416 protein-coding genes, 2 tRNA genes, 3 pseudogenes and 2 riboswitches (2 of these 423 running past the window's edge) are annotated in these 451593 nt (G+C 71.3%); of the genes and pseudogenes, 236 read left to right on the top strand and 185 right to left on the bottom strand.

Going from position 1 to position 451593, the window contains the following annotated elements; all coding sequences use genetic code 11:
• On the bottom strand, window positions 1-564 hold the 5' portion of the coding sequence (locus ACIP63_RS10060) for an NlpC/P60 family protein (RefSeq protein ID WP_401513182.1). Its footprint begins 507 nt before the window's first position; only the first 564 of its 1071 coding nucleotides appear in the window; the start codon lies at window positions 562-564; its stop codon lies beyond the left edge, outside the window.
• 354 nt (window positions 565-918) lie between these two features.
• On the opposite strand from ACIP63_RS10060, the gene ACIP63_RS10065 reads away from it, so the two are divergent.
• Entirely contained in the window at window positions 919-1272 is a 354-nt protein-coding gene (locus ACIP63_RS10065) for a hypothetical protein (protein WP_401513184.1), read from the top strand.
• Window positions 1273-1333: 61 nt separating this feature from the next.
• Here the strand turns inward: ACIP63_RS10065 and ACIP63_RS10070 are convergent, their stop codons facing one another.
• Window positions 1334-2497, bottom strand: a complete 1164-nt coding sequence (locus ACIP63_RS10070) for an NlpC/P60 family protein (protein ID WP_401513187.1) — start codon at window positions 2495-2497, stop codon at window positions 1334-1336.
• Window positions 2496-2658: riboswitch (cyclic di-AMP (ydaO/yuaA leader) on the bottom strand. (Overlaps the previous gene by 2 nt.)
• Before the next feature lie 256 nt (window positions 2659-2914).
• Between ACIP63_RS10070 and pcrA the strand changes: the two genes are divergently transcribed.
• Window positions 2915-5353 (top strand): DNA helicase PcrA, encoded by a 2439-nt coding sequence (gene pcrA, locus ACIP63_RS10075; protein ID WP_401513190.1) that lies wholly within the window; start codon window positions 2915-2917, stop codon window positions 5351-5353.
• 47 nt (window positions 5354-5400) lie between these two features.
• Here pcrA and ACIP63_RS10080 read toward each other — a convergent pair whose 3' ends face one another.
• Window positions 5401-7056 (bottom strand): M23 family metallopeptidase, encoded by a 1656-nt coding sequence (locus ACIP63_RS10080; RefSeq protein ID WP_401513192.1) that lies wholly within the window; start codon window positions 7054-7056, stop codon window positions 5401-5403.
• A gap of 238 nt (window positions 7057-7294) precedes the next feature.
• Complete coding sequence (locus tag ACIP63_RS10085; RefSeq protein WP_401513195.1) at window positions 7295-8233, bottom strand: esterase/lipase family protein; 939 nt, start codon at window positions 8231-8233, stop codon at window positions 7295-7297.
• A gap of 352 nt (window positions 8234-8585) precedes the next feature.
• Between ACIP63_RS10085 and ACIP63_RS10090 the strand changes: the two genes are divergently transcribed.
• A complete protein-coding gene (locus tag ACIP63_RS10090; RefSeq protein ID WP_356714259.1) occupies window positions 8586-8999 on the top strand; it encodes a cobalamin B12-binding domain-containing protein in 414 nt (137 codons plus the stop codon).
• A 165-nt stretch (window positions 9000-9164) separates the two neighbouring features.
• Here ACIP63_RS10090 and ACIP63_RS10095 read toward each other — a convergent pair whose 3' ends face one another.
• On the bottom strand, window positions 9165-10793 hold the full coding sequence (locus ACIP63_RS10095) for a DUF5691 domain-containing protein (RefSeq protein WP_401513198.1): 1629 nt from the start codon (window positions 10791-10793) through the stop codon (window positions 9165-9167).
• Between the two features lie 93 nt (window positions 10794-10886).
• Complete coding sequence (locus ACIP63_RS10100; protein WP_401513201.1) at window positions 10887-12257, bottom strand: SWIM zinc finger family protein; 1371 nt, start codon at window positions 12255-12257, stop codon at window positions 10887-10889.
• Between the two features lie 231 nt (window positions 12258-12488).
• On the opposite strand from ACIP63_RS10100, the gene ACIP63_RS10105 reads away from it, so the two are divergent.
• The 5 genes from ACIP63_RS10105 (at window position 12489) to sucD (ending at window position 19506) form a co-directional block, all read left to right on the top strand.
• Window positions 12489-13601 (top strand): AAA family ATPase, encoded by a 1113-nt coding sequence (locus tag ACIP63_RS10105; protein WP_401513203.1) that lies wholly within the window; start codon window positions 12489-12491, stop codon window positions 13599-13601.
• Window positions 13598-15907 carry a DUF5682 family protein gene (locus tag ACIP63_RS10110; protein ID WP_401513206.1) on the top strand — a complete coding sequence of 770 codons (2310 nt, stop codon included), beginning with the start codon at window positions 13598-13600 and terminating at the stop codon, window positions 15905-15907. Before ACIP63_RS10105 ends, ACIP63_RS10110 begins: the two co-directional genes overlap by 4 nt.
• Window positions 15904-17127, top strand: a complete 1224-nt coding sequence (locus ACIP63_RS10115) for a VWA domain-containing protein (RefSeq protein ID WP_401513209.1) — start codon at window positions 15904-15906, stop codon at window positions 17125-17127. Before ACIP63_RS10110 ends, ACIP63_RS10115 begins: the two co-directional genes overlap by 4 nt.
• Before the next feature lie 291 nt (window positions 17128-17418).
• Window positions 17419-18600 carry an ADP-forming succinate--CoA ligase subunit beta gene (sucC, locus tag ACIP63_RS10120; protein ID WP_401513211.1) on the top strand — a complete coding sequence of 394 codons (1182 nt, stop codon included), beginning with the start codon at window positions 17419-17421 and terminating at the stop codon, window positions 18598-18600.
• A gap of 21 nt (window positions 18601-18621) precedes the next feature.
• Window positions 18622-19506: a succinate--CoA ligase subunit alpha gene (gene sucD / locus ACIP63_RS10125; RefSeq protein ID WP_099173770.1), complete on the top strand. Its 885-nt coding sequence runs from the start codon at window positions 18622-18624 to the stop codon at window positions 19504-19506.
• 144 nt (window positions 19507-19650) lie between these two features.
• On the opposite strand, the gene ACIP63_RS10130 is transcribed toward sucD, so the two are convergent.
• Window positions 19651-20928, bottom strand: coding sequence for a helix-turn-helix domain-containing protein (locus ACIP63_RS10130; protein WP_401513214.1), 1278 nt, complete (start codon window positions 20926-20928; stop codon window positions 19651-19653).
• A 131-nt stretch (window positions 20929-21059) separates the two neighbouring features.
• On the opposite strand from ACIP63_RS10130, the gene ACIP63_RS10135 reads away from it, so the two are divergent.
• A complete protein-coding gene (locus ACIP63_RS10135) occupies window positions 21060-22829 on the top strand; it encodes a DUF6350 family protein (protein WP_401515046.1) in 1770 nt (589 codons plus the stop codon).
• Window positions 22830-22853: 24 nt separating this feature from the next.
• On the opposite strand, the gene ACIP63_RS10140 is transcribed toward ACIP63_RS10135, so the two are convergent.
• Window positions 22854-23837, bottom strand: coding sequence for a hypothetical protein (locus ACIP63_RS10140; RefSeq protein ID WP_401513217.1), 984 nt, complete (start codon window positions 23835-23837; stop codon window positions 22854-22856).
• 239 nt (window positions 23838-24076) lie between these two features.
• Here ACIP63_RS10140 and purN point away from each other — a divergent pair, with 239 nt between their 5' ends.
• The 3 genes from purN to ACIP63_RS10155 all read left to right on the top strand — a co-directional run bounded on the left by purN (window position 24077) and on the right by ACIP63_RS10155 (window position 27935).
• The gene (gene purN, locus ACIP63_RS10145) at window positions 24077-24733 is read left to right on the top strand and encodes a phosphoribosylglycinamide formyltransferase (protein ID WP_401513219.1); all 657 of its coding nucleotides are present in this window, start codon (window positions 24077-24079) and stop codon (window positions 24731-24733) included.
• Window positions 24720-26291: a bifunctional phosphoribosylaminoimidazolecarboxamide formyltransferase/IMP cyclohydrolase gene (purH, locus tag ACIP63_RS10150; protein WP_401513222.1), complete on the top strand. Its 1572-nt coding sequence runs from the start codon at window positions 24720-24722 to the stop codon at window positions 26289-26291. The genes purN and purH overlap by 14 nt, the downstream gene beginning before the upstream one ends.
• Before the next feature lie 105 nt (window positions 26292-26396).
• Window positions 26397-27935, top strand: a complete 1539-nt coding sequence (locus ACIP63_RS10155; RefSeq protein ID WP_401513224.1) for a DUF2079 domain-containing protein — start codon at window positions 26397-26399, stop codon at window positions 27933-27935.
• 62 nt (window positions 27936-27997) lie between these two features.
• On the opposite strand, the gene ACIP63_RS10160 is transcribed toward ACIP63_RS10155, so the two are convergent.
• The gene (locus ACIP63_RS10160; RefSeq protein ID WP_401513226.1) at window positions 27998-28591 is read right to left on the bottom strand and encodes a hypothetical protein; all 594 of its coding nucleotides are present in this window, start codon (window positions 28589-28591) and stop codon (window positions 27998-28000) included.
• Window positions 28592-28824: 233 nt separating this feature from the next.
• On the opposite strand from ACIP63_RS10160, the gene ACIP63_RS10165 reads away from it, so the two are divergent.
• The 4 genes from ACIP63_RS10165 to ACIP63_RS10180 all read left to right on the top strand — a co-directional run bounded on the left by ACIP63_RS10165 (window position 28825) and on the right by ACIP63_RS10180 (window position 32943).
• Window positions 28825-29703: a bifunctional methylenetetrahydrofolate dehydrogenase/methenyltetrahydrofolate cyclohydrolase gene (locus ACIP63_RS10165; RefSeq protein WP_401513229.1), complete on the top strand. Its 879-nt coding sequence runs from the start codon at window positions 28825-28827 to the stop codon at window positions 29701-29703.
• Between the two features lie 19 nt (window positions 29704-29722).
• Complete coding sequence (locus ACIP63_RS10170) at window positions 29723-30355, top strand: DUF3017 domain-containing protein (protein WP_401513232.1); 633 nt, start codon at window positions 29723-29725, stop codon at window positions 30353-30355.
• Window positions 30356-30716: 361 nt separating this feature from the next.
• A complete protein-coding gene (locus ACIP63_RS10175; RefSeq protein WP_401513235.1) occupies window positions 30717-31778 on the top strand; it encodes an XRE family transcriptional regulator in 1062 nt (353 codons plus the stop codon).
• 175 nt (window positions 31779-31953) lie between these two features.
• Window positions 31954-32943: a malate dehydrogenase gene (locus ACIP63_RS10180; protein WP_393762299.1), complete on the top strand. Its 990-nt coding sequence runs from the start codon at window positions 31954-31956 to the stop codon at window positions 32941-32943.
• Between the two features lie 85 nt (window positions 32944-33028).
• Here the strand turns inward: ACIP63_RS10180 and ACIP63_RS10185 are convergent, their stop codons facing one another.
• Entirely contained in the window at window positions 33029-33766 is a 738-nt protein-coding gene (locus ACIP63_RS10185; protein ID WP_401513236.1) for an isocitrate lyase/phosphoenolpyruvate mutase family protein, read from the bottom strand.
• 49 nt (window positions 33767-33815) lie between these two features.
• Window positions 33816-34328 (bottom strand): carboxymuconolactone decarboxylase family protein, encoded by a 513-nt coding sequence (locus ACIP63_RS10190; RefSeq protein ID WP_401513239.1) that lies wholly within the window; start codon window positions 34326-34328, stop codon window positions 33816-33818.
• A gap of 46 nt (window positions 34329-34374) precedes the next feature.
• Between ACIP63_RS10190 and ACIP63_RS10195 the strand changes: the two genes are divergently transcribed.
• From ACIP63_RS10195 to ACIP63_RS10205, 3 genes are all read left to right on the top strand, one after another.
• Window positions 34375-35775 (top strand): PLP-dependent aminotransferase family protein, encoded by a 1401-nt coding sequence (locus tag ACIP63_RS10195; protein ID WP_401513241.1) that lies wholly within the window; start codon window positions 34375-34377, stop codon window positions 35773-35775.
• Window positions 35776-35895: 120 nt separating this feature from the next.
• On the top strand, window positions 35896-36171 hold the full coding sequence (locus ACIP63_RS10200) for a hypothetical protein (protein ID WP_401513244.1): 276 nt from the start codon (window positions 35896-35898) through the stop codon (window positions 36169-36171).
• A gap of 8 nt (window positions 36172-36179) precedes the next feature.
• Window positions 36180-37367 (top strand): glutathionylspermidine synthase family protein, encoded by a 1188-nt coding sequence (locus ACIP63_RS10205; RefSeq protein ID WP_401513246.1) that lies wholly within the window; start codon window positions 36180-36182, stop codon window positions 37365-37367.
• Window positions 37368-37394: 27 nt separating this feature from the next.
• On the opposite strand, the gene rocD is transcribed toward ACIP63_RS10205, so the two are convergent.
• Complete coding sequence (gene rocD / locus ACIP63_RS10210; protein WP_401513249.1) at window positions 37395-38600, bottom strand: ornithine--oxo-acid transaminase; 1206 nt, start codon at window positions 38598-38600, stop codon at window positions 37395-37397.
• A 297-nt stretch (window positions 38601-38897) separates the two neighbouring features.
• Between rocD and trpS the strand changes: the two genes are divergently transcribed.
• Both trpS and ACIP63_RS10220 read left to right on the top strand, forming a co-directional pair.
• Window positions 38898-39911: a tryptophan--tRNA ligase gene (trpS, locus tag ACIP63_RS10215; protein WP_401513250.1), complete on the top strand. Its 1014-nt coding sequence runs from the start codon at window positions 38898-38900 to the stop codon at window positions 39909-39911.
• Between the two features lie 90 nt (window positions 39912-40001).
• Window positions 40002-40592: a 2'-5' RNA ligase family protein gene (locus ACIP63_RS10220; protein ID WP_401513252.1), complete on the top strand. Its 591-nt coding sequence runs from the start codon at window positions 40002-40004 to the stop codon at window positions 40590-40592.
• A 21-nt stretch (window positions 40593-40613) separates the two neighbouring features.
• Here ACIP63_RS10220 and ACIP63_RS10225 read toward each other — a convergent pair whose 3' ends face one another.
• Window positions 40614-41372 (bottom strand): decaprenylphospho-beta-D-erythro-pentofuranosid-2-ulose 2-reductase, encoded by a 759-nt coding sequence (locus ACIP63_RS10225; protein ID WP_401513255.1) that lies wholly within the window; start codon window positions 41370-41372, stop codon window positions 40614-40616.
• Window positions 41373-41532: 160 nt separating this feature from the next.
• Here ACIP63_RS10225 and ACIP63_RS10230 point away from each other — a divergent pair, with 160 nt between their 5' ends.
• Window positions 41533-42465: a YihY/virulence factor BrkB family protein gene (locus ACIP63_RS10230; RefSeq protein WP_401513257.1), complete on the top strand. Its 933-nt coding sequence runs from the start codon at window positions 41533-41535 to the stop codon at window positions 42463-42465.
• Here the strand turns inward: ACIP63_RS10230 and ACIP63_RS10235 are convergent.
• Complete coding sequence (locus tag ACIP63_RS10235; RefSeq protein ID WP_401513260.1) at window positions 42413-43660, bottom strand: D-alanyl-D-alanine carboxypeptidase family protein; 1248 nt, start codon at window positions 43658-43660, stop codon at window positions 42413-42415. The genes ACIP63_RS10230 and ACIP63_RS10235 overlap by 53 nt on opposite strands.
• A 121-nt stretch (window positions 43661-43781) precedes the next feature.
• Between ACIP63_RS10235 and ACIP63_RS10240 the strand changes: the two genes are divergently transcribed.
• The 3 genes from ACIP63_RS10240 to ACIP63_RS10250 all read left to right on the top strand — a co-directional run bounded on the left by ACIP63_RS10240 (window position 43782) and on the right by ACIP63_RS10250 (window position 47077).
• On the top strand, window positions 43782-44027 hold the full coding sequence (locus ACIP63_RS10240) for an SCO4848 family membrane protein (protein ID WP_104788442.1): 246 nt from the start codon (window positions 43782-43784) through the stop codon (window positions 44025-44027).
• A 54-nt stretch (window positions 44028-44081) separates the two neighbouring features.
• Window positions 44082-45389 carry a metallophosphoesterase gene (locus ACIP63_RS10245; protein ID WP_401513263.1) on the top strand — a complete coding sequence of 436 codons (1308 nt, stop codon included), beginning with the start codon at window positions 44082-44084 and terminating at the stop codon, window positions 45387-45389.
• Window positions 45390-45523: 134 nt separating this feature from the next.
• Window positions 45524-47077 (top strand): ABC transporter substrate-binding protein, encoded by a 1554-nt coding sequence (locus ACIP63_RS10250; protein ID WP_401513266.1) that lies wholly within the window; start codon window positions 45524-45526, stop codon window positions 47075-47077.
• On the opposite strand, the gene ACIP63_RS10255 is transcribed toward ACIP63_RS10250, so the two are convergent.
• The 7 genes from ACIP63_RS10255 to ACIP63_RS10285 form a co-directional block, all read right to left on the bottom strand.
• On the bottom strand, window positions 47064-47771 hold the full coding sequence (locus tag ACIP63_RS10255; RefSeq protein ID WP_401513268.1) for a TetR family transcriptional regulator: 708 nt from the start codon (window positions 47769-47771) through the stop codon (window positions 47064-47066). The two genes, ACIP63_RS10250 and ACIP63_RS10255, sit on opposite strands and share 14 nt — an antisense overlap.
• Window positions 47772-47805: 34 nt before the next feature.
• A complete protein-coding gene (locus ACIP63_RS10260) occupies window positions 47806-48396 on the bottom strand; it encodes a hypothetical protein (RefSeq protein ID WP_356712792.1) in 591 nt (196 codons plus the stop codon).
• 175 nt (window positions 48397-48571) lie between these two features.
• A complete protein-coding gene (locus ACIP63_RS10265) occupies window positions 48572-49348 on the bottom strand; it encodes a succinate dehydrogenase iron-sulfur subunit (RefSeq protein ID WP_401513273.1) in 777 nt (258 codons plus the stop codon).
• A complete protein-coding gene (gene sdhA / locus ACIP63_RS10270; RefSeq protein ID WP_401513276.1) occupies window positions 49348-51102 on the bottom strand; it encodes a succinate dehydrogenase flavoprotein subunit in 1755 nt (584 codons plus the stop codon). Before sdhA ends, ACIP63_RS10265 begins: the two co-directional genes overlap by 1 nt.
• A 30-nt stretch (window positions 51103-51132) precedes the next feature.
• Window positions 51133-51612, bottom strand: coding sequence for a succinate dehydrogenase hydrophobic membrane anchor subunit (locus ACIP63_RS10275; protein ID WP_014154476.1), 480 nt, complete (start codon window positions 51610-51612; stop codon window positions 51133-51135).
• Window positions 51613-51617: 5 nt separating this feature from the next.
• Window positions 51618-51998 carry a succinate dehydrogenase, cytochrome b556 subunit gene (gene sdhC, locus ACIP63_RS10280; RefSeq protein ID WP_104788456.1) on the bottom strand — a complete coding sequence of 127 codons (381 nt, stop codon included), beginning with the start codon at window positions 51996-51998 and terminating at the stop codon, window positions 51618-51620.
• Between the two features lie 166 nt (window positions 51999-52164).
• The gene (locus ACIP63_RS10285) at window positions 52165-52725 is read right to left on the bottom strand and encodes a 2-oxo-4-hydroxy-4-carboxy-5-ureidoimidazoline decarboxylase (RefSeq protein WP_401515049.1); all 561 of its coding nucleotides are present in this window, start codon (window positions 52723-52725) and stop codon (window positions 52165-52167) included.
• Window positions 52726-53097: 372 nt separating this feature from the next.
• Here ACIP63_RS10285 and ACIP63_RS10290 point away from each other — a divergent pair, with 372 nt between their 5' ends.
• The 4 genes from ACIP63_RS10290 to ACIP63_RS10305 all read left to right on the top strand — a co-directional run bounded on the left by ACIP63_RS10290 (window position 53098) and on the right by ACIP63_RS10305 (window position 56919).
• Window positions 53098-54687, top strand: coding sequence for a glycoside hydrolase family 20 protein (locus tag ACIP63_RS10290; protein WP_401513279.1), 1590 nt, complete (start codon window positions 53098-53100; stop codon window positions 54685-54687).
• A gap of 209 nt (window positions 54688-54896) precedes the next feature.
• Window positions 54897-55622, top strand: coding sequence for a DUF4328 domain-containing protein (locus tag ACIP63_RS10295; protein ID WP_401513282.1), 726 nt, complete (start codon window positions 54897-54899; stop codon window positions 55620-55622).
• 71 nt (window positions 55623-55693) lie between these two features.
• Window positions 55694-56200 (top strand): hypothetical protein, encoded by a 507-nt coding sequence (locus tag ACIP63_RS10300; protein ID WP_401513285.1) that lies wholly within the window; start codon window positions 55694-55696, stop codon window positions 56198-56200.
• 125 nt (window positions 56201-56325) lie between these two features.
• On the top strand, window positions 56326-56919 hold the full coding sequence (locus ACIP63_RS10305) for a hypothetical protein (protein WP_401513288.1): 594 nt from the start codon (window positions 56326-56328) through the stop codon (window positions 56917-56919).
• Window positions 56920-57277: 358 nt separating this feature from the next.
• On the opposite strand, the gene ACIP63_RS10310 is transcribed toward ACIP63_RS10305, so the two are convergent.
• The gene (locus ACIP63_RS10310) at window positions 57278-58753 is read right to left on the bottom strand and encodes a carboxypeptidase regulatory-like domain-containing protein (RefSeq protein WP_401513291.1); all 1476 of its coding nucleotides are present in this window, start codon (window positions 58751-58753) and stop codon (window positions 57278-57280) included.
• A gap of 656 nt (window positions 58754-59409) precedes the next feature.
• On the opposite strand from ACIP63_RS10310, the gene ACIP63_RS10315 reads away from it, so the two are divergent.
• Window positions 59410-60093: an RNA polymerase sigma factor gene (locus tag ACIP63_RS10315; protein ID WP_401513293.1), complete on the top strand. Its 684-nt coding sequence runs from the start codon at window positions 59410-59412 to the stop codon at window positions 60091-60093.
• Window positions 60093-61160: a hypothetical protein gene (locus ACIP63_RS10320; protein ID WP_401513295.1), complete on the top strand. Its 1068-nt coding sequence runs from the start codon at window positions 60093-60095 to the stop codon at window positions 61158-61160. Before ACIP63_RS10315 ends, ACIP63_RS10320 begins: the two co-directional genes overlap by 1 nt.
• Window positions 61161-61337: 177 nt before the next feature.
• Here the strand turns inward: ACIP63_RS10320 and ACIP63_RS10325 are convergent, their stop codons facing one another.
• On the bottom strand, window positions 61338-62237 hold the full coding sequence (locus ACIP63_RS10325; protein ID WP_401513297.1) for a L,D-transpeptidase family protein: 900 nt from the start codon (window positions 62235-62237) through the stop codon (window positions 61338-61340).
• A gap of 254 nt (window positions 62238-62491) precedes the next feature.
• Between ACIP63_RS10325 and ACIP63_RS10330 the strand changes: the two genes are divergently transcribed.
• The 3 genes from ACIP63_RS10330 (at window position 62492) to leuE (ending at window position 65491) form a co-directional block, all read left to right on the top strand.
• Window positions 62492-64072: a methylmalonyl-CoA mutase gene (locus ACIP63_RS10330; protein WP_401513299.1), complete on the top strand. Its 1581-nt coding sequence runs from the start codon at window positions 62492-62494 to the stop codon at window positions 64070-64072.
• Between the two features lie 83 nt (window positions 64073-64155).
• Window positions 64156-64773, top strand: a complete 618-nt coding sequence (locus tag ACIP63_RS10335; RefSeq protein ID WP_401513302.1) for a Uma2 family endonuclease — start codon at window positions 64156-64158, stop codon at window positions 64771-64773.
• A 58-nt stretch (window positions 64774-64831) separates the two neighbouring features.
• The gene (leuE, locus tag ACIP63_RS10340; protein ID WP_401513304.1) at window positions 64832-65491 is read left to right on the top strand and encodes a leucine efflux protein LeuE; all 660 of its coding nucleotides are present in this window, start codon (window positions 64832-64834) and stop codon (window positions 65489-65491) included.
• A gap of 12 nt (window positions 65492-65503) precedes the next feature.
• Here leuE and ACIP63_RS10345 read toward each other — a convergent pair whose 3' ends face one another.
• Window positions 65504-65962 (bottom strand): MarR family winged helix-turn-helix transcriptional regulator, encoded by a 459-nt coding sequence (locus ACIP63_RS10345; RefSeq protein ID WP_401513307.1) that lies wholly within the window; start codon window positions 65960-65962, stop codon window positions 65504-65506.
• 199 nt (window positions 65963-66161) lie between these two features.
• On the opposite strand from ACIP63_RS10345, the gene ACIP63_RS10350 reads away from it, so the two are divergent.
• Genes ACIP63_RS10350 through ACIP63_RS10370 form a run of 5 tightly spaced genes read left to right on the top strand, consistent with a single transcriptional unit; the run spans window position 66162 to window position 73360 of the window.
• A complete protein-coding gene (locus ACIP63_RS10350; RefSeq protein ID WP_401513308.1) occupies window positions 66162-67127 on the top strand; it encodes a glycosyltransferase family 2 protein in 966 nt (321 codons plus the stop codon).
• A gap of 3 nt (window positions 67128-67130) precedes the next feature.
• Complete coding sequence (locus tag ACIP63_RS10355; RefSeq protein WP_401513310.1) at window positions 67131-68477, top strand: polysialyltransferase family glycosyltransferase; 1347 nt, start codon at window positions 67131-67133, stop codon at window positions 68475-68477.
• A 58-nt stretch (window positions 68478-68535) separates the two neighbouring features.
• Window positions 68536-69825, top strand: coding sequence for a hypothetical protein (locus tag ACIP63_RS10360; protein WP_401513313.1), 1290 nt, complete (start codon window positions 68536-68538; stop codon window positions 69823-69825).
• The gene (locus tag ACIP63_RS10365; RefSeq protein ID WP_401513315.1) at window positions 69822-72209 is read left to right on the top strand and encodes a polysaccharide pyruvyl transferase family protein; all 2388 of its coding nucleotides are present in this window, start codon (window positions 69822-69824) and stop codon (window positions 72207-72209) included. The genes ACIP63_RS10360 and ACIP63_RS10365 overlap by 4 nt, the downstream gene beginning before the upstream one ends.
• A 56-nt stretch (window positions 72210-72265) precedes the next feature.
• Entirely contained in the window at window positions 72266-73360 is a 1095-nt protein-coding gene (locus ACIP63_RS10370) for an acyltransferase (protein ID WP_401513317.1), read from the top strand.
• Window positions 73361-73396: 36 nt separating this feature from the next.
• Here the strand turns inward: ACIP63_RS10370 and ACIP63_RS10375 are convergent, their stop codons facing one another.
• The gene (locus tag ACIP63_RS10375) at window positions 73397-74731 is read right to left on the bottom strand and encodes a polysialyltransferase family glycosyltransferase (protein ID WP_401513320.1); all 1335 of its coding nucleotides are present in this window, start codon (window positions 74729-74731) and stop codon (window positions 73397-73399) included.
• On the bottom strand, window positions 74728-75711 hold the full coding sequence (locus ACIP63_RS10380) for a glycosyltransferase family 2 protein (protein WP_401513323.1): 984 nt from the start codon (window positions 75709-75711) through the stop codon (window positions 74728-74730). Before ACIP63_RS10380 ends, ACIP63_RS10375 begins: the two co-directional genes overlap by 4 nt.
• A 208-nt stretch (window positions 75712-75919) precedes the next feature.
• On the opposite strand from ACIP63_RS10380, the gene ACIP63_RS10385 reads away from it, so the two are divergent.
• From ACIP63_RS10385 to ACIP63_RS10405, 5 genes are all read left to right on the top strand, one after another.
• A complete protein-coding gene (locus ACIP63_RS10385; RefSeq protein WP_401513325.1) occupies window positions 75920-77305 on the top strand; it encodes a DUF6716 putative glycosyltransferase in 1386 nt (461 codons plus the stop codon).
• A gap of 20 nt (window positions 77306-77325) precedes the next feature.
• The gene (locus ACIP63_RS10390) at window positions 77326-78567 is read left to right on the top strand and encodes a cytidylyltransferase domain-containing protein (protein ID WP_401513328.1); all 1242 of its coding nucleotides are present in this window, start codon (window positions 77326-77328) and stop codon (window positions 78565-78567) included.
• Window positions 78568-78579: 12 nt separating this feature from the next.
• Complete coding sequence (locus ACIP63_RS10395; RefSeq protein ID WP_401513329.1) at window positions 78580-79515, top strand: N-acetylneuraminate synthase family protein; 936 nt, start codon at window positions 78580-78582, stop codon at window positions 79513-79515.
• Between the two features lie 11 nt (window positions 79516-79526).
• Window positions 79527-80567, top strand: a complete 1041-nt coding sequence (locus ACIP63_RS10400; RefSeq protein ID WP_401513332.1) for a hypothetical protein — start codon at window positions 79527-79529, stop codon at window positions 80565-80567.
• Between the two features lie 168 nt (window positions 80568-80735).
• Window positions 80736-81605: a hypothetical protein gene (locus ACIP63_RS10405; protein ID WP_401513335.1), complete on the top strand. Its 870-nt coding sequence runs from the start codon at window positions 80736-80738 to the stop codon at window positions 81603-81605.
• Between the two features lie 200 nt (window positions 81606-81805).
• Here the strand turns inward: ACIP63_RS10405 and ACIP63_RS10410 are convergent, their stop codons facing one another.
• The 3 genes from ACIP63_RS10410 to ACIP63_RS10420 form a co-directional block, all read right to left on the bottom strand.
• A complete protein-coding gene (locus tag ACIP63_RS10410; protein ID WP_401513338.1) occupies window positions 81806-83512 on the bottom strand; it encodes a serine/threonine-protein kinase in 1707 nt (568 codons plus the stop codon).
• Between the two features lie 128 nt (window positions 83513-83640).
• Window positions 83641-84459, bottom strand: a complete 819-nt coding sequence (locus ACIP63_RS10415) for an SGNH/GDSL hydrolase family protein (protein ID WP_401513340.1) — start codon at window positions 84457-84459, stop codon at window positions 83641-83643.
• Complete coding sequence (locus ACIP63_RS10420) at window positions 84446-85015, bottom strand: PadR family transcriptional regulator (protein WP_401513341.1); 570 nt, start codon at window positions 85013-85015, stop codon at window positions 84446-84448. The genes ACIP63_RS10415 and ACIP63_RS10420 overlap by 14 nt, the downstream gene beginning before the upstream one ends.
• Window positions 85016-85275: 260 nt before the next feature.
• On the opposite strand from ACIP63_RS10420, the gene ACIP63_RS10425 reads away from it, so the two are divergent.
• From ACIP63_RS10425 to ACIP63_RS10485, 13 genes and pseudogenes are all read left to right on the top strand, one after another.
• Window positions 85276-86385 carry a hypothetical protein gene (locus tag ACIP63_RS10425; RefSeq protein WP_401513343.1) on the top strand — a complete coding sequence of 370 codons (1110 nt, stop codon included), beginning with the start codon at window positions 85276-85278 and terminating at the stop codon, window positions 86383-86385.
• A gap of 414 nt (window positions 86386-86799) precedes the next feature.
• Window positions 86800-87039 (top strand): annotated as a pseudogene (locus ACIP63_RS10430) (hypothetical protein); the annotation flags it as partial.
• Window positions 87024-87581 carry a GNAT family N-acetyltransferase gene (locus ACIP63_RS10435; RefSeq protein ID WP_401513345.1) on the top strand — a complete coding sequence of 186 codons (558 nt, stop codon included), beginning with the start codon at window positions 87024-87026 and terminating at the stop codon, window positions 87579-87581. The pseudogene ACIP63_RS10430 and the gene ACIP63_RS10435, both read left to right, overlap by 16 nt.
• 365 nt (window positions 87582-87946) lie before the next feature.
• Window positions 87947-88894, top strand: coding sequence for a MarR family transcriptional regulator (locus ACIP63_RS10440; RefSeq protein WP_401513347.1), 948 nt, complete (start codon window positions 87947-87949; stop codon window positions 88892-88894).
• A 163-nt stretch (window positions 88895-89057) separates the two neighbouring features.
• Entirely contained in the window at window positions 89058-90269 is a 1212-nt protein-coding gene (locus ACIP63_RS10445; protein WP_401513350.1) for an amidohydrolase, read from the top strand.
• A 207-nt stretch (window positions 90270-90476) separates the two neighbouring features.
• Window positions 90477-91526, top strand: coding sequence for a BMP family protein (locus tag ACIP63_RS10450; protein ID WP_393767233.1), 1050 nt, complete (start codon window positions 90477-90479; stop codon window positions 91524-91526).
• 242 nt (window positions 91527-91768) lie between these two features.
• Window positions 91769-93352, top strand: a complete 1584-nt coding sequence (locus ACIP63_RS10455; RefSeq protein WP_401515052.1) for an ABC transporter ATP-binding protein — start codon at window positions 91769-91771, stop codon at window positions 93350-93352.
• Window positions 93352-94470 carry an ABC transporter permease gene (locus tag ACIP63_RS10460; protein WP_401513353.1) on the top strand — a complete coding sequence of 373 codons (1119 nt, stop codon included), beginning with the start codon at window positions 93352-93354 and terminating at the stop codon, window positions 94468-94470. Before ACIP63_RS10455 ends, ACIP63_RS10460 begins: the two co-directional genes overlap by 1 nt.
• A complete protein-coding gene (locus tag ACIP63_RS10465) occupies window positions 94467-95732 on the top strand; it encodes an ABC transporter permease (protein WP_401513355.1) in 1266 nt (421 codons plus the stop codon). Before ACIP63_RS10460 ends, ACIP63_RS10465 begins: the two co-directional genes overlap by 4 nt.
• A complete protein-coding gene (locus tag ACIP63_RS10470; RefSeq protein WP_401513357.1) occupies window positions 95729-96127 on the top strand; it encodes a cytidine deaminase in 399 nt (132 codons plus the stop codon). The genes ACIP63_RS10465 and ACIP63_RS10470 overlap by 4 nt, the downstream gene beginning before the upstream one ends.
• 139 nt (window positions 96128-96266) lie before the next feature.
• The gene (locus ACIP63_RS10475; protein WP_401513358.1) at window positions 96267-97544 is read left to right on the top strand and encodes a thymidine phosphorylase; all 1278 of its coding nucleotides are present in this window, start codon (window positions 96267-96269) and stop codon (window positions 97542-97544) included.
• A gap of 58 nt (window positions 97545-97602) precedes the next feature.
• A pseudogene (locus tag ACIP63_RS10480) lies at window positions 97603-97776 on the top strand (Uma2 family endonuclease); the annotation flags it as partial.
• Window positions 97777-97797: 21 nt separating this feature from the next.
• A complete protein-coding gene (locus tag ACIP63_RS10485) occupies window positions 97798-98142 on the top strand; it encodes an STAS domain-containing protein (protein ID WP_401513360.1) in 345 nt (114 codons plus the stop codon).
• Between the two features lie 7 nt (window positions 98143-98149).
• On the opposite strand, the gene ACIP63_RS10490 is transcribed toward ACIP63_RS10485, so the two are convergent.
• The 4 genes from ACIP63_RS10490 to ACIP63_RS10505 form a co-directional block, all read right to left on the bottom strand.
• On the bottom strand, window positions 98150-98461 hold the full coding sequence (locus ACIP63_RS10490) for a hypothetical protein (protein ID WP_401513362.1): 312 nt from the start codon (window positions 98459-98461) through the stop codon (window positions 98150-98152).
• Window positions 98458-99471, bottom strand: a complete 1014-nt coding sequence (locus ACIP63_RS10495; RefSeq protein ID WP_401513364.1) for a sigma-70 family RNA polymerase sigma factor — start codon at window positions 99469-99471, stop codon at window positions 98458-98460. Before ACIP63_RS10495 ends, ACIP63_RS10490 begins: the two co-directional genes overlap by 4 nt.
• A 70-nt stretch (window positions 99472-99541) precedes the next feature.
• Window positions 99542-100258 carry a L,D-transpeptidase family protein gene (locus ACIP63_RS10500; RefSeq protein WP_401513366.1) on the bottom strand — a complete coding sequence of 239 codons (717 nt, stop codon included), beginning with the start codon at window positions 100256-100258 and terminating at the stop codon, window positions 99542-99544.
• An 89-nt stretch (window positions 100259-100347) separates the two neighbouring features.
• Entirely contained in the window at window positions 100348-101655 is a 1308-nt protein-coding gene (locus ACIP63_RS10505) for an MFS transporter (protein WP_401513367.1), read from the bottom strand.
• A gap of 62 nt (window positions 101656-101717) precedes the next feature.
• On the opposite strand from ACIP63_RS10505, the gene ACIP63_RS10510 reads away from it, so the two are divergent.
• Window positions 101718-102671, top strand: a complete 954-nt coding sequence (locus ACIP63_RS10510) for a LysR family transcriptional regulator (protein WP_401513369.1) — start codon at window positions 101718-101720, stop codon at window positions 102669-102671.
• A gap of 16 nt (window positions 102672-102687) precedes the next feature.
• Here ACIP63_RS10510 and ACIP63_RS10515 read toward each other — a convergent pair whose 3' ends face one another.
• The gene (locus tag ACIP63_RS10515) at window positions 102688-103446 is read right to left on the bottom strand and encodes an alpha/beta hydrolase (RefSeq protein WP_401513371.1); all 759 of its coding nucleotides are present in this window, start codon (window positions 103444-103446) and stop codon (window positions 102688-102690) included.
• A 103-nt stretch (window positions 103447-103549) separates the two neighbouring features.
• Between ACIP63_RS10515 and ACIP63_RS10520 the strand changes: the two genes are divergently transcribed.
• Both ACIP63_RS10520 and ACIP63_RS10525 read left to right on the top strand, forming a co-directional pair.
• Window positions 103550-104704 carry an adenosine deaminase gene (locus tag ACIP63_RS10520; RefSeq protein ID WP_401513373.1) on the top strand — a complete coding sequence of 385 codons (1155 nt, stop codon included), beginning with the start codon at window positions 103550-103552 and terminating at the stop codon, window positions 104702-104704.
• A gap of 133 nt (window positions 104705-104837) precedes the next feature.
• Window positions 104838-105134: a hypothetical protein gene (locus ACIP63_RS10525; protein ID WP_393767205.1), complete on the top strand. Its 297-nt coding sequence runs from the start codon at window positions 104838-104840 to the stop codon at window positions 105132-105134.
• Between the two features lie 74 nt (window positions 105135-105208).
• On the opposite strand, the gene ACIP63_RS10530 is transcribed toward ACIP63_RS10525, so the two are convergent.
• The 5 genes from ACIP63_RS10530 to afsQ1 all read right to left on the bottom strand — a co-directional run bounded on the left by ACIP63_RS10530 (window position 105209) and on the right by afsQ1 (window position 109094).
• Entirely contained in the window at window positions 105209-105412 is a 204-nt protein-coding gene (locus ACIP63_RS10530) for a PspC domain-containing protein (protein ID WP_104788518.1), read from the bottom strand.
• Between the two features lie 92 nt (window positions 105413-105504).
• The gene (locus ACIP63_RS10535; protein WP_401515054.1) at window positions 105505-106080 is read right to left on the bottom strand and encodes a VanZ family protein; all 576 of its coding nucleotides are present in this window, start codon (window positions 106078-106080) and stop codon (window positions 105505-105507) included.
• Between the two features lie 175 nt (window positions 106081-106255).
• The gene (locus ACIP63_RS10540; RefSeq protein WP_401513377.1) at window positions 106256-106900 is read right to left on the bottom strand and encodes a hypothetical protein; all 645 of its coding nucleotides are present in this window, start codon (window positions 106898-106900) and stop codon (window positions 106256-106258) included.
• Window positions 106897-108420 carry an ATP-binding protein gene (locus tag ACIP63_RS10545; protein ID WP_401513379.1) on the bottom strand — a complete coding sequence of 508 codons (1524 nt, stop codon included), beginning with the start codon at window positions 108418-108420 and terminating at the stop codon, window positions 106897-106899. Before ACIP63_RS10545 ends, ACIP63_RS10540 begins: the two co-directional genes overlap by 4 nt.
• On the bottom strand, window positions 108417-109094 hold the full coding sequence (gene afsQ1 / locus ACIP63_RS10550) for a two-component system response regulator AfsQ1 (RefSeq protein WP_176724363.1): 678 nt from the start codon (window positions 109092-109094) through the stop codon (window positions 108417-108419). Before afsQ1 ends, ACIP63_RS10545 begins: the two co-directional genes overlap by 4 nt.
• Before the next feature lie 181 nt (window positions 109095-109275).
• Between afsQ1 and ACIP63_RS10555 the strand changes: the two genes are divergently transcribed.
• Window positions 109276-110022: a SigE family RNA polymerase sigma factor gene (locus ACIP63_RS10555; protein WP_401513382.1), complete on the top strand. Its 747-nt coding sequence runs from the start codon at window positions 109276-109278 to the stop codon at window positions 110020-110022.
• 126 nt (window positions 110023-110148) lie between these two features.
• Here the strand turns inward: ACIP63_RS10555 and ACIP63_RS10560 are convergent, their stop codons facing one another.
• The gene (locus ACIP63_RS10560) at window positions 110149-110844 is read right to left on the bottom strand and encodes a uridine kinase (RefSeq protein ID WP_401513384.1); all 696 of its coding nucleotides are present in this window, start codon (window positions 110842-110844) and stop codon (window positions 110149-110151) included.
• A 63-nt stretch (window positions 110845-110907) separates the two neighbouring features.
• Between ACIP63_RS10560 and ACIP63_RS10565 the strand changes: the two genes are divergently transcribed.
• On the top strand, window positions 110908-111333 hold the full coding sequence (locus tag ACIP63_RS10565; protein ID WP_401513386.1) for a hypothetical protein: 426 nt from the start codon (window positions 110908-110910) through the stop codon (window positions 111331-111333).
• Window positions 111334-111392: 59 nt separating this feature from the next.
• On the opposite strand, the gene ACIP63_RS10570 is transcribed toward ACIP63_RS10565, so the two are convergent.
• From ACIP63_RS10570 to deoC, 3 genes are read right to left on the bottom strand one after another with little or no spacing between them, the layout of a single operon-like run.
• Entirely contained in the window at window positions 111393-112289 is an 897-nt protein-coding gene (locus ACIP63_RS10570; RefSeq protein ID WP_401513389.1) for an aldehyde dehydrogenase family protein, read from the bottom strand.
• Window positions 112282-113718, bottom strand: coding sequence for an aldehyde dehydrogenase family protein (locus ACIP63_RS10575; protein ID WP_401513390.1), 1437 nt, complete (start codon window positions 113716-113718; stop codon window positions 112282-112284). Before ACIP63_RS10575 ends, ACIP63_RS10570 begins: the two co-directional genes overlap by 8 nt.
• Before the next feature lie 6 nt (window positions 113719-113724).
• Complete coding sequence (gene deoC, locus ACIP63_RS10580; protein WP_401515056.1) at window positions 113725-114672, bottom strand: deoxyribose-phosphate aldolase; 948 nt, start codon at window positions 114670-114672, stop codon at window positions 113725-113727.
• Between the two features lie 124 nt (window positions 114673-114796).
• Here deoC and ACIP63_RS10585 point away from each other — a divergent pair, with 124 nt between their 5' ends.
• Window positions 114797-115435, top strand: a complete 639-nt coding sequence (locus ACIP63_RS10585; protein ID WP_401513392.1) for a PH domain-containing protein — start codon at window positions 114797-114799, stop codon at window positions 115433-115435.
• 173 nt (window positions 115436-115608) lie between these two features.
• Here ACIP63_RS10585 and ACIP63_RS10590 read toward each other — a convergent pair whose 3' ends face one another.
• The 4 genes from ACIP63_RS10590 to ACIP63_RS10605 form a co-directional block, all read right to left on the bottom strand.
• A complete protein-coding gene (locus tag ACIP63_RS10590) occupies window positions 115609-115746 on the bottom strand; it encodes a hypothetical protein (protein ID WP_401513395.1) in 138 nt (45 codons plus the stop codon).
• Between the two features lie 60 nt (window positions 115747-115806).
• Window positions 115807-117447 carry a phospho-sugar mutase gene (locus ACIP63_RS10595; RefSeq protein WP_401513397.1) on the bottom strand — a complete coding sequence of 547 codons (1641 nt, stop codon included), beginning with the start codon at window positions 117445-117447 and terminating at the stop codon, window positions 115807-115809.
• A 319-nt stretch (window positions 117448-117766) separates the two neighbouring features.
• On the bottom strand, window positions 117767-118591 hold the full coding sequence (locus ACIP63_RS10600; protein ID WP_104788537.1) for a purine-nucleoside phosphorylase: 825 nt from the start codon (window positions 118589-118591) through the stop codon (window positions 117767-117769).
• Window positions 118592-118696: 105 nt separating this feature from the next.
• Window positions 118697-119134: a gamma-glutamylcyclotransferase gene (locus ACIP63_RS10605; protein WP_033297850.1), complete on the bottom strand. Its 438-nt coding sequence runs from the start codon at window positions 119132-119134 to the stop codon at window positions 118697-118699.
• A 250-nt stretch (window positions 119135-119384) separates the two neighbouring features.
• Here ACIP63_RS10605 and ACIP63_RS10610 point away from each other — a divergent pair, with 250 nt between their 5' ends.
• Both ACIP63_RS10610 and ACIP63_RS10615 read left to right on the top strand, forming a co-directional pair.
• Window positions 119385-120824, top strand: coding sequence for an NAD(P)H-quinone dehydrogenase (locus ACIP63_RS10610; RefSeq protein ID WP_401513399.1), 1440 nt, complete (start codon window positions 119385-119387; stop codon window positions 120822-120824).
• A gap of 139 nt (window positions 120825-120963) precedes the next feature.
• Window positions 120964-121932, top strand: a complete 969-nt coding sequence (locus ACIP63_RS10615; protein WP_401513401.1) for a DeoR/GlpR family DNA-binding transcription regulator — start codon at window positions 120964-120966, stop codon at window positions 121930-121932.
• Between the two features lie 23 nt (window positions 121933-121955).
• On the opposite strand, the gene ACIP63_RS10620 is transcribed toward ACIP63_RS10615, so the two are convergent.
• Complete coding sequence (locus ACIP63_RS10620) at window positions 121956-122579, bottom strand: TetR/AcrR family transcriptional regulator (protein ID WP_401513403.1); 624 nt, start codon at window positions 122577-122579, stop codon at window positions 121956-121958.
• A gap of 98 nt (window positions 122580-122677) precedes the next feature.
• The gene (locus ACIP63_RS10625) at window positions 122678-124432 is read right to left on the bottom strand and encodes an acetyl/propionyl/methylcrotonyl-CoA carboxylase subunit alpha (protein WP_401513405.1); all 1755 of its coding nucleotides are present in this window, start codon (window positions 124430-124432) and stop codon (window positions 122678-122680) included.
• A gap of 382 nt (window positions 124433-124814) precedes the next feature.
• Between ACIP63_RS10625 and ACIP63_RS10630 the strand changes: the two genes are divergently transcribed.
• Window positions 124815-125252 (top strand): hypothetical protein, encoded by a 438-nt coding sequence (locus tag ACIP63_RS10630; protein WP_401515059.1) that lies wholly within the window; start codon window positions 124815-124817, stop codon window positions 125250-125252.
• Between the two features lie 4 nt (window positions 125253-125256).
• Here the strand turns inward: ACIP63_RS10630 and ACIP63_RS10635 are convergent, their stop codons facing one another.
• From ACIP63_RS10635 to ACIP63_RS10650, 4 genes are all read right to left on the bottom strand, one after another.
• Window positions 125257-125868, bottom strand: coding sequence for a nucleoside triphosphate pyrophosphatase (locus ACIP63_RS10635; RefSeq protein WP_401513407.1), 612 nt, complete (start codon window positions 125866-125868; stop codon window positions 125257-125259).
• 28 nt (window positions 125869-125896) lie between these two features.
• The gene (gene mmpB, locus ACIP63_RS10640; protein WP_099174806.1) at window positions 125897-126025 is read right to left on the bottom strand and encodes a morphogenic membrane protein MmpB; all 129 of its coding nucleotides are present in this window, start codon (window positions 126023-126025) and stop codon (window positions 125897-125899) included.
• A 70-nt stretch (window positions 126026-126095) separates the two neighbouring features.
• Window positions 126096-126302, bottom strand: coding sequence for an acyl-CoA carboxylase epsilon subunit (locus tag ACIP63_RS10645; protein WP_356712939.1), 207 nt, complete (start codon window positions 126300-126302; stop codon window positions 126096-126098).
• A gap of 15 nt (window positions 126303-126317) precedes the next feature.
• A complete protein-coding gene (locus ACIP63_RS10650) occupies window positions 126318-127898 on the bottom strand; it encodes an acyl-CoA carboxylase subunit beta (protein ID WP_401513412.1) in 1581 nt (526 codons plus the stop codon).
• 168 nt (window positions 127899-128066) lie between these two features.
• On the opposite strand from ACIP63_RS10650, the gene ACIP63_RS10655 reads away from it, so the two are divergent.
• From ACIP63_RS10655 to hutH, 5 genes are all read left to right on the top strand, one after another.
• Window positions 128067-128936 carry a biotin--[acetyl-CoA-carboxylase] ligase gene (locus ACIP63_RS10655; protein ID WP_401513415.1) on the top strand — a complete coding sequence of 290 codons (870 nt, stop codon included), beginning with the start codon at window positions 128067-128069 and terminating at the stop codon, window positions 128934-128936.
• 151 nt (window positions 128937-129087) lie between these two features.
• Window positions 129088-130278, top strand: a complete 1191-nt coding sequence (locus ACIP63_RS10660; protein ID WP_401513418.1) for an adenylate/guanylate cyclase domain-containing protein — start codon at window positions 129088-129090, stop codon at window positions 130276-130278.
• Between the two features lie 57 nt (window positions 130279-130335).
• Window positions 130336-131148, top strand: coding sequence for an enoyl-CoA hydratase/isomerase family protein (locus tag ACIP63_RS10665; RefSeq protein WP_401513419.1), 813 nt, complete (start codon window positions 130336-130338; stop codon window positions 131146-131148).
• Between the two features lie 91 nt (window positions 131149-131239).
• Complete coding sequence (locus ACIP63_RS10670) at window positions 131240-132406, top strand: diguanylate cyclase domain-containing protein (protein WP_401513422.1); 1167 nt, start codon at window positions 131240-131242, stop codon at window positions 132404-132406.
• A gap of 58 nt (window positions 132407-132464) precedes the next feature.
• Entirely contained in the window at window positions 132465-134015 is a 1551-nt protein-coding gene (gene hutH, locus ACIP63_RS10675; RefSeq protein WP_401513425.1) for a histidine ammonia-lyase, read from the top strand.
• Between the two features lie 55 nt (window positions 134016-134070).
• Here the strand turns inward: hutH and ACIP63_RS10680 are convergent, their stop codons facing one another.
• Window positions 134071-134391, bottom strand: coding sequence for a hypothetical protein (locus tag ACIP63_RS10680; RefSeq protein ID WP_401513427.1), 321 nt, complete (start codon window positions 134389-134391; stop codon window positions 134071-134073).
• A gap of 108 nt (window positions 134392-134499) precedes the next feature.
• On the opposite strand from ACIP63_RS10680, the gene ACIP63_RS10685 reads away from it, so the two are divergent.
• The 6 genes from ACIP63_RS10685 to ACIP63_RS10710 all read left to right on the top strand — a co-directional run bounded on the left by ACIP63_RS10685 (window position 134500) and on the right by ACIP63_RS10710 (window position 140882).
• Window positions 134500-134901: a hypothetical protein gene (locus ACIP63_RS10685; RefSeq protein ID WP_401513430.1), complete on the top strand. Its 402-nt coding sequence runs from the start codon at window positions 134500-134502 to the stop codon at window positions 134899-134901.
• Between the two features lie 181 nt (window positions 134902-135082).
• Window positions 135083-136351 carry an Ig-like domain-containing protein gene (locus tag ACIP63_RS10690; protein WP_401513433.1) on the top strand — a complete coding sequence of 423 codons (1269 nt, stop codon included), beginning with the start codon at window positions 135083-135085 and terminating at the stop codon, window positions 136349-136351.
• A gap of 181 nt (window positions 136352-136532) precedes the next feature.
• Complete coding sequence (locus tag ACIP63_RS10695; protein WP_401513435.1) at window positions 136533-138008, top strand: ABC transporter permease; 1476 nt, start codon at window positions 136533-136535, stop codon at window positions 138006-138008.
• A 44-nt stretch (window positions 138009-138052) separates the two neighbouring features.
• Window positions 138053-138736, top strand: a complete 684-nt coding sequence (locus ACIP63_RS10700; protein ID WP_401513438.1) for an ABC transporter ATP-binding protein — start codon at window positions 138053-138055, stop codon at window positions 138734-138736.
• 294 nt (window positions 138737-139030) lie between these two features.
• Window positions 139031-140410 carry an NADP-specific glutamate dehydrogenase gene (gene gdhA, locus ACIP63_RS10705; protein ID WP_401513440.1) on the top strand — a complete coding sequence of 460 codons (1380 nt, stop codon included), beginning with the start codon at window positions 139031-139033 and terminating at the stop codon, window positions 140408-140410.
• A gap of 124 nt (window positions 140411-140534) precedes the next feature.
• Window positions 140535-140882, top strand: coding sequence for a helix-turn-helix domain-containing protein (locus tag ACIP63_RS10710; RefSeq protein ID WP_401513443.1), 348 nt, complete (start codon window positions 140535-140537; stop codon window positions 140880-140882).
• Window positions 140883-140982: 100 nt separating this feature from the next.
• Here the strand turns inward: ACIP63_RS10710 and msrA are convergent, their stop codons facing one another.
• The 3 genes from msrA to ACIP63_RS10725 form a co-directional block, all read right to left on the bottom strand.
• Window positions 140983-141687 (bottom strand): peptide-methionine (S)-S-oxide reductase MsrA, encoded by a 705-nt coding sequence (msrA, locus tag ACIP63_RS10715; RefSeq protein WP_401513445.1) that lies wholly within the window; start codon window positions 141685-141687, stop codon window positions 140983-140985.
• Window positions 141688-141756: 69 nt separating this feature from the next.
• Complete coding sequence (locus ACIP63_RS10720; protein WP_401513446.1) at window positions 141757-141915, bottom strand: hypothetical protein; 159 nt, start codon at window positions 141913-141915, stop codon at window positions 141757-141759.
• Window positions 141916-141955: 40 nt separating this feature from the next.
• A complete protein-coding gene (locus ACIP63_RS10725; RefSeq protein ID WP_401513448.1) occupies window positions 141956-143059 on the bottom strand; it encodes a hypothetical protein in 1104 nt (367 codons plus the stop codon).
• Between the two features lie 79 nt (window positions 143060-143138).
• Here ACIP63_RS10725 and ACIP63_RS10730 point away from each other — a divergent pair, with 79 nt between their 5' ends.
• Complete coding sequence (locus ACIP63_RS10730; protein ID WP_401513450.1) at window positions 143139-144284, top strand: cystathionine gamma-synthase; 1146 nt, start codon at window positions 143139-143141, stop codon at window positions 144282-144284.
• Window positions 144285-144335: 51 nt separating this feature from the next.
• Here ACIP63_RS10730 and ACIP63_RS10735 read toward each other — a convergent pair whose 3' ends face one another.
• The 4 genes from ACIP63_RS10735 to ACIP63_RS10750 all read right to left on the bottom strand — a co-directional run bounded on the left by ACIP63_RS10735 (window position 144336) and on the right by ACIP63_RS10750 (window position 146971).
• Entirely contained in the window at window positions 144336-145109 is a 774-nt protein-coding gene (locus tag ACIP63_RS10735; RefSeq protein ID WP_401513452.1) for a triphosphoribosyl-dephospho-CoA synthase, read from the bottom strand.
• Between the two features lie 19 nt (window positions 145110-145128).
• Window positions 145129-146031: an intradiol ring-cleavage dioxygenase gene (locus ACIP63_RS10740; RefSeq protein WP_401513455.1), complete on the bottom strand. Its 903-nt coding sequence runs from the start codon at window positions 146029-146031 to the stop codon at window positions 145129-145131.
• Between the two features lie 137 nt (window positions 146032-146168).
• Window positions 146169-146360: a DUF1059 domain-containing protein gene (locus ACIP63_RS10745; RefSeq protein ID WP_401513457.1), complete on the bottom strand. Its 192-nt coding sequence runs from the start codon at window positions 146358-146360 to the stop codon at window positions 146169-146171.
• An 80-nt stretch (window positions 146361-146440) separates the two neighbouring features.
• Window positions 146441-146971, bottom strand: a complete 531-nt coding sequence (locus ACIP63_RS10750; protein WP_401513460.1) for a MarR family winged helix-turn-helix transcriptional regulator — start codon at window positions 146969-146971, stop codon at window positions 146441-146443.
• 158 nt (window positions 146972-147129) lie between these two features.
• On the opposite strand from ACIP63_RS10750, the gene ilvA reads away from it, so the two are divergent.
• From ilvA to ACIP63_RS10765, 3 genes are all read left to right on the top strand, one after another.
• The gene (ilvA, locus tag ACIP63_RS10755; protein ID WP_401513462.1) at window positions 147130-148359 is read left to right on the top strand and encodes a threonine ammonia-lyase; all 1230 of its coding nucleotides are present in this window, start codon (window positions 147130-147132) and stop codon (window positions 148357-148359) included.
• Window positions 148360-148507: 148 nt separating this feature from the next.
• A complete protein-coding gene (locus ACIP63_RS10760; RefSeq protein ID WP_401513465.1) occupies window positions 148508-149512 on the top strand; it encodes an ATP-binding cassette domain-containing protein in 1005 nt (334 codons plus the stop codon).
• Window positions 149509-150360, top strand: a complete 852-nt coding sequence (locus ACIP63_RS10765) for an ABC transporter permease (protein ID WP_401513467.1) — start codon at window positions 149509-149511, stop codon at window positions 150358-150360. Before ACIP63_RS10760 ends, ACIP63_RS10765 begins: the two co-directional genes overlap by 4 nt.
• Window positions 150361-150370: 10 nt before the next feature.
• Here ACIP63_RS10765 and ACIP63_RS10770 read toward each other — a convergent pair whose 3' ends face one another.
• A complete protein-coding gene (locus ACIP63_RS10770; RefSeq protein WP_401513469.1) occupies window positions 150371-152302 on the bottom strand; it encodes a BTAD domain-containing putative transcriptional regulator in 1932 nt (643 codons plus the stop codon).
• Between the two features lie 110 nt (window positions 152303-152412).
• On the opposite strand from ACIP63_RS10770, the gene ACIP63_RS10775 reads away from it, so the two are divergent.
• A complete protein-coding gene (locus tag ACIP63_RS10775) occupies window positions 152413-153291 on the top strand; it encodes an alpha/beta fold hydrolase (RefSeq protein ID WP_401513471.1) in 879 nt (292 codons plus the stop codon).
• A 68-nt stretch (window positions 153292-153359) separates the two neighbouring features.
• Here the strand turns inward: ACIP63_RS10775 and greA are convergent, their stop codons facing one another.
• Together greA and ACIP63_RS10785 are read right to left on the bottom strand one after the other, a co-directional pair.
• A complete protein-coding gene (gene greA / locus ACIP63_RS10780; RefSeq protein ID WP_033297886.1) occupies window positions 153360-153857 on the bottom strand; it encodes a transcription elongation factor GreA in 498 nt (165 codons plus the stop codon).
• A gap of 191 nt (window positions 153858-154048) precedes the next feature.
• Entirely contained in the window at window positions 154049-154450 is a 402-nt protein-coding gene (locus ACIP63_RS10785) for a DUF4307 domain-containing protein (RefSeq protein WP_401513474.1), read from the bottom strand.
• 97 nt (window positions 154451-154547) lie between these two features.
• Between ACIP63_RS10785 and mca the strand changes: the two genes are divergently transcribed.
• Together mca and ACIP63_RS10795 are read left to right on the top strand one after the other, a co-directional pair.
• Window positions 154548-155429, top strand: coding sequence for a mycothiol conjugate amidase Mca (mca, locus tag ACIP63_RS10790; RefSeq protein WP_401513477.1), 882 nt, complete (start codon window positions 154548-154550; stop codon window positions 155427-155429).
• Window position 155430: 1 nt separating this feature from the next.
• Window positions 155431-155703, top strand: a complete 273-nt coding sequence (locus ACIP63_RS10795; RefSeq protein WP_401513480.1) for a hypothetical protein — start codon at window positions 155431-155433, stop codon at window positions 155701-155703.
• A gap of 67 nt (window positions 155704-155770) precedes the next feature.
• On the opposite strand, the gene ACIP63_RS10800 is transcribed toward ACIP63_RS10795, so the two are convergent.
• Window positions 155771-158989, bottom strand: a complete 3219-nt coding sequence (locus ACIP63_RS10800; RefSeq protein WP_401513483.1) for a tetratricopeptide repeat protein — start codon at window positions 158987-158989, stop codon at window positions 155771-155773.
• 181 nt (window positions 158990-159170) lie between these two features.
• A complete protein-coding gene (locus tag ACIP63_RS10805) occupies window positions 159171-159737 on the bottom strand; it encodes a Uma2 family endonuclease (RefSeq protein ID WP_401513485.1) in 567 nt (188 codons plus the stop codon).
• 176 nt (window positions 159738-159913) lie between these two features.
• On the opposite strand from ACIP63_RS10805, the gene ACIP63_RS10810 reads away from it, so the two are divergent.
• Entirely contained in the window at window positions 159914-161935 is a 2022-nt protein-coding gene (locus ACIP63_RS10810) for a thioredoxin domain-containing protein (protein ID WP_401513488.1), read from the top strand.
• Between the two features lie 71 nt (window positions 161936-162006).
• Here ACIP63_RS10810 and ACIP63_RS10815 read toward each other — a convergent pair whose 3' ends face one another.
• A complete protein-coding gene (locus tag ACIP63_RS10815; RefSeq protein WP_401513491.1) occupies window positions 162007-162690 on the bottom strand; it encodes a hemolysin III family protein in 684 nt (227 codons plus the stop codon).
• A gap of 207 nt (window positions 162691-162897) precedes the next feature.
• On the opposite strand from ACIP63_RS10815, the gene ACIP63_RS10820 reads away from it, so the two are divergent.
• Complete coding sequence (locus tag ACIP63_RS10820; RefSeq protein ID WP_401513494.1) at window positions 162898-164724, top strand: phosphoenolpyruvate carboxykinase (GTP); 1827 nt, start codon at window positions 162898-162900, stop codon at window positions 164722-164724.
• A 184-nt stretch (window positions 164725-164908) separates the two neighbouring features.
• Here ACIP63_RS10820 and ACIP63_RS10825 read toward each other — a convergent pair whose 3' ends face one another.
• The 5 genes from ACIP63_RS10825 to ACIP63_RS10845 form a co-directional block, all read right to left on the bottom strand.
• Window positions 164909-165307, bottom strand: coding sequence for a hypothetical protein (locus ACIP63_RS10825; RefSeq protein WP_401513497.1), 399 nt, complete (start codon window positions 165305-165307; stop codon window positions 164909-164911).
• A gap of 83 nt (window positions 165308-165390) precedes the next feature.
• Window positions 165391-166602 carry a pyridoxal phosphate-dependent aminotransferase gene (locus ACIP63_RS10830; RefSeq protein ID WP_104788609.1) on the bottom strand — a complete coding sequence of 404 codons (1212 nt, stop codon included), beginning with the start codon at window positions 166600-166602 and terminating at the stop codon, window positions 165391-165393.
• Window positions 166603-166802: 200 nt separating this feature from the next.
• The gene (locus ACIP63_RS10835) at window positions 166803-167615 is read right to left on the bottom strand and encodes an arylamine N-acetyltransferase (protein WP_401513501.1); all 813 of its coding nucleotides are present in this window, start codon (window positions 167613-167615) and stop codon (window positions 166803-166805) included.
• Window positions 167616-167834: 219 nt separating this feature from the next.
• Window positions 167835-168278: a peptidase inhibitor family I36 protein gene (locus ACIP63_RS10840; protein WP_401513504.1), complete on the bottom strand. Its 444-nt coding sequence runs from the start codon at window positions 168276-168278 to the stop codon at window positions 167835-167837.
• 67 nt (window positions 168279-168345) lie between these two features.
• Window positions 168346-169359, bottom strand: coding sequence for a hypothetical protein (locus tag ACIP63_RS10845; protein ID WP_401513506.1), 1014 nt, complete (start codon window positions 169357-169359; stop codon window positions 168346-168348).
• A gap of 252 nt (window positions 169360-169611) precedes the next feature.
• Here ACIP63_RS10845 and ACIP63_RS10850 point away from each other — a divergent pair, with 252 nt between their 5' ends.
• On the top strand, window positions 169612-170580 hold the full coding sequence (locus ACIP63_RS10850; RefSeq protein WP_401513509.1) for a helix-turn-helix domain-containing protein: 969 nt from the start codon (window positions 169612-169614) through the stop codon (window positions 170578-170580).
• Window positions 170581-170610: 30 nt separating this feature from the next.
• Here ACIP63_RS10850 and ACIP63_RS10855 read toward each other — a convergent pair whose 3' ends face one another.
• On the bottom strand, window positions 170611-172236 hold the full coding sequence (locus ACIP63_RS10855; protein WP_401513512.1) for an amidohydrolase family protein: 1626 nt from the start codon (window positions 172234-172236) through the stop codon (window positions 170611-170613).
• A gap of 40 nt (window positions 172237-172276) precedes the next feature.
• A complete protein-coding gene (locus ACIP63_RS10860; RefSeq protein WP_401513514.1) occupies window positions 172277-173578 on the bottom strand; it encodes an alanine racemase in 1302 nt (433 codons plus the stop codon).
• A gap of 140 nt (window positions 173579-173718) precedes the next feature.
• On the opposite strand from ACIP63_RS10860, the gene ACIP63_RS10865 reads away from it, so the two are divergent.
• The 5 genes from ACIP63_RS10865 to ACIP63_RS10885 all read left to right on the top strand — a co-directional run bounded on the left by ACIP63_RS10865 (window position 173719) and on the right by ACIP63_RS10885 (window position 178965).
• Window positions 173719-174771: a sugar kinase gene (locus ACIP63_RS10865; protein WP_401513517.1), complete on the top strand. Its 1053-nt coding sequence runs from the start codon at window positions 173719-173721 to the stop codon at window positions 174769-174771.
• Window positions 174768-175526 (top strand): IclR family transcriptional regulator, encoded by a 759-nt coding sequence (locus ACIP63_RS10870; protein ID WP_401513520.1) that lies wholly within the window; start codon window positions 174768-174770, stop codon window positions 175524-175526. Before ACIP63_RS10865 ends, ACIP63_RS10870 begins: the two co-directional genes overlap by 4 nt.
• A 6-nt stretch (window positions 175527-175532) precedes the next feature.
• On the top strand, window positions 175533-175943 hold the full coding sequence (locus ACIP63_RS10875; RefSeq protein WP_104788630.1) for a RidA family protein: 411 nt from the start codon (window positions 175533-175535) through the stop codon (window positions 175941-175943).
• Between the two features lie 155 nt (window positions 175944-176098).
• Window positions 176099-177574, top strand: a complete 1476-nt coding sequence (locus ACIP63_RS10880; protein ID WP_401513524.1) for a GntP family permease — start codon at window positions 176099-176101, stop codon at window positions 177572-177574.
• 86 nt (window positions 177575-177660) lie between these two features.
• Entirely contained in the window at window positions 177661-178965 is a 1305-nt protein-coding gene (locus ACIP63_RS10885; RefSeq protein WP_401513527.1) for an Nramp family divalent metal transporter, read from the top strand.
• A 64-nt stretch (window positions 178966-179029) separates the two neighbouring features.
• On the opposite strand, the gene ACIP63_RS10890 is transcribed toward ACIP63_RS10885, so the two are convergent.
• The gene (locus ACIP63_RS10890; protein ID WP_401513530.1) at window positions 179030-180763 is read right to left on the bottom strand and encodes a chitinase; all 1734 of its coding nucleotides are present in this window, start codon (window positions 180761-180763) and stop codon (window positions 179030-179032) included.
• A 560-nt stretch (window positions 180764-181323) separates the two neighbouring features.
• Here ACIP63_RS10890 and ACIP63_RS10895 point away from each other — a divergent pair.
• The 15 genes and pseudogenes from ACIP63_RS10895 (at window position 181324) to ACIP63_RS10965 (ending at window position 194507) form a co-directional block, all read left to right on the top strand.
• Window positions 181324-182190 (top strand): hypothetical protein, encoded by an 867-nt coding sequence (locus tag ACIP63_RS10895; RefSeq protein ID WP_401513532.1) that lies wholly within the window; start codon window positions 181324-181326, stop codon window positions 182188-182190.
• Between the two features lie 84 nt (window positions 182191-182274).
• Window positions 182275-182979, top strand: coding sequence for a Flp pilus assembly protein CpaB (cpaB, locus tag ACIP63_RS10900; RefSeq protein WP_401513534.1), 705 nt, complete (start codon window positions 182275-182277; stop codon window positions 182977-182979).
• A 7-nt stretch (window positions 182980-182986) separates the two neighbouring features.
• A complete protein-coding gene (locus ACIP63_RS10905) occupies window positions 182987-184261 on the top strand; it encodes an AAA family ATPase (RefSeq protein ID WP_401513537.1) in 1275 nt (424 codons plus the stop codon).
• Entirely contained in the window at window positions 184258-184674 is a 417-nt protein-coding gene (locus ACIP63_RS10910) for a TadE family protein (protein ID WP_401513539.1), read from the top strand. The genes ACIP63_RS10905 and ACIP63_RS10910 overlap by 4 nt, the downstream gene beginning before the upstream one ends.
• 6 nt (window positions 184675-184680) lie before the next feature.
• Window positions 184681-185088 carry a TadE/TadG family type IV pilus assembly protein gene (locus ACIP63_RS10915; protein WP_401513542.1) on the top strand — a complete coding sequence of 136 codons (408 nt, stop codon included), beginning with the start codon at window positions 184681-184683 and terminating at the stop codon, window positions 185086-185088.
• 34 nt (window positions 185089-185122) lie between these two features.
• Window positions 185123-186460, top strand: a complete 1338-nt coding sequence (locus ACIP63_RS10920; protein WP_401513544.1) for a CpaF family protein — start codon at window positions 185123-185125, stop codon at window positions 186458-186460.
• 10 nt (window positions 186461-186470) lie between these two features.
• Entirely contained in the window at window positions 186471-187406 is a 936-nt protein-coding gene (locus ACIP63_RS10925) for a type II secretion system F family protein (protein WP_401513547.1), read from the top strand.
• A 13-nt stretch (window positions 187407-187419) separates the two neighbouring features.
• Window positions 187420-188307: a DUF5936 domain-containing protein gene (locus ACIP63_RS10930; RefSeq protein WP_401513550.1), complete on the top strand. Its 888-nt coding sequence runs from the start codon at window positions 187420-187422 to the stop codon at window positions 188305-188307.
• Between the two features lie 11 nt (window positions 188308-188318).
• Entirely contained in the window at window positions 188319-189653 is a 1335-nt protein-coding gene (locus tag ACIP63_RS10935; protein ID WP_401513553.1) for a sensor histidine kinase, read from the top strand.
• Window positions 189654-189715: 62 nt separating this feature from the next.
• Complete coding sequence (locus tag ACIP63_RS10940; protein ID WP_401513556.1) at window positions 189716-190822, top strand: response regulator; 1107 nt, start codon at window positions 189716-189718, stop codon at window positions 190820-190822.
• Between the two features lie 224 nt (window positions 190823-191046).
• Entirely contained in the window at window positions 191047-191277 is a 231-nt protein-coding gene (locus tag ACIP63_RS10945) for a hypothetical protein (RefSeq protein WP_362938144.1), read from the top strand.
• Window positions 191278-191312: 35 nt separating this feature from the next.
• A pseudogene (locus ACIP63_RS10950) lies at window positions 191313-191924 on the top strand (pilus assembly protein TadG-related protein); the annotation flags it as partial.
• Window positions 191925-191950: 26 nt separating this feature from the next.
• Window positions 191951-192538, top strand: a complete 588-nt coding sequence (locus ACIP63_RS10955) for a hypothetical protein (protein WP_401513559.1) — start codon at window positions 191951-191953, stop codon at window positions 192536-192538.
• Window positions 192539-192546: 8 nt separating this feature from the next.
• Window positions 192547-193197, top strand: coding sequence for an OmpA family protein (locus ACIP63_RS10960; protein ID WP_401515062.1), 651 nt, complete (start codon window positions 192547-192549; stop codon window positions 193195-193197).
• 17 nt (window positions 193198-193214) lie between these two features.
• Window positions 193215-194507, top strand: a complete 1293-nt coding sequence (locus tag ACIP63_RS10965) for a hypothetical protein (protein WP_401513562.1) — start codon at window positions 193215-193217, stop codon at window positions 194505-194507.
• On the opposite strand, the gene ACIP63_RS10970 is transcribed toward ACIP63_RS10965, so the two are convergent.
• Complete coding sequence (locus ACIP63_RS10970) at window positions 194495-194686, bottom strand: hypothetical protein (protein WP_401513565.1); 192 nt, start codon at window positions 194684-194686, stop codon at window positions 194495-194497. The genes ACIP63_RS10965 and ACIP63_RS10970 overlap by 13 nt on opposite strands.
• Window positions 194687-194697: 11 nt before the next feature.
• Complete coding sequence (locus tag ACIP63_RS10975) at window positions 194698-195549, bottom strand: DUF5753 domain-containing protein (protein ID WP_401513568.1); 852 nt, start codon at window positions 195547-195549, stop codon at window positions 194698-194700.
• 278 nt (window positions 195550-195827) lie between these two features.
• Between ACIP63_RS10975 and ACIP63_RS10980 the strand changes: the two genes are divergently transcribed.
• Window positions 195828-196292, top strand: coding sequence for an ATP-binding protein (locus ACIP63_RS10980; RefSeq protein WP_401513571.1), 465 nt, complete (start codon window positions 195828-195830; stop codon window positions 196290-196292).
• 112 nt (window positions 196293-196404) lie between these two features.
• Here ACIP63_RS10980 and ACIP63_RS10985 read toward each other — a convergent pair whose 3' ends face one another.
• The 3 genes from ACIP63_RS10985 to ACIP63_RS10995 all read right to left on the bottom strand — a co-directional run bounded on the left by ACIP63_RS10985 (window position 196405) and on the right by ACIP63_RS10995 (window position 198089).
• Window positions 196405-196809 carry a squamosa promoter-binding protein 15 gene (locus ACIP63_RS10985; protein WP_401513574.1) on the bottom strand — a complete coding sequence of 135 codons (405 nt, stop codon included), beginning with the start codon at window positions 196807-196809 and terminating at the stop codon, window positions 196405-196407.
• A 43-nt stretch (window positions 196810-196852) separates the two neighbouring features.
• Entirely contained in the window at window positions 196853-197089 is a 237-nt protein-coding gene (locus ACIP63_RS10990) for a S1 RNA-binding domain-containing protein (RefSeq protein ID WP_401513576.1), read from the bottom strand.
• A 700-nt stretch (window positions 197090-197789) separates the two neighbouring features.
• Window positions 197790-198089: a putative quinol monooxygenase gene (locus ACIP63_RS10995; protein WP_401513579.1), complete on the bottom strand. Its 300-nt coding sequence runs from the start codon at window positions 198087-198089 to the stop codon at window positions 197790-197792.
• A 167-nt stretch (window positions 198090-198256) separates the two neighbouring features.
• Here ACIP63_RS10995 and ACIP63_RS11000 point away from each other — a divergent pair, with 167 nt between their 5' ends.
• Complete coding sequence (locus tag ACIP63_RS11000) at window positions 198257-199132, top strand: helix-turn-helix domain-containing protein (protein ID WP_401513582.1); 876 nt, start codon at window positions 198257-198259, stop codon at window positions 199130-199132.
• Between the two features lie 48 nt (window positions 199133-199180).
• On the opposite strand, the gene ACIP63_RS11005 is transcribed toward ACIP63_RS11000, so the two are convergent.
• On the bottom strand, window positions 199181-200101 hold the full coding sequence (locus tag ACIP63_RS11005; protein ID WP_401513584.1) for an endonuclease domain-containing protein: 921 nt from the start codon (window positions 200099-200101) through the stop codon (window positions 199181-199183).
• A gap of 164 nt (window positions 200102-200265) precedes the next feature.
• On the opposite strand from ACIP63_RS11005, the gene ACIP63_RS11010 reads away from it, so the two are divergent.
• Window positions 200266-200967, top strand: a complete 702-nt coding sequence (locus ACIP63_RS11010; protein WP_401513587.1) for a 2-phosphosulfolactate phosphatase — start codon at window positions 200266-200268, stop codon at window positions 200965-200967.
• Window positions 200968-201030: 63 nt separating this feature from the next.
• Window positions 201031-201465: a VOC family protein gene (locus tag ACIP63_RS11015; protein ID WP_401513590.1), complete on the top strand. Its 435-nt coding sequence runs from the start codon at window positions 201031-201033 to the stop codon at window positions 201463-201465.
• Between the two features lie 113 nt (window positions 201466-201578).
• Here ACIP63_RS11015 and ACIP63_RS11020 read toward each other — a convergent pair whose 3' ends face one another.
• The 3 genes from ACIP63_RS11020 to ACIP63_RS11030 all read right to left on the bottom strand — a co-directional run bounded on the left by ACIP63_RS11020 (window position 201579) and on the right by ACIP63_RS11030 (window position 204982).
• Window positions 201579-202160 (bottom strand): hypothetical protein, encoded by a 582-nt coding sequence (locus ACIP63_RS11020; protein ID WP_401513593.1) that lies wholly within the window; start codon window positions 202158-202160, stop codon window positions 201579-201581.
• A gap of 17 nt (window positions 202161-202177) precedes the next feature.
• Window positions 202178-204073, bottom strand: coding sequence for a hypothetical protein (locus ACIP63_RS11025; RefSeq protein WP_401513596.1), 1896 nt, complete (start codon window positions 204071-204073; stop codon window positions 202178-202180).
• A gap of 441 nt (window positions 204074-204514) precedes the next feature.
• Complete coding sequence (locus ACIP63_RS11030; RefSeq protein WP_401513598.1) at window positions 204515-204982, bottom strand: Lrp/AsnC family transcriptional regulator; 468 nt, start codon at window positions 204980-204982, stop codon at window positions 204515-204517.
• Window positions 204983-205106: 124 nt separating this feature from the next.
• Between ACIP63_RS11030 and ACIP63_RS11035 the strand changes: the two genes are divergently transcribed.
• From ACIP63_RS11035 to ACIP63_RS11065, 7 genes are all read left to right on the top strand, one after another.
• Entirely contained in the window at window positions 205107-205688 is a 582-nt protein-coding gene (locus ACIP63_RS11035; protein ID WP_401513601.1) for an RBBP9/YdeN family alpha/beta hydrolase, read from the top strand.
• Window positions 205689-205886: 198 nt separating this feature from the next.
• A complete protein-coding gene (locus ACIP63_RS11040) occupies window positions 205887-207368 on the top strand; it encodes a polymorphic toxin-type HINT domain-containing protein (RefSeq protein ID WP_401513603.1) in 1482 nt (493 codons plus the stop codon).
• Window positions 207365-207778, top strand: a complete 414-nt coding sequence (locus ACIP63_RS11045; RefSeq protein ID WP_401513606.1) for a hypothetical protein — start codon at window positions 207365-207367, stop codon at window positions 207776-207778. The genes ACIP63_RS11040 and ACIP63_RS11045 overlap by 4 nt, the downstream gene beginning before the upstream one ends.
• Window positions 207779-208280: 502 nt before the next feature.
• Entirely contained in the window at window positions 208281-208760 is a 480-nt protein-coding gene (locus tag ACIP63_RS11050) for a hypothetical protein (RefSeq protein ID WP_401513609.1), read from the top strand.
• 179 nt (window positions 208761-208939) lie between these two features.
• The gene (locus ACIP63_RS11055; protein WP_401513612.1) at window positions 208940-209383 is read left to right on the top strand and encodes a hypothetical protein; all 444 of its coding nucleotides are present in this window, start codon (window positions 208940-208942) and stop codon (window positions 209381-209383) included.
• A 31-nt stretch (window positions 209384-209414) separates the two neighbouring features.
• A complete protein-coding gene (locus ACIP63_RS11060; protein WP_401513615.1) occupies window positions 209415-210602 on the top strand; it encodes a hypothetical protein in 1188 nt (395 codons plus the stop codon).
• 83 nt (window positions 210603-210685) lie between these two features.
• The gene (locus tag ACIP63_RS11065; protein WP_401513617.1) at window positions 210686-211444 is read left to right on the top strand and encodes a hypothetical protein; all 759 of its coding nucleotides are present in this window, start codon (window positions 210686-210688) and stop codon (window positions 211442-211444) included.
• Here ACIP63_RS11065 and ACIP63_RS11070 read toward each other — a convergent pair.
• Window positions 211416-211805 carry a DUF192 domain-containing protein gene (locus ACIP63_RS11070; protein WP_401513620.1) on the bottom strand — a complete coding sequence of 130 codons (390 nt, stop codon included), beginning with the start codon at window positions 211803-211805 and terminating at the stop codon, window positions 211416-211418. The two genes, ACIP63_RS11065 and ACIP63_RS11070, sit on opposite strands and share 29 nt — an antisense overlap.
• A 105-nt stretch (window positions 211806-211910) precedes the next feature.
• Between ACIP63_RS11070 and ACIP63_RS11075 the strand changes: the two genes are divergently transcribed.
• From ACIP63_RS11075 to ACIP63_RS11085, 3 genes are all read left to right on the top strand, one after another.
• Window positions 211911-212702 carry a prepilin peptidase gene (locus tag ACIP63_RS11075; protein ID WP_401513623.1) on the top strand — a complete coding sequence of 264 codons (792 nt, stop codon included), beginning with the start codon at window positions 211911-211913 and terminating at the stop codon, window positions 212700-212702.
• 86 nt (window positions 212703-212788) lie between these two features.
• A complete protein-coding gene (locus ACIP63_RS11080; RefSeq protein WP_401513626.1) occupies window positions 212789-213607 on the top strand; it encodes a class I SAM-dependent methyltransferase in 819 nt (272 codons plus the stop codon).
• A 103-nt stretch (window positions 213608-213710) separates the two neighbouring features.
• A complete protein-coding gene (locus ACIP63_RS11085; protein WP_401513629.1) occupies window positions 213711-214166 on the top strand; it encodes a hypothetical protein in 456 nt (151 codons plus the stop codon).
• A 12-nt stretch (window positions 214167-214178) separates the two neighbouring features.
• Here ACIP63_RS11085 and ACIP63_RS11090 read toward each other — a convergent pair whose 3' ends face one another.
• Together ACIP63_RS11090 and mgrA are read right to left on the bottom strand one after the other, a co-directional pair.
• Window positions 214179-215357, bottom strand: a complete 1179-nt coding sequence (locus tag ACIP63_RS11090; protein WP_401513632.1) for a winged helix DNA-binding domain-containing protein — start codon at window positions 215355-215357, stop codon at window positions 214179-214181.
• A 321-nt stretch (window positions 215358-215678) separates the two neighbouring features.
• On the bottom strand, window positions 215679-216716 hold the full coding sequence (mgrA, locus tag ACIP63_RS11095; protein WP_401513635.1) for an L-glyceraldehyde 3-phosphate reductase: 1038 nt from the start codon (window positions 216714-216716) through the stop codon (window positions 215679-215681).
• Between the two features lie 230 nt (window positions 216717-216946).
• On the opposite strand from mgrA, the gene ACIP63_RS11100 reads away from it, so the two are divergent.
• The 4 genes from ACIP63_RS11100 (at window position 216947) to ACIP63_RS11115 (ending at window position 221983) form a co-directional block, all read left to right on the top strand.
• Window positions 216947-217708 carry an isoprenyl transferase gene (locus tag ACIP63_RS11100; protein ID WP_356713105.1) on the top strand — a complete coding sequence of 254 codons (762 nt, stop codon included), beginning with the start codon at window positions 216947-216949 and terminating at the stop codon, window positions 217706-217708.
• A gap of 333 nt (window positions 217709-218041) precedes the next feature.
• Window positions 218042-219364 carry a PhoH family protein gene (locus ACIP63_RS11105; RefSeq protein WP_104788691.1) on the top strand — a complete coding sequence of 441 codons (1323 nt, stop codon included), beginning with the start codon at window positions 218042-218044 and terminating at the stop codon, window positions 219362-219364.
• A 389-nt stretch (window positions 219365-219753) separates the two neighbouring features.
• A complete protein-coding gene (locus ACIP63_RS11110; protein WP_401513639.1) occupies window positions 219754-220455 on the top strand; it encodes a lytic transglycosylase domain-containing protein in 702 nt (233 codons plus the stop codon).
• A gap of 133 nt (window positions 220456-220588) precedes the next feature.
• Window positions 220589-221983, top strand: a complete 1395-nt coding sequence (locus ACIP63_RS11115) for an AI-2E family transporter (RefSeq protein ID WP_401513642.1) — start codon at window positions 220589-220591, stop codon at window positions 221981-221983.
• Window positions 221984-222060: 77 nt separating this feature from the next.
• On the opposite strand, the gene ACIP63_RS11120 is transcribed toward ACIP63_RS11115, so the two are convergent.
• The gene (locus ACIP63_RS11120) at window positions 222061-222594 is read right to left on the bottom strand and encodes an alkyl hydroperoxide reductase (RefSeq protein ID WP_393767293.1); all 534 of its coding nucleotides are present in this window, start codon (window positions 222592-222594) and stop codon (window positions 222061-222063) included.
• A gap of 12 nt (window positions 222595-222606) precedes the next feature.
• Window positions 222607-223161, bottom strand: a complete 555-nt coding sequence (locus ACIP63_RS11125) for a peroxiredoxin (RefSeq protein ID WP_325745922.1) — start codon at window positions 223159-223161, stop codon at window positions 222607-222609.
• Between the two features lie 132 nt (window positions 223162-223293).
• On the opposite strand from ACIP63_RS11125, the gene ACIP63_RS11130 reads away from it, so the two are divergent.
• Entirely contained in the window at window positions 223294-224253 is a 960-nt protein-coding gene (locus tag ACIP63_RS11130) for a LysR substrate-binding domain-containing protein (RefSeq protein ID WP_401513647.1), read from the top strand.
• 30 nt (window positions 224254-224283) lie between these two features.
• Here ACIP63_RS11130 and ACIP63_RS11135 read toward each other — a convergent pair whose 3' ends face one another.
• The 5 genes from ACIP63_RS11135 to ACIP63_RS11155 form a co-directional block, all read right to left on the bottom strand.
• Window positions 224284-226620 (bottom strand): ABC transporter permease, encoded by a 2337-nt coding sequence (locus ACIP63_RS11135; RefSeq protein WP_401513649.1) that lies wholly within the window; start codon window positions 226618-226620, stop codon window positions 224284-224286.
• The gene (locus ACIP63_RS11140; RefSeq protein WP_401513652.1) at window positions 226617-227303 is read right to left on the bottom strand and encodes an ABC transporter ATP-binding protein; all 687 of its coding nucleotides are present in this window, start codon (window positions 227301-227303) and stop codon (window positions 226617-226619) included. Before ACIP63_RS11140 ends, ACIP63_RS11135 begins: the two co-directional genes overlap by 4 nt.
• Entirely contained in the window at window positions 227300-227824 is a 525-nt protein-coding gene (locus ACIP63_RS11145; RefSeq protein ID WP_401513655.1) for a PadR family transcriptional regulator, read from the bottom strand. Before ACIP63_RS11145 ends, ACIP63_RS11140 begins: the two co-directional genes overlap by 4 nt.
• Before the next feature lie 221 nt (window positions 227825-228045).
• Window positions 228046-228315 (bottom strand): hypothetical protein, encoded by a 270-nt coding sequence (locus ACIP63_RS11150; RefSeq protein WP_401513657.1) that lies wholly within the window; start codon window positions 228313-228315, stop codon window positions 228046-228048.
• The gene (locus ACIP63_RS11155; protein WP_401513660.1) at window positions 228312-229283 is read right to left on the bottom strand and encodes an SPFH domain-containing protein; all 972 of its coding nucleotides are present in this window, start codon (window positions 229281-229283) and stop codon (window positions 228312-228314) included. The genes ACIP63_RS11150 and ACIP63_RS11155 overlap by 4 nt, the downstream gene beginning before the upstream one ends.
• Window positions 229284-229505: 222 nt before the next feature.
• Here ACIP63_RS11155 and ACIP63_RS11160 point away from each other — a divergent pair, with 222 nt between their 5' ends.
• Window positions 229506-231713 carry a transglycosylase domain-containing protein gene (locus ACIP63_RS11160; RefSeq protein ID WP_401513663.1) on the top strand — a complete coding sequence of 736 codons (2208 nt, stop codon included), beginning with the start codon at window positions 229506-229508 and terminating at the stop codon, window positions 231711-231713.
• Between the two features lie 86 nt (window positions 231714-231799).
• Here ACIP63_RS11160 and ACIP63_RS11165 read toward each other — a convergent pair whose 3' ends face one another.
• From ACIP63_RS11165 to ACIP63_RS11180, 4 genes are all read right to left on the bottom strand, one after another.
• A complete protein-coding gene (locus tag ACIP63_RS11165) occupies window positions 231800-233737 on the bottom strand; it encodes a SpoIIE family protein phosphatase (protein WP_401513666.1) in 1938 nt (645 codons plus the stop codon).
• A 380-nt stretch (window positions 233738-234117) separates the two neighbouring features.
• Window positions 234118-234837 (bottom strand): DUF402 domain-containing protein, encoded by a 720-nt coding sequence (locus tag ACIP63_RS11170; protein WP_401513669.1) that lies wholly within the window; start codon window positions 234835-234837, stop codon window positions 234118-234120.
• Window positions 234838-234883: 46 nt separating this feature from the next.
• Complete coding sequence (locus tag ACIP63_RS11175) at window positions 234884-236287, bottom strand: class II fumarate hydratase (RefSeq protein WP_401513672.1); 1404 nt, start codon at window positions 236285-236287, stop codon at window positions 234884-234886.
• A 179-nt stretch (window positions 236288-236466) separates the two neighbouring features.
• Window positions 236467-238131 carry a fumarate hydratase gene (locus ACIP63_RS11180; RefSeq protein WP_401513675.1) on the bottom strand — a complete coding sequence of 555 codons (1665 nt, stop codon included), beginning with the start codon at window positions 238129-238131 and terminating at the stop codon, window positions 236467-236469.
• 205 nt (window positions 238132-238336) lie between these two features.
• Here ACIP63_RS11180 and ACIP63_RS11185 point away from each other — a divergent pair, with 205 nt between their 5' ends.
• Both ACIP63_RS11185 and ACIP63_RS11190 read left to right on the top strand, forming a co-directional pair.
• The gene (locus tag ACIP63_RS11185) at window positions 238337-239005 is read left to right on the top strand and encodes a DUF1707 domain-containing protein (protein WP_401513677.1); all 669 of its coding nucleotides are present in this window, start codon (window positions 238337-238339) and stop codon (window positions 239003-239005) included.
• Window positions 239006-239167: 162 nt separating this feature from the next.
• Window positions 239168-239533 (top strand): WhiB family transcriptional regulator, encoded by a 366-nt coding sequence (locus tag ACIP63_RS11190; protein WP_401513680.1) that lies wholly within the window; start codon window positions 239168-239170, stop codon window positions 239531-239533.
• 61 nt (window positions 239534-239594) lie between these two features.
• On the opposite strand, the gene glpX is transcribed toward ACIP63_RS11190, so the two are convergent.
• Complete coding sequence (gene glpX, locus ACIP63_RS11195) at window positions 239595-240626, bottom strand: class II fructose-bisphosphatase (RefSeq protein ID WP_104788715.1); 1032 nt, start codon at window positions 240624-240626, stop codon at window positions 239595-239597.
• Between the two features lie 144 nt (window positions 240627-240770).
• Between glpX and ACIP63_RS11200 the strand changes: the two genes are divergently transcribed.
• Window positions 240771-241316 carry a DUF4245 domain-containing protein gene (locus ACIP63_RS11200; RefSeq protein ID WP_401513683.1) on the top strand — a complete coding sequence of 182 codons (546 nt, stop codon included), beginning with the start codon at window positions 240771-240773 and terminating at the stop codon, window positions 241314-241316.
• Window positions 241317-241405: 89 nt separating this feature from the next.
• Here ACIP63_RS11200 and ACIP63_RS11205 read toward each other — a convergent pair whose 3' ends face one another.
• From ACIP63_RS11205 to ACIP63_RS11220, 4 genes are all read right to left on the bottom strand, one after another.
• Window positions 241406-241996 carry a malonic semialdehyde reductase gene (locus tag ACIP63_RS11205; protein ID WP_401513685.1) on the bottom strand — a complete coding sequence of 197 codons (591 nt, stop codon included), beginning with the start codon at window positions 241994-241996 and terminating at the stop codon, window positions 241406-241408.
• A gap of 131 nt (window positions 241997-242127) precedes the next feature.
• Entirely contained in the window at window positions 242128-242382 is a 255-nt protein-coding gene (locus tag ACIP63_RS11210; protein WP_401513688.1) for an exodeoxyribonuclease VII small subunit, read from the bottom strand.
• Between the two features lie 40 nt (window positions 242383-242422).
• A complete protein-coding gene (xseA, locus tag ACIP63_RS11215) occupies window positions 242423-243634 on the bottom strand; it encodes an exodeoxyribonuclease VII large subunit (protein WP_356716072.1) in 1212 nt (403 codons plus the stop codon).
• Window positions 243635-243838: 204 nt separating this feature from the next.
• Complete coding sequence (locus tag ACIP63_RS11220; RefSeq protein WP_401513692.1) at window positions 243839-245182, bottom strand: APC family permease; 1344 nt, start codon at window positions 245180-245182, stop codon at window positions 243839-243841.
• A gap of 77 nt (window positions 245183-245259) precedes the next feature.
• Between ACIP63_RS11220 and ACIP63_RS11225 the strand changes: the two genes are divergently transcribed.
• Window positions 245260-246249, top strand: coding sequence for a 4-hydroxy-3-methylbut-2-enyl diphosphate reductase (locus ACIP63_RS11225; RefSeq protein WP_393764463.1), 990 nt, complete (start codon window positions 245260-245262; stop codon window positions 246247-246249).
• A gap of 98 nt (window positions 246250-246347) precedes the next feature.
• On the top strand, window positions 246348-247085 hold the full coding sequence (ppgK, locus tag ACIP63_RS11230; RefSeq protein WP_401513695.1) for a polyphosphate--glucose phosphotransferase: 738 nt from the start codon (window positions 246348-246350) through the stop codon (window positions 247083-247085).
• A 3-nt stretch (window positions 247086-247088) separates the two neighbouring features.
• Here the strand turns inward: ppgK and ACIP63_RS11235 are convergent, their stop codons facing one another.
• On the bottom strand, window positions 247089-247589 hold the full coding sequence (locus tag ACIP63_RS11235) for a DUF6542 domain-containing protein (protein ID WP_401515065.1): 501 nt from the start codon (window positions 247587-247589) through the stop codon (window positions 247089-247091).
• Window positions 247590-247929: 340 nt separating this feature from the next.
• On the opposite strand from ACIP63_RS11235, the gene ychF reads away from it, so the two are divergent.
• Window positions 247930-249018, top strand: a complete 1089-nt coding sequence (gene ychF / locus ACIP63_RS11240; protein WP_401513698.1) for a redox-regulated ATPase YchF — start codon at window positions 247930-247932, stop codon at window positions 249016-249018.
• A 120-nt stretch (window positions 249019-249138) separates the two neighbouring features.
• Here ychF and ACIP63_RS11245 read toward each other — a convergent pair whose 3' ends face one another.
• From ACIP63_RS11245 to ACIP63_RS11255, 3 genes are all read right to left on the bottom strand, one after another.
• The gene (locus ACIP63_RS11245; RefSeq protein ID WP_358761274.1) at window positions 249139-249531 is read right to left on the bottom strand and encodes a DNA-binding protein; all 393 of its coding nucleotides are present in this window, start codon (window positions 249529-249531) and stop codon (window positions 249139-249141) included.
• The gene (locus tag ACIP63_RS11250) at window positions 249531-249782 is read right to left on the bottom strand and encodes a hypothetical protein (protein WP_401513702.1); all 252 of its coding nucleotides are present in this window, start codon (window positions 249780-249782) and stop codon (window positions 249531-249533) included. Before ACIP63_RS11250 ends, ACIP63_RS11245 begins: the two co-directional genes overlap by 1 nt.
• Window positions 249783-249888: 106 nt before the next feature.
• Window positions 249889-250356 (bottom strand): hypothetical protein, encoded by a 468-nt coding sequence (locus ACIP63_RS11255; RefSeq protein WP_401513705.1) that lies wholly within the window; start codon window positions 250354-250356, stop codon window positions 249889-249891.
• Here ACIP63_RS11255 and ACIP63_RS11260 point away from each other — a divergent pair.
• Window positions 250313-251302 (top strand): DUF5937 family protein, encoded by a 990-nt coding sequence (locus ACIP63_RS11260; RefSeq protein WP_401513708.1) that lies wholly within the window; start codon window positions 250313-250315, stop codon window positions 251300-251302. The two genes, ACIP63_RS11255 and ACIP63_RS11260, sit on opposite strands and share 44 nt — an antisense overlap.
• 37 nt (window positions 251303-251339) lie before the next feature.
• On the opposite strand, the gene ACIP63_RS11265 is transcribed toward ACIP63_RS11260, so the two are convergent.
• The 4 genes from ACIP63_RS11265 to ACIP63_RS11280 all read right to left on the bottom strand — a co-directional run bounded on the left by ACIP63_RS11265 (window position 251340) and on the right by ACIP63_RS11280 (window position 255218).
• Window positions 251340-251792 (bottom strand): VOC family protein, encoded by a 453-nt coding sequence (locus ACIP63_RS11265; RefSeq protein ID WP_401513709.1) that lies wholly within the window; start codon window positions 251790-251792, stop codon window positions 251340-251342.
• Between the two features lie 577 nt (window positions 251793-252369).
• Entirely contained in the window at window positions 252370-253644 is a 1275-nt protein-coding gene (locus ACIP63_RS11270; RefSeq protein ID WP_401515068.1) for an MFS transporter, read from the bottom strand.
• Window positions 253645-253661: 17 nt separating this feature from the next.
• Window positions 253662-254201 (bottom strand): ArsR/SmtB family transcription factor, encoded by a 540-nt coding sequence (locus ACIP63_RS11275; RefSeq protein ID WP_401513712.1) that lies wholly within the window; start codon window positions 254199-254201, stop codon window positions 253662-253664.
• A gap of 120 nt (window positions 254202-254321) precedes the next feature.
• Window positions 254322-255218 carry a LysR family transcriptional regulator gene (locus ACIP63_RS11280; protein ID WP_401513714.1) on the bottom strand — a complete coding sequence of 299 codons (897 nt, stop codon included), beginning with the start codon at window positions 255216-255218 and terminating at the stop codon, window positions 254322-254324.
• Between the two features lie 79 nt (window positions 255219-255297).
• On the opposite strand from ACIP63_RS11280, the gene ACIP63_RS11285 reads away from it, so the two are divergent.
• Window positions 255298-255645: a DoxX family protein gene (locus ACIP63_RS11285; RefSeq protein WP_401513717.1), complete on the top strand. Its 348-nt coding sequence runs from the start codon at window positions 255298-255300 to the stop codon at window positions 255643-255645.
• Between the two features lie 23 nt (window positions 255646-255668).
• On the opposite strand, the gene ACIP63_RS11290 is transcribed toward ACIP63_RS11285, so the two are convergent.
• Window positions 255669-256304 (bottom strand): DUF6000 family protein, encoded by a 636-nt coding sequence (locus ACIP63_RS11290; RefSeq protein WP_401513720.1) that lies wholly within the window; start codon window positions 256302-256304, stop codon window positions 255669-255671.
• A 491-nt stretch (window positions 256305-256795) separates the two neighbouring features.
• A complete protein-coding gene (locus ACIP63_RS11295) occupies window positions 256796-258646 on the bottom strand; it encodes a flavin-containing monooxygenase (protein ID WP_401513723.1) in 1851 nt (616 codons plus the stop codon).
• A gap of 203 nt (window positions 258647-258849) precedes the next feature.
• Between ACIP63_RS11295 and ACIP63_RS11300 the strand changes: the two genes are divergently transcribed.
• On the top strand, window positions 258850-259869 hold the full coding sequence (locus ACIP63_RS11300; RefSeq protein WP_401513726.1) for an SMP-30/gluconolactonase/LRE family protein: 1020 nt from the start codon (window positions 258850-258852) through the stop codon (window positions 259867-259869).
• 101 nt (window positions 259870-259970) lie between these two features.
• Here the strand turns inward: ACIP63_RS11300 and ACIP63_RS11305 are convergent, their stop codons facing one another.
• The 8 genes from ACIP63_RS11305 to ACIP63_RS11340 all read right to left on the bottom strand — a co-directional run bounded on the left by ACIP63_RS11305 (window position 259971) and on the right by ACIP63_RS11340 (window position 270173).
• The gene (locus ACIP63_RS11305; protein WP_401513728.1) at window positions 259971-260561 is read right to left on the bottom strand and encodes a TetR/AcrR family transcriptional regulator; all 591 of its coding nucleotides are present in this window, start codon (window positions 260559-260561) and stop codon (window positions 259971-259973) included.
• Window positions 260562-260592: 31 nt separating this feature from the next.
• Entirely contained in the window at window positions 260593-261414 is an 822-nt protein-coding gene (locus tag ACIP63_RS11310) for an alpha/beta fold hydrolase (RefSeq protein WP_401513731.1), read from the bottom strand.
• A 60-nt stretch (window positions 261415-261474) separates the two neighbouring features.
• Window positions 261475-262464, bottom strand: coding sequence for a BtrH N-terminal domain-containing protein (locus tag ACIP63_RS11315; protein ID WP_401513734.1), 990 nt, complete (start codon window positions 262462-262464; stop codon window positions 261475-261477).
• A gap of 111 nt (window positions 262465-262575) precedes the next feature.
• Window positions 262576-264459: an SMI1/KNR4 family protein gene (locus tag ACIP63_RS11320; RefSeq protein ID WP_401513736.1), complete on the bottom strand. Its 1884-nt coding sequence runs from the start codon at window positions 264457-264459 to the stop codon at window positions 262576-262578.
• A 12-nt stretch (window positions 264460-264471) separates the two neighbouring features.
• Window positions 264472-265512 carry an RNA polymerase sigma factor gene (locus ACIP63_RS11325; protein WP_401513739.1) on the bottom strand — a complete coding sequence of 347 codons (1041 nt, stop codon included), beginning with the start codon at window positions 265510-265512 and terminating at the stop codon, window positions 264472-264474.
• A gap of 108 nt (window positions 265513-265620) precedes the next feature.
• Entirely contained in the window at window positions 265621-265824 is a 204-nt protein-coding gene (locus tag ACIP63_RS11330) for a hypothetical protein (protein WP_401513741.1), read from the bottom strand.
• Between the two features lie 403 nt (window positions 265825-266227).
• On the bottom strand, window positions 266228-267241 hold the full coding sequence (locus ACIP63_RS11335) for a MarR family transcriptional regulator (RefSeq protein WP_401513744.1): 1014 nt from the start codon (window positions 267239-267241) through the stop codon (window positions 266228-266230).
• A gap of 346 nt (window positions 267242-267587) precedes the next feature.
• Window positions 267588-270173, bottom strand: coding sequence for a glycosyl hydrolase family 65 protein (locus ACIP63_RS11340; protein WP_401513746.1), 2586 nt, complete (start codon window positions 270171-270173; stop codon window positions 267588-267590).
• A gap of 90 nt (window positions 270174-270263) precedes the next feature.
• Between ACIP63_RS11340 and ACIP63_RS11345 the strand changes: the two genes are divergently transcribed.
• Window positions 270264-270746 carry a cupin domain-containing protein gene (locus ACIP63_RS11345; RefSeq protein ID WP_401513749.1) on the top strand — a complete coding sequence of 161 codons (483 nt, stop codon included), beginning with the start codon at window positions 270264-270266 and terminating at the stop codon, window positions 270744-270746.
• Window positions 270747-270807: 61 nt separating this feature from the next.
• Here ACIP63_RS11345 and ACIP63_RS11350 read toward each other — a convergent pair whose 3' ends face one another.
• On the bottom strand, window positions 270808-272163 hold the full coding sequence (locus ACIP63_RS11350; protein WP_401513751.1) for a glycoside hydrolase family 18 protein: 1356 nt from the start codon (window positions 272161-272163) through the stop codon (window positions 270808-270810).
• 234 nt (window positions 272164-272397) lie between these two features.
• Here ACIP63_RS11350 and ACIP63_RS11355 point away from each other — a divergent pair, with 234 nt between their 5' ends.
• The 6 genes from ACIP63_RS11355 to ACIP63_RS11380 all read left to right on the top strand — a co-directional run bounded on the left by ACIP63_RS11355 (window position 272398) and on the right by ACIP63_RS11380 (window position 279315).
• Window positions 272398-273150, top strand: coding sequence for a GntR family transcriptional regulator (locus tag ACIP63_RS11355; RefSeq protein WP_401513754.1), 753 nt, complete (start codon window positions 272398-272400; stop codon window positions 273148-273150).
• A 203-nt stretch (window positions 273151-273353) separates the two neighbouring features.
• Window positions 273354-275075, top strand: coding sequence for a purine-cytosine permease family protein (locus ACIP63_RS11360; RefSeq protein ID WP_401513757.1), 1722 nt, complete (start codon window positions 273354-273356; stop codon window positions 275073-275075).
• Window positions 275076-275271: 196 nt separating this feature from the next.
• Entirely contained in the window at window positions 275272-275472 is a 201-nt protein-coding gene (locus ACIP63_RS11365; protein ID WP_401513759.1) for an SPOR domain-containing protein, read from the top strand.
• A 52-nt stretch (window positions 275473-275524) separates the two neighbouring features.
• Entirely contained in the window at window positions 275525-275929 is a 405-nt protein-coding gene (locus tag ACIP63_RS11370) for a (deoxy)nucleoside triphosphate pyrophosphohydrolase (protein WP_401513762.1), read from the top strand.
• Between the two features lie 181 nt (window positions 275930-276110).
• Window positions 276111-276548, top strand: coding sequence for an ATP-binding protein (locus ACIP63_RS11375; protein ID WP_401513764.1), 438 nt, complete (start codon window positions 276111-276113; stop codon window positions 276546-276548).
• 193 nt (window positions 276549-276741) lie between these two features.
• The gene (locus ACIP63_RS11380; protein WP_401515071.1) at window positions 276742-279315 is read left to right on the top strand and encodes a SpoIIE family protein phosphatase; all 2574 of its coding nucleotides are present in this window, start codon (window positions 276742-276744) and stop codon (window positions 279313-279315) included.
• A 24-nt stretch (window positions 279316-279339) separates the two neighbouring features.
• Here the strand turns inward: ACIP63_RS11380 and ACIP63_RS11385 are convergent, their stop codons facing one another.
• The 7 genes from ACIP63_RS11385 to ACIP63_RS11415 all read right to left on the bottom strand — a co-directional run bounded on the left by ACIP63_RS11385 (window position 279340) and on the right by ACIP63_RS11415 (window position 288367).
• A complete protein-coding gene (locus tag ACIP63_RS11385; RefSeq protein ID WP_401513767.1) occupies window positions 279340-280053 on the bottom strand; it encodes a PspA/IM30 family protein in 714 nt (237 codons plus the stop codon).
• Window positions 280054-280147: 94 nt separating this feature from the next.
• Window positions 280148-282244 carry a TPM domain-containing protein gene (locus ACIP63_RS11390; protein WP_401515073.1) on the bottom strand — a complete coding sequence of 699 codons (2097 nt, stop codon included), beginning with the start codon at window positions 282242-282244 and terminating at the stop codon, window positions 280148-280150.
• A gap of 81 nt (window positions 282245-282325) precedes the next feature.
• Window positions 282326-283792: a glucoamylase family protein gene (locus ACIP63_RS11395; protein ID WP_401515076.1), complete on the bottom strand. Its 1467-nt coding sequence runs from the start codon at window positions 283790-283792 to the stop codon at window positions 282326-282328.
• A gap of 185 nt (window positions 283793-283977) precedes the next feature.
• Window positions 283978-285180, bottom strand: a complete 1203-nt coding sequence (locus ACIP63_RS11400; RefSeq protein WP_401513769.1) for a glycoside hydrolase family 1 protein — start codon at window positions 285178-285180, stop codon at window positions 283978-283980.
• A gap of 81 nt (window positions 285181-285261) precedes the next feature.
• Window positions 285262-286110 carry a carbohydrate ABC transporter permease gene (locus ACIP63_RS11405; protein ID WP_401515079.1) on the bottom strand — a complete coding sequence of 283 codons (849 nt, stop codon included), beginning with the start codon at window positions 286108-286110 and terminating at the stop codon, window positions 285262-285264.
• A gap of 26 nt (window positions 286111-286136) precedes the next feature.
• Entirely contained in the window at window positions 286137-287117 is a 981-nt protein-coding gene (locus ACIP63_RS11410; RefSeq protein WP_401513771.1) for a carbohydrate ABC transporter permease, read from the bottom strand.
• Between the two features lie 2 nt (window positions 287118-287119).
• A complete protein-coding gene (locus tag ACIP63_RS11415) occupies window positions 287120-288367 on the bottom strand; it encodes a sugar ABC transporter substrate-binding protein (RefSeq protein ID WP_401513774.1) in 1248 nt (415 codons plus the stop codon).
• 270 nt (window positions 288368-288637) lie between these two features.
• Between ACIP63_RS11415 and ACIP63_RS11420 the strand changes: the two genes are divergently transcribed.
• Complete coding sequence (locus ACIP63_RS11420) at window positions 288638-289618, top strand: acetylxylan esterase (protein WP_401513776.1); 981 nt, start codon at window positions 288638-288640, stop codon at window positions 289616-289618.
• A 36-nt stretch (window positions 289619-289654) separates the two neighbouring features.
• Here ACIP63_RS11420 and ACIP63_RS11425 read toward each other — a convergent pair whose 3' ends face one another.
• Entirely contained in the window at window positions 289655-290710 is a 1056-nt protein-coding gene (locus tag ACIP63_RS11425; protein ID WP_401513779.1) for a LacI family DNA-binding transcriptional regulator, read from the bottom strand.
• Window positions 290711-290919: 209 nt separating this feature from the next.
• Here ACIP63_RS11425 and ACIP63_RS11430 point away from each other — a divergent pair, with 209 nt between their 5' ends.
• From ACIP63_RS11430 to ACIP63_RS11505, 16 genes are all read left to right on the top strand, one after another.
• A complete protein-coding gene (locus ACIP63_RS11430; RefSeq protein WP_401513782.1) occupies window positions 290920-291396 on the top strand; it encodes a MarR family winged helix-turn-helix transcriptional regulator in 477 nt (158 codons plus the stop codon).
• Window positions 291393-292823: an MFS transporter gene (locus ACIP63_RS11435; RefSeq protein WP_401513785.1), complete on the top strand. Its 1431-nt coding sequence runs from the start codon at window positions 291393-291395 to the stop codon at window positions 292821-292823. The genes ACIP63_RS11430 and ACIP63_RS11435 overlap by 4 nt, the downstream gene beginning before the upstream one ends.
• A gap of 45 nt (window positions 292824-292868) precedes the next feature.
• A complete protein-coding gene (locus tag ACIP63_RS11440; RefSeq protein WP_401513787.1) occupies window positions 292869-293420 on the top strand; it encodes an isochorismatase family protein in 552 nt (183 codons plus the stop codon).
• A gap of 193 nt (window positions 293421-293613) precedes the next feature.
• Entirely contained in the window at window positions 293614-295872 is a 2259-nt protein-coding gene (locus ACIP63_RS11445) for an ABC transporter substrate-binding protein (RefSeq protein ID WP_401513790.1), read from the top strand.
• A gap of 335 nt (window positions 295873-296207) precedes the next feature.
• A complete protein-coding gene (gene typA / locus ACIP63_RS11450; RefSeq protein ID WP_401513792.1) occupies window positions 296208-298082 on the top strand; it encodes a translational GTPase TypA in 1875 nt (624 codons plus the stop codon).
• Between the two features lie 442 nt (window positions 298083-298524).
• On the top strand, window positions 298525-300150 hold the full coding sequence (locus ACIP63_RS11455) for an ABC transporter substrate-binding protein (RefSeq protein WP_401513795.1): 1626 nt from the start codon (window positions 298525-298527) through the stop codon (window positions 300148-300150).
• A 122-nt stretch (window positions 300151-300272) separates the two neighbouring features.
• Window positions 300273-301202: an ABC transporter permease gene (locus ACIP63_RS11460; RefSeq protein WP_401513798.1), complete on the top strand. Its 930-nt coding sequence runs from the start codon at window positions 300273-300275 to the stop codon at window positions 301200-301202.
• Window positions 301195-302136 (top strand): ABC transporter permease, encoded by a 942-nt coding sequence (locus ACIP63_RS11465; protein WP_401513801.1) that lies wholly within the window; start codon window positions 301195-301197, stop codon window positions 302134-302136. The genes ACIP63_RS11460 and ACIP63_RS11465 overlap by 8 nt, the downstream gene beginning before the upstream one ends.
• Window positions 302137-302147: 11 nt before the next feature.
• Window positions 302148-303206, top strand: coding sequence for an ABC transporter ATP-binding protein (locus ACIP63_RS11470; protein ID WP_401513804.1), 1059 nt, complete (start codon window positions 302148-302150; stop codon window positions 303204-303206).
• On the top strand, window positions 303199-304341 hold the full coding sequence (locus tag ACIP63_RS11475) for an ABC transporter ATP-binding protein (protein ID WP_401513807.1): 1143 nt from the start codon (window positions 303199-303201) through the stop codon (window positions 304339-304341). Before ACIP63_RS11470 ends, ACIP63_RS11475 begins: the two co-directional genes overlap by 8 nt.
• Before the next feature lie 163 nt (window positions 304342-304504).
• Window positions 304505-306133 (top strand): ABC transporter substrate-binding protein, encoded by a 1629-nt coding sequence (locus ACIP63_RS11480; RefSeq protein ID WP_401513809.1) that lies wholly within the window; start codon window positions 304505-304507, stop codon window positions 306131-306133.
• Window positions 306134-306228: 95 nt separating this feature from the next.
• On the top strand, window positions 306229-307152 hold the full coding sequence (locus ACIP63_RS11485) for an ABC transporter permease (RefSeq protein ID WP_401513812.1): 924 nt from the start codon (window positions 306229-306231) through the stop codon (window positions 307150-307152).
• The gene (locus ACIP63_RS11490; RefSeq protein WP_104788807.1) at window positions 307145-308137 is read left to right on the top strand and encodes an ABC transporter permease; all 993 of its coding nucleotides are present in this window, start codon (window positions 307145-307147) and stop codon (window positions 308135-308137) included. Before ACIP63_RS11485 ends, ACIP63_RS11490 begins: the two co-directional genes overlap by 8 nt.
• A gap of 13 nt (window positions 308138-308150) precedes the next feature.
• Window positions 308151-309128 carry an ABC transporter ATP-binding protein gene (locus tag ACIP63_RS11495; protein WP_401513815.1) on the top strand — a complete coding sequence of 326 codons (978 nt, stop codon included), beginning with the start codon at window positions 308151-308153 and terminating at the stop codon, window positions 309126-309128.
• Window positions 309118-310254 carry an ABC transporter ATP-binding protein gene (locus tag ACIP63_RS11500; protein ID WP_401513818.1) on the top strand — a complete coding sequence of 379 codons (1137 nt, stop codon included), beginning with the start codon at window positions 309118-309120 and terminating at the stop codon, window positions 310252-310254. Before ACIP63_RS11495 ends, ACIP63_RS11500 begins: the two co-directional genes overlap by 11 nt.
• A gap of 206 nt (window positions 310255-310460) precedes the next feature.
• The gene (locus ACIP63_RS11505; RefSeq protein WP_401513820.1) at window positions 310461-311555 is read left to right on the top strand and encodes a hypothetical protein; all 1095 of its coding nucleotides are present in this window, start codon (window positions 310461-310463) and stop codon (window positions 311553-311555) included.
• Window positions 311556-311589: 34 nt separating this feature from the next.
• Here ACIP63_RS11505 and ACIP63_RS11510 read toward each other — a convergent pair whose 3' ends face one another.
• Entirely contained in the window at window positions 311590-313716 is a 2127-nt protein-coding gene (locus ACIP63_RS11510) for an alpha/beta fold hydrolase (RefSeq protein WP_401513823.1), read from the bottom strand.
• A 166-nt stretch (window positions 313717-313882) separates the two neighbouring features.
• Here ACIP63_RS11510 and ACIP63_RS11515 point away from each other — a divergent pair, with 166 nt between their 5' ends.
• The 4 genes from ACIP63_RS11515 to ACIP63_RS11530 all read left to right on the top strand — a co-directional run bounded on the left by ACIP63_RS11515 (window position 313883) and on the right by ACIP63_RS11530 (window position 317864).
• On the top strand, window positions 313883-314077 hold the full coding sequence (locus tag ACIP63_RS11515; RefSeq protein ID WP_014154257.1) for a hypothetical protein: 195 nt from the start codon (window positions 313883-313885) through the stop codon (window positions 314075-314077).
• A 93-nt stretch (window positions 314078-314170) separates the two neighbouring features.
• Entirely contained in the window at window positions 314171-315088 is a 918-nt protein-coding gene (gene mshB / locus ACIP63_RS11520) for an N-acetyl-1-D-myo-inositol-2-amino-2-deoxy-alpha-D-glucopyranoside deacetylase (RefSeq protein ID WP_401513826.1), read from the top strand.
• A complete protein-coding gene (locus ACIP63_RS11525; protein WP_401513827.1) occupies window positions 315085-315546 on the top strand; it encodes a DUF6113 family protein in 462 nt (153 codons plus the stop codon). The genes mshB and ACIP63_RS11525 overlap by 4 nt, the downstream gene beginning before the upstream one ends.
• A 176-nt stretch (window positions 315547-315722) precedes the next feature.
• Window positions 315723-317864 (top strand): hypothetical protein, encoded by a 2142-nt coding sequence (locus tag ACIP63_RS11530; protein ID WP_401513829.1) that lies wholly within the window; start codon window positions 315723-315725, stop codon window positions 317862-317864.
• A 109-nt stretch (window positions 317865-317973) separates the two neighbouring features.
• On the opposite strand, the gene ACIP63_RS11535 is transcribed toward ACIP63_RS11530, so the two are convergent.
• The 3 genes from ACIP63_RS11535 to ACIP63_RS11545 form a co-directional block, all read right to left on the bottom strand.
• The gene (locus ACIP63_RS11535; protein ID WP_401513832.1) at window positions 317974-319767 is read right to left on the bottom strand and encodes a coagulation factor 5/8 type domain-containing protein; all 1794 of its coding nucleotides are present in this window, start codon (window positions 319765-319767) and stop codon (window positions 317974-317976) included.
• Between the two features lie 241 nt (window positions 319768-320008).
• Window positions 320009-320860 (bottom strand): transglutaminase-like domain-containing protein, encoded by an 852-nt coding sequence (locus tag ACIP63_RS11540; protein WP_401513834.1) that lies wholly within the window; start codon window positions 320858-320860, stop codon window positions 320009-320011.
• Window positions 320861-320890: 30 nt separating this feature from the next.
• A complete protein-coding gene (locus tag ACIP63_RS11545) occupies window positions 320891-321892 on the bottom strand; it encodes a GNAT family N-acetyltransferase (protein WP_401513836.1) in 1002 nt (333 codons plus the stop codon).
• 117 nt (window positions 321893-322009) lie between these two features.
• Between ACIP63_RS11545 and fdxA the strand changes: the two genes are divergently transcribed.
• Both fdxA and dapC read left to right on the top strand, forming a co-directional pair.
• Window positions 322010-322330 (top strand): ferredoxin, encoded by a 321-nt coding sequence (gene fdxA / locus ACIP63_RS11550; RefSeq protein ID WP_014154250.1) that lies wholly within the window; start codon window positions 322010-322012, stop codon window positions 322328-322330.
• A gap of 99 nt (window positions 322331-322429) precedes the next feature.
• Window positions 322430-323536 (top strand): succinyldiaminopimelate transaminase, encoded by a 1107-nt coding sequence (gene dapC, locus ACIP63_RS11555; RefSeq protein ID WP_401513839.1) that lies wholly within the window; start codon window positions 322430-322432, stop codon window positions 323534-323536.
• A 111-nt stretch (window positions 323537-323647) separates the two neighbouring features.
• Here dapC and ACIP63_RS11560 read toward each other — a convergent pair whose 3' ends face one another.
• Together ACIP63_RS11560 and ACIP63_RS11565 are read right to left on the bottom strand one after the other, a co-directional pair.
• Window positions 323648-323995 (bottom strand): ATP-binding protein, encoded by a 348-nt coding sequence (locus tag ACIP63_RS11560; RefSeq protein WP_401513842.1) that lies wholly within the window; start codon window positions 323993-323995, stop codon window positions 323648-323650.
• A 308-nt stretch (window positions 323996-324303) separates the two neighbouring features.
• On the bottom strand, window positions 324304-325200 hold the full coding sequence (locus ACIP63_RS11565; RefSeq protein WP_401513845.1) for a hypothetical protein: 897 nt from the start codon (window positions 325198-325200) through the stop codon (window positions 324304-324306).
• A 61-nt stretch (window positions 325201-325261) separates the two neighbouring features.
• Here ACIP63_RS11565 and dapE point away from each other — a divergent pair, with 61 nt between their 5' ends.
• Window positions 325262-326341: a succinyl-diaminopimelate desuccinylase gene (gene dapE, locus ACIP63_RS11570; RefSeq protein WP_393764328.1), complete on the top strand. Its 1080-nt coding sequence runs from the start codon at window positions 325262-325264 to the stop codon at window positions 326339-326341.
• A gap of 85 nt (window positions 326342-326426) precedes the next feature.
• A complete protein-coding gene (locus tag ACIP63_RS11575; RefSeq protein WP_401513847.1) occupies window positions 326427-327212 on the top strand; it encodes a TIGR00730 family Rossman fold protein in 786 nt (261 codons plus the stop codon).
• A 105-nt stretch (window positions 327213-327317) separates the two neighbouring features.
• Here ACIP63_RS11575 and folP read toward each other — a convergent pair whose 3' ends face one another.
• A complete protein-coding gene (gene folP / locus ACIP63_RS11580; RefSeq protein ID WP_401513849.1) occupies window positions 327318-328190 on the bottom strand; it encodes a dihydropteroate synthase in 873 nt (290 codons plus the stop codon).
• Window positions 328191-328531: 341 nt separating this feature from the next.
• Between folP and ACIP63_RS11585 the strand changes: the two genes are divergently transcribed.
• Both ACIP63_RS11585 and ACIP63_RS11590 read left to right on the top strand, forming a co-directional pair.
• Complete coding sequence (locus ACIP63_RS11585) at window positions 328532-328924, top strand: DivIVA domain-containing protein (RefSeq protein WP_401515082.1); 393 nt, start codon at window positions 328532-328534, stop codon at window positions 328922-328924.
• Window positions 328921-329505: a DNA-3-methyladenine glycosylase I gene (locus ACIP63_RS11590; RefSeq protein WP_401513852.1), complete on the top strand. Its 585-nt coding sequence runs from the start codon at window positions 328921-328923 to the stop codon at window positions 329503-329505. The genes ACIP63_RS11585 and ACIP63_RS11590 overlap by 4 nt, the downstream gene beginning before the upstream one ends.
• Before the next feature lie 45 nt (window positions 329506-329550).
• Here the strand turns inward: ACIP63_RS11590 and ACIP63_RS11595 are convergent, their stop codons facing one another.
• On the bottom strand, window positions 329551-330351 hold the full coding sequence (locus tag ACIP63_RS11595) for an enoyl-CoA hydratase/isomerase family protein (RefSeq protein ID WP_401513854.1): 801 nt from the start codon (window positions 330349-330351) through the stop codon (window positions 329551-329553).
• A gap of 314 nt (window positions 330352-330665) precedes the next feature.
• Between ACIP63_RS11595 and ACIP63_RS11600 the strand changes: the two genes are divergently transcribed.
• Window positions 330666-330833, top strand: a complete 168-nt coding sequence (locus ACIP63_RS11600) for a DUF3117 domain-containing protein (protein ID WP_003966491.1) — start codon at window positions 330666-330668, stop codon at window positions 330831-330833.
• A 100-nt stretch (window positions 330834-330933) separates the two neighbouring features.
• On the opposite strand, the gene ACIP63_RS11605 is transcribed toward ACIP63_RS11600, so the two are convergent.
• On the bottom strand, window positions 330934-331599 hold the full coding sequence (locus ACIP63_RS11605; protein ID WP_099174635.1) for an O-methyltransferase: 666 nt from the start codon (window positions 331597-331599) through the stop codon (window positions 330934-330936).
• A gap of 178 nt (window positions 331600-331777) precedes the next feature.
• On the opposite strand from ACIP63_RS11605, the gene sigE reads away from it, so the two are divergent.
• The 5 genes from sigE (at window position 331778) to ACIP63_RS11630 (ending at window position 336791) form a co-directional block, all read left to right on the top strand.
• Window positions 331778-332539, top strand: coding sequence for an RNA polymerase sigma factor SigE (sigE, locus tag ACIP63_RS11610; protein ID WP_250288661.1), 762 nt, complete (start codon window positions 331778-331780; stop codon window positions 332537-332539).
• The gene (locus ACIP63_RS11615; protein ID WP_401513856.1) at window positions 332536-333480 is read left to right on the top strand and encodes an anti-sigma factor family protein; all 945 of its coding nucleotides are present in this window, start codon (window positions 332536-332538) and stop codon (window positions 333478-333480) included. Before sigE ends, ACIP63_RS11615 begins: the two co-directional genes overlap by 4 nt.
• Before the next feature lie 89 nt (window positions 333481-333569).
• Entirely contained in the window at window positions 333570-335426 is a 1857-nt protein-coding gene (locus tag ACIP63_RS11620; protein WP_401513858.1) for a S1C family serine protease, read from the top strand.
• A gap of 118 nt (window positions 335427-335544) precedes the next feature.
• Window positions 335545-336003, top strand: a complete 459-nt coding sequence (locus tag ACIP63_RS11625; protein ID WP_401513860.1) for a sec-independent translocase — start codon at window positions 335545-335547, stop codon at window positions 336001-336003.
• A gap of 125 nt (window positions 336004-336128) precedes the next feature.
• Window positions 336129-336791: a hypothetical protein gene (locus ACIP63_RS11630; RefSeq protein ID WP_401513863.1), complete on the top strand. Its 663-nt coding sequence runs from the start codon at window positions 336129-336131 to the stop codon at window positions 336789-336791.
• Between the two features lie 59 nt (window positions 336792-336850).
• Here the strand turns inward: ACIP63_RS11630 and ACIP63_RS11635 are convergent, their stop codons facing one another.
• From ACIP63_RS11635 to ACIP63_RS11645, 3 genes are read right to left on the bottom strand one after another with little or no spacing between them, the layout of a single operon-like run.
• Window positions 336851-337984, bottom strand: a complete 1134-nt coding sequence (locus tag ACIP63_RS11635; protein ID WP_401513864.1) for an Mrp/NBP35 family ATP-binding protein — start codon at window positions 337982-337984, stop codon at window positions 336851-336853.
• Between the two features lie 43 nt (window positions 337985-338027).
• Window positions 338028-338588 (bottom strand): DUF1003 domain-containing protein, encoded by a 561-nt coding sequence (locus tag ACIP63_RS11640; RefSeq protein WP_401513867.1) that lies wholly within the window; start codon window positions 338586-338588, stop codon window positions 338028-338030.
• Window positions 338578-339852, bottom strand: coding sequence for a magnesium transporter MgtE N-terminal domain-containing protein (locus ACIP63_RS11645; RefSeq protein ID WP_401513870.1), 1275 nt, complete (start codon window positions 339850-339852; stop codon window positions 338578-338580). The genes ACIP63_RS11640 and ACIP63_RS11645 overlap by 11 nt, the downstream gene beginning before the upstream one ends.
• Window positions 339853-340025: 173 nt before the next feature.
• Between ACIP63_RS11645 and ACIP63_RS11650 the strand changes: the two genes are divergently transcribed.
• Window positions 340026-340778 carry a hypothetical protein gene (locus ACIP63_RS11650; protein ID WP_401513872.1) on the top strand — a complete coding sequence of 251 codons (753 nt, stop codon included), beginning with the start codon at window positions 340026-340028 and terminating at the stop codon, window positions 340776-340778.
• A 9-nt stretch (window positions 340779-340787) separates the two neighbouring features.
• Here ACIP63_RS11650 and ACIP63_RS11655 read toward each other — a convergent pair whose 3' ends face one another.
• On the bottom strand, window positions 340788-341306 hold the full coding sequence (locus ACIP63_RS11655; RefSeq protein WP_401513875.1) for a hypothetical protein: 519 nt from the start codon (window positions 341304-341306) through the stop codon (window positions 340788-340790).
• A 12-nt stretch (window positions 341307-341318) separates the two neighbouring features.
• A complete protein-coding gene (locus ACIP63_RS11660; RefSeq protein ID WP_401513876.1) occupies window positions 341319-342434 on the bottom strand; it encodes a magnesium and cobalt transport protein CorA in 1116 nt (371 codons plus the stop codon).
• 410 nt (window positions 342435-342844) lie between these two features.
• Between ACIP63_RS11660 and ACIP63_RS11665 the strand changes: the two genes are divergently transcribed.
• Window positions 342845-343429: a suppressor of fused domain protein gene (locus ACIP63_RS11665; protein ID WP_401513879.1), complete on the top strand. Its 585-nt coding sequence runs from the start codon at window positions 342845-342847 to the stop codon at window positions 343427-343429.
• 74 nt (window positions 343430-343503) lie between these two features.
• Here the strand turns inward: ACIP63_RS11665 and ACIP63_RS11670 are convergent, their stop codons facing one another.
• Complete coding sequence (locus tag ACIP63_RS11670) at window positions 343504-344736, bottom strand: MFS transporter (protein ID WP_401513881.1); 1233 nt, start codon at window positions 344734-344736, stop codon at window positions 343504-343506.
• Window positions 344737-344893: 157 nt separating this feature from the next.
• On the opposite strand from ACIP63_RS11670, the gene ACIP63_RS11675 reads away from it, so the two are divergent.
• From ACIP63_RS11675 to ACIP63_RS11685, 3 genes are all read left to right on the top strand, one after another.
• The gene (locus ACIP63_RS11675) at window positions 344894-345538 is read left to right on the top strand and encodes a DUF6758 family protein (protein ID WP_401513884.1); all 645 of its coding nucleotides are present in this window, start codon (window positions 344894-344896) and stop codon (window positions 345536-345538) included.
• A gap of 88 nt (window positions 345539-345626) precedes the next feature.
• Complete coding sequence (locus tag ACIP63_RS11680; protein ID WP_401513885.1) at window positions 345627-346493, top strand: PHP domain-containing protein; 867 nt, start codon at window positions 345627-345629, stop codon at window positions 346491-346493.
• A gap of 112 nt (window positions 346494-346605) precedes the next feature.
• The gene (locus ACIP63_RS11685) at window positions 346606-347211 is read left to right on the top strand and encodes a MarC family protein (protein ID WP_401513888.1); all 606 of its coding nucleotides are present in this window, start codon (window positions 346606-346608) and stop codon (window positions 347209-347211) included.
• Window positions 347212-347336: 125 nt separating this feature from the next.
• Here the strand turns inward: ACIP63_RS11685 and ACIP63_RS11690 are convergent, their stop codons facing one another.
• Window positions 347337-347489 (bottom strand): hypothetical protein, encoded by a 153-nt coding sequence (locus tag ACIP63_RS11690; RefSeq protein ID WP_307125088.1) that lies wholly within the window; start codon window positions 347487-347489, stop codon window positions 347337-347339.
• A gap of 210 nt (window positions 347490-347699) precedes the next feature.
• Here ACIP63_RS11690 and ACIP63_RS11695 point away from each other — a divergent pair, with 210 nt between their 5' ends.
• A complete protein-coding gene (locus ACIP63_RS11695; protein ID WP_401513891.1) occupies window positions 347700-348611 on the top strand; it encodes an NYN domain-containing protein in 912 nt (303 codons plus the stop codon).
• A 38-nt stretch (window positions 348612-348649) separates the two neighbouring features.
• Here the strand turns inward: ACIP63_RS11695 and ACIP63_RS11700 are convergent, their stop codons facing one another.
• Both ACIP63_RS11700 and ACIP63_RS11705 read right to left on the bottom strand, forming a co-directional pair.
• Window positions 348650-349504: an alpha/beta fold hydrolase gene (locus ACIP63_RS11700; protein WP_401513894.1), complete on the bottom strand. Its 855-nt coding sequence runs from the start codon at window positions 349502-349504 to the stop codon at window positions 348650-348652.
• A gap of 106 nt (window positions 349505-349610) precedes the next feature.
• Window positions 349611-351590: a DEAD/DEAH box helicase gene (locus tag ACIP63_RS11705; RefSeq protein WP_401513896.1), complete on the bottom strand. Its 1980-nt coding sequence runs from the start codon at window positions 351588-351590 to the stop codon at window positions 349611-349613.
• Between the two features lie 441 nt (window positions 351591-352031).
• Here ACIP63_RS11705 and ACIP63_RS11710 point away from each other — a divergent pair, with 441 nt between their 5' ends.
• Window positions 352032-352787: a ferritin-like fold-containing protein gene (locus ACIP63_RS11710; protein ID WP_401515085.1), complete on the top strand. Its 756-nt coding sequence runs from the start codon at window positions 352032-352034 to the stop codon at window positions 352785-352787.
• A gap of 15 nt (window positions 352788-352802) precedes the next feature.
• On the opposite strand, the gene ACIP63_RS11715 is transcribed toward ACIP63_RS11710, so the two are convergent.
• The 4 genes from ACIP63_RS11715 to ACIP63_RS11730 form a co-directional block, all read right to left on the bottom strand.
• On the bottom strand, window positions 352803-353075 hold the full coding sequence (locus ACIP63_RS11715; RefSeq protein ID WP_401513899.1) for a hypothetical protein: 273 nt from the start codon (window positions 353073-353075) through the stop codon (window positions 352803-352805).
• Between the two features lie 196 nt (window positions 353076-353271).
• Entirely contained in the window at window positions 353272-353499 is a 228-nt protein-coding gene (locus ACIP63_RS11720; protein ID WP_167526138.1) for a DUF3107 domain-containing protein, read from the bottom strand.
• A gap of 135 nt (window positions 353500-353634) precedes the next feature.
• On the bottom strand, window positions 353635-354276 hold the full coding sequence (locus tag ACIP63_RS11725; RefSeq protein ID WP_099174612.1) for a TetR/AcrR family transcriptional regulator: 642 nt from the start codon (window positions 354274-354276) through the stop codon (window positions 353635-353637).
• A 168-nt stretch (window positions 354277-354444) separates the two neighbouring features.
• On the bottom strand, window positions 354445-354660 hold the full coding sequence (locus ACIP63_RS11730; RefSeq protein ID WP_401513902.1) for a hypothetical protein: 216 nt from the start codon (window positions 354658-354660) through the stop codon (window positions 354445-354447).
• Window positions 354661-354771: 111 nt separating this feature from the next.
• Here ACIP63_RS11730 and ACIP63_RS11735 point away from each other — a divergent pair, with 111 nt between their 5' ends.
• The 12 genes from ACIP63_RS11735 (at window position 354772) to moeZ (ending at window position 369225) form a co-directional block, all read left to right on the top strand.
• Complete coding sequence (locus ACIP63_RS11735) at window positions 354772-355737, top strand: alpha/beta fold hydrolase (RefSeq protein ID WP_401513905.1); 966 nt, start codon at window positions 354772-354774, stop codon at window positions 355735-355737.
• A gap of 8 nt (window positions 355738-355745) precedes the next feature.
• Window positions 355746-357065: a DUF3152 domain-containing protein gene (locus ACIP63_RS11740; RefSeq protein WP_401513908.1), complete on the top strand. Its 1320-nt coding sequence runs from the start codon at window positions 355746-355748 to the stop codon at window positions 357063-357065.
• Between the two features lie 89 nt (window positions 357066-357154).
• On the top strand, window positions 357155-357250 hold the full coding sequence (locus ACIP63_RS11745; RefSeq protein ID WP_324605360.1) for an Ms4533A family Cys-rich leader peptide: 96 nt from the start codon (window positions 357155-357157) through the stop codon (window positions 357248-357250).
• Between the two features lie 201 nt (window positions 357251-357451).
• The gene (locus ACIP63_RS11750; RefSeq protein ID WP_401513911.1) at window positions 357452-359182 is read left to right on the top strand and encodes an ABC transporter substrate-binding protein; all 1731 of its coding nucleotides are present in this window, start codon (window positions 357452-357454) and stop codon (window positions 359180-359182) included.
• 2 nt (window positions 359183-359184) lie between these two features.
• Window positions 359185-360192: an ABC transporter permease gene (locus tag ACIP63_RS11755; RefSeq protein ID WP_401513912.1), complete on the top strand. Its 1008-nt coding sequence runs from the start codon at window positions 359185-359187 to the stop codon at window positions 360190-360192.
• Window positions 360189-361178, top strand: a complete 990-nt coding sequence (locus ACIP63_RS11760; protein ID WP_401513915.1) for an ABC transporter permease — start codon at window positions 360189-360191, stop codon at window positions 361176-361178. Before ACIP63_RS11755 ends, ACIP63_RS11760 begins: the two co-directional genes overlap by 4 nt.
• Entirely contained in the window at window positions 361175-362815 is a 1641-nt protein-coding gene (locus tag ACIP63_RS11765; protein ID WP_401513918.1) for a dipeptide ABC transporter ATP-binding protein, read from the top strand. Before ACIP63_RS11760 ends, ACIP63_RS11765 begins: the two co-directional genes overlap by 4 nt.
• A gap of 189 nt (window positions 362816-363004) precedes the next feature.
• Entirely contained in the window at window positions 363005-364810 is a 1806-nt protein-coding gene (locus ACIP63_RS11770) for a DUF3492 domain-containing protein (RefSeq protein ID WP_401515088.1), read from the top strand.
• Window positions 364811-364844: 34 nt separating this feature from the next.
• Window positions 364845-366044: a hypothetical protein gene (locus ACIP63_RS11775; RefSeq protein WP_401513921.1), complete on the top strand. Its 1200-nt coding sequence runs from the start codon at window positions 364845-364847 to the stop codon at window positions 366042-366044.
• A gap of 137 nt (window positions 366045-366181) precedes the next feature.
• Window positions 366182-367147: an NAD(P)-dependent oxidoreductase gene (locus ACIP63_RS11780; RefSeq protein WP_099174603.1), complete on the top strand. Its 966-nt coding sequence runs from the start codon at window positions 366182-366184 to the stop codon at window positions 367145-367147.
• The gene (locus tag ACIP63_RS11785; RefSeq protein WP_401513923.1) at window positions 367135-367962 is read left to right on the top strand and encodes a spherulation-specific family 4 protein; all 828 of its coding nucleotides are present in this window, start codon (window positions 367135-367137) and stop codon (window positions 367960-367962) included. Before ACIP63_RS11780 ends, ACIP63_RS11785 begins: the two co-directional genes overlap by 13 nt.
• 84 nt (window positions 367963-368046) lie before the next feature.
• Window positions 368047-369225 carry an adenylyltransferase/sulfurtransferase MoeZ gene (moeZ, locus tag ACIP63_RS11790; protein ID WP_401513925.1) on the top strand — a complete coding sequence of 393 codons (1179 nt, stop codon included), beginning with the start codon at window positions 368047-368049 and terminating at the stop codon, window positions 369223-369225.
• Between the two features lie 66 nt (window positions 369226-369291).
• Here the strand turns inward: moeZ and ACIP63_RS11795 are convergent, their stop codons facing one another.
• The 3 genes from ACIP63_RS11795 to ACIP63_RS11805 form a co-directional block, all read right to left on the bottom strand.
• Window positions 369292-370854 carry an alpha/beta hydrolase gene (locus ACIP63_RS11795; protein ID WP_401513927.1) on the bottom strand — a complete coding sequence of 521 codons (1563 nt, stop codon included), beginning with the start codon at window positions 370852-370854 and terminating at the stop codon, window positions 369292-369294.
• Window positions 370855-370976: 122 nt separating this feature from the next.
• Complete coding sequence (locus ACIP63_RS11800) at window positions 370977-372575, bottom strand: alpha/beta hydrolase (RefSeq protein WP_401513930.1); 1599 nt, start codon at window positions 372573-372575, stop codon at window positions 370977-370979.
• A 77-nt stretch (window positions 372576-372652) separates the two neighbouring features.
• Entirely contained in the window at window positions 372653-375448 is a 2796-nt protein-coding gene (locus ACIP63_RS11805) for a lysylphosphatidylglycerol synthase domain-containing protein (protein WP_401513933.1), read from the bottom strand.
• A 216-nt stretch (window positions 375449-375664) separates the two neighbouring features.
• Here ACIP63_RS11805 and ACIP63_RS11810 point away from each other — a divergent pair, with 216 nt between their 5' ends.
• From ACIP63_RS11810 to nudC, 5 genes are all read left to right on the top strand, one after another.
• Window positions 375665-376078, top strand: a complete 414-nt coding sequence (locus ACIP63_RS11810; protein WP_401513935.1) for an MGMT family protein — start codon at window positions 375665-375667, stop codon at window positions 376076-376078.
• Window positions 376079-376421: 343 nt separating this feature from the next.
• A complete protein-coding gene (locus ACIP63_RS11815) occupies window positions 376422-379778 on the top strand; it encodes an ATP-dependent helicase (protein WP_401513938.1) in 3357 nt (1118 codons plus the stop codon).
• 60 nt (window positions 379779-379838) lie between these two features.
• On the top strand, window positions 379839-383345 hold the full coding sequence (locus ACIP63_RS11820; protein ID WP_401513941.1) for a UvrD-helicase domain-containing protein: 3507 nt from the start codon (window positions 379839-379841) through the stop codon (window positions 383343-383345).
• 10 nt (window positions 383346-383355) lie between these two features.
• Window positions 383356-384750, top strand: a complete 1395-nt coding sequence (locus ACIP63_RS11825) for a dipeptidase (protein WP_401513943.1) — start codon at window positions 383356-383358, stop codon at window positions 384748-384750.
• Between the two features lie 44 nt (window positions 384751-384794).
• A complete protein-coding gene (nudC, locus tag ACIP63_RS11830; protein ID WP_401513945.1) occupies window positions 384795-385742 on the top strand; it encodes an NAD(+) diphosphatase in 948 nt (315 codons plus the stop codon).
• Between the two features lie 118 nt (window positions 385743-385860).
• Here nudC and ACIP63_RS11835 read toward each other — a convergent pair whose 3' ends face one another.
• Window positions 385861-386118 (bottom strand): mycoredoxin, encoded by a 258-nt coding sequence (locus ACIP63_RS11835; protein WP_362933496.1) that lies wholly within the window; start codon window positions 386116-386118, stop codon window positions 385861-385863.
• 182 nt (window positions 386119-386300) lie between these two features.
• Here ACIP63_RS11835 and ACIP63_RS11840 point away from each other — a divergent pair, with 182 nt between their 5' ends.
• The 5 genes from ACIP63_RS11840 to ACIP63_RS11860 all read left to right on the top strand — a co-directional run bounded on the left by ACIP63_RS11840 (window position 386301) and on the right by ACIP63_RS11860 (window position 390273).
• Window positions 386301-388523 carry an ATP-dependent DNA helicase UvrD2 gene (locus tag ACIP63_RS11840; RefSeq protein ID WP_401513948.1) on the top strand — a complete coding sequence of 741 codons (2223 nt, stop codon included), beginning with the start codon at window positions 386301-386303 and terminating at the stop codon, window positions 388521-388523.
• A 167-nt stretch (window positions 388524-388690) separates the two neighbouring features.
• Window positions 388691-389020: a hypothetical protein gene (locus tag ACIP63_RS11845; RefSeq protein ID WP_401513951.1), complete on the top strand. Its 330-nt coding sequence runs from the start codon at window positions 388691-388693 to the stop codon at window positions 389018-389020.
• A gap of 170 nt (window positions 389021-389190) precedes the next feature.
• The gene (locus ACIP63_RS11850; RefSeq protein ID WP_033298139.1) at window positions 389191-389559 is read left to right on the top strand and encodes a WhiB family transcriptional regulator; all 369 of its coding nucleotides are present in this window, start codon (window positions 389191-389193) and stop codon (window positions 389557-389559) included.
• Between the two features lie 17 nt (window positions 389560-389576).
• Window positions 389577-389915, top strand: a complete 339-nt coding sequence (locus ACIP63_RS11855) for a hypothetical protein (protein WP_393763371.1) — start codon at window positions 389577-389579, stop codon at window positions 389913-389915.
• A gap of 154 nt (window positions 389916-390069) precedes the next feature.
• Window positions 390070-390273 (top strand): hypothetical protein, encoded by a 204-nt coding sequence (locus ACIP63_RS11860; RefSeq protein ID WP_401513953.1) that lies wholly within the window; start codon window positions 390070-390072, stop codon window positions 390271-390273.
• A gap of 15 nt (window positions 390274-390288) precedes the next feature.
• Here the strand turns inward: ACIP63_RS11860 and ACIP63_RS11865 are convergent, their stop codons facing one another.
• Both ACIP63_RS11865 and ACIP63_RS11870 read right to left on the bottom strand, forming a co-directional pair.
• Window positions 390289-391701 (bottom strand): ABC1 kinase family protein, encoded by a 1413-nt coding sequence (locus ACIP63_RS11865; RefSeq protein ID WP_401513956.1) that lies wholly within the window; start codon window positions 391699-391701, stop codon window positions 390289-390291.
• 63 nt (window positions 391702-391764) lie between these two features.
• The gene (locus tag ACIP63_RS11870; protein WP_401513958.1) at window positions 391765-392910 is read right to left on the bottom strand and encodes a TOMM precursor leader peptide-binding protein; all 1146 of its coding nucleotides are present in this window, start codon (window positions 392908-392910) and stop codon (window positions 391765-391767) included.
• Between the two features lie 180 nt (window positions 392911-393090).
• On the opposite strand from ACIP63_RS11870, the gene ACIP63_RS11875 reads away from it, so the two are divergent.
• The 4 genes from ACIP63_RS11875 (at window position 393091) to ACIP63_RS11890 (ending at window position 396896) form a co-directional block, all read left to right on the top strand.
• Window positions 393091-393714 (top strand): M48 family metallopeptidase, encoded by a 624-nt coding sequence (locus ACIP63_RS11875; protein WP_401513961.1) that lies wholly within the window; start codon window positions 393091-393093, stop codon window positions 393712-393714.
• 106 nt (window positions 393715-393820) lie between these two features.
• Window positions 393821-395431, top strand: a complete 1611-nt coding sequence (locus ACIP63_RS11880; protein ID WP_401513963.1) for a TerD family protein — start codon at window positions 393821-393823, stop codon at window positions 395429-395431.
• Between the two features lie 11 nt (window positions 395432-395442).
• Window positions 395443-396123: an AIM24 family protein gene (locus tag ACIP63_RS11885; protein ID WP_362933523.1), complete on the top strand. Its 681-nt coding sequence runs from the start codon at window positions 395443-395445 to the stop codon at window positions 396121-396123.
• Between the two features lie 17 nt (window positions 396124-396140).
• Window positions 396141-396896 carry an AIM24 family protein gene (locus tag ACIP63_RS11890; protein WP_401513966.1) on the top strand — a complete coding sequence of 252 codons (756 nt, stop codon included), beginning with the start codon at window positions 396141-396143 and terminating at the stop codon, window positions 396894-396896.
• 61 nt (window positions 396897-396957) lie between these two features.
• On the opposite strand, the gene ACIP63_RS11895 is transcribed toward ACIP63_RS11890, so the two are convergent.
• Window positions 396958-397503: an NUDIX hydrolase gene (locus tag ACIP63_RS11895; protein WP_401513969.1), complete on the bottom strand. Its 546-nt coding sequence runs from the start codon at window positions 397501-397503 to the stop codon at window positions 396958-396960.
• On the bottom strand, window positions 397500-398966 hold the full coding sequence (locus ACIP63_RS11900; RefSeq protein WP_401513972.1) for a zinc-dependent metalloprotease: 1467 nt from the start codon (window positions 398964-398966) through the stop codon (window positions 397500-397502). The genes ACIP63_RS11895 and ACIP63_RS11900 overlap by 4 nt, the downstream gene beginning before the upstream one ends.
• A 191-nt stretch (window positions 398967-399157) precedes the next feature.
• On the opposite strand from ACIP63_RS11900, the gene ACIP63_RS11905 reads away from it, so the two are divergent.
• From ACIP63_RS11905 to ACIP63_RS11920, 4 genes are all read left to right on the top strand, one after another.
• Window positions 399158-400300 (top strand): SDR family oxidoreductase, encoded by a 1143-nt coding sequence (locus ACIP63_RS11905; RefSeq protein ID WP_401513974.1) that lies wholly within the window; start codon window positions 399158-399160, stop codon window positions 400298-400300.
• A gap of 136 nt (window positions 400301-400436) precedes the next feature.
• Window positions 400437-400898, top strand: a complete 462-nt coding sequence (locus ACIP63_RS11910) for a molybdenum cofactor biosynthesis protein MoaE (RefSeq protein WP_398963650.1) — start codon at window positions 400437-400439, stop codon at window positions 400896-400898.
• 126 nt (window positions 400899-401024) lie between these two features.
• Complete coding sequence (locus ACIP63_RS11915; RefSeq protein ID WP_382193126.1) at window positions 401025-401195, top strand: hypothetical protein; 171 nt, start codon at window positions 401025-401027, stop codon at window positions 401193-401195.
• Window positions 401196-401370: 175 nt separating this feature from the next.
• Complete coding sequence (locus ACIP63_RS11920) at window positions 401371-402477, top strand: PDZ domain-containing protein (RefSeq protein ID WP_401513977.1); 1107 nt, start codon at window positions 401371-401373, stop codon at window positions 402475-402477.
• 69 nt (window positions 402478-402546) lie between these two features.
• Here the strand turns inward: ACIP63_RS11920 and ACIP63_RS11925 are convergent, their stop codons facing one another.
• Complete coding sequence (locus ACIP63_RS11925) at window positions 402547-403116, bottom strand: PPA1309 family protein (protein ID WP_401513979.1); 570 nt, start codon at window positions 403114-403116, stop codon at window positions 402547-402549.
• Between the two features lie 127 nt (window positions 403117-403243).
• Between ACIP63_RS11925 and ACIP63_RS11930 the strand changes: the two genes are divergently transcribed.
• The 4 genes from ACIP63_RS11930 to ACIP63_RS11945 all read left to right on the top strand — a co-directional run bounded on the left by ACIP63_RS11930 (window position 403244) and on the right by ACIP63_RS11945 (window position 408723).
• Window positions 403244-406171, top strand: a complete 2928-nt coding sequence (locus ACIP63_RS11930) for a UPF0182 family protein (RefSeq protein ID WP_401515090.1) — start codon at window positions 403244-403246, stop codon at window positions 406169-406171.
• A 42-nt stretch (window positions 406172-406213) separates the two neighbouring features.
• A tRNA-Met gene (locus tag ACIP63_RS11935) sits at window positions 406214-406287 on the top strand.
• Window positions 406288-406498: 211 nt separating this feature from the next.
• Entirely contained in the window at window positions 406499-408556 is a 2058-nt protein-coding gene (locus ACIP63_RS11940) for a sel1 repeat family protein (RefSeq protein ID WP_401513982.1), read from the top strand.
• 93 nt (window positions 408557-408649) lie between these two features.
• Window positions 408650-408723, top strand: a tRNA-Met gene (locus tag ACIP63_RS11945).
• 98 nt (window positions 408724-408821) lie between these two features.
• On the opposite strand, the gene ACIP63_RS11950 is transcribed toward ACIP63_RS11945, so the two are convergent.
• Complete coding sequence (locus ACIP63_RS11950) at window positions 408822-409241, bottom strand: Fur family transcriptional regulator (RefSeq protein ID WP_401513983.1); 420 nt, start codon at window positions 409239-409241, stop codon at window positions 408822-408824.
• A 178-nt stretch (window positions 409242-409419) separates the two neighbouring features.
• Here ACIP63_RS11950 and ACIP63_RS11955 point away from each other — a divergent pair, with 178 nt between their 5' ends.
• Entirely contained in the window at window positions 409420-410871 is a 1452-nt protein-coding gene (locus ACIP63_RS11955; RefSeq protein WP_401513986.1) for a catalase, read from the top strand.
• 91 nt (window positions 410872-410962) lie between these two features.
• On the opposite strand, the gene ACIP63_RS11960 is transcribed toward ACIP63_RS11955, so the two are convergent.
• The gene (locus tag ACIP63_RS11960) at window positions 410963-411364 is read right to left on the bottom strand and encodes a cyclic nucleotide-binding/CBS domain-containing protein (RefSeq protein WP_401513989.1); all 402 of its coding nucleotides are present in this window, start codon (window positions 411362-411364) and stop codon (window positions 410963-410965) included.
• Between the two features lie 180 nt (window positions 411365-411544).
• Complete coding sequence (gene hisN / locus ACIP63_RS11965) at window positions 411545-412345, bottom strand: histidinol-phosphatase (RefSeq protein WP_393763406.1); 801 nt, start codon at window positions 412343-412345, stop codon at window positions 411545-411547.
• 140 nt (window positions 412346-412485) lie between these two features.
• Here hisN and ACIP63_RS11970 point away from each other — a divergent pair, with 140 nt between their 5' ends.
• Window positions 412486-413058, top strand: a complete 573-nt coding sequence (locus ACIP63_RS11970; RefSeq protein WP_401513991.1) for a TetR/AcrR family transcriptional regulator — start codon at window positions 412486-412488, stop codon at window positions 413056-413058.
• On the opposite strand, the gene ACIP63_RS11975 is transcribed toward ACIP63_RS11970, so the two are convergent.
• The 4 genes from ACIP63_RS11975 to ACIP63_RS11990 all read right to left on the bottom strand — a co-directional run bounded on the left by ACIP63_RS11975 (window position 413015) and on the right by ACIP63_RS11990 (window position 416672).
• On the bottom strand, window positions 413015-413338 hold the full coding sequence (locus ACIP63_RS11975; RefSeq protein WP_104788939.1) for a multidrug efflux SMR transporter: 324 nt from the start codon (window positions 413336-413338) through the stop codon (window positions 413015-413017). The two genes, ACIP63_RS11970 and ACIP63_RS11975, sit on opposite strands and share 44 nt — an antisense overlap.
• Before the next feature lie 105 nt (window positions 413339-413443).
• Complete coding sequence (rsgA, locus tag ACIP63_RS11980; RefSeq protein WP_401513994.1) at window positions 413444-414460, bottom strand: ribosome small subunit-dependent GTPase A; 1017 nt, start codon at window positions 414458-414460, stop codon at window positions 413444-413446.
• A gap of 4 nt (window positions 414461-414464) precedes the next feature.
• Window positions 414465-415844, bottom strand: a complete 1380-nt coding sequence (aroA, locus tag ACIP63_RS11985) for a 3-phosphoshikimate 1-carboxyvinyltransferase (RefSeq protein WP_401513997.1) — start codon at window positions 415842-415844, stop codon at window positions 414465-414467.
• Between the two features lie 114 nt (window positions 415845-415958).
• Complete coding sequence (locus ACIP63_RS11990; RefSeq protein ID WP_099174566.1) at window positions 415959-416672, bottom strand: M50 family metallopeptidase; 714 nt, start codon at window positions 416670-416672, stop codon at window positions 415959-415961.
• A 75-nt stretch (window positions 416673-416747) separates the two neighbouring features.
• On the opposite strand from ACIP63_RS11990, the gene ACIP63_RS11995 reads away from it, so the two are divergent.
• The 9 genes from ACIP63_RS11995 (at window position 416748) to ACIP63_RS12035 (ending at window position 425035) form a co-directional block, all read left to right on the top strand.
• Window positions 416748-417563, top strand: coding sequence for an SOS response-associated peptidase (locus tag ACIP63_RS11995; RefSeq protein ID WP_401514000.1), 816 nt, complete (start codon window positions 416748-416750; stop codon window positions 417561-417563).
• Window positions 417564-417580: 17 nt separating this feature from the next.
• Complete coding sequence (locus tag ACIP63_RS12000) at window positions 417581-418234, top strand: alpha/beta family hydrolase (RefSeq protein WP_401514002.1); 654 nt, start codon at window positions 417581-417583, stop codon at window positions 418232-418234.
• A gap of 305 nt (window positions 418235-418539) precedes the next feature.
• A complete protein-coding gene (locus ACIP63_RS12005) occupies window positions 418540-419196 on the top strand; it encodes a sigma-70 family RNA polymerase sigma factor (protein WP_033298180.1) in 657 nt (218 codons plus the stop codon).
• Entirely contained in the window at window positions 419193-419507 is a 315-nt protein-coding gene (rsrA, locus tag ACIP63_RS12010) for a mycothiol system anti-sigma-R factor (protein ID WP_401514005.1), read from the top strand. Before ACIP63_RS12005 ends, rsrA begins: the two co-directional genes overlap by 4 nt.
• Window positions 419508-419646: 139 nt before the next feature.
• Complete coding sequence (locus ACIP63_RS12015) at window positions 419647-421035, top strand: HD-GYP domain-containing protein (protein ID WP_401514007.1); 1389 nt, start codon at window positions 419647-419649, stop codon at window positions 421033-421035.
• On the top strand, window positions 421032-422279 hold the full coding sequence (locus tag ACIP63_RS12020; RefSeq protein ID WP_401514009.1) for an HD-GYP domain-containing protein: 1248 nt from the start codon (window positions 421032-421034) through the stop codon (window positions 422277-422279). Before ACIP63_RS12015 ends, ACIP63_RS12020 begins: the two co-directional genes overlap by 4 nt.
• 90 nt (window positions 422280-422369) lie before the next feature.
• Window positions 422370-423362 (top strand): tetratricopeptide repeat protein, encoded by a 993-nt coding sequence (locus ACIP63_RS12025; RefSeq protein WP_393763428.1) that lies wholly within the window; start codon window positions 422370-422372, stop codon window positions 423360-423362.
• A gap of 81 nt (window positions 423363-423443) precedes the next feature.
• Complete coding sequence (gene def, locus ACIP63_RS12030; protein WP_356716796.1) at window positions 423444-424082, top strand: peptide deformylase; 639 nt, start codon at window positions 423444-423446, stop codon at window positions 424080-424082.
• A 215-nt stretch (window positions 424083-424297) separates the two neighbouring features.
• Window positions 424298-425035, top strand: a complete 738-nt coding sequence (locus ACIP63_RS12035; protein ID WP_401514011.1) for a D-Ala-D-Ala carboxypeptidase family metallohydrolase — start codon at window positions 424298-424300, stop codon at window positions 425033-425035.
• A gap of 50 nt (window positions 425036-425085) precedes the next feature.
• Here the strand turns inward: ACIP63_RS12035 and ACIP63_RS12040 are convergent, their stop codons facing one another.
• Complete coding sequence (locus tag ACIP63_RS12040) at window positions 425086-426060, bottom strand: helix-turn-helix domain-containing protein (RefSeq protein ID WP_401514014.1); 975 nt, start codon at window positions 426058-426060, stop codon at window positions 425086-425088.
• Window positions 426061-426141: 81 nt separating this feature from the next.
• Between ACIP63_RS12040 and ACIP63_RS12045 the strand changes: the two genes are divergently transcribed.
• Window positions 426142-426354 carry a hypothetical protein gene (locus ACIP63_RS12045; protein ID WP_401514017.1) on the top strand — a complete coding sequence of 71 codons (213 nt, stop codon included), beginning with the start codon at window positions 426142-426144 and terminating at the stop codon, window positions 426352-426354.
• 56 nt (window positions 426355-426410) lie between these two features.
• On the opposite strand, the gene ACIP63_RS12050 is transcribed toward ACIP63_RS12045, so the two are convergent.
• The 6 genes from ACIP63_RS12050 to ACIP63_RS12075 are packed head-to-tail and all read right to left on the bottom strand — an operon-like array spanning window position 426411 to window position 432376.
• Window positions 426411-427442: an L-idonate 5-dehydrogenase gene (locus ACIP63_RS12050; protein ID WP_401514020.1), complete on the bottom strand. Its 1032-nt coding sequence runs from the start codon at window positions 427440-427442 to the stop codon at window positions 426411-426413.
• Window positions 427443-427463: 21 nt separating this feature from the next.
• Window positions 427464-428615, bottom strand: coding sequence for a galactonate dehydratase (dgoD, locus tag ACIP63_RS12055; protein ID WP_401514022.1), 1152 nt, complete (start codon window positions 428613-428615; stop codon window positions 427464-427466).
• Window positions 428612-429292, bottom strand: a complete 681-nt coding sequence (locus tag ACIP63_RS12060; protein WP_401514025.1) for a bifunctional 4-hydroxy-2-oxoglutarate aldolase/2-dehydro-3-deoxy-phosphogluconate aldolase — start codon at window positions 429290-429292, stop codon at window positions 428612-428614. Before ACIP63_RS12060 ends, dgoD begins: the two co-directional genes overlap by 4 nt.
• Entirely contained in the window at window positions 429289-430032 is a 744-nt protein-coding gene (locus ACIP63_RS12065) for an IclR family transcriptional regulator (RefSeq protein WP_401514028.1), read from the bottom strand. The genes ACIP63_RS12060 and ACIP63_RS12065 overlap by 4 nt, the downstream gene beginning before the upstream one ends.
• On the bottom strand, window positions 430029-430988 hold the full coding sequence (locus tag ACIP63_RS12070; RefSeq protein WP_401514030.1) for a sugar kinase: 960 nt from the start codon (window positions 430986-430988) through the stop codon (window positions 430029-430031). The genes ACIP63_RS12065 and ACIP63_RS12070 overlap by 4 nt, the downstream gene beginning before the upstream one ends.
• 5 nt (window positions 430989-430993) lie before the next feature.
• Complete coding sequence (locus tag ACIP63_RS12075) at window positions 430994-432376, bottom strand: MFS transporter (RefSeq protein ID WP_401514032.1); 1383 nt, start codon at window positions 432374-432376, stop codon at window positions 430994-430996.
• A gap of 128 nt (window positions 432377-432504) precedes the next feature.
• Between ACIP63_RS12075 and ACIP63_RS12080 the strand changes: the two genes are divergently transcribed.
• The gene (locus tag ACIP63_RS12080; RefSeq protein ID WP_401514034.1) at window positions 432505-433266 is read left to right on the top strand and encodes an SDR family oxidoreductase; all 762 of its coding nucleotides are present in this window, start codon (window positions 432505-432507) and stop codon (window positions 433264-433266) included.
• A gap of 106 nt (window positions 433267-433372) precedes the next feature.
• On the opposite strand, the gene ACIP63_RS12085 is transcribed toward ACIP63_RS12080, so the two are convergent.
• From ACIP63_RS12085 to ACIP63_RS12110, 6 genes are all read right to left on the bottom strand, one after another.
• The gene (locus ACIP63_RS12085) at window positions 433373-434389 is read right to left on the bottom strand and encodes a ribonucleotide-diphosphate reductase subunit beta (RefSeq protein ID WP_401514037.1); all 1017 of its coding nucleotides are present in this window, start codon (window positions 434387-434389) and stop codon (window positions 433373-433375) included.
• Entirely contained in the window at window positions 434389-436785 is a 2397-nt protein-coding gene (locus tag ACIP63_RS12090; RefSeq protein WP_401514040.1) for a ribonucleoside-diphosphate reductase subunit alpha, read from the bottom strand. The genes ACIP63_RS12085 and ACIP63_RS12090 overlap by 1 nt, the downstream gene beginning before the upstream one ends.
• A gap of 136 nt (window positions 436786-436921) precedes the next feature.
• Window positions 436922-437057: riboswitch (cobalamin riboswitch) on the bottom strand.
• 40 nt (window positions 437058-437097) lie between these two features.
• Window positions 437098-437598 (bottom strand): GNAT family N-acetyltransferase, encoded by a 501-nt coding sequence (locus ACIP63_RS12095; RefSeq protein WP_401514042.1) that lies wholly within the window; start codon window positions 437596-437598, stop codon window positions 437098-437100.
• 146 nt (window positions 437599-437744) lie between these two features.
• Complete coding sequence (gene mctP / locus ACIP63_RS12100; protein WP_401514044.1) at window positions 437745-439409, bottom strand: monocarboxylate uptake permease MctP; 1665 nt, start codon at window positions 439407-439409, stop codon at window positions 437745-437747.
• Window positions 439406-439669, bottom strand: coding sequence for a DUF3311 domain-containing protein (locus tag ACIP63_RS12105; RefSeq protein ID WP_393763445.1), 264 nt, complete (start codon window positions 439667-439669; stop codon window positions 439406-439408). The genes mctP and ACIP63_RS12105 overlap by 4 nt, the downstream gene beginning before the upstream one ends.
• Before the next feature lie 212 nt (window positions 439670-439881).
• Complete coding sequence (locus ACIP63_RS12110) at window positions 439882-440646, bottom strand: GntR family transcriptional regulator (RefSeq protein ID WP_401515092.1); 765 nt, start codon at window positions 440644-440646, stop codon at window positions 439882-439884.
• Window positions 440647-440932: 286 nt separating this feature from the next.
• On the opposite strand from ACIP63_RS12110, the gene ACIP63_RS12115 reads away from it, so the two are divergent.
• The 4 genes from ACIP63_RS12115 to ACIP63_RS12130 all read left to right on the top strand — a co-directional run bounded on the left by ACIP63_RS12115 (window position 440933) and on the right by ACIP63_RS12130 (window position 445769).
• Window positions 440933-442231: a sugar ABC transporter substrate-binding protein gene (locus ACIP63_RS12115; protein WP_401514047.1), complete on the top strand. Its 1299-nt coding sequence runs from the start codon at window positions 440933-440935 to the stop codon at window positions 442229-442231.
• A gap of 125 nt (window positions 442232-442356) precedes the next feature.
• A complete protein-coding gene (locus ACIP63_RS12120) occupies window positions 442357-443373 on the top strand; it encodes a carbohydrate ABC transporter permease (protein WP_401514049.1) in 1017 nt (338 codons plus the stop codon).
• Window positions 443370-444242, top strand: coding sequence for a carbohydrate ABC transporter permease (locus tag ACIP63_RS12125; RefSeq protein ID WP_401514051.1), 873 nt, complete (start codon window positions 443370-443372; stop codon window positions 444240-444242). The genes ACIP63_RS12120 and ACIP63_RS12125 overlap by 4 nt, the downstream gene beginning before the upstream one ends.
• Before the next feature lie 9 nt (window positions 444243-444251).
• Window positions 444252-445769 (top strand): glycoside hydrolase family 3 protein, encoded by a 1518-nt coding sequence (locus ACIP63_RS12130; protein ID WP_401514053.1) that lies wholly within the window; start codon window positions 444252-444254, stop codon window positions 445767-445769.
• 67 nt (window positions 445770-445836) lie between these two features.
• Here ACIP63_RS12130 and nagB read toward each other — a convergent pair whose 3' ends face one another.
• Complete coding sequence (gene nagB / locus ACIP63_RS12135) at window positions 445837-446622, bottom strand: glucosamine-6-phosphate deaminase (RefSeq protein WP_401514054.1); 786 nt, start codon at window positions 446620-446622, stop codon at window positions 445837-445839.
• A 552-nt stretch (window positions 446623-447174) separates the two neighbouring features.
• Here nagB and ACIP63_RS12140 point away from each other — a divergent pair.
• Complete coding sequence (locus ACIP63_RS12140) at window positions 447175-448641, top strand: sensor histidine kinase (protein WP_401515095.1); 1467 nt, start codon at window positions 447175-447177, stop codon at window positions 448639-448641.
• A 182-nt stretch (window positions 448642-448823) separates the two neighbouring features.
• Here ACIP63_RS12140 and ACIP63_RS12145 read toward each other — a convergent pair whose 3' ends face one another.
• Both ACIP63_RS12145 and ACIP63_RS12150 read right to left on the bottom strand, forming a co-directional pair.
• On the bottom strand, window positions 448824-449081 hold the full coding sequence (locus tag ACIP63_RS12145; protein ID WP_003953983.1) for a WhiB family transcriptional regulator: 258 nt from the start codon (window positions 449079-449081) through the stop codon (window positions 448824-448826).
• 320 nt (window positions 449082-449401) lie between these two features.
• Window positions 449402-450370, bottom strand: coding sequence for a diacylglycerol/lipid kinase family protein (locus ACIP63_RS12150; RefSeq protein ID WP_401514057.1), 969 nt, complete (start codon window positions 450368-450370; stop codon window positions 449402-449404).
• Window positions 450371-450519: 149 nt separating this feature from the next.
• Between ACIP63_RS12150 and ACIP63_RS12155 the strand changes: the two genes are divergently transcribed.
• Window positions 450520-450972, top strand: a complete 453-nt coding sequence (locus ACIP63_RS12155) for a hypothetical protein (protein ID WP_401514060.1) — start codon at window positions 450520-450522, stop codon at window positions 450970-450972.
• 78 nt (window positions 450973-451050) lie between these two features.
• On the opposite strand, the gene ACIP63_RS12160 is transcribed toward ACIP63_RS12155, so the two are convergent.
• On the bottom strand, window positions 451051-451593 hold the 3' portion of the coding sequence (locus ACIP63_RS12160; protein ID WP_401514062.1) for an RNA polymerase sigma factor SigF. The gene runs 411 nt beyond the window's last position; the window shows 543 of its 954 coding nt (coding positions 412-954); its start codon lies beyond the right edge, outside the window — the gene reads right to left on this strand; the stop codon is at window positions 451051-451053.

Here is a 451593-nt window from a genome sequence, read left to right on the forward strand (position 1 = left end):
CTTGTGCTTCTTCAGGTCGGCCCGGCGTGAGGCGAGGACCTCCAGCTCGTCCTGGGCCCGGGCGCGCAGCTGGGCGATTTCGCCGACCTGCCGTCGTACGCCCTGGAGCGCACCGGCCTGACGGTCGCCCGCCCGGTCCTCGTAGGAGGCGCGCTCCAGATACTCGTCCGGGTCGGAGGAGAGGGCCAGCCGGACGGCGGGGTCGATGCCGGCGCTGCGGTACTGCGCGGTGGCGAACGAGCCGAGGGCGTCGCGCGCGGCGTTGAGACGCTCGGTCCGGCGGGCGGCCTCGTCCCGGAGGGCTTCGAGGGACTTCTCGGAGGCCTCCGCCTCCTCCTTCGCGCCGTTGTACTTCTCCGTGGCCACCTCGGCGTCGTGGTAGAGCCGGTCGACCTTGGCCTCGACCTGGGCCGGGGTGAGCTGGGGGTCGGCCTGGGCGGCGCCTTCGAGGGCGGTCGCGGTCGCGGCCCCGGCGAGGGCGAGGGTGGCTGCTGTGCGGGCAGCAGGTCCGGTGAACAGACGCTGCTTGGGCTTGCGGTGAGCGGCTTCTCGATGGGCGGCCACGGGGGTGGTGCGTCCTTCCGTTCGACTGCCCGTCGGTGGGTGCCGCGGGCCCGCCGGGGTCCGGCGGCGGGTCACCACAGGGGGGAGTGGCCCGCCGCCGGATTCCTGGCGGGGCGACCGGGGCCGCCCGGTACGGGGGCGGTGGTGCAGAGCCGGTCACCTGGGAGGGACGGTAAACCCGGCGCACAGGGAAGAGGTGTAATGACAGCTATTGCCCTCATATGCTGTTTCGTTTCCGTCGGTTGACCGGAAAAATCAACCGGAGTCCGGCAATCCGCTCAGGATCCGGGGGAACTCATCAGTAAGTCGTACCTGGCCGAAGAGTGGTGATATCGCCGCGGTTAGGCTGCCGCCATGGACGTACTCATCAATGTCTTCGTGGCCCTGCACATCATCGGTATCGCCTCCCTGCTGGGCGGCTTCCTGACCCAGATGAAGGCCATGGGGACAGGCACGGCGCGCTTCGTCCCGGCCATGCTGCACGGCGCGCTCACCATGCTCGTCACGGGTGTCGCCCTGGTCGGGCTCAACCAGGCCGACGACCAGAGCGTGAACAACGTCAAGATCGGCGTCAAGCTGCTGGTCCTGATCGTGGTCCTGGCGCTCGTCTATGTGAAGCGGGACGAGGAGAAGGTCGGCAAGGGCGCGTTCGCCGCCGTCGGCGGGCTGACGGTCGCCAACATCTTCATCGCCACGCTCTGGACCTGAGCGCGCACGGGCGGGCCCGGGACTCTGCCCCGGGCCCGCCCGCCGGTGGTGCTCCCGCGCGTCACGCGGGGCGCACGCTGCCGTAGATCGGCATGTAGTAGATCGACTCCTCGCGGACGTTCGCACCCGGCTTCGGCGCGTGGATCATCATGCCGTCGCCCTTGTAGATGCCGACGTGGCTGATGTCGTCGTAGAAGAAGACCAGGTCCCCCGGCCGCAGATCCGCCGTGGCCACCCGGGTGCCGACCTCGACCTGGTCCCAGGTGGTGCGGGGCAGATCGACCCCCGCCTCCTTCCAGGCCGCCTGGGTGAGCCCGGAGCAGTCGTACGAGGACGGGCCCGTCGCCCCCCAGACGTACGGCTTGCCGATCTGGGCGCGTGCGAAGGCCAGGACCTTCTCGGCCTTCGAGGCGTAGCCGCTGTCGGAGCCCGTGCCGCCGGTCTCCGTGCCGGTGCCGGTGCCGGTGCCGCTGCCCGAGCCGGCCTCCTCCTTCGCGGCCTGCTCGGCCTTCTCCTTCTCGGCCTGCTGCCGGGCCAGCTCCTCGGCCTTGCGCTTGGCCTCGGCCTCCTTCTTGCGCTCCAGCTCCGCGAGCCGCGCCTTCTCCTCGGCCGTCAGCTTCGACAGCAGCGAGCGGGCCTCGGTGAGCTTCGTCTGCACCTGCTGCTTGCTGGTACGCAGGGTGGCCTGCGACTCGGTGAGCGTCTCCAGGCTCTTCGTCGCCTCGACGCGCTTGGCCGCCGCCTCCTTCTGCTGCGTACGGAAGTCGGCGACCGCCTTCTGCTGCTGGCTGGTCATCCGGGCCATCAGCTGGTCCTGGTCGAAGTACGACTGCGGGTCGTCCGCGAGGAAGAACGTCGCGGTCGGAGCGATCGAGCCGCTGCGGTACTGCGCGGTGGCGTAGTTGCCCAGCTCCCGGCGCGTCTCGTTGAGCTTGTCGGCCCGCTTCGCCGCGGCCTCCAGCAGCGCGTCGACCTTGGAGCGCTGCTCGGCCGACGCGCTCTTCGCCTTGTTGTACTGCTGCGTCGCGGTGCCGGCCTGCCGGTAGAGGGCGTCGACCTTCTTCTGCACTTCCTCGATGCTGGGCTTGGGCTCGGCGGGGGCGGCCGTCGCGCTCTGGGTGGAGAGCAGGGTGACGGAGGCGAGCGCCGCGGTCGTGAGACCGACGGCGGGGGTGGTGGTGCGCACCCGGGTGCGCGGCTTGCGATGCGACGGCAAGGCCGGCATCTCCTTCCGTGGGACCGCCTACCGGGTTAGCTGTCGGGTTCGGGCGGAACGGAAGGCTGCCCTACGGTCCGGTGGAGACGGGCCGATTCACCCCGGTGATGCGTGTGGGTCCCCGGTTCCGGACACCCTTCGGGGGAGTACGGATTCGGCGGGGGCGCCCGTGCGGCGCGGTTCGCCTCAAGGGGGTACGGGGCACCCGTCGGAGCACGCTAGCCAACCCGTGGTGTCCCTGTGAAGGTTGATGTTCGATATGCCCGATACATTTTCGTGACCTTTTCCGGGCGGTGGCCCCCGGGCCGGGAAACCGCCCCGGAATCTTACGTTCCGTGGACGGACGATCTCGTTGCGCACACGGTCCGGGCCCTTGTCGCCGATGCGGCCCGGGTTGTCGGTGCGGCGCCCTAGACTCGTTAGGCGATGAGCAGCCTCTTTGACGACAGTTTCCTGACCGGCCTCCAGCAAGCGGAGGACGGCCCCCCGCCGCCCCCTGAGGAGCACGCGCCCGAAGGGGTGCCGGAGGGCCTCTTCGAGGACGTCTTCGACGCGCCTCCGCCGCCGCGCGACGCCTACTACCGCGACGGCGCCCCGCGCCCCGTCATCGACTCCGCCGCGCTGCTCGAAGGGCTGAACACCGAGCAGCGCGCCGCCGTCGTGCACGCCGGGGCCCCGCTGCTCATCGTCGCCGGGGCCGGCTCGGGCAAGACCAGGGTGCTCACCCACCGGATCGCCCACCTTCTGGCCGAGCGCGGTGTGCACCCGGGGCAGATCCTCGCGATCACCTTCACCAACAAGGCCGCCGGCGAGATGAAGGAGCGCGTCGAGGACCTCGTCGGCCCGCGCGCCAACGCCATGTGGGTCATGACGTTCCACAGCGCCTGTGTGAGGATCCTGCGCCGCGAGTCGAAGCGCCTGGGCTTCACCTCGTCGTTCTCGATCTACGACGCCGCCGACTCCAAGCGGCTGATGGCGCTGGTCTGCCGCGATCTGGACCTCGACCCGAAGCGCTACCCGCCGAAGTCGTTCACGGCGAAGGTGTCGAACCTGAAGAACGAGCTCATCGACGAGGAGACGTTCGCGGGGCAGGCGGCCGACGGCTTCGAGAAGACGCTGGCCCAGGCCTACGCGCTCTACCAGGCGCGGCTCCGCGAGGCCAACGCCCTGGACTTCGACGACATCATCATGACGGCGGTGCACCTGCTCCAGGCGTTCCCCGACGTCGCCGAGCACTACCGCCGCCGCTTCCGGCACGTCCTCGTCGACGAGTACCAGGACACCAACCACGCGCAGTACACCCTGGTGCGCGAGCTGGTGGGCCCGGCCGGCGAGGACGACGCCCCGGGTGAGCTGTGCGTCGTCGGTGACGCGGACCAGTCGATCTACGCCTTCCGCGGCGCGACCATCCGCAACATCCTCCAGTTCGAGGAGGACTATCCGGACGCGACCACGATCATGCTGGAGCAGAACTACCGCTCCACGCAGACGATCCTCTCCGCGGCCAACGCCGTCATCGAGCGCAACGAGAGCCGCCGCCCCAAGAACCTCTGGACGAACGCCGGCGCCGGCACCAGGATCGCGGGCTACGTCGCGGACACCGAGCACGACGAGGCGCAGTTCGTCGCCGACGAGATCGACCGGCTGACGGACTCCGGGGACGCGAAGGCGGGCGACGTCGCCGTCTTCTACCGCACGAACGCCCAGTCCCGTGTCTTCGAAGAGATCTTCATCCGCGTCGGACTGCCCTACAAGGTCGTCGGCGGAGTGCGCTTCTACGAGCGCAAGGAGGTCAGGGACGTCCTGGCCTACCTCCGGGTGCTGTCCAACCCCGAGGACACCGTCCCGCTGCGCCGCATCCTCAACGTGCCCAAGCGGGGCATCGGCGACCGGGCCGAGGCGATGATCGACGCCCTGTCGATGCGCGAGAAGATCTCCTTCCCGCAGGCGCTGCGCCGGGTGGACGAGGCGTACGGCATGGCGGCCCGGTCGGCGAACGCCGTGAAGCGGTTCAACACGCTGATGGAGGAGCTCCGCACGATCGTGGAGTCCGGCGCGGGCCCGGCGGTCGTGGTGGAGGCCGTCATGGAGCGGACCGGCTATCTCGCCGAGCTCCAGGCGTCCACCGACCCACAGGACGAGACCCGTATCGAAAACCTCCAGGAGCTCGCCTCCGTCGCCCTCGAATTCGAGCAGGAGCGGGCGGAGGAGGAGGGTGCGGGCACCCTCGCCGAGTTCCTGGAGAAGGTCGCACTCGTCGCCGACGCCGACCAGATCCCCGACGAGGACGAGGACGGCTCCGGTGTCGTCACGCTGATGACGCTGCACACCGCGAAGGGCCTCGAATTCCCCGTGGTGTTCCTGACGGGCATGGAGGACGGCGTCTTCCCGCACATGCGCGCGCTGGGACAGGTCAAGGAGCTGGAGGAGGAGCGCCGGCTCGCCTACGTGGGCATCACGCGCGCCCGTGAGCGCCTGTATCTGACCCGGGCGTCGATGCGGAGTGCGTGGGGGCAGCCCTCGTACAACCCGCCGTCGCGGTTCCTGGAGGAGATCCCGGACCAGCACCTGGAGTGGAAGCGCAAGGGCCCGATGGCGGCTCCGGCGGGGCCGACGTCCGGCATCACGTCGTCGCTGTCCTCGTCGCGCTCGAAGTCCGGGCCGTCGGGGTTCGCGACCCGGCGCACCTCCGAGAAGCCGGTGGTCACGCTGGTGGCCGGGGACCGGGTCACGCACGACCAGTTCGGCCTGGGCACGGTGACAGCGGTCGAAGGATTCGGCGACCAGGCGAAGGCGACGGTCGACTTCGGCGACGAGCGGCCCAAGAAGCTGCTGCTGCGCTACGCGCCGGTCGAGAAGCTCTGACCCGGGCCGGCCGTCACACGGGGGCAGCCCTCATGTGACGGCCGGACTCAGTTCGGGTTGATGCCGTGGCTGCGGAGCCAGGGCATGGGGTCGATCGCGGAGCCGCCACCGGGCCGTACCTCGAAGTGCAGGTGCGGGCCGGTGGAGTTGCCGGAGTTCCCCGAGTAGGCGATGACGTCGCCCGCCTTGACGGAGCCGGAGCGGATCTTCGTGGTGCTGAGGTGGCAGTACCACGTCTCGGTGCCGTCGGCCGCGGTGACGATGGCCATGTTCCCGTAGGCGCTGTTCCACTGGGTGCGGACCGTGCCGTCGGTCGCCGCCATGACGGGCGTGCCGTAGGAGACGGGGAAGTCGATGCCCGTGTGGACGGACATCCAGTTCACACCGGCCTGGCCGTAGGTGGCGCTGAGGCCGTGCTGCTTCACCGGCAGCACGAACTTGGGACGCGCGGCCTCGATGCGCGCGGCCTCCGCCGCGCGCCTCTTCTTCTCGGCGGCCTGACGCTCCTTCAGGTCGATGCGCTCCTGGGTGCGGCTGGCGCGGTCGGCGAAGTTCTCGGCGTCGGCGCTGAGGTTGGCGAGCTGGGTGTCCAGCTTGTTGTTGGCCACGGCCGGCTTGACCGTGTCGGCGGCCGCCATGGACGCGGTCTCGTCCTTCGTCTCCTCGCCTCCGCTCACCGAGGCCGCGGCGATGCCGGCGACGCTCATGACGCAGGCGGAGGGCACGGCGACGGTGAGGAGCGCGGAGCGCTTCGCGGGGGTGCGGCGCCGGCCCCGGCCGCCGCGCGGGGCGGCGGAACGGCCCCCGGGGCGGGCGGACGCGGCCGTGGACGCGGAACCGGCGGTCACGTCGACGACGTCCGACAGGGGCTCGTGCTCACCGCGGGCTTCGAGCGCCTCGGCGTACGGGTCGGTGTGCGCGAATCCGTCCTCGGCGTACGGGTCGGTCTGTGCGATCCCGTCCTCGGTGGTACCGGCGTGGACGTGGGAGCCGGGGGAGTCGTGCGTCTCCCGGGCGTCGTGGACGTCGTCGGCGTCGTGGGCGCCGACGCCGTCGTGGGAGGCGAACTCGGCGGTCTCGTACGGGTCGTAGGACGCCGACTGGTGTTCGTACGTGGGATACGACGTCTGTTCGGGTGCGTACGCGGCGTCCTCGGGCGTGGCGCCGGTGTTCCAGGCGGTGGCGTCGAAGGTGCCGGTGTCGGGCGTCGCGTAGCTCTCGTAACCCGCGGTCTCGAAGGCGGGCACGCTGTACGTGCCGGTCGCGTAGGCCGTGGTGTCGAACGTCGCGGTGGGGAAGGCGCCTGTGTCGCCCGCCGCCCACTGGCCGGCCTGGCCGGTGTGGTCCCAGCCCGTGGTGTCCCACTGGCCTGTCGCGTCGGGGGCGGGGGCCTGGGCCGGGATTCCGGCCTCGGGCATCCAGGTGGCCGTCGTGTCGTAGCCCTGGGGCGCCTGCGGGGGGTGGGCCTGGGCGTCATAGGCGTCGTACGAGGCCTGTTGATGCGCTCCGGTGTCCCACTGGCCGCTGTCGTGACCGCCGCCGTAACCGCTGTCGTACGCCGGGGCGTAGCCGCCGCCGTACGTCGTCCCGTGGCTGGTGTCGTGCTGACCCGGCAGGGTTCCGAAGAGCGGGTCGGTGTCGAAGCTGCCGGTGGACTGGCTGTCGTATCCGGCATACCCGGCGTGGGGGTGCTGGTCGTTCACCAACTTCTCTCTCGCCTCGGCAGCAGAACCTGTTCCGGGGTCCGGTGGGGGGATCCCAGGGTGAGCAGTGGCCGCGACTGTACCCGGCGGTAGGTGAGGACGACAATCTTCGGAGGCTTTCAGCCCCTCAGGAAACGGGCAATCGGCCGCCTTTCGGTGGACCGGAGAGGCAGCCTTGGCTCTATGTTCGACAATTGTTCTATTCGGTGGGGGCGTGTGGGGGGCCTGAGGCAGGAGATCAGGCGACGGAGGTGGCTCCCGGGGCGGCTCCCGCAGCTCCGAGTGACGCGCCGTCGGACTCGAGTGCCTGACGGATCGCGGACGCGATCGCGGGGTGGACCGGCAGTGCGAGATGGCCGATTCCCGTGACGCGCACATTGACCGCGTCGAGGTCGGGGTGATCGACGCAGGCCGTCTCGACGGGCAGCATCACCCGGTCCAGCTCGCTCCAGAAGCTGATGAACCGTGTCCGGCAGCCCGGGGCCGGGCGGCGCAGCTCCTCGATCAGATCCGATCCGCCGCGCATCTGGCGGACGATGGGGTGCGCGCCTGCCAGCGGGGCGGCGGCGGTGCCGCTGTGGGGCGTACCGAGGGTGACCAGTGTGCGGACCCGCCGGTCCCCGCCGAGCCGCTGCACGTAGTAGCGCGCGATCAGGCCGCCGAGGCTGTGGCCGACGATGTCGATCTCGCGGTGACCGGTGCGGGCGCAGATCTCCTCCACATGGCGGTCGAGCAGCTCGGCCGCCGTGCGGATGTCACAGGTCAGTGGTGAGTAGTTGAGCGACTCCAGATGGTGCCAGCCGTGCCGGGCCAGGGAGCGGCGGAGCAGGACGAACACGGAGCGGTTGTCGATGAAGCCGTGCAGGAGCACGACGGGCGGACGGGTGTCGGCCGCGGAGGGCAGCGCGGTCGTGCCCGCTGTGTCGGCCGAATCAGCGGTGCCCGCGGTGTCCGCCGAACGGGTGAGGCGCTCGGAATCCGTGTCGGATCCGGCGCCGGTGTCGGGCGGGGGCATGGGGTGCCGGCGCTCGGGGGCGAGGCCGGACGGATAGATGAGCACGTGCCCGGCGAGGATCACCAGCTCCAGCGCGGTGGCTCTGATCAGCGTCGACGACAGCCAGGCGGGGCGCAGGCACGGCCTGCGCAGCAGTAGGGGTAGGAAGGACAGGACCTTCATGGCCGACCTCCTGCACTGGCATGCGGGGGAGGCGGCTCCCTGCCCCGTACGCCCTCACGGGGGTGCTGCGGAGGTGACCGGCGGCCCGGCGGCCCTGATGCGGCCGGGGGCCGTACCACCGTGCCGTGCGGCTGACGGCGCGGTGATACGGCGACCTCGTTGCGGCTCCCCTGGCGGCGCTCCCCGCGCGGCCGACGGGCCGCCCGGTGCTGGGAACGACGCCGGCGAACATGTCCCATGTGTGATTTCCCCCTCCCGGTCCACCGCGAAACGGGACCGTGCGGGATGCTGTGGATAACGTTCGTTCACATCACCGGCCCTCCGGGCACGGGAAACGCATGTGGAGGCATTGATGGGTGTGACCGGTCCGATCCGTGTGGTGGTGGCCAAGCCGGGCCTCGACGGCCATGACCGCGGGGCCAAGGTGATCGCGCGGGCGCTGCGGGACGCGGGCATGGAGGTCATCTACACGGGGCTCCACCAGACCCCCGAGCAGATCGTCGACACCGCGATCCAGGAGGACGCCGACGCCATCGGCCTCTCGATCCTCTCGGGTGCGCACAACACGCTCTTCGCCAAGGTCATCGAGCTGCTGAAGGAGCGCGACGCGGAGGACATCAAGGTCTTCGGCGGCGGCATCATCCCCGAGGCGGACATCGCTCCGCTGAAGGAGCGGGGGGTCGCGGAGATCTTCACCCCGGGTGCGACGACGGCCTCGATCGTGGACTGGGTGAACGCGCACGTCCGCCAGCCCGCGGAGGCCTGAGCCAGAGGATGCCTGCGCCTGCGGATGCCTGCGCCTGCGGAGGCCTGCGCATCCCCTGAGCCCGCGGAGGCCTGCGCATCCCCTGTGCCTGCGCATCCCCTGTGCCCGCAGAGGCCTGAGCGCGCCGAGGCCTGTGTCCGTTGGGATCCCGGCCTCCGTCCGTGGTCATTCCGTGCCGTCCTGGACCAGCTCCGCGTCCATGGCGGCGCGCAGGCGCAGGGTGGAGACCAGGCGCTGGAACGCCTCCGACCAGTAGCCGCCCGCCCCCGGTGAGGCGTCTTCCGACTCGTCGGGCGTGGTGGTGAGCACCGCCAGCCGGTCCGCCTCGGCAGGGTTGAGGCAGCGCTCGGCAAGGCCCATCACCCCGCTGAAGCTCCAGGGGTAGCTCCCCGCGTCCCGGGCGATGTCCAGTGCGTCGACCACCGACCGGCCGAGCGGCCCGTCCCAGGGCACGGAGCAGACGCCGAGCAGCTGGAACGCCTCCGACAGCCCGTGCGCGGCTATGAAACCGGCGACCCAGAGCGCTCGCTCGGGGGCGGGCAGGGTGGCGAGGAGCTTCGACCGCTCCGCCAGCGACGCCGTCCCGGGTCCGTTCGCCAGGGGTGTCGAGGGGGCCCCGAGGAGCGCCCGCGCCCACTTGGGGTCCCGCTGTCGCACGGCGGCGCGGCACCAGGCGGCGTGCAGCTCACCAGCCCAGCCGTCGGCGACCGGCAGCGCCACGAGCTCCTGCGCCGTCCGGCCGCCGAACCTCTCCCGCCAGACACCGAGCGGTGCCGCCTCCACCAACTGGCCGAGCCACCAGGACCGTTCGCCTCGCCCCGAGGGCGGCACCGGCACCACCCCGTCGCGCTGCATCGCGGCGTCGCACTCGTGCGGAGCCTCCACGGCGACGGATACGGCTCCGCCCGTACGGTCGGGGTTCACGCAGGATGTGGCACGGGCCGCCATCCGCCGGGCGAGCGCCGAATCGGGCAGGGCGGACAGCAGCTCGGCGGCCGTGGAGCGTACGTTGCGGCTGCGGTCCGCCAGGGCCTCCTCCAGGAACGTCTCGTCGGCTCCCGAGAGGCCGGAGCGCAGGGAATCGAGGAACATCAGCCGGTCCTCGGCCCGCTCCGTGGACCAGGTGGTGGCGAGCAGGGACCGGGCGGCACCCGGATCCCGCTCCCGCAGGGCCCCGAGCAGCGCGACCCGTTCGGCGAAGAGCCCTTCCTCCCAAAGGCCGCGCACCACCTCCGGATCCGCGGTGTCCGGCCGCTGCGCGCCGCGCGAGGAGGCGCGCAGCGCGAACTTCCACTCGGGGTTCAGCCCGGCCAGCCAGATCCCGCGCGGACCGGCGAACGCCAGCACGTGCGGACGCAGATCCGTACGCGCTCTCGCCGCGTCCAGCAGCGCCGGCAGAAGCTCCGCCGGCGCCCGGTAACCGTGCGCACCGGCGGAGGCCAGCCACTGGGGGATGAGCTCGGTGAGATCGGGAGCCGCTCCGCGCCTCCCTCCGGTGGGCGGCGCCGAGCGGTCGGCGAGCAACTGTGCGAGCCGGCGGCGGGCGGGGGCAGGCAGCGCCGGCCGGGGATCGGCGGGCGCCGGTGCGGGCAGGGCGGCCCCGGTGGTCGGCCGCAGCGCCGCCCTGCGGCGCACGGTGTGCACCGCCGCCGTGTCGAGCAGCGCCGCCGGACCGACCGCGGCGCCGTCATCCGCCCGGAGAGGGCGCCGGTCGGTGCCGAGCAGCGCCGAGGTGACGAGGTCTTCCCACACGGCGCTCACGGTCGCGTCGTTCGTCGTGACGGTGGTGGACATCGGGTCCCTTCCGGTGGTCCGGTGATCCGGTGGTCGGTCGAGGGGAGAGAGGGAACGCGGCGGGCCGGGCGGTGCCTGGTGACGGCGTCGTGGTCAGACGAGCGCCACCGCCGGCCTCGGCGCGCCCTCGTCGTCGGAGGTCTCGGCGCACCATGCCGTGAGTGGGTCGAAACCCCGGTGCCCGCACTCGCCGAACACCGTCAGGGGGCGCCCGCCGGAGAGCGCCACGAGCTTCCACAGACCGGGCCGGGAGAGCGCCGCGGGTGCGACCGGCAGGGCGGATCCGTCCGCCGCGCCGACCAGTTGCCAGCCGTCCCCGGACGGCGCGGGTATGACTGCGCGCAGCGTGACCGGCCAGGCGTCGAGCCAGGGGTCGTCGCGCAGCGCGTTCCCGTACGCGGCGAGGGCGTCGGCGGTGGTGCCGCCCGGCGGTGGCGCCGGTGTGGCGAGAGGCTCGCCGAACCGCGGCCCGAGCTCGCCCCGCAGTCCTCCACCGCCCGGATACGGCGTCACCTCGGCGTCCATCACGGTGCCCACCGGCAGCGGCGGAGCGGGGGCGCGTCCCGGCGCGCCGTAGGACAGCAGCAGCGTGGTGCGCCCCGAATCCCTCCCGTACATCCAGGTGCGACGGGTGACGATCCTGCCGTCCGGTGTGTCGTACTGCGCGAGGACCAACCAGTGGTCACGGACGGCCGGGCCCTCGGCCGAGGCCGTCAGCCCCACCCTCGTACGGACCGTGGCCGCCAGGGGCCCGGGCAGCCGGTCGAGCCCGAGCCAGGCCGAGTCCAGCAGACGCAGGAGCGCGCACTCCTCCAGCAGCCGCGCCGGCCAGCCGGGCCCCGAAGCCGGGACGGACCCCAACTCCCGCACACGGGACGCCAGCCCCGGCGCCTGCGCGTCGACCATGCGGGCTGCCGTCTCCTCCCACAGCCCGTCTCCCGGCCGGTCCGCCGTGGCGAGTCCGCCGCGCAGCAGGTCGACGAGCCGCTGGTCCAGCTCCTGCGCGCCGCCGGTGACGCGCTCCGCCCTGCGGTCGGCGCGCCGGGCGGCCGCGCGCGCCGCGGACCCCTCGGACGTCGCCCGCGCGCGTCGGTCCGCCAGCCACCGCGCGACCCAGGGGGGCGGCTCCTTCGTCCGGTCCAGCATCGGGGCGTCGGACGCATGGAGCAGCAGCAGTCCCAGGGCGTGTCCGCAGGGCGTCTCCCCGTCGGAGCAACCGCACGTGTACGCGGCGTCGTTCGTGTCCACCGCCGTGCGGTGCAGTGGTCCCTCGTCTCTCTCGCGGGTCCCCCACACCACGCCCCGGCCGCACCCCGCTCCGGTCCACGCGCGCTCCGAGGCGAAAGCGCGCCCCGCCTCGCGTGACCGCACGTCAGGAGCGAGGTCCAGCACCCGTTCCATCGCCTGGCGTGCCTCCACCGGACCGGTGGAGCGCCAGGGTCCTCCCCCTTGAGACAGCACCATGCAACCGACGGTAGAGCGCACCACTGACAATCGGCCCCGACCTGCGATTCCGCCTGTTCGAGGCGTCTTGACCGCTTCGCGTCCGTGCGCTTCTCCGCTGGGGGGAAGCCTCGCCCGTCACGGGCCGGTCCTCCACGCCGAGACCGGTCCCGGCCGTGCGCCGGGACCGATTGTCAGTGCCATGGTGCACCGTGGAAACCGCATCGGATCGACCGATCCGGAGGGGGATCCATGACCGTGTCCGTACAGACCGACGCAGCCGGCGGCGAAGCTCTGAGGCCGCACGCCGAGCATGCCTTCGCCGACGAGCTCAAGGCGCTCGCCGCCGCCGACGACCGCCCCAGGCCCGCCCGTTGGAAGCTCTCGCCGTGGGCCGTCTCCACCTATCTGCTCGGCGGGACACTCCCGGACGGCACGCTGATCACACCGAAGTACGTGGGTCCGCGCCGTCTCGTCGAAGTAGCCGTCAGCACGCTCGCCACCGACCGGGCGCTGCTGCTCCTCGGTGTTCCGGGGACCGCCAAGACCTGGGTGTCCGAGCACCTGGCCGCGGCCGTCAGCGGTGACTCGACCCTGCTCGTCCAGGGCACCGCGGGCACCCCCGAGGAGGCCGTCCGCTACGGGTGGAACTACGCGCGGCTGCTGGCGGACGGGCCCAGCCGGGAGGCTCTGGTGCCGAGCCCCGTCATGCGGGCCATGGCCGAGGGAATGACGGTGCGCGTCGAGGAGCTCACGCGTATCCCCGCCGATGTGCAGGACGCGCTCATCACGATCCTGTCGGAGAAGACGCTCCCCGTCCCCGAGCTGGGCCAAGAGGTCCAGGCGGTGAAGGGGTTCAACCTCGTCGCCACGGCGAACGACCGCGACCGCGGGGTCAACGAGCTCTCCAGCGCCCTGCGCCGCCGGTTCAGCACCGTCGTGCTGCCGCTCCCCGCCACGCCCGAGGCCGAGGTGGACATCGTGTCCCGGCGCGTGGCCCAGACGGGACGCTCGCTCGACCTGCCGCCGACGCCCGACGGCATGGCCGAGATCCGGCGCGTCGTCACGGTCTTCCGCGAACTGCGCGACGGCGTCACCACCGACGGCCGCACCAAGCTCAAGTCGCCGTCCGGGACGCTCTCCACGGCCGAGGCCATCTCCGTCGTCACCGGAGGCCTCGCGCTCGCCGCCCACTTCGGCGACGGCGTCCTGCGCCCCGGGGACGTGACGGCGGGCATCATCGGAGCCGTCGTCCGCGATCCCGCGACCGACCGCGTGGTCTGGCAGGAGTACGTGGAGACCGTCGTCCGGGAGCGGGACGGCTGGAAGGACTTCTACCGCGCCTGCCGTGAGGCCGCCGAATGACAGCCCTCGCCGGGGGGACCACAGCGCCCGGGGGACCCCTGCTGCTGGGGGTGCGCCACCACGGCCCGGGCTCCGCCCGCGCGGTGCTGGCCGCCCTCGAATCCGTACGGCCGGCTGCCGTGCTCGTCGAAGGGCCGCCCGAGGCGGACGCGTTGCTGCCGCTCGCCGCGCACGCCCGGATGCGTCCGCCGGTCGCGCTGCTCGCCCACGCCGTGGACGATCCGGGGCGTGCCGCCTTCTGGCCGATGGCCGACTTCTCCCCCGAGTGGGTGGCGATCCGCTGGGCATCGGCGCACGGCGTCCCGGTGCGGTTCGTGGACCTGCCCGCCGCGCACTCCCTGGCGTTGGCGGAGCAGCGTGAGGACGGCCCGGAGGAGGGCAGGGGCATCGATCCGATCGGCATCCTCGCCGGAGCCGCGGGCTACGACGACCCCGAGCGCTGGTGGGAGGACGTCGTCGAGCACCGCGCGGAGGGCGGCGGCCCGGCTGATCCGTGCGCGCCGTTCGCCGCACTCGCCGAGGCGATGACCGCGCTGCGTGAGGCGTACGGCGACGGGGGCCACCCGCAGGACGCCGTCCGGGAGGCCGCCATGCGCCTTCGACTGCGCGCCGCCCGGAAGGAGTTCGGTGACGGCATCGCCGTGATCTGCGGTGCGTGGCACGTGCCCGCCCTCGGCGCGCGGACGACGGTCGCCGCCGACCGGGCGCTCCTCAAGGGGATGCCCAAGGTCAAGACGGAGCTGACCTGGGTGCCCTGGACCCATCGCAGGCTCGCCCGGCACAGCGGATACGGCGCGGGGATCGAGTCCCCCGGCTGGTACGGGCACCTCTTCGGTGCCCACGACCGGCCCGTGGAGCGCTGGATGACGAAGGTGGCCGGTTTGCTGCGCGACGCGGACAGGGCGGTGTCCCCGGCGCATGTCATCGAGGCCGTCCGGCTCGCCGGGACGCTGGCCGCCCTGCGCGACCGCCCGGCCGTCGGCCTGGCCGAGGCCACCGACGCGGTCAGGGCCGTCATGTGCGAGGGGTCCGATGTGCCGCTGGCCCTCGTGCGGGACCGGCTCGTCGTCGGCGAGGTCCTCGGCGAGGTCCCGGAGACGGCCCCCGCCGTCCCCCTCCAGCGCGACCTGGACCGGCAGCAGCGCACGCTGAGGCTCAGGCCCGAGGCGGAGAGCCGCGACCTCGACCTCGACCTGCGCAAGGACACCGACGCGGCCCGCAGCAGACTGCTGCACCGGCTGCGGCTCCTCGGAGTGGACTGGGGCCGGACCGTCGCGGGCCGGGGGAGCACCGGGACGTTCCGGGAGAGCTGGCGGCTGCGCTGGGAGCCCGAGCTCTTCGTGCGGATCGCCGAGGCCGGGGTGTGGGGCACCACCGTGCTCGGAGCCGCGACGGCCAGGGCCGAGTCGGAGGCGGTTTCCGCGCCGTCGCTCGCCGGGGTCACCACGCTCGCCGAGCAATGCCTCCTGGCCGGACTGCCGGACGCCCTGCCCGTTGTGATGAGGGCCCTTTCCGACCGGGCCGCCCTCGACACGGACGTCGGCCACCTCGCGGACGCGCTGCCGGCCCTGGCCCGCTCCCTGCGGTACGGGGACGTACGCTCCACCGACACCGCGGCCCTGGGAGAGGTGGCCGTCGGCCTCGCCGGGCGTGTCTGCGTGGGCCTGCCGCCCGCCTGCACGGGCCTCGACGCGGACGCGGCCGCGGAGGCCCGCCGCCGGGTGGAGGGCGTGCACACCGCGGTCGGGCTGCTCGCCGACGCCGTGGGGGCGGACGGGCTGTCCGAGCGGTGGGCCGGAGTCCTGCGCAAGCTCTCCGCCAGGGACGCGGTCGCCGGGGTCGTCCGGGGCCGCGCCACGCGCCTGCTCCTGGACGACGGCCGACTGGCCGGGAGCGAGGCCGCGCGCCTGATGGGGCTCGCCCTCTCGCCCGGCGCCGCACCACCCGACGCGGCCGGCTGGATCGAGGGCTTCATCGGCGGAGCCGCGGGCGGCGGCCTGCTGCTCGTCCACGACGATCGGCTCCTCGGGCTCGTCGACACCTGGCTGACGGGCATACCCGCCGACACGTTCACCGTCGTGCTGCCCCTGCTGCGCCGGACGTTCTCGGCCTACGAGCCAGGTGTACGCCGCACGCTCGGCGAGCTCGTGCGCCGCGGACCGGGTTCCGGCGGGGCACGCGACGAGGCCGTACCGGCGGCACCGGGCTTCGGTGAAGGACTCGACGAGCGGCGGGCGGACGCGGTGGTGCCCGTGCTCCGGCTGCTGCTCGGCCTGGACACCCCGGACGAGGAGGCGGCCGGATGACCACGAGCGGGGCGGACACGGAGAAGGGGGAGAGGACGATGGACGCGACTCCTGCCGAGGACGAGCGGCTGAGGCGCTGGCGCATGGTGCTCGGCGCGGACGGTGCCGAGAGCACGGGACGCGGGCTCACCGGGCGCGACGCGGCGATGGACGGAGCGCTGACCGCGCTGTACGACGGCGGGAGGAAGCCCGGCGGCCGGGGCGCGGCGGAGCGTTCGGCGGGGCTGGGGGCGTCCGCCCCGTCGGTGGCCCGCTGGCTCGGCGACATCCGGGCGTACTTCCCGGCCTCCGTCGTCCAGGTCATGCAGCGCGACGCGATCGACCGCCTCGGGCTCTCCGCTCTGCTGGTGGAGCCGGAGATGCTGGAGGCCGTGGAGCCGGACGTCCACCTGGTCGGCACCCTGCTCTCGCTCGGCAAGGCCATCCCGGAGACGACGAGGGAGACGGCCCGCGCCGTCGTACGGAAGGTCGTCGAGGACCTGGAGCGCCGGCTCGCCACCCGCACCAGGGCGGCGCTCACCGGCGCCCTGGACCGCTCGGCCAGGGCCTCCAGGCCGCGCCACCGGGACATCGACTGGGACCGCACGATCCGGGCCAACCTGAAGAACTACGTGCCCCTCCCCGGCCGCGAGGGGGCCGGCACGGTCATACCCGAACGTCTCATCGGTTACGGGCATACGGACCGGTCCGTGAAGAAGGACGTCATCCTCTGCGTCGACCAGTCGGGCTCCATGGCCGCCTCCGTCGTCCACGCCTCGGTCTTCGGCGCGGTGCTCGCCTCGATGCGGACCCTGGCGACCCGGCTCGTCGTGTTCGACACGGCGGTCGTCGATCTCACCGACCAGCTCGACGACCCCGTCGACGTCCTCTTCGGCACGCGGCTCGGCGGCGGTACGGACATCAACCGCGCGCTCGCCTACTGCCAGTCGAGAATCACCCGTCCGGCGGACACCGTCGTCGTCCTCATCAGCGATCTCCACGAGGGCGGGATCCGCGACGAGATGGTCCGACGGGCCGCGGCGATGAAGGCGTCCGGAGTGCAGTTCGTGACCCTGCTGGCCCTCTCCGACGAGGGAACGCCCTCCTACGACCGCGAGCACGCCGCCGCGCTGGGCGCGCTCGGCGCTCCCGCCTTCGCCTGCACTCCGGACCTCTTTCCCGAGGTCATGGCGGCGGCGATCGAGAAACGGCCGCTGCCGATACCGGACACCGGGCGCTGACCGGCCGGGGCCCCGGCTCCGTGCCCCGGCCACGGACCGTCCGCCGGGCCCCGCGGAGGTGGCGTTTTGTCCCGCGTAACCCGGCCACCAGCGGGGCCTGTGACAGGTATCACCGCTCAGGTGTCATCTGCAATTTAGGGTCCGGTCCGGTGCGGGGGATAACCTGCCGGATGGACATGCCGCGTACCCGGTCACCGTGTGCGCCTCCCTTGTGACTGCGCAGTCACGTTGCCCTCGCGGCACGCCCACGCAGAAAACGAACCGCGAGACCACTAAAAGGGACGGACGCGCGTGGACCTGTTCGAGTACCAGGCGAGGGACCTCTTCGCCAAGCACGGTGTACCGGTGCTGGCCGGTGAAGTCATCGACACGCCTGAGGCAGCCCGCGAGGCGACCGAGCGGCTGGGCGGCAAGTCCGTCGTCAAGGCGCAGGTGAAGGTCGGAGGCCGAGGCAAGGCCGGCGGCGTGAAGCTGGCGGCAGACCCGGACGAGGCGGTCGCTCGCGCGACCGACATCCTCGGCATGGACATCAAGGGCCACACGGTCCACAAGGTGATGATCGCCGAGCTGTCCCCGGAGATCGAGGCGGAGTACTACGTCTCGTACCTCCTCGACCGCACCAACCGCACCTTCCTCGCCATGGCGTCGGTCCAGGGCGGCATGGACATCGAGGAGGTCGCGGAGAAGACCCCCGAGGCCCTCGCGAAGGTCCCGGTCAACGCCGTCGACGGCGTCGACATCGAGAAGGCCCGCGAGATCGTGGCCCAGGCGAAGTTCCCGGCCGAGGTGGCCGAGGGTGTCGCCGAGGCCATGGTGACCCTGTGGGACACCTTCGTCGCCGAGGACGCGCTCCTCGTCGAGGTGAACCCGCTGGTGAAGACCAAGGACGGCCGCATCCTGGCGCTGGACGGCAAGGTGTCTCTCGACGAGAACGCCGACTTCCGTCAGCCCGGCCACGAGGCGCTCGAGGACAAGGCCGCGGCCAACCCCCTCGAGGCGGCCGCCAAGGCCAAGAACCTCAACTACGTCAAGCTCGAGGGCGAGGTCGGCATCATCGGTAACGGTGCCGGTCTGGTCATGTCGACCCTGGACGTCGTCGCGTACGCCGGTGAGAAGCACGGCAACGTGAAGCCCGCCAACTTCCTCGACATCGGTGGCGGCGCCTCCGCAGAGGTCATGGCGAACGGCCTGGAGATCATCCTCGGCGACGCGGACGTCAAGTCCGTCTTCGTCAACGTCTTCGGTGGCATCACCGCCTGCGACGAGGTCGCCAACGGCATCGTCCAGGCCCTGGAGCTGCTCAAGTCCAAGGGCGAGGACGTCACCAAGCCGCTGGTCGTGCGCCTCGACGGCAACAACGCGGAGCTGGGTCGCAAGATCCTCTCCGACGCCAACCACCCGCTCGTTCAGCGTGTGGACACCATGGACGGCGCGGCCGACAAGGCCGCCGAGCTCGCCGCGGCTGCGAAGTAAGGAAGAGGGACTCAGACCACCATGGCTATCTTCCTCACCAAGGACAGCAAGGTCATCGTCCAGGGGATGACCGGCGCGACGGGCATGAAGCACACCAAGCTCATGCTCGCCGACGGCACCAACATCGTCGGCGGCGTGAACCCCCGCAAGGCGGGCACCTCCGTCGACTTCGACGGCACCGAGGTACCCGTATTCGGGTCCGTCGCCGAGGCGATCGAGAAGACCGGCGCCGACGTGTCCGTCCTCTTCGTGCCGCCGGCCTTCGCGAAGGCCGCCGTCGTCGAGGCGATCGACGCCGAGATCCCGCTGGCCGTCGTGATCACCGAGGGCATCGCCGTCCACGACTCGGCCGCCTTCTGGGCGTACGCCGGCTCGAAGGGCAACAAGACCCGGATCATCGGCCCGAACTGCCCGGGTCTCATCACCCCCGGCCAGTCCAACGCCGGCATCATCCCGGGCGACATCACCAAGCCCGGCCGCATCGGTCTCGTGTCCAAGTCCGGCACGCTGACCTACCAGATGATGTACGAGCTCCGTGACATCGGCTTCTCGTCGGCCGTCGGCATCGGTGGCGACCCGGTCATCGGTACGACGCACATCGACGCGCTCGCCGCGTTCGAGGCCGACCCCGACACGGACCTCATCGTGATGATCGGCGAGATCGGTGGCGACGCCGAGGAGCGTGCCGCCGACTACATCGCGAAGAACGTCACGAAGCCGGTCGTCGGTTACGTCGCGGGCTTCACCGCCCCGGAGGGCAAGACCATGGGCCACGCCGGCGCCATCGTCTCCGGCTCCTCCGGCACCGCCGCGGCCAAGAAGGAGGCCCTCGAGGCCGCAGGCGTGAAGGTCGGCAAGACGCCGACCGAGACCGCCAAGCTGGCCCGCGAGATCCTCGGCGGCTGACGCCCACCGCGTCACCCGTCGCACCGCCTCACAGCGGAAACGGCGCGGGCCCGCACCCCTTCGACAAGGGGTGCGGGCCCGCGCCGTTTCCGTTCCGGAAGCCCGCCGGAGGGACCCCGCCGGAGAGTTCCTTCCGGCCTCCGGTCAGGGAATCCGTGGCACCAGCCGCTCCGGGCCGTGCGTCAGCTCGCCCCGTAGCGACTTCTGCAGTTTCAGGTCCTGCGGCGTCAGCTTCTCCGGCCCGCCCCGCGGAGGGACGCCGCCGACACGTTCGGCGGGTGCCAGCGGCTGCTCGTACTGGGTCGGGGCCGTGTGCAGGGTGAAGGCGGTCGTGCCGATGAGCAGCACCCCGAAGCAGAGCGCCGCCCGGGTCCAGAGCTCGGCGACGCGCTCGCCGCCCGCGCGGACGGCGGGGGCCGGTGGCGGTTCGGGCACCTCTTCCGCGAGGGCGAGTGCGCCCAGCCGGTCGTGGAGCGCCGGCCTGCCGCCGGGCTCCGTCGCCTCCACCGTCCCGGGCAGCCGCTCGGCGACGGCGGCCCGGGCGTTGAGCAGCCTGCTCGCCGTGGCGGGAGTGCTCGCCTCCGTCTCCGCCGCGGTCTCGGGCAGCCCGAGCCCCACCCCGTCGTGGAGCAGCAGGGTGCGCCGGTACGCGGGTGGCAGGTCCAGCAGCGCGGCGAGCAGCGCACGCCGCGCCGGATCCTCGGGCAGCGCGTCGGGCCGGCGGTGGGCGCGGCGCAGCCGGTGCCAGGGCGACATCGCGTACTCGTACGACGCCGCCCGCACCCAGCCCGCCGGGTCGCGGTCCCTGGCCACCTCGGGCCAGCGCTGCCACGCGATCCGGAAGGCGTGTGCGACGGCTTCCCGGGCGAGCTTCCGACGGCCGGTCAGCAGGTACATCTGACGGGTGAGACCCGGTGCCGTGCGGCCGTACAGCGCGTCGTACGCCTCCTCGGCGGTGAGGGCCGGCGGGGGCTGCGGGGCGGGTCCGTGCGCGTCCGGCGCCGCGGCCCCGGGCGCGCTCCCGTCCTGGGCGGGGACGCCCGGAGCCGGCGCCTCGGGCGTGGATGCCTCGGGCGCCCTCGGTGTGTGGGTGTGCGAGGAGGGCTCTCCGGGCGTGGGCACGTCGGGGGTGGTGCCGGTGCCGGGCTCGGTCGGGGACACCGTGCTGCTCCCGGGGGCTTCCGCGCAGGGGGGCGGCGCAGGGCGGTGTTCGTCGCAGCCGATGAGCCTGGCGTAGGCCGTGCGCCGCCGGCCCCGCGGGCTCGTGCGCCCTGTCTCCCAGGCGCGGACGGTGGCGGGCGTGACTCCCACGGCCGCCGCGACCTGTTCCTCACTCAGTGCCCTGGCCTCGCGCAGCCTGCGGCGCTCCTTCGGGGAGGGCAGGGGGGCGGCGGGGGCCGGACCGGTGGCGCTCCGCGTCATGCCCGGCCTCCGTCCCCGAGGGCACTGCACTGGGTGAAAAAGTACATAAACGTATATTGAGCGACACAACGGCCATTCGCCCGTTACACGGAATAAGCGCGTGTCGTTGGCAGCATGGCCGCGTGACCCAAGTGACCGAACGCAGCCCGACGTTGCCGGCCGAGCGGAACAGGTCCGCCGCGCTGGCCTCCGCCTTCGTGCGCGGAGCACTGGCCGCCGGGCTCGGGCTGGGCGCGCTGGCGGTCCTGGTCATGGTCCTGTGGATCAGCTCCCCGTATCCCGACAGCGGGCCCGCCGGGGCCCTCCATGTGGCGACCGGGATCTGGTTGCTCGCCCACGGCGCCGAACTCGTCAGGGCCGACACGGTGGGCGGCCACCCCGCGCCCGTGGGGACGGTCCCGCTGCTGCTCGTCGTGCTGCCCGTGTGGCTGCTGCACCGGGCCGCCAGGGAATCGGCGGAGACCGAGGAGAAGGCGTCGCGCGGACACTCGGCGGTCGGGGCGTTCTGCGCGGTGGGCGCCGGGTATCTGCTGGTGGTGCTGGCCGCGGCGGCCTACGCGCGGGACGGGGCGCTGCCCGCCGAGCGGGCCTCGCTCGCCTTCCCCGTCACCTTCGTGGTGGCCGCCGTGGCCGCCGCGGGGGTGTGGACGGCCCGTGGGCGCCCGCTGACCCCGCTGCTGGTCTGGGCGCCGCTGAGCCTCCAGGAGGCCGCGGCCCGCTCCCGTTTCCGGTCCGGGGCCGCGGTGGCCCTGCGGTCGTCCGCCGTGGGTGTGCTCACGCTGCTCGGCGGCGGGGCGCTGCTGGTCGCGGTGGCACTGGTGTGGCACACGGGGGCGGCACGGGAGTCGTTCGTGGGGCTCTCGGGCGACTGGGCGGGCCGGATCTCCGTCCTTCTGCTGGCGACGGCGCTCGTACCGAACGCGGCGACGTGGGGCGCCGCCTACGGCCTCGGGCCCGGATTCGATCTCGGCACGGAATCCGTGGTCACACCGCTCGCGTTCACCGGGCCCCCCGCGCTGCCCGACTTCCCGCTGCTCGCCGCGGTGCCGTCCCACGGCCCGGGGACGCTCGCGAACTGGGCGGCGGTCGCGGTGCCGTCCGTCGCGGCCCTGGCTGTCGCGCGGTTCGTCGCCCGGGGGGCGGTCGTGGAGCGCGGGGCGCGCGAGGAGGCGTGGGGGCAGGCGCGTACCGCGCTGGTGGCGGGGCTGGCGGCCCTGGGCTGCGGGGCCGGCGCGGCGGTACTGGCGGCGGTCTCGGGGGGCCCGCTGGGCACCGGGGCGCTCGCGGAGTTCGGCCCCGTGTGGTGGCTGGTGGGCCCGGCGGCTCTCGTCTGGACGGCCGTGCTCGGCGTACCGGCGGCGCTGCTGCTCAGGGCGTGGCGGCTGAGGGAACACCGGTGGGGATGGCGGTGGGACGCGGTGAAGGGGGAGCAGGAGAAGGCGGAACCGGCGCAGAAGCCGGAGCCGGGTACGGACGGGGGGCCCGGGGGAGCGGACGAGGGCACGGAGCCGTACGACTTCCTGTCGGTCGGCCCGTGGCACGAGGACGGGGCGAGGGAGGCGCGCTGGGCCGCGCTGAAGAAGAAGTCGGGCGGGCTGATGGCGGACTTCCCGGCGGACGCGGACGCGGAGCCCGCACCCGGCCCGGTACCGGCTGCCACGCCGGCACCCACGCCGCCTTCCACATCGGCACCCACGCCGCTGTCCACACCGCCGTCCGCGTCGGCCCCCGCGCCCGCACCCGCGCCCGCACCTGCTTCAGCCCCGGCCATCGTTCCCGAACCCCAGCCGCAGCCGAATCCGGGACCCGAGCCCGAGCCCGTTGCCGGCCCGGATACGCCGAACGGCCGGGTCCCGGATGCCGAGGGGCACCAGGAACCCGGCCGGGAAGCCGCTCCGTGACGAGCGCTCCAGCGGGGGGCGGAGTTACTCCTTCACGCCGAAGAAGGGCTCCAGCGCGTCGGGCAGCTTGTCGTTGCAGGCGATGGCGCCGGTCTTGGTGAGCGCGTCGTTCACGCAGGTGTAGTAGTCGCGGTAGACCAGCTGGACCGTATAGCCGGTGGCCACGATCGCCAGGGCCAGGAGCGCCGTCACCAGGCCGCTGACGGCCGCCGTCGTCTGCTGACGGCTGCTGCTCTGCGCGACGGCGGGCGCGGCACCCGGCTGCGGGGGCGTGGTGGCCCGGTCCGGGCTGCTCGCGCCGGACACCGCCGTCTGCCCCGGGCCGGCCGACTGGTTCTTCCGCGGCCCGCCGCGGAGGGCGCTGATCGACCAGTACACGGCGAGGGCGCCGAGGAGCATCGCGATCTCGGGGAAGTCGAAGAGGGCGAAGAAGAACGCCCACATGCCGCCGAGCACCGCGTAACGCGCCCGCCGCTGGGCGGGATCGGTCGGGTCCCAGCGCAGCCCGCCGGGGCTGCCCTCCGGGCCGCCGCCCTGGCCGCCCGGTCCGCCGGCGCCGCCGGGGCGGCTGCCGAAGCCGCCGCTCTGCCGGCCCGGCTGCTGGTCGCTCCACTGGCTGCCCCAGACGGGGCGGTCGTCGGGCTGTCCCTCGCCGCCGTCACCGCTTCCGCCGTTGCCGTTGTTCGGCGTGTGGGGAGGGTGGCGCGGCTGCCAGGGCTGATCGGGCCGGTCCTCGGGCGGCGCCGCGAACGGATTGTCGTCGGACGACCCGGAGGAGGAACCCGACCCGGAGGAGGAACCCGAGCCCGACGAGGAGCCCGAGCCCGACGACGAACCCGAGCCCGACGACGAACCCGAGCCCGACGAGGAACCCGACCCCGACGACGAACCCGAAGAGGGACCCGAGCCCGACGAGGAGTCCGGCGATGAGGACTGGCGTTCCCGCATCAGCGTGGATGCCCGCTCGGGCAGCGGGTGGCCAAGGGCGGTGCGGAGGCGGTCCGGCATGTGGTGAACGTCTTCCCCATCTCGTCATTTCCGCCCGGGGGCGGTTCCCTGTCCCCTGACGCTACCTCCCGGCTACGCCCCCGTCCCGTGGGGGCCGCCGGGTGTGCCGGTATCGTTGCTGACGGTCGGACCGTTCGTAGAGTTCCCCGTATCCCGGGACGAGCTTCATTCGTACGACCATACAAACGCACCTCCTGTACATCGCGTACCTGCTGCACCACGCGAGAAAGGGCCCTGCCGTGGCCTCCCCGCCCCCCTCCGCCGCTCCGGCCCGTGTGGTCGTGCTCGTCTCCGGCTCAGGCACGAACCTCCAGGCGCTCCTCGACGCGATCGGTGACGACCCCGAGGGCTACGGCGCCCGGATCGTCGCGGTCGGCGCGGACCGCTACGGCACCCTCGGCATCGAGCGTGCCGAGCGTGCCGGGCTTCCCACCTTCGTGTGCAAGCTCGGCGAGTACGCGAGCCGCGAGGAGTGGGACGCGGCCCTGACGGCGGCCGTGGCCGAACACCGTCCGGACCTCGTCGTGTCCGCGGGGTTCATGAAGATCGTGGGCAAGGAGTTCCTCGCCGGGTTCGGCGGCCGGATCGTCAACACCCACCCCGCCCTGCTCCCCAGCTTTCCCGGTGCTCACGGAGTCCGCGACGCGCTCGCGTACGGCGTGAAGGTCACCGGGTGCACCGTCCACTTCGTCGACGACGGCGTCGACACCGGTCCGATCATCGCGCAGGGCGTGGTCGAGGTGACCGAAGAGGAAACGGCGGAGGGCGAAGCCGCCCTCCACGAACGCATCAAGGAAGTCGAGCGCAAGCTGCTCGTCGAGGCCGTGGGGCGGCTCGCCCGTGACGGCTATCGCATTGAGGGACGAAAGGTTCATCTCGGTCATGTCGGTGAATAACCCCACCCCGGTGAATAAGCCCATCCGCCGCGCCCTGGTCAGCGTCTACGACAAGACGGGGCTCGAAGACCTCGCCCGCGGTCTGCACGAGGCGGGTGTCGAGCTGGTGTCCACCGGCTCCACCGCCGGGAAGATCGCGGCCGCCGGGGTGCCGGTCACCAAGGTCGAGGAGCTCACCGGCTTCCCCGAGTGCCTCGACGGACGCGTCAAGACGCTGCACCCCCGCGTGCACGCCGGCATCCTCGCCGACCTGCGTCTGGACGCCCACCGCGAGCAGCTCGCCGAGCTCGGTGTGGAGCCGTTCGACCTGGTGGTCGTCAACCTCTACCCGTTCACGGAGACCGTCGAATCAGGCGCGTCCGATGACGAGTGCGTGGAGCAGATCGACATCGGCGGTCCGTCGATGGTCCGCGCCGCCGCCAAGAATCACCCGTCCGTGGCGGTCGTGACGAGCCCCGAGCGTTACGCCGACGTCCTCGCCGCGGTCCAGGCGGGTGGCTTCGACCTGACCGCCCGCAAGCGGCTCGCCGCCGAGGCCTTCCGGCACACCGCCGCGTACGACGTGGCCGTCGCCTCCTGGTTCGCTGCGGACTACGCGGCCGCCGATGACTCGGGCCTCCCCGAGTTCCTCGGTGACACCTACACGCGCAAGAACGTCCTGCGCTACGGAGAGAACCCGCACCAGTCCGCCGCCCTCTACACCGAGGGCGCGGGCGGCCTCGCCGAGGCCGAGCAGCTGCACGGCAAGGAGATGTCCTACAACAACTACACGGACACCGACGCCGCCCGCCGTGCCGCCTACGACCACGCCGAGCCGTGCGTCGCGATCATCAAGCACGCCAACCCGTGCGGCATCGCCATCGCCGACGACGTCGCGACGGCGCACCGCAACGCGCACGCCTGTGACCCGCTGTCCGCGTTCGGCGGCGTCATCGCCGTCAACAGGCCGGTGACCGTCGAGATGGCCGAGCAGGTCGCGGAGATCTTCACCGAGGTCATCGTCGCCCCTGCGTACGAGGACGGCGCCGTCGAGGTGCTCGCCCGCAAGAAGAACATCCGGGTGCTGCGCTGCCCCGACGCCCCGGCCTCCGCGTTCGAGGTCAAGCCGATCGACGGCGGCGCGCTCCTCCAGGTCACCGACCGGCTCCAGGCCGACGGCGACGACCCGGCCAACTGGACCCTCGCCACCGGCGAGGCGCTCTCGGCCGACGAGCTCAGGGAGCTCGCCTTCGCGTGGAAGGCATCCCGCGCCGTCAAGTCCAACGCCATCCTGCTCGCCAAGGACGGCGCCTCGGTCGGCGTCGGCATGGGACAGGTCAACCGTGTCGACTCCGCGAAGCTCGCCGTCGAGCGGGCCGGCGAGGAGCGCGCGAAGGGCTCCTACGCCGCGTCCGACGCCTTCTTCCCCTTCCCCGACGGCCTGGAGATCCTGACCGCCGCCGGCATCAAGGCCGTCGCCCAGCCGGGCGGCTCGGTCCGTGACGAGCTCGTCGTCGAGGCCGCGCAGAAGGCGGGCGTGACCATGTACTTCACGGGCACGCGCCACTTCTTCCACTGACGAAGCCCGCAGCGACATCCCGCAGGCCGTGCCCCTCCCGGGCGCGGCCTGCGGTGCGTCCCCGGGCCCGTCCGGCGTACGGAGATCAGTCGTCCCTCTGTTCTAATGGATGGCCTTGTCGGGCCGTGCCGGGCGGGACCGGCGCGACCGGCAGTGACCAGTGAGGGATTCCGTTGCGGGGGCACCGTGCTTGACCTGAACCAGAGCGAGACCGAGACGTCCGGAGAGCAGGTCCCGGAACCGGCCGTCGGTACGCACCAGGCGCCGCTGCGCCCGTACCTCGTCGCCGCCGCGGTTCTGTGCGCGCTCTACTTCCTCTACGCGTACCTGCGGTACAGCCACTTCCAGTCGCCCTCCTGGGACCTGGGCATCTTCGAGCAGGAGGTGCGCGCGTACGCCGGATTCGACGCGCCGGTCGTCGACATCAAGGGACCGGGCTATCTGATACTCGGCGACCACTTCAGCCCCGTGGTGGCGCTCCTCGTCCCGCTCTACTGGATCTGGCCGTCCGCCGTCGCCCTGCTGTTCGCCCAGGCCGCGCTCTTCGCCGGCTCCGCGGTCATCGTCGGGCGCACCGTCCAGCAGATCCTGGGCGGCCGCTCCGGTCTCTGCGTCACCGTCGCGTACGGGCTGTCCTGGGGGCTCCAGGAAGCGGTGAAGGCCGACTTCCACGAGATAGCGTTCGCCGTCCCGCTGCTGGCCCTGGTCTGCCGTGCCCTGCTCATGGAGCGTTGGCGTGCCGTCGTCCTGTGGTCGCTGCCGCTGGTCCTCGTGAAGGAGGACCTCGGAGTCACCGTCGCCGTCGTCGGCCTTCTCCTGGCCCTGTACGGGCGGCGGCTCCAGGGGTTCCTGCTTGCGGCCTTCGGCGTGTTCGCGTTCGCGCTGACCGTGCTGGTGCTCATCCCGGCGGCCAGCAGCGCGGGGACGTACGACTACTGGAAGAAGATCGAGGAGAACGGCGGGCAGGAGGTCTCCCTGCTCGACTCCGTACTCGGTGTGCTCGACTCCTCCGTCAAGCTGGAGATGCTGGTCTTCCTCGTCGGCATCACCGCCTTCATGGCGCTCCGCTCGCCCCTGGTCCTGCTCGTCCTGCCCACGCTCGGCTGGCGTCTGCTCTCCCAGGACTCCAACCACTGGGGCATGGTCTGGCACTACAGCGCGATCCTGATGCCGGTGGTCTTCCTCGCCATGGCCGACGGCGTCCGTCGCAGCCGGGGCTCGGAGCGGCCCTGGCTCGTCTCCTACGCGAACGTCGCCGTCCCCGTCGCGGTGGCGGTCGCCGTCGCCCTCACCCAGCACCTCCCGCTCCGCGATCTGCTGCGCCCGGAGACGTACCGCGCCGACGCCCGCACCCACGCCGCGGAGGAGGCGCTGGAGGCGATACCCGTGGGCGCGCGGGTGGAGACGGACATCACGCTGATGGCGCACCTGACCGGGGACCGCACGGTCTACTGGGTCGGCGGTGCCCCCGGCACCGCACCCGACGTCGTCGCGATCAACCTGGACTTCGGCTGGTCACGGCCGATCGACGACCCGGTGAAGTACGCCCAGCAGCTGCACCCCGAGGCGCGCTACCGGGTCACCCGCGAGGCGGGCTCCTTCGTCGTCATGGAGCGGACCACGCCGGTGCCCGAGAACGGCTGAAGGCCGCATACCCGCCGGTGAGCGGGTGCTGCGGCCTTCACGCGCACGTGTGTACGGCGACGTCAGTACTGCGGCTGCTGCTGGCGGTTGAACCAGGCGCCGCCGTCGGACTTCGCCACGAAGACGACGACCAGGACAGCGAGAATCGTGTGGACGAGGCCCATCACGACGAAGGGGTAGATGCCGAGGATCGCGGTGATCACGCCGAAGACGATGGTCGCGATGCGGATCCCGTTGCCCCCCTTGCCGAACTTGGCGGCGAAGACGACCGCGAGGACCCCCCACAGCACGGCGAAGACGACGATGCCCCACAGCACGGCGCCCGAGTAGTCGGCCAGCTGCTGGAACTGGACGTCCTCCTGCAGCGTCGGGTCGTCCTTGGCGGCGTTCACGGCCACGGCGGCGAGGGCGACGAAGATCGCGCCGATGACCTGGAGGCCCGCGATCACGAAGAGCATGACGCGCGCGGCCTTCACACCGCCGGGCATCTCGGTGGGCCCGCCCGGGAAGCCGTAGCCGCCCTGGACCGGCGGCGCCTGCGGGTAGCCGTAACCCTGCTGCGGGACCCCCTGCGGGGCCTGCTGCGGATAGCCGTAGCCCGGCTGCTGGCCACCCTGCTGCTGGCCGTAGGGGTTGTTGGGGTCGCCGAAGCTCATGGCGGGTTTCCTCCGTTGTGATGTGGGGACGACGCGGTCCTGACGGAGGAAAGCTGCGCGATCTTAACGGTTGGTCCCCCCGGCACTGCCCGCAGTGATGCGGGCCTTATCGTCGTCGTGACATCCACCTTTTGTCCAGCCGATCGCCCAATGTGTTGTGCAAGTGCAATCTCGTGTCCACGTGGCAAGCCAGGATTGGTACGGGGGCGGGGTCATCCGCGAGGATGGGTGCCATGACTGCCCAGATTCTCGATGGCAAGGCCACCGCAGCTGCGATCAAGTCCGATCTGACCGTCCGCGTGGCGGCCCTCAAGGCACAGGGCATCACACCCGGCCTGGGAACCCTGCTCGTCGGCGACGACCCGGGCAGCCGCTGGTACGTGAACGGCAAACACCGTGACTGCGCCCAGGTCGGCATGGGCTCCATCCAGCGCGAACTCCCCGACACCGCCACCCAGGAGGAGATCGAGGAGGTCGTACGGGAGCTCAACGCCAACCCGGACTGCACGGGCTACATCGTGCAGCTCCCCCTCCCCAAGGGGATCGACACCAACCGCATCCTGGAGCTGATGGACCCGGCCAAGGACGCGGACGGCCTCCACCCGATGAGCCTGGGCAAGCTCGTGCTGAACGAGAGCGGCCCGCTGCCCTGCACCCCGCAGGGCGTCGTCACCCTGCTCCGCCGCCACGGTGTGGAGATCAACGGGGCCCATGTGGTCGTCGTCGGCCGGGGCGTCACCATCGGCCGCCCCCTCCCGCTGCTGCTGACGCGCAAGTCCGAGAACGCGACCGTCACCCAGTGCCACACCGGCACCCGTGACCTCTCGGCGCACCTCAGGAAGGCCGACATCATCGTCGCGGCCGCCGGTGTGCCCCACCTGATCAAGCCCGAGGACGTGAAGCCGGGCGCGGCCGTGCTGGACGTCGGCGTCAGCCGGGACGAGAACGGCAAGATCGTCGGCGACGTCCACCCCGGAGTGGCGGAGGTGGCCGCCTGGGTCGCCCCGAACCCGGGCGGCGTCGGCCCCATGACCAGGGCCCAGCTGCTCGTCAACGTGGTCGAGGCGGCCGAGCGCGCCGCCGCCGAGTCCTCCGCCGCATCCGCGGGCTGACCCGGACCGGAGGAACGTCATGGGCGCTGGTACGAGTCCGGCGGGCGGTACGCACGCGGACGGGCCGGCCGAGGAGACAGACACGGCCGAGGAGGCCCGGGTGTCCGAGAAGGTCCAGGTGTCCGGGCAGACCGGGACGCCGGGAGAGACGGTACGGGGCGAGGCCGGCACCCCGGCGGAAGAGGGCGCGCCCGGCACCGCTGACGCGGACGGGGCCTCCGGGGAGGCGGCAGCGGGCCGGAGCGGTTCGACCTGGGAGCCCTCGCGTCGCTTCTCGCTGACCCGGGACACCGCACGTCCCGAGGGCGGCGGCCGGGCAGCCCCGGGGGACGCCCCCGCGCCCGCCCGGCAGTGGCCTCTGCTCACGGTGCTCTGCACCGCCGGGATCGGGCTGCTGATCGTGGCGATCGACCCCTTCGCCGAGGCGTTCAGGGTCGGATCCATGGTGATGGGCGTCGCCCTGCTCGCGGGAGCGGTGCTCCGCTGGACGGTCCCCTCGGTCGGCATGCTCGCCGTACGGTCCCGGTTCACCGACCTGGTCACGTACGGCCTGATGGGCGCACTGATCGTGCTGCTCGCGCTGATGGAGCAGCCCGGCCCGTGGCTGCGGGTCCCGTTCCTGCAGGACGTCGTCCACTTCACGATCCGCTGAGTGGTGTCCGTCCCCTCCCCCGAGAAGGGACGGACACCGGACAGGGTGCCGGTGCAAGAAGCACCGGAATGCGGTGACTTGAGCGGCCTTGCCCTGCCCTGGGTCAAGCGTCATGGACATGAGGCACCGGGTTCAAGGGATGCCCGGTGCCTGTGGCACGGAAGTGACCATTCCGCCATCGTGTGATCGTCACGCAACGAGGGGAACCCTGCGCGGTGCGCGCTACGGCGCACAACGGAGACCGCGCTCATACCGAATGCCCCCGTGCGCCCCTTTGTCCGGAACCGACATCCCGGATCCGTGCATTCTTCTGGGTAGTCCGGAGTGCGGGACCGGACGCTCCGACGGCAGGGGGGGAGTAATGCCTCGTTGGAAGGCGCTACCGGAAGAACTCGATCCGCAGGTGCGGGAGTTCGCGGGCCAGCTGCGCGGACTGGTGGACCGCAGCGGTCTGAGTCCGGCCGCGGTCGCCGACCGCACGGGCTACAGCAAGACGTCGTGGGAGCGTTATCTCAACGGCAGGCTGCTCGCGCCCAAGGGGGCGGTCGTCGCCCTCGCCGAGGTGACGGGCGTTCAGCAGCACCATCTGACGACCATGTGGGAGCTGGCCGAGCGGGCCTGGAGCCGCTCCGAGATGCGTCACGACATGACGATGGAGACCATCAGGATCTCTCAGGCGCGTGCTGCGGTCGGCGAGGCGGGTGTGGCCGCGGCCCCCGTGGCGGGCGGGCGTGCGGCCGGCGGTACGGGAGTCTCCACCGCCCCGGGGCCGGGAGGAGGAGGGCGCGACAGCGGCCGTCCGCCGTCCGTGCCCGGCCGGCGCGGCACGGTTCCGCGTATTCCGCAGCAGCCGCAGCCGGGGGCGGTGCCGGACTCCACCGGCGGCGGACACCACCCGGAGGGCGGCCCCGGAGAGCGGCAGGACGGCGGCCGGCGCAGGCTGCCACTCTTCCTGGCGGGGGTCGTGGGCGCGCTCCTGCTGATGGCCGGGGCCGTGCTGCTCACCGATCTGGGTGATGACGACGACACCGGTGCGGTCGCCGCGACACCGTCCGCCGAGCCGGGCACCGGCGCGCCCCGGCTGCCCGCCGGGGTCGGGTGCGGCGGCGCCGACTGCACCGGCCAGGACCCGGAGGCGATGGGCTGCGGCGGCCGGTTCGCCTCCACGGTGGCCAGGCAGACCGTCGGCGGAGGCCTCGTCGAGGTCCGCCACAGCGCGACCTGCGGCGCCGCGTGGGCCCGTATCACCCAGGCGTCCCCGGGGGACACCGTGAAGATCACCGCCGGACCCGCGGAGCAGGACGGCACGGTGGACGCCGACGCCGAGGCGTACACCCCGATGGTCGCCGTGAAGACGGCCTCCGACGCCAAGGCCTGCGCGACCCTCGCCTCCGGGACCACCGGCTGCACCGCGCCGGAGTGAGGCAGGGGGCCGCTGCGCTGTGTGACCGACTGTGCGCGGTCCCACAGGGGGCCGGGCGGCTCCTGCGGCGAGGGTCGGATAGCCTGACCGCTGGATATCTCTTCACGTCAAGATTCAGAGGTGTCCAGCACCAGGGGCAGGGACCCCTACCGCCAGCTGTCTAACGGAGACCGCCATGACCCGCACTCCCGTGAATGTCACCGTGACCGGCGCAGCCGGCCAGATCGGCTACGCGCTGCTCTTCCGCATCGCCTCCGGCCACCTGCTCGGCCCGGACGTGCCGGTCAACCTGCGACTCCTCGAGATCCCGCAGGGCCTGAAGGCCGCCGAGGGCACCGCCATGGAGCTCGACGACTGCGCCTTCCCGCTGCTGCGCGGCATCGAGATCACGGACGACGCCAACGTCGGCTTCGCCGGCGCCAACGTCGCCCTCCTGGTCGGCGCCCGCCCGCGCACGAAGGGCATGGAGCGCGGCGACCTGCTGTCCGCCAACGGCGGCATCTTCAAGCCGCAGGGCAAGGCCATCAACGACAACGCCGCGGACGACATCAAGGTCCTCGTCGTCGGCAACCCGGCCAACACCAACGCCCTCATCGCGCAGGCCGCGGCCCCGGACGTACCGGCCGAGCGCTTCACCGCGATGACCCGCCTGGACCACAACCGCGCGATCTCGCAGCTGGCCGCCAGGACCGGTGCAGCCGTCTCCGACATCAAGCGGCTGACGATCTGGGGCAACCACTCGGCGACCCAGTACCCGGACATCTTCCACGCGGAGATCGCCGGCAAGAACGCCGCCGAGGTCGTCAACGACGAGGCATGGCTGGCCGACACCTTCATCCCGACCGTCGCCAAGCGCGGCGCCGCGATCATCGAGGCCCGTGGCGCGTCCTCGGCCGCCTCGGCCGCCAACGCCGCCATCGACCACGTGCACACCTGGGTCAACGGCACCGCCGAGGGCGACTGGACCTCGATGGGCATCCCGTCGGACGGCTCCTACGGCGTCCCCGAGGGCATCATCTCCTCCTTCCCGGTCACCACGAAGGACGGGAAGTACGAGATCGTCCAGGGCCTGGACATCAACGAGTTCTCCCGTGCGCGCATCGACGCGTCGGTGCAGGAGCTCACCGAGGAGCGCGACGCGGTCCGCGAGCTCGGCCTGATCTGACCGGAGCCCGGCCACCGGCCGGCCCCGCAGGACGTACGGAGGCGCCCCCGCAGCAGCAGCTGCGGGGGCGCCCTCGTACGTCTGCTCAGTCGCCGAGCAGCCGCCCGGCCAGGTCCCGCACGGCGTCCGCCGCCCTGCGCTGGAGCTGCGGGCCGAAGGTGATCCGTGCCGCGCCGAGCTCGCCGAGCCGGCGGGTGGCGGCCCGGCCGTCGGGGGCGCCGAGCGCGTTGAGCGGGACCGGGACCGCCGCGGCCAGGGCGGGCAGGGTGTCCGGCGGGGCCATGATCGGGTAGACGCAGTCGGCACCGGCTTCGGCATAGAGCCGGGCGCGGGCCACCGTGTCCGCCACGACGTCCGTGGCGGCCGGGTCCCCGTGGATGTACGTATCGATGCGGGCGTTGACGAAGAGGCGCCCGCCCGCCGCCGCGCGCACCTCGGCGAGCCGGTCGGCCTGCCGCCGCGGTTCGACGAGCACGCCGTCCACCGAGTCCTCCAGGTTGCAGCCGACGACCCCGGCCTCCAGGAGGCGGCCGACGAGCTCGTCCGGCGCCAGACCGTAACCGGCCTCGACGTCGGCCGAGACGGGAACGGACACCGCTCGGGCGATCCGCGCCACCGCAGCGAACATCTCGTCGGCCGGCGTCTCCCCGTCGGCGTGACCGAGGGAGGCGGCGACACCCGCGCTCGGGGTGGCCAGGGCGGGGAAGCCCGCCTCCTCGAACACGCGGGCGCTCGCGGCGTCCCACGGGCCGGGCAGGACCAGCGGGTCGCCCGGAGGGCGGCCGTGGTGCAGGGCGCGGAAGACGGACACGGGCTCGTTCATCGGGGCTCCGGGGAGGGAGGGGCGCGTACGGGGGCTCGGCGGCTGCGGTTCAGTGCTTGATGTCGCCGGGCGTGTAGTGCCCCGGGGCCATCCGGCAGGTCACGCCGAACCGGTTCCAGGCGTTGATCACCGTGATCGCGGCGATCAGCTGGGCGAGCTCGGCCTCCTCGAACTGCTTCGCGGCCGTCGCGTAGACCTCGTCCGGCACGAAACCGTCGGTCAGGACCGTCACCGCCTCCGTCAGCTGGATCGCCGCGATCTCCTTCTCCGTGTAGAAGTGCCGCGACTCCTCCCAGGCGCTGAGCTGGATGATCCGCTCGACCGACTCGCCCGCCGCGAGGGCGTCCTTCGAGTGCATGTCCAGGCAGAGGGCGCAGTGGTTGAGCTGCGAGGCGCGGACCTTCACCAGTTCGAGCAGTGTCGGGTCCAGTCCCTGACGGGACGCGGCGTCCAGCCGGACCATGGCCTTGTAGACATCCGGGACGAGCTGGGCCCACTGCAGGCGGGCGGGGTGCTCGGGGGCGTTGCCGGTGGACGTGTGGTGCTGCGTGTCAGTCGTCATGCTTCGACGCTAACGGTCGGGTGGCGCACCGGTATGGTCCATTTCCATGACAGATTCCTGGGCCGCTTTCGGCGCCGACCTGCACATCGAACCGGTCGGCACGGGCCTGCGCACCGGGCTGATGAACGCGCTCCGTGAGGCGGTGCGCACCGGACGGCTGACGCCGGGCACGCGGCTGCCCTCGTCCCGGACGCTCGCCGTGGATCTCGGGATCGCCCGCAACACCGTCGCGGACGCCTACGCGGAGCTCGTGGCCGAGGGCTGGCTCACCGCGCGGCAGGGCTCGGGGACCAGGGTCGCGCAGCGGGCCGACGCGCCCGGCCCGGCGGCCCGGGGGGCCGCCGGCCGGAAGGTGCGACGGCGGCCCGTCCACAACCTGATGCCGGGGTCACCGGACCTCTCGGCGTTCCCCCGCGCGGAGTGGCTCAAGGCGGCCAGGCGCGCCCTCACCGCCGCCCCCGACGCGGCCTTCGGGTACGACGACCCGCAGGGCCGCTTCGAGCTGCGGAGCGCGCTGGCGGACTACCTGGCACGGGCACGAGGGGTGTACGCGGATCCGGAGCGCATCGTGATCTGCTCCGGATTCGTCCACGGGCTCACGCTGATGGGCAAGGTGCTGCGGCGCCGCAAGGTGCGGGCGGCGGCCGTCGAGTCGTACGGGCTGGACATCCACTGGAACCTCCTGGCCGACGCCGGCCTGCGCACCCCGTGCCTCCCGGTGGACGCGCTCGGCGCCAGGACCGGGGAGCTGGGTGGGGCACCCGGCGTGGGCGCGGTGCTGCTGACCCCCGCCCACCAGTTCCCCACGGGCGTCCCGCTCCATCCCGACCGGCGGGCCGCGGCGGTCGACTGGGCGCGGTCCTCGGGCGGTCTGATCCTGGAGGACGACTACGACGGCGAGTTCCGCTACGACCGCCAGCCGGTGGGCGCCCTCCAGGGCCTCGACCCGGAACGGGTGGTCTACATGGGGACGGCCAGCAAGTCCCTGGCCCCCGGGCTGCGGCTGGCCTGGATGGTGCTGCCGGAGGGCCTGGTGGACGAGGTGTGCGACGCCAAGGGCGGCTTCGACTGGATGTCCGCGGCGCCTGACCAGCTGACCCTCGCGGAGCTCATCGCCTCGGGAGCGTACGACCGGCACGTGCGGGCGATGCGGCTGCGCTACCGGCGCCGTCGTGACCAGCTCGTCGAGGCGCTCGCCGAGCGGGCACCGGACTTCGGGGTGAGCGGCATCGCGGCGGGACTGCACGCCGTGCTCGAACTCCCCGAGGGGACCGAGCAGTCGGTCGTCCAGGCGGCCACCTGGCAGGGGCTCGCGCTGGAGCGGCTCTCGCGCTTCCGGCACCAGGACGCGGCCCCCGGCCGTGACGGGCTGGTCATCGGATACGGCACGCCGTCGGAGAGCGGATGGGCGGGGGCGCTGGACGCGCTCTGCCGGGTCCTGCCGTAGACGTGATGCCGGGCAGGGGGCGGCACCGGGTTTCAGCCGGGGGAGTCGTGCATCTAATCTGACTGGCAGTTGGCGGGTGGGCGTACACCGGCCCGTGGATACGACGGGGGAGAACAGAACATGGACAGGCGCAAGCTGAGGTCGAGCACCGTCGTGCTCGGCGGCATGGGGGTACTCGCGGCGACGCTCACCGCGTGCGGCTCGGAACCGGACGAGCGGTGCGTCGACCGGGTCACCCAGGAGATCCTGCCGGAGTACGAGTGCGAGGACGGCAACGGCAGCGGGAAGTACTACTACGGCGGCAGCAGCCACAACAACCGCGTCTCCGGCGGCAGTTTCGACAAGTCCGCGGTCGACCGCGGCGGATTCGGCTCCTCCGGCTCCAGCGGCGGCTGAGACCCCTCATGGAACGCCGCACCACGGAACCGCGCCCCGGCTGGCAGGAGACCGTCGAGGAGCAGGGGCTGATCTACCCCCTGACCCGCTACCCGGACGGCTCCCTGCGCCCCTACTGGGACGAGAGCGCCTACTACGTCTTCTCCCTGCCCGAGGTCGAGGCGCTGGAGGAGGTCGTGGAGGAGCTCCACACGATGTGTCTGGCCGCCGCCGCGCACATCGTCGAGCGCGACCGCTTCGCCGATCTCGGCATCACGGACCCCCGGCTGGCGGGGCTGGTCGCCGAGTCCTGGCGGCGCCGCGCCGAACTGCCCTCCCTGTACGGCAGGTTCGACCTGCGGTACGACGGGACCGGCCCGGCCAAGATGCTGGAGTACAACGCCGACACCCCCACCTCGCTGGTGGAGGCCGCCAGCCCCCAGTGGTTCTGGATGGAGGACCGCTTCCCCGGCGCCGACCAGTGGAACTCCCTGCACGAGCGCCTCGTCGACGCCTGGAAGCGGCAGGCCCCGCTGCTGCCGCCCGGCCCCCTCCACTTCGCCCACTCCGACGGCGACGAGCTGGGCGAGGACCTGATGACGGTGGCCTATCTGCGGGAGACGGCCGAGCAGGCCGGGATCGAGACCCGGGCGCTCTCCGTCGAGCGGATCGGCTGGGACCGGCTGTCCCGCCGCTTCGTCGACGAGCGGCTCCGCTTCATCCGTAGCTGCTTCAAGCTGTACCCGTGGGAATGGCTGGCGACGGACCGCTTCGGACCGCATGTGCTGGAGACCCTGGACAACGGCGGAGGAACCGGCAGCACCTGCTGGATCGAACCCGCCTGGAAGATGCTCCTCTCCAACAAGGCGCTGCTGCCCATCCTCTGGGAGCTGTACCCGGGCCACCCCAACCTCCTCCCCGCCTACCTCGACGGACCTCGCGAGCTGGCCGGGCCGGACGGGGCGGGCTACGTCGCCAAGCCGCTGCTCGGCCGTGAGGGCGCCGGGGTCACCGTCCACGAACCGGGCAGCGCCCCGGTCCCGCGCGACGAGCCCTGCTGCTACCAGGAGCTGGCCCCCCTGCCCGACTTCGCGGGCAACCGGGTGGTGCTCGGCGCCTGGGTGGTCGAGGACGAGGCCGCCGGGCTCGGCATCCGGGAATCGGCGGGGCTGGTCACGGACGAGTACGCGCGTTTCCTGCCCCACGTCATCCTCTGACCGGGCGCCCGCGGCCGGACCGGTCGCTCAGCCGGCCAGTACGCCGCGGAGCTGGTCCAGGCCCCAGTCCAGGTCCTCCTTGCTGATCACCAGGGGCGGGGCGATCCGGATCGTGGAGCCGTGGGTGTCCTTGACCAGCACCCCGCGGTCCATCAGCGTCTCCGAGATCTCCCGGCCCGTCCCGAGGGCCGGGGAGACGTCGACCCCCGCCCACAGCCCACGGCCCCGCACGGCCTCCACCGCGCCGCTGCCGGCCAGCAGCCCCAGCTCGTGGTGGAGATGGTCGCCCAGCTCCGCCGCCCGCTGCTGGAACTCACCGGTGCGCAGCATCGCGACCACCTCCAGGGCCACGGCGCAGGCCAGCGGATTCCCGCCGAAGGTCGATCCGTGCTCGCCCGGCCTGTACACACCGAGGACCGCGGAGGACGACACGACGGCCGAGACGGGCACGACCCCACCGCCCAGCGCCTTGCCCAGCACGTACATGTCGGGGACCACGCCCTCGTGCTCGCACGCGAAGGTCCGGCCCGTGCGGCCCAGGCCCGACTGGATCTCGTCCGCGATGAACAGCACGTTCCGCTCCCGGGTCATCTCCCGGACCCCGGCCAGATAGCCCGACGGCGGGACCAGCACCCCGGCCTCGCCCTGGATCGGCTCCATCAGCACCGCGACGGTGTTCTCCGTCATCGCTCCGGAGAGCGCGGTGAGATCCCCGTACGGCACGATCTCGAACCCCGGGGTGTACGGCCCGAAGTCGGCCCGCGCCTCCTGGTCCGTGGAGAAGCTGACGATCGTGGTCGTCCTGCCGTGGAAGTTGTCGGCGGCGACGATGATCTTCGCCATGCCGTCCGGGACGCCCTTGACGCGGTAGCCCCACTTGCGGGCCGTCTTCACGGCCGTCTCCACGGCCTCGGCCCCCGTGTTCATGGGGAGGACCATCTCCATGCCGCAGAGCTCGGCGAGCCGCGTGCAGAACTCCGCGAACCGGTCGTGGTGGAAGGCGCGGGAGGTCAGTGTCACGCGGTCGAGCTGGGCCTTGGCCGCGTCGATCAGACGCCTGTTGCCGTGCCCGAAGTTGAGCGCCGAGTAGCCGGCGAGCATGTCGAGGTACCGGCGCCCCTCGACATCGGTCATCCAGGCGCCGTCCGCCGAGGCGACGACGACGGGCAACGGGTGGTAGTTGTGCGCGCTGTGCGCCTCGGCGGAGGCGATGGCGGTTTCCGTGGTCGACACGGGATCTCCGTTCGTCGTGCGGCGGGGGCGGGGGCGGGGGTGGTGCCCACTTTGTATCGTCGGTCGGATTCAGGACCTGGAAACCTTCCGCGTGCGGCGCGCCTCGCGGACACCGCGCACACCCGGCCGGGCGGACCGTGTTCCTCGTCTCACCGATCGCGGCGCCCCGGCCCGCGCACGGGCGATCACCGGGGCCCCGCCGCCGCGGTGGCCCGTCGGCCGAGCCCCTTCCCGCGTCCTCACATCTTTCCTACACCGGTTGCCGGAGATCGGTTCCACACCTGAGACAATGGCTCCATGGCCTCTGATCGACCCCGCGTGCTCTCCGGAATCCAGCCCACCGCAGGCTCGTTCCACCTCGGCAACTATCTCGGTGCGGTCCGCCAGTGGGTGGCGCTGCAGGAGTCCCACGACGCCTTCTACATGGTGGTGGACCTGCACGCGATCACCGTGCCGCAGGACCCGAAGGAGCTCCGGGCCAACACCCGGCTCGCCGTCGCCCAGCTGCTGGCGGCCGGCGTCGACCCGGATCGCTGCACGCTCTTCGTCCAGAGCCATGTCCCCGAACACGCCCAGCTCGGCTGGATCATGAACTGCCTCACCGGCTTCGGCGAGGCGTCCCGCATGACGCAGTTCAAGGACAAGTCCGCCAAGCAGGGTGCCGACCGGGCGACCGTGGGCCTCTTCACCTACCCGGTCCTCCAGGTCGCCGACATCCTGCTCTACCAGGCGAACCAGGTCCCGGTCGGCGAGGACCAGCGCCAGCACATCGAGCTCACCCGGGACCTCGCCGAGCGCTTCAACGGCCGCTTCGGCGAGACGTTCACGATCCCGGCGCCGTACATCCTCAAGGAGACGGCGAAGATCTTCGACCTCCAGGACCCGTCGATCAAGATGAGCAAGTCGGCGTCCACGCCGAAGGGCCTGATCAACCTCCTCGACGACCCGAAGGTCACCGCCAAGAAGGTCAGGAGCGCGGTGACCGACACGGACACCGTGATCCGCTTCGACGCGGAGAAGAAGCCCGGGATCAGCAACCTCCTGAGCATCTACTCCACCCTCACCGGCACCGCCGTCACGGACCTTGAACAGAAGTACGAGGGCAAGGGGTACGGCGCGCTCAAGACCGACCTCGCCGAGGTCATGGTGGAGTTCGTCACCCCGTTCCGGACCCGGACCCAGGAGTACCTCGACGACCCGGAGACCCTGGACTCCCTGCTGGCCAAGGGGGCCGAGAAGGCCAGGACCGTCGCCGCCGAGACGCTGGCGCAGACCTATGACCGGATGGGTCTTCTGCCTGCGAAGCACTGAGTCCAAGGGCCCTGGCGGGACCACGGCCGAAGGGGCCACACTGGCGTCGGCACGACCGAAGAACGACCTTCGAGGATTGAGGAGAACGATGTGGGGACCGTAACGCTTGGCGTTTCGATCGCGGTCCCGGAGCCTTACGGCAGCCTGCTCCAGGAGCGGCGCGCGAGCTTCGGGGACCCTGCCGCGTACGGCATCCCCACCCACGTCACCCTTCTTCCGCCGACCGAGGCCGAGGCGGCCGACCTGCCGGCGATCGAGACCCACCTCTCCCAGATCGCCACGGCCGGCCGCCCCTTCCCGATGCGCCTGTCGGGCACGGGCACCTTCCGCCCGCTCTCGCCGGTCGTCTTCGTCCAGGTCGTCGAGGGCGCCTCGGCCTGCTCCTGGCTCCAGAAGCGGGTCCGGGAGGCGTCCGGGCCCCTGGTGCGCGAGCTGCAGTTCCCGTACCACCCGCATGTGACCGTGGCGCACGGCATCGCGGAGGAGGCCATGGACCGGGCGTACGAGGAGCTCTCCTCATACGAGGCGTCCTGGACCTGTGGTTCCTTCGCGCTCTACGAGCAGGGCGCGGACGGCGTCTGGCGCAAGATCAACGAGTTCCCCTTCGGCGGCGGCGGCGCCGCACCCGCCGTACCGGCCCAGGGCGGCAGCTCCATGGACCAGCCGTCCCTGCGCCCCTGAGCCCGGCCTGACCGCGGCGCCCTACCGCACCGGCAGCCGCCGGAACAGCGGACGCGGCACGTGCCGCAGGGCCGACATCACCACGCGCAGCGCCCCGGGGACCCAGACCGTCTCCGAGCGCCGCCGCAGCCCCGACACGATCGCGTCCGCCACCGCGCCCGGGGTCGTGGCGAGTGGTGCCTCCTCACGCCCGGCGGTCATGCGCGACCGCACGAAGCCGGGGCGTACGACCATCACGTGCACCCCCGTCCCGTGGAGCGCGTCGCCGAGCCCCTGGGCGAAGGCGTCCAGGCCCGCCTTGCTGGAGCCGTAGATGAAGTCGGCGCGCCGGGCGCGCTCGCCCGCCACCGAGGAGAGCACCACCAGCGACCCATGGCCCTGCGCCTGGAGTGCGCCGGCGCACACCAGACCCGCGGAGACCGCTCCCGTGTAGTTGGTCTGCGCCACCCGGACCGCGGCCAGGGGCTCCTCCTCGTCGCGCGCCTGGTCGCCGAGGACCCCGAAGGCCAGCAGCACCATGTCGATGGCCCCCTCGGTGAAGAGCTTCCCGAGCACCTCCTCGTGGGAGGCGGAGTCGAGCGCGTCGAAGGCGACGGTCCGGACGTCGGCGCCCAGCTCACGCAGCTCGGCCGCGGCGCGTTCCAGGGCGGGGGAGGGCCGCCCGGCCAGCTGGACGGTCCGGGTGCGGCGGGCGATCAGCCGCCGCGCGGTGGCCAGCCCGATCTCCGAGGTGCCGCCGAGGACGAGCAGGGAACGCGGGGCACCGAAGGCGTCCTTCACTGGATAACTCCTAGCGGGGTGACGACGGACATGGTCGTGACCGTATCGCCCGGGAAAACCCGTTTGAGGGATTTGTTACAGCACTCACCGAAATGGGTGATTGGTGATACGGGCGGTCCCGGACGACGGTTTTCCGTGCCCGGGAGGGTACGCGTAGTGCATGGACTGGCTGAAGAATCTCCCCGTCGTCGGGCCGTTCGTCGCACGGCTGACGGAGACGCACGCGTGGCGCTCCTACGAGACGCTGGACCGGGTCCACTGGACCAGGCTCGCCGCGGCGATCACCTTCCTCAGCTTCCTGGCGCTCTTCCCGCTGATCGCCGTCGGTGCCGCCGTCGGTGCCGCGCTGCTCTCGCCCCAGCAGCTCGACACGATCGAGGACAAGCTCGCCGAGCAGGTGCCCGGCATCTCGGACCAGCTCGGCATCGACAGCCTCGTGGCCCACGCGGGCACGGTCGGGGTCGTCGCCGGTGTGCTGCTGCTCTTCACCGGCGTCGGCTGGATCGGCTCGATGCGGGACTGCCTGCGCGCCGTGTGGGAGAAGGACGACGTGGACGAGGGGAACCCGGTCGTCCGCAAGCTCAAGGACGCCGGTCTGCTGCTCGGTCTCGGTGGAGCGGTGCTCGTGACCCTCGCGGTCTCCACCGTCGCGTCCACGGCCATCGGCTGGACGGCCGACCGCCTGGGCATCCCCGAGGACGGTGTGGGAGGGGTGCTGCTCCAGGCGGCCGCCGTGGTCGTGGCCGTCCTCGCCGACTTCCTGATCCTGCTCTACCTGCTGACGCTGCTTCCCGGGGTGGAGCCGCCGCGCCGGCGGCTGATCGTGGCGGGGCTGGTCGGCGCGGTCGGCTTCGAACTCCTCAAGCTGCTGCTCGGCAGCTACATGAGGGATGTCGCCTCGAAGAGCATGTACGGCGCCTTCGGCGTGCCGATCGCCCTCCTCCTGTGGATCAACTTCAGCGCGAAGCTGCTGCTGGTCTGTGCCGCCTGGACGGCGACGCCGAGCAAGGACGGCACGGTGGAGGCGGAGGGCGCGGAGGTCAGCGACGGGGGAGGCGACGCACCAGGTCGGGCAGCGGCCAGCGCCGGTTGACCAGGAACACCGCGGCCGCCAGGGCCACCAGCGCCCCGCCGGCGACCGACAGCGCGGTCCAGGCCCCGTTGGAGCCCGTGGCGGCGGCGTGGGCCGTCGTGGACGGCTGCTTCTCCTTCGCGGCACCCTTGCCCGTGCCCGCTGGCTCCGAGCCCTTCGAGACCACGGCGGACTTCGGCGGTACCAGCTCGCCGACCGGTGTCACCTTGCCGCCGGCGGAGAAGCCCCAGTCGAGCAGCCCCGCGGCCTCCTTGTAGACGGCGTGGCTCTCCTCCGACGACGGGTTCATCACCGTCACCAGCAGCACCTTCCCGTCGCGCTCGGCGATCCCCGTGAAGGTGTTGCCCGCGTGGGTGGTGTAGCCGTTCTTGACGCCCGCGATGCCCTTGTACGGCTCCACCCCGATGTCACCGGTGATCAGCCGGTTGGTGTTCTGGATCTCGAAGCTCTCCCGCTTCTTGCCCTTCTTCCGCTCGCCGGGGAACTCCGCCGTCGCCGTCGCGGCGTACTCGCGGAAGTCCGCCTTCTGCATGCCGCTCCGGGCGAACAGCGTCAGGTCGTACGCGCTGGAGACCTGGTGCGGGGCGTCGTAACCGTCGGGGGAGACGACCGTCGTGTCCAGCGCCTGGAGCTCCTCGGCGTGCCGCTGCATCGCGGCGACCGTCGCGGGCACGCCGCCGTACATCTCGGAGAGCACGTGCACCGCGTCGTTGCCGGAGCGCAGGAAGACGCCGAGCCACAGGTCGTGGACCGTGTAGGAGTGGTCCTCCTTGACGCCCACCAGGCTGCTCCCCTCACCGATGCCGGCGAGTTCGTCCTCGGTCACCAGATGGGTGAGGGACTTCGGCTGCAGGGCGGGCAGGACCGTGTCGGCGAAGAGCATCTTCAGGGTGGAGGCGGGCGGCAGCCGCCAGTGCGCGTTGTGCGACGCGAGCACCTGCCCGTTCTCCGCGTCCGCGACGATCCACGACCGCGCGGTGAGGTCCTTCGGCAGGACCGGGGCGCCCGGGCCCAGATCGACCTGGGTTCCCACCTCGCCCAGCCGCTTGCCGCCCACGGTCGACATCGGACCGGTCGGCTTCGGCTGTTTGTCGTCGGTCTTGTCCTTGTCGGCTGCCCCGGCGGGACTGACGACACATACGGACAGCAACACGGCAGAGAGGACCGTCATTACGGTCTTTTTCAGAGCAGGCACGGTCGGAAACGTACATGGCGTTGCTGAGGATGGGGACCCGGATGGCCTGACCCGCCGTGCATACCGCCGGGACAGCCCACCCCGGGCGATCGGACGGGAGCGCGGCGGCGATACTGATTCCATGAAGCTCAGCCGCCCCGTCTCCTGGTTCCTGCTCGTCTTCGGAGCGTGGAGCTGGGTCATCTGGGTCACCTTTGTCAAAAATCTCTGGAAGGACGGCAGCGGGCTCGCGTTCGACGACGCGGGCGATCCGACCGCGTACTTCTGGGTCCATCTCCTGCTCGCCATCACCTCGTTTCTTCTGGGGACGGCTGTGGGGGTCATCGGGTTCCGTGGCGTCAGGGCTTTGCGTCGCGAAGGCGGATGACGGCCCGGGCGTGGGCCGCCGTCCGTACAGGATCGTTTCAGCGGGGGAGCGTACGTGGTTGTGGTCTTCGTACTGGCGGCGGTCGCGGTTCTCGCGCTGCTCGTGGCGGTACACCGGTATGTGTGGCGCCGGCTGATCGGTGACACGACGGCGAAGGGCGGCCTCGCGCGCCGCGCGGGCACCGTCGCGGCCTTCGTGCTGCCGCTGCTGAGCGTCGGGGCCCTGGTCTCCAGCCGCGCCGGGGTCCCCTTCCCGGTGCAGCAGGTGCTCGCCTGGCCGGGGTACCTCTGGCTGGCCGCCCTGCTCTATCTGACGCTGGCCCTGCTGGTGGGCGAGGCCGTCCGGCCCCTGCTGCGCCGGCTGCTGGCCCGCCGGGCCGCGACGGCCGCCGGCCGGCCCGTGGACCAGGCCGCCGCTCCGGCCTCCGAGCGCCTTCACCCGGCCCCCGCCACCGCCTCCGGGCCCGGCTCGGGCGGCGGCAGCACCCGTACGGACCTCGCGCCGCCCGCCGAGACCCCCGCACCGTCCGTCGCCGACCCCTCGCGCAGGCTTTTCGTCGCCCGTGCCGTCGGCGGAGCGGCCGCCGTCGCCGGGCTCGGCACCGTCGGCCACGGCACCTACGGGGTGCTGCGCGGCCCCCGCACCAAGCGGATCACCGTCCCCCTCGCCGGGCTCCCCCGCTCCGCCCACGGCTTCCGCATCGCCGTGGTCAGCGACATCCACCTCGGCCCCATCCTGGGCCGCTCCCACACCCGGCGGATCGTCGACGCGATCAACGCCACCGGATCCGACCTGGTCGCCGTCGTCGGAGACCTCGTCGACGGATCCGTCGCCGATCTCGGGCACGCGGCCGAGCCGCTCGCCGGGCTCGAAGCCCGCCACGGCAGCTACTTCGTCACCGGCAACCACGAATACTTCTCCGGCGCCGCCGAATGGGTCGACCACGTACGCGAGCTGGGTCTGCACCCGCTGGAGAACGCCCGCGTCGAGATCGCCGGCTTCGACCTCGCCGGAGTCAACGACGTGGCGGGCGAGAGCGAGGGCCAGGGCCCCGACTTCGCCCGCGCGCTCGGTGACCGCGACCGCAGCCGCGCCTCCGTCCTCCTCGCGCACCAGCCCGTCGTCATCGACGAGGCCGTCGAGTACGGCGTCGGACTCCAGCTCTCCGGCCACACGCACGGGGGCCAGCTCTGGCCGGGGAACCTCCTGGCGGAGCTCGCCAACCCCACCGTCGCGGGATACGAACGCTACGGCGACACGCAGTTGTACGTCTCGCGAGGTGCGGGCGCCTGGGGCCCGCCCGTGCGGGTCGGCGCCCCCTCCGACATCACCGTGGTGGAACTCGCTTCCCCGCAGGCCTGAGCCCGAAACCTGTGAGTGACCCTTCCGGCCTTCCATATGTGAATATCGTGTGATTGGGTAAGGGTGATCATGCGGCGATGATGTGCCTCTCTGTGCACGCGAGCCGGGGTGGGGTTGGCAAGGGAGCACGGCACATGCGGTTCATCCGTCTACGGATTCTCGCGATTCTGGCGGTATTGGTCATCGCAGGCGTCGGCGCCTGGCAGCTGCTTCCCTCGGACGAGGTGAACGAGTCCCCGATCACGGTCGGAACGTCCGACGAGGTCACCTCGCTCGACCCGGCCGGTGCGTACGACGCCGGCTCCTGGGCGATCTACAGCAACCTCTACCAGTCCCTGATGACCTTCAGGTCCGGGGCGGTCGTGCCGGAACCGGACGCCGCCGAGAGCTGCGACTTCGTCGGGCAGAAGCTCCAGACGTACCAGTGCAAGCTGCGGGACGACCTGACCTTCTCCAACGGCCGCAAGATCACGGCCGAGGACGTCAAGTACTCCTTCGACCGCATGCTGAAGATCAAGGCGGACGCCGGTCCCTCCGTGCTGTTCCCCAGCCTCGACACCATCGTGACCGAGGGCCGCACGATCACCTTCAACCTCTCGGCCAGGGACGCGACGTTCCCGCAGAAGCTGGCCACGGGCGCCGGGTCCATCGTCGACCCCACCAAGTACCCGAAGGACAAGCTCCGCACCGGCGGCCAGGTCGACGGTTCGGGCCCGTACACCCTGAAGTCGTTCGAGTCCGGCGTCCAGGCCGAGCTGGTGCCCAACCCGGCGTACAAGGGCGCGCTGAAGAAGACGGGCGTCGCGGTCGACATCCGCTACTTCGAGGGGTCCGAGGCGCTCCAGGCGGCCTGGACGGCCGGGGACGTCGACGTCACGCACCGCCAGCTCCCCTCCGAGCAGCTCGCCGAGCTCGACCCGGCCGCCGACGACCAGCGCGTCACCGAGGCGGACAGCGCGGAGATCCGCAACCTCGTCTTCAACGTCCGGGACGGCGCGCCGCTCGCGGACAAGAAGGTCCGCCAGGCCGTCGCCTGGCTCATCGACCGCGGGCCGCTGGTCACCAAGGCCTACCGGAGCACCGTCGAACCGCTGTACTCGCTGATCCCGCAGGGCTACATCGGCCACAGCACCCCCTTCTTCGACTCCTACCCGGAGTCGGACCCGGAGCGGGCCAGGGAGCTGATGGAGGAGGCAGGTGTGGATCTTCCGCTGCACATCACCTTCGCCCACCGCGACGACGACGCCAACAAGGCGGAGTCCGCCGAGCTGGTCCGCCAGCTGGAGAAGGACGGGCTCTTCGAGGTCAAGGAGAAGGCCGTCGAGTGGCAGGCATTCCAGAAGGGCTACGCGGCCGGTGAGTACGACGCGTACACCCTGGGATGGCTCCCCGACTACCCGGACCCCGACACCTTCAGCCAGCCCCTGGTCGGCAGCGAGAACTCCCTCCACAACGGCTACAGCAGCGAGAAGATGGACGCCCTGATCGCGGCCACGCAGCAGTACAGCGACCGCGGCCGGACCTCGGACGACTTCAAGGAGATGCAGAAGCTGGTCGGCGAGGACGTGCCGCTGGTCCCGCTGTGGCAGAAGAAGGACTACGTCGTCAGCAAGCAGTCCGTGTCCGGGTCCCAGTACCTCTCCGACGGCACCGGGATCTGGCGGCTGTGGGAACTCAGCTGGATCTGAGGTCCTCGGCGCCACGCGCCCCGGGCATGAACTCCACCAGCACGTCGTGGACCTGCCGCACGAGCGGCCGCAGCACCCGGAAGCGGGAGAGCGCGATCGCCCGGGCGGCGATCGGCGCGGTGCGCTCGACGAGCCGGCGGCTGCGGGCGGTGCCCTCGGACCGGTCGTAGACCCAGAACAGCACCAGGCCCATCTGCATCAGCCACATCAACTGCGGCAGTATCACGCCCAGTTCCTGGTCGTACCTGGTGCTGGATCCGGCCAGGCACCGCTCGTGCACGGAGATCACCGCCTCCCGGGCGCCCACGGACTCCTCCGAGAAGGGCGAGAGCGGGCTCTCCGGGTCGGCGGCGTTCTTGAAGAACTGGGCGGCGAAGCGGTGGTACGGCTCGGCCACGTCCAGCCAGCGGAGCAGTACGCCCCGGATGCGCAGGGCGAGATCCGTCTCGTCGGCCAGGACCGTCCGGACCGCCGCCTCGTGCTCGGCGGCGATCCGGTCGTAGAAGCCCTGGACCAGGTGTTCCTTGGAGGAGAAGTAGTAGTAGGCGTTCCCGACGGAGACGCCGGCCTCCTGGGCGATGGCCCGCATCGTCGTCCGGTCGTACCCCCGCTCCTCGAAGAGCCGGAGCGCGGTCTCCAGGATCAGGGTGCGGGTCTGCTCGCTCTTCGGCGCCTTCTTCTCTTGCTTCACCACGGTCCCAAGGCTAACCGGGTGCGGGGGACAGCCCTCAGGCGCTCATCGAACGCGCGGTGTTCACCTGCGACATGACCCACTGGAAGGTCTCGGGGCCCGTCGCCGGGATCATCGTCTGGTGGTGCCGGCCGCCGCTGGTGACCGTGATCTGCACGAAGCCGGTCGTGCGCTTCTCCTTCATCAGGAGGAACAGCAGACCGATGAGGCAGAACAGCGCGAAGACGATCGCGAGCACGATGCCCACGGTCGGGATCTTCTCCTCCGTGCGCGACATGTCGGTCGCCGTCCACACCGCGCCCTTGAGCGGCAGGGTGCCCGACGGGGTCACGATGCCGTCGTTCATCACCGTGATGTCACCGAGCGAGAGCACCGGGACTCCGTTGCCGCCCTGCTGCACCGGAAGGTTGAAGCCGGGCTCCGTCGGCTGTCCGGGGCCCGGATAGCCGTAACCGGGGCCGGGCTGGGCCGCGGAGTCGGGCAGCGGCTGCGGATAGCCGTACGCCGGAGCGGCGCCCGGCGCCGGATAGCCGTAACCCTGGCCGTCCGGCATCGTGGGCGGGTTGCCCGGCGGCTGGGGCGGGCCCCACTTGTATGAGTCGTCCGCGTACGGATTCGGATCGCTCACAACGTTCCCCGTTCTCCATCAAGCCATCTGCTCCCGTGCTGTGCTGCGTCGGGAGAGGGTGAGCCGGTCGACGGCTCCGCACGACCGTACCGTCCCGGCCCGCCCGACGCACCAAGAGGCCCCGCTTCCCGCACAGTCCGTGCGGGAAGCGGGGCCTCCTGGTGCAACGCGTGGGTCAGAAGCGGCGGGTGATCAGCGCGCGCTTCACTTCCTGGATCGCCTTGGTGACCTCGATGCCACGCGGGCAGGCGTCCGTGCAGTTGAACGTCGTGCGGCAACGCCACACACCGTCACGGTCGTTGAGGATCTCCAGGCGCTGCTCCCCGGCCTCGTCGCGCGAGTCGAAGATGAAGCGGTGCGCGTTGACGATCGCCGCCGGGCCGAAGTACTGGCCGTCGTTCCAGAACACCGGGCACGAGGACGTGCACGCGGCGCACAAGATGCACTTGGTGGTGTCGTCGAAGCGCGCGCGGTCCTCGGGGGACTGCAGGCGCTCGCGGGTCGGCTCGTTCCCCTTGGTGACGAGGAAGGGCATGACATCGCGGTAGGCCTGGAAGAACGGGTCCATGTCGACCACGAGGTCCTTGAGGACCGTGAGGCCCTTTATGGCCTCGACCGTGATCGGCTTCTCCGGGTTGATGTCCTTGATCAGCGTCTTGCAGGCGAGCCTGTTCTTGCCGTTGATCCGCATCGCGTCGGAGCCGCAGATGCCGTGCGCGCAGGAGCGCCGGAACGTCAGCGTGCCGTCCTGCTCCCACTTGATCTTGTGAAGGGCGTCGAGCACACGCTCCTTCGGGTCGATCGAGATCTGGAAGTCCTGCCACTGGGCCTCGTCCGAGACCTCGGGGTTGAAGCGGCGGATCCGGAACGTGGCCGTGATGTACGGGGTGTCGGCGAAGCCGGCCTCGGGCTCGGGAGCCTTGTCCGACTTCTCCAGGGTGGGGGTAGCCATCAGTACTTACGCTCCATCGGCTGGTAGCGGGTCGTGACGACCGGCTTGTAGTCGAGCCGGATCGACTCGGTGCCGTCGTCCGCGACCTCGCGGTACGCCATGGTGTGGCGCATGAAGTTGACGTCGTCGCGGTTCGGGAAGTCCTCGCGGTAGTGACCGCCGCGGGACTCCTTGCGGGCCAGCGCGGAGGTCGCCATGACCTCGGCCAGGTCGAGCAGGTTGCCCAGCTCGATGGCCTCCAGCAGGTCCGTGTTGAACCGCTTGCCCTTGTCCTGGATGGACACGTTGAGGTAGCGCGCCCGCAGCTCGGCGATCTTGTCGACCGCCGTCTTGATGGTCTGCTCGGTGCGGAACACCATCACGTTGGCGTCCATGCACTCCTGCAGCTCCGTGCGGAGCGCGTGGACCCGCTCGGTGCCCGTCGAGTTGCGCAGGCGCTCGACCTGGTCCTGGACCAGCTGGGCCGGGTTCTCGGGAAGCTCGACGAAGTCGTTCTTCGCGGAGTACTCGGCGGCGGCGATGCCCGAGCGGCGTCCGAAGACGTTGATGTCGAGCAGCGAGTTGGTGCCGAGGCGGTTGGCGCCGTGCACGGAGACACAGGCGACCTCGCCGGCGGCGTACAGGCCCGGGACGACGGTGGTGTTGTCGGCCAGCACCTCGCCCTCGACGTTGGTCGGGATGCCGCCCATGGCGTAGTGCGCGGTCGGCTGGATCGGGATCGGGTCCGTGTAGGGCTCGATACCGAGGTACGTACGCGCGAACTCGGTGATGTCCGGGAGCTTCGCGTCCAGCTGCTCCGGGGGGAGGTGCGTGAGGTCGAGGTAGACGTGGTCGCCCTCGGGACCGCAGCCGCGGCCCTCACGGATCTCCGTGTAGATGGAGCGGGACACGACGTCACGGGACGCGAGGTCCTTCATGACCGGCGCGTACTTCTCCATGAAGCGCTCGCCGTCCTTGTTGCGGAGGATGCCGCCCTCACCACGGGCGCCCTCCGTCAGCAGGATGCCCATGCGCCAGATGCCGGTCGGGTGGAACTGGAAGAACTCCATGTCCTCCAGCGGCAGACCCCGGCGGTAGCAGGCGGCCTGGCCGTCACCGGTCAGGGTGTGCGCATTCGACGTCACCTTGAAGAACTTGCCGGTGCCGCCCGAGGCGTAGATGACCGACTTCGCCTGGAAGACGTGGATCTCGCCGGTGGCCAGCTCGTAGGCGACGACGCCGGCGGACTTCTTGACGCCGTCCACCTCGACGACCAGCTGGTCCAGGACGTAGAACTCGTTGAAGAACTCCACGCCCTCCTTGACGCAGTTCTGGTACAGCGTCTGGAGGATCATGTGGCCGGTGCGGTCGCCCGAGTAGCAGGCGCGACGGACCGGGGCCTCACCGTGGTTGCGGGAGTGACCGCCGAAGCGGCGCTGGTCGATCTTGCCCTCGGGCGTACGGCCGAACGGCAGGCCCATCTTCTCGAGGTCGAGGACCGCGTCGATGGCCTCCTTCGCCAGGATCTCGGCGGCGTCCTGGTCGACCAGGTAGTCGCCGCCCTTGATCGTGTCGAAGGTGTGCCACTCCCAGTTGTCCTCCTCCACGTTCGCCAGCGCGGCGGCCATGCCGCCCTGCGCGGCGCCCGTGTGGGAGCGGGTGGGGTAGAGCTTCGTCAGCACGGCGGTGCGGCTGCGCTTGGTCGACTCGATGGCCGCGCGCATGCCGGCGCCGCCGGCGCCGACGATGACGGTGTCGTACTTGTGGATCTGCATGGTTTCCCTCTGGTCCCTCTGTCCCGGCGCCTAGCGGATGTTCGGGTCGAAGGTGAAGATCACCAGCGTGCCCAGCAGGACGGTGAACACCGTGGCGGTGTACAGGAGCATCTTCAGCCAGAAGCGGGTGTTGTCCCGTTCGGCGTAGTCGTTGATGACCGTACGGAGGCCGTTGGCGCCGTGCAGCATGGCGAGCCACAGCATCGCCAGGTCCCAGACCTGCCAGAACGGCGAGGCCCAGCGGCCCGCGACGAAGGCGAAGCCGATCTTGGACACGCCGCCGTCGAGCACCAGCTGGATCAGCAGGTGGCCGATGACGAGGACGACCAGCACGATGCCCGACAGGCGCATGAAGAGCCAGGCGTACATCTCGAAGTTCGTGCGCGACCCCTTGGGGGTCTTGCCCGTCCGCTTGCGCGGGGGCTCGATCACCGGGGCCGGGTTGTCGACGTCGTACAGGCTTACGCCCTCGACGTCACCGATCGCGGAAGAAGGAGTCTCGGTGGACATCGGCCTCAGCTCCCGAAGACTTCACGTACGGCGTGACCGAGGACGGGGTACAGGGCCCCGACCATCAGCACGATCCAGATGCCCAGGACGGTCCAGAGCATCTGCTTCTGATAGCGCGCGCCCTTGGACCAGAAGTCCACGGCGACGATGCGGAGACCGTTCAGCGCGTGGAACAGGATCGCGGCCACCAGGCCGTACTCGAGCAGCGCGACGAGCGGGGTCTTGTAGGTGGCCACGACGTCGTCGTACGCCTCGGGGGAGACACGCACGAGAGCGGTGTCCAGGACGTGTACGAACAGGAAGAAGAAAATGAGGACACCGGTGACTCGATGAGCCACCCAGGACCACATGCCTTCCCGGCCGCGGTACAGCGTTCCAGCCGGCACGGAAGAACCCTCCGGGAGCGGGGATTGGGGCCGGCCGGCTTGACTGTCGGTCTGACCCGGCCGGGTACGGTCCACCGGCCCCGGCCATCGTAGCGACGCTTTGTCGGTTCCATTGCGGCGGGGGCTCCGGTGTGATCAAAGCGGCAGTCAAACAGGCACGGACGGGCTACCGCGGGTCATATGCCACCGGGAGGAACGGGTCGGGCGCCAGGCCCGCCTCCGTCACCAGCTCGATGATGCGGCCCCGGGCGAGTCGCCGCATCTCCTCCGCGGTCAGGGAGCGCTCCTCGTCCGGTTCGTGCGCCAGCCGGGTGCGGATGGCGGCCAGCACCTGGTCGACGTGCTGGGAGGGGCGCAGGCCGTCGAGGCAGATCACGAAGGCGTGGCCGAACCGGCTCTCGTACGCCGCGTGCGCGGCGCGCAGCGCCAGGTGGGCGGCCCGGGGCGCGTCGTGGTGCAGGCAGGGGGCGCTCTCCGCGGCCAGCGCCTCGGCCAGATCGGCGGGCCCGAGGTCGTATCCCGCCTCGTCCGAGGCGGCGAGCAGCGTCTCCAGGTCCGGATAGGGGCGGTGGGCGGCCAGCCGCTGCGACCAGCGGCGGCTCCCGCAGCACTCCAGCAGGGCGGCCTCGGCCAGGCCCTGGGGCCAGGCGTTGAAGCGGCCGAGGCCACTCGAGTGGGCACCGGGGCGCCGACTCACCGACACTGGTTCCGGAACGGGGGCCTCCACCGGGGCCTCGCGAAGGGCCGGGGCAGTGCCCCGGTTCTGGACGGGAACGGCCGTCGGCCCGGCCTGCTGCGGTGGTTTCGGCAGGCCGGCGTGGGACTCGCTGGACCTGGACAGCGGGACTCCTCGAATGAATGACATCTGTGACCCTGGAGAGGGGCCGGAGAGCGAAGAGGTTGCGCGGAGGGTGGGAGTGAGGACTGGAGCTATGTGCCGTCACGCTATCGAGGACGGGCGACGCGCAGTCGAATGATGCGCGAAATTCACCCGCACGGGAGAATTTCGGAACGCTTGATGGACGAATCAGCGGGGGAAATGCCCGACTTTCTCATCTTCTTTGAACTGTTTCTCCCCCGATCCGGAGGTTTCTGACCGATGTCGCCCTCACGCGCACCCCTGGTCGCCGGCGCCGCCGTCGCGGTGGCAGCCGCCGTCACCCTCACCGTCGTCGTCTGGCCCGAGGACTCCGGCCCCGGAGCGGGGAACGGCGCGTCGGCCTCGTCCCGTACGTCGGCGTCCCCGTCACCCACCCGGAGCTATCCGCTCTCCACGACGCCGCGGACGATACCCGCGGTCAGGGAGCACACCGCCGCGCGCGGGCCGGGCTGGAAGCCGGCCAAGGACAGCACGGTCGTCGCTGCCGACCCCCAGCTCGCCGACGAGGCGAAACTGCTCGCCCAGGAGCTGAGGATCGGCTACCGGGGCGAGAAGTCCGCCCGCTCCGGAGACGTCGAGCTGGCGCTCGGTGGCAAGGGAGGCCAGGAGTCCTACACCCTGAGGACCGAGGACAACAGGGTCACGATCAGCGGTCCGGGCCAGGCGGGCGTCTTCTACGGGACCCGCACCCTCAAGCAGTCGCTGAGCGCCGACGACACCGTGCCCGAGGGCGTGGTGCGGGACACGCCCGACCGGCCGCAGCGCGGACTCAACCTCGACATCGCGCGCAAGCACTACGACGCGGACTGGATCGAGGACCGGCTGCGCGAGATGGCCGACCTCAAGCTCAACCAGCTCGGTCTCCACTTCTCCGACGACCAGGCCTTCCGGATCGAGTCCGACACGCACCCCGAGGTCGTCTCCGAGGAGCACCTCAGCAAGGCGGAGGTCCGCCGGATCGTGAAGCTGGCGCAGAGCCTCCACATCACGATCGTCGCCGAGATCGACTCGCCCGGACACCTGGGCGCGGTCCTGGAGGCCCACCCCGACCTGCGGCTGCGGAACACGCAGGGAGTCGTGCGGGAGGGCGCCATCGACATCTCGAAGCCCGAGTCGGCACAGATCGTCGACGACCTGATCAAGGAGTACGCGGAGCTCTTCCCCGGCGACTGGTTCCACGTCGGCGCGGACGAGTACCAGGCGCTCACCGTGAGCGATCCGGCCGCCTCCTACCCGCAGCTGGCCGCCGCCGCACGGGAGAAGTACGGCGACGGCGCCACCGTCCAGGACCTGGCGGAGGGCTGGCTGAACGACCGCGCCGCGGTCGTCACCAAGGCGAAGAAGATCCCCAAGGCGTGGAACGACGGCTTCTTCAGCGGCGGGACGGTCGCCGGCGACAAGGGCATCGAGGTCGAGTACTGGACGGGCAAGGAGATCGGTGCCCGGCCGCCCCAGGCCTACCTCGCCGAGGGCCGCAAGGTGATCAACCTCAACGACGAGTACCTCTACTACGTGCTCGGCGAGCCCAACGACTTCACGTACCCGACGGGTGAGCGGATCTACGAGCAGTGGACGCCGTTCGTCCTGCGCGGGACGGAGCCGGTGGCCGAGCGCTATTCGAAGCAGATCCTGGGCGGCCGGTTCGCGGTCTGGGGCGACTTCCCGAACGCGCAGACGCAGGCACAGGTGGCGGAGGGGATCCGGATGCCGCTCAACGCGGTCTCCCAGAAGCTGTGGGACCCGCGGGAGCCGAAGCTGACCTGGGCACAGTTCGAGCAGCTCGCCGACGAGGTCGACGCGTCCGACTGAGCGGGAACTTCGTGGACAGCGACGCCACGGGAGGCTAGGTTCCGCATGCCGCGCGCCCTGGGGAGGGGTGCGCGGCTCGTGCGTCACCGACGAAGCCTGGGGGGCTCCGCTTCATGCACTGCACCACGTGCGGACTGAGACCGATCGCGTCGACCGGGGGGCGCTGCACCCGCTGTGCGGCCATGTATCCCTCACCGCCGGACGGACTGATGGCCGCGACTCCGGCCCCGCCCGCGGAAGCGGGGTACCGGCTGCGTTCACCGCTCGGACCGAGCAGGGCGGTGGCCGCCCTGCTGGGGGCCGTCATCGTGACCGACGTGGTCGCGCTCGCCGCGGGGGCGCACGTCCGGAACGAGTTCGCGGGGCTCGGCGGGACGCTGCCGTTCGACCCCGGCCCGGCCATCCGTGCCGAGAACCTCTATGGGGTGGCCGGAAGCCTCCAGGTGCTGGCGCTGCTGGCCACCGCCGTCGTCTTCATCATCTGGTTCCACCGGGCGCGGGTGAACGCGGAGGTGTTCGACGCCGGGGTGCAGCCCATGAGGCCGGGCTGGGCGATCGGCGCCTGGTTCGTCCCCATCGGCAACTTCTGGCTGCCGCGCCGGGTCGCCGGCGGGATCTGGGCGGCGAGCGCGCAGACGAACCCGGACGGAAGCCGGCGCACGGTCTCCCGCGCGCCTCTCGATCTGTGGTGGACGCTGTGGGTCGTGTCAACCCTCTTCTCCCAGGCCGCGTCCAGGATCTACGCGCGGTCGGAGCTGCCCTCCGAGGTGAGGGACGCCGTGACCCTGGTCATGGCCGCCGACGCCCTCGACATCGCCGCGGCCGCCCTCGCGATCCTCTTCGTACGGAAACTGACCCGGATGCAGGGCGAGCGCGCGGCCCTCGGCGCGACCCCGCTGTCCGCCCCCTCCCCGACCGGCCCGGCGCCCGCCTGAGTTGACCCGATTTCGCGCTTCCCCGTGGTCCCGGGTGGGAAGAATGGCCCGGACCGCGGGGGGAGCACGACGTGGGTTTCTGGGGCTTGTATCTGGTGGGCCGCAGCGGGGAGCCGCTCATCGGTCACCCCGCGCTGCGCGACGCGCGCGAACGGCTCACGCTGCGGGAGTACCGCGCGGACGGCTGGCAGGTCTGGTCCCACCCCACCGAGCCCTCGCTCGGCAGCATGACCGCACTCGCCGACGCGGCACGGGCGCCGGTCCTCCTCGGCTTCGTCATGGACGGCGTCTGCGTGGCCGTCGAGGCGGCGGCACCGCACAGCGGATCCTGGTACGCCTGCCTCGGCAGGGCGCCGATGGCCGCGCACATCGACCGGGACGGTCTGACGCTGGAGGACCTTTTCCTGCCACCCGAGGACGCCGCGGCGCGGGCCGTCGCCTGGGCGGCCGAATCCGGCCAGGGCGTCCTCGAAGGCCCCCTGCTCGAACTGCTGCGCATCGAGCGTTCCGAGTGGTCCGCGGAGGAACTTTTCTTCGCTTTCCTGGACCGTCTGGGCATCGAGAGCCTGTCCGGCTGAGTCCCGCTGTGATCTCCCGTGCCGGAAGAGTGACGCTTTTCGGCCATCTGACGCTGTACGCGGTAACGGGAAGCGGAGTGCTCCCCGACAACCGAGTGAGCGGTGAACCGATGGGGGAGACGTCGATGAGTCTGCTGGAGCTGATCGCTCGTGCCGACGAACGAGGTCTGGCGGCGAGCGCGGTCGCCTGTCTGGACCGCTGTCTTCCGCCGGCGGAGGACGGCTGCGACCCGGAGCCGCTGCGCCCGCTCTGGGCGGACTGCGAGAGCGGCGAGGAATGGGCTGCCCGGCTCGACGCCGCCCACGCGGCGCTGGAGACGGGAGCCGGCCGGGACGCCACGGCGGACCGGGTCCGGGCGCTGCTGGCCGCCGCACCCCGGGATTTCGCCGCCGGGCCGTTGCGCGCATGGGCGGACGCCTGCTCGCTCCTCGCGCTGGACGTCCACCGGGAGTGGGACTTCCCGGCCGGTGACGGCACACGGACGGCCGCGGCCTGCCGGGCGGACGGCGCCGCGAACGACGGCCCTCTCGTCACGGGAGAACTCCGCCGGCAGACCGCGATCCTGGAGGGCCTCGCCGGGACCGCCGGAACGCCGGGCGGCGCGACGGGCCTGCGACGGGCCCTGGACCTGTCCACCGAGGGCCGGCGGGTGCTGCGCGCGGTGGTGTCCCGCCGCGCTCGCGGCTGTGGCGGGCCCGGCGGCGTGACCCTGACGTGACGTCATGAGGCGGCGTGACGTCGCCGAGGCCGTGGTTTCGGGCCCCTGGCCGGGCTCCGGGGCTGCGATCGTGCGCCCCGGCAGGCGGGTGCGGGACCGGGGCCCGTCGCACCTTCGACCAGATCGGCGAAGGCTACGACCGGATGAAGCGCGGCGACTACCACGGACGTCTCGTCGCGTTGCTCAACCCCGAGGCCGCCGCGTAACCGCTCCTCCTGCGGCCGGTCGCGTCCGGAAGCCGGCGAGGCAACGGCAGCACTCCACGACCGGCCCGAACCGCGCCGTCCGAGCAGACGTCACGTGCTGTGAACACGGACGTGTGAACCGCTCCCGGACGTCGAGGCGACTTCCCCCTTCCTCATGCCCCGGCGCCACGGTGGCTGCGGACCGGAGAGGGAGGGGCCTCGTCGAGGACGAAGTCCTGGCGGAGCGTGTGACCCGTACGGACCAGGAGCCTGGTGACCACAGGTGAGTGGTCCCGGGCCAGGAGAAGGACGGCGAGGAAGTCCTCGGGCAGCCCAGCGGCGGCGTAGCGACCGGCCTTGTCGGTGGTGGTGTGCATGAGTTGCCTGCCGCCCGGGGCCAGGACGGTGACAAAGGCGTTCGGGGCCGGGGTCCCGTCGGCGTGGCAGACCGTACCGGTGAGCATGGGGACCTCTTCCCCGAAGCGCTCGCCGGAGCCGGGGTGCAGGGCGTGCGGAGTGGGGGCCTGGATGGACGGGTCTTCGACGTTCTCCTCGATCGGCTGCTCCGCTTCCGCGTCACCCGTGGCCTCCGCGGCCTTGCGCCGTTCGAGGAGGCCGCCGGCAGCGATGAGGGCCGCACTGACGGCAAGCCACGCACAGAGTACGAGGGTGGGGCGCAGCATCCCCTTGCCGTCGAAGTAGAAGAGGCCGTGCAGGGCGTCGATGAGGTTGCCCAGCGGCATGATCGGGTGCAGGGCGCGGAAGAATCCCGGAACCATCTGGTAGGGGATGGCTCCGCCGCTGGAAGGGATGCTGAGGAGGACGAAGAGTGTGATCGCCACTCCGGGGATGAACTGTCTGACGAACGGCACCAGCCCGTAGGTGGTCCAGGCGACCGCCTGGGTGATCATGAACGCGTAGAGGATGGCCAGTGGCTCGTCGGGTACGACGTCCATCGCCAGGGCGATCAGGTAGCCGACGACGCTGATGAAGACGCCCGTGCCGACCAGGGTCCCCACCTTGGCCAGGCGACTGAGAGTGACGACGCGCATCAGCATCATCACCGCGATGTAGGGGACGATGTTCCACACCATGGCGAGGTAGAACAGGCCGGTGCCGCTCGGGTCGCCGCTCGCGGTGGGAGTGAGATCGACGGTGGTGAGCTGCCGGCCACTCTGCGCGGCCACCTTTCCGAAGGCCGCGCCGACCACGTCCTCCAGCGGGGCGCCCGCAGCCTTGGCCAGGAAGAGAGTGGCCTTGTCGCCCTGGGCCGCGTAGGCGGCCACCGTCTCGCGGTCCAGCACTTTCCGGCGGGCGGAGGCGGCGTCCGCTGCCGGGGAGATCTTGAAGGCTCCCGGGGCTTCCCGCTCCAGGCCGGTACGCACCTGCTCGGCGTACGCCGGTCCGGATACGGCAACCTTCACGTCGTGCGGGGCCGGGGCGTGGAACGGCAGCATGTAACAGAACAGAAAGCCGAAGAAGAACAGCATGGGGAACCAGAGGCTGGTCGCGAGGGTCTTCAGCCAGCTGGACTTGTCCTCGTCGGACTCCTCCGCCTCCTCGGGCCTCCCGGCGTGCTCGGCGGCCTCCGGGCCCCCGGCGCTCTCGTCCTGCTCAGATCTCCCGGTTTCGTCGTGATTGTCCGCCACGCGCGGGGCCTCCCTGTGTGCGCTTGATCGCTGCGAGTTACATACTGCGGCAGAGATGCGGCGCGCAGGCGAGTCTCCGGAATGGCCACGCCGTGTGTCACCAGGGCCGACCTGCCCGCTTCACCCCGTACGGGCGGGGTGCGATCGGGACGCGGAGGAATGCGCACCGTGGCTCACCGGCAGAGGCGGGAGCCGTGTCCTGCCTGCCTGCCTGCCTGCCCGGCGTCATCGTCCAGCCCGAGCGCGGTTTTTCGCTCCGGGCCCGCCGGTGTCCGCGAGGCGGCCAGATGCCTCGGGTATGCCCCCGAACGACTCCGCCGGCCTGGAGCGCGCGCCGCGCCGGCCACGCGCTGGTCGCCCGGAACCCCCGCAACCCATGTCTTTCCTGGTCAGGCGGGGTGAAGAGGGCGACGGCCGGGGCCGCCACCCCCCACAGGAGAGGCCCCGGCCGTCTTCCACGGGGCCGCGGAGCGACCCCGTACTCATCTCAGCGCCACGGGTGCGTTTTCTGTCACACCGCTCTGAGTCAGGAGACAGTTGCGGGTTGTACAAGTCATGGACGGGGTACCGTCCGACCACGTAGCGTGCTGAGTCGCGCAGAGTGGCGCAGTAGTGGTGACCAGCTACGATTCGGATCAGCAGGGCGGGTTGAGGGAGTGCTGGGGGACGACGCGGAGCTGACCGCCGCGGTGCTCGCGGCACAGGACGGGGACGAGGACGCCTTCCGGACTGTGTACCGCGCCGTGCACCCACGGCTGCTCGGCTACATACGGACGCTGGTCGGTGAACCGGACGCCGAGGACGTGGCGTCCGAGTCCTGGCTGCAGATAGCGCGTGACCTCGACCGCTTCAGCGGGGACGCCGACCGGTTCCGCGGCTGGGCGGCCCGGATAGCGCGCAACCGCTCGCTCGACCACATACGGATGCGGGGCAGGCGCCCCGCGATCGGCGGCGACGAGAGCGAACTGGCCGGTGAGGCCGCCGAGTCCGACACGGCGGGCGAGGCACTGGAGTCGCTGGCCACCGGGCGCACCATGTCCCTCATCGCCCAGCTGCCCCAGGACCAGGCCGAGGCGGTCGTGCTCCGCGTGGTGATCGGCCTCGACGCGAAGAGCGCGGCGCGGACGCTGGGCAAGCGCCCCGGCGCGGTGCGCACCGCCGCACACCGCGGACTGAAACGGCTGGCGGAGCTGGTCGGCGCCGACGACGGCCCGGAGGAAGAGGTTCCGGCGGCGGGTGCGGAGCTCGGCGCCGTACCCGCACAACGCCCCGGCCGGCCGGGTGCGGTGGCACCCGCCGGTGTGACGCATTCGCGTCCGTGGACGCAGAAGGACATGTGATGGCCGACGAGCAGCACGAGTGGCTTGACGCGGACGCGGCGGAGATGTTGCTCCGCGGCGAGTCCGTCGAGCCCGTCGACGATCACGCCAGGACCGAGGCCCGCCGGGTGGAGGCGGCGCTGCGCGTGCTGCGGGCACCCGGCCCGGCCGGGGGCGAACTGCCCGGTGAGGCCGCCGCGCTGGCCGCCTTCCGTGCGGCGTCCCGGGGCGGTGAACGGGCCGGAGCGGCCAGCCCCACCGGAGTCGCGAGGCAGCCGGACGCCCTGCACACCGTACGGATCGGGCCCGCGCGCACGGCCCCGCTCCGGCGCCCGCGATGGACCCGCCCGCTGCGTTACGGCCTCGCCGTCTCGCTCGCCGGGTGCGCACTCGGCGGGGTGGCGGTCGCCGGGGGTTCGGGCATGCTTCCCGCACCGTTCGGCGGCAAGGACTCGCCTCTTCCGGCCGCGTCCGTCTCGGCGTCCGCGTCTCCCGAGGAACTGGGTGCCGAGGTGCCCGGCGCCGGTGAACCGCCTTCGCCCCTGCCCTCCGGCACGCCCAGCTCTCCGGCGCCCTCGGACGTGCCGGACGGCGGGGTGCCCGGTGGCACTCCCGGCACCGGGCAGGACGACGACGGTGCGACGGAGCGCGAGGAGACCGGCCGGGACAGCGGAACCGGCGGCACCCAGGACGGCACGGACGCGCCCGAGGCGCCCGGAAGGTCCCCGGGCGAGGTGTTCAAGAAGTCGGTCAAGGCCTGCCGCGCCTACCGCGACGACACCCTGAGCCAGGAGGAGAGGTCCCGGCTCCTCGAACTGGCCGACGGGGAACGCAACCTGGACCGCTTCTGCGACCGCCTCCTCGGCACGGACGACCGTGACGGCGGAAGCGGTGAGGGCGGCAAGGACGACGACCGGAACGACGGCAAGGACGACGGCAAGGACGGCGGGAGCTCCCTGCCCGCCATCACCTTCCGTACGCCGTCCCAGGAGACCACCCAGGACGACGCGCCTCGGGACGGCACGGTGCGCCCGACGGCGGAACCCGCCGCCAGTTCGCCGTCCGCGCCCCCGTTGGCGACGCGCTGACCTGCGAGAACAACTCGGCAGTAACGTTCTTCGGCGGTCCGGCGCAGTAGTAAGTGCCGACTGGTCATCGGCCGCGCAACGAGCCGGGGTTCCCCCCGTACCTTCGGCTCAGCGCATCCGGCGCGGGCGGGACACGTTCCCCCGGTCCCGCCCGCGCCCCTCATCCGGTTGAACCGTCTACCAATAAACGACGACCTTGTCGCCGTCCCGCACCTGGGCGAAGAGCGACGCGATCTTCCCTTCGTCCCGTACGTTCACGCAGCCGTGCGAGGCACCGTTGTAACCGCGCGCCGCGAAGTCGGACGAGTAGTGCACCGCCTGGCCGCCGCTGAAGAACATGGCGTACGGCATGGGGGAGTCGTAGAGCGTCGACACGTGGTGGCGGGACTTCCAGTACACCGAGAAGACGCCTTCACGGGTGGGCGTGTACTGCGAGCCGAACCGCACGTCCATCGTCGAGACGACCCTGCCGTCGATCATCCAGGACAGCGTGCGGCTGTTCTTGCTGATGCACAGGACGCGGCCCTTCATGCAGCGGGCGTCGGGCTTCGCGGCAGCCGGTGCGGCCGGCGGGTCGAGCTCCTTCGCCGTCGGCCGGCGCGTCATCGCGAGCAGCCGCTCCCAGGTCACCGTGTCGGTCCGGCCCGTGCGGGGCAGGCCCCGCTTGCCCTGGAAGGACTGCACGGACGCGACGGTCGCGTCGCCGTAGTACCCGGTGGGGCTGCGGTCGAAGTGGCCGATCTGACGCAGCCGGGCCTGGAGCTCCCGTACGCGCTCGCTCCGGTCGCCGACGGACATCAGGGTGCTGGGCTGTGGAGAGGGGCGCGCGCTCGGCGTCCGGGAGGGGGTGTCCGAGGGGCTCGGCCGGTCGCCGCCCGGCTTGGCGTCGTCCGGTGAGGGAGTGGGAGGTGAGGACGTGGAGGGTGAGGGCATCTTCGCCGGGAGAGCGGTGGGCTCCGCCGCTCCCACCGTCTCGACCTTGCAGCCCGCCGTCAGCGTGGCCAGTGCGAGGACGCCCACGGCTGCCGCGACCGCCGCGCGTACCCCCCGCGTGTATCTGTCCGTCCGTGTGCGCATCCTCGGCCCCCTGGTTCTCGCCCGTCACCGCCCCGGTCGCGCGTGACCCTTCGCGCGGCACGGATATCTCATGGGACGGATTCCCGTCCTGCCCGGTTGCCGAATCCTGTCCATGATGGGAGACATGCGTCCGGGCTTTTCCGGTACGGGCTGTGAGCAAGGTCCCAGCGGAGGGATCCCAACGGCCGGGGGCGCCGGGGCTAGAGTCCGTCGCGAGGTCGTTACCGCCAGTAGCTTGAACGGGAGGCACAGCAATGACGCGTGAGTCCGAGTCGGGACTGCCCATCGAGCCGGTCTACGGGCCGGAGGCGCTCGACGGCTGGCGGGCCGAGGAGAAGCTCGGGGACCCGGGCGCCTTCCCGTTCACGCGTGGGGTGTACCCGTCGATGTACACGGGCCGGCCGTGGACGATGCGGCAGTACGCGGGATTCGGCACCGCCACCGAGTCCAACGCCCGCTACAAGCAGCTGATCGCCAACGGTACGACCGGGCTCTCCGTCGCGTTCGACCTGCCCACCCAGATGGGGCACGACTCGGACGCCCCCATCGCCTCCGGCGAGGTCGGCAAGGTCGGCGTGGCGATCGACTCGCTGGACGACATGCGCGTCCTGTTCGGGGGGATCCCGCTGGACGAGGTCTCCACCTCGATGACCATCAACGCCCCGGCCGCGCTCCTCCTCCTGCTCTACCAACTGGTCGCGGAGGAGCAGGGCGTCCCCGCGGACCGGCTGACGGGCACCATCCAGAACGACGTGCTCAAGGAGTACATCGCCCGGGGCACGTACATCTTCCCGCCGAAGCCCTCGCTGCGGCTGATCGCCGACATCTTCAAGTACTGCCGGGCCGAGATCCCCAGGTGGAACACGATCTCCATCTCCGGCTACCACATGGCGGAGGCCGGCGCCTCGCCCGCGCAGGAGATCGCCTTCACCCTCGCGGACGGCATCGAGTACGTCCGCACCGCCGTCTCGGCCGGCATGGACGTGGACGACTTCGCGCCGCGGCTCTCCTTCTTCTTCGTCGCCCGTACGACGATCCTGGAGGAGGTCGCCAAATTCCGTGCCGCGCGCCGGATCTGGGCGAAGGTGATGCGGGAGGAGTTCGGCGCGAAGAACCCCAAGTCCCTGATGCTGCGCTTCCACACCCAGACCGCCGGGGTCCAGCTCACCGCCCAGCAGCCCGAGGTCAACCTGGTCCGGGTCGCCGTGCAGGGGCTGGGCGCGGTCCTGGGCGGCACGCAGTCGCTGCACACCAACTCCTTCGACGAGGCCATCGCCCTGCCGACGGACAAGTCGGCCCGCCTCGCGCTGCGCACCCAGCAGGTCCTGGCGTACGAGACGGACGTGACGGCGACGGTGGACCCCTTCGCCGGGTCGTACGTCGTCGAGAAGATGACCGACGACGTCGAGGCGGCGGCGCTGGAGCTGATGCTCAAGGTCGAGGACATGGGTGGCGCGGTCGACGCCATCGAACGCGGCTTCCAGAAGGGCGAGATCGAGCGCAGCGCCTACCGCATCGCCCAGGAGACGGACAGCGGTGAACGCGTCGTCGTCGGCGTCAACCGCTTCCGCCTGGACGAGGAGGAGCCGTACGAGCCGCTCCGCGTCGACCCGGCGATCGAGGCCCAGCAGGCGGCCCGCCTGGCGAAGCTCCGCGCCGAACGCGACCAGGGCGCCGTGGACGCGGCGCTGGCGGAGCTGAAGAAGGCGGCCGAGGGCACGGACAACGTGCTCCACCCGATGAAGGACGCACTCAGGGCACGGGCGACCGTGGGCGAGGTCTGCAACGCGCTGCGCGAGGTCTGGGGCGCGTACGTCCCGACGGACGCGTTCTGAGGCCACCCGCGCGGGTGATCTCCCGTCGATCGGCCTCACCCGTGGATAGGCTCGTGAACAGTGGTCTCCGAAAGGAGGATGCCGTGGCTGTGATTCAGCACGAGGAGCTGGTGACGATGCAGTCGGAGCTGACGATCGGCGAGGCCGAACAGGCCGCACGCTCGCTGCCCGGGCATCGCGTGGAGATTCTCCAGGGGAGGCTCACTGGGACGCCACCGGCCGACGTAGCGCATGCGCTGGCACTTTCCTGGCTCGGCGAGGAGTTCGGTGCGAGAGCGCGCGGGGTCGGGCTGAGACTGGTCCAGGCGGTCGGGATCTGGCTGCCCACCGGTCCGGACGACTACGCGATTCCCGATCTGTCGGTCGTAGAGGCAGACATTCGCGACGCCCACGTCATGAAGAACTGTTACGCCCCGCACGTCTTCCGCATGGTTCTGGAAGTCACCTCGACCAACTGGGCGGACGATCTCGGCCCCAAGGTCGAGGACTACGCCCAGGCCGGCATTCCGGTCTATGTGGTGGCCGACCGCAAGCACGACCAGGTGCTGGTCTGCACCGACCCGCGCGGCGGCGAGTACAGGAACCGGACGCCCCACAAGAGGGGCATGTCGTTCACCGTGCCGGACGTCGTCGGGGTGGAGATGGAGATTTCCGTGGACCGGCTGCTGGACGGCGACGAGGACCGATCCCCCGGAACCTGACCTTCCGGTATGTGAACCACCTGGACGGAGCGCCGTACGCGCGTGCGACACTCCGTCCATGCTGGGTGTCACCGATCTTCCGACCTATCTCGCCGGCCTGGTGCTGATCATTCTGCTGCCGGGGCCGAACTCGCTGTACGTGCTCTCCGTCGCCGCCAGGCGCGGTGTGCGCACCGGCTATGTGGCCGCGGCCGGCGTATGGACCGGGGACACCGTCCTGATGACGCTGTCCGCGCTCGGCGCCGCCTCGCTGCTGCAGACGACGCCCCTGCTCTTCGCGGTCGTCAAGTTCGCCGGCGCGGGATATCTGACCTGGATGGCGATCGGGATGATGCGGACGGCCGTGTCGATGTGGCGCGAGCGGCACCAGCACATGGCCGAGCTGACGGTGGAGGACGCGGCGCCCGCGAAGGAGACGGAGCATCCCTACCGGCGGGCGCTCGTGGTCAGCCTGTTCAATCCCAAGCTGATCCTGTTCCTCATCTCCTTCTTCGTGCAGTTCGTGGATCCGGGTTACGCCTATCCGGGGCTCTCCTTCCTGCTGCTGGGGACGCTGCTGCAGATCGGCAGCTTCCTCTACCTCACGGCGCTCATCTTCGGCGGCACCCGCCTGGCCGCCGCCTTCCGCCGCCGTAAGCGGCTGTCGGCGGGGGCCACCTCGGCGGCGGGTGTGCTGTTCCTGGGGTTCGCGGCGAAGCTGTCGTTCAGCAGCGTGTGAGCCCCGCCCGGGTCAGTGGTGCCAGGCCTTGCCGCCCACGTTGTGGATCATGCGCTGGAGGACCTTGAGCGCGGCGACGAACTCCTCGTCCGGGATACCCGCGTGAATCTCCGCCAGCGCCCTGCCCACCCGTTCTGCCGCCTTGTCGCGCAGCACGTGTCCCTCGGCGGTCAGCCGCAGGCGGGTGGTGGGGTCCTCGGTGACGAGGCCCCGGGCGATGAGGGTGTCGATCTCGGGCTCCAGGGAACCGCCGACGTTCAGATAGCCGCTGAGCATCGCGACGACCTCGGCGCGCGGGCGGCCGTGTTCGTCCGCTTCGGTGAGCTGGTTGAGGACCCACCAGGGGGGCTGGGTCAGGCCGTGTTCGGCCAGTGCGGCCCGGATGTGGGTCACGGTCGCGTCGTGGGCCGCCCAGCTCCAGTAGCCGATGGGCTGCCGTGCCAGTCCTGCGTCGTCATGTGAGTAGTCCATGTCCTGGACCGTAGGACCTCAAGCAAAGTTGAGGTCAAGCTGCGGTGTGCGGTGGCACGTCCGACCGCCGCCACGGCCCTCCCCCGGCGCGGGTCACCCCCGCGACGCCCAGAGTTCACCGTTCGTCGGGCCGTGGGACACCCGCCCCTTCATCCGCGTCACTAGCGTGTGCGGACCATGATCGAAGGTGAGGGCCCGCGTGCCGAAGCTGTCCGTTGTCGTTCCGTTCCACAATGTCGGCGCCTACGCCGACACGACGCTGGGCAGTCTTGCCCGTAACGCGGGCCCGGACATCGAGTTCCTGCTGGTCGACGACTGTTCCACGGACGAGACGCCGGCCGTCGTCGACCGCTGGGCCGACAGACTCCCCCACACCGAGGTCATCCGGCACGAGAAGAACGTGGGCATCGCGGCGGCCCGCAACAGCGGCATCGACGCGGCCCGGGGCGACTTCGTCACCTTCCTCGACGGCGACGACTGGTACGCACCCGGCCACCTGGACCGGCTGCTGCACGCCGCCGCCGAGCTGGACTGCGACTTCGCCCGCACCGACCACGTCCAGGCCACCGGGACCAGCCGCGTCGTGAAGCGCGCGCCCGCCCGGCTGCGTGACACGGTGCTGGATCCACGCGAGGGCATCGCGGCCCCCGAGTGGGAGACCATGGTCGACTACCCCTTCGTATGGGCGGGCGTCTACCACCGGCGGCTCTTCGAGGACGGCGGCCACCGCTTCACCACCCGGCTGCGCACCGCGGAGGACCGGCTGTGGATCTGGCAGCTGCACCTGCGGGCCCGCACCTACGCCGCGCTCAACCTGTACGGCATCTTCTACCGGCGCGGTGTCACCACGTCCCTGACGCAGATCAAGGACTCGCGCCAGCTGGACTTCTTCCCCGCCTACGACACGCTGATCGACGAGATCCTCCAGGACCCGGACGCGGAGATCCTCCTCCCCAAGGCGGTCCGCACCTACTGCGCGATGATCGCCTTCCACAACGAGAAGGCGGACGCCTACGAACCCGCGACGTTCCGGCGTCTGCGCCACGAGTCGGCAGCCGCGCTGCACCGCATGCCGCAGCAGGTGCTCGACCACACCCTGACGATGATGGACACCAGGCGCAGCACCCTGCTCAACCGCCTGCGTGACAAGCAGAAGGCCGCCTGACCCATGCCCACGCGCACCCAGATCTTCCAGGTGTCGACCCTGTACGGGGCGGCCACACTCGCGGCGGCCCTCGACGCCGGCCAGTTCGGGCCCGGGCAGGACAGCCACCGCGTCCTGCTCGTGACCAACAACGCGGCGATCCCCGAGACCGCCCTCCGGCTGGAGGAGATGCGGGGCTACGGGGACATCGCCGCCCGCTTCGACTCCGTCGTCGACTGGAACGCAGCCATCAGCCCGCACCACCCGAGCGGCTGGGGCCCGCGCGCCGAGGAGACCGAGCTCTGGCAGCGCGCCTTCCGCCTCGCCTGGGGCATCGCCCCCGAGGCCCCCGTCGACCTCGCCGTCGAGTCCATCCAGGTCAACCCGGCCCGTGCGCTGGCCGCGATCTTCTCCGAGAGCGCCGTGCACGTGTACGCGGACGGGCTGATGAGCTACGGCCCGACCCGCAACAAGGTGCCACGGTCCATCGCCTGCCGCATCCAGCGGGTGCTCCACCTGGATCTCGTGCCGGGACTGCGTCCGCTCCTCCTCGCCGAGTCCGGCGTCGAGCCCGAGCTCGTGCCGAACGACGCCTTCCGCAAGGTCCTCGGCGAGATCGCCGGGGCGGCGGACGGCGACCGCCGGCTCGCGGAGGCCGAGGCCGAGGCGCCCACGGCCGTGCTCCTCGGGCAGTACCTCGCGGCGCTGAACATCCTCACGGCCGAGGAGGAGGAGGACCTGCACCTGCGCATGCTGCGCGGCGCGGCGCGGGCCGGCCACACCTCCGTCCTCTTCAAGCCCCACCCCACCGCACCGGCCCGCTACTCCAGGGCCCTGGACGACGCGGCCGCCGCACTGGGGATACGGCTGACCACCCTCGACAGCCCGCTGCTCGCCGAGACCCTCTACGAGCGGTGTGCTCCCACGCTCGTCGTCGGCTGCTTCTCCACCGCGATGTTCACCGCCGCCGCGTACTACGGCATCCCCGTCGCCCGGGTCGGTACCCGTCTCGTCCTGGACCGCATCACCCCGTACGAGAACAGCAACCGCATACCGCTGACGATCGTCGACCACCTCGTGCCCGACCTGGACGAGCAGGCCGGCGAGCCCGTACCCGAACTCCCCTCCACGGCCCCGGAAACCCTCGCACCCCTGGTCAGGACGGTCGGCTACTGCATGCAGTCCGGTCTCCACCCCACGCTGCGCGCGGAGGCCGAGGCCTGGCTCCGGGACCACCTCGACACGGGCACGCAGCACTACTTCAAGCGGCGCCGCCTGCAGAAGCTCACCCTGCCCGGGGGCGGCCCGCGAGGCGCGGCGATCCGGCTGCGCCGCACCGTGCGGCGCACCCGCACCAGCCTGGGCCTCTGACCCCGGAACCGGGGCGCGCGCCCCGGCCGGCCACTGATGACAGAACGGCGGAACGAGCATGGGCCAGACCTTCACGGGGCTGCTCAAGGCAGTGCGGGCGAGAACGGGGCAGGGCCCCACGGCGCGGCCGGCCCCCACGGCCGCACTGCGCCTGTGCGGCGACTACCTCGCGGGCCTCACCGCCGGCGGTCCCACGGGCGACGCCCCGCAGACCCGGCTCCTCGCCGCCATCGGCGGCCTCACCACGGCGTGCGGAACCGACGGGGACGAGCTCTTCGAGGCCCTGCTCCGCACCGGGCAGCGCGCCCTGGAGGCCGGCGGGGAGACGGAGACCCGTCTCGCCCTGGACATCGCCGTCGAGGCCACCGCGCTGCGCGCCAGGTCCAAGGGCGCGTGGCGGCTGCGCGGAAGCGCGCTGGACGCGCTGGGCCGCCGGGACGAGGCGGAGCAGGCGTACGGAGAACACCTGGCGCTCCAGCGGAACCCGGCGGCGGCCGAGGACATCGTGCGCCGTATCGCCACGCTCCAGGAACTCCGCGGCTGTCTGGACGAGGCCGCGGGGCTGCTCCCCGCCGAGGACGGCGCCGCCCTGCGGGCGCTGCACAACGCCCCCGCCGGACAGGCGCGTACGGTCTTCGCCGAGCTTGTGCGCCGGCACACCGCCGAGCGCGGCGGCACGGCCGACCCGGCCGTCCGCCGCCTCACCGCGCGCTACGCCGCCTACCGCCGGCTCCTGGACCGGGACCGGATGGCCGACCCCCTGCTCGGCGGCGCGGAGCCGGCCGGGGTCGGCGCCCTGCGGCGCACGGTCGACGGCCGTTCCGTCTGCCTGGTCGCCGGCGCGGCCCGGGTCGCCGACGCGGAACGGGAACCCGGCAGCGCGCTCGGCAAGCTGATCGACGGTTACGACCTGGTGGTGCGCTGCGACACCCTTCCGGCCGCCGCCCCGCGCACCGACCTGCACGCGGTCACGCTGCGAGGAGACACCCCGTGGACGGGCCCCGCCTGGGACCGCCCGGCGGGCACCCGGCTGGTCTTCGGCGACCCGCTGTCGCAGTGGCGCCGCTCGCTGCGCGCCCGCCTGGTCGCCGGCGCGCAGGACCAAGTCGGCGACGCCTCCCTGCGGCGTCCCCTGGACGATCCGGCGCTGCTCGGCGAGGACGGCTGGGGGACCCGGACCACCACCGCGTTCACCGTGCTCAGGCTCCTGGACTTCCTGGACGCGGCCGACCGCCTGGACCTCATCGGCTTCGGACTGCCGGGGCAGCTGCTGCCGCGCGAGCGGGAGTGGGTCGCCGCCCGGGCGGCACACCAGGACGAGACCGAGATGAGGACCGAGCTGCGATGAACACCCCCGCCGAGCCCACCGACGACAGACGGCCCGGGCCCGCCCCGGCCCAGTCGGTGCCCGTGTCCGACGCCGACGACCGGAAGCGGCCGCAGCCCGCCGACGCCGACGACCGGAGCGCCGTCACCGGCAAGCGCAGGATCGCCTTCGCCGCGTACGCCGACGAGGACCGGATGCCCGGCCTCCTGGTGCTGCTGCGCAGCCTCGCGCTGGCGGACCCGGCGGTCTGCGAGGACTTCCTCCTCCTGCACCCCGGGCTGCCCGACTCCGCGCTCGACGCCGCCCGCCGGCTGCACCCGCGCCTCGTCCCGCGTATCGCGGAGAGCCGCCTCGACGCCTTCCGGGCGACCGGTTACGACACCGTCGTCGCGCTCGGCCCCGACATGATCGTCCTCCGCTCCCTCCGGCCGCTGCTGGCCCTGCGCACAGGAGTGGCAGCCGTGCCGCAGCCCGCACCCGGCGGCAGACGGCTCGTGCGGGACGACGGGCTGCTGGTCATCCAGCGCCAGGACGTGACGGACGACCTGCTCGACGCCCTCGCCGAAGGCGGCGAGGACGCGGTCGGCCGCGCGCTGACGGAGGCCGGGATCCTCGAACCGCTCGGCTCCCCCTACGACTTCCCGGCCGACCGGCTGTACGACGGCGTCCCGGTGCCCGGGAGCACCGTCGTCCTGCACCTCGGCGAGGACCCCGCCCCCGGCACCCCGGCGCACGAGGCGCGCGAACGCTTCGCGCTGGACGACGCGGCATTCCGCGCCGCCTACTGCGCCCTCCCGGGCCCCACCCACCCCGAACTGCTTCTGCACTGCGCCCTGCCGTTCCCCGAGGAGGGTCGTGCGCCGGTGGACCTGGTCCGCCGGGTCGCGGAGGTGCACCGGCAGCAGGGCCGCTACGACGAGGCCGTCGCCCTGCTGAAGGCCGCCGTGGCGGACCGGCCCGACCTGCCGCGCTGCCAGGAGGCGCTGGGCATCAGCCTGATGGCCCTGTCCCGCTACGAGGAGGCCGAGGCCCATCTCCTCCTGGCCACCGTGTCACCGGACTTCGCCGCCCGCGCCTACGGCCAGCTCGCCCGGCTCGCCTGGCTGCTGGGCCGGACCGAGGACGCGGCGGCGTATGCACGGGAGGGCCTCGACGCCGACCCCACCGACGGCAACTGCCACGCCTGGTACGTCCGTACGCGCTCCGCCGAGGCCCCCGGCCAGGGACCCGCGGACGAACAGCTCGCCCATGTCGCCCTGTTCGCCGACGGCCAGGAGAACGCGGGCGACAAGGTGCTCCCCGAAGCGGTGCGCATGTGCTTCGGGCCCGACACCGGCCCCGCCCGCTGGCACGAGCGGTCCGTGCACCGGCTGGTCGACGAGCCCGCACTGGAGGAGCTGAACGCCCGGCGCGGCATCGTCGTCGGCGGCGGCGGGCTCTTCCTCCCGGACACCGCGCCCAACAGCAACAGCGGCTGGCAGTGGAACATCCCCGACGACGTCCTGGCCCGGATCACCGCGCCGCTCGCCGTCTTCGCGGTCGGCTACAACGTCTTCGACGGCCAGCGCTACCGCAGGGAGCGCTTCGGGGAGAGCCTGCGCGCCCTGGTCGCGAAGTCGGCCTTCTTCGGCCTGCGGAACCACGGTTCGGTGGACCGGGTCAGGGAACTCCTGCCCGAGGAGCTACGGGACCGGGTCCGCTACCAGCCGTGTCCCACGACCGTCGCCCGCCACCTCGACCCCGGCCTGGACGACGGCGTGAGCCGGGACGACACCGTGCTGGTCAACTGCGCCTACGACCGCGCCGGCCTGCGCTTCGGCCACGACTACGGCCACTTCCTGGCCGAGTCGGCCGCCGCCGTACGCGCCATCGGCGAGCGCGCCGAGGTCCGGTACGCCGCCCATATGCCGGCCGACGAGAAGTTCGTCCACGACCTGCGCCGGGAACACGGCATCGCCCTCCCGGTCGAGCCGCTGTACCTGTTCACCAACGACCGTATCCGCGAGCTCTACCGGCGTACGCGCCTGGTCATCGGCATGCGCGGGCACGCGGGAATGATCCCCTTCGGCTGCGGCACGCCGATCGTCAGCCTGGTCTCGCACCCCAAGCTCGCCTACTTCCTCGCCGACATCGGCCGCCCCGACTGGGGGGTGTCCGTCCACGACCGCTCGCTGGGCGCCCGCCTCGCCGAGCGTGCGGCGGCCGTGCTCGACGACCACGGGGCAGCCGTGGCCGACGTGCGCGGCCGGCAGGAGCACCTGTGGTCGGTCACCCGCGCCAACCTCGCCGAGCTCCGGGGCGTCTTCGGGCTGCCGGACCCGGCCCCCCGGAGTACGCGTGTCCCCGGCCCCCGGGCCGCCGAGGGGGCACGGGGCCTTCACCTGCCGGACACCCGGACGAAGTGACTGTTCACCTGACCGGAGTTCACCCGGGGCCCGCCCGTTCATAGCCTTCGTTGACCATGTCTTCCTCTGTCTCCCCGGCCGGCCCGCCTGCCCCCGCGCAGTCCCCTGAGCCCGCCCCCGCACCCCGCCCCAGCCGCGAACACCGGTACGACATCGATCTGATCCGGCTGCTCTGCTCCGTCGGTGTGATCCTCTGCCACACGGGCTCCGCCTTCGTGAGCACGGCGGGCCGGGACGCCGCCAACGGCCCCGGCACCTACTGGGCGGGCCTGGCGGCGGACTCGGCGGGCCGTTTCGCCGTCCCGCTGTTCTTCGCGATCGCCGGATGGGTCGTCCTGGTCGGCGCCCCCGTCAGGGACGGCCGGCAGCTGTGGCAGCGCGTCGTCCGGATCGTGGTGCCGCTCGCCGTGTGGACGGTGCTCTACGTGGCATGGGGCCGGCTGCGCGGCACCAACGACGCCCCGGCCGGTGAGCTGGCGTTCGACGCGCTGTTCGCCTCGGTGCGTCCGGCGTACCACCTCTGGTACCTGTACGCCTACGTCCCCGTGATCCTGCTCCTGGCCTTCGCCGCCCTGGTGAAGTCCGGCAAGCGCCCGTGGGGCCTCGGCGTCGCCCTCCTCGTGCTGGGCGCCGCCCCGACCCTCTTCGGTGACCTGGGGAAGGTCACGGACCTGGAACTGCCGCGCTTCGGCTGGGGCTTCGGCCCGTACCAGCTGATCTACGCGGTTCTCGGCGCCTTGGTCCTCGCCCTGCCCGCGGGGACGTTCGGCAGGCGGAGCCAGTGGTGGCTGCTGCCGGCGGGGGCGTTCCTGGCCGCCGTCATCGCGTACCAGCACGAGGTGCACTACGCGATCCCGTACGCGAGCATCCTGGTGGCCCTGTTCAGCGCGGGTGTGCTGGTCTCGCTGCACCGGCTGCGCGTCCCGGAGCGCCTGCGCCCGGCGCTGACCCGGCTGGCGGGCGCCTCGTTCGGCGCGTACATGATCCACGTGCTGGTGCTGGGTGTCCTCACCGACGTACTCGTCGACGCCGACCTCTCGCTGCCGGTGGCGGCGGCCCTGGTCGTCACGGTGACCGCCGCCACGACGGCCCTCTCCTTCGGCGCGGCCATGCTGTGGACCCGGCTCGGGCTGACGCGGCTGCTGGGCTGATCAGCGGCGCGCGCCGCGCTTCGACGCCCGCGCGCCTCAGCGGCTCGCGCGCCGCTTCAGGGCCCGTGCGCGCCGCGCGAGCCGGCGCAGTGTGGCGTTCCGGCGGACGAAGGCGAGGCGGGCGGGGACGACGCCGGGAAGGGCCAGTGACCCGAGGCGGCGGCGTTTGAAGTAGCGCCAGGTCCGGGTGTTCAGACGGGTGGAGAGATAGCGCTCGGCGGCCGGGCGGAGGTCCGGACGGACGCGAGGCTGCATGGCGAAGGCGACGGCCGGCAGCAGGCCGTCGAGTGCCTCGGCCACCGTGGCCTCCGTCAGCGGCGGCCGGTCCGCCACGGCGGCGGCGTCGGCCAGGTCGGGCAGCAGGGCGTCGACGATCGTGACCGGGATCCTCGCCGGGTTCTCGTACGGGGTGAGGCGCTCCAGGAGGGTGCCGGTCCCGGTCCTCGCCACCGGCAGGCCGTAGTACGCGGCCGCGGTGAGCAGCGCCGTCGAGAACGTGCCGACGACGAGCGCGGGGCGCAGCCTCTCGTAGAGGACCTCGGCCGGGAGGGCGGAGTCCGGGACGGTCAGCTCGACACCGAGGCGTACGGCCTCCGCCCGCAGGGCCGCCACGGAGGGTGCGGGGCCGCCGGGGTGGGGCCGGAGGACGAGGTGGGTGTGGCCGAGGGCGGCCGTGCCGCGGATCATCCGCAGGTGGAGCTCCGTCTCCTCGGCGGCGGGGAGCGCCCCCGCCCCGGAGAGAAGCAGCACCGCGGCCCCCTGCGGGGCCCCGGACTCCGGTGCGGCCTCCGCGAGTTCGGCGAAGACCTTGAGCAGGGCCGCGACGGGCAGCGGGCGGGGTACGGCGTCGAACTCGCCCAGCAGCAGTGGTGTCAGGCCGGGGAGCAGGTCCGGGTGGATCAGCTGCCGGACGCGGGTGCCGATCAGCGGCGGGATCTTGCCCCCGGTCGGGCCGTAACCGGTCAGCCCGTCCGCGTACACGGTCACCGGCCCGCCGGTGAAGATCTGGGCGACGGCCTGGGCGGGGGAGGCGTGCGGGGACTCCAGGACCAGCTCGACCTCCTCGTCCCCGAGGTCCCACGCCCGCCGCAGGTGGCGTTCCCACAGGGGTACGTCGTCGGGCCTGGGGGCCCAGGCGCCCGGGTGCAGCGGGAAGACGGCGTCGTTCCACGAACGCACCTCGTCGAAGCGGGAGCGCAGCCGCCCGAACCCGGGTGTCGCGTCGACCGGGAGCGTCGCCTCGGGGACCGCCGTGTTGTCGCTCAGCAGGAGGACGCGGCGTCCGGAGCTCTCGAAGCAGCCCGAGTCGAGTGCCGCGGCGAGCACCGCCGTGCCGTGGAGGCCGGAGGCGACGAAGATCTGGACGGTCACGCGGCGGTCGCTCCCTCGGTGACGGCGGACCGGCGGCGCAGCTTGCGCAGCACGGTCGCCCTTTCGGTGTCCATCGAGTCCAGGACGTCGTCGAGCACGCGCCGGGGCATGTTTCCGAGTGCCGCCGAGGCGAGTGATCTGAGCGTGCGGGCCACGGACGGTTCGAATTTCTCCATGGATCCGACGTGATGCGAAATAACGGCGCAGTAGGTCCGCACGGCTTTCGGCATCAGGATGTCGGCGTCGCGGTCCTTCGCGGTATCCGCCACCACCTGGTCATATGCGCGAATGAAATCGAGCTGGCGTTCATCCCCGATCTGGGTGAGGGATGAAGCGACTCCCCGCCGGTAGAAATGACCCAGCGTTCCCAGGACCGCGAAGGATTCCGCCTCCCGGTGCAGCCGCCAGATCCACGGACGGTCCTCGGCGGTGCGCAGCCCGTCGGTGAAATGCAGCAGCCCCCGGTCCAGCAGACCGCGGTGGTAGAGCCCCGCCCAGGCGAAGGCGTAGTCGACCGAGGTCGTCCGGTCGGCCGGCAGGATCGCTTCCCTGGGGTCGCCCACCACCCCGCGCAGGCCGTGCGGGACCCGGCGCACCGTGCGGGACGTGCCGGTGACCTGGACGTGGTCCGTGCGCACGAACGCGCAGCCCAGGGCCTCGGCCCGGGCGAGCAGACGGTCGTAGTGGCCGGGTGCGAGCCAGTCGTCGCCGTCGAGGAAGGCGATGTACTCGCCCCGGGCGGCGTCCAGGCCGGTGTTGCGGGCGGTGGCCAGGCCGGCGTTGCGCTCATGCCGGTGCACGACCACCCCCTCGATCTCGTCCTGGGCCCGGCGCAACAGCTCCGGCGTCCCGTCGGTCGAGCAGTCGTCGACGAGGATGAACTCGAAATCCTCGCGGGTATTGGACCGCAGACTTCTGAGTGTGTCGGGTGCGTATGCCTGGACGTTGTAGAACGGCACGATGACGGAGAGCTTGACCACCCGCATCACGCTAGGGGCGGCCCCGGCATTTGCCCTGACTCCCGCCCGTACGGAAAGTGAACGGAACGCATCGGGAAAGTGAACCGGCCTGCCCGAGAGGCCGATTCGGACCCCGGAACGGCCGAATCCCCAATCGTCGACCGGCTGTTAACCATCTGTTGCCATCACGTTGGGCCGCGGATCGAAATGGCTTCCTAGCTTTTACGACGTGCCCCCCCGTACCGATGACGCGGCCCCTCCGGCCGCCACACCAGCAGCCGGCCGCCCGGCCCTCCGCATCGCCGTGCTCGCCGACTCCGACACCCGGTGGAAGTGGGGCGCGCTCACCGCGCGCCGCCTCTCCGCCGCCCCGGAGTCCGGAGCGGCGGGGCGCCCCGTGGAGATCAGCGGACTGCTGCTGCGTGGCCGGGCCACCCCGACGCCCCGCCAGCTCGCCGAAGTGGGCGAGGTCGGCGTCGACGCCGACCGGGTGCGCGAGGTGACAGCCGTCGAGTTCCTGCACACGGTGCGGGACGAGGCGTACGACGTCGTCGTCCTCGCCCTCGTGGGCGGCGCGGTCCAGGCGATGCTGCACGGCCTGGCCGCACTGGACCTGCCCCGCAGGCCCGTCGTCGTCACCGGCTACGTCGGGGTCGTCTACGAGAAGCTCGCCGACGGACTGCTGCTGCGCCACGGCGCGGACGTCGTCCTCGCCAACTCCCGCCACGACGGGGAGCGGTTCCGCGCGGTGTACGAAGGGGTCGGCGCCGACGCGTCGTCCGTCACGGAGGCCGCCCTGCCGTTCCTCGGCGGGGAGCCGCACCGGGCGCAGGAGGGCCGCGACACCGTCGTGTTCGCCGCCCAGCCGTCCGTGCCGGCCTCCCGCGCCGACCGCACCTACCTGCTGCGCCGGCTCGTCGAGCACGCCCGGCTGCACCCCGCCCGCGAGGTGCTGCTGAAGCTGCGCTCCAAGCCCGGCGAGCACACCACGCACATCGAGGAGCTGCCCTACCAGCGGCTCGCCGAGCGGATCCCCGGCGGCCTCCCGCCGAACTTCCGCCTGGTGTACGGGCACATGGGCGAGGTCCTGGACCGCACCGACCTGCTGGTCACCGTGTCCTCGACCGCCGCACTGGAGTCCCTGCACCGGCGGATCCCGACCGCGATCCTCTCCGACCTCGGCGTACGCGAGGCCCTCGGCAACCACCACTTCATCGGATCGGGACTGATCACGTCCTGGGACCACCTCGACGGCGGCCTCCGCCCCGAGCCCGACGAGGAGTGGCTCTCCGGCCAGGGCGTCGCCGCCGACGGCACCTACGGGACGGCCTACGACACCGCCCGCGCCCGGGTGGCGGCGCTGCTCGCCGCCGGGCCGCTTCCCCGCCTCGCCCCCTACTACACGCCCGCCACCGCGCCCGGATACCTCCCCGGCATCCTCGCCCGCTACCACCTGGGCCCCGACGGCCACCCGCTTCCGGGCGCCGTCACCCCCAAGGAGACGGGCCGGGTCCGGGGCGCGGTCCGCGAGACCGTACGCAACGCGGCGCGCGGCGCCTACCGCCACGGCGTCCAGCGGGTCGCCCCCGTGATCCGGCGGATGGGCGAGCTGTGACCACCGATTCAGGAGCACCCATGACCCCGCCCCCCACCGTCCTCGCCGTGATCCCCGCCCGCGGCGGATCCAAGGGCGTGCCCGCGAAGAACCTCGCCCGTGTCGGCGGCGTACCGCTCGTCGCCCGCGCCGTCCGCGCCTGCCTCGCGTCGCCCGAGGTCACGGACGTCGTCGTCACCACCGACGACCCGGCCATCTCCGCGGCGGCCGTCGCCGCCGCGGAGGCCCTGGGAGAGGGCTCCCGGCTGCACTGCGTGCAGCGCCCCGCCGCGATCGCGGGCGACACGGCCACCAGCGAGGACGCGGTCCTGCACGCCCTGCACAGCTACGAGACGACGACGCACGGCCGGAAGGCCGACGTGGTGCTCCTGGTCCAGTGCACGAGCCCCTTCATCACCCGCGAGGACATCGACGGAGTCGCCACCGCGGTCGCCCGCGACGGCGCCGACACCGCCGTCACCGTGGCGCCCTTCCACGGCTTCGTGTGGCGCGACGGCAGCGCGGTCGAGGAGGACACCTACGGCGTCAACCACGACAAGGCCGTACGCCCCCGCCGTCAGGACCGGCCCCAGGACTACCTGGAGACCGGCGCCGCTTACGCCATGGACGTCGAGGGCTTCCGCGCCCACCGCCACCGCTTCTTCGGCCACACGGCGCTCGTGCCGACCGACCCGGCCCGGGTCCTGGAGATCGACGACCCGCACGACCTGGCCCGCGCCCGCGCCCTCGCACCGCTCCTGGACCCCTCGCCCTTCCCCACCCTGGCGGACATCGACGCCGTCGTCCTCGACTTCGACGGCACGCAGACCGACGACCGCGTCCTCATCGACTCCGACGGCCGCGAGATCGTCTCCGTGCACCGCGGCGACGGCCTCGGCGTCGCCGCCCTGCGCCGGGCCGGCGTACCGCTCCTGATCCTGTCCACGGAACAGAACCCGGTCGTCGCCGCCCGCGCCCGCAAACTCCAGGTCCCCGTCCTGCACGGCATCGACCGCAAGGACCTGGCACTCAAGCAGTGGTGCGAGGAGCAGTCCATCGCTCCCGACCGCGTGCTCTACGTCGGCAACGACGTCAACGACCTGGCCTGCTTCGGCCTGGCGGGCTGGCCCGTCGCCGTCGCGAGCGCCCACGACTCGGTACGCGCCGCCGCGCGCGCCGTGACCACCAACCCCGGCGGCTCCGGCGCCATCCGCGAGATCGCGGCCTGGCTGCTGGGCCCCACCCTCTCCACCGGAACCCCTGCCACCACCCCCACCAAGTAAGGACGCACCACCATGAGCAACGCCTCCCGTCTGCGCACGTTCGGCTCCCGCACCGCCGGCCCCGGCCACCCCGTCTACGTCACCGGCGAGATCGGCATCAACCACAACGGCGACCTCGACAACGCCATCGCGCTGATCGACGTGGCCGCCGAAGCCGGCTGCGACGCGGTCAAGTTCCAGAAGCGCACCCCGGAGATCTGCACCCCGCGCGACCAGTGGGACATCGAGCGCGACACCCCCTGGGGCCGGATGACGTACATCGACTACCGCCACCGCGTCGAGTTCGGCGAGGCCGAGTACACCGCCATCGCCGAGCACTGCGCCGAGCGCGGCATCGACTGGTTCGCCTCCCCGTGGGACACCGAGGCCGTCGCCTTCCTGGAGAAGTTCGACGTCCCCGCGCACAAGGTCGCCTCCGCCTCCCTCACCGACGACGAGCTGCTCCGCGCCCTGCGCGCCACCGGCCGCACCGTCATCCTCTCCACCGGCATGTCGACGCCGAAGCAGATCCGCCACGCGGTCGAGGTCCTCGGCAGCGACAACATCCTGCTCTGCCACGCCACCTCGACATACCCGGCGAAGGCCGAGGAGCTCAACCTGCGGGTCATCAACACCCTGCAGCAGGAGTACCCGAACGTCCCGATCGGCTACAGCGGCCACGAGACGGGCCTGCAGACGACCCTCGCCGCCGTCGCGCTGGGCGCCACCTTCGTCGAGCGCCACATCACCCTGGACCGCGCCATGTGGGGCTCCGACCAGGCCGCCTCCGTCGAGCCGCAGGGCCTCACGCGCCTCGTACGCGACATCCGCACCATCGAGGCGTCGCTCGGCGACGGAGTCAAGAAGGTGTACGAGTCCGAGCTCGGCCCGATGAAGAAGCTCCGCCGGGTCGCGGGCGTCGTCGCCGAGGGCGAGAACGCGCCGGCCGCCGAGCCGGTCGCGGTCTGACGGGCCGACCGGTGAACCTCGCCTTCGTCGAGAGCCCGGTCCAGCTCCTGAACGTCCTGGAGTGGACCCACACCCGGGGAGGAACCGACACCACGGTCGTCGTCCTCCCCCCGGTCGACCCGATGTCGCGCGGACAGCTGCGCAGGATGGCGGAGCTGGCACGCGACGAGGGCATCACCGTCCGCTGGCAGGAGGCGCGCGGGGAGACCGGCGCGCCTCTGAAGGCCCTGCGGGCGCTGACCGGCCTGATCCGCAAGGCCGACCGCATCGTCATCGGGGACCCCTTCTCCCGGTACGTGCAGCTGCTCCTCACCCTGGTCCGGGCCCGCCGGATCACGGTCGTCGACGACGGCACCGCCACCATGGAGTTCGTCGCCCAACTGGCGCGCGGCGAACGCCTGGTGCGCTGGCACCGCCGGGGGAGCGGAGGCCCGCGCGAACTGCTCCTGGCCCCGGTCACCACCGCGGCCCGCCGCAGCTTCACCCCGTCGGCGTCCCGCACCGTCGAGGTGTTCACCGCGATGCCGGTGGAGGCCCCCGAGGGAGTCGACGTCACGGCGAACACCTTCGCCTGGACGCGGGCGCGCTTCGGCCCGCCCCTCATCACCAAGGGCGCCGACCTGGTCGGCACCTCCCTCGTGGAGACCGGCGTGGTCGACCCCGTCCCGTACGAGGAGGCGGTCACCTCGCTGGCCCGTGCTCACGGCGCGACCCGCTACTTCGCCCACCGCCGCGAGTCCGCGGACAAGCTCCACGCCCTGGAAGCCGCCACCGGCCTGGAGATAGTCCGCCCCGATCTGCCGCTGGAACTCATCGCCCGCCGAGGCCCGATCGGCCACACGGTGCTGAGCTTCCCGTCCACCGTGGTCCACACGCTCCCGCTGGCCCTGGCGGGCACGGGCGTGAAGGTCGCGGTGTGCGACATAGCGCCTGAGTGGCTCCGCGACACGGCGTCCCCGCGTGCCCAGGGCTTCCTGAGCGGAGTCACGGAGACGGCCAAGGACGTGCAGCGGCTCGCCCCTTGGCGGGCCACGGCGGTGGCGGAGGGCTGAGGGCGGTTGCCGGTTCCGTGCACTGCGGCGAGCGGCGCCCCGATAGTCTGCACGCCGTGACGATCACGACCGCACCGACTGCCTCCATGCCCGTCAGCGGCATGGCCCGACCTGGAGTCTGAGCGGATGCCCCACTCGCCGGCACCCCGTGACACGGGGAACCTGCCCGTGCTCAGCGCACCTCCGCTGATCCGTCTCGACGCGTACGTGGCCGAGGACGGTTCGACGGTGGTCAACGGCCATCTGCTGGAGATGGGCGGCACGCGCCCGCCCAACGAGGCGATCCTCGACGCCGTGGCCATGTTCGCCCGCACCCTGGGGGCCCCGGTGGCGGCGACCGTCATCGACCGCAGCGTGCGGCAGGTGGCCCGGCTCCGGGTGTACCCCGACGGCTCCAGCCGGACCATAGGCGAGGAGGAGGACCTGCCGCCCGGGCGCGAGCGAACCACCGCGGAGGAAGAGGCATTTCCTCCGCTCGCCCGCGTCGAGCGGATCATTCAGCACGCCCGGCGCGAGGAGCTTCACGCCGCGTTCGTCCTCGCCGGCGCACTGCGGGAGCACCTGACGCTGCGCCGGGGAGCGGAGGACGAACTGTCGCTGGAGGCCAGGGCGATCGAGGCGTACATCGCCTATCTCCGCGGCGACTACATGGCTTCCACCATCCTCGCGCTGACCGTCGCGCGCATCCGCTGCCGCACCGACCTGAACCGGTCCGTGCCCGAGGTGGCCCGTGCCACCGCGGCGTGGCAACGACTGCGGGACGAGGGCCAGATAGCGACCCGGGGGAAGGAACTGCTGCACATGTGGGAGCGGTTGTCCGCGGAGGGCCTGCTGCGAGAACCGTCCCACCACGCCATGGCCCAGGCCGTCCGGAGCCGGATCGAACAGGGCAGCCCCTACGTGCACGGGCCGGCCCCCGCCCCCGCGGCGGCCCTGACAGCGGCTCAGGGCCCGGCCGCCCCCGAGGACGAACCTCTCAGGCCCACCCGGAGGGGGTTACGGCGCTTCACCAGGCGACCGGGCCGGTCGGACGACTGAACCGGCCCACCGCCCCTTACGTCAGTTGATCGTGCTCACCGGTCGGTACGACACCGAAGACGACGGTCGCGCCGACGGACGGTTCCTGTGTACAGATCTTCCAGGCCGCCTCGTCGGTGACGTCACGTCATGGTCCCCCCAAGGACGAATGCGATCAGCGCACACGATGCACGACGAGGGCACGACCCACGCGCGAAGCGCTACCGGCCTGCGGTCCGCCAGACGGTCAGGTCCCCTGTGAGGAAGGCGATGTCCGGGAGAGCGGTCGACTTCGTCTGGATCACGTACAGCCCGATGTTGCCCTCGTCGTCCTTCATGCAGATTTCGGTACCGGCCGCCGCTGCGGCCAGCGTCCAGCTGTGCTTCGCGGCGCTCCCGAGCATGAGACGGCACTCGTCGAGGGTCGTGCCATGTCCTCCGAAGATCTGCATGAACACGACGTTGTCGCTCTTCAGTTCGCAGCCGGCCTGCTCACAACCGAAGCGGATGTCGCCCTTTCGGCCCTTCAGCTCCGGCTCGGAGTTGTTGAGGCTCAGCGAGTTCTTCGCGTCCAGCCATACCCCGGGGAACCCCTCAGGCCGCGGATCCTGGGCCGAGCCCGATGGGAACACGGCGTCGTCGGACGCGTCCTCACCGGCCCCGACCGCCGGCTGATCCGAGGCACCCGACCGATCCGGAGAGGGGCCCGTCGACGATTTCGGTGCGGATGCCGAGGAGCCTGCGGCCGGTCCCGTCGCGGACACCGTGGGGCCGGCCGTGTCCCGGTCGCCGATCCGGTCCATCGCGTCCATGGCCGACCAGGCCAGCGCCACCGCGGCAAGCACCCCTCCCACGACACCGGCGGTCGCGATCAGCGCTGTGCGCCGCCTGCGGGCCTTGCGCTGCTCCGGCGTCGGCGTCGGCCACGTGAACTGCTGCTGCGGAAGCACATGGGCGAGCGTGGGCACCGGCGTCCGCGGCTCGGTCGGATACGGCGCCGGTACCGCCGGCTGCGGGTAGGCCGGGGTCGGCTCCGGTACGGGCGCCGGGACCACGGGCTCCGGCCCGGTGACCTCCCGCCACACCGCCGGCCCGCCGCCCCCGTCGGCGTCCGCCCCCAGCCGGTCCCGGCACCATTCCACGACCTCCTCCGGCGTCGCCCGCGCGGCCGGGTCGGAGGCCAGGCAACGGGTGAACAGCGGACGCAGCGACTGGGGCAGCAAGGACACGTCGGGTTCGGAGTGCACGATCCGGTACAGCACGTTGACGGCCGGACCGTCGCCGTAGAGCGGCTTCCCGAGCAGCGCGAACGCCGTGGTCTGGGCGAGCGCGAAGACGTCGGTCGCCGCCGTGATCTCACCCCCGGAGGCCTGTTCCGGGGCCATGAAGGAGGGCGTGCCGATCATGCCACCGGTCGCGGTGTACGAGGTCCCGTCGGCGGCCAGCGCGATACCGAAGTCGATCACCCGCGGCCCGTCGGCGGCCAGCAGCACGTTCGACGGCTTCAGGTCGCGGTGCACGATGCCCTCGGCGTGGATGGCCTGCAGGGCCTCGGCCACCCCTGCCATCAGCCACAGCGCCGCGGGCACCGGCAGGGGCCCGCTCCGGGTCACCGCCTCCGTCAGCGACGGGCCCGGCACATACAGCGTGGCCAGCCACGGCGGTACGCCCTCCGCGTCGGCGTCGATCAGCTCGGCGGTGTACGCACCCCGGACCCGTCGGGCTGCTTTGATCTCCCGGCCGAACCGACGCCGGAAGTCCGGATCGTCGGCCAGCTCCGGCCGCACGACCTTGATCGCCACGGGGCGGCCGCCCTGGGTGTGCGACAGATACACCCGCCCCATGCCACCGGCACCCAGCCGCGCTGCGAGCCGATAGCCCGCCACCAGGGGCGGGTCGTCAGCCTGAAGTGGCTCGAAGACATCCATCGCATGGCTCATCAGCCCTGTAACCCCCCACGGTGATGCGTTGGCCAACGGCAGCAGCCTAAGCGGGTTGTTCGGGTGCCCCGCCACGGGATCTCCACATGACCGGATACCGAGGCGGAGGGCCGCCCCTACGCCGGCTGCTGTCGACCGGTGTCCGCGGGGGAGACGGGCGTAGCGCGCAGGGGCTGGAGCAGGGGGCGTTTCGCGGTACGGCCGTCACCGGAGGACCGGCCGCGCAGACGGCGCCCGAGCCAGGGGCCGAGGAAGCCGGCGGCCCAGCGCACTTCGGCACCCGCCGCTTGCCAACGCGAAGGAAGCCGCTGTTCGGGCAGGGGGCGGGTCCAGGCGTCGTCGCTTCCGGGCAGCTGGATGGCCTGGGCGGCAGCGGCGGCGATCCGTTCGTGACCGAGAGGGCTGGTGTGGAGCCGGTCCGTGCTCCACAGACGCGGATCGGCGGCGGCGGCGTGCAGGTCGATCTCGGCGACCGCGACCCCATGACGGGCGGCCGCGGCGCGGATGTGGGCGTTGAGGTCGAACACGCGGCCTTGGACCGGCCGGGCAAGGGGCGCGATCTTCCCTATGTCGGGAAAGGTCATCGTCACCACCCGGGCCCCGGCAGCGGTGAGTTCGGCGAACATCTCCTCCAGGTGCCCAGCCACCTCCGCGGCGTCGAACCGGGGCCGGAGCACGTCGTTGACCCCGGCGACGACGCTGGCAAGATCGGGCCGCAGGGCCAGGGCGGGCCCCAGCTGCTCGGCGTGGACCTGGCCCGCGACACGCCCGCGTACGGCCAGGTTCGCGTACTGGAGACCGGGGTTGACGGCGGCGAGCTGCTCCGCGAGCCGGTCGGCCCAGCCGCGCAGTCCGACGGTGTCGTCCCCGTCGCCGACACCCTCGGTCTGACTGTCGCCCAGGGCGACGTAGCGCACGTATTCACCGCTCGGCACGGGTGGACTGCCTTTCCTTGAGGACGGCCGCGATCCGCAGGCACCAGTCCCGGTGCTCCTGCTCGAAGGAGAGGCCGCGCAGGCACGTCAGGTACGGTCCGATCCGCTCGCCGTGGAGGAGGAACTCCTCCTCCTCCACGTCACCGCGGAGCTGCCGCAGGAGCTTGCCGAGCAGCTCGATCTTGCCCTCGGCCGCGGACGCCCGGTCCTGGAGCTGGCCGATCACCGACTCCGTGCCGACACGGTCGGCGACCTGCACCTTGACGAGCAGGTCGTCGCGGATGGACGAGGGCTTCGACGAGGCTGCGGCGAAGTCCTCCAGCTCGGCGCGACCGGCGTCGGTGACCTGGAACAGGCGTTTGTTGGGCCGGGTCTCCTGGACCACCTGCCGGCCCGCGATCAGCCCTTCCTTCTCCAGCTTGCTCAGCTCGGCGTACAGCTGCTGCGGCAGGGCGTGCCAGAAGTTCGCGACGCCGATGTCGAACGCCTTCGTCAACTGATATCCGCTGTACTCGCCGTCCAGCAGCGCCGCCAGCACCGCGTGTCGCAAGGCCATGGAGGCACCCCCTTCCCTCTCCCTCCCGCATCATACTAAAGAATCTGACTAATCAAATTATTGAATACCGAGAAAAGGTCGAGCGCGGCGGTCTGCGCGCCACGCACTTGCGTGGCGTGCACGGCTCAGGGCCCGTTCTCCCGGGACACTGCCCGTGGTCGTCGCCGAGCTTGCGCGGCGAGGTCCGCGTGGTCGGTCGGCACAGACCGCACCTGGCAGAAGGACAGGACATGGTCACACGCAGAGGATTCATCGACGGAATGTCGGCCGCTGGTGCCGCAACACTCTTCGGTACCACCCCGTCGGCCGCCGCCCCTTCGATCGCCGGCGCGAAGGAGGCGGACGCCCAGCTGAAGGCGCGCGACGCGATGCGCGCCGCCAACGTCGGTATGCGGTCGAGCTATGCCGCACTCAAATCCGCACTGATCAGCCGCCTGAGTCCCGTGATCGTCGTCCAGAACGATGCCACGGGCGGCAGGTTCACGCTGATCCATCAGGGCAGCGAACGGAAATCAGTGAGCCCCGTGCCCGAGCTGTTCGAGCTGGCGAAGTCGATCAGCCATGTACCACAGGGGATCTTCTCGATCATCGCGGCGTACTTGAGCGACAAGGTGCCCAACGTCCCCAACGCCGACCGCATCGACCCCCACGACCTGGACATGGTCGCGTCGGAGGGGCCCCAGGCGGACGGCTGGACCCGCCCACTCCAGGGCTACGCCGCCACACTCAGGACTGCACGCCGACAGCTCGGGAAAGCCGGTCTGCCACAGGAGCTGGAAGCTTCCTGCGGGAAGATCCTCGACGAAGCACTCACGTTCATCGGTGATTCCGTGAAGAACGGAGCGTTCGACATCGCGTCGTTCGAGGAGTTCTCGGGCAGGACCTACCCCAGTATCCGCGTGAACATGAAGTTCGCGGCCGAGGCGCAGATCTCCGGTGTGGAAGGTCTCATGCGCAAGTGGCGGGTCGAGATCGGTGAGGAGGCATGGAAGGACCTGTACACGGTCGTGCTCTCGATCTGGACGACGTCCGAGCTCAACCAGGCTTCGATCATCATCAGACGATGCATGAATCCGGCGAAGGTCGCCACCCACCTGATCGACCTGCCGACCGTCGAAGTCCCTCGGGACCCGATCTTCGTCGCTCTGGACAACCTCGCCCGGATCGTTCAGGACAATGTCTCAGCAGAGATGGTCTTCCCCACTGATCCGGTGGTCGCGGACGCTTTCAAGGGCAAGGAGGACTTGCTCTCCGTCGAAATCCTGCATCAGACCGGGGCGACGGCGGGGGCGCCCACCACTGCCTCCCGCCCGCCGGGCGGCTCCGGTTGTCCGGTTCGGGAGGCGGCGGCCCCGCTCCCAGTGTCCTGAGGTGCCACCGCGTGCTTCCGTCGGACGAAGCCGGCGGCCCGGAGGCGGAGCCATGGATGGAGAAGGTCCGTCGCCAGGAACGTACCGATCGCCCGGGGCTGACATGCCCGTTGGACCAGGGGGAGCGGCCACTGTTGAAGCAGCTTGTTCACCTCGCCAGGGGGCTCACGATTCCGCTTGGGTGGTGTATCCAGGTGCGCTGGCCGTCAGGTCTGACGGTAAGACCGAAGCGGGATGCGTCAGGTCTGCCGACCGCGACGTATTCGCTGTGCACGGCCTCGATTTCTTCCCACACGTCGCGCTGTCCGTACTGCCATACCTGCTCGCCTGTCGCCGTGTACGTCGCCGAGCCGTCCTTCCCGCGCCCCCACACCTGGACGGTTCCTCCGTTCCGTGCGTGCTGCATCCAGACGTCGCAGAAACCGGGCCCTGGCCACCGCCCGGCTCGCGCTGACACAACTGCATCAGCGTGATGCCGACCAGGCGTGTTCCACGGCCTCGGGGGTCTTCGAACTGATGGCGGGCACGCCGATCCCCGGGCGGATGCGGTCCCTGCTCGGCGACTTCTACCGGGACTTGATCACCCTTGCGCCGGACGCGGGGATCGCCCGAGAGTGGGGGGACCGCTACCGATCCGAATGGAGCCGAGCTTGAACGCCGCCGACCTGGACGTACGACGCTTCGGTCACGACGATCTCCAGCAGATCAGGCAGGCGCTGATCGACGTGCACGCCGACGCCTATGCGGACGCCATGGACGACGAGTTCAACCAGCGGTTCCCCTGGTTCGTCGACCACTGGGGCGGTAGCCCGGAGTTCTCCTGTGTGATCGCCTTCGACGGGGAAGAGGCCGTGGCCTTCGCGTACGGAGCGCCCTCGACCCCGAAGCGTGAGTGGTGGCGTGACCACCTTGACCCCGCCCCCGGCCGGGACCGCACGTACTCCTTCTCCGAACTGGCCGTTCGTACGAAGTGGCGCAAGGCCGGGGTCTCCGAGCTGGTCACCCGGGCGCTTCTCCACGGGCGAGAGGAGGATCTGGTCGTGCTGCTCGTGGATGCCCGGCATCCCCGGGTGCAGGCGATGTACGAGGCTTGGGGCTTCCGGAAGGTCGGGGAACGGCAGCCCTTTCCGGACTCTCCGGTGTACGCCGTCATGCTGGCCGAATTGCCCCTCCACAGCGATGAGGGACGGCTGTAGGAGCACGCTCGAAGCGGAGGGCCCGAAGCTCGGCCCCCGAGTCTCGACCTCCGAGCGTCGGGTCCGGGCGGTTCACTCGTTCGGGGGTACGGAGACGGGTGCGGGCCCGAAGCTCAAGCTTCGGGATCCGAGGATCGAGGTCCGAGGGCCGGGACCCGAGACGTGTAGTCAACCGGTAGGGAAAAAAGGGTTCCGGGAAAACCTCCCCACCCTCCCGGACCCGTCACGGCCAGCAAGTATGACTAATCGTGACCAGCTTGCGGCGCAGCGTCGTGAGTGCTTACGGTGCGACAACTAAACGACCCCGACGTGGTGTTGGTCGCACCATGCCGGGGTCTCACCCCAAGATCGAAGAAGGCGATCTCGTGGCTACCCAGCACATTAACTCCGCCCTGCGCGCCCCCGCACCCCTCTCCCGCCCGTACGCGAAGGCCAACCCGGGTTACGGCAAGCGCTCCGCGCCGGACCAACGGCCGCCCCGGCCCGATGATTTCGCCCTGCTGCCGGAGCGCGAGCGGTACGTCGCCGGATACGTCGACCACCTGCCCGACGGCGCGGCGATGGACATCAAGTCCCTGGCCAAGTCCCTGCCGCCGTACGGGCAGATGGCCGTCGGCAGTGCATTGCGTGCCCTGGGCGTGGCCGGACACCTTCGCCACGTGCGGTGCCCCGCAGACGCCGGGGGCGGTCAGATCCGCTGGATCACCCGCACCTACTGGTCCCGTACCGCCCGCGACAACGAGTGGTGGGCCACCTTCCTCGGTGCCGCCCCCTCGGCTCCATCCGCCCCCGCCGTACCGCAGCAGCGGACCCAGGAGCCCGAACCGGCACCCGCGCCGGAGGAGGCCCCGCAGAAAGCCCCCACGACCGCCTACCTCGCTCTGGCCCAGCTCGGCCGGGCCGATGCCCGTCTCGCCCTCTCCGCCGCCGACTGCGCCGCACTGGAGGAGGCCGCCGCCGCCTGGCTCGCACGGGGTGTGACTGCCGAGTACCTGGTCCAGACACTCACCGCAGGGCTCCCGCCGGCCGTCGACTCGCCGGTCGGGTTCGTCAGGCGCCGCCTCCGTGACAAGCTCCCGCCCCTGCTGCCCACCGCCCCGACCCCGGACGCGCCGGGTGTGCCCGAGCACCGCCCCATGGTCGAGTGCACGGAGTGCGGCGCGCCGGGCCGCCCGGAGGCGCTCCCCGACGGCCTCTGCCGCTCCTGCCGCACCCCTGACGCGGCAGACGCGACGACCGCCCCGGAGCTGCCCGCCGAACGCGATGTCGCGACATACGTGGGAACCCTTCGGGACCTGCTCAAGCTGCCCTGAGTGTGGGAACCTCGCGCAGCCTCGCGCCGGAGCGGCGAATGGGAGAGCATACCCACCTCAATCCCTCGTCACACTCCGCAACACCGCTTTTTGTTCCCCTGAGCGGCTGAACTTTTGTCGATCAGTGGTCAGTTGTGGGTACCAGGGGCCTACCCTTGACTGGGTGAACCAGTTGAAGTCCCGTGCGCCCCACGCCGACGTCCTGCCCGGCGCCCTGCCCGACGACCTGCGTGCCGAGCTCATCGCCTTCCGCCGTGATCTGCACATGCACCCGGAGCTCGGTAACCAGGAGTTCCGTACCACCGCGGCCATCAAGGCGCGGCTCGAGAAGGCCGGCCTGGAGCCGCAGGTGCTGCCCGGCGGCACGGGGCTCGTCTGTGACGTCGGGGAGTGGGACGGCGTGACGCCGATGCTGGCGCTCCGGGGCGACATCGACGCGCTGCCGATCCCGGACACCAAGGCGGGGGTCTCCTACCGGTCCACGGTGCCCGACCGTGCGCATGCCTGCGGGCACGACGTCCACACGAGCTGTGTCCTGGGCGCGGGGCTCGTGCTGAGCGACCTGGACCGGCAGGGGCTGCTGCCCCGGCCGGTGCGGCTGCTGTTCCAGCCCGCCGAGGAGGTGCTGCCCGGCGGCGCGGCCGACGCGGTGGCGGCCGGGGTGCTGGAAGGCGTGGGGCGGATCATCGGGGTGCACTGCGACCCGAAGGTGGACGTGGGCAGGATCGGGCTCCGGATCGGGCCGATCACCTCCGCCTGCGACCGCGTGGAGATCTCCCTCGACGGACCCGGCGGACACACCGCCCGGCCGCACCTCACCACCGACCTGGTCACCGCCGCGGCCCGGGTGGCCACCGACGTGCCCGCGCTGCTCGCCAGGCGCGTCGACGCGCGCGCCGGGCTCGCGGTCACCTGGGGCCGGCTGCAGACCGGCCATGCGCCCAACGTCATCCCGCAGCACGCGGAGCTGTCCGGGACGGTCCGCTGCCTCGATCTGGAGAGCTGGCGCCAGGCCCCCGACCTGGTGCACGCGGCGATCGACGAGGTGGCCGGAATGTACCGGGCCAAGACGGTGATCGACTACGTCCGGGGTGTGCCGCCCGTGGTGAACGAGGCGGAGACGATCGGCCTTCTCGACGCCGCGATGACCATCCGCCGCGGATCGTATGCGATCGAGGACACCGAGCAGAGCCTGGGCGGCGAGGACTTCTCCTGGTACCTGGAGAAGATCCCCGGCGCCATGGCGAGGCTCGGCGTCCGGACGCCGGGTGACACGCGTGGCCTGGACCTGCACCGGGGCAACTTCGACGTGGACGAGGAGGCCATCACGGTCGGCGTGGAGCTGTTCACCGCCGCCGCGCTGCTGGACGTCTGAGCCCGGAACGCCCGCGAGCGGCCGTCCGCTCCCGCGTCCCGCGCGTCACCTTCGGGTGGTCGTCCGTAACCGGACAGGACACCTCCTGTTCGCGACGATCCGATAACAGCTTCCGTAGGGGTCCTTATCTGACATCTACGCGCGTTACGATCGCCGCGAAACCAGCGCCGGAAGAGGCGCTTCGGTCAGGTTTGAAGGAGCCTTCCCTTGCGCCGGATCACCAGGATTGCCACCGTGGGCGTCATGTCCGCGGCACTCGCGCTAAGCGTCACGGCGTGTGGCGAGTCTTCCTCCTCGAGTAGCAGTTCCGACTCCAAGGCCGACAAAACGGCTATCGCCTACGACATCGGTGGCCGCGGCGACCAGTCGTTCAACGACGCCGCGTACGCGGGCCTGGCCCGGGCCGAGAAGGACCTCGGTGTCAAGGGCACCGAGGCCGAGCCGTCGGACGGTGAAGCGGACGCCGACAAGGTGCAGCGCCTGACCGCACTGGCGCGCGCCGGCAACAACCCGGTGATCGGCGTCGGCTTCGCCTACGCCCCCGCCATCAAGAAGGTCGCGCCGAAGTTCCCGAAGATCACCTTCGGCATCATCGACGACGCCTCCGTGACCGGCGAGAACATCGCCAACATCGTCTTCAACGAGGAGCAGGGCTCCTACCTCGCGGGCGTCGCTGCCGCCAAGGTCACCAAGACCAAGACGGTCGGCTTCATCGGTGGTGTCGAGACCCCGCTGATCAAGAAGTTCCAGGCGGGCTTCGAGCAGGGCGTCAAGGAGACCGACCCCTCGGTCAAGGTCGTCCCGCAGTACCTGACGCAGCCGCCGAACTTCGACGGCTTCTCCAAGCCGGACCTCGGCAAGGCCGCCGCCCAGGGCCAGCTCGACAAGGGCGCCGACGTGGTCTACTCGGCAGCCGGTCTCGCCGGGTCCGGTGCGATCGAGGCCGTCTCCAAGGCCGGCAAGTGGAACATCGGCGTCGACTCCGACCAGTACAAGCAGGCGGGTCTGGCCGACTACAAGGAGTCGATCCTGACCTCGGTCACCAAGGACGTCGAGGACTCCGTCTTCAACCTGATCAAGTCCGTCCAGGACGGCAAGCCGCAGTCCGGTGAGGTCCGCTACGGCCTCGACAAGGACGGCGTCGGCCTGGCCATGTCCAACCCGGCCTTCACCAAGATGACCGATGTCATCGCCGCCGTGGACAAGGCGAAGAAGGAAATCATCGACGGCAAGATCACCGTCAAGACCGCCCCGTAACGATCCCGGTCGTCACGCTGGTTTCCCGTGGGCCCGGAGCGCGCACCGTCGTCGCCGCTCCGGGCCCGTGGGGTGCTCATCGAGGAAGTTGTGCCCTTCGCGGTGTCCTGCCCGCACAGGTCCGGAACCAGGTGTTCGGACCGTGCCGTGCGCCTACGCTTTACGATTCGGCAGCGCTACGCGTGTAGACGGTCCTCCGGCGCGATAACTTCACCCCGCCCCCTGCCCCTGTGCTCCCGCTCCTGTCCGGCCAAGGAGAGTGCGTCATCAACGCGTCCAGCAGTCCCCCTGCCGTAGAACTGCACGGCATCACCAAGCGCTTCCCCGGAGTCGTGGCCAACCACGACATCGGCATCACCGTACGCAAGGGAACGGTCCACGCCCTCGTCGGTGAGAACGGCGCCGGTAAGTCCACCCTGATGAAGATCCTCTACGGCATGCAGAAGCCGGACGAGGGCACCATCGCCGTGGACGGCGAGCAGGTCTCGTTCGGTAACCCCGGTGACGCCATCGCGCGCGGAATCGGCATGGTCCACCAGCACTTCATGCTCGCCGACAACTTCACCGTCCTGGAGAACGTCGTCCTGGGCGGCGAGAAGCTGCACGGTATCGGCTCCGCCGCACGCAAGAAGATCAAGGAGATCTCCGACGCGTACGGTCTGGGGGTCAGGCCCGACGCACTCGTCGAGGACCTCGGCGTCGCCGACCGTCAGCGTGTGGAGATCCTCAAGGTCCTCTACCGCGGCGCCCGCATCCTGATCCTGGACGAGCCGACCGCAGTGCTGGTCCCGCAGGAGGTCGACGCGCTCTTCGCGAACCTCCGCGAACTCAAGGCCGAGGGCCTCACTGTCATCTTCATCTCGCACAAGCTCGGCGAGGTCCTCTCCGTCGCGGACGAGATCACGGTGATCCGACGCGGCACGACGGTGGGCACCGCCGACCCCGCGAATACCACCTCCAAGCAGCTCGCCGAGCTGATGGTCGGCAGCGAACTCCCCTCGCCGGAGACCCGCGAGTCGACGGTGACGGACGTGCCGATGCTGCACGTCGAAGGGCTCACCCTCAGCGTGACGGACCCTGACGGGGCCGTGCGTGACGTCCTGTCCGATGTGGGCTTCACGATCCACAAGGGCGAGGTCCTGGGAATCGCGGGCGTCGAGGGCAACGGGCAGACCGAACTGATCGAGACGCTCGTCGGCATGCGGAACCCGGACAGCGGGGTCATCACGCTGGACACCGACGACATCTCGCGCACCCCCACGCGCAAGAGGCGTGAGGGCGGCATCGGCTACATCCCCGAGGACCGCCACCGCCACGGGGTGCTGCTGGACTCCCCGCTCTGGGAGAACCGCATCCTCGGCCACGTCACCGAGAAGCCCAACAGCAAGGGCTGGCTGCTGGACCCGAAGGCCGCACGCGCCGACACGGAGCGGATCGTGCGTGAGTACGACGTCCGCACCCCGGGCATCGAGGTCACCGCGGCCTCCCTCTCCGGCGGCAACCAGCAGAAGCTGATCGTCGGCCGCGAGATGAGCCACAACCCGAAGCTCCTGATCGCCGCCCACCCCACCCGCGGGGTGGACGTCGGCGCACAGGCGCAGATCTGGGACCAGATCCGCGCGGCGCGCCGCGAAGGGCTGGCGGTGCTGCTGATCTCGGCGGACCTGGATGAGCTCATCGGGCTCTCCGACACTCTGCGTGTCATGTTCCGCGGGCAGCTGGTCGCTGACGCCGACCCCGCCACCATCACACCCGAGGAACTGGGCTCGGCCATGACCGGTGCCGCCGCCGGTCACCTCGAAGCAGCACCGGAGGACGAGGCCTGATGAGGAAATTCGACAAGGACCGGCTGATCCTGGGCTTCGCCGGCCCGGTACTCGCCCTGGTCGTGGCCTTCGTGCTCAGCACCCTGGTGCTGCTCGTCTCGGACCGCGACCCCTTCGAGCTGTACCGCCTGCTGTTCGAGCAGGTGTCGTACAGCGACGTACAGGTCCTGATCATCAACCAGGCCGGGACGTACTACCTCGCCGCTCTCGCGGTCGCGGTCGGCTTCCGCATGAACCTCTTCAACATCGGTGTCGACGGGCAGTACCGGCTCGCGGCGATGATGGCAGCCCTCGTCGGCGCCAGCGTCAGCCTCCCCGGGCCGCTCCAGATCGCGCTGATCGTCGTCGTGGCGATGCTCGTGGGCGCCTTCTGGGCCGGCATCGCCGGCATCCTCAAGACCACGCGCGGCGTGAGCGAGGTCGTCTCGACGATCATGCTCAACTCCATCTCGACCTCCCTGATCGCCTGGCTGATCCTGCCGAAGAACTTCGGTGAGCAGGCTGCGGGATCCAACAACCTCACGACGGGCGACATCCCGGAATCCGGCTGGTTCCCGGGCCTCGCCCTGAGCCCCGACGCCGGAGAGATCTACGGTTTCACCTTCGTCGCCGTCGGCTGCGGTCTCGTCTACTGGCTCGTCCTGAACCGCACCCGCTTCGGCTTCGACCTCCGTGCCACCGGCGCCAGTGAGAGCGCCGCCCAGGCCTCCGGTGTGGACGCCAAGAAGATGATCCTCACCTCGATGCTGATCTCCGGTGCGATCGCGGGTCTCGTCGGGATGCCGACGCTGTTGGGAGACACCCACACCTACAGCCTCGACTTCCCCGTCGGCCTCGGCTTCACCGGCATCACCATCGCCCTGCTCGGCCGCAACCACCCGGTGGGCATCGCGCTCAGCGCGCTGCTCATCGCGTTCCTGGACAAGGCGTCGTCCCCTCTCGACCAGTTCGGCTTCGAGAAGGAGATCGCCACGATCATGCAAGGCCTGATCGTGATCTCGGTCGTCGTCAGTTACGAACTCGTCCGGCGCTACGGGACCCGCCGCCAGCAGCAGAAGGTCGGCGAGGAACTCGCCGCCGGCCACGCCCTCACCACCGAGAAGGAGGCGGCCCTGTGAGCACCAGCAAAGTCTCCGCCGCACGCGTCGCCGCCCCGAAGGGCGGCGGGCGGCGCAAGCTGTCCCTGCCCGTGGTCCTCCTGATCATCGCCGGTGCGCTCGCCCTCGTCTCGCTGGTGCGCCTCATCAGCGGCGCCGACGACGTGACCTCCGTGGGCCAGGTGAGCGGCGCCCTCGAACTCGCGGTCCCGATCGGCCTGGCGGGTCTCGGCGGCCTCTGGGCCGAGCGGGCCGGTGTCGTCAACATCGGCCTCGAGGGCATGATGATCCTGGGCACGTGGTTCGGCGCCTGGGCCGGTTTCCAGTGGGGCCCGTGGGTGGGCGTCCTCTTCGGCATCATCGGTGGCGCGCTCGGCGGGCTGCTCCACGCGATCATCACCGTCACCTTCGGCGTGAACCACATCGTCTCCGGTGTGGCCATCAACATCCTCGCCGTCGGCGTCACCCGCTACCTCTCCAACTTCACCTTCGCCGACGAGCCCGGCGGATCCTCCAAGCAGTCCCCGCGCCTCGAGGAGATCGACAAGATCACCATCCCAGGGCTCTCGGACTGGATGCAGGACCTGCAACAACACCACTGGTTCTTCGTGTCCGACCTCGCCGGCATCGTCGGAGGCCTGGTCACGGGACTGTCGTGGCTCACCGTCGTCGCCCTGCTGCTCATTCCCGCCACCTGGTACGTGCTGTGGCGCACGGCCTTCGGCCTGCGACTCCGCTCCTGCGGTGAGAGCCCGGTGGCGGCCGAGACCCTCGGCGTGAACGTCTACAAGTACAAGTACATCGCCGTGACGATCTCCGGCGGTCTGGCAGGACTCGGTGGTGCGTTCCTGGCCATCGTCGCCACCAGCATCTACCAGGAGGGCCAGACGGGCGGCCGCGGTTACATCGGTCTCGCCGCGATGATCTTCGGTAACTGGATGCCGGGCGGCATGGCGCTGGGCGCGGGGCTCTTCGGCTTCACCGACAGCCTCAAGCTCCGCGGTGGCGCGGAGAACGTCCACGCGATGCTGCTGCTCCTGGCGATCCTCCTGGTGATCGTCGTCTTCTGGCAGCTGTACCGGAAGAAGTACGTGAGCGCGGTGATCTCGGCGGTCATCTCCGGCGTGCTGTTCACCTGGTACGGCCTCACCGACCAGGTCCCCAGCCAGTTCGTGGACGCCGCGCCGTACGTCACGACCCTGCTGGTGCTCGCCCTGTCCGCGCAGCGGTTGCGCATGCCCAAGGCGGACGGCATGCCGTACCGCAAGGGCGAGGGCAAGTGACGGCTCCCTCGTCCGTCGACTGGGAGGCGCTCCGCGAGGCCGCCCGGGACGCGATGTCCCGGGCGTACGCCCCGTATTCAGGCTTCCCGGTCGGTGTGGCCGCCCTCGTCGACGACGGCCGCATGATCACCGGATGCAACGTCGAGAACGCCTCGTACGGCATCAGCCTGTGCGCCGAGTGCGGGCTGGTCTCGCAGCTGGCCGCCACGGGCGGCGGCCGGCTGACCCACTTCACCTGTGTGGACGGCACGGGCGCCGCGCTCGTGCCGTGCGGGCGGTGCCGGCAGTTGCTGTACGAGTTCGGGGGGCCCGGCCTCGTCCTGGAGACGCCGGACGGCCTCCGTACGCTCGACGAGATGCTGCCGCAGGCCTTCGGTCCGCAGCACCTGGGGTAGTGCCCCGCCGCCGTTCCGTTCACCCCCGGCGGGCCCGACCGGCCCACCGGGGGAACGCGGCGGCGGAACGTTCCCTCTCTATGCGCGTAGAGTCAGCAGGGCTCTCGCCCACCCCTCCGGCCGGAAGGACCCCCATCCCATGGACGCCATCTCCGTCATCCGCACCAAGCGGGACCGAGGCGAGCTCAGCCCCGAGCAGATCGACTGGGTCATCGACGCGTACACCCGCGGCGAGGTCGCCGACGAGCAGATGTCCGCACTGGCCATGGCGATCCTGCTCAACGGCATGAACCGTACCGAGATCGCCCGCTGGACCGCCGCGATGATCGCCTCCGGCGAGCGTATGGACTTCGGGGCGCTCTCCCGCCCCACCACCGACAAGCACTCCACCGGCGGCGTCGGCGACAAGATCACCCTGCCGCTCGCCCCGCTGGTCGCCGCCTGCGGCGCCGCCGTGCCGCAGCTCAGCGGCCGGGGCCTCGGCCACACCGGCGGGACCCTCGACAAACTGGAGTCCGTCCCCGGCTGGCGCGCCCACCTCTCCAACGCCGAGATGCTGGACGTCCTGGACACCACAGGCGCCGTGATCTGCGCGGCAGGCGACGGGCTCGCCCCCGCCGACAAGAAGCTGTACGCGCTGCGCGACGTCACCGGCACCGTCGAGGCGATTCCGCTGATCGCCAGCTCGATCATGTCCAAGAAGATCGCCGAGGGCACCGGGGCGCTCGTCCTGGACGTCAAGGTCGGCTCCGGCGCCTTCATGAAGACGATCGAGGACGCCCGCGAACTGGCCTCCACCATGGTCGCGCTGGGCACCGACAGCGGCGTACGCACGGTGGCGCTGCTCACCGACATGGCGACGCCGCTCGGCCTGACGGCGGGCAACGCCCTGGAGGTACGCGAGTCCGTCGAGGTCCTCGCCGGTGGCGGCCCCCGCGACGTGATCGACCTGACCCTCGCCCTCGCCCGCGAGATGCTCGACGCGGCCGGACTCAAGGACGCCGACCCGGAGAAGGCCCTGGCCGACGGCTCCGCCATGGACGTCTGGCGCCGCATGATCTCCGCCCAGGGCGGCGACCCGGACGCCGAACTCCCCGTCGCCCGCGAGCAGCACGTGATCAGCGCCCCGTCCTCGGGCGTGCTGACCCGCCTCGACGCCTACGACGTCGGCGTCGCCGCCTGGCGCCTCGGCGCGGGCCGCGCGCGCAAGGAGGACCCGGTGCAGGCGGGCGCGGGCGTCGAGCTGCACGCCAAGCCGGGGGACACGGTGACCGAGGGCCAGCCGCTGCTGACCCTGCACACGGACACCCCCGAGAAGTTCGAGTACGCGCTGAAGGCCCTGCCCGGCTCGTACGACATCGCACCTGCCGGGACGCCCTTCACCGCCACGCCGGTGGTGCGGGAACGTATCGCCTGACCTGCGGCTTTCCCTTTCGGGTGAACGGGACCGGTGGAGCACCACCGGTCCCGTTCGGCAGCTGTTCCTGCTGCTCGACCCCTGGCACACCGGGCGCCCGACCGCGACCCTGTACGGGGAGCCGAGCGACGGCACCTACCGGGTCCTGGAAGCGGTCGAGTACGGCGAGACGCTGACGCTGCCGAAGCCGTTCGGGCTGGACCTGGACACCGGGGCATTCCCTGTCAGCTGAGTCACAGGTGCGCGGGCGCCGATGAGTTTCGGGCATCCCGCCGGTCTCCCTGGTGTGGATGCCATGACTCCGAACGCCCTCGTCCTCACCGGCCGGGTCACCCGCGCCGATGTGCCGGGCCTCTGCGCCCGGCTGGAGGCGCTGCTCAGCGGCCCCTCAGCGGTCGCCGTGGTGGACTGCGACGTGGGCGGTGTCGTGCGCCCGGACCTGGCCCTGGTCGAGGCCCTCGCCCGGCTGGGGCTCGTCGCACGTCGCGCCGGGGGCGTCGAGCTGCGGCTGCGTAACGTCCCGGCCGAACTCGGGGCGCTGCTCGACCTGGTGGGGCTCGGTGACGTGGTGGGCAACGTCCGGTCGGTCCCGGAGTGACCCGTGTTCAGCGGGCCACAGCGGTGTCGCGGGCCACGCTGTAGCTGCAGTCGACCAGCTGCGCACGTCCTTCCGCGTACTCCTCCGGCATGTCCTTCAGCGACGGCACCGGGACCGCCGACGGCGTCGGTGCCGGCCACCGCGTCGGGCATGAACCCTCCGGCTGCGGGCCCGGCTCGGTGGTGTCGGCCGGAACCCGGGCGCCGCGGCCCGGGCCGGGGCCCGCCGTGGCGGCCGGCTCGCCCAGCCACAGCGTCGCCGCCCAGCCACCCGCCACCAACAGGGCCCAGACGATCACCACAGGACGTCTCACAGTCACGCGGCGTCGTCCAGGTGGTCCGGCAGTCCGAACAGCGGGAACCAGCGCGGGGTGTCCAGGAAGCAGTGCATCCCGGTGATGGCACCGTCCGAGATGTCGATGACCTGCACCGCCCACGGGACGAACCCCGGCCCCTCCGGATTCGGCTTGTAGTGCGCGAAGGCCGGCGACCCGTTGGCCTCGGTCGCCACCAGCCGGGAACCCGCGCAGCTCGCGCCGATGCTGAGCATGAAGCCGGTGATGTCGTCGTGGCCCTGGAGCCAGAGGTCGAACGGCGGCATGGTCATCACGGCGTCCTCATGGAGCAGCGCCGTCAGCGCCGCCATGTCGTACCCCTCGAACGCCGCCACATAGCGGTCCAGCAGCTTGCGCTGCTCGTCGTCCAGCGGATTCGCGGGGTCCGGTGCCGTGGTCTCCGTGTCCGACAGCGTGGCCCGGGCGCGCTGCAGGGCGCTGTTGACCGAGGCGACGGAGGTGTCGAGCAGCTCGGCGACCTCGCTCGCCTTCCACGCCAGGACCTCACGCAGGATCAGCACCGCACGCTGCTTGGGCGGCAGATGCTGGAGCGCGGCGACGAACGCGAGACGCACCGACTCACGGGCCACGGCCGCCTCCGCCGGGTCGGCCACCGAGGGCAGGATGCGGCCGTCCGGCATCGGCTCCAGCCAGGTGTTCTCCGGGAGAGGGTTCAGCGCGGCCTGGGCCAGCGGTGTCGGGCCGGTCAGATCCACCGGCCTGGCCCGCTTGTTGCCCGCGTTCAGCATGTCCAGGCAGACGTTCGTCGCGATGCGGTACAGCCAGGAGCGAAGGGAGGAACGGCCCTCGAACTTGTCGAAGTTGCGCCAGGCGCGCACCAGCGTGTCCTGGACCGCGTCCTCCGCCTCGAAGGCCGAGCCGAGCATCCGGTAGCAGTAACCGGTCAGCTCGACCCGGTGTCCCTCCAGGCGGCTGTCGATGTCCGCTGTCGCTGTCTGATCACTCATCGCTTCACCCCTGTTGCGCTGTGACACCGCTCACTCAGCACTGTGGAAGCTACCGCAGGGCACTGACAGCCGGGGCGGGAAGCGTGGAAACCGCTGCTCAGGTGCCGGGCTTGCGTCCGTAGACGAAGACGTCGTCGCCGTTCTTCAACAGGTTCCAGTATGACTTCGCGTCCGCCGGGCGCATGTTGACGCAGCCCGCCGACCCAGGGTTGTTGTACATGGACTTGGTGACCGAGTGGAACGCCTGCCCGCCGTCGAAGAACTGGGCGTACGGCATGCGGACGTCGTAGAGCGTCGACCAGTGGTCGATGTTGCGCCAGTAGATCTTCTTGGCACCGGTCCGGGTCTCGTCGCCGTTGCGGCCCGTGCGCACCGGTACCGGGCCGAACTTCAGCTTGGACCCGTCCTGGATCCAGCTCAGCTGCCTGGTCAGGTCCACGCACGCGATGCGCCCCTTGTTCGTGGGGCACTTCTTCGCCTTGTTCGGGGTCTTGCCCGCGGCCTTCTGGGCGGTGATCGTCTTCATCGTGCGCCAGGTGACCGGCCCCGCGTACCCGATGTTCGGGGTGATGCCCTTGGCGGTCTGGAACGAGCGGATCGCCTTGCAGTCGGCCGTCGACTGCCGGCCGTCCGCCGTCCGCCCCAGCCACTTCTCGACCTGCTTCTGGTACGGCCCGGTGGAGGCCGTGCAGGACGCCGCCTGCGCGGCCGTGCCCGTGCCCAGGACCAGGGCCGGCGCGACCACCAGCCCGGCGACGGACAGGACGGCCCCGCGCCGCACCCGTACGCCGCGTATGTTCCCCATGATCGTCATGTACGCCTGCTCCCCTTCGCGTTCGCCCGCGGTGTGTGACTCCGCTTGTTGGACGTGCGTCGGGGAGCTGCGGTTGTGCCGGGAAGGTCTCAGTTGTGCACCGGTGCCGGGGCCGCGGCGCGGAGCCGCTCGGTCCGTGCCGCGCGGCTCCCGAAGAGGGTGATCGACAGGACGCCGAGGACCGCCAGGACGCCCAGTACGACCGTGCCGGCCCAGCCTCCGGCGTGGAACGCGACGGCACCGAGCGTGCCGCCCGCGCTGGAGCCCAGGTAGTACGCGGACTGGTAGAGCGCCGAAGCCTGGGCGCGGCCCGACGTCGCCGTACGGCTCACCGAGGACGAGGCGACCGCGTGCCCGGCGAAGAAGCCGGCTGTGATCAGGACGAGGCCGGCGAGGACGGCGGCCAGCTGGTCGGCCAGGGAGACCAGCAGACCCGCGGCCGTCGTGGAGACGGCGAGGTAGAGCGCGCCCCGGCGGCCCAGCCGGGCGACCAGCCGGCCCGCGGCGGCGGAGGAGACCGTACCGACGAGGTAGACGAGGAAGACCGAGCCGACGATGCCCTGCGGGAGGCTGAAGGGTTCCTCGACGAGCCGGTAGCCGATCACGGTGTAGACCGCGCCGAACACCGTCATGAACAGGGCGCCGATCGCGTACAGCCTGCGCAGCAGCGGGTCGGAGAGGTGGCCGGTGACGGTCTTCGCCAGGGCCTTCGGGTTGAGCGAGGCGGGGCTGAAGTGCCGGGCCTTGGGGATCATGAAGTGGAACACCACCGCGCAGGCCACGGCGAGCAGCCCGATCGCGCCGAGCGCCACCCGCCAGCCCCACAGCTGGGCGACCCAGCCGGCCAGGATGCGGCCGCTCATGCCGCCGATGCTGTTGCCCGCCACGAACAGTCCGATCGCGGCCACCAGCGCCTTGGGCCGTACCTCCTCGGCCAGGTAGGCCATCGCGGAGGCGGGCAGCCCCGCCAGCGCCGCGCCCTGGATCGCACGCAGTGCGATCAGCCAGCCGAGCGACGGGGCGAAGGGCACGAGCAGCCCGATCACCACGGCGACCGCCAGGGAGGCCGTCATCATCTGGCGCCGCCCGAAGCGCTCGGAGAGCGCGCTCAGCGGCAGGACGCAGAGGGCCAGGGCACCCGTCGCCGCGGAGACCGTCCAGCTCGCCTGGCCGGCCGTCGCGCCGAAGGACGCGGAGACGGCGGGCAGGAGGGCCTGGGTGGAGTAGAGGAGGGCGAAGGTCGCGACACCCGCCGCGAAGAGCGCGAAGCTCATCCGGCGGTAGCCGGGACCACCGGGAGCGAGGCGGTCCGGGACGGTCGGGGAGACGGCGGCGGGGGATGACGGAACGGCGGCGCCCAGCACGACGGTGGACGCCCCGGTACTGGCAGGAGGCATGCACCGAACGTAGACCGCACGGTTTCATGCGTCCAATGCATGAAACCCTCATAATCGTTCCCATGGCGCATCAATACAGCTCACAGCCGCGGCTGTCACCGAGCAGTTACGAAGAAGACATCCGGGCCGTGCTCGCGCCCCGCCTCGCGTACTTCGAGGCGGTGGCCCGCCACGAGCACGTCACCCGTGCCGCGCAGGAGCTCGGCGTCCCGCAGTCGACGCTCTCGCGGGCCATGGTGAGGCTGGAACAGGACCTGGGCGTCGCCCTGTTCGCCCGCAGGGGCCGCACCGTCTCCCTCACCCCCGCGGGCCGCACCTTCCTCGGCTCGGCCGAACGCGCGCTGGCGGAGGTGGAGAAGGCCGCCGACTCGGTGCGCGCCGACGCCGACCCCACGGCGGGCAAGGTCGCCTTCGGCTTCCTCCACACCATGGGCTCCGAGACGGTGCCGGCCCTGATCCGCGCCTTCCGCGCCGACCACCCCCGGGTCCGCTTCCAGCTCGTCCAGAACTACGGCGAGGCGATGATCGACCGCCTGCGGGCGGGCGGCCTCGATCTCTGCCTCACCTCGCCCGTCCCCGACGCCCCGGACCTCGTCGCCATGCGCCTGGACGAGCAGCGGCTCCGCCTGGTCGTCCCCGACGACCACCGGCTGGCGGGCCGCCGGCGCATCCGCCTCGCCGAGGCCGCCGACGAAACGTTCGTCACCCTGGAACCCGGCTACGGGCTGCGGCGGATCACGGACGACCTCTGCGCCGAGGCGGGCTTCACCCCGCGCGTCGCGTTCGAGGGCGAAGAGGCGGAGACCCTGCGCGGCCTGGTCGCGGCCGGGCTCGGGGTGGCACTGCTGCCGCCGCCCGCCGTCGCCCGGCCCGGCGTGGTCGAGCTGACGGTCACCGCCCCGCGCGCGGCCCGCGAGATCGGGGTCGCCTGGCTGGACGGCCACCCCGACACGCCGCCGGTGGCGGCCTTCAAGCGCTTCCTGCTCTCGCGCCGGGGAAGCCTGCTGCCGGACTGAGCCCCTCCGCAGGCGCTCAGTGCCGCAGCGACCGGCCGAACCCCGCCGCGAGCGGCATCCGCAGCCCCAGCGGCGGGGGAGCGGCGAAGGCGTCGGCGACCGGGCGTGCGTACGACCGGGCGAAGAGCGAGCCCCGTACGAAGTCCGAAGCCAGCGCCATCACTTCGGACCGGTGCTGGCGCAGGGCGTGCCCGTCCGAGTGGACCTCGAAGCGGCAGGTGTCCCGGTTGGCCTTCTTCGCCCGCTCGGCCAGCCGGTAGGACAGCTCCGGATTCGTCCGCGCGTCGTTCGTGCCGTGGACGATCAACACCCGGCGACCCGCCAGATGTTTCACCGGTTCGGGTTCCGGCTCGGTGTCCTCCAGCAGCCAGGGGGCCATCGCCAGCACGGAGTTGACGGCCGTGTGCCCGGCCCCGCGCAGCGCGGCCCGGCCTCCCATGCCGTGCCCCACGAGACACACCGGGATGTCGCCGTAGCGGCGTAGGACCTCGTCGGCCGCCCAGTGGGCGTCGGCCACCGGATCCGCGTCGGCGTTCCACCCCCGGGTGCGGTAGCGCACCACGTGCACCGCGAGTCCGTCGTCCTGGCCGGCGCGGGCCAGCGTCCGGGCGAACGGCAGCTGTGCCGCGTACGAGAAGGGGGACGGACGGCGCCGTGAATCGGTCTCGCCGTCCGGGAGCAGCAGGACCACGCCGCTGACCTCGGGTGCTGCTCCGGCCGTGAGGACGGCCCGTCCCAGCCGGGCGGCAGGCAGGGGAAGTGCGCGCTGTGCCATGACAGAACAGTGTCAGAAGGGCAGGTGTATTCCACCTGGCTTCGCGGTCACTGTTACGCATCGACGGCCAGCGCTCTACGCGCGTAGGCGCTAGAGTGCCCCAATGACGAGCCAGACCCTGAACGTCCCCGGTCCCGACCAGATCCGCCGCGCGCCCAAGGTGCTCCTCCACGACCATCTCGACGGCGGCCTGCGCCCCGGCACCGTCGCCGAGCTGGCGCGGGAGCAGGGTTACGACGCCCTCCCCGAGACCGAGCCCGACAAGCTCGGCCTCTGGTTCCGCGAAGCCGCCGACTCCGGTTCGCTGGAGCGCTACCTGGAGACGTTCGCCCACACCTGCGCCGTCATGCAGACCCGTGACGCGCTGTTCCGGGTGGCCATGGAGTGCGCCGAGGACCTCGCCGAGGACGGAGTCGTCTACGCCGAGGTGCGGTACGCGCCGGAGCAGCACCTCACCGAGGGCCTGACCCTCGAAGAGGTCGTCGAGGCGGTCAACGAGGGGTTCCGCGAGGGTGAGCGCCGGGCCCGTGCCGCCGGCCACCGCATCCGCGTCGGCGCCCTCCTCACCGCGATGCGGCACGCCGCACGCGCGCTGGAGATCGCCGAACTCGCCAACCGCTACCGCGACCTGGGCGTCGTGGGCTTCGACATCGCGGGGGCCGAGGCGGGCTACCCGCCCACCCGCCACCTGGACGCCTTCGAGTACCTCAAGCGCGAGAACAACCACTTCACCATCCACGCGGGCGAGGCCTTCGGGCTGCCCTCGATCTGGCAGGCGCTCCAGTGGTGCGGGGCCGACCGGCTCGGCCACGGTGTACGCATCATCGACGACATCGAGATCGCCGACGACGGCGGTGTGACGCTCGGCCGCCTCGCCTCCTACGTACGCGACAAGCGCATTCCGCTGGAGCTCTGCCCGACCTCCAACCTCCAGACCGGTGCTGCGGCGTCGTACGCCGACCACCCCATCGGGCTGCTGCGGAAGCTGCATTTCCGTGCCACCGTGAACACGGACAACCGGCTGATGAGCGGGACGAGCATGAGCCGGGAATTCGAGCGGCTGACCGAGACTTTCGGATACACGCTCGACGACATGCAGTGGTTCACAGTCAATGCGATGAAATCAGCGTTCATTCCTTTCGATGAACGTCTGGCGATGATCAATGACGTCGTAAAGCCCGGATACGCGGAACTGAAATCCGAGTGGCTCTTCCGTCAGACGGCTGTGACCAGCGCATCTTCATCCGTCGCCGGCTGAGCGAAGCGGAAACGGAACGGCCGGGATCGCGAGATCCCGGCCGTTTCCGTGTCCCGGCATGTTTGCGGGACGGGCGGGGAGCTGACTACGTTGCAGAGCCGCTCACATCCCCTTCCCCAAGGATGAATTTCACATGAAGCAGTCTGCTGTCAGGACCCTCGGTGTCGCCGCTCTCGGTGCCGCTTTCGCCGCCGCCGGGGCGGGCAGCGCCTCCGCCGTCGCCGTGCCCGTCGACTCCCTGGCCGGCGCCCTGCCCGCCAATGTCGCGCTCGACTCCGTCACCGACGCGCTGCCCGCCGTGCAGAAGGCGGCCGGCGGTCTGCTCGACCAGCAGCAGCGTGGCAGCGGCGACCTCTCGGCCCCCGGCACCAACCTGCTCGGCGGCCTGCCCGCCGGCGGCCTGACCGGCGTCCTGCCGATCGGCGGCTGATCACCGCACACGCGTGTGGGGCGCACACCCGGACCGGGTGTGCGCCCCACGGCTTTTCCCCGTGGTCCCCGCGGTCACCAGGCCGTCGCGGCCGGGCTCTTCTCCGACGGCAGCAGTGCCCACAGCGCCAGGTAGAGCAGGAACTGGGGGCCGGGGAGCAGACACGACACCAGGAAGATCACGCGCATCGTTCCTGCGGAGGTGCCGAAGCGCCGGGCCAGCGCCGCGCACACCCCACCGATCATGCGTCCCTCACGGGGGCGGACAAGTGCGGCCATGGTGAGCTCCTTCGCGAACCGTTTCGGGGAGCAGCTCCGTCGTGCTCCCGGTACCTCCATAGTGGCTCCGAGGAGGGGGACAAAGCATCGCTCTACGGTGCGATACCGACCCTGGTAATCGTCGGGGTGGACCCCTGAGGGGCCTCGCCCCGGAAGGACCGGGCCCCGTTCCCGATCCGGGAGAGGTCGCCCGCCCCCGCCCGGTTGCCCCGGCGCAGCCGTGACCGCGACAGCGGGACGACCAGCAGGTGGGCCAGGGCGACGCCCGCGGTGTTGAGCAGCAGCGAGTCGACGTCGACGACCTGGCCGGGCACCCCCGTCTGCCCCAGCTCGATGGCCATCGAGATCAGGGCGCCGGCCGCGACCGTACGGGCCAGCGAGGCCCACGGGGAGACGAGCAGCCTGCCGCCGGCCATCGGCAGGAGTATGCCCAGCGGGGCCAGCAGCAGCAGGCCCTCACCGATGCGGCGCACGGCTTCGGCCGCGCCGAGGGCCAGGTCGGCCCTGATGCCGGCGAACGGCTGGAAGTTCGCGGCCGTCATCCAGGGCACGTCCAGCGGGCGCAGCGTCAGCCAGCCGACGAACAGAAGATGCGCGAGGAGGAGGGTTACCCCCGCCGCGCGGAAGCGGATGACGGCCGGGCCGTCCGAACTGTGACGCACGTGCACCAAGACGCCCCCACCGCCAGGATCGGTTCCGCCCCCTCCCCGGCAACCCCTGTGACGAGCGGCACGCCCTCCGGGCCGTCGGGTCATCGGGAAGTTGTGGACGCCCATACGGGGCGAATCGGGCACCCTGCTGTCTTCAGCTTCCCAACGACCGGCCGGGGCCGCCGGGGCCGGCTCAGGACAGTTCCAGCGCGCCCAGGGTGGGGACCTCGCCGGGGAGGCTCTTCGTCTCCGAGGTGCACAGGTATCCGCGCGGGGCGTAGTCGCCCGGTCCGCCCAGCAGCACCGAGCCCCCGGAACCGAGCGCCTCGCTCTCCGCGTACGAACACACCACCTGCGCGAGCGCCTCCGCCGGAAGGTCGTCCGGCTGCCGGCTGAGGCGCAGCGTGCCCTCCGGGTCCCCCTTGTGGGCCTCGGTGACCCGCAGCCCCGCCGGGACGTCGGTGGAGAAGCCGGCACGCCGCTCATCGGCGTCCGGGTCCCGCTGGAGCTCGCTCAGGAGCGCCCGCGCGACCAAAAGGGGGTCGGAGCGCGAGTCGTCGACCTCGACCGTGCGCTCGACCGTCACCAGCTGCGAGGCGCAGACCAGGTACACCCGTACGGTGACGTTCCCCTGCGGTGGCGCGGTCGCCTCTGCCGACGCCGTACGGCACGGCATCCGGGACGGCGCCGCCCCCGCGTCGACCGGCACCGAGGTGCTGCGGATGCCGCAGCCCCCGGCCAGCGCCGTACAGGCCGCGACGGCGGCCAGCGCGGCGACGGCCCGGCGCCCCGGCCCACCCCTGCGCGGTACGCCGTACGCCCGCTCGCTGCGCGTCACTTGGCGTCGCCCTTCTCGTTCGGGTCCGGGTCGTCCGGCCCCGCCAGCCGCTCCGCGTCCCTCGGGAGCCGCAGCACGAACATCGCGCCCTCGCCGTCCGGCAGATTCGAGGCCGTGATGTCACCGCCGTGGATGTGCGCGTTCTCCACCGCGATGGAGAGGCCGAGACCGCTGCCCTCGGAGCGCGGGCGGGATGCGCTCGCCTTGTAGAAGCGGTCGAACACGTGTGGCAGGACCTCTTCGGGGATGCCGGGGCCGTGGTCGCGGACCTCGATGACCAGATCGTCCTCGTCGGTCCGCACGGACACCCGTACCGGCGACCCGCCGTGCTTGAGGGCGTTGCCGATCAGATTCGCCAGGATCACGTCCAGCCGGCGCGGATCGAGCCGCACCATGATGCCGCGCTCCGCGTCCAGGTCGACCGCGTCCAGCCAGGCACGGGCGTCGATGCAGGCGGTCACCTGGTCGGCCACGTCGACCGTGTCCAGCACGAGGCGGGCCGTACCGGCGTCGAAGCGGGTGACCTCCATGAGGTTCTCGACCAGGTCGTTCAGCCGCCGGGTCTCGCTCACCACCAGGTGCACGGCCGGAGCGATCATCGGGTCGAGGCTGTCCGCCTCGTCCTCCAGCACCTCGGCGACCGCCGTGATCGCGGTCAGCGGGGTGCGCAGCTCGTGCGACATGTCGGCGACGAACCTGCGGCTCGACTCCTCCCGGGCGCTCATGTCCGCGACCTTCTTCTCCAGGGAGCTCGCGGCCTTGTTGAACGTATGGGAGAGATCGGCGAGTTCGTCGGTGCCGGAGACGGCCAGGCGGGTGTCGAGCTTGCCCTCGCCCAGCTTGCGGGCCGCGTCACCGAGCCGCTGCACCGGCCGCAGCACGGTCGTCGCCGCGGCCTGGGCGAGGAGCGCCGAGCCGACGAGCGCCAGTGCGGTGGCGATCCCGAGGGACCAGGCCAGCGAGTTGAGGTCCTCGCGCTCCTGGTCGAGCGACTTCAGCATGTAACCGGCGGGGCCACCGCCGATGATCTTCGTACCGGCCACCAGGTAGGGCGTGTTGCCGAGGGTCGTGCGCTGCCAGAACAGGTGGTACTCAAAGGTGTTGGCCGACGTCAGCGGCTGCTTCTTGTTCACCTGCTTCTGCAGCGAGGCGGGCACGTCGGCCTTGGTGAAGGAGTCGAGGTCGGACGAGCCGGTGACGGGCTTGCCGTCACGGGTGCCGATCAGCAGCACGTGGTAGCCCGGACCGCTGGTGGCCATCTGCTCGGCGGCGTCCCGCAGATCGACCGCCGTCGGCTCCAGCGGCAGCGAGGCCGCGCGGTTCTGCATCTGGCGGCGGAAGTCGCCGAGCGCCGTGTCCTGCGTACGCGTCAGGACGGCCTCACGGTTGAGCCAGTAGGCGATGCCCGAGGCGGACACCGCCGCCGTCAGGGCCACCAGCGCGAACACGATCAGGAGCCGAAGCCGCAGGCTGGTCCAGCGAAGACCCGCGAGTATGGAACGTTTCGCGGTATCGCTCACTGAGGCGTGTCCAGCCGGTAGCCCACGCCCCGCACGGTACGGATCAGGGTCGGCGAGGACGGCACGTCCTCCACCTTCGCCCGCAGCCGCTGCACACAGGCGTCCACCAGCCGCGAGTCACCGAGATAGTCGTGCTCCCAGACGAGACGGAGCAACTGCTGTCGGGACAGGGCCTGTCCGGGGCGCCGGCTCAGCTCCAGCAGGAGCCGCAGCTCGGTCGGCGTGAGCTGCAGATCCTCCCCGTTCTTCGTGACGGTCATCGCCGAACGGTCGATGACGACACTCCCGAACGTCGCCGAGTCGGTGGACTCCCTCTCCCCGCGGCGCAGGACCGCGCGGATACGGGCATCGAGCACCCGGCCCTGCACGGGTTTCACGACATAGTCGTCCGCGCCGGACTCCAGTCCCACCACGACGTCGATGTCGTCGCTGCGCGCGGTCAGCAGAATGATCGGCAGTTGGTCGGTACGCCGGATACGCCGGCAGACCTCGAAACCGTCGATCCCGGGCAGCATCACATCCAGCACAACCAGGTCCGGCCGCTGCTCCCGGAGCAGCTCCAGGCCGTCCTCTCCCGTCGCCGCGGTGGCCACACGGTGGCCCTGGCGTGACAGTGAGAGTTCGAGGGCCGTGCGGATGGCGTCATCGTCCTCGATCAGCAACAGGAAAGGCACGGGGGCCATTCTGGCCCATGGTTGTGCCACGTTTCGACAATCCCCCCGACTTGATCCGCCGACTTGAGCCCCGACATGCCCTGTGACAGCTCTGTGACAGTCGGGGGACAGGGCCATGAAACTGCCCCGGCAAGCTCAATGGCACACGGAACGAACGGACTCCACCGATGGGGGGCGCCAGATGAACGCACTGCACAGCACCACCTCAAGCGCAGTTGTCACGCGCCTTCACGACGTCGGGCGGAGCCCGGAGAAGTCCGGTGCCGGAGCACGGGGGCGTGTACGTGGCGCCGGGCGTCAGCACTCGTCGTACCTGACGATGGTTGACGCGACCACGGGGGAGAACGGGGGAAGCGCGTACGGGGAGGGCTCGGGGGAGCGGAAGCCCCTGGCGCGGACGGAGGACGCCGAAGCGGCGTTCACCGCCTACGTCCAGGAGCGCCGCGCCTCCCTGTACGCGACCGCCTACCACCTGACCGGCGACCGGTTCGAGGCCGAGGACCTGCTGCAGAGCGCCCTCTTCTCGACGTACCGGGCGTGGGACAGGATCAGCGACAAGGCGGCCGTCGGCGGATATCTCCGCCGCACCATGACCAACCTGCACATCAGCGCATGGCGCAGGCGCAAGCTGAACGAATACCCGACCGAGGAGCTGCCGGAGACGGTGGGCGACACGGACGCGATGCGGGGCACGGAGCTGCGCGCGGTGCTCTTGCAGGCGCTCGCGCGACTGCCGGAACTCCAGCGCACGATGCTGGTGCTCCGCTACTACGAGGGCCGCACGGACCCGGAGATCGCGTCCATCCTCGACATCAGTGTCGGCACGGTGAAGTCGAGCATCTGGCGGTCGCTCCGCCGGCTGCGCGAGGACGAGGTCCTCAGCTTCGGCCGTGACGAGGAGGAGTCCTTCGGCGAGCTGGTGGCCTGAGGTCTACGGGGGATACGGGGGAAAGGCCGCGGCTTCGGGGGAGGCGGCGGCACGGGGGTAGCGCGCAGCGGGGGCGGACAGGCCGGGGGGTCCTGTCCGCCCCCGCCGCGTGTCCTGCGCCGAGGCCTAGTTCGGCACCGGGGTGCGGCAGCGTCCCGCCGCGGCTGCGGCCAGGCGGCCCAGGGCCTCCTGCTTGGCGCAGGGATACGCGCCCAGGGCCTTCTGGCGGGCCACGATGCCGCGCTCGGCCCGCATCAGGCGCCATCCGCGCCGCAGCAGGAACGGCACCGACTTGCGGCCCTCCCGCAGATCCCGCACCAGCCGCCGGCGGAACGTCGTCGACGGCCGGCCGCGCAGGCACAGCGCGTCCGCGAGCAGGCCCAGCTCCTGGCAGCGCCGCACGATGTCCGCCGCGAAGATGCCCTCCGCGACGAAGAGGGGCGTGCGCTCGATGTCGAGCGTCTCGCGGCCCGTCCGTGAGCTGGTGGCGATGTCGTACAGGGGAACGGACGTGCGTCCGGTGCGGCACAGCTCCGCTATGGCCGCGACCGCGCCGTCCGCGTCCCAGGAGAGGGCCGAGTCCCAGTCGATGTCCGCGCTGCCGGTGACCCTCGGCAGTGTCGGATCGTTGGCCTCCTTGTAGAAGTCGTCCAGGCGTAGCACCGGGAGACCGCTGCGGGCCGCGAGGGACGACTTGCCGGAGCCGGACGGACCGGCGAGCAGCACGACGCGCGTGGGGATCGGTTGGGAACTCACAGAACAGAAGTGTGAGGCATTGACCCGCGTAGGGGATCCCCGGGAGGTCCTGTTGGTATCGAGCATCACACCTCAACTACTCTGCGCGCACGGATGATTACCCGACACGTCCCGATCAGGTGGGAAAACATGGCACGTCATGCACTGTCCAAGCCCCGGAAGCGCGCGCTGCTGCGCGCCGGTCTGACCCTCACCGCGCTGGGCGCGGCGCTCGGCGCCGGAGGCGCGGCGGCCCAGGCCGCGCCGCTGCCCGCCCCGCCCGCGACGGGTGCGGACACGGCGGACAGCACCCTGGGGGCGGTCGGCGACGCGGCGGCGCCCGCGTTGACCAGCGCGCTCGGTTACGGGCTCGCCGGGGCCGTCAAGCCCGTCACCGACCTGCAGCTCGACCCGCTGGCCGGGACGGGCGTGGACCCGCTGGACAACGCGGTGGGCACCCAGATCGCCGACTTCAAGCCCGTGACCACGGCGGTGGTCACGGACCCGCTGACCAGCGGCGCCGCGCTCGGTGATCTGCCCGTGATCGGAGAGGTGACCGGTCTGATCACCGGCTGATCCGACGTACGCATGCGTGTGGGGCCGCCTCCGGGCGGCCCCACACGCATGCGCAGAGGTCAGTACGAGGAGCCTGAGGCCCCCAGGGCGCCTGTCGGGTGCCAGACCGTCTTGGTCTCCAGGAAGGCCGTCAGGCGGTGCGTACCCGGGTCCGCCGACCAGTCGCCCCCGTCCACAGCCTGTGGACGGCGCACCCGCTTAAGATTGTCCGCCGCCGCGATCTCCAGCTCCTTCGCCAGAGCGGCGTCGGCCCCGGTGAGGTCGATGGCGTTGACGTCCTGGTGCGAGGCCAGCGGCGCCGCGAGCTCCGCCGTCTTCCCCGACAGGATGTTCACCACACCGCCGGGCAGGTCGGAGGTCGCCAGGACCTCGCCCAGCGAGAGCGCGGGCAGCGGGGCCTCGGCCGAGGCGATGACGACCGCCGTGTTCCCCGTGGCGATCACCGGGGCGACGACCGACACCAGGCCGAGGAACGACGACTCCTGGGGGGCCAGGACCGCGACGACACCCGTCGGTTCAGGGGTCGACAGGTTGAAGAACGGTCCCGCGACCGGGTTCGCCCCGCCCACGACCTGGCCGATCTTGTCCGTCCAGCCCGCGTACCAGACCCAGCGGTCGACCGCCGCGTCCACGACGGCAGCCGCCTTGGACTTCGACAGCCCCTCGGCGTCCGCCACCTCCCGTACGAACTGCTCCCGGCGGCCCTCCAGCATCTCCGCGACGCGGTAGAGGATCTGGCCGCGGTTGTACGCGGTCGCGCCCGACCAGCCGCCGAACGCCTTGCGCGCGGCCACGACGGCGTCACGCGCGTCCTTGCGGGAGGACTGCGGGGCGTTCGCCAGCCACTTGCCCTTCGAGTCCGTCACCTCGTACACCCGGCCGCTCTCGGAGCGGGGGAACTTGCCCCCGACGTACAGCTTGTAGGTCTTGAAGACACTCAGTCGTCCGTCAGACATCGAGGTAGGCCTCCAGACCGTGGCGGCCGCCCTCGCGGCCGAAGCCCGACTCCTTGTATCCGCCGAACGGCGAGGTCGGGTCGAACTTGTTGAACGTGTTGGCCCAGACGACGCCGGCCCGGAGCTTGTTCGCCACCGCGAGGATGCGGGAGCCCTTCTCCGTCCAGATGCCCGCCGAGAGGCCGTACTGGCTGTTGTTGGCCTTCGCGACGGCCTCGTCCGGCGTGCGGAAGGTCAGCACCGACAGCACCGGGCCGAAGATCTCGTCGCGGGCGACCGTGTGCGCCTGGGTGACACCCGTGAAGAGGGTCGGCGCGAACCAGTAGCCGGACGACGGCAGTTCGCACGGAGCGGACCAGCGCTCGGCGCCCTCCGCCTCACCCGTCTCGACGAGCGCGCTGATCCGGGAGAGCTGCTCCGCGGAGTTGATCGCGCCGATGTCGGTGTTCTTGTCCAGCGGATCGCCGAGCCGGAGCGTGGACAGTCGGCGCTTGAGGGCGTGCAGCACCTCGTCGTGCACCGACTCCTGTACGAGGAGCCGGGAGCCCGCGCAGCAGACCTGGCCCTGGTTGAAGAAGATGCCGGTGACGATGCCCTCGACGGCCTGGTCGACCGGGGCGTCGTCGAAGACGATGTTGGCGCCCTTGCCGCCCAGTTCCAGCGTGGCCTTCTTGTCCGTGCCCGCGATCTGCCGGGCGATGGCCTTGCCGACCGCGGTCGAGCCGGTGAAGGCGACCTTGTTCACGTCCGGGTGCTCGACGAGGGCCGAGCCCGCGTCGCCGTATCCCGTCAGGATGTTGACGACGCCCTTGGGCAGCCCGGCCTGGCGGCAGATGTCCGCGAAGAACAGGGCGGACAGCGGAGTCGTCTCGGCCGGCTTCAGCACCACCGTGTTGCCGGTGGCGAGCGCCGGGGCGATCTTCCAGGCCAGCATGAGGAGCGGGAAGTTCCACGGGATGATCTGGCCGGCCACGCCCAGCGGACGCGGGTTCGCTCCATAGCCGGCGTGGTCCAGCTTGTCGGCCCAGCCCGCGTAGTAGAAGAAGTGCGCGGCGACCAGCGGGAGGTCCGCGTCACGCGTTTCCTTGATCGGCTTGCCGTTGTCCAGGGTCTCCAGGACGGCGAGCTCGCGGGAGCGCTCCTGGATGATCCGGGCGATCCGGAAGAGGTACTTGGCGCGCTCGGAGCCGGGCAGCGCCGACCACTTCTCGAAGGCCCTGCGGGCCGCCTTCACGGCGCGGTCCACGTCCTCGGCGCCTGCGCGCGCGACCTCGGAGAGCACCTCCTCGGTGGACGGGCTGACCGTCTTGAAGACCTTGCCGTCGGCCGCCTCGGCGAACTCGCCGTCGATGAACAGACCGTACGAGGGGGCGATGTCGACGACGGAGCGGGACTCCGGGGCCGGTGCGTAATCGAATGCGGATGCCATGGCGTATCAGTCCACCGTCACGTAATCGGGGCCGGAGTAACGGCCGGTGCTGAGCTTCTGGCGCTGCATCAGCAGGTCGTTCAGCAGGCTGGAGGCGCCGAAGCGGAACCAGTGGTTGTCCAGCCAGTCCTCGCCCGCGGTCTCGTTGACCAGGACGAGGAACTTGATCGCGTCCTTCGAGGTGCGGATGCCGCCCGCGGGCTTCACACCGATCTGGACGCCCGTCTGCTCGCGGAAGTCGCGCACGGCCTCCAGCATCAGCAGCGTGTTCGCCGGAGTGGCGTTCGTCCCGACCTTGCCGGTCGACGTCTTGATGAAGTCCGCGCCGGCCAGCATCCCGAGCCAGGAGGCCCGCCGGATGTTGTCGTACGTGGACAGCTCGCCGGTCTCGAAGATCACCTTCAGCCGTGCGGAGCCGCACTCGGCCTTCACGGCGACGATCTCCTCGTAGACCTTGAGATAGCGGCCCGAGAGGAAGGCGCCGCGGTCGATCACCATGTCGATCTCGTCCGCCCCGGCCGCCACGGCGTCGCGGACGTCCGCGAGCTTGACGTCCAGCGCGGCGCGGCCGGCGGGGAAGGCCGTCGCGACGGACGCGACCTTCACGCCGGAGCCGGCCAGCGCGGCGACGGCGGTCGCCGCCATGTCGGGGTAGACGCAGACGGCCGCGGTGCGCGGGGCCGTGCGGTCGGTCGGGTCGGGGTTGACGGCCTTGGCGGCGAGAGCCCGGACCTTGCCCGGGGTGTCCGCGCCTTCCAGCGTCGTCAGGTCGATCATCGAGATGGCGAGATCGATCGCGTACGCCTTGGCGGTCGTCTTGATCGAACGGGTACCGAGGGCGGAGGCGCGCGCTTCGAGGCCGACGGTGTCGACGCAGGGCAGCCCGTGCAGGAAGCGGCGCAGCGCACTGTCGGACGCCGTCGCGTCGGAGAATGGCGGAGCAGTGGTGGGCATGGTCACCACATGAGCATATCTACGCGCGTAGCGACCTGTACAGGGGGCTCCCCGCTTCCGCGCCTTCCACGGACCGCACGAGGCCTCTCCACGCCCCGCCCGGCCCGTCAGGCAGAATCGGACCATGACGAGCCCCACACCCCCCGCCGAGCCCGCCCACGCCGACCGGACCTTCCGGTCGGGTGCCGGGCTGGTCAGCGGCGTGCTGCTGATCCTGCTGGTCGGCTGGATCGGCGGCGACGCGGTGGTCCAGGGCAAGGGGTGGGTGCCGTGGCTGTCGCTGGCCGCGCTGCTGACGGTGATCCCGCTGATCGTCGCCTTCACGCTGCGCCCGGCCGTGTTCGCCGACGAGGAACGGATCCGGATCCGCAACCCGTTCCGCACGATCGTGCTGCCGTGGACGGACGTCTCCGTCGTACGCGCGGCGTACTCGAGCGAGGTCTTCACCCACGGCGGCGACAAGTACCAGCTGTGGGCGGTCCCCGTCTCGCTCCGCGAGCGCAAGCGGGCGGCCAGGAAGGCCACCCAGCAGGCGCACGACGATCCGTACGGCCGGACCTCCGTGCACGCCGACGTCCGCGACTCCCAGGCCCGCGCGGCGGCCGCCGACCAGACCGTGAGCGACCTGCGGGAGCTCGCCGAGAGCGCCGCCGCCCGCAAGGAACAGGGCACGACCACCGCGTCGGTCCGCTGGGCCTACGAGGTGATCGCCCCGGCCGCCGTCGGCGCCGTGCTGCTCGTGGTGCTGCTCGCCATCGGCTGACACGCGAGAGCACGCGGGACCGGTCGGAACGACCTGGGTGTTGGGCAGTTACGGACACCCATATCGGGCATAACGGTGCCGCTGTCTGTCCGTAACCGCCCAGCGACTTGTGGCGCCGCCCATGGGTAACCGACCTCGTGAGCCTGCCGACGGCAGCCCGGTCCAGCACCGGGCTACGAGAGTGCGAGCAGGCCCGCGTCGGTCGGCTCGAAGCCGCAGGCGTCGAAGTGGAACGCCCGCAGGGGGCTCTCGAAGTCGACGTGCAGCCATTCGCATCCTGCCGAGCGGGCGCCTTCGGTGGCAGCGGTCACGAGTCCAGGACTGGTGCCGGCGGCCGTCGACGTACTCGGCGAGGGCCAGGCGCGGCCGCCTCAGATCCCCGCCGCCGCAGCCAGGTCCCGCTTGATGGCGGCGAGCAGCTCCGCCGCCCGCTGCCTTGCCTCCGGCAGCTCGTCCGTGCCGCCGACCGGGACCACGACCTCCAGGTAGCACTTGAGCTTCGGCTCGGTGCCGCTCGGGCGGACGATGACCCTGGCGCCCGTCAGGTGGTAGCGCAGGCCGTCGGTCGGCGGCAGGGCGTCCGTGCCCTGTGAGAGGTCCTCGGCCGAGGTGACGGGGAGGCCCGCCAGAGCGGCCGGGGGAGTCTCGCGCAGGCGTCGCATGGCGTTCGCGATGACCGTCAGGTCCTCGACCCGGACCGAGAGCTGGTCCGTGGCGTGCAGGCCGTGTGCGAGTGCCAGGTCGTCGAGCAGGTCGAGGAGGGTGCGGCCCTTCTCCTTGAGCCCGGAGGCGAGTTCGGCGATCAGCAGCGCGGCGGTGATGCCGTCCTTGTCGCGGACGCCCTCGGGGTCCACGCAGTAGCCGAGCGCCTCCTCGTACCCGTAGCGCAGGCCCTCGACGCGGGCGATCCACTTGAAGCCCGTCAGTGTCTCCTCGTAGCCGAGGCCCGCCTTCTCGGCGATCCGGCCCAGCAGGGACGAGGACACGATCGACTCGGCGAAGACTCCGGTGACGCCGCGGTCCACCAGGTGGGCGGCCAGCAGCGCGCCCACCTCGTCGCCGCGCAGCATCCGCCATCCGCCCCCGGCCGAGGGGTCGGGCACGGCGACGGCGCAGCGGTCGGCGTCCGGGTCGTTGGCGATGACGATGTCCGGCTGTGCCCGGCGCGCGGTCGCGAAGGCGAGATCCATGGCGCCGGGCTCTTCCGGGTTGGGGAAGGCGACGGTGGGGAACGCCGGGTCCGGGTCCGCCTGTTCGGCCACGAGCACGGGCTCGGGGAAGCCGGCCCGGGCGAAGGCGGCCGTCAGCACGGAGGTGCCGACACCGTGCATCGCGGTGTAGACCGTCCGGGCGGTGCGGGGCGAACCCGGGCTGAGGACGGCGTCCGTACGCGCGAGGTATGCGGCCAGAACCTCGTCGCCGAGGGTATCCCAGCCCGACTCCGGGCGCGGTACGCCGTCGAGCGGGCCGACCGCCGCGATCGCGGCGGCGATCTCCGCGTCGGCCGGGGGCACGATCTGCGAGCCGTCGCCGAGGTAGACCTTGTAGCCGTTGTCGCGCGGCGGGTTGTGGCTGGCCGTGACCTCCACGCCCGCGACGGCCCCCAGGTGTCGTATGGCGTACGCGAGGACGGGCGTGGGCAGCGGGCGGGGGAGCACGGCGGCGCGCAGGCCGGCGCCGGTCATCACCGCCGCGGTGTCGCGGGCGAAGTCGGCCGACTTGTAGCGCGCGTCGTAGCCGACGACGATGAGTCCCCCCGACCTGCCCTGTGCCTTCAGGTACGCCGCGAGTCCGGCGGCGGCGCGGATGACGACGGAGCGGTTCATCCGCATCGGGCCGGCGCCGATCTCGCCGCGCAGGCCGGCCGTGCCGAACTGGAGCGTGCCCGCGAAGCGGTCCGCGAGCGCGGCGAGGTCACCGGCGTCGATGAGTCCGGCGAGCTCCGCGCGGGTCTCGGGGTCCGGGTCCTCGGCGAGCCAGGTCCTGGCCCGCGTGATGAGGTCCTGCTGCACGGTGTCCGCCTTTCTGCGGGTGGGGGTGCGGGTGGTGGGGCCGCCGCGCGGGGCTGCCGGGGGCTCTGCCCCCGGGCCCCCGCGCCTCAAACGCCGGCGGGGCTGGATTTGGTTGCCCAGTGCCTCACGAGGGGCGCCGCGGGGGGTTGCCGGGGGCTCTGCCCCCGGGCCCCCGCGCCTCAAACGCCGGCGGGGCTGATTTTGGTCGCCCAGCGCCTCTGGGGGAGGCGGGCCGATTTTGGTCGCCCAGTGCCTCGGGGAGGCGGGGCTGATTCTGGTCGCCCAGTGCCTCAGAGGGGAGGCCGGGGCCCAGCGCTGCTCAGATCCGGTCCAGGACCCGGGCCAGCAGTGCTCCCATGCGGGTCGCCGAGTCGCGGCCGGCCTGGAGGACCTCCTCGTGGTTGAGGGGTTCGCCGCTGAGGCCCGCCGCGAGGTTCGTGACCAGGGAGATGCCCAGCACCTCCGCGCCCGCCTCACGCGCCGCGATGGCCTCCAGGACGGTGGACATGCCGACCAGGTCTCCGCCCATGGCCCGGACCATGCCGATCTCGGCCGGGGTCTCGTAGTGCGGGCCGGGGAACTGCACGTACACGCCCTCTTCGAGCGACTCGTCGATCTCCTTGCACAGCGCGCGCAGCCGCGGCGAGTACAGGTCCGTCAGGTCGACGAAGTTGGCGCCGATGATCGGCGACGCCGCCGTGAGGTTGATGTGGTCGCTGATGAGGACCGGCTGGCCGGGGCGCATGCCCTCGCGCAGGCCGCCGCACCCGTTCGTGAGGATGACGGTCCGGCAGCCCGCGGAGACCGCCGTACGGACGCCGTGCGCGACCGCCGCGACTCCCCGGCCCTCGTAGTAGTGCGTACGGCCCAGGAAGACCAGGGCCCGCTTCTCCCCGATCCGGTACGAGCGGACGGTGCCGCCGTGTCCCTCCACGGCCGGGGCCGGGAAGCCGGGCAGCGCGGTGACCGGGAACTCGGCCTCCGGGATGCCGAGCGCATCGCCGGCGGGGGCCCACCCGGAGCCCATCACGAGAGCGACGTCGTGGGTATCGGCGCCGGTCAGCTCGCGCAGGCGGGCGGCGGCGTCGGCAGCGGCGGCGCGGGGGTCGCCCTGGATGTGGTCCGGAATAACAGATGCGTTCACGCGGATGAGGGTAACCGCTGATTCCCTACGCGCGTAGATGTGACGGCGGAGAGTCTGGCCGGTCACATTCGTATTTTCGTACAGGACGCGCCCGGAGGGCCCGGCTCAGCAGGGTCGTTTGCGCAGGTTCATCACATAGTCGTGGGGCGCGCCCGCGGACTCGGCGGCGTCCGCCACCTCGCCCAGATAGCGCGCGGAGGGCAGTCCGCCCTCGTAGCCGTTGAGGACGTACATCCAGGCCGGCTCCTCGCCGTCCAGCGTGTGCACGCGCACCCGCATGCGCCGGTAGATGTCGAGGCCGACACCCTCCCAGCGGTCCATGGAGTCCTCGTCCATCGGAGCCAGGTCGTACAGCGCGACGAACACCTGGGAACGGGGTGCCTCCACCACCGTGGCCAGCGCGCCCTCCCAGCCCATCTGCTCCCCGCCGAACGTCAGCCGCCAGCCGTTGAGCCAGCCCGTGCCGCGCAGCGGGGAGTGCGGTGCGCGGCGCGTCATCAGCCGCGCGTCGAGGTTGCCGGCGTACGCGGCGTAGAGCGACATGGGGTCGAGGGTACGGGAGGCGGCGGGAAGCATGCCGGTTCCGGCGAGGAAAGGCCCGGTCGTGGGCGGTCCGCCGGCGCCGGAGGCCGTGGCCCGGCCAGGCCCGTTCCCGTATGGAGGGCCCCGGGGCGAAGCAGCTTGGCGCGTGCGGGACAATGAATTACGTACTGCATACGCCGGGGCGATCCCCCGGACCCCCGGCCGGGGCGGCAGACGGCCGTGGGATGACACCACGCGAGGCGGACTTTTCGTGACCCGGATCGTGATCATCGGCGGCGGCCCCGGCGGCTACGAGGCGGCACTGGTCGGCGCCCAGCTCGGCGCGGAGGTGACCGTCGTCGACTGCGACGGCCTCGGCGGCGCGTCGGTCCTCACCGACTGCGTGCCCTCCAAGACCCTGATCGCGACGGCTGAGGTGATGACCACCTTCGACTCCTCCTACGAGGAACTCGGCATCATCGTCGCCGACGACACCCCGCACATCGAGCAGGCCGCCCGGGTCGTCGGCGTGGACCTCGGCAAGGTCAACCGGCGTGTCAAGCGCCTCGCGCTCGCCCAGTCCCACGACATCACCGCCTCCGTCACCCGCGCGGGCGCCAGGGTCATGCGCGGCCGCGGCCGGCTGGAGGGCCTCCAGGCCGCCGACGGGTCCCGGCAGGTCGTGGTGACCGCCGCCGACGGCACCGAGGAGCGGCTCACCGCCGACGCGGTGCTGATCGCCACCGGCGGCCACCCCCGGGAGATCCCGGACGCCCTGCCCGACGGCGAGCGCATCCTGAACTGGACCCAGGTCTACGACCTGGACGAGCTCCCCGAGGAGCTCATCGTGGTCGGCTCGGGTGTCACCGGCGCCGAGTTCGCCGGGGCCTACCAGGCGCTCGGCTCGCGCGTCACGCTCGTCTCCTCCCGCGACCGGGTGCTCCCCGGCGAGGACCCGGACGCCGCCGCCGTCCTGGAGGACGTCTTCCGCCGCCGCGGCATGAACGTCATGGCCCGCTCCCGCGCCCAGTCCGCCAAGCGCGTCGGCGACCGGGTCGAGGTCACGCTGGCCGACGGCCGCGTCATCACCGGCACGCACTGCCTGATGGCGGTCGGCGCGATCCCCAACACCGCGGGCATGGGCCTGGAGGAGTCCGGCGTCCAGCTCAAGGAGTCCGGGCACATCAGGACCGACCGGGTCTCCCGCACCAGCGCTCCCGGTGTGTACGCCGCGGGTGACGTCACCGGCGTCTTCGCGCTGGCCTCGGTCGCCGCGATGCAGGGCCGGATCGCGATGTACCACTTCCTGGGCGACGCGGTGGCGCCGCTGAACCTGAAGACGGTCTCCGCGAACGTCTTCACCGACCCCGAGATCGCCACCGTCGGTTACAGCCAGTCGGACGTCGACTCCGGCAAGATCGACGCCCGTGTCGTGAAGCTGCCGCTCCTGCGCAACCCGCGCGCCAAGATGCAGGGCATCAGGGACGGCTTCGTCAAGATCCTCTGCCGGCCCGGCACCGGCATCGTGGTCGGCGGCTGCGTCGTCGCGCCGAGGGCCAGCGAGCTCATCCACCCGATCGCGCTCGCCGTGGACAACAACCTGACGGTGGAGCAGATCGCCAACGCGTTCACGGTCTACCCGTCGCTCTCCGGCTCGATCGCGGAAGTGGCCCGGCAGTTGCACACCCGTAAGACCGAGGGCGAAGCGTAGGGCCTTCTCGCCCCGGCCCGCACTGCTCGTACCGACGGCGGTGCCCCCTATACCACCAGGGGGCACCGCCTGTGTACAACTTCTGTTATTCGGCGCAAACTGCTGAAAAGCAACCTACGGCCAGGTTACTGTCAGTTTCGTGTTCGCTGCAGAACGTCGTCAATTGATCCTCGAAATGGTGCGCGCCAACGGGGCGGTATCGCTCCGTGAGCTCGCCCGCGTCGTCCAGACCTCCGAAGTGACCGTACGGCGGGACGTGCGGGCACTGGAGGCAGAAGGACTCCTCGACCGCCGGCACGGCGGTGCGGTCTTGCCGGGCGGTTTTACGCGGGAGTCCGGCTTTCCGCAGAAATCCCATCTCTCCACCGCGGAGAAAACGGCCATCGCCGACCTGGCGGCCGGTCTGGTCGGTGAGGGCGAGGCCATCGTGGTCGGCGCCGGAACGACCACGCAGGAGCTGGCCCGCCGGCTCGCGCGGGTGCCCGGTCTGACCGTGGTCACCAACTCGCTGCTGGTCGCCCAGGCGTTGGCCCATGCCAACCGGGTGGAAGTGGTGATGACGGGCGGCACCCTGCGCGGGAGCAACTACGCGCTCGTCGGCAGCGGTGCCGAGCAGTCCCTCCAGGGGCTGCGGGTGAGCCGCGCCTTCCTCTCCGGCAGCGGGCTGACCGCGGAGCGCGGGCTCTCCACGTCCAACATGCTCTCGGCGAGCGTGGACCGGGCTCTGGTGCAGGCCGCGGCCGAGGTGGTGGTCCTCGCGGACCACACGAAGCTCGGCTCCGACACCATGTTCCAGACGGTTCCCACGGAGCTGATCACCCGTCTGGTGACGGACGAGCCGCCGGTGCACGACGAGCGTGCGGCCACGGAGCTCCAGGCCCTCGCCGACCAGGGCGTGGAGATCACGGTGGCGGGGCCCGACACGGAGTCCGGGGGCGGCGACCCCCTGCCGCCGGGACGGCAGACACGGCAGGACATGCCGCTGCCGGGCCAGCGGCGTACGCAGGGCGGACACGGAGGGCCGGGAGGGCTCGGCCCGCAGCTGCGGAGCGCCGCGGCGCTGGCGGAGGGGCCGGTGGGCCGGGTCGCGGACATGCGGCGCCGGTGAGGCCGTAAAGGGCGGAGGCCCGGTCAGCCGCCCTGTGGATCCGACGGTGCGGGGTCGGCGGGGTCGGCCGGGTCGGCCTTCAGGCCGCGGAGAGTCAGCCGCAGCAGCCGGTCGGCCAGGGCGGGGTCGGACGGGGTCTGTTCCGCGGCCAGCGCGATCGCGTTCGTCAGCTGGAGAAGGTCGTCGATCGACACGTCCGCCCGCACCGAGCCGCTCGACTTGGCTCGCGTCAGCAGTCGGTCCCCGGCCTGACGCAGCGGCACATGGCAGGACGTCAGCGCCGAAGTCCTGTCCCCGGAGGCCGACATGAGCGCCTGTGCCAGCCCGTGGTACTCACCCGCGTGGGTGACGATCGCGCCCAGCCATTCCACCAGCGCGGCGCAGGGCCGGTCGGACCGTGCCAGTTCGCGGGAGCGGTCGAGCAAGGCGGTCAGGGCCTCCTGGAACACGGCGTTCATCAGGGCCTGGCGGTTCGGGAAGTGCCGGTACAGCGTGCCGATGCCGACGCCCGCCCGCCGGGCGATGTCCTCCAGCGAGGCATCCGTGCCGTGGGCGGCGAAGGACACCCGGGCCACGCTCAGCAGCCGGTCGTAGTTGCGGCGCGCGTCGGCGCGCATCGGCCGTGCCGGTGTCGGTGCCGTGCCCATAGCCCTCACCCTGTCCTCCCTGGTGTCCGCTCCGCGTCACAAGGATGCCACTGGGGGCCCGGCGGTCGCCGGGCCCCCAGTGGCGGAAGAGCGGGTACTCAGTCCTTGATCTCGCAGATCGCGGCGCCGGACGACACCGAGGTGCCGACCTCCGCCGCCAGACCCTTCACCGTGCCGGAGCGGTGCGCGTTCAGGGGCTGCTCCATCTTCATGGCTTCGAGGACGACGATGAGATCGCCTTCCTTGACCTCCTGGCCCTCCTCGACGGCGATCTTGACGATCGTGCCCTGCATCGGGGACGCGAGGGTGTCGCCGGAGGCCGCGGAGCCGGACTTCTTCGCGGCGCGGCGCTTGGGCTTGGCCCCGGCGGCGAGGCCGGTACGGGCCAGGCTCATGCCGAGCGAGGACGGCAGGGAGACTTCCAGGCGCTTGCCGCCGACCTCGACGACGACGGTCTCGCGGCCGGACTCCTCGTCGGCCTCCGTGTCGGCGGGGACCGTGAAGGGCTTGATGTCGTTGACGAACTCCGTCTCGATCCACCGGGTGTGGATCGTGAAGGGGTCCGAGGTGAACGCCGGGTCGGCGACGACCGCACGGTGGAAGGGGATGGCGGTGGCCATGCCCTCCACCTGGAACTCGGCCAGCGCACGCGCCGCGCGCTGCAGGGCCTGCTCGCGGGTCGCACCGGTCACGACCAGCTTGGCCAGCAGCGAGTCCCACGCCGGGCCGATGACGCTGCCCGACTCGACACCCGCGTCCAGGCGGACACCGGGGCCGGCGGGCGGGGCGAAGAGGGTGACGGTGCCGGGGGCGGGCAGGAAGCCGCGGCCCGGGTCCTCCCCGTTGATCCGGAACTCGAAGGAGTGCCCGCGCACCGCGGGGTCGCCGTAGCCGAGCTCCTCGCCGTCGGCGATGCGGAACATCTCGCGCACGAGGTCGAGGCCGGTGACCTCCTCGGTGACCGGGTGCTCGACCTGGAGGCGGGTGTTGACCTCCAGGAAGGAGATCGTGCCGTCCGCACCGACGAGGAACTCCACGGTGCCGGCGCCGACGTAGCCGGCTTCCTTCAGGATCGCCTTCGACGCCGCGTACAGCTGCTCGTTCTGCGCCTGGGACAGGAAGGGGGCCGGGGCCTCCTCGACCAGCTTCTGGTGGCGGCGCTGGAGCGAGCAGTCACGGGTGGACACGACCACGACGTTGCCGTGGGTGTCGGCCAGGCACTGCGTCTCCACGTGCCGGGGCTTGTCGAGGTAGCGCTCCACGAAGCACTCCCCGCGGCCGAACGCCGCGACGGCCTCACGGACCGCCGAGTCGTACAGCTCGGGGATCTCCTCCAGGGTGCGGGCCACCTTCAGCCCGCGCCCGCCGCCGCCGAAGGCGGCCTTGATCGCGATCGGCAGGCCGTTCTTCTCCGCGAACTCCACGACCTCGGCCGAACCGGACACCGGGTCGGGTGTGCCGGCCACCAGCGGGGCACCGGCGCGCTGTGCGATGTGGCGGGCGGCGACCTTGTCACCGAGGTCCCGGATGGCGTGCGGCGGCGGTCCGATCCACGTCAGACCCGCGTCGAGCACCGCCTGCGCGAACTCCGCGTTCTCCGACAGGAAGCCGTAACCGGGGTGGACCGCGTCCGCTCCCGAATCCTTCGCCGCCTGGAGCACCTTGGCCATGTCCAGATAGCTGGCGGCCGGAGTGTCACCGCCCAGGGCGAATGCCTCGTCGGCCGCGCGCACATGCAGAGCATCCCGGTCCGGATCGGCGTAGACGGCTACGCTCCCGATTCCGGCATCCCGGCAAGCCCGAGCAACACGGACAGCGATTTCGCCACGGTTGGCGATGAGCACCTTGCGCACGATGACTCCCTCCTTGAGAACAAGCTGAGTTTAGGGACTACCAACACGGCCGTACGACCCGTCCCCAATAGTGAACTTGCCCACACGGAGTGTGATTCGAGGCTTGCTCGAGTCGCGAAATCCCTTGTCGCACCACGGTACGCCGGGATCCTCAACCGCACAGTAGCCACGAAGTGTGGCCCAAGTCTCTGTTCGTACGGTTAACGCCGCGCGGCGTTTCTTTGTGGACTCCCTACGAACGGACGAGGGAATCTTTGCCACCGCCCCGGGGAGGCGCCACGGGCGGCGGAAGCGTGCGCGAACTCTTGTCCGCGGCGTTACCCGTTAGTAGGGTCCGCGCTGTACCCGACGTACTACAGGTAACAGGGGGGTGGGGGCGGTGGTGCGCAGACCAGTGGCCTTCGTGACCGCGATCGTTCTGTTCGTGGAAGCCGTGGGCATCGTGCTCGTCAACGGCGTCCTCGCGACGGTCGCCGGCAACCAGCGCATGTCCCTGGCCGGAATGGACCCGGACGCCATGGTCACCGGCACATGGGTGATGGGCGGCGTCTCCGGGGTCCTGCTGGTGCTCTGCGGGCTGATACCGCTCCTGGCCGGGATACGCGACCGGGCTCCGGGCCGGGCCGGCAGGATCACCCTGATCGCCTGCGCGGTCGTCCACGGGGTGCTGGGCGCCCTCGCGGTGGGGCTGATCGGCTGGGCCGCCTTCGTGGTCCTGATGGCCGTCCTGGCGCTGATCGTGCTGACCCTGGTCGCGTTCGACCGGCGCGAGCCGGAAGCGGTGGGGAGCGGTACGGGAGCGGCTCCCGAGCCGGTGTGAGGCCTCAGACCCACAAGTCGGTGACGGAGACGCCCAGTTCGCCGAGCAGGCGGCGCAGCAGCGGCAGCGAGAGTCCGATGACGTTGCCGTGGCTGCCTTCGATCGCCTCGACGAACGGCGCCGAGCGGCCGTCCAGGGTGAACGCCCCGGCGACATGGAGGGGCTCACCGGAGGCGACGTAGGCCGCCACCTCGGCGTCCGTCGGCTCGCCGAACCTGACGACGGTGGACGCGGTCGCGGACACCGTGCGGCCGGCGGCCGTGTCGACGACGCAGTGCCCCGTCCGCAGGATGCCCGAACGGCCGCGCATGGACTTCCAGCGGGCGGTGGCCTCCTCGCTGTCGGCGGGCTTGCCGAGCGCCTCGCCGTCCAGCTCCAGCACCGAGTCGCAGCCGATGACGAGCGCGCCCGAGGCCTCCGGACGGGCCGCCACCGCGGCGGCCTTCGCCTCGGCCAGCACGAGCGCCAGTTCACCCGGGGACGGAGCGGTCAGCGCGTCCTCGTCCACACCGCTGACGATCACCTCGGGGGCGAATCCCGCCTGCCGCAGGAGGCCGAGACGGGCGGGGGACGCGGAGGCGAGCACGAGGCGGCGCTGAGCAGTCATACCGCCCATCGTAGGCGGGGCGGGACGCGGAAAACCCTCAGCGGGTGCCCAGGACGAACATCGCCACGACCATCGCCAGCGCGAGCAGCAGCCCCGCACGGCGCATCATGTCCTGGGCGTCGCGCAGTTCCTTCGGCGGCTTGTTCTCGGGATCGGACCACAGCATGGATCCGATGGTGCTCCGGAGACGGCTGCGGCGCCTGAGTACGCGTACTCAAGCGCCGCCCGGCCCGCTCTCAGGAGGGCCAGTACGTCCGTGCCCAGGACCGGGGCCCCGGCCGGAGCGCGCCCCGGCGGGCGATCCGCCCCGGGTCCGACCACTGCTCGGGCGGCAGCGGGGCGCCTGACGGCACGTCGGTCACCGCCGCCGCGCGCGCCCGCACCACGGCGAGGGCGGCGGCGAGCTCCTCCGGGGTCGGATTGCCCCGTACGACCTTGATCATGGTGGCTCCCGGTGGCTAGAGGGGGATGTTGCCGTGCTTCTTGGGCGGCAGGCTCTCGCGCTTCGTACGGAGCTGGCGCAGGCCCTTCACGAGGTGCGCGCGGGTGTCGGACGGCATGATCACCGCGTCGACGTAGCCGCGCTCGGCCGCGACGTACGGGTTGAGGAGCGCGTCCTCGTAGTCGGCCATCAGCTCTGCGCGGGTGGCGTCCTGGTCCTCGGCGGCGGCGATGGTGCGCCGGTGCAGGATGTTCACCGCGCCCTGCGCGCCCATCACCGCGATCTGCGCCGTCGGCCAGGCCAGGTTCAGGTCGGCGCCCAGGTGCTTGGACCCCATGACGTCGTACGCCCCGCCGAACGCCTTGCGCGTGATCACCGTGATCAGCGGGACGGTCGCCTCCGCGTACGCGTAGATCAGCTTGGCGCCGCGCCGGATGATCCCGCCGTACTCCTGGTCGACGCCCGGCAGGAAGCCCGGGACGTCCACGAAGGTCAGGACCGGCACGTTGAACGCGTCGCACGTACGGACGAAACGCGCGGCCTTCTCGCTCGCGTTGATGTCCAGGCAGCCGGCGAACTGCATCGGCTGGTTGGCGACGATGCCGACCGGGTAGCCCTCGACGCGCCCGAAACCGGTGAGGATGTTCGGCGCGAACAGGGCCTGCGTCTCCAGGAACTCACCCTCGTCGAGCACGTGCTCGATCACGGTGTGCATGTCGTACGGCTGGTTCGCCGAGTCCGGGATGAGGGTTTCGAGCTCGCGGTCCTCGTCCGTGGTCTCCAGGTCGGCCTCCTCCGGGAAGGCCGGGGCCTCGGAGAGGTTGTTCGACGGGAGGTAGGACAGCAGGGACTTGACGTACTCGATGGCGTCCTTCTCGTCGCCGGCCATGTGGTGGGCGACGCCGGACGTGGTGTTGTGCGTGCGGGCGCCGCCCAGCTCCTCGAAGCCGACGTCCTCACCGGTGACCGTCTTGATGACGTCCGGACCCGTGATGAACATGTGCGAGGTCTGGTCGACCATGACCGTGAAGTCGGTGATCGCGGGGGAGTAGACCGCGCCGCCCGCGCACGGCCCGACGATCAGGGAGATCTGCGGGACGACACCCGAGGCGTGGACGTTGCGGCGGAAGATCTCGGCGAAGAGTCCGAGGGCGGCCACGCCCTCCTGGATGCGGGCGCCGCCGCCGTCGTTGATGCCGATCACCGGGCAGCCGGTCTTCATCGCGAAGTCCATGACCTTGACGATCTTCTCGCCGTAGACCTCGCCGAGCGAGCCGCCGAAAATCGTGAAGTCCTGCGAGTACACGCAGACGGGGCGGCCGTCGACCGTGCCGTAGCCGGTGACGACGCCGTCCCCGTAAGGGCGGTTCTTCTCGATGCCGAAATTGGTGGACCGGTGCCGTGCGAACTCGTCGAGCTCCACGAAGGAACCCTCGTCGAGCAGGAGATCGACGCGCTCCCTGGCGGTCAACTTGCCCTTTGCGTGCTGCTTTTCGACCGCACGGGCGGAACCCGCGTGTGTGGCCTCTTCGATACGGCGCTGCAGGTCCGCGATCTTGCCCGCGGTGGTGTGGATGTCGCTCTGCGGCTCGGACATCGGGTGGCGGCTCCCTGCCTTGTCACGGGGACGGCTGGTACATCCAGTGAATGTGCTGGACCGTGCGTGCTCGACGGCTACCTGTCCGTCGGCCGGCTACTGATCCGTAGCGTATCGGCGCGGATACGGTTCAGCAGTGCGTCGTTGGCCACACCTAATGTGGGTTGCATGACTCCTCCCGATGCGCCGCACAACCGCTGGTCGGACCTCGACAGGCCGCCTCTGAACGCCTCGGCGCTCCGCCGGGGGCTGCTGAAGCCCGGCGGCCTGTGGTCCTCGCTCGACATCGTCGAGGCGACCGGCTCCACCAACACCGACCTCGCGGCACGGGCCGCCGACGGCGGTCTCACCGAAGGCGCTGTGCTGGTCGCGGAGGAGCAGACCGCCGGCCGCGGACGTCTCGACCGGAGCTGGACGGCCCCGCCCCGCTCGGGCCTCTTCCTCTCCGTCTACCTGACCCCCGGCGGCGTGCCCGTCGAGCGGTGGGGATGGCTGCCGCTGCTGACCGGCGTCGCGGCCGCCACGGGCCTCGCGCAGTCGGCGGGCGTGGACATGGCGCTGAAATGGCCCAACGACCTCCTGGTGACGATCGGGGGCGTCGAACGCAAGACCGGCGGCATCCTCGCCGAGCGCGCCGGTGACGGTGTCGTCATCGGCATGGGCCTCAACGTGTCGCTGCGCGCCGCCGAGCTGCCCGCCCCGCACGCCGGTTCGCTGGCGCTCGCCGGAGCCGTCTCCACCGACCGCGAGACCCTGCTCCGGGCCGTGCTGCGTTCACTGGAACAGTGGTACGGCCGCTGGCGCGACGCGAACGGCGACGCCGCCGAGAGCGGGCTCCAGGCGGCCTACGCGGCGGGCTGCGCGACGCTCGACCGGACCGTGCGGGCCGAGCTGCCCGGCGACCGGTCCCTCGTCGGCGAGGCCGTCGCGATCGACGGCGACGGACGGCTCGTGCTGGCCACGGGCGACGGCCTCCAGGAACCCGTGTCGGCCGGCGACATCGTCCACCTGCGCGGGGAGGAGGGCGGTCTCACCTGATCCCGCGCCCGCACATACGGGTGATGTCACGTATGACGGAGCCGGAACCGCGCCACCGCGGACGTGAGCCAGGGCACACCTGCCGTATCGTTGAGGCGATCCAGCGACAGATCGGCAGGGCAGTGCGCAGGGAACGGGCAGGAGGCGGCCGGTGACCGTCGACGACACGAACTCCGACGACGGCGCGGAGCCCTCGTCGGGACCGTCCGTCCACTCGACACCGCATCACGAGGTCGACCACACGGCCGAACCGACGGACGACCCGCTCGCCATCCGGCTGGAGGCCCTGATCCTGGGGGCCGACCGCCGCTACACGCCGTTCCAGGCGGCCAGGACAGCCGGGGTCTCCATGGACCTGGCGTCCAGGTTCTGGCGGGCCATGGGCTTCGCCGACATCGGGCAGGCCAAGGCGCTGACCGAGGCCGACGTCCTGGCGCTGCGCCGCCTCGCCGGTCTCGTGGAGGCCGGGCTCCTCAGCGAGCCGATGGCGATCCAGGTGGCCCGGTCGACCGGGCAGACCACGGCCCGGCTCGCGGAGTGGCAGATCGACTCGTTCCTGGCGGGGCTGACCGAGCCACCCGAGCCCGGCATGACCCGCACCGAGGTCACGTATCCGCTGATCGAGCTGCTCCTGCCGGAGCTACAGGAGTTCCTGGTCTACGTGTGGCGGCGCCAGCTCGCCGCCGCCACGGGACGTGTCGTGCAGACCGGGGACGACGAGGAGATGGTCGACCGGCGGCTCGCCGTGGGCTTCGCCGACCTCGTCGGCTTCACCCGGCTGACCCGGCGGCTGGAGGAGGAGGAGCTCGGCGAGCTGGTCGAGGCCTTCGAGACCACCTCGGCCGACCTGGTCGCCGCGCACGGCGGACGGCTCATCAAGACCCTGGGCGACGAGGTCCTCTTCGCCGCGGACGACGCGGGCACGGCGGGCGAGATAGCGCTTCGGCTGGTCGAGGCGATGGGCCAGGACGCCACGATGCCCTCGCTGCGGGTCGGCATCGCGTTCGGCACGGTCACCACCCGCATGGGCGACGTCTTCGGTACGACGGTGAACCTGGCCAGCCGGCTCACGTCGATAGCGCCGAAGGACGCGGTGCTGGTCGACGGCGCCTTCGCGGCGGAGCTGATCAGGAACGGCGACGCACCCGCCTCCGAGGCCGAGGAGGCCGCCGCGGCGGCCGAGCGGGCCCGGCTGGCGGAGAAGGAAGACCGCCGCATGGACGAGGAGCCGCCGTCGCCCGCGTACCGCTTCGGGCTGCAGCCGATGTGGCAGCGGCCGGTCCGCGGTCTTGGCGTGGTGGAGCCGTGGCTGCTGGCCCGGCGGGGCAAGGCGTCGACCTGACGCGGAGGGGCCCCGCCTAGGATCCCGGTAACGCTCGTTGACCGGAGGGGTGCAGCCATGGGTGTCACGTCGGAGCAGAGGTTCGGGGAGTTCGTCGTCGTACGGCGGCACGAGGGCCAGGACCACGTCGCGGAGCTGGTGCTCGACCGGCCCAAGGCCATGAACGCCGTGAGCACCGCGATGGCCCGGTCCATCGCCGAGGCCTGTGCCGCGCTCGGAGCCGATCAGGCGGTGCGGGCGACCGTGCTCACGTCCAGCCACGACCGGGCCTTCTGCGTGGGCGCCGACCTCAAGGAGCGGAACTCCTTCACCGACGCCGAGCTCGTGCGGCAGCGGCCCACGGCACGGGCCGCCTACACCGGTGTGCTGGAGCTCCCGATGCCGGTCGTCGCCGCCGTGCACGGCTTCGCCCTCGGTGGCGGCTTCGAGCTCGCGCTGGCCTGCGACGTGATCGTGGCCGACCGCACGGCCGTGGTCGGACTGCCCGAGGTGTCCGTCGGCGTCATCCCGGGCGGCGGCGGCACGCAGCTGCTGCCCCGGCGGGTCGGCGCGGCGCGCGCCGCCGAGCTGGTCTTCTCCGCCCGGCGGGTGGAGGCCGCCGAGGCGCGCGAGCTGGGCCTGGTCGACGAGCTGGTCGAGGCCGGCCGGGACCGGGAGGAGGCGCTGGCGCTCGGCGGCCGGATCGCGGCGAACTCCCCGGTGGGGCTCCGGGCGGCCAAGCGGGCCCTGCGGCTGGGGCAGGGCCTGGACCTGCGGGCCGGCCTGGAGGTGGAGGACGCCGCCTGGCGCTCCGTGGCCTTCTCCGGCGACCGGGCCGAGGGTGTCGCCGCGTTCAACGAGAAGCGGAAGCCCCACTGGCCCGGGGAGTGATCCGCGCGTGGTCCTGGGTGATCCGGGGAGCGATCTGAAGATCATCAGCGCCGCCAACTGATCAAATCGTCACAAACCTACCTAAGCTGGGGTGATGGGCGATGATGCGCGGCTGCGCGCCGTGGTTGCGCTGGCACAGACGATGGCGGCGGCCTACACCCCGCGCGAGTCCTGGCGCGCCGCAGCGGTGGGGGCGTGCGAGGCGCTGGCCGGCAGCTTCGCCGCCCTCTCCGTATGGGAGCGGGAGCAGGGCAGGCTGCGTGTGCTGGTCAACGCGGGGGAGCGTGCCGAGGGGGAGGAGGAGTTCCCTGAGGCCGAGGCCTACCCCGTGCACCAGTTCCCGGAGATCACCGAGTTCCTGCACGAGCGCTGGGCGGGCGGCGGTGAGCCCGACGCCTGGGTGGAGACCGCCGACGGCGCCCCGGCCGCCGGGGCGCCGGCCAGGGGCACCCGCCCCTTCTGCCACCAGCGGGTCGCCGCGCTGCGCCGGCGCGGGCGGGGCTGCTGCGTGGTGGCGCCGATCGTGCTGCACGGGCGGGCCTGGGGGGAGTTGTACGTGGCCCGCCCGGCGGGGGCTCCGGTCTTCGGCCGGGACGACGCGGACTTCGCGACCGTGCTGGCCGCCGTCGTCGCCGCGGGCATCGCGCAGACCGAGCGGCTGGAGGAGGTCCGCAAGCTGGCCTTCACGGACCCGCTGACCGGCCTCGCCAACCGCAGGGCCGTCGATCTCCGCCTGGACGAGGCGGTGGACCTGCACCGCACCGAGGGGGCCGTGGTCAGCCTGGTCGTGTGCGATCTGAACGGCCTCAAGGCGGTCAACGACACACACGGCCACGCGGTCGGCGACCGTCTGCTGGAACGTTTCGGCTCGGTGCTCTCGCTCTGCGGCGCGATGCTCCCCGAAGCCCTCGCCGCGCGCCTGGGCGGGGACGAGTTCTGCCTGCTGGTCGTGGGCCCTCCGGCGGACGACGTGGTCCGGGTGTCCGAGGAGCTCTGTGCGCGGGCCGTCTCCCTGGAACTGGGTGACGGGGTCGCCTGCGGGGTCGCGTCCACGGGCGACGACATCGGCCCGGTCCTGTCCGCACGCCGGCTCTTCCGGCTCGCGGACGCCGCCCAGTACCAGGCGAAGGCCGCGCGCTCCCGGCGGCCGGTGGTCGCCGGGCGCGACGGTGACGTGATCCGGCTGGCCGACTCACCGCCCAGGTCCCCCCACGACCGCCGCAGGCTCCGTGGCAATCCGCCCGGTGGCGATCGGTAAGGGTCCAACTGCGCGACCACTGGTGACATGGAGGCTTTCAGTCCGTACGCTTCTGAATATGGATATGCATACAGTCGTGGTGGGGACGTCCGGAACGACCGCGGAGGACGTCGTCGCCGTGGCCCGTCAGGGAGCCCGGGTCGAGCTCTCCGCAGCCGCCGTCGAGGCGCTCTCCGCAGCACGGGAGATCGTCGACGCCCTCGCCGCCAAGCCCGAGCCGGTCTACGGCGTCTCCACCGGCTTCGGGGCCCTGGCCAGCCGGCACATCAGCCCCGGACTGCGGGCGCAGCTGCAGCGCAACATCGTCCGCTCGCACGCGGCGGGCATGGGCCCCCACGTCGAGCGCGAGGTCGTCCGCGCGCTGATGTTCCTGCGGCTGAAGACGCTCGCCTCCGGTCACACCGGCGTACGCCCCGAGGTCGCGCAGACCATGGCCGACGTGCTCAACGCGGGCATCACCCCCGTCGTCCACGAATACGGCTCGCTCGGCTGCTCCGGCGACCTCGCCCCGCTCTCGCACTGCGCCCTGACCCTCATGGGGGAGGGCGACGCGGAGGGCCCCGACGGCACCGTGCGGCCGGCCGGCGAACTCCTCGCGGCGCACGGCATCACCCCCGTCGAGCTGCGCGAGAAGGAGGGCCTCGCCCTCCTCAACGGCACCGACGGCATGCTCGGCATGCTCGTGATGGCCCTGGCGGACCTGAAGAACCTCTACACCAGCGCGGACATCACCGCCGCGCTCTCCCTGGAGGCGCTCCTCGGCACCGACCGGGTCCTCGCCCCGGAGCTGCACGCCATCCGCCCGCACCCCGGCCAGGGCGCCTCCGCCGACAACATGCTGCGGGTGCTCGAAGGGTCAGGCCTTACGGGCCACCATCAGGACGACGCCCCCCGGGTCCAGGACGCCTACTCCGTGCGCTGCGCACCCCAGGTCAACGGGGCCGGGCGCGACACACTCACGCACGGGGCGCTCGTCGCGGACCGTGAGCTGGCCTCGGCGGTCGACAACCCGGTCGTGCTCCCGGACGGGCGGGTGGAGTCGAACGGGAACTTCCACGGCGCCCCCGTCGCGTACGTCCTCGACTTCCTGGCCATCGTCGCCGCCGACCTCGGCTCGATCACCGAGCGCCGCACGGATCGGCTGCTGGACAAGAACCGCTCGCACGGCCTTCCGCCGTTCCTCGCCGACGACGCCGGGGTGGACTCCGGGCTGATGATCGCCCAGTACACGCAGGCCGCCCTGGTCAGCGAGCTGAAGCGGCTCGCCGTACCGGCGTCCGTCGACTCGATCCCGTCCTCCGCAATGCAGGAGGACCACGTCTCCATGGGCTGGTCGGCCGCACGGAAGCTCCGTACCGCCGTGACCGGTCTCGCGAGGATCGTGGCCGTCGAGCTGTACGCCGCCACGCGCGCCGTCGAACTGCGCGCCGCCGAGGGGCTTACTCCCGGGCCCGCCTCCCAGGCCGTCATCGCGGCACTGCGCGCCGCCGGGGTCGAGGGCCCGGGTCCCGACCGCTTCCTCGCCCCCGACCTGGCCGCAGCCGACGCCTTCGTGCGGGAGGGGAAGCTGGTCACGGCCGTGGAGGCGGTGACCGGGCCGCTGGCCTGAGGCCGTACGCGTGAGGGCTGCCGCGCCCCGCGGGGCGCGGCAGCCCTCACGCACTTCAGAGGCCGGTGCGGAGTGTGCCGCCCCGGCGCACCGAGTACACGACGAACCCCGCGCCGACGCACAGGGAGGCCGTCCCGCCGATCAGGTAGGGAGTCGTGTCGACGCCGGCCCCCGTGTCGGCGAGCGTGTCCCCGGAGGTGAACTCCGCCGTGGCGGAGGCCTGTCGGGCCTCGGTGGAGGAACCGGCGGACGAGCCGGCCGTACCGCTCCGCGTGTCTGTTCCGCCGCTCGCGTTGGCGGAGGGGACGAACCAGAGAGCACAGAGCAGAGTGCCTGCCGCTGTGGTGGTCAGCAGCGTGCGACGAGCGATGGACACAGAATCGATCCCCTTGCGACAACCATCAGTTAGCCCCGTGGGCCGATGCTAAGCAAAGCAGCGGGTCGGTGAAAAGCCACAGGTCCCGGGAGCCTTACGCTCCGGCGTATGAGCACTTCGGAGACACCCTCATTTGTTCGGCTTCGCGTGGAGATGGTGCTGGAGGTCAGCGACGCGGACGCCCTGACCGGCACCGCCCTGGAGAGCATCGCCGCGGATTTCACCGCATCCGGGGCGTCCGCCGACGAGTCCGCCGAGGAACGTACGCATGCTGAGGAGACGGTCAGGGAAGACGCAGCGGAGGCCCTCGCCTCGCTGATCGACCCGTTCGATCTGGTCAGCCAGGTGCCCGGGGTCGAGCTCGCCCAGGCCTCCTGGAGCAGCGAGACGATCGACTACGACCCCGACGCCGAGGACTGGGCCGCCGGAGAGGACGGGGACGAGGCGTACTACGGGATCGAGGACAATGACACGGACGACGAAGAAGGCGGCGGGAATACGGAACGCTGACGCTCGCGAGGCACTCCTCACAGGTGGCGGGAACCGCCGTGGCCCCGGGTGCGTCGATGAGTGTTGTTCCCCACATCCACGGCGGATGTGGAACGGAAGACCCGGTCACGGTGTTCTTGGAACATTGACGGGGAGTCGCCGTCGGGCGACCCTGTCCGGGGATCTTGGGGAATCGGCAACGATGGAGAAGCGTGTGATGACGGACAGCAAGCGGCGCAGGGGCCTCATGGCCGCGTCCGCACTGCTCGGCGGCGTGCTGGTGCTTTCTGCCTGCAGCGACGACGGCGGTACGAACTCGGGCGCGAGCTCCGACAGCTCGAAGACGTCACAGGCACAGGTGGACGAGGCGGCGGCCAAGGACGCTTCCGAGGCGCAGATAACGATCGCGCCGAAGAACGGTGCGACGAACGCGAGCATCAACAACGCCGCGATGGTCACCGTGGCCAAGGGCAAGCTGACCGAGGTCACCATGACCACGGCCGAGGGCGACGCCGTCGAGGGCACCCTCGCGGCCGACGGCTCCAGCTGGAAGCCCGCCGGCCAGCTCGAGCGCTCGACGACGTACAAGATCAGCGCGACGGCGGCGGACTCCAAGGACCGTGAGGCGCACGCCAACAGCTCCTTCACGACCGTCTCGCCGGAGAACAGCTTCATCGGCAACTTCACCCCCGAGGACGGTTCCACCGTCGGCGTCGGCATGCCGGTCTCGATCAACTTCAACAAGGCGATCACCAACAAGAAGGCCGTCCAGGACGGCATCAAGGTGACGTCGAGCAGCGGCCAGGAGGTCGTCGGTCACTGGTTCAACAACCAGCGCCTCGACCTGCGCCCCGAGGACTACTGGCAGGGCGGTTCCACCGTCACCCTGAAGCTGGCGCTGGACGGCGTCGAGGGCGCCGACGGTGTCGTGGGCGTGCAGCAGAAGACGGTCACCTTCAAGGTCGGCCGCAACCAGGTCTCCACCGTGGACGCCAAGGCGCACACGATGACCGTCACCCAGGACGGCAAGACGATCAAGACCATCCCGATCTCCGCCGGATCCTCGGACAACCCGACGTACAACGGCCAGATGGTGATCTCCGAGAAGTTCAAGGAGACCCGCATGGACGGTTCGACGGTCGGCTTCACGGACGACGACGGCAAGGGTGAGTACGACATCAAGGACGTGCCGCACGCCATGCGGCTGTCCACGTCGGGCACCTTCATCCACGGCAACTACTGGGGCGCCAAGTCGATCTTCGGCAGCGCCAACACCAGTCACGGCTGTGTCGGCCTGTCCGACGCGAAGGGCGCCGACGACCCGGGCACGGCCGGTGCGTGGTTCTACGACAACTCCATGATCGGCGACGTGGTCATCGTCAAGAACTCCCCGGACAAGACCATCGCTCCCGACAACGGCCTCAACGGCTGGAACATGAGCTGGTCGGAGTGGACGGCGAACGCCGCCTGACCCCCTGACCGCGCCTCTTCCCCTCCGAAGGCGGCGGCACCCGGATCCTTCCGGGCGCCGCCGCCTTCGGCGTGTGGGCGCGACGCGCCCGCGCCGGGTACATATGCGTGCCGGCAGTGTTCTCATGCTGCTCTCATCGGAGACTTAACTCCTCATCACGCCCGCTCCATATCTTCGCGCCATGTTCTTCACCTACCTCCGGCGCGAACTGCGCCGCCGCAGAAAGGCGGCGCTCGTCGTCGCCTCGGGGCTCGCCCTCGGCATTGCGCTGGTCATCATCGTCAGTTCGGTCTCCTCGGGCATGAGCAAGGCCCAGGACAAGGTCCTCGAATCGCTGTACGGCCTGGGCACGGACATGACGGTGACCAAGGCCGCCGCCGCCCAGGGTTCCGGGGGCACCGAGCGGCCCAGGTTCAACTTCGACGCCAAGGAGGACGAGGACGCCACCCAGAGCACGGACCGCGTCATGGTCCAGGGCTTCCAGACGCTGGCCTCCAGCACCGTCGACAAGGTCGGCGAGCAGGAGGGTGTGGCGGACGCCGTCGGCGGGCTGAGCCTCTCGGTCATGAAGGTCGACGGCCAGTTCAAGCGCGGCGAGATCAAGCAGGACGAGAGCGCGGGACAGGGCGGACCCGGCGGTGGCGAGGGCGGCAGCGGTGGCCAGCCGCAGGGCCGGGTCGAGGGCGGCGGAGCATCCTTCGACGTCAACTCCTTCACCGTGTACGGCACCGACGTCACCCAGCAGAACCTCGGCCCGCTGACCTCCTCGAAGATCACCAAGGGCCGTACTTTCAAGGCCGCCGAGACCGACGCCAAGGTCGCGGTGGTCGACTCCGCCTACGCCAAGGAGAAGGAGCTCGCGGTTGACAAGACCGTCACCATCTCCGGCACGAAGTACACGATCGTCGGCGTCTCCACCGCGGACAGCGGTGACGCGGCCGCCAACGTCTACATCCCGCTGAAGCAGGCGCAGACCGTCTCCGACTCCAAGGACAAGGTCACCACGGTCTACGTCCAGGCCGCGGACTCGCAGCAGATCGACACCGTCAAGGCCGCCATCCAGAAGAACATCTCCGGCACGACGGTCACCACCTCCGCCGACCTCGCCGACACGGTGTCCGGCTCCCTCTCCACCGCCTCCGACCTGGCCTCCAGCGTCGGCAAGTGGCTCTCCATCGCGGTCCTGATCGCCGCCTTCCTCGTCGCGGGACTGCTGACCTCCTCCGCGGTCAGCCGGCGCGTGCGCGAGTTCGGCACCCTCAAGGCCCTCGGCTGGAAGAGCGGGCGCGTCACCCGCCAGGTCATCGGCGAAGCCCTCGTCAACGGCCTGATGGGCGGAGTCCTCGGCATCGCCGTCGGCGTCGCCGGCGCCTACGTCGTGACCGCCATCAGCCCCACCCTCAGCGCCCAGCTCGGCTCCACAGGCGGGGCCGGCGGCGGGGGCGGCATGGGCGGCGGAGGTCCGATGGGCGGGGGCGGCCCCGGCCGTCAGACCGCGTCCAAGACCCTGGACATCGCGCTGACCGCGCCCGTCTCCCTCACCACGATCCTCGTCGCCGTCGCCCTGGCGGTGGCGGGCGGACTGATCGCCGGGGCCTTCGGCGGCTGGCGCGCCTCCCGGCTGCGGCCGGCCGACGCCCTGCGCCGCGTCGCGTAGATCCCCCCGGCCCCACCCCTCGTACGTACAGCAGGAGTCCACACGTGTACCAGCTCAAGGGCGTCACCAAGCGCTACATGCGCGGCAAGAATCCCGTCGACGCGCTCGCCGGTGTCGATCTGACCATCGAGGACGGCGGAAGGCTCGTCATCCAGGGCCCGACCGGCGGAGGCAAGTCCACCCTCCTGCAGATGCTCGGCGGGCTCGACCGGCCCACCTCCGGCACCATCGAGCTCGACGGTGTCGACCTGGCCAAGCTCCCCGAGTCCCGGCTGACCAAGGTCCGGGCCGAGTCCATCGGATTCGTCTTCCAGAGCTTCAACCTGATCCCGACGCTCACCGCCCAGGAGAACGTCGAGACCGCCCTCGTCCCCCTCGGTCTCGGCGCGAAGGCCCGTCGCGAACGCGCCGCCGAGGCACTGGAGTCGGTGGGCCTCGGCGACCGGCCCACCCATCTGCCGAGCGAGATGTCCGGCGGTCAGCAGCAGCGCGTCGCCATCGCCCGGGCCCTGGTGAAGCGGCCCAAGGTGCTGCTCGCCGACGAACCGACCGGCAACCTCGACGAGTCCATGCGCGACGAGATCATGGAGTTGCTCGACGGGCTGTGGAAGGAGCACGGACTGACCTTCGTGATGGTCACCCACGACAGCTCCCTCGCCCGCAAGGCGCCCCGGGTGGCGACCATCCGTAAGGGAAAGGTCACCGTGACGGAGAACGCGACGGCCTGACGCGCGGCGGCGCGGACCTCACGGCCGCCTTCCTCCGGCTGTGAGGTTCGCCACCCGTACGGCCCCGCGACGCGGGCGCCGTACGGGCCCTCCGCTCCGGCGGGAGCGGGGTGTACGGGTGCGGAAGGGCCCGTAGCGGCACGAACTGCCGTGGCCACTATGTGGATGTCGCAGGGGCGCGGCGGGGTCGCGCTGCGAGACTTGCCGGGTGCAACGGCCCCCACGGGCCGGTGGCGCCTCCGGGGACAGGGAGCGCCGACGCACAAGAGCCCACCCACGGAAGGTCTTGATCAGATGCCGGCCAGCTCCGACTCCCTCACCCCGCGCACCGCCGAGAACCGTGTCATCGAGCCGCTCTACGCGGAGATCCTGCGACGCAACCAGGGCGAGGGCGAGTTCCACCAGGCGGTGCGCGAGGTCCTCGAAACCCTGGGCCCCGTGCTGGCGAAGCGGCCGGAGTTCGTCGACGCCCGCATCATCGAGCGTGTCTGCGAGCCCGAACGCCAGCTCATCTTCCGGGTGCCGTGGTCGGACGACGCCGGCGACATCCACGTCAACCGCGGCTTCCGCGTCGAGTTCTCCAGCTCGCTCGGCCCGTACAAGGGCGGGCTGCGCTTCCACCCCTCCGTCAACCTCGGCATCGTGAAGTTCCTCGGCTTCGAGCAGATCTTCAAGAACGCCCTCACCGGCATGCCGATCGGCGGCGGCAAGGGCGGCGCGGACTTCGACCCCAAGGGCCGGTCCGACGCCGAGGTCATGCGGTTCTGCCAGTCGTTCATGACGGAACTCCACCGTCACCTGGGCGAGTACACCGACGTCCCCGCCGGTGACATCGGCGTCGGCGGCCGGGAGATCGGCTACCTCTTCGGCCAGTACAAGCGGATCACCAACCGCTACGAGTCCGGCGTGCTCACCGGAAAGGGACTCGGCTGGGGAGGCGCCCAGGCACGCACCGAGGCCACCGGCTACGGCTGCGTCCTGTTCACCGCCGAAATGCTGCGCGTGCGCGGCGAGTCCCTCGACGGCCAGCGCATCGCGGTGTCCGGCTCCGGAAACGTGGCCATCTACGCCATCGAGAAGGCCCAGCAGCTCGGCGCGACCGTCGTGACCTGCTCCGACTCGGGCGGCTACGTCGTCGACGAGAAGGGCATCGACCTCGACCTGCTCAAGGAGATCAAGGAGACGGGCCGCGGCCGCATCTCCGAGTACGCCGAGCGGCGCGGCGACCACGTGCGGTACGTCGAGGGCACGGGCGTCTGGAGCGTCCCGGTGGACGTGGCCCTGCCCTGCGCCACCCAGAACGAACTCCACGAGACCGACGCGCTCGCCCTCGTACGCAACGGGGTCAAGGCGGTCGCCGAGGGCGCCAACATGCCCACCACCCCCGACGCCGTCCGCGTCCTCCAGGACGCGGACGTCGCCTTCGCACCCGGCAAGGCGGCCAACGCCGGCGGAGTGGCCACCAGCGCCCTGGAGATGCAGCAGAACGCCTCGCGCGACTCCTGGACCTTCTCCCACACCGAGGAGCGGCTGGCGGAGATCATGCGCCACATCCACGAGTCCTGCCACACGACGGCCGAGAAGTACGGCAGCCCCGGCAACTACGTGGTGGGCGCGAACATCGCGGGCTTCGAGCTCGTCGCGGACGCGATGCTGGCGCAGGGCCTGATCTGATCCCGCCCCATCGGGAGGCCGGGGCGGGCGGGCCCGGGCAGCCGCCGTTCTGCCGACAGCAGATCCGCCCGGCGCGGAAGGGTTTCCCCTCCCGCGCCGGGCGCTTCGTTCCTAGGCTTGGACGATGAGCAGCCACGCGCCGAACCACGCCCGCGTCATTCCCCTGCGTCCCGCTCCTGCCGCCAAGGAGCCCCTCTGGCGGGACGTCGTCGGTGATGTCCTGCGTCGCGAGCGCACCGCCCAGGAGCGGACCCTCAAGGACGTCGCCGAGGACGCCCGGATCTCGGTGCCGTATCTCTCCGAGGTCGAGCGTGGCCGTAAGGAGGCGTCGTCCGAGGTGCTCGCCGCCGCCGCCCGCTCGCTCGGGCTCGGACTGACCGACGTGCTGTCCCTGGCCCAGCAGGAGCTCGCCCGGCACAGCCGGACCGCGCCCGCCCGGGCTCCGATGGGCGAGGTGCGGCTGGCGGCCTGAGAGCGGGCCCCTTCGCCTCCTGACCCACCCCGGACCGACGTGGGCCCCGTGTCCGGCAGCTGCCGGACACGGGGCCCACGTCATCGCGCGACGCCTCGGATCACGCGCCAGGAGCCGGGGCGATGCCCGTCGGGCAGGCGCGGCCCCAGTTGGTCTCCGAGGGGGACTCCAGGGTGGCGCCCGTCCCGCCGATGCCGCAGTAGCCGTCGGGGTTCTTGTCGAGGTACTGCTGGTGGTACGCCTCGGCGGGCCAGAAGGTGCGGCCCTCCGCCGGCAGGATCTCCGTGGTGATCTGCTTGAAGCCGGCGCCCGTCAGCACCTGCTGATAGGCCTCGCGGGACGCCTCCGCGGCCTCCGCCTGCTCGGGGGAGTGGGTGTAGAGGGCCGAGCGGTACTGCGTACCCACGTCGTTGCCCTGGCGGAAGCCCTGGGTCGGGTTGTGGGACTCCCAGAAGAGCTTCAGCAGCTCCGCGTAGCTCACGACCTTCGGGTCGAAGACGACGCGGACGGCCTCCGTGTGGCCGGTCAGACCCGAGCAGGTCTCCTCGTACGAGGGATTCTCGGTGTAGCCGCCCTGGTAGCCGACGAGCGTCGTCCAGACGCCCTCCGTCTGCCAGAACTTGCGCTCGGCGCCCCAGAAACAGCCCAGCGCGAAGTCGGCGACCTCCAGGCCCTGCGGGTACGGGCCGGTCAGCGGGTTGCCGAGGACCGTGTGGCGGGACGGCACCGTGAATTCGGGGGTGGGGCGACCGCGCAGGGCCTCCTCCGGGGTGGGGAGCTGCGGGGTGCGGTGGGTCAGGAACATGCGGGGGGCTCCTCCGGGGTCGGTGTTCGCTCCGTACAACGCCGCGGGGGCGCCGTGGATTCCGGTGTCTCAGGCCGCGGGGGCCGGGGGATCGCGACGCTCGTCACCCTCGCGGGCCCCGCCCGCCGGCGACTCGTAGGAGGCCATGTAGGCGGCGGTCTTCCTGCGCGCCCGCAGCCAGAACCAGACGGCGAGGGCTATCAGGATCAGCGGGATCAGTCGTGCCATGGGTGTGCCGGTCCAATCCGGAGGGGGCGGGTGTGCCGGGTCAGTGGAGCAGCGTCGCGGGGCTGCCGCCGTTCGCCTCGTACCCCGCGACGGCCAGGGCCCGGTACACGGTGTACTCGGCGGCCGGGTCCGGGTTCTGCGTCCAGGGCAGCGCGCCCACGTGGCCGTCGATGTGGACGAGCTGGTGCATCGCCTCCGACCAGCGTTCCATGCGGACCAGGAAGAGGACCAGCAGATGCCGGACGTGGGCGAGCATCGGGTCGTCCGCGCGTGCCGAGTGCACCGCGAACATCGCGCCCTCGACCGCCTTCGTCACGACGAGGCCGCGGTAGAAGCCCTGCACCAGATTGACCTCGGGGAGGTGCTCGTACACCGCGAACAGCGGCAGCGCGGCGAGCAGGGAGCCCTGCGGGGCGCGGGCGGCGGCCGTCGTCGCGAAGCGGTCGGCCTCCTCGCGGGAGCCGTGCCACTTCTCGCACCAGAAGTGCAGGGCCGCGATGTGGGCGCCCATGTGCGCGGGGGCACGGTCGATGATCTTCACCCAGAGCTGGTCGAACTGCTCGTGGGAGTAGCCCAGTCCCCGCGCGACGGCCAGTTCCACGATGTACGGGACGGGGTCGCCCGGGGCGAGCAGGGCCGCCTCGCCGCAGACCGTACGGGCCTCCTCCAGGATGATCCGGAAGTCGTCGGTGCCCACGGTGCCGGTGCGCCACGCCTGCTGCACCAGGAACTCCGCGTGCACCGCCGCGGCGCCCGCGTCCTTCGGGGCCTCGGCCCGCCACGACCTCAGCCACGCCCCGCCCGTGCCGGGCCGCTGGGCCAGCTCCAGGGAGGCCGCACCTGCGAACGCCTGGACCCGCTGCCAGCGGATCTCGCTCTCCTCGGGCGTACCCGCCAGCAGCTGGGAGGCGGCCCGCCAGCTCCCGGTGCCCTGGACGACGTCGAGGACGTCCAGGAGGTCCTGGTCGGGTCCCGGCATCCGGATGTCCAGCTCCTCCTGGCGTGCGAAGCCGTACGTGTCCGGGTCGGCGGCGTCGGGCGAACCGGGCGCGACCTGGCGGATACCGCCACGGCGCCGCAGCATGACCGGGCCGACGACGGCCACGAGCATGCACAGGGCGAGCAGGAACCAGAGAATCTCCATGCGGTCCATTGTCCTCGGACGGGTAACCCGGCGGCGAGTGGCCTGTAACTCCCCTCCCGACGAACTACGCTCGGGCCCCATGAGCGACCAGCACAGCTTCGAGACCCTTGCGATCCACGCCGGCAACACGGCGGATCCCCTCACCGGCGCCGTGGTCCCGCCGATCTACCAGGTGTCCACGTACAAGCAGGACGGCGTCGGCGGACTGCGCGGCGGTTACGAGTACAGCCGCAGCGCCAACCCCACCCGCACCGCACTGGAGGAGAACCTGGCGGCGCTGGAGGGCGGCCGCCGCGGCCTCGCCTTCGCGTCGGGCCTCGCCGCGGAGGACTGCCTCCTGCGTACGCTGCTGACCCCCGGCGACCACGTGGTCATCCCGAACGACGCCTACGGCGGCACGTTCCGGCTGTTCGCGAAGGTCGCCTCGCGCTGGGGCGTGGAGTTCTCGGTCGCCGACACCTCGGACGTGAGCGCGGTGCGGGCGGCGCTCACCCCGCGCACCAAGGCGATCTGGGTGGAGACGCCCTCGAACCCGCTGCTCGGCATCACCGACATCGCGGCCGTCGCCGGGGTCGCCCGCCAGGCCGGCGTGCGGCTGGTCGTCGACAACACCTTCGCGAGCCCGTACCTCCAGCAGCCGCTCTCGCTCGGCGCCGACGTCGTGGTGCACTCCACCACGAAGTACATGGGCGGCCACTCGGACGTCGTCGGCGGCGCGCTCGTCACCGGCGACCCGGAGCTGGCCGAGGAGCTGGCGTACCACCAGAACGCGATGGGCGCGGTGGCCGGGCCGTTCGACGCGTGGCTGGTGCTGCGGGGCATCAAGACGCTCGCGGTCCGCATGGACCGGCACGACGAGAACGCCACCAAGGTCGCCGGCCTGCTGACCCGGCACCCGAAGGTGACCCAGGTCCTCTACCCGGGGCTGCCGGAGCACCCGGGCCACGAGGTCGCCGCCAAGCAGATGAAGGCGTTCGGCGGGATGGTGTCGTTCCGCGTCGCGGGCGGCGAGGAGGCGGCGGTCGAGGTCTGCAACCGCGCGAAGCTCTTCACGCTCGGTGAGTCGCTCGGTGGTGTGGAGTCGCTGATCGAGCACCCCGGCCGGATGACGCACGCGTCCACCGCCGGTTCCCTGCTGGAGGTCCCGGCCGACCTGGTGCGGCTTTCCGTCGGCATCGAGAACGCCGACGACCTGCTGGCCGACCTGACGCAGGCCCTCGGCTGACAGCCGGGGCCCGTCCGGCGGCCGGGGAGGGGCCCGGCCGCCGGACGGTCGTCAACAGATCCGGTCGAGGAACAGCGCTGCCGCGAACAGGGGTTCGCTGCCGCCGGCCCGCAGCTCGTGCGACCTGAGCTCCTCGTCCATGGTGCGGAGCGCCTCCTGCCCCCGGGCAGCCGCCACGCCCCCGGCCTCCAGGACCGCACGCGCCCCGCCCTGCACCAGGCGGAGGCCGTTCGGGCCGGCCTTGTACAAGAGCCCGGTGTCCTGGAGCGTGCTCATGACGCCGAGCAGGACGTTCAGCCGGGCGGACTCCTCCCCGATCCCCCGGCCCCGCGTGCCACGCAGCGTCTCCAGCGCCCGCCGGGCGTGCGGGAACCCCGCCCTGGCCTCGCCCTTCGCTCCGGCGGCACCGTAACGCGCCGCCACCGACGAGCCCTGCGACGGGACGCGCGGGGCCTTGCGGTCGCGGAGCAGGGCGAGGGACCTGGCCGTGGCCGTCACCTCGGCGGACCGCGCGCCAGGCTCCAGCGCGGCCGCCGAGACCAGGAGCCCCAGGACCCAGATCGCGCCCCGGTGCTGCACCGCGCCGCAGGCGGCCCTCCGTGCCGTGCGCTCGGTGGCGCGGCCGATCGCCCCGAGCTCCTCGCGGAGCCCACCGGTGGCGGAGCCGGTGCGCCCGGCCGCCGCGGCCATCGCCGCGAGGCCCGGGTGCAGCGCCTTGGCCGCCCACCGCGCCGTGGCGGCGTCGGGCGCTCCGGGCCCCGGGCTGCGGCTGTCCGTCAGGCCCGGGGTGGGGGTGAGGGCGACCGCCTCGACGAGGGCGCTCACCGCGGCCTCCGCGAGATCGTTACGACGCACTGCCGGGGCCGCCGCTCGGGGGTGTATCGCCGGGGCCGCCGCTCGGCGGCGTGCCGCCCCCGCCGCCTCCGCCGTCGCCCGCGCCGGTGTTCTCGGCGTCCGGGTCGATTCCCAGGGTCAGGGTCCCGAGGTAGCCCTTGGCGGTGTCGCCGGTGACGGTCATCAGCCCGTCCGCGGCGCCGCCTCCGCCGTACACCATGTCGTCGTCGAGCGCGGTGGGCGTGCCGACGTGCTGGGCGTACGGGGACAGCTTGTAGACGGCCTCGCCGTACGAGTCCTCGAAGAACAGCTGGCCGGTGTAGTTGACCTTGCCGCCCTCGTACGTCCCGTCGTCCTTCTTGCCGCCGGTGTGCACCTTGACGTGGATGTGCGTGACGCGCGGGGTGTACCAGCCCGGGTAGATCGTGGTGAACTCCACGACCCCGTCGTCGCCCGCGATCTGGTAACCCCGCAGGTACGTCTTGTCGTTCGCGCCGCTGGTGTCCTCGCTCTCCGCCGGGGCCTGGCCGCCGGGGTTGGCGGTCGTGTAGCCGGAGTAGTAGCCCCAGGCGTCGCAGTGCCAGATCTCCACCGCGGCTCCCGCGACGGCGGCGCACGACCCGGTCGTGTCCTGGACCGTCAGGCGCACGGTGAGCGGTACGCCGTCCTTGCCATCGGTGATGTCCTTACGCACCAGGGCGTCGTCCAGGTAGTAGGGGCCCTCCGTGACGCTCGACATGAGCACGCACTGCCCGGACCCCGAGGTCGCCGACGCCGACGCCGAGGCCCCCGCGGACGCGGCGCCCGTGTCCGAACTGCCGCACCCGGCCAGCGCCAGCCCCGCCACTCCGGCCGCCGCGCCACCCGCCGCCAGGACCTTGCGCCTGCTCACACCGTTCTCGTACTCGTCCATGTGGCGGACGTTACGGGGGCAGTCTGAGGAACACCGGTGCCACGGCTGTGACACGGCTGTGCGTACGTTCACCTGCCGCACAGCCGTGATCCGGCGGCCGGGACGACCCCGTCCCGCCGCCGGAGGTGTTCCCACGGTCAGACAGCGACCTTCTCGTCCTCCAGGGAGGCACGGATCTGCTCGCGCATCTCCGGGCTGTCCGTGTGCTCGTGGACCGAGACGGCGTGCTCGGCGGCGGCGCGGACGACTTCGTCCTCCTCACCGGAAATGGTGAGTGTGCAGTTCGAGACGCTCGGATACTTACGGCAGTCGGCGACCTTGCGTGTCATGGCGGGCCTCCTCGACTCGCGAGTGCAGGCACTTCCAGCGTAGATCCGATGACGCCGCCGAACAGACCGGGAGGGCCCGGTCAGCCCTCCTGCGCCGGCTGGCCCGCCGCCTGCCTGGCCGCCAGCGACGCGTTGAACCGGGTCAGCAGGGCGCAGAAGGTGTCGCGCTCCTCCTCGGTCCATTCGCCCGTCACCTGGGACATCAGCTCACGCCGTGAGGCGCGGACCTCCTCCAGCCGGGCCTGGCCGCGCGGCGAGAGCTGCAGCACGACGGCGCGCCCGTCCTCCGGGTGCGAGGTGCGCTTGACCAGTCCGGTGTCGACGAGCGGCGCGACCTGCCGGGTCACGGTCGAGGAGTCGATCCCCATGCCCGCGGCCAGCGCCTTGACGCCCATGGGGCCTTCCACGTCGAGCCGGTTGAGCAGCAGATAGGCCGCCCGGTCCATCGAGTTGCGGACCTGGCCGACACCGCCGAGGCGGGTCTGCTCGGCACGGCGGGCGAAGACCGCCACCTGGTGCTGGAGAGAGTCGAGCAGGTGGTCCGTTCCCGGAGGGCCGGGGGTCGCGCCCCCGGAAGGAGACGCAGCAGTCGTCATGTCCTGAGGGGGCATGGCCGGGGGCTCTCTTCGTGCGAGTGTCGGATGGGTGGGGGACAGAGTACGCGGCCACGGGGCAACGTGTACCAGCGCTGCACAAACCTGTGGACACCACCGCAGGCCGCCATGAGATGCGACGGCCCCGACCGCTCCGAGCTGCAAGACTTGCTGTCATGACCTTCCGTACGTCAGGCCCCTTTCCTCCGCTGATCCTCGACGACATCCGAGGGGCGCAGAAGATGCTGTCCGGGGTGGCCAGAACGACCGGGATGGAGGGCAGCCGCCATCTCAGCGCCCTCGTCGGAGCGCCCGTCCACCTCAAGTGCGAGAACCTGCAGCGCACCGGGTCGTTCAAACTGCGTGGCGCGTACGTACGGATCGCCGGGCTCAGCCCCGTCGAACGGGCGGCCGGAGTGGTGGCCGCGAGTGCCGGCAACCATGCGCAGGGTGTCGCACTCGCCTCTTCGCTGCTCGGCGTACGCTCCACGGTCTTCATGCCGGTCGGCGCCCCCCTGCCGAAGGTCGCGGCGACCCGGGAGTACGGCGCCGAGGTCCGGCTGGAGGGGCAGGTCGTCGACGAGACGCTCGCCGCCGCCCAGGAGTACGCCGAGGAGACCGGCGCCGTCTTCATCCACCCCTTCGACCACCCGGACATCATCGCGGGCCAGGGCACCGTGGGCCTGGAGATCCTCGAACAGTGCCCGGAGGTCCGCACGATCGTCGTCGGTATCGGCGGGGGCGGGCTCGCCGCGGGGATCGCCGTCGCGGTGAAGGCGCTGCGCCCCGACGTCCGTGTCGTCGGTGTCCAGGCGGCGGGCGCGGCCGCCTTCCCGCCCTCGCTCTCCGCCGGGCACCCGGTGGCGCTCGGCTCGGTGCAGACCATGGCCGACGGGATCAAGGTGGGGCGGCCCGGCGACCTCACGTTCCCGCTGGTCCAGGAGCTGGTGGACGAGGTCCGCACCGTCTCGGAGGACGAGCTCTCCAGCGCGCTGCTGCTGTGTCTGGAGCGGGCCAAGATGGTCGTCGAGCCCGCCGGCGCGAGCCCCGTCGCGGCGCTGCTGAGCGATCCGGAGTCGTTCCGCGGGCCCGTCGTCGCCGTACTGTCGGGCGGCAACATGGACCCCCTGCTGATGCAGCGCGTCCTGACGCACGGCATGGTCGCGGCGGGCCGCTACCTCAGCCTGCGGCTGCGGCTCACCGACCGCCCGGGGGCGCTGGCCGCGATGCTCGCCACGCTGTCCGTCGCCGACGCCAACGTGCTCGACATCAGCCACGTACGGACCGATCCCCGGCTCGGGCTCACCGAGGCGGAGGTGGAACTCCACCTGGAGACCAAGGGCCCGGAGCACTGCGAGGAGGTCGCCTCCGCGCTGCGCGCCGCAGGATACCTGGTGAGGACCTGAGCGGCGGGACTCTCCCCAAACCCGTTGTGGGTCGCGATGTATCGCGTTACCGTGCATCGCCGAACACTCCGGTGTTCCCGCCTCCGAGGGGCCGGGAACTCTACGATCCGCTCAGGAATTCACGCGAAAGCAACTGGGGGAATCCCGTATGCCAGGCGCCATTTACGCCGAAGGTCTGGTGAAGACCTTCGGCGACGTACGAGCACTGGACGGCGTCGACCTCGACGTGCCCGAAGGCACCGTCCTCGGCCTGCTGGGACCCAACGGCGCGGGCAAGACCACCGCCGTACGTGTCCTGACCACCCTGCTCCAGCCGGACAGCGGGCGGGCTGTCGTGGCCGGCATCGACGTCCTGAGGAATCCCGACGCGGTCCGCCGCTCGATCGGCCTCTCCGGCCAGTTCGCGGCCGTCGACGAATACCTCACGGGCCGCGAGAACCTCCAGATGGTCGGGCAGCTCTACCAGATGAGCTCACGCGACGCGAAGAAGCGGGCCGGGGAGCTCCTGGAGAAGTTCAACCTCGCTGACGCGGCCGACCGCACCGCGAAGACGTACTCCGGAGGCATGCGCAGGCGCCTCGACCTGGCGGCGGCGCTCGTCGTCTCACCGCCGGTGATGTTCATGGACGAGCCCACCACCGGGCTCGACCCGCGGAACCGGCAGCAGCTGTGGGAGGTCATCGAGGAACTCGTCGCGGGCGGTACGACGCTGCTGCTGACCACGCAGTACCTGGAGGAGGCCGACCACCTCGCCCACGACATCTGCGTCATCGACCACGGCAAGGTCATCGCCCGCGGCACCTCCGACCAGCTCAAGGCCCGTACCGGCGGTGAGCGCGTCGAGGTCGTCGTGCACCAGCCCGACCAGATCGGGCCCGCCCGCTCGGTGCTCGCCACGTACGGCAAGGGGGAGATCTCCGTCGCCGAGCACACCCGCAAGCTGACCGTGCCGGTCACCGGCGGGGCCAAGCTGCTCGCGGAGGTCATCCGCGACCTCGACACCCACGGCGTGGAGATCGACGACATCGGCCTGCGCCGCCCCACCCTCGACGACGTCTTCATCTCGCTCACCGGCCACGCGGCCGAGCTGGAGAGGAACGGCGAGAACGCATCGACCGAGGCCGCAGAGGGCCGGAAGGAGGACGGGCAGTGACCACCGTCACGGGTACGCGCGACCCGGCACCGTTCAAGTCCCGCGGGGCGATCGGCCGTTCGGTGGCCGACTCCCTGGTCATCGCCCGTCGGAACCTGATCCGTATGAGCCGGATCCCGGAGATGGTTCTCTTCGGGCTCATCCAGCCGGTCATGTTCGTCGTGCTGTTCAGCTACGTCTTCGGCGGGTCACTCGTCGTCGGTGGCTCGACCAGCGCCGCCGGCTACCGCGAGTTCCTCATGGCGGGCATCTTCGCGCAGACGGTCACCTTCGCCACGGCCGGTGCGGGCGCCGGGATCGCGGACGACATGCACAAGGGGCTGATCGACCGGTTCCGTTCGCTGCCCATGGCACGCGGTGCGGTGCTCACCGGACGTACGCTCGCCGACCTCGTCCAGACCACGCTCACCGTCATCGTGCTCACGATCGTCGCCCTGCTCGTCGGCTGGCGCGTCCACGAGGGCATCCCGAAGGCTCTGGGGGCCTTCGCCCTGCTGCTCCTCCTCGGCTACGCGTTCTCCTGGATCGGCGCACTGATCGGCCTGTCCGTACGCACCCCGGAAGCGGCCACCTCCGGCGGTCTCATCTGGCTGTTCCCGGTCACCTTCATCTCGAACGCCTTCGTGCCCACCGAGAACATGGCGGGCTGGCTCCAGCCCATCGCCGAGTGGAACCCGTTCAGCGCGACCGTCCAGGCGTGCCGCGAACTGTTCGGGAACCCCGGGGTCTCCCCGTCGGACGCCTGGCCGATGCAGCATCCCGTATGGGCCTCGGTCATCTGGTCGGTGGTGATCATCGCCGTGTTCCGCACGCTGGCCGTACGCAAGTACCGCCAGGCGGCCGTCTGACGGCCGCGCGTCACCCGGCGCAGGCCTCCGCCTCCGCCAGGTAGCGCGCCACCGGGCCCAGGGTCAGCATCCCGCTCGCGGCGCCCGCGTGTTCCGCGCGGGCGCCGCGCAGGGCGGCCGCCGCGCGTGCGGCGGTCCCGCGCTCGCCGAGGCGGGCGGCGGCGTGGGCGGTCAGGCACCACAGCGCCTCCTGCATGTGGTTGGGCGGGGGTCCGGGCACCGCGGCCAGGGCCGTCCGGGCCTCCTCGGGCCGGTCCTGGGCGAGCAGCACGAGAGGGCGCGCCCAGGGTCCGTACGGGCCCCAGTCGAGGTTCCCGTCGGTGGGTGCGGGCCGGCCGTGCAGCAGGCGCAGCCCCAGGAGGGCGAGCGGGAACAGACCGCGGTGCAGCCCCGGCATACCGGCCGTCCGGAGGGCCTCCTCCGCGGCGCGGTAGTGCGCCGCGGCCTCGGCGGCGGCGGGTCCGCCGGGTTCGGCACTGCGGGCGGCCGTGACCCGGGCCCGGAACCACCTGGTGAGTACGGGGACGAGGGGCGCCTCGGTCGTGGCGGCGAGCTGTTCGGCCGCGTCGGCGTGCGAGGCCGCGGCTTCGAGGTCGCCGAGGGCCGAGGCGGACTGGAGGCGGACGAGCCGCCCGAGCACGGCGAAGTCCGGCAGCCCGTAGCGGGTGGCCAGGGCGAGGATCTCGGCGCCGGTCCGGTCCCGTACGGGGGCGAGCCCGGGGCGGGTGAAGGACTGGAGGAACACCCCGTTGAGGGCGAACGCCAGCACGGCGGGATCGGCCTGCTCCCGTGCCAGCGTCTCGGCCCGCCGTGCCGCCTGCTGGGCACGCTCCAGCTCGGGCCGGGAGAGACCCGCGCTGCGGCTCTCGACGGCGACCGTGGCCAGGAGGCGGGCGACCAGGCCGCCGGGGCCGCCGGGGCCGAGCGTGGTCAGCGCGCGCTCGGCGGCGGCGACGACGGCGCGGGACTGCTCGGGGTCGTCGGCCCGGCTCCAGAGGGCGGGCACGTCGTAGGCGCCGATGATCCTGGCGGTCAGGGTGAGGTCCCCGGTGCGTTCCGCCGCCCTGACGGCGGCGAGACGGTCGCGCCGCGAGTGGACGAGGGCCTCGCCGCCCGCCAGCGCGAGGGTGCGGGCCAGATCCACGGTGGTGCGCGGGCCGAGCCGGACCCCGTGGCCGGTCCACGGGGCAGCCGCGGCTTCCAGGGGCTCGTGCCCGTCGAGGATGTCCGCCTCCAGCCGCCGGAGGCCGGCGCCGGGGTCGAGTCCCAGCTGACCGACGAGCATGGCGCGGGCGCGACGCAGGGTGGCGAGGGCGTCGGCCTGGCGGCCCGCGCGGTGGAGCGCCCGGGCGAGCAGCCCCCATGCCGGCTCCCGCCACGGATGCTCGGCGACATGGGCGCCCAGTCCGGCGACGAGAGCGGCCCCCTCCCCGGAGTCGAGGAGGATGCGGGCGCGCAGCTCCACCCCCTCCAGCCTCAGCTCCTCCAGGCGGGCCCGTTCGCGTTCCGCCCACGCGGAGCCGGTCACATCGGCGTAGGCGGGACCACTCCAGGCCGCGAGTTCCGCGCCGAGGGCGGTCACCGCGTCGGGGCTGTGCCGGGCGCGGGCCAGGGTGTCCTCGAAGCGGTGGACGTCCACGTCCTCGCGCGGCAGGCGCAGCGCGTAGCCGGGGCCCTCGGTGACGAGCACGCGCGGGGGATCGCGGGGCGGCCGGCCGGGTTCGAGGGCGCGGCGCAGCGCGGCGACGAACGTACGCAGAGCGCCTGTGGCGCGGGCCGGCGGATCGGCCCACAGGTCGTCGACCAGGGTGTCGGTGGTGACCATCCGCCCCTCGGCGGCCACGAGCCGGGCGAGCACCTCACGATGCCGGGGCCCGCCCAGGGCGACCGGGCTCCCGTCGTCGTGGAAGGCCCGCACGGCACCGAGCGCGTCGATTCGCATGCACCCATCCTCCGTGCCGGGGGCGGCCGCGCCCAACCGTGCTGATCGGCTGCTGATCGCCGTCGCCCACGCTGGCCCGGTCAGCCCCCGACCCGACAGGACGGCCCCTCATGACACCCACCCTTCCCGGCTTCGACCACATCCGCCTCCCCGGTGCGGACGGTGTGGAGCTGGCTGCCGCCGTCGGCGGCAGCGGCACCCCGGTGGTGCTGCTGCACGGCTTCCCCCAGACCCACCTGATGTGGCGGCACGTCGCCGAGCGGCTCTCCGGCGAGCACACGGTGATCTGTCCCGACCTGCGGGGCTACGGCGCCAGCGACAAGCCGGAGGCCACCGGCCCCGACGTCTACGCCAAGCGCACCATGGCCGCCGACGTCGTCGCCCTGGCGGCGGCACTCGGCCACGAGCGTTTCGCTCTCGTCGGCCACGACCGGGGCGCCCTGGTCGCCTTCCGGGCGGGGCTGGACCACCCCGAGACCGTCACGCACCTGGGCATCCTCGACGTCGTGCCGACGCTCGACATGTGGAACGTCCTGCACGGGGTCCCGGCGGCGGTCGGCTACCACCTCTTCCTCATGGCCCAGCCGCCCGGCCTGCCGGAGACGATGATCGCCCACAGCGCGGACGCGTTCTTCGGCTCGTTCCTCGACGCCTGGGCCGCCGGCCCGGCCGCCCTGCCGGAGGAGGTGCGTGCCGAGTACCTGCGGGCGAGCGCCGCGGCGGTGACGTCGATCGTCGCCGACTACCGGGCCTCGGCGGGCATCGACGTCACGCACGACCGGGCGGACCTGGACGCCGGGTCGCAGCTCGCCATGCCCGTGACGGTCCTCCAGCAGGACTGGGGCGCGCAGCTGGGCTACGACGCCGCCGGCGTGTGGAAGGCGTGGGCCCCGGACCTGGACCACCGGCTGACCCGGGCGGGGCACTTCATGGCCGAGGAGGCGCCCGACGAGATCGCGGCGGCGATCCGGGACCTGCTGGCCCGCTGAGCCGTCCGCCGCCGGGCACGACGGAGCCCCGGCCGCACGTGCGGCCGGGGCTCCGTGATGCGTGGGGGTCAGCCCTGGTAGGGCTTCGCCGAGACGATCTTCACGGTGGCCTTCTTGCCGTTCGGGAGCTCGTACTCCGCGTCGTCGCCCACCCGCTTGCCGTTCACGCCCGTGCCGAGCGGGGACTGCGGGGAGTAGGTCTCGATGTCGGTGCTCGCGTACTCGCGGGAGGCGAGCAGGAAGGTGACCGTGTCGTCGGGGTCGCCGTCGAAGGCGATGGTCACGACCATGCCGGGCTCGACCACGCCGTCGTCGGCAGGGGCTTCGCCGACCTTCGCGTGCTCCAGGAGCTGGGTCAGCTGACGGACCCGGAGCTCCATCTTGCCCTGCTCCTCCTTGGCCGCGTGGTACCCGCCGTTCTCGCGGAGGTCACCCTCCTCGCGGGCCGCCGCGATCTTGACGGAGATCTCCGTGCGCGCGGGACCAGACAGGTACTCCAGCTCCGCCTTCAGCTGGTTGTACGCCTCCGGCGTGAGCCAGGTGACGTTATCGCTGGTCTGGGTCACAGGGTGCTCCTCGTCGGTGCTGGGAATACAAAGCAACGCCCTACCCCAAGCATGCGCTGCCACGGGTGGGCGAAACAACGAGCCTAACAATTCCGCGCGAAAAGGGGGAGAAGGTAAAACGTCACACGCATATCCGTGCAGGTCAGCACCGGAGTGCGGGCATCAGGGACGGCGCGCGCCCCGGGGCGTGGTCAGCCGGCGGCGCACCCCTTCAGTTCCACCGCCGTCGCCCTGGAGGTGGTGCGCAGGGACACGACCTCGTCGATGCGCTCCGAGCGCTCGTCGAACCGGAAGTCCGCCCGGCCGACCTCGCCGCCGTCCTCGCTCAGGGCTCGGAGCGTGCAGTGCCCGTCGGCGTCCCGTTCCTTGCGGACCTCCAGGTGGGCCTCGGCACGGCTGTCCGAGACGATCTTGGACTTGATGAGCTCGGCGCTGACGTCCTGACCGGCCACGTAGTCGTAACCGAACCAGCCGATCATGGCGAGGAAGAGCACGCCCAGCACCGAGCCGGTGATCTTCAGCTTGCGGTCCGCGCGCTGATCCTGCGACCGGCCGTAGCGCCCCTCGGGCAAGGCCTCGCGCACCGCTGCCATGATCGTTCCTCCCGTACCGGAGATCGAGGAATTTTCCACCCCCCGGTTCAGTCACTATAGAAGCCGACCACTGCGACCAATCACTGAGGACCGAGTCTTGACCGAGCAGCTGAGACTGATGGCCGTGCACGCCCACCCCGACGACGAGTCGAGCAAGGGCGCGGCCACCATGGCCAAGTACGTGTCCGAGGGGGTGGACGTCCTGGTCGTCACCTGCACAGGGGGCGAACGGGGATCCATTCTCAACCCGAAGCTCCAGGGGGACGCGTACATCGAGGCGAACATCCACGAGGTGCGCAAGAAGGAGATGGATGAGGCCCGGGAGATCCTGGGCGTCAAGCAGGAGTGGCTCGGCTTCGTCGACTCGGGTCTGCCCGAGGGCGACCCGCTGCCCCCGCTGCCCGAGGGCTGCTTCGCACTGGAGGACGACGAGACGGCGGCGGGGCGTCTCGTCGCGAAGATCCGCGCGTTCCGGCCGCAGGTGATCACCACCTACGACGAGAACGGCGGGTACCCGCACCCCGACCACATCAAGACGCACACGATCTCGATGATCGCGTTCGAGGGCGCCGGGGACACCGAGAGGTTCCCCGAGGCCGAGTTCGGCCCGGCGTTCCAGCCGCAGAAGCTCTACTACAACCAGGGCTTCAACAAGCCGCGCACGCTCGCCCTGCACGAGGCGCTCCTCGCCCGCGGGCTGGAGTCCCCGTACGGCGACTGGCTGGAGCGCTGGAAGGAGTTCGGGCGCGCCGAACGCACGCTGACCACGCACATCCCGTGCGACGACTTCTTCGAGATCCGCGACAAGGCGCTGATCGCGCACGCGACGCAGATCGATCCGGACGGCGGCTGGTTCCGGGTGCCGATGGACGTCCAGCGGGAGGTCTGGCCGACCGAGGAGTACGAGCTCGCCAAGTCTCTGGTCGATACCTCCCTCCCCGAGAGCGACCTCTTCGCGGGCATCCGCGACAATGCCTGATATGTACGCGACCCAGGCACTGACGCAGCTCGTTCCGTTCGCCGCCGATGAGCTCGACAAGAACAAGGTGACTCCCGGCGTCCTCGGCTTCCTCGTCTTCGCGGCGCTCGCCGTCGGGGTGTGGTTCCTGATGAAGTCGATGAACCGCCACATGGGCAAGGTCGACTTCGAGGAGGCCCCCGACCCGGAGGCGGTGCCCGCGGGCACCGACGGCGGGACGGAGACGGCCGGCTCCGGCAGCGGGACGAAGGCGACCGCCTCGGGCAAGGGCTGACGCGGCCCGGCCGGGCCGCCGGACCGGGGAGCCGGCCCGGCCGCCCGGCCGCCGCTCGCGGCCTGCCTCAGGGCCGTACGCCCACCGCGACCCCCATCACCTCGCGGGCGTGCCGGGACGGCGTCAGGCCGAGGCGCCAGGCCTGCCAGCCGTCGTCCAGGTCCACCCCGCGGTTCAGGACGACGCGGAAGGCCTCCGCGCAGTCCTCCAGCTTGGCGTCCCGGAGCGGGTGCGAGGCCTCCAGCAGGTCCGCGAGCTCCTGCTGGGCCACCGCCGTGCCCACCTCGCTGCCGCCCGGTGAGGCGTACGGCAGCAGGGTGCACCGCAGGAACGCCGCCCAGTCACCGCCCCGGGCATCGCCGTACGAGGCGAACAGCGTGATCGCCTCGCCGCAGAGCTCCAGCGCCTGCGCCGCCCGGTTGTTCCCGCCGTCGACCAGGGCCAGCTCCAGGCAGGTCCAGGCCTCGCCGTGGGCCACCCCGATCCGCCGGAAGTCGGCCCGGGCGTCCACCAGGAGCTGCCGGGCGAATCCGGAGTTCCGCAGGTTGCCCGTCTGCGCGGCGCGCTGGTCACGGGTGACGCGCCCCGAGTGGTGGCGGGCGCACGCCAGCCCGTACACGTCCCGCATCCGGGAGAACATCGTGCGCGCCCGCTCCAGCTCCCGTACCGCCTGGTCGGTGTCGCCGTCCTCCTCCAGCGCCTGCCCGAGGTAGTACCGCGTCCACGCCTCGCCCCGCGCGTCCTCGTTGCCCCGGTGCCGGGCGAGGGCGTCGCGCAGCTGCTCCACCGCCGGTGCGGGGTCGCCGTCGAGGAGACGGGCGCGGGCCAGCTGGGTCAGGGCCCAGGCCTCCCCGCGCTCGTCCCGGGTGCGGCCGTACAGGTCCAGGGCGGCGGACAGCTCCTCCTCGGCCCGGGCCACCTCGCCGAGGCGCAGACAGACCTGGCCGAGCTGGAAGTGCGACCAGGCCTCGCCGTGCAGGGACTCGCCCTCGCGGTGCAGGGCCAGCGCGGTGTCCAGCAGGGTCAGGGCCTCGGACAGATTCGCCCGGTCGCGTTCGACGGCAGCCAGGGCGTGCAGGGACCAGGCCCGGTCCTCGGCCTGCTCCGGGGATGCCTGGAGTGCGAGCGCCTCCCGCAGCCGGGCCGACGCCTCGGCCAGATTGCCCTGGTGGTGCAGGGTGATGCCGAGTGAGCAGAGGGCGAGGGCGGCGCCCGCGTCGTTCTGCGCCTCGCGGTAGAGGCCGACGACGGAGGACAGCGTCGTGCGGGCCTTGTCGAGCTCACCGAGCTGACGGGCCGCGATACCCGTACGCCACTGCACCGACCGCTCCAGGAGCCCCTGGTCGACGGCCTGCGTCAGCTCGCTGATCTCCCCGAGCCGGTAGAGGTCGCCGCGCAGCAGGCAGTAGTCGCACAGGGCGCCCAGCAGATGGAGCACCGTCGCCTGGTCCACGCCCTCGGCGTGCCGCAGCGCCGACGTGATGAAGCTCGACTCGTCGTCCAGCCAGCGCAGGGCGGCGTCCAGCGAGCTGAAGCCGTGCGAGCCGAACTGCCCGGCACGGGTGGACATCTTGCCGTCGACCATCCGGATCACCGCGTCGGCGAGCTCCGCGTAGTTCTGGACGAGGCGTTCCTGCGCGGCCGTACGGTCGGCCGCCGGCTCCTCGTCCAGCAGCCTGGCCAGGGCGAAGTCCCGTACGAGGTCGTGCAGCCGGTAGCGCGCACCCCGCACATGGACCAGGAGCCCGGCCCGGGCCAGGGTCTCCAGCAGGCGGCCGGCCTCCTGCTCGTCCGAGGACAGCAGCGACGCGGCCGCGGCGGCCCCGAGGCTGGCCCGCCCGGCGAGGGCGAGCCGCCGCAGCAGCCGGCGGGCCACCTCGGGCTGGTCGGTGTAGCGCAGCCACAGGGCCCGTTCGACGGGCGCGACCGGACCGTACGCCCCGAGGGCCGACGCCAGCTCGGCACGGGACCGCGCGCCGAGGGCGGAGCCCGCGACGCGCAGGGCGAGCGGCAGCCCGCCGCACAGCTCGACGACGGTCTCGGTCGACGGGTAGTCGTACGGGCCGTTCTCCTCGTCCTCCGCGGACTCGCGCAGCAACTCCTCGGCGCCCGCCGCCTCCAGACCGCCGACCGGCAGGTGGTACACCCGGGCCGGGATGTTGTCGGGCAGGGCGAGCGGCTCGCGGGCCGTGACGAGGACCAGGCTGTCCGAGCGCTCGGGGACGAGCGTGCGGACCTGGGCGGCGTCGGTGGCGTCGTCCAGGACGATCGTGACCGGTGTTCCCGTCAGATGCTGGTGGTAGAGCTCGCTCAGGCGCCGGACCTGCTGCTCCGCGGAGGACCTCTCGCGGAAGAGCAGCTGTTCGCGCGGTGCTCCCAGCCGGTTGAGCAGGTGCAGCAGGGCGTCCCGGGTCGGCAGCGGGGTATCGCCGGAGACATCGCCCCGCAGGTCGACCACGCACGCCCCGCGGAACTGGTCCTTGAGCGCGTGCGCGGCCCGTACGGCGAGTGTGGTGCGCCCGGAGCCCGGGGCCCCGTGCAGGACGACGACGGTCGGCTTGGTCTCGGTCGCGGCGCGGGCCGCGTGCACCCACCGGGCGATCTGCGCCAGTTCCTCGCGGCGCCCCGCGAACGGGCCGTCCACGGCGGGCAGATGGCCGAAGGACTGTTCGAGGACTGACCGGGCGCGCGCGGCGGCACTGCGGTCACCGCCACGCAGCTGAGCCACCACGGAGGTGCCCGGCTTCTTCGGCGTACGGGTGGACGCGGTCAGCATGCGCTGCTGGTCGAGGAACGGGCGGATGCCCCGTACCTCCAGGGCCGTCAGCCACTCCAGACGCAGCTGCTCGGGGCCGCCGGGCTGGTTCCGTTCGCCCGCCCTGCGGTGTGCGGCCGGCCAGTGCGAGGCGGTCGCCCGCGCCACCGTGACCGTCGTCCCCGCGGCGGCGACGACCGCGCCCGCGCCCAGGGCGAGACCGGTCGCGGTGCCCAGGGCCAGGTCCGCGCCGAAGGCGGCCGCGGCGGCAACTCCCGTCACCAGCAGCGGCGTTCCCAGCGTCGCTCTGCTGAACCGCGCGGACAGCGGCTGCCGGCCGGCCCCCGCGTCGTCCAGCGCCCGGGTGTAGGCGGCGTACTCCTCGGCCGCGCCCGCCGCCATGGTGTCGAGCGCGCCCCGCGCACGGGCCAGCAGCGCTCCGGAGTCCGTCCGGCCACCTGTCCGCCGCGCCTCCTCCTCCACGGCGCGTACCAACAGCCGTTCGGCCTCGGCCCGATGGCTGTCCCGCATCCCCATGCATCCCCCTCGTTCCCGACCCCGGCCGGGTCTCGGCCGGATCCGCCGCGTTGACCATCCAGTGTCCTCGGTACGGCGCCCCGGCGACAGGGAGTCCGCGAGACTGCGCCCCCGGGTCCGGCGCGCGGCCGGACACCGCCGCACCGCGCGAACGGGCGGGGCCCGTCGAGGGCTGTCAGAGGGCTCCCAGGTCCACCGTGACGGAGAAGGGCGCGGCAGCCTTGATCGCGCCGGTGAACATCTCGCCGTCCCTGTAGGCCTTGGTGGCAGGGTCGAGTACGTAGGTGTAGACGATCGGGACACCGGTGGCGGCCTGTTCGACCCGCCAGTAGAAGGGGATGCCGGCCTTGGCGTACTGGTCCACCTTCACGACCCGGTCGGTGGTCTCCGAGCCGGGCGACACGATCTCGGCGACCAGGAGCACGTGTTCGGGGCGGGTGGGCGTGAGGTCGATGGTCTCCGCCCGGCAGACGACGACGTCCGGACGGCGGTTGGTGAGGGGAATGTCCTGCAGCCGGACATCGAAGTCCGTGTCGGCGTTCCAGTCCGGGCCTGCCGCGGCGTCCAGGGCATGGGCCAGGATGCGGGCCGGCCGGTTGTGCCGCTTGGAGGCGCTCGGGCTCACGACGACCATCCCGTCCACGATCTCGACGCCGGCACACTGCTCCTCGGACCAGGAGTCGTACTGCTCCGCGCTGATCTGCAGGTGCATCCATGCGGGTACGACCATCTCGGCGGTCATGGCGTGCCACCTTCGAGGATGCTCGTCAGTTCCGGTGCTGCTCGGATCAGCCTACTGTCCCCGTGCTGTCCGGGGGCTCGGGCCGCCGCGGCTCCGGGCGGGGCCGGCGGGCCGAAACTCCGGAGCCCGGTGAGCCCGTCCCCCCGCCCGCACCCCCGGTGCGCAAGGATTGGGGCATGGCCAACCGACTTGCGCAGACCACCTCCCCGTACCTCCTCCAGCACGCCGACAACCCCGTCGACTGGTGGCCGTGGTCGCCCGAGGCGTTCGAGGAGGCACGCCGCCGCGGCGTCCCCGTGCTGCTCAGCGTCGGGTACGCCAGCTGCCACTGGTGCCATGTGATGGCCCACGAGTCGTTCGAGGACCCGGCCGTCGCCGACTACCTCAACGCGCACTTCGTGCCGGTGAAGGTCGACCGCGAGGAGCGGCCCGACGTCGACGCCGTGTACATGGAGGCCGTCCAGGCCGCGACCGGCCAGGGCGGCTGGCCGATGACCGTCTTCCTGACCGAGGAGGCCGAGCCCTTCTACTTCGGCACGTACTTCCCGCCCGAGCCCCGCCACGGCATGCCCTCCTTCCAGCAGGTCCTCGAAGGCGTCGTGGCCGCCTGGACCGACCGGCGCGAGGAGGTCGCCGAGGTGGCCGGGCGCATCGTCCGCGACCTCGCGGGCCGCTCCCTGACCGCCGGTGAGGGCGGCCTGCCCGGCGAACCGGAGCTGGCGCAGGCCCTGCTGCGGCTGACCCGCGACTACGACGAGAAGAACGGCGGCTTCGGCGGCGCGCCCAAGTTCCCGCCGTCCATGGTCATCGAGTTCCTGCTGCGCCACCACGCCCGTACGGGTGCCGAGGGCGCCCTGCAGATGGCCGCCGACAGCTGCGCGGCCATGGCGCGCGGCGGGATCTACGACCAGCTCGGCGGCGGCTTCGCCCGCTACGCGGTCGACGGGGAGTGGACCGTCCCGCACTTCGAGAAGATGCTCTACGACAACGCGCTGCTGTGCCGTGTGTACGCCCATCTGTGGCGGGCCACCGGCTCGGACCTGGCCCGCCGGGTCGCCCTGGAGACGGCGGACTTCATGGTCCGCGAGCTGCGGACCGCCGAGGGAGGCTTCGCCTCCGCGCTGGACGCCGACAGCGAGGACGCGCGGGGGCGTCACGTCGAGGGCGCCTTCTACGTGTGGACGCCCGCGCAGCTGCGTGAGGTCCTGGGCGAGGAGGACGCCGCCTTCGCCGCCGGCCACTTCGGGGTGACCGAGGAGGGCACCTTCGAGGAGGGCTCCTCCGTGCTGCGGCTCGTGCGGGCCGGGGAGGACACCGACGCCGCCCGGGTCGCCGACGTGCGGGCCCGGCTGCTCGCGGCGCGCGAGCTGCGGACGCGCCCCGAGCGGGACGACAAGATCGTCGCCGCCTGGAACGGCCTCGCGATCGCCGCGCTCGCCGAGACCGGGGCGTACTTCGACCGCCCGGACCTGGTCGAGCGGGCCACCGAGGCCGCCGACCTGCTCGTACGCGTGCACATGGGTGACGTGGCCCGGCTCTGCCGCACGTCGAAGGACGGCCGCGCGGGGGACAACTCCGGGGTCCTGGAGGACTACGGCGACGTCGCCGAGGGGTTCCTCGCACTCGCCTCCGTCACCGGCGAGGGCGCCTGGCTCGACTTCGCGGGCTTCCTGCTGGACATCGTGCTGGAGCGCTTCACCGGCGAGGGCGGGCAGCTGTTCGATACCCCCGACGACGCGGAGCGGCTGATCCGCCGGCCCCAGGACCCCACGGACAGCGCGACCCCGGCCGGCTGGACCGCCGCGGCGGGCGCGCTCCTCTCGTACGCGGCCCACACCGGCTCCGAGGCGCACCGCGCGGCGGCCGAGGGCGCCCTCGGGATCGTCGGGGCGCTCGGCCCGAAGGCTCCCCGCTTCATCGGCTGGGGGCTGGCGGTCGCCGAAGCGCTGCTGGACGGCCCGCGCGAGGTCGCGGTGGCCGGGCCGGTCGGCGGCGAGCTGCACCGGACGGCGCTGCTGGGTCGGGCGCCCGGCGCGGTCGTCGCGGCGGGCGAGGTGGCGGACGCGGGCCCCGAGTTCCCGCTGCTGGTGGACCGGCCGATGGTGGGCGGCGAGCCGACCGCGTACGTCTGCCGGCACTTCGTGTGCGACGCGCCCACGACGGACGCTGAGGAGCTGGCCGGGAAGCTGGGCGGCTGACGCCGGCACGGCGGCGTGGGTACGGCGAAGGGCCCGGCGGTGGCCGGGCCCTTCGCCGTGGGGAGAGGTGGTTACCGCTGGTAGGCGACCAGGGAGATGCCGACGTAGTGCGCGACGAACGCCGCCAGAGTCAGCGAGTGGAACACCTCGTGGAAGCCGAACCAGCGCGGTGACGGATTCGGGCGCTTGAGGCCGTAGATGACGCCCCCCGCGCTGTAGAGCACCCCGCCGACGATCACGAGGACCAGCACGGCGATGCCGCCGGTGCGCATGAAGTCCGGCAGGAAGAACACCGCGGCCCAGCCCATGGCGATGTAGCACGGGGTGTAGAGCCAGCGCGGGGCGCCGACCCAGAACACGCGGAAGGCGATGCCGGCCGCCGCGGCGCCCCAGATCGCCCAGAGGAGCGGACGGCTGGTGGACTCGGGCAGCAGCAGGAGGGTCAGCGGCGTGTAGGTGCCCGCGATGATCAGGAAGATGTTGGCGTGGTCGAGCCTGCGCAGCACGGCCTCGCCGCGCGGGCCCCAGGTGCCCCGGTGATAGACCCCGCTCACACCGAACAGCAGGCAGGCGCTGACGACGTACACGGCGCAGGCGACCCGTGCGCGCGTGCTGTCGGCCATGGCGACCAGGGCTATTCCCGAGATGACCACGGCGGGGAACATTCCGGCGTGCAGCCAGCCGCGCATCCGTGGTTTGACCGGGACGGGGTCGGTGAGCTCGACGGGACCGGACCCGGGGACGGCAGAAGTCATATCCGCATGCTACCTACGCCCCCGTAGGTAACCCCGTTCAGTGGCGATGCTCACGTGGGCGGCCCTCTGGACATATGGGCGAGATGGTCGGATGATCAAATGAGTGCGGTCGGCACCGGATGAGCGCCAGGGGATTTCGAAGGGGTCAGCATCCGGGTCGCAGCCCCCACGGGGCCTGACAACACACCCTCTCTACAAGGAGCGATCGTGGCGCGAGACATCGCGGCTCCCCTCACTGTTCCCACTCGGCACCAGGAGCTCGTCTCCTGGGTGGACGAGATCGCGGCCCTCACCCAGCCGGACCGCGTGGTCTGGTGCGACGGCTCCGAGGCCGAGTACGAGCGCCTGTGCGAGGAGCTCGTCGCCAAGGGCACCTTCACGAAACTCGACCCGGTCAAGCGTCCCAACTCGTACTACGCCGCCTCCGACCCGAGCGATGTCGCCCGCGTCGAGGACCGCACCTTCATCTGCTCCGAGAAGGAGGAGGACGCGGGCCCGACCAACCACTGGAAGGCTCCCGCCGAGATGCGGGAGATCTTCACGGGCGGGAACGGCGTCTTCCGCGGCTCCATGCGCGGCCGCACGATGTACGTCGTCCCGTTCTGCATGGGCCCCGTCGGCTCGCCGCTCTCCGCGATCGGTGTCGAGATCACCGACTCCGCGTACGTCGCCGTCTCGATGCGCACCATGACGCGCATGGGCCAGGACGTCCTGGACGAGCTCGGAACCGACGGCTTCTTCGTCAAGGCCGTCCACACGCTGGGCGCGCCGCTGGAGGAGGGCCAGGAGGACGTTCCGTGGCCGTGCAACTCCACCAAGTACATCTCGCACTTCCCCGAGGACCGCGAGATCTGGTCGTACGGATCCGGCTACGGCGGCAACGCCCTGCTCGGCAAGAAGTGCTACGCCCTGCGCATCGCCTCCGTGATGGCCCGGGACGAGGGCTGGCTCGCCGAGCACATGCTGATCCTCAAGCTCACGCCGCCGCGCGGTGAGTCGAAGTACGTCGCGGCGGCCTTCCCGAGCGCCTGCGGCAAGACCAACCTCGCCATGCTGGAGCCCACGATCTCCGGCTGGACCGTCGAGACCATCGGCGACGACATCGCCTGGATGCGGTTCGGTGAGGACGGCCAGCTGTACGCGATCAACCCCGAGGCCGGCTTCTTCGGCGTCGCCCCCGGCACCGGTGAGCACACCAACGCCAACGCCATGAAGACCATGTGGGGCAACTCCGTCTTCACCAACGTCGCGCTCACCGACGACGGCGACGTCTGGTGGGAGGGCATGACCGAGGAGCTCCCCGCGCACCTCACGGACTGGAAGGGCAACGACTGGACCCCGGAGTCCGGCACGCCCGCCGCCCACCCCAACGCCCGCTTCACCGTCCCGGCCGGCCAGTGCCCGATCATCGCGCCGGAGTGGGAGGACCCGAAGGGCGTGCCGATCTCGGCGATCCTCTTCGGCGGCCGCCGCGCCTCCGCGGTCCCGCTGGTCACCGAGTCCTTCACCTGGCAGCACGGCGTCTTCCTCGGGGCCAACGTCGCCTCCGAGAAGACCGCCGCCGCCGAGGGCAAGGTCGGCGAGCTGCGCCGCGACCCGTTCGCCATGCTGCCGTTCTGCGGCTACAACATGGGCGACTACATGAAGCACTGGGTCACGGTGGGCAACGACAAGCCCGACGCGTCCAAGCTGCCGAAGATCTACTACGTGAACTGGTTCCGCAAGAACGACGCGGGGAAGTTCGTGTGGCCCGGGTTCGGTGAGAACAGCCGCGTCCTCAAGTGGATCGTCGAGCGCCTGGAGGGCAAGGCCGAGGGCGTCGAGACCCCGATCGGCATCCTGCCGGCCAAGGGCTCCCTGGACACCGAGGGCCTGGAGCTCTCCGAGTCCGAGCTCGACTTCCTGCTCACGGTGGACAAGGAGGTCTGGCGCGAGGAGGCCGCCCTGATCCCCGAGCACCTCAACACCTTCGGCGACCACACCCCGAAGGAGCTGTGGGACGAGTACCGCGCGCTGGTCCGGCGCCTGGGCTGACCCACGTCCCGATCCCCGCGGCCGGGCCCTTCCGGCATCCGCCCTGACCTGTGGGGTCCACGGGCCTGCCGCGGCACGGCACCCGGAGCCCTCTTCATGGCTCCGGGTGCCGCTCTGCGTCCGGCGCGGCCGGCAGGTGTGTGGCACCCGGTCCACGCGTCTTCGCGACCGTGGACCGGGGCCGTCAGGGGGCGCCGACCAGAGCGGTCGGCGCGGCGGGAGCGGACAGGGCCTCGGCGTGCGCGTCCATGGCCTCGGCCGCGAGGATCGCCACGGCGGTGTCGGCGCGGGACGCCGCCACCACGAGGGTCCGGCCGGCGAGGGCGTGGGCGCGGCGGTGCAGAGCGGCCGTGGACGCCTCGCTCCGGCCCGCGTGCCGGGCGGGCGGCGTGGCACGCAGCCGGGCCACCTGCTCGGCGATGCGGTCGCCCATGGCCGCCAGGCCCAGTTCATCGGTGACGGCGAGCAGCGCGGTGAGATGCCCGGCGAGCTGGATGTCCAGCTCGTCCTCGCGGCTGCGGTGCGGGAAATCGGCGTCGTCGGCCGATGTGTGGACCGATTTGGTGCGGATCGGCTCGTACATGGATGGCCTCCTGGTGTTGCAGTAAGACCATCCTATCTTGGAATCAGTCTAAAGTTGTGCCGGATCTGGGAGGTCGGGACCGCTCAGGGCTGGCTGTAGCCGTCCAGGAAGTTTCCGATACGCGTCACCGCGTCGGTCAGGTCCTTGGCAGGCGGCAGCGTGACCACCCGGAAGTGATCGGGTTCCGGCCAGTTGAAGCCCGTGCCCTGCACCACCATGATCTTCTCGGCCCGCAGCAGGTCGAGGACCATCTGCCGGTCGTCCTTGATCTTGAAGACCTTGGGGTCGAGCCGCGGGAAGAGATACAGCGCCCCCTTCGGCTTCACGCAGGTCACGCCGGGGATCTGCGTCAGCAGGTCGTACGCCACGTCCCGCTGCTCCAGGATCCGCCCGCCCGGCAGCACGAGCTCGTTGATCGACTGCCGCCCGCCGAGCGCGGTCGCCACCGCGTGCTGCGCGGGCATGTTGGCGCAGAGGCGCATGTTGGCCAGGATCGTGAGCCCCTCGATGTACGAGGAGGCGTGCGCCTTCGGCCCGCAGACCGCCATCCAGCCGGAGCGGTAGCCCGCGATCCGGTAGTTCTTGGAGAGCCCGTTGAAGGTCAGCACCATCAGGTCGGGGGCGATGGCGGCGGTCGGGGTGTGCGTCGCGCCGTCGTAGAGGATCCGGTCGTAGATCTCGTCCGAGCAGACGACCAGGTTGTGGCGGCGGGCGATCTCCGTCAGCCCGCGCAGCATCTCGTCGTCGTAGACCGCGCCGGTCGGGTTGTTCGGGTTGATGATCACGAGCGCCTTGGTGCGGTCGGTGATCTTCCGCTCGATGTCCGCGAGGTCGGGCATCCAGTCGGCCTGCTCGTCGCACCGGTAGTGCACGGCCGTACCGCCGGCCAGGGAGACCGAGGCCGTCCACAGCGGGTAGTCCGGGGCGGGGACGAGCACCTCGTCGCCGTCGTCGAGCAGCGCCTGCATCGACATCTGGATCAGCTCGGAGACGCCGTTGCCCAGGTAGACGTCCTCGACGTCGAGGTCGATCCCCTTGGTCTGGTAGTGCTGCATCACCGCGCGGCGCGCGGACAGCAGGCCCTTCGCGTCGCCGTAGCCGTGCGCGCCCGAGAGGTTGCGCAGGATGTCCTCGAGGATCTCCGGGGGACACTCGAAGCCGAACGCCGCGGGGTTGCCCGTGTTGAGCTTGAGGATGCGATGACCTGCGGCTTCGAGCCGCATCGCTTCCTCGAGCACGGGGCCGCGGATTTCGTAACAGACGCCGGCGAGCTTCGTGGACTGGATGACCTGCATGTCTGCGAGCTTACGACCGTGTTTCGAGCGCTGCGCCCGGTTCGCGCGGTGGTTGCTCCCTCCGGGGGTGTGCCACGGCCCGCCGGGACTTCCATCGCCATGCCGCCCCGGCCGCGGACCGTGGGAACGTCCGGTCCGGGCGGGGCTGCGGCTTGGAATGCTGGCGTGGGCGGCGGCACCGGTGAGATGCGCCACCCTGGTCAGCCGGGCAGGACGGTCCCCTCCGGGAGGCGTACGCCGAAGTCCTCGGCCAGCACCCGCAGCACCTCGGCGTCGTCGCTCAGCTCCCGCTCCGCGACCGTGCCGTCGTCGGCGGTCTCCACCAGCGTCCGGCCGGACAGCGCGCGGTGCAGACCCGGCAGGGTCCGCTGGGCGTACACCGCCTGCCGGAACGGCGAGCGCGGGTTCGTCGCGATGTGCCAGTTGATGACCTCGTAGTCCGGGGCCTCGAACGGTTCCAGGGTGAATTCGTACTGCGGCTCCCAGTAGCCGCCCTTGTCCGCCTGCAGCTCCCACATCTCCAGCGGGCCGTCGTGCGGGGCGTGCACGAGCCGGTGACGGCGCGGGGTGTCGAGCAGTTCGGTGTCCACCACGAGCGGGATCGGCTCCAGCAGCGCACCGTGCGAGCCGAAGCCGACGTCGGCCAGCCAGGGGTCGGTCTCACCCTCCACGTCCACCCGCATCAGCATGTGCGTACGGGGCCGGATGTCGCCGGGCGCGGCGCCCACCACCACCCGTGCGGTCAGCAGCGTCACCTGGAACCCGAGCTGGGTCAGGGCGGCGGTGAGGAGGGTGTTGTGCTCGTAGCAGTACCCGCCGCGCTCACCGCGGACGAGCTTCCTCTCCAGGTCCGGGAGCGCGAGGGACGGGGCGCTGCCGAGGAGGGGCTCCAGATTCTCGAACGGGATGCCCAGCATGTGGGCGCGGTGCACGGACCGCAGCACCTCCACGGTGGGGCGGCGCTCCCCGGACCAGCCGATGCGGGCGAAGTAGGCGTCGAGGTCGAGTGTCATACAGCGACACTACGCAGAGACCTCAAGGGTTTCTCAAATGCTCTGGCGGCACAGGAGATAGGGAACGGGGCCCACGTGTGTCGCGCGGCCGGCCGCCGTCCCCGGGCGTACGCCTCACTGCCCGGCGGGCCGGCGGCGGGACGCACCCCGGCCCGCCGGGCAGAGGCCGACGGGCCGAGGCGGTTCAGGCGTGAGGTTCGTTCCCGTGCGCGGGTGAGGTCACACCGCCCACTTGGAGCAGTTGGAAGCGCTGGCCCACGCGTGACTGCTGATGCTGTTGTTCGCCGCGACGCCGGTGGTGAAGGAGTCGCCCAGGAGGCTGGAAGCCCAGCCCTCGGACCGGCTGAGGCAGATGTGCCCGCCGCTGCCGCCGGTGCCGTTGTAGAACTTGACCTCGTAGCTGTTGCCGTTGTTCAGGACCGATGACGCCTTGTTGGTGTCGCCGCCCTGGAAGCTCAGCGCGGAGTCACCCCAGTTGGAGTCGTCGCCGGACGCGTGGCCGAGGTGGCCGCTGCAGTTGGTGCTGTCGTACGCGTACATGTATCCGGAGAGCGCGCCGGCCATGGCGTCGGAGCAGTCCGCCGCCTGGGCGGAGGTGGCCGGGACGAGGGCGCCGAGGGATGCCACGGCGACGGTCGTGAGGGCAGCGAAAGCCTTACGCATGAGGTGGTGCTCCTTCATGTGTCGGTGTGAATTCATCCGCGACCACTGGGCCGCGGAAACCTGTGAGTCACTCGCCGGTGAGATTCCGGGCCCTGGAGAGCGCGGCCAGTCCCATGCGCTGATAGGCGGCGTTTTCCTTGCCGTACTTCTTCAACAGGGTGGACCGGTGTTCCCGCTCGAGCCGGCGTGCGGTCTTTCCGAGATTCGTCTTCGCGGCGCACGTGGCCTCGGCCACCGCCAACTCGACCTCGTAGGCCCGTGCCTCCGGCGAGCTCATTCCCGCGGTGTTCGCGGTCCGCTTCTCCCGGATCTCGTCCGGCGAGGAGAAGGGGCGGCCGGCTTCCTTCATGCAGTGCGACCAGGCGCCGACCGTCTTTTTCATCCGCTCGTCCGCGAGGATGCGCGGGACATAGAGCGGCGTCAGGCTCGTGATGGTCTTCTTCGCTCTGAACCAGGCTTCCAGATCTCCGTAGAGCTGGGTCCGGGCCCCTGCCCAGCAGCCTTCCCGGGGGGTCTCGATGGTGCCGCCGGCGGGCAGGTCCACGCGCAGAACGTCGTCGTAGTCGCCGTTGAGGGCCGTGTTGTAACGGATGCGGTCCTTCTTCGGGAGCGCGTTGGGGTACCGGACGTTGGGGTGCTCGCCGCGCTCCTTCTCGGCCGCCTCGTCGAAGGGCCGGCCGTAGCCGTACTTCTTCGCCCACGCGATGTCGTCGATCACGTAGCGCCCCGCTTTACGGGCGTCGACACTCGCCACCGGTCCCACCCAGTACGAGAATCCCTCGTTCTCCATGCACTCCTTGACGAGTGCGTACTCGGCGTACTCGATTTCCATCTCCTCGGGGACGGTCAGGTCTCGGAGTTCGTTGTCCGAAATCGTGACGGTGTCCCTCTTCGGCGGCTTTCCCGAGTTCGTCGTGACATCTGTCCCTGCACCACAGCCCGCCGTGATGCAGGCAACCGCCACCGCGGCAGCGGATATGGAGAATGTCCGCCTCATGTGATGCACGCTCCCTCTGGACCAGCCTTTTCCGGCTTTGGCTCTGTGCGGGTGTGTGACGCCCTGTTCTCCGGCCTCGCTCAAGGACCATAAAGTCATCGCGGGATTCGGAATGTGTCATCCGTGCAGGGGACTTTGTCAGTTGTGCACCGCCTCGGGGCGGCGCCGCGTCAGCGCGGAACGGCTCCGCGTGTCGCCGTCGAATCCGTTGCACGGCGCGAGGAACTCCCGACACACTGACGGCAGGAACCGACGCGCCGAGGGGGAGCGAATGGGGCAACGGGCCGAAGTGCTGCCAGGTCGGCTCTGTGGTCGGAGCAGACGGAGGTCTGCCGCATGAGCCCGGCCCTGGACACCGCGTTCATACCGTCGCGGGACCGGGAGGAAGTGGTCCGGAACGCGGTGTGGAAGTCCATGGTGGCCATCGATATCGACCACGGCCCTCCGGCCGAGGACATCAGCGTCCGCCTTGGGCTCGGCACCGTGGGGCCCATCAAGATCTGCTCGGCGCGGGCGACCGCGGTCAGGATGCGTCGGACGGAGCGGCTCGCCCGCGAGGACGAGGAGCCGGCCGTCTCTCTCGGTGTCCAGATGACGGGCAGCAGCATGGTGGTGCAGAACGGACGCGAGTGCCTGCTGGGGCCGGGGGACTGCGTCGTCTACGAATCGATCTCTCCCTACACCCTCCTCTTCGACGAGGGAGTCGACCACCGCTTCATCCGGTTCCCCCGCGCGGTGCTCGCGCTCCCCGACCGATTACTCCGAGACGTCACCGCGGTCCCCCTGGGGCCCGGCAACCCCGTCGCGCGCCTCGCCTTCACCTACTTCTCCCAACTGGCCGTCAGCGAAGAACTGCACCAGGGTGTGCACGCCGACACCGTCGTGGAACCCAGCGTCGGACTCCTCCGCGCCGTCCTGACGTCCCAGTACGGCGACTCCGGCCTGGCCAAGGGCCCGTTGGAAGCCACACTCAGCCTGCGGATCACCCAGTACATCCGGTCCCACCTGGCTGATCCCGGTCTGTCGGCGGCACAGATCGCCGCCGTGCACGGCATCTCCGTACGTCATCTCTACGCGGTCCTGTCGCGGTCGGGAATCAGCCTCGGGGACTGGATTCGTACCCGCCGTCTGGCCGAATGCAGGCGGGAGCTGGCCGGGCCGAACGGGCGGCTGCGGACCATCGCGGCGATAGGCCGGAGTTGGGGCTTCGTGGACGCGACCCACTTCAGCAAGGTGTTCAAACGGACGTTCGGGGTCTCGCCCCGAGCCTGGCGCGACCAGAACCATCCCCGCTCCCGCACGTGAGGGCTGCCGTGCGGGGCGGCAGGCCGTTCCTCAGCCCCTCGAAACCCGTCCGCCGCCCCGTACCGACCGGCCCGCCAGGACGGACGTCCGCTTGCCGTCCTCGATGACGAAGCGACCGTCGATCAGGACGTGCGGGACGCCCACCGGGAGGGTGCGCGGCTCGTCGAAGGTCGAGCCTGCCGCCACCGTGGCCGGGTCGAAGAGGACCAGGTCCGCGCGGTAGCCCTCACGGACGTACCCGCGGTCCGGAAGGCGCAGGCGGGCGGCCGGGCGGGACGTGAGGTGCGCGACGCACTCCTCCAGCGTGAGGATGCCCAGCTCCCGCACGTACCGGCCGAGGTATTGGGGGAACGTGCCGTACGCGCGGGGGTGCGGCTTGTCGCCCTGGAGGATGCCGTCGCTGCCCCCGGTGTGCACCCGGTGGCGCATGATCTGCCGGACGTTCTCCTCGTGGCCGACGTGCTGGAGGATCGTCGTGCCCAGCCGGTCCTCGACGAGCAGCCGACGGGCCGTCACCCAGGGCTCCTCGCCGCGCAGCCGGGCGGACTCGGCCACCGTACGGCCGACGTATCCGGACAGGGCCGGTGAGCCGACGCCGGAGATCTCGATCCTGTCCCACTCGATGGGGACGCCGTGGCAGCCGTCGGACCCCACGGTCTCGACGACGTGACGGATCCGCTCGGCCGTCTCCCCGTCGGCGAGCCGGGTCAGGACCGACTCCGGCCCGCCCTCGTTCGCCCAGCTCGGCAGCATCGCCACGAGGGTCGTGCAGCCGGGCGTGTACGGATAGGTGTCGAGCGAGATGTCCGCGCCCGCCGCGAGCGCCTCGTCCAGGAGGGAGAGGAGCTCGGGGGCCTTGCCCTTGTTCACGCCGAAGTTCATCGTGGCGTGGGCGAGATGGAGAGCGCAGCCGGCGTCGCGGGTGAGCCGCACCATCTCCTCGTACGCCTGGAGCGCTCCCGCCCCGTACGAGCGGTGGTGCGGGCAGTAGTAGCCGTCGTGCGCGGCCACCACCCGGCACAGCTCGGTGAGTTCGGCGTCCTTCGCGTACATCCCGGGGGTGTACGTCAGGCCCGAGGACATGCCGACCGCGCCCTCGGCCATGCCCTGGGCGACGAGCTCCTTCATGCGGTCCAGCTCGGCGCCGGTGGCGGGGCGGTCGTCCCACCCGACGGCGAGCATCCGGACGGTGCCCTGCGGGATCAGGTAGGCGGCGTTGACGGCGACGCCCTCGCCGCCGAAGTTGCGGTCGAGGCGGTCCAGATAACCGCCGACGGTGCGCCAGTCGAAGTCGATGTCGCTTCCGTCGCCGTTCCAGCCGGCGATGGAGCGGCGGACCTCGGCGAGGGTGCGGTCGTCGGCGGGGGCGTACGACAGACCGTCCTGGCCGAGCACCTCCAGGGTGACGCCCTGGGCGGCCTTCGCGCTGTGGTCGGGGTCGCGCAGCAGCGCGAGGTCGCTGTGCGCGTGCATGTCGATGAAGCCCGGCGAGAGCGCGAGGCCGTCGGCGTCCAGGGTGCGGGCGGCGGTGGGGCGGGGGCCGTCGCCCTCCCCGCGGATCTCGGTGATCCGGCCGTCCGTGATGCCTACGTCGGCGCGGTAGGAGGGGGCGCCGGTGCCGTCGACGACGCGGGCGTCGCGGATGACCAGGTCCATGGGAGTCGCCTTTCGAGGGGTGGGGGAGGGGGCGCGGGGATCAGAAGAAGGTGCGGATGTAATCCGTGACCGTGCCGTCGGCCTCGACCAGCGGGATCAGCTGCCACTTGTCGAACGACGTGCAGGGGTGCGAGAGACCCATGCCGATCCAGTCGCCCACCTCCAGCTCGGCGCCCTCCTCCGTACGCACCCAGCCGTGCTGGTCCGACAGTCCGCTGACGGTGATTCCGGTGGCCGGCCGCACCGATCCGTCTCGCGCGGAGCGGACGACCTGCGCCTCGGGGAGGTCGATGTCGTACGCCGCGTCACGCTTGCCGGCGTTGACGAAGGCCTGCTCGGGGGTGGGGCGGGAGACGACCTGGGCCCAGAGGCGGAAGGCGGGCCGCAGCGTGCCCTCCTCGGGGATCCGGTTGAAGGGGGTGATGTGGCGGTAGTGGCCGTCGTCGTGGCTGACGTACGCCCCGGAGCGCAGCAGCTTGAGGACGGGCCGGCTCAGCGCGGGGATCCGGGCGAAGACGTCGGCGACCGCGTCGAACCACGCGCTGCCGCCCGCGCTGACCAGGATCTGCTCGCCCTCGGCGAGCGCGGCGAAGCGGCCGGCGGCGTCGAAGTCCGCTGCCAGCGCGACGAGCCGGCGCAGCCACTCGCGTACGCGCTCGGGGGAGGCGTCGGGCACCTCGCCCTCGTAACCCGCGACGCCCACCAGCCGCAGGGTGGACGTGGCCGCCACCGCGTCGGCGACCGCCGCGCAGTCGGCCTCCGTGCGGGCGCCGGTGCGGGCGCCCTCACCCGCGCCCAGCTCCACCACGACGTCCACGGGGCGCACGGCACCCGCCGCGCGCAGGGCCTCGTCCATCAGCTCGACGCCGCGCACGGAGTCGACGTAACAGGCGAACGTGAAGTCCGGATCGGCGTCCAGCTCACCGGCCAGCCAGCGCAGGGCCACCGCGTCGACGAGCTCGTTGGCCAGGAAGATCCGCGCGATGCCGTACGCCCGGTACACCCGTGCCTGGTGGGGGACGGCGGCGGTGATGCCCCACGCGCCGTACTCCAGCTGACGGGCGAAGAGCTGCGGGGACATCGACGTCTTGCCGTGCGGTGCGAAGGCCAGGCCGTGCCGCTCCGCGTACGTCTCCAGCAGCGCGAGGTTCGCCTCGAGCGACTCGGCGGACAGGGCCAGCACGGGGGTGGTGAAGCCGCCCGTGAAGAGGTTGCGGCGCTCGGCCGCCAGGGCGCCGACGGTCAGCCCCTGCGCGTCGGGCGGCAGGGCCTTGAAGCGGTGGTCGACCACTTCACCGGAGAGGGCCGTCACGGACTGTTCGGCGGACTGCTGGGCGGCCAAGGGATCCTCCTCGGGAAAAGTGATCGTTGCATTCTCTGCAACGCCCATTGCGCATATCGCTTGACGCTGTCTAACATCCGAGCCGATGCCTGGTCAATGGTGACCACCGGCGCCCGACGACCGACCACGAGGAGCCCAGAGTGCCCGGATCCGCAGCCAGGACAGCCACCGCGGACGTCGTCTGCCTCGGCGAGTCCATGGTGACGTTCCTGCCCTCGCAGCCCGGCCGCCTCGCCGACGTCCCCTCCTTCGGCCGGGGCATCGGTGGTGCCGAGTCCAACGTCGCCTGCGCGCTCGCGGCGGCGGGCCACCGGGCGAAGTGGGTCGGCCGGGTCGGCGCCGACGGCTTCGGCGACCACCTCGTCGACACGATCACCGGCTACGGCGTCGACACCTCCGCCGTCCGCCGCGACCCGGGCCGCCCCACCGGCATCTACTTCCGCACGGCGACGGACCGGGCCACCGACACCCACGAGGTCGCCTACTACCGGGCCGGCTCCGCCGCCTCCGCGATGTCCCCGCACAACGTGCCGTACGAGGACCTCCTCGACACCCGCGTCCTGCACCTGTCCGGCATCACCGCCGCGCTCTCCGCCGACTGCCTGGCCCTCCTCCACGACCTCACCGCCCCCCGCGACGGCCGCCCCCTGATCTCCTTCGACGTCAACCACCGCCCCGGCCTGTGGCGCGACGGCGAGGCCGGCCCGGAGGTCCTGCTCGACCTCGCCCGCCGCAGCGACCTCGTCTTCGTCGGCGAGGACGAGGCGGAGGAGGCCTGGGGCGTCCACGGCACCGAAGCCGTCCGCGCCGCTCTCCCGGAGCCGGACGTCCTCGTCGTCAAGCGCGGCTCGGACGGTGCCACGGTCTTCTCCAGGACCGGGAGCGGCGCGGACACCGTCACCACCGTCCCCTCCCTTCGCGTCGACGTCGTCGCCGCCGTCGGCGCGGGCGACGCCTTCGCCGCGGGCTTCCTCTCCGCGACCCTGCGCGACCTGCCCGTACGCGACCGTGCCCGGCACGGCCACCTCATGGCCGCCGCCGTCCTCACCGTCCCCGGCGACCTCACCGGCCCCCCGCCCCGGGCGTACGCCGACCGGCTCGCCGCCCTGGACGACGAGGCCTGGGGCACACTTCGTCTCGGCCCCGGCTGGACAGCCGCCGCAGGGGCGAACGAGGAGGTACGAGTCACATGAGCCAGACCGTCGACCGCGCGCTGAGCATCCTGCCGCTGCTCGCCCAGGGCCCCGCCGACCTCGGCCAGGTCGCCGAGCGGCTCGGGGTCCACAAGTCCACGGCGCTGCGCCTGCTCCGTACGCTCCACGAGCACGGACTGGTCTACCGCCAGGAGGACCAGCGCTACCGCCTCGGCGCCCGGCTCTTCGCCCTCGCGCAGGAAGCCGTCGAGAACCTCGACGTACGCGAGATCGCCCACGGCCACCTCGTCGCACTCAACGAGCAGTGCGGGCACACCGTCCACCTCGCGGTGTACGAGGAGAACGAGGTCCTCTACATCGACAAGGTCGAGAGCCGCTACCCCGTGCGGATGTACTCACGGATCGGCAAACCCGTCGCGATCACCGTCGCCGCGGTCGCCAAGCTGCTCCTCGCCGACCTCGCCGAGCCCGAACGGCGCGCCATCGCCGAACGGCTCGACTACCCCATGTACACGTCCCGTTCGCTCCCGAACGCCGGCGCCTTCCTCAAGGAACTCGCCGTCGTACGCGAACAGGGCTGGGCCACCGACCTCGGCGGCCACGAGGAGTCCATCAACTGCGTCGGCGCCCCCATCCGGGGCGCGGACGGGCGCGTCGTCGCGGCCATGTCGGTGTCCGCGCCGAACGTGGTCGTCACGGCCGAGGAACTCCTCACCCTGCTCCCCCTGGTGCGCCGCACCGCGGAGACCATCAGCCGGGAGTACTCCGGCACCGCCCCCACCAAGAAAGCCTGAACCGCCATGACCGAGAAGACCGCCCTCACCCCCAGCACCCACACCGCCCCGCCCGCCAAGTTCTCGCACGGCGTGAAGAAGGGCAACATCCTCCAGGTCGCCGGTCAGGTCGGCTTCCTGCCCGCCGTCGAGGGCCAGGCCCCCACCCCGGCCGGTCCGACGCTGCGCGAGCAGACCCTCCAGACCTTCGCCAACGTCAAGGCGATCCTGGAGGAGGGCGGCGCGAGCTGGGACGACGTGATGATGATGCGCGTCTACCTCACGGACGTCGACCACTTCGCCGAGATGAACGCCATCTACAACGAGTACTTCGAGGAGCAGGGCCTCAAGGCCCCCGCCGCCGCACGTACGACGGTGTACGTCGGACTGCCCAAGGGCCTGCTCATCGAGATCGACGCGCTCGCGGTCCTCGGCTGATCATCTGATCCGCCGGCCCGGCGATCCGCCCCCGGAGAGCCGGCACCCCTGAACCGCCACCTCACGGCACGGCGCCCCACCCCTTCCCCCGAGGGGCGCCGTGCCGCGCTCCTCCCTGCCCCGAAGGACCCCGTCACCAACGGAGTTGACCGCTCATGCTGCTCGCCGCCGCCGCCCCCGCCCCCGAAGCGCCACCCCACACCGGTGGACTGCTGCTCCTGATCGGCGGTACGCCCGGTCTGCTGACCGTCGCCGCCCTCGGGATAGCGCTCCTGCTCGTCCTGATCATCAAGGTCAGGCTGCAGCCGTTCGTCGCGCTGCTCGCCGTGTCCATAGCCGTCGGCCTGGGTGCCGGACTCTCCGTCACCGAACTCTTCGGCACGGTCCAGAAGTCGGCCGCCGTCTCGGTCATCGAATCCGGCATGGGCGGCATCCTCGGGCACGTCGCGATCATCATCGGCCTCGGCACGATGCTCGGCGCCATCCTGGAGGTGTCCGGCGGCGCGGAGGTCCTCAGCGCCCGCCTGCTGAACCTCTTCGGCGAGAAGCGCGCCCCGCTCGCCATGGGCCTCACCGGCCTCATCTTCGGCATCCCGGTCTTCTTCGACGTCGGCATCTTCGTCCTCGCGCCGATCGTCTACGCCGCCGCCAAGCGCTCCGGCAAGTCGGTCGTCCTGTACGCGATGCCCCTGCTGGCCGGCCTCTCGATGACCCACGCGTTCCTGCCCCCGCACCCCGGGCCGGTCGCCGCGGCGGGCCTGTTCAACGTCTCCCTCGGCTGGGTCATCCTGATGGGCGCCGTGGTCGGCATCCCGTCCGTCCTCGCCGCCTGGGGATACGCCGCCTGGATCGGCAAGCGCATCTTCGTCGAGGTCCCGCAGGACATGGTCGAGGCGGCCGCCGAGGCCAAGGCCGCGGTCGTCGCCGAGCAGCGCGCCGCCGGTGTCACCCCCCACGAGAAGCCCGTCCCGCTCGGCACGGTGCTCGCGATCATCGGTACGCCGCTGATCCTCATCCTGGCCGCGACGTTCTCCTCCATCGCGCTCGACCCGTCGACCCCGCGCTCCGTCATCGAGTTCTTCGGCAACCCCTTCGTCGCACTGACGATCGCCCTGCTGCTCGCCTACTACCTGCTGGGCATCCGCCGGGGCTGGTCCCGCAAGTCCCTCGAATCGGTCTCCACGTCCTCGCTGAAGCCCGTCGGCAACATCCTGCTGGTCGTCGGCGCGGGCGGCATCTTCGGAGCCGTGCTGAAGGGCAGCGGCATCGCCGACGCGCTCGCCGACACCTTCAACGACGTGGGCCTGCCGGTCATCCTGCTCGCCTGGCTGATCTCCGTCGTCCTGCGGGTCGCGCAGGGCTCGGCGACGGTCGCGATCGTCACCACCGCCGGCATCGTCGTCCCGCTCGTCGAGGGCCAGGACATGTCGCAGGCCCACCTCGCGCTGATCATCATGGCGATCTCGGCGGGCTCCATCTTCGCCTCGCACGTCAACGACGGCGGATTCTGGATGGTCTCGAAGTACTTCGGCATCTCCGAGCGCGACACCCTGAAGACCTGGACGGTCCTGGAGACGGTCCTCTCGGTCGCGGGCTTCGTCGTCGCGGCGGCGCTGAGCCTGGTGATCTAGGAAGACGGCGTACCGGTCGGACGACAGCCCGACCGGTACGCCGCGCCCCCTTGTGCGATCCGGCGTGATGCGCTTCGTTGATCGACATGGCGGAGACAAGCGAAACCACAGGGGCGGGGGAGCTGGGCTCCCGGCCGCGTAAATCCATTTGGCGCTACATCGGGCCCGGCATCGTCGTCGCGGCCACCGGTGTCGGAGCGGGGGACCTGGTCGCGACGCTCATCGCGGGCAGCAAATTCGGCTACACCCTCATGTGGGCGGCCGTGATCGGCTGCCTCGTCAAGATCTCCCTCGCGGAGGCCGTGGGCCGCTGGCACCTCGCGACGGGCCGCACCCTCTTCGACGGCTGGCGCACCCTCGGCGGGTGGACCACGGGCTACTTCGCCGTGTACGTCGTCATCTGGGGCTTCGTGTACGGCGCGACGGCCATGTCCTCCAGCGCCCTGCCCATCGTGGCGCTCTTTCCCGACGGGCCCGGCCTGAAGACCTGGGCGATCATCACCGGGCTGGTCGGCCTGGTCTTCGTCTGGTTCAACCAGTACGCCGTCTTCGAGAAGGTCATGACCGTCCTGATCGGCGTGATGTTCATCGTCGTGGTCTACGTCGCGATCCGGGTGTCGCCGGACATCGGCGCCTCCTTCGCCGGGCTGCTCCCCGTCCTCCCGGACGGCTCGCTGGTCTACACGCTCGGGCTGATCGGCGGCGTCGGCGGCACCATCACCATGGCGGCGTACGGGTACTGGGTGAACGCGAAGGGATGGTCCGACAGCTCCTGGATGAAGGTGATGCGGATCGACAACCGGGTCGCCTACATCACGACCGGCATCTTCGTCGTCGCGATGCTCATCGTCGGCGCGGAGCTGCTGCACTCCTCGCAGATCGCGCTGACGAAGGGCGATCAGGGGCTGATCGACCTCGGCGACATCCTGGAGGACCGCTTCGGGGCGGGCACCGCGAAGCTCTTCCTGGTCGGGTTCTTCGCCGCGTCGTTCTCGTCGCTCATCGGTGTGTGGCACGGCGTGAGCCTGATGTTCGCCGACTTCGTGGAGCGGATCCGGGCCGCTCGCGGTGGAACGGACGAGGAGAAGGCGACCGGCGAGACGGTCGGCCGGCAGGAGCGGTCCGTGCCCTTCCGGGCGTATCTGCTCTGGCTGACCTTCCCGCCGATGACGCTGCTGTGGCTGGACGAACCCTTCGGGCTGGTCATCGGCTACGGGGTGCTGGGCGCGTTCTTCATGCCGTTCCTGGCCCTGACCCTGCTGTGGCTGCTCAACTCGTCCCGTACGCCGAGGGAATGGCGCAACGGCTGGCTGAGCAACGGGATGCTGGGCGCCGCGGGACTGCTGTTCGTCGTGCTCTGCGTCAAGCAGGTGATCGACCTGCCCTGGTGACGGCGGCGTACGCAGCAGCGCCGCCGGGGGAGCGGCGGCGCTGCTGGACCGAAGGGCCTTCGCGTTACGGGAGGCCGTGGACGTGCGGGCCGACCGCCTTGGACCAGGCGTTGCCCGCCGTGGCGTCCCAGTTCGTGGACCAGGTCATCGCGCCGCGCAGGTCCGGGTAGGTCCTGGACGGCTTGAAGGAGCCGCAGCCCGTGCCCTTGGCCAGGCAGTCCAGGGCCGCGTTCACGACGGACGGGGCGACGTAGCCGCTGCCCGCGCCGCGGGTGGAGGCGGGGACGCCGAGGCCGACCTGGGACGGGGCGAGGCCGCCCTCCAGCTGGATGCAGGCGAGCGCGGTGAGGAAGTCGACCGAACCCTGCGAGTAGACCTTGCCGTCGCAGCCCAGCATCGAACCGCTGTTGTAGTACTGCATGTTGACGACGGTCAGGATGTCCTTGATGTTGAGCGCCGTCTTGAAGTACTCACCGGACGTGGACTGCATGTCGATGGTCTGCGGGGCCATCGTGATGACGAGGCCGGAGCCCGCCTTCGACGACAGGGAGCGCAGGGCCTTCGTCATGTAGGTGGAGTTGAGGCCGTTCTCCAGGTCGATGTCGACGCCGTTGAAGCCGTACTCCTGGATGAGCGCGTACACCGAGTCCGCGAAGGCGGTGGCGGAGGCGTCGCTGTTGACGGCGACGGACCCCTTCTCGCCACCGACGGAGATGATGACGTTCTTTCCGGCGGCCTGCTTGGCCTTGATGTCGGCCTTGAACTGGTCGACGGTGTAGCCGTTCAGCCCCGCCGAGTCCAGGTTGAAGGTGACGGCGCCGGGCGTGGCCGTGGCGTCCGCGAAGGAGACCGCGATGATGTCGTAGTCGGCCGGGACGTCGCTGAGCTTCTGGACGGTGGCGCCGTTGTTGAAGTTCTGCCAGTAGCCGGTCACCGCGTGCTTGGGGACCGATGTCGTCGGGCCGGGGCCCGGGTCGGTGGCCTTCGCCGTACGTCCGCTGACGGTCGCCGACCTGACGGACTCACCGGCGGCGTTCGTCGCGCTGACGGAGAACTGGTACGCGGTGTCCGCGGCGAGACCGGTCACCGTCGCGGAGGTGCCGGTGGTGGTGGTCGCCTTCGTGCCGCCGCGGTAGACGGTGTAGCCGGTGGCGCCGGAGACGGCGTTCCAGTTCAGGGTGACGGAGGAGGTGGTCGTCGTGGCGACGGCCAGCCCGGCGGGTGCCCCGGGGATCGCGGGCCCCGGGTCCGTGCCACCGCCGCCGTCGGGTCCGCTCACCTCGACGTCGTCCGCGAGGTAGGCGGCCTGGCCGTACCAGCCGTGGGTGTAGACGGTCACCGAGGTGGTGGAGGGGCCGGTGGTGAAGGTGGTCCGCAGCTGGGTCCAGCTGCTGGAGCCGGGCGACCAGGTGGAGACGTCGGTCGTGCCCGTGCCGCTCGCGCCGAGATAGGCGTAACCGCCCTGTACCCAGGAGCTCAGCGTGTAGGTGGAGCTGGGCTTCACGGCGACGCTCTGGGTGCACTTGGCGTTGTCCTGGCCCGCGGGAGTGGCCTTGAGCGCGGAGGAGCCGCCGTGCACGGGGGAGGTGACCGTGGCGCCGCTGCCCCCGGAACAGGTCCAGTTGGCGAGCCCGGACTCGAACCCGGCGTTCCTGGCCACGTTGACGTCGGCCGCCTGTGCGGTGCCGACGAGCCCGGTGACGCCCAGCGCCCCCGCCGCGACCACGGCGACGGTCCCGCCGAGGAGCGGCCGGACCCGGCGTCTTCTGTGCCTGCTGCTGCCTGCGGAGCGTTCCACTTGCTGCCTCCGGTGGGGGAGTTGGGGGTGCTGGCGGGAACGGTGGCCACCGTTGGCCGATAAACTGGTCCAGACCAATCAAGTTGTCAAGACCTCTGGTGGTCCCGATGCCTGCGGCGGGGCGGACCCGGAGGGGCGACAAGGGTGCGCGCCCACCTTCGGGTGACCGTTCCGGGTCGCGCGGACCCACTCGCACGGGTGACTCGGTCGGAACGCGTCGAGCGTGACGGAGTGGATATCGCGGAGGGCCGCGGAAAGCGGCCGCAATCCGTTCTGACGTGGGCGGATGAATTCCCGGGGATTTCAAACCCGCTCGGCCGCGGTAACTCTGCGCAGTGGTGCAGGAGTTAACCACCTTGCTTTTCGTCCGATTTCGTACGGAGGCGTAGCGAACGCCTGTGCCGTACCGTCTTCGTACCGGGTTCCGATATCTGTTCTCTGCCTGGTCCGACGTGGCTAAAGTGCTGGGGAAGAAGCACGGAGCAGGAGCGATTGCGGCCGGAGTCCCCCCGACGACGGCCGGAGCCGGAACGGGGAAGAGCGTGCCGACCGCAATAGCAGTGACCAGTGCTGATCTCGTGCTACCGCCGACCGATCAGCAGACACCCACAGCGGCGCTGCTCCAGGCACCCGAAGCCCAGCCCCTCGACCTCGCGATCGGTGACATGAACCTGCTCCTGGAGCAGCACGGTTACGTGATCGCCGTCTATCCCACCGGCCTCGGCCCCGCACACGAACGCAGGCTCCACGCCATCCGCTCGGTCCTGGAGAGCGACCGCATCGCCCTGCTGAAGACGGACCTGCCGCCGCTCGGTGTGGCCGTCCTCGTGCGGCAGCTGCGCCAGCTCTCCATCTGCGATTTCAGCCCGGGGGTGGTGGCCTCGGCGGCCCGGCTGCTCGCCCACTACATCCACGCCGGAGCCCTGCTGAACTCGGTGGCGAGGCTCGACATGGTCCCCGTCAGCCTCAAGACCCACGCCAAGTCCTGGCTGCCGGGATCCCAGTTCGCCGTGCTCGCCGGCCCCAGCCCTCAGCTGATCAGGATCGGCCAGGCGGCCGAACTGCCGGCCGGGCCGCCGTTCGCCACACAACTGCTGGTCGCCAAAGGCCAGTTGACATCGGAATGGGTCCAGCAGACGCTTGCGCCGGCCTGGGGGGTACAGGCCATTCAGGAGTGTGCGTTGCCTTCCGGTTCGCCGCGCTGGTGGGGCACCGGGAAGCTGGTGGAATTCGCCTCCTTCCTTCCGGACATCTCCGTGATCTACCAGCTCGTTTCCTCCGTACGCCGGGAAAGCTGCCACTGGTGCGGAATGGAGCTCATCGGCGACCGCTGCGGGTTCTGTTCCTCCCCGCTGGCACCGCCGGAGAACCGAATGCACTCCCCGGGTGTCCTGAGTCCTGGCGCGGCCGCGCCACCGGGCACCTAGCGTGCCCCGGGCTCTCCGCAGACACCGCGCATCCCTTTCCGTCCGCTGCTCCACGCATCCGAATCGAACGAGGTTGTCCGGCCCATGAACTCCCGCCAGCGCCGCGGCGTGATACTCCTGCTCCTGTCGGTCCTGTGCGCCTTCGGTGCCTTCGCCGGGGTGCTCTCGGTGATCAGCGACGTCAACTCCAAGGTCGGGCCCGAGGTCGACGCCTACCGGCTCAAGAAGGACGTGGCCCCGTACACGGACCTCTCCGCCGGGCAGTTCGAGAAGGTCTCCATGCCCAAACGCTGGCTGTCGGACAACGCCGTCACGGACATCGACGAGGTCGACGGCAAGATCGCGGTCACCGAGCTGCAAGCGGGTTCCCTGATGCAGTCCGACATGATGGTGCGGAGCCCGGAGCTGAGGCCGGGCGAGCAGGAGATCGCCATCATGATCGACGCCGCGACGGGCGTCGCGGGCAAGATCCGGCCGAACGACAAGGTGAACATCTACGCCACGTTCGCGGGCGAGCGCGACGGCGAGGTCTCCCAGTCCAAGGTCATCGTCTCCAACGCCAAGGTGCTCGACGTCGGTGAACTGACCGCCCTGGACCCGAAGAAGGACGACAGGAACCAGGCGACCGAGGCCGTGCCGATCACCTTCGCGCTCAACACCCTCGACACCCAGCGCGTCGCGTACGCGGAGTCCTTCGCCCAGCACGTGCGTCTCGCACTGATCGCCCCCGGCAGCGACGGCACCATCCGTCCGGGCGACCGGACCTACACGCTCGACAAGGACAAGTGAGGGTCGGATGACCACCAGAATCCTCCCGGCGGTCGGTGACCCCGACGCGGCCAGGTCCGTCACCACCCTGCTCAGCCAGCTCCCGGACGCGGAGCCGGCCGCTCCGGTCGGCGACTCGACGCAGCTCATCGACACCCTCGCCCGCCTCGCCGGCGAGTCCATCGAGGAACTGCCCGAGGTCGTGCTGGTCCACGAGGGGATCGGCCCGGTGCCCGCCCTGGAGCTGATCCGGGAGGTGTCCCTGCGCTTCCCCGCCGTGGGGGTCGTGCTGATCACCGCCGACGCGAGCCCCGGCCTCTTCGCCGCGGCCATGGACGCGGGAGCACGGGGCCTGGTCACCCTCCCCCTGAGCTACGAGGAGATCGCCAACCGGGTGCAGGCCGCCGCGCAGTGGTCCACCGGCGTACGACGTCACCTCGGGGCGGGCGGCGATGTGTTCACCGGCCCCGGCGGCACGGTCGTCACGGTCACCGGGGCCAAGGGCGGGGTCGGGACGACCCTCACCGCCGTGCAGCTGGCCCTGGCCGCGCAGGCCTCCGGGCGCACGGCAGCGCTCGTCGACCTGGACCTCCAGACCGGTGACGTCGCCGCCTACCTCGACGTGCAGTTCCGGCGTTCCGTCGTCGACCTCGCGGCCATCGCCGACATATCACCGCGCGTCCTCTCCGACGCCGTGTTCTCCCACACCACCGGCCTGGCGCTGCTGCTGGCGCCGGGGGAGGGCGAACGCGGCGAAGAGGTCAGCGACCGGTCGGCCCGACAGATCGTCAGCGCGCTGCGCTCGCGCTACGAGATCGTCGTCATCGACTGCGGAAGCCAGATGAGCGGGGCCAACGCCGCGGCGATCGAGATGGCCGACACCGCCGTGCTGGTGACGACACCGGACGTCGTCGCCGTGCGGGGCGCCAAGCGCATCGTGCGGATGTGGGACCGGCTCCAGGTCCGCAAGGCCGAGGAGACGGTGATCCTCGTCAACCGCTTCAACCGCAACACGGAGATCCAGCCCGCCCTGATCCAGCGGATCACCGGGACCCGGATGGCGGGCACGGCGGTCCCGGCGAACTTCAAGGAGCTCCAGGGCGCCGTGGACTCGGGCCGGATGCACGAGCTGGACCCACGCTCCACCGTGAAACAGGCCCTCTGGGCCCTGGCGGGAGAGCTCGGACTCGTGAAGCCTTCGCAGGGAGCGGAGTCGCGCGGCGGCATGCTGCGCGGCGACCGGGGCTCGATCGGGGGCCGCAAGCGCAAGGGCGGCACGACCAGCGGGGGAGGCCGACAGTGACGAGGGACGCGGGAGAGCCGGGCCGGATACGGACATGGCTGAGACGTGACCACGGGCAGCTGAGCGTCGAGTTCACCGGGATGGTGCCCATCATCCTGGTGACCCTGGTGCTGCTCTGGCAGGCGGTCCTGGTGGGCTACACGTTCACGCTGGCGAGCGGAGCGGCGGACGAAGGCGTACGCAAAGCGGTCGCCGCGGGGGCGTGGGACATGCAGAGCAGATGCCGGGAGGCCGTGCACGAACGGCTTCCGAGCGCCTGGGACGAGACCGTCGAGACGATCGACTGCAGAGGGCCGGAATCGGACATGGTCAAGGCCACCGTCAGGCTGAAGGCCCCCGTCCTCTTCCCCGGCTTCGCCAGCCTCCCCATCCCCGTCACGGCAACGGCCGGCGCGGCCGCGGAAGGGAAGTGACGCGTCATGGCACCCGTACGCATCCCCTGCGCGGCCGGCCGGAGACCGGGAAGCGCCAGGGCCAGAGGCAGGGACCGCGGCTCGACCGCCATCGAGTACCTCGGCTTCCTCCCCGTCCTCATCCTCATCGGCCTCGCCGGCATCCAGCTCGGCCTGATCGCCTACACCGCCCAGCAGGCGGGCACCGCGGCCAGGGCCGCCGCGCGTACCGCCGCGCAGGAGGACGTGTCCGGGTCCTACGCGCAGGTGGGAAGGGCGTCCATGACCAGCTGGGTCGCCGATCGCTCCCAGATCTCGCCGCCCGCGGGGGGCGACGCGGTCACGGTCACGGTCACCGTCAAGATCCCCGACATCCTGCTCGGCCTGCTCGGTGACCGGACCGTCGAGAAGTCCGCCACCATGCCCCGCGACTAGGCACCCCGCCCATCCCATCCGAGGAGTACCACCCATGAGCCTGCGGGCACGCATCACCGCCCCCGAGGAGCGCGGAGGGGGACGGGAGGACGGCCACCTGGTCGCGACGTACCGCGCCAAGCTCCTCGAGGAGATCGACCTCGCGGAGATGTCCTCGCTGGCCACGGCGGACCGCCGCGCCCGGCTCGAACGCGTGCTGGGCCACATCATCAGCCGTGAGGGCCCGGTCCTCTCCACCGTCGAACGCTCCCAGCTCATCCGGCGCGTCGTCGACGAGGCGCTCGGACTCGGCGTCCTCGAACCGCTCCTGGAGGACGCCTCCATCACGGAGATCATGGTCAACGGACCCGACCAGATCTACGTCGAACGAGCGGGCAGGGTCGAGCAGCTCCCCCTGCGCTTCGCCAGCCACGAGCAGCTGATGCAGACCATCGAGCGCATCGTCTCCACCGTCAACCGGCGTGTGGACGAGGCCAACCCGATGGTGGACGCCCGCCTCCCCAGCGGTGAGCGCGTCAACGTCATCATCCCGCCGCTCTCCCTCACCGGCGCGACGCTCACCATCCGGCGCTTCCCCAGGTCCTTCTCGCTCCAGGAGATGATCAGCTTCGGCTCGCTGGACCAGCACATGCTGCTGCTGCTCGCCGGGCTCGTCCAGGCCAAGTTCAACGTGATCGTCTCCGGGGCCACGGGCACCGGGAAGACCACGCTGCTCAACGCGCTCTCCGGACTCATCCCCGAGGGCGAGCGGATCGTCACCATCGAGGACTCCGCCGAACTCCAGCTCCAGCAGAAGCACGTGATCCGGCTGGAGTCGCGTCCCGCGAACGTGGAGGGGAAGGGCCAGATCACCATCCGCGACCTGGTCCGCAACTCCCTGCGTATGCGCCCCGACCGCATCGTCGTCGGTGAGGTCCGAGGCGGTGAGTCGCTCGACATGCTCCAGGCGATGTCGACCGGCCACGACGGTTCGCTGGCCACCGTCCACGCCAACAGCGCCGAGGACGCGCTGATGCGGCTCCAGACCCTCGCCTCGATGTCCGAGATCAAGATCCCCTTCGAGGCCCTGCACGACCAGATCAACAGCGCCGTGGACGTGATCGTCCAGCTGACCCGGCACGCCGACGGCAGCAGGAGGGTCACCGAGATCGCGGTGCTCGACTCGCACGGCCGTGACCCGTACAAGATCGTCACCGTCGCCCGGTTCGACGCCCGGCCGATGGACACCGACGGCCTGATCCACGGTGACTTCCAGGCCCTCCCGCTCCCGCGTCGTATCGCCGACCGGCTCTACATGGCCGGACAGCCGATCCCCCAGGCCTTCGGGGTCGCCCCGTCAGACGAATACCTCGCCACCCGAGAGGCCAGATAGGTACCCCGACATGGACAACCTCGCACCCCTCACCCTCGGCGTCACGCTGCTGTGCGGCGTACTCGGCGTCCTGGGCCTGCACGCCTACACCTCGGGCAAGGCCCAGCGCGAAGCCCTCGTCGACCGGCTCTCCTCGACCGGCCAGATCGACCTGGGCCCGCAGCGCCGCTTCCGGGGGGTCGACCGCCGGCTGCGCCGTACGAAACTGGGCAAGAAGATCGAGCTGAAGCTCGCGGCCACCGGCCTCGACGTCACTCCGGGCGAGTACTTCCTCTACGTCGTGGCCGGGGTGGTGGCCCTGTGGCTCATCGCGGCCTCCGTCCTGGCCTCGTTCTTCGGACCGCTCGCCGGGCTCGCCGGGATCTGGGCCGCCAACACCTTCCTGAACTGGCACCGCACCAAGCGCACCGAGGCCTTCATCAGCCAGCTGCCGGAAATCTCCAGGGTGCTGGCCAACGCCACCCAGGCCGGGCTCGCCCTGCGCACCTCCATCGCCATGGCCGCCGACGAACTCGAAGCGCCCGCGGGCGACGAACTTCGCATCGTCGCCGACCAGCTGGGTGTGGGCCGCACGCTCGACGACGCGCTGGACGAGCTCGCCACCCGCCTGCCCTCCCGCGAACTGGTCGTCCTCGTCGCCACCCTCATCCTCTCCAACCGGGCCGGCGGCCAGGTCGTCTCCTCGCTGCGCAACCTCACCATCACCCTGGAGGAGCGCAAGGAGACCCGGCGCGAGGTCCGCACCCAGCTCTCGCAGATCAACGCCACCGCGTACGCCGTCCCCGCCATCGGCGTCGGCGCGATGCTCCTCGTCAACACGATGCTCCCGGGAGCACTCGACCGCATGACGGGATCGTTCGCCGGCCAGGTCGCCGTCATCGTCTCGCTCGGCCTCTACACCGTCGGCTTCATCGCCATCCGCCGCATTTCCAAGATCGATATCTGAGGAGGGGACCGATATGGAACTGCTGCTCGCTCTCGTCGTCGGCCTCAGTGTGTTCGGCGTCTTCAAGGGTGTACGGATGTACCGCGCCGAGGCCACCCTCCCCGGCGACCTCGCGCTCGCCCTGGAGGTGGGCTCGACCCGCACCACCGCGGTGGGCTCCGGCATCGACCGTCTCGGAATGCGCTGGGCGCCCCTCGTGCTCCGCCTGATGGGACCCAAGAAGGTCAACGACAAGCGCCGCAAGATCGACATGGCGGGCAACCCAGGCGGCCTCACCATCGACCGCTACGCCGCCCGCCGTGCCGTCTACAGCATCCTCGGCGGCACCGCCGCCTTCGTCATGCTCACCAGCGGCCAGTTCTTCGTGGCGCTCCTCATGGTCGCCTTCGGGCTCTTCTGGGGCGAGGTCGGCATCTGGGCCGCCGTCCGCAAGCGCCGTGACGACATCGACCGCACGCTCCCCGACTTCCTGGACGTCCTCGCCGTCGTCGTCTCCGCCGGGCTCGGCTTCCGGCAGGCACTGGACCGGGTCTCGGACAAGTACAAGGGCCCGTGGGCCGACGAACTGCGCATCACCCTGCGCCAGATGGACATGGGTGTCAGCCGCCGCCAGGCCTTCGACGAGCTGCGCAGACGCAACGACTCCGACCAGGTCGCCATGTTCGTCACCGCGCTCCAGCAGGGTGAGGAACTGGGCGCGCCCATCGTCGACACCCTCATCGCCATCGCCAACGACATGCGCCGCACCGACGCGCAGAACGCCCGGCGGAAGGCGGCCAAGGCGGTCCCCAGGGCCACCCTGATGGTGACCACGTTCATGATCCCCGCGACCGTGATCCTCATGGGCGCCGCCATGCTGCTCGGATCCGGCACCAACTTCGGGTCCCTGACGGGGGAGTGAGCGACGGGCCGATGACGATCTCCCTGCAGCCGGGACCGGAGCCCGCGGACCCCCGCCACACGCTGTCCACCCCGGTGGGGCCCGCGCCCACGGTCTCCATCCAGGTCAACGCCCTCCAGGCGCTGGCCCGCCAGGTGTTCCTCTTCCGGCTCGCCATGATCGCCATCGGCACCCCCCAAGCGGTCGACAACAGCGCCCCGGGGCTCGCCGGCTGGCTCGTGGGATCGGCGGTCCTGGTGACGTTCGTCGGCTCGTACGCCCTCTACCGCGACTGGGAGCGCTTCGGGCCGCTCCTCGTGCGCTACCCGCTGCTCCTCGGGGTGGACACGGTCTTCGGTGCGCTGCTCCTGTTCACCGCCACCCCCGAGTCGACCCTCGGTTACGCGGTCGTCTGCACCCCGCTGCTCGCCGGACTGCTCTACGGCTGGCGCGTCGCCGGCGTCTTCGCCGTCGTGCAGAGCCTGATCCTGGCCGCCGCCTTCAGCGTCGACAACCGCCCCCAGTCGAGCGTGGCCGACGTGCTCCTCCTCCCCGGCTTCTGCGTACTCGCGGGAGCCGTCGGCGTCGCCCTGCGCAATCTGATGCTCCGCGTCGGCGCGGCCAGCCAGGCGCTGACCGAGACCCGGGCCCGTCTCGCCGTCAGCGTGGCCGTCGAGGACGAACGCGCCCGGCTGGCACGGGAGATGCACGACTCCGTCGCCAAGACCCTGCACGGCCTCGCCCTGGCAGCCGACGGACTCGCCCGCTCCTCCGACCGGATGGACCCGCTCACCGTCCGGCTCCAGGCGGAACTGGTGGCCAGATCCGCCCGCCGGGCCGCCGCCGAGTCCCGCGAACTCCTCTCCGACCTGCGCCGCGAATCCGGGCTCGACGGCGGCGTCGACCTCGTCGCGGAGCTCCGCTCCAGGGCTGAGGACTTCACCCGGCGCCACGGGATGAACACCGTGTTCCGCACCCTCGGCGACACACCCGTACCCCTTGTCCCGCAGGTCGTCGCCCGGCAGCTGCTCACCGTCGCCTCCGAAGCGATGGAGAACGCCAACCGGCACGCCCACCCCACGTACCTCGTCGTCCTCGCCGGCATCAAGGGCGACGTCCTGCGCGTCAGCGTGTACGACGACGGCCAGGGCCTGCCCGCGGGCACCACGCTCGACGACCTGAGGCGGGCCGGCCACTTCGGGCTCGTCGGCATGGTGGAACGCGCGGCCTCCATCGGCGCGCGCATCCGCATCGGCAAGGGACGGGCGGCCAAGGGCACGGAGGTCCGCGTGGAACTCCCGACGGCCGCCCTCACCCCGACCGGGGCGACGGACCCGGCAGCCCGGGCCCCCGCTCCGAACCCGTAACCGCTCGCGCTCCACCGCTCCCCGCACCTTCGTCCCCACCACTCCTGAGAGGAGGTCGCAGAATGCCGGACGACGTCTCGCGCGCATCGGGCCAGGACCGGGCGGCGCCGAACCACGCCTCCCCGCACACGTCCTCGCACGGCTCCCCGTTCAGCACGGAACTCAGCTCCCCCGCATTCCCGGCCACCCAGCACCCGCCGACCCCCCAGCGGCCCCCGGCTCCCGCCGACGGGCCCCGCGCGCCCGAGCGGATGCCCGCGTTCCCCGCCGCCCCCGACGGGCCGGCACCCGGGCCCCTCCGGGTCGTCGTCGCGGACGACAACCCCGTCGTACGGGCGGGTCTCGGGGTCCTGCTCAGCGGCCGGGCGGACATCGAGGTCGTGGCCGAGGCCGCGGACGGGCGCGCGGCCTACGAGGCCGCCGTACGCCACCGGCCGGACGTCATCCTGCTCGACGTACGGATGCCCGGGGTGGACGGCCTCTCCGCCCTGCCGCACCTGGTGCAGGTTGCACCCGTGATGATGCTGACGTACAGCCGCGAGAGCGACATCGTGCACGAGGCGCTGCGCCTGGGCGCGGGCGGCTACCTGGTGCACGGCGAGTTCACGGCCGACGAACTCGTGCAGTCCGTACGCGACACGAAGAGCGGCCGCGCCCCCTTCACCGCAACCGCGGCCAAGGCGCTTCTCGCCCATATGCGCCAAGGGGCGGACCATCAGCCGAGGCAGCTGCCGGAAGGGCTCGGGACGGCACTGACGGCCGGCGTGCCGCACAACGCCCCGGGCCCGGATTCCGGCAGCACTCGCACGGGGCGGGCGCCTTCGCCGCCGGCGGGGCGACCGGCGGGAAATCCGGAAGCCCTTTCGCAACTGCAACCCGTTGTGGCACAGTCTTCGACAGACAGTGAACGCAGGCGCCCCCATGCGCCCAACCGGCAGCAGTACGACCTGAGTTCGAGGGAGGCGGAGGTCATGGAGCTCATCTCCTCGGGCATGAGCAACCAGCAGATCGCCGCCACGTGCTTCATCAGCGAAAAGACCGTCAAGAACCACATCAACAGGATCTTCACCAAGCTGCACAGCGGCAGTCGCAGTGAGGCCATAGCCCGCTGGCTCGGCACGGCGCCGGGCTCGGGACCTGGAGCGAGGGGGACAGGCAGCCATGGCTGAACGGGGGAGAAGCCCCGACAGGGGCACGCGTACCGGACGACGGGCCCAACGGCCGTTTTGGGCCCGGGTTTGGGCCCTGGGGCCCTCCGTGGGGCCGACGGTTCCGTCGTACCTTTCTCATGTCGCCGACGGCACCGGCCAGGAGGAAGCCGGTTCCGGACGCGGCACAGCAGAGACACACGCGTCGGCCGGCCTCCGGTCGGCCGGACCCGGAGGGGAACACCATGAGCAAGCTGATGCTGAAGGCGTCCGTCAACGCCAAGGTCTGGGCGAACACCTCGGTGGAACGCATGAAGGCCCGGGCGGACCGGGACCGGGGGCAGGGCTCGGTGGAGTACCTGGGCATCATCGTGGTGGTTGTGGCGATCATCGCGGCGCTCATGCTGACGAACATCGGGACGGCGATCGGTGGTGCCATCACCGCGCAGATCGCCAAGATCACGGGCGGAAAGTAGTAGCCAGACAGGCACGCGAGGCAGGGCAGGCTTTCCCCATCTACATCATGGTGGTGGCGGGCCTGCTCTTTCTTGCGTTCGCGTACTTCGCAGTCGGCCAGGCGTCGATGAAGCGGAACGAGGCCCAGACCGCCGCAGATGCCGCCGCCCTCGCGGCGGCGACGGACGCGCGCGACCAACTGAGCTGGCCAGGCGTCTTCGACCTGGATGAGTGGGACGACCTGCTGAGCGGACGCGGAGCTCTCTCGGGGTCCTGCGATGCCGCCGACTGGCTGGCTGCCAAGAACGATGCCCACCTGACCGGGACCATGTGCTACGCGGAGGACTGGCCAGAGGTCTCGTACAACGTCACGGTCGAGACGAACAAGCCCGTCGGTGACTCGGTGATCGCCAGCACGACGACGACGAAGGCCACGGCCACCGCACGAGCGGTGATCGAGCCGCGCTGCCGTATCGAAGAGGACACACGTCCCGCGCCGAGCCCTCCGACGGATGCCGACGACGGCGACACGGATGAGTCCGAGGAGCGGAAGGCGTACAAAGCCGTGTGCGATGACGAAGACTTGGACTTCGACATCGACCCGAAGAACCTCAAACTCCTGCCGGACCTGGCAGACCTGTTCTCCGTCCACCTGGCCGACAAGTGATGAACGACCTCGAGAGGACCACGCCGATGCGTGCAGCCATGACCCGGATTCGCTTCAAGGGGGCCGCTGTGGCGGCTGCCTCTGTAGCCATGGCTGTCGTGCTGACGGCATGTGGCGGCGACGGGGGAGCGGACAAGTCGGAGGGCAAGCCCAAGGAATCCTCGGCTTCTTCCGACAGCCAGAAGAGTGAGGCCCCGGAGCCCGAAGCGCCGGACGAAAACCAGGTGCTGGCCACGATCAAGGGCAAGGACGGCGTAGAGGTCGTTGTCAGCTCGGCCGAGCGTGAGTCCGGCGGATTCGTCACGGTCAAGGGACGGGTGAAGAACGGATCGGATCAAATTTGGTTTGCCCCTGGATGGCAAGGGCTTGAGCAGGAGCTCGTGAACAACGGCGCATCCATGGCGGGCGCGACTCTGGTGGACCAGGCAGGCAAGAAGCGTTACCTGATCCTGCGTGACACCGACGGCCGGTGCCTGTGCACGAAGTTCGAAGCGGTCCAGCCGGGTGACGAGGCACCGTTCTTCGCACAGTTTCCCGCCCCGCCGCAGGGCACGGCTGAGGTCGACTTCCAGATCCCGACCATGCCCACCGCGACGATCAAGATCTCCGGGTGATGACCACCATGCAGCCACCCGCCCCCACACCAAGCGCCTCACGAGGTGCCCTGCGCCGCCGCGTCGCGCTCTGCGCCGCAGCAACCGTCGTCCTCGGCACCTCGACCCTGTGGGGAGCCGCCTCCGCGACGGCGGACGACAACCCGACGGCCGTCCCCTCCGCCTCGCCGCCCGTAGAGGTCGACGCGAACTCGCCCGGTCTGATGCTCGGGGACGGCGCGACCCTCGGTGATGTCCGCGTGCTCGACATCAAGTCCGTCGTCGAGGATCTGGGTGGTGAGGAGCGCCGCGAGGACACCAACGTGGACATCACCTTCGCCCTCCAGGCCGAGGTCCTCTTCGGCAAGGACAGCGCGAAGCTGAGCGGTGAGGCCAACGCCCGGATCACCGCGATCGCCCAGGAGATCAAGAACCAGAAGGCGACAAAGGTCCGGGTCTTCGGTTTCACCGACGACCTCGGCTCCGCCGCCCACGGTGACGTCCTCTCCAAGCAGCGGGCCGACGCCGTGCAGGGAGTCCTCTCCCCGGGGCTGCCGAACGTGACCTTCGAGATCCGTGGCTACGGGGAGGATTACCCGATCGCGAGCAACGAGACCGAAGAGGGCCGTAAGAAGAACCGCCGCGTGGAGGTCACCTTCCAGCGCGCCGGCGCGTCATAAGCACGAACAGGAGCGAAATGAAGTCGAGGCCCGTAGGCGGTGCTGCCGCCGGGGCGGCGGCAGCACTCTGCGTGCTGCTGCTGGCGGGCACCGCGGCGGCTGACCCGCGCGCGGACGATGCCCCGGGGGGCGGCGGCGCCGCCTCCTACCGGCCTGCGCAAGGCTCCGTGCCCGTCACCGGTACGGAGTCGAGCGCGGACGGGCCCCAGCTGGAGCGAGCGAAGGTCTACTCGGACACCATCGGGCCGGGCCAGAAGAAGTACTACCGGGTCCGGCTGGACGACATGTCCAACGCCTTCGTCTCCACGGTGCTCGCCCCGCCTCCCGGCACCACGAGCGGCATCCTCGACGGGCTCCAGGTCGACCTGACCTCGGCCGCCGGCACACCGTGCGGTTCGAGCCCGGCCGCGTACTTCGGGGGTGACACCACCCGCCCGATCGCGAGCTACGCGTCGCGCCGCATCAAGGACGACACAGGTGCCTGCCAACAGGCAGGGGACTATCTCTATTCCGTCACCCGGGTGGGTTCGAAGGCCGGCGGCGGAGCCGAGTGGCCGATCGAGCTGACCTACATGGCGGAACCGGGGCTCAAGCCCGGTGCGGCCGAACCTCAGGCGCCTACCTCCTGGAGCTCGGAAGCGCCGTCCCCGGCCGACGGCACTCCGCGGAAGGTGAGCGGCGGCACGGGGTTCAACGACGCGGCAGCCGTCGACGAGGGCGTCTGGCGGGACGACCTCCAGCCGGGAGACAGCCGGTTCTACAAGGTGCCGGTCGCCTGGGGCCGGCAGCTCTTCCTGCGGGCCCAGCTGGCCAACGGCACCACGGACGGCTCGTTCTCCGTCAACGGGCTGCGCCTCGCGCTGTACAACACGGCTCGTGGCCCGGTCTCCGACAAGAGCATCGCTTACCGGGGCGCCCCTGTCGGCGTCGATCTCGGTACGGCCCCGGCCGCCTACGCGAACCGGTTCGAGGGAGAGTCGACCGCGGAATCGGCGATGAGGTTCCAGGGCTGGTACTACGTCCAGGTGACGCTCGACCCGAAGGTCCCGCGCGGTGTCCCCATGACGCTGAACGTCGGCCTCAAGGGAGAGGCCCAGCCGGGCCCGCCGTACGACGGTGACCCGGAAGCGGCGGGTTTCGGCATCGGCGACACGGGCCCCGGCAGTGGTGAGGACCTCACGATGCGAGCGATCGGGTTCGCCGGAATCGGCACCGGGACCGTGCTGGTCCTGGGCCTGGGCGCCTGGCAGCTCCTGAGCCGTCGCAGGCGCCCGGCCGACGGGGACGCGGGTGTTGTCTACAGCAGGTGATCGGCCTTGCCGGCCTTGATGTCCCGGATCATCTGCTGGAGGGCCTCACGGCTGTCGGTGAGGTAACGATCCTCCTGACCGAGAACGGCGATGAAGGCGTTGCCTTCGGTGTCCGTCCCGAGCCGGAAACAGTTGTTTCCCTCACCGCAGTAAGGCTCTTCCCAGTTGATCTCGACCATAGCGAGGCTCCTCAAAGTTGACGTGCTACGGCATGGATGAAGTCGCGTGACTCGGCTGCGCCCAAGGCAGCTTCTTCCATCCAGTCCAGGTGGGCCCGGTACTTGGTGAGCTGCGCCTCGGCGTGCATGAACTCCGGACCATGCGCGGAATCCAGCTGCACCGTGTCCAGTTGCGGCACGACGCCGTGCGCGTAGAGAAGCGCGTGGCCCGCGCCAGGGAACGCTCCCCGGTCCACGGGGATGACTCGCAGCTCGATGTTCCTGCGCTCTGACGCCTCGCAGAGATGCACAAGCTGCTCCCGCATGATCTGGCGACCGCCGAACTGCATGCGGAGCGCGGCCTCGTGCACGAAGCCGACGTAGTCGACCGGGTCCTCGCGGTCCAGCACCTGTTGTCTGTCCATGCGGTGGGTCACGCGCAGCTCGATCTCCAACCGTGAAAGTGCGGGCAGTACGGCGCCGAACACCGCACGTGCGTACCCATCGGTGTGGAGAAGACCCGGTAGATGGACGGTCTGCGCGGTGCGGATTCGCACGGCATTCCATTCAAGCTCGGCGATGTCCAGCAGCCCCGGGGGCAGAGTGCCCCGGTACTGCTCCCACCAGTTTCGCTCGCGTTGCTCGGCCATAGCGACGAGCGCATCAACGTAACGGGCATCAGAGCAAGCAAAGTTGCAGGCGAGAGTGCGAACGCGCTCCGGCGCTACGGGCCGGACGCCAGCCTCCATGTTGGAGATCTTCGTCCTGTCGACGCCCAGCAGGCCTGCTGCGTACGCAGTGGTCGCTTCGGCGGCGGTGCGCATCTTTCGAAGCTCGGCGCCGAGGCGCCGTTGCCGCTCGGTAGGTGTGGAACTGCTCGGCATGGGCCTCTTCTTCCGCCAACGGTAGGCACAGTCTGCCGCTGACGTAGAGACCGAGTCCACCCACAGGGAGGCAATTGCCTCCGCAATGGCGACACGGGTGCCACGTGGGGCATACGTTAGGTGACGCACCGCACACGCTGCGTGGAGCCGAAGTGCATCGCGCGGGCCTGCCCGCACCTCCTGCCCTGGGAGGGGCAGGTCCGCGCCAGGGAGACAGGCCACAGCTCACCCGCAGCGGCGGTGACCGTCAACTCGGCATCCCGACCAGGAAGTCAGCCATGCACCCGTACGCCCCACCGCCCCAACCCGCCGCCCTGTGTCCCGAGAGGGCCCCCCGCCCCGCCCCCGGGCTCGTACTCAGCCTCACCCTGCCCGGTGACCCGCGCAGTGCGGCGGTCGGGCGGCACGCGGTCGCCGCCTCGCTACCGACGTACGGGCTCCATTCGTACACCTGGCCGGTCACGCTCGCCGTCACCGAACTCATCGCCGTGAACGCCGCGCTGACCCCCGGCCGCGAGCTCTACCTCTCCCTCCGCCACCGTGACGACGCCCTCCGCCTGGTCCTGTGGGACCAGCACCCCCGCCACACCGACCCGGATGCCCTGGCCCTCTGCGAGGCCCGGCGCCGCCGCGCTCTCTGGCTTCTGTCGGCGGTCGTCGACGACTGGGGCGGCGAGTGGGGCGTCGCCGAGGGGCAAACACCGCACCAGGGCACCAAGTCGTGGGCTCTCCTCCCACGATGAGGGGTGCGGTCGTTAGGGGGGTTACGGACGGATGCCCGCCCTGTATGTCCGCTCTGGCTGTCCGTAACTTCCCAGCGGCCGGAATCCGCGGCTATGACGGCCACCGGTCCGCTCACCAGTGCCGGTAGAAGCCCTCGTCCTCCTCGTTCGGCTCCAGTGGCGCGAACTGCCGTAGTTCTCCGCCGCGCATCATCCACATGCGGAAGAAACCCTCCTCCTGATCCATGACCAGGAGCTGCACCACATTCGGCTCGCGCCACGGCACCTCGGAGGCGCGGTGCCGGAGAGCCGAGAGGTCGGCATGGTTCAGGGCCCCCGCCCACACCGTGCACTCCGGGTGCTTCCAGCCGCCCCACTGGTTGGTGTCGACGCTGGTGAGCAGGTTCAGGAATCCCACCCCACAGGCCTCCGGCTGTGCGCGGCGAGGGGCCGCTGTCCGCAGCCACTCGCTCAACGCCTCCACGTGGGCGTTGTCCACCCTGTCGACCGAGACCATCACGTTCGCTACCCAGCTCATCGTGTTGTTGTACTGGAAGGGGTGGTGGAGTCTCCATCACATTTCAGGGGGCGGTTCCAACGTCGCCGTGCAGGGCTCTGAGGGACATCGTCACTCGGTCGAGGGTCAGGTCGATGCCGAGAATCCGGGCGCTGATCTCCTGGCCGAGGGAAACCACCTCGGAGGGGTGGTCGATGGGGTGCCAGGAGAGCTCGGGGATGTTGATCAGCGCCGCGTAGCCGCCGATGTCCACGTAGATCCCGAAGTTGGCGATGCACGCCACCCGGCCGCTGGACGTCATGCCCGCCGACGTTCACGTCGTACGGCGAGGCGTCCAGCCCGAAGTCGCCCCTCGGCGGCTCGGCGCCGAAGCGCGCGAGGATCTGTCCGACGTACAGCTTCCGGCGTGGGCCGTCGACGGGAGGTTGAGGACGAATGGGTGCCCTGAATGTCCGGAACGGGTGTCCACTACTTCCCATCGGCCGACGGCTCGTCTTCGGTGCCGCCGGGCTCGCCTCCGCCGGGGCGTGGGCGCCGGCGGAGGTTCTCGCACGCCCGGCGGCAGGCCTTTCGGCCGCGGCGACGATCCTGCGCGCTGACTTGCGGCAGTCGGTGAACCTCCGCGGGCCATACGCGTGGCGGCAACCGGAAACCTGGGCGTCCTCGCGCATGATGCCTACGTGGGTGTTCATGAGCTGCACGCGGCGCTCATCAAGCTGGTCGAACTTCGGGACTCCCGTCCAGTGCCCCCGTGCTGATCGAACAACAGGGCCCGGCGCGGTCGTTCGCGGCCCGGCAGCTACCCGTGACCAGCCCACCTGATCCCGGCCCCTCACCGCATGGAGCAGGGCAATGTGTTCCTCGTTCTGCGGCAGCCGACCTTGGGCTTTTGTCTGCGTCCTGCTCCCGAATCCGATGAGCGGGGGCAGGGCCCGCGTGGCCCGTGTCCGCGTGAGCCTCACGGGACACGGCCTCGCGGACGGCCCGCTGATGCGGGGGTCTCAGTCCGGGATGTCGGTCAGGCGGCGCAGAGTGAACGGCTCGGCGAGGATCTCGTCAAGGACCTGCGCGACATGCTTGAAGTGCGGCAGTGAGAAGTGGTGGCCCAGGGCCGCGCTGCTGGCCCACTCCTCAACGATGATCATGCGGTCGGGGCGGCTGGGATCGGTGAACGGCTGGTAGCCGATGCAGCCCTCCTCCGCGACGGAGGGCGCAACCATCGCGTCCAGCTCGTCGCGCAGGCGCTGCCCCTGGCCCGGCTTGGCGGTGAAGCTGGCGACGATCGTGAGTGTGTTCGGCATGGGATGACTCCTGGGCTGGTGCGGTCGATGGGTTTGTTCGCCGACGAACGAGGTCCATCCTGCGCATCCGGGCCAGGCCCACCCAGAGCTCCGTTCAGCCCGGGTCCGCCCTGCCTAGGTCTGCCAGGACCAGGCAGAGCGGCACGGCCGTGACTGACACTGGAAACATGGATCGTGTCCAGCAGCTCATCGAGTTCCTCAAGACCCGACGCGCCCGTCTCCGCCCCGACGACGTCGGCGCGGGCAACTTCGGTGGTCGGCGGCGGGTGCCGGGCCTGCGCCGCGAGGAGCTGGCCCTCCTGGCCGGGGTGAGCGTGGACTACTACACCCGTCTGGAACAGGGCCGGGCCCGCAACGTGTCCCCCGACGTCCTGGACGCCGTCGCCGGCGCGCTCCGCCTCGACGCCGACGAGCGTGCCCACCTCCACAACCTTGCCAAACCCACCAGCGCGCGCAAGCGCCCAGGCCGACCGCAGCAGGTTGGCCCCGAGATGCGTCAGGCGCTCCAGGCCCTTGTATCCGTCCCTGCTTACCTCATCGGACGCCGCCTGGACATCCTGGCCTGGAACGACCTGGCCAGGGCCTTGATCGCTGACTTCCCCACCCTTCCCGCGGCCGAGCGGAACATGGCCCGGCTGGTCTTCCTCGATGACGCCTCCAAGGGCCTCTACCCCGACTGGGAGAACAAGGCCCGCGACACCGTCTCCAACCTCCGCATGGATACCGGCCGCCACCCCGATGACCCGCAGCTGGCCACTCTGGTCGGCGAGCTCTCCCTGGGAAGCGCGGACTTCCGCCGCTTGTGGGCCGACCACACCGTCCGCGCCAAGACCCGCGGCCGTAAACGGTTCAATCACCCTCAGCTCGGCGAACTCGCCCTCGACTATGTCGCCATGCGAGCGCCCGACGATCCCGACATGACCATGATGATCTACAGCGCACCACCCGGGTCCGAGGCTGCTGCCACCCTCCAGCTCCTGGCCGGCCTCACCGCGCCTTTCGTTCCCGGCACAGCGGACCGTTCGGCCGGCAGCACGCTCTGAATCGAGGCGGCCACAACGGCCTCGAAGGCCGCGCCCGGCAGATCCGCCTCACGTGGACACCGAACTCGCGAGTGCCGCGCGGATTTCGCTGAGCATGCGGTCGGGTGTCCTGAACACCGTCGAGGCGGGGAAGCGGAGGATCAGCCGCACTCCGGGACAGGCGCTCAGCGCGTTGAAGCGATCCAGGTCGCGGCGGTGTGCCTCACGGCTGCCGTGGTACGCGTAGCCCTCGATCTCCACCACCACGCCCTCCCGGACGAAGAGGAAGTCGGCCACGATCCGGCGGCCGGTGTACGCCCGCAGTTCCGCCTGGCTGAGCGGGTGCAGACCGGCGTCGTGCATCCGTAACCGCGCCACCGTCTCGGCGGGTGAGCCGCTCCGCGGATCGGCCAGGGCGAGCCATCCTGCCGCCCGCGGGGTGCGGTGGCGACGCGTGGGATGCGTCGAGCAGGCAGCGGTCAGTTGGGCGGTGCCGACCAAGCCGCTCCTGCGCCCGCCGCTCACCACGCGAGGGCCCAGCGCGGAGTCCACGGCGACCAGTGCCTCATCCCTGGGGCCGCACAGGAGCAGGTCGTGCACCGTACGCAGCGGGGTGGTGGCCCGCAGCCCATGGCGTACGCAGATCTCGGCCGGGGCGAGGGGCCTGCGGTGCACCATGAACCCGTGGCGCCGGCCGGCAGGACTGTCGGAGGCGGTGAACTCGATCGCCTCCCGCAGTACTTCGATCCGGTGGAGCGAGGCGGCGGCCCGGTGGCTGAGGACGAGCTCGGGATGGAGTATCTGCACGGCGCGGGCCTTGAGCCACGGCGTGAGCTCGATACCCGGCGAGGCCCAGGCCCCGCGTACGACGCGCTGCCAGCCCTCCGCGTCGAGTGATCGGCTCAACTGCCGCGAGGCCACGCCTGCCGCGATCACCTCGCGGGTGAGCAGGATGCCTCGCTGGGTGAAGCACTGCAGGTTCCCCGTCATCCGGCCGCTCCGTGATACTCCGCCGTCCAGTTCACGGTCCTCCCCCTCGCCGGAGGGGAGGACCGTCAGGGAGAGAGGATGCCTTGCGCACCGGGATGCCGCGTGGGCCTGTGGATAACAGGGCAGCGTGCGGCCGGGGCGGGGCATGCGCGATCATGACCGGCATGGACGCTCGATTCCTTGGCATCGCTGATCTCGCCGAAGTCCCTTCCGTGGCGGTCGTGGTGGACGTCATGCGCGCTTACACCGTGGCGGCCTGGGCCTTCGCCCAGGGAGCGGAGAAGATCGTTCTCGCCGCGTCCCTGGACGACGCCCTGGCGCTCAAGGCCAGCCACCCGGATTGGGTGGCGATCAAGGACGGTCCGCCCGCGCCCGGTTTCGACGCCGTCAACTCGCCCGGCCTGCTGCGGTCCCTCGACCTCGGCGGGCGGACCGTCGTGCAGAAGACCACGGCGGGAACGGTCGGCGCCCTTGCCGTCCAGGACGCCGCGCTGGTGCTGTGCGCCGGCTTCGTCGTGGCGGGGGCGACGGCTCAGCTCCTGCGGACACGGCAGAGCGACAGCGTCACGTTCGTGGTCACCGGCGAGGACGGGCAGGCCGAGGAAGACCTGGCATGTGCCCAGTACATCGCCCGGAGAGCCACCGAAGCCGGGGTGGAAGCCGCTGAGTACGTCCACCGCGCCGCCGAGTCGCGCGCCGCCGCCGAACTGGCCAACGGGGTGCGCCAAGGAGTCCATCCCGATGACGTCGCGCTCTGCCTGGAGGTCGACCGGTTCCCGTTCGCCATGGTGGCGACCTCGGAAGGCCCCCTCATGGTCCTGCGCCCACACCCGATGCCTTCGCCGACCGGCGAGGTCCCTGCCTGATCGCCGGCCCGCGGGCTGCAAAAGCCCGTGGACTAGGCAAGGCCTCGCCCCTATGGTGGTCCGATGCCGTCGATCAAGCAGGTCCAGATCACCTTCGACTGCGCGGAACCCGAGCGCGTCGCCCGCTTCTGGTGCGAGGTGTTGGGGTACGTCGTACCGCCGCCCCCGGAGGGGTTCGCGACGTGGGACGCATACGACCGCACGCTGCCGCCCGAGCGTCAGGGGGCGGGGTTCGTCTGCATGGATCCCACAGGGGTGGGCCCGCGCATGTACTTCCAGCGCGTTCCCGAGGGCAAGGTCGTCAAGAACCGGGTGCACCTCGACGTCCGGGTCGGCACCGGGCTCGTGGGCGAAGAGCGCGTGGCCGCACTCGAGGCCGAGTGCGCGCGCCTGATCCCGCTCGGCGCGACGCGCGTGCGGCTGTTCCGCGCCGACGAGTACAACGAGTCGTGCCTCTGGATGGAGGACATCGAGGGCAACGAGTTCTGCCTCGACTGAGTGCGTGTGAGTGGGCGTCGGTGGGAGGTTGGGGACGGATGGGTGCCCTGCATGTCCGGTATGGGTGTCCGTAACTTCCCATCGACCGGGGGGGGGGGAGGGCCCGTCGGGGGTTAGCTCACCGTGATTGACTGCACGAATGCGTTCAGGTCCGCCGGGGGGAGGTCGCCCTTCACCGCGTTGAGGCGGATGGCGAACGGGACGCCCTTCGAGTCGACGCCCGCCACCACGACCCCCGTCATCCGCGTCCCCTTCGCCGGGGTCGACTCCTCGCCCGTCGACGTGAACTCGTAGTCGATCCTGCGCGCGTCCCGGGCGCTCTCCTCGCCCGCGAGCCGTACGTCCTGGGTGTCCTTGCGCGTCGCCCCGAGCCCGATGCCGGCGCCCGCCGCCGCGGCGGCCTCACCGGCGTCGCCGACACCGGTGGCGAAGTCCAGCTGGACCGAGACCATGCCGGTGCGCAGCCCCTTCTCCTCCTTGAGCGCGACCGCCGCGTTGGCCTTGCTGCGCTCGGCCGCCGGCTGGGGGGCGTACCCCTCGTCCTCCGGGTAGCCGACGGACACGCTCTTCGTGTCGAGCGTGGCCCACCCGTCCGGGACCGCGGCGGCGTCCGTGCCGCCGCAGCCGCCGAGCAGCGTCAGTGCGAGGGCGGCGGTGACGGCCGCACCGAGCGTCCTGGACTTCGTCAACGTCATCGCCTCTTCCTGTGTGTTCACTGCGCGCAGTAGCTGTACGGGAGATACGTCCGCTTGTCGCCCCGTGGAGCGCCGAGGAACCGCGCGTCCGTCAGCGTCTCCTTCTTGTGCTCGTCGGAGATCGAGAAGCCGAGGCTCATGCCCAGCGACACCTCGAAGCCGAACTCCTGGGCGTCCGACTCGCCGTGGTACCGCATCGTGCTGGACAGCCCGTCCTGGTACATCAGCTGCTCGAAGGCGTCGGTCCCGGCGGGCTTCTCCTGCAGGGAATGGTCGCCGAACATGTACTCGAACGGGGCGGTGTTGTTGCCGGAGCCGTCGAGCCACTCCTCGGCGATGGAGCGCTTGGCCTCGGTGATCTTGTCGGTCTCCTTGCCGAAGACGATCGAGTTCGTCCGCACCTCGACGCCCGTCTCCCCGGAGGAGTCGGTGATGCTGCCCTTGCCGCCGCGCTTGTCCTTGCCCTTCTGGCCGTTGTCGCCGCCCACCTCGCCCTTGTCGGACGTCGAGGTCTTCTCCACGGTCTGCGTCATGTCGATCCGTACGATCTTCCCGGACTCCTGGTCGCGGGTGACGGTCAGAGCCCCGGTCCGGGTGTCCTTGGCGCCGGAGGTGGTGCCCAGCGGGCCGGCGGTGCCGCCCACCTTGCCCTCGATCTCCAGCTTGGCGGTGTAGGTGTACGACTCGTTGCCGTTGACGTCGTCCTTGGTGATCGTCACGTCAGGCGAGAACTTGGCCTTGCCGCCCAGCTTGGCCCCGAGCTTCGTGTCGTCGCCCGCCTTGATGGAGAGGCCGCCGTCCGCGTACAGGTTGATGCCGAGGGTCGAGTACGAGATCTTCTTGTCGCCGATCTTCTTCTCGATGTCCTCCTTCTTGTCGGCCCACTTCATGCCGGAGTACCAGCCGCCGCCGTAGCCGCCGCTGTGCTTCATCGAGGTCTCCCACATCTTCATCTCCTCGATGTCGTCCCTCATCTTCTGGGCGTCCGCCTCGCTCTTGAACACCCAGGTGTCACCGTTGGTGATCTTGATGCCGCCGCCGATGTCGATGTCCGCCTTGCCCAGGCTGCCGAGCTTGACGCCCGGGGTGGAGGCGTTGAGGCCCGCCGACGCGGCGTCGGTGAACGTCATGTAGACGAGCTTGTCGTTCTCGTCGACCTTCCCGTCCTCGTTCACGTCGGTGTTGGCCTGGGAGACCTTCTGCTGGAAGCCGTACTCCTCGCCCCACTCGAACCAGCCGACCTTGACCTTGCCGCCGGCGGTGTCGGAGATGTTGGAGATCTGGCAGAGCTTGGGCTCGTAGTCGGCGTCGGTCTTCGGCCTCGCCGTGCCGTCCCCGCCCGGCGTGCAGCCCTGGCCGTCCCCGGTGAGCGTGCTGATGGCGCAGCGGATGCCCGCCCCGATCCGGCCTCCGAGCCCGGCCAGGGCGAGCGCGGCTACCAGTGCGACGACGAGGACGATGACGCCGAGGTACTCCGTGGCCGTGGCGCCGCTTTCACGCCAGTCGTACGAGCGCCCGTACGCCGGCGGGGGCGCGGGCCGGTCGTCGAGGAGCCGGTCCAGGGACAGTCCGACGGCGGCGCCGGTGACCATGGCCACGGCCGGCATCAGGAGGCCCTCGGTCCCCACGACGTCCCACGCCACCGCGTAGCCGTACGCGAGCCCGGCGACGGGGACGGCGAGCGCGCCGAGGAGGCGGAGGGGGCGGGAGTCCCGCTGGGACGCGGGAAGGGCGCGCGCGGCGGCCAGGACCGTCAGGACGGTCACGAGGACGCCGGGCAGGTGCAGCAACGCGAGCCGCCAGCCGAAGAGTTCGAGCCGTTCCTCGGTCGCGAGGGTCTCGACGAGCGCCCGGGTCATCAGGAACCCGGCGAAGACGTAGACGAGGGCGCCGGCCGCCCAGCTACGGCTCAACGAGAGGAACCTGCCGCCCCGTTGTCGTCCGGCGACGCCCGGCGGTATGTGGCCCGCGCTCCTGTCTCCCCAGCCGCTCACGGTCCACCCTCTCGCCGGCACCTGCCCTGTTGTCCCTGAGGGCCGAATGTACGGCGGGGAGTCGTGCCTGACCTGGGCCCCAGGCCCCAAAGACGGGCCCAACTTCGTGCACTGCCGGTCCCGTCGCGGGACCGGGCCCGGGGGGTTTCGCATGTACCTCGGAGTGGTCAGCCGGTCCTTGCAGCCGGAGGACATCTCCACGAGGCCGGACGCGGAGCCCGATGAGTCGACGGCCATCGGATGGCGCAGACACCCGCAGGCGAGGCCGAGCTCGCATGCGCCCTGGATCCGGCATGCCAGGACCGCGGAGGACGACGCCAGGACTCCCGGCGACGGGGTCCCCCCGTGTGTTTCCGGGCACTACTTCACGAGGTCATGAGCCCGTGAACTGCCGTCGGGCAGCGGTTTGGAGGGGTAGCTGCGCAGGACGAGGGATGTGGTGACCGGCCCGTAGCAGGCGAGGGAGTCCACGACCTGTTCGAGGCGCTGGGCGTGGGTGCAGTGCACGTCGAGGACGAGGCAGTCCTCGCCGGTCACGCGGAGGGTCGAGACGACCTCGGGGGTCCGGGCGGCAAGGTCGAGAGCCTGGGACAGCCGGGCGTGCGAGGTGCGCAACCGGACGACCGCATGGATGTTCAGCCCCACCGCAGCCGGCTCGACCACAGCCCGGTAGCCGGTGATGACCCCGCGCCTCTCCAGGCGCTGGATTCGTGCGCTTGCTGCCGGCTGGGAGAGCCCGACCCGGCGTCCGACCTCGGCTCCGGTGAGCCGGCCGTCGGTCTGGAGCAGATCCAGGATCGCGCGGTCGATCTCGTCGAGTGGTTCCATCGTTGTCGCCCCCGCCTTCTTCGCAATCACTTGTCGAGCCCGGTGGTTGCCACCGGCCCGTCGACACTGGCCTCGACGCCTCCTGGCGGATCAGGCGGACACGACGGAGAGGTCGGCACGAGCAATGGTTGCGTACATCATCATCCCCGGTATCGGCGGCTCGGACGAGCACCACTGGCAGAGCCTGTGGGAGCACCGCTGGGGGGCTTCGGCCGTCCGCGTCGCGCCTGCCTCCTGGGCCGCGCCGGACCTGGAGGACTGGGTCACCTCGGTCCAGGCTGCCTACGAGCTGGCTTCCCGGCGCGACGGGCAGCGCGGGGAGCGGGGCGTCGGGCGAGTGGCGCTGGTGGCGCACAGCCTCGGCTGCTGGGCAGCCGCGCAGTGGCTGGACCGGGCACGGCCGGAGGGAGTCGCGGCGTTCCTGGTCGCGCCGCCGGATCCCCTGGGGCCGGAGTTTCCTCGGGAGGCGGCATCGACGTTCCTGGGCCTTTCTGCCGGCCCGTTGCCGGGCCGGAACCTGGTGGTGGCCAGTGACGACGACCCCTACTGCGACGCGGCGGCGTCGGCAGCGCTCGCATCGGGATGGCGCGCGCCACGGCACTCCGTCGGGAACCAGGGGCACATCAACTCCGGCAGTGGTCTCGGCGACTGGCAGGACGGCCGGGAACTCCTCCGGCAGCTCATCGACGGAGTGGCCGTCGCCTGACACCGCGCCGAAGGAAGGGGTGCCCCTGTGTGGCCGCCGGGACCGGTCACCCCTGTGTGGCCGCCGGGACCGGTCAGTTGGGTCCGTGGGCCCAAGACGGGGGCCTGTGCGGTGGCTAGCGTCATTCGTATGTCTCGTCCGGGGGTTGTGCGTCGTCGGTTACGCCGTTGGTCGCGGGGGAAGGTGCCGCGGACCGGGGTGCGTCTGCTCGGGCTGCGCCGGGGGCAGCGTGGCCAGGGAACGATCGAGTACCTCGGTCTGGTCATGGTGGTGGTGGCGATCGTCGGCGCTCTCGTGGCGACGGGGATCGGCGCCGAGCTGTCGGAGAAGATCAGCGCGCAGGTGTGCCGGGTCACCGGGGTCGGTGACTGCGGTGGTGGCGGGAACCCCGAGGCACAGGACTCCCCCGGGGACGGCAAGCCCGTGTCCGACGACGGCACGCCGAAGTCACAGGCGCAGATCGACTACGACGCCGCGCTGAAGGAACTCCAGGACGCGCAGGCGGCGGAGAAGACCAGCTCCGACAAGGCCTTGGAGGCGGCGAAGGAGCTGGCGAAGATCCTCGCCGAGGAGCTGGGGATCACCGATGCCTTGGACTGCATCACCAAGGGCGACATGGGCGCCTGCACGGAGACGTTGATCAACGTGCTGCTGAGTCTGATCGGGGGCGCGGTCGGGAAGCTCGCGGCGAAGTACGGGGCGCCGTGGAAGTGGAAGAAGGCCGCAGAGCTGATCAAGAAGCTCAAGAAGCATGGCGGGGATCTGTATGACGGGCTGAAGGGCCTGGTCAAGAACCGTAAGAAGGTCACGGACGCGGAGAAGAAGCTCGCGGACGCGAAGAAGAAGCTCGACACCGAGAAGAAGGACCCGCCCAAGAAGGACCCGCCCAAGAAGGACGACAAGCCGGTCACCTGCCCGGTGAAGCACAGCTTCCTTCCGGGCACTCCGGTACTGCTCGCGGACGGCCGCCGCGTCGGGATCGAGAAGGTCGCAGCCGGGTCCATGGTCTCCGCGACCGATCCGGCGACGGGTCACCACGGATCGCGTGAGGTCGAGCGGCTGATCACGACCCATGAGGACAAGCACTTCACACGACTCGTGTTCCGGACGCCCACGGGCCCAGCGGTCGTCACCGCCACCGACACGCACCCGTTCTGGTCCGTGGACCGGCGGCGCTGGCTCGACGCCGGAGACATCCGCCCCGGCAACGATCTCCGTACCCCGAACGGCACCACGCTGACGGTGGCCTCCGTCTCCCGCTACACCCAGCGGCGGACCACACACGACCTCACCGTCGCCGGCGTCCACACCTACTACGTGCTGGCGGGCGACACGCCCGTGCTGGTGCACAACAACAACTGCGGCTTCAGGCCTGGCGTCGCTGACGAGAAGTACGACAAGCATGTGATGGGGCTCGACGACGCGGGCAATCCCACGCGCACCCCCGACATGCCGGAATACGACACGCCTGACGGGTTCGACAGGTACGTGGCCGATGCCGAAAGGCTGATGGACCCGGCGAGCCTGCCGGCCGGTGCACGCGAAGCCGTCCGAAGTGACGGCGTCGTCATTCGACTGGACGCCCAGGGGAGGATAGGCATGAGAAACGGGAACACCATCACGACCTACTTCCGACCGGACGATCCGGCCGCATACTTCGCGAACGAGGCAGCTCGATGACACAAGGTGACAGTGGTTTTCGCGACGAGTTCTCGCGCTTCGTCGCCGCGTCGGGACGGTGGCGTGACACCGAGCCCGAGGCACTCCTGGCCCGCTGGTCGACGTTTGTCGACCAGTGCGAGCAGGGTTACCGAGGTGACGCCGAGGATTACTTCAACGACCTGACGTCAAGGAATTCGCTGGAGCGGGCCCTGGTCGCCGGAGAGCTGCAGAAGTTTCCCGAACTCGCCGATCTCCGCGTGGAGGTGGAGGCGATCGACGAGAGGTTCCGTGCGCTTCTCACCCCGGATGTGTTTCCCAGGATTCCGGTGGAAACCTGGTGGGCCCGCGGTGTGGTCAAAGCGGGGAGCAAGCGTCTGGTGGAGGACCTGCGGCGGGAATACGGCGTCGAGGTGACGGAAGTCAGGTAGGCCCACGACCGCACGCGCCCGAAGCGGAGCCCGCCGGACCGACCTGGTCCGGCCACGCCCCGAGGGGGGGCGGCCGCAGGGGGGGAGACTGCACAGCTGCCCGTCGCGATCACTCCTCGCCCCTTGAGCGCGGCCGAGAGGGCGGTGCTCCCCGGCCACCGGGGCCCTCCGGTGTCATTCCGGTGGACGCGACGGTCGTGGACGGTGCGGGCTCGCCGTTCGGAGAGATCCTTCTCCGGACGCGGAACACCCCGCGTCACGCAACTCGAATCCCTGGACCGGAGCGCGGCAGACCACGACGCCGACGCCGTCAGGGCCTGGTCGGACTGGTTGCAGCTCCGGGTCGCGCACGGCGGCGCGAGCTGCCACCTCCATGTCCTGGACCTGCTGGCCGTGCACGGTGCGGCCAGGCGGATCCGCCGCACCCCGGCAGAGTCCGCAGCGGGCTCCGGAAGACAGGCCCACGGGTCTGACGAAGTGCCGGGAAGAGGCGGAGACCCCGATGGCCTTGTACACGTTCCTGACCGTGCGGCAGCCCTCACCGGAGGACATGGCTGCCGCCCTGGCCGAGGTCTTGGGCGTGCAGGCGGGCGAAGTGGACGTCGCCGACGACACGGACGGGCACCGCGACTGGACGGCGCCGGTCCTCTGCGACTACACGGCTCTGAACGGTGACCTGGCGCTCTCCTGGGACGTCCGTGTGGCACCTCGCGTCGGGCCCGCGCCGCCGGCGGAGGCCGAAGCGGCCCTGATGCTCGCGGCCCGGCTCGGTACCACCGTGCTCCACCCGGCCGGCGGGGTGCGTCCCTCGGCCTACTGGGCGGCCACCCCGGACGGCGTCAGGACACGGGCCCGGGTCCTGGACGACGACACGAGCGGGGACGGCCCGCCGTCCCTCACCGTGGACGCCGTCGAGGAGCCGGTCGGCCAGCTGCCCCGTGCCCGCGTGGAGCGCATCCTCGAAGCCGGCCAGGACGGCTGAGGATCCGAGGGCCTCCCGTCCGGATGCCCTTGCCCGATCCGAACGAAAGAGCGAGTTGGGCCCCTGGGCCCAAGACGGCGGCCCGTCCTACCAATAGCGTCTGCGCTGCAGGTGATCGACGCCCGTCCCGGCGCACCCCCACGGCGCCGGGCCGGGCCGCAACCGGAAGGTGACGGCGCGTGCCCACGGCTGAGCAGCTGACCCTGACCGACGAGGAGTCACGCCTCCTCCAGCTGGGGCTGATGGAGTGGTGCGGCCCCGCCCGCTGCACGGAGGAGTTCGCCGTGGCCATGGGCTTCGACAGCGCCCAGGACCTGAGCCGACGCGGCATGTCGATCCGCGGCGCCCTCGCGGCGAAGGAGCCGCTGGACCCGATGGACTGGGCACGTGCCCTGCTGGCGACCGAGCTGGCGTTCGTCAGCGACGTGGTCGGCTCGGGGTACGAGTGGTCCACCACGACGGGCTGGCCCGACGACAACACGTTGCGCGTCCTGCGCTCGGCGCAGCTGAAGCTGATCCGCACGGTCGCCCCGCTGGTCGGCCGAGGGCTCGGCACCCGGCAGGCCCCGCACGCGGAGGTCCTGCGGGCCGGAGGAGGGCCGCCGCCGGGCCCGGCTTGGTGACCTCCGAGGCGGCGGGCTCATAATCGGCCGCATGCCCGATCAGCAGACGCGCGCCCGCCCGGTCGCGCCCGGAACCCGCAGCACCCGGCACCGCGCCAGGGCCCTGCTCACCGCCGCCGCACCCGCCCTGGGGGCCTACGCGGCGGTCAGGGCCGTCGGGCTCCTCGTCTTCTGGGTGTCGGCGTCGGCCGCAGGGAAGGACGCCCCGCACCTGCTGGGCGGGCGCTGGGACTCCGTCTGGTACCAGCGGATCGCCGAGAACGGCTACGGCTACACCGTCACCCTCCCCGACGGCGGCGTCCACCCCGACCTGGCCTTCTTCCCGCTTCTGCCGGCCCTGGAACGGGCCCTCGCCACGGTCACCCCGTTCACCGTGCAGGGCGCCGGGATCGCCGTCGCCTGGGTGGCGGGGCTCCTCGCCGCCTGGGGGATCTTCGCCGTCGGAGCACGGCTGTACGGGCGCCGGGCCGGAGTGGTGCTGGCCGCGCTCTGGGGCGCGTACCCGACGGCGTTCGTCCAGTCGATGGCGTACACCGAGACCCTGTTCACCGCGCTCGCCGCCTGGTCCCTGTACGCCGCGCTCAGGGGCCGCTGGATCGCGGCGGGCGCGCTGTGCGTGCTCGCCGGGCTGACCAGGCCCTCGGCCGCCGCGCTCATCGCGGCGCTCGCGATCGGCGCCGCCGTCGTCCTCGTACGGGAGTGGCGGGCGGGGGAGCGGCAGGCCCTGGCGCGCCGGAACGCGCGCATGCTGCTGGGGGTCTGCCTGGCGCCGCTCGGGTGGCTGGCCTACGTGGTGTTCGTCGCCGTGCGGGAGGGCAGCCCGTTCGCGTACTTCGACGTCCAGGCGCAGTGGGGCAACAGCATCGACGGCGGCCGGGCGCTGGCCGCGTTCATCGCCGGACTGCCCCTGCCCGCCGCGCTCGGGCTCTGTGCGGCCCTGGGACTGCTCGGGTGGCTGGTGTTCCTGTGCGTACGGCAGCGGCAGCCGCTGCCCGTGCTGGTGTACGGCATCGCGACCGTCGTCATCTCGCTCATCGGCTCCGGCTACTTCGGCTCCCGGCCGCGCCTGATGATGCCCGCGTTCCCCCTGCTCCTGCCGCCCGCCGTCGCGCTGGCCGGGCTGCGCACGACCGCGCGCACGGGCACCGTCGTCGCGGTGCTCGCCGTCGGCTCCGCCGCGTACGGGGCGTGGACGCTGCTGGGGCCGGGACCGCCGTGAGTTGGGTCCACGGGCCCACGCGCCGGGGGCACCCCGGTTGTTAGCGTGCTGATCCGGTGTCCGGCGGCCAGGAGCGGTGAGCGATGAGGGTACGTACCACTGTCGTGGCGGCGAGCACGCTGGTCCTCTGCCTGGCGGCCGCCGGCTGCGGGCCGGACGGCGGCGAGGACAAGGGCGCCGGAAAGAAGGCCACGGCCTCGCGGACACCGGCGGCCTCCGCCTCCGCCGCCACGCCAGGTTCCTCCGCCACGCCCGCCAGTGACGGCAGGACCCTCACCGAGGCCGAGCTCGCGAAGGTGGCTCTCACCACGGGCGAGGTGAAGGGCTACGAGGTCGCGCCCCTGGAGGGCACCGACGAGCGCGGCACGGAGAAGGCCGGGACCGAGGCGTGCCGGCCGATCACCGCGATCATCAACGGCTCGCCCGAACCCGCCCCCGCCGCCACCGTCTTCCGTACGGCGATGGACACGGCCGAGGAGGGGAAGGACGACCAGACCGTCGTCACCGAGATCCTCACCTCGCACCCGAAGGGCGGTGCGCAGGAGCTGCTGCGCTCGGTCCGCGAGGCCGTCGGGGCCTGCGCGGGCGGGTTCCGTACGACGAGCGAGGACGGGCCGTCCACCTACACCGAGGTCAGGACGCTGCCCGCGACCCGGGCCGGCCAGGAGTCGTTCGCCTACCAGGTGACGGGCAGCCTGGAGGGGGTTCGGGTCCCGCTCGTCTTCCAGCTCGTACGCACCGGGTCGACGGTCGTCACCTTCTACGCGGCGAACTTCCTCGGCGAGACCGCACCGGAGATCCCGGCCGCACTCGTCACCGCGCAGGCGGCGAAACTTCCGTAGCGGGTACGGAGACCCGCACCCGCGTCCCGGGCCGCAGGCCCCACCGCTCCATCGCCCCGGCCTCCGCCTCCACCACATGGCGGGCGCGGAGCCTGGGCAGACCGAGCCTGCCGGGCTTCATTGTGCGGACGGCAAGCACACGGAACCTCCGGTCCAGGTACGCCACATCGATGGTGAACCGCATCCGGAAGGTGTGCACGCCCCCGCACGGGGTGATCAGCAGCGCCCCGTCGACGCCGTCGGCGCCGAGCAGCCCTCGCGTCCGCGCGCTGTACGAGGCGGCGACGCGCAGCGGCACCCGGGGCGCCCCAGGGTCCGTCCCGACCGTCAGTGTCCCGCTGCCGTCACGCCATTTCCCCATGGGAACCGACCGTAGCCGCCGCGGCCGGGGTGTGGGTCCGGAACGGCCCGCAGTGGGCCCCCGGGCCCAAGACCCCGCCGCGCGGGCCGGATTAGGGTCGGATCCGTGGAAGCCACTCTGATTGCGGTCGCCGCGCTCTGGGGAGCCGCCGCCGGGCTGCTGCTCCCGCGCGCCGCGTACCGCTTCTCCGTCGAGCCCGAGGAGCCCTGGAGGGACGCCTGCCCCGCCGGGCACGCGCTCACGGGGCCCGCCCGGGGGTGGCTCGGCTCGACGAGATGCGCGGCGTGCGCCGTGGCCGTCCCCTCCCTCCCGGGAGGCGGCGCTCCGCGGACCCCGGCGCCGGCCGTGCGGGGCCGCTACGCCCCCGGCGTGCTCGCGCCCGTGGTCACCGTGCTCGCCTGCGCGGCCCTCGCCGCGGCCACCGGGACCCGCCCGGAGGCCGCCGTCTGGGTTCTGCTGGCGCCCGTCGCCGTGCTCCTCGCCGTCATCGACCGCCGCGTCCACCGGCTCCCCGACACGCTGACGCTGCCGCTGGCCGGTGCCGCCGCCGTGCTCCTGGGCGGTGTGGCGCTGCTGCCCGAGCACGGCGGGTCCTGGATCTCGGCGCTGCTCGGCGGAGTGGTGCTCGGCGGTTTCTACCTCCTGCTGTTCCTGATCAATCCGGCCGGCATGGGCTTCGGTGACGTGAAGCTCGCCCTCGCGCTGGGCGTGGCGCTCGGCTGGTACGGCTGGGGGGCGCTCAGCGTGGGCGGCTTCGCCGGGTTCCTGTTCGGCGCGCTGTACGGGGCGGGACTGATGCTGGTGCGACGCGCCGGGCGCAAGACAGGCATCCCGTTCGGCCCGTTCATGATCGCCGGGGCGCTGACCGGCCTGCTGTTCGGGGGACTCGCTGCCTAGGGCCGGTCCGTACGGCCTTCACCCCCTGCACGGACGTACGGAATATCGGGTCGCGCCTGGCCGGGGCGGGCTGACACCCTTCCCGTATGACCGGATCGTCCGCACCTCTCGTCCCCTCCGCCTCCGACCAGCGCTTCGACACCCTCGTCGCGGAGGCCGACGCCGTCTCCGTCGACGGCTGGGACTTCTCGTGGCTCGACGGGCGGGCCACGGAGCAGCGTCCCTCCTGGGGGTACGCGCGCGCCATGGCGGACCGGCTGGCACGGGCGGGGGCCGCGCTCGACATCCAGACCGGGGGAGGGGAGGTCCTCGCCTCCGCGCCGGTGCTGGCACCGCTCACCGTGGCCACCGAGTCCTGGCCGCCGAACGTCGCCCGCGCCACGGCTCTGCTCCATCCGCGCGGCGCCGCGGTCGTCGCCGATTCCGACGAGCCGCCGCTGCCCTTCGCCGACCGGGCCTTCGACCTGGTCGTCAGCCGGCATCCGGTGAAGACCTGGTGGGACGAGATCGCCCGGGTCCTGGCGCCCGGAGGCACGTACTTCTCCCAGCAGGTCGGCCCGGAGAGCGTGTTCGAGCTCGTCGAGTACTTCCTCGGCCCGCTCTCGCCCGAGCAGCGCGGCGCCCGGGACCCGCGGCGCGCGCGGGAGGACGCGGAAGCCGCCGGTCTGGAGGTGACGGATCTGCGCTCCGAGCGGCTGCGCATCGAATTCCTCGACATCGGCGCAGTCGTCTACTTCCTGCGCAAGGTCATCTGGATGGTTCCGGGGTTCACCGTCGACGCCTACCTGCCGCAACTGCGCTCCCTCCACCGCCAGATCGAGGAGGAAGGGCCGTTCGTCGCGCACAGCGCCCGCTTCCTTGTCGAGGCGCGGAAGCCTGAGGGCACACCAACGGCCCTACGCTGAGGGCGGCTTCACAGGCCCCGGATGCAACGGCATCCCCTGCCCCTCCGTCCTACCCATGAGTAGTGCGACCCTGGTGGTTGAGCGCACAACGAAGGAGCAGGTCATGTCGGTGGGAAGGGAAATGCCGGGCGGAGAGATCAGCCCGCCGGCCGGCCGGCCGCGCCACGGTAAGGCCGACTGGCTCACGGGGGCGCGGATCATCGCCGTCCACGGCCTGTTCTACCGGCCCGAGGGCCGCGCGGGGGAGCCCGAAGCCGTCGAATTCGTGCTGGAGGGCGGGCAGTCGGTCCTGCTGACCTGCGCCTCCGACCACACGCTGAGCATCACCTCCGGGGCCTGGCCCGGCCTCCCCGACTGGTGTGTGCCCGCGGGCCAGTGGCAGTTCGAACAGCTGAGCCGGCTGCCTCCCCCTCCGTACGGCGGGGCCTGGACGGTCGTCGGGACGCAGGAGCGGCGCGACGAGTACGGAGAGGTGCGCGAGGCCGTACTCCGGTGCGAGAACGGCGACTTCGTGATCGTCGGCGGGGACACGGTGGCGATCCGCTTCGTGGCCGGCTGAGCCCGGCAGGCCCTACGCGTGGCCGCCCACGGTCACCTTTCCCACCGTCAGCTCCGGGGTCCCCTCCAGCACGTCCCCCAGCCGTTCCACCTGCTCCTCCAGCTCCCGCGTCCGCCCGGCGTCCAGCGGGCTCAGGGGCTCCACGGTGACCGCGATCCGCTTCCCCGAGCGGCGCTGGTGCCACACCCCGGCGACCGTGCCGTCCACCAGCAGCACCGGGAAGTTGCCCGCCTGGCCGCCGGCCAGCGCGCGTGCGTACGCCGCGCCGGGGAAGAGCCGCTCACGGGGCCGGGAGGCGATGGCGAACGCGTCGAAGTAGGGCAGCAGCCGCACACCGCGCGGCCCCGCCGAAGGGAACCGGGTGTCGCCCGCCGCCACCCAGGCAGCCCCGGCGCCCTCGAACACCACCTGTTCGATCGCACCAGCCCCGGCCAGGTCCTCGAAGAGCCGCCCGGCCCAGCCGCGCGGCGCCGCGAGCCACTGGGCGAAGTGGACCGGCGTGGCGGGACCGTAGGCCCGCAGATAGCGCCGCACGAGCGCTGCCGTCGCCTCCTGGGCGGGCATCGGGGCGGCCCCGGGGTTGGTGTACGTCGCCTTCCGGCCCCGGTTCGGCGCGTAGCACAGGGCGCCCCGGTGGCCCGCCAGATGCAGCACCTGGCGCCAGCGCGGCCACATGCCCTGGAACGCCGGCATCACCAGGTCGCCGGCCCAGGGGCCGGTGCGGGCGACGACCTCGTCGGAGAGCTCGTCGATGGTGAGCTCGGCGCCCGTCAGGGCGCCGGCCACCGCGGCCACGACCGCCTCGACCTGATCGGGAGTCATCCGGGCGTCCTTCGGGAACGGGCTGCCGCCCGCCGGCACGGCCGACAGGGCCCCCGTCCACATCGGCAGCTCCCCGGCGGGCAGCAGATGCACGGTGCCGCGCGGGCCGAACGTCTTGACCAGGCTCCGGTCCGCCCACAAAGCCGTACGCACATCTGTGCGCGTCGTCCCCGGCGCGCGGAGGCCGACCGAGTGTTCGGCGGCCGACAGGACCTGCGCGTGCGCCCCGAGCATCGCGGCCACTGCACCGGTGACGTCAGGGGCGGGACGACCGGCCGGGGACGGGCTCCCGGAGAGGAACTGCCGGTCCAGGCGCCGGGCGTTCGCCTGGGACCAGCTCACGGTCGCCCTGCGGGCTCGTGTCGTCATGGGCCGAATGTAGGACCCCTACAGGACAGAAACTGTCCTGTAGGGCGGGATCCGTGCCCCGGAAGACCCCCTGGAGCCGTGCCCGCAGCGCAGTCCGGCGAATTCGGAGAGTGATTATTTCGTGGCGTGGCACGCAGCAGCACTTACGAAGGGTTATGGTGGAAACCCCCCCTCGGGCCGGTCCGTAACCCCCCCCACGGACCGGCCCGTTTTTTTGTGCCCGGACGGTGTGCCGGATGTGCGGCCCGTGTGCGGGGCCTGTGGCGGCTCCGGGCCGTGCCCCGGTCACCTACCGGAACACGGCGCCGGGGAGCCCCCTTCTCAGCCCCGGTTGGCCCAGATGTTGGTGCTCGCGGTGTCCACGGCGAAGGTGTCGATCTCCTTCAGCTCGGCGGCGGTCAGCGCCGGTGCGGACAGCGCGGCCACGTTCTCCTCCAGCTGCTTCACGCTCGACGCGCCGATCAGGGCCGACGTCATACGGCTGTCGCGCAGGACCCAGTTCAGCGCCAGCTGCGCGAGGGACTGCCCGCGACCGCGCGCGAGGTCGTTCAGCCCGTTCAGCCGCCGCACCATCTCCTCGTCGAGCAGCCCCGGGTCCAGGGACTTGCCCTGGCTGGCGCGCGAACCCTCGGGGATGCCGGTCAGGTACTTCCCGGTGAGAAGCCCCTGCGCGAGCGGCGCGAAGGAGATGCAGCCCATACCGGCCGTCTCCAGCGTGTCGAGCAGCCCGTCCGACTCGATCCAGCGGTTGACCATGGAGTACGAGGGCTGGTGGATCAGGGCGGGCACCCCCATCTCCTTCAGGATCCGCGCCGCCTCGGCGGTCTGGGCCGCGTTGTAGGAGGACACACCCGCGTACAGGGCCTTGCCCTGGGCCACGGCGGAGGCGAGCGCGCCCATCGTCTCCTCGAGCGGCGTGTGCGGGTCGAAGCGGTGGGAGTAGAAGATGTCGACGTACTCCAGGCCCATCCGCTTCAGCGAGGCGTCGAGCGAGGACAGCAGGTACTTACGGGACCCCCACTCCCCGTACGGGCCGGGGTGCATCAGATAGCCGGCCTTGGTGGAGATGACGAGCTCGTCCCTGTACGGGGCGAAGTCCTGACGGAAGAGCTTGCCGAAGTTCAGCTCGGCCGATCCGGGCGGCGGGCCGTAGTTGTTGGCCAGGTCGAAGTGGGTCACACCGAGGTCGAAGGCGCGGCGCAGGATCGCCCGCTGGGATCCGAGGCCCCGGTCGTCGCCGAAGTTGTGCCAGAGGCCCAGCGAGACGGCCGGCAGCTTGAGCCCGCTGCGGCCGGTGCGGCGGTACTCCATGGAGTCGTAGCGCGACGCGTCGGCGAGGTAGGTAAGGGAATCAGTCACGTTTCACTCTAAGGCCGACCGGCGTGGCCGGGCTTATCACGGAGTTGTGACAGGCCGGGTTGGGCCCCTGTGCCCCCGCCGCAGTAATGTGGCGGCTTCGGGACATGCCGATCCGCGGCGCGGAAGCGCGGTGCGCGGACCGCACGGCGATCCCCCGGGGGGCGGCCCCGGACCCCCCGCGAGGGGGAGGACGGGCCTGGGGCCCGTACGGAACCGAGAGGGTGAACTCAGTGAACTTGCGCGACCTGGTGTACGGGCTCTACGCACGCCGGGTGGAAGGCCGCCTGGACCACGACCAGGTGCCCAAGCACATCGGAGTCATCCTCGACGGCAACCGGCGGTGGGCGAAGGCGTCCGGCGGCTCGGCCGTGCAGGGACACCAGGCCGGGGCGGACAAGATCTCGGAGCTGCTCGGATGGTGCAGCGAGACGGATGTCGAGGTCGTCACCCTCTGGCTGCTGTCCACGGACAATTTCGACCGGCCGGAGGCGGAGCTCATCCCGCTGCTCGGCATCATCGAGAACACCGTGCGCCAGCTGGCCTCCGACGGGCGGTGGCGCGTCCACCACGTCGGCACGCTCGACCTGCTGCCCGCCAGGACCCAGACCGTCCTCAAGGAGGCGGAGGAGGCCACGGCGGGCATCGACGGGATAATCGTGAACGTCGCCGTCGGCTACGGCGGACGGCAGGAGATCGCGGACGCGGTCCGCTCCCTGCTCCTGGAGCACTCCTCCCGGGGCACGACCTTCGAGGAGCTCGCCGAGATCGTCTCCACGGACCTGATCTCCGAGCACCTCTACACCCGCGGACAGCCCGACCCGGACCTCGTGATCCGTACGAGCGGGGAGCAGCGGCTGTCGGGCTTCATGCTCTGGCAGAGCGCCCATTCGGAGTACTACTTCTGCGAAGTCTTCTGGCCGGCCTTCCGCAAGGTCGACTTCCTGCGCGCCCTGCGTGACTACGCGGCGCGGCACCGGCGCTACGGGGCCTGACGGGCTCCGCGCCCCGCCGTACGGCCGAGGGGCGGGACGGGCACCCCGGGGCGACCTTGTCGCAGGCAGGGGCATGGCTTCGCGTGTTCGAGGGAATACAGCTCTCAGGTCGACGTCCGGTCAGTAACCGGGCGGACGTCGCAGCCAAGTGAGCGGCAGGCCCGCTCGCCCGGGAGGCCCTTTGCACACGAAGGACCGCACACCGTGCGGCCGACGCGGAGGGCCGGTGTTCGGCCCGCGCACGGGGTCCGAACCCGGTCCGTCCTCTCCCTTCGGGAAGTTCCGCGACCTCCGTCGCACTCCCCGACCTCGTCCGAGGGGGTACGTCCTTCCGTGGTGACCAGCACCAAGCGCCGCATGCCCGACAGGCGCACCTATGTTCTCGACACCAGCGTCCTGCTGGCCGACCCCAAAGCCATGACCCGGTTCGACGAGCACGAAGTCGTGCTGCCGATCGTCGTGGTCACGGAGCTGGAGGCCAAAAGGCACCACCCCGAGCTCGGATACTTCGCCAGGCAGGCCCTGCGCCTGCTGGACGACTTCCGCGTCCGGTACGGCCGGCTGGACGCCCCGATCCCGCTCGGGGATCTGGGCGGGTCGCTCCGTGTCGAACTCAACCATTCCGACCCCGGCGTCCTTCCGGCCGGCTACCGGTTGGGGGACAACGACTCACGGATCCTCGCGGTCGCACGCAACCTGCAGGCCGAGGGGTACGACGTCACGGTCGTCTCCAAGGACCTGCCGCTTCGGATCAAGGCGTCCTCGGTCGGCCTCCTCGCCGAGGAGTACCGCGCCGAACTCGCCGTCACCGACTCCGGCTGGACCGGGATGGCGGAGCTCACCCTCGCGGCGGAGCAGGTCGACCTGCTCTTCGGCGAGGAGAGCCTGTACATCCCCGAAGCGGCCGAATACCCCGTGCACACGGGGCTGGTGCTCCAGTCCGAGCGCGGCAAGGCGCTCGGCAGGGTCACGGCCGAGGGCAACGTCCGTCTCGTGCGCGGCGACCGGGAGGCCTTCGGGATCCACGGACGCAGCGCCGAGCAGCGCATCGCGCTCGATCTGCTCCTCGACCAGGACGTCGGCATCGTGTCCATGGGCGGCAGGGCGGGCACGGGCAAGTCGGCCCTGGCTCTCTGCGCGGGCCTGGAGGCCGTGCTGGAGCGCCGTCAGCACCAGAAGGTGATGGTCTTCCGTCCGTTGTACGCGGTCGGCGGGCAGGAGCTCGGCTATCTCCCCGGCAGCGAGGCCGAGAAGATGAGCCCCTGGGCGCAGGCCGTCTTCGACACGCTGTCGGCGGTCGCAGGACGCGAGGTCATCGAGGAGGTGCTGGGGCGCGGGATGCTGGAGATCCTGCCGCTCACCCACATCCGGGGGCGTTCGCTCCACGACGCGTTCGTGATCGTGGACGAGGCGCAGTCACTCGAGCGGAACGTCCTGCTGACCGTGTTGTCCCGTATCGGGGCCAATTCGCGGGTGGTGCTCACGCACGACGTGGCACAGCGGGACAACCTCAGGGTCGGCCGGTACGACGGAGTCGTCGCCGTGGTCGAGAAGCTGAAGGGGCATCCGCTCTTCGCACACGTCACGCTCACCCGCTCCGAGCGTTCGCCCATCGCCGCGCTCGTGACCGAAATGCTGGAGGACGGCCACATCTGACACGTAACACCCCATAGATGCCGCCCGGCGAGCCAAGGAGCTTAGCCGGGCGGCATTGTGCTGCGCCGTCATTTCCGAAAAAGTTGTGCGCCAAACGGGGTGTGACCTTTCACACGCAACACAGAATTGCAACGCGCCGTGTCCTTCCGGCAGAGTCTTGCTTCCGTCAGGCCCCGCATACGGCACTTGGGCACCTCCAGAGGCGCCCCGCACCACACAACTCAACAATCGCCGTCCGTATGCCGCCCGCGAGCACCACGCGGCGCTTCCGCGAGGAAGTCGCCCACCGGGCCCGTGCCTCCCGTGACCCAAGCAGTAGGGAGGCCAGTGTCAGGGGCACGATTGCGCCCGCGAGGTCACCTAAGCGGGCGATGCTGGAAGGACACCGTGTGAGCCGGATCTCGGTCCGGGGGTTCGCAGTGGCATCTGCCACCGCCGTAACCACCGTAGGCGCCGTCGTAGGCGTTGCGTCGGGCAGCACTCCCGCTGCGGACGACAACAACTTCGAGGCGGCCGCAGCCGACACCACGCTGCTCGCAGACATCCCCGCGGGCCAGCAGGCCCAGGTTCAGACCGCTTCGCTGACGCAGCAGGCCGACGCGCAGGCCTCCGCGGCCGAGGCGGCGGCCAAGAAGTCGGCCGAGGAGACGGCCCGCATCCAGGCCGCCAAGGACGCCAAGTCCAAGAAGCAGGCGGCCGAGGACAAGCTGGAGGCGGACCGCGAGGCCAAGAAGGAGGCCGACCGCGCGAGCCGTTCCGCCGTGCGCGACGCCACCTCCTTCTCCGCGCAGAGCTCCTACAGCGTGGCCGAAGTGCAGGCGATGGCCCGCCAGATGGTCCCCGCGGACCAGTTCCAGTGCTTCAGCAACATCGTCAACCACGAGTCGACCTGGAACTACCAGGCGAGCAACCCCTCCTCGGGTGCGTACGGACTCGTGCAGGCGCTGCCCGGCTCCAAGATGTCGTCCGCCGGTGCCGACTGGCAGACCAACCCGGCCACCCAGATCAAGTGGGGCCTCAGCTACATGGACGGCCGCTACGGCAGCCCGTGCGGCGCCTGGTCCTTCTGGCAGGCCAACAACTGGTACTAGGAGCCCCGCAAGGTTCCGCGCTCAACCCCGAGACGCCCCGCACCGTCCTACGGTGCGGGGCTTCTCGCGTGTACGGTCGATCCGGACAGCTCCCGGGGGCGTGCGGGGAGCGTACGGGGGAAAGGGAAATTCCATGTCGAAACTTCCGGGGTGGCTCGGCCGGGTGGGTGCCGAACTCACCGAGATCGGGGCGCGCCTGGAAGAACGCCGCGCCGAGGACGAGCGCCGCGCCGACGCGGACGCCGTGAGCGGCTCGTCGTCGACGCTCTCCACGGTCGTCGCCGAACAGGTCCCCGCCCCGCCCTCATACGCCCCCTCCGTCGCGGCCAAGCCCGACCCGGTGGCCGCGATCCCCTGGGGGATGCGCGTGGCCGCCGAGGCGGGCTGGCGGCTGCTGGTCCTGGCCGGCACCCTCTGGGTGCTCATGCGGATCATCAGCGCCGTCCAGCTGGTCGTCCTCGCGTTCGTCGCCGCCCTGCTGGTGACCGCGATGCTCCAGCCCACGGTCGTACGGCTGAGGCGGCTCGGGCTGCCGCGCGGTCTGGCCACCGCGGTCACGGCGGTGCTCGGCTTCGTCGTCATGGGGCTGGTCGGCTGGTTCGTCGTCTGGCAGGTGATGGACAATCTGGACGACCTCTCGGACCGGGTCCGGGATGGCATCGACGAGCTGAAACGCTGGCTCCTGGACAGCCCGTTCCATGTCACCGAGTCGCAGATCAACGACATCGCGAAGAACCTCAGCGACACCATCGGCACCAACACGGAGGAGATCACCTCCGCCGGCCTCCAGGGCGTCACCGTGATGGTGGAGGTCCTCACCGGGCTGCTGCTGGCGATGTTCTCGACGCTCTTCCTGCTCTACGACGGGAAGCGCATCTGGCAGTGGGTGCTCAAGCTGGTGCCCTCCCAGGCGCGGCCGGGCGTCGCCGGCGCCGGACCGCGCGCCTGGCGGACGCTGACCGCCTATGTGCGGGGCACGGTGATCGTGGCCCTGATCGACGCGATCTTCATCGGGCTCGGGATCTACTTCCTCGATGTGCCGATGGCGGTCCCGCTCGCCGTCTTCATCTTCCTCTTCGCCTTCATCCCCCTGGTCGGCGCCGTGATCTCCGGCGCCCTCGCGGTGGTCGTCGCGCTCGTCACCCAGGGCGTGTTCACCGCGCTGATGGTGCTGATCGTGGTGCTCGCCGTGCAGCAGATCGAGGGCCACATCCTGCAGCCCTTCATCCTCGGCCGCGCCGTACGCGTCCATCCGCTGGCCGTCGTGCTGTCGGTCGCGGCGGGCGGCATGGTCGCGGGTATCGGCGGTGCGGTCGTCGCCGTACCCCTGGTCGCCGTGACCAATACGGTGGTCGGCTATCTGCGCTCGTACGGGCGGGGCCAGGCCGTGGTCCACGGGTCGGGGCCGCACGGCGCCACGGCGCTCTCCGCCCTCCCGCCGACGGAACCGCCCTCCGCCCGGCCCGCGGAGGAGCCCGCCGGTGAGGACGAGCGGCCGGAGCGCCCGGCGGACGAGCCGGGAAAGTGACATGAGGCCGGGAAAGTGACATAAGAAGGGCCCCAGGGACGGTCGGTCGTCCTCGGGGCCCTTCTCGTTCATGGGTACTACTCGGCGAGCACGGCCTCGGAATCGAGGGTCACGCCGACCGCCTGGATCACCGAAGCAATCTTGACGGCTTCCTGAATGGTCTCACGGTCGACGCCCGCCTTGCGCAGCACCTGCTCGTGGGAGTCCAGGCACTGGCCGCAGCCGTTGATCGCGGAGACGGCGAGCGACCACAGCTCGAAGTCGACCTTCTCCACGCCCGGCTTGCCGATGACGTTCATCCGCAGGCCCGCACGGAGGTTTCCGTACTCGGGGTCCGACAGCAGGTGCCGGGTGCGGTAGAAGACGTTGTTCATCGCCATGATGGCGGCGGCCGACTTCGCCGCGGTGTACGCCTCGGCGGAGAGGTTGGCCTTGGCCTCCGGCTCCAGCTCGCGCAGCACCTTCGGCGAGCGCGAGGCGATCGCGCAGGCCAGGACGGTGCCCCACAGCTGCTGCTGCGGGAGCTCGCTGTTGCCGATGACCGAGCCGAGGTTCAGCTTCAGGTCCTTGGCGAAGTCCGGTATGGCGGACTTCAGTTCATCGAGTGCCATGTCGGTATCAGCTCACTCGCCGGAGAGAAGGGCGACCGGGTCGAGGGTGTTCTCGCCCTTGGTCCAGTTGCACGGGCACAGCTCGTCGGTCTGCAGGGCGTCGAGGACCCGCAGGACCTCCTTGGGGTTACGGCCCACGGAACCGGCGGTCACCATCGTGAACTGGATCTCGTTGTTCTGGTCGACGATGAAGACGGCGCGCTGCGCGAAGCCGTCCTCGCCCTCGATGCCGAGGTCACGCATGAGCTCGTGCTTCGAGTCGGCCAGCATCGGGAAGGGCAGGTCGGTCAGGTCCGGGTGGTCCTTGCGCCAGGCGTGGTGCACGAACTCGGAGTCACCGGAGAAGCCGAGGATCTGCGCGTCACGGTCGGCGAACTCGTCGTTCAGCTTGCCGAAGGCGGCGATCTCGGTGGGGCACACGAAGGTGAAGTCCTTCGGCCACGCGAAAATGACCTTCCACTGACCCTCGTAGGTCTTGTGGTTGATCTGCTCGAACTCCTTGCCGCTCTCCAGCGACACGCAAGCGGTCAGGTCGAACTCGGGGAACTTGTCACCGACAGTGAGCACGCGCACTCCTTGCTGCGTAGGAAATCCCCTTTTGAGGGCGTTCCTGGGGGTTGGACGGTCCCCACCTTGGCACAGAGTGCATTGATCACGGAAATAGCTACACTCGGTCCGTATGATCGGAGGTGCCTATCAGTGGCGTATGTAAATCAGGCTATTAGGGTCAAGCAGCCCAGCCTCTCGCAGCTGCGCGCCTTCGCGGCCGTGGCGGAGCATCTGCACTTCCGGGACGCGGCGGCTGCAATCGGGATGAGTCAGCCCGCGCTCTCCGGGGCGGTGTCCGCGCTGGAGGTGGCACTGGGTGTCCAGCTCATCGAGCGTACGACGCGCAAGGTGCTGCTCTCGCCCGCGGGGGAGCGTCTCGCGGTGCGGAGCCGGGCGGTGCTGGAGGCGCTCGGCGAGCTGATGGAGGAGGCCGAGGCGGTGCGCGCGCCCTTCACCGGGGTGCTCAGGCTCGGCGTGATCCCGACGGTCGCGCCGTATCTGCTGCCCGCCGTGCTCAGGCTGGTCCATGAGCGCTACCCGGACCTGGATCTCCAGGTCCACGAGGAGCAGACCTCCTCGCTGCTGGAGGGGCTGGGGGCCGGCCGGCTGGACCTGCTGCTGCTCGCGGTGCCGCTGGGGGTGCCCGGTGTCACGGAACTGCCGCTGTTCGACGAGGACTTCGTGCTCGTCATGGAGAAGCAGCACCAGCTCGCCGGGCGTACCGGCCTGTCGCGCGGGACGCTGCGCGATCTGCCGCTGCTGCTGCTCGACGAGGGGCACTGCCTGCGCGACCAGGCGCTGGACATCTGCCGGGAGGCGGGGCGCACCCAGGGGGCGCCGGTGACCACGACCGCGGCCGGGCTCTCCACGCTGGTCCAGCTGGTCGCCGGCGGGCTGGGGGTGACGCTTCTTCCGCGTACGGCCGTGACGGTGGAGACCGGGCGTAACGAGGCGCTGGCCACCGGGTACTTCGAGGATCCCGCGCCCTCCCGGCGGGTGGCGCTGGCGGTGCGGACGGGCTCGGCGAGGCACGAGGAGTTCGAGGAACTCGCGGCCGCGCTGCGCGGGGCGATGGGGGCGCTGCCGGTCAGGGTGCCCGAGGAGGGGTGAGCGCGCCACCCGGCGCGCTCACCCCCGCCCTCACTCCGTACGCAGCCCGTCCGGGCGCATCAGTCGCCACAGCAAGGGCAGGGAGAGCACGGTCACGGCCACGATGAGCCCGCCGCCCGCGCCCGCCATCGGCAGGAACAGCCACCACTGGGTGACCGGCTTGGCCAGCATCCACGTCAGCAGGGCCCCCAGCCCCAGGCCGCCCGCCGTCGCGACCAGCAGGCCGACGACCACGGGGAGGGCGGTCTGCCAGAGCACCGACCAGCCGAGGGTGACCCGCCTGGTGCCGAAGGCGACCAGCACCGACAGCAGCCGCTTGCGCTCCCGGAGCTGCTCCAGCTGCGAGACCAGCATGGACACGGCGATCAGCATCAGAGTGGCCACCGCCCCCAGCCGCAAGGCCGTCTGGACACTGGCGTACTGACGGTCGCGCGCCACGGAGGTCAGGGTGGCGACCCGCATCGCGGGGTCGATCCTGGCCGCGGTGTTCCGCACGTGTTCGGCGACGTCCTCCACGCCCTGGTCGACCCTGAGCTGGGCCGTGATCTGGGCGTTCGGCAGGGTGCCGGGATCGATCGCCCCGGGCGTCGCCATGATGCCCCAGTGCTCCTTCCCGAGCGGGTCGAGCCCGGCCCGCACGGTCGGGGCCCCGGCCGGCAGGGTCCAGAGCATCGACTTCGCGCCCGGCTCCAGGCCGTGGGAGGAGTTGAGCTCGATCTCCTCGCCCTTGCGTGCCGTCTCGTCGATCCAGTCGGCCTGCTCCTTGTCGTCCTCCGGGTGGGCGACGAATACGTCCCCGTCCGTGCAGGAGCCGATCGCCGCCAGCTCCTTCAGGGTGGCGCAGTCGCCGACGGTCAGGGTGGTGGTGGGCTGGATCTCGTCCTGCCCGTACGTCCCCGGCTTGGTCACGTACGTCTCGACCGTGCCGATGACGGTCTCGACCCCCTCGGTCGCCCGGAAGTCCTCGATGGTCCTGACGGCGGCCTCACCGCTGACGTCCTCGGAGTAGGTGGTGAACTGCGCCCGTGACGGGTCCTGGCCCGTCATCCGCTCGAAGTCGTCCCCCATGGCGGCGAACAGCATCTGCAGGGCGATCGCGCCCGCCACCGCGACCGTGATGCCGCTGACCGCGCGGGACGCCGCACCGCTGGTCAGCTGGAGCCTGCGGACGGCGAGCTGCCAGGACACCGGGCCGCCGTGGATCCGCTTCACGACCGCCTCGACCAGCCAGGGGAGCAGCAGCGCGAGCCCGACGAGGACCAGCACGGCGCCGGCAGCGACCGGATAGGGGTTGACGGGGGTGAACTCGTCCACCCGCCCGGTCAGCGCCAGCACGGCGATTCCGGCGGCCGGCACCAGCAGCCGCCACCAGAGGCGGCGCCGCCGGCCGGCGGTGTTGCGCACGACGCCGAGCGGTTCGATGACCACGGAGCGCAGGGCGGCGAGGGTGACGAGCACCGCGGCGAGGGGCACCGCCACCGCGATCAGCGCGGTCAGCCACCCGGCGGGGACCAGGTCGGAGGGGAAGGCACTGTGGCCCCACAGTTCCACCTCGCCCACGAACCTGCGGCCGGTCAGGAAGAACGCGGCCCCCGCCAGCAGGCCGAGCAGCGAGCCGAACAGGGCCTCACCCGCGGCGATCCTGCGGGTCGCCCGGATGTCCGTACCGACCAGGCGCAGGGCTGCCAGCCGGCGGTCCCGGCGTTCGCCGCCGAACCGTACGGCGGTGGCGATGAAGATCGCCACGGGGACGAGGAGCACGACGCAGATGATGATGACCAGGACGACCAGGACGGGCGGCAGCTCGTCGCTCCAGTTCCTGTCCCCGTAACCGCCCACCCGGTGACCGCCGGTGGCCGGGGTCAGGGTGTCGCTGCCCGCGTAGTAGTACAGCTCCCCCGGGGAGAGCAGGCCCGCGTCACCGATCGTCGCGGAGATCCGGTACGGGAGGCGTTCCCTGAGGAGGCCGCCATCCGGGGAGGCCAGCAGCTCCTTCAGGGCGGGGGAGGCGATCATCTCGCCCGGGGCGGGGAGGGACTCGACTCCGGGAGGGGTGACCGGGTGCGCGCCGTCCGGCCGCATCAGAAAACCGGTGACGACCTGTCCCCTGAACTCGGTGTCCGCGCCGATCCGCAGCACGGTGGTGTCGGACTTCTCGACCTTCCCGTTCCAGGAGGCCGCGCCCTCCGCCCGGGCGCGGTCGCGCGCGGAACGCTCGTCCAGCAGATGGGGGACCGACGAGGCGACCAGCAGCAGCGCCACCCCGAGGCCGACCCCGACGGCGGTGAGCGCGGTCCGCGCCCAGCCCTCGCGTCCGCCCGCGGCGGCGAAGCGTATGCCGAGGCCGAGGTCACGCAGCCAGGTCATACGGCGTACTCCAGATCGCGGCACCGGCCGTCGCGCACGACGATGTCGCGGTCGGAGTACGCGGCGACCCGTGCCTCGTGCGTGACGAGTACGACGGCCGTGTTGGCCAGCCGCGCGGACTCGGTCAGCAGCTCCATCACCCGCTCGCCGTTGAGGGAGTCCAGCGCCCCCGTCGGCTCGTCGGCGAAGATCACCTTGGGGGAGGCGACCAGGGCGCGGGCCACGGCGACGCGCTGACCCTGACCGCCGGACACCTGGCCGGGGCGCTGCGCGGCGAGGTCGTCGACCTCCAGGCGCTCCAGCCACTCCCGGGCGGTGCGTTCGGCCTCCTTGCGCTTGACGCCGTTGAGGCGGAGCGGCAGGGCGACGTTCTCCAGGCAGGTCAGCTCGGGGACGAGCTGGCCGAACTGGAAGACGAAACCGAAGTCGCTGCGGCGCAGGGCGCTGCGCTCGGCGTCGGACATCGCGGACAGCTCACGGCCGCCGTAGCTGATGGTCCCCGCGTCGGGGGTGACGATGCCGGCGAGGCAGTGCAGCAGCGTCGACTTGCCGGAGCCGGAGGGGCCCATGACGGCGACGACCTCGCCGGGGTGGACGGAGAAGGAGGCGCCGTCGAGCGCGGGGGTCGAGCCGTAGACCTTGTGGAGGTCGTGGGCGGCGAGCAGGGAGCCGGCGGGGGTCACGGGGCGACCACCTCGGCGAGCTTCCCGAGCCGGGCGGCGGTCAGTTCAAGCCAGCGCAGATCGGCTTCGAGGTGGAAGAGGGCGTGGTCGCAGATCAACTGGTCGGCGAGGTCGCCCTGGCGCTTGCGGTCGGTGAGGATGCGCATCAGACGCAGGTGCTCGGAGCGCTGGGCGTCCAGGATGTCGGCGGCGTCGCGGCCGGTGAGCAGCGCGAGGACGACCTTCGTGTACAGGGTCGACTGGAGGTACGGCTCCGGCTTCTCGGGCTGCGCGAGCCAGGTGCTGACGTCGGTGATGCCGGCGTCGGTGATGGCGTACCGCTTGCGCTCGGGCCCGCCGTCCGTCTCGACGCCGTCGACCTCGACGAGCCCGTTCTTGAGTAGGCGGGACATGGTCGCGTAGACCTGGCCGTAGTGCAGGGGACGATCGTGCCCGAACTTCTCGTCGAAGGCGCGCTTGAGGTCGTAGCCGTGGCGGGGGCCGGACTCGAGGAGCCCGAGGAGGGTGTGACCGATTGACATGGCGCGCACTATACATGGCATGTATACGCGGCATGCATACGACTCCGGGGCACGGCGCCCGGGCCCGCCCCAAGGGCTCCGCCCCCGAGCCCTCGCGCCTCAATATCCGGCGGGGCTTGGGTGTGCCGGCCTGTGGCGGTGGGCGCAGGGGCAGAATCAAGCCCGTTGGGGGTCCCCCCGGACGAAGTCTGGGGGAGATCGAGGACGAAGCCGGGCCGGGGTCACTCCGGTGGTTCGGGCCGATCCGGGGGCGGGCTCTTCGGGGGGCGGCCCCGGCGGGGGATCGGTGCCGCGCCGCCCGGGAGCCGGCCCGCCTCCGCCAGCGCCCGCCGCAGCAGGAACTCGATCTGCGCGTTCGCGCTGCGGAGCTCGTCCGACGCCCAGCGGGCCAGCGCGTCGTGCACCGCCGGATCGAGCCGCAGCAGCATCTGCTTGCGGGCGGGGCCGCGCCGGGCCGCCCGGCCGGGGGGAGGAGCCGCGTCGTCGGTCACTGGTAGAGCGTGCCCGTGTTCAGGACCGGCTGCGCCGCACGGTCACCGCACAGCACCACCATCAGGTTGCTGACCATCGCCGCCTTCCGCTCGGAGTCGAGCTCGACGATGTCCTGCTCCGCGATCCGGGTCAGCGCCATCTCGACCATGCCCACCGCACCCTCGACGATCTGCTGGCGTGCCGCGACAACCGCCCCGGCCTGCTGCCGCTGGAGCATCGCCGAGGCGATCTCGGGGGCGTACGCGAGGTGGCTGAAGCGGGACTCGATGATGCGTACGCCCGCCGCCTGCACCCGCGCGGTGAGCTCGACCGCGAGTTTCTCGGTGATCTCCTCGGCGTTGCCCCGCAGGGAGAGCCCGCCCTCCTCGTGGGCGTCGTACGGGTACTCGATCGCGATGTGCCGGACCGCCGCCTCGGTCTGGGTGGCGACGAACTCCAGGAAGTCGTCGACCTCGAAGAGTGCCTGAGCGGTGTCCTCGACCTTCCAGACGACGATGGCCGCGAGTTCGATCGGGTTGCCGTAGGCGTCGTTGACCTTCAGGACGGCCGTCTCGTGGTTGCGCACCCGGGTGGAGATCTTGCGGCTGGACGTCAGCGGGTTGATCCAGCGCAGGCCGTCCGCGCGGATCGTGCCGACGTAACGGCCGAAGAGCTGGATGACCCGGGCCTCGCCCGGAGCGACCATCTTCACACCGCTCATGCAGAAGAAGGAGGCGACGGCCAGGAGCAGACCGAGGACGACGAGCGGGATGCCGACTCCGTTGTGGCCGTCGGAGGCGAGGACGCCGCCGATGATGGCCAGGGCCACGCCCAGGAGCACCCCCAGGACGGTCAGGAGCAGGCCGAGCCCGCCGGGGATGGAGTGGGCGGTCACCTCCCTGACCTGGGGTGCGGGCATCTCAGGGGCGTCGGGCGTCAGATCGGCGCCGGGGCCGGTGGTGCCGGGCAGGTCGTGTGGTGCGGACATGGGTCCCCCGTTTCGTACGGCATAGCGCCGCGCTAGCAATGTGATTACACATTAACGCTCCTCGCAACCTTGCTCACCCCTCGGGAGTCGGTTCCTACGGGAGTGGGTGCTGATTCTCACGTCCGGAAAAGACCGGATCGCTTGCCATTTGTCCAGGCTTTCAGTGTTAGCTGGCAGGTCTGACCGGATCGGTACGAGCAGAAGAACGGGAGCACTACAGCGATGGGTCGAGCGGATGCGCGACGGGCTGCCAGGAGCGGTGGCATACGCCGGCTCTTCACCTGGCGGAAGATCCTGGGCACCTTCTTCGGTCTCTGCCTGCTCGTGATGGGCGCCTTCGCGGCCCTCTACGTGTACGTGGACGTGCCTGAGGCCAACGCCCAGGCCCAGAAGCAGAGCAACGTCTACAGGTACAGCGACGGCACGCTCCTGGCTCGGACCGGCAAGGGCGTCAACCGCGAGATAGTCGACCTCGGCGTCGTGTCGAAGAAGGTCCAGCACGCCTTCGTCGCCGCCGAGAACAAGTCCTTCTACCGGGACCAGGGCGTCGACCTCAAGGGCACCACGCGCGGCCTGCTCAACACGCTCTCCGGCAAGGGCAAGCAGGGTGGCTCCACGATCACCCAGCAGTACGTGAAGAACTACTACCTCACGCAGGACCAGACGGTCAGCCGCAAGCTCAAGGAGCTGGTGATCTCCCTCAAGGTCGACCAGCGCATGAAGAAGGACGACATCCTCGCCGGGTACCTCAACACGGTCTACTACGGACGCGGAGCGAGCGGCATCCAGGCGGCGGCACAGGCCTACTACGGCGTCGACGCCAAGGATCTCGACACCGCCCAGGGCGCCTACCTCGCCGCCCTGCTCCAGGCCCCCAGCCAGTACGACTGGGCGAACGCCACCCCCGCCGGCAAGAAGCTCGTCAAGGAACGCTGGGCCTACACGCTGAACAACATGGTGGACGAGGGCTGGCTGGACAAGGCCGAGCGGGACAAGCTGACCTTCCCCGTCCCGGACGCCCCCAAGGCGGCCCCCGGCATGGAGGGCCAGACCGGCTACCTCGTCGAGGCCGCGAACGACGAGATGGAGCGCCAGGGCATCACCGAGGAGATGCGGGAGGCCGGCGGCTGGACGGTCACCCTCAACATCGACAAGAAGCGACAGAAGCAGCTGGAGAAGTCGGTCGCCGATCAGTTGGAGAACCAGCTCGACCGCAAGAACAGCAAAGTCGACGCGACGGTCCAGGCCGGGGCTACTTCGGTGGACCCGAAGACCGGCAAGGTCGTTGCGCTGTACGGAGGTGTCGGCGCGACCGAACATTGGTACAACAACGCCACCCGCCAGGACTACCAGCCGGCCTCCACCTTCAAGCCGCTGGTGCTCGCCTCCGCGCTGGAGAACGGGTCGACCACCCAGGACGGCGACCTGATCGGCCTGAACACGGTCTACGACGGCACCAGCAAGCGCCCGGTCGTCGGCAGCGACACCCCGTTCGCCCCGCAGAACGAGGACGACATCAGCTACGACAGTCCGACCGTCCAGACGGCGATGGACAAGTCGATCAACTCCGTCTTCGCGCAGATGGTCGTCGACGTCTCCCCGAGCGCCGTGAAGAAGACCGCGCTCGACATGGGCGTACCGGACAAGAACTTCCCGGAGCGTCCCGCGATCACGCTCGGCACGATGAACGCCTCGACGTGGGACATGGCCGGGGTGTACGCCACACTCGACAACCACGGCAAGAAGGTCACCCCGACCATCGTGAAGTCCGCCGAGCACCGCGACCGCACCATGGAGCCCGTGGACGGCGTGGGCGGCCAGGTGATCAGCCGGGCGTCCGCCGACACCGTGACGAAGGCGCTGACCGAGGTCGTCGACGTCGGTTCGGGCCGGGAGGCCAACACCTCCGCCTACGACGCGGCCGGCAAGACCGGCACCTCCGAGGACAACAAGGCGGCCTGGTTCACGGCCTACACCCCGGAGCTCACCACGGCCGTGGCTCTCTTCGGTGAGTCCACCAAGGAGGGCGGCGGCCAGGTCAGCCTCACCGGCACGGCCAACTCCGGCCGGGCCAACGGTGGCGGGTTCCCCGCCAAGATCTGGGCCGACTACACCCTGGGCGCGCTCGGAGGCGGCTCCGACGCCACATTCGACCTGCAAGGAGTCGAAGAGGGGGAGACGCCGGTGACCGAGACCCCCTCGACCACCCCGTCCGAGACCGAGGAGCCGTCGGAGACCCCGTCCGAGGAGCCCGAGACGCCCAGCGAGACGCCGAGCGAGACCCCCAGCGAGGAGTCGCCCCCGGCCGAGACGCCGAGCGAGACGCCCTCCGGAACGCCGAGCGAGTCACCCAGCACGACGAAGGACCCCGACGACGGTGACTGGCCGCCGGGCGAACGGCCCGGCAGCGAGGACGTACTGGGGCAGTAGCGACGCGTGAGGGGCGGGTGCCGGTCCGGCACCCGCCCCTCACACATGTCCGGCGTCAGCCGCCGTCGGCCCCCCCCGGCCGGTCCCTAGGGGGTGGCCATCTCGAACCAGACCACCTTGCCCGTCGACAGCCGGGTCGCTCCCCACCGCCTGGCCAGCCTGTTGACCAGGAACAGCCCTCGCCCGCCCTCGTCCGTCTCCCGGGCGCGCCGCTGCCGGGGCAGCTGCGGGGAGTCGTCGCCGACCTCGCAGCGCAGGATGTCGGTGCGCAGCAGCCGCAGCGTCACCGGCCGCTCCGCGTAGCGCACGGCGTTGGTCACCACCTCGCTGACCAGCAGTTCCATCTCGTCCGACAGGTCGTCCAGACCCCACCGGCTCAGCGCCCTGCGGGCCAGCCTGCGGGCCCGGCCGGGCGCCGCGTCCTCCGGCTCCAGGAACCAGTACGCGACATCGCTCGGCGCGATCCCGTCGAACCGCGCCGCCAGCAGGGCGATGTCGTCGTCCCGGTCGCCGGGGCCGAGCATGTCCAGCACGTCGTCGCAGAGCGCTTCCAGCGGCGGCGAGTGGTCCGGGCCCGTCAGCTGGGCGGTGGCGGCGAGCCGCTCCCGCAGGATCTCGATGCCCGTCCAGACGTCCCGCATCCGGGACTCCACCAGTCCGTCCGTGTACAGCAGCAGCGTGGCTCCGGCCGGGGCGTCCAGCTCGACGGCCTCGAAGTCGACCCCGCCTACCCCGATCGGCGCGCCCGGCGGCACCCGCAGCACCTCGGCCCGGCCGCCCAGGTGGAGCAGCACCGGCGGCGGATGGCCGGCGTTGGCGATGGTGATGCGGTGCGCGACGGGGTCGTACACCGCGTAGAGGCAGGTCGCCATGCGGTCGCTGCCGAGCCGCTGCGCCTGCTCGTCCAGATGGTGCAGGACCTCCTGCGGGGGCAGGTCGAGGCCGGCCAGGGTCTGGGCGGTGGTGCGCAGCTGGCCCATGATCGCCGCGGACGTCATGGAGTGCCCCATCACGTCACCGACGACCAGGGCGACCCTGCTGCCGGGCAGCGGGATCGCGTCGTACCAGTCACCGCCGACCCGGGCCGTCTCGGCGGCCGGGAGGTAGCGCGAGGCCAGGCGTACGCCCGTGGGCTGCGGCAGGGAGTCGGGCAGCATCGTGCGCTGGAGCTCGTCGGCGATGTACGCCTCGCGGCCGTACAGCACCGCCTTGTCGATGCCGAGCGCGGTGTGCGTCGCCAGCTGGGCCGCGACCAGGAGGTCGTTCGCCTCGAACGGCGGACGGTCCGTGCCGCGCAGGAAGACGGCGGCGCCGATCACCCGGCGCCGGCCGCGCAGCGGAGCCAGGATCGCGCGGTGCCCGGTCGGCACGGTCCGGCCGGCCCCCAGCAGCTCGGGCAGGGCGACGCGGGCCGCGGCGGAGTCCCCGAAGACCGGCCGCACCCCGCGGAGCACCTCGGCGAGCGCGCCGCCCGCCCGGATCTCGCAGAGGTCGGCGGCAGGCAGCAGCCCGGCCTGCGGGTCGGTGACGGACAGCCGCAGCCGCTCGCCCTCCGGCCCGCTCTCGCTCTCCTCGTCGGCCAGCCGCAGCCTGTCGGTACGCCGCAGCCGCAGCACGAAGGGGCTGACGGGCCGCTCGTCACCCACCGGGAGCGGGTCGCGGAGGTAGACGAGTATGGCGTCGGAGAACGTGGGCACGCTCGCCCGGCAGAGGCCCAGCACGATCTCGTCCAGGTCTATGCCCCGCGCGATCCGGCGGGTCGCCGCGCCGACGAACCGCAGCCGGTCCCCTTCGCGCCGCGTGACCGTCTGGGTGTCGGCGACGGGAGCGTCCGCGCCGGGCGCGGGGCTCGGTACGGCGTTCGCCACCGGGCCCTTCGCCGGGTGCGGCACCGGGGAGGGGCCGGGGATCGCGGCGGTGGCAGCGGTGCCCGGCGGGGCGTCCTCCTGCCGGGGCCGGGCGCGTTCCTGCGGCCGGGCGGCGAGGGGCTGCCGGCCTTCGTGGGAGGTGGGATGCTCCGTCACGCGTGGGATTCCGTCCGTCCGGGCCGGTTGTATGAGGCAATCACCTTGTGAGGCGCCACTGTGCCCCGGCGAGAGCGGTGAGAACAACGGCTGTCACCGGATGCCCCTGGAAAAGGGGCCGAAACCGTACGGCCGCCAGGGCGACCGGCAAGGGGTCTTCCGGTGGCCGGGCAGCGGACAGCGAACACGTCTCCACCCCTCGTAGTGGTTCGTGCGTCCGCACGGTCCACCCGGCTCCGTGGGCCGTGTGACTCATGCGGTGCGTTCGGTGACTGGTGGTCAGGCCCCTGACCGGCCGCGCCGGTTGTGGCGCGTCGGTCCGGCGGAGCGGTTCATGGAGGGTGATCCTACGTTTGCCCCCCTGGGGTGCATCAAGGGTCTCACGACGGCGTGGGGGCGGGGGTGCGGTCCCAGTCATCAGGCAGCGGGGGGACCTGCCACCTGGGGTCGGGCCGCCAGTGCTCCCATCCGTCGCTGAACGGTGCGCCCCAGCGCTGGATCACCTCGACGGCCGCGAGCCCCGCCTCGCGCACCCGCCGCGCGGTGGCCTCGTCCATCAGCCCGACCCGCTGCGCCTGTGCGAACTCGTCCTCGTCGAGCCACTCCCAGCTGTGGTCGGGACGCACGGAGATGTCGAGGAAGTGGTCCTGTGAATCCACCCCGCCCGACCAGCGTGAGCGCGGCTCCTCGAGGTTGACGTACCAGTTGCGGAACAGCCAGCCGCGGTCCCAGAAAAGCCAGACCGACCAGGGGTCGCCCGGTCTGGCGAGCTTCAGGACACCTGAGCCGAACCACCGGGACCGGACCGTCGTGCGCGGGCGTGTGTAGCGGGTGGCGAGCGGTTCGGCGTGCACCTGGGTGCCGTCGGCGAGGACGGGCCTCACACACTCGGTGCCGGACGCCATCCACACGGCCAGCAGCTCGTCGGTGTCCTGGACGACGGTGACCGGCCGGCAGATGTGGACGCTGTGGCCCTCACCGTCGCCCGGCCTTCCGTTGTCCCGGTACCGCCAGAGGATCCGGTCCCCCGGCGACCAGCGCCCGCCGTCCCCCGCACCCGCCCCGGTGCCCGCTCCCGTACCCGCTTCCGTCGCTGTCATGAAGAGATCTTAGGGACGGCCCCCCGGTCCCACGGTGCGTTACGCGTCAGGGCCGGGTCATACGCAGCACGTCCAGGGCCTCGTCGAGCTGTTCCGGCGTCAGGTCACCGCGCTCGACGTACCCCCCGGCCAGCACCGTCTCCCGGATCGTCGTGCCGTCGGCCAGGGACTTCTTGGCGACCTTCGCCGCCTCCTCGTAGCCGATGTACTTGTTCAGCGGTGTCACGACCGAGGGCGAGGACTCCGCGTACTGCCGGGCCCGCTCCACGTTCGCCGTGATGCCGTCGACCGTGCGGTCGGCGAGCAGCCGGGAGGCGTTGGTGAGGAGCCGTACGGACTCCAGCAGGTTCTTCGCGATGACCGGGAGCATGACGTTGAGTTCGAAGTTCCCGGCCGCGCCCGCCGCGGCGACCGTGGCGTCGTTGCCCGTCACCTGGGCCGCGACCATCAGGACGGCCTCCGGGATCACCGGATTGACCTTCCCCGGCATGATCGACGAGCCCGGCTGCAGGTCGGGCAGGTTGATCTCGGCCAGCCCGGTGCGGGGCCCGGAGGCCATCCAGCGGAGGTCGTTGGAGATCTTGGTGAGCGACACGCCGATCGTGCGGAGCTGGCCCGACGCCTCGACGAGCCCGTCCCTGGCGCCCTGCGCCTCGAAGTGGTTGCGGGCCTCGGTGAGCCGCAGGCCCGTCGTGCGGGTGACCTCCGCGATCACCGCGGCGGAGAACCCGGGCGGGGTGTTGATCCCCGTGCCCACCGCCGTGCCGCCCAGGGGGAGTTCGGCGAGGCGGGGCAGCGAGGCCCGCAGCCGCTCGACGCCGTAACGGATCTGCGCCGCGTAGCCGCCGAACTCCTGCCCCAGGGTGACGGGGGTGGCGTCCATCAGATGCGTACGGCCCGACTTCACGACCTCCGAGAATTCGGCCGATTTCCGCTCCAGGGCGGTGGCCAGGTGTTCGAGCGCCGGGATCAGGTCGGCGGTGACGGCGGCGGTCGCGGCGATGTGGATCGACGACGGGAACACGTCGTTCGACGACTGGGACGCGTTGACGTGGTCGTTGGGGTGGACCTCGCGCCCGAGCCGCTCCGTGGCGAGCGTGGCCACGACCTCGTTGGTGTTCATGTTGGACGAGGTGCCGGAACCCGTCTGGAACACGTCGATGGGGAAGTGCTCGTCCCAGCGTCCCTCCGCCACCTCCGCGGCGGCCTCCTGGATCGCGTCCGCGATGTCCGGATCCAGCACCTTCAGCTCGGCGTTGACCTTGGCCGCCGCGGCCTTGATCCGGGCCAGGGCCTCGATGTGGGCCCGCTCCAGCCGCTGCCCGGAGATGGGGAAGTTCTCCACCGCCCGCTGTGTCTGTGCCCGCCACTTCGCGTGGGCGGGCACCTTCACCTCGCCCATCGAGTCGTGCTCGACGCGGTACTGCGTGTCCTCGGCCGGTTCGCCCATGGTGTCGTTACCTCCTGCTGGAACGAGCGCGGTCGGCGCCCGCCGTATTCCGCTACTCCTGCCCCGGACCGCCGGACGGATCACGCCCCGCCGCGACGTTCACGCCTCCACCGGACCCGTCCGCACACGCCGAAGGGGCGCACCCGGTGGCCGGGGCGCCCCTTCGGCGGGGTGTGCGGTCAGCCGAGGCCGGGGCCGCGGACCGGGATGCTGGTGAAGGTCGGGGCCGGGGCGGGCTCGGTGAAGAAGTCGTTGCCCTTGTCGTCGACCACGATGAACGCGGGGAAGTCCTCGACCTCGATGCGCCACACCGCCTCCATGCCGAGCTCCTCGTACTCGACGACCTCGACCTTCTTGATGCAGTCCTGCGCGAGGCGCGCGGCGGGGCCGCCGATCGAGCCGAGGTAGAAGCCGCCGTGCGCGTCGCAGGCGTCCGTGACCTGCTTGGAGCGGTTGCCCTTGGCGAGCATCACCTTGGAGCCGCCCGCCGCCTGGAACTGCGCGACGTAGCTGTCCATGCGGCCGGCCGTCGTCGGGCCGAAGGAGCCGGAGGCGTAGCCCTCGGGGGTCTTCGCCGGGCCCGCGTAGTAGACCGGGTGGTCCTTGAGGTACTGCGGCATCTCCTCGCCGGCGTCGAGCCGCTCCTTGATCTTGGCGTGCGCGATGTCGCGCGCCACGACCAGCGGGCCCGTCAGCGAGAGCCTGGTCTTGACCGGGTACTTGGTCAGCTCGGCGAGGATGTCGTCCATCGGCCGGCTCAGGTCGATCTTCACCACGTCGGACTCGTCGAGGTGCTCGTCCGTGGTCTCCGGCAGGAAGCGCGCCGGGTCCTTCTCCAGCTGCTCCAGGAAGACGCCCTCGGCGGTGATCTTCGCGGTGGCCTGGCGGTCGGCCGAGCACGACACGGCGATGGCGACGGGCAGCGAGGCGCCGTGCCGGGGGAGGCGGACCACGCGCACGTCGTGGCAGAAGTACTTCCCGCCGAACTGCGCGCCGATGCCGATCTTCTGCGTCAGCTCGAAGACCTTCTCCTCCAGCTCCTTGTCCCGGAAGCCGTGGCCGGTCGGGGAGCCCTCGGCGGGCAGCTCGTCGAGGTAGTGCGCGGAGGCGTACTTCGCGGTCTTCAGTGCGAACTCCGCCGACGTGCCGCCGACGACGATCGCCAGGTGGTACGGCGGGCAGGCCGCCGTACCCAGGGAGCGGATCTTCTCCTCCAGGAACTTCATCATGGAGGCCTCGTTGAGGACCGCCTTGGTCTCCTGGAAGAGGAACGACTTGTTGGCCGAGCCGCCGCCCTTCGCCATGAAGAGGAACTTGTACGCGCCGCCGTCCGTCGCGTACAGCTCGATCTGGGCCGGGAGGTTGGAGCCGGTGTTCTTCTCGTCCCACATGGTCAGCGGGGCCATCTGCGAGTAGCGCAGGTTGAGCTTCGTGTACGCGTCGAAGATGCCGTGCGACAGGGCCTCCTCGTCACCGCCCTCGGTGAGCACGTTCTGGCCGCGCTTGCCCATGACGATCGCCGTGCCGGTGTCCTGGCACATCGGCAGGACGCCCGCGGCGGCGATGTTCGCGTTCTTCAGGAGGTCCAGCGCGACGAACTTGTCGTTGGAGGAGGCCTCCGGGTCGTCCACGATGCGGCGCAGCTGGGCCAGGTGGGCGGGCCGCAGGTAGTGCGAGATGTCGTGCATGGCCTCGGCGGCGAGGGTGCGCAGGGCCTCCGGAGCCACCTTGAGGAACGTACGGCCGTCGGCCTCGAAGGTCGAGACGCCGTCGGCGGTCACCAGCCGGTACGGCGTGGTGTCCTCTCCCAGGGGGAGCAGATCGGAGTACGCAAACTCTGGCATTACGGCCATTCCTCACTCGGCGACAGCGGCTGACCACCCTTGGGCAGCGCATCCACCAGGGTAGAACGCCGCCGACGCGCCGAGCCTGTGAGGTAGGGCTCACCCCGGGACGCTTGCTCCCGCATGGCCGATTCGCGCACGACGGATCCGGTACGGGGCCGGAGAGGTGCTGTCGCGATCTATCGCGTTTCGGTACGCTGTCCCGGTGGACCTTGAGAAGCAGCCTCAGCAGCCCGTCGCTCCGGCCGGTCCCGCGCCCGCCGGAATCCGCGCATCCGACGCGGACCGCGACCGGATCGCGGACATCCTGCGGGACGCCATGGCCGAGGGCCGGCTGACGGCCGAGGAGCACGCCGAGCGGGTCGACCTGGTCTACCGCGCCAAGACCATCGGCGAGCTCGAGCCGCTGGTCCAGGACCTCCCGGCAGCGGGCGCCGCCCGCCCGGCCCCCTCGCCCTACGGTTACGGCCCGGAGGCGGCGACCGGTCCCGCCGAGAATCTGGTGGCGGTCTTCAGCAGCTCCACCCGCAGGGGCCGTTGGCGCGTCGGTGGGCGCACGAACGCCTTCTCGCTCTTCGGCAGCGTGGAGATCGACCTGACCGAGGCGCTGTTCGGCCAGCGTCTGACGGTCATCAACGCGACGTCCATCTTCGGCAGTGTCGAGATCAAGGTCCCCGAGAACATCTCGCTGCGCGGCAGCGGAACGGGCATTTTCGGCAATTTCGAGGTCGACACACTGGAATCCACCGACCCCGAGGCACCGGTGGTCGTCGTCAACGGCTATTCCGTGTTCGGGAACGTCGAGGCGAAGCCCAAGCGTGGCAAGCTCATCACCAACCTCCAGCGGCAGCTGCGCAAGCACCTCGGCCACTGAGGCCGCGCGGCCGGGGACCGCGAATTCCGGCCGGCGGGCGCCGTGATGGCGTCGCGGGGGCCGGAAGGCGGCGCCACTCAGTGCATAGGCGTGCGTACAGCGGGTAGGGAGAGCTGCATCGCCTCTCGCTCACGAAGCCGAAGCCGTCGTCAGGAGTGGACCGTGCTGCACATGCCGCATCAGCCCCTGCAGGTCGCCGCCGTGCCGTCCCAGCGCACACCCGCGCGGGAGGACCAGGCGGGGCCCTGGCACTCGGAGGCTGTGTGCCGCCGGGACGAAGCCGGGCTCTTCTTCGCCCCGTCGAAGGAGCCGACCGCTGCCCGGCTGGCCCGTGAGGAGGCAGCGAAGCAGGTCTGTGCGAGATGCCCGGTGATGGTGGAGTGCCGGGAGCACGCGCTCATACAGCCCGAGCCCTACGGGGTGTGGGGCGGCCTCACCGCCGCCGAACGCCGCGTGGTGCTCGCCCGGCGCCGCAGGCGCGACGTGGAGCTCAAGGCCGCGGCGCCGACGGGCCGCATAGCCGGCTGAGACCGTACGTGGATGTGGGGGCCGTCCGGTCGGGCGGCCCCCACATCCACGCGCTCCGGAGCTACTTGGCGCGGTCGAAGTCGATCGCGCTGTAGGCGCGCAGCTTCGACAGCCGGTGGGTCGAGGAGATCGTCCGGATCGTGCCGGACTTGGACCGCATCACGATCGACTCGGTGGTCGCCGTCTCCGCGCGGTACCGCACACCGCGCATCAGCTCACCGTCGGTGATCCCCGTCGCTACGAAGAACACGTTGTCGCCGCTGACCAGGTCGTCGGTCGACAGCACCCGGTCCAGATCGTGGCCGGCGTCCAGCGCCTTCTGCCGCTCGGCCTCGTCCTTGGGCCAGAGCTTGCCCTGGATGACACCGCCGAGGCACTTTATGGCGCAGGCCGAGATGATGCCCTCGGGGGTACCGCCGATGCCCATCAGCAGGTCGACGCCGGTGCCCTCGCGGGCGGCCATGATGGAGCCCGCCACGTCGCCGTCGGAGATGAACTTGATCCGGGCGCCGGTCTCGCGGATCTCCTTGACGATGCCGTCGTGGCGCGGGCGGTCCAGGACGACGACGGTGACGTCCTCGGGTGTGGAGTTCTTCGCCCGTGCGACGCGCCGGATGTTCACCGCCACGGGGGCGTTGATGTCGACGAAGTCGGCGGCCTCGGGTCCCGTGACCAGCTTGTCCATGTAGAAGACGGCGGACGGGTCGAACATCGCGCCGCGGTCCGCGGCGGCCAGTACGGCGATCGCGTTGGGCATGCCCTTCGCGTTGAGCGTGGTGCCGTCGATCGGGTCGACGGCGATGTCGACCTCGGCTCCGGTGCCGTCGCCGACGCGCTCGCCGTTGAACAGCATGGGCGCTTCGTCCTTCTCGCCCTCACCGATGACGACGATGCCGTTCATGGACACCGTGGAGACGAGCGTGCGCATGGCTTTGACCGCGGCGCCGTCGGCGCCGATCTTGTCCCCGCGGCCGACCCAGCGCCCGGCGGCCATGGCGGCGGCCTCGGTGACCCGCACCAACTCCAGGGCCAGGTTGCGGTCGGGGGCCTCGGGGGAGACCTCGAGCTGGGACGGCAGATGATGCTCGGACATCGGAGCGCACCTTTCTGTACGACGACGACCGGAAAAGAGGGTGCTGTGACTCTATCGGTAGGTCGATAAAATGAGCAGAGCGGGTCACGTATGAGCGGGTGCCCGCTGGCCGGGCGTCCGGTGGCCCATGCCACCATTGAGTCCGTGGCAAGCAAGCGAGGCAAGCAGACCGTCCGGGACATGATCCTGTCGATGCTCGTGATCACCGCAGTGGCGGGCGTCGTCTACATCTTCATCCCGCACGACGACAAGGCCGACCCCATCAAGGCGGTCGACTACCGGGTCGAGCTCGCGACGGCCCGTCGCGCCGCGCCGTACCCCGTGGCCGCCCCGGCGGGGCTGCCCGAAGGCTGGAAGCCGACCTCCGTCTCGTACGAGGGGCACAACGGCTCGGGATGGCACCTCGGCTTCCTCGACCCGGACAAGAGGTACGTGGCCGTCGAGCAGTCGACGGCCCCGGCGAAGAAGTACGTCTCCGAGGTCAGCCGGGACGCCGAGAACACCGGGCGCACGCGCGAGGTCTCGGGCCGGGACTGGGAGATCTGGAACGGGCCGAAGTACGACGCGCTGGTGCTGCACGCCGAGGGTGTGACGACGGTGGTCACCGGCTCGGCCCCCGCGGACCGGCTGGCGGAGATGGCCGCCGCGCTGAAGGCGCCCGCCCCCTCCGCCGCGCCCTCCGCCTCCTGACGGCCCGTACCACCGGAAGAGCCCCGCGACGCTCGGCGTCGCGGGGCTCTTCCGCTGTTCCCGGGAGGCCGGCGCCTCCGGGAAGGGGATCAGACGGTCGTGATGACCTCGTCGTAGGACAGGCGCGGCAGGCGCGGGAACCAGGCGTCCTCGCCGGGCTTGCCGATGTTGACGGCCATGAGCAGCTTGTGGTCGCCGTCCAGGAACTCCTTCTCGATGCCCGCGGCGTCGAAGCCGGTCATCGGGCCGGCGGCCAGGCCGGCGGCGCGGACGCCGATGATGAAGTAGGCGGCCTGCAGGGTGGCGTTGAGCGCGGCCGACTGCTCGCGGACCGGGCGCTCGGAGAAGAACGCGTCCTTGGCCTGCGGGAAGTGCGGCATGAGCGCCGGGAGCTCCTCGTGGAACTCGTGGTCCGCGACGAGGAGCGCCACCAGCGGTGCCGCCAGGGTCTTCGGGCGGTTGCCCTCGGCCATGTGCTTCACGAGGCGCTCGCGGCCCTCCGGCGTACGGACCAGGACGACGCGCAGCGGCGACTGGTTGAAGGCCGTGGGGCCGTACTTGACCAGGTCGTAGATCGCCTGGACCTGCTCGTCGGTCACCGGCTCGTCGGTGAACGTGTTGGCAGTGCGGGCCTCACGGAAGAGGAGGTCCTGGGCGGCGGGGTCAAGAACGAGGGACATCTGGAGCGTTACCTTCCGGGCTGTGCGGATCAAGCGACACGATCACCGTAACGAGAGATAGATTAAAGTTCAACTAAATCGGTCCCGGAGTGATCCACCGCACAAGAGGTCCCCGAAGTGGCCGGAAGCGCCTACTCCGCGCCGCCGCCGGCCTCCGAAGGCTCCTCGGGGCGTGCCAGCGCCGCGTCCAGCCTGGCCCGCGCACCCTCCAGCCAGTGCCGGCACACCTTCGCCAGCTCCTCGCCGCGCTCCCACAGCGCCAGCGACTCCTCCAGCGTCGTGCCGCCCGCCTCCAGGCGGCGTACGACCTCGATCAGCTCGTCCCGCGCCTGCTCGTACCCGAGCGTGCCCGTCGCGGCAGCCGTCGTCGTCCCGTCGTCCGTCATGCCGACCACCCTATGCGCGGGCTCCGACAAACCCGGCGGCTCACTCCGCGACCCGTACGGTGAACTCGCCCTCGGAGACCCGCGCCCGCAGCTCCTCGCCCGGCGCCCCGGCGTCCGCGGGGGAGCGCACCACATGGCCGTCCGGCCGCTGCAGCACCGCGTATCCCCGCTCCAGCGTCGCCGCCGGCGAGAGCGCCACGACCCGGGCCCGGGTGTGCGCGAGCTCCGAGTCGGCGCGGTCCAGCAGGTGCCCGAGGACCCTGCGGCTCCGCCCCACCAGTGCGTCGACCTCCGCTTCCCGCTCGTCCACCATCCGCTGCGGCCGCTCCATGGAGGACCTGCCCAGCGCATGCGCCAGCCCCCGCTCCTCCCGGTCGATCAGCCCCCGCACGGTCCGCAGCGCCCGGTCCCGGAGCTGCTGGACGCGGTCGAGCTCCTCACCCACGTCCGGCACGACCTTCTTCGCCGCGTCCGTCGGCGTCGACGCCCGCACATCGGCCACCAGGTCGAGCAGGGGCGAGTCCGGTTCGTGCCCGATCGCGGAGACCACCGGTGTGCGGCACGCCGCCACCGCCCGGATCAGCGCCTCGTCGGAGAACGGCAGCAGGTCCTCGACACTGCCGCCGCCACGGGCCACGACGATCACGTCGACCTCCGGCAGCCCGTCCAGCTCCTGGACCGCCTGGACCACCTGATTCACCGCGTGCACACCCTGCACCGCGGTGTTACGGACCTCGAAGCGCACCGCCGGCCAGCGCCGCCTGGCGTTCTCCAGGACATCGCGCTCCGCCGCCGATGCCCGTCCCGAGACCAGACCGATCAGCTGCGGCAGGAAGGGCAGCGGCTTCTTCCGGTCCAGGGCGAAGAGCCCCTCGGCCGCCAGCGACTTCTTCAGCTGCTCCAGCCGCACCAGCAGCTCGCCGATGCCCACCGGCCGTATCTCCGTGGCCCGCAGGGACAACTGCCCGCGCGGGGCGTACCACTCGGGCTTCGCGAGGACGACCACCCGCGCGCCCTCCGTCACCACATCGGCGATCCGGTCGAAGACCTGCCGGAAACAGGTCACGCTCACCGAGATGTCGTGGGAGGGATCGCGCAGCGTCAGGAACACCACCCCGGCGCCGGGCCGGCGTGACAATTGGGTGATCTGCCCCTCGACCCAGACCGCACCGAGCCGGTCGATCCAGCCGCCGATCAGCCGCGACACGTCGCCGACGGGTAGCGGGGCTTCCGGAGACGTAGTGAGAGCCATACGGGCGAGCGTATCGGCCCGTACGGACAACCGGCCTTTCCTAAGGGCTGTCCCGTAATCCCTGGCGGGCGCACGACGACAGCTACGGCACCTCGCTGCGTTGTCGGAACGCCCGAATACATCCAGTATGCGAACGCCCCTCCGCCTTGCGATGCACCGCATCTGACGCCGTGCGCTGATCCACCAGGGATTACGGGACAGCCCTTAGGCCGCCCGCCGCCCCCACTGCACCGCGAGCACCACCAGACCGATCCCCAGCCAGCACAGCCCCACCAGCTGGGCGCTCGTCGTCGCCTCCAGGATCACCGCGACCAGCACGCCCGCGCCCACCACCGGCACCACGATGTGACGCCACCAGTTCGGCGGCCCCTCCATCCGGCGTACGGCGAACCAGCCGACCACCGACGCGTGCAGCAGCACGAACGCGGTGAGCGCGCCCACGTTCACGACCGACACGAGGTGGTCGAGACCGTCGTCGCGCCGGGCCGCCCACACCGCCGCCACCAGCGTCACGACCGCGGCGCACGCGATCGCGACCCGCGGCACCCCGGACCGGCTGTCGACCCGGGACAGGAACGACGGCAGCCGCCCCTCCCGCCCCATCGCGAACACCAGCCGGCCGGCCGCCGCCTGCCCGGCCAGCGCCGCGAAAGCCGCGCCGACCGCCTTGCTGGCGGCCACCAGATCGTGCAGCCAGGAGCCGACCGAGGCGTCCACCGCGTCGTAGAACGCGGACCCCTGCTTCACCGGGTCCGCCGCCAGCTCCGCCGAGCTCACCGGTTCCAGCAGCGCCGCCAGGTACGACTGGACCACGAACAGAGCGCCGGCGAGCACCAGGCAGAACAGCACCGCCCGCGCCACCTTCGCCGAACCCCCCGTCACCTCCTCCGCGAACGAGGCGATCGCGTCGAACCCCAGATAGGACAGCACCGCGACGGACACCGCCCCCAGCACCGCCGTCATCGAGAACCCGGTGTCCCCGGTGAGCGGCGACAGCCAGCCCCGCTGCGCCCCGTCCCTGGCCAGCACCACCACCGCCGACACCACGAACACCAGCAGCACCACGATCTCCATGGCGAGCACCGCGAACCCCACCCGGGCCGCCGCCCGTACGCCCCAGAGGTTGAGCAGCGTCGTCACCACGACCGCGATCGCCGTCCACACCCACCGCGACACCTCGGGGACCAGCGCGTTCATCGCGATCCCGGAGAAGAGATAGGCGACGGCCGGGATGAGCAGGTAGTCGAGCATCGCCATCCAGCCCGCGATGAACCCCGGCCCCTCCCCGAGGCCCTTGCGGGCGTACGCGAAGACCGACCCGGCGAGCGGGGCCACCCGGACCATCTGGGCGTAGCTGAACGCGGTGAAGGCCATCACGAGGGTCGCCACGAGATACACCAGCGCCACGGCCCCGTCGGACTTGGCGTCCAGGGTGCCGAAGACGCCGACCGGGGCCATGGGCGCGATGAACAGCAGCCCGTAGACCACCAGGTCCCGGAACCCGAGTGTCCGCCGCAGCTTTCCCTCTTCCGTGCTGCTCCCCGCCATGAACCCTCCGTCGCTGGTTGCGTACGCATCAGTCTCGCGACCCCGTCGGCCCGGCGCCTGTTCGGTACGGCCTTACGATGGGACGCATGACTGCTTCTCCTGCCCGCCGTGTCCTGCTCGCAGCGCCCCGTGGCTACTGCGCGGGCGTGGACCGCGCCGTGATCGCCGTCGAGAAAGCACTGGAGCAGTACGGTGCCCCGGTCTACGTCCGTCACGAGATCGTGCACAACAAGTACGTCGTGCAGACCCTCGAGAAGAAGGGCGCGATCTTCGTCGACGTGACCGCGGAGGTGCCCGAGGGCTCCATCGTGATGTTCTCCGCGCACGGGGTCGCCCCGACCGTCCACGCCGAGGCCGCCGAGCGCAAGCTCGCCACGATCGACGCGACCTGCCCGCTGGTGACCAAGGTCCACAAGGAAGCCGTGCGCTACGCCAAGGAGGACTACGACATCCTCCTGATCGGCCACGAGGGCCACGAGGAGGTCATCGGCACGAGCGGCGAGGCCCCCGACCACATCACGCTGGTCGACGGCCCGGACGACGTGGCGAACGTCGAGGTCCGCGACGAGTCGAAGGTCGTCTGGCTCTCCCAGACCACGCTCTCCGTCGACGAGACGATGGAGACGGTCGGCGCGCTCAAGGAGAAGTTCCCGAACCTCCTCTCCCCGCCGAGCGACGACATCTGCTACGCCACGCAGAACCGCCAGATCGCGGTGAAGAAGCTGGCCGAGGACGCCGAGCTGGTCATCGTCGTCGGCTCGAAGAACTCCTCCAACTCGATCCGCATGGTCGAGGTCGCCCTGGACGCCGGCGCGCCCGCCGCCCACCTCGTGGACTTCGCCGCCGAGATCGACGAGGCGTGGCTGGAGGGCGTCACCACCGTCGGACTCACCTCCGGCGCCTCGGTGCCCGACGTCCTCGTCGACGGCGTGCTGGAGTGGCTGGCCGAGCGGGGTTACGCGGACGTCGAGACGGTGAAGACCGCCGACGAGTCGATCACCTTCTCGCTGCCCAAGGAGCTCCGGCGCGACCTGCGGGCCGAGGCCGCCGCGCTCTCCGCCCAGTGACCGGGGGGCGCCCGGCTCCCGGCCAGGCGACCCGGGTGCACCCGCCGGATCGCTCTTCCGGGGAGTGATCCGCGCCACCTGCCCGTACCGTGGATCACATGGAGATCTTCGGTGTGGATATCGGCGGTTCGGGGATCAAGGGTGCGCCCGTTGACCTGGACCGCGGAGAGCTGGCGCAGGAGCGCCACAAGGTACTGACACCTCACCCGGCCACGCCCGAGAGCGTGGCCGACGGTGTGGCCGAGGTCGTCGGCCATTTCGACTGGCAGGGGCCGGTCGGCATCACGTTCCCCGGAGTCGTCACCGGCGGCGTCACCAGGACCGCGGCCAACGTGGACAAGGGCTGGATCGACAAGGACGCCCGGGCGCTGCTCAGTGACCGTATCGGGCAGTCCGTCACGATCCTCAACGACGCCGACGCGGCCGGTGTCGCCGAGATGACCTTCGGGGCGGGCCGCGACCGCAAGGGCACGGTCATCATGCTGACCCTCGGTACGGGCATCGGCAGCGCGGTCTTCACCGACGGGCAGCTCGTCCCCAACACGGAGCTCGGCCACCTGGAGCTGCACGGCCACGACGCGGAGAAGCGCGCCTCCACGAAGGCCAAGGAGGACGAGGACCTCAGCTGGTCCCACTGGGCGCACCGGGTGCAGAAGTACCTGCTCCACGTGGAGATGCTGTTCTCGCCCGAGCTCTTCATCATCGGCGGGGGCGTCAGCCGCAAGGCGGAGAAGTTCCTGCCGCTCATCGAACACGTACGGGCCGAGATGGTCCCGGCCCAGTTGCAGAACAACGCGGGCATCGTCGGTGCGGCCATGGCGGCCGCCGGCAAGTAGCGTCTAGGCGCGGGGGCGGCGGGCGGCCCGGTCGGCCCTGACCAGGTGTCGCTGCCGCTCCCGCATCTGCCGGATCTTCCGTACGGAGGCGATGAGACCCGCGACGAGCGTGCCCCCGTACAGCCAGCCCGCCTGGACGGCGAGCGCGGTCACGACGGCCATCGCCTGCCCGCCGAAGCCGCCCGTGCCCCCGGCGACGGGGATCACGCCGACCGCGAAGGCGATGGGCACGATGATCGGGGCGGTCACCAGGTCGGCGGGCCGCACCCAGAGGGCGGTCAGGGCGCTGACGGGCAGGAAGAGCAGTCCGTACACGAGCTCCGAACCGCCGAAGAGCAGCCGGTCCACGCAGGCCAGCAGGAACATCGCCAGGGCCGCGAAGAGGCCGGCGCCGATGCCGGTCAGCCGGGGGTTGGGGAATCTGCGCAGCGCGAGGACCACGGGCGGGGCCCCGCGCCGGGGCCCGGGACCCGGGCCGGCCGCCGGAGCCGGGGCGACCGCCACCGCCACCGGGGAGCCGGCCGCACCCGTGGCCTCACCGAGGCCGCGGGGCGGTGCGGGCCGGCCCTGCGGGGGCTGGGTGCGCTGCGGGGTACGTGTCCTGTGCTGGTCCACCCCGACAACCTAGGACGCCGGGTGCACTCTTTCGGGCGTTGGACACGCGCTTTGGGTGACCTTGGCGTTGCGTTCGATACCGCACGGCCGAAACAGGCCCGTTCGGCCCCCGGCCGGACTCCTGCCCCGCACCCGTGACGGGCCGACCGGCCCCGCCCGTAAACTGGAGAATCGGTCCACCCCCGGCCCGCCCGCACAGCCCCGCTCCTCACTTCAGGAAGTCGCCAAAGTGTCGCTCACGATCGGAATCGTCGGCCTGCCGAATGTCGGCAAGTCGACCCTTTTCAACGCCCTGACCAAGAACGACGTGCTGGCGGCCAACTACCCGTTCGCCACCATCGAGCCGAACGTCGGCGTCGTGGGCGTCCCCGACCCGCGCCTGAACACGCTCGCCGAGATCTTCAGCTCGCAGAAGCTGCTCCCCGCCACGGTCGACTTCGTCGACATCGCGGGCATCGTGCGGGGCGCGAGCGAGGGTGAGGGCCTGGGCAACAAGTTCCTCGCGAACATCCGCGAGTCCGATGCGATCTGCCAGGTCATCCGCGCCTTCAAGGACGAGAACGTCGTCCACGTCGACGGCAAGGTCTCGCCCAAGGACGACATCGAGACGATCAACACCGAGCTGATCCTCGCCGACCTCCAGTCCGTCGAGAAGGCCGTCCCTCGCCTGACGAAGGAAGCCCGCCTCCAGAAGGAGAAGGCCGCGGTCCTCGCCGCCGTCGAGGAGGCCCAGAAGATCCTCGAGGCGGGCGACACGCTCTTCTCCCAGGGCATCACGGCCGGCACCGAGAAGGGCCGCCTGCTCCACGAGCTGCACCTGCTCACGACGAAGCCCTTCCTGTACGTGTTCAACGTCGACGAGGACGAGCTCGTCGACGAGGACTTCAAGAACGAACAGCGCGCCCTGGTCGCCCCTGCGGAGGCCATCTTCCTCAACGCCAAGATCGAGTCCGAGCTGATCGAGCTCGACGACGACGAGGCCCTCGAACTCCTCCAGTCCATGGGCCAGGAAGAGCCCGGCCTGGCCACCCTCGGCCGCGTCGGCTTCGACACCCTGGGCCTCCAGACCTACCTCACGGCAGGCCCGAAGGAAGCCCGCGCCTGGACGATCAAGAAGGGCGCCACGGCTCCGGAGGCGGCCGGTGTGATCCACACCGACTTCCAGAAGGGCTTCATCAAGGCGGAGATCGTCTCCTTCGACGACCTCGTCGAGACGGGCTCGGTCGCGGAGGCCCGCGCCAAGGGCAAGGCGCGCATGGAGGGCAAGGACTACGTGATGCAGGACGGCGATGTGGTGGAGTTCCGCTTCAACGTCTAACGATTCGTCAAGAGGCCTGCCCGGTACGCCTGCTGGCGGCCAGGCAGGCCTCTGTTCGTGTGGAGTCCATGCCTGTGAGTCGTTGGAGGCGGGTCTGTGCGGAGCGACCGCGGCCGGTGTTCAGACCTTGACGACCTCTACGGTAGGCCCGCACAGGAGCGTCAGGTCCTCGGGGTCGGAGGTCAGGACGGTGACCGGCCGGGGCGAGGTGCGGGCGATGACGGCGAAGGCGGCGTCGATGGCGTACTTGTGGCCGTGGAGACGGTGGGTGCGCAGAAGGGCGGCGGCTTGGTCGGTGATCTCCTTGGTGACGTCATGGACGTCGACGCGGGAAAGGACCCACCTGATGCGTGCGGGGTGGATGCGCTCGTAGTCGGCCTCAAGAGTGGTCATGGCGCTGGTGGCGACACGGACGCCCTCCTCAGACGCTGCTTGGACCAGAGCCGCGACGGTGCGGTCCTTGCGATAGAGCTTCGAGAGGCCTTCGCTGTCGAGCAGGAGGGTGCCGGGCATCAGGCGGCGGCCCCGCCGACCCGCCGGTGGTCGTGGCGCAGCAGCGCACGGGCGGCCTCGACCTCCTCGCGGGTGAGGGCTTCGTTGTCGGTCTCGAAGTCGGCGACGATCTCCCGGAGCTTGTCCATGGCGATCCGCTGTTCGAGAGCTTCGGCGACGTAGGCGGAGAAACCGCCGGGTCCGACGTGGGCGCGTGCGGCTTCGGCGAGATCCTCGGGCAGGCTGATGGAGTACTTCTTGCTACCGCTCATGGTGCCGATGCTACCAACGGTCGTACGATGTCGCGGGGAAAATGGCGGTGCCAGCGCAGACCGGCGCAACGTGGCCGGTCTCCTCGGGGTGCCGCAACGGCATCGGTCACTTCTCCGGGTGCAGGTCGGTACGGTCGATCCAGGTGGGGGCGACGAAGATGTTGTCGCCGGCGGGGGCTTCGGAGGCTTCCAGTAGGTAGCAGGTGCGGGACTCCTCGACCAGGTGCTCCCAGGGCGCGGTCCAGTGGAGTTCCCAGTCCAGGCCGGGGCCAGAGACGCTGTATGTGCGGCCGGCGTTCACTTGCCAGAACTGGGAGTAGAGGATCACCTGGGCGTGGTCGGCCAGGTCGTTGATGATCTCGGTGAAGTGGGCCGAGGGACAGCCGGGGGCGTATCCGCAGCGGTGGCTCGCAGGCGCGCGGTGAGCGGTGGGACTTCGGGGGTGCGCGCCGAGTTCGGTCAGGGCCGCCGCTGCACGGAGCCGGGCCGCGCTCGATCGGCCGAGTCGTGTCGGCGGTAGCCTGCTCGACGTGCCGCAGAAGTATGTCGAGTTCCGCCTTGCTTCGGAGGACATCTCCACCGTCCGATTCGGCGTGTCGCCAGGGCATGAGATCGTCCACGCGGTGCGGACCCTCAGTCGACCGCAGGAGCAGCCGCTGCAGTGGGGATGGCTGCGCGCCGTTCGCGACGATGTCCCCCGGGAGTCCCTCGAGTTGCTGCGCCTCGTCGTGGGCGAAACCGGGTACGCGCCCGATCTGTTCACGTCGGCCGCGTCGTGGGATCTCACGCCTGCGGATGAGATCGAGCGGCTGCGACAGGCGCCGCTCGCGCCGATCTCGGTCGACCTGAGCAAGCGCGCGGTCCGCAGCGCCGGCGTCGCGCGGGCCGCGCTCGAGAGGATGGCGGCCGAGCCCGCGAGGATCCGCGCCGTGATCGTGCGCCACGTCGAGGCGCTCTGGGAGGCCGCGCTCGCGCCGTACTGGGCGCAGATCGAACGCATCCTTCATGCGGACATCGGCTCTCGGGTGCGACGGATGACCGCGGACGGTCTGGCCGGGATGGCGGCCGATCTCGGCGAAGGTGTCGAGTGGAGCGCCGACACCGGCTTCGACACCGTGCGCGTGCGGATGGAACGACACGAGGAGATCGTCGACTGCCAGGGGCGGGGCCTCGTGCTCGTGCCGTCGTTCTTCGGGCGCCACTGCGCGGTACTCACGGAGCCGCCTGCGCAGCCGACGCTGTTCTACCCCGCGCTCGGGGTGTCCGAGGTGTGGCATCGTGCCGATTCGCCGGACGCGCTGGCGGGCCTGCTCGGGGAGAGCCGCGCCGCGGTGCTCGTCGCGCTCGGCGTGCCGCTGTCGACGACGGAGACCGCAGGAGAGGCCGGGATCGCGGCTTCCACCGCATCCCACCACCTCGACGCCCTGCGCGCCGCCGGGCTCATCGCGTCCCGGCGTGCCGGGCGGCGCGTGCTGCACGTGCGCACGCCGCTCGGTGACGCGCTCGTCCACCGCGTCTGACGCGGCGGACGAGCGCATCCGGGACCGGCACGGAGGGTCACCGCCCGGGAACGAGGTCCGGTCCCGCGCCGTGCTCGGCGACGTAGGCCTCGGGGCCCTGCTCGGTGGCCTGGGGCTCCATGTAGAGGAACTCGAGGACGTTGCCGTCCGGGTCCTCGATGGAGCGCCCATACATGAACCCGTGGTCCTGCGCGGGGCGCGGTTCACGGCCGCCCGCCGTGACACCGGCGTCGACGGTCCTGTCGACGTGGTCCCGCGAGTCGCGTGAGAACGACAGCAGCACCTGGGCGACCGTGTGCGGGTCGGCGATCTGCTTGTCGGTGAACTGCGAGAAGTGCCCATGGGTGAGCACCATGAAGTTCGTGTTCTCGTCCCAGACGACGCACGCGGCGTTCTCGTCGGTGAACATCGGGTTGATGCCGCAGCCGAGCGCCGTGTAGAAGGCCTTGCTGCGCTCGAGGTCGGTTGTGGTGATGTTGACGAAGATCATGTGGACTCCTGGTATCGGGTGGACGGGGCCTGCAGTTGCCGAGATCAGGCTGGCACCAGGGTCGTAGGCATCCAATCGATTCGACGTGCGTCGAAAGGTCGCGGTGCCGGGCGTATCGATCGCGAGCGTCGACCGGGATTGCTGGGGGCCGCGCTGAAGGCGGTCGCCGCGAAAGGCGGGCGGCAGGTCGGCCGGCTGACCCGGCCACCTCGGTGGAGGGGCCCGCCGCCATCGCACGACGCGGTCGTCCGGCCGAGCCGCGAAGCTGCCGGTGGGCGGCACGCCGGGTGCTGGTTGACTGCTGGTTCGATGGCCGCCGACCGGGCGTATCCACTGGTGACGTGGTGCTGACTCAGCCGCGGCGGGGTGGGGCGAGCTTATCCAGGTCGAGGTTGATCTCGAAGGGCACCGGACGGTTGCGTGCCCCGCGCGGCCCCCCACGAGGTGATGCCTCGCCGCCCAGGCCCGAGCCGACGAAGCGGTCGCGGCCTGGACCCAGGCCGTCGTCCTCATGGAGGGCTCTACCTCGGGCTTTCCGCGCGCGGCGAGCGGGTTGCAGGCCGAGTGGATCGTAGCGTCAGGACGGCGCGGATGCACCGTCCTGAACGGGGCCCTCGGAATCCGGGTGACCTGGACGGTCGGTCGAGGCAGCGCCGCGCAGTGCTGCCTCGACCCGGCGGTTGCTGGTCATGGTCGCCGTGACGGCGGTCATGGCCAGGAGGAGGCCGCCGGCTGTGTAGAGCGGGGTGCGTACGTCGTACGTGCCGGCCAGCCAGCCGCCGAGGAAGGCGCCGAACGGGGCGGCGCACATGGCGAGCATGCGGGAGGTGGAAGCGACCCGGCCCATCAGGTGGGGCGGGACGATCGCCTGCCGGAGCGAGGGCGCGAGCACCATCGTGGCGCCCATGCCCGCCCCGCAGACGGCGAGCGCGAGACCGGCCACGTACGGATTCGGGGCGGCGGCAAGACCCAGGACGGCCAGGCCCTCGACCGCGGCCGTGCACGTCAGGGCTGCCCCGGTGCCGAGCCGTCGGCCGAGGGAGGACGCGATGCCCGCGCCGAGCAGGCCGCCGGTGGCCTCCGCCGTGAGGAGCAGGCCGTAGCCGAAGGTGTCGATGCCGAGCCGGTCGTGCGCGAAGAGGGCGAGCACGGTCTCCACCGCGAGGAAGGCGACGTTCCCGACCGCGGGACGGAGCGCGAGCCCGAGCAGCAGCCGGTCCCGGAAGACGTACGAGGCCCCGGCCCGCGCCTGCTGAAGCAGCGACTCGCGGGCCTGCGGTACGGGGCGGGGTACTGCGGGCAGCGACCGTACGAGCAGCGCGGAGAGCGCGAACGACACCGCGTCGGCGAGCAGCGGAACCGCCCGCCCCAGCGCGAGCAGCGCGCTGCCCGCGGGCGGCCCCGCGAAGCCGGACATGGCGGTCTGGGCGCCGCGCAGGCGGGAGTTGGCACGGGCCAGGAGTGCGGGGTCGCGGCCGAGCAGATCCGGCAGATAGGCGGTGGCGGCCGTGTCGAAGAAGAGCCCGCCGAGGCCGAGCAGGAAGGCGACGGCCGCGAGCAACGGAATGTTCAGCACGTCGAGCGCGGCGGCCGCCGCCGGTATCGCGAGCAGCACCGCACGCGCCGCGTCCGCGATCCACATCGTGCGCCGGCGGTCCCACCTGTCCACGAGCGCACCGCCGAGCACCCCTAAGAGCAGCCACGGCAGCGTTCCGGCGGCGGTGACGACGGCGAGCGCCATCGGATCCCGCGTCAACGCCAGCGCGAGCAGGGGCAGCGCGGCATGCGTCACCCCGTCGCCGAACGAGGACACCGTCTGCGCGGTCCACAGTCGGCCGAACCCGGTCGGCAACTTCCCTGCGTGGGGTGTCACTTGGATCCCCCCTCGGCCTGTTCGCGTGTCGCCGGCCGGAACAGCGCGAAGGCGAGCGACACGTCCGGCAGCGATGGGTCGGACAGCTCCTGGTACTCGTCCGCCAGTGCCTCCAGCCGCGCCCCCAGCTCCGCGAACTGCTCCCCGGTGAGGCGCAGATGCGCCATCCGTACGTGCCGCTCGCCGTCCACCGGCGCGGCCTCCAGGTCCGCCACCGCCTGCCGCATCAGCACATCCGGTCCTCCCTCGCCCGGATCCGGCAGCACGATCGCCCGCGCGGCCATCGCGTAGTACCGCTCGGTGACCCCCCGCACCTTCCGCGTCCGCACCACCTTCACCAGGCCGGCCCGCTCCAGCAGCCGCACGTGGTAGCTGGAACTTCCCTTCGCTAGCCCCAGTTGCTCGGCGATCTGGGTGATCGTCGCCGGCTCGAAGCGGAGCACGGCCATGATCCGGTGACGCGTGAGGTTGGAGACGGCGCGTAGCTGCTCGTCGGTGGTGACGTGGAACGTCTCGGGAAGGTCTTCAGCAGGCATGGGGCCAATGGTCAACGTTTGTTGACCATTGGGCAAGGGGTTTTCGTAGGCCCTGGGGCGAGCGAGCTGGTCAGCCGGCGCCCGAGCCGTCGGCCGCACCGGCGCGTCCCGGGCCGGATCTCACCGTGAGCGGACCACGGTCAGGCACGAGTCGACGAAATCCTCGACGACGGGGTTGTCGTCGGCGGCCGGGGGCCGGACCACGGCGACGGTGCAGGGGGTGACGCCCGTGACGGGGCGCTGGGTGATGCCGGGGCGTGGGTAGTACCGGGCGGCCGCCGACGGTGCGAGTGCGATGCCGTAGCCGTTGGCGATGGCGTTCAGCCAGTCGTCCGGGTGGCGCGTCTCGGCGCCGACGCGGGGCGGGTGGCCCTCGCGTGCGTCGGTCGCCAGCCACCAGTCGCGCCATTCGCCGGCCTCTGGCGGCGTGGCTACGAACGGCTCGTCCCAGAGCTCCCGGAAGGCGATCGACTCGCGGTCCGCCAGCCGATGACCGGAGGGCAGCAGCACGCAGCGGGGCTCGGTGAACAGCTCGGTCACCCGCCAGTGTTCCTGGCCGGGGAAGGGTACGTACAGCAGCGCGGCATCGACGCCCCCGTCGGCCAGCCCGGCGGTCGGCTCGGACCACACGCCCTGCCGCAACTCCACCCGCCAGCCCGGTCGGCGGTCGCCGAACGCCGAGATGATCGCGGGGGTCGCCTCGTTGGCCCCGCTGCCCATGATGCCGACCCGCAGAATCCGCTCCGCCCGGCTCGCGGTGGCCTTGGTCTCCCGTACCGCCTCGTGGAGGGCGTCGAGCAGGGCCGGCACACGGTCGGCCAGGGCCCGGCCCGGGCCGGTGAGGGTCATGCCGGTCCGGGAGCGGACGAAGAGCCGCACGCCCAGCTTCGTCTCGAGTTGCTTGATCTGCTTGGTCAGGGACGGTTGCGCCATGAACAGGCGTTCCGCGGCACGGGTGATGTTGCCCTCGTCGGCCACGGCGACGAAGTAGCGCAGCAGGCGGGTGTCCACATCCATGCCAACAGGCTATGGATACAGGTATTGGACCGCCACGGCAGGAGCCCGCGAGGGTGGAGGTGATCCGGAAAGGACCCTCATGTATCCCGCGTATCTCGTCCTGACCCTGCTGACCGCCACCGCCACGGGCATCGGCGCCTACATGGACTTCACCCGGCACCCCATGATCGTTGCCATTGCGGAGCGGCTCCAGGTGCCGGTGTCCTGGATGTACCCGCTCGGCGCCTGTCTGGGCGCGGCGTCGACGGGCCTGCTGGCGGGCCTGGTCGTACGGCCCTTCGGGGTCGCGGCTGCGGCGGGCCTGGTCCTGTACTTCGTCGGCGCCGTGATCACCCACCTGCGGGTGCGCGACCTTCAGCTCGGCGGTGCGCTGCTGTTCCTGACCCTGTCCGCTGCGACGCTCGCCACAGCCCTCGCTGCCTCATGAGCATGGGGAAGCAGGGCATGGGCTCAGGTCACGGACGCCCAGCCGTCGGCGAAGTCGCACTGGAGATCGGTCCGGCGGCGCTGCGCGGCGGGGGTGAATCCGGGGTCGCCCTGGAGGTGCGCGAGGGCCTGGACCCAGCGGTCCCAGAGGCCGTCGGGCTCCGTGAACCGGTCGGCGTGGTGGGTGCCGAGGTGGGCGTCGAGGCGGAGGAGGGCTCCCAGGGCGGCGGGCTGGTCGTAGCGGAGGTCGGTGCGGGGGAGGTAGCGGTCCAGGTAGGAGGCGAGGATGTCGGCGTCCGCGTGTGTGCCGAACCGGGCCAAGGCGAAGCAGTAGGCCCCGCCGGAGAAGCAGAACTCGCTGGCCAGAAGGAGGTCGCCGATGCGCTCGCGGAACGTCGTGCGTCGGCCTACGCCGATCAGCCAGGCGGCGGTGAAGCGTGAGCGCCACTCGTAGCCGAGGATCGCCTCCAGCTCGGCGTCGGTGATCGTGGCCGCGTCGTCGATGAGTTGACGCGTGAAGCGTTCGGCGTGTGGCCACCCGGGGCGCAGGGCACGACCGCTCTTCAGGTCGCGGTAGCGCGGGCGGTCCGAGTCATTCCTCTTCACGTAGCGCTCGATCACGTAGCCGTAACCGATCTCCTCGGGGTGCTGGAACGGCATGGGGTCACCTCTCCGGGTGCAGGTCGCTACGGTCGATCCAGGTGGGCGTGACGAAGATGTTCTCGCCGACCGGTGCGGAGCGGGTCCACAGAGCCGGTCGGCCACCTCCTCGAAGACCTCGGTGGCGGTCAGCTGTCCGAAACTGCCGAGGGAGGGCCGGCCTCGCCGTCGAGTTGCTGGACGAGTCTCTCGACGCGGGAGGTCATGACGCAGGGTGGTCCCGACGCCAGATGGTGGGGACCCACTGGAAGAGCCCCGAGTGGTCGTCGGGCCACGGGACGCGGTCCTCGGCTGCCGGGTACTCGACGGATTCGCTCACCTGCGCAGTCTTGTCGCAGCCCGACCCGTGCGCCATGGGTTTTCTGACTGACTGACTGACTGCTTGCCCGCCCGCGTCTCCCTCGGAGCGCGATGGCCGGAGGTGAGGTCGCCCCTGACGCCCGGTCCGCCGGGGCGGGGCCGATCCCGCCCCGGCGGTCGGCCTCGTTCCGTCAGCTGCCGATCACGTCGGGGACGAGGTTCTCGGTGCGGGTCACCGGTCGCGGGGCGGTCCTGGGTCGCAGAACCTCGCCGAGGGACTCCTCGCGCCACCGCTTCAGCAGTTCGTGGAAGGCGACGGCGCCGTGGGGGTAGGCGCTCGGGGAGTTCGGACGGCCGAGTCCCTCGCGGTTGTAGTAGCCGGGGGTGCACCCGGCGTGGAACCACTCGTGGTCGGGCGCGTCCTCGGCCATGAGGGAGATCCAGGCGTCCTCGGACTCGCGCGAGGGTTCCAGGAGGGCGTTCCCCGCCTCGGCCGCCGCGACGAGGGCCGCGGCGTGGACGGCCTGCTCGTCGAGGACGTGCGTGAAGTTGACGCTGCTGGCGTTGTGCAGCGACCCCATCCGGATCAGGTTCGGGAAGTTGTTGCTGGTGAAGCCGTGCAGGGTGCGCGGGCCCTCCTGCGCCATCGCGTGCAGAAGCTGGACGCCGCCCCGGCCGTGGACGGGCAGCTTGCCGGAGTGGATGCCGGAGACCCCGACGGAGAATCCCGTGGCGAAGATCAGGCAGTCGAGTTCGTACGTCTCGCTGCCGACGACCACACCGTGTTCGGTGACGCGCTCGATGCCGTGGGTGTCCGCCGTGTCGACCAGGGAGACGTTGTCGCGGTTGAACGCCGGGTAGTACCTGTCGGAGAAGGTGGGGCGCTTGCAGGCGTACCGGTACCAGGGCTTGAGCTTCTCCGCCGTACCGGGATCGGTGACGGTCTGTTCGACACGGGTGCGCAGCTCGTTCATCTTCGCGGCGTCGGCCACCTCGTACGCCGCTTCGAAGGTGGCCGCGTCGCCCTTGCGGCGGTAGCTCGGCACGAGCTTCTCCAGGAGGCCGGCCGAGGAGGTCCAGCCGTCGGCGACGAGGTCCCGGTCGGCCGCCTCGCCGGAGACGATGCGCAGGAAGTTCTCGCGGCGCTCCCGCGCCCAGCCGTCACGGTCGGCGCCCACGTCCTCCGCGGTGGTGCGGCGGTTGGCGCGCACGTCCACGCTGGAGGGGGTGCGCTGGAAGACGTAGACGTGCTGGGCGTCCTCGGCCAGCATCGGAATGACCTGGACGCCGGTGGCGCCGGTGCCGACGATGCCCACGCGCTTGCCGGCGAGGCCGGTCAGGCCGCCGTCCGGGGTGCCGCCCGTGTAGGCGTAGTCCCAGCGCGACGTGTGGAACGTGTGGCCCCGGAAGGTCTCGATTCCCGGTATGCCAGGCAGTTTCGGCTCGGTCAGCGTGCCGGTGGCGGTGACGACGTACGTGGCGTGGAACGCGTCGCCGCGGTCGGTGGCCACGATCCACGTCTCGGACGCCGCGTCCCAGGTGAGCGAGGTGACCGCGGTGGAGAACAGGGCGTCCGGACAGAGGTCGTACTTCCGCGCGATGCGCACGGCGTGGCGGCGGATCTCCTCGCCGGGGGAGTACTTCCATTCCGGTACGTACCCGGTCTCGTCGAGCATCGGCAGATAGACGTGCGACTCGATGTCGCAGTGGATGCCCGGGTAGCGGTTCCAGTACCAGGTGCCCCCGAAGTCCCCGCCCGCCTCGACGACGCGGACCCGCTCCACGCCCTGCTGCCGCAACCGGGCCCCGGCGAGGATCCCGCCGAACCCGCCGCCGACCACGGCGACGTCCACGGTGTCGTGGCGCGCCTCGCGCCCGGCCGGTTCCCCCGCGTACGGATCGGCGGCGTAGTAGCCGAACTCGGCGTCCGTGCTGAGGTACTGGCGCGCTCCGTCGGGCCGTACGCGCCGTTCGCGCTCCAGGTCGTAGCGCTGCCTCAGTGCCGCGAGTTCGTCGGGGGCCGGCGCTTGAGTGGTGGTCATGTGGGGGTCTCACTCCAATCGGTCAGCCGCCCTGGGCTGAACGGCCGTCAGCTACCGTAGCAACAACCGGACAACGCTGTCCGGTTGCCTGTGCGGGTGGCCGGAAACACCCGTACGGGACGTGCCCGCACCCCCGCTCGGGCCCGTCGGCCTCCGGTCGGCGGCCCCCCCTCGCCCCCCGCAGACAGGAAGAGTGATCCCCCATGCGACGATCTCCGGTCCGGTCCCTCGCCGTACTCGCCACCCTCGGCGCCCTCGCCCTCACCGGATGCGGTACGCAGACGCGTGCCTCCGCCGGCGGCGAAGCCTCCGTCGGCTCGGACAGGACCATCCGCGCCCACCAGGTCATGCGGTTGACGACGGTGCACGAAGAGACCGGGATGACCCTGCTGGAGGGCCCGGTCTTCGACGAGAACGGCGACCTGTTGGTCGTCGACGTCACCGCACCCGAGGGGAAGCCCAAGGTGATGCGCGTCGACGTGCGGAAGGAGAAGGCGCACGCGTTCCACACGGACGGCCGGGGGGCTTACACCTCGGCCCAGTTCAGTCCGTACGACGGACGGCTCTACCTCACCGACTACGCACACGGCGAGATCGTCAGCCTGGCCCCGGGCGGCGGCGACCCGCGGACCTTCTTCTCCGGTGAGGTGGACGGCGCGCGGATGAACCCCGACGACATCGCGTTCGACGAGGAGGGCAACCTGTACGTCAGCGACTCACGCAGCCTGTCCGCCGGCGACGCGCACGCCCGGGTGGTGCGCATCGGACGCGACGGTGCGAAGGCCACCGTCCTGGCCGGAGGACTGGCCTCGGTGAACGGGATCTCGTTCGACACGGACTACCAGGGACTGTGGATCAGCGAGCTCACCGAGAACCGGATCTCCTACCTCCGCCTCGACGGAGAGGGAGGGCTAGCCTCCCGGCACACCGCCATCCGCGTGGACGCCGGGATCGCCCAGACCGACTCGATCGCCGTGGACGCGGACGGCAACCTCTACCAGGCGCTGCACGGCCGCGCCGCCATGGCCGTGTACGACAAGCACGGCGAGCGCCTCGCGACGGTCGAGGTCCCGGCCGGCGCCCGGGGGCTCGAGTCGGCGACGAACGTGGCGATCACCCCTGGCGGGACGAAGGCGTACATGACCGTCAGCGGACCCGCCGGCGGCTACCTGTACACCTTCGACGCCCTGGCGGAGGGCATCCGGCAGTCCAACGGCGGCTGACGCCCCACCCTCAGGCGTCGAACCGTCCTCAGGCGTCGAACGCGTCCTCAGGCGTCGAACCGTCCCAGGCGTCGAACGCGCCCTCAGGCGTCGGACCGTCCTCAGGCGTCGAAAGGCCGCACCGGCCCCACCTCGACGCCGAGCAGCCGCCACGCCGCCGCCGCCCGACGCTCCCGCACCTCGCGTGTGGGGCCGTTGGTGGCGCCGGAGACCATGGCGACGGCGAGCATGAGATCGTTCTGCGCGCTCAGCCGGTGCCCTTCGGGCAGGCGCACCCGCAGGGCACGTTCGACCCGGTCCGAGAGGGTCAGGGCGTACGCGAGCGCTTCCGAGCGGGCGGCGGACCCGCGCACGTGCAGCAGACCGAGGAAGGCCGCCGACTCCGTCAGGTGCCAGGTCAGGACGCCGAGGACGTCGGCGAAGAGCATGTCGTCGGCCGCGGCGGCCTGTTCGATCTGCCGCACGTTCTCCTCCAGGACCGCGGTCGCCACCGCGTCCCGGTCGGGGAAGTGCCGGTACAGAACGCCCTGCCCGACCCCTGCCCGCCGCGCGATCGCGGAGAGCGGGGCGTCCAGTCCCTGCGCCGCGTAGATCTCCCGGGCGGCCGCGACCAGAGCGGCGCGGTTGCGGGCGGCGGCCTTCGGGCCGCCGTTCGCGGGCCGTCTCACATCCGGCAGAAGGGGCTGGCTCATCCCGAAAGGGTACCGGCCGGCCGGAACAGGCCTACCGGTCCCGCCCGGTGGCCACGCGGGTGCCGAGGAAGGTCAGGAGCGCGTCGTTGAAGGCGTCGGGCTGCTCGGCGCCCGGGAGATGTCCGGCCTTCTCGATGACGACGAGATCGGCGGACGGGACCAGGCGGTGCATGGCCTGGGCCTCGCCCACCGGGGTGTAGGCGTCGTCGGCCCCCACCAGGATGAGGACGGGTACGGAGGTTCCGGCGAGGGTGTCGCGGTAGTCGGGCCGTTCGGCCCTCCCGCGCAGCGCGGCAGCGGCTCCCTCCGGAGCGGTGGCGCGCATCATGGCCAGGACGTGCGCGGCGACGTCCGGGAGGCCCGTGACGTTGTACGGGGCGATCATCCTGGAGATCACCTCGTCCGCGTAGGGCCCCATGCCTTCCGCGAGGAGCCGGTCGGCCAGGGCGATGCGGAAGGCCTTGCCCTCCTCGGTCTCGGCGACCGGGGACGTGTCGGAGAGGACGAGCCCGCGCACCCGTTCCGGACGGGTCCGCTGGAACTCCATGGTGATCTGGCCGCCCATGGAGACCCCGCCGATGACGACGGACTCCAGGCCGATCGTGTCCAGGAGTCCGGCGATGTCGTCGGCGAAGTCGGAGAGCAGGCACGTGCCCGGCACGACCTCGCTGCTGCCGTAACCGCGGAGGTCCGGAGTCACGACGCGGTATCCGGCGGCCGTGAGGGCGGAGACCTGGGGCGCCCACAGGGTGCGGTCGAACGGATGGCCGTGCACGAGTACCACGGGTATGCCGTCCGACGGCCCCTGGTCGTCGTAGTGGATGGACACGCCGTTGACCACAGTCCTGATCATGCAGGGCACTGTAATCGCCGCCGTTATCCGGGGCGGCCGTTTCCCGGAGGGCACACCTGGTCACGCCTGGAGCATGCTGAGTGCCTTCATCGCGTCGTGTTCGATGCGCGAGAGCTCATGGAGGACCGAGCCGGCCTCCGTGAGGCGGGTCGCGTCACCGGACTCGCCCGCTGCCGTGACGAGCGTGGCCACCTGTGTCCACAGGTCGGCCGCCTCGGTGTACAGGCCCAGGCCGGTGCGCAGATGGCCGCTGTCGACCGACTGGGCACTCTCGGCGAGGAAGTCCCGGTAGAGATTGCGGAACAGGGCGCCGCCGGTGCCCGCCCTCTCCATGAGGAGAGCCGCCTGAGGCAGGTCCTCCTCCGGACTGCCGGTGCGCCGCAGCCACTTGGGCACCTGCTCGGCGGCCTTCTCGATGCCCCGGTGGCCCAGGTTCGCGATGGGCGGGTTCAGGAAGGTGTCGGCGCAGGCCCTGATCGCGGGAATGATCCGGTCCTGCGGTGACGCCGGGCCGCCGGGCGCCGTGAGGGTGAAGGAGCGGTGCCTGGCGGTCATGGGGCCGCGCGCGGCCCGGGCCCTTGCCAGGGCGGCGAGGCCGGTCGAGACGGCTCCGCCCTGTGGCTCGGTGTCCACCAGGTAGGCGTTCTGTTCGTCGTAGCCGTACATGGCCACGACGTGCCCGCCGAAGTGCACCCCGGTGCGGAAGTAGTCCAGGTGGTAGCTGTCGAGCTGAAGGCCGACCGGCCGGCCGGCGTCGATGGGCGCCGCCACGTTCTGCCACGCCTTGCGCGCGGAGGTGGTCTCCCCGACCAGCAGCTCCAGACCCAGCCTTACGGCCAGATTCCTGGTGAGCTCGAACGGCTTGACCCGGCCTCCCAGGAAGGGGAAGCCCATGCCCTTGCTGTCCCAGTAGATGAAGGACAGCCCGGAGCCGAGCCCGAACAGCATGGGCTCGGACAGGTCGATGCCCTCGTGCCGCAGCAGCACGCCCAGCGCCGTCGTCTCGCAGTGCTGCATGCCGCGGGCGTCGATGCCTTCCACCATGCTCATGCTGCTCATTCTCCTCCCGTGACGGACGACGACGCCGTGACGTGGCTGCGTGGCTGATGTCGCTGACGTACGACGACGCTCAGGAACGGTGCCGCACGCGTACGACGACGCTCAGGAACGGTGCCGCCCGAAGCGGATGTACGCGAACGACTCGCCCTCGCGCGGCGCCCGTGCCCAGGAACGGGTGGTGAAGGTACGGAGACGGCCACAGGTCAGCGCGAAGCGGGGCAGTGAAAGGCCCAGTTCGGTGTGCAGGGCCTCCAGCACCCGCAGTTCGTTCTCCGGTTCGGTGTCCTCCGGGCGGAACAACCGGGCGGGGTCCAGCGCCTCGGGTATCGCGCCGGAGCGCTGGATCTCCGTACCCCGCACGGTGAACGCGTAGAGCTCCTCGCCCTGTTCGGCCACCGACAGGTGGAACGGCGTGGGGTGACCCTCCGGGTGCGAGCGCGCCGGGTCGCGCCACACCACCACCGCGCGGCCGGCGGAGGAGGCGGCCGGAGCGGGGGACACGAACCGGTCGCTCAGGTGGTGGGGGTGGCCGTCGAAGGCGAAGGTCCACGCGTCGGTGCGGCCGACGGCGACCACGGCCCGGTCCTCCCAGGGCTCCGTCTTCGTCTCCGGCGTGGGCCGCCGCCAGAAAGCCACGCGCTGATCCATGGGCGCGCCCAGGCCGGCGCCTTCCTCGCCGATCAGGGCGGGCAGACGGCCGGGGTCGGTTCCCTCGACCCAGACACAGCGGTACCCGTCGAACGGCAGCCGGTTCGAGACGGGCTCCGTGAGCCAGGCGAGGCCCGGCGGGTCGAGATCGGGTACGGGCTCGGGGGCGGGGCCCGTCTCGCCGGCCCGCGGTGTCGCGAGGATCTCCCGCCCGCGCTCCGGGGTGATCAGCGAACCCAGGACCGGATCGGCGAGCAGGCCGATCGGCGCGATCAGCGTGGGCCCGGGAGCCTCCCACAGCGGGAGCGCCTCCCGCAGCACTCGCCACGCGGCGTCGGTCGCCCCCCAACGGGCCGGCTCCCGGGCCTCGGCGACGGCCCTGCCCCATGGGCCGGGAGGGGCGTACTGATGGGTGCCGTCCCGCATCGCGCCCAGTACCGTCTCGGCGGTCTCCCGGGGCACCCCGCGGGCGGCCATCATGCCGAGCCAGTGGTCGTCCCCGCCCAGCCGCCATTCGCCGCGTGCCGGTTGCATGGCCTGCACGGGGAGGAGCTCGGGCAGGCAGTGCGGGTCGGCCACGAGCAAACCGTAGTCCCGGTAACCGTCCGGCGCCGACAGATGCCGGAGCTGGTGCAGCAGGACGGCGCTCCGTGGACGTCCGAAGGACAGCGCCTCCTCGAGCAGGGGCAGGGCTTCCTCGTGCCGTCCGCGCAGGGCCAGCAGACGGGCCTCCTCGACGTGGGCGTCCTGTGCACGGGTGGTCGCGTTGACGAAATCGGGCCTCTCCACCCGGTCGGAGTGGAAGCCGCGGTACATGGCCTCCATGTATGCGCGGAACGACGGGTAGCGGTCCGGGTATTCGCCACCCCAGCCCTTGTAGAGGTAGAGCGCCCACTCGCCGTCCTGGTCGCTGTCGCCCGGGTCGAGCAGGGCGTACGACATGTCGGAGTCCGTCTCCAGCTGCAGCGCGCGGCGCCACATCCCGGCCAGCAGGACCTCTTCCTCGCTAGGGTCGTCGCCCAGACTCTCCTCGTACATCGGGGTCATGCCGAACGGGTCCTGGAACCAGTCGATGTCCGCGACGCCGCCGAGCTGATAGACCCCGGCCACCTGGTCCACGTGCCATCCGTCGCTCACGGCCAGGAACTCCCGGTACGAGGGCGGCAGCCGCCGGCCCAGCCGATCCTCGGCTGCGGCGATCGCGGCCTCGCCGGCCCCGGGTCTGCCCTGGCTGACGAGGATCTGTCCGTCCTCGTCCTCCTCCGCGTCCGCGCGAGGGACCCACTCGTCCTGCCAACGCCCCAGAAACGCACGCCAGTCGAAAGACTCACTGTTCATGACCGGATGGTGTCATCGGGCACTGACAACAGCAGGCAGAGGGAGGACCCCGGCCGAGCCACCGGTGGTGATGACGGACGGCACCGGAGACGGCTTCGTGGAAGAGATGACCGGCACGTCCACAGGAAGGGGCGGGACGGACACGGGCGTGGTCACGGACGGCAGGCCGACGAGGCCCGTCCGTATCCTCACGGCCGCCGCGATCTGCGGCCCCCCAGGCGTCGACGAGTGCCCCGGATCGGGCCGCGCCGTGCCCCGGCCCGCCCCTTCGGCGCGTTGCGGGGAAGGGGGCGGCGGAGTGTGCGGACGCTCCGGGTGCGGGCGAGAGGTGGGGAGCTCCGTGTCCGGGACGGGCCGCAGGGTGCCTGAGCCGGCCCTCGTCGGCGGGGCGTCCGGCCTGTCGGGAGGAGCGGCAGGCAGGGACAGACCCACCGAGACGGCCGTCACCGCCGCCGATGCCGCCACCGCCGACTGTGTGATGCCCGTGCGGGGGAACCTGCGGACGGACACCCAGACGGTCAGGGCCAGGGTGACACTCCCGGCGAGGACGCTACGCAGCGACCGTCTGGCCCTGGCGAGCAGCGACTCGGCCCCTCGACAGCTCAGGCCCATGGCCTGGGCCACCTGCCCGACCTCGAGATCCTGGGACCGGAGCCTCAGCGCCTCTGCCTGCCGGGCGGGCAGCAGCTCCGCGCTGCGGGCCGCCAGCCACCTGGCCTCTGCCCGGTCGCATGCCACTTCCTCGACCGGCCGGGGCTCGGCAGGAGCGGCCAAAGGGCTCCTGCTCACCTCCGAGTCGCGGGCGACCTGACGGTGCCGTTCGGCGCACACGCGTACGGTCGCGTGCCTCAGCCACGAGCCCACCCGGGCGTACTGGACACCCGGGTCCTCCACCGCGCGGAGCATGGCTTCCTGGACGGCGTCCTCGGCCTCCTCGGCGCTCGACGAACGACGGAGCGCGATCTCCAGCAGCTCGTCCCGGTGGCTCCAGACGAGCTCCCACCGATTGCCCGGGCCGGGCGGACGATGAGCGGGGCACCGGCGTTCCCTCACGTGCGAAATGCCTCCGGTCCGTGGGTTCGGATGCGTGTCGGTCGCGGCCCAACGGCCCCTATGCCCCGCGGCCTGGCCGGCATCGGGGCATACGGGCTCGGCGTCGGCTCAGGCCGACAGCGTGGCGGCGGAGCCGAGCCCGGCGACGCCCAGTCCGTCGGCGCCGAGGACGCCCGAGAATCCGGCGGAGAGCGACGAGAGCGGCGTCTGGAGGGAGACCTCGCCGGCCAGACCGGCGGAGACGCCACCGGACACGCCGTCCAGGTCCGCGTCGGCGATTTCCTGGGTCTGTATCTGGGGGGCGGAGCTCATGAGGTGAATTCCTTTCACGTTGTTCCGAATGGCCGGGCCGACCCCGTCAGGAATGCGGGCCCTTGCCGATTGCACGGTTGTGGGGCTCCCGTGGTGTGGAGGATGAAAGCACGTGAGCGCGTTGCGGGGCCACCGTCCTGTGGCCCCTGGAGCTGCCCTTTCGACACCGAAACGCCGTGACAGTCACATCGGTTCATGGACCGGTACGATTTCTTCACTTGATCGATCGACGGACTTTCCGTCAGTCAATTCTTTGATACGCCATGAAGAGGACATTCTTCGCGACGGGTGCGTGTGGCTCACTCCCTGCGGGGGAAGTCGCCGGAGGCCGGGGATCACCTGCGTGCGCCGTGTGCAGATCCGCCGCAGACGGCCCGGCGCCCGGCGTCCTTCAGCAGGCGCGTCACGGCATCCTGAGGCTTTCGCGCAGTGTGCTCATGTGGGCCTCGATGCTGTGTCCGGGGGCCGGTCCGGCGGGGGCGGGGTCCGCCCCGGGAGGGGTCCGGCGGCAGGGGCGGCAGAGGCCGTCCGGGAGTGCTGCGGCCGGGCCTGGGCGACCGCACGAGGCGCACTCCACCAGGAGGCGGCGTACGGGAGCGGCCGTTTCCGGGGTGGCGGGGAGCAGGGGCGGGAGTTTGTCGATGAGGCGGCGGCGTACGAGGCCGACGGGTGAGGCCACGTGGTCCGGCAGGCCCGAGGTGAGGGCGCCGGTGAAGTGGTCCGTGCTCACGCCGTGGGTGAACCATGCGGCGGCCAGCTGTTCCAGAGCCGCGCAGTCGGCGGCCGAGAGGGCCAGGCGGGCGTCGGTCCGGCCGAGCCCGGCCAGGGCGAGGTAGGCGGGGGAGGGCGTGCCGGCCGGTTCCGGCACGGGCGTCCGCTGCTGCGGTACGGCGGGGGCGGCGGGCGCGGCCGGTACCTCTGGCGCCTGCGGGGCCTGCGGGGCCTGCGGGGCCTGCGGGGCCTGCGGTACCTCCGGGGCCTGCGGGACTGCTTCCGGGGCGGCCTGGTCGCACTCGGCCTCTGTGTGAAGGTGCTTGGTCCACCACTCGTTGTCGCGGGCGGTGCGGGACCAGTACGTGAGGGTGACCCAGCGCTGCTGGCCGAGCGATTCGACGCGGCAGCGTACGTGGCGGAGGTGCCCGGCGACGGAGAGGGCGCGCAGGGCGGTGCCGATCGCCATCTGGCCGTACGGCGGGAGGTCCTTGGCGAGCGACTTGATGTCCATCGCCGCGCCGTCGGGGAGACGGTCGACGTATCCGGCGATGTACCGCTCACGCTCCGGCAGGAACGCGAAGTCGTCAGGGTGCGTCGGGCTGTGGTCCGAGGCGGAACGCTTGCCGTAGCCGCGCGGCGCCCTGGTGTACGGGCGGGACGGTGCGGGCGCGCGAAGGGCGGAGTTAGGGTGCTGGGTAGCCACGGGATCGGGTCCTTGTCGATCTTGGGGTCAGGCCCCGGCCGGTGCGCTAACACCGTGTCGGGGCCGATTCGTCGGTGGCACCGTAAGCAGCCGCCACTCTGCGCCGCAAGTCGGTCACGATTAGTCATACTTGCTGGCCGTGACGGGTAAGGGAGGGTGGGGAGGTTTTCCAAAACCCTTCTTTTCCCACCCGGTTGAACGACATCGCTCGAATCCCGGCCCTCGGAACCCGGCGCCCGTGTCCCGGAGCTTGAGCGCCGGGCCCGGACACTTCGCGGTACCCCCGAATGGGCGAACAGCCCGTCCCGGCGCTCGACCCCCGGGACACGAGGCCCGAGCGACGGGCCTATTCGCCTGCCGTGGCGGTCAGTTCGGCCACCCCCGTCGGCTTCTCCGCGTCGGCCGAGCGGACGGTGAGCCTGACCTGGCGGGCCGTGGCGCCCGGTTCGTACGGGCGCCAGGTGCGGCCGTCCAGGGAGGTCTCCAGGGCGTGGGAGGCCGGTGCGGTGTCCGTCCAGCGGGGGGTGAGCGAGGCGAGCCGTGTCACGTGGCGCAGCTGCACCGTCAGCGTGCCCGTCGCGCCGTCCGGGGACCAGGAGGTCGACGGGCTGCCGTCCACCGCCGCCTCCGCGTACAGGCCGGGGGCCTCCGAGGTGGCCGTCGCCGGGCGGCAGCGGGCCGCGTCGGACGTCGGGGCGAGGTCGGGGCGGCGGGTGGGGAGCGTGAGGGTGCCCGAGAGGCGGCGCGGACCGGCCGGGGTGTGGACCGTGAAGGGCTCGCCGTCCGTCAGCCGGACCGTGGTCGTCCGGGGGCCGACGGCGATGTCGTACGTACGGCCCCGGTAGCGCAGCCCGGTCAGCTCCACGCCCTCACGGAGCTGCGGGGGCAGGAGCGGGTCGAGGCGTACGCCGTCCTCGCGGAGCCTGAGGCCGGTCAGGCCGTGCGTGAAGACCTGGAGGAAGCCGCCCTTCCCGGTGAGGAAGTCCTCGGCGGGGAAGCCCGAGAGCGGGTCCTCGGCCCCCGACTTCTCGCCCCGCGCCTCGGAGAAGAGGTTGTAGGGGCCCCGGACGAACGGGCGTACGGCGCGCCGGAGATACGTGTACGTGGCGCAGCCGGGCTCCCCGATCGCAGCGGCGTCGATCGCGTGCACCGAGTCGGTCATCGCCGGGCCGTCGGGGTCGGTGCGGGCGGCGTAGTGGTCGAGGGTCGCGGCGGCGGCGCCCTCCTCCATCGGCCACTCCAGCGGGTAGACCAGCAGCACCGTGTCGGCCTGCTTGATCGTGGAGCCGTTGTAGCCGGCGTACTGGAGGAAGAGCTTCCGCTCGGCGTCGTACGGGATGCGTAGGCCGTCGGCGACCCGGGTCCAGCCGGCGGGGGCCTCGTGGCCGAGGAGCTCTGCGGCGCGGGTGGCGTTGCGCAGGGCGGTGGCGGCGACCGCGTTGGTGAAGACGCCGTCCGTGACGCCGTTGCTGTACTCGTCGGGACCGGCGACGTTCTTCACCGAGTAGCTGCCGTCGGGGTTGGCCGTGGCGCGCGACTGCCAGAAGTCGGCGATGCCCTTCAGCAGCGGCCAGCCCCGGCCGGCGAGCCAGGCGCGGTCACCGGTGGCCAGGTAGTACTGCCAGACGGCGAGCGAGATGTCGCCCTGGAGGTGGTTCTGCGTGAGGCAGTGCGGCGGGTCCCAGCTCTGGCACTCGGAGTCCAGACGTCCCTTGCTCGCGCTCGTCCACGGGTAGAACAGCCCTGCGTGGCCCAGCTTCGCGGCGTTCGCGCGGGCGGCGCCGCGGGTGCGGTAGCGGTACTCGACGACCGAGCGGGCCAGGTCGGGGCGGGTGGCGAGCAGCCCCGGATACATCCAGGTCTCCGCGTCCCAGAACACCATGCCCGCGTAGTTGTCGCTGGTCAGCCCGGCCGGGGCGATGCTGTCCGAGGAGCCGGGCCGGGTGTTGGCGAGGAGCCCGTACTGCGCGGCCCGCAGCCAGGCCTGGAGGTCCGGGCTGCCCGGCGTCCTGACGTCCGAGGCCCAGGCCCGGCGCCAGGCCGCCGCGTTGGAGGCGAGGACCCGTGACCAGCCGCGCCGGGCCGCACGGTCCGCCGCCGCCCCGGCCGAGGCGAGCGGGATGCGGGAGGTGAGCGAGGTGTCGACGCCGACGTACTTCTCGAAGGTGTACGACCGGCCGGCCCTCACCCGGGCCGTGCGGGCGCCGTCGGTGCCCCGCTGGGCGATCGCCCCCGACGTGCCCGTGCCCAGCGTGCGGAACGTGCCGTCGTCCGCGACCGTGACCCGGCGCGCCCCGCGCTCGTCCAGCCGGCCCGTCACCGTGGCGGTGCCGCTCCAGCGCGGGGTCATCCGCAGGCGTACGGCGCCGGTGTGCACGTCGGAGCGGTCGGCCAGCACCTCGTAGGTCAGGTCGGTCGCGCGGCCGTCGGCCGTGGTCCACCGCAGGGAGGTAACCACGACGCCGCAGCGCAGGTGGAGGGTCTGACGGTAGCGGGAGACGCGGCCGGCGGGGGTGGCGGAGCCGTACGTCTCGGAGCCGACGCGCACGTCGAGCGTGGTCCAGGACGGCAGTGCGGCGATCACCTCACGGCCCTCGGCGAGGCTCTTGTCGCGGGCGTAGAGCCCGGAGACGAAGGCCCCGTCGTACCGTGGGGTGTAGAGGGGCCAGCCCGTCTTCCCGCCCGTGGCGGCGTATCCGGCGCCGGTGGCGGGCACGCGGTGGCCCAGGTAGCCGTTGCCGACATAGGGGTCGTATCCCGCGGCCTCGCCGAAGGCGGTGGACGTCGGCGCCCACGAGGCGTCGGGGTGCGTGCCCGTGCTGCCGCACACCGGATCCTGGGCGGACCCGGTGGCGTGCGAGAGCGGCGGCAGGGGGAGGACCAACGCGCCCGCGACGACCGGCGCGAGAAGAGAGATGCGCTTGAGGCTCACCCCACGAAGGTAGGGAAGACGACGCCGCCGGTGCGGTACCGGCGCGCGGGACGAGCGGACCGGTCCACGACCGGAGGCAGGGAGAGCGGCATGTCCTATCCGGAACCCGTCTACACGGACGGCGCGGGCGAGATCAGCGCGACGTACCGTCCGGCCGACACCGCCCCGAATCTGCTGACGCGCGGCGGCGGATCCACCCACTACCTGGCCACGACGGAGTCGACGCACGGAGAATTCGGGCTGTACCGGATCAACATGGGCCCCAGGGCGGGCGGCCCGGCCGAGCACTTCCACCGGTCGATCTCCGAGTCGTTCTTCATCCTCGACGGGACGGTGCGGATCTACGACGGCGAGCGCTGGGTCGACGCCACTCAGGGCGACTTCCTGTACGTGCCCCAGGGCGGCCTGCACGCCTTCCGCAACGACTCCGAGGAACCCGCTTCCATGCTGCTGCTCTTCACGCCGGGTGCGCCCCGCGAGGAGTACTTCGAGAAGGTCGGGCAGGTCTCCGACTGGCCCGAGAAGCAGCGGGCGGAGTTCTTCTTCAAGCACGACACGTACTGGACGGACTGATTCCAGGCGCGGGGACCGTGCGGGGGCGGCCACGCCCCCGCACGGTCACATCGGCCGCCGGTCAGCGACGGCGCAGTCCCCGGTCGACCGCGGTGATCAGCTCGCCGTCGTCCGTGTCCCCGTCCAGCGACCAGAACATCGCGCCGCCGAGACCCCGGTCGCGGATGTACGAGGACTTGGCGCGCAGCACCTGCGGATCGTCGTACGTCCACAGGGTGGTGCCGTCGAACAGCCAGGCATGGCCGTCGCGGGTGTCCCGGTGCACCGCGAACCGCCCGGATTCAGCCAGTTTCCTGAGTGCCTTGTAGTCCTCGTAGCCGGCGGCGTACGTGGCGGGCGCGGGCGCCGTCGCGGGCTGTCCGAGGCCGTCCCCGCCCCCGGTGACGCCCGTCCATCCCTGACCGTAGAACGGCATGCCCATCACGAGCTTGCGGGCGGGAGCGCCACGCTTGATCCAGTCGCGGACCGTCCCGTCGACGCTGAAGTCGCCCTTGGCGTACAGCGCGGACTGCTGTGCGGTCGTCGTCTCGCCCGAGACGTGGAAGTCGTAGCCCTGGAGGTTGACGAAGTCGAAGTCCCGCATGATGCGCGGCACGTCGAAGCCCGCGTCGATCTTGGCGGGAGCGGTGGGGACGAAGGCGGACAGCTCGTAGTGCTTCGGCTTCGCCTTGCCCTTCCGGTTGCTCTTGGCGTAGGCGTCGAGCTGTGTCCGGAACTCGTGCACCAGGGCTGTGAAGTTCTTCTTGTCCTCGGGGCGGTACACCGTATCCGTGTCGCCGTCCGAGCCGGGCCACTCCCAGTCGAGGTCGATGCCGTCGAAGAGGCCGGCGGCGGCTCCCTCGCCGCCGCGGGCGCCGTCCACGGGCAGATCGCCCTTGATGTACAGGTCGAGGCAGGAGGAGACGAGCGCCTTGCGGGACGCGGCGGTGCGGGCCGCGTCCGAGAAGTGCGTGGACCAGCTCCAGCCGCCCAGGGAGATCATCACCTTGAGGCCGGGGTGCGCGGCCTTGAGCTCGCGCAGCTGGTTGAAGTTGCCCGCGAGGGCCTGCGTGTCGGTGTCGGCGACGCCGTCGACCGACCCGGCGGCGTCCAGCGGACGGGCGTAGTCCGCCCAGGCGTCGGCCTCGCCGGGCACGTTGCCGGTGAAGCACCGGCCTTCGGCGCTGACGTTGCCGAAGGCGTAGTTGATGTGCGTGAGCTTGGCCGCCGTGCCACTGGTGTCCAGGTCCTTGACCTGGAAGTCGCGTCCGTAGACGCCCCATTGGGTGAAGTAGCCGACGGTGCGGTACGCGCGGTCGTGGTGGTCCGTGCCCCGGTCGTGGCCGGGCCCGCCGGCGGTGGCCGCGGGGGCGAGGCCTGTCAGCAGGGTCAGGGCGCAGGCGGCGGTGGTCAGTCCGGTCAGGGTTCTTCGGCGCATGGGGCTCGTTCCTGTGCGTGGTCCGGGAAGGGCTGGAGCCGTGCTGTGCACAGGAAGGTATTGGTCTGGACCAAAAACGGTCAAGGGTCCGGGGCATGCCGGACGCGCGCCTGGCCCGGGTATGCGCAGGTGGGCAGGGAATCATCACTTCGAGTGAAACCCTGGCCTGTGCTTGCGGTACTCAACCCACGGTTGCAACGCTGTTGCTGTCTGTCAACCTGTTGGGAGTGGCCTGTGCCTTTCGGTGAGCAGCCCGCCTATCTGCGCGTGGCGAGCGATCTCAGGGAGAAGATCGTCAACGGCGCGCTGCCGCCCCATACCCGCCTGCCGTCGCAGGCCCGCATCCGTGAGGAGTACGGCGTCTCGGACACCGTGGCGCTGGAGGCACGCAAGGTGCTGATGGCCGAGGGGCTCGTCGAGGGACGCTCGGGCTCCGGCACGTATGTGCGCGCGCGTCCGGTCCCGCGCCCGATCGCCCGCTCCGGCTACCGGTCGGGGGCCGGGGCCAGTCCGTTCCGTCAGGAGCAGACGGCGGAAGGGGCGCGGGGGACCTGGGAGTCCCGCAGCGAGCAGGAGGGGGCGAGCGCCGAGATCGCCGAGCGGCTCGGGATCGAGCCGGGCGACCGCGTGATGCGCACGAGGTACGTCTTCCGGGAGGCGGGCGAGCCGATGATGCTGTCCACCTCCTGGGAGCCCCTGGCCGTCACGGGGCGCACGCCGGTGATGCTGCCGGAGGAGGGCCCGCTGGGCGGCTGCGGTGTCGTCGACCGCATGGCGGCGATCGACGTCGTCGTGGACAACGTGGCGGAGGAGGTCGGCGCGCGCCCCGGGCTCGCGGAGGAGCTCCTGGCGCTCGGCGGGGTGCCGGGCCATGTCGTGATGGTGATCGGGAGGACGTACTACGCCTCGGGGCTGGCGGTCGAGACGGCCGATGTGGTCGTCCCCGCCGACCGCTACAGGATTGCCTACCATCTGCCGGTCAAGTAGCCGCCGGGGCGCGTGGGGTGACAGGTGGGACGGCTGTGGTGACCGCTGGGAGCGACAGCTTGTCCGCGCCGGTTGACGCGGAGTTAACGAACCCGCGCCGCACGTAACCGGCGGGCAACCGTCCCCCGCGCCCCCTTGTCATGTCCAAGTCCTAACTTCCCGTTCGTCACCCGCACACCGGACCGACGAACGGGAAGTCACCGATGACGGACATCGCAACGCCCACGGCGGGCGAGGCGCCGCGACAGGAGCCGCAGGAAGGCCCCCGGCCGCCCCGGCGCAGCTACGCGAAGCTCGCGGCCGACGAGAGCCGCGAGGACTACTCCCTCCGCTACGCGCCGCACTCCTTCCGGCGCTGGTCGCCCTCGACGGTCGCGGGGACGGCGCTCGGCGGCATCGCGTATCTGGCCGACTTCGCGATCGGCGCGTCGATCGTCTTCACGTACGGCTTCACCAGCGGGCTCGCGTCGATCCTGGCCGCGGCGGCGATCATCTTCCTCACCGGCATCCCGATCGCCCGGGCGTGCGCGAAGTACGGCCTGGACATGGACCTGGTGACCCGCGGGGCGGGCTTCGGCTACTTCGGCTCGACGCTGACCTCGCTGATCTACGCGTCCTTCACCTTCATCTTCTTCGCGCTCGAAGGCTCGATCATGGCGCAGGCCATGCACCAGGCCGTCGGGCTCCCCGTCGAGGCCGGCTATCTGATCACCACGCTGATCGTCATCCCCATCGTGTTCCGGGGCATGGGCGCGCTGGCCAAGGTGCAGGCCTGGACCCAGCCGGTCTGGATCATCGGCATGGTGCTCCCCTTCGTGGTGCTCGCCGTCGAAGCCCCCGGCTCCTGGGGCGCGTTCAGCTCCTTCACGGGGACGGAGGGGGCGGAGCCGGGCTTCTCCTGGATCGCCTTCGGACTCGGCACGGGCGTCGCCCTCTCGCTCATCGCCCAGATCGGTGAACAGGCCGACTACCTGCGCTTCATGCCGGCCAAGACCGCCGAGAACAAGCGCCGGTGGAACCTCGCCGTCCTCGCGGCCGGCCCCGGCTGGGTCGTCATCGGAGCCGCGAAGCAGCTCGGGGGCGCCTTCCTCGCCTTCGTCGCGCTGGAGGCGGTCGGCAAGACGCACGCGCTGGAGCCGATCGCCCCGCAGATCGAGGCGCTGAAGCCGTGGCTCGGCTCGTTCGCGCTCCCGGCCGCCGCCCTCTTCGTGATCGTCTCCCAGATCAAGATCAACGTGACCAACGCCTACAGCGGCTCGCTGTCCTGGTCGAACTTCTTCTCCCGGATCACGCACAAGCACCCGGGCCGGGTCTGGTACATCTTCCTCAACCTCGCCATCGCGCTGACGCTGATGGAGATGAACATGTTCGCGGCCCTCAACAAGCTGCTGGGCTTCTACTCCAACGTGGGCATCGCCTGGATCGCGGCCGTCGCCGCCGACCTGGTCATCAACAAGAGGATCGGGCTGAGCCCCCGTTACATCGAGTTCAAGCGGGCCTACCTGTACGCGGTCAACCCCGCCGGCTTCGGGGCGATGGTGATCGCGTCGACCGTCTCGATCCTCGCCTTCTTCGGTCTGTTCGGCAGGTACGCCGAGGCCTTCTCGACCTTCATCGCGGCCGGACTGTCGCTGGTCCTCTGCCCGTTGATCGCGTGGCTGACGAAGGGGAAGTACTACCTGGCCCGGCCGAACCCGGTGAACGGCCCGGACGTCGACATCGCCGACATCACCGCCACGCACACCTGCGCGGTGTGCGAAACCGCCTACGAGCTCCCGGACATCGCCGACTGCCCGGTCCGGTCGGGGCCGATCTGCTCCCTGTGCTGCTCGTTGGACGAGGAGTGCGGAGACGTCTGCCGCAAGGAATCCGCGGCCGGCCCCGTGCTGATGCCGGTGCCGGTCGTGCGGACACCCGCCGGCTGATGCCGTAGAGGCACCGGCTCGTGGCCGGTAGGGGGCGCATTCGGGGGAGTGCGCCCCCTTTGGTATGGCCGGATGCGTGTCTCTTTGTGTAAACACGCATCCGCTGAGTGAAGGTCAGGCGTACGCTCGGGCATATGCGTACTGCGGTTTCCTGGGGATCCTTAGACACGTGCACGCCGGTGGGGAGAGGGGCGGGATGCAGGGGAGGGACGTCATGACTGACAGCGGTGCCGTGCTCCCCTGGCTGGTGATCAGACAGGACGACAACGGCAACAGATACCGCGTCGGGCGTTATGCGACGCAGGACGAGGCCCAGAAGATCGCCGACGGCCTGGACCGTCATGGACACAAGCAGCTCTACTGGGTCGAGCGAACGAGCCGGAGCGCACGCCCTTAGGCCCTGACCCGGCGCCACCGGCGGGAGAGGGCCACCGGTTACGCTCCCGCACATGAGTGATTCCGTGGTGGTGGCCGGGGCCGTCTGCGACGGCGGGCGGCTCCTGGCGGCCCGCCGCAGCGCCCCGCCGGAGCTGGCCGGACGCTGGGAGCTGCCGGGCGGCAAGCTGGAGCGCGGCGAGAGCGGCGAGCAGGCACTCGTACGGGAACTCCGCGAGGAGCTCGGCGTGGAGGCGGAGCCCCTGGAGCGCATCCCGGGGGAGTGGCCGCTGAAGCCCGGCCTCGTGCTCCAGGTGTGGACGGTGCGGCTGCTGTCGGGCGAGCCCACCCCGCTGGAGGACCACGACGAGCTGCGCTGGCTCGCGCCGGAGGAGACGGACAGCGTCGACTGGCTGGACCAGGACCGCCCCGCCGTGGCCGAAGCCGTACGCCGACTGCGGGAGGCCACGCGGGCCTGAGCGGCGCGGCCGCGAGCCCCTGGCCCGTGAGGGCTGCGCCCCGTTGCAGGCTGCCGGTCGGCAGTGCGATGTACACCCGTACGCCCCATAGAGCAGCAGCTGCGATAGGTTGCGTCGAATATCGGGTATGTGCCGATTATGCCCTTTGAAGAGGGCGCGCCCCCGCTGCCGGCTCTGGGAAGTGATCGGCGTGACCGATACCGAAGGCGATTCTGCCGAGTGGAGCTTTCCGGCGGTGCCGGGCTCCGTGCGCAGCGCCAGGCATGCGGTCCGTGACGCACTGCACCAGTGGGGGTTCGACGCGGCGGTCGGGGACGTCGCCGTGCTCCTCGTCAGCGAACTCGTGACCAATTCCCTGCGCTACGCCTCGGGCCCCATCGGCGTCCGGCTGAGGTGGCCGCATCCCGACGGTGAGGCGCCCGACGCAGGTGCCGAGGGGCGGGGTCTGCTGGTGGAAGTCTCCGATCCGGTTCCGGATCCGCCCACCGAACGCACGGCCGGACCCGAGGACGAGGGCGGTCGCGGACTGCAGCTCGTGGCTTGTTCCGCGCGCCGCTGGGGAACCCGGCGCGGGAAAAGTGGCAAGACCGTGTGGTTCGAGCTCGCTCTGCCTGGTTAGGAGTGGGGAGGGACGCACAGCGATCACCGGAGGTCGGGCAGAACCTGGCTGAAAGGGACTGAGACCGTGCTGTGATCGTGAACGCCGTGCCGGTGAGGGCCGTAGTGCTGAATACTGCGGGCAGGACCGGTCCGGTGTGTGAGCTGGAGGGGACGGTCGCGTGAGCGAGATACCTGGAACGGCGGGCGACGTCATGTGGCAGAGCAGCCCGCCCGGCTCGATCTATGACTACATCAGGGTCGCATCGTTCTCGATCGGGCCCGACGGGCTGATCGAGCAGTGGAGCCGGCGGGCCGCCGGTCTCTTCGGCATGGCCTCCGACGAGGTGGTGGGCAAGGACCCGGTCGAGGCCTTCATGCCCGCCGAGCTGCGCCCGGACGCCCACAGGCGGGTCGCCGAGATCCTGGACGGCAAGGAGTGGACGGGCGTCGTCCCGTTCCGGATCCCGGGTGAGAACGGGGTCGGCGGACTTGCCGAGATCTATGTCATGCCGAGCGAGACGGGGGCCGGTGAGCGCGCCGCGCTCTGCATCGTGGTCGACGTCCGGGCGCTGCGGCGCATCGAGACGGACCTCGCCGCCTCGCAGGCGATATTCGGCCAATCTCCCTTCGGCTTCGTCCTCTTCGGTACGGACTTCACCGTCGTACGCGCCAACAAGCGGTTCGCCACCGTCTTCGGCGGCGAGGCCGACGACCACCGCGGCCGCACGGTGGACGACTACCTGACCCGCCCGGAGGCCGAGCGCCTCTCCAGCACGCTCAAGCGGGTCCTGGAGACCGGCGACGCCGTCACCGACCTCCAGCTCGTCGGCACCCCGCCCGGCACCACGGGCAGGCGCCACTGGTCCATGAACCTCTACCGGGTGCACAGCGGCGCCGGGCGTCCCGTGGGCATCGCCGGACTCGCCACCGACGTCACGCAACGGCACATCGCCGCCCGCGAGGCCGCCAGCGCCCGCCGCAATCTCGCCCTGCTCAACGAGGCCAGCGCCCGCATCGGCAACTCCCTCGACCTGGAGACCACAGCCCGGGAACTGCTGGACGTCGCGGTGCCCGTCTTCTGCGACCTCGCCTCCGTCGACCTTTACCAAGGGCTGCTCACCGGCGAGGAGGCCTCGCCCGCCAGCTGGGGCAGGCACCAGGAGTCCGGCACCGGCTCCGCGGAGCTGCGCCGGGTCGCCCAGGCCAGCGCCGTCTCCGACGCCCTCCCCGGAACCTTCTCCGGCGTGGGCGGAGGGGTGGAGGCCGCCGGGGACACGGTGCCGCCCGCCCTCGGTTCGGTCCACCGCTACCCGTTCCACTCGCCCTGTGCCGTCGCCCTGCGCACCGGCCGCGTCGAGGCCGTGCCCGGCGACGAACGCGGCTTCGTCCACTCCACCCTCGCCGTGCCGATGGTCGCGCACGACGTCGTCGTGGGCCTCGTCCAGTTCTCCCGTACCAAGGGCAGCGAGCCCTTCGGCGAGCGGGACCGGGCGCTGGCCACCGAGCTCGCCGCCCGCGCGGCCGTCTGTATCGACAACGCCCGCCTCTACCGCCGGGAGCACGAGCGGGCGCTCATCCTCCAGCGCAGCCTGCTCCCGCCGGGCGACCCCGAGGCGGCGGGCCTGGACATCGCCTGCCGCTACCTTCCGGGCAACACGGCCACGGAGGTCGGCGGCGACTGGTTCGACGTGATCGAGCTCCCCGGTCACCGCACGGCCCTCGTCGTCGGCGACGTGATGGGCCGTGGACTGCGGGCGGCCGTCGCCATGGGTGAACTCCGCACCGCCGTACGCACGCTGGCGCTTCTGGACCTGGAGCCCGCCGAGGTCCTCTCCGCCCTGGACGAGGTCGCCCGGGGTCTCGGCACCCCGGGAGGCGGCGAGCGGAGCGAAGGCTTCGGCGCGGGCGGCGGCGCCCAGTGGCCCTCGCGGGCCGCCCACAAGTCACGCGAGGCAGACCTCTCCGAGGTGTATCTGGCGACCTGCGTGTACGCGGTGTACGACCCGGTCACCCGGCGGTGCACCTTCGCCAACGCCGGTCACCTCCCCCCGGTGGTGGCCGAGCCGGGCGAGCCCGCCCTCCTGCTCGACGTGCCCCCGGGCATGCCGCTCGGCGTCGGCGGCGAGCCCTTCGAGGAGGTCGAGGTGGAGCTCAAGGAGGGCGCCCTCCTCGCCCTGTACACCGACGGGCTCGTCGAGTCGCGCGACCACCCGCTCGACGAGGGCCTCGACGCCTTCCGGCACGCCCTCGCCGAACCGTCGCAGCCCCTCGAGGACGTCTGCGACCACGTGCTGACGACCCTCGACACCCGGCACGGCGAGGACGACATCGCCCTGCTGATGGCCCGCATCCAGGGGCTCGCCCCGGACGCGGTGGGCGACTGGCGGCTTCCGCGGGAGCTCCGCTCGGTCGCCCGCGCCCGTGAGCTGGCCCGCACGCAGCTCGTCAGCTGGGGCCTGGACGACCTGGTGGACACCACCGAACTGCTCGTCAGCGAACTCGTCACCAACGCCCTGCGCTACGGCGAGGGAGAGATCCGGCTCAGACTGCTCCGCGACCGCACGCTCGTCTGCGAGGTGTGGGACTCGGGCCTCGTCCAGCCGCGCCGCCGGCGCGCCCGCGACACCGACGAGGGCGGGCGCGGGCTGCAGCTCGTCGGGCTGCTCAGCGCGGCCTGGGGATCGCGGCGCACCCCGCGCGGCAAGACGGTCTGGTTCGAACTGGCGCTGCCCGACGGGGAGCCCGCCGCCGAACTCTCCGTGGAGCAGCTGCTGAGCATGTACTGACGGGGCCGGCCGGCGCGGTCCAGGTCAGGAAGCGGACTTCAGGGCGGCGAGCCGGGCCTCGATCTCCGCACTGTCCCCGAGGCCGTCCAGCTGCTCGAACTGGGCGTCCAGGGACGACGCGGCGAGTTCCTGCTTGCCCACCGCCCTCGCCTCCTCGCGCCGCACCTTGTCCTCGAAGCGGCCGAGCTCGCTCGTCGGGTCCATGACGTCGATGCTCTTGACGGCGTCCATCATCCGGTTCTGCGCCTGGGCGGACGCGGCGCGCGCGACCAGCTCGTCGCGCTTGGACTTCAGCTGGGTCAGCTTGTTCTTCATCTGGTCGAGACCCGACTTCAGCTTGTCCACCACCACCGTCTGCGAGGCGATCGTCGGCTCGGCCGTCTTCGCCTCCTGCTCCGACTGGAGCTGCCTGCCCAGTGCCACCTTGGCGAGGTTGTCGAACTTGTCGGCGTCCACCCCCGCTCCCGCGGCCCGCAGCTCGTCGGCCTTCCTGCTGGCGGCGAGCGCCTTCTGGCCCCACTCCCTGGCCGAGTCGACATCCTCCCGGTGGTCCTCCTCCAGCAGCCTCAGGTTGCCGATGGTGGCGGCCACCGCCTGCTCGGCCTCCGCGATGTTGTTCGTGTAGTCGCGGATCAGCTGGTCCAGCATCTTCTGCGGATCCTCCGCCTGGTCGATCAGGGCGTTGATGTTGGCCCGCGCCAGCTGAGTGACGCGGCCGAGGACGGTCTGCTTGGTCATGGCACCTCTCCTTGTGCGAGATCTCTTCGTACGAAAGCCGGTGGGCGTATGGAAGCCGGTGGGGCGTACGGAAGCCCGTCGGGGTGTGGCGCGGTCAGAAGCGGCCTCCGCCGCCCCGCCGCCCACGGGTCCCCCCGCCGCCGAAGCTGCCCGGCCCGCCGCCGAACCCGCCCCCGGAACCACCGAACCCGCCCCCGAAGCCGCCGCCGAACCCTCCGCCCCGCCCGCCGAGCAGCCCGCCGAGGAGGATGCCGCCGAGCACGGCACCGCCCGTCCCGCCTCCACCGCGCGGACCGCCGAAGCCGCCCCCGTCGCCGTAGCCGCGTACGTCCTGCTCGGCCAGGCTCCGCGCCTGCGCGGCCAGCGCGTCCGCCTGCTGCGCCTCGGCCAGGGCGGCCTGCGGGTCGCCCCCCTCCGACAGCACCCGGGCCCTCTCCCACCGTCGCTGGGCCTCCGCCAGCCGGGTGCGTGCCTGGCTGCCGACCGCGCCCCGGTTGGTGGTGATGTAGTCCGCGGCGGCACCGATCGCCGCCCGCGCGGTGAGCATCGCCTGGTCGAGCAGCGAACGGGCGCGCCGGGTGCCGTGCTCCTGCTCGCGGGCTCCGGCCAGCGCCTCGTCCAGCGCGGCGTCCGCCTCCTCCACCCTGCGCAGCGCGTCGACCGGGTCGTACGGGCCGGAGCCGATCTCCGCCCTCACATCGCCGGCCACCGCCTCGGCGCGGGCCACCCGGCCCCGCAGATCCGCGGTCGGCACACCCTCAGGCGTGCCGTCCAGCAGCCCCCTGGCGTCCGCCAGGTCCGTCTCCGTCTCGGTGAGCGCGCCCGGCAGCTTGTCTGCGGCCTCGGCCAGCTCCCCGGCCCGCCGGTCCACCGCGTCCACGAGGGTGGCCACCTGCTTGATCGCGCCTTCCGCCGCACGGACGTACACCGCGGCGCGGGAGTTGTCCTCGCTGTCCACGGCCTGGCGCGCCTGGTTGAGGGTGGAGGTGACGAAGACCAGCCGGTCCTGGGCCTGTTCGACGTCCCCGGCGGCGGGAGCGGTCGCGGACTCGGCGTACCGCTCCCGCATCGTGCCGAGGGCCGTCTCCGCGGCGGAGACGCGGGCGACCAGGTCGCGGTAGGCGGTCTCGGCGGTGGCCACGGCCTGCGGGGCGGTCTGTTCGAGGGAGCGCAGCCGGTCGAAGTCCTCGGACATGGCGTCCAGGCGTCCGTCCGCGTCCGCGCAGCGGCTGATGATCTCGTCGAGCATGCGGCGCCGTGTCGCGTCGTCCTCGGGGAAGGCGTCGTCCAGCTGCTGCCGCAGCCGGAAGGCCGCCGTCAGCTCGTCCTTGGCGTACCGGACCGCCTCGGCGAAGGGGGCCGCGGCCTCCTCGCCGAACTGGGCCGTGGCGAAGCCGAGCTCCTCCTCGCTGGTGCGCACGGCGTCGTCCGTGTCGACCAGGTCCTCCTTCGCCCGCGCGTCCAGGTCCGGCAGGGGGACCGGCGGTTCGGCCGCCGCCCCGGCCTCGCCGCCCCAGCCGCCCGCCGCCGGCGTCGTCCGGGTCTTCGTACGCCGTCTGCGGCGGGTGAGGGCGAAGGCCGCGACGGCGCACACGACGACGAGTACGGCCACGGGCACGATCAGGTTCGCCGAGGCACCGCTGCCGGAGTCACCCCCGGGATCGGCGGCGCCCGGCGTGATGGCGGGGGCCGGTACGGGGTCGCCGGCGAGCACCGCGGCGTAGCCGTCGGCGGCGCCGATCGCGGCTCCGGCCCAGTCGTTCTGCCGGAGCGCCGGCTCGATCGCCGTGTTCGCCACGTCCCGGAGCTGCGCGTCGGTGAGGCGTGATCCCTGGTCGACGGAGTAGGCGTACTGCCGGTCGTGCGTGGCCACGGCCAGCAGCACGTCCTCCTGGCCCAGGCCGTTGCGGTTCGCGGTCTCGTCGGTCCAGGTCTGGGCGTCCCGGCCGGAGAAGTCACGGACGTACGCCACGAACAGCTGCACCCGCTGCTCTTCGAACAAACGGTCGAGGGAGGCCTCGACCTGCCGCTCCCGGTCGCCGAGCGCGTCCACCGTGTCGGTGATCTGCCCGTCGCGGGACAGGGGCACGGGGTCCTCGGCCCGGGCTCCCGGAGCACCCGGCAGGGCGGTCCAGAGCACCGCCACCAGGGCGGCGACGAGGACCCTGCCGGGTATCGAAAGCCGGGACATCCCGGTACGGATCGCAGGCGGCGTCACATTTGGGAGGCTATGTCCGCCCCCTGCCGCCCGCGACCCGGCGCCGAGATCCGGTCAGATGCTGAAGCGCTCCGCGGCGAGCAGCGGGCGCACCCGCGTCCGGAAGCCGCCGGACCGGAACGGCCCCTGGAGCAGTCCGGGCCTCAGGGCCTGGGCCAGCGCCGCGATGATCATGCCCTGGTCCAGTGCCAGCATGAAGTCGCTGACCCGGCCGGTGCCCACGTTGACCGAGTCCCGGAAGCCGTAGCCCTCGTGGTACGCGCCGAAGTCGCGGTCCAGTGCCCGGAGGTTGTCCACCGCCTCCCGGCGGGCGTACGGCAGCGCGAGGAACGAGGCGTGCGGGGTGACCACGCCGTTGGTGAACGCCGACGGGTCCGGCAGCGGCGCGCCGTCCGTGGTGTACGTCCGGTCCGTGTTGGACGCGTAACCGTCGGCCTGCATGCCCAGCGCGTCGACGCCGTACTCCTGGTAACCGCCCTCGGGGACGTTCGCGGGGGAGAAGCCCCAGTAGCCGTACTCCGCCTCCTTGAGGCCGTGCTCGATCTGGCTGCGGACGTACCGCTGGTGGGTGCGGCCCCAGGACCGTGGCGACCACTCCGGCTCGGGTACGAAGAGCGGCACCATCAGCGCCTCGAACATCGAGCCGCCCCAGGTGGGGACCAGCTTCCGTCCGCCGTGGGTGTAGTGCCCCTGCCAGACCCGCACACCGTCCATCACGGCGTACGCGCCGCCCGGACGCTGCTCCTGCTCGTGCTCGGGCAGCATCGTGCGCATCAGGTGCCAGTAGTGGCCGGACGGCAGGGAGCCGTCCGCGATGCCGAGGTAACTCGCCATGCGCGGCTCGGTGTTGAGGGCGCCGTAATGGTGGGCCGTGGGCTCCTCGGTGTCGGTCCAGAAGCCGCCGCGCAGCTGTCCGGGGCCGGTCACGGGGTCGGACGGGTCGTACGGCGTGTAGTAGTACGACCAGTCGGCGGTGGAGAGGATCCGCTCGATACGGGGCCGGAGCGACGGTGCCGCGTCGGCGGCGATCCGCAGTCCGGTGACCAGCCAGGCGTTGTCCACCGAGGAGAGGAAAGGCCGGACGGGGTCCCCGGTGCCGGGCCACTCCGTCAGCACGGAACCGTCGTGGGCGTCGTACCAGTTGAGCCAGAAGCCGTGGTGGCGCTCCAGCTTCTCGACGGCGGCGACGGTCCGCTCCAGCGCCCGCAGCATCGCGGCCCCGCCGATCACGCCGAGCCCGCCGGCCGCCACCACCGACCAGAGGCCGCAGCCGATGTCGGTGGGCGAGGTCTGGCGCGAGACCACGGGCGTCGAACCGCTGACGTCGATCGTGTCGGCGGTGAGACCGAAACCGGTCGTCATCGCCTCGACCGAGCGGTACGTGTCGCGGAACCAGGTCAGGAGCTGCTCGGATCCGGATCGGTCCGCCGGTGCGGCGACGGCGTGCGGGGCGGTGAGGGCACCGGCCGACAGGGCGGCGGCCCCTGCCCCGGCGGCGGTGAGAAAGGTGCGACGGTCCATCGGGTACCTCTCGGGAAGGGTCATCGACTGTCACGGTGCGCGGGCCCGGACGCGTCCGGGAGGGGGGGGCGGGGGAGCCGTCGCCGGTCAGGTGACGGCGGCTCCCCCGCCGGAGGGACCGCCGCGACGGTCCCTGTTCCGGGGCCGGCCCGGTGCACGCTCGGGGCGCCGGGCCGGGGCGGGTGTCAGCCGGCGGTGCGGGGCAGTTCGCGGGAGCGGCCGAGGGACCCCAGCCACTCGGCGGAGGGGCGGGCGGTCCGCTCGAACGTCTCCCGGTCCACGCCGATCAGGCCGAAGGTCGGGGTGAACGAGCCCCACTCGTAGTTGTCCAGGGCGCTCCAGGCCAGGTAGCCCTGGACGTTGAGCCCGTCCTCGATCGCGGAGGCCACCTCGTTGAGCGCGCCCGTGTAGTAGGCGACGCGGCGGGTGTCGTCGGAGGTGGCGATGCCGTTCTCCGTGACGATCAGCGGCATTCCGGCGCCGGCGACCTCGGCGGTGTGGCGCAGGGCGTGCCCGACGGCGGCCGGGTAGTACTCCCACTGCGTCAGCGTCCGCTCGACGTCACCGGACGCGGGGACCGGGCCGTCCGGGCCGATCTCCGTACGGGTGTAGGACTGGACGCCGATCCAGTCGTCGCCGCGGGCGGCCTCGATGAAGACGTCCTCGCGCGGGTGGCGGTAGGCGGCGGTGACGTCCTCGGCTCCCGGACGCGCCTGGTAGACCTGGTTGGCGATCGTCCAGCCGACCTGGATCCCCGCGTCGAGCGCCCGGACCTCCTTCACGGCCGCGTGGTGCGCGGCGATGACCGCCTCGGTGGTCTCGTCGTCCGGGGTGGGCAGTCCGGCGGGCGGGAAGCCGATGTCGCCGCGCTTCGCCTGGCCCGCCATCACGGCGATCATGTTCGGCTCGTTGATGGTGCAGACGTGGCTGACGCCTTCGGAGATCACCGGTGCACAGGCCGCGACGTACCGGGCGAAGAGCTCGACGGCGCCGTCCGCCGTCCAGCCTCCGCGCGCCTCGAACCACTGCGGCACGGTGAAGTGGTGGAGGGTGACCATCGGGCGCAGCCCGCGGGCGATGGCGCCCTCGACCATGCGCCGGTAGTGGGCCAGCTCCGCCCGGGAGAAACGGCCCTCCACGGGCTCGACGCGTGCCCACTCGACGGAGAAGCGGTAGTCGGTGAAGCCGAGGGACGCGAGCAGGTCCATGTCCTCGGGCCAGCGGTGGTAGCTGTCGCAGGCGTCGAGGCTGGGCTCCTGGATGTGCGTGCCGGCGGTGTGCTCCTTGACCCACCAGTCGCTGTTGGTGTTGTTGCCCTCGATCTGGTGGGCGGCCGTGGAGGCGCCCCAGAGGAAGCCGTCGGGGAACGGAACCGGGGTGTGCGTCATCGCGAAACGTCTTTCCTGTGCGTGAAGGGGAACGGGCCGGGGTGGGGTGCGGCCTCGTGCGTGTGCGGAGGGCGGGCCGGGCTACTTCATGCCGGCCGTGGCGATGCCCTGGGTGAAGTGCCGCTGAAGGGCGATGAAGAGGATCAGGACCGGCAGCACGACCAGGAAGGCTCCGGCCATCAGCATGCCGTTGGAGCCGCCCGCCTTGTTGGGGTCGGTCGCGAACGTGGCCAGGGCGACCGGGAGCGTGTACTTGTCCGGGTCGTTGGTCGCGATCAGCGGCCAGACGAAGTTGTTCCAGGAGCCGAGGAACGTGAAGATCGAAAGCGTCGCGAGAGCGGGCTTCACCAGCGGCATGACGATCCGCCAGAAGATGTACCACTCGCCGGCGCCGTCCATCCGGGCCGCCTCCAGCAGCTCGTCCGGGATCGACTGCATGAACTGCCGCATCAGGAAGACGCCGAACGCCCCCGCGGCGAAGGGCAGCACCAGACCGGCGTACGAGTCGATGAGCCGGAGCTTGCTCATCAGCACGAAGAGCGGCAGCAGCATCAGGTTTCCGGGCACCATCAGGGCACCGAGGACCACACCGAAGATCTTGTCGCGGCCGGCGAACCTCAGCTTGGCCAGGGCGTACCCGAGCATCGAGCAGAACACCAGGTTCGAGACGGTGACCAGCACCGCCACGATCACGGAGTTCATGAAGTAGAGCGGCAGGTCCAGCTTGTCCAGCAGCTCACGGAAGTTCGCCAGGGTCCACTCGGTCGGGATCCACACCGGGGGACTGGCCGAGAGGTCGCTCGTCGTCTTGAAGGACGAGAGGGCCATCCAGAGGAACGGCGCCGACATGATCAGCAGGCCCAGCGAGAGCAGGACGTAGACCAGGGGCCGCCCGAAGGCGCGGGACTTTCCGGTGGGCGCCGTCCGCACGGCACCGGGTGCTTGTTGGTGGACGGTCACTTCGTGTTGTCCTTCAGCAGTCGGAGCTGCAGCACCGTGATGCCCATGATCACCACGAAGAGCACGTACGCCATGGCGCTCGCGTAACCCATGTGGAAGAAGTTGAAGCCCTCGCGGTACATGTTCAGCGACACGGTCAGCGTGGAGTCGGAGGGGCCGCCCTGCGTCATCACGAACGGCTCCTCGAAGACGTTGAGGTACCCGATGGTCGTGATCACGGTGGCGTAGAGCAGCGTGGGCCGCAGCAGAGGCACCGTGATTCCGCGGAACTCCTGCCAGACCCCGGCGCCGTCGAGCCGTGCGGCCTCCCTGACCTCGGTCGGGATGGCCTGAAGGCCCGCGATGAAGAGCACCATGACCGTGCCCACGTTGCGCCAGACCGCCATCGCGATCATCGACGGCATGGCCAGAGTCTCGGAGCCGAGGAAGTCCGGTGCGGTGAGGCCCACTTCGGAGAAGAGGCCGGCGATGAGCCCGTCGCTCGGGTCCAGGACGAACCGCCAGACGACGGCGACGGCCACGATGGTGGTGACCACCGGGGCGTAGAAGCCGACCCGGAAGAAGGTCCGCGCCCGGTCGATGCCGTTGTTCAGCAGCACGGCGACGACCAGCCCGAGGGCGATCGTCAGCGGGACGCCCACCACGACGAAGTACGCCGTGTTGAAGAGCGACTTGAGGAACTTCTCGTCGCCGAACAGCTCGACGTAGTTCTCGAAGCCGATGAAGTTCGCTTCCCAGGGGCGGGTGACGTTGCGCAGCCCGAAGTCGGTGAAGCTCATCAGCAGCGTGGCGAGGATGGGGAACGCCATGAAGACGGTGAACAGGACGAGGAACGGGGTGGAGAACAGCCACCCTGCCGCGTTCTGTACGCCCATCTTCGGGCGCTTCGCCCGTCCCTGCCCGTCCCGGGGCGGCCGGGCCCCTGGGTCTTCTTTCACCTTGGCCGGCTGCGCGGCCCCTGCGGTCGTGGTGCCCATGGCTACTGCTTCACGAGGCCTTCGATCTCGGACTGCGCGGTCTTCAGCGCGTCCTCGGCGGAAGCCTTGCCCTGCGTCACCTTCGCGATCGCCTGGTCGACCTTGTCGGTGATCTCCGTCAGCCTGGCGGAGGACGGCGAGGACTTGGCGGTGTCCATCTGCTTCCTGAAGACCTGGAGGTTCGCGTCGTCGGCGAGCTTGCCGGAGTCCCAGGCGGCGGTGTTCGCGGGGAGGTCCTTGGTGCGCTCGTACCAGTCGGCCTGGCCGTCGGTGCCGGTGAGGTAGGTGATGAACTCCTCGGCGGCGGCCTTGTGCTCACTGTCCTTGGAGACCACCAGCGAGGAGCCGCCGGCCATGGAGGCGGAGGTCTTGTCCGCCGGGACGGGGGCCACCGCCCACTTGCCCTTGATCTGCGGCTGTCCCTCGTCCAGCAGGGTGACGTGCCAGGGGCCGCCGAAGAACATGGGGACCCGGCCGTTGCCGAAGTCCTTCACCACGTCGTAGCCCGGCTGCACGGACTTGTTGGAGAGCCCCTTGTCGAAGTACGAGCCGTACTCCTTCAGCGCCCTGACCGCCTCGGGGCTGTCGATGACCGCCTCGCCCTTGTCGTTGACGATCTCTCCGCCGGCGGAGTACAGGAAGGAGTAGAAGTTCTGCACCGTGTCCAGGCCGCTGGGCTGGATGGACAGGCCCCACTTGGTGCCGGCCTTCTTCTGGTAGGCGGTCGCCAGGTCCTGCATCTCCCGCCAGTCGGTGGGCGCCTGGTCGACGCCCGCCTTCTTCGCCAGGTCGGTGCGGTAGTAGAGGACGCGGGTGTCGACGTACCACGGCACGCCGTACGCGGTGCCGTCCACCTCGCCCTGGTTCCAGCCGGCCGGGAAGAAGTCCGCCTTGTCGAAGACCTTCGTGTCGACCGGCTCCAGGACGCCGAGCTCGGCGAACTCTCCCATGTAGCTGCCGCCCATCTGCGCCACGTCCGGCATGGTGCCCGCCGCGGCGGCGGAGACGAGCTTCTGGTGGGCGACGTCCCAGCCGACCGGGGTCACCTTGACGGTGACGTTGGGGTGGGACTTCTCGTACACCTCGGCCACCTCGGCGAGCTTCTCGCCCTCGGCCCCCATGGCCCAGACGGTGAGCGTCTGCTTCGCGTCCGCGGCGACGTCGGCGCCACCGGAGCCGCCGCACGCGGAGACGGAGAGAGCGAGCGACACGGCGATGGCGGCGGAGGCGGTTCTGGCGGTGCGGGACATGGAGGGCTCCTCCTCGAGCAATCCGAATGTATGCGCTGCCTGTAAGCGCATACATCACTCTGCGACAGTCGTTCGGGAATCCGCAAGAGGGTGCCGGGTCACACTCGTGCAACGTGCTCGACACCTGGAGGACCCTGGGGCTCCGCCGTGGAACCGTAAGCACACCGTTTGCGGAATTGAAGTGGATGTGACCGATTCCGCTTGATTCGAGGGATTAGGGGCCCAGGGGCGGGCCCGGCGGAGCCTCGGGGAGGCCCTACTGTCCTGCTCATGGCCTCGTTCGCGCACGACTTCCCCTTCGACCCCGCCTACGGCAGGACGCTCGACGACCTGCTGCGCATACCGGCGCCCGCGCCGCCCGGGGACTTCGAGGACTTCTGGCGGGCGCGCCACCGCGAGGCGCGCGCGGTCGTCACGGCGCCCGAGGCGGGACCGGTCGAGGAGGAGCGCGACGGGGTCCGCCTGCACGGCGTGACCTTCACGTCCGTCGGCGGCGTACGCCTCGGCGGCTGGCTCGCCCTGCCGGCCGGGGGCGACGCGGAGCACGGCTTCGTCGTCGGGCACGGATACGGCGGCCGCCAGGAGGCCGGGCCCGACGTGCCCTTGCCGCTGCCCCGGTCCGCCGCGATCCTGCCCTGCGTACGCGGCATGGGGGCCCGCGGCCTGCTGTCCGGCGTCCCGGACGAGGCCGCGGGCCATGTCCTGCACGGCATCGGCTCGCGCGACACCTACGTCATCGGCGACTGCGTGGCCGACCTCTGGTGCGCGGCCTCGGCGCTCCAGGAGCTGCTGCCCCGGCTGGCCGGACCCGGTCGCCTCGGCTACCTCGGGGAGAGCTTCGGCGGCGGGCTCGGGGCGCTCGCGCTGCCCTGGGACGAACGGTTCGGCGCCGCGCAGCTCACCGTACCGACCTTCGGGAACCATCCGCTGCGGCTCACCCTGCCCTGCGCCGGCAGCGGGGAGTCTGTACGCGCCCACCACCGCGAGCACCCCGAGGTGGCGGAGGTGCTGCGGTACTTCGACGCGGCGACGGCCGCCGCACGGCTGGAGCTGCCGACGCTCGTGGTGGCGGCGCTGTTCGACCCCTCGGTGCCGCCGCCGGGCCAGTTCGCCGTGCACAACGCGCTGCCCGGCCCCCGGGAGCTGATGGTGCTGAGGGCGGGGCACTTCGCGTACGACGGGCTCGCGCAGGAGAGCGCCGAGCTCGCCGCGCGGCGCGAGCGCTTCTTCGGGACGTGGCTCCGAGGCTGATCGCGGCTCCAGGACACCGCCCCGGGCCGCCGCGGGTCAGCCGCAGCCGCAGCTCGCCCGGCGGGCCAGGGAGACGGGCAGCTCCAGCGACACCGGGGCGCGGCCCGGGTCGGCAAGTCGTTGCACGAGCAATTCCACCGCCTGCTCGCCCAGTTGGCGGATCGGCTGCCGTACGGTCGTGAGGGACGGCCGCACGATCCGGCTCAGCGGGATCCCGTCGAAGCCGGTCACGGCGATGTCCTCCGGCACCCGCACCCCGCGCCGCTCCAGCGCGCGCAGCGCCCCCACCGCCATCTGGTCGTTGGCGAAGAGCATCGCCTCCGGCGGCTCGGTGTCCCGGTCGAGCAGCGCCTCGGCGGCCCGCGCACCCTCCGCCCGCGTGATCATCGCCGTCCGCAGGTCCGGCGCGTCCGGTACGGGCAGCCCGGCGTCACGGCACGCGTCCCGGTAGCCGTGGAACCGCGCCTCGGCGTCGGGGGAGTCCGGATCGCCCCCGACGAAGGCGAGCCGGCGCAGCCCGTGGTCCTCGATCAGATGGCGCGCCAGCTCCCGCTCGCCTGCGGCGTTCGCGACGACGATGTGGTCGAGGTGGTCGATCTCGCGCGGCCCGGCGAGCATCACCACCGGAAGCCGGCGCGATATGACCTCCAGGTCCTCGGTCGGCACGGTCTGCGCCAGTACGGCGAAGCCGTCCACCCGCCCCGCGACCTTGGCGACGAGGCTCTCCGGCCCGCCCTGCAACGACGCGGCGATCAGGAGGGCGTAACCGTGGCGGCGGGCCGCCCGCTCCATGCCGCGGATGATCTGGTCGGAGTACAGCATGGCTGCGTCGTCCGCCCCGCTGTCGGTCTCCGCGTCGGCCTCGGCGTCCGGATCGGCGTAGTCCGGGAAGCAGAGCCCCAGCACCCCGGTGGTGCGGCTGGCCAGCCCCCGGGCGTTGCCGCTCGGCACGTAACCGAGCTCACGGGCGGCCTCCAGCACCCTTTCGCGCGTCTGGGCGCGCACGGAGTCGGGGTTGCGGTAGACCCGGGAAACCGTGGCGATCGAGACGCCCGACCGCTCGGCGACGTCGTACACCGTAGGGGCGCTCACTCGACCGACCGTCCGCTTCTTCTTCGTACGCTGCACCCGCTGCTGCGGGTGGCGGCCCTCTTCTGAAAGCGCATTCACCCTAGATCGCGGGCCCGGCGGCGGGCAACAGCGGGCCTGCCCGCGCGCCGTCCATGGCGCACGCCCGGCCTTTGCCCAAGAATAGACAGGCTGCCTTGCAAGATGCCCTGTCCATCTTTACGGTGGAGAACATGTCCGGAACGTCCGAGAACCCCGATACCGCGGCGCCGCGGACCCCCGCCGACCCCACGGCCGAGGATGTGGCGACGGATCTCTCGGCCGTGGTCGGGCGGCTGCTCAGGCGGCTGCGGAGCTCCTCGGCCGACAGTCTGCTCACCCCCTCCCAGCGCTCGGCCCTCGCCAGACTGGAGGACGGCGGACCGGCCACCACGGCGGCGCTGGCCAGGGCGGAGCTCGTGCGGCCCCAGTCGATGCGGCTGACTCTCGGCGCGCTGGAGAGCCAGGGCTTCGTCTCCCGCGCCCCCGATCCGGCGGACGGCCGGAAGTCCCTCGTGTCGGTGACGGAGGAGGGGAGCACCGTCCTGGCCGGGGTGCGGGCCGCCAAGCGGAGCTGGCTGGCCGACGCGATCGCCGGTGAACTGGACGGGGCGGAGCGCCGGGCGCTCGCCGAGGCCGTCGGGCTCATCGGCCGTCTGGTTGACACGTGACCCGGTACGGGACGGACCCGACCCCCGGCGCGCCGGCGGCGGAGCCCCGGCCCGCCCCGCCCGTGGAGGACCGCCCCGGATTCGGCGCCCGGCTCACCGCACCACTGCTGATGGGCTCCCTGCTCAACCCGCTGAACACCACGATGATCTCCACCGCCCTGGTGGCCATCGGACACTCCTTCGGCATCGGGGCAGCCGACACCGCCTGGCTCATCTCCGTCCTCTACCTCGCCAGCGCCGTCGCCCAGCCCGTCCTCGGCAAGCTCGCCGACACCCTCGGCCCGCGCCGGGTCTTCCTGGCCGGCCTCGTCGTCGTGGTCGTGTCCGGGCTGGTCGGCGCGCTGGCCCCCGGTTTCGGCACCCTGATCGTCTCCCGGCTGCTGCTCGGCATCGGCACGTCGGCCGCCTACCCGGCCGCCATGGCGGTCCTGCGTGACGAGTCGCGCCGGCTCGGCCGGCCCACCCCGCGCCCCGTGCTCGCCAGGCTCTCCTTCGCGGCCCTGGGCAGCGCCGCCGTCGGCCCCGCGCTCGGCGGGCTGCTCGTGTCGGTCGTCGGCTGGCGCGGCATCTTCGCCGTCAACGTGCCGATCGCCCTGCTCGCCCTCGGCGCCGCGCTGCTCTGGGTCCCGGCCGACCCGCCGCGCGAGCGGGCCGCGGACGGGGACGCGCCGAAGCTCTCCCTGGACCCCCTGGGCATCGGGCTGTTCACCACCGCGCTGACCGTGCTGGTCTTCTTCCTGCTCGACCTCGCCCACCCGCAGTGGTGGCTGCTCGCCCCCTTCGCCGTCCTGACGGCGGTCCTGGTCCGGTGGCAGCTGCGCACCCCGCAGCCGTTCATAGACATCCGGATGCTCGCGGGCAACGGCCCCCTGCTCCGTACGTACCTGCGCCACGGCCTCAGCTACCTGCTGATCTACTGCGTCATGTACGGCTACACGCAGTGGCTGGAGGAGGCCCGCGGCTTCTCCTCGGGGCACACCGGGCTGCTCATGCTGCCGATGTCCGTCACCGCGCTCGTCTGCTCGCTGCTCGGCGCCCGTACGAAGGGGCTGCGCGCCCCACTGACCGTGGCCTGCCTGCTGCTCACCGCAGGCGCCGGCATCCTCCTGTTCCTCTCCGGCGACACCCCGCTCGCCGTCCTGCTGCTCGCCGGAGCGTGCTTCGGCGCCCCGCAGGGGCTCATCGGCACCAGCAACCAGGCGGCCGTCCAGGCGTACGCGCCCCCCGAGAGCATCGGCGCCGCCGCCGGGCTCCAGCGCACCGCCCAGTACATCGGCGCCATCACCGCGTCCAGCCTGATCGCCCTCGCCTACGCCGACGCGGCGAGCGACGCGGGACTGCACCTCATGGCGGCGGTCTCCGTCGTCCTGGCCGTGCTGCTGGCCGTCCTGACCCTCACCGACCGCGCCCTGCGCGCCCGCACCTGACCTCCCCCAGCACATCCGCACATCCGCACATCAAGGAGTACGCACATGACCGCCACCGTCCTGGACCCCCGGACCGCACTCGTCGTCGTCGACCTGCAGAAGGGCATCGTCGCCCTCCCGACGGCCCACCCGGCCGAGGACGTCGTCGCCCACTCGGTGACCCTCGCCGAAGCCTTCCGCGCCAAGGACCTCCCGGTCTTCCTCGTCCGCGTGACAGGCGGCGCCCCCGGCCGCAACGAGGGCCGGGCCCCGGCCGGCGAGCCCGCCGCCGACTGGGCCGACATCCTGCCCGAGCTCGGCCCGCGCGACGGAGACACCGTCGTCACCAAGCAGCAGTGGGGCGCCTTCCACGGCACGGCCCTCGACCTCGAACTGCGCCGCCGCGGCATCACCCAGGTCGTGATCACCGGCATCGCCACCAGCATCGGCGTCGAGTCCACCGCCCGAGCCGCCCACGAACACGGCTACCACGTCACCGTCGCGACCGACGCCGTCACCGACATGGACGCCGACGCCCACCGCAACAGCGTCGAGAAGATCTTCCCGAGGCTCGGCGAGACCGACACCACCGCCGCGATCGTCAAGCTGCTGGGCTGACCGCCGCCGGGCCGGTACCGGGGCCGCACGGGTGACGTGCGCGGCCCCACCGGCCGCGCCTGCCGCCTCCCGCGCGTGAAGGTGCTTTCAGTGGATCAGCGAATCAGTCTGATCAACTGCAAATGCCACCAGAACGCATCATCCGGTCCATTCCGGTACGGGGTGGGCCGGGCCGGCCCCGGAGGTATCAGCCATGGCCCACGTCGGCGTCCCACGCGGGACGGCCCGAAAGCGCCGCTCGGTCGCGCTCCTGGCGACAGGTGTGCTCACGATCCCGGTACTGGCGGGCTGTACCTCGGACAGTGAGGGCCCCGCCCCGGTGGCCGTCCCGCAGGACATCGCCCCGGCCCCCCGGGACCGGGTGACCGAGGGCTCCACCCTCACGTGGGCGATCGACGCGGTCCCCGCCACCCTCAACACCTTCCAGGCCGACGCCGACAGCGCGACCACACGGATCACCGGCGCCCTGCTGCCCTCGCTCTTCCCGCTGGACGCGCGGGGGGAGCCCGAGCTGAACCCCGACTACCTGGAGTCGGCGAAGGTCATCGAACAGGAGCCCAAGCAGGTCGTCCTCTACAAGCTCAACCAGCAGGCCGTGTGGAGCGACGGCAGGGAGATCGGCGCCCCCGACTTCGTCGCCCAGTGGCGAGCGCTGAGCGGCAAGGACTCGGCCTTCTGGACCGCGCGCAACGCGGGGTACGAGCGGATCGAGAAGATCGAACGCGGCAAGGACGACCTGCAGGTCCGGGTCACGTTCGCCAAGCCGTACGCGGACTGGCGCTCGCTCTTCTCGCCGCTGTACCCGAAGGAGGTGACCGGGTCGCCCGGCACCTTCAACGACGGCGCCAGGGCCACCCTGAAGAACACCGCCGGACCGTTCCGGCTGCGCGGCGTGAACAAGGACAAGGGCACGGTCGTCCTCGACCGGAACCCCCGCTGGTGGGGCGACGAGGCCAAGCTCGAATCCCTGGTCTTCCGCGCCGTCGAGCCCGAGGACCGCACCGAAGCGCTGACCGAGGGCACGGTGGACGTCGCCGACATCGACTCCGCCACGGCGAACGACATCGCCCTCGCGGCCCGCTACGAGGGCGGCAACGGGCAGCCACCCGCCCACGGCCCGGGAGCCGGCATCACCCCGGCCGCCGCCCTGCGGTCCTGGGCCCTGGCCCACGGTTCGGACGAGGAGGCCGCCGAGACCGCACAGGCCGCCCGCGAGAAGAACCGGGAAGCCGTCGCGGTGTACGCCGCCGAGCAGAAGGCGCTGAAGGGCTTCGCCGTACGCAAGTCACTGGAGCCCGCCTACACGCAGCTCGCGCTGAACGGCGAGTCCGGGCCGCTCTCCGACGACCGGGTGCGCCGCGCCATCGCCCGCACCCTGGACCGCCAGGAGCTCGCCGACACCGTCCTGAAGCCGCTCGGCCTGCCCGCGAAGCCGCCCGGCAGCCACCTGGCCCTGGCCGGGCAGCCCGGCTACAAGGACGGCAGCGGCGCGCTCGGCGACCGGGACACCAAGGAGGCGCAGGCGCTGCTGGCCGACGCGGGATGGACCGTGGGCGGGGCCGTCCGCAAGACCGAGGACACCAAGGCGGGCAGCGAGGCCGAGAAGAACGCCGAGGAGAAGAAGGCCGGGGAGAAGAAGGCCGAGGAGAAGAAGGCCGGGGAGAACGGCGCCGACAAGGCGGACACGGACACGGCGGACAAGGCGGAGAAGGACGACAAGGCCTCGCGCGAGGAGGGGACGTACATCGTCGGCGACGAGAAGCCGGGCGACCGCCCCGCCGGCGACGCCGAGGTCACCGCGCAGGACAAGCAGCCCGGCGGCGCCCCCGGCGCCTACGCGCCCGCGGGCACGGCCGCACCCGCCCCCGCCGCCGTCAAGGACCGCCTCGGCAAGGGCGGCAAGCCGCTGACCCTCCGCTTCGTCCTGCCCTCGGGCCCCGGGTCGCAGCCGCTGCGGACCGTCGGGGAGAAGATCGTCGAGATGCTGGACTCGGTCGGCATCAGCACACAGATCACCAAGGTCGACGACGACAGCTACTTCAAGGACCACATCGCCTCCGGCGACTACGACATGGCGCTGTACTCCTGGCCCGCCACCGCCTACCCGGCGACCGACGGGCGCCCGATCTTCGCCAAGCCGGAGCCCGCCACCGACGGCTCGCTCCTCGTCGAGCAGAACTACACGCGGGTCGGCTCGGACCACATCGACCAGCTCTTCGACCGCGCGGTCTCCGAGCTCGACGCCAACGCGTCGAGGGACCTCCTGAAGCAGGCCGACGCCCGGATCTGGGCCGCCGCGGGATCGATTCCGCTGTATCAGAGGCCACAGCTGGTCGCCGTCGACAAGAAGCTGGCGAACATCGGGGCCTTCGGCTTCGCCACCCCTCGTTACGAGGACATCGGATTCACCGCGCGAGAAGCGGCAGGTTCCCCCGCGAATCGGAAGAAGTAGCAGGTCAAGACCACATTCGAAGCTCAGATGCAGCTCAATTCCCTTGCCCGCCGGAGCCCCCGGCGGGCAAGGTGGTGTCCGCCCAGACCCGGGCTGCTCGTCTTCTCACGCCCCTTGCCGTCCGGCTGCCCACCGGCTGGACGATGACGTAATACCGGCTGAATATCGGCTGAATAGTGGCTGTAGCCCTGGCCCGTGGTTCGGGCCGGGAAGCCCCGGACCGATCGGGCCCGTACCATTGGACTAGCCGTGGCGTGCCGCCCGGCGGGCGTACGAGGACTCGAAGACCGACTGAGACGCCTGATCCCACGATCCGAGAGAAGCGCAAGCCACCCATGCCCACGCGCCACGACATCCGTAACGTAGCCATCGTCGCCCACGTCGACCACGGCAAGACCACGCTGGTCGACGCCATGCTCAAGCAGGCGGGCGCCTTCGCCGCGCACGCCGCCGAGAACCTCGACGAACGCATGATGGACTCGAACGACCTGGAGCGTGAGAAGGGCATCACGATCCTCGCCAAGAACACGGCGGTGAAGTATCACCCCAAGGACGGCGGGGACCCGATCACGATCAACATCATCGACACCCCCGGCCACGCCGACTTCGGCGGCGAGGTCGAGCGTGGTCTGTCGATGGTGGACGCGGTCGTCCTGCTGGTCGACGCCTCCGAGGGCCCGCTGCCCCAGACCCGCTTCGTGCTGCGCAAGGCCCTGACCGCCAAGCTGCCGGTCATCCTCTGCATCAACAAGACGGACCGGCCGGACTCCCGCATCGCCGAGGTCATCGACGAGACCTACGACCTCTTCCTGGACCTGGACGCCGACGAGGACCAGATCGAGTTCCCGATCGTCTACGCCTGTGCCCGTGACGGCGTCGCCTCGCTGACCAAGCCGGAGGACGGCACCGTCCCCGCGGACAGCGACAGCCTGGAGCCCTTCTTCACGACCATCCTCTCCACGGTCCCCGCGCCGGAGTACGACGAGGCCGCCCCGCTGCAGGCCCACGTCACCAACCTCGACGCCGACAACTTCCTCGGCCGTATCGCGCTGTGCCGCGTCGAGCAGGGCGAGCTGCGCAAGGGCCAGACGGTCGCGTGGATCAAGCGCGACGGCACGATCTCCAACGTGCGCATCACCGAGCTCCTCATGACCGAGGCGCTCACCCGCAAGCCGGCCGAGAAGGCGGGCCCGGGCGACATCTGCGCCGTCGCCGGTTTCCCGGACATCATGATCGGCGAGACCCTGGCCGACCCCGAGAACCCGGTCGCGCTCCCGCTGATCACGGTCGACGAGCCGGCCATCTCGATGACCATCGGCACGAACACCTCGCCGCTCGTCGGCAAGGGCGGCAAGGGCCACAAGGTCACCGCCCGTCAGGTGAAGGACCGCCTGGACCGCGAGCTCATCGGTAACGTCTCGCTCCGCGTCCTGGACACCGAGCGCCCGGACGCCTGGGAGGTCCAGGGCCGTGGTGAGCTCGCGCTGGCCATCCTGGTCGAGCAGATGCGCCGCGAGGGCTTCGAGCTGACGGTCGGCAAGCCGGAGGTCGTCACCAAGCAGGTCGACGGCAAGACGCACGAGCCGATCGAGCGCATGACCATCGACTCCCCCGAGGAGCACCTCGGTGCCATCACGCAGCTGATGGCGACCCGTAAGGGCCGCATGGAGACGATGACGAACCACGGCTCCGGCTGGGTCCGCATGGAGTGGATCGTGCCCTCCCGCGGCCTCATCGGCTTCCGTACGGAGTTCCTGACCCAGACCCGCGGCACGGGCATCGCGCACTCCATCTTCGAGGGCCACGAGCCCTGGTTCGGGGAGCTGCGCACCCGTCACAACGGCTCGCTGGTCGCCGACCGGTCGGGCACGGTGACGCCGTTCGCGATGGTCAACCTCCAGGAGCGCGGTGTCATCTTCACCGAGGCCGGCACCGAGGTCTACGAGGGCATGATCGTCGGCGAGAACTCCCGCGCCGACGACATGGACGTGAACATCACCAAGGAGAAGAAGCTCACCAACATGCGTGCGGCTTCCGCGGACACCACGGAGAACGTGGTCCCCGCCCGCAAGCTCTCGCTGGAGCAGTCCCTGGAGTTCTGCCGCGAGGACGAGTGCATCGAGGTGACCCCGGAGACCGTGCGTATCCGTAAGGTCGTCCTGGACCAGAAGCAGCGCGGCCGCACGGCCTCGCGCGCGAAGAACGGCTGACCTGGTCCCGATCGCCCGCGCCGGCGTCCGAACCGTCGGAACGAGCCATTGACATGAGGCCTGGACCCCCGCAGACACTGTGGGGGTCCAGGCCTTTCGTCAACTCTTTTTCATGACCGAGGTGTCCGGATATCGTGCGTCGCTCTCCGGAACATGTGTTAACGGTCCGTTTCGGGGGTGTCTGTCTGGGATCACTTTGTCCGGATTTCGGGCAACCACCCCTTCTCGATGTTGTCAAACCGAGACCCTTTAAGTGTGGTTTACAGCCCGGTGTTCCTTAATAGTTGGCTCCATTGAGCTCGGGTCAATGGGTCGGCGCACTGTGGGGAGTGCGGACTCACGAGCACACTCGGGGCACTGCAAACGATCGCCGTCAGGGGTGTCGGTGGATCTGTCCAGTGCCCCTCTTGTAGTCAAAAGTGGACTCATGAGGAGGAAACCCATGCGCGGTGCCAAGAGCGCCAAGTGGGTCGCGGGAGCGGCAATCATCGCCCTGGCCGCGACTGCCTGTGGCGGGGGCGACAGTGACGACAGCAGCAATGCCTCGAAGGAGAAGGGCAAGCCCGCGGGCTACGTCTCCATCGACGTCGGTGAGCCGCAGAAGCCGCTGATCCCGGCCGACACCAACGAGTCGCTCGGCAGCTACGTCATCCAGTCGCTGTTCACCCAGCTCCTGGACTTCGACGCGGACGGCAACATCGTCTACACGAACGCCGAGTCCGTGAAGTCGACGGACAACAAGACGTGGACGGTCAAGCTCAAGGCCGGCTGGAAGTTCCACGACGGCACCCCGGTGACGTCCGAGTCCTACATCAAGGCCTGGAACTGGTACGCCAACAGCAAGAACGCCCAGCAGAACGCGTTCTGGTTCGAGGACATCAAGGGCTACGCGGACGTCCACCCGGAGAAGGGTGACCCCAAGAGCACGGAGATGTCCGGTCTGAAGGCGGTCGACGACACGACCTTCACGATCGAGCTCAACAACCCCGTGCCGTACTACGAGTACAAGCTCGGCTACACCACCTTCGCCCCGCTGCCGGAGGTGTTCTACAAGGACACCAAGGCGTTCGGCCAGGCTCCGGTCGGCAACGGTCCCTACATCTTCGAGAAGTGGGACCACAAGAAGCTCATCCAGGTCAAGGCCAACCCTGACTACCAGGGCCCGAACAAGGCCAAGAACAAGGGTGTCCTCTTCAAGAACTACGCGACCGTCGAGGCCGCGTACCAGGACCTCCTCTCCGGCAACCTGGACATGATCCGCCAGGTCGGCCCGAAGGACCTGCCGAAGTACAAGACGGACCTCGGTGACCGCGCGATCGACGAGCCGTACGCGGCCATCCAGTCGATCGTCCCGACGTTCTACTCGAAGACCTTCAAGGACATCGACCCGAAGGTCCTCCAGGGTCTGTCGATGGGCATCGACCGCGACACGATCACCAAGACCGTGCTCAACGGCACCCGCAAGCCCGCCACCAGCTTCACGCCTCCGGGCGTCGCCGGTAACCAGGACCTGGGCACCGACGTGTTCAAGTTCGACGCGGCCAAGGCGAAGCAGCTCGTCACCGAGGGCGGCGGCGTTCCGGACAACAAGATCTGGATCCAGTACAACGCCGACGGCGGCCACAAGGAGTGGGTGACCGCGGTCTGCGAGTCCATCCGCAACTCGACCGGGGTCGACTGTGTCCCGGACGCCAAGCCGGACTTCCAGACCGACCTGGAGGCGCGTGACAACGACCAGGTCAAGTCGATGTACCGCGGTGGCTGGGTGGCCGACTACCCCGTGAACGTCAACTTCATGCGGGAGCTGTACGGCACCACGGCTGAGGCCAACAACGGCCGGTTCTCCGACAAGGAGGTCGACGCGGCCTTCAAGAAGGGCGACAACGCGAAGACCCTGGACGAGTCGATCAAGGCTTACCAGGACGCGGAGAAGCTCCTCCTCGAGAAGATGCCGGCGATCCCGCTCTGGGAGTACAAGACCAACGGTGGTTACTCGAAGGCTGTCGACAACGTGACCATCGACTTCCACGGTGACTACAACATCACCGAAGTCACGGTCAACAAGTAACACACGCCTGAGGGCCCCCACTCGGCCATCAGCCGCCCACACCAGGCAGTAGGTCCCGGGGGGCCGCTCTCCGTATCCGGAGGGCGGCCCCTGGGCTGCTTTATCCCTAATCGGAGGCAAACATGGGGCGTTATGTCGCGCGGCGACTGCTCCAGATGATCCCGGTCTTCCTCGGGTCAACCTTGCTGGTCTTCGCCATGATGTACGCGCTGCCCGGCGACCCCGTGCGCGCGCTCGCGGGCGAACAGGCCGTCGACCCCACGCAGATCGCGGAAATGAAGAAGGAGCTCGGGCTCGACCTGCCGCTCTGGCACCAGTACTGGAACTACCTCGTGAACCTGTTCCAGGGTGATTTCGGCACACAGATCGCCAGTGGGCGACCCGTCGCCGACATCATTTCGGAAGCGTTCCCGATCACCGTCCGGCTGGCCCTGTTTGCCTTCATCTTCACGGTCGTCGTCGGTATCTCCATGGGCATCTTCGCGGGCCTGAAGGCGGACACCCTCCGCGACCGCGGCCTGCTCGTCCTCACGCTCCTGCTCATCTCGGTCCCCTCGTTCGTGCTGGGCTTCCTCGGCCAGTACTTCTTCGCCTTCCAGCTCGGCTGGGTCGAACCGAACGTGAGCCTGGAAGCGACCTCCAGCGAGCTGATCCTGCCCGCGGTCGTCCTGGGGTCGCTGTCGCTCGCCTATGTGGCGCGACTGACCCGTACCTCGGTCGCGGAGAACCTGCGCTCCGACTACATGCGCACCGCCGTGGCCAAGGGGCTGCCGCGCCGTCGCATCGTCGGTGTCCACCTGATGCGCAACTCGCTGATCCCCGTCGTCACCTTCCTCGGCACCGACCTCGGCGCCCTGCTGGGCGGCGCCGTCGTCACCGAGGGCATCTTCAACGTCAAGGGTGTCGGTTACAACGTCTTCGACGCGCTCCGGCACCGCGAAGGCGCCACCGTCGTCGGCATCGTGACACTGATCGTCGTCGTCTATCTCATCGCCAGCCTGGTCGTCGACCTGCTCTACGCGGTCCTGGACCCGAGGATCCGTTATGCCTGAGACGCTCAAGGAAGCCACCCCGGACACGCCCGGGGCCGTGGCGGCACCCGCCGCCGCCTCACCGGTCGGCAAGCCCCGCAGCCTGTGGTCGGACGCCTGGCACGACCTGCGGCGCAGCCCGCTCTTCGTCGTCTCGGCCGTCCTGATCTTCTTCCTGCTGGTGATGGCGATATTCCCCGGCCTGTTCACCGGCGCCGACCCGCGCTACGCGGACCTGGCCCACCACTACCTGCAGAAGCCCAAGTGGGGGAACTTCTTCCAGGAGGACTGGTTCGGGTACGACATCCAGGGGCGCTCGATCTACGCGCGTGTCGTCTACGGCGCCCGTGCCTCGATCACCGTCGCCGTCGTCGTGACCGCCCTGGTCACGATCCTGGGCACCGTGGTCGGCATGCTCGCCGGCTACTTCGGCGGCTGGATCGACACGATCCTGTCCCGGGTCACCGACATCTTCTTCGGCGTGCCCTTCATCCTCGGCGCGATGGTCGTCCTGACCTCGTTCGAGGAGCGCAAGATCTGGGTCGTCATCCTGGCCCTGGCCTTCCTCGGCTGGACCCAGATCGCCCGTGTCGCTCGCGGCTCGGTGCTGACGATCAAGCAGGCCGACTACGTGATGGCGGCCAAGGCGCTCGGCGCCTCGACCACCCGCATCCTGCTCCGGCACATCCTGCCCAACGCGATCGCCCCGGTGATCGTGGTCGCGACCATCGCGCTCGGCGGCTACATCTCGGCCGAGGCGACCCTGTCCTTCCTGGGCATCGGGCTCGCCGAACCGACCGTGTCGTGGGGTGTCGACATCTCCTCCGGCCAGGAGCAGCTGCGTAACGCCGCGTTCGTCCTGATCATCCCGTCGGTCATGGTGTCGATCACCGTTCTGGCGTTCATCATGCTCGGCGATGCGGTGCGCAACGCCCTCGATCCCAAGCTGCGCTGAGGGAGGCGTACATGACCATCATCGACAAGACGGCGGATGTTCCTGCTCCGCGTGGTTCGAACGACGAGAGCGGCCCGCTGCTCGAAGTCCGCGATCTGCACGTGGAGTTCCACACCCGTGACGGCGTCGCCAAGGCCGTCAACGGAGTCAACTACAGCGTCAGCGCCGGCGAGACCCTCGCCGTGCTCGGCGAGTCCGGCTCCGGCAAGTCCGTGACCGCCCAGGCGATCATGGGCATCCTGGACATGCCTCCGGGCCGCATCCCCAAGGGCGAGATCTTCTTCCGCGGCCAGGACATGCTCAAGATGTCCAACGAGGAGCGCCGGAAGATCCGCGGCCAGAAGATCGCCATGATCTTCCAGGACGCGCTCTCCTCGCTGAACCCGGTCCTCTCCGTGGGCTACCAGCTCGGCGAGATGTTCCGCGTGCACCAGGGCCTCTCCAAGAAGGAGGCCAAGGCCAAGGCCATCGCGCTGATGGACCGCGTGCGTATCCCGGCGGCCAAGGAGCGGGTCAACGACTACCCGCACATGTTCTCCGGCGGTATGCGCCAGCGCATCATGATCGCGATGGCGCTGGCCCTGGAGCCCGACCTGATCATCGCGGACGAGCCCACCACGGCGCTCGACGTGACCGTCCAGGCGCAGGTGATGGACCTGCTCGCGGAGCTCCAGCGCGACTTCAACATGGGCCTGATCCTGATCACGCACGACCTCGGCGTGGTCGCCGACGTCGCCGACAAGATCGCCGTGATGTACGCGGGCCGGATCGTCGAGACCGCTCCGGTCCACGAGATCTACAAGCGCCCCGCGCACCCGTACACCAAGGGCCTGCTGGAGTCGATCCCGCGCCTGGACCAGAAGGGCCAGGAGCTCTACGCGATCAAGGGCCTGCCGCCCAACCTGCTGCACGTGCCGTCCGGCTGCGCCTTCAACCCGCGCTGCACGATGGCGCAGGACATCTGCCGTACGGACATCCCGGCGCTGCGCCCGGTGACCGAGCAGGACGGCACCGAGCTGGTCGGCCGCGGCAGCGCCTGCCACTTCTGGAAGGAGACGATCCATGGCTGACCTCGACAAGGGGCCCGTGGACGCCACCCCGAACGTCACCGAAGTGGCGACGGTCAACGCGAGCACCGAGTCCGAGGCCGTCGCGGCCATCGAGGCGCCGGTCTCGCAGGGGGAGCCGATCCTCCAGGTGCGCAACCTGGTCAAGCACTTCCCGCTGACCCAGGGCATCCTGTTCAAGAAGCAGGTCGGCGCGGTCAAGGCCGTGGACGGGATCTCGTTCGATCTCTACCAGGGCGAGACGCTCGGCATCGTGGGCGAGTCCGGCTGTGGGAAGTCCACGGTCGCCAAGCTCCTGATGACGCTGGAGCGGGCCACCGCCGGTGAGGTCTTCTACAAGGGCCAGGACATCACCAAGCTGTCCGGCCGTGCGCTGAAGGCCGTGCGCCGCAACATCCAGATGGTGTTCCAGGACCCGTACACCTCGCTGAACCCGCGTATGACGGTCGGCGACATCATCGGGGAGACCTTCGAGATCCACCCCGAGGCGGCCCCGAAGGGTGAGCGGCGCCGCAAGGTGCAGGACCTCCTGGACGTCGTCGGTCTGAACCCGGAGTACATCAACCGGTACCCGCACCAGTTCTCCGGCGGTCAGCGCCAGCGCATCGGGATCGCCCGGGGCCTCGCGCTCAACCCGGAGATCATCATCTGCGACGAGCCGGTCTCCGCGCTCGACGTGTCGGTGCAGGCGCAGGTCATCAACCTGATGGAGAAGCTCCAGGACGAGTTCAACCTCTCCTACCTCTTCATCGCGCACGACCTGTCGATCGTCCGGCACATCTCGGACCGGGTCGGGGTCATGTACCTCGGCAAGATGGCCGAGATCGGCACGGACCAGCAGATCTACGACCACCCGACGCACCCCTACACCCAGGCGCTGCTGTCGGCGGTCCCCGTCCCGGACCCCGAGGCCCGTGACGGACGCGAGCGGATCATCCTCTCCGGTGACGTCCCGTCGCCGGCGAACCCGCCGTCCGGCTGCCGTTTCCGTACGCGGTGCTGGAAGGCCCAGGACAAGTGCGCCACCGAGGTGCCGCTGCTGGCGATCCCCGAGCGCTTCAAGGCCTCGGACACGCCCGCCGCGCACGAGTCGGCGTGCCACTTCGCCGAGGAGAAGGACGTCGTCCACGCGGCGTAGGACCTGACTGGAGCGAACCGGAACGCCCGGCCCCCGAGGGGGCCGGGCGTTCCGGCGTTGCGTCCCGCCCGTACGGCGTACGGCGTAGGCCGACATGCGACGGAGTGTCATATGGGGTGGTATGAGGCATTGAGCCACTCAAGGGAACCCTAGGAGGCACTCCATGCGCGGAGCCACACAGGCCAGGTGGGCCGCATGCGCCGTCGCTGTCGCCCTGGCGGCCACGGCCTGCGGCGGCGGGGACAGCGGTGGCGGCGGTGGCGCCGATGGGATCGTGAGCTCGTCCTGGGGAGACCCGCAGAACCCGCTGGAGCCGGCGAACACGAACGAGGTGCAGGGCGGCAAGGTCCTTGACATGGTCTTCCGCGGGCTCGTGCGCTACGACCCCAAGACCGGCGAGGCCGAGAACGAGATCGCCGAGAAGATCGAGTCGACGGACTCGCAGAACTTCACGATCACGATCAAGGACAACTGGACCTTCAGCAACGGCGAGAAGATCACCGCGAAGTCGTTCGTCGACGCCTGGAACTACGGCGCGGCCCTGAAGAACAACCAGAAGAACGCCTACTTCTTCCAGTACATCGACGGTTACGACAAGGTGCACCCGGAGTCGGGCTCCGCGTCCGCCACCACGCTCTCCGGCCTCAAGGTGGTCAACGGCACGACCTTCACGGCCAAGCTGTCCCAGAAGTTCTCGCTCTGGCCCGACACCCTCGGCTACGCCGCGTTCGTGCCGCTGCCCAAGGTCTTCTACACCGACCACGACGCCTGGCTCTCCAAGCCCGTCGGCAACGGTCCCTACACCATCGACCAGTACGCCAAGGGCTCGTCGATGAACCTGCGCCGGTGGGACGACTACCCCGGCGCGGACAAGGCGCAGAACGGTGGCATCGACCTCAAGGTCTACACCGACAACAACACCGCCTACACCGACCTGACCGCGGGCAACCTCGACCTGGTCGACGACGTGCCCGCCTCGCAGCTCAAGAACGTCGAGGCGGACCTGGGCGACCGGTACATCAACACACCCGCCGGCATCATCCAGACGCTCGCCTTCCCGTTCTACGAGAAGGCCTGGAACACCCCGGACGCGATCAAGGTCCGCCAGGGGCTGTCGATGGCGATCAACCGGGCCCAGATCACCGACCAGATCTTCCAGAAGACCCGCACCCCCGCCTCCGACTGGACCTCGCCGGTCCTCGGCGCGGAGGGCGGCTTCAAGAAGGGCCTCTGCGGCCCCGCGTGCGAGTACGACAAGGCGGAGGCCAAGAAGCTGATCGAGGAGGGCGGCGGCATCCCCGGCGGCCAGCTCAAGATCTCGTACAACGCCGACACCGGCTCCCACAAGGAGTGGGTCGACGCGGTCTGCAACAGCATCAACAACGTCATGGGCAACAACAAGGCGTGTGTCGGCGGCCCCGTCGGCACCTTCGCCGACTTCCGCAGCCAGGTCTCCACCCAGAAACTGACCGGAGCCTGGCGCGCGGGCTGGCAGATGGACTACCCGCTGATCCAGAACTTCCTCCAGCCGCTCTACTACACCAACGCCCCGTCCAACGACGGCAAGTGGAGCAACCAGAAGTTCGACGACCTGGTCGACAAGGCCAACGCGGAGAGCGACAAGGCCAAGGCCGTCACCACCTTCCAGGACGCGGAGAAGGTCCTCGTCGAGCAGATGCCCGTCATCCCGCTCTGGTACCAGAACGGCAGCGCGGGCTACTCGGACCGGGTCGAGAACGTCTCGCTGAACCCCTTCAGCGTCCCGGTGTACGACCAGATCAAGGTCAAGTGACCCGCTGAAGCCGGGTGGCCGGTGCGGCAGCCCGCACCGGCCACCCGGCTTTCCGGTCCTTCCGCCCGCCAGCCCCGACCCCCCCGGAGCCCCTCATGGGACGTTATGTGATCCGGCGGCTGCTGCAGATGATCCCGGTCTTCTTCGGCACCACGCTGCTGATCTTCCTCATGGTGAACGTGATGGGTGACCCCGTCGCGGGCCTCTGCGGCGACCGCCAGTGCGACCCCGCGACCGCCGCCCGGCTGCGCAGCGAGTTCGGCCTCGACAAGCCGGTCTGGCAGCAATACCTGACCTACATGGGCAACGTCTTCACCGGCGACTTCGGCACCGCGTTCAACGGCCAGAAGGTCACGGAGCTGATGGCCACCGCCTTCCCGATCACCATCCGGCTCACCATCGTCGCGATCGTGTTCGAGATCGTCATCGGCATCAGCCTCGGCGTCGTCACCGGCCTGCGCCGCGGCCGGCCCGTCGACACCACGGTGCTGATCCTGACGCTGGTCGTCATCTCCGTACCGACGTTCGTCACCGGCCTGCTGCTCCAGCTCCTCCTCGGCGTGGAGTGGGGCGTCATCAAGCCGTCCGTCTCCTCGGAGGCCCCGGTCGACGAACTCATCGTGCCCGGGCTGGTCCTGGCCTCCGTCTCCCTGGCCTACGTCACCCGGCTCACCCGCACGTCGATCGCCGAGAACGCCCGCGCCGACTACGTCCGTACCGCCGTCGCCAAGGGCCTCCCCAGACGCCGCGTGGTCGTGCGGCACCTGCTGCGCAACTCCCTGATCCCCGTCATCACCTTCATCGGCACGGACGTGGGCGCCCTGATGGGCGGGGCGATCGTCACCGAGCGCATCTTCAACATCCACGGCGTCGGCTACCAGCTCTACCAGGGGATCCTGCGGCAGAACTCCCAGACCGTCGTCGGGTTCGTCACCGTCCTGGTCCTGGTCTTCCTGGCGGCCAACCTGATCGTCGACCTCCTGTACGCCGTACTCGACCCGAGGATCCGCTATGCCTGAGCAGAAGCCGTGGGACGAGACGACGGGAAGCGGAGCGATCTCGGGCGCCGGCGCGGGCGGTGCGATGGACCTCGCCATGGACGAGGGCACCACGCTGGAGAAGACGCCCGGCGGCCCCGAAGGCACCGGGCCCGCCGGCAAGCCGCGCAGCCTGTGGTCCGACGCCTGGCGCGACCTGCGCCGCAACCCGGTCTTCATCATCTCCGGGCTGGTCATCCTCTTCCTGGTGATCATCTCGATCTGGCCGTCGCTGATCGCCGACCAGGACCCCCTCAACTGCGACCTGGCGAAGGCCCAGGAGGGCTCCCAGCCCGGACACCCCTTCGGCTTCGACGGCCAGGGCTGCGACGTCTACACCCGCACGGTCTACGGCGCGCGGACCTCCGTGGCCGTCGGCGTCCTCTCCACCCTCGGGGTCTCGCTGCTCGGGGGCGTGCTGGGCGGCCTCGCCGGTTTCTTCGGCGGGACGTGGGACGCCGTGCTCTCCCGCATCACGGACGTCTTCTTCGGCATCCCCGTGGTCCTCGGCGGGCTGGTCTTCCTGTCCGTCGTCACCAGCTCCACCGTCTGGCCCGTGATCGGCTTCATCGTGCTGCTGGGCTGGCCCCAGATCGCACGCATCGCCCGGGGCTCGGTCATCACCGCCAAACAGAACGACTACGTCCAGGCCGCCCGCGCGCTGGGTGCCTCGAACTCGCGGATGATGCTCCGGCACATCACCCCCAACGCCGTCGCCCCGGTCATCGTCGTCGCGACCATCGCCCTCGGTACGTACATCTCGCTGGAGGCGACCCTGTCGTTCCTCGGGGTGGGCCTGAAGCCGCCGGCGGTCTCCTGGGGGATCGACATCTCCGCCGCCTCCCAGTACATCCGCAACGCCCCGCACATGCTGCTCTGGCCGGCCGGGGCGCTGGCGGTCACCGTGCTCGCCTTCATCATGCTCGGCGACGCGGTGCGCGACGCCCTCGACCCCAAGCTGCGCTGAGGAGTCCGCTGCCATGTTGCTCGAAGTGCGCGATCTGCACGTGGAGTTCCACACCCGGGACGGCGTCGCCAAGGCCGTCAACGGGGTCAACTACTCGGTGTCCGCGGGGGAGACGCTCGCCGTCCTCGGTGAGTCCGGCTCGGGCAAGTCCGTCACCGCCCAGGCGATCATGGGCATCCTCGACATGCCTCCCGGGAAGATCAGCGGGGGCGAGATCCTCTTCAAGGACCGCGACCTGCTGAAGCTCAGGAACGAGGAGCGCCGGCGTATCCGCGGCCAGGAGATGGCCATGATCTTCCAGGACGCGCTGTCTTCGCTGAATCCGGTCCTCAGCGTGGGCGCGCAGCTCGGCGAGATGTTCGTCGTGCACCGGGGGATGTCACGCGGCGACGCCAAGGCCAAGGCGATCGAGCTGATGGACCGGGTGCGCATCCCGGCGGCCCGTCAGCGGGTGGGCGACTTCCCCCACCAGTTCTCCGGCGGTATGCGCCAGCGCATCATGATCGCGATGGCGCTGGCCCTGGAGCCCGACCTGATCATCGCCGACGAACCGACCACCGCCCTCGACGTGACCGTCCAGGCGCAGGTCATGGACCTGCTCGCGGAGCTCCAGCGCGAGCTCAACATGGGCCTCATCCTCATCACCCACGACCTCGGCGTCGTCGCCGACGTCGCCGACAAGATCGCCGTGATGTACGCCGGCCGGATCGTCGAGACCTCGCCCGTCCACGAGATCTACAAGGCACCGGCCCACCCGTACACCAAGGGCCTGCTGAGGTCGATCCCGCGCCTGGACCAGAAGGGCCAGGAGCTGTACGCGATCAAGGGGCTGCCGCCCAACCTGCTGCACATCCCGCCGGGCTGCGCCTTCCACCCGCGCTGCCCCATGGCGCAGGCCGTCTGCCGCACGGACGTGCCGCCGCTCTACACCGTGGACGAGGAACGCCGGAGCGCCTGTGACTTCTGGAAGGAGACGCTCGATGCACGCTGACGAGACGGGCCGCGGGGGCGGCGGTTCCACGCTCCAGGCCGAGGCGCCCGTGCGCCCGTACGCCGAGGGCGACCCGATCCTGGAGGTGCGCGGACTGGTCAAGCACTACCCCCTGACCCGGGGCATCCTCTTCAAGAAGCAGGTCGGCGCGGTCAAGGCCGTCGACGGCGTGGACTTCGACCTCGCGGCGGGCGAGACGCTCGGCATCGTGGGGGAGTCCGGCTGCGGCAAGTCGACCGTCGCCAAGATGCTCGTCCACCTGGAGCCGCCGACCGGGGGCTCGATCCGCTACAAGGGCGAGGACGTCACCAAGCTGTCAGGGCGCGCCCTGAAGGCCGTACGCCGCAACATCCAGATGGTCTTCCAGGACCCGTACACCTCGCTGAACCCGCGTATGACGGTCGGCGACATCATCGGGGAGCCGTACGAGATCCACCCCGAGGTGGCGCCCAAGGGGAGCCGCCGGCAGAAGGTGCAGGACCTGCTCGACGTCGTCGGTCTGAACCCGGAGTACATCAACCGCTATCCGCACCAGTTCTCCGGCGGTCAGCGCCAGCGCATCGGGATCGCCCGGGGCCTCGCGCTCAACCCCGAGATCATCGTCGCCGACGAACCGGTCTCCGCGCTCGACGTGTCCGTCCAGGCCCAGGTCGTCAACCTGTTGGACCGGTTGCAGACCGAATTCGACCTGAGCTTCCTCTTCATCGCTCACGACCTGTCGATCGTCCGGCACATCTCCGACCGGGTCGGTGTCATGTACCTGGGCAGGATCGTCGAGATCGGCACGGACGAGGAGATCTACGACCACCCGACGCACCCCTACACCCAGGCCCTGCTGTCGGCCGTCCCGGTGCCCGACCCGACGGCCCGCGAACACCGCGAGCGGATCATCCTGCACGGTGACGTGCCCTCCCCGGCGAACATCCCGTCCGGCTGCCGCTTCCGCACCCGGTGCTGGAAGGCGCAGGAGCGGTGCGAGCTGGAGGTGCCGCTGCTGGCGGTGCCGGCGGTCTTCCGGGACACGGCGACACCGGCCCGGCACGACTCCGCGTGCCACTTCGCCGAGGAGAAGCAGGTGGTGCCGTCGGAGGACCTGCGGGAGAGCCCCGAGGACGACAAAGGATGATAAATGAGCCTCATATTCGTTAACACAGAGGCAACTTGACCGTCGTCACACCGATATACGGACCTCCCACCATAGAGAGCGTACGGCCGTGCGGGTGCCGTGAACCGGCCGGGGCGTTCATCACGTCGCCCCGGCCGGTTTCCCGTTCCCGCTCTGCCCCACAGGTCCCCTTGTCCATCGGCGGACCGCGGTGGAGTATCGCCGGTGTGATACTCACACGGGGAGCCAGAATCACCGGAGCGGTGCTGTGCGCCGTGCTCGCGGCCGTCGTCGCGGGATGGATCGTGCGGGATCTCCGGGCCGTCGGCGACGTGTCGGTCCTGCTGCGCTACTGGGCCGGATACACGGACGGCTGGCCGCAGGCACTGCCCGCCACCCTCCAGGCCGATCCGGTGCTGCTCGTCGTCTACGTCCTCGCCCTGATCGCCGCGCTGCGCTCCTCGGTCGCCGCGTCCGCACTGGTGGCCACCGGACTGATCACGCTCGCCCTGCGGCTGCCGGGCGTCTGGACCATCGGCTCGTCCTGGATGGACGGGCGGTTCGGCGACGAACTGCGCACCCGCGCCCTCATCGGCACCTTCGTCGCCCTGGCCGCCGGCCTCGCCCTCGTCGTCACCGGAGCCGCGGGCCGCAGACAGCCCGAGGGCACCTACGAGCCGCGGCCCACCCGGCCCGGACGCGGCGCCGGGGTCACGGCCTTCCTGGCGCTCGGCACCTCGGGAGCGGTCCTGATCGCCTGGGAGATCCGCCAGCTCTTCACCCTCCCCGACGCGATCTATCCCGCCTGGTTCATCGGCGGAAGGGCCCTCACGCTCGGGCTCACGGCCACCCCGCCCGGCTGGAGCAGCGTCGCGCTCGGGACGGCCTGCCTCGTGGTGGCCTGGACCGCGCTGTTCCGCGCCGTCCACGCCCGTCCGCTCGGCATGATCGTCGCCGGATTCCTGCTGGTCTCCGGCGGCTGCGGAATCGCCCGCGTCCTCGACAACGGGTGGCTGGAGGACTTCGGCGGGGCGCCGGTCGAGCAGCAGCTCAGCATGGGCACCTCGTTCCTCCTCGCCTTCGCCGGGGCCGCGGCTCTCCTCGTCCTGGCGCGCAGGGGCTTCGAGAGCACCGACGGACAGAACGAGGGGTACGGCGGCTACGGCTATCCGCAGACCGGGGCGGCGGGTTACGGCTATCCGCAGGCGGGGGCGCCCGGTTACGGCTACCCGCAGACCCGGGCGCCCGGTTACGGCTATCCGCAGAGCGGCGGCGGGCCGGGCAACCCGCCGCCGCCCGCGTCCCCGCCGCCCGGCTGGTGACGGCCGGGACCAGGAGGCTCCGCCCGGGGCCTGCCTACGCCCTGGACAGCCCCAGGGACCGCCGGAGGAAGTCCACCTGGAGCAGCAGCAGATTCTCGGCCACCTGCTCCTGCGGGGTCATGTGCGTCACCCCGCTCAGCGGCAGCACCTCGTGCGGCCGTCCGGCGGACAGCAGCGCGGACGAGAGCCGCAGCGCGTGTGCGACCACCACGTTGTCGTCGGCCAGCCCGTGGACGATCATCATCGGCCGCACCGTGCCGGCCGGCTCGGAAAGCCCCTCGTCCGTGACCAAGGAGTTGCGGGCGTACACCTCGGGCCCGGTCGCGGGGTCGCCGAGATAGCGCTCGGTGTAGTGGGTGTCGTACAGCCGCCAGTCCGTCACCGGAGCGCCGACGACGGCCGCGTGGAAGACATCGGGGCGCCGCAGCACCGCGAGTGCCGAGAGGTAGCCGCCGTACGACCAGCCCCGCATGGCCACCTTGGAGAGATCCAGCGGGAAGCGTTCTGCCAGGGCGTGCAGCGCCTCGACCTGGTCGTCCAGGGTGAGCGTGAGATCGTCCCGCACCGCCTTCTCCCAGCCGGGCGAACGGCCGGGCGCGCCCCGGCCGTCCGCGACGATCACGGCGAAGCCGTGGTCCGCGAACCACTGGGACGTGAGGTGCGGATTGTGGGCCGCTACCACCCGCCGGCCGTGCGGGCCGCCGTAGGGATCCATCAGGACCGGAAGCGGCCCGTCCGATTCCTCGTATCCGGTGGGGAGCAGCACGGCGCACGGGATCCGCCGTGCGCCCCCCTCCGTCAGCCGGACGTTCGCGGTCAGGACCGGCTCCTGGGCGAGATTCGCCACATCGGCGATCCGCTTGCCGTCCCGCAGCACCCGCACGGCCGTCCCGGGGTGCTCCAGGGACGCCGACACCAGCACCGTCACACCGCCCGCGCGCACCGCGGAGTGCACCCCGGAGCCCTCGCTGACGCGCTCCACGCCCAGCTCGTTGACCCGGTACACATGGCTCTGCCCCGTCTCCGGGTCCGCCGCGCCCTCACCCGCGGTCGCCTGCACCAGGACGTCGGACTCCCCGATGTCCAGCACCGCCTGGATGTGCAGCTGGTCGCCGGTCAGCGGCCGGTCGCCGACCGAGAGCACCCGCGCGCCCCCCTCGTCGGCGACCCGCACGAGCCGCCCGTCGGGCGCCCAGGCGGGCACCCCGGCGAAGAGATCAAGCCACACGCCGTCCTCGTCGACGTGCACCGTGCGGGTCGCGCCGGTCTCCGCGTCGACGGCCAGATACAGCTGACTGCGCTGGTCACGGGCCTGCACCAGAAGCAGCGGGGCGCCGTGCGAGGACCAGTGGACCCGTGCCAGATAGGGGAAGCGCGACCGGTCCCAGACGACCTCCGTGCGGGTCCCGTCCAGGCTCATCACGAAGAGCCGCACCTCGGCGTTCGCCGTCCCCGCCGCCGGATAGGCCACCTCGGCCGGCTTGCTCCCGGGGTGGGCCGGATCGGCGATCCACCACCGCTGTACGGCGCTGTCGTCGGCCCGGGCGACCAGCAGGCGGTCCGAGTCCGGCGACCACCAGAAGCCGCGGTAGCGGCTCATCTCCTCGGCCGCGACGAACTCCGCCAGGCCGTACGTGGTGTGCGCGTCCTCCGGCTCGGCGACCGGCCGGTCACCGTCGCCCTCCGCCCCCACTACGCGCAGCGCGCCCCGCGCCACGTAGGCGATGTGCCGGCCGTCGGGGGAGGGGCGCGGGTCGATCACCGGACCCGGTACGGGCAGGGCGCGTGCCGTGCCCGCCCTCAACTCGGCGACGTACGCCTTCCCGGAGAGCGCGAAGGCCGCCAACTCGGCCGCGTCGTCCACCGCGTAGCCCACGATGCCCGCCGAGCCCTCCCGGGTCCGCTCGCGCCGCGCTCTCTCCTGGGGCGACAGCTTCTCCGCCGAACCGCCCAGCAGGGTGCCGGGATCGGCCGCGATCCGCTCCTCGCCCGTCCCGGTGTCCAGCACCATGAGCCGGTTCGTCCGGTCGGTGCCGGAGGACGACCGGAGGAACAGCACCCGCGTCCCATCCGGTGAGACGGTGAAGGCGCGGGGTGCGCCGAGGGTGAACCGCTGGGTGCGGGCGTGCTGGCGTGGAAAGGTCAACTTCTGCGAGGTCATGGCCCCGAACCTAGTTGCAGACGACCGGTCCGTGCGCCCCTCGTGCTGCTGTGCCCCGATCAATGCGTCGGCACGGATAGTTATGATCCGTAGCGCTCGGTGGGTAAGAACCTGCTGGCTCCATGTGTGCTGCCTGTCCCGACCGTACTGATGGAGGTGAACCGCCGTGGCACTCTCGATTTCGGCGGTGGTGCTGCTGGCGATCGTCGTCTTCCTGCTGATCCGGAAATCCGGACTGAAGGGCGGACACGCGGTGGTCTGCATGTTGCTCGGCTTCTACCTCGCGAGCTCGTCGATCGCCCCGACCATCTCGGAGGTGACGTCGAACGTGGCAGGCATGATCGGGGGCATCAAGTTCTGACGACCGTCCCGCCCTCCGACGGATACCCCGCCGGGCGCCCCCCACACCGTGGGGCGTTCGGCCGGTGGGCCGGCCTGCTCGTAGGGTGGTCCCATGAAGGACCTCCCCACCCGCCGTCTGCTCCTGGTGCACGCGCATCCCGACGACGAGTCGATCAACAACGGCGCCACCATGGCCAGGTACGCGGCCGAGGGCGCCCACGTCGCCCTCGTGACGTGCACCCTCGGCGAGGAGGGTGAGGTCATCCCGCCGGACCTCGCACATCTCGCCGCCGACCGGGACGGCGGACTGGGCGAGCACCGCATCGGTGAACTCGCCGCCGCGATGCGGGCGCTCGGGGTCACCGACCACCGGTTCCTGGGCGGCCCCGGTCGGTTCCGTGACTCCGGGATGATGGGTACCGAGCAGAATCACCGGCCCGGCGCCTTCTGGGCCGCCGGCCTCGACGAGGCGGCCGGCCACCTCGTCGGAGTGATCCGCTCGCTGCGCCCCCAGGTCCTCGTCACGTACGACCCCGACGGCGGCTACGGCCACCCCGACCACATCCAGGCGCACCGCGTCGCGATGCGCGCGGCGGACCTGGCCGCGGATCCCGCGTACGACGCCGACGCCGGAGCCCCGCACACCGTCGCCAAGATCTACTGGAACCGGGTGCCCCGCCCCGTGGCCGAGGCGGCCTTCACACGGCTGCGGGAGACCGCCCCCGACGCCTTCCCGGGGATCGCCGCGGTCGACGACGTGCCCGGTGTCGTGGACGACGCGGTGATCACGACGGAGATCGACGGGACGGCCTACGCCGAGGCGAAGACCGAGGCCATGCGGGCGCACGCCACCCAGATCGCCGTGGACGGACCGTTCTTCGCTCTTTCGAACGACTTGGGGCAGCCCCTCTTCACCACCGAGTACTACGAGTTGGTGCGGGGCGCCCGGGGCGGGGACGACGGTTCCCGCGAGCACGACCTCTTCGCGGGCGTGCCGGACGCCGCCCTCGCACCGGGAGCACAGACATGAGCAGCAGGCAGAGGCCACGCGCCTCGTCGCAGGCACCGCGCACCAACGCCCCGCCGAGGAGCCCCGCGCCCACCGGTCTCGCCGCGCCGTTGAACCCCGCGCGGATCCCCCTGTACGTGGGACTCGCGGTGCTCGGCGCGGCCGTCGGGATCGCGGGCACCCTCGTCCAGGCGGCCCTGTTCCCGGGCGGGTTGCTGCTCGCCCTCGCGGCGTCGGCGGGCCTGTTCTACGGCGGCCGGGTGCTGACGGGGACACAGCTCGGCGCACTGGCACCGGCGGTGGGCTGGTTCATCGCCGTCCTGGTCCTTCTCGGCGGGCGCCCCGAGGGCGATTACGTCTTCGGGCAGGAGCTCGGCCTGGCACTCTTCATGCTCGGAGGGACGGCCGTCGCTGTGATGTGTGCCACGATGTCGCGGCTGCCGTATCCGGCCGACGGCACCGGCCGAACCGGCACGTGATGTGGTATGTCCGCTACCGGATTGCCCCTCCGCGCGGTGATGGGTGCATCCTTGTTCCCCCCCGGGCGCGGAGAGTCTTACGGTGGCGGCCAGTATGGTGGTGCGCGCGCCGAGCCGTCCCCTGGCCTGCGGCATGGGGGAAGTACGGGCGGCGGAGCCAATCGGGAGAACCTGCTTTGAGTCGTGAAACTGACAGTTCGTCCTCCGGGCCCCAGGGGCGCGGAGGAGCCGCGTACCCGTCGGGTACGCCGCCGTACGGATCACGCCAGTATCCGTCGCTGCACCCGTCCCAGGACGGGACGGAGGAGACTCCGGAGCCTGCGGATCCGCCTCAGCCCGAGGAGCCCAGAACCGAGACGACGCTGACGACGCGTATCCGGATCAACATCCCGGGCTCGCGTCCGATCCCGCCTGTCGTCATGCGTACGCCGATGAGTGACGCGTCCGCCGACCGCCCGGACCCCGAGCGCACCGGCTCCACCCCGCGGCCCGGGGCTCCCGCGCCGTCGTCCGGTGGAGCGCCCGCTCCCGGTCCGGACGCGCGCGACGGCGGCCCGGCCGCCGACGCGCCGGCCGAGAAGCCGGCCAGGGAGAAGAGCGGCAGCGACTGGTTCGCCCCGCGCAAGGCCCCGGCCCCCGTCCCGGGTGCGGGCGCCGCGCCCGCGGCCTCGGCTCCGGGCGCGCCCGGTCAGGGTCCCGGCCCCGGCCCCGGTCAGGGTCCCGGCCCCGGTCAGGGTCCCGCCGGGCGAGGCCCGGGTCAGGGCCCCGGTGGTGGATCCGCCGGCGGTCCTTCCGGCGCGGGCCGTGGCCCGACACCGCCCCGCCCGGACGCGCCGTACTTCCCCGACGGTCCGCAGCAGCCCGGCGACCGGGGCGGCGCGCCCCGTCCGGGCCGCAGCGCCCTCGACGACCTCGACTCCGGCCCCCGGACCACGCCGAACCCCGGCATGCGGCCGCCGGCCGGCCCGGGTCCCTCCGGGCCCACCACCGGCCCGGCCACGGGAAGCTCTTCGCTGACGCCGAACCTCGACCGCCTTCCCGGCGGACCCGGCCAGGCGCCCGGCGGCCCGTCCGGCCCCCGGCCCGGCGGCCCCGGCGGCGTACCCCCGCGGATGTCGGACGACACCGCGATCCTGACGCCGCAGGCCCCCGCCCCGGGGCCGGGGTCCGGCTCCGGCGGCCACGTCTCCGGCGACACGCTCACCAGCGGTATCCCGGTCATCCCGGCGGAGCCCCGTTCGGCCTTCCCGGGCGGACCCGGCGGGATCCGGCCGCCCGAGGGCCCCATGGGCGGCGGACCGGTGGACGAGGGCGCCCCGGCGCCCGCTCCCACCCCCCGGCCCGCCCCGAAGGCCGCGGCGCCCGCCAGGAAGGGCCGCTCCAAGGTGGTCCTGCTGGGCGTGGCGGTCGTCGTGCTGCTCGGCGTGGCCTACGGCGCCGGCCTGCTGATGAACCACTCCGAGGTCCCCAAGGGCACCACCGTGCTCGGCGTCGACATCGGCGGCGGCACGAAGGAGGAGGCGGTCACCAAGCTCGACGCCGCCCTCGGCAAGCGCGCCCAGGCGCCTCTGCGGCTGTCCGTGGACGGCAAGGAGGAGAAGCTCGCCCCCGACAAGGCCGGCCTCACCCTGGACAGCCAGGAGACCGTCCGTGGCGCCGCGGGCAGCGACTACAACCCGGTCTCGGTGATCGGCTCACTGTTCGGCGGGGCACGTCCCGCCGACCCGGTGATCCCGGTCGACGAGGAGAAGCTCGGGGTCGCGCTGAGCGACCTGGCGGGCGTCTCCGGCTCCGCCAACGACGGCACGATCAAGTTCGAGCCGAACAAGGCCGTGGCCGTCCCGGGCAAGTCGGGGAAGTCGCTGGACGTCAACCGGTCGATGATCTCCGTCCGCGACGCCTATCGCGCGCAGGTCCAGACGGGTGAGCCGGCCGTCGTCGAACTGCCGGTGGCCGCCACCGAACCCACCATCACCAAGGCCGAACTGGACCGGGCGATGAAGGAGTTCGCCGAGCCGGCGATGTCCGGTCTGGTCACCATCAAGGCAGGGCCCAAGCAGATCGACTTCGGCCCCGCCAGGTCCCTGCCGCAGATCCTGTCCATGAAGCCGGTCGACGGCAAGCTGGTCCCCGTCTACAACAGGGAAGCGATCGACACCCTGCTGGACGGCGTCTTCGACGGCATCATGATCACCAAGGGTGACGGGAAGAAGCACCAGGTCAGCTCGACCGACGTGGCCCAGGCCATGCAGGGCGCGCTGCTCGGCAAGACCCCCGCGGAGCGCACCGTCGCGATCGACCTGACCGGCGCGGGCTGACCGGACCCGGAGGGTCATGAGTCCCGCGTGGTCCGAACGGCACGCGTGACAGGACGGGACGGGGCCCGGCCGCATTCGCGGCCGGGCCCCGTCTCTCTCTCCCCCCGGTCTACGGGAAGGACACCACCTGGGACGGGATGGTGTCCGTACCGGATGTGGGGGATCCGGTGTCGTTGATGACGTGGTCGTACTGTCCCTGGCCGCCGAGGGAGACGACGAGCAGGTCGTGGAACTTGACTCCGGGTTTCACCGGGGCCTGGAAACCGTGCTGCTGGCGGATGGTCGGGTCGACGTTGAAGTAGCAGTAGCTGCCCATGCCCCAGCCCTCGTGGGTGGTGACGGAGTCGTCGACCTTGTAGGCGGCGTAGCCCTTGATGTCGCCGTTCTGGATCGCGGCCTGGTTGGGGGCGTCGTACGCCTTCTCGTTCTGGAAGAAGATCGTCTTCCCGTTCTCCCCGGACCACTGGACGTCGTACTTGTTGAAGTGCTCGACGAACAGCCCGGTGGCCAGCACGTCGTCGCCCTTGACGTGGACGCCGTAGTCGGCGCGGTTGGTCTCCCAGCCGACGCCCTCTCCGTGGTCGGCGCGCCAGACCCAGGTGTGGTCGATGACCGTGTCGTCGCTGTTGACGACGATGCTGGTGGTCGCCTTGCCGGGGCCGGCTCCGCCGATGCGTACGAACACGTCCTGGAGGCTGGTCGGGTTGGCCGAGTGGTCACCCGAAGCGCCCTCGGGGCCGACCTCGACGAGGGTCTCGGAGTTGACCGGCCCCGCGTCCACGAGGAGTCCGGCGAGCTTGACGCCGTCGACGTCGCCGACCTTGATCGCGGTCACGCCGTTGTCCGGGATGATCGTGGCGAGCCCGAGACCGAGGGCCACGGTGTTCGCGCGGTCGATCTCGATGGGCTGGTCGACGTGGTAGACGCCCGGGGTGAACAGCAGGTGCAGGCCCTGGTCCACGGCCGCGTTGATCGTCTGGGCGGTCGCGCCCGGCTTCACGACGTAGAACTGGTCGAGGGGGATGGACTCACCCTCGGGGGTTCCGTCGGCCCAGGTCGTGCCCCGTGCGTTGGTGCGCTTGGCGGGGACGAAGACCTTGTAGGCGTCGCCGTCGAGGTAGAGGAAGGGCTTCTCGCGGGAGACCGGGGTGGTGTCCAGCGTCGTGTACGGCGGCTCGGGGAAGCTCTGGGCGGGGGCGCCCTCGACGCCGGAGAACGTCATGTTCCAGACGCCGTTGCCCCAGCTGCCGATGGAGCTGTCGCGGGTGTACCACTGCTGCTGCGAGTACGGGCCGACCTGGCCGTCGATCTTGCTGTCGGCGATGTAGCCGCCGCTCGCCCATCCGTAGCCGTCGGGTGCGAGGTTGAGTCCGCCCTTGACGTGCATACGGCGGAAGGGGGCGGCCTGGGAGACGGCCCAGCGGTTGGTGCCGCTGACCGGGTTCAGGGCGAGGTTCTCGGCCGAACGCCAGAAGTTCTGGGTGGCGTTGCCGTTGAACCAGCCGGCGTCGACGGTGACATCACCGTTGAAGGTGGTGTCGTCGGGGTTCAGGCCGAGTCCTGCGATGGAGGTGTAGAAGCCGATCTGGGCATTGATGTTGTCGTACGTGCCCGGCTTGAACATCAGCGCGTAGCGGTCGGTGCCGAACTGGTTCGACTCCTGCTTCTTGAAGACCTCGTCGACCTTGCCCTGGATGTCGGGCGTCGAGGGGTCGAAGACCAGCACGTTGGGGCCGAGGTCACCACCGCCGGGGACCTCCTCGGCCTCGTCACCGAACGCCGACTGGGCTGTGGGGAAGGCCATGAGCAGCGAAACGGCGAGCGCGGCGACGCCGAGCGCCTTGGAGCGGCGGTGTCGGCGAGGCGCGGTGGGGGGCGCGGAACTCGTGGGGGGAGCTTGCATGGATGACATCTCCTGGGGCGTGGTACGGGTGCACGACGGAACCTCGAGAGAGGCGAGAGAGCGCTCTCTCGTCTCGCCGATGTAACCGCTGTTGCCTTGGACACGTCAAGAGGTGTGCGTCAGGAGCCTCGACCGATCGCCGTACGGGCAACAGATGTGGTGAGCTGTACGGCAATTGAGGCGCTTTGCGTGCAGACGGCGCCCCCCGTGAGTTCACAGGGTGACCGCACAGCAGGCCGCCCTAGTTCAGCAGCGCTCTGGCGGCCTGGGCGCGGTGGCGGATGGCCTCGGCCGCCGTCGGCTCGATGCCGTCGACGATCTCGGCGTACTCGTCCATCTCCGCCGCCCCCCGCAGGAACTCGCCACGCTGCACGAGGAGCTGGGCCCGCTCGTAGCGGAGCCTGGCCGGGTGCGAGGGCAGCAGCAGGGAGAGTTCGAGGGCCCACAGCGCCACGTCCGTACGCTCGGGTCGCGCCGCCGCCCAGGCCCGGACGTTGTTCAGGATCCGCAGGACCGTCTCCAGGGGCCTGGCGGCCATGGGCGTCGCCGCACCGGGGGGCTCTCCGGTCATCCCGGTCACCATCAGGTCCGCGTCCTCGCCGCTCAGGGGCGCACCGCCGGCGAAGGGGTCGGCCAGCACCCGCTCGGCCGGGTCGCCGAAACCGACCACGTAATGGCCGGGGAGGGCCAGCCCGTAGACGGGTGCCCCGGCCCTCCGCGCGACCTCGATCCAGACCACGGACAGCAGGATGGGCAGCCCCTTGCGGCGGCGCAGCACCTGCTGGAGCACCGACGAGTCCAGCCGCTGGTAGTCCTGGGACGATCCAGCGAAACCGCAGCGCTCGCCGAGCAGTTCGGCCAGGGCGGACGCCCACGCGCGGGCGTCGCGGGCTCCGTACGGCAGGAGGCCCGCCAGCCGGTCCAGCTCGATCTGCGCCGCGTCGATGCCGTGGGGGTCGGCGTCCCCGGGCGACGGCGGCGCGGCCTCCGCGCCGAGCAGCAGGCAGAGCAGCGCGAGGTCGGGCCGTTCGGCGCGCGCCTCCTCGGCGAACCGCCGCCGTCGTTCGGCCGTGCCGGCATCCTCGGCGCTCATGTGTGCACGTCCCCCTTGCTGCTCTCCCCGCTACGCGGGCCGGAAGTGGTGATAGCGGTGGTGGGTGGCGAAGCCCATGCCGTCGTACAGCGCACGGGCACCTTCATTGTCCGCCTCCATTTGGAGCCACGCGGCCGAGGCACCCTCGTCCAGCGTCGTGCGGGCCAGCGCCGTCATGACAGCCGTCGCGAGCCCCCGGCGCCGGTGCTCCGGGCCCACCTCGACGGCCATGAACCCCGCCCAGCGGCCGTCCACCACGCAGCGTCCGATCGCGGCGGGCACCCCCGCCGGACCGTCGCCCGGGACGGAGGCGAACCACACCGAAGGCCCGCTGCCCAGCACCTTCAGCACATGGGGACCCGGGGTCTCGAAGCGCTGGTACCGGGAGAGCCACGCCTCGTCCGGCTCACGGGCCATCCGTACGGCGGAGATGTCCGCGTCCAGGTCCCCGACGGGAGCGAGCGCCGCGATCCGCACCTCGGCGGTCACCTCGCGCCGCCACCCGTGCTCCTCCAGGTCGGCGCAGAGCGCCTCCTGCGTGCCCTCGGCGCCCGTGGCGGTCTGGACGTATGCGGGCAGGCCCCGTTCCCCGTACCAGCGGCGGACACGCCCGAGCGCCTCGCCGATCGGGAGACCCGGATCGCCGAGCGGCAGCACCGAGTTGGCGCGGCGGGTGAACCCGCCGGCGGCGCGCAGCCGCCAGTCGCCCAGGAGTTCGCTCTCGACGGGCTCCCAGGCGCGCGCGGTCGCCCGGGCGAGTTCGCCGAACGAGGCGGCGGGACCGCGGCGGCGAGCCGGGGCCGGAGGCACCACCTTGCCCGCCACCAGCGTCGATTCCGCGATGCGGATGCTCTCCCCGTTCTTCGTCGTGACCGACAGCACTCCGCCGTCCCACGATGTGAGAACCCCGACCGTGTCGGTGAACTTCGCGCCCTCGCCCCGCACGTCGGCGGCGCGCCGCACGGACACGCGTTTGCCCACGTCAGCAGGGGTTATGCGAACCTCGAGCCGTCCGCCCATGGTGAATTCCACAGCTCTGTCTGCCCCTCCTGTTCGGATCGTGCCCCGGAACGGAGATACTAGGGGCGGGCATCGACGACGCCGCGCTCCCGCGCGAGAGCCAACGCCCTACCGAGGAGGAACGACAGCGTGACCTACGTCATCGCGCAGCCTTGTGTCGACGTGAAGGACAAGGCCTGCATCGAAGAGTGCCCCGTCGACTGCATCTACGAGGGCTCCAGGTCCTTGTACATCCATCCGGACGAGTGTGTCGACTGTGGAGCCTGTGAGCCGGTCTGCCCGGTCGAGGCCATCTTCTACGAGGACGACACCCCGGAGGAGTGGAAGGACTACTACAAGGCGAACGTCGAGTTCTTCGACGACCTCGGCTCGCCGGGTGGCGCCTCCAAGCTGGGTCTCATCGAGCGTGACCACGCGTTCATCGCCGCGTTGCCGCCGCAGAACCAGTAAGCGGTCGCACGGGCGTCGCCCGGTCCCGTACGGCTTGTCACCGTGCGGGACCGAGGCGTTTCCCGGCCACCACGCCCCCGTACGAGAAAGCAGAGTTCCGTGTCCGCAGCAGTTCCCGTCTCCTCCCGCCTCCCGGTCTTCCCCTGGGACAAGCTGGCGCCCTACAAGGCGACGGCCGTGGCCCATCCGGACGGCCTCGTGGACCTGTCGGTCGGTACGCCCGTCGACCCGGTTCCCGAGCTGATCCAGCGGGCGCTGATCGCCGCGGCGGACAGCCCCGGCTATCCGACGGTGTGGGGGACCGAGGCGCTGCGTGACGCGCTGACCGGCTGGGTGGAGCGCAGGCTCGGCGCGGCGCCCGGTGTGACGCACGCGAACGTGCTCCCGGTCGTGGGCTCCAAGGAACTGGTCGCCTGGCTGCCGACCCAGCTCGGTCTCGGCGCGGGCGACAAGGTCGCCTACCCGCGGCTCGCCTACCCGACGTACGAGGTCGGCGCGCGGCTCTGCGGCGCCGAGCCCGTCGTCTACGACGACCCGACGGAGCTGGACCCGCAGGGCCTGAAGCTGCTCTGGCTCAACTCCCCGTCCAATCCGACGGGCCGCGTCCTGCCGAAGGACGAGCTGACCCGGATCGTCGCCTGGGCGCGCGAGCACGGGGTGCTGGTCTTCAGCGACGAGTGCTACCTGGAGCTCGGCTGGGAGGCCGAGCCCGTCTCCGTGCTCCACGCGGACGTCTGCGGCGGCACGTACGAGGGCGTCGTCGCCGTCCACTCGCTCTCCAAGCGCTCCAACCTCGCCGGGTACCGCGCGGCCTTCGTCGCGGGTGACGCGGCCGTCCTCGGCGAGCTGCTCCAGATCCGCAAGCACGGCGGGATGATGACCCCGGCCCCGGTCCAGGCGGCGACGGTCGCGGCACTGGGTGACGACACGCACGTGGCGGAGCAGCGGGAGCGCTACGCGCGGCGGCGCACGGCGCTGCGGGCCGCACTGGAGGCCCACGGCTTCCGGATCGAGCACAGCGAGGCGAGCCTCTACCTCTGGGCCACGCGCGACGAGCCCTGCTGGGAGACCGTGGCGCGTCTGGCGGAGCTCGGCATCCTCGTGGCGCCGGGCGACTTCTACGGGCCGGCCGGCGACCGCTTCGTACGGGTGGCCCTGACGGCCTCGGACGAGCGCGTGGACGCGGCGGTCAAGCGGCTGTCCTAGGGTCTTTCGTTTGGACGAAAGACCCTAGCCGCCCCGGTACGCCGAGGGGCCTCGGGAGTGCGCACTCCCGAGGCCCCTCCGTGCGCTCGTGACAGCGCGTGTACCGGCTGTTCAGCCGATCGGCAGGCCCTTGGTCGGCAGGCTCTTGGTCGGGAGGGTGTCCTCCGTCAGCTCGCCGTCCGCCACGGTGCCGGCCTTCTGGAGGGTCTTGCCCGCGGCGGGAAGGGTCGTGCCGACCACCTTGCCGCCGGTCTCGTTCGCCACCTCGGAGCCCTGCTTCGAGGCGGAGTCCAGCGTGCTGCTGAGTCCGGCGCCGTCGAGCGAGGTGAGGCCGCCGAGCGCGGGGGTCTGCGGGAGCCCCGCGGCACCCGCGGCACCGGCCGCGCCGACCACGGGGGCCGCACCCGCGGCGATCAGCAGCGCGGCACGGGCGATCCGGCGGGTCAGGGGGAGGGACATGATGCTCCTTCGACGGGACGTCAACGGTTACGCGGCGGATGTGGAATCCGCCTGTCCGGTGATCGGACGCACTGAACAACCGGTCCGGGGGCGGGGAAGGTTGCGGGGCACCGAGGTAAAGACTGAGTAATGCGTCAGATAATCCGCAACGGAGGAACCCGGGCGAACGGCGCATTCGGCGGGCACCTGATGAACCGTCACTTCCCGGCGCGGGCAAGGGAACCGGCCCGGAGTGCGAGGGCGGGGAAATGCTTGTGGCAGCGGGGGTCCGGCGGTCGCCGAACGGCCCGTACGGAGGACGGCCCGTACTACTGAGCGAGGCGCATTCGGACCGCTGTGGCGCCCGATTCCCCGCGTTCCGTCCGCCAGCCCGACTCGGCGGTCCACGTGCGGCCCGCGTACGAGACCTCCGCGATCCGCAGGGTTTCGGCCCGCGCGACCGCCCAGTGCGCGAGCTCCCAGCCGCGCCGGGGCGCGGCGCCGTCCGAGGCTCGCACGGGCACCGACACCGTGCCCGCCGCGGAGGCGCCCGCCGACCCGGCGGACGGCAGGACGTCCTTCCCGAAGGCGCGCACCAGGTCGGACCGGACCTCCGCCGCGTCCCCGGACTCCCCGGCGGCCGGCGCCGGGCCCGTGCAGGTCAGCGAGGCGGGGGCGCGCCCGGTCAGCGCGTCGGCCAGCAGCCGGGCGTCCGGCTCGTGCTTGGCGTACGCGTCCGGGAACGCGCTCTTCTGCACCCACTGGGCCGCGACGGTCAGCTTCAGGTCCAGATAGCGCGGGACCTCGACGAGGTGCTCGTAGAACTTCCCGGCCGCATAGACCGGGTCCATGATCTGCTCGGGCCTGCCCCACCCCTGCGAGGGACGCTGCTGGAAGAGCCCGAGCGAGTCCCGGTCGCCGTGGTCGAGGTTGCGCAGCGTGGACTCCTGCAGCGCGGTCGCCAGTGCGATGGTCACCGCGCGCTCCGGCAGCCCCCGCGAGGTGCCCACGGCGGAGATCGTGGCGGCGTTGGCGGCCTGGTCCGGGCTCAGCTCGTACGTGCGTCCCTCGCCCCCGTCCGCGGGGCCGACCGTGCAGCGGGGCACGCTCCTGTCACCCGAGACGTACTGCACGGCCAGATAGCCGGCCAACGCCATGAGCACGGCGAGGGAGGCCGCGACACGGAGGGCGCGGCCGCGGCGGGGGGAGGCACTGGTCCGGGGCACGGGGCCACCGTACTGGAGGGTAGGACCGGGGCCCGGTCACGTGTCCCTTAGGGTCGTGGCCATGGATGGACACACGCTCGACCTCGCCCTGGACGGCCCGGCGCTCACCGCACGGCTGGTCGATTTCCCGTCGGTCAGCGGGCAGGAGAAGGACCTCGCCGACGCCATCGAGGCGGCCCTGCGCCCGCTGCCGCACCTGACCGTCGACCGCCACGGCAACAACATCGTGGCCAGGACGCAGCTGGGCCGTGCCGAGCGGGTCGTGCTGGCGGGACACATCGACACCGTCCCGATCGCGGACAACGTGCCGTCCAGGCTCGACGACGACGGCGTGCTGTGGGGCTGCGGGACCTCCGACATGAAGTCGGGCGTCGCCGTCCAGCTGCGCATCGCCGCGACGGTGCCTGAGCCCAACCGCGACCTCACGTTCATCTTCTACGACAACGAAGAGGTCGCCGCCCACCTCAACGGCCTCGGTCACGTGGCCGAGGCGCACCCCGAATGGCTCGACGCGGACTTCGCCGTCCTCCTCGAGGGCTCCAACGGCGAGGTCGAGGGCGGCTGCCAGGGCACGCTCCGCGTCCACCTGCGGTTCAAGGGCGAGCGGTCCCACTCCGCGCGCGGCTGGATGGGGTCCAACGCGATCCACGCGGCCGCCCCGGCGCTGGCCCGGCTGGCCGCGTACGAGCCGCGCCGCCCGGTCATCGACGGCCTGGAGTACCGCGAAGGGCTCAACGCCGTCGGCATCGAGGGCGGCGTCGCCACCAACGTCATCCCGGACGCCTGCACCCTGGTCGTCAACTACCGCTACGCCCCCGACATCACGGCCGAGGAGGCCGAGGCGCACGTCCAGGAGGTCTTCGCGGACTGCGGTGTCGACGAGTTCGTCGTGGACGACCACACCGGAGCCGCGATGCCCGGTCTCTCGCACCCCGCCGCCAAGGCCTTCATGGAGGCGGTCGGCGGCGTCGCGAAGCCCAAGTTCGGCTGGACGGACGTGTCCCGGTTCGGCTCCCTGGGCGTCCCCGCGGTGAACTACGGTCCGGGCGATCCGCTCTTCGCGCACAAGCGGGACGAGCACGTGCGTGTCGAGCGGATCACGCACTGCGAGGACCGCCTCCGCTCCTGGCTCACCAGCTGACTCACGGCATTCCCCTGCGCGTAACCTCCGCCGATCTACGCTGAAGCGACACACGCACATCGCAGGTCGGCGGAGGGAGCAGGTCATGGGCAACCCGGAGGACGCACGGATCCCCGAGGGCGCGCAGATTCCCGAGGGTGCGGTGAAGCCCGAGGAACAGCGAATGGGTCCGGTACTGCGCCGCAGGGACCAGGTCCAGCCGGGCACGACCGATCAGCGGCTGCTGGATTCCGAGGGCGACTCGGAGTGGGTCCACACCGACCCCTGGCGGGTCATGCGGATCCAGTCCGAGTTCGTGGAGGGGTTCGGCGCGCTGGCGGAGCTTCCCAGCGCCATCAGCGTCTTCGGTTCGGCGCGCACCCCGGCGGGCGGACCGGACTACGAGGCGGGCGTACAGATCGGCAAGGCGCTCGTCGAGGCGGGATTCGCCGTCATCACGGGCGGCGGCCCCGGAGCCATGGAGGCGGCGAACAAGGGGGCCAGGGACGCAAAGGGCGTCTCCGTCGGACTCGGCATCGAGCTGCCCTTCGAGTCCGGGCTGAATCCACATGTCGACATCGGCGTCAACTTCCGCTACTTCTTCGTCCGCAAGACGATGTTCGTGAAGTACGCGCAGGGCTTCGTCGTCCTCCCCGGCGGCCTGGGCACGCTGGACGAACTCTTCGAGGCGCTGACCCTGGTGCAGACGGGCAAGGTGACGCGCTTCCCGATCGTCCTGTTCGGCACGGCGTACTGGGGCGGCCTGGTCGACTGGCTGCGGGACACCGTGGTCGCGGGCGGCAAGGCGTCCGAGGGGGACCTGATGCTCTTCCACGTCACGGACGACGTGGACGAGGCGGTCCGGCTGGTCACGAAGGAAGTCGGCCGCTAGGGCCTCTCGTCCGGATGATGCTGGGCTCGCGTGCCCTGGCGAGACCCTGGCCGGGCCCGCCGCGGCCCCCTCTCCCCGGCCCGTCCGCGGGAGAGGGGTACGGGCCTACGCGAGGCCCCGCCGCGCGACCGCAGGCGGCCGGTGGCCCGCGATGGAGGCCACCATGTCGAGGACCTGCCGGGTCTCGGCCACCTCGTGCACCCGGTACACCTGAGCCCCCAGCCACGCCGACACGGCCGTCGTCGCGAGGGTGCCGATGACGCGTTCCTTGACCGGCTTGTCGAGCGTCTCCCCGACGAAGTCCTTGTTGGAGAGGGAGACCAGCACCGGCCAGCCCGTGGCCGTCATCTCCTCCAGCCTGCGCGTCGCCTCCAGCGAGTGCCGGGTGTTCTTCCCGAAGTCGTGCCCCGGGTCGATCATGATCCCGTCCGGCCGCACCCCGAGCTCCACGGCACGCCCGGCGAGATCCAGGGTCACGCGCAGGATGTCCGCCATCACATCCTCGTAGGCGGTCCGGTGCGGCCGTGTACGGGGCTCGGCGCCGCCCGCGTGCGTGCACACCAGCCCAGCCCCGAACCGCGCGGCCACCTCCGCCAGCTTCGGGTCGACGCCGCCCCACGCGTCGTTCAACAGGTCCGCCCCGGCCTCGCAGACGGCCTCGCCCACGTCGTGGCGCCAGGTGTCCACGCTGATCACGACGTCCGGGTGGCGGCGGCGCACCTCGGCGACGAAGCCGACCGTACGGCGCGCCTCCTCCTGCGCCGTGACCTCCTCGCCGGGGCCGGCCTTCACCCCGCCGATGTCGATGATCGCGGCGCCGTCCGCGACGGCCTGCTCGACCCGGGAGAGCGCGGGTTCGTCGCGGAAGGTCGCCCCCTGGTCGTAGAAGGAGTCGGGAGTCCGGTTCACGATCGCCATGATCACCGGCTCGTGCGGCCCGAACTCCCGCCGTCCCAGCCTGAGCGTCCCGCTTCGCATTCCTTGGTTCCTCCCTGTAGCCCGCCTGCGACTTTAGACCGGCCGGCGAGTGGGAGGCGGCACCAGGTCACACGGCGGAGTCCAGGCCTCCGCGCTGCTCGGCGGGCAGCCCGAGACACCCCCGCGAGGGCCTCGTCCGGCTGCTCGACCGTGCTGACGCCGACGACCGGCGTGACCGCCGGACGTCCTGCGGCGGCTACGGCGACATCGGCGAGACGGAGATGCCTCCGGCCGTCGAGCTCCTGCGTGAGGCGCCGGGCCCGGCTGTTCCGCGGCAGGGCCCTGACTGTCAGCGGCGCATGGCACGATCTGACCTGGACAGGTATTCCGCTCCCGGGGAGATGCACGTGTTCTGGTTCTTGCTGCTCACGATGGCCGTGGTCGTGGCCGCGGTCACCCTGGCGGTGGTCGGCGGAGGCGGAAGCGCGGTGCTGCAGGACGTCGAGCCCGAGCGGCTCATCGACCCGCTGCCCGCCGACCGTCCCGTCGGCCGCGCCGATGTCGAAGCCATGCGGCTGCCCATGGCCGTGCGCGGCTACCGCATGACGGACGTGGACGAGGCCCTCGGCCGGCTGGGGGCGGAGCTCGCCGAGCGCGACGCCCACATCGCCGAGCTGGAGTCGGCGCTCGCCGGGGTCCAGGCGACCGCGGTGAACGGCCCCGACCTCTTCAAGCGGCCGGGTGAGCCGCCCGCCGCCGGTGACGGGCCGCAGGACGAGGAGAGCGGGCGATGAGCGGCGCGGAGCCGGCGGCGGACGGGCGGCCGCGCTGCCCGTGGGGCCTGTCCACGGAGGACTACCTCGCCTACCACGACACCGAGTGGGGGCGCCCGGTCCACGGCGACGACGCGCTCTTCGAGCGGCTCTGCCTGGAGGCGTTCCAGTCGGGGCTGTCGTGGCTGACGATCCTGCGCCGCCGCGAGGGCTTCCGCAGCGCGTTCGCCGGATTCAAGATCTCCGCCGTGGCGGAGTTCACCGACGCCGACAAGGAACGCCTCCTCGCCGACGCCGGAATCATCCGCAACCGCGCGAAGATCGACGCCACACTCGCCAACGCCAAGGTGCTGGCCGGCTGGGACGAGGGCGAGCTGGACGCGCTCATCTGGTCGTACGCACCGGAACCGGCCTCGCGGCCGGCCCCGCGCGCACTCGCCGACGTCCCGGCGGTCACCCCGGAGTCCACCGCGCTGGCCAAGGACCTGAAGAAGCGCTCCATCCGCTTCGTCGGGCCCACGACCGCGTACGCCCTGATGCAGGCCTGCGGCCTCGTCGACGACCATCTCGCCGACTGCGTGGCCCGGGGCGGCGGCCGGTAGGGGCTTCCCGTCCGGATCAGGGATCCGGACGGAGGGCCCCCGGTCCTACCTGCCGAGATACTTCGGCGGCTGCTTGGCGAGGAACGCCTCGACCGCGATCGTGTGGTCCTGCGACGCGCCCGCCTTCGTCTGGAGTTCGTCCTCCTTCTCCAGGGTCTCGGCGAGGGTGTGCCCGGCGCCGTACGCCACGGACGCCTTCAGCGCCGCGTACGCCACCGTCGGCCCGTCCGCCAGGGCGCGGGCCACGGCGTGCGCCTCCTTGGCCAGGTCGGCCGCGGGCACCACCTTGTTCACGAGGCCCAGCTCGTACGCCTCCTGGGCGGAGATCGAGCGCGGGAAGAACAGGAGGTCCGCGGCGCGGCTCGCGCCGATCAGCCGGGGCAGGGTCCAGGAGACGCCCGAGTCGGCGGTCAGCGCGACACCCGCGAAGGAGGTGTTGAAGGCCGCGGTGTCGGCGACCACGCGGTAGTCGGCGGCGAGCGCGAATCCGAAACCCGCCCCCGCGGCGACCCCGTTGACGCCCGCAACCACGGGCTTCTCCATCTCCGTGATGGCGCGGACGATGGGGTTGTAGTGCTCCCGTACCGTGCTCAGCGCGTTGCCGCCGTCCGACTCACGGGCCTCGGAGAGCTTGGCGACGTGCTCCTTGAGGTCCTGGCCGACGCAGAAGGCGCGCCCGGTGGCCGTGAGCAGAACCGCGCGCACGGCGGGGTCGTCCGCGACCGCCAGAAGGGCGTCGCGGAGCGCGACCTTGGCGGCGGTGTTCATGGCGTTCATCGCGTCGGGGCGATTGATCGTGATCGTCGCGAGCCCGTCGCTCACGTCTGTGAGCACCGTGTCAGCCATTGCGGGTTCTCCTTGCGGGTCCGGCGTCGTGCCTGTCCAGGCAAGCATGGCGGACTTCCGGCGGGCCGGACATGTGACCTGCGTCTAACGATTGGACTTCGGCTGGGGGCCGACGGCGGCGCAGTATCGCAGCCGGATCGCCGAATTAGGTGGTTTTGCGAGAGCGCGTTGCGCAAGCGATGCCGACCGATGTTGGTCATCGGGGTCTCCGATGCGGGATAATGCGGAGGAAGCATTGTGTTCGACGCCGGTGAGGCAGCGCCTGTCATGGGGCCGCCGGCTGCGATGAGCTGGTTTCAGGAAGGGGAACGAGCATGGCGGCCATGAAGCCGCGGACGGGCGACGGCCCGCTCGAGGTGACAAAGGAGGGGCGGGGCATCGTCATGCGCGTTCCGCTCGAAGGCGGCGGTCGGCTTGTCGTCGAGCTGACTCCGGACGAGGCCGATGCACTCGGTGACGCGCTGAAGAAGGTCGTCGGCTGAGGCGGAGGCGCCCACACTTCACTGCTGCCCCGGCACGGATTCCGTGCCGGGGCAGCAGTGCGTCGGGGGAGGCCGGGCGGTCGTGCCCGGGACGGCCGGCTCAGCCGCGCCGTACCGCGCACAGCAGGCCGTCGCCCACCGGCAGCAGCGTCGCCATGAGCTCCTGGCTCTCGCGCACGGCCCGCAGGAGCTCGCGCAGGCGCAGTACCTCGGCCGGCTGCGCCGCCGAGTCGATCGTGCGGCCGTCGGCGAAGACGCCCTCGAAACAGACCAGTCCGCCAGGTCGCAGCAGGCGCAACGATTCAGCGAGGCAGTCCAGACTCTCGAGCCGGTCGCCGTCGCAGAAGACGAGGTCGTAACCGCCGTCCGCGAGCCGCGGCAGCACGTCGAGGGCACGGCCCGGGATGAACCGGGCCCGGTTCGTGGCGAAGCCCGCGGCCCGGAAGGCCTCGCGGGCGAACTGCTGGCGCTCGGGCTCCGGGTCGACGGTGGTCAGCACGCCGTCCGGTCGCATGCCCTGCAGCAGATAGATGCCGGACACGCCGGTTCCGGTGCCGATCTCGGCCACCGCCTTGGCGTCCGCGGTGGCAGCGAGCAGGCGCAGCGCCGCGCCGGTGCCTGACGACACCGGGCGGAGCCCTGTCTCGTGGGCCCGGTCCCGGGCCCAGAGCAGAGCTTCTTCCTCGGCGACAAAGGCGTCGGCGAATGCCCAGCTCGTCTGCCGGTTGGCGGTAATGACCCTCTCCTGTCCCCGTAGTTGGCGCAACGGTGACTGTATCCGCTGGACCCGGGAACCCGCAGATGGGACCGGGCGTTATGAGAGGACGGAGGAGAACACGTGGACCGGGCCCCGCGGCCGGGTCCGGAATGTGCCTCTTGCTCCCGGGGACACCGGGACACCAGCAGGTAAAAAGGCTTATCCGGAGCTAACGGGCGAGGTGGCTATGGTAGGGGCTCCACTGGACACCACCAGAGCCGATAGGGGAGGTGCGGCTGCGCCTGTGGATCGGAGAGGTGCGCTGCGGCGCTTTCTCAGGTCGGCGGGTGAGCCGAAATCCGTGACCGACATCGCTGACCGTTCTTCCAACGTTTCCGCACCGACCGCGACCTTCGCCTCAGATGCGGATTCCCAGGCGTGGACCCCGCCCTCATGGGAAGAGATCGTCAGCACCCACAGCGCCCGGGTGTACCGCCTCGCCTACCGGCTGACGGGTAACCAGCACGACGCCGAGGACCTCACCCAGGAAGTCTTCGTCCGCGTCTTCCGGTCGCTGTCGACCTACACGCCGGGCACTTTCGAGGGCTGGCTGCACAGGATCACGACGAATCTCTTCCTGGACATGGTCCGCCGCAAGCAGCGGATCCGTTTCGACTCCCTCGGCGACGACGCGGCCGAGCGGCTGCCGAGCCGTGAGCCGTCCCCGCAGCAGGTCTTCAACGACACGCACTTCGACGCGGACGTGCAGCAGGCGCTGGACACCCTCGCGCCCGAATTCCGTGCGGCGGTCGTGCTCTGCGACATCGAGGGCCTCTCGTACGAGGAGATCGCCGCCACACTCGGCGTCAAGCTCGGCACGGTGCGCAGCCGCATCCACCGCGGCCGCTCGCACCTGCGCAAGGCGCTCAAGCACCGTTCGCCCGAGGCCCGCGCCGAGCAGCGTTCCCTCGCGGACGCGGTCCTGGCAGGGGAGGGCGGAACGGCGTGAGTGGCACAGGTCCGACCCCCGCGGAGCAGCATCTGGGGGACCGGCTCGCCGCGCTTGTCGACGGCGAGCTCAAACACGATGCCCGGGAGCGGGTCCTGGCCCATCTGGCCACCTGTGCCCGGTGCAAGGCCGAGGCCGACGCCCAGCGACGGCTGAAGAGCGCCTTCGCGACCTCCGCCGCCCCTTCGCCCTCCGAGGGCTTCCTCGCCCGCCTGCAGGGCCTCCCCGGGGGCCCCAGCGGCAGCGGCGGCGGTCCGGACGACGGCTCGGACGGCCGGCGGCGCTTCGCTGACGGAATCCTCCCCGTGCTGCAGCCCGGCTCCCCGGAGTCAGGCCGCTCCCCGCTGGACGGCTTCGGTTACCTCCCCACCCCTCACGGCTCGACGGCCGTGCTGCCGGGTGGCGCGACCGGTTCCGGCTTCCGCATCCATGACGTCGCCCGTGAAGCCGACCGCTCACCCTGGCGCGCCCGGCGCTTCGCGTTCGTCGCGGCCAGCGCGGTCTCGCTCGCGGCCATCGCCCTGGGAGGCTCGCTCCCGCTCGACCACAACCCCGAGGCTCCGCTCAGCGCCGAAGGCGCGGGCAGCAACGTGACCCCGCTCGACGCCGAGGAGCGGACCGGCGGCGCCGGTGCGGCGGCCAGCCGCAGCGGCGGCGGCGCACTCGCCGTCGGACAGGGCCAGGATCTCCGGCCGGGCGCCGTCCCGTCCTCGTCCGCCCAGCCGTCCTCCGCGCCCTCGCTGTTGAGCACCTCGGCGCTCACCGGGGGTACGTTCGCCTTCCCCGTGCTGAACGTGACCGTGCCGCCCCTCATACGCCCGACCGACGCCGACCCGCTGTACTCCTCCGCGCTCCGCGCGGGAGCGGAGCCGGAGCCGTCCTCGACGGCCTCCGCCCCGCCGCTGCGGGAACGCGCGATGCCGCTCACACCGCTGCGCTGACCGGGACCCTGCGCACGGATTCGCAAACCTGGTTGAATTCCGGGAGGGACGCCTCTGTGAGGCGTGCAAGGGCCAGTTGCGGGGAGAGCATGGACGACGGGAAGCCCAGCGGGCCGAAGACGAAGTGGTGGAGCCGTCCCTCTACGGAACGGGACCGCCCGGCCGGTCCGGAGCACGCGGTGACCGTCTCCGACGCGGACGGGACGACGCCGCCCCCGCGCAGGGAGCAGCCGGCCGGCGAGGCCGCCGCACCCACGGCCGGAGAGCCGCCCGCGCCCGGGACGGACGGCGACTTCGTGCCCGCCCCACCGGCCGCCCGGCCGGCCTCGCCGTCGGCAGCCGAGCCGCCCGCACCGCCGGCAGCCGACCGGCCCGCGCCGTCGGACGGCGAGCCTCGCGATTTCACCCCCGCACCCCCCGCACCCCCCGCACCCCCCGCCGCCGAGCCGGCGGCGCACCGTACGCAGCCGCTGCACGCGCCCGACGAGTACAGCACCCCGCCCTACGGCGGCCCGGGGCCGTGGGCGCCCGCGCCGCCCGTGCAGCGCCCGGTGCCGACTCCGGCCCACGGGACCCCCGTACCGCCGCCGTACGCGGGCACGAACGGGCACGGCGTGGCCGCGCCCGTCCCCGTATCCGCCCCCGCTCCGGCGGCGGGCGCCCAGGGGCACCCCGACGGCTGGGCGCCCCCGCCGCACGCCGTGCCGCAGCAGCAGCCCCCCGCGCAGTCCCCGCCGCAGCCCTCGCAGTGGCTGCGGTACGACCCCTGGGGCACGCTCCCGCAGCAGCCGTTGAGCCACCCGGGCCCCGCCCAGGGTCCGGACCCCCGCCCGCGGGGCAGCCGCCGTGGGTCCGTCCTCGTCGGGGCGGCGCTGCTCGCCCTCGTGGCCGGTGGGATCGGCGGCGGAATCGGTGCCTACGTCGAGCGCAACGGCGGCCTGACCACGGTCGAACTGCCCCAGGCCGGCCGGGACAACGGCGGCCGGGCGCCCGACAGCGTCGCCGGGATCGCCTCCAGCGCGCTGCCCAGCGTGGTCACCCTGCACGTCAACGGCTCCGCCGAGTCCGGCACCGGCACCGGCTTCGTCCTCGACGACAAGGGCCACATCCTGACCAACAACCACGTGGTCGCCCCAGCGGGCTCCACCGGCGACATCACCGTCACGTTCAGCGGCGGGGAGAGCGCGCCGGCCGAGCTCGTCGGCAAGGACAGCGGCTACGACCTGGCCGTCGTCAAGGTGACCGGTGTCTCGGGCCTCAAGCCGCTGCCCCTGGGGAACTCCGACAACGTGCGGGTGGGCGACCCCGTGGTGGCCATCGGCGCACCCTTCGACCTGTCCAACACGGTCACCTCCGGCATCATCAGCGCCAAGCAGCGCCCCATCACCGCGGGCGGCGAGAAGGGCGACGGCACCGACGTGAGCTACGTCGACGCGCTGCAGACCGACGCCCCGATCAACCCGGGCAACTCGGGCGGCCCCCTGGTCGACGCCGAGGCCCGGGTCATCGGCATCAACAGCGCCATCCGCGCCGCCGACAGCGGATCAGGTCTCGACGGCGGCCAGTCCGGCTCCATCGGCCTCGGCTTCGCGATACCGATCAACCAGGGCAAGCGCGTCGCCGAGGAGCTGATCAACACCGGCAAGGCCACCCATCCCGTGATCGGCGTCACGCTGGACATGGAGTTCACCGGTGACGGAGCCAAGGTCGGCGGCAAGGTGGCCGACGGCGGAGCGGCGGTGACCGAGGGCGGCCCGGCCGACAAGGCGGGCATCCGCACGGGCGACATCATCACCGAGGTGGAGGGCCAGCGCGTGCACAGCGGCGAGGAACTGATCGTCAAGATCCGCGCCCACCGGCCGGGTGACCGGCTCGGGCTCGTCCTGACCCGCGGTGGCAAAGACCTGTCCATGACTTTGACGCTGGGTTCGGCGAGCGGCACCTGACGGCCACCGGCAGGTACCGCACGGACAGCTTCGCCGGGTACCGTGGAGCGGTCCGGGCCCCCTGACCTGGCGGCGGAGACCACGCGGAGACCACGCAGAGAACACGAGGAGCAGCAAGGTGTTCAATGACATAGGCGCACTCGAGCTGCTGACGCTCGTGGTTCTCGCCGTGCTCGTATTCGGTCCGGAGAAGCTGCCGAAGGTCATCCAGGACGTCACGCGCACCATCCGCAAGATCCGTGAGTTCTCGGACAGCGCCAAGGAAGACATCCGGTCGGAGCTCGGACCTCAGTTCAAGGACTTCGAGTTCGAGGACCTCAACCCCAAGACGTTCGTCCGCAAGCAGCTCATGGACGGGAACGACGACCTGGGGCTCAAGGAGATCCGCGAGAGCTTCGACCTGCGCAAGGAGATGGCTGAGGTCACCGACGCGGTGAACGGCCGCGAGAGCGCCCCGTCCGCCGGCACCGCCGCCGCGGCAGCCGCGTCCGGTGCCGCCGCCACGCCGGACCTCCTCAAGAAGCCCGCGCAGCCGGCCAAGGACGAGCGCCCGCCCTTCGACGCAGACGCCACCTGAGACCGTCAATCCCGACTCGTCCGGACGGTATGGCTATTCTCCATCTGTCCGGTTGCGAGGTTGCCCATGCCCACGGGGGGAGGGCCGCTCCGGATCAGCGAAAGATCGAGGAGGCGGCCGGGCAGATGGAGACGACGAGTCGGGTAGGGGCGGATGGTGCGCCCAGCACAGTCACCGCAGAGGGGGTGCCGGCGACCCGGCGTACTGTCGACGGCTATCTCAAGGCGCCGTTCCCCTGGTACGGGCTGGACGAGGCCTTCACGGGCCCGCGCTGGCTGATGACCGTGACCGCCGCGGCGGACGACACGGTGCAGCACGGTTCCACCGGGCACGGCGAGGAGCCCGTCGTACGGGCCGACGCGGGGGCGGAGAAGGCGCGCTTCGCGGTGGTCGTGACCGTGGGCAGCAGCCCCGTACGGGACAGCGACGACGGTACGGGCGTCCTGGACGCCACCACGGTCTCGTCGGCGGCCTGGCTGGCGGGCTCAGGCCTGCTGGACTGCACCTGGCCCCCGCAGATGGACCACACCCTGCGTGGCGAATGGCTGAACCAGCAGACCGAGACCGCGTTCGAGCTCGCGGACGACCTGGGCCGGGAGCCCTGGTCGACGCTGTCCCTTCCGGTGGACGGCGTGCCGGTGGACTTCCACTACCGCGAGTCGGAGTTCGGCTGGGTGCTCGCGGGCTCGGCCCCCGACGGGGTGCACATCGGCGCCTACGGACGCGGCATGAGCGCCTACGGCCTGGGATTCGCGGTGATCGGCGACATCGCGTCGTACGAGAACTGAGCCGACGGGCGGGGGCGGTCTCCTCAGGAGACCGCCCCCACCCGTACGCCGCTCAGAGCTCAGAACTTGTTGCGCGGGGTGAGCCCCAGGGACATGCCCGACAGGCCGCGCTGACGGCCGCTCAGCTTGTCCGCGATGGAGCGCAGCGCGGAGCCCGCGGCGGAGTCCGGGTCGGACAGGACGACGGGCTTGCCCTCGTCGCCGCCCTCACGCAGCCGTACGTCGATCGGGATGGTCCCGAGCACCGGGACCTCGGCGCCGACGGTCTTCGTCAGCCCCTCGGCGACCCGCTGTCCGCCGCCCGAACCGAACACGTCGACGATCTCGTCGCAGTGCGGGCACGGCATGCCCGACATGTTCTCGACCACGCCGACGATCTTCTGGTGGGTCTGGACGGCGATGGAGCCGGCCCGCTCGGCCACCTCGGCAGCGGCCTGCTGCGGGGTCGTGACGACCAGGATCTCGGCGTTCGGGACGAGCTGCGCCACAGAGATCGCGATGTCACCGGTGCCCGGCGGCAGGTCGAGCAGCAGGACGTCGAGGTCGCCCCAGTACACATCGGCGAGGAACTGCTGCAGCGCGCGGTGCAGCATGGGGCCGCGCCACACCACCGGGGTGTTGCCCGGGGTGAACATGCCGATGGAGATCACCTTCACGCCGTGCGCGGACGGCGGCATGATCATGTTCTCGACCTGGGTGGGCTTGCCGTCGGCGCCGAGCATCCGGGGCACGCTGTGCCCGTAGATGTCCGCGTCGACCACGCCGACCTTGAGCCCGTCGGCCGCCATCGCCGCCGCGAGGTTCACCGTCACCGAGGACTTGCCGACGCCGCCCTTGCCGGACGCGACCGCGTAGACCCGGGTCAGCGAACCGGGCTTGGCGAACGGCACCTCCCGCTCCGCCGTGCCGCCGCGCAGCGACGAGGCGAGCTCCTTGCGCTGCTCGTCGCTCATCACGTCGAGCGTGACCTCGACCCGCGACACGCCTTCGACGCGGGCGACCGCGTCGGTGACGTTCTTCGTGATCGTCTCGCGCATCGGGCAGCCGGAAACCGTGAGATACACGGTGACAGCGACCACACCGTCAGGGTCGATCTCGACAGACTTCACCATGCCCAGCTCGGTGATCGGTCGGTGGATCTCCGGGTCGTTCACTGTCGCCAGCGCTTCGCGCACCGCGTCTTCCGTAGCCATACGGACGATGGTACGGCGCCGGGGGCTACGCGTGGGTAACGCGTCAGCGGTCGCCTTCGTCACTCTCGACCTGCGAGAGGATCCGGCGCTCCTCCATGTCCTTCAGCATGGCCTCCAGCTCCGAGCGGATCCAGTCCCGCGTGGCGACCTCACCGAGGCCCATCCGGAGCGCGGCGATCTCCCGGCTGAGGAATTCCGTGTCCGCGATCGAGCGCTCGTTCTGCTTGCGGTCCTGCTCGTGGGTGACCCGGTCGCGGTCGTCCTGGCGGTTCTGCGCGAGGAGGATCAGCGGGGCCGCGTAGGAGGCCTGGAGGGACAGCATCAGGGTCAGGAAGATGAACGGGTACTCGTCGAACCGCAGTTCCTGCGGCGCGAAGATGTTCCACACCACCCACAGGATGATGATCAGGGTCATCCAGACGATGAACCGCCCGGTGCCCAGGAAACGGGCGATGCGCTCGGAGAACCGGCCGAACGCCTCGGGGTCGTACTCCGGCAGCAGCCGGCGCCGCGGCGCCTTCGGCTGGTCGAGCCGGGGACGCGGCGGGCGCACGATGCCCGAGGCGCCCGTCGGCACGGCCCTCGCGCGGTCGTCAGCGGCCACCGGTGATCTCCTCCTCGCCCAGGAAGTCCGTCTCGCGCCAGTCGTCGGGCAGCAGGTGGTCCAGCACGTCGTCGACGGTCACCGCGCCCAGCAGCGAGCCGCTCTCGTCCACCACAGGCACGGAGACCATGTTGTACGCGGCCAGATAGCTGGTCACGGCGGGCAGCGGGGTGTCCGGCGCCAGGGGGACCAGGTCGCTGTCGACGATCGAGCTGACCAGGGTGAACGGCGGATCGCGCAGCAGCCGCTGGAAATGCACGGTGCCCAGGTACTTGCCGGTCGGGGTCTCGTCCGGCGACCGGCAGACGTACACCTGGGCGGCGAGCGCGGGGGAGAGGTCCTGCTGGCGGACCCTGGCCAGCGCGTCCGCGACCGTCGCGTCGGGCCGCAGGATGATCGGCTCGGTCGTCATCAGCCCGCCCGCCGTCCGCTCCTCGTACGCCAGCAGGCGCCGTACGTCGGCCGCGTCGTCCGGGCGCATCAGGGCGAGGAGCCGCTCCTTGTCCGCCTCCGGCAGCTCCGAGAGCAGGTCGGCCGCGTCGTCCGGGTCCATCGCCTCGAGGACGTCCGCGGCACGGTCCTCCGCCAGCTTGCCCAGGATCTCCACCTGGTCGTCACCGGGGAGCTCCTCCAGCACGTCCGCGAGCCGCTCGTCGTCCAGCGCGGCGGCGACCTCGGCACGGCGCTTGGGCGTCAGGTGGTGCAGGGCGTTGGCCACATCGGTGGGGCGCAGGCGTTCGAAGGTGGCCACCAGACTCTCGGCGCCCTGCCCGTGCTCCTCCAGCGAGAAGCCGCTGATCGCCGACCACTCCACCGTCAGCGTCTCGCCCTTGCGGCGGAGGGCGCCGCCGCGACCCTTGCGTACGAAGAACTTGTCGATCTCCCAGTCGCGGCGGGCCGGGAGCTGCTGGATGGCGACGTCGAGGACGGTCACCTCCTCGTCCGTCTCCTTGAGGCGCACCCGCCGGTCAAGGAACTCGCCGAGGACGAGTCGCTCGGTCGGGCGCTGCTCGAAGCGCCTCATGTTGACCACACCGGTGGTGATGACCTGGCCCGACTCGACCCCAGTCACCCGGGTCATGGGCAGGAAGATGCGCCGCCGGCTCACGACCTCGACCACCATGCCGAGCAGCCGTGGGGGCTTGCCGCCGACCCGGAGCATCGCCACCAGATCCCGGACCCTGCCGACCTGATCACCATTCGGGTCGAACACCGATACGCCGGCGAGGTGTGAGACGAAAACCCTGGGAGTGACTGCCGCCATCCTGTGCGCCTCCCTCTGTGCCTCACATCCTCCTTCGCCGTGATCAGGCTAGCCCGTACCGGTCCGTCACGCCTTGGCGGGCCGTCCGTACGGCGCTCTGCCGAATGGCGTACGCGGCACAGGTACGCTGCCGTCTGCCACCCCCAGACACACAGATGAGAGGCAGTGCGCCTGTGACCTCTTCCGTCCCGGCCGTCCGGGCCCACCGCCGGACCGCTCTCGCCGTGGTGCTCTGCGCGGGGCTGACCGTCGCGCTCACGGCCTGCGCGGGAGAGGACCCGGACAAGGGGACCAACGGCGTCGGCAGACTGACGGCCTCGCAGATCGAGAAGAAGGCGCTGGCCGCCGCCGGGGCCGCGGACGCGGTGCGGCTGACGGGCAAGCTGGTCAGCAAGGGCGGGACGTACACCCTGGACATGCAGCTCAGCGGCGACGGCGGCACGGGGTCGGTCACCTCGAAGCAGAACACGTTCGCGCTGCTGCGCATCGGTGACGAGCTCTTCCTCAAGGCGGACGCCGGCTTCTGGAAGGACGAGAAGGCCGACGACGAGAGCGATCAGGCCGCCGACAAGCTCGGCGGCAAGTACGTGAAGGTGCCGGAGGACGACCCCACCTACCAGCAGCTGCGCGGCTTCACGGAGAAGAAGACGCTCCTCGACGGGATGCTGTCCCTGCACGGGGAGGTCAACAAGGGCGCCCGGGACACGGTCGGCGGCGTGCGCACCGTGCAGATCATGGGCGGAAAGGGTGAGGGGGGCGCACTCGACGTCTCCCTCAAGGGCACTCCGTATCCCCTGCGGGTGGCCCGTGGCGGTGGCGGCGGGACCGTCACCCTCGCCGACTGGGGCAAGTCCTTCGGGCTGGAGGCACCGGCCGAGGACGACACCGTCGACTACGGCGGCGAGCTGCCCAGGTCCTCCGGCTGACGGAGCCGGTCAGCGCTTCCCGCGGCGCTTCAGCAGCAGCCGGGGAAGCGCCGCCGGCGCCGTGCGCCGCGTCGTCGCCCCCGTGGGCAGCGGCGGTGCGGCCAGGGAGGTGTCCGGCAGCTCCGTGCGGGACTCGCCGGGCGCCAGCCGTACGACCCGGCACTCGCGCGCCCAGCGCTCCGTCATCTGTTCGGCGTCCGGCGCGTTCAGCCGCTTGCCCTTGAGCTCGCCGACCGCCGCCTCCCACTCCTCGGAGTGCGGCTCCAGCACCGTGACGGCGGCGGTCCAGGCCACGAGCCTGCCGCCCTTGTCCTTGCTGCGCACGGTCACCTCGGCGGCGGCGCCGGCGTCCAGCCCGGCGGGGAGCGGCTGCTCCCCGGGGCCGTCCCCGACGAGCACGGCCGCACCCTCGTGCCACACGTGCCACAGCGCCCGGGAGGGGCCGGTGCCCCGCACCCAGATCAGGCCGGACTTCTTGGTGGCCTCCTCGACGAGAGCCCGGGCAAGCAACACGTCAGCAGCAGTCATGCCCGAACTCTATTAGAGCCAGCCGTTGCGCTTGAGGGTGCGGTGGATGGAGAAGCAGACGACGCCGATGAGCGCCAGCACCATCGGATAGCCGTACGTCCAGCGGAGTTCGGGCATGTGCTTGAAGTTCATGCCGTACACCCCGCAGATCATCGTCGGTACGGCGATGATCGCCGCCCAGGACGTGATCTTGCGCATGTCCTCGTTCTGCGTGACGGTGGCCTGCGCCAGATTGGCCTGGAGGATCGAGTTGAGCAGTTCGTCGAAGCCGATGACCTCCTCGTGCACGCGCGCCAGGTGGTCGGCGACGTCGCGGAAGTACTTCTGGATGTCGGGGTCGATCAGCCGCATCGGGCGCTCGCTCAGCAGCTGCATCGGCCGCAGCAGGGGCGACACGGCGCGCTTGAACTCCAGCACCTCACGCTTCAGCTGGTAGATCCGGCCCGCGTCCGACCCGCGCGGGGTCCCTTTGGCGGGCGTGGAGAACACGTCGATCTCCACCTCGTCGATGTCGTCCTGCACCGAGGCCGCCACCGCGATGTAGCCGTCGACGACGTGGTCGGCGATGGAGTGCAGCACGGCGGACGGGCCCTTGGAGAGCAGTTCGGTGTCCTCCTGGAGCCGGTGGCGCAGGGCGCGCAGCGAACCCTGCCCGCCGTGCCGGACGGTGATCACGAAGTCCCGCCCGGTGAAGCACATCACCTCACCGGTCTCGACGACCTCGCTGGTTGCGGTCAGTTCGGCGTGCTCGACGTAGTGGATCGTCTTGAAGACGGTGAACAGCGTGTCGTCGTAACGCTCCAGCTTGGGCCGCTGGTGGGCGTGGACGGCGTCCTCGACGGCGAGCGGGTGGAGACCGAACTCCCGTGCGATACCGGCGAATTCCTCCTCGGTCGGCTCGTGCAGGCCGATCCAGGCGAAACCGCCCTCCTCCCGCACGTGCAGAATCGCCTCGTGCGGTGTCAGGCAGGAGGCCTCGGTGATCCGGCGCCCGTCCCGGTAGACCGCGCAGTCGACGACGGCGCTGGAGGCGGACGGGTCACGGGTGGCGTCGTAGCTGTTGTACGGGGTGTTGCTCTTGCGCAGGGACGGGCGCACGGCGGCGCGCAGGTCACGGATCATCGACATGGCTGGCTCCTCTTCACGGAGGGCCGTCGGTGGGCACGTGGAACTGCCCGGAATGGGGACGTGCACTCACGTCCGCAAAGCGGGCGGCACCGCGTGGGCACGATGACGGCGTTCGCTACAGACAGGCAAAAACGCGGGGCTCTTCCGTTGCGCGAACTGCCGTGGTGACGTCCGGGAAGGGCGTCAGATCACAGAAGGAAGGCGTCGTGCGGAAGGGCGGTTGGTACTGCACGGTCGACTTGGATCCACCGCAGCCCCACCTCCTCCGGCCGGTCCCCCGTGGGGGATCACGTGTTGTCAGGACTGAGAGCGCGCTCCGCGTGCTGTCCCGACCGACGCCTCAGGCTATCAGCCGGTCGAGGAGCCAATCCCTTTCTGTTCCCATTCCTTACGCGATCTATGCTCGCGGCATGGGAGAAATTCTTGATCTGGTCGAGGCCCGGCTCCGTACGGCGCTGGGGGAGCCGGACGCACGCGCCGATGTGACGTTCCTCGGCACGGACCGCATCGAGGTGCTCCGCTTCATCGACGGCGACGTGGTGCGCTACGCCACGCTGGGCATGTCCGCGCAGCCGATGGCCGACCCGACCGCGCCGCTCGCCGACCCCGTGAAGGGCCCGCGTGCCGAACTGGTCCTGTCCGTACGGGTGGGGCTCGCCGACACCGACCAGGTGCTGCGGCCCCTCGCCGTACTGGCGGCCTCCCCGCAGGTCGAAGGGCTGATCGTGGCCCCCGGGGCGTCACTGGACCTCGGGCAGCCGCTCTGGTCCGGGGCGCCCTTCAGCTCCGTCCTGGTCGCCGAGCCGGGCGGCCTGGTCGAGGACCTGGAGCTGGATGCCCCGATGGACCCCGTGAGCTTCCTGCCGCTGCTGCCGATGACGCACAACGAGGCGGCCTGGAAGCGGGTCAGGGGCGCCCAGGAGCTCCAGGAGCGCTGGCTCTCGCACGGGACCGACCTGCGTGATCCGCTGCGGGCGTCCGTACCGCTGGACTGACGCGGCCCGGGCACGGGAAGCCCCGCCGCGCGGTCAGGAGGGGGGAACCGCGGGCGGGGCCGGAACGGGGGGCCTCAGTCGGCGAAGACGGTGACGCCGTCCTCGGTGGCGTGACGGGGCTCCAGCTCCTCCGCCTCGTGCGTCAGCGCCGCGCGCCGGATCCAGACGACCGCCGCGCCGACGAGGGCCGCGACCGCGGCGACGGTGAACGGCATGTGGATGTCGCTCCACTCCTCGATCTTCGGGGCGAGGTAGGGGGCCGCGGCCGCGGCGAACCAGCGGACGAAGTTGTAGCCGGCGCTCGCCACGGGGCGCGGGGCGTCCGAGACGCCGAGGGCCAGTTCGGTGTAGACGGTGTTGTTCATGCCGATGAAGGCGCCCGAGACGATGGTGCAGACGATGGCCGTCGTGTGGTTGCCGTAACCGAGGACCACCAGGTCCGCGGCGAGCAGCACCAGGGAGCCGCCGACCACCTTCAGGGAGCCGAAGCGCCGCTGCAGACGCGGCGCGACGAGCACCGAGAAGACGGCGAGGAGCAGGCCCCAGGCGAAGAACACCGCCCCCGACCTGTACGGCGACATGTTCAGCACGAACGGCGTGAAGGCCAGGATCGTGAAGAACGCGTAGTTGTAGAAGAACGCCGACGTGGCGACCGAGGCCAGTCCGCCGTGGCCGAGCGCCCTCACCGGGTCGAGCAGCGAGGTCTTCCGGGCCGGCTTGGGCTGTTCCTTGAGGAACGCGGTGATGCAGAGGAATCCGATCGCCATCAGGGCCGCGGTGCCGAAGAACGGGTAGCGCCAGCTGGCGTCGCCGAGCAGGGCGCCGACCAGCGGCCCGCACGCCATGCCGAGGCCGAGCGCCGACTCGTAGAGGAGGATCGCCGCAGCGCTGCCGCCGGCGGCGGCGCCGACGATCACCGCGAGGGCGGTGGAGACGAACAGGGCGTTGCCCAGGCCCCAGCCCGCCCGGAAGCCGACCAGTTCGGCGACCGACGAGGACGTTCCGGAGAGCGCGGCGAAGACGACGACCAGCGCCAGGCCGGCCAGCAGCGTCTTGCGTCCCCCGATGCGGCTGGAGACGAAGCCGGTCACGAGCATCGCGACGGCGGTGATCAGGAAGTACGACGTGAACAGCAGGGATACCTGACTGGGTGTCGCCTCCAGTCCCTTGGCGATGGACGGCAGGATCGGGTCCACCAGACCGATCCCCATGAACGCGACGACCGAGGCGCCCGCCGTGGCCCAGACGGCCTTCGGCTGACGCAGGATGCTGGTCGCCCCTTCGTCGAACGGATCCTCTGCCGGCATGGGTTCTCTCGCTCTCCACCAGTCCGTTGGGTCATCCACAGAATAAGTTAGGCAAGCTAATAAGTGCAACCCACACCTATTTCCCCCGGTCGAAGCCGCGCTGCGGACGGGTGATCGTCCTTGACGCGGCGACGACCGGAGAGGACCGTTGGGCGTTATGAGGGGCGAACCCAGTTGCCCGAAGTGCGGTGGCCGGGTCAGGGCGCCCGGCCTTTTCGCCGATGCCTGGCAGTGCTCCGCGCACGGCCAGGTGCACCCGATGCAGCCGGTGGTCCCGCCCAGCGTCGAGGCGCTGGGCGTGGTGGTGCACCGGGCCCGGGTGCCGGTGTGGATGCCCTGGCCGCTTCCGGTGGGCTGGCTGTTCACGGGCGCGGCGTACGCGGGCGACGACCGTAGTGGCGGCCGGGCGACCGCCGTCGCGTGCACGGGCCCGGGCCCGCTCGGCGGCATGGGGGAGCTGCTGCTCGTCGCAGAGGAGCTCGGCGTCGGGCTCGGCGCGCGTTACGCGGGCATCGACGGCCCCGACCCCGGCTCAGGACTGGCCGTCGAGGCCGCCCCGGACGCCAAGGTGCTCGCGGCGGGGCGCCCCACCCCGCTCTGGCACGTCAGGAACGCCCCCGCCGACCGTGCGGTCTTCGCGGGCGAGGCGCGTGGCCTGTGGCTCTGGGCGATCGTCTGGCCCGAACAGTCCGGGCTGTTGATGTACGACGAACTGGTGCTCACCGACCTGCGCGACGCCGGAGGGGAAGTGGACCTCCTGCCGTGCGGTGCGCTCACACCCCGGCTGCTCACACCGCCCTGACCCGGCGGCGGGAGGGGGCCGGACGGGTGACGCCCGGCGGTTATCCTTGAGCGTCCCCTGTCCGCCCGCCAGCTCCGGAGTACGCGTCGTGCGCATCGATCTGCACACCCACTCCACCGCCTCGGACGGCACGGACACCCCCGCCGAGCTGGTGGCCAACGCGGCGGCGGCCGGCCTCGACGTCGTCGCACTGACCGACCACGACACGGTGGGAGGCCACGCGCAGGCGCTGGCCGCCCTCCCCGAAGGGCTGACGCTCGTCACGGGCGCCGAGCTCTCCTGCCGCGTCGACGGCGTCGGCCTGCACATGCTGGCCTACCTCTTCGACCCGTCCGAGCCCGAGCTGTCCCGCGAGCGCGAACTCGTCCGGGACGACCGGGTGCCGCGGGCGCAGGCCATGGTGCGCAAGCTCCAGGAGCTGGGCGTCCCGGTCACCTGGGAGCAGGTCGCGCGGATCGCCGGGGACGGCTCGGTCGGCCGCCCGCACGTCGCGACCGCGCTGGTGGAGCTCGGCGTCGTCGACACCGTCTCCGACGCCTTCACCTCGGCCTGGCTGGGCAACGGCGGACGGGCGTACGCCGGTAAGCACGAGCTCGACCCGTTCGACGCGATCCGGCTGGTCAAGGCCGCGGGTGGCGTCACCGTCTTCGCCCATCCGCTCGCCGTCAAGCGCGGCGAGGTGGTTCCGGAAGCCGTGATCGCGAGGCTGGCCGACGCCGGGCTCGACGGCATCGAGGTCGACCACATGGACCACGACGAGCCCACCAGGGCCCGGCTGCGGGGGCTCGCCTCCGAACTGGGGCTGCTGCCCACCGGGTCCAGCGACTACCACGGCACCCGTAAGACCGTCCGGCTCGGGGAGTACACCACCGACCCCGAGATCTACGGCGAGATCACCCGGCGCGCCACGGGCGCGTTCCCCGTGCCGGGCGCCGGCGGACCGGTTCCCGCGTAACGGGTCTCCTCCCTCCCCTTTTCCCTCGTCGCACCCCGTGCGCCCGGGCGTCCCCATGGCGTGCCGGCGCGCGTCCCCCTGTTCGGCCCGCTCTTCTCTCGCAAGGCTCACCGTGTTCGACATAGCTGTCTTCGGATCCCTTTTTCTCACCCTTTTTGTGATTATGGATCCGCCCGGAATCACCCCGATCTTCCTGGCCCTCACCGCGGGCCGCCCCGCCAAGGTGCAGCGCAGGATGGCTCTGCAGGCCGTCGCCGTCGCCTTCGGCGTGATCGCCGTCTTCGGTCTGCTCGGCCAGCAGATCCTCGACTATCTGCACGTCTCCGTGCCGGCGCTGATGATCGCGGGCGGGCTGCTCCTGCTGCTCATCGCGCTGGACCTGCTCACCGGCAAGACGGACGAGCCGACGCAGACCAAGGACGTCAACGTGGCCCTCGTGCCGCTCGGGATGCCGCTGCTCGCCGGTCCCGGCGCGATCGTCTCGGTGATTCTCGCGGTGCAGAACGCCGACGGGACCACCGGCCAGATCTCGGTCTGGTCGGCGATCGTCGCGATGCACCTCGTGCTGTGGGTGGTCATGCGGTACTCGCTGCTGATCATCCGCGTGATCAAGGACGGGGGTGTGGTCCTGGTGACCCGCCTTGCCGGGATGATGCTCTCGGCCATCGCCGTACAGCAGATCATCAACGGCGTCACCCAGGTCATCCAGAACTCCTGAGGCCCGCAGGGTCCGGACGCGGTCCGGACACCACAGCGCCCCCGCACGGGCCTTCCGTGCGGGGGCGCTTCGTCTTCAGCTCATGTCATCCGCTCGAAATCAGCGACGCCGAGCAAAACAAGGTGTTACGAAGCCGACGTGTCGGCCGGCCGGATGTAGATGCGCTGGCCTATGGACGCGGCCTGCTGCACGATCCGGTTGACGGAGGCGGCGTCCACGACGGTGCTGTCCACGGCGGTACCGTCGACATCGTCGAGTCGCATGATCTCGAAGCGCATATGGCTTCCCTTCGTCTGATCCTCCTGCTGGAGAACTACTGGGAGGACGGGCTTGCCGTCCGCAAGGATGGGGAGCGCAAGGCGTCTGCGTCTCGCGCTCCACAGGGGGTACAACGACTTGCCTACTGCAAACATTCCCTACGCTAAGGAAATTTTTTGGATGTCTAAGTACCCGTCGGTAATCAACCATGTGCAGACAATGAGGCTCGTATGAGCCACCCGGACACGCGGCCGGACGAAGGGCCGGGCATCCGCGCATACCTGGACCGCACCAACGAGCTGCTCCAGCGCGTACTGGCGGAGGTGTCCAAGACCCCCTCCACCCACGCGATCTTCGTCGACGCGGGTTACGTCTACGCGGCGGCCGGGCTGCTCGTGACCGGCACGGAGGACCGACGGTCCTTCGACCTGGACGCGGAGGGGCTGATCGAGGCCTTCATCGACAAGGCCCGCACGATCTTCGCGGACAGCAGGCTGCTGCGCGTGTACTGGTACGACGGGGCCAGGCGCCGGATCCACACCGTCGAGCAGCAGTCGATCGCCGAACTCCCCGACGTCAAGGTCAGGCTCGGCAACCTCAACGCCAACAACCAGCAGAAGGGCGTCGACTCACTCATCCGCACGGACCTGGAGTCGCTCGCCCGGCACCGCGCCATCAGCGACGCCGCGCTCGTCGGCGGCGACGAGGACCTGGTCTCGGCCGTCGAGGCCGCCCAGGGCTACGGTGCCCGCGTCCACCTCTGGGGCATCGAGGCGGGCGAGGGCCGCAACCAGGCCGAGCCGCTGCTCTGGGAGGTCGACAGCCAGCGCACCTTCGACCTCGACTTCTGCCGCCCGTACGTGACCCGGCGCTCCGTCACGATGTACGACGACGACAGCCCGGCGCCCGCGCGCGAGGACGTCCGCTTCGTCGGTGCGCAGATCGCCGCCGGCTGGCTCTCCTCGCGCGGCCGCGAGGCCCTCGCCGACCTGCTGCCCGGGCATCCCTACCTGCCGGGCTCCGTCGACCAGGACCTGCTCGTCGAGGCCGAACGGCTCCTCCAGCACTCGCTGCGCGGCCACGCCCCTCTGCGCAGGGCGCTGCGCGACGGCTTCTGGCAGCACCTCCAGGCGCAGTACTGACCCGGGCCGCCGCGGCGGACCGGGCCCGCGGGTGAAGCTCAGACGCTCTTCCAGAACGAGACGAGGGCCGCCGCGGTCTCCTGGGGCCGGGCCGTGTTGGGGGAGTGCTCGGCTCCCTCGATCACGGTGCGGTGGGCGCCGAGCCGCTCCGCCATCCGGTCGAGCAGCGGCACCGGCCAGACGTCGTCGCGCTCGCCCGAGACCACGTGCACGGGGAGGGGGAGCGCGGCGAGTTCGTCCACCCGGTCGGGTTCGGACGACAACTGCGCGCCGGTGGCGATCAGCTGGGCCGGGTCGTGCAGCATCCAGCGGCGGCGCAGATCCTCCCCGTCACCCGTGTCCGCGTCCTCGGGCGGGTCCATCGCGCGCATCATCTGCCAGACCTGGGCCATGCTCCAGCGGCTCAGCGCGTCACTGAGCAGCCGTGCCTTCTGCTGCTGCGCGGGGTCGATCTCGGCGGGGCCCGACGACATCAGGGTCAGCGAACGGAAGGGCGTGGCGTCGAGCAGTACCGCCGCGCGGGCGATCTGGCCGCCGAGGGAGTGCCCGAGCAGATGGATGGCCCCGGGCAGCGCGGTGTCGTCGGCGGCGGCCGCCTGGGCCAGCACATCACGGGCCAACTCGACTTGCACGTAGGGATTCTGACGATCCGTCCGCTCGGTCTCGTACTGCCCCCGCCCATCGACGGACAGCACGCGGAACCCGGCGTCGGCGAGGGGTTCGAGCAGCGCGATGAAGTCCTCCTTGCTGCCGGTGTGCCCGGGCAGCAGGAGGGCGGTGGAGTGCGCGCCCGCGGGCGGCGCGGCGTCCAGCACGGCGAAGTCCCCGCGCTCGGTACGCAGTACGCGGGCACGGGCACAGGGGGGCGGGGTGAAGGTGGGCGGCCGGCTCATGGGGCCGAGGGTATCGCCGGGTGCCCGGCCGCGCCCGGGCAGACGTACGGCCCCGGCCTCCGCGGAGCGGGAACCGGGGCCGTACGGAGGTGAGGCGGTGCCGGGATCAGCCCTCGGCCGACTCGGCGGCCACTGCCGCGCGGGACCGGCGCCTGCGAGGCTTCGCGGGCGCCTCGCCGTCCGTCACGGTCTCGGTGACCGCGGCGGTCTCCGCCTTGTCCGCAGCAGCGGCGCGCGGCCGACGACGGCGCGGCTTGGTCTCCGCCGCGTCCTCGGCGGGGGCCGTGGAGGCCACGACCTCGGCCTTCGGCTTGGCGGCGGCACGCGGACGGCGGCGCGACCTGGTCTCGGTCACCGGCTCGGAGGCCGGGGCGATCTGGAAGTCGACCTCGTCGGCCGGCTTCACGACCCGGGTGCGGCGGCGCGGCTTGGTGGCCACGGGCTCCGCCGCGGGCGCGGCGACGGCCACGGTCTGGAAGTCGACCACGGGCTCGGCGGCCGGGGCCGGCGCGAGGGCCGGCTCGGTGGCGACGGCCGTGGCACGCGCACGGCGACGGCGCGGCTTCGCCTCCGGGGCCGGCTCGGCCTCGGCGACGGGCGCGGGCTCGACGACCGGGGTCTCGGCCACGGCCACCGCGGCCTCGGCCACGGCCTCAGGGGCGGCAGCACGGGTACGGCGGCGACGGCGCGGGGTGCGCGGCTCGGACGCGTCCTCACCGGCCGCCTCGGCGGCGGGGGCGGGCACGGTGACGGCGGCGGCCTCGTCGGTGACGCTGCCGCCCCTCGTGCGGCGACGCTGACGCGGCGTGCGCGGCGGACGCTCCTCACGGGGTGCCGGAGCGGAGGCGGCGGACTTGCGGCCTCGGCCGCCGGTCTCGCCGAGGTCCTCGACCTCCTCCGCGCGCAGACCGGCACGGGTCCGCTCGGTGCGCGGCAGGACACCCTTGGTGCCCGCGGGAATCCCGAGCTCCTCGTACAGGTGCGGGGACGTGGAGTACGTCTCCGGCGGGTCCGGGAACTTCAGGTCCAGGGCCTTGTTGATCAGCTGCCAGCGCGGGATGTCGTCCCAGTCGACCAGCGTGATCGCGATGCCCTTGGCACCCGCGCGGCCGGTACGGCCGATGCGGTGGAGGTACGTCTTCTCGTCCTCCGGCGACTGGTAGTTGATGACATGGGTCACACCCTCGACGTCGATGCCGCGCGCGGCGACGTCGGTGCAGACGAGGACGTCCACCTTGCCGTTGCGGAAGGCGCGCAGCGCCTGCTCGCGGGCTCCCTGGCCGAGGTCACCGTGGACCGCGCCGGACGCGAAACCGCGCTTCTCCAGCTGCTCCGCGATGTCGGCGGCCGTCCGCTTCGTACGGCAGAAGATCATCGCCAGCCCGCGGCCCTCGGCCTGCAGGATGCGGGAGACCATCTCCGGCTTGTCCATGTTGTGCGCGCGGTAGACGTACTGCGCGGTGTTCTTGACGGTCGTGCCCTCGTCGTCGGGCGATGTGGCGTTGATGTGCGTCGGCTGCGACATGTAGCGGCGCGCGAGGCTGATGACGGCACCGGGCATGGTGGCCGAGAACAGCATCGTCTGGCGCTTCGGCGGCAGCATGGTGATGATGCGCTCGACGTCGGGCAGGAAGCCCAGGTCCAGCATCTCGTCGGCCTCGTCGAGGACCAGGACGCGGATGTGCGACAGGTCGAGCTTGCGCTGGCCCGCCAGGTCGAGCAGCCGCCCCGGGGTGCCGACGATGACGTCGACGCCCTTCTTGAGGGCCTCGACCTGGGGCTCGTACGCACGGCCGCCGTAGATCGCGAGAACGCGGACGTTACGGACCTTGCCGGCGGTCAGGAGGTCGTTGGTGACCTGCTGGCACAGCTCGCGGGTGGGGACGACGATCAGGGCCTGCGGCGCGTCCGTCAGCTTCTCGGGCGCGGCGCGGCCGGCCTCGACGTCGGCGGGGACGGTCACACGCTCCAGGAGCGGAAGACCGAAGCCGAGCGTCTTGCCGGTGCCGGTCTTGGCCTGGCCGATGACGTCGGAGCCGGAGAGCGCTACGGGGAGCGTCATCTCCTGGATGGGGAAGGGGGACATGATGCCGACCGCCTCGAGGGCTTCGGCCGTCTCGGTAAGGATTCCGAGGTCGCGGAACGTAGTCAGGGTGCTGCCTCTTCTGTGAGACGCGGCCCGAGGCGAACGCTGGGGGTCGTACCGTGCCGGGGTTGGTCATCCGGCCGTGGATGGGCCGGGTGGCGCGGGACCACTGCCGTCGCTCGAGCGCTCGTGCCGCTGAGGGGGGCCCCTCATCTGCGGTCGTACGTGGTGTACGCCCCGCGTGGAGGGCTGTCGGGTCGGAGCCGATCGGGCCACCGACCGGGCATCCTCATTCAATGTCGCGCTCCTGGCACAGCAAATGCTCAGTAAGCGCAATACCACTGTACCCCGGATTCGCGCATGCGTGTTGGGCGAATTCATTGGATCGGTGTGATGTCCCCCGCTGAGCGGGCCCCTCGGTCCCCGGCGGGGCGGGCTATTCTGCGCTCCATGGAGACGCCTGACAACGCCACTGAAGCATCCGCCGAAGCACCCGCCCCGACCGGTATCGCCGCCCAGGACTGGGCCACCGCGTCCGAGGACCCGCAGTACCGCGCCGCGGTCGTGGATCTGCTCGGCGCCCTCGCCTACGGGGAACTCGCGGCCTTCGAGCGGATCGCCGAGGACGCGAAACTCGCGCCGACACTCGGCGACAAGGCGGCACTGGCGAAGATGGCGTCCGCCGAATTCCACCATTTCGAGCAGCTGGCCGACCGCCTCACGGCCATCGACGAATCGCCGGCCGACGCCATGGAGCCGTTCGCCAAGGCGCTGGACGACTTCCACCGTCAGACGGCCCCGTCGGACTGGCTGGAAGGCCTGGTCAAGGCGTACGTCGGCGACTCGATCGCCAGCGACTTCTACCGGGAGATCGCGGCCCGTCTCGACACGGACACCCGCTCCCTCGTCCTCTCCGTGCTCGACGACACGGGCCACGGGAACTTCGCGGTCGAGAAGGTGCGGGCCGCCATCGAGGCGGAGCCCCGCGTCGGGGGCAGGCTCGCCCTGTGGGCGCGCAGGCTGATGGGCGAGGCGCTCTCGCAGGCGCAGCGGGTGGTCGCGGACCGCGACGCCCTGTCCATGATGCTGGTGGGCGGTGTGGCGGACGGCTTCGACCTGGCCGAGGTCGGCAGGATGTTCTCCCGGATCACCGAGGCGCACACCAAGCGGATGGCCGCGCTCGGCCTCGCGGCCTGATCCGGACGGCGGGCCCTACTGGGCCGCCGCTGATCGCACCGGCCGGCCGGAGCGCGGGCGGATCAGCAGGGACAGGGTCACCGCCCCGACCAGCACGGCGCCGGCGGGCGTGGCCAGCACATGGCCGGAGCCCAGTGTCGAGTGCGTCAGATACGCGCCGAAGAGGGCACCCAGCCCGCCCGTGACGAACACCACGCGGGAGGACGGGAGCCGGCCGGGCAGGGAGCGGAGCACGACCCAGGACAGGGCGAGTCCGAGCACGACGGCGCTGATGGATTCCCAGAGCACAGGGGTCACCTCGCTACTGATTGCGTGACAGTCGGTCGGTCGTAGGCCGTCTTACCCGGGGCTTGCGGAATACAACCCTCCCCGGCCGTTGTGAACCCCGCCGAGGGAAGAACACGGAGCCGATCCGGAGGAGAAAAGGTGGAGGCCCGGCGGACGATTCCGCCGGGCCTCCACCTCTGCTGCCGTGTCGCGCGGGCTACAGCGCGCCGAATCCCACCCGTCGGGTGCTGGGCTCGCCGATCTCCACGTAGGCGATCCGGTCGGCCGGCACCAGGACCTTGCGGCCCTTGTCGTCCGTGAGGCTGAGCAGCTGCGCCTTGCCGTTGAGCGCCTCGCCGACCGCGCTCTCGACCTCTTCGGCGGAAAGTCCGCTCTCCAGAACGATCTCGCGGGGCGTGTGCTGCACCCCGATCTTGACCTCCACGGCTATGTCCCTCCGACGGTCCGTCTCTGCGCGGTGAACCGCGCCGTACGCAGCACACATTAGCCCGGTGAAGGGACGGACCACGGGTCGACCGGCAACGCCCGCAGCGAACACCGGCCGCGGCTCACGCCGTGCTCAGTGCTGATCGGCGCCGTGCAGCGGGAATCCGGCGATGCCCCGCCAGGCCAGCGACGTCAGCAGCTGTACGGCGGAGTCGCGCGGAATGCCGGACGGGCTGGAGAGCCAGTAGCGCGCCACGACCTGGGAGACGCCGCCGAGGCCGACCGCGAGCAGCATCGATTCGTCCTTGGACAGGCCCGTGTCACCTGCGATGACGTCGGAGATGGCCTCCGCGCACTGCAGCGAGACCCGGTCGACCCTCTCGCGGACCGCCGGCTCGTTGGTCAGGTCGGACTCGAAGACCAGCCGGAAGGCGCCGCCCTCGTCCTCCACGTACGCGAAGTAGGCGTCCATCGTCGCCTCGACGCGCAGCTTGTTGTCCGTGGTCGAGGCGAGCGCCGTACGGACGGCCTGGAGCAGTGACTCGCAGTGCTGGTCGAGCAGGGCGAGGTAGAGCTCCAGCTTTCCGGGGAAGTGCTGGTAGAGCACCGGCTTGCTGACACCGGCCCGCTCGGCGATGTCGTCCATCGCCGCGGCGTGGTAGCCCTGGGCGACGAAGACCTCCTGGGCGGCGCCCAGCAGCTGATTGCGTCGGGCACGGCGGGGCAGCCGGGTGCCCCGCGGGCGCGCCGCCTCTGTCTGCTCGATGGCTGTCACGCCGCCTCCCAAATTCGTGATCGAACACAGCCGTACCGTGAACGCTGCGCCGTCGGGCCATCGTACTTTTGAGTAACCCGGGTGCGCGCGGCGCGGACGCAGAATTTCACGGACCGGACGGCTGCGGAAGCCGCAGAAACGTCGGCCCATGCCGCAAAGCGGTGCGTTTTACCGGTAATCGTCCTCATCTTGTGTGACAACGCGGGCCTGCTCCGCCGCATCCGCCTCGTTCGCGGTGGAGCGGTCGATTCCGGTGAGCGGTTCGTCGCGCTCCGGCCGGACGGTGGCCTGCTGTTCAGCGGTGTCGGCTTCGGGGGCTTCGGGGTCCGGTTCGTCCGGCTGCGGATCCTCGAACGTCTCCGGGTCGCTCGGGTCGACCGTCATGATGGCTCCCTTCCTTCCCTTGCAGCCTAGGAGCAACCCCCCACAGGCGCGATGCGGCCTGTGACCGCGAACACATGAACCACCGCGTGATCGTCTCGTAACATTGCCTCCATGTCTTCGACCGAGCTGCCCGGTATCAACCACGCCGCCGCCGCGGTGGCGCCCACGGTCAGTGCCGTCCGGGTCGCGGAGGGTGAGGAGCTGCGCTCCGTCGCGCTGCCCGGTCTCACCCTGACCGTCCGTTCCCGTCCGCCGGAGACGGAGGGGGCGGATCCCGCCCTCTTCGTGCACGGACTGGGCGGCTCCTCCCAGAACTGGTCGGCCCTGATGCCGCTGCTGGCGGACAGGCTCGACAGCGAGGCGGTCGATCTGCCCGGCTTCGGGGACTCCCCGCCGCCGGACGACGGCAACTACTCCATCACCGGACACGCCCGGGCGGTCGTCCGGCTGCTGGACGCCGGCGGGCGCGGTCCCGTTCACCTTTTCGGTAATTCTTTGGGTGGCGCCGTTGCCACCCGGGTCGCGGCCGGCCGGCCCGATCTGGTGCGCACCCTGACGCTGATCTCCCCGGCCCTGCCCGAGATCCGGGTCCAGCGGCCCGCCGTGCCGACCGCGCTGCTCGCACTCCCGGGCGTCGCATCCCTGTTCGTCCGGCTCACCCGGAACTGGACCGCGGAGCAGCGCACCCGCGGCGCCATGGCACTCTGTTACGGCGATCCGGCACGTATCTCCGACGAGGCCTTCCGCCACGCGGTGGCCGAGATGGAGCGCCGGCTGGAACTGCCGTACTTCTGGGACGCCATGACGCGCTCGGCACGGGGCATCGTCGATGCCTACACGCTGGGCGGACAGCACGGGCTGTGGCGCCAGGCCGAGCGGGTGCTCGCACCGACCCTGCTGGTGTACGGCGGACGGGACCAGCTGGTCTCGTACCGGATGGCACGCAGGGCGTCCGCGGCCTTCCGCGAGTCGCGCCTGCTGTCACTGCCCGAGGCGGGGCACGTGGCGATGATGGAGTACCCGGAGACGGTCGCCCAGGCGTTCCGGGAACTGCTCGACGAACGTGGCAGGAGCTGATCCGGGGCGTGGGACGACACAGCCGAAAGGGCCCCGAGGCCACCCGGCGGGACACCGGGACCGCGGCGGGCACCGCCGCGGAACGCGGTACCGGCCGGCGCGGGCGGGATTCCGTCACGCCGCCTCCGCGGGACGGCCACAGCCCGTTCCGCGAGGCCCCGCAGGTGCGCGGCGGCCACCCCGAACAGCGTGAGCCGGGCGGCGGCTGGGGGACGGCGCCGCAGCCGAGCGGCCGGAGGGACCCGGAGGGTCCCGGCGCCCAGGAGCTCTTCCGGGCCAGGCAGGACGCCATGGCGCGGCAGCGGGCGGCGCAGCAGGCGGCCGGGCGGCGCACGGCCGGGCCGCAGACCGGCAGTGCCGCGCTGATACCGGGCCCCCGCAGGGAGTTCCTGGAGGCCTTCGACACCGCTCCCTCGCGTCCCGCACCCCCGGCTCCGCCCGAGGAGACGACCGGGGCCCCCACGGAGCCCGTCGGACCCGACGAGGCCCCGGACGGCGAGGGCACCCCGACGGCCAAGGGGGGCAAGGGCCGCGCGTTCACGGGGATCGCGGCCGCCGCCGTGACCACGGTGCTCGCGGTCGTGGTCGCCGGGCAGGTGGCGCGGGACTCCGGAGGCGCGGGGGACGGCCCGCGGACCACGGGCGTCGACCGGCAGGACTCCGAGGACGCCTCCCGCTCGGTGGACCGGGCGACCCCCGAGGTGCAGCGGCAGGAGGTCAAGCCCCTGTCGTACGCGCAGAAGATGGCCACCGCCTTTCCGCTGGCGCCGGACCTGAAGGCGTCCGGGAAGTTCGAGGCGGTACCGGGGCTGGCGAAGGCTCCCGGCAAGGGGCACAAGTACCGGTACCGGATCGACGTCGAACAGGGGATGGGTCTCGACGCGGGACTCTTCGCCGAGGCGGTGCAGAAGACGCTCAACGACGACCGCAGCTGGGCGCACAACGGCACGATGACCTTCGAGCGGATCTCCTCCGGCGAACCCGATTTCGTCATCACGCTCGCCAGTCCGGGGACCACGGGCGTCTGGTGTGCGAAGTCCGGCCTCGACACCACCGAGGACAACGTCTCCTGCGACTCGGCCGCCACCGACCGCGTGATGATCAACGCCTACCGCTGGGCGCAGGGCGCCTCGACCTTCGGGGCGGACAAGCTCCTGCCGTACCGTCAGATGCTGATCAACCACGAGGTCGGCCACCGGCTGGGACACAACCATGTGAGCTGCCGCACCCCCGGCGCCCTGGCGCCCGTGATGCAGCAGCAGACCAAGACCCTGAACCTGGACGGCATCAAGTGCCGCCCCAACCCCTGGGTCTATCCGGGGAGTTGAACCACCCCGAGGCCGCTCTGTCCGTATGGCGGGACGCTCGTCTCAGTGCGCGTTGACATTCGGGAGAGGGGTCGTCCATATTTCTCCGCATGTCACGCAGCCCCGCATCCTCCGAGCGCGCCGCCCTTGAGCTGGCGCTCCTCGGCGTGGCCGGGCACTGCGTAGCCGACGTTCTCTGTCGCTGACGCCTGCTCGAGCGCGCGTCGGCCCCCTGACGAGCCCTTTCCGGGCGCGTCGGCCCCTTCCCATCCGCGCCCGGGCGAACTCCGTCCGCAGGCGCGGCATTCCGGTATCCGGTCCCTTCCCCGTCATCGGGGCGGGACCCGCTGCGCCCGCGGGCCATGTCTCCTCCTCCCCGCCGCAGCACACCGAGAGGTCATCTTCCGATGAGTCAGCCGTCCGTCATATCGCGCCGCGTGGCGACCACCGCCGCCGTCAGTCTCGCCCTGGTCGCCGGCCTCGCGGCCTGCGCGGGGCCCCAGGACAACGGGGAAAGCGGGGGAGGCTCCGGCGCCTCGGGCAAGCCGCGGAAGGGCGGCACGCTCACGGTCCTCAACAGCAACCCGCAGGAGGACTTCGACCCGGCGCGGCTCTACACCTCCGGCGGCGGCAACGTCCCCTCCCTGGTCTTCCGTACGCTCACCACCCGCAACCGCGAGAACGGTGCGGCGGGCGCCGAGGTCGTCCCCGACCTCGCCACCGGCCTGGGCACGCCCAGCAAGAACGCCACCGTCTGGACGTACACCCTCAAGGACGGGCTGAAGTACGAGGACGGCACCGCCATCACCAGCGCGGACATCAAGTACGGCATCGAGCGGTCCTTCGCCGCCGAACTCTCCGGCGGCGCGCCCTACCTGCGCGACTGGCTGATCGGCGGGGCCGACTACCAGGGCCCGTACAAGGACAAGAAGGGCCTCGACTCGATCGAGGTGCCGGACGAGAAGACCATCGTCTTCCACCTGAACAAGCCCGAGGGCGAGTTCCCGTACCTCGCCACCCAGACGCAGACCACCCCGGTGCCCCAGGCCAAGGACACGGGCACCAAGTACGAGGAGCACCCCGTCTCCTCGGGGCCGTACAAGGTCGTCTCGAACGAGAACGACGGCGAGCGGCTCGTCCTGGAGCGCAACGAGCACTGGTCGGCCGACACCGACGAGGAGCGCAAGGCCTACCCGGACAAGATCGACGTACGCTCCGGCCTGGACCCGGCCGTCATCAACCAGCGGCTCTCCGCCTCGCAGGGCGCCGACGCCGCGGCCGTCACCACCGACACCAACCTCGGCCCGGCCGAGCTCGCCAAGGTGTCGGGCGACAAGAAGCTCGCCGCCCGCGTCGGCACCGGCCACTTCGGCTACACGAACTACATCGCCTTCAACCCGAAGGTGAAGCCGTTCGACAACCCGAAGGTGCGTCAGGCGATCGCGTACGCCGTCGACCGCTCCTCCGTGATCAACGCCGCGGGCGGCTCCTCGCTCGCCGAGCCCGCCACGACCTACCTGCCGAACCAGAAGTCCTTCGGCTACACGCCCTACGACCACTTTCCGGCGGGCGAGACCGGCAACGCCGCGAAGGCCAAGGAGCTGCTGAAGGAGGCCGGTCACCCGAACGGTCTGAAGGTCACCCTCACGCACTCCAACGACAAGGACTTCGAGACCAGCCCGGAGATCGCCACGGCGCTCCAGGCCGCCCTCAAGAAGGCCGGCATCACCGTCGAGCTCAAGGGGCTGGAGGGCAACGACTACTCCGACACCATCCACAGCGCGACCGAGGAGCCGGGCTTCTTCCTCGCCCACTGGGGAGCTGACTGGCCCTCCGGCGGCCCGTTCCTCGCGCCGATCTTCGACGGCCGCCAGATCGTGAAGGACGGAGCCAACTTCAACTCCGGCTTCCTGAACGACGCGTCGGTCAACAAGGAGATCGACGAGATCAACAAGCTCACCGACCTGGACGCCGCCGCGGTGCGCTGGGGCGCGCTCGACAAGAAGATCGGCGAGAAGGCGCTGACGGTGCCGCTCTTCCACCCGGTCTACAAGCGGCTCTTCGGCCAGGACGTCAAGAACGTGGTCATCAGTGACTGGACCGGCGTCCTCGACATCTCCCAGACCGCGGTCAAGTAACCATGTCGGAAGCACTACTGGCCCAGGAGGCGGGAGCGGCGCCGGTCGCCGCCCCCGCCTCGGGGGCCCGGCAGTTCTGGCGGCGGCTGCGCGCCCAGCGCGCGGCCACCGTCGCGGCCGCCGTGGTCCTCCTGCTCTTCCTGACCGCGATCGGGGCGCCACTGCTCGCCGCGCTCGCGGGCCAGGACCCCGACACCTACCACCCCGGCCTCGTCGACTCGGCGGCCGGCGGGGTCCCCATCGGCTCCTTCGGCGGCATCAGCGCGGACCACTGGTTCGGCGTCGAACCGCAGACCGGCCGCGACCTCTTCGCCCGCGTCGTCTACGGGGCCCGGGTCTCGCTCGGCGTGGCCGTAGCGGCCACCGTCCTCCAGGTCGCCATCGGCGTGCTCGTGGGGCTCGCCGCCGCCCTCGGCAACCGCTGGGTCGACCAGGCCCTCAGCCGGATCACCGACATCAACGTCGCCCTGCCGCTCATGGTCATCGCCCTGGGCCTGCTCGCGATCGTGCCGTCATCCTTCCCCCGGCCCGTCCTGATCGCACTGGTCATCGGTGGCATCAACTGGGCGGGTACGTCGAAGATCGTGCGCGCCCAGGCGCTCGCGCTGAAGTCGCTCGACTTCGTCTCCGCCGCCCGGCTGAGCGGCCGCGGGCGGTGGAGTATCGCCCGGCGCGAACTGCTGCCGTCGCTCGCCGCGCCCGTCATCACGTACGCCGCGCTGCTCTTCCCCGCCAACATCACCGTCGAGGCGGCCCTGTCCTTCCTCGGCGTCGGCATCAAACCGCCCACTCCGTCCTGGGGACAGATGCTCACCGAAGCGGACACCTGGTACCAGTCGGCCCCCACCTATCTCCTGCTGCCCGCCGGACTGCTCTTCGTCACCGTGCTCTCCCTGACCGTCCTCGGCGAGGGCGTCCGTACGGCACTCGACCCACGGGCCGCGTCCCGGCTGCGGATCGGCACCGGACGCGGGGAGCGCAAGGAACGTACGAAGGAGCAGGCGTCGTGACCGGATTCCTGCTGCGACGGCTCGGCGGCGCCGTCTTCGTGCTGCTCTCCCTGACCGTCATCCTGTACGCGGTCTTCTACGTGGCCCCGGGCGACGTCGCCCAGATCGCCTGCGGTCCGCGCTGCTCACCCGCCCAGGTCGCCCAGGTCACCGAGCAGCTCCGGCTCGACGACCCCGTGTACACGCAGTACCGGCACTTCCTCCAGGGCATCGTCGCCGGGCGCGACTTCTCCACCGGCACGGGCGTGGAGCACTGCTCCGCACCCTGCCTCGGGGTCTCCTACCAGAGCGACCAGCAGGTCATGCGGCTGATCCTGACCAAGCTGCCGGTCACCGGCTCGCTCGTCATCGGCGCCTTCGCCCTGTGGATCCTGCTCGGCGTCGGCACGGGCGTGCTGTCCGCCTGGCGGCGGGGCCGGATCACCGAGCGGGTCCTCACCTGGCTGACCCTGGCCGGGACCGCCACCCCGGTCTTCGTCATCGGGCTGCTGCTCATCATCATCTTCTGCTCCACGCTGCGGTGGCTGCCGTCACCCACCTACGTGCCCTTCGGCGAGAACCCCGAGCAGTGGGCCTGGGGGCTCCTGCTGCCGTGGGTGTCCCTGGCGCTCATCGAGTCCGCCAAATACGCCCGGCTGACCCGTAGCTCCATGCTGGAGACGCTCGCCGAGGACCATGTGCGGACCTTCCGCGCCTACGGCGTCAGCGAGCGCGCCGTCATCGGGCGGCACGCGCTGCGCGGTGCTCTCGCCCCCGTGATCGCGCTCAGCGCCCTGGACTTCGGCTCCATGTTCGGCGGCGCCGTGCTCACCGAGTCCCTCTTCGGGATCCCGGGCATCGGGCGCGAACTCGTCCACGCCGTCAAGGTCGTGGACCTGCCCGTGGTCGTCGGCATGGTGCTGGTGACCGGCTTCTTCGTGGTGCTCGCCAATGCCGTCGCGGACATGCTGTACGCGCTGGCCGACCGACGGGTGGTCCTGTCATGACAACGCCGCTGGTCCAGGTCGAGGACCTCACCGTCGACTTCGGCACCGTCCGTGCCGTGGACGGGCTCTCGTTCACCCTTGAGGCCGGCGCCGCCCTCGGCGTCGTCGGCGAGTCGGGCTCCGGCAAGAGCGCCTCCGCCTCCGCGCTGCTCGGGCTGCACCGGGGCACCGGCGCCCGGGTCACCGGGACCGTCCGGGTCGCCGGTACGGACGTGGGCGCGGCGGACGAGGCCGGACTGCGGGCGCTGCGGGGCGCGAAGGCAGCCATGGTCTTCCAGGACCCGCTGTCCTCGCTCGACCCGTACTACACGGTCGGCGACCAGATCGCCGAGGTGTACCGGGTGCACAACTCAGCCTCCCGGCGCGCCGCCAGGGCCCGGGCCGTCGAGGTGCTGGACCGGGTCGGCATCCCGGACGCCGCCCGGCGCGCGCGGTCCCGGCCGCACGAGTTCTCCGGCGGGATGCGGCAGCGCGCGCTCATCGCGATGGCGCTGGCCTGCGAACCCCGGCTGATCGTCGCCGACGAGCCGACCACCGCCCTCGACGTCACCGTGCAGGCCCAGATCCTGGACCTGCTGCACGACCTGCGCCGCGAGACGGGCATGGGGCTGCTTCTGGTCACCCATGACGTGGGCGTCGCGGCGGAGAGCGTGGACGACATCCTGGTGATGCAGCACGGCCGTGCGGTGGAGCGCGGCCCGGTCGCCGAGGTGCTGGGCGCCCCCCGGCAGCCGTACACCCGCGAGCTCCTGGCGTCCGTACCGAGGATCGACGGGAAGCGGGCCGGCGTCCCCGGCCCGAGGACCGTGCCCCAGGACGCCGTTCCGCTCATCGAGGCGGACGGTCTCCGGCGCGAGTTCGGCCGGGGCTCCGGCCGTGTCGCCGCCGTGGACGGCGTCTCGCTCACCGTCCACGCCGGTGAGACCCTCGGCATCGTGGGGGAGAGCGGGAGCGGCAAGACGACGCTCGGGCGCATGCTGGTGCGGCTGACCGACCCGACGGCGGGCCGGCTGCGCTACGGCGGCCGGGACATCGGCTCGCTGCCGGAGAGGGAGCTCCGTCCGTTCCGCCGCGAGCTCCAGATGGTCTTCCAGGACCCCGTCGCCTCGCTCAACCCGCGCCGTTCGATCGGTGAGTCCGTGGCCGATCCGCTGCGGGCCGCGGGGGAGACCGACGAGACCCGGATCCGGGACCGGGTGCGCGAACTGCTGGAGCGGGTCGGCCTCGACGCCGGCCGGTACGAGCGCTATCCGCACGAGTTCAGCGGTGGCCAGCGTCAGCGGATCGGCATCGCCCGCGCTCTCGCCGCCGAGCCGAAGCTGATCGTGTGCGACGAGCCGGTCTCCGCGCTCGACGTCACGACCCAGGCCCAGGTGATCGCACTCCTCGCGGAGCTCCAGCGGGAGCTCTCCATCGGCCTCGTCTTCATCGCCCACGATCTGGCCGTCGTACGGCAGGTCAGCGACCGGGTGGCGGTGATGCGCCGGGGCCGGATCGTCGAGCAGGGCGTCGTCGACGAGGTCTACGGGGCGCCGCGGGACCCGTACACCAGACAGCTCCTGGCGGCGGTGCCCGCGCTCGATCCCGCGCAGGCCGCTGCCCGCCGTGCGACCCGCTCGGAGCTGGCCGCAGCCTGACTGTGCGTCACCGGTCGCCCACTTATCGCAACAGAACGCGACCGGGGCGAGAAAGTTACGCCGGTTCACCCCTTTCGGTGGTGCGACGGACAACCGTCCGTCGCACCGCCCATGTATCCGCATACGGTCGTCCCGCTGCGAGTCGCCGAGCAACGGCGGCTGCCCACAAGGGAGATCGGGGGTGTGCTCGTGCGGATCGGACTCCTCACGGACGGTGGTTATCCGTATGCGACCGGTGAGTCCAGACTCTGGTGCGACCGTCTGGTGCGCGGCCTTCCCCAGCACGAGTTCGACCTCTTCGCCCTCAGCCGCTCCGCGGACCAGGAACAACAGGGCTGGGTCAGACTTCCCGACCGGGTCGGCAGGGTGCGGACGGCGCCGATGTGGACGCACGAGGAGGACCCCCGGCACACCGGCCGCCCCAGGGGCCTGACGGGCAGAATCGCCACCGGGCTGGGGCGCTCGTACGGACGACGGGACCGGCGGCGCTTCACGGCGCACATGACGGCGCTCGTCGGCGCGGTCTGCGCCGGCGCGGAGGCGGGGCCCGAATCCGAGGACGCGCACACCGGGACGGCCGCCGGCCTCTTCACGGAGGGCCTGTACGGCTTGGCCGAACTGGCCCGGGAACGCGGGGGACTGCACCACGCCCTGCGCTCCGAGACGGCCGTACGCATCGTGGAGGCGGCCTGCCGCGCGCCGGGTACCGGGCGGACCGTGAACAGCGCCACCGTCCCCGACTACCTCGCCTTCGTGGCCGAGCTGGAGCGCACCCTGCGCCCCCTCTCCCTCGACTGGTACGACGAGGACGGCCTCGGCGCGGTCGACCTCTGTCATGCGGCCTCCGGCGGCGCGGCCGCTCTTCCGGGGCTGCTGGCCAAACGCTTCTTCGGCGTGCCGCTGCTGGTGACGGAGCACGGCGTGCCGTTGCGGGCCCACTACCTCGCGGCGCCCGAAGCCCCGCTCGGTGCGCCGGTGCGCGCCCTCCTGGCCAACTTCCACGGGCTGCTCGCCTCCGAGGTCTACCGGCAGGCCGCGCTGATCACCCCCGGCAACACCCATGTCCGCCGCTGGCAGGAGCGGTTCGGCGCCGACCGCGGCAAGCTGCGCACGGTCTACCCGGGCATGGAGGCGGAGCGGTTCGGGGCCGTGGGGGAGGGCGACGACCACGGCGGCCCCGGCACCCTGGTGTGGATCGGGCGGATCGAACCCGCCAAGGACCTGATCGCCCTGCTCCACGCCTTCGCCGAGGTGCGCAGGGCCGAGCCCGACGCCCGGCTGCGCATCTTCGGCGCTCCCGTCCAGGGGGGCGAGGGTGACACCTACCTCGCCCACTGCCGGGCGCTGGCCGCCCAGCTCTTCCCCGACGAGGCCACGGACGCACACGCCGTCGGCGACAACCCGGTCACCTTCGAGGAGATCGGCGGTCCCGAGGTGCCCGACCTCGCGGAGGCCTACGCCGCGGGCGGCGTCGTCGTGCTCTCCAGCGTCGTCGAGGGCTTTCCCATCAGCCTGGTCGAAGCGATGTTCTGCGGCCGGGCCACCGTCTCGACGGACGTGGGCGCCGTCGTGGAAGTCGTCGGCGGCACGGGGCTGGTGGTGCCCCCGCGCAATCCGCGGGCGCTCGCCGACGCCTGCGTCGCGCTCCTGCGCGACCCGGAGCGCCGCGCGCGCCTGGGCGCGGCGGCGCGCGCCCGGGCGCTCGAACTCTTCACCGTCGAGCAGAACCTCACGGCATTTCGCGGCATTTACCTCGACCTGGTGGCCCACTCACCGGCCCGTTGGGCGACGCCGCCGGATCCGCAGGATCCGGCCGGCCCGCCGCGTCCCTTCGCCACACCACCGGAGGCCCATGTGCTGGGTGCTCCGCCCCTCGGCCGGATGCCGGCGCTGCCCGCCGGGGTCGCCGCGGGTGCCTCCCGGGTGCCGAGCTGGGCGCTCGGCGAGGAAAGCGTGTGCGCGGGCGCACGCGGGGCGGGTGACGGCGATGTGTGACGGCATGAGCGGACGCGATCACGGAGGAGCCCCGATGGGCAGACCGAACGACACCCCGGGCCAGGACGCCGGGGACGAGCCGGCGGACGAGAACCCGGGTGCGGTCCGTTCCGCTGTCCGGGCACCCGAGATCGCCTACCGTCCCGCCCGCAGGCCAGTGGTCCGGCGCGGGCCCGCGGACCCCGTGAAGGCGCTCATGCACCGGCACCGGGACCTCTGCGAGCGCGCCGTCGACCCCCTGGAGATCGCGGCCGGTCTGGAGGCGCACGGGCTCACCGACCGGACCGCCGCGCGCTACCGGCACCGTGACGTCTTCTCGCTCGCGGAGGAGCTCTACGCCCGCGTCCCCGGTACGGCCCGGCCCGTCCCCCGTACCCCGGGGCCGCAGCCGGACCCCGGCAAGGAGGCGAGGGCCGGATGGACACTCGCGGCGCTGCTCCCCGGCGCCGCCTGCCTCGCGACCGCCGGGGCGCTCAGGGCGACCGAGGGGGTGCTCGGCGGCGAGGCCCGGCTCGCGGTGACCGCCGCCGGGGCGGTGCTCGTCCTCCTCGGGCTCCGGCTCGCTCTGCGCGGCGGCCCGCTGCGCGCCCCGGACGGCACCGGCGGCGTCACGCTGTACGTCTGCTGGCTCCTCGGCTACGTCGTGTACGGCGACGACCTGCTCGCCCAGGTCATCAGCGGCGGACCCGACGGGCACTGGACCGCCGCCCCCGCCCCCCTGCTCGGGCTGACGCTCGCCCTGGCCCCCGCGGCCTGGTGCGCCCAGCTGTTCGCGGTGCACGCGCGTCGTCGGCTCGCCGCATCCCACGGCCTGTCGGACTTCGGCGCCGGCGTGCGCCCCCTGCTCTTCGGCGTCCTCGCGCTCTTCCTCTGCGCCCTGACCGCGCTGCTGTTCCTCGCCGGCCTCGGCCAACCCGGCGCGGGAGGCCCACTCGTGGGGCCTGCCGCCCTCGGTGCCCTGCTCTTCCTCGCCCGGCTGCTGGCCGTCCACGGCTTCCCCGAACCCGCGGCCACCGGACTCGCCGCCGCCTGCGCCGTGGAAGTGGCGGCCCCCTTCCTGGTCCTGGCCGGGCGGCTGCCCGGCCTCGGCCTCCTCGCCCGGCCCGTCGACTCCGTCGTCGTCGCGGCCGGACCCGGCGGCGTACCCGTGCTCGCCTGCGGCATCGCCGCGTTCGGGCTGCTGGTCCACGCGTCGGTCACCCTCACCCGGGCATCCGCCCACGCCACGGCCTGACCGGGCCCCCTTCCCCACCCCGCGGAGCCGACGCCGCGGGTCTCCCGTACCGCACACACCTTCCTCAAGGAGAAACCGGACATGACCCCCCAATCCCCCGCCCCGGCAGCTCGCCGTCGGTACCGAGGGGGCGCGCGATGAGGGTTCTGCTGCTCGGAGCGAACGGGTTCCTCGGGCGCTTCGTCGCCGACCGGCTGCTCGCCGACCCGGCCGTGCACCTCACGGCGCTCGGCCGCGGCGACGACGCCGACGTGCGCTTCGACCTCGCGGGCGGCAGCCCGGGGGCGCTCACCCGCTTCCTGGACGCCGTCCACCCCGGGGTCGTCGTCAACTGCGCGGGCGCCACCCGCGGTGGGGCCCGGGACCTGACCCGCCACAACACCGTCGCCGTGGCCACCGTCTGCGAGGCCATGCGCCGCAGCGGCTGCAGCGCACGGCTCGTCCAGGTCGGCTGCGCGTCCGAGTACGGGCCCTCGCAGCCCGGCTCGTCCACCGCCGAGGACGCCGTACCCCGCCCGGGAGGCCCGTACGGCGTCAGCAAACTCGCCGCCACCGAGCTGGTCCTCGGCTCCGGCCTGGACGCGGTCGTCCTGCGGGTCTTCTCGCCGGTGGGCCCCGGCACCCCGGCCGGCTCCCCGCTCGGCCGGCTCGCCGAGACCATGCGGCGCGCCATGCAGACCGGCGACCCCGAGCTCAAGCTCAGCGGCCTCGGGGTGCAGCGCGACTTCGTCGACGTACGCGATGTGGCGCGTGCCGTCCACGCGGCCTCGCTCTCCGCGGCCCAGGGCGTCGTCAACATCGGCACCGGCCGGGCCGTACGGCTGCGTGACGCGGCGGCGGTCCTCGCCAGGGTGGCCGGTTACGCCGGAGCGCTCCACGAGCTCGACACACCCCCCGGCCGGCTCCCCATCGGTGCCCCCCGCGCCTCCTCGGAATCGGTCGTGGAGCACCTCGCCGCCACCCCGTCCCCCTATCCCGACGGCTGCGGAGCCTGGCAGCAGGCCGATGTGCGCACCGCCCGGGACCGGCTCGGCTGGCGTCCCCGCATCAATCTGGAGGAGTCCCTCGCGGACATCTGGATGGAGGCGGCGTGCCGTATCTGACCAGCACCAATTCCACCCTGCGGACCGGCGGGGCGGAACATCTCGGCGTCGGTGTGCCCGGGTACGCGCACCCGCTGGTCGCGCCCGCCGAGTGGGCCGGGCTCAACCGGCCGGGCACACCGCTGCACTGGGCGGTCCTCAACATCGACAACGGGCCGGGGGCGCGGCCCGACCCGCACTGCCTGGAGGCCGCCGGGCGACTGCGCAACGCCCGCGAGCGGGCTCTGCACGGAGAGACCCCCGAGGACACCGTCCGGGCCTCGGGGGGCAGGCTGCTGGGCCACCTCGACCTGGCCTTCGGCGGCCGCCCCTTCGGTGAGCTGATCGCCGACGCCCGGTCCTATCTCGACTGGTACCGCGTCGGCGGCTTCTATCTGGACCGCTGCCCGGACGGACGCGACGGCCTCCAGGCGGTCCGCCGGCTGACCAGCACCCTCTCCGCGCTGCTGGCCGACAGTGACAGCGCGGACGAGGAGGGCGGGCGGCTGGTCCTGGGGCACGGCACCCACCCGCACCCCGGCTACGCCGAGGCCGCCGACCAACTGGTCACCTTCCGGGGGCCGTGGACCGACTACCGCTGGTCCCAGGTGGCCGAGTGGACCGCCGCGTACGAACCGGGCCGTTTCGCGCACTTCGTCCACGGGGTCCCGCGCACCCATCTGGAGGAGGCCATGCGCATCGCCCGCTGGCAGGGCGCGGGCACGATCTTCTTCACGGACCGGGACGGAGCGAAGGGGCAAACCGATCCATTTGCGGCACTGCCCAGCTACTGGGACGAATTCGTCTCGCGGATCGGACCTGGTATCTCGGAATGAGGAGCGGCGTGGCAGTGTTACGGGAGAACAACCGTACGTAGATGAAGTACGTAGAAACCGACCACCTGCATTGTTGAGGTTCCTGTGTCGCTGCCACCCCTGGTCGAGCCAGCTGCTGAGCTCACCGTCGATGAGGTCCGCAGGTACTCCCGCCACCTGATCATCCCGGATGTCGGGATGGACGGACAGAAGCGGCTGAAGAACGCGAAGGTGCTCTGTGTCGGCGCCGGCGGCCTCGGCTCGCCGGCCCTGATGTACCTGGCCGCGGCCGGTGTCGGCACGCTCGGCATCGTGGAGTTCGACGAGGTCGACGAGTCGAACCTGCAGCGCCAGATCATCCACAGCCAGGCCGACATCGGCCGGTCCAAGGCCCAGTCGGCCAAGGACTCGGTGCTGGGTATCAACCCGCTGGTGAACGTCGTCCTTCACGAGGAGCGGCTCGAAGCCGAGAACGTGATGGACATCTTCGCGCAGTACGACCTGATCGTGGACGGCACGGACAACTTCGCCACCCGCTATCTCGTCAACGACGCCGCGGTCCTGCTGAACAAGCCGTACGTCTGGGGCTCGATCTACCGCTTCGACGGCCAGGCGTCCGTCTTCTGGTCCGAGCACGGCCCCTGCTACCGCTGCCTCTACCCGGAGCCGCCGCCCCCCGGCATGGTTCCCTCCTGCGCCGAGGGCGGTGTCCTGGGTGTGCTCTGCGCGTCCATCGGCTCCATCCAGGTCAACGAGGCCATCAAGCTGCTCGCCGGTATCGGTGACCCGCTGGTCGGCCGTCTGATGATCTACGACGCGCTGGAGATGCAGTACCGCCAGGTCAAGGTCCGCAAGGACCCCGACTGCGCGGTCTGCGGCGAGAACCCCACCGTCACCGAGCTCATCGACTACGAGGCCTTCTGCGGCGTCGTGTCCGAGGAGGCCCAGGAGGCGGCGGCCGGTTCCACGATCACTCCCAAGCAGCTCAAGGAGTGGATCGACGGCGACGAGAAGATCGAGATCATCGACGTCCGCGAGCCGAACGAGTACGAGATCGTCTCGATCCCCGGCTCCCGGCTGGTCCCGAAGAACGAGTTCCTGATGGGCAACGCCCTCCAGGACCTGCCGCAGGACAGGCGCATCGTCCTGAACTGCAAGACCGGCGTCCGCAGTGCCGAGGTCCTCGCGGTCCTCAAGTCGGCGGGCTTCGCCGACGCGGTGCACGTCGGCGGCGGCGTCATCGGCTGGGTCCACCAGGTCGAGCCCGAGAAGCCGGTCTACTAGACCTGCGAACGTGACGTACGAAGGGGCCGGCTCCGAGGGGAGCCGGCCCCTTCGCGTATCCGGGGCTCAGGAGCAGGTGCGCCCGTCCGCCGGCACCTTTCCGTCGAGGAAGTAGGCGTCGACGAGCGACGTCACGCAGGCGCTCTCGCCGTAGGAGCCGTGTCCCTCGCCCTTGTTGGTCAGCATGACGCCGACGCCCTCGCCCAGTTCGTCCGCCATCCGCTGCGCGCCCTCGTACGGGGTCGCCGGATCGCCGGTCGTGCCGATGACCAGGATCGGGGCGGCACCCGGAGCGCTCGCCTCCGGGGTGTCGTGCTCCCCCTCGACCGGCCACCCCGCACACCAGCCGGCCGTGTCCCAGGCCAGGAACGGGCCGAAGACCGGTGACAGCTCCCGGAATTCGGGGAGCAGCGACCGGGCCTCGGCAGCCGTCGGCCTCGCCTTGGCGTCGGCGCAGGAGATCGCCCGCTGGGAGTGGCTCTGGGTGTCGTAGTGTCCCTTTTCGTCGCGGCCGTTGTACGAGTCGGCCAGCCGGAGGAGGCCGTCGCCCGTGCCCTCGTCCTCCGCCTCGTCGAGTGCGGCCGTCAGGGTGGGCCAGCCGCTCTTCGAGTAGAGGGGAGCCACGATGCCGGTGACGGCGAGCGATTCGTTGAGCTCGCGCCCGGAGGAGGTCGGCAGCGGGTCCTGGTCGATCCGCTCCAGCAGCCGCGCTATCCGCCGGGTGCCGGCCGCCGGGTCCTGGCCGCGGTCCTTCAGATAGTTCTCCAGGGCCCGCTGGAATCCCGTCGCCTGATTGCGGGCATGTCCCACCGAGTCGGCCGTCGGGTCGACGACCGCGTCCAGCACGACCCTTCCCACGGTCTCCGGGAAGAGGTGCGCGTAGGTCCCGCCGAGCTCCGTGCCGTACGAGATGCCGAAGTACGACAGCTTCTCGTCGCCGAGTGCCCGGCGGATCGCGTCCATGTCCCGGGCGGCGTTCACCGTGCCGACGTGGGGGAGCACCGCGGCGGAGAGGCGCTCGCAGCCGGCGCCGAAGTCCCTGCCGTCCTCGACGAACGCGGCTTCCTCCGCCGGGGTGTCCGGGGTCATGTCGATCTCCCGGTAGGCCGTCTCCTGCTCCTTGTCGCCGCGGCAGCGGACCCCCGCACTGGCCGCGACCCCGCGGGGGTCGAAACCCACCAGGTCGTAGCGGGTGTTGAGCTCCTTGTACGAAGCGGCGGCGCGCGGCAGGATGCCGACCCCTGAGCCGCCGGGGCCGCCGAAGTTGAACAGCATCGAGCCGAGCCGCTCGCTCTTCCTCGTGGCCGCCTTGCGGATCAGGGCGATGCCGATCGTCTTCCCGTCCGGCCGCGCGTGGTCCAGGGGGACGTCGAGCGTGGCGCACCGCCAGGCGGGACCCGGCGCGGTGCCGCCCTCGGGGGCGTCGCAGCGCTTCCAGTCCAGGGGCCTCGACGGGTCGGGCGCCCGGGACGAAGCCCCTGAGGCTCCAGCCGAGGAGCCCTTGGACGAGCCCTTGGACGACTGCGGTGGCGCCGGGCCGTCGTCGCACCCCGTGAGCACCGCCGTCGCCAGCAGCAGAGCCGCCACGGCGAGCGCCGGGCCTCCGCGCGCCCGTCCACGTACACGCATGCGCGCTTCCTCCCCCCTGCCCGAAGGCGCCCCGTGCCCGGCCCCGTGCCCGAAGGCCCCGGGCCCGGATACCGCCCGGCGGCGGCCGGACCGCCGTCCCTGTCCGGCCGTTCAACGAGCGGTCACTCGCAGACCGTTCCCGACTTCGGGACCTTTCCTTCCAGGAGATAGGCGTCCACGGCCCGCTGCACGCAGGTGCTGCCGCCGTTGTACGCCCCGTGGCCCTCGCCCTTGTACGTCAGCTCGACCCCGACTCCCTTGCCGAGCTCGGCGGCCATCGCCTTCGCGCCGGCGTACGGCGTCGCCGGGTCCCCGGTGTTGCCGATCACCAGGATCGGGGCCGAACCGGGCGCGCCGACGTCGGGGGTGTCCCAGGCGCCCGCGACGGGCCAGCCGGTGCAGGCCATCAGTCCCCAGCCGAGGTAGTCGCCGAACACGGGGGAGGCCTTGCGGAATTCGGGGAGCGCCTTCCTGGTCTGCTCCAGGGTGAACCGCTGCTTGGAGTCCGCGCAGTTGATGGCGGCGTTGGCGGCGTTCGAGTTGTCGTAGTGCCCGTCCTCGGAGCGGCCGTTCAGGGAGTCGGCGAGGGCGAGGAGCAGGCCGCCGTTGTTGCCGTCCGCCTCGTCGAGGCCCTGCTCGAGCAGCGGCCAGGTCTCCTTGGAGTAGAGGGCCGACGCGACGCCGGTGGTGGCCTGGGTCTCGGTCAGCTTCCGTTCGCCGAGCCCCGGGACGGGCTTCTTCTCCAGCTTGGCCAGGAGCGCGACGATCCAGTCCTGGACCTCCTTCGAGGTGGCCCCGGGGAGCTTGCAGTCGTCGCGCTCGGCGCAGTCGGCGGTGAAGTTGTCCAGGGCGAGCTGGAAACCCTCGGTCTGGCCGAGTGAGGACTTCAGGGAGTCCTCCGTCGGGTCGACCACCGCGTCCAGGACGGCCCGGCCGACCCTCTTGGGATACAGGTGGGCGTAGACGCCGCCCAGTTCGGTGCCGTACGAGATCCCGAAGTAGTACAGCTTGTCGTCCCCGAGCACCTGGCGCAGCAGATCCATGTCCCGGGCCGCGTTCGTCGTGCCGACGTAGGGCAGCTCGTCCCCGGAGTTCTCCTCGCAGTCCGCGATGTAGGACTTCTGGTCCTCGACGAACGCCTTCTCCTCCTCGGCGTCGTCCGGGGTCCCGTCCTGCTCGTACCGCTCGTCCAGTGTGCTGTCGTCCGAGCACTCGACGCCCTCGCTGCGGCCGACCCCGCGCGGGTCGAAGCTCACCAGGTCGTAACGGGTGCGGAGCGCGTCGTACGCGGTGCCGAACGACGGCAGCGTGGCGACACCCGAGCCCCCGGGGCCGCCGAAGTTGAAGACCAGCGAGCCGATCCGCCGGTCCTTGTTCCGGGCGGCGGCGCGGATGAGCGCCAGTTCGATGGTCCGGCCCTCCGGGTCCGCGTAGTCGAGGGGTACGTCCATGAAGGAGCACTCCCAGGACGTCCCGCCCGGCAGCGGTGAGGGGGACGTGCCGCTGCCCTGGGCCTGGTTGGGGGGCGGGCACGGCTTCCAGTCGAGCTTCTGGGAGGACAGCTCCTCCGCCGTCGCCGTGGGGGACGCCGTCGACGCGGCCGACGGCCTCGCACTCCCCGTACCTCCGTCGTCCCCGTCGTCCGAACAGGCGGCCAGGGGCAGCAGCACGGTGGCGGTGGCGGCGAGGGCGGCGGCACGCAGCGCGGGGGAGGTCCTCATGACCCCATCGTGCGGCGGGGCGCGGTGGACCGCGCGGGGCGTCGTCCATGCGAGTGGCGCGCCCTCGCGCGTACGTTCTAGAGCTCTTCCTTGCGGGTCAGCTGGTTGAAGCAGATCCAGCCGGGAAGGACCGGCAGCCAGAGCGTCATCACGCGGTACAGCAGCACGGCCGGCGCCGCCACCTCCTTCGGCAGCCCCACGGCGATCAGACCCAGGGTCAGCGCGCCCTCGACCGCGCCCATGCCGCCCGGGGTGGGCGCCGCGGACCCGATGGCGTTGCCCGCGAGGAAGACCACGGCGATGCTGGCGTAACTGAGCTGGGGGACGTCGGGGCCGCTGAACGCGCGGATCGACGCGTCGAGGCACAGCACGAACAGCCCGGTCAGCAGCAGCATGCCGCCGATGCCGGTGACCAGCTTCTGCGGGCGCTGCACCACATCGAGCATGCGGGGGACGACTCCGGCGAACAGGGACCGCACCCGGGTGACGACGAACTTCCGCAGGAACGGGATCGCCGTCACGACCAGCACGAGCACGGCGACCGTGAGCAGTCCCGCGATGACCGTCCTCGACGGGGTGAGCGAGTCCGGGGTCTTCTCCGTGCCGGTCAGATAACCGAAGAGGGCGAGCAGCAGGATGTGGCAGCCGAGACCGAACAGCTGGGAGGCGCCCACGCTCGCGACGGCGAGCCCCGGGCGCACCCCGGCGCGCTGCAGGAAGCGCGTGTTCAGAGCCACGCCGCCGACCGCCGCCGGTGCCACGATCTTCACGAACGACCCGGCCACCTGTGCCAGGACGGTCTTCCCGAAGGGCACCCGCTCGGGCACGAAGCCGAGCAGGCTCATGGCCGCGGCGACATAGCTCAGGGCCGAGAAGCCCAGCGCCGCCGCCACCCAGCCCCACTCCGCCTGCTCCACGACCGTGCCGAAATCGGCCTCGGTGACCTGGGAGATCAGGAAGTACGCGGCGATGGAACCCGCGATGAAGCTGAAGAGGGTGCGCGGCTTGATGCGCTCCAGGCGGACCGGCTCGACCGGCGCCTGCGGCCTGATCAGCAGCACCTGGCGGCGGATCTGGGCCAGCATGTCCTCCTCGCGGGCCTCTTCCAGGGCGTCGTCTATCGCCCGCTTCTCGGCCTGCTTCTCCGTGCGCAGGGACTTGCGCACGGCCTTGCGGTCGCTGGTCGTGGAGCCCTGTTCCTCCGTCTTGCTCTGCTTCGCCGCCTGCGAGGCCTCCAGCACCGCCTCACGCTCGCGCTGCGAACGCTCCCGGGCGATCCTGCGCAGCGTCGCCCGGGTGGAGCGGCTCAGCGCGATCGGCTGGAGCAGCGGCAGGCAGTCGGCGACGGCGTCGGGCCCGAGCACGGCGAGTGCCCCCTCGACGGCCCGTTCGGCGCCCACGCGCAGACCGGTGGTGGTGAGCAGCTGGGCGATGTCCATGCGCAGGACCAGGTCGCCGGCGGCGATCTCGCCGCCCCGCAGATCGGTGACGAACACCGTGCCGGAACCGTCCACCAGAATGGCGTCCCCGGTCAGCCTGCGGTGCGCGATCCGACGCGACTGGAGCGCCTTTACCTGCCGCCAGGCACCGCGCACCAGGTCGTCGGTGATCTCCTCGTCCTCCATCGCGTCCAGCGAGCGCCCGCCGATGTGCTCGTACACGAGCATCACGGCGTCCGGGCCGAGTTCGGACGTGGCGATCAGCTTGGGCGCGTTGGCTCCGGCGGCGATCGCCGCGTACGCGAGGAGTGCCTCCTGTTCCAGGGCCTGGCGCAGGGACAGGATGGAGCGGCGCTGGGTGATGCTGCGCAGGGTGAGCCTGCGCCACACCCGGTAGAAGAACCCCTGGGCCTGCTGTTCACGGTCGACGACCGTGACGTCCAGCGGTGGCCCGTCCTCCAGGGTCACCAGATAGCGGCGGCCCCGGTCGCTCTGGTCGATGTTGTCGGGAGCGTCCTCCGTGCGCATCGCGGCGACCGGACGGAAGCCGACGTGGCGCAGGCCGGCCATCAGGTGCTGGCCGGTCGGACGGACGTTCGGGGAGCCGACCGCGTACAGGGTGCCGTACGCCACGGTCCAGCCGATCAGCACGGTGAGGACGATCGAGAACGGGGTGGTGTAACCGCCGACCAGCATGGCGAAGGCGTCCAGGAGCAGGACCACCCACAGGACGACCCGCCAGCGGGGCCTGCGGGCCATCCCGACCGCCGTCATATAGGCGATGACGGGGGCCAGATATCCGTGCACGGGATCGGTGAGCGCGTCGCCCGGCTGTGGCTGGGTCAAAGCCTCCCGGATCGTCCCGGGGGCCGACCGGGCGACCCAGAGATCGGTGGCCAGGGTCACCCCGTGCGCCAGTACGGCGGCGAGCACCCCGTCCGCGATCCGCAGCCCGTCGCGTTTCACCAGACGCTCGATCGCGAAGGCGACCGGCACGAGGAGCACGGCGATGCTGGACACCAGGCCGGCGAGCTTGATCAGAAGATCGGGGGCCTGGTCGGTGCCCTTGGAGATGTCGTCCTCGAGGCCCGTGGTGGTCCCCTGGGCGAACGCGGCGACGAAGAACAGCAGAGCGATCGCGAGGACCCCGATGAGGAGACGCATCAGATCGGAGGGGCGGTGGACCCGGGCGGGCAGCAGGGGCTCGTCGCCGGATACGCGGTCCGTCAGTCCCGTGCCGGCCGACGCGAGTGTCGAACCCGCGAGGTGCTCCCCGGACGTCCCAGGGGTCTCTTCGGACGTCCCGGGGGCCCTCCCCGACGTCCCGGGGGTCTTCCCGGCACCGGCCGCACCGGGGCCGCCCGCACCCGGAGCGTCGGGCGCGTCCGGGCGCGGCTCGGCGTCAGAGGCGCCCGCCGCCTTCGGTGGCTGCACGCCCTGCTCCTTAGCCTCTGACGAATCTTCGTGTTCTCGTATCACCGGTCACCGCCCGCATGATGGTGGCACGGCCTGCAGACAGAGGGGGGCATCAGGGTGCATTGCGCGGGCGCGATGCGCAACATACGCGGCTTCGCCACCGCGCGCGCGGTGTTCCGACCGGGACGGCCCGTACAGCCCCCGTTGTCGGTGGCGTACGGCAGGATGGGGCGGATGAGCGAAGACCGGACGAGAGGCAGCGGCCGGCCCGGGGAGGCCCCGCCCCGCCCCGTGACCGCCGAGCTGCCCGTCTACGCCGAGCGGGTCCTGGACGTGGCGGACCTGATCCCGCCCGGCCGGGTCATGACGTACGGCGATGTCGCGGAGTGGCTGGGTGACGGCGGGCCGAGGCAGGTCGGCCGGGTGATGGCCCTGTACGGCTCCGCGGCGCCCTGGTGGCGTGTCGTGCGCTCCGACGGGCTGCTGCTGCCGGGCCACGAACTGCGGGCGCTCGGCCACTACCGCGAGGAGGGCACGCCGCTGAGAGGGGCCCCGCGCAACGCGGAAGGGCATGTCCCGCGCCTCGACATGAAGCGCGCCAGATGGGACGGCGTGACCGGTGGTGCGGGCGACGAAGCTCACATCTGACAGCTTCCGCCATCGTGCCCCGCCGGGACAGGCGGCCGGCCGGTGAGCGGGGCGCTCCGGTGGGTCCGTATGTGACGGGTGACGCGCCCCACCGCCCGCTGTCGGCCTCGCCGCTGGCGTAGCGTCGTCCACACGCGACACGCTCCGCTCCCTCATCCGTCCGTCACGACTCCGTCCGTCACGATTCCGTCCGTCTCCGTCCGTCCGTCTGCGTTTGTCTCCGTCACGACCGGGCCGCCCGCACCCGGGACCCGTCGGACACCAGCAGGCGTCACACCCGGGCCGTCACCTCATGGCCGGCCTCCGCGCAGACCCAGTACACCCACCAGGACCGGCGATCCACGTGAGCTCCTCCTTCACCACCCGGAACAGCCCGCACCGTCAGGCACGGCGGCGGGCTCCGGGCGCGTACCGGCTGGTGCGCACGCCGCCGGGATCCGTGGACCTCCCTCTCCTGGACGCACCGCAGCGGGCCGTGGTTGACCACCGGGACGGCCCGCTGCTCGTCCTCGCCGGACCCGGCACGGGCAAGACCACGACGCTGGTCGAGACGGTGGCCCGGCGCGTGGCCCGCGGCACCGACCCCGCGCGCATCCTCGTCCTCACCTTCAGCCGAAAGGCCGCGGTCGAACTCCGCGACCGGATGGCCGCCCGGCTCGGCGGCACCCGGGGTCCGCAGGCCACCACCTTCCACTCGTACTGCTACGCCCTGGTCCGCGCCCACCAGGACGCCGACCTGTTCGCCGATCCGCTGCGCCTGCTCTCCGGACCCGAGCAGGACGTCGCCGTCCGTGAGCTCCTCGCCGGACAGCTCGGCCTGGAGCAGGCGGGGCTCGCCCATGTCCGCTGGCCGGACGAGCTGCGGGCGTGCCTGACCACCCGGGGCTTCGCCGACGAGGTGCGCGCGGTGCTGGCCCGCAGCCGCGAGCTGGGCCTGGGCCCGGACGCCCTGGCCGCCTTCGCCCGCCGGACGGGCCGCCCGGACTGGAGCGCCGCCGCCCAGTTCCTCGCCGAGTACCTGGACGTCCTCGACGCCCAGGGTGTCCTCGACTACGCCGAACTGGTCCACCGGGCGGTCCTGCTCGCCGAACGGCCGGAGGTGGCGGCGGAGCTGGCCCGGAGCTACGACGTGGTCCTCGTCGACGAGTACCAGGACACGGACCCCTCCCAGGTGCGGCTGCTGCACGCGCTGGCCGGGAACCAGGGCGGCGCCGCGCCGGGCACCGGCGGCGGCCGGACGCTGATCGCCTTCGGGGACCCCGACCAGTCGATCTACGCCTTCCGGGGTGCCGACGTGAACGGCATCCTCGACTTCCCGGACACCTTCCGCCGTGCCGACGGCGCTCCCGCGCCCGTCGGGGTCCTCACCACCTCCCGCCGCTCCGGTGCGAAGCTGCTCGAGGCCACCCGGCTGCTCACCCGCCGGATGCCGCTCACCCGCCTGCCCTCGGCCAAGGTCCGCGCCCACCGCGAGCTGTCCGCCGTGCGCGGAGGCGGCCGTGTCGAGGCGTACACCTATCCGACGCCCTCGACCGAGCTGGAGAACATCGCCGACCTGCTCCGGCGCGCGCACCTGGAGGAGGGAGTGCCCTGGAGGGACATGGCGGTCCTCGTGCGCGCGGGCGGACGTTCGATCCCTGCCGTGCGCCGGGCGCTCACCTCCGCGGGGGTCCCCCTGGAGGTGGACGGCGACGATCTCCCGCTCCGTCACGAGCCGGCGGTCGCCCCGCTCCTGACCGCCCTGCGCACCGTCGCCACGGCCGCCATGCAGCCCGCCCCGCCCGAGGACCCGGACGAGGGGGACCGGACCGGAGGAGAAGCGCGCGGCCCGCTCGACACCGAGACCGCCCTCGCCCTCCTCACCTCGCCCCTCGGCTCCATGGACGCCGCCGACCTGCGCCGTCTCGGCCGGGCCCTGCGCGACGAGGAGCGGGCCGCAGGGAACCGCGTACCGCCGCCGTCCGGGGAGCTGCTGGCCCGGGCGCTCGCCGAGCCCGAGCGCCTGGCCACCCACGATCCGGCGTACGCCCGCGGAGCGCAGCGGCTCGGCGCGCTCCTGCACAAGGCCCGTGAACTCCTGGAGAGCGGCGGCACCGCCGAGGAGGCCCTGTGGACCCTGTGGAACGGCACCCCCTGGCCCGGCCGTCTCGAACGGGCGGCGCTGCGCGGCGGTGCGGGCGGCCGGAACGCCGACCGGGACCTCGACGCCGTATGCGCCCTCTTCGACACCGCGGCACGCGCCGAGGAGCGCACCGGCGGACGCGGCGCGCTCAACTTCCTGGAGGAGGTCGACGCCCAGGACATCGCCGCCGACACCCTGTCCCGGCGTTCCGTGCGGCCCGAGGCCGTACGCCTGATGACCGCTCACCGCTCCAAGGGCCTGGAGTGGCGCCTCGTGGTCGTCGCCGGTGTCCAGGAGGGGCTCTGGCCCGACCTGCGCCGCCGGGGATCACTCCTGGAGGCGGACCGCATCGGGCGCGACGGCCTGGCCGAACCGCTCACCCCGGGGGCGCTCCTGGCCGAGGAGCGCCGCCTGTTCTACGTGGCCGCGACCCGGGCGCGTGAACGTCTGATCGTCACCGCCGTCAAGGCCCCCGCCGACGACGGCGACCAGCCCTCCCGCTTCCTCACCGAGCTCGGCACCGAGCCCCGGGACGTCACCGGACGCCCCCGCCGCCCGCTCGCGGTCGCCTCGCTCGTCGCCGAGCTCAGGGCGACGACCGTCGACCCCGCCGCCTCGGAAGCCCTGCGCGACGCCGCCGCACAACGGCTCGCCCGGCTCGCGGCGCTCACCGACGACGAGGGCCAGCCGCTCGTGCCCGCCGCCCACCCGTACCGCTGGTGGGGTCTGGACGAGCCCACCCGCTCCGAGGTCCCGCTGCGCGACCGGGACCGCCCCGTCGCGCTCTCCGGGAGCGCGCTCGACCAGCTGGCCAACACCTGTGCCCTCCAGTGGTTCCTGGGCCGGGAGGTCAAGGCCGACGCCCCGGCGACAGCGGCCCAGGGCTTCGGCAACGTGGTCCACGTCCTCGCGGACGAGGTGGCCTCCGGGCGTACGGGCGCCGACCTGGACGTCCTGATGGAGCGCCTGGACTCCGTGTGGGACGGCCTGGTCTTCGACGCACCCTGGAAGTCGCAGCAGGAGAAGGACCAGGCGCGCGACGCCCTGGAACGCTTCCTGCGCTGGCACGTCATGGACCGCGGGGGCCGCACCCCGACGGCGAGCGAACACGACTTCGACGTCACCCTCGAAGCGGGCGAGTACGCCGTACGCATCAGGGGATCCATGGACCGGGTCGAGCAGGACACCGAGGGCCGGGCGTACGTCGTCGACTTCAAGACCGGCAAGGGGGCGCCGACCAAGGACGAGGTGGCGTCCCACCCCCAGCTCGCCGTGTACCAGCTGGCGGTCAGGGAAGGCGCCGTCGACGAGGTCTTCGACGGCCGCCGTCCCGACGCGGGCGGCGCCGAACTCGTCCAGCTGCGCCAGCCCGCCCCCAAGAAGGAGGGCGGCGACGCCCTTCCCAAGGTGCAGGCGCAGGAACCCCTCTCCGGGGAATGGGTCTCCGACCTGCTGGCCACGGCCGCCGGCCGGGTCCTGGACGAACGGTTCACCCCGACGACCGGCCAGCACTGCACCCACTGCGCGTTCAAGGCGTCGTGCAGCGCGCAGCCCGAAGGCCGGCAGATCATCGAATGACCGTTTCCGCCGGATCCGGGCGGGACCGCGTTGTCGGTGCGTCCGGTTAGCCTCTCTGGAGTGTCCTCGCGTATCACCGATCCCGAGCAGCTCAAGGAGCTCCTGGGGATTCCCTTCACCCCGGAGCAGACGGCCTGCATCACCGCGCCGCCCGCCCCGCAGGTGATCGTGGCCGGAGCCGGCTCGGGGAAGACCACGGTGATGGCCGCCCGGGTCGTCTGGCTGGTCGGGACCGGGCAGGTCGCCCCGGAGCAGGTCCTCGGCCTCACCTTCACGAACAAGGCCGCCGGTGAGCTCGCCGAGCGGGTCCGCCGGGCGCTCGTCGCCGCCGGGGTCACCGACCCGGACGTCATCGACCCGGACAACCCCCCGGGCGAGCCCAGCATCTCCACCTACCACGCGTTCGCCGGACGGCTCCTCACCGACCACGGCCTGCGGATAGGCCTCGAACCCACCACCCGGCTCCTCGCCGACGCCACCCGCTACCAGCTCGCCGCCCGGGTGCTGCGGGAGGCCCCCGGCCCGTACCCGGCTCTCACCCGGTCCTTCCCCACCCTCGTCAGCGATCTGCTGGCCCTGGACGCCGAGCTCGCCGAGCACCTCGTACGGCCCGAGCAGCTCGCCGAGTACGACACCGAGCTGCTCCACACCCTGGAGACGGCCAGGCTCACCAACGCCGAGCTCCGCAAGCTCCCCGAGACGGCGGAGGCCCGCCGCGAGCTCCTCCAGCTGACCCGGCGCTACCGGGCGGCCAAGCGCAGCCGGGACCTCCTCGACTTCGGCGACCAGATCGCCCTCTCCGCCGAGCTGGCACTCACCCGGCCCGAGGTCGGCGCCATCCTCCGCGACGAGTTCCGGGTGGTCCTGCTCGACGAGTACCAGGACACCTCCGTGGCCCAGCGGCTGCTCCTGGCCGCGCTGTTCGGCGGAGGTGGCGGGAGCGGCACGGCGGGCCACGCGGTCACCGCCGTCGGCGACCCCTGCCAGGCGATCTACGGCTGGCGCGGCGCATCCGTGGCCAACCTCGACGACTTCCCGCACCACTTCCCGCACGCCGACGGCACCCCGGCCACCCGCTACTCCCTCAGCGAGAACCGCCGCAGCGGCGGCCGTCTCCTCCATCTCGCCAACGGCCTCGCCGAACCCCTGCGCGCCATGCACGAGGGCGTCGAGGCGCTGCGCCCCGCACCCGGAGCCGAGAGGGACGGCACGGTCCGGTGCGCCCTCCTGCGCACCCACGCAGAGGAGATCGACTGGCTCGGCGACTCGCTCGCCCACCTCGTGCGGACGGGGACGGCACCCGGGGAGATCGCCGTCCTGTGCCGGACCGCGGGAGACTTCCCCCGCATCCAGGCCGCCCTCGTCGCCCGGGACATCCCGGTCGAGGTCGTCGGCCTGTCCGGGCTGCTCCACCTCCCCGAGGTCGCCGACCTCGTCGCCGTCTGCGAGGTCCTCCAGGACCCCGGGGCCAACGCCTCCCTGGTCCGGCTGCTCACCGGGCCGCGCTGGCGCATCGGACCCCGGGACCTCGCCCTCCTGGGACGCCGCGCCCGCCTCCTCGTCCACCGCTCCACCGCCGGTGACGACGCCGACCCGGACCAGCGCCTGGCCGAGGCCGTCGAGGGCATCGACCCCGCCGAGGTGATCTCGCTCGCCGACGCCCTCGACACCTTCCTGGAGTCCGGCGGGTCCGAGGACGACCAGCTGCCCTTCTCGGCCGAGGCCCGCGTCCGCTTCGCCCGCCTCGCCACCGAGCTCCGCGACCTCCGCCGCTCGCTGGCGGACCCCCTCATGGACGTACTGCACCGGGTCCTCGCGACCACCGGCCTCGAAGTGGAGCTCTCCGCGTCGCCGCACGCCCTGGCCGCGCGCCGCCGCGAGACCCTCGCCAACTTCCTGGACGTCGCGGCCGGCTTCGCCGCGGTGGACGGGGAGGCGACGCTGCTCGCCTTCCTCGGCTTCCTGCGCACCGCCGCGCAGTACGAGAAGGGCCTGGACAACGCCCTGCCCGGTGGCGAGAACACCGTGAAGGTCCTCACCGCCCACAAGTCCAAGGGGCTGGAATGGGACGTCGTCGCCGTCCCCGGCCTCGTCGGCGGCCAGTTCCCCAGCACACAGTCCCGGGACGCGTGGACCTCGCAGTCACAGGTCCTCCCGCACGCCCTGCGCGGCGACGCGGCCACGCTCCCCGCCCTCCACTCCTTCGACGCCAAGGGCCTCAAGGCGTTCAAGGAGGAGCTGAAGGGCCATCAGCACACCGAGGAGCTCCGCCTCGGCTATGTCACCTTCACCCGCCCCCGCAACCTGCTGCTCGGCTCCGGCCACTGGTGGGGCCCGTCCCAGAAGAAGCCCCGGGGCCCGTCCGCGTTCCTGGACGCGCTGTACGAGCACTGCGCGGCCGGCCACGGCGAGATCGAGGTCTGGGCCGACGAGCCCGGGGAGGACGAGGAGAACCCGGCGCTCCAGGAGAAGGACGCCGACCATGCCTGGCCGCTCCCGCTCGACGACACCGCCATGGCCCGCCGCCGCGCCGCCCGGGACACGGTGCTGGCACACCTGGAGGCACTGGCGGCCACGCCCGTACCGGATGTGTACGAGGCGCAGGAACCGCCCCACGACGACGAGCCTCCCTATGAGGACGAGCCCCCGTACGAGGACGAGTTTCCGTACGAGGACGAGGTGCCGCCGTACGACGAGGCGGACGCCCCGTACGACGACCCGTTCCCCGACGGCGAGCCCGTCGCACCCACCGGGCGGGTCCCGTCGCCGGACGGCGGCCAGGGCCCGGACGGCGCCGGGCCGCCTCCGCACGGAGCGGCTCCCGCCCCGCACGTCCCGGCCGCCCGTGCCCCGGGGGACGAGGTCCTCACCCCGGAGGAGTCCCGCGCCCTCGCCTCCTGGGACCGGGACCTCGACGCCCTCGCCGGTGAGCCGCGCCGCGCCCGCGCGGCCGTGCGCGACGTCGTCGTACCGGCCACGCTCTCCGCCACCCAGCTCCTGCACCTCGCCGACGACCCCGACGGCTTCGCCCGGGAGCTCGCCCGCCCCATGCCCCGCCCCCCGCAGCCCGCCGCCCGCCGGGGGACGCGCTTCCACGCCTGGGTGGAGTCCCGGTTCGAGGAGCTGCCCCTGCCCATGCTGGGCCCGGACGAGCTCCCCGGGGGCGACGGAAGCGACGCGGAGATCGCCGACGAGCGTGACCTCGCCGAGCTCAAGGAGGCATTCGAGCGCACCGCGTACGCCCGGCGCACCCCGTACCGCGTCGAGACACCGTTCCAGATCACGCTCGGAGGCCGGGTGATCCGAGGGCGGATCGACGCGGTCTACCGCACAGGGGACTCGTACGAGATCGTCGACTGGAAGACCGGCCGGCACCGCACGGCCGACCCGCTCCAGCTCGCCGTCTACCGCCTGGCCTGGGCCGAACTGCACGGGCTGCCGCTGGAGGCGGTCACCGCGACCTTCCTCTACGTGCGCACCGGGGAGACGTCCCGCCCCACGGGGCTGCCGGGCCGGGAGGAGCTGGAGAAGCTCCTGCTGGACGAGCCACCTCCCCAGGGCCGATAGGCTCATAACCATGAGCGACACCCCGGACAGCGCCGTCCGTACGTACACCGAGCAGCACCGCGCGGCCTTCCTCGACGACCTCGCCGAGTGGCTGCGCATCCCGTCCGTGTCCGCCCAGCCGGAGCACGACGGGGACGTACGGCGCAGCGCCGAGTGGCTGTCCGCCAAGCTCGCGGAGACCGGGTTCCCGGTCACCGAGATCTGGGAGACGCCCGGCGCTCCGGCGGTCTTCGCCGAGTGGCCCTCACAGGACCCGGACGCACCCGTCGTCCTCGTCTACGGCCACCACGACGTGCAGCCCGCGGCCCGCGAGGACGGCTGGAGCAGCGACCCGTTCGAGCCGGTGATCCGCGACGGCAGGATGTACGGACGAGGTGCGGCCGACGACAAGGGGCAGGTGTTCTTCCACACACTCGGTGTGCGCGCCCACCTCGCCGCGACCGGCCGCACGACCCCCGCCGTGCACCTCAAGCTCCTGGTCGAGGGCGAGGAGGAGTCGGGCTCACCGCACTTCCGCGCCCTGGCCGAGGAGCGGTCCGCCCGCCTGGCGGCCGACGCCGTGATCGTCTCCGACACCGGCATGTGGGACGAGAACACCCCCACCGTCTGCACGGGCATGCGCGGCCTCGCGGAGTGCGAGATCGAGCTGTACGGCCCGGACCAGGACATCCACTCCGGGTCCTTCGGCGGTGCGGTGCCCAACCCCGCGACCGCGCTGGCCCGCCTCGTCGCAGCTCTCCACGACACGGAGGGCAGGGTCGCGGTCCCTGGCTTCTACGACGGCGTCGCCGAGCTCACCGAGACCGAACGCGCCCTCTTCGCCGAGCTGCCCTTCGACGAGGACGTATGGCTGCGCACGGCCGCCTCCCACGCCGCCGCGGGTGAGGCCGGCTACTCCACCCTGGAGCGCGTCTGGGCCCGCCCCACCGCCGAGGTCAACGGCATCGGCGGCGGTTACCAGGGGGCGGGCAGCAAGACCGTCATCCCCTCGTCCGCCCTGGCGAAGCTGAGCTTCCGGCTGGTCGCGGGCCAGGACCCGGAGCGGATCCAGGAAGCGGTCCGCACCTGGGCCGAGGCCCTGATCCCGGCCGGTGTACGCCACCGGATCACCTTCGCCCCCGCCACCCGTCCCTGTCTGACGCCCCTGGACCACCCCGCCCTCCAGGCGGTGGCCCGCGCCATGGGGCGGGCCTTCGGGACGAAGATCCTCTTCACCCGCGAGGGAGGTTCGGGTCCCGCCGCCGACCTTCAGGACGTGCTCGGCGCACCCGTTCTCTTCCTGGGTATCTCCGTACCGTCCGACGGCTGGCACGGCCCCGACGAGAAGGTCGAACTCGGCCTCCTCCTCAAAGGCGTGGAGACCACCGCCCATCTGTGGGGCGAGCTGGCCGACGCACTCCGCTGAATCTCTGAACGCCCGATCCACCCCCGGGGGAGTAGGAAGCACCTGTGAGCACCTTCGACAACGCCACCGCAGACCGTCCGATCGGTCTCACCGCGCCCAGTGGCATCGACCGCGCGGCGCACCACCGGCTCGACGAGGCCTGGCTCGCCGCGGCCTGGAGCCACCCGACGACCAGAGTCTTCGTCGTCTCCGGGGGCCAGGCGCTCATCGACGACACCCCCGACGGCGGCACCGAGCTCGTCATGACGCCCGCCTTCGAGGCGCCCGTCACCGAGACCCACCGCTACTTCCTGGGCACCGACGAGGACGGCGTGAGCTACTTCGCGCTCCAGAAGGACTCCCTTCCGGGCCGTATGGACCAGTCCGCACGGCCCGCCGGTCTCCGCGAGGCCGGGATGCTCCTCGGCCCGCGGGACGCCGGACTGATGGTGCACGCGGTGGCTCTGGAGAACTGGCAGCGGCTGCACCGCTTCTGCTCACGCTGCGGCGAGCGCACCGTCATCGCGGCGGCCGGGCACATCCGCCGCTGCCAGGCCTGCGGGGCGGAGCACTACCCGCGTACCGACCCCGCCGTGATCATGCTGGTCACGGACGACCAGGACCGTGCCCTGCTGGGACGCCAGGTGCACTGGCCCGAGGGCCGCTTCTCCACTCTCGCCGGCTTCGTCGAGCCGGGGGAGTCGATCGAGCAGTCCGTGGCCCGCGAGGTGTTCGAGGAGGCCGGGGTCGTCATCGGCGAGGTCGAGTACATCGCCAGCCAGCCCTGGCCGTTCCCCTCCAGCCTGATGCTCGGCTTCATGGCGCGCGCCACCACGTCCGAGATCGACGTGGACGGCGAGGAGATCGAGGAGGCCCGCTGGTTCTCCCGCGAGGAGCTGACCGCCGCCTTCGACTCGGGTGAGGTGCTGCCCCCCTTCGGCGTCTCGATCGCGGCGCGTCTGATCGAACTCTGGTACGGCAAGCCGCTCCCCAGGCCGGGCGCCAACGGCTGACGGTCCGGGCGGACACGGCTACGGCCCCGGGGAGTCCCACCCGGGGCCGCTCGGACCGAGTACACGAAACCCCCGGTCAGCTCCAGGCCGATCAGGGGTTGTGCGTGCGTCACGCCGGTCAGACGCCGAGGGCCTGCTTCACCTGCGCGAGGCTCGGGTTCGTCATGACGACCTCGGAGCCGCCCTGCGCGGGAACCACCAGAACCGTCGGAACCGTCTGGTTTCCGCCATTCGCCTTCTCGACGAAGGCTGCCGAGTCCGGGTCCTGCTCGATGTTGACCTCGGTGTACGCGATACCTTCGCGGTCCATCTGCCCCTTGAGCCGGCGGCAGTAGCCGCACCACGTGGTGCTGTACATCGTCACAGTGCCCGGCATGTCGTCGGCGCTCCTTCGTCTTGTCCGTCTGAATGCGGGACCGTCCGCACGCGCACGTTCCCGCATGGAGGCAACGCACGGGACCTGACCACCATTCCCGCGCGGCCCCGGCCGGTATGACGAACGGCACCCCCTGTGGACAACCGCCACGGCGGCCCCTCACGACCTGGCAGCATGGCAGGGTGACAGCAGCAACGCATTCCACCCTCTTCCCACAGGTCCCCGACACCGCGGACGCCGTGCTGGACGGGCTCGACCCCGAGCAGCGCGAGGTCGCGCTGGCCCTCGGCGGACCCGTGTGCGTGCTCGCCGGAGCCGGGACGGGCAAGACGCGGGCGATCACGCACCGCATCGCGTACGGGGTGCGTGCCGGGATCCTCCAGCCGACCACCGTGCTCGCCGTCACCTTCACCAACCGGGCCGCCGGGGAGATGCGGGGGCGGCTCCGCCAGCTCGGAGCCACGGGAGTCCAGGCCCGTACGTTCCACTCCGCGGCCCTGCGCCAGCTCCAGTACTTCTGGCCGAAAGCAGTCGGTGGCGATCTTCCACGCCTGGTGGAGCGCAAGGTCCAGCTGGTCGCCGAGGCCGCGGCCCGCTGCGGGGTCCGGCTCGACCGCAACGAGCTGCGGGACACCACCAGCGAGATCGAGTGGGCCAAGGTCACCCAGACCGTCCCCGCCGACTACCCGGCGGCGGTGGCCAAGACCCAGCGGGACGTCCCGCGCGACCCGGCCGAGCTCTCCCAGATCTACGCGATGTACGAGCAGCTGAAGCGCGACAGGTCGGTGATCGACTTCGAGGACGTGCTGCTGCTCACCGTCGGCATCCTCCAGGACCGCCACGACATCGCCGAGCATGTGCGCCGCCAGTACCAGCACTTCGTCGTCGACGAGTACCAGGACGTCAGCCCGCTCCAGCAGCGGCTCCTCGATCTCTGGCTCGGCGACCGGGACGATCTCTGCGTCGTCGGCGACGCCGGCCAGACGATCTACTCCTTCACCGGTGCCACCCCCGACCACCTGCTGAATTTCCGCACCCGCCACCCGGACGCGACGGTGGTCAAGCTGGTGCGCGACTACCGCTCCACGCCCCAGGTCGTCCACCTGGCCAACGGCCTGCTGAGCCAGGCCCGGGGCCGGGCGGCCGAACACCGGCTGGAGCTGGTCTCCCAGCGGGACAAGGGCCCCGAACCCGTCTACACGGAGTACGCGGACGAGCCCGCCGAGGCCGAGGGCACCGCACGCCGGATCCGTGATCTGATCGCCGCCGGCGTCCCGGCCGGTGAGATCGCCGTGCTGTACCGCGTCAATTCCCAGTCCGAGGTCTACGAGCAGGCACTCGCGGACGCGGGCGTGCCCTACCAGCTGCGCGGCGCCGAGCGCTTCTTCGACCGGCCCGAGGTGCGGGAGGCGGGCGTCGCCCTGCGCGGTGCCGCCCGCGCGGGAGGCAACGACGCGCTGCTCGACGGCGCCGACGACCTGCCCTCCGAGGTGCGGGCGGTGCTCTCCACCAAGGGATGGACCTCCAAGCCGCCGGCCGGCTCAGGAGCGGTGCGGGACCGCTGGGAGTCCCTCGCCGCCCTGGTGCGCCTGGCCGAGGACTTCGAACAGGCCAAGCCGGGGGCGACGCTCTCCGATCTCGTGGCCGAGCTCGACGAGCGGGCCGCCGCCCAGCACGCGCCCACGGTCCAGGGCGTCACTCTGGCGTCGCTGCACTCGGCGAAGGGACTGGAGTGGGATGCCGCGTTCCTCGTCGGCCTGACCGAGGGCATGATGCCCATCGCCTACGCCAAGACGGACGAACAGGTCGAGGAGGAGCGCCGCCTGCTGTACGTCGGGGTCACCCGGGCCCGCTTCCACCTCTCGTTGTCCTGGGCGCTGTCCCGGTCACCGGGCGGCCGGGGGAACCGCCGGGCGACCCGCTTCCTCAACGGGCTGCGGCCCGGCTCGGCCGCGCTCGGCACGCGGGGCGGCGCCGGGGGAGGAGGCGGCATCGACCGGGGATCACGCGCGGGCACGGGCGCCTCCGGCACGGAGCGGCCGGTCCGGGCCGGACGGAGGGGCCCGGCCCGGTGCCGGGTCTGCGGCAAGACCCTCACCGAGGCCGGCGAGATGAAACTGATGCGCTGCGAGGACTGTCCCTCGGACATGGACGAGGGGCTGTACGAGCGGCTGCGCGAGTGGCGCGCGGACCGGGCGAAGGAGATCAGCCAGCCCGCGTACTGCGTCTTCACCGACAAGACACTCATGGCGATCGCCGAGGCCGCGCCGGTCAGCGAGGGGGAGCTCGTCGTCATCGCCGGTGTCGGGAACCGGAAGCTGACCAGGTTCGGGGCCGACGTGCTGGACATCTGCGCAGGTCGGACGGTGGGTCAGGAGCTCGGAGAGGGCGACGGCGAGGTGTGAGGAAAACTCGTCGAGAAAATAGTTTGCGCCCACAGCAGTCATCACCATAGGTTCTTAACCACGGGAACAGCGACTTCTCTGAAGCCCTGACTCCGTGCTGTACTTATCCGAATACCGCAGGATCGGCCCCGGCCGGTCCCTTGAGACGCCGAGAGGAGGCGATTGTCGTGATCAGCATCATCAACACCATCAAAATGACCGATCCGTCGGTCGTCTCCACCTGCTCGCTCGGCCTCACCCGCTCTTCGGAGCTCTCGCTTCGTGGCACCGGTGTGTCCGGCATCTCCGTGGTCAGCCCGCTGTCCCTGGCGAGCCTGCCCGTGCGGGAGCGCAATGAGCGACCGACCGAGGCACCGGAAGCAGCAGTAGTGAAGGGACAGGCCTCGGCCTATGCCTTTGCGGCAGCCGCAGCCGGTGCCGGAGCCAAGAAGCAGACGACGCAGCACCACACGATGTGGGCCTTCCGTGGGCCTGAACCCTGGAGTGATCCAGCCTGAGAGCAATCAGGCCGGCGCCTTCAGGGCCGCGGAACCCCACTCGGGATCCGCGGCCCTTTTGTTTTGTCCGAACGGATGAGACGAGACGAAGGAGCCTCGGGACAGCAGGACCTGGTACCAGCCGCCAACCGGCCAACAGGCCGGCACGACCAGACGAGGACAACGCCACCGTGCAACTCGAGACGCACGCCCCGTCCGTACCGCCTTCCGACACGATCTCCCCGCCCGGCCTCACGGAGGACTCCACCTTGATCCCCCTCACCGCGCTCACCGCGCTCGACGACGCCATCGAGAACCTCGGCGTACCCGTCCCCTGTCGTTCCTACGACCCGGAGGTCTTCTTCGCCGAGTCCCCGGCCGACGTCGAGTACGCCAAGTCCCTCTGCCGGACCTGTCCGCTGGTCGAGGCCTGCCTCGCCGGCGCCAAGGAGCGGCGCGAGCCGTGGGGCGTCTGGGGCGGCGAGCTCTTCGTCCAGGGCGTCGTCGTCGCCCGCAAGCGGCCGCGTGGCCGCCCGCGCAAGAACCCGGTCGCGGCGTGACTCCCGGCCTGGGGGTCATGTCCCCCACACGAACGAAGCGCATCGGAACCATCGACCGTCCCCAGACCCATGACCCCCGGAATCAGGCACCAATGACCACCACGACGAGGGAGCCCGTCGGCTCCGCCACCCCGGACGTCACCATCATCGGCGCGAACGACTCGCGTCAGAACAGGACCCGCGAGATGCAACTCATCCCAGAAGCCCTGGCTCGTGCGCATATGCACGACCGCCTGAGGGAAGCCGAGGAGGGACGTCAGGCAGTGCGCCTGGTGGCCGCCCGGCGGATGCAGCGCCGTGCGGAGCGTGCCTCGATGCGCGCCCGCCGCGCGCTCGCCATGGCCGTCATGCACTGACAGCCGAACCAGCAGTACGGCGCACCACGGCTGCCGGGCCACCGCTCGGCCCCTGAGGCAGCCACCCTCCCCATCAGCGGGGCCGGTCCGAACAGGCCGGCCCCGCAGTGCGTTGCGGCGCGCGCCGTCCGGCCTGCGGCGTTATCGTCGCGAGGTGGACGAGGAGACCCAACACCCCGCGGACCCGGCCGGCGGCCACGTGGCGTGTGCCCGCTGCGGCACCGTCGCCGACTCGGACCCGCCGCCTCCGACATGGCTCTGCTCCATGGAGAACGGCGGACGCGAGTACTTCTGCGAGGACTGCGCGCGCACCCACATCAGGGCGATCGAGAGCAGGCTCGACTCAGCCTGGTGGTGACCTCGCTACACCCCGCTACACCTCGACCGCCGTCTCCTCCTCGGCGCCGTCCTCGTCCGGTTCGTACTCCAGGAGGAACCCCGGCAGCCAGGACTCCAGTTCGTCGCGGAGACGGACCGTCGCCCCCAGCTGGCAGAGCACCCCGATCGTGCTCAGCGTCACCCGGTGTATCAGCAGATACGAGGGCGGGAGGTTCAGCTGCTTCCCCAACTGGTGTGCCGGCGAGCGCGGATCGGCGATCCGGGCGGCCTGGCTGCGCAACCAGGAGCGGGTGAAGGTGAACTCGTCCGCCTGCGCCGGTTCGATGATGGGGATCAGGTAGTCGAGCACGGCGTCCGGTTCGAGATCGATCGACTCCTTCACGAAGCCTGCCTCACGCAGCATGGCGTAGACGGCGTCGGCGTCCCCGTCCAGCGTCATCCGCAGGGCATCACCGATGGTCTGCGGCAGACCGCCCGGAAGCCGGTCCACCGTGCCGAAGTCCAGCACCCCCAGCCGCCACAGGTCCGCGTCCCCGTCGAGGCCGTCCGCGTCCCCGGCGGTCGCCTCCGGCGGGGGCAGCAGCCGGAAGTTGCCCGGATGCGGATCCGCGTGGAGGAGACCGGTGCGTGCCGGCCCCGAGAAGAGGAAGCGCGCCAGCAGCTGGCCAGCCCGGTCCCGCTGTTCCGCCGTGCCGTCAGCGATCACCTCCGACAGCGGAATTCCGTCGATCCACTCCGTGACCAGCACCTGTTCGGACCGGTGGACCACACCCGGGATCACCACATCGGGATCGTCCTCGAACTCCGCGGCGTGCTCCTGCTGGGCCTGTGCCTCGAGCTCGTAGTCCAGCTCCTCGGACACCCGGTCGCGGAGCTCCGTGATGAGCGGCTTGATGTCCATCCCGGGGACGAGCGGCCCGAACAGCCGTGCGAAGCGGCTGAGTTGGGTGAGATCCGACAGCAACGCCTCACCGGCGCCCGGGTACTGCACCTTCACGGCGACGTCCCGCCCGTCGTGCCACACGGCGCGGTGGACCTGCCCGATCGAGGCGGCGGCGGAGGGCAGGTCCTCGAACTCGGTGAACAGCTCCCGCCAGTCCTCGCCGAGCCGCTCCGCCAGGACCCCGTGGACCGTGCGGGTCGGCATGGGTGGCGCCGCCTCCTGCAGCTTGGTCAGCGCCGCCCGGTAGGGCCCCGCGACATCTTCGGGCAGCGCGGATTCGAAGACGGACAGCGCCTGCCCGAGCTTCATCGCACCGCCCTTCAGTTCGCCGAGGACCTTGAAGAGCTGGTCCGCCGTGCGCTGCTGGACCTCGCGGGCCACTATCTCGGCGGACTTCCCGCCGATCCGTTTGCCCAGACCCCATGTGGCACGGCCGGCGAAGCCGAGCGGCAGGGCTGCCAGCTTCGCGGTACGGGTGACCGCCTTCCGGGGAAGATCAGACATGTGCCCCTCCATTTCCCAGACTGCCGTGCGGCGTGCGTATCGGCTCCGCTCCGGCGGCGGCGGTCACCCGGCCATTGTGTCCTGCGTGGCGCCGACCGCGGGGGTGAGCTCCACCTCAGTGTGCCCGGCGGCACCGCAGTCGCAGCCGGGGTGGGGCCGCAGTTGCTCCGACCGCCAGTCCAGCATCGGCATGGCGGCCTCCCACCGCGCCCCCGTGCTGGCGGGCAGCTCTCCGTCGAGAAAGGAGAGCGCGTGGGCCGCGGCGAGGCCGGCCACGGCGGTCGCCACACCCAGATCGCAGGCCTGCACGCAGGTGCGCCGCCCGGACCTCCACTGCGCGAGCATCCGTGGCCACTGGGGATCCGCCTCCGCGCGGCGCAGCGCAAGACAGCCCGCGCAGCCGGTGCCTCCGGGCAGCACCAACGGCCCGACCACTCCGGTGGCTTCGATCACTCCCGCGTAGAGGTGCGGCGTACCCGAAGAGATCCACGGTGCGGCGGTATTCGGATCGGGGGCGTACACGGAGAGGCCGTCCCTGGGCGCCACCACGATCAGGGACAGCGCGGGTTCGCCCCGCGCCGGAGCCTCGGACGCCCCGCCCGACCGCGGAGGACCACCGACCGCGGACCTGCGCACCAGCTGCCGTGCCGCCGTGTCACGGCGCTCGCCGACCGACGACGCCGGGAGGCCGCCCGGCGCCACGTCCCAGGGCTCGGTGCGGCCCCCGTCGAGCACCTCGACGTGGCCCACCCCTGACCCGGACAGCACCGCGGCGACCGCCGCGCCGACCCGGCCCGCTCCGCGCACCTGCACCCGCATCGCGCGCCGGGCCGCGAGCGTGCGCAGCCCGCCGCCGGGCGTCGGATGGACCACGGAGAGCGCCGCGGCGTCGGGACGCTGCCGCTCGAGGGTCTCGGCCCGCCGGCGTAAGGCCTCGGCCTCGGGGCCGCCCGCATCCGGATCGTCCAGCAGACCTGCCTCCGTGAGGCGCGATACGAGAATGTCCACGTGACGGTCCGACAGGTCAAGAGCCCTCGCCTCTTCGCGGAGCAGAGGAAGTCCGCGTGTTCCGTCGAGGAGTTCCAGAAAGCTTCCGGTGGCGATGTCCATCGGCCCCAGCGTTACCGCGTGTGCGGGCGTCACGCCGAATTGCACGGTGTTCCGTCCACGCCAGGCACGGCGGAGTGCGGGCTTCAGCATAGGATGCATGACTTCTCCCAGGTCGGTGTCGGGATCCGTTGCCAGAATGCAACATGGCGGCGAAACGGGCGGAAAGTTATCCACAGGCTGGGGCATTAGTCGTTCAAACGGTGCAAGCCGAGAAGTGGATCAACGTCGGACCGCCGAGGAGGCGGGACTTCCCGCGCCGCCAACGGGTAACGTCGAGTCGTGCCCGCCGACCCCTCTCCCGGTCTCGCCGGTGAGACCCCTGCGCGCAGCGCCGGACGCCAGCAGCGCAGCGCAGCCACCCAGCAGCCCCGCGCATCGGTGACGAGCGCGGTCGAGGTCCGCAGAAGCACCCGTCGCAGCAGAACGGTCTCCGCGTACCGCGAGGGCGACCGCACCATCGTGCTCATCCCGGCCCGGATGTCCGAGGCCGAGGAGCAGCGGTGGATCGGCGTGATGCTCGACAAGCTCGCCGCGCAGGAGAGCAGACGCCGCATCGGCGACAGCGACCTCGCCGACCGGGCCGAGCGGCTCTCCGGTCAGTACCTCGACGGCCGGGCGCGGCCGGCCTCCGTGCGATGGGTGACCAACCAGAACACCCGTTGGGGCTCCTGCACCCCGGCCGAGGGCAGCATCCGCCTCTCACACCGCCTGCAGGGGATGCCGGAGTACGTCCTCGACTACGTCCTCCTCCACGAGCTGGCCCATCTGCTGGTGCCGGGCCACGGACCGCGTTTCTGGCGGCTCCTGGAGGCGTACCCCCGGACCGAGCGGGCGCGGGGCTACCTCGAAGGAGTCGTGGCGGCCGACCGGCTCCCGCATCTGCCCGCAGCCCGCGAAGAGTGACGTCGCCGATTCTGTACCGGGTCTGTACCGGCTTGGCTCGATGTCGTGGTTTGCGGTTAGCCTGACGCGAGGCATTCACCTTCGGGATGGGGGACGGTCGTTACGCATGGCCAGGGAATTTCAGCGCGGCCACAAGGCCAAGATCAGTGATCTCACGTCAGGGACGGATCTGTACGTAGGTGTGCAGATCGCGGGCCCCGGCCTGACGTTCGACATCAGCTGCTTCGGTCTCGACGCCAATGAGCAGCTCTCCGACGACCGGTATTTCATCTTCTTCAATCAGCCGAAATCACCGGAGGAGTCCATTCAGCTTCTCGGTGCCCAGGCCGGTGACACCGAATCGTTCCGCGTCACCCTCGACCGCATTCCGGCGAACATCCACAAGCTGTCCTTCACCGCCACGCTCGATGGTGCCGGGCAGATGTCGCAGGTCGGCCCCGGATACATCCGGATCGTCGCGGGCGGCGAGGAAGTGGTGAAGTACGCCTTCACGGGCTCGGAGTTCACCACCGAGCGCGCGGTCATGCTCGGCGACTTCTATCTCAAGGACGTCTGGCGGTTCGCCGCAGTCGGCCAGGGCTTCGACGGCGGACTCGACGCGCTGCTCAAGAACTTCGGCGGGGAGGTCGCCGAGGAGGCCCCCGCCGCGCCGCCCCAGGGCGCCGCCCCCGCGTTCGCACCGCCCGCCCAGGCCTCCGCGCCCCCTGCCTTCGGTGCTCCGGCCGCACCCCAGGCACCGCAGCCCGCTCCGGCATTCGGCGCTCCGGCGGCACCGGCTCCCGCGCCGCAGCAGCAGCCGGTGCACGCCGCGCCGACCCTCGCGGCCCCCATGGCGCCGGCACCGCAGGCTCCCGCACCGTACGGGCAGCCGCCCCAGCAGCCGCAGTTCGGACAGGTCCCGGGGCAGGGTGCCCCGCCCGTCGCCCCGCCGTACGGACAGCAGCCGCCGGCCGCGCCGCAGTTCGGCCAGCAGGCTCCGGGACCGTTCGGCCAGCAGCCCCCAGGCATGCAGCCAGGTGCGCCGCAAGGCGTACCCCAGGGTGTCCCCGCGGGTGGCGCGGGCCTCCAGGCCGCACTGCAGCCCTACAAGGAGACGGCCACCGGGCAGCGCTGGACCTCGCAGAACCAGCAGCTCATGCGCGTCGACCTCACGATGGGCGGCACACCGGTGCTGGCCCGCCAGGGCAGCATGGTGATGTATCAGGGCAAGGTCGACTTCGGCTACAAGGGAGCCGGCTTCGCGGGCCGCATGGTCGGCAACGCCACGGGCCAGGAGATGCAGCTGATGCGCTGCAGCGGCCGTGGCCAGGTCTTCCTCGCCGAGGACGGATCGCATCTGCATCCCATCGAGCTGCAGGGCGACGGCATCTGCGTCTCCGCCGAGAGCGTGCTCGCCTTCGACGAGTCCCTGCAGTACGAGGTCCGCAGGATCGAGGGCCACGGGATTCCCGGCGGCGCCCTCTTCACCATGCAGTTCCAGGGCACCGGCACCGTCGTCGTCAAGACCCACGGTGTGCCGGTCGTCCTGCCGGTCACCCCGACCACCTTCGCCGACTGCAACGCCGTCGTGGCCTGGTCGTCGGCGTCCCAGGTGATCATCTCCAGCCAGGTCCGGCTGCGCCGCAACGCGTACCCGGGGCACAGCGGGGAGACCGTGAACCTCCAGTTCCGGGGAGCGCCCGGCAACTTCATCGTCGTCCAGCCCTACGAGGTCTGAGGGAGCCCGTCATGAACCAGCAGCTCGCGGGCTTCGCCCCGACCCCCGTCACGGCCCGCATGGAGAACCACGGCCGCACGATGCTCAAGGTCGCCATGGCCACCGGCCAGGACCTCTACGCCCGCACCGGCTCGATGGTGGCCTACGAGGGCTTCATCCAGTACGAACCCAACCCGCCGGCCGTCCGCCAGATCGCGTCCCAGTGGATCACCGGCGAGGGCGCACCCCTGATGAAGTGCGCCGGCGACGGACTGCTCTACCTCGCCGACTACGGCGCCGACGTGGTCGTCATCAATCTCAACAACGACTCGCTGTCGGTCAACGGCACCAACCTCCTCGCCTTCGACGGCCACCTCACCTGGGGCGTGGAGCGGGTCAAGGGACTCGCCAAGTTCGCCGGCCAGGGCCTGTGGAACGTCGGGATCCAGGGCACGGGATGGGTCGCCATCACCTCGCGCGGCACACCGATCGTCGTCGACTGCGGGCGTGGCGAGGACGAGACGTACGTCGACCCCGACGCCCTCGTCGCGTGGTCCCCGAACCTCAAGGTGAAGGGCAAGCGCAGCTTCAAGGCGAGCTCGCTCATCGGGCGGGGCAGCGGAGAGGCGTACCAGATGGCCTTCTCCGGTCAGGGCATCGTCGTCGTCCAGCCGAGCGAGGACAGTACCGACCGTCTGCGGATCCGGAACTGAGCGGGGGAGAACACATCATGCAGAGTCCGCTTTTCAGCTACACGGAACAGCAGTCGCAGGACCGCTACACGGTCCAGAACCCGCAGCTCCTGCGGGTCGCGCTGGCCGGCCACGACGACGTCCTCGCCCGTAAGGGCGCCATGGTCGCCTACCAGGGGCTCATGGAGTTCGACGGTGAGTACCAGTCGCATGGCCAGCGCCGCGCCCGCAGGAACACGGGCGAGGGCCTCGACCTCATGCGCTGCTCCGGTCAGGGCACGGTCTACCTGGCCAACCTCGCGCAGTACATCCACGTGGTCGACGTCGACCACGAGGGCATGACGGTCGACAGCGCCTACGTCCTGGCGCTGGACTCCTCGCTGCACACCGAGGTCATCGCGGTGGACAGCCAGTACGGGATCTCCGGCACCGGCAAGTACCAGCTCAACATCTCCGGGAGCGGCAAGGTCGCCCTGATGACCTCCGGCCAGCCGCTGATGATGCAGGTCACCCCCGACAAGTACGTCAATGCCGACGCCGACGCGATCGTCGCCTGGTCGAGCGGGCTGCGGGTGCAGATGCAGGCCCAGACGCACTCCTCGGGAGTCTTCCGGCGCCGTGGCAACACGGGGGAGGGCTGGGAGCTGAGCTTCCTGGGCCAGGGTTTCGCCCTCGTCCAGCCGAGTGAGGTGCTGCCGCCGCAGAACGCCCAGATCGGCCAGGGGGCCGCGGCGCAGTTCGGTATGGGGCAGCAGGGCTCGCACGGACAGAACCAGAACAACTCCTGGAACTGAGCCGCGCCGGGCACAACGGGTGGGGGCGGCTTCCCGCGGGAAGCCGCCCCCCACCCGTTGTCTAGCGGCCTCGCGCCAGCCGTGTGCGGGTGCTCGCCAGCAGCCGCTCGACCGAGGCGTCCGCCACGCGCCCCACCTCGTCGTAGGGGAACCAGCGCAGATCCAGGGACTCCTCGCTGATCCGCTCCACCGCCCCGGCCGACGCCGTCGCCGCATACTGCACGTCGAGGTGCCAGTGGCAGGGCGCCGGGATGGGATGCCGGTCCAGCCGCACGGGCCCGCCGGGCAGCAGGGTGAGCCCGGCGATCCCCGACTCCTCCGTGGCCTCGCGCAGGGCCGCCGCCTCCAGGGTGGTGTCCTGGGGCTCGCAGTGCCCGCCCATCTGCAACCACATCCGAAGCTTCCTGTGCAGGGTCAGCAGGACCCTGCCGCGCTCCGGGTCGACGACCAGCGCGCTGGCCGTCAGATGCCCCGCTCCGCACGCCTTCCACATGCCGTCGGGATGCCCGGCCAGGTGGTCCAGGTACGTCCGGCGCAGCACGGCCTGCTCCGTGTCGCCGTCGTCGTAACCCTCGAGTACCGAAACCGCGTCGTCGTGCAGGCTCACCGGCCGGAGTCGCCCTTGCCGTCGCTCTTCGGGTCGTCGTCGCCGGGCTCGCCCTTGCCGGGCTCGTCCTTGCCCTGCTCCTCGGCGGCGGGCTTCTGCGGGCCCTTCGCCGCTTCGCCGAGCATCTTGTCGAGCTCGGAGAAGTCCAGTTGCTCGTGGTGGACGAAGCCGTCCGGGTCGTCCAGGTCCTGAGCCGTCGGCAGCATGTCCGGGTGCTCCCAGAGGCCGTCACGCCCGTCGACGCCCCGGGCGTCCGTGAGCGAGGCCCACAGCCGCGAGGCGTCCCGGAGCCGCCGCGGGCGCAGCTGGAGTCCGATGAGCGTGGCGAACGTCTGCTCGGCGGGACCGCCGGACGCCCGGCGCCTGCGCATCGTCTCGCGCAGCGCGTCCGCCGAGGTCAGCCGCGACTTGGCGGCCTCGTGGACCACCGCGTCCACCCAGCCCTCGACGAGGGCGAGAGCGGTCTCCAGACGGGCCAGCGACGCCTTCTGCTCCGGGGTGTCCTCGGGCTGGAACATGCCCTGCTGGAGAGCGTCCTGCAGCTGCTCGGGCTGGGACGGGTCGAACTGGCCGACGACGTCCTCCAGCTTGCTGGTGTCGACCTTGATGCCGCGCGCATAGGCCTCGACCGCGCCGAACAGATGCGAGCGCAGCCACGGAACGTGGGCGAAGAGCCGCTGGTGGGCCGCCTCGCGCAGCGCCAGATACAGCCGCACCTCGTCCTGGGGCACGCTCAGGTCCTTGCCGAACCGCTCGACGTTCAACGGAAGCAGCGCCGCCTTGCCGGCCGGAGCCAGCGGGAGGCCGATGTCGGTCGAACCGACGACCTCGCCGGCGAGCACGCCGACGGCCTGCCCGATCTGCTGGCCGAACATGGCGCCGCCCATGGACCGCATCATGCCGATCAGCGGGCCGGCCATGGCCTGCATCTCCTCCGGCAGGACATCGCCCATGGCCAGGCCGACGCGCTCGGCCACCGGGTCCACCAGCTGCTGCCAGGCGGGAAGCGAGGCCTCGACCCACTCGGCGCGGCTCCACGCCACCGTCGAGACGGAACCCGAGGGCAGCGACGTCACACCGTCCAGCCAGAGGTCGGCGAGACGCAGGGCCTCGTCGACGGAGGCCCGCTCCGCGGGCCCGACGCTCGCGTCCTTGCTGCCGTCCGTGGTGCCCTGCGACACCGTCTGGCGGGCGATCTGCTTGGCCATGTCCCAGTTGACCGGGCCGCCCTCGTAACTCAGCATCTGGCCGAGCTGCTGGAAGGCCGCACCCAGGTCGTTCGGGTTCATCGAGCCGAACATCGCGGCGAACGGGTTGTCGCCGCCCGCCCCGGGCGGGAAGCCGAACGGGTTCGCCGGCCCGCCCGAGCCCTGCCCAGCACCGGTGGGGTCCTTCTTCTTGCCTTCGTCGCCGTCTTCCGGCTCCTCCGGCGGAAGGCCGAATCCGAATGGGGTGTCACTCACGGGTTTCCTCGGCTCGTAGGGCCGCCGGCTCGAACCGACGGCGACTGCCCGATATCACCATCCAGCGTAGACACCGAAGACCGCTTGGGCCCTCAGTGCTCCGCCGGCTCCCGGCCTGCGGCAGGATGGACGCCACCTGGTACGTACGCGTCATTCGGGTACGTACTGAAGACAACCGCTGGAGACGCCCGGTGAGTTCCCCAGATCCGCAGGTTCGCGCAGCGCGAAACCTGACCGACCCCACGACCGAGAGCAAGCCCACGAAAAATCTTCCCCGGAACCGCGGCCCCGTCGTCGCGGTCACCGGTGCCGCGACCGGCGTCGGTGAGCTGCTCACCGCCCGTCTCGCCGCATCGGACGAGATCAAGCAGGTCATCGCCATCGACGAGCGCCGGGGGGACGTCTCCGAGGCGACGTGGCACATCCTGGACGTACGGGACCCAGCCATCGCCGAGAAGCTGCGCGGCGCGGACGTGGTCGTGCACATGGCACTCGACCTAGACCTGGAGACCGACCCCGCGGCCCGTACCGCGTACAACGTCCGCGGTACGCAGACCGTGCTGACTGCCGCGGCGGCCGTGGGCGTCCACCGGGTGGTGCTGTGCACCTCCGCGATGGTCTACGGCGCTCTGCCCGACAACGACGTCCCGCTCTCCGAGGACGCGGAACTGCGGGCCACGGCGGAGGCCACCGGTGTCGGAGACCTGCTGGAGATCGAGCGGCTCGGCCGCCGAGCACCCCGCGCCCACCCCGGCCTCAACGTCACGGTCGTACGGCCCACGGTCCTGGTCGGCGGTACGGACACGGCGCTCACCAGGTACTTCGAGTCCCCCAGGCTCCTCGTCGTCGCCGGCTCACGCCCGGCCTGGCAGTTCTGCCACGTCGACGACCTGGTCAGCGCCCTGGAGTACGCGGCTCTCGAAAAGATCGAGGGGGAGTTCGCGGTCGGCTGCGACGGCTGGCTCGAACAGGAAGAGGTGGAGGAGCTTTCCGGAGTGCGCCGTATGGAGCTGCCGTCCGCCGTCGCCCTCGGTGCGGCCGCCCGCCTCCACCGGATCGGTCTCACCCCGTCACCCGCGGGGGATCTCGCCTACACCATGCACCCCTGGGTGGTCAGTGTGAGCCGGCTCCACGACGCGGGATGGCGCCCGGGGTGGACCAACGAGGAGGTCCTGGCAGCGCTCCTGGAAGAGGTCGAGGGGCGCCACACCGTCGCCGGACGGCGGCTCGGCCGCAAGGACGCCACCGCAGCCGGTGCCGCGGGAGCCACCGTCGCGCTGCTCGGCACGGCGGCACTGGTCCGGCGGGCCCGCAAGGCGCGCCGGCGTTTCTAGCCGGCCGTCGGCCCGGTCGGCCCGCCCGGGCGGAAGCCCCGATCCCCCCGCCTGGTAGGAGGCTCCAAGCGGACCGGCAGGCCACCGGTCGAAAACGCTATTCCGGGATGTGCCCGCCGTGCGGCACGATGGCCCCATGGCACGCACCCACGACCACCCCGGCGAGCAGGCTGCTCAGGACCCGATCCGGCTCCTGGACATCCGTGACACACCGCTGTCCGTCGACGAGATCTTCCGCGCGGTGGGGGACGACGCCGCGGGAGGCATGGCGCTCTTCGTCGGCACGGTGCGCAATCACGACGACGGGCAGGATGTCGGCTCCCTCGGATACTCCTGCCATCCGACCGCCGGTGACGAGCTCCGGAGAGTGGCCGAGAAGGTGGTGGCGGAGTTCCCCGTGCGGGCTCTGGCCGCCGTCCACCGGGTGGGTGAACTGGGTGTGGGCGATCTGGCGGTGGTGGTGGCCGTGTCCTGCGCCCATCGGGGTGAGGCCTTCGACGCCTGCCGCAAGCTGATCGACGACCTCAAGCACGAGGTCCCGATCTGGAAGCACCAGCGTTTCTCCGACGGCACGGAGGAGTGGGTCGGCGCCTGCTGAGCGCAAACCGCCCCGGGGGGCATCAGCCCCGATTTGCGTAACCGCACCCCTGCCGTGAGCGTTGGTCCTGCAGGTGGTTAATCTTCTGATCGTCAGTTGCGGTCGCTCAGGGGTAGGGAGGTCGTGATGGCAGCACTCGCTTGGCTCTTGATTCCGCTTATAGCTGCTCTTGGCGCGGCGATATGGGGAGGGTGGGCAGCCCGCAATCGAACGACCGGCGACGTCACCGAACTCGCCGGCTACGCCAGGTTCCGTGAGGCGATGGAGAAATCGCACTCCGGTTCCGAGGCCCTCTGAGACTCCGCAGCTGTACGCAGTTGCCAATTCCGCACCGCACCCGCTCCCTCCGGGCGCGGTCCGCGCAGCGAGCGAATCCGCGGCGCCCCCGGTCCTTCCGGATCTCCTCCGCCGTCCGCCTCGTACGGACCGGCCCCGACGGTGCACTGACAGGCCGTTCCCGTACTGTCGTTCCATGCCACGCCGCACCGCGACGATGCTCGCCTCCACCCTCATCCTCATCGCGCTGCTCTGCGCAGGCGTGCTGATTCGTGTGCCGTACTCGGAGATGTCCCCCGGCCCGACCGTCAACACACTCGGCGACGCGCGTGGCGAGCCCGTGCTGCACATCAGCGGGCACAAGACGTATCCCACGTCCGGGAACCTCAACATGACGACGGTGCGCGTCACCGGTGCGGACTACGACATGAACATCGTCGAGGCCGTCTACGGCTGGCTGGCGCATGACAGCGTGGTCGTGCCCCACGACACCCTCTACCCGGACGGGAAGACGGAGGAGGAGTCGACGCAGGAGAACGCCGAGGAGTTCAGCCAGTCACAGGAGAGCGCGAAGGTCGCCGCCCTGGAGGAGCTGAAGATCCCGGTCACCTCCCGGGTGGTGGTCTCCACGGTCGTCAAGGACAGCGCCGCCGAGGGTGTGCTGCACGCGGGCGACGTGATCGAGGCGGTCGACGGCAAGGCGGTCGAACAGCCGGAGGACGTCGCGAAGCTCGTCACGAAGCACAAGCCCGGCGAGGACGTCGTCTTCACGGTGATCCCGGCCAGGACCGCCGCCGCGGCGGAGAAGGCGGGCAAGGAGCCCGAGGGCTCCCGTGACGTCACCCTGACCACGCGGAAGGCACCCGAGGACCCCTCGAACCCCTCGGAGGACCGGGCGATCGTGGGGATCCAGGCGGGGACGGACCACACGTTCCCGTTCGAGGTCGACATCAAGCTGGCCGACGTCGGCGGCCCGAGCGCCGGACTGATGTTCTCGCTGGGCATCATCGACAAGCTGACGCCCGACAAGCTGACGGGCGGCAAGTTCATCGCCGGCACCGGCACCATCGACGACGACGGTGAGGTCGGCCCCATCGGCGGGATCAACATGAAGCTGGTCGGCGCGCGCGACGCGGGCGCCCGGTACTTCCTGACCCCGGACGACAACTGCTCCGCAGCGGCCTCCGACACCCCGGACGGCCTCACCCTGGTGAGGGTGAAGACCCTCCACGACGCCAAGAAGTCCCTGGAGAAGATCCGGGCGGGGGACACGGCCGGCCTGCCGAGCTGCTCGAAGGGCTGAGAGGCCGCCGGGGCGGCCCGGAACCGGGCGGAGGCCGAGAGCCTCCGAGGCCCGGCCCCCGCCGGGGTGTCAGGACTCGAAGGTGGCCGCGAGTGCCTCGGCGAGCCCCGGAACGAGGCCCGCGCCGGTCAGGACCTCGGTCGGGGAGTCCTTCTCCCGCAGGCGCACGGCGGAGTCCCGCGCGCCGTCCCGCAGAACCGCCACGGTCATCCGCACCTCCTGCCGGTCGGGGTGCTCGGCGACCCACTTGGTCAGCTGGGCGTCGGACAGTCCCTCGGGTACGGACGCCTCCGCCGAGGGCGGCAGCATCAGCCGTTCGACGGTCATGGCGCAGCCGACCACGGCGTCGGGCCAGGCGATCGTGGCGAGGAACTCGTCCAGCGCGGTGCCGGCGGGCAGCTCCTCCTGCTCGACGGGGGTGAGGGTGGCGGTCGTGGAAGCGGTGTCGTCGAGGCCGAGCTGGGCGGCGAGGCCGGGCTCGTGGGCGCGCAGCCGGGCGGTGTCGACGAGGGCGAACAGCCGGGCCGGCTGGTCCCAGCCGAGACCTGCGGCGTAGGCGTCGATTTCGAGGACGGCGACGGTGAGGGGGCTCGCGGCCATCGGAGGGCCTGAGGGGGAAACGTTGGGCATACCCAACATCCTGCCTCCTTCAGCCCCGGGAACGGGAACTAGGTAAAGCCTCAGTAAGTTGCATAGGTGGGCTCTACGATCGCTGGGCCTGCTTCACACGACCGCGAACTTCGAGGTGCGCACGTTGGCTTTCCAGATGCCGGACCGCGGCGGAGGCCCGACCGGGCCACGGATCAGAGTCGGCCGCCCGTCCCGGCGCGTCCGTACCCTGCTCATGACATTGGGTGTCCTGGTGGTTCTCGCCATGGCCTTCGTCATGTTCGCCGGGTTTTGGACGGACTGGCTCTGGTACAGGTCGGTCGCGTATTCGTCCGTTTTCACCACCACTCTGTGGACCAAGATCGGACTGTTCCTCGTCTTCGGACTGCTGATGGCCGTCGCCATCGGTGTGAACGTCTGGCTCGCGCACCGGCTCCGGCCGCCGCTGAGCGCGATGTCGCTGGAGCAGCAGAGCCTGGACCGCTACAGGATGAGCGTCGCCCCGTACAAGAAGTGGGTGCTGCTCGCGGTCACCGCTCTCGTCGGTCTGATCGCCGGAGCCTCCGCGTCCGGTCAGTGGCGCACCTGGCTGATGTACGTCAACGGCGTGCCCTTCGGGCAGAAGGACCCCCAGTTCAAGCTGGACGTCGCCTTCTACGCCTTCGACCTGCCGTGGTACCGCTTCCTGCTCGGATTCGGCTTCGCCGCGGTGGTGCTGTCCCTGATCGCGGCGGCGCTGACCCACTACCTCTACGGCGGGCTGCGGATCACCAGCCCCGGCGCGCGTGCCACGGGTGCCGCGACGGGTCATCTCTCCGTGCTGCTCGGCGTCTTCGTCGCGCTGAAGGCCGTGGCGTACTGGCTCGACCGGTACGGCCTGGCGGTGAAGTCCAGTGACTTCAAGGCCACGGACAACTGGACCGGTCTGCGGTACGTCGACGCCAACGCGTACCTGCCGGCGAAGACGATCCTCTTCTGCATCGCGGTCATCTGCGCCGTGCTGTTCTTCGCGACGCTCTGGCGCCGCACCTGGCAGCTGCCGGTGATCGGCTTCGGCCTGATGGTGCTCTCGGCGATCCTGATCGGCGGGCTCTACCCGGCGATCGTGCAGAAGTTCCAGGTCCAGCCCAACGAGCAGGCCAAGGAAGCGCCGTTCATCCAGAAGAACATCGACGCGACGCGCGACGCCTACGACATCGACGACGCGAAGGTCGACGACTACACGGGCACCAGCACGACCGACGACAGCACCAAGCTGAGGGCGAACGCTGACGCCGCCGCCAGCTACCGCGTCATGGACCCGAACGTCGTCTCGCCCGCCTTCCAGCAGCTCCAGCAGAAGAGGAACTACTACCAGTTCCCCCAGACGCTGGACGTCGACCGCTACAAGGGCGAGGACGGCAAGGAGCAGGACACCGTCGTCGGCCTGCGCGAGCTGAACCTCCAGGGCCTCCCCAAGAGGAACTGGATCAACGACCACTTCACGTACACCCACGGCTACGGCGTCATCGCGGCGCGGGGCACCACGACGGGCACCAACCCGGCGGGGTCCCCCGACTTCACGGAGTCGGGCCTGCCCACCACGGGCGAGCTGGGCAAGTACGAGCAGCGGATCTACTACGGCGAGAAGACCGAGCAGTACTCCATCGTCGGCGGGCCCCAGAAGGAGCTCGACTACGAGGAGGACGGCGAGAAGACCACCAGTTACGAGGGCGACAGCGGGATCAGCCTCTCCAGCGCCTTCAACCGGGCGGCCTACGCCGTGTCGTTCAGCGAGCCGCAGATCCTGTACTCGGGAGCCATCGGCGACGGCTCGCGGATCCTCTACAACCGCACCCCCAAGGAGCGCGTCGAGGCGGTCGCACCCTGGCTGACGATCGACGGCGACGCCTACCCGGCGGTCGTCGACGGCCGGATCCAGTGGATCGTCGACGCGTACACCACGACCAACGGTTATCCGTACGCCTCGCGTACGACGCTCGGTGACACCACGGCCGACTCGCTGACCACCAACCAGCGCGCGGTCGTCGCCCAGCAGAACCAGGTCAACTACATCCGGAATTCGGTGAAGGCCACCGTCGACGCGTACGACGGCAAGGTCAAGCTCTACGAGTGGGACACCGAGGACCCGGTGCTCAAGACGTGGCGCAAGGCGTTCCCCGGCACGGTGGAACCCCGGGCGGACATCCCGCAGGAGCTCATGGACCACCTGCGCTACCCGCAGGACCTGTTCAAGGTCCAGCGTGAGCTGCTGACGCGGTACCACGTGGAGAACCCCGCGCAGTTCTACAGCGGCAGTGACGCCTGGCAGGTGCCGGACGACCCCACCAACAAGGAGCCCGGGTCCGTCCCGCCGTACTACCTGAGCATGAAGATGCCGGACCAGGACGCGCAGAAGTTCTCCCTGACCACGACCTTCACCCCCAAGGGGCGCCCCAACCTGGGGGCGTTCATGGCGGTGGACGCGGACGCGGCCAGCAAGGACTACGGCACGATCAGACTCCTGAGAGTCACCAGCACGATCAAGGGGCCAGGCCAGGTACAGAGTGAGCTCAACGGCAACGACGACGTCGCCGAGTTCGTGAGAAACCTGAAGGGCACCGACTCGGACATCGAGTACGGCAACCTGCTGACGGTCCCGCTCGACGGAGGCTTCCTCTACATCGAACCGGTGTACACGCGCGGTGGTACGCAGAACTATCCGCTGCTGCGCAAGGTCGCCGCTTCGTACGGGTCGAAGATCGTGTTCGAGAACAGTCTCGGCGAAGCGCTGAACGCGGTGTTCGGGGTCGAGGGCTCGGATACGACGACACCGCCGACCGAGCCGGACGAGCCACCGGGCGACACCACGGAGCCCCCGGCCACCGGGGACGCGGCTCTGAAGAAGGCCATCGCGGACGCCCAGAAGGCGTACACCGCCGGCGAGACGGCTCTCAAGGAGCAGGACTGGGAGGCCTACGGCAAGGCCCAGGCCGACCTCCAGGAGGCTCTCGAGCGGGCGGCGGCGGCTCAGCCCGACGGGGCAGGCGGCGCCGCGTCGAACGAAGGCGCCAAGAAGCCGGAGGGCGACGACCAGGGCAGTTGAGAAATGTTCACCCCGCGTCGTGGTACGGTTTGAACACAACGACGCGGGGTGGAGCAGCTCGGTAGCTCGCTGGGCTCATAACCCAGAGGTCGCAGGTTCAAATCCTGTCCCCGCTACTGAAAGACGAAGGCCCGGATCCCTTGGGATCCGGGCCTTCGCCATGTCATGGGCCTTTTCTCAAGTTGTCGGAGTGAAGTGCGGTTCATGGGGCATGAGTTGGAGCCAGTCGTGTTTCACTTGTCTCTCTGTGGGCATGTCGACAAAACGCCGAAGTGACTTCACTGGCCGCGGTATACCAGGTGTACGCGGGTAGCAGGTGGTGCGACGATGGTATTTATGGGGGACAGGGCAACTCTGTTGGAGACAGGGCGGTTTGTGCAGCGACGCGGCCGGACGACGGAAAGCACCGCAGATGCGGCATTCGCCGCTGCCCTGGCCGGGACCGCTGACATCGCCGACGGCGTCCGTGAGGACGCCGCCTTCACCGTGGACACCACCGGCACGGCCGGTGCCGCAGAGAGCGCCGAGGCGGCCGGGGACGCGGACACCACCGGGAGCGCGGACACCGCGGACGGCACGGATCACGCCGACGAGACCGAGGCCCGGCACCGGCGCGCCGCGGAGGCCGGCGACACGGCGTCGATGAGCGTCCTGGGCGCTCTCCTGCTGCGCCGTGGTGACCTGGACGGCGCCGAGGTCCACCTGCGCGCGGCCACCGCCGAGGGTGACCGGGCCGCGGCCAACAACCTCGGCGTGCTCCTGCATCAGAGGGGATACGCCGACGAGGCGGCCGGGTGGTGGCGCATCGCAGCCGTCGCCGGCTCCGCCGCCGCGGCGCACGCCCTCGGGCGCCACTTCCGGGAGCGCGGGGACGAGCCCGCCGCCGAGTACTGGCTGTGCCAGTCCGCCGAGCAGGGCCACGCGCTGGGCGCGTACGCGCTGGCCGACCTGCTGGAGCACCGCGGTGACGCCGGGGCCGAGCGCTGGCTGCGCGCCGCCGCGGAGCAGGGGCACAGGGAGGCCGCGTACCGCCTGGCGCGGACGATCGAGCGCAACGCCGTCGGCGCCGCCCACGACGCCTTCGGCCTGGGCCGCGTCGTGGGCGACGGCCGCAGGGAGCTGGACGCCGGTGCGCCGGTGAAGCCGGACGGCCCCGTCGCGGGTCCCGACTCGGGACGCGTCGGCGAGGCCGAGCAGTGGTACCGCCAGGCCGCGGCGCGTGGTCACCGCCGTGCCGCCCTGCACCTCGGCGCCATCCTCGAGCAGCGCGGCGAACTGAAGGAGGCCGGCCGCTGGTACCTCACCGCCGCCAAGGACGGCGAACCCCGTGCGGCCTGCGCCCTCGGGTTCCTGCTGCGTGACGCGGGCGACGAGGAGAGCGCCGCCGTGTGGTGGCTGCGTGCCGCCCAGGACGGCGACGGCAACGCCGCCAACGCCCTGGGCGCCCTGCACGCGGCCAGGGGCGAGCAGCAGACCGCGGAGCGCTGGTACCGCGCCGCCATGGACGCCGGGGACGTCAACGGCGCGTACAACCTCGGCCTGCTCTGCGCCGCCCAGGACCGGATCCCGCAGGCCGAGCAGTGGTACCGCCGGGCCGCCTACGCCGGGCACCGGGAGGCTGCGAACGCGCTGGCCGTGCTGCTGCTCCAGGCCGGGGACGCGACCGGGGCCGAGCCCTGGTTCTCCAAGGCGGCGGAGGCCGGCAGCGTGGACGCCGCGTTCAACCTCGGCATCCTGCACGCCGGACGGGACGAGGACCGCACGGCGCTCGGCTGGTACCAGCGGGCGGCGGCGGCCGGGCACACCGACGCCGCGCTCCAGGTGGGCATGGCCCTCCTGCGTGACGGCGACGAGCGGCAGGCGGAGCGCCATCTGCGCTGCGCCGCGGGCGGCGGCAGCGCCGAGGCCGCGTTCCGGCTGGCCGGCGTCCTCGACCTGCGCCAGCCGGCACCGGGGCCTCCCGCGCTCGGGGAGCAGATGCCGGAGAAGACCGAGTGCGAGGAGTGGTACGAGCGAGCGGCCGAACAGGGCCACCGCCGTGCCCAGGTCAGGGCCGGGATGCTCGCGGCCGCGCGCGGCGACATGGCGAGCGCCGCGCGCTGGTACCGCGAGGCCGCCGAGTCGGGCAGCCGCAACGGTGCCTTCAACCTCGGCCTGCTGCTCGCCCGGGAGGGCAGTGAGCGCGAGGCGGCCCTGTGGTGGAGCCGTGCCGCCAACGACGGGCACGGCCGCGCCGCACTGCGTCTCGCGCTGCTCGCCGCCCGCCGGGGTGAGCTGACCGAGGGGCAGCGCTGGTGTGCCCGGGCGGTCGAGCTGGGGCCGGCGGAGGTGGCCGAGCGGGCGGCGCGTCTGCTGGAGGCGCTCCACCAGGAGCTCACCGCGTGATGCCGGCCCGGTCGGCCCATGAGGGCGCACGGGTGTCCGGCGAATGAATTTGCTCCGGCCGGTGCGGGTGCCGTAGTGTTGCACTCACAACGGCGCGGGGTGGAGCAGCTCGGTAGCTCGCTGGGCTCATAACCCAGAGGTCGCAGGTTCAAATCCTGTCCCCGCTACTGAAGACCGGGGCCCGGATCCTTTCGAGGATCCGGGCCTCGGTCGTATGCCCGTGCAAAGGCCACGCCCCGGCGAAGCTCCGCCGGACGCCGGGGGCTCAGGCCGTGGCGGAGCAGTTCGGGCAGATGCCGCGGTAGGTCACCTCGACGTCCGAGACGGTGAAGCCGAAGCGCTCCTCGTCGGGCAGGTCGGCCAGCGGATTGCCGGACGGGTGCACGTCCCGGATCGCGCCGCAGCGCCCGCACACCAGGTGGTGGTGAGGGCGGTGGGCGTTGGGGTCGTACCGCTTCGCCCGGCGGTCGGTGGTGACCTCGATGACCTCTCCGAGGGACACCATCTCGCCCAGCGTGTTGTACACGGTGGCCCGGGAGATCTCGGGGAGCCGGTCGACGGCCTTCGCGTGGACCTCGTCCGCCGTCAGATGCACATGGTCCCCTTCCAGAACCTCGGCCACCACGCGCCGCTGTGCCGTCATGCGCCAGCCGCGTCCACGAAGTCGTTCCAGGAGGTCACTCATGGAGCCCAGCGTAACAGTGGAAGGGCCCGAGTCCCGAGTAGGTGTGACTTTAGATGCTTGCTTGACTTGGACTAAGTCCATTGTAGGATCGTTTACGTATTGGCCAAGGACAGGCTGCGGCCGAGAAACACGCTGTACAGGGAACGACGCTGTGCAGGACATGACGCAGGAGGCGCGCGTGACTCAGGGACCGCTCACCACGGAGGCCGGCGCTCCGGTGGCCGACAACCAGAACAGTGAGACCGCCGGCCCGGGCGGACCGGTTCTCGTCCAGGACCAGGCGCTGCTCGAGAAGCTCGCCCACTTCAACCGCGAGCGCATCCCGGAGCGCGTGGTGCACGCCCGCGGGGCCGGCGCGTACGGCACGTTCACGCTGACCCGGGACGTCTCGCAGTGGACCCGGGCCGCCTTCCTCTCGGAGGTCGGCAAGCAGACCGAGACCTTCCTGCGCTTCTCCACGGTGGCGGGCAACCTCGGCTCCGCCGACGCGGCGCGTGACCCCCGCGGCTGGGCGCTGAAGTTCTACACCGAAGAGGGCAACTACGACCTCGTCGGCAACAACACCCCGGTGTTCTTCATCAGGGACGCCATCAAGTTCCCCGACTTCATCCACACCCAGAAGCGCGACCCGTACACCGGCTCGCAGGAGGCGGACAACGTCTGGGACTTCTGGGGGCTGTCGCCCGAGTCCACGCACCAGGTGACCTGGCTCTTCGGCGACCGCGGCATCCCCGCCTCGTACCGTCACATGGACGGTTTCGGCTCGCACACGTTCCAGTGGAACAACGAGGCCGGTGAGGTCTTCTGGGTCAAGTACCACTTCAAGACCGACCAGGGGATCAAGAACCTCACCACCGAGGAGGCCGTGCGCCTCTCCGGTGTGGACCCGGACAGCCACCAGCGCGACCTGCGCGAGTCCATCGAGCGCGGTGACTTCCCGTCCTGGACCGTGCAGGTCCAGATCATGCCCGCGGCGGAGGCGGCGACGTACCGCTTCAACCCGTTCGACCTGACCAAGGTCTGGCCGCACGCCGACTACCCGCCGATCGAGATCGGCAAGCTGGAGCTCAACCGCAACCCGGAGAACGTCTTCGCCGAGGTCGAGCAGTCGATCTTCAGCCCGGCGCACTTCGTGCCCGGCATCGGTCCGTCCCCCGACAAGATGCTCCAGGGCCGTCTCTTCGCGTACGGCGACGCGCACCGCTACCGCGTCGGCATCAACGCCGACCACCTGCCGGTGAACCGCCCGCACGCCACCGAGGCGCGCACCAACAGCCGTGACGGCTACCTGTACGACGGCCGGCACAAGGGCGCGAAGAACTACGAGCCCAACAGCTTCGGCGGCCCTGCCCAGACGGGCCGGCCGCTCTGGCAGCCCGTCCCCGTCACGGGCGGCACGGGCAACCACGAGACGCCGCTCCACGCCGAGGACGACGACTTCGTGCAGGCCGGCAACCTCTACCGGCTGCTGTCCGAGGACGAGAAGGTCCGGCTGATCGACAACCTCGCCGGCTTCATATCCAAGGTCTCGCGCGACGACATCGCCGAGCGCGCGATCGGCAACTTCCGTCAGGCCGACGGAGACTTCGGCAAGCGGCTCGAGGCCGCGGTCCAGGCCCTGCGCGGCTGACACGGGGCGCCGGCCGTAGGTGGTGGGCCGGATTCCCGGGAGGTGCTCCCGGGGGTCCGGCCCACTGCCGTCCGCGGGCCGGACGCGCCGGTCAGAGGGCCATTTCGGCCCGGGACCGCCGGGCCGGCGCCCAGCACCTGATGATGTCGCGCACCGAGACGATGCCGACGGGACCGTCGCCGTCCAGCACGATCAGATGCCGGAAGCCGCCGTGTGTCATGGCCTCGGCGGCCTCTTCGAGGGTCCAGACGGGAGAGGCGAAGACCACGTCGGTGGTGGTGTGGGTGGACGCGGTCTCGACGTCGGGGTCCAGTCCGGCGCCCACGGCGTCGAGGATGTCGCGCTCGGTGATGATGCCGAGGCCGCAGGTGTCCGGGTCGTGGACGACAGCCGCTCCGATACGGCGGGCCGACATCAGCCGGGCCGCCTGCCGGAGCGTGTGGGCCGGGCCGATGGTGAGGACCAGGGTGCTCATGGCGTCACGGACGAGCATGCGGGGAGCCACCTCCTTGAGTGAGCGATCCTGCGAGGCGGCCTTCGTGAGCCGATTCACAAGTTCACAAGTGGGGGGACTCTCAGAGTCGCACCCAGGAGGGGACTCAACAAGGGGCCGCGCCCGCCGGGGATTGCGGGACGTGCCTCAACAGCCTGCCTCAGCGGCCCTCGGCGGCGTTCAGTAGCGCTGGTTGAGATAGCCCAGCAGCTCGTGGTGGAGCAGGCCGTTGGACGCCGCCGCGTTGCCGCCGCCCGGGCCGGAGACCCCGTCCAGGCTGGTGAACTGTCCGCCCGCCTCCTGGACGATGATCGCGTTCGCCGCCATGTCCCACAGCGAGAGCTCCGGCTCCGCGCAGATGTCCACCGAACCCTCGGCGACCATCATGTACGGCCAGAAGTCCCCGTACCCGCGCGTGCGCCAGACGGCCCGCGTCAGGTCCATGAAGCCGTCGAGGCGGCCCTGCTCCTCCCAGCCGGTCATCGAGGCGTAGGCGAACGAGGAGTCCGCGATCCGCTCGACCTTCGACACGTGCAGCCGGGTCGCGGACGTCAGGCTCCGGCCGGAGAAGGCACCGGCGCCCTTCGCCGCCCACCAGCGGCGGTTCAGCGCGGGAGCCGACACCACACCGACCACGGGCTGGAAGCCGTCCTCGCCCGCCTCCATCAGGGAGATCAGCGTCGCCCAGACGGGGACGCCCCGTACGTAGTTCTTCGTGCCGTCGATCGGGTCGACGACCCAGCGCCGCGGACCGGTGCCCTCGATCCCGTACTCCTCGCCCAGGATCGCGTCACGCGGGCGCGCCCGGTGCAGGTGCCCGCGGATCAGCTCCTCCGCGTGTTTGTCGGCCTCGCTCACCGGGGTCATGTCCGGCTTCGTCTCGACCTTGAGGTCCAGAGCCTTGAACCGGTCCATCGTCGCCGCGTCGGCGGCGTCCGCCAGTACGTGGGCCAGGCGCAGATCATCGTGGTAGTCGGGCATGCCGTCACAGTATCCACAGCCACCCGCCCGGGCTACACGGCCCCGTGCGGGCGGCCGCCGGGCCCGCCGTGCGCGGACCCTTGACAGTGCCACCGGGCGCCTCGACTCTGATGCGCAGGTCCCCGGCGTGGGAGGCGACGATGCCATCGGCGCGAGAAGCCCTGCTGGACTCCGCACACGCGGCGCTCACCACGCTTCCCTGGACGGCCGTGCGCATGGTCGACGTGGCGGCCCGGGCAGGGGTCTCCCGGCAGACCCTCTACAACGAGTTCGGCAGCAAGGACGGGCTGGCCCGCGCGCTGATCCGGCGGGCGGCCGACGGCTATCTGGCCGGCGTGGAGCAGGCGCTCGGCTCCGCCCGCGCCCGCGGTGAGGGGCCCGCCGAACTCGCTCGCTGGACGGTCCGGGCGGCCCGCGCGAACGTCCTGGTCAAAGCTCTTCTCACGGGCGTCTGGGGAGAGCACCTGCCCAGACCGGGGGCCCCGCCCGCCGGCAGGCGCACCGACACGGCGCCGCCCACGGCCACCGAGCTCCTCACGCTCGTCCGGGACCGGGCCGTGGCCGCGCTGGGGGGAGGGCCTTCGCCGCGCGACGCGGCGGAGCTGGAGCTGAGCTGCGAGATCGCGCTCCGGCTCGCCGTCTCCTACGCGCTGGTGCCGGCGCCGCCGCTCAGTGCGCGGAACCGGACAGCTGCAGACCGATCACACCGATGATCACCAGCGAGATCGACACCAGCTTGAGGGCCGAGACCACGTCGTCGAGGAAGACCATCCCGTAGATCGCCGTCCCCGCCGCTCCGATACCCGTCCACACCGCGTACGCCGGGCCGACGTCGAGCTTCTTGAGGGCCAGCGTCAGCAGGCCGAAGCTGCCGAGGGCGAACGCGCAGAACGCGATCGTCGGCCAGAGCCGGGTGAATCCGTGCGAAAGCTTCAGGCACACGGCGAAGCCGGTCTCGAGCAGTCCAGCGACCACGACCAGCAACCACGCCATCGTCAGGTGCCTCCCACGTAGGTGACGCTTCGTCTCGCTTGCGCGATTATGCCCTTACCAGCCGTGGGAGGCCGCAAACGTGCGCGAGTCGGGTGGCGCCGCGGCTCAGTCGCCCTCGCGCCGCTCGCGGGTCGCCAGCAGCCTCCGCAGCGAGTCGAGCCGCGCCGGGTCGGCGTGGCCCTCGGCGACCCACGCGTCCAGGGCGCACTCCGGCTCGTGACCGTCGTGGGTGCAGCCGCGCGGGCAGTTCTCCGTGCCCGGCTGAAGATCGGGGAAGGCGTTGATCACCCGGGAGGGGTCGACGTGGTGCAACCCGAACGACCGTACGCCCGGGGTGTCGACCACCCAGCCGCGGCCGTCCGGCAGCGGCAGGGCGAGCGCAGACGTGGTGGTGTGCCTGCCGCGCCCCGTGACGGCGTTGACCACCCCGGTGGTCCGCCGCCGGTCCTTCGGCACCAGCGCGTTGACGAGCGTGGTCTTGCCGACCCCGGAGTGACCGACGAAGGCGGTCACCCGGTCGTTCAGCAGCTCCCGCACGTGCTCGGCGGCGTCCCCGTTCTCCAGCTCCTCGCGGCTGGTCACGACGTACGGGACACCCAGCGGGGTGTACGCCTCCAGGAGTTTGTCCGCCGAGGCCAGGTCGGACTTGGTCAGCACCAGGAGCGGAGTGAGCCCGCCGTCGTACGCCGCCACCAGGCAGCGGTCGATCATGCGGGGGCGGGGCTCCGGGTCGGCGAGGGCGGTGACGATCGCCAGCTGGTCGGCGTTGGCGACGACCACCCTCTCGAACGGGTCGTCGTCGTCGGCCGTGCGGCGGAGCACGGACGTGCGCGCACCGATCCGCACGATGCGCGCCAGGGTGTCCTTGGCGCCGGAGAGGTCACCCACCAGGGAGACCCGGTCGCCCACCACGGCGGCCTTGCGGCCCAGTTCGCGGGCCTTCATGGCCGTCACCGTACGGTCCTCGACCAGACAGGTGAGCCTGCCCCGGTCCACGGTGAGGACCATGCCGTCCTGGGCGTCCTCGTGCTTGGGGCGTGTGTGCGTACGGGGCCGGTTGCCCTTGGGGTTGGGGCGGACGCGGATGTCGTCCTCGTCGGGGTTCTTCCCGTAGCGGCGCATGTCCTCAGACCCCGCGCCCGCCGGCCGGTGCGCCGAGCGCCGCGGACGAGACGCCGACGGCGCCGGAGGGTTCCCCGAGCATGCCGGTCCACATGTCCGGGAAGTCCGGCAGGGTCTTGGCCGTCGTGGCGACGTTCTCGATCTCCACCCCGGCGACGGCGAGGCCGATGATCGCGCCGGCGGTCGCCATGCGGTGGTCGTCGTACGTGTGGAACGTTCCGCCGTGCAGCGGGCGGGGGTTCACGCGCAGGCCGTCGGCGGTCTCCGTGACGTCGCCGCCGAGTGCGTTGATCTCCTTGGTGAGCGCCGCCAGCCGGTCCGTCTCGTGCAGCCGCAGGTGGGCCACGCCGCTCAGGGTGGACGGGGAGTCCGCCAGGGCGGCGAGGGCCGCGATGCCCGGGGTCAGCTCGCCGACCTCGCCCAGGTCGACGTCGATGCCGTGGACCGAGCCCGAGCCCCGGAAGGTCAGACCGCGCTCGGTCAGCTCGCACGCGCCACCCATTGCGGTGAAGATCTCGCGCAGCGCGTCACCCGGCTGGGTGGTCCGCAGCGGCCAGTCGGGGATCGTGACCCGGCCCCCGGTCACCAGTGCGGCGGCCAGGAAGGGCTGGGCGTTCGAGAGGTCGGGCTCGACGGTCAGGTCGCGGCCCAGCAGGGCGGAGGGGGAGACCCGCCAGACATTCGGCTCGCCGCCCGACTCCGGCTCGTCGACCTGGGCGCCGACCGAGCGGAGCATGTCGACGGTCATCCGGATGTGGGGCATCGAGGGCAGCGCCGAGCCCGTGTGGCGCACCTCCACGCCCTGGTTGAACCGGGGCGCGGACAGCAGCAGCGCGGAGACGAACTGGGAGGACGAGGAGGCGTCGATGGACACCGGTCCGCCGTCCAGCGCGCCCGCCCCGTGCACGGTCAGCGGCAGTGTCCCCCGGCCGTCGTCGTCGATCCGGGCCCCCAGGGACTTCAGCGCGCCGATCACGCCGTGCAGCGGGCGCTCGTACGACCGCGGGTCCCCGTCGAAGTGGACGGGGCCGTCCGCGAGGCAGGCCACGGGCGGCAGGAAGCGCATCACCGTTCCCGCGTTGCCGACGTCCACCCGCGCCGGGCCGTGCAGACCGGCGGGGATGACCCGCCAGGCCTCGCCCGAGCCGTCCGGGCCCACGCCCTCCTCGATGCCGACGCCCATCGCGCGGAGAGCCTGGGCCATCAGGAGGGTGTCGCGGGAGCGCAGCGGGCGGCGCAGCCAGCCGGGCTCGGAGGAGAGGGAGGCGAGGACGAGGGCGCGATTGGTGACCGACTTCGATCCGGGCACGGTGACGGTCGCGTCGACGGCCCCGGTCGCTCGAGGGGCGGGCCAGAGGGCAGGGTGCACGGAACTTTCGGTCATGCCCCTCACTTTAGTGGCTCAGCGCAATCCCAGATCCTGAACAAAAGGGATGAAACCGGGGCGTAATACAAGGGTGATAGAGGCGGGTTGCCGACCACACCCGATCAGGTGTCCTCACAGCCCGAGGAGCCAGCGTCCGCCGCCGATCAGCGAGCAGAGCGACACGGCGTGGAAGAGGAAGAGCCAGATCGCGGCCGGTGCGTGCGTGAGCCGGGCGAGCTGGTCGGCATCGGAGTCGGGGGCGCCGCCGTACCTGCGCTTGGACTGCAGCTCGAACGCCGGGCGCACGCCGCCGAGCAGCAGGAACCAGACGACGGTGTACGCGAAGGCCGACTGGACGTCGGCCGAGGTCAGCCAGGACACCAGCAGGAAGGTCGTACCCGTGAGGATGACCGTCAGCGCCCCGTACAGATTGCGGATCATCACCAGCATCACCGCCAGCAGTGCCGTCGCCAGCCAGAGGAGCAGGGTGATCCGGCCGTTCGTCAGCAGCCAGGCGCCGCCGAGGCCGAGCAGCGGTGGCGCCGTGTAGCCGGCCGCCGCGGTGAGGATCATGCCGATGCCGGTGGGCTTGCCGCGGCTGACGGTGAGGCCGCTGGTGTCCGAGTGCAGCCTGATACCGGACAGCTGGCGCCCGGTGAGCAGGGCGACCAGGCCGTGCCCTCCCTCGTGCGCGATGGTGATCGCGTTGCGCGAGAGCCGCCATATGAGGTTCGGGACCACCGCGACGAGCGCCGCCGTGGCCGTCACGACCACCAGCCACTGCTCGGGCGCGGGCTGGGTTCCGAAGACGCGATCCCACAGATCGCCGAGGTCGGTGCTGTCCATGGTGCGGGCGGCTCCTTGAGGTGCTCGAGGGAATCGGCATCCACTCGACTGGCGGGTCGTGGCAGTCTGGCACTTATGTGCGGACGGTATGCAGCGAGCCGGCGGCCGGAAGATCTGGCCGGGCTCTTCGGCGTGGAGAAATGGGAACCCACGGAGACCTTGGAGCCCGACTGGAACGTCGCGCCGACCAAGGAGGTCTACGCGGTTCTGGACCGTCCTGTGAAGGACGCGGACGATCAGCGGCCGGTTCGCCAGCTGCGCACCCTGAAATGGGGACTCGTGCCGTCCTGGTCGAAGTCGCCGGAAGGCGGCGCCCGCATGATCAACGCCCGCGCGGAAACCGTCCACGAGAAGCCGTCCTTCCGCCGTCCCTTCGTGTCCAGGCGCTGCATCCTGCCCGCCGACGGCTACTACGAGTGGGTCACGGGCGCCGACGAGCGTCAGCTGGAGGAGAAGGGGAGGAAGAAGCGGCCCCGCAAGCAGCCGTACTTCGTGACGCCCGCCGACGGCTCCGTCTTCGCCATGGCGGGCCTGTACGAGTTCTGGCGTGACCGGACGCTCCCCGACGACCACCCGGGGGCCTGGTGGGTGACCTGCTCGGTGATCACCACCGAGGCCGAGACGGCCCCGCTCGCCGTCGCCCCCGCCGAAGGGCCCGCGTCGCTCTCCGACATCCACCCCCGGATGCCGCTGATGCTGACCCCGGACCGCTGGGACGACTGGCTCGACCCCTCGCACACCGGCATCGAGGAGCTGAAGGCGCTGCTGGAGCCGCCGCCCGGCGGGCTGATGCGGGCCTACCCGGTGGCCACCGCCGTCAGCAACGTCCGCAACAACGGTCCGGAACTCCTGGAGGAGCTGGCCGCGCCGGAGGAGAGCACGCTCTTCTGACCCGGCAGGATGGGGCTGTGAGCCGTACTACAGCGACAGAGCGGAAGACCGAGCGCGTCGGCACGGACGCCGGTGAGGCCAGGATCACCTGGCTCCCGGCCAGGAGGGCCCGCCTGGTGCTCGCCGTCAGCCATGGCGCCGGAGGCGGCATCGAGGCCCGCGACCTCCAGGCGCTGGCCGCCGTGCTGCCGGGCCGCCGGGTGACCGTGGCCCTGGTGGAGCAGCCCTGGCGGGTGGCCGGGAAGAAGCTGGCGCCCGCTCCCCGGACCCTGGACACCGGCTGGCGGGGCCTGTGGCCGGCCCTGAAGGCCCCGGGGCTGCCCGTCGTCTCCGGGGGACGCAGCGCGGGGGCCCGGGTTGCCTGCCGTACGGCGGCGGAGCTCGGCGCCCGCGCGGTCCTCGCCCTGAGCTTCCCGCTGCACCCCCCGGGCAAGCCGGAGAAGTCCCGCGCGGACGAGCTGCTCGGCGCGGGCGTCCCCACCCTCGTGGTGCAGGGCGGCCGTGACCCCTTCGGACGCCCGGAGGAATTCCCTCCGGGGGAGCACGCGCTCGTCGAGGTGCCGTACGCGGATCATGGCTTCGCCGTGCCGAAGAAGGCACCGCTGACCCAGGATCAGGCCATGGACGACCTCGCCGGCGCGGTCGCCGGGTGGCTCGACGGGCTCTCCTGACGGCGTCGTTCCCCTCACACTCCCGGCGCCCGCCCCGACCCCGGGAATGCGCCGTGAGGGGCGGCTGTTGTGGCTGGTGTCGGTACAGCAACGTCGTACGTGGAGAGGGAGTCCGTCGCATGGGTTCGACCATCTGCCCGAGCCGCTCGAACGCCGCAGAACTGGAGTGGACGGTGCTTCACGCGGCCAGGAGCACTCCGGCGCGCGCTCCGGGCGGAGCCGATCGACAGCCCGCGCAGAAGCAAGGTCGACTATTCTCCGATGCGAGCGGGTCCGGTTTCGGTTCCGCCACATCGTTGGAGGAGGTGGGTCCGGTCACTGGGACCGACACAGGGACCGACGACGGCCGTGCGCAGGAGACGACTGCCGAGCGCAACGCGCGCTTCGAGCGGGACGCCCTCGGATATCTGGACCAGATGTACTCGGCCGCCCTGCGCATGACGCGCAACCCCGCGGACGCCGAGGACCTGGTACAGGAGACGTACGCGAAGGCGTACGGCTCCTTCCACCAGTTCCGTGAGGGCACGAACCTCAAGGCGTGGATGTACCGCATTCTCACCAACACCTTCATCAACTCGTACCGCAAGAAGCAGCGCGAACCCCAGCGGAGCGCCGCCGAGGAGATCGAGGACTGGCAGCTGGCGCGTGCGGAGTCGCACATGTCGACCGGTCTGCGCTCGGCGGAGTCCCAGGCGCTCGACCACCTGCCGGACTCCGACGTGAAGTCCGCACTGCAGTCGATCCCCGAAGAGTTCCGCATCGCCGTGTATCTCGCCGATGTAGAGGGCTTTGCCTACAAGGAGATCGCGGACATCATGGGGACACCCATCGGTACGGTGATGTCCCGGCTGCACCGGGGACGCCGTCAGCTGCGCGGCATGCTGGAGGACTACGCGCGTGAGCGCGGGCTCGTCCCGGCCGGAGCCGGTGAGTCGGACGACAGGAAAGGCTCGGCCTCATGAGCTGCGGAGAGCCGCACGAGACGGACTGCTCAGAGGTTCTCGATCATCTCTACGAGTTTCTCGACCATGAGATGCCCGAGGGCGACTGCACCAAGTTCGAGGTGCACTTCGAGGAGTGCTCCCCGTGCCTGGAGAAGTACGGCCTGGAGCAGGCCGTGAAGAAGCTGGTCAAGCGCTGCTGCGGACAGGACGACGTCCCGGCCGACCTGCGCTCGAAGGTGATGGGACGGATCGACCTGATCCGTTCCGGGCACGCCGTGCCCGAGCAGGACGTGTCCGTGGGCGCCGACCGTCCGGCCCCCGCCGAGTGACCTCCCCCCGCCGGTGCCCCGCGCACTGAACCCCGGTCGTGTCACCCGAATGTGCTAATCCGGCCCGTTCGGGCCCCGGCCGAGCCCCAACTCGCTAGCGTGGCGCCTCCATTGAGCAGGCTGGGGGCGGGCGGTACGGGTGAGGGGCACACCGGGGGCGGCACGCGTCCACATCCTGTGCGCGGCGGTCGGCGCCGCACTCTGCGCCGTTCCCGCGCTGTCCCCGGGGGCCGCCACGCCCTGGGGGACCCTCGCGCTCCTCGCCGCGCTCTACCTGGCCTGTGAACTCCCGGGCCGCTGCCCCTTCTTCGGCAGCTCCGTGCCGATCGGTGCCGGATCGTTCTTTCCCCTGCTGCTCGCCGCGGCGTTCCTGCTGCCTCCGTCCGCCGCCGCGCTCGTCGCCGTACCCGGCGCGCTCGCGGGCCGGGTGGAGCGACCGCCCGCCACGGCCCGCCGTGTCTGGCGCGCCGCCCAGCTCGCGCTGACCGTGGCGGCCGCCTCATGGGCGTACGCCCGTCTGGGCGGCCCCGCCACGCTCGGCGGGGCCTCGGGGGGCGCCGCGCCCGATCTTCCGTACGCCCTCCTCCCGGCCTGTGCGGCGGCTCTCGTCTTCAGTCTGGTGCTGGCCGCGCTGGACGGCTCGATCCTCGTCACGGCCGAGCGCGTGGCCGTCAGGCACGCCTGGCGAGGGCTGCCGGCCCGCTCCGTGGGGCCGCATCTGGTGCACGCGCTCGCGGGGCTGATGATGGCCGTGCTGTGGCACAGCTCCTACGGTCCGCTGTCCGCGCTGGTCGTCCTGCTGCCGATGTACATCTCCTGCTGGGTCTTCGCGCAGTACCACCGCCAGGACGCCGCTCACCGCGCCACCATCAGGGCGCTCGTCCAGGCCGTCGACATCAAGGACGGCTACACCCGAGGGCACAGCGAGCGGGTCGGCCGCGCCTCCGAGCTGATCGCCCGCGAACTGGGCATGGAGGAGGACCGGATGGAAGCGCTCCGCTTCGCCGGCATCCTGCACGACGTCGGCAAGCTAGGCGTCCCCACCCGGGTCCTGCGCAAGGACGGGCCGCTCACCCCGGAGGAGCGCCGCGTCATCGAGCTGCACCCGGAGTACGGCCACGAGATCGTCCGGGGCATCGGCTTCCTGGACGAGGCGCGCGCCGCGATCCTGCACCACCACGAGCGGCTCGACGGCAGCGGCTATCCGTACGGCCTGGCCGGGGACCGGATCCCCGAGTTCGCCCGGGTCGTCGCGGTGGCCGACGCCTTCGACGCGATGACCTCGACGCGCTCCTACCGGCGCGGGCGACCCGTCCCCGCGGCCGTGGAGGAGCTGAGGCGCTGCGCGGGCAGCCAGTTCGACCCGCGCATGGTCCGCGCGCTGGCGCGCGCCCTGGAGCGCCACGGCTGGTCCGCGGCGGCCAACACGGTCACCTCGGAGGAGGAGCCGCCCGGGCTGCCGCGGCAGCGGGCGGGGGCGCGGCCGCCCGCCACGGGGTCGCCGGACCGGCCCGGGCAGACCCGGTGAACCCGCTCCACCCGTCGCCGGCCGTCCTCGCGGTCCGTGGCGCCGCGCTGGTCCTCGCGGCCGTCGCGCTCGGGCACACCCTGTGGAACGGCGTCGCCGAGCCCGGCCACGCCCTCGCCTTCGGGGTCCTGGTCACCGTGGGTGAGCTGGCCCGCTGGGGCGCCCTGCCCGGTGAGCGGGAGCCCGCGCCGCTGGGAGCGGCCGGAGCGCTGGCGTACGCGCTGCTCGGGCGCAGCGCGGGACAGGACACGGCGCACGGCGTGCTCCAGGTGATCACCGTCGTCGCGGCGGCGCAGCTGCTCGCCTCCGTGCCCCACATGGCGCGGGGCAGCGGCCCGGGGCCCGACCAGGCGGCCCGCCGTGTGCTGGCCGTGGCCTTCGCGGCCGTGTGCTTCCAGCCGCTCCACCACGCGGGCCTGTCGGAGCGCTGGTTCGGCGAGGGACCGTACTTCGCCCTCTTCCTGCTCGTGCTGCTGATGCTCACCGCGCTCTGCGACGCGGTCCTCGCGGCTCTCACGGCCGGGACCTCCCGTCCGTACGGGCCGCAGCTCCGCGACGAACTCCGCGCGCTCAGCGGTATCGGCTCCGCGGTCTGCGCGACCGGGGCCGTGATGGCGCTGGGGGTCGCCGTCGCGGGGCTGTGGGCCCTGCCCGTCCTGTGCGTACCGCTGCTGCTCACCCAGGTCTCGTTCCGCAGGTACGCCGCGGTCCGTACGACGTACCGGCAGACCATCGCGTCGCTGGCACGGTCCACGGAGATCGCGGGCTACACCCCGCACGGTCACGCCCGCAGGGTGGCCGGGCTCTCGACGGCCGTCGGGCGTGAGCTCGGGCTCACCGGCCCCGAGCTGACCGTCCTGGAGTACGCGGCGCTGATGCACGACATCGGGCAGCTCTCGCTGGTCGACCCGGTCGCGGACGGGGCGACGGCCGTCCTCCCGGCCGATGAGCAGCGCAGGATCGCGCTGCTCGGCGGTGCGGTGGTCCGGCAGACCGGCGTGGACCCCGCGGTCGCCGTGGTGGTGGAGCAGCAGGCGGATCCGTACAGGGAACAGCAGACCTCCGCGAGGATCGTCCGTGCGGTCAACGCGTACGACGACCTGTGCGGGGAAGGCGTCAAGGGGTCCCTGCGGGCCCTGGAGCAGCTCAGGCTCGGCACCGGCCGCGACTACCAGCCACAGGTGGTGGAAGCACTGGCCAGAGTCCTGGCGCGGGGCGGCCCGGCTCCGGCCGGGGCCGGGTAACCCATGGGTAATGAGCGGGCGTCCGGCCGGGCATGGTTGGATGCGAAGAGAGCGGAAAACGAGGGTGTCCAGTCGGGACAGGCGGGAATCGTGAGGATCTTCGGGAAGGTACGGCATCGGCCGTCCGCCTCTTGGCGGCAGGCCACGGACCGCGCGTTCACGCTGATCGGCGACGGCCGGTACGAGGACGCGGGGGCGCTGCTGACGCGCGCGGCGGACCTGGAGCCCTGGCTCTCCGAGTCCTGGTTCAATCTGGCGCTGCTGCACAAGTTCCGGCACGACTGGGAACAGGCGAGGGCCGCGGGCCTGCGCGCCGTCGCCCTGCTCGACCGGGAGTCCGGGGCCCCGGACTGGTGGAACGTCGGGATCGCGGCCACCGCGCTCCAGGACTGGCCGCTGGCGCGCCGCGCCTGGCAGGCCTACGGGCTGCGGGTGCCGGGCAGCGGTCAGCACAACGCGGCGGCCAACAGCGAGCCCACGGGCATGGAGCTGGGCAGTGCTGCCGTGCGGCTCTCGCCCGAGGGTGAGGCCGAGGTCGTCTGGGGCCGCAGGCTGGACCCGGCGCGGCTGGAGGTGCTGTCGATCCCGCTGCCGTCCTCGGGACGGCGCTGGGGCGAGGTCGTCCTGCACGACGGTGTGCCGAACGGCGAGCGGATCACGGCGGCCGGGCCGTCGTACCCGGTCTTCGACGAGATCGAGCTGTGGGCGCCCTCACCCGTCCCCACCTGGGTGGTCCTCCTGGAGGCCGCCACCGAGGCCGACCGGGACGCGCTGGAGAAGCTCGCCTCGGATGCCGGATTCGCCGCCGAGGACTGGTCGTCCTCCGTGCGGCTGCTCTGCCGCGCGTGTTCGGAGAGCCGGATGGAGAGCGACGAGGGCGACGGCGAGCACCTGGACCCGCACGACCACAGTGAGCCGGGCCACCCCGGGCCCCTGGGCCACCGCACCGCCGGTGACCTGTGGGTGCCGGAGCGTGAGTGCGGCATAGCGGCCCCGGCCGGGCTGGTGCGCGGTCTGCTGGACGGCTGGGTGGCGGACAGCCCGGACAGCCGCGAGTGGCGGGATCTGGAAGAAGTCTGCTGATGCGTGCCCGTAGGCTGTACGGGCACCGATTCAGGTGCGGGTACTCACGGGTTCAGGGTTGCAGGAAGGCGAACGGCGGACATGTCGCAGCAGGAGACGGACGAGCAGACCGGTGTGGACGACGAGGGATTCCTCGTGGACACCGAGGACTGCGAGGCGCGCGAGGCGGCGCACCGAGAGCGCGGCACGTCCCGCCCCATCACGGTGGTCGGTAACCCGGTTCTGCACAAGGAGTGCGCCGACGTCACGGAGTTCGACGACGAGCTGGCGCGGCTGATCGACGACATGTTCGCCAGCCAGCGGACCGCGCAGGGAGTGGGCCTCGCAGCGAACCAGATCGGCGTGGACCGCAAGGTCTTCGTCTACGACTGCCCGGACGACGACGGGGTCCGGCACGTCGGCGCGATCTGCAACCCGGTGCTGGAGGATCTGGCCCCGGAGCAGCGCAACCTCGACGACTCCAGCGAGGGCTGCCTCTCCGTGCCCACGGCGTACGCCGCGCTCGCCCGCCCCGACTACGCGGTCGTGCGCGGTCAGGACGCCCAGGGCAACGCGGTGAAGGTCCGGGGGAGCGGCTACTTCGCGCGCTGCCTCCAGCACGAGACGGACCACCTGTACGGCTACCTCTACATCGACCGGCTCTCGAAGCGGGACCGCAAGGCGGCGCTGAAGGAGATGGCCGAGGGCACCCCGCGCTACGAGGTCGTCCCGAACGACTGATTCCCCTCGCTGTACGGAGAAGGGCCCTGCCGCAGGCGGGGCCCTCTCCCGTGTCCGGAGGTGCGGACGGACGAAGGGCCTCCGCCAACCAGAGCGGACGGAGGAGGGGACTCCGCCAACCAGCGTTCTCCGTCGCGTAGTTGACGCGCGTCGACCCGTCCGCCAGGCTCGTCCCCACGCCACGCCTCTACGCCTCACCGTGCAGGGAGACCCCCATGCTCAGACGTACCGCACATCTGCTGCTCGGCCTTGTCATGACCATGGCCTTCGCCATCGGCGGCGCCGTCGTCACCGCGGGCACCGCGCAGGCCGACGGCTGCTTCACCTGGACCCGCACCCTGTCGTCCGGCGCCACCGGCAACGACGTCACCCAGCTCCAGATCCGGGTGGCCGGCTATCCGGGATACAACTCCGTGCTCGCCATCGACGGCTCCTACGGCCCCGCCACCAAGGCCGCGGTCCAGCGCTTCCAGTCCGCGTACGGCCTCGCCGCGGACGGGGTCGCCGGGCCGGCCACGCAGAACAAGCTCTACGCGCTCCAGGACGACGACTGCACCCCGGTCAACTTCACCTATCCCGAGCTCAACACGTGCAACAGCACCTGGGCGGGCGGTGCGGTCGCCGCGGGTACGGCCAAGGCCAACGCCCTGAGCAGCATGTGGAAGCTCCAGGCCCTGCGGCACGCGCTGGGCGACCAGCCCCTCCGGGTCACCAGCGGCTTCCGTTCCACGTCCTGCAACGCGGCGGTCGGCGGGGCCACGAACAGCCGCCACCTCTACGGTGACGCCGTCGACCTCGGCGCCGGGCCGCACTCCCTGTGCACCATCGCCAAGCAGGCCCGCAACCACGGCTTCCGGGGGATCCTCGGCCCGGGCTACGCCGGCCACAGCGACCACATCCACGTGAACCAGGGGCCGAACCACTTCTGGTCCGCCTCGCAGTGCGGCATCTGACCGCACGCCCGTGACGAAGGGGTCCGCCGGCTGCCCGGCGGACCCCTTCGTCAGGCCGCCGCGGTCATCCCGGCCGGCCCCCGGAAGGTGCGGCGGTAGGCGTGGGGAGTCGTGTCCAGCGACCGTACGAACTGATGGCGCAGGGCCGCCGCGGTCCCGAAACCGGTCTGTCCCGCGATCGTGTCCATGGTCTCGTCCGAGGTCTCCAGCAGGTGCTGTGCGAGCAGCACGCGCTGGCGGAGCAGCCAGCGGTACGGGGTGGTGCCGGTCTCCTGCTGGAAGCGGCGCGCGAAGGTCCGGGGCGACATGTGGGTCTGGGCGGCCAGCTGTTCGACGGTCATCTCCTGGTCGAGGTGGCGCTCCATCCAGGCGAGCGTCTCGCCGACCGTGTCGCACCGGGTGCGGGGAAGCGGACGCTCGACGTACTGCGCCTGGCCTCCGTCCCGGTGCGGCGGGACCACCATGCGGCGTGCGATGGCGTTCGCGACGGCGGGGCCGTGCGCCTGACGGACCAGATGCAGGGCGGCGTCGATGCCCGCGGCCGTGCCGGCCGAGGTGATGACCGCGCCCTCGTCCACGTAGAGCACGTCCGGCTCCACGACGGCCTTCGGGAAGCGGCGCGCCAGCTCGTCGGAGTGCCGCCAGTGGGTGGTGCAGCGGCGGCCGTCCAGTAGTCCTGCCTCACCGAGGACGAAGGCCCCGGAGCAGACGCTCAGCACGCGCGCGCCGCGCTCCACGGCCCGTCGCAGGGCGTCCAGGACCTCCTCCGGGTACGTCCGCTCGACGAAGTGGCTCCCGGCGGGTACGACGATGAGGTCGGCCTCCTCCAGCCTGTCCAGGCCGTAGGGGGTACTGATGGTGAACCCGGCGTGCGTCCGCAGCACCGGCCCCTCCGCCGAGACGACGGCGAAGTCCTGTACCGGCAGCCCGTCCTCGGAGCGGTCAAGTCCGAACACCTCGCACACGACGCCCAGTTCGAAGGGATGGACCTCGTCGAGCAGCAGGGCGGCGACATTCTTCAGCATGAGGCCAGTGTGGCAGCAATTCGATGGTGTGTGACAGTCCTGCCACTGACCAAATCCTGGCGCGCGGACGACAGTAGAGCCATGAACACATTCCTGAGCTTCCTGGCCGTAGCCGCACTTTTCGCCCTCGTCCTGCTGCCCGCCCTCGTCGGCCTCGCACGGGAGCGCCGGATCGACCGCGAACTGAGGGACGCGCAACGGGGCCGGGGGGAAGCGCCCCCGGAAACGGCAGGCGCCGCGCAGCCGGTCACGGCCACGCGGCGCCCGTACATCAGGTCCTGGGCGCGGATCTAGAAGATGACGCCGGCCCCGCCGCGCCGTGGAGGCACCCGCCTCGCAACAGGGGGCGGTCAGGGCGGCGCGATGCGCAGCAGGACCTTGCTCGACTTTGTCGGGTCGGCGGCCTGGGCGAAGGCGTCGCCGGCCTTCTCCAGTGGGTACACATGGCTGACGACGGCGTCCAGCGCGGGCGTGGCGTGGAGGAGCCGGACCGCCTCGTCCAGCTCGACGTCGAACCGTTGCGAACCGCGGTAGCTGACCTCCTTGGTGATCAGCGGGGCGAGTTCGACTCCGAGCGGCCCGTTGGGCAGGATGCCGAGCTGGACCACGGTGCCGCCGGTGCGGACGGCGCGCAGTGCTGTGTTCAGCGAGCCGACGGCGCCGGCCGATTCGATGACGACGTCGAAGGAGTCCGGCTCGGGGCCCTCGTCCACCCCCATCCGCACGGTCTCCGTGGCGCCCGCCCTTCGGGCCGTCCGCAGCGGGAACTCGTGCAGGTCGGTCGCGATGATCTGCGATGCGCCCCGGGCGGCGAGCGCGGCGACCGTGAGGCAGCCGATCGGACCGCTGCCGCTCACGAGGACGCGCGCGCCACGGATGGTCCGCCCTGCCCGCGCGATGCCGTGCAGGGCGATCGCCAGCGGTTCGGCGAGCGCGGCTCGGCGCAGCGGCAGACCGGCCGGCAGCCGCCGGATCTGTTCGGGCCGCACCGCAACGCGCTCGGCGAATCCGCCCTGGGTGTGCGGGTCGGTGGACGCGCTGCCCAGGTATGTGCCGCCCGCCAGCACATTCAGCCCGGTGCTGACCGTCGTGCCGGCCGGTGGTGCCGGCCGCGCCGGGTGTACGGCGACCGGCTCGCCGACCCGGTGGTCCCCCTCGGCCGCGGGGCCGACCCAGTCGACGAGCCCGACGATCTCATGTCCGAGGACCAGTGGTTCCCGCAGGGCATATCGTCCGTTGGCACCGTGCTGCGCGTAATGCAGGTCCGATCCGCAGATGCCGCCGTAGACGACACGGACGGCGATCTCGTCCTCGGGGATGTGCGGGTCGGGCAGGTCATCGACCCGCAGATCGCCTGCCCCGTGCGCGACGCACGCTCTCATGTCACTTCCCCTTCGCTCGGTCTACCACTCGGTCAGAGAACCGTCGGTGTTGCGCCACACGGGGTTGCGCCAACGCTGCCCCACCTCGGCGGCCTTGCGTACGGCGGCCTCGTCGACCTCGATGCCGAGTCCGGGTGCGGTCAGCAGGCCGATGTGGCTGTCGGCGAAGTCGAAGACGCTCTTGTCGACCAGGTAATCGAGGAGATCGGAGCCGCCCCCGGTGTTGTAGTGGATGCCCAGGCTGGTTTCCTGGATCAAGGCGTTGGGGCTGGCGAAGTCGATCTGCAGGCAGGCGGCGAAGGCGATGGGGCCGAGCGGGCAGTGCGGGGCGAGCGCGACACCGTAGGTCTCCGCCATCGCGGCGATCCTGCGGACCTCGGAGATTCCGCCCGCGTGGGACAGGTCCGGCTGCGCGACCGCGATCCCCGATCCGAGAAGATCACGGAAATCCCAGCGCGAGTAGAGCCGTTCCCCGGTGGCGATCGGCACGGTCGTGGAGGAACAGATCCGCCCGAAGTCCGCGGAAAGCTCCGGCACTATCGGCTCTTCGACGAACATCGGATGCAGCGGCTCCAGCAGGCGCAGCGCCTCACGGGCGACCGCGGGCGAGACGCGCCCGTGGAAGTCGACGGCGATGTCGGCCGTGTCACCGATCGCCTCGCGTACGGCGGCGACGCGGCCCACCAGCGCGTCGAGTTCGGCCTTGGACTCCAGTGCGCGGGCCTTCCCGGTCCCGTTCATCTTGACCGCGTCGAAGCCCTGCTGCATCCGTTCCAGCGCGTGCTCGGCGACTCCTTCCGGTTCGTCACCGGCGATCCACGAGTAGGTGCGCACCCGGTCGCGCACCGCGCCGCCGAGCAGTTCGTACACGGGTACGCCGAGGGCCTTGCCCTTGATGTCCCACAGGGCCTGGTCGATGCCGGCCACCGCGCTGGAGAGGATCGGCCCTCCACGGTAGAAGCCGCCCTTCGTCATCACCTGCCAGTGATCCTCGATACGGAACGGGTCCTGGCCGATGAGGTAGTCGGAGAGCTCCTCGACGGCTGCGGCGACCGTGGCCGAACGACCCTCGACGACCGGCTCGCCCCAGCCGGTGATGCCCTCGTCCGTGCGTATGGCGAGGAACAGCCAGCGGGGTGCTACGGAGAATGTCTCCAGCGCGACGATCTTCATCGGTCTTCCTTTCCGGTCCGGGGTCCGGTCGTGGTGAGGGTTCGGGTGGATCCGATCGCCTCGATGAGTTCGGGGAGGCGGGCGAACTGTCCGGGGTCGGCCAGCGCCGATCCGAGGGACACCGCGGCGGCCCCGGCGGCGAGGAACTCCGCGGTGTTCTCCAGGTTCATGCCGCCGGTCGCGACGAAGCGCGCTTCCGGGAAGGGGCCCAGCATCGAGGTGATCCAGCCCGAGCCGAGGTCGGCGGCGGGGAAGGCCTTCAGCCAGGTGAGCCCGAGGGCCTGGGCCTGCTGGATCTCGGACGCGGTCGCGACACCCGGCAGATGGGGGAGGCCGGCGGCGAGTGATGCTTCGGCGACCTCGCGCGAGAAGCCGGGGGCCACGGTGAATCGGGCACCCGCCCGCGCCGCCCGTTCGACGCGCTCGACCGTGGTCACCGTACCGGCGCCCACCACGGCACCGCGCTCCCGGCCCGCCTCGACCGCCGCGCGCAGCGCGGCCACCGCCGTATCGTTCTGTACGGGTACTTCGACGAGCTCGATGCCGACGTCCCAGGCCCGGTGGCTCACCGCGACGGTGCGTTCGACGTCGAAGCCGCGCAGGATCGCCATGAGGGGCAGTGCCTCGAACGCCTCCTGGAAGAGCTGACCGGATGTGCTGATGGCGGATGTGGTCATTGGGTCCACCCGAGTGCTCGTGAAATGGTCTGTGCCGTGTGCCGGATGGCCGGCAGTTGCTCCTGGAGGGCGGTGAGATCGGTCTGCGCCCTGAGCGCGGTCACCGAGAGGGCCGTACGCACCGTTCCGGTTCCGTCCCGGACGGGGACGGCCACGCAGTTGACGAACGATTCGTACTCCCCGTCGTCCTCGGCCCAGCCACGCGCCCTGATGTCGCGCAAGCGGGCCGCGAACGCGTCGGCCGTGGTCAACGTGGTGTCGGTGAACCGCTCGTAGACATAGCCGTCCAGCAGTTCGGCGCGCTCCTGCTCAGGCATGAACGCGAGAATCGCCTTACCGACGCCGGAACTGTGCAGCACCACCGGCTTCCCGATCTGTGAGTACAGCCGGACGGTGCCCTGCGGTTCGACCTTGTCGACGTAGATGACGCGTCCGTCCTCGACGGTGGCGATGTGCACGGTCGCCCGCAGCTTGCGGCCGAGCTCGACGAGGAACGGGTGCGCGATCGCGCGCAGGTCGAATTGCTCCAGTGCGGCCTGCGCCAGCCCGGCCAGCCGGTATCCGACGGCGAAGGTGCCGTCCTCGCGCTTGCGTGCGAGGCCGCCCTTGCAGAGATCCTGGAGCAGGCGCAGCGCGGTGGTCCGGTGTACGCCGAACCGTTCGGCGATCGCGGTCGGATGCTGCGGACCCTCACTGAGCATCTCCATGATCTGGATGGCCCGCTCGACGGTCTGGCTCACCGCACGGCCCTCTCCTGGCGGGCGCGGGGCGTCGGCTCGCGCAGCGAGGTCGCGTCGACGTGATCATCCACCGAGCCGAGCGCGAAGGCGGCGACCCGGTGGCCGAGGCGCAGCCGCTCGGCCGGGGAGGCGCCCCGCAGCCACGCGGACAGGTAGCCCGCCGCGAACGCGTCGCCCGCGCCGACAGGTTCCACCACCTCGACCCGCTCGGCGGGGACGAACGTCCCCGTCTCCGTGCCGGTACCCGCTTCGAACAGCGTCGCTCCGACCTCGGCGTCCTTCACCACGACACTCACCGACGACGAGCCGATCAGCTCGCGTATGTCTTCGGCGGTCGACGTACCCCAGACCTGCTGCGCCTCGTCGAGCCCGACGAGGACGACGTCCGCCTGCCGGGCCAGGGCGAGCAGCGGTGCGGCGGCCTTCTCCGTACTCCACAGCGCGGGGCGGTAGTTGACGTCGAAGGACCGGAGCACCCCTGCCGCGCGGGCGCGTTCGAACAGAGCGGTGGAGGTGGCGGCGCAGCTGTCCGACAGCGCCGCGGTCGTGCCGGAGAGGTGCACCAGACGTGCCGACGAGACCGGCAGCCTGTCCAGATAGGCGGGGGTGAGGCGGGAGGCCGCGGACCCCGCCCGGTAGTAGTGCACGCGGGTGCCGTGGCCGGGCGTCGGATCCTTGAAGTAGACGCCCGTCGGCGCGGCCGGATCCCGTTCGACGTGTGTGACGTCCACACCGGGCCGCGCCACCGCTGCCAGCACCTGGTCTCCGAGCGGGTCCTGTCCGACCCGGCTGGCCCACATGGCCCGGTGACCGAGATCGGCGAGGTACTGGGCGACGTTCGACTCGGCACCCGCGACCCGGATCGCCGCTTCGCGGGCCGTGGCGAGCCGCTCCCCCGGCGGGGGGGCCACCAGGACCATGGCCTCCCCGAGGCAGAGCACTTCGTGATCTGACACTTCTTCTACACCTCTGCGTACTCGACATCGACAGGAATGCTGTCGTCGCTCTTCCCGGACCTGACTGCCTTGCGGCGCAGTGCGCGGGGCGCGGTTTCCGGCAGCAGCCATACCGAAATGGCCGTGATGATCCCTGAGAGTGCCATGTAACCGGCGAGCAGCCACGGACTGCCCCCGCCGGCGTGCACCAGCAGGGTGGCGATGAACGGCGCGGTGCCCGAGAACAGGACTGCCGTCGTCTCGCGGGCGAGAACCAGGCCGGTGAAGCGCACCTCGGTCGGCAGGAGTTCGGAGTAGAACGAGCCTGCGGGGCCGAAGATCATCGAATTGAGCATGATGGCGAACCCGAGGCTGACCGCCATGGCGATCAACGGCAGCGACTCGGTCCCGACCAGGAGCCAGAACGGCGCCGCGAACAAGGCTATCGCGATCCCACCGCCGATCATCAGAGGCCGCCGCCCGACGCGGTCGGAGAGCCAGCCGCAGAACGGCACGCCGAAGACGGACACGGACGCGGCGATGGTGATCGCTATGACCGCCACGTTCGCGGGCATCCCCAACTGCTGTGTCGTGTAGGCGGGCAGGTAGCCCTGGATGGAGTACGAGGCGACGGCGGTGGCACAGCCGGCACCGATCATCAGCAGGATGGTCCTGCCGTGGCTGCGTACGGCGGTGACCAGCGGCAGCTTCTCCTTCTTGCCCTCCGCGACCGCTTCCTCGAAGGTGTCGCTCTCCTCGGCCAGGTAACGGAGGACGAAGCCGGCGATCACCACCACGACCGACCCCAGGTAGGGCAGACGCCAACCCCAGCTGAGGAACTGTTCCTCGTCCATCGACGAGACGATGGCCATCGCGCCGGACGCGCACACCACTCCGATGAACTCGCCGCCGCCGGGCAGCGCCGCGTAGAAACCGCGCCTGCTGGGCTTGGCGCTCTCGGTGGTCCACACGTACGCGCCGCCGAGCTCCGCGCCGACGCCGAGACCCTGGAGGATGCGACAGAACACGAGCAGGACGGGCGCCCATACGCCGATCTGCTCGTACGTGGGCAGCATCCCGATGGCGAGCGTGCCGACGCCCATCATGACGAGTGTGATCTGCAGGACCGGCTTCCGGCCCCACCGGTCGCCCAGGTGGGCCAGGACCAGCCCGCCGATGGGACGGGCGGCGAATCCGACCGCGAAGGTCGCGAACGACGCCAGCGTCGCCATGTACTCCGACTCACCGGAGAAGAAGATCTTGTTGAAGACCAGCGCCGCCGAGGTGCTGAAGAGGAAGAAGTCGTACCACTCCAGTACGGAACCGACCACCGCGGCCGCCGCGTTGCGGTTCTGCTTACTGCTTCGTGGGCCGTGCCCGGCCGCCCCTGCTGCTTGCGTGTCCGCCATGCGTGCTCCCTTGCACGGGTATCCGTATGCGCCCTGCCCTTGGTGTTTCGCTTACGTTAACCTCGGAACAAGCAATATACGCACGCCCTGTGCACATGTTGCACAGCGCTTCGCCGGAAGGTGCCCCGATGCCCGTTGAGAACCCGTTCTCCCTGCACGGCCGGACCGCCGTGGTGACCGGCGGCGGCCGCGGCCTGGGCGTCGGCATCACCGAAAGCCTGCTGGCCGCCGGGGCCGACGTGGTCGTGCTGGCCCGCAGGCCGCTCGACGAGACCCTGACGGCATACGCGCACGGTCTGGGCCGCTCGGTCTCCCTGGTGGAACTCGACCTCGCGGATCCGGCCGCGATCGCCACGCGGGTGACGGAGCTGCTGACGTCCACGCGCGTCGACATCCTGGTCAACAACGCCGGCCTTCAGATCCGGCACCCCGCGGCCGAATTCCCGCTCCACGAGTTCGACGCGGTGCTGAACGTGAACCTCCGAGCCGTGTTCGACCTGTGCCAGCGGTTCGGTGCCCCCATGCTGGAGCGGGGCCACGGCAAGATCATCAATATCGCGTCCCTCACCACCTACCAGGGCGGGCTGAACGTGCCCGCGTACGCGGCGGCGAAGGGAGCGGTGGGGCAGATCACCAAGTCGCTCTGCAACGAGTGGTCGGCACGAGGCGTCAATGTCAACGCGATCGCCCCGGGTTACATGGACACGGACCTCAACGAAGCGCTGATCGCCGACCCGGTGCGCAGCGAACAGATCTCGGTACGCATCCCGGCGGGCCGCTGGGGCACACCGGCGGACATCGGGGGTGCCGCCGTGTTCCTGGCCTCGGCCGCCGCCGACTACGTCCACGGCGTGACACTGCCCGTCGACGGTGGCTGGCTCAGCCGCTGACAGCGCTCCCCGCCGGCAGGCACGGAGCCGGAACGCCTTGAGTACGACTCCGGGGGGCGGGCCGGGCCTTCACACCGTCCCGCCCCCCGATCGAACGGCGACGGATCTAGAAGTCGTCGTCGAAGCCGACGGACCCCTCCACCGCCACCTGGTACGCGGACGGGCGCCGCTCGAAGAAGTTCGTCAGCTCCTGCACCCCCTGGAGCTCCATGAACGAGAACGGGTTCTCGGAACCGTAGAGCGCGGGGAAGCCGAGCCGGGTGAGCCGCTGGTCGGCGACGCACTCCAGGTACTGGCGCATCGACTCGGTGTTCATCCCCGGCAGGCCCTCGCCGCACAGGTCACGGCCGAACTGCAGCTCCGCCTCGACGGCCTCCCGCAGCATGTCGGTGACCTGCTGTCGGAGCTCGTCGTCGAAGAGGTCCGGCTCCTCCTTGCGGACGGTGTCGACGACCTCGAAGGCGAAGTTCATGTGCATCGTCTCGTCACGGAACACCCAGTTGGTGCCCGTGGCGAGACCGTGCAGCAGGCCGCGCGAGCGGAACCAGTAGACGTACGCGAACGCGCCGTAGAAGAACAGCCCTTCGATGCACGCGGCGAAGCAGATCAGGTTGAGCAGGAAGCACCGGCGGTCCGCCTTCGTCTCCAGCCGCTCGATCTTCTCGACCGAGTCCATCCACCGGAAGCAGAACTGCGCCTTCTCGCGGATCGAGGGGATCTCCTCGACCGCGTCGAAGGCCGCCGCACGGTCCTCCGGGTCGGGCAGATAGGTGTCGAGCAGCGTCAGGTAGAACTGGACGTGCACGGCCTCCTCGAACAGCTGACGCGACAGGTAGAGCCGCGCCTCGGGCGAGTTGATGTGCTTGTAGAGCGTCAGCACCAGGTTGTTGGAGACGATCGAGTCACCCGTCGCGAAGAACGCGACCAGCCGGCCGATCATGTGCTGCTCACCGGGGGAGAGCTTGGCGAGGTCGGAGACGTCGGAGTGCAGATCGACCTCCTCCACCGTCCAGGTGTTCTTGATCGCGTCCCGGTAGCGCTCGTAGAAGTCCGGGTAGCGCATCGGACGCAGGGTCAGTTCGAAGCCCGGGTCGAGCAGGTTCTTGTTCTCGTGGGAGCTCATCACTGGCAGGCCTCGCAGGACTCGGGGTTTTCGAGGGAGCAGGCGACCGCGTCCGCGTCGGGAGCGGAAGCCTGCTGTACGGGAATCGGGGCAGCGGCGGCGGCCGTCCCGGACGCCGCGCGGGCGATCCGGGTCGCCGGGCGCGAACGCAGGTAGTACGTCGTCTTCAGCCCCTGCTTCCAGGCGTACGCGTACATCGAGGAGAGCTTGCCGATCGTCGGCGTCTCCAGGAACAGGTTGAGCGACTGGCTCTGGTCGAGGAACGGGGTACGGGCGGCCGCCATGTCGATCAGGCCGCGCTGCGGGATCTCCCACGCCGTGCGGTACAGCGCCCGCACGTCCTCGGGGATCCAGGCGAAGCCCTGCACGGAGCCGCTCGCCTCGCGCAGCGCCTCACGGGTCCGCGCGTCCCAGACGCCGAGCCTCTTCAGCTCGTCGACCAGGTAGGCGTTGACCTGGAGGAACTCTCCGCTGAGCGTCTCGCGCTTGAAGAGGTTGGAGACCTGCGGCTCGATGCACTCGTACACCCCGGCGATCGAGGCGATCGTCGCCGTCGGCGCGATGGCGAGCAGCAGCGAGTTGCGCATGCCGGTCTTCGCGATCCGGGCGCGCAGCGCGTCCCAGCGCTCCGGCCAGTTCAGCTCGGTGTCGTAGTGGTCGGGGTGCAGGACGCCCCGGGCCGCGCGGGTCTCGGACCAGGCGGGCAGCGGGCCCGACCGCTCGGCCAGGTCGCAGGAGGCCTCGTACGCGGCGAGCATGATCCGCTCGGAGATCCGGGTGGAGAGCGCGCGGGCCTCGGGGGAGTCGAAGGGCAGCCGCAGCTGGAAGAAGACGTCCTGGAGGCCCATCGCGCCCAGGCCCACCGGGCGCCAGCGGGCGTTGGAGCGGCCGGCCTGCTCGGTCGGGTAGAAGTTGATGTCCACCACGCGGTCCAGGAAGGTCACCGCCGTGCGGACGGTGGCGTCCAGCCGCTCCCAGTCGATGGTGCCGTCGGCGACGAACGCGCCCAGGTTGACCGAACCCAGGTTGCAGACGGCCGTCTCGCCGTCGTCGGTGACTTCGAGGATCTCCGTGCACAGGTTCGAGGAGTGCACGACACGGCCCGGCTCGGCGGTCTGGTTCGCCGTGCGGTTGGAGGCGTCCTTGAACGTCATCCAGCCCTGCCCGGTCTGGGCGAGGGTCCGCATCATCCGGCCGTAGAGCTCACGGGCCGGCAGGGTCTTGCGGGCCAGCCCCTTGGCCTCGGCGGCGCGGTAGGCGGCGTCGAACTCCTCGCCCCACAGGTCCACGAGCTCGGGGGCGTCGGCCGGGGAGAACAGCGACCACTCGGTGTCCGCGTCGACGCGGCGCATGAACTCGTCCGGGATCCAGTGCGCCAGGTTGAGGTTGTGCGTACGCCGCTGGTCCTCGCCGGTGTTGTCGCGCAGCTCCAGGAACTCCTCGATGTCCGCGTGCCACGTCTCCAGGTAGACGGCCGCGGCACCCTTGCGGCGGCCGCCCTGGTTCACCGCTGCGACCGAGGCGTCGAGCGTCTTCAGGAACGGCACGATGCCGTTGGAGTGCCCGTTCGTGCCGCGGATGAGCGAACCCCGGGCGCGCACGCGGGAGTACGAGAGCCCGATGCCGCCCGCGTGCTTGGAGAGGCGCGCCACCTGGTGGTAGCGGTCGTAGATCGAGTCCAGCTCGTCCAGCGGCGAGTCCAGCAGGTAGCAGGACGACATCTGCGGGTGGCGGGTGCCCGAGTTGAAGAGGGTGGGGGAGGAGGGCAGGTAGTCGAGCCGGTTCATCAGGCCGTACAGCGCGGCCACTTCCTCCAGAGCCCGCTCGGAGGTGTCCTCGGCGAGCCCGGCGGCGACGCGCAGCATGAAGTGCTGCGGGGTCTCGACGACGTCGCGGGTGAGCGGGTGGCGCAGCAGGTACCGGCTGTGCAGGGTCCGCAGCCCGAAGTAACCGAAGCGGTCGTCGGCGCCGTCGGCGAGCGCCTGGTCGACGAGCGCGTCGAGGGCGGCGGCGTGCAGCGTGACGAACTCGGCCGTTCGGTCCGCGATCAGGCCCTCGCGGTGTCCGACGGCGACCGACGCGGAGAAGGAGACAGCGCCCTGGCCGGCGGCCTCGTCCGCGATGGCCCGCGTGAGGAGCCGGGCGGCGAGCCGGGAGTAGGCGGGGTCCTCGGAGATCAGGCCGGCGGCGGCCTCGGTGGCCAGCGAGCGCAGCTCGGCCTCGTCCGACCGGGCGTTGCGGCCGCGCAGTGCGGCGGCGGCCACCCGTCCGGGGTCGGTGTCGGGCAGATCGGCGGTGAGGCCGGTCAGGGTCCGCAGCAGTGCGGTCCCGGGCGCGTCGGTCGTGCGGCCTTCGGATTCCGTGGCTGAAACCGGGTCGGCTGGCGCGATGGTCACTGGGGCTATCCCTCGCTCGGCTCAGGGCCTGCGGGAGCGGGGCAGCCGGGCACGGCGGCGCCCGGGGAAGGGCAGCACGGCGCACGGCGTCCACCGGCCCTCCGCGGGGCCCGGACGTATCGGCGCCCGGTTCGGTCGAGCCGGGCGCACTGTCGACAGGTCTTCGGACTTCGGGGTGCGCGAAGCACGCCGATCACACCGTTGCGGGACAGTTCCGGATTCTCACCGGATTCCCCTGCGGCGACAGCGAGGTCGAGCATACATGTGGGGGCTGCCGATTGAAGAAGCCCCCACATCTTGTGTCGTGAAGGGTCAGAGCTCCAGACGGAAGGTCAGAAGCACGAGCTCCGGCAGCGGGTACCAGTCCCGTTCGGGAGTCCGTACGAAGCCGAGGCGGCGGTATATCCGATGGGCGCCGTGCATGGCCGGGGCCGTCGACAGGACGATCCCCGAGACGCCCTCGGCGGCCCGTGCCCGCTCGACACAGGCCCGTACGAGCGCCTCGCCCGCGCCCCGCCCACGGGCCTCCGGCGAGACGGCCAGCATCCGGAACTCGGCCTCGCCCTCCCCGGCGATGTCCGCCCACGGGCTGCCCGGCGCGACGTAGGTGACACCGCCCAGCAACCGGCCGTCGGCGTCCAGCGCGACCAGCACCTCGGCCTCGGCGGCCCGCCGCCCGACCGCGCGGAGCTGTTCCAGGTAGGGGTCGTCGGCGCCGAAGTCCAGGAGTCCGTCGTCCAGATACGCCTGCGCGGTGATCTCGCCCAGCTCCGCGAACTGAGCGGGCCGGGCCGGCCTGATCGATACGTCCATGGGCGGCAGTCTGCCCCGGCCGCCGGGCGCGGCGCGCCCCGTTTCCGGAGGCCGACGGCCCCGGGGGCCGGCCCTGACACGACTCCGTCCCGGCAGGGAGGACCCTGCCGGGACGGACGTCTTGCCTCGGAGCGACGGCTGTGGGGTCAGTGGCCGCCGGGGGCGCCCGCCGTGGCCGGCGGGAGCTCGACCTTGACGCCGGGGTCGCCCGCGTCCGCCGTGTAGTCGGACGGGGAGGTCTCGTCCACACCGGCCGGCGCCTTCACCGCGTTGAGGACGACGGTCAGCACGAGCACGACGACGACGTTCAGCACGAACGCGGTGAGACCGATGTAGCCGATCTCGCCGATACCCGGGATCTCCTTCGAGGACCCGCCGAAGTGCTTCTGGGTCGGGCTGGCGACGCCGTACGCGGCCACCGTGCCGTAGATCATGCCGACCGCCCAGCCGGCGATCAGTGCCCAGCGGTGGAACCACCGGGTGAACAGGCCGCCCACCAGGGCCGGCATCGTCTGGAGGATCCAGATGCCGCCCAGCAGCTGGAAGTTGATCGCGACCGTCTTGTCCATGGTGAGGACGAAGGCGAGTGCGCCGACCTTGACCAGCAGCGAGACCAGCTTGGAGACCTTGGTCTCCTGCGCCGGGGTCGCGTCGGGCTTGATGAAGTCCTTGTAGATGTTGCGCGTGAAGAGGTTCGCCGCGGCGATCGACATGATCGCTGCCGGTACCAGGGCACCGATTCCGATCGCGGCGAAGGCCACGCCCGCGAACCAGTCCGGGAACATGTTCTCGAACAGCTGCGGAATGGCGAGCTGGCCGTTGTCGACCTTGATCCCGGCCGCGATCGCCATGAATCCGAGCAGGGCCAGCAGACCCAGCATCAGCGAATACAGCGGGAGGATCGTGGTGTTGCGCCGGATCACCTCACGGCTGCGGCTGGAGAGCGTCGCCGTGATCGAGTGCGGGTACATGAAGAGGGCCAGCGCCGAGCCCAGAGCCAGCGTCGCGTACACCCACTGGCCGGAGGCACCGGGGGCGAGTCCGGCCACCGGTTTGCCGGCCGCCTCGTTCGCGGCGGAGAACTTCTCGCCTGCCGCGGCGAAGATGTCGTCGAACCCGCCCAGCTTGATCGGGATGTAGATGATCGCCACGGCGATGACGAGGTAGATCAGCCCGTCCTTGACGAACGCGATCAGCGCCGGTGCCCGCAGCCCCGAGGAGTAGGTGTACGCGGCGAGGACGGCGAAGGCGATGAGGAGCGGCAGGTCCTTGATGAACCAGTGCGTGTTCTCGCCGCCGCCGACGCCCATGACGTCCAGGACGGCCTGGATGCCGACCAGCTGGAGCGCGATGTACGGCATCGTGGCGAGGATGCCGGTGACGGCCACCGCCAGCGAGAGCCCCTTCGAGCCGAAGCGGCCGCGGACGAAGTCCGAGGTGGTGACGTAACCGTGCTTGTGCGACACCGACCACAGGCGCGGCAGGAAGGTGAAGATCAGCGGGTACACGAGGATCGTGTAGGGGACGGCGAAGAAGCCGGCCGCGCCCGCCGCGTAGACCGCCGCGGGCACCGCGACGAAGGTGTACGCCGTGTAGAGGTCACCGCCGAGCAGGAACCAGGTGACCCAGGTGCCGAACGACCGGCCGCCCAGGCCCCATTCGTCGAGGCTGGCCTCGTTCTCGGCCTTGCGCCAGCGCGCGGCCATGAAACCGATGACCGTGACGGCCAGGAAGAAGAATATGAATACGGCGAGTGCGATGCCGTTCACGCCGTCCCCGGCGGCCGCGATGCTGTTCAAGCCGTCCTTCATGCTGACGCACCCCCCTTGCGGGCGCGCTGGTCACGCTGCCACAGCTTGTACGCGATCATGGTGAGAGCGGTCGAGATGAGCACCCACAGCATCTGGTACCAGTAGAAGAACGGAATGCCGATGAAGGTCGGATCGACCTTCGCGTACGACCCGACCCAGAGCATCGCCACGAACGGAGCTATCAGGCAGAGCCCGATGACCACCCTCATGGGTGTCACTGTCGGCGCTGTCGGTGGGTTCGCATCGGTATCTTCTGGCATGTGGCGACTCCGTCCCCTCGCTGATCACCTGGTGTAATGCGCAGGAAATCTAAGCGCACGCCCCGTCCACCGTCACCCCCCGTCCGCATTGCGGTCCTGCAACGGTCCGGTGTCGCCCGAAATGCCTGATCCCCCTGCGTGTGCAGGGGGATCAGAGGTTTCGGGGCCCTGAAGGCGCCCGGTACCGCGGGGCGCTTCGGTCCGTTGGGCGCTCAGTCCGTGGGGCGCTTCAGGCGGGCGACGAACTTGTACCGGTCGCCCCGGTACACCGAGCGCACCCACTCCACCGGTTCGCCGCCGCCGTCGACCGAATGCCGGGACAGCATGAGCATCGGGAGGCCGACGTCCGTGCCGAGCAGTCCCGCCTCGCGCGGCGTGGCGAGCGAGGTCTCGATGGTCTCCTCGGCCTCGGCGAGCCTGACGTCGTACACCTCGGCCAGCGCGGTGTAGAGCGAGGTGTACTTCACCAGTGAACGGCGCAGCGCGGGAAAGCGCTTGGCCGAGAGGTGGGTGGTCTCGATGGCCATCGGTTCACCGCTGGCGAGCCGGAGCCGCTCGATCCGCAGCACGCGGCCGCCCGTCGTGATGTCCAGCAGCCCGGCGAGCGTGTCGTCCGCCGTGACGTAGCCGATGTCCAGCAGCTGGGAGGTGGGTTCCAGGCCCTGGGCGCGCATGTCCTCGGTGTACGAGGTGAGTTGCAGGGCCTGGGAGACCTTCGGCTTGGCGACGAAGGTGCCCTTGCCCTGGATGCGCTCCAGCCGGCCCTCGACCACCAGCTCCTGGAGGGCCTGACGCACCGTGGTGCGCGAGGTGTCGAACTCCGCCGCCAGGGTCCTTTCGGGCGGCACCGGGGTGCCGGGCGGCATGGTGTCCGTCATCTCGAGGAGATGGCGCTTGAGCCGGTAGTACTTCGGGACGCGTGCCGTGCGCGCTCCCGCACCGGTCTCGCTCGTACTGCTGCCCCCGTCGGCACCCATGGCCCGCCTTCCCGACTGCTGCGTTGCTGCCGTCACCGGCTCCTCCGTCTGTCGCGGCTCACATGGTGGCACGGTCCGGTCACGGGTCGTCGCCCTCCCTCAGGTGTCGGTCCGATAACGGACGCGAGTGCACTTCTTATACACCCTTGACACCCCTAAAGGTCTAGGCCAAGCTCCCGGTACTGGTCTAAACCATTAAAGACCAGGTCCCAGACCCACAGGTAGCGCCAGGCGTACGTCTTCGCGGTGGGCGGGGGGTTGCTGGTATCCCTGAGGAGGGTGTGGCATGAAGCGCAAGCTCATAGCGGCAGTAGGCGTCGCAGCGATGATGACCGGAATCGCGGCGTGTGGTGGGGACAGCGGCGACAACGCTTCGAAGGACCCGAAGGACCGTACCGAGAGCCTGACGGTCTGGCTCATGGTCGACGCGCAGAGCACCTGGCCGGAACTGGTCAAGGACGTCAACGCGCAGTTCAAGAAGAAGTACCCGAAGGTCAAGGTCGACGTCCAGTACCAGCAGTGGGCGGACAAGGCCAAGAAGCTCGACACCGCGCTCGGTGGTGACAAGTTCCCGGACGTCGTCGAGCTCGGCAACACCGAGACGATGCAGTACATCCTCAACGGCGCCCTGGCCGAGATCGACCCCAAGAAGTACGACAACTCGGATACCTGGATCAAGGGTCTGAAGGACACCTGCACCTTCGAGGGCAAGCAGTTCTGTGTGCCCTACTACGCGGGTGCCCGTGTCGCGGTCTACAACAAGGACATGCTCAAGAAGGGCACCGGCAGCGACGCCCTCCCGGAGACCGAGGACGAGATGCTCGCCGCACTCGACAAGGTCTCGGCCGAGTACAGCAAGAAGGACAAGCGCTTCTCGTCCCTCTACCTGCCGGGCCGTTACTGGTACGCGGCCATGTCCTACGTCGCGGCCTACGGCGGCTCCATCGCCGAGTACGACGAGGGCGCGAAGGAGTGGAAGGGCAACCTCTCCTCGCCCGACTCCCAGAAGGGCATCGAGCACTTCGTCAACCTGGTCAAGAAGTACAACAAGGCCGACCAGACCAAGGACGAGCAGGACCACGCCAACGTCATGGCCAACGAGAAGGCGGCCCTGATCTACGGCAACGGCTGGGAGGCCGGCTCCGTCGTCGACGGCGCCAACAACGGCAACCCGAAGCTCGAAGGCAAGATCGGCACGGCCGGCATGCCCGGCCCGAACGGCAAGGCCCTCCCGTCCTTCATCGGCGGTTCGGACCTCGCGGTGACCGCCAAGTCCAAGGTCACCGACCTGGGCGAGGAGTGGGTCTCGCTCTTCACCAGTGAGAAGTCGCAGGAGGTGCTCGCCGCCAAGAACATCCTCCCGAACAACGAGAAGCAGCTCGAGCCCCTGAAGTCCAAGCCGGAGACGGCCGCCGTCGCCAACGCGGTGCCGGACGCCTGGTTCACGCCGATCGCGCCGGGCTGGACCTCCATCGAGAAGGAGGAGGTCCTGGAGAACATGCTCCTGGAGATCCTCAAGGGCGGTTCGGTGGCCGACGCCACCAAGAAGGCCGACGACAAGATCAACGAACTGATCAACAAGTAGTCCCCGGGCCTACGGCTCTCCAGGCGGGGGTCCGGCGAACACCGGGCCCCCGCCCCCTTTTTCTCAGGTAGAACGCCGTGATTCCCGGGTGCAGATCCCCGGAATCCCGATGGAAGGTCAGTCACGTGACTGCTGCCGACACCAAGGCCGCCGGTCCACCGGTCCCCGTACCGAGTGTCCCGGAGAAGACCGGGACCTCGCCCTCCGAGCGGGAAGCCGCCGGGCCGCGCCCGAAGAAGCGGCGGAAGAAGGGGGAACTCCTCCCCTACCTCCTGATCCTGCCGGCGATCCTGGCGATCGCCGCCGTCTACGTCTACCCGCTGGTCAAGACCGTGATCATGTCCTTCCAGGACCTGGGACGGGCGGCCCTCTGGGGCAACGGCGAGGCCCCGTGGGTCGGCTTCGAGCAGTTCACCAACATCCTCGGCGACCCGGAGTTCTGGTCGGTCGTCGGGAGAACCGTCGTCTTCATGACCGTCTGCGTCGTGCTGACCATGGGGCTCGGCCTGCTCATCGCCCTGATGATGCTGAAGGTCTCCACCTGGGTGCGGCTCGTCCTCACGGTGGCGCTGATCGCCGCCTGGTCCATGCCGCTCATGGTCGCCGCGTCGGTCTTCCGCTGGCTCTCCGACTCCGACTACGGCCTGATCAACACGCTGCTCGCCGACATCACGGGCAACGAGGACCGGTGGCTCGGCCACAACTGGTTCCTCGACCCCTGGCAGGGCTTCGGCATCATCACGCTCCTGGTCGTCTGGGGCGCCATCCCGTTCGTCGTCATCACGATGTACGCGGCCCTCACCCAGGTCCCCAAGGAGCTGGAGGAGGCGGCCGCCCTCGACGGAGCCACCGCGTTCGGGGTCTACCGCTACGTGACCTGGCCCGTCATCAAGCCGGTCTTCACCATGGTCGCCACGCTCTCCGTCATCTGGGACTTCAACGTGTTCGGCCAGATCTGGCTGCTGCGCGGCAACAAGCCCGAGCCCGAGTACGAGACCCTCGGCCTCTACTCCTTCTCCAAGGCGTTCGAGTCCACCTCCTTCAGCCAGGGCAGCGCGATCGCACTGATCACCGTCCTGATGCTCTCCGGCGTCGCCGTGTACTACCTGCGCCAGCTGATCAAGACGGGAGAGGTCGAATGAGCGCCTCCACGCCCACGAACACGCCGGCCCAGGTCCTGCGGCCCGACCGCAAGAGGAACCGCCTCGGCTACAACATCCTGGCGCTGGTCACGGCCGGGCTCATGGCCTTCCCGGTCTACTGGCTGATCGTCAGTTCGCTGCGTCCCAACCACGAGATCCGGTCCTACGACCAGACCCTGTGGCCGTCCTCCCTCACGTTCGACAACTTCGCGCGCGCGGTGAAGCAGGACAACTTCTCCACCGCCATCCAGTCGAGCCTCATCGTCTCGGTCACGGCCGTCGTCGGCGGCATGATCATCGCGACCCTCGCGGCGCTCGCCATCGGCCGCTTCCGCTTCTTCGGGCGGAAGGCGCTGATGATGGTCATGATCCTGGTCCAGATGCTGCCCCCGACCGCGATGCTGATCCCGATCTACCTCCAGCTCAACGCGATGGGAGGCATCGACGAGTACTGGGGGCTCATCGTCGTCTACCTGGTCTCCACGCTGCCCTTCGCGACCATCATGATCCGCGGCTTCGTGATCAACATCCCCGTGGAGCTCGAGGAGTCCGCGATGGTGGACGGCTGCACCCGCATGCAGGCCTTCCGCCGGGTCATCTTCCCGCTGCTGGCGCCCGGGCTCGCGGCCGCGTCCATCTTCGCGCTGGTCAACGCCTGGAACGAGTACCTCTTCGCGTACATCCTGATCAACGACAACTCCAAGTACACGCTCAACGTGTGGCTGATGACCTTCACGACGGAACGCGGAACGGACTACGGCGCGCTGATGGCGGCCTCCACGCTCATCTCCGTCCCGGTCGTCATCTTCTTCATGATCATCCAGGGGAAGATGGCTACGGGGCTCACCTCAGGCGCCGTGAAGGGATAACGCAGCCCCATGACCACCCTCGTATCCACCATGGACACCGTCACCCGCGACGCGCTCGCCGTGCTCCAGCCCGGCTTCACGGGGACGACCGCCCCGGACTGGCTCCTTCGCAGGGTCGGGGAAGGCCTGGCCTCCGTCGGCCTGTTCGGCCGGAACATCCACTCGCCCGAGCAGCTCTCCGCGCTCACCGCCCGGCTGCGCGCCGAGCGCGACGACGTACTCGTCGCGATCGACGAGGAGGGCGGCGACGTCACCCGGCTGGAGGTCCGCAACGGCTCGTCCTTCCCCGGCAACCTCGCTCTCGGCTCCGTCGACGACACCGGCCTGACCAGGGCCGTCGCCCGGGAGCTCGGCCGCCGGCTGGCCGAGTGCGGCGTCAACCTCAACTGGGCGCCGTCCGCCGACGTCAACTCCAATCCGGACAACCCGGTCATCGGCGTACGCTCCTTCGGCCCGGGCACCGGGCTCGTCGCCCGCCACACCGCCGCGTATGTCGAGGGCCTCCAGTCCGCCGGTGTCGCGGCGTGCACCAAGCACTTCCCGGGGCACGGCGACACGGCGGTCGACTCGCACCACTCGCTGCCCCGCATCGATGTGGACTTGGACACCCTGCACGCCCGTGAGCTGGTGCCTTTCCGGGCGGCCATCGCGGCGGGTTCCAAATCAGTGATGAGCGCACATATCCTGCTTCCCGCACTCGACCCGACGCGGCCCGCGACTCTGAGCCCCCAGATCCTCACCGGTCTGCTGCGCGAGGAGCTGGGCTACGACGGGCTGATCGTCACCGACGGCATGGAGATGGACGCCATCGCCGGCACGTACGGCATCGAGCGGGGATCCGTCCTCGCCATCGCCGCGGGCGCCGACGCCATCTGTGTCGGCGGCGGGCTGGCCGACGAGGACACCGTGCTGCGGCTGCGCGACGCGCTGGTGACGGCGGTGCGGACCGGTGAACTGCCCGAGGAGCGGCTGGCCGACGCGGCCGCACGTGTACGGGCCCTCGCGTCCTGGACGCAGGGGGCCAGGGGGGCTGCCCCGGGGCCGGGCGCGGACACGCAGGAGGGGACCGCGCCCGGCCCCGGAGCCGACATCGGGCTGGTCGCGGCCCGGCGGGCCGTGACGGTCACGGGCACCGCCGAGCCGCTGCGCGAGCCGGCCTACGTGGCGGCTTTCACCCCGGTGGCCAACATCGCGGTCGGCGACGAGACCCCGTGGGGCGTCGCGGCCGAGCTGGCCCGGATCCTGCCCGGCACGGAGACCGGCACCTACAGCACCACGAGTGCCACGCCGGCCGTCGAGGTGCTGAGGGCGGCGGGGGAGCGGCGCATCGTCGCCGTCGTCCGTGACGTCCACCGGCACGCGTGGATGCGCGAGGCGCTGGACGCCGTGCTGGCCGCCCGTCCCGACACGGTCGTGGTCGAGATGGGCCTGCCCTACGCGCCGCCCAGGGGTGCCCTGCACATCGCCACACACGGTGCGGCGCGGGTCTGCGGGGTCGCGGCCGCGGAAGCGCTCACGGGCTCCTGAGCCCGGGGGAGTGAACGCGTGAGGGCCGGGCACCGTCACAGGTGCCCGGCCCTCACGCGTACGGGCCCTACAGGCCCTGCCACCGCGGCTTCGCGGCGTACGTGGCGCGGAAGTAGTCCGCCAGCTTCAGCCTGGACGCCGCCGCCTCGTCGACCACCACCGTGGCGTGCGGGTGCAGCTGGAGCGCCGAGGCCGGCACGACCGAGGCGACCGGGCCCTCGACCGTCCTGGCGACCGCTTCGGCCTTGCCCTCGCCGGTGGCGAGCAGGATCGGGTGGCGCGACTCCAGGATGGTGCCGATGCCCTGGGTGATGACGTGGCGGGGCACCTGCTCGATGTCGTCGTCGAAGAAGCGCGCGTTGTCGATCCGCGTCTGCTCGGTCAGCGTCTTGATGCGGGTGCGGGAGGCGAGCGAGGAACACGGCTCGTTGAAGCCGATGTGCCCGTCGGTGCCGATGCCGAGCAGCTGGAGATCGACGCCGCCTGCCTCGGCGAGCGCTTTGTCGTACTCCTCGCAGGCCGCCTGGACGTCCTCGGCGGTGCCGTCCGGGCCCATGAAGGACTTCTCGGACAGGCCGAGCGGTTCGACGACCTCGCGCAGCACGACCGAGCGGTACGACTCGGGGTGGCCCGCGGGCAGCCCGACGTACTCGTCGAGCTGGCAGATGCGGGCGCGCGAGGCGTCCACGGCGCCGGAGCGGACCTTCGCGGTGAGGGCCTGGTAGATGGGCAGCGGGGTCGAGCCGGTGGCCACGCCGAGCAGGGCGTCGGGCTTGCTGCTCAGCAGGGACGCGATGGCCTCCGCGATCAGTTCGCCGCCCGCTGTGGCGTCCGGGACGATGACAACTTCCACGCTGTGCCTGCCGATCTGGAGAGTGGCGTCATGTGGTATAGACCAATCTGGAAGCCAATCTAGCAGAACGGCGCGGCCTTGAGGTGAACCGTCCGCCTGTAGGTCATCGGTTGTCGCCCTGTCGGCGGACCGTCCCGGCCGCAGGGGGGTGCCCCCGGAAACACCCGCGGGCCGCGGCGCCAGGACGGGACCCTCAGCCCGTCCGGTACCGCAGCCCGGAGCTGCGGGCCTGCCCTTTCGGAACAGGCCCTGCCTGGCCGGCGGTGTGCGGTGCCTCCGGCCACTGGAGGCACCGGCGCAGTCAGGGCAGAGAGCGCCGGTCACCTCGATCCGCTCTCCTGTGCGGGGAGAGCGGAGGTCTGTCTCGCAGGGGACACGTCCTGACCGTGTCACCCCTACGTGGTGCATTGTGGACTAGACCAATAGTCTCTGTCCATCCGTGTGCGCGGACAATCTCCCGTCCGCACGCGCCCCCTCACAGTGTCACGTATCCGGGGACCGAACGGTTCGGAACCTCTTCGTCCACACAGGTACGCTCGCCCTGTGCCCTCCATGAACGACCTCGTCCGCCAGCACACAGCCCTGAGTGACACCGACCTCGAGTGGCTCCATCTGCTGGTCTCGGAGTGGCAGCTGCTCTCCGACCTCTCCTTCGCCGACCTCGTCCTGTGGGTGCCCACCCGCGACGGGACCCGCTATGTGTCCGTCGCGCAGATGCGGCCCAACACCGGCCCCACCTCCTACCAGGACGACATGGTCGGCCACCTCGTGCCGCGCGGCCGCCGGCCGCTGCTCGACGCCGCCCTGGACGAGGGCCGCATCGTGCGCGAGGGGGACCCGGAGTGGCGGGAGGAAGTGCCGGTCCGGGTCGAGTCGATCCCCGTACGCAGAGAGGGCCGCATCCTCGGGGTCATCGCCCGCAACACCAATCTGCTCACCGTGCGCACGCCGTCGAGGCTGGAGCTCACCTACCTCCAGTCGGCGTCCGACCTGGCCCAGATGATCGCCGCGGGCTCCTTCCCGTTCCCCGGCCAGCAGGTCGACATGGACGCCTCGCCGCGCGTCGGTGACGGGCTGATCCGGCTCGATGCCGACGGCGTCGTGCAGTACGCCAGCCCCAACGGCCTCTCCGCCTACCACCGGCTCGGCCTGGCCTCGGACCTCGTCGGCCACAACCTCGGCGCGACCACCGCCGAACTCGCCCCGTCGCGCGGCCCGGTGGACGAGGCCCTCGTCAAGGTGGCGAGCGGATACGCGCCCCGGGAGTTCGAGGTCGAGGGTGCCGGCGGGGTCATCCAGCTGCGCGCGATCCCGCTCAAGCCCAAGGGGGTGCGGATCGGTTCGCTGGTGCTCCTGCGCGACGTCACGGAACTGCGGCGCCGTGAGCGGGAATTGATCACCAAGGACGCCACCATCCGGGAGATCCACCACCGGGTGAAGAACAACCTCCAGACCGTGGCCGCCCTGTTGCGGCTCCAGGCGCGCCGGATGGACTCGGAGCGGGGCCGGGAGGCGCTCAACGAGGCGGTGCGGCGCGTCGGTTCGATCGCCATCGTCCATGAGACGCTGTCCCAGAATCTGGACGAGCGGGTCGAGTTCGACGAGATCGCCGACCGGGTGATCGCGATGGTCGCGGAGATCTCGCCCGGAAAGGTCACCTGCCGGCGCACGGGGCGCTTCGGGATTCTCGACGCGGAGGTGGCCACTCCGCTCTCCATGGTGCTGACCGAGGTGCTGCAGAACGCCCTGGAGCACGCGTTCACCGTGGCCGAGCACGGCACGGTGGAGGTGTCCGCGGTGCGCGGCGGCTCACCGGCCGAGGGCCGGCTGCTGATCACCGTGACGGACGACGGGCGCGGGCTGCCCGAGGGGTTCGACCCGCAGCGGGCCGGCAATCTGGGACTGCAGATCGTGCGGACTCTGGTCGAGGGCGAGCTGGGCGGCACCTTCGGCATGGTCCCGGCCCCGGCGCGCGGTACGCAGGTGGTGCTCGACATCCCCGTACAGAACGACAAGTAGCGCGGCGGCGGCGACGGCCGCCGCACAGCAGTGGGCCCGGACCGTGGTAACGGTCCGGGCACACTGCGTGGTGCTCACGGTGCGATGCGCTTCGGGGGTACTGCGCGCTGCGACTCGAAGGCGGGGCTGTGCGTACGCTCTGTACGCGCCGCCTGGCTGAGGCTCGTTGTGGGGGGCGTCGGTCAGGCGCTGGCGTTACGCGCCCGGTTGCGAGCGGCGCGGCGCTTCATTGCGCGGCGCTCGTCCTCGCTGAGGCCACCCCAGACGCCGGAGTCCTGGCCGGACTCGAGCGCCCACTGCAGGCACTGCTCCATGACGGGGCAGCGACGGCAGACGGCCTTGGCTTCCTCGATCTGCAGCAGCGCAGGACCGGTGTTGCCGATGGGGAAGAACAGCTCGGGGTCTTCCTCACGACAAACGGCGTTGTGACGCCAGTCCATGGCTGCTACCTCTCCTTGGTATTACATGCTGGTGCTTGTGAATGTGAACGCTTTCACGAATCCCCCCGCAGACGAAGGTCCGACGCCCAGATGAACTGGATGTGGTCCTGTTGTGGTGAGGAGGGGTTCTGGCTCTCAGTGGAGGCCGATGTTGCGGGCCGTCCCGATCGCCATGTAGAGATTCGCAAACCTCGGCGGCGGATACAACCCCTTCTGGAAAGTTTTTTTTGATTCCTCGGTGTCGACTAGGTCACAGCCGTACTTCTAAGGGGTGGGGGCCAGCCCAAACGTTCGAGTTAAAGGACTTTCGCCCCTTCTACTCACACAATCACACGCAGTGCACGGCGTACGCCTGTGAACGTCACGCTCGTACGCAGTCCCAGGTGGTCACCGTCCATCTGGAAGGGCAGTGGGGCCTTGGAATGCAAGGTGAAGTCCGTGAGGTCGTGCAGGGACACCGCGTGCTTGCCGTGCGGCCCCTTCTCCGGGCTCGAAGTGAGCAGCTGAGTGGCGTACCGGGTCACGGCGGGGGTGGAGAGACGCTTCAGGCCGAGGACGTCCAGAGCGGTGTCGAAGGATGCCTTCGGGGAGGCGTATATCGGACGGTTCCCCAGGTAGGTCCAGGGTGCGGTGTTGCAGATTATCGACAGCGCGAGGTCGGTGACCGGGTCCTGTCCGGGGACCTCCAGCGTGATCATTCCATTGCGCCGGTGCGGGTCGTCCATGAACTGCCGCAGCACCTGGCGCACGTACAGCGCATGGGTCGAGCGCTTGCCCAGCTCGCGCTTCTGTTCGACCCGGCCGATGACGCCCGCGTCGAAACCGAGCCCCGCGCAGAAGGTGAACCACCGGCCGGGGACGGCCTCGTCCGCCGTGCCCGGGGTGCCGACCGCCAGGCCGAGCCCCACCGTGCGCTCGCTGCGGGCCTCGAGGGCGTCGAGGATGGCGCCCGTCGCCTCCACTGCGTCGTTCGGGATGCCCAGGGCCCGGGCGAAGACGTTGGTGGACCCGCCGGGGACCACGGCGAGGCTCGGCAGGCCCTCCGGGTCGGGGCCGTCGTGGAGCAGTCCGTTGACCACCTCGTTGACCGTGCCGTCGCCTCCGAGCGCGACCACCAGGTCGATGTCGTCGGAGTCGGCTGCCCGTCGCCCCAGGTCCCGGGCGTGCCCGCGGTACTCCGTGGTGACGGCCTCGATCTTCATCTCGCTCGCCAGGGCGTGGATCAGCACGTCACGCGTACGCGCGCTGGTAGTGGTGGCAGCTGGGTTGACCACGAGAAGTGCGCGCATGCCCGCCAGGGTACCTACCGCGCGGTACCGCCCTGAAGTCCCGATCCGCCGGGTCCACGCATGGTCACTCAGCGTGATCCGTTCGCCGTGCCGTGTGCGCCGGCGCCCCGGCTTCGCGTTCGAGGGGCCGGGATGCGAATCTGAAAGGCGTGAGCACTCAGCAGAACACGCCCTCTCCGTCGCCCTCGGCCGGCCAGGAGAAGCCGGGGCGGATCGCCGCACTGGCCGGACTCAACGCGCTCGAAGGCGCGGCGCTCGCCGTCGGCGGGCTCTACATGCTGGCCGTCGGTCTTTTCGGCCGGCCCGACAGCATCCAGCAGGCCGAGATGGGCGGACTCACGCTGGTGGCACTCGGCCTGATCCCGCTGTTCGCCGCACGTGGCCTGCTGCGGCGCCGCAGCTGGAGCCGGGGCCCCGCTCTCATCACCCAGCTCATGGCGCTGCCGGTGGCCTGGACGCTGCTGCGCGCCCAGGGGGCCCTGATTCCGGCGGGCATCGCCCTCGCGGCGGTCGCCGTGACGGCGCTCGTTCTGCTGTTCGACCCCGCGACGACCGAGGCGCTGGGCATCCGCCGGGGGCCGCGGACGACCCCCGACGCCTGATCCGCCGCGGACGACCGCCGAGGGCTGATCCGCCCCGGCGCGACCGGTCCTGCCACGGCTCCGGCCGCCCGGAGGCGGCTACTCCTCCACGAGCAGCCGCTCGCGCAGCTGCGCCAGCGTGCGGGCCAAGAGGCGGGAGACGTGCATCTGGGAGATGCCGACCTCCTGGGCGATCTGCGACTGGGTCATGTTGCCGAAGAAGCGCAGCAGCAGGATCCGCTTCTCGCGCGGCGGGAGATCCTCCAGCAGCGGCTTGAGCGATTCGCGGTACTCGACGCCCTCCAGCGCCTCGTCCTCGGAACCCAGGGTGTCCGCCACCGCCGGCGACTCGTCGTCCGTGTCCGGGACGTCGAGCGAGAGGGTGCTGTAGGCATTGGCCGATTCCAGCCCCTCCAGGACCTCCTCCTCGGAGATGCCCAGACGCTCCGCCAGCTCGTGCACGGTGGGGGAGCGGCCGTGCTGCTGCGAGAGCTCGGCGGTTGCCGTGGTCAGCGACAGCCGCAGCTCCTGGAGGCGCCGCGGGACCCGTACCGCCCAGCCCTTGTCCCGGAAGTGGCGCTTGATCTCGCCGACGACCGTGGGGGTCGCGTACGTCGAGAACTCGACGCCGCGGTCCGGGTC

Origin of the sequence: Streptomyces sp. NPDC088746, assembly GCF_044751065.1 — a bacterium.
Lineage (GTDB): Bacteria > Actinomycetota > Actinomycetes > Streptomycetales > Streptomycetaceae > Streptomyces.

Bases quoted from the DNA above. Each gene is read 5' to 3' on its own strand.
- ACIP63_RS11285 (WP_401513717.1), top strand. From the start codon at position 255,298: ATGTATCCCGCGTATCTCGTCCTGACCCTGCTGACCGCCACCGCCACG.
- ACIP63_RS10955 (WP_401513559.1), top strand. From the start codon at position 191,951: ATGCGTGCAGCCATGACCCGGATTCGCTTCAAGGGGGCCGCTGTGGCG.
- ACIP63_RS11250 (WP_401513702.1), bottom strand. From the start codon at position 249,782: ATGAGCGGTAGCAAGAAGTACTCCATCAGCCTGCCCGAGGATCTCGCC.
- ACIP63_RS10390 (WP_401513328.1), top strand. From the start codon at position 77,326: ATGACCCCGCCCCCCACCGTCCTCGCCGTGATCCCCGCCCGCGGCGGA.
- ACIP63_RS11780 (WP_099174603.1), top strand. From the start codon at position 366,182: ATGAGGGTTCTGCTGCTCGGAGCGAACGGGTTCCTCGGGCGCTTCGTC.
- ACIP63_RS11755 (WP_401513912.1), top strand. From the start codon at position 359,185: ATGTCGGAAGCACTACTGGCCCAGGAGGCGGGAGCGGCGCCGGTCGCC.
- ACIP63_RS12040 (WP_401514014.1), bottom strand. From the start codon at position 426,060: ATGCTGAAGAATGTCGCCGCCCTGCTGCTCGACGAGGTCCATCCCTTC.
- ACIP63_RS10115 (WP_401513209.1), top strand. From the start codon at position 15,904: ATGACCACGAGCGGGGCGGACACGGAGAAGGGGGAGAGGACGATGGAC.
- ACIP63_RS11795 (WP_401513927.1), bottom strand. From the start codon at position 370,854: ATGCGTGTACGTGGACGGGCGCGCGGAGGCCCGGCGCTCGCCGTGGCG.
- glpX (WP_104788715.1), bottom strand. From the start codon at position 240,626: ATGTCCGAGCATCATCTGCCGTCCCAGCTCGAGGTCTCCCCCGAGGCC.
- ACIP63_RS12115 (WP_401514047.1), top strand. From the start codon at position 440,933: ATGAAGCGCAAGCTCATAGCGGCAGTAGGCGTCGCAGCGATGATGACC.
- ACIP63_RS10515 (WP_401513371.1), bottom strand. From the start codon at position 103,446: ATGGCACAGCGCGCACTTCCCCTGCCTGCCGCCCGGCTGGGACGGGCC.
- ACIP63_RS11305 (WP_401513728.1), bottom strand. From the start codon at position 260,561: ATGAGCCAGCCCCTTCTGCCGGATGTGAGACGGCCCGCGAACGGCGGC.
- rsrA (WP_401514005.1), top strand. From the start codon at position 419,193: ATGAGCTGCGGAGAGCCGCACGAGACGGACTGCTCAGAGGTTCTCGAT.
- ACIP63_RS10560 (WP_401513384.1), bottom strand. From the start codon at position 110,844: ATGCTCGATACCAACAGGACCTCCCGGGGATCCCCTACGCGGGTCAAT.
- ACIP63_RS11910 (WP_398963650.1), top strand. From the start codon at position 400,437: ATGGCACGCACCCACGACCACCCCGGCGAGCAGGCTGCTCAGGACCCG.
- ACIP63_RS10880 (WP_401513524.1), top strand. From the start codon at position 176,099: ATGCTGCTCGCCGCCGCCGCCCCCGCCCCCGAAGCGCCACCCCACACC.
- purH (WP_401513222.1), top strand. From the start codon at position 24,720: ATGTCGGTGAATAACCCCACCCCGGTGAATAAGCCCATCCGCCGCGCC.
- ACIP63_RS11385 (WP_401513767.1), bottom strand. From the start codon at position 280,053: ATGACCAAGCAGACCGTCCTCGGCCGCGTCACTCAGCTGGCGCGGGCC.
- ACIP63_RS11065 (WP_401513617.1), top strand. From the start codon at position 210,686: ATGAGGGTACGTACCACTGTCGTGGCGGCGAGCACGCTGGTCCTCTGC.
- ACIP63_RS11480 (WP_401513809.1), top strand. From the start codon at position 304,505: ATGCGCGGAGCCACACAGGCCAGGTGGGCCGCATGCGCCGTCGCTGTC.
- aroA (WP_401513997.1), bottom strand. From the start codon at position 415,844: ATGACCGAAAGTTCCGTGCACCCTGCCCTCTGGCCCGCCCCTCGAGCG.
- ACIP63_RS11145 (WP_401513655.1), bottom strand. From the start codon at position 227,824: ATGTCAATCGGTCACACCCTCCTCGGGCTCCTCGAGTCCGGCCCCCGC.
- ACIP63_RS11800 (WP_401513930.1), bottom strand. From the start codon at position 372,575: ATGAGGACCTCCCCCGCGCTGCGTGCCGCCGCCCTCGCCGCCACCGCC.
- ACIP63_RS10575 (WP_401513390.1), bottom strand. From the start codon at position 113,718: ATGGCATCCGCATTCGATTACGCACCGGCCCCGGAGTCCCGCTCCGTC.
- dgoD (WP_401514022.1), bottom strand. From the start codon at position 428,615: ATGAAGATCGTCGCGCTGGAGACATTCTCCGTAGCACCCCGCTGGCTG.
- ACIP63_RS10750 (WP_401513460.1), bottom strand. From the start codon at position 146,971: ATGCCCCCTCAGGACATGACGACTGCTGCGTCTCCTTCCGGGGGCGCG.
- ACIP63_RS10360 (WP_401513313.1), top strand. From the start codon at position 68,536: ATGGGCCAGACCTTCACGGGGCTGCTCAAGGCAGTGCGGGCGAGAACG.
- ACIP63_RS12140 (WP_401515095.1), top strand. From the start codon at position 447,175: ATGAACGACCTCGTCCGCCAGCACACAGCCCTGAGTGACACCGACCTC.
- ACIP63_RS11265 (WP_401513709.1), bottom strand. From the start codon at position 251,792: ATGATCTTCGTCAACATCACCACAACCGACCTCGAGCGCAGCAAGGCC.
- ACIP63_RS11525 (WP_401513827.1), top strand. From the start codon at position 315,085: ATGAGCAGCAGGCAGAGGCCACGCGCCTCGTCGCAGGCACCGCGCACC.
- hisN (WP_393763406.1), bottom strand. From the start codon at position 412,345: ATGCCCGACTACCACGATGATCTGCGCCTGGCCCACGTACTGGCGGAC.
- ACIP63_RS10525 (WP_393767205.1), top strand. From the start codon at position 104,838: ATGAAGCAGTCTGCTGTCAGGACCCTCGGTGTCGCCGCTCTCGGTGCC.
- ACIP63_RS11750 (WP_401513911.1), top strand. From the start codon at position 357,452: ATGAGTCAGCCGTCCGTCATATCGCGCCGCGTGGCGACCACCGCCGCC.
- ACIP63_RS10305 (WP_401513288.1), top strand. From the start codon at position 56,326: ATGAGTCTGCTGGAGCTGATCGCTCGTGCCGACGAACGAGGTCTGGCG.
- ACIP63_RS10370 (WP_401513317.1), top strand. From the start codon at position 72,266: ATGTCTTCCTCTGTCTCCCCGGCCGGCCCGCCTGCCCCCGCGCAGTCC.
- ACIP63_RS10330 (WP_401513299.1), top strand. From the start codon at position 62,492: ATGACGCGTGAGTCCGAGTCGGGACTGCCCATCGAGCCGGTCTACGGG.
- ACIP63_RS10325 (WP_401513297.1), bottom strand. From the start codon at position 62,237: ATGCGCACACGGACGGACAGATACACGCGGGGGGTACGCGCGGCGGTC.
- ACIP63_RS12110 (WP_401515092.1), bottom strand. From the start codon at position 440,646: ATGGGTGCCGACGGGGGCAGCAGTACGAGCGAGACCGGTGCGGGAGCG.
- ACIP63_RS11400 (WP_401513769.1), bottom strand. From the start codon at position 285,180: ATGACGCACACCCCGGTTCCGTTCCCCGACGGCTTCCTCTGGGGCGCC.
- ACIP63_RS11695 (WP_401513891.1), top strand. From the start codon at position 347,700: ATGAGCCACCCGGACACGCGGCCGGACGAAGGGCCGGGCATCCGCGCA.
- ACIP63_RS10690 (WP_401513433.1), top strand. From the start codon at position 135,083: ATGGAGAAGCGTGTGATGACGGACAGCAAGCGGCGCAGGGGCCTCATG.
- ACIP63_RS11070 (WP_401513620.1), bottom strand. From the start codon at position 211,805: ATGGGGAAATGGCGTGACGGCAGCGGGACACTGACGGTCGGGACGGAC.
- dapE (WP_393764328.1), top strand. From the start codon at position 325,262: ATGGATGGACACACGCTCGACCTCGCCCTGGACGGCCCGGCGCTCACC.
- ACIP63_RS10985 (WP_401513574.1), bottom strand. From the start codon at position 196,809: ATGAGCTGGGTAGCGAACGTGATGGTCTCGGTCGACAGGGTGGACAAC.
- ACIP63_RS10935 (WP_401513553.1), top strand. From the start codon at position 188,319: ATGACGATCTCCCTGCAGCCGGGACCGGAGCCCGCGGACCCCCGCCAC.
- ACIP63_RS11675 (WP_401513884.1), top strand. From the start codon at position 344,894: ATGAGGGGCGAACCCAGTTGCCCGAAGTGCGGTGGCCGGGTCAGGGCG.
- ACIP63_RS10065 (WP_401513184.1), top strand. From the start codon at position 919: ATGGACGTACTCATCAATGTCTTCGTGGCCCTGCACATCATCGGTATC.
- ACIP63_RS11745 (WP_324605360.1), top strand. From the start codon at position 357,155: ATGTCACGCAGCCCCGCATCCTCCGAGCGCGCCGCCCTTGAGCTGGCG.
- ACIP63_RS12080 (WP_401514034.1), top strand. From the start codon at position 432,505: ATGCCCGTTGAGAACCCGTTCTCCCTGCACGGCCGGACCGCCGTGGTG.
- ACIP63_RS11015 (WP_401513590.1), top strand. From the start codon at position 201,031: ATGCCGTCGATCAAGCAGGTCCAGATCACCTTCGACTGCGCGGAACCC.
- mmpB (WP_099174806.1), bottom strand. From the start codon at position 126,025: ATGCTGTGGTCCGATCCCGAGAACAAGCCGCCGAAGGAACTGCGCGAC.
- ACIP63_RS11410 (WP_401513771.1), bottom strand. From the start codon at position 287,117: ATGGGCACCACGACCGCAGGGGCCGCGCAGCCGGCCAAGGTGAAAGAA.
- ACIP63_RS11595 (WP_401513854.1), bottom strand. From the start codon at position 330,351: ATGGCTGACACGGTGCTCACAGACGTGAGCGACGGGCTCGCGACGATC.
- ACIP63_RS10810 (WP_401513488.1), top strand. From the start codon at position 159,914: ATGGCCAACCGACTTGCGCAGACCACCTCCCCGTACCTCCTCCAGCAC.
- ACIP63_RS11735 (WP_401513905.1), top strand. From the start codon at position 354,772: ATGTCTTCGACCGAGCTGCCCGGTATCAACCACGCCGCCGCCGCGGTG.
- ACIP63_RS11665 (WP_401513879.1), top strand. From the start codon at position 342,845: ATGGGAGAAATTCTTGATCTGGTCGAGGCCCGGCTCCGTACGGCGCTG.
- ACIP63_RS10710 (WP_401513443.1), top strand. From the start codon at position 140,535: ATGAGCAGCCACGCGCCGAACCACGCCCGCGTCATTCCCCTGCGTCCC.
- ACIP63_RS11290 (WP_401513720.1), bottom strand. From the start codon at position 256,304: ATGCCGTTCCAGCACCCCGAGGAGATCGGTTACGGCTACGTGATCGAG.
- sdhA (WP_401513276.1), bottom strand. From the start codon at position 51,102: ATGCAGATCCACAAGTACGACACCGTCATCGTCGGCGCCGGCGGCGCC.
- ACIP63_RS10795 (WP_401513480.1), top strand. From the start codon at position 155,431: ATGTACGCGACCCAGGCACTGACGCAGCTCGTTCCGTTCGCCGCCGAT.
- ACIP63_RS11205 (WP_401513685.1), bottom strand. From the start codon at position 241,996: ATGTCCCTCGTTCTTGACCCCGCCGCCCAGGACCTCCTCTTCCGTGAG.
- ACIP63_RS11255 (WP_401513705.1), bottom strand. From the start codon at position 250,356: ATGTCCTCCGAAGCAAGGCGGAACTCGACATACTTCTGCGGCACGTCG.
- ACIP63_RS11810 (WP_401513935.1), top strand. From the start codon at position 375,665: ATGAGCGAAGACCGGACGAGAGGCAGCGGCCGGCCCGGGGAGGCCCCG.
- ilvA (WP_401513462.1), top strand. From the start codon at position 147,130: ATGACCTTCCGTACGTCAGGCCCCTTTCCTCCGCTGATCCTCGACGAC.
- ACIP63_RS10605 (WP_033297850.1), bottom strand. From the start codon at position 119,134: ATGTCGCTCTACGCCGCGTACGCCGGCAACCTCGACGCGCGGCTGATG.
- ACIP63_RS10870 (WP_401513520.1), top strand. From the start codon at position 174,768: ATGAGCCAGACCGTCGACCGCGCGCTGAGCATCCTGCCGCTGCTCGCC.
- ACIP63_RS11475 (WP_401513807.1), top strand. From the start codon at position 303,199: ATGGCTGACCTCGACAAGGGGCCCGTGGACGCCACCCCGAACGTCACC.
- ACIP63_RS10275 (WP_014154476.1), bottom strand. From the start codon at position 51,612: ATGTCCACCGAGACTCCTTCTTCCGCGATCGGTGACGTCGAGGGCGTA.
- ACIP63_RS11120 (WP_393767293.1), bottom strand. From the start codon at position 222,594: ATGGCACTCGATGAACTGAAGTCCGCCATACCGGACTTCGCCAAGGAC.
- ACIP63_RS10420 (WP_401513341.1), bottom strand. From the start codon at position 85,015: ATGGCCTTGCGACACGCGGTGCTGGCGGCGCTGCTGGACGGCGAGTAC.
- ACIP63_RS10460 (WP_401513353.1), top strand. From the start codon at position 93,352: ATGAGGAAATTCGACAAGGACCGGCTGATCCTGGGCTTCGCCGGCCCG.
- ACIP63_RS11220 (WP_401513692.1), bottom strand. From the start codon at position 245,182: ATGGCGGGGAGCAGCACGGAAGAGGGAAAGCTGCGGCGGACACTCGGG.
- ACIP63_RS11510 (WP_401513823.1), bottom strand. From the start codon at position 313,716: ATGACCTCGCAGAAGTTGACCTTTCCACGCCAGCACGCCCGCACCCAG.
- ACIP63_RS10655 (WP_401513415.1), top strand. From the start codon at position 128,067: ATGACTCCTCCCGATGCGCCGCACAACCGCTGGTCGGACCTCGACAGG.
- ACIP63_RS11660 (WP_401513876.1), bottom strand. From the start codon at position 342,434: ATGTCGATGATCCGTGACCTGCGCGCCGCCGTGCGCCCGTCCCTGCGC.
- ACIP63_RS10665 (WP_401513419.1), top strand. From the start codon at position 130,336: ATGGGTGTCACGTCGGAGCAGAGGTTCGGGGAGTTCGTCGTCGTACGG.
- ACIP63_RS10165 (WP_401513229.1), top strand. From the start codon at position 28,825: ATGACTGCCCAGATTCTCGATGGCAAGGCCACCGCAGCTGCGATCAAG.
- ACIP63_RS10295 (WP_401513282.1), top strand. From the start codon at position 54,897: ATGGCCGCGACTCCGGCCCCGCCCGCGGAAGCGGGGTACCGGCTGCGT.
- folP (WP_401513849.1), bottom strand. From the start codon at position 328,190: ATGCGAAGCGGGACGCTCAGGCTGGGACGGCGGGAGTTCGGGCCGCAC.
- ACIP63_RS10160 (WP_401513226.1), bottom strand. From the start codon at position 28,591: ATGAGCTTCGGCGACCCCAACAACCCCTACGGCCAGCAGCAGGGTGGC.
- ACIP63_RS11005 (WP_401513584.1), bottom strand. From the start codon at position 200,101: ATGACGGGGAACCTGCAGTGCTTCACCCAGCGAGGCATCCTGCTCACC.
- ACIP63_RS11995 (WP_401514000.1), top strand. From the start codon at position 416,748: ATGTGCGGACGGTATGCAGCGAGCCGGCGGCCGGAAGATCTGGCCGGG.
- ACIP63_RS10190 (WP_401513239.1), bottom strand. From the start codon at position 34,328: ATGACGACTGACACGCAGCACCACACGTCCACCGGCAACGCCCCCGAG.
- ACIP63_RS11930 (WP_401515090.1), top strand. From the start codon at position 403,244: ATGCCGGACCGCGGCGGAGGCCCGACCGGGCCACGGATCAGAGTCGGC.
- ACIP63_RS11620 (WP_401513858.1), top strand. From the start codon at position 333,570: ATGGACGACGGGAAGCCCAGCGGGCCGAAGACGAAGTGGTGGAGCCGT.
- ACIP63_RS10180 (WP_393762299.1), top strand. From the start codon at position 31,954: ATGACCCGCACTCCCGTGAATGTCACCGTGACCGGCGCAGCCGGCCAG.
- ACIP63_RS10815 (WP_401513491.1), bottom strand. From the start codon at position 162,690: ATGACTTCTGCCGTCCCCGGGTCCGGTCCCGTCGAGCTCACCGACCCC.
- ACIP63_RS11135 (WP_401513649.1), bottom strand. From the start codon at position 226,620: ATGACCTGGCTGCGTGACCTCGGCCTCGGCATACGCTTCGCCGCCGCG.
- ACIP63_RS12145 (WP_003953983.1), bottom strand. From the start codon at position 449,081: ATGGACTGGCGTCACAACGCCGTTTGTCGTGAGGAAGACCCCGAGCTG.
- ACIP63_RS10785 (WP_401513474.1), bottom strand. From the start codon at position 154,450: ATGGCAGCGGTGCGCGAGGCCTTGCCCGAGGGGCGCTACGGCCGGTCG.
- ACIP63_RS10095 (WP_401513198.1), bottom strand. From the start codon at position 10,793: ATGTCCACCACCGTCACGACGAACGACGCGACCGTGAGCGCCGTGTGG.
- ACIP63_RS11870 (WP_401513958.1), bottom strand. From the start codon at position 392,910: ATGCATCCTATGCTGAAGCCCGCACTCCGCCGTGCCTGGCGTGGACGG.
- ACIP63_RS11765 (WP_401513918.1), top strand. From the start codon at position 361,175: ATGACAACGCCGCTGGTCCAGGTCGAGGACCTCACCGTCGACTTCGGC.
- ACIP63_RS11865 (WP_401513956.1), bottom strand. From the start codon at position 391,701: ATGTCTGATCTTCCCCGGAAGGCGGTCACCCGTACCGCGAAGCTGGCA.
- ACIP63_RS11495 (WP_401513815.1), top strand. From the start codon at position 308,151: ATGTTGCTCGAAGTGCGCGATCTGCACGTGGAGTTCCACACCCGGGAC.
- typA (WP_401513792.1), top strand. From the start codon at position 296,208: ATGCCCACGCGCCACGACATCCGTAACGTAGCCATCGTCGCCCACGTC.
- ACIP63_RS11000 (WP_401513582.1), top strand. From the start codon at position 198,257: ATGGATCGTGTCCAGCAGCTCATCGAGTTCCTCAAGACCCGACGCGCC.
- ACIP63_RS11210 (WP_401513688.1), bottom strand. From the start codon at position 242,382: ATGACGGACGACGGGACGACGACGGCTGCCGCGACGGGCACGCTCGGG.
- ACIP63_RS11225 (WP_393764463.1), top strand. From the start codon at position 245,260: ATGGGACGCATGACTGCTTCTCCTGCCCGCCGTGTCCTGCTCGCAGCG.
- ACIP63_RS10775 (WP_401513471.1), top strand. From the start codon at position 152,413: ATGACACCCACCCTTCCCGGCTTCGACCACATCCGCCTCCCCGGTGCG.
- ACIP63_RS10510 (WP_401513369.1), top strand. From the start codon at position 101,718: ATGGCGCATCAATACAGCTCACAGCCGCGGCTGTCACCGAGCAGTTAC.
- ACIP63_RS11465 (WP_401513801.1), top strand. From the start codon at position 301,195: ATGCCTGAGACGCTCAAGGAAGCCACCCCGGACACGCCCGGGGCCGTG.
- ACIP63_RS10485 (WP_401513360.1), top strand. From the start codon at position 97,798: ATGAGTTTCGGGCATCCCGCCGGTCTCCCTGGTGTGGATGCCATGACT.
- sucD (WP_099173770.1), top strand. From the start codon at position 18,622: ATGGCTATCTTCCTCACCAAGGACAGCAAGGTCATCGTCCAGGGGATG.
- ACIP63_RS11370 (WP_401513762.1), top strand. From the start codon at position 275,525: ATGAGTGATTCCGTGGTGGTGGCCGGGGCCGTCTGCGACGGCGGGCGG.
- ACIP63_RS10840 (WP_401513504.1), bottom strand. From the start codon at position 168,278: ATGCGTAAGGCTTTCGCTGCCCTCACGACCGTCGCCGTGGCATCCCTC.
- ACIP63_RS11775 (WP_401513921.1), top strand. From the start codon at position 364,845: ATGGGCAGACCGAACGACACCCCGGGCCAGGACGCCGGGGACGAGCCG.
- ACIP63_RS10585 (WP_401513392.1), top strand. From the start codon at position 114,797: ATGACGAGCCCCACACCCCCCGCCGAGCCCGCCCACGCCGACCGGACC.
- ACIP63_RS10070 (WP_401513187.1), bottom strand. From the start codon at position 2,497: ATGCCGGCCTTGCCGTCGCATCGCAAGCCGCGCACCCGGGTGCGCACC.
- pcrA (WP_401513190.1), top strand. From the start codon at position 2,915: ATGAGCAGCCTCTTTGACGACAGTTTCCTGACCGGCCTCCAGCAAGCG.
- ACIP63_RS10170 (WP_401513232.1), top strand. From the start codon at position 29,723: ATGGGCGCTGGTACGAGTCCGGCGGGCGGTACGCACGCGGACGGGCCG.
- ACIP63_RS12130 (WP_401514053.1), top strand. From the start codon at position 444,252: ATGACCACCCTCGTATCCACCATGGACACCGTCACCCGCGACGCGCTC.
- ACIP63_RS11020 (WP_401513593.1), bottom strand. From the start codon at position 202,160: ATGACGTTGACGAAGTCCAGGACGCTCGGTGCGGCCGTCACCGCCGCC.
- ACIP63_RS11960 (WP_401513989.1), bottom strand. From the start codon at position 411,364: ATGCTCGTCCGTGACGCCATGAGCACCCTGGTCCTCACCATCGGCCCG.
- ACIP63_RS11880 (WP_401513963.1), top strand. From the start codon at position 393,821: ATGGCCAGGGAATTTCAGCGCGGCCACAAGGCCAAGATCAGTGATCTC.
- ACIP63_RS11300 (WP_401513726.1), top strand. From the start codon at position 258,850: ATGCGACGATCTCCGGTCCGGTCCCTCGCCGTACTCGCCACCCTCGGC.
- ACIP63_RS10965 (WP_401513562.1), top strand. From the start codon at position 193,215: ATGAAGTCGAGGCCCGTAGGCGGTGCTGCCGCCGGGGCGGCGGCAGCA.
- ACIP63_RS11440 (WP_401513787.1), top strand. From the start codon at position 292,869: ATGACCGCCACCGTCCTGGACCCCCGGACCGCACTCGTCGTCGTCGAC.
- ACIP63_RS11160 (WP_401513663.1), top strand. From the start codon at position 229,506: ATGGGTCGAGCGGATGCGCGACGGGCTGCCAGGAGCGGTGGCATACGC.
- ACIP63_RS11990 (WP_099174566.1), bottom strand. From the start codon at position 416,672: ATGGACAGCACCGACCTCGGCGATCTGTGGGATCGCGTCTTCGGAACC.
- ACIP63_RS11180 (WP_401513675.1), bottom strand. From the start codon at position 238,131: ATGCCAGAGTTTGCGTACTCCGATCTGCTCCCCCTGGGAGAGGACACC.
- ACIP63_RS10975 (WP_401513568.1), bottom strand. From the start codon at position 195,549: ATGCCGAGCAGTTCCACACCTACCGAGCGGCAACGGCGCCTCGGCGCC.
- msrA (WP_401513445.1), bottom strand. From the start codon at position 141,687: ATGTTCCTGACCCACCGCACCCCGCAGCTCCCCACCCCGGAGGAGGCC.
- ACIP63_RS10105 (WP_401513203.1), top strand. From the start codon at position 12,489: ATGACCGTGTCCGTACAGACCGACGCAGCCGGCGGCGAAGCTCTGAGG.
- ACIP63_RS10505 (WP_401513367.1), bottom strand. From the start codon at position 101,655: ATGCCTCCTGCCAGTACCGGGGCGTCCACCGTCGTGCTGGGCGCCGCC.
- ACIP63_RS11535 (WP_401513832.1), bottom strand. From the start codon at position 319,767: ATGCAAGCTCCCCCCACGAGTTCCGCGCCCCCCACCGCGCCTCGCCGA.
- ACIP63_RS10530 (WP_104788518.1), bottom strand. From the start codon at position 105,412: ATGGCCGCACTTGTCCGCCCCCGTGAGGGACGCATGATCGGTGGGGTG.
- ACIP63_RS10685 (WP_401513430.1), top strand. From the start codon at position 134,500: ATGAGCACTTCGGAGACACCCTCATTTGTTCGGCTTCGCGTGGAGATG.
- ACIP63_RS11575 (WP_401513847.1), top strand. From the start codon at position 326,427: ATGGGCAACCCGGAGGACGCACGGATCCCCGAGGGCGCGCAGATTCCC.
- trpS (WP_401513250.1), top strand. From the start codon at position 38,898: ATGGCCTCTGATCGACCCCGCGTGCTCTCCGGAATCCAGCCCACCGCA.
- ACIP63_RS11730 (WP_401513902.1), bottom strand. From the start codon at position 354,660: ATGACGGTCGACCCGAGCGACCCGGAGACGTTCGAGGATCCGCAGCCG.
- ACIP63_RS10140 (WP_401513217.1), bottom strand. From the start codon at position 23,837: ATGCCGGACCGCCTCCGCACCGCCCTTGGCCACCCGCTGCCCGAGCGG.
- ACIP63_RS11090 (WP_401513632.1), bottom strand. From the start codon at position 215,357: ATGACGACACGAGCCCGCAGGGCGACCGTGAGCTGGTCCCAGGCGAAC.
- ACIP63_RS10230 (WP_401513257.1), top strand. From the start codon at position 41,533: ATGGACTGGCTGAAGAATCTCCCCGTCGTCGGGCCGTTCGTCGCACGG.
- ACIP63_RS11950 (WP_401513983.1), bottom strand. From the start codon at position 409,241: ATGAGTGACCTCCTGGAACGACTTCGTGGACGCGGCTGGCGCATGACG.
- ACIP63_RS11825 (WP_401513943.1), top strand. From the start codon at position 383,356: ATGAGCGACACCCCGGACAGCGCCGTCCGTACGTACACCGAGCAGCAC.
- ACIP63_RS11280 (WP_401513714.1), bottom strand. From the start codon at position 255,218: ATGGATGTGGACACCCGCCTGCTGCGCTACTTCGTCGCCGTGGCCGAC.
- ACIP63_RS11115 (WP_401513642.1), top strand. From the start codon at position 220,589: ATGTCGAAACTTCCGGGGTGGCTCGGCCGGGTGGGTGCCGAACTCACC.
- ACIP63_RS11975 (WP_104788939.1), bottom strand. From the start codon at position 413,338: ATGGCGTGGTTGCTGGTCGTGGTCGCTGGACTGCTCGAGACCGGCTTC.
- ACIP63_RS12095 (WP_401514042.1), bottom strand. From the start codon at position 437,598: ATGGACGTATCGATCAGGCCGGCCCGGCCCGCTCAGTTCGCGGAGCTG.
- gdhA (WP_401513440.1), top strand. From the start codon at position 139,031: ATGCCGGCCAGCTCCGACTCCCTCACCCCGCGCACCGCCGAGAACCGT.
- ACIP63_RS10195 (WP_401513241.1), top strand. From the start codon at position 34,375: ATGACAGATTCCTGGGCCGCTTTCGGCGCCGACCTGCACATCGAACCG.
- ACIP63_RS10835 (WP_401513501.1), bottom strand. From the start codon at position 167,615: ATGACACTCGACCTCGACGCCTACTTCGCCCGCATCGGCTGGTCCGGG.
- ACIP63_RS11010 (WP_401513587.1), top strand. From the start codon at position 200,266: ATGGACGCTCGATTCCTTGGCATCGCTGATCTCGCCGAAGTCCCTTCC.
- ACIP63_RS10090 (WP_356714259.1), top strand. From the start codon at position 8,586: ATGGGTGTGACCGGTCCGATCCGTGTGGTGGTGGCCAAGCCGGGCCTC.
- ACIP63_RS11700 (WP_401513894.1), bottom strand. From the start codon at position 349,504: ATGAGCCGGCCGCCCACCTTCACCCCGCCCCCCTGTGCCCGTGCCCGC.
- ACIP63_RS11705 (WP_401513896.1), bottom strand. From the start codon at position 351,590: ATGTCCCCCTTCCCCATCCAGGAGATGACGCTCCCCGTAGCGCTCTCC.
- ACIP63_RS10650 (WP_401513412.1), bottom strand. From the start codon at position 127,898: ATGTCCGAGCCGCAGAGCGACATCCACACCACCGCGGGCAAGATCGCG.
- ACIP63_RS11915 (WP_382193126.1), top strand. From the start codon at position 401,025: ATGGCAGCACTCGCTTGGCTCTTGATTCCGCTTATAGCTGCTCTTGGC.
- ACIP63_RS10565 (WP_401513386.1), top strand. From the start codon at position 110,908: ATGGCACGTCATGCACTGTCCAAGCCCCGGAAGCGCGCGCTGCTGCGC.
- ACIP63_RS10905 (WP_401513537.1), top strand. From the start codon at position 182,987: ATGACCACCAGAATCCTCCCGGCGGTCGGTGACCCCGACGCGGCCAGG.
- ACIP63_RS10930 (WP_401513550.1), top strand. From the start codon at position 187,420: ATGGAACTGCTGCTCGCTCTCGTCGTCGGCCTCAGTGTGTTCGGCGTC.
- ACIP63_RS10185 (WP_401513236.1), bottom strand. From the start codon at position 33,766: ATGAACGAGCCCGTGTCCGTCTTCCGCGCCCTGCACCACGGCCGCCCT.
- ppgK (WP_401513695.1), top strand. From the start codon at position 246,348: ATGGAGATCTTCGGTGTGGATATCGGCGGTTCGGGGATCAAGGGTGCG.
- ACIP63_RS10945 (WP_362938144.1), top strand. From the start codon at position 191,047: ATGAGCAAGCTGATGCTGAAGGCGTCCGTCAACGCCAAGGTCTGGGCG.
- ACIP63_RS11600 (WP_003966491.1), top strand. From the start codon at position 330,666: ATGGCGGCCATGAAGCCGCGGACGGGCGACGGCCCGCTCGAGGTGACA.
- ACIP63_RS11635 (WP_401513864.1), bottom strand. From the start codon at position 337,984: ATGGCTACGGAAGACGCGGTGCGCGAAGCGCTGGCGACAGTGAACGAC.
- ACIP63_RS10520 (WP_401513373.1), top strand. From the start codon at position 103,550: ATGACGAGCCAGACCCTGAACGTCCCCGGTCCCGACCAGATCCGCCGC.
- ACIP63_RS11320 (WP_401513736.1), bottom strand. From the start codon at position 264,459: ATGAACAGTGAGTCTTTCGACTGGCGTGCGTTTCTGGGGCGTTGGCAG.
- ACIP63_RS10240 (WP_104788442.1), top strand. From the start codon at position 43,782: ATGAAGCTCAGCCGCCCCGTCTCCTGGTTCCTGCTCGTCTTCGGAGCG.
- ACIP63_RS11460 (WP_401513798.1), top strand. From the start codon at position 300,273: ATGGGGCGTTATGTCGCGCGGCGACTGCTCCAGATGATCCCGGTCTTC.
- ACIP63_RS10355 (WP_401513310.1), top strand. From the start codon at position 67,131: ATGCCCACGCGCACCCAGATCTTCCAGGTGTCGACCCTGTACGGGGCG.
- ACIP63_RS10740 (WP_401513455.1), bottom strand. From the start codon at position 146,031: ATGGACGAGTACGAGAACGGTGTGAGCAGGCGCAAGGTCCTGGCGGCG.
- mshB (WP_401513826.1), top strand. From the start codon at position 314,171: ATGAAGGACCTCCCCACCCGCCGTCTGCTCCTGGTGCACGCGCATCCC.
- ACIP63_RS10345 (WP_401513307.1), bottom strand. From the start codon at position 65,962: ATGGACTACTCACATGACGACGCAGGACTGGCACGGCAGCCCATCGGC.
- ACIP63_RS10085 (WP_401513195.1), bottom strand. From the start codon at position 8,233: ATGAAGGTCCTGTCCTTCCTACCCCTACTGCTGCGCAGGCCGTGCCTG.
- ACIP63_RS11970 (WP_401513991.1), top strand. From the start codon at position 412,486: ATGCCATCGGCGCGAGAAGCCCTGCTGGACTCCGCACACGCGGCGCTC.
- ACIP63_RS10500 (WP_401513366.1), bottom strand. From the start codon at position 100,258: ATGACGATCATGGGGAACATACGCGGCGTACGGGTGCGGCGCGGGGCC.
- ACIP63_RS11670 (WP_401513881.1), bottom strand. From the start codon at position 344,736: ATGCCGGCAGAGGATCCGTTCGACGAAGGGGCGACCAGCATCCTGCGT.
- ACIP63_RS11155 (WP_401513660.1), bottom strand. From the start codon at position 229,283: ATGTCCGCACCACACGACCTGCCCGGCACCACCGGCCCCGGCGCCGAT.
- ACIP63_RS11245 (WP_358761274.1), bottom strand. From the start codon at position 249,531: ATGCCCGGCACCCTCCTGCTCGACAGCGAAGGCCTCTCGAAGCTCTAT.
- ACIP63_RS10825 (WP_401513497.1), bottom strand. From the start codon at position 165,307: ATGTACGAGCCGATCCGCACCAAATCGGTCCACACATCGGCCGACGAC.
- ACIP63_RS10205 (WP_401513246.1), top strand. From the start codon at position 36,180: ATGGAACGCCGCACCACGGAACCGCGCCCCGGCTGGCAGGAGACCGTC.
- ACIP63_RS10265 (WP_401513273.1), bottom strand. From the start codon at position 49,348: ATGGCTACCCCCACCCTGGAGAAGTCGGACAAGGCTCCCGAGCCCGAG.
- ACIP63_RS10855 (WP_401513512.1), bottom strand. From the start codon at position 172,236: ATGGACCTGGTCATCCGCGACGCCCGCGTCGTCGACGGCACCGGCGCC.
- ACIP63_RS10155 (WP_401513224.1), top strand. From the start codon at position 26,397: ATGGATGGCCTTGTCGGGCCGTGCCGGGCGGGACCGGCGCGACCGGCA.
- ACIP63_RS10395 (WP_401513329.1), top strand. From the start codon at position 78,580: ATGAGCAACGCCTCCCGTCTGCGCACGTTCGGCTCCCGCACCGCCGGC.
- ACIP63_RS11630 (WP_401513863.1), top strand. From the start codon at position 336,129: ATGGAGACGACGAGTCGGGTAGGGGCGGATGGTGCGCCCAGCACAGTC.
- ACIP63_RS10175 (WP_401513235.1), top strand. From the start codon at position 30,717: ATGCCTCGTTGGAAGGCGCTACCGGAAGAACTCGATCCGCAGGTGCGG.
- ACIP63_RS11890 (WP_401513966.1), top strand. From the start codon at position 396,141: ATGCAGAGTCCGCTTTTCAGCTACACGGAACAGCAGTCGCAGGACCGC.
- rsgA (WP_401513994.1), bottom strand. From the start codon at position 414,460: ATGCGCCGCTACGGGAAGAACCCCGACGAGGACGACATCCGCGTCCGC.
- ACIP63_RS10960 (WP_401515062.1), top strand. From the start codon at position 192,547: ATGCAGCCACCCGCCCCCACACCAAGCGCCTCACGAGGTGCCCTGCGC.
- ACIP63_RS12085 (WP_401514037.1), bottom strand. From the start codon at position 434,389: ATGAGCTCCCACGAGAACAAGAACCTGCTCGACCCGGGCTTCGAACTG.
- ACIP63_RS10805 (WP_401513485.1), bottom strand. From the start codon at position 159,737: ATGACCGCCGAGATGGTCGTACCCGCATGGATGCACCTGCAGATCAGC.
- ACIP63_RS10915 (WP_401513542.1), top strand. From the start codon at position 184,681: ATGGCACCCGTACGCATCCCCTGCGCGGCCGGCCGGAGACCGGGAAGC.
- ACIP63_RS10620 (WP_401513403.1), bottom strand. From the start codon at position 122,579: ATGGGCACGGCACCGACACCGGCACGGCCGATGCGCGCCGACGCGCGC.
- ACIP63_RS12125 (WP_401514051.1), top strand. From the start codon at position 443,370: ATGAGCGCCTCCACGCCCACGAACACGCCGGCCCAGGTCCTGCGGCCC.
- ACIP63_RS11170 (WP_401513669.1), bottom strand. From the start codon at position 234,837: ATGACAGCGACGGAAGCGGGTACGGGAGCGGGCACCGGGGCGGGTGCG.
- ACIP63_RS10925 (WP_401513547.1), top strand. From the start codon at position 186,471: ATGGACAACCTCGCACCCCTCACCCTCGGCGTCACGCTGCTGTGCGGC.
- sigE (WP_250288661.1), top strand. From the start codon at position 331,778: ATGGTAGGGGCTCCACTGGACACCACCAGAGCCGATAGGGGAGGTGCG.
- ACIP63_RS11590 (WP_401513852.1), top strand. From the start codon at position 328,921: ATGAGCGGCGCGGAGCCGGCGGCGGACGGGCGGCCGCGCTGCCCGTGG.
- ACIP63_RS10570 (WP_401513389.1), bottom strand. From the start codon at position 112,289: ATGTCTGACGGACGACTGAGTGTCTTCAAGACCTACAAGCTGTACGTC.
- deoC (WP_401515056.1), bottom strand. From the start codon at position 114,672: ATGCCCACCACTGCTCCGCCATTCTCCGACGCGACGGCGTCCGACAGT.
- ACIP63_RS10130 (WP_401513214.1), bottom strand. From the start codon at position 20,928: ATGACGCGGAGCGCCACCGGTCCGGCCCCCGCCGCCCCCCTGCCCTCC.
- ACIP63_RS11500 (WP_401513818.1), top strand. From the start codon at position 309,118: ATGCACGCTGACGAGACGGGCCGCGGGGGCGGCGGTTCCACGCTCCAG.
- ACIP63_RS10980 (WP_401513571.1), top strand. From the start codon at position 195,828: ATGCACCCGTACGCCCCACCGCCCCAACCCGCCGCCCTGTGTCCCGAG.
- ACIP63_RS11360 (WP_401513757.1), top strand. From the start codon at position 273,354: ATGACGGACATCGCAACGCCCACGGCGGGCGAGGCGCCGCGACAGGAG.
- mctP (WP_401514044.1), bottom strand. From the start codon at position 439,409: ATGAAGGACGGCTTGAACAGCATCGCGGCCGCCGGGGACGGCGTGAAC.
- ACIP63_RS11445 (WP_401513790.1), top strand. From the start codon at position 293,614: ATGGCCCACGTCGGCGTCCCACGCGGGACGGCCCGAAAGCGCCGCTCG.
- ACIP63_RS10290 (WP_401513279.1), top strand. From the start codon at position 53,098: ATGTCGCCCTCACGCGCACCCCTGGTCGCCGGCGCCGCCGTCGCGGTG.
- ACIP63_RS10475 (WP_401513358.1), top strand. From the start codon at position 96,267: ATGGACGCCATCTCCGTCATCCGCACCAAGCGGGACCGAGGCGAGCTC.
- ACIP63_RS10990 (WP_401513576.1), bottom strand. From the start codon at position 197,089: ATGACGTCCAGCGGCCGGGTGGCGTGCATCGCCAACTTCGGGATCTAC.
- ACIP63_RS11560 (WP_401513842.1), bottom strand. From the start codon at position 323,995: ATGTCCCTCCCCCTGACCCGCCGGATCGCCCGTGCCGCGCTGCTGATC.
- ACIP63_RS12150 (WP_401514057.1), bottom strand. From the start codon at position 450,370: ATGCGCGCACTTCTCGTGGTCAACCCAGCTGCCACCACTACCAGCGCG.
- ACIP63_RS12075 (WP_401514032.1), bottom strand. From the start codon at position 432,376: ATGGCGGACACGCAAGCAGCAGGGGCGGCCGGGCACGGCCCACGAAGC.
- ACIP63_RS11380 (WP_401515071.1), top strand. From the start codon at position 276,742: ATGTGGCAGAGCAGCCCGCCCGGCTCGATCTATGACTACATCAGGGTC.
- ACIP63_RS10435 (WP_401513345.1), top strand. From the start codon at position 87,024: ATGGAGCCGAGCTTGAACGCCGCCGACCTGGACGTACGACGCTTCGGT.
- ACIP63_RS11835 (WP_362933496.1), bottom strand. From the start codon at position 386,118: ATGCCGGGCACTGTGACGATGTACAGCACCACGTGGTGCGGCTACTGC.
- ACIP63_RS11415 (WP_401513774.1), bottom strand. From the start codon at position 288,367: ATGTCCCGCACCGCCAGAACCGCCTCCGCCGCCATCGCCGTGTCGCTC.
- ACIP63_RS10365 (WP_401513315.1), top strand. From the start codon at position 69,822: ATGAACACCCCCGCCGAGCCCACCGACGACAGACGGCCCGGGCCCGCC.
- ACIP63_RS11345 (WP_401513749.1), top strand. From the start codon at position 270,264: ATGTCCTATCCGGAACCCGTCTACACGGACGGCGCGGGCGAGATCAGC.
- hutH (WP_401513425.1), top strand. From the start codon at position 132,465: ATGGATATGCATACAGTCGTGGTGGGGACGTCCGGAACGACCGCGGAG.
- ACIP63_RS10730 (WP_401513450.1), top strand. From the start codon at position 143,139: ATGAGCGACCAGCACAGCTTCGAGACCCTTGCGATCCACGCCGGCAAC.
- ACIP63_RS11690 (WP_307125088.1), bottom strand. From the start codon at position 347,489: ATGCGCTTCGAGATCATGCGACTCGACGATGTCGACGGTACCGCCGTG.
- ACIP63_RS11085 (WP_401513629.1), top strand. From the start codon at position 213,711: ATGTCGGTGGGAAGGGAAATGCCGGGCGGAGAGATCAGCCCGCCGGCC.
- ACIP63_RS11050 (WP_401513609.1), top strand. From the start codon at position 208,281: ATGGCCTTGTACACGTTCCTGACCGTGCGGCAGCCCTCACCGGAGGAC.
- ACIP63_RS10920 (WP_401513544.1), top strand. From the start codon at position 185,123: ATGAGCCTGCGGGCACGCATCACCGCCCCCGAGGAGCGCGGAGGGGGA.
- ACIP63_RS10940 (WP_401513556.1), top strand. From the start codon at position 189,716: ATGCCGGACGACGTCTCGCGCGCATCGGGCCAGGACCGGGCGGCGCCG.
- ACIP63_RS10970 (WP_401513565.1), bottom strand. From the start codon at position 194,686: ATGGTCGAGATCAACTGGGAAGAGCCTTACTGCGGTGAGGGAAACAAC.
- ACIP63_RS12105 (WP_393763445.1), bottom strand. From the start codon at position 439,669: ATGCCAGAAGATACCGATGCGAACCCACCGACAGCGCCGACAGTGACA.
- ACIP63_RS10875 (WP_104788630.1), top strand. From the start codon at position 175,533: ATGACCGAGAAGACCGCCCTCACCCCCAGCACCCACACCGCCCCGCCC.
- ACIP63_RS11310 (WP_401513731.1), bottom strand. From the start codon at position 261,414: ATGATCAGGACTGTGGTCAACGGCGTGTCCATCCACTACGACGACCAG.
- ACIP63_RS11175 (WP_401513672.1), bottom strand. From the start codon at position 236,287: ATGGGCGAACCGGCCGAGGACACGCAGTACCGCGTCGAGCACGACTCG.
- ACIP63_RS10410 (WP_401513338.1), bottom strand. From the start codon at position 83,512: ATGGATGTCTTCGAGCCACTTCAGGCTGACGACCCGCCCCTGGTGGCG.
- ACIP63_RS10720 (WP_401513446.1), bottom strand. From the start codon at position 141,915: ATGGCACGACTGATCCCGCTGATCCTGATAGCCCTCGCCGTCTGGTTC.
- ACIP63_RS12045 (WP_401514017.1), top strand. From the start codon at position 426,142: ATGAACACATTCCTGAGCTTCCTGGCCGTAGCCGCACTTTTCGCCCTC.
- def (WP_356716796.1), top strand. From the start codon at position 423,444: ATGTCGCAGCAGGAGACGGACGAGCAGACCGGTGTGGACGACGAGGGA.
- ACIP63_RS10770 (WP_401513469.1), bottom strand. From the start codon at position 152,302: ATGCGAATCGACGCGCTCGGTGCCGTGCGGGCCTTCCACGACGACGGG.
- ACIP63_RS10635 (WP_401513407.1), bottom strand. From the start codon at position 125,868: ATGGGCGGTATGACTGCTCAGCGCCGCCTCGTGCTCGCCTCCGCGTCC.
- ACIP63_RS12050 (WP_401514020.1), bottom strand. From the start codon at position 427,442: ATGAGAGCGTGCGTCGCGCACGGGGCAGGCGATCTGCGGGTCGATGAC.
- ACIP63_RS10555 (WP_401513382.1), top strand. From the start codon at position 109,276: ATGAACGCACTGCACAGCACCACCTCAAGCGCAGTTGTCACGCGCCTT.
- ACIP63_RS10645 (WP_356712939.1), bottom strand. From the start codon at position 126,302: ATGATCAAGGTCGTACGGGGCAATCCGACCCCGGAGGAGCTCGCCGCC.
- ACIP63_RS11045 (WP_401513606.1), top strand. From the start codon at position 207,365: ATGACACAAGGTGACAGTGGTTTTCGCGACGAGTTCTCGCGCTTCGTC.
- ACIP63_RS11420 (WP_401513776.1), top strand. From the start codon at position 288,638: ATGGCCTCGTTCGCGCACGACTTCCCCTTCGACCCCGCCTACGGCAGG.
- ACIP63_RS10830 (WP_104788609.1), bottom strand. From the start codon at position 166,602: ATGCAGGTCATCCAGTCCACGAAGCTCGCCGGCGTCTGTTACGAAATC.
- ACIP63_RS10695 (WP_401513435.1), top strand. From the start codon at position 136,533: ATGTTCTTCACCTACCTCCGGCGCGAACTGCGCCGCCGCAGAAAGGCG.
- ACIP63_RS10425 (WP_401513343.1), top strand. From the start codon at position 85,276: ATGTCGGCCGCTGGTGCCGCAACACTCTTCGGTACCACCCCGTCGGCC.
- ACIP63_RS11490 (WP_104788807.1), top strand. From the start codon at position 307,145: ATGCCTGAGCAGAAGCCGTGGGACGAGACGACGGGAAGCGGAGCGATC.
- ACIP63_RS11455 (WP_401513795.1), top strand. From the start codon at position 298,525: ATGCGCGGTGCCAAGAGCGCCAAGTGGGTCGCGGGAGCGGCAATCATC.
- ACIP63_RS10320 (WP_401513295.1), top strand. From the start codon at position 60,093: ATGGCCGACGAGCAGCACGAGTGGCTTGACGCGGACGCGGCGGAGATG.
- ACIP63_RS10110 (WP_401513206.1), top strand. From the start codon at position 13,598: ATGACAGCCCTCGCCGGGGGGACCACAGCGCCCGGGGGACCCCTGCTG.
- ACIP63_RS11395 (WP_401515076.1), bottom strand. From the start codon at position 283,792: ATGGACCGTCGCACCTTTCTCACCGCCGCCGGGGCAGGGGCCGCCGCC.
- ACIP63_RS11365 (WP_401513759.1), top strand. From the start codon at position 275,272: ATGCAGGGGAGGGACGTCATGACTGACAGCGGTGCCGTGCTCCCCTGG.
- cpaB (WP_401513534.1), top strand. From the start codon at position 182,275: ATGAACTCCCGCCAGCGCCGCGGCGTGATACTCCTGCTCCTGTCGGTC.
- ACIP63_RS10200 (WP_401513244.1), top strand. From the start codon at position 35,896: ATGGACAGGCGCAAGCTGAGGTCGAGCACCGTCGTGCTCGGCGGCATG.
- ACIP63_RS11060 (WP_401513615.1), top strand. From the start codon at position 209,415: ATGCCCGATCAGCAGACGCGCGCCCGCCCGGTCGCGCCCGGAACCCGC.
- ACIP63_RS11485 (WP_401513812.1), top strand. From the start codon at position 306,229: ATGGGACGTTATGTGATCCGGCGGCTGCTGCAGATGATCCCGGTCTTC.
- ACIP63_RS12060 (WP_401514025.1), bottom strand. From the start codon at position 429,292: ATGACCACATCCGCCATCAGCACATCCGGTCAGCTCTTCCAGGAGGCG.
- ACIP63_RS10800 (WP_401513483.1), bottom strand. From the start codon at position 158,989: ATGCGGGACAGCCATCGGGCCGAGGCCGAACGGCTGTTGGTACGCGCC.
- ACIP63_RS10885 (WP_401513527.1), top strand. From the start codon at position 177,661: ATGGCGGAGACAAGCGAAACCACAGGGGCGGGGGAGCTGGGCTCCCGG.
- ACIP63_RS11330 (WP_401513741.1), bottom strand. From the start codon at position 265,824: ATGAGCTCCGCCCCCCAGATACAGACCCAGGAAATCGCCGACGCGGAC.
- ACIP63_RS11885 (WP_362933523.1), top strand. From the start codon at position 395,443: ATGAACCAGCAGCTCGCGGGCTTCGCCCCGACCCCCGTCACGGCCCGC.
- ACIP63_RS11030 (WP_401513598.1), bottom strand. From the start codon at position 204,982: ATGGAACCACTCGACGAGATCGACCGCGCGATCCTGGATCTGCTCCAG.
- ACIP63_RS11080 (WP_401513626.1), top strand. From the start codon at position 212,789: ATGACCGGATCGTCCGCACCTCTCGTCCCCTCCGCCTCCGACCAGCGC.
- ACIP63_RS10995 (WP_401513579.1), bottom strand. From the start codon at position 198,089: ATGCCGAACACACTCACGATCGTCGCCAGCTTCACCGCCAAGCCGGGC.
- ACIP63_RS11295 (WP_401513723.1), bottom strand. From the start codon at position 258,646: ATGACCACCACTCAAGCGCCGGCCCCCGACGAACTCGCGGCACTGAGG.
- ACIP63_RS11925 (WP_401513979.1), bottom strand. From the start codon at position 403,116: ATGTTGGGTATGCCCAACGTTTCCCCCTCAGGCCCTCCGATGGCCGCG.
- ACIP63_RS11855 (WP_393763371.1), top strand. From the start codon at position 389,577: ATGTCCCCCACACGAACGAAGCGCATCGGAACCATCGACCGTCCCCAG.
- ACIP63_RS10250 (WP_401513266.1), top strand. From the start codon at position 45,524: ATGCGGTTCATCCGTCTACGGATTCTCGCGATTCTGGCGGTATTGGTC.
- ACIP63_RS11315 (WP_401513734.1), bottom strand. From the start codon at position 262,464: ATGAGCATGGTGGAAGGCATCGACGCCCGCGGCATGCAGCACTGCGAG.
- ACIP63_RS10745 (WP_401513457.1), bottom strand. From the start codon at position 146,360: ATGACACGCAAGGTCGCCGACTGCCGTAAGTATCCGAGCGTCTCGAAC.
- ACIP63_RS10100 (WP_401513201.1), bottom strand. From the start codon at position 12,257: ATGGTGCTGTCTCAAGGGGGAGGACCCTGGCGCTCCACCGGTCCGGTG.
- ACIP63_RS11275 (WP_401513712.1), bottom strand. From the start codon at position 254,201: ATGCCTGCTGAAGACCTTCCCGAGACGTTCCACGTCACCACCGACGAG.
- ACIP63_RS10725 (WP_401513448.1), bottom strand. From the start codon at position 143,059: ATGGAGATTCTCTGGTTCCTGCTCGCCCTGTGCATGCTCGTGGCCGTC.
- ACIP63_RS11390 (WP_401515073.1), bottom strand. From the start codon at position 282,244: ATGTCCCGGCTTTCGATACCCGGCAGGGTCCTCGTCGCCGCCCTGGTG.
- ACIP63_RS11645 (WP_401513870.1), bottom strand. From the start codon at position 339,852: ATGGCGGCAGTCACTCCCAGGGTTTTCGTCTCACACCTCGCCGGCGTA.
- ACIP63_RS11940 (WP_401513982.1), top strand. From the start codon at position 406,499: ATGGTATTTATGGGGGACAGGGCAACTCTGTTGGAGACAGGGCGGTTT.
- ACIP63_RS11035 (WP_401513601.1), top strand. From the start codon at position 205,107: ATGGTTGCGTACATCATCATCCCCGGTATCGGCGGCTCGGACGAGCAC.
- ACIP63_RS10850 (WP_401513509.1), top strand. From the start codon at position 169,612: ATGAGCCCGGCCCTGGACACCGCGTTCATACCGTCGCGGGACCGGGAG.
- leuE (WP_401513304.1), top strand. From the start codon at position 64,832: ATGCTGGGTGTCACCGATCTTCCGACCTATCTCGCCGGCCTGGTGCTG.
- ACIP63_RS11430 (WP_401513782.1), top strand. From the start codon at position 290,920: ATGTCCGGAACGTCCGAGAACCCCGATACCGCGGCGCCGCGGACCCCC.
- ACIP63_RS12035 (WP_401514011.1), top strand. From the start codon at position 424,298: ATGCTCAGACGTACCGCACATCTGCTGCTCGGCCTTGTCATGACCATG.
- ACIP63_RS10760 (WP_401513465.1), top strand. From the start codon at position 148,508: ATGCCAGGCGCCATTTACGCCGAAGGTCTGGTGAAGACCTTCGGCGAC.
- ACIP63_RS11920 (WP_401513977.1), top strand. From the start codon at position 401,371: ATGCCACGCCGCACCGCGACGATGCTCGCCTCCACCCTCATCCTCATC.
- ACIP63_RS11585 (WP_401515082.1), top strand. From the start codon at position 328,532: ATGCACGTGTTCTGGTTCTTGCTGCTCACGATGGCCGTGGTCGTGGCC.
- ACIP63_RS11540 (WP_401513834.1), bottom strand. From the start codon at position 320,860: ATGAGCGCCGAGGATGCCGGCACGGCCGAACGACGGCGGCGGTTCGCC.
- ACIP63_RS11350 (WP_401513751.1), bottom strand. From the start codon at position 272,163: ATGCGCCGAAGAACCCTGACCGGACTGACCACCGCCGCCTGCGCCCTG.
- xseA (WP_356716072.1), bottom strand. From the start codon at position 243,634: ATGGCTCTCACTACGTCTCCGGAAGCCCCGCTACCCGTCGGCGACGTG.
- ACIP63_RS11655 (WP_401513875.1), bottom strand. From the start codon at position 341,306: ATGACTGCTGCTGACGTGTTGCTTGCCCGGGCTCTCGTCGAGGAGGCC.
- ACIP63_RS11470 (WP_401513804.1), top strand. From the start codon at position 302,148: ATGACCATCATCGACAAGACGGCGGATGTTCCTGCTCCGCGTGGTTCG.